This is a genomic window from Chryseobacterium piperi (genome assembly GCF_002285635.2).
Classification (GTDB): domain Bacteria; phylum Bacteroidota; class Bacteroidia; order Flavobacteriales; family Weeksellaceae; genus Chryseobacterium; species Chryseobacterium piperi.
Window position 1 is genome coordinate 3,114,254 of the sequence record NZ_CP023049.2, and the last position, 461,373, is coordinate 3,575,626.

The following is a 461,373-nucleotide window of genomic DNA, read 5'->3' on the forward strand; positions in this document are numbered from 1 at the left end:
AATGGACAGACGATAGAGGCGGAAACGTTGAAGACCGAAGAGGCTCCGGAGGGGGCGGAGGAATGATCGTTGGAGGAGGATTAGGAACATTAATTATTGCGGCAATCGTTTTCTTTTTAGGAGGAGACCCGTCCAGCATATTAAGCTCAGGCAGTATGCCGTCGCAAGGCCAGACAGAACAGAGAGAGCTCAATGCCAATGAACAAAAGATTGGCGAAATGGTCGATATGATGAGTGGCTGGAACACCCTTACCTGGGATAAGGTTTTTAAAGAAAATGGAATGACTTATGTTGCCCCTAAAGTTGTTCTTTTTGAAGACACTACGCGTTCTGCCTGTGGTACTGCACAATCGGCAATGGGCCCTTTCTATTGTCCTGCAGACCAGAAAGTCTATATGGACATGAGTTTCTTTAATGAATTACAACAAAAATTCGGTGCTAAAGTAACTGAATTTACCATAGCTTATGTACTCGCCCACGAGGTTGGTCACCACGTACAAACCCTTTTAGGAACAACTCAAAAAGTAGATGCTCTAAGAAGAAGTGGAAGATATTCTGAAGCGGAAATGAACAGAGTTTCTGTCGCTACTGAATTACAGGCTGATTTTTACGCCGGAGTCTGGGCTAAAAATATAGATGAAGAAAGACAGGTTTTGGAACCTGGAGACATTCAATCAGCTATAGATGCTGCCCAGGCAGTAGGAGATGATAACATCCAGAAAAGAGCTCAGGGATATGTTAATCAGGAAAGCTTCACTCATGGTTCTTCAGCCCAACGTAAAGAATGGTTTATGAAAGGTTATAATACCGGTGATATCCGACAGGGAGACACTTTTAATCAGCTTTTGAAATAAAGGTTTTAACAGCATATAAAATAGGCTATCTCAAAAATGAGATAGCCTATTTTATTTATTATATTATTTTATTGCAATTCGATTGGATTCGTATTTTTCTTATTCTCCTCTTTTACCCTTTCTTCCATCCTCTTTCTCATATCACCAGGGTTCCGGTTTCCTCCACCTCTGCTTGCTCCTCCGATAACTACCGTCTGTGCAAAACGGCCACCTCCTCCACTTTGATTCATGAAAGACATAGGGTCTGTTTTAAATTTTTCCTGCTGCTTCAAAAAATCAGTTCTTTTCACTTTGATAATACTTCCTCTCTGATTTAAACCAGCTACAGAAGCAACTTTATAATTTCTCATCAAATCAAAAGAATAGTCTCCCTGGCCATCTTCCACTTTTACAATCAATCCTGGAAGGCCATTAAATTTATACGGCCCATCCTGATATGGCAGATCAGTAGTAAACCATGCCGTCCATTTTCTTCCTGCAAATTCAGTTTCAGCTTTCTGAACTTTATACTCTCCTATTTTTGTCGTTTCAGATGAAATTTTCCAATTCAATGGACGATCCTCTTCATAAGAATAGGTATCTCTTCCTAATCTGTCTTTAAAATAAACTTTTTGATTTTTTTTATCTTTTTCTACAGAATAATTAATATTAGATCTCAAACCTTCCATTTGATCTCTATTGAAGCTGATTGCTCCACCACTCTGAAAGGTTTTCTGCATAATAGAATCTCTTTTTACTCTGTTTTCAGAATAAAAAAGAGACTTATCCTGTGTAATATCCAGATATGCATTTTCAGTTTTTATGTTACTTTTATTAGCTGCATCAGGCTTCATAGTAACCTGATATACAAACCTATTAGCCTGTGCAAAAATATTTTGCATAAACAGAACTAAAGTAATGATACCTAATTTTTTCATCTTTTATTTATTTAATTCAATTGGATTTTGGATCGTATTATTCTTGAAAGAGAAATTCCCCTGATTACTGATCGGATTTGACATTGGCATAGACTCACCTCCCATTCCTCTGCGAGGCATTCCTTGGCCCCCGGCACCACGACCTCCACCTTTCATTCCTCCACCTCGTCTTCCTCCGCCCGAGCCCATATCTCCTCTCTCATTACCCAGCATAGCTGTTTTTCTGTTTCCGTTTAGTTCCAACTCTATGGCTGCTTTGTCACCTGTAAAATTAATTCTGGTACTTTCTTTAGCTTCAGGACTTATTTTTTCTTCATAAGAATTTTGAATGATAACTTTCTTGGCAAGATCAAACTTATAATCCCCTCTCTCATCTTCCAGTTTTACAATCAGCCCTGGTAATCCACCGAATTTATATGGTCCGTCTGAAACAGGAATATCTTTTGCAAACCATGCAGTCCATGTCCTTCCTCCAAAACTGGTAACTGCCTTTTGAGCAGAATAACCGTTCTGATTCTCGGTAACATTTGTTATTTCCCACTTTATAGGCCGATCTTCCAGATAATAAATTTGCCTCCCGCCTACTCTGTCGTAGTAATATATTTTCTTCTCAGGGATATTTTTAGTAATAAAGTATTCAAAAAAAGAAAGCTCCATCTTTTTTTCCAGTCCTGTTTTTATAAAATCTTTATTATCTTTTTTCCGATCATCCTTTGCCTGCAACTTAAAAGTGGTTAATAAAGAATCTTTTATCAATTTATGTTCACTGATAAATAAAGACCGGTTTCCTTTAACATCCAGAAATGTTCTTTCAGTCTTCAGGCTTACAAGATTAATAGAATCCGGGTTAATAGAAGTTTCATAAATATATCTTACCGTCTGTCCATAGGACATTGTTAGTAAAAAGAATACAAAAAAGACAGATAATTTCTTTTTCATTATTTTCTTTTATAGATATAAAATACCGATTAAAGTTAAATCAAAAATACAATTTACAGAGCCCAAAAAAGAAACTTACATCACTTTTAGTATTAACAATCATGTTTATCGTCTGCTTAGAATGATCCGAATTATTAAAATAGATATCTTCAATTTGAGATTGCGGAAATTAGTTCGTATTTTTGCAACATTAAATCATTCTAAATAAATACAATGATAACAGTATCAGATCAAGCGAAGGCAAAAGCTATCCAACTTATGACGGAGGAAGGCTTTAACCCTGCTGAAGATTATATAAGAGTGGGGGTGAAAAGTGGAGGGTGCTCTGGTTTGGAGTATGTTTTAAAATTTGACAACCAAAAAGCAGAAACAGATCAAATTATTGTAGACAATGATGTGAAAATTGTTGTAGACAAAAAATCTATCCTCTATTTAGCGGGTACAATTCTTGAATATTCAGGAGGTTTGAACGGAAAAGGGTTTGTTTTTAACAATCCTAATGCATCCAGAACATGTGGTTGTGGAGAGAGTTTTTCTCTATAGACACTAGATATCAGCTGCCAGACAGTAATCGTCTGATATCTGACTTCTAACATCTAAAAAAATATAATGAGTAAATATACAGAAGACGATTTACGCGTCGATTTAGAAAATAAAAAATACGAATTCGGCTGGGAAACAAAGATCGATTATGAAGATTTCCCAACAGGCTTGAACGAAGATATCGTTCGGGCTATTTCTGCTAAGAAAGAAGAGCCAGAATGGATGACAGAATGGCGTTTGGAATCTTTCAGAATCTGGTTAAAGATGACTGAACCTACATGGGCAAACATCAAATATGAAAAGCCCGATTTCCAGGCTATTAAATATTATGCAGCTCCAAAGGCTAAACCTGAGTTAGAAAGTTTAGATGAGGTAGATCCTGAATTGCTGAAAACTTTTGCAAAATTAGGAATCAACATCGAAGAACAGAAAAGACTTTCAGGGGTAGCAGTAGACATCGTGATAGATTCCGTTTCCGTGAAAACAACTTTTCAGGAAACTTTAATGGAAAAAGGAATTATTTTCTGTTCTATTTCGGAAGCTATTAAAAACCATCCGGATCTGGTAAGAAAACATCTGGGGAAAGTAGTTCCCCGAGGAGATAATTTTTACGCAGCCCTAAACTCCGCAGTATTCTCTGACGGAAGTTTCTGTTATATTCCTAAAGGTGTTCGTTGCCCTATGGAACTTTCTACTTATTTCCGTATCAACCAGGCAGGAACAGGTCAGTTTGAGAGAACACTTGTGATTGCTGATGAAGGAAGTTACGTTTCATATCTTGAAGGATGTACAGCTCCATCGAGAGATGAAAATCAGCTTCATGCAGCTGTTGTAGAATTAATTGCAATGGACAATGCAGAAATTAAGTATTCCACAGTACAAAACTGGTATCCCGGTAATGAAGAAGGAAAAGGAGGAGTATTCAACTTTGTAACCAAAAGAGGTCTTTGCGAAAGAAACGCAAAAATTTCCTGGACTCAAGTTGAAACAGGATCTGCTGTAACCTGGAAATATCCATCTTGTATTCTGAAAGGAGATAATTCTATTGGTGAGTTCTACTCTATTGCAGTGACCAACAATCACCAGTATGCAGATACAGGAACGAAAATGATTCATATCGGTAAAAACACGAAATCTACAATTATTTCAAAAGGAATTTCTGCCGGAAAATCTCAAAACTCATACAGAGGTTTGGTGAAAGTAATGCCTTCTGCAAAAGGAGCAAGAAACTTCTCCCAATGTGATTCCTTATTAATGGGTAATGAATGTGGAGCACATACTTTCCCGTATATCGAAATCAAAGATCCTACTGCACAATTGGAACATGAAGCTACGACTTCAAAAATTGGGGAAGATCAGATTTTCTATTGCAATCAAAGAGGAATCGATACTGAAAGAGCCATTGCATTAATTGTGAACGGTTTCAGTAAAGAAGTTTTAAATAAGCTACCAATGGAATTTGCTATTGAAGCTCAAAAGCTACTTGAAATCTCCCTTGAAGGATCAGTTGGATAAATAATACAAAGAAAAAATAAAGCGGTAGTTCATTATATTACCTAATTATCATATTAAAACTTATGTTAAATATTAAAAACTTACACGCCAAAATTGAAGATGGCGCAGAAATATTAAAAGGTATCAATCTAGAAATAAAACCAGGGGAAGTTCATGCGATAATGGGTCCCAATGGAGCCGGTAAATCTACTCTTTCTTCTGTAATTGCAGGAAAGGAAGATTATGAAATTACGGATGGAGAGATTCTTTTCGAAGGAGAAAATATTATTGAAGATGCTCCCGAAGACAGAGCTCACAAAGGGATTTTTCTTTCATTCCAATATCCTGTAGAAATTCCAGGAGTTTCAGTAACTAATTTTATCAAAGCTGCTTTAAACGAAACAAGAAAAGCAAACGGGTTGGAAGAAATGCCGGCAAAAGAAATGCTTGCCATGATCCGTGATAAGTCTGAAAAATTGGGAATTAAAAAAGATTTTCTATCAAGATCTTTAAATGAAGGATTCTCAGGAGGGGAAAAGAAAAGAAATGAAATTTTCCAGATGATGATGCTTAATCCAAAATTAGCGATCCTTGATGAAACAGATTCAGGATTAGATATCGATGCTTTAAGAATCGTTGCTGATGGTGTAAATACCTTTAAAAATGAAGGGAATGCTGTTCTTTTGATTACTCACTATCAAAGATTATTAAATTACATCCAGCCTGATTTTGTACACGTTTTAGCAAACGGAAAAATCATTAAAACCGGAGATAAATCTCTGGCTTTAGAGCTTGAAGAAAAAGGTTACGACTGGCTTCTTAACTAAGAATAACTTTTTAACAGGGATGTTATCAATTTCTGTAAAAAGAAGCGGAAAAACCGCAATATTATTACAATTTTTAAATAAATAAAAAAGGTGTGATGGCCGAAATATCAGTAATGGCTTTATACGATCAAATTATTGACAACCACGGTGAATTTTTGGAGAGTCTTCGTCATCGGTTTTTAGATGACCAGAGAAGATCAGCTCTTCAAAGATTTGAAAACATTGGTTTTCCGACGAAAAAAGACGAAGAATATAAATATACCAACCTTAAAGAAATCACGGAAAAAGATTATAATTTTTTCCCGAAAGAAAGTCATAATATAACCAAAGAGCAGTTAGAACAATTGCACTTAGGTGAGGAGAATTTTGACTGGATTGTTTTCGTTAATGGTAAACTTCATAAAGAGTTATCAAAAATATCTATAGAGAATGTAGAATTCCTATCATTCAATTATGCTTTAAATGATGAGAAGCACAAAGAAGTTTTTGATAAATACTTTAATACAATCGCTACGAAAGATTCTGCTTTTACCAGCTTAAATCTTGCTTACTGCAAATACGGATTCTTCTTGAAAGTTCCTAAAAATGTAGTGATTGAAAGACCTATCCATGTTTTCTATCTTTCACAAAATCAAGAAGAAAACACATTCTACAATACCAGAAATTTACTGATCGTAGAGGAAGGAGCTAAGGTAGAAATCATTGAAAGTCATCATAATTTTGATGACAGTTATGTATTTACTAACTCGGTAACAGAAATTTTCACGTACCCGAATGCGAAAGCAGACTGGCACAAGCTTCAGAATGACAACGATACTTCTTATCTGGTTGACAGCACTTTCGCAAGACAGGAAAAAGACAGCTTAACAACAGTTAATACTTTCTCTTTTGGAGGTAAACTAATAAGAAACAACCTGGACTTCATTCATAACGGGCAAAATATTAACTCGTTCATGAATGGGATCACCATTATCGGGAAAGATCAGTTGGTAGATCACCATACTGCGGTACACCATAACCAGCCAAACTGTGAAAGCTACCAAAACTATAAAGGAATCTTCAAAGATAAAGCTCATGGAGTATTTAACGGAAAGGTTTTCGTTGATAAAATTGCTCAAAAGACCAATGCTTATCAACAAAACAATAACGTTTTATTAAGTGAAGGAGCTACGATTGACACGAAACCTCAATTAGAGATTTTTGCAGATGATGTGAAGTGTTCTCATGGGTGTACGGTAGGTCAGCTGAATGAAGATGCATTGTTCTATTTAAGAGCAAGAGGAATATCTAAAAAAGAAGCTCAGGCTTTATTATTATATGCTTTTGCTAACGATGCCATGCAGAATATTGATATCGAACCTTTAAAGCAGAAAATATCAAAGCTATTGGCTGAAAAATTAGAGGTAGGTATTGAGTTTTAATACACAGAATACCCATCTATAAAAAAAGCACTTCCCAGCGGAAGTGCTTTTATATTTTAATAATGATTTTATTACTTTTTATTAAGCCACCACTGGCTATCTTTTCTGTCAGAACGTTTAACCCCATTATCCAAAGTATAGGCAATTCCAATACCCAGGGTTTGCTTTAATTGGGTTTTTTCAATCTGATTATGGTCATACAATACATCCATTGTAATATTCGAAGAAAGGAACTTGTTGACTTTTAAACTTAGTACCGCTCCATAGGCTAAAACCAATCGATCCGGGCGATCCAGATAATTAGAGAACACAGAAGCCGTATTCGTTAAATTTACGTTCTCCATCAGCTTTAATGTATAAATAGCAGTCCCTAAGAAACCAACTTGCAATAATGAAGAATCTCCATCAGCTTTCAATCCATACGTTCCTGCAACCTGAAGCTCTTTATCCAATACAAATGTCCATCGGGCGTTGATAGGACGTAAGGTGACCGTCAGGTTATCATGTGGTCTGTACGTGATCCCCATACCCAGGTTTAGGTATCCGGGAGCCATAAAATTAGAAAGTTTCTTGGCCTTAGGATTATTACCATCTTCATATCCTGGTGCAAACTGAGATTGAAAGCTCGCCCCACTGGAAAGATACCAGCTTTTGGAAAACTGTCTTCCATAGTTGGTAGAAACATTAATAACGTCCTGGGTTTTTCTCACACCCAATCCGCTCGTATTATTTTGTCCGTAATTCAGAACAATCACATTCTCCCAAAGGTCTTTATCCTTCTCATAAGTAATATTATAATTGACTCCGGCAAGCCAACCGACGTTGTTTGCCCCACCTCCTGCCCAATTAGAGAAAGCGGACTGGTTAATCATTAAAGAATTTTTTCCTAAAACCGACCAATGTTTTACAGTATCTACAACTACTGAATCTTTTTTTACGTCCTGTGCATTGGTAAAAATCCCGATTGAAATGCTGACAAGCAATAAAAACTTCTTCATAAACTAAAGATTTTTCAAGGTACAAAAGTATAAATATAATTTGTGTTAGAGCAACGTTTTGCCTTTTGCAAATTTGAGATTCACGTTAAATTATCCTTTAACATACTAAAAACAAGCCACTTTGGTAACCTCAAACATTAAATATTTGTTTAATTTTTAAAAAACTGATTAAAATCAACACCTTTTGTCTTAAAAATGAAAAAGACCCAAGACAATTATCGCCAATTTTTCCTACATTTATTATTGGCTTTTGATTTGACATAAACTCTACATGTTTAAAAATGTAATTCCCAAAAGAGCAATCATATACCCATTGCTAATGCTTGCCGCAATGTGGTTAGGCTACTTTTTACAAACACAGGGCTTTTTTAAAAGTTGCTTTGGAGCGATTATTCCCTTACTCCCTGAGGGATTACTAGGAGTAATCACTTCTCCCCTTTTACACGGAAGCTTAGACCATATCATCGCGAATTCGATCCCTATGGCAGTTCTGATGTTTCTACTGTATCAGTTTTATCCGTTAGTAGCCAATAAGGTTTTTATTCTGGGCTGGTTAGCGACCGGATTATTGGTATGGATGCTTCCACCTATTGATATTCTAACCGGAGAATACATGTATACCTGTACCATCGGTGCGAGTGGTGTCGTTTATGTATTGGCCTTCTTCTTATTTTTCAGCGGTGTATTCCGGTGGAATATGAAACTTCTTACCATATCCCTGATTGTTGTATTGTATTATGGAAGTTTAATTTGGGGAATGTTTCCGGAAGAACTATTTTACAACCTTCAAGAACCGAGTAAAATATCATGGCAGGCTCACCTTTCTGGAGCTGTTGTAGGAAGTATTATTGCTTATGTTTTCAAAAATATTGGCGAGAAAAAGAAAAAATATATCTGGGAATTCCCTAACTATTACAGCGAAAAAGATGATAAGCTGTGGCAGGAATACAAAGAAAATCATCCGGATGATTTTTCAGAACTCCCTTATAAAAAAAGAGATGATATCTGGGATCATCTTGACGAATTAAGAAAGAAATAAAACTTATTTCTTTATATTTGAATAAAAACACACATGATTTCCGAAGAACATCTTTATGCAATCGCCCTGCGCGAATGCAGCTTAATCGGTGACATCAATTTTACAAAACTCATCAAAGCATTTGGAAGTGCAAAAAATGTCTGGGAAAATGCAAAGAAAGAATTCCGTAAGATGGATGGCTTTGGCCGAAAAATGGTTTCCGATATCGGAAATCCTATTCACCTCAATTTTGCGGAAAAAGAAATAGCTTTTTGTGAAAGCAATCATATTAGGATCAGACTAAAACATCATGATGAATTGCCCTTTCTCCTCAATGAATGTGAAGATGCTCCCGCAATTTTATATCAAAAAGGAAACTTAAAAAATCCCTCACTTCCTATTAGCATTGTTGGTACAAGAAATATGACCAGTTATGGCAGGCAGTTTATAAAAGATTTTTTTGAAGAAACCAAGGTATACAATTTCATATCGGTGAGTGGATTAGCTCTTGGAGTCGACAGAGAAGTTCATGACCAATCCATTCAAAATGAAATTCCTACAGCAGCCATTTTGGCTCACGGCTTCCAGACCTTATATCCTTCAAAAAACAAAAAATTATCAGAAAAAATCATAGAGGAAGGAGGTGCTTTATTCACTGAGTTCAATTCGTCCAGAAAACCTGACAGAGAAAACTTTATCCAAAGAAACAGGATCATTGCCGGAATATCACCTGTTACCATTGTAGTAGAAACAGCTTTTGGAGGGGGCTCTATAAGTACTGCAAGTTTTGCCAACAATTATAACAGAGAGGTATTTGCACTTCCTGGAAAAATTACAGACCCTTATAGCCAAGGATGCAATCATCTGATTTTTCAGAATAAAGCATCAACAATTTCATCGATTAAAACACTTATTTTATCACTTGGTTTTAATCAACCGAAGGAAAAAATGGAAGAACTATTTCCTCCCTCGCCATCTACAGTCCAATTATCTGAAAATCAAAATATAATATATAAATACATCTCCGAAAATCCACAAATCAATTTAGATGAATTAGCAGAGAAAATATCGCTCTCTACCCATAAAATTTTGCCCATAATTTTAGAATTAGAGCTTTTGGGCAAACTAAAAACACTTTCTGGGAGGCAATTTATAGCAATTTGAGAATTAACTATTTCTTAATATTGCATTATTTCATACATAACATTTAATTTTTAACAAAATTTGAAGATAAATTATCAATTTAATAATAATTTCCCCCATCATTATTAAAATTTCAACAATCATCAATTAAGGTGTTGTGAATCTTGAAAAAAAAATTAAATTTGTTGGCAATAATATTCAACCTTACTATATGGAACAATATAATATTGACCAGAAAATCCAGGAGTTTATTGCAAAAATTGAGGCAAAAAACCCTAATGAGCCAGAATTTTTACAAGCCGTAAAAGAAGTTGCTGTTACAGTAATTCCATTTATAGCGACCAAGAAAGAATACACAGGAATGAAGCTTCTTGAAAGGATGGCTGAAGCTGAAAGAATCATTATTTTCAGAGTTCCATGGGTTGATGACAAAGGAGAAATCCAGGTAAACAGAGGTTTCAGAATTCAGATGAACTCTGCAATCGGACCATATAAAGGAGGAATTCGTTTCCACCCTACCGTAAACCTTTCTGTTCTTAAATTTTTAGCTTTTGAACAAGTTTTCAAAAACTCATTAACAACCCTTCCAATGGGAGGAGGAAAAGGAGGTTCAGATTTCGATCCACAAGGAAAATCTGATATGGAAGTAATGCGTTTCTGCCAGGCTTTCATGACTGAATTATGTAAGCATATTGGTCCTGAAACTGACGTTCCAGCAGGTGATATCGGGGTAGGATCAAGAGAAATCGGATATCTTTTCGGACAATATAAGAAAGTAAGAAATGAATTTACAGGGGTTCTTACAGGAAAAGGTCTTGCTTATGGAGGTTCACTTATCCGTCCTGAAGCTACAGGATATGGAGTTGTGTATTTCGCGGAGCAAATGCTGAAAACAATCGGACAAACATTCCAGGATAAAATTGTTTCTGTTTCAGGTTTCGGTAACGTAGCTTGGGGAGTAATTAAAAAAGTATCTGAACTAGGAGGAAAAGTAGTAACTATTTCAGGACCTGACGGCTATATTTATGATAAAGATGGTATCGATGGAGAAAAGATCGATTACTTATTAGAATTAAGAGCTTCCGGAAATAACAGAGCTGAAGACTATGCTAAAAAGTATCCTTCTGCTGAATTCCATGCAGGAAAACGTCCTTGGGAAGTAAAATGTGATGTTGCTATTCCATCTGCTACTCAAAATGAATTAGATTTTGAAGATGCTAAGGCATTGGTTGGAAATGGAGTTCTTTGTGTAACTGAAGCAGCGAATATGCCTTCAACATTAGAGGCTATCAACTACTTCCTAGACAGCAAAGTTCTATTCTCTCCTGGTAAAGCTTCCAACGCTGGAGGAGTTGCTACTTCAGGATTAGAAATGACTCAAAACTCAATCCGTTTGAACTGGACTTCTGAAGAGGTAGATGCAAGATTAAAAGAAATCATGATTGGAATTCACAAAGCTTGTAGAGACTATGGAAAAGAAGAAGATGGTTATGTAAACTACGTAAAAGGTGCCAATATTGCCGGATTCGTGAAAGTTGCAGAAGCTATGTTAGCTCAGGGAGTTGTGTAATACAAAATATAAAGGTTGGGAATATTCCCGACCTTTTTTCTTATAGCCTGTTCCCGGGGAAATGGGAAAAAAGTAAAAAGTGAAAGGGAAAAGCATTGATTTATTCAATGCTTTTTTTATTTGATAAACAAAAAAATCCTGAAAAATAATATTTCAGGATTCACATCTTTACTTTTTAAAATTTTATTTCAACTTTTTCTTCTTAGCCTTTTTCTCTTCTTTCGTTCCTTCTGAAGGTTTGGTTGCTTCTACTTTTGTGTCAGTACTCAGGGTTGCTGTTGCATCTGTCATTGATGTTTTTGCAGAAGTATCAACTGTAGTTGTAGTACTCATGTCCTTAGTTTGATTCTCTGTCGTAGTACTAGGCTGCATTGTTTGCGGTTGTGTCTGTGTTGTTGTCTGATTAGGTTCAACTTTTTTCTGAGTGTTTGTCTGAGCTGAAACAGCAATCGTACCTAATGAAAGTACTGCTGCTAAAATTAACTTTTTCATAATGTAATATTTAAATGATTGTTTAGTATTTTGAAAACGTCATTTATTTTATTAAATTATGTGTAAGATTCTTATTTAACGTACTTTATATTTTTTTAAGATGATTTTAGATTATAGATTATTTTTCTAAATTCTTCATCATTTTTTCTACAAATTCATATGCAGCAGGACAAATAACGGTATTTTTTATCATAAGGTTATTTATCTGATAAATCTTCTTACGATCAGTATGAGGATACTCCCGGCATGCTTTCGGCCTCACTTCATAAATAGAACACGTATTATCATCATTGAGAAAAAAGCATGGAAGATTCTGAAGCACTTTATCCTGGTCTTCATCCACCCTCAGGAATTTAGATTCAAAATCAACAGGTTTCATCCGAAGATGCTTAGAGATACGTTCTATATCTTTTTCCGTATATAAAGGACCGGTTGTTTTGCAGCAATTGGCACATTGCAGGCAGTCTATTTTTTCAAACACTTCCTCATGTGTCTCTTGAACAATATAATCCAGATTTCTGGGCGGCTTTTTCTTTAATCCGTCCAGAAACTTTTTATGTTCTTTTTGCTTTTGTAAAGCCTGCTTTTTGTACAAATCTACATTCATTATATTCTTTCTTCTATCAAAACGGTGAGATCTTCTTTCTGACACTCATTAATTTTATCAAAAATAAAATGATAATCAAGCATCAATCTACAAGATTATCATCATATTTAAAAATTCATAGGCTCAAAAAATTACGCTAAGAGTCTGTTTAAATTTTATTCAGTAATAATTTTATGGCGGATAATTTGACCATGTTTTCAGAGGATTCCATTAAGAGTTCATAATTTCTGCATAATCTTCTATCGTTATCAAACCAAGCAAATGTACGCTCTATAATCCATCGTTTATGAATTGGCTCAAACCCTTTTACTTTTTTGTCACTCCGCATTACGATCTGAATGATATAATTAAACTTAATTCTTATTTCCTCAATAATCTCTCCTCTATAACCTCCGTCCGCCAGGATTACCTGAAGCGGAATTAGTAAATATCGCAGTGTTTTGATCAGTAACAATGCAGCCTTACTCTCATGAACATTGGCTACACTTACCATTACGGCTAACAAAAAACCATTTTTGTCTACCACAACGTGTCTCTTGATTCCTTTTATTTTTTTACCTCCGTCAAAGCCATTGAGTGAACGGTTATTTCCCCAACGAACACTTTGACTGTCAATAATTCCTAAACTTGCCTGCGCTTTCTGACCCCTGTTTCGTCGTACTTCCTCTCTCAATTTTGATAATAATAAATCGAAAATCTCCAGATTTGACCATTTTGAATAATAGTAATAAACCAATTGCCATTTGGGAAAATCATGAGGTAAAAGTCTCCATTGACAGCCTGTTTTTACTAAATAACTGATAGCATTCCAAATGACAACCAAATCATATTTTCGTTTTCTGTCATCAAAATCTAATGCTTTTTTTATAAATTGCCACTGAGTTTGGGTTAAGTCCGTTGGATACATTGATGTTTTTTTCTTTTGCAACTCTAAAATGACAATTTTTATGCAACTTTTAACCCTTACTATTTTTTATTATTACTTTTTTAAACAGGCTCTAAAAAAAACATTTGGCCCAGATTACAAAGATATATAATAATCGAAATGCCTTAAAAGATTTTAAATTATTATCCTATTATTGAATCTTGGTTCCTAAAGGTATTTTTGGATTCAGAATATCTTTTTGAAAGGGATAAATACAATTATCTCGATTTAACTTTACATAAAGCTTTTCAAACAAAATCTTCTCAAATATAAAACAGCAGAAATTATATATTTCTGCTGTTTTATACTCTCGCGTTTATCTATAAAATCTATATCTTTTGCGCTGGAGATTCCAATACCTTTACACTCACATTGCTTACGGATTTAGCAACACCTGTCTCTCCATGAATATTTGAAAGAAAGTTGGGAAAGCTTTCAATAGGAAAGGCCCAATAATAATGTCCATTTACCGGAGATGAAAAATTAGCCAACAAGACCCCTGTCAATTTCATAGGAACAAAATATTCAACTGAAGACCCCTTTAGTTTTGTAAGTATAGCGATTGTCTTTTTAGAATGAGCCGGTACTATAGCCTTATATGTACTTGTCTCTGTTATTTCTTCTGAGCTTTCTGTACCGTCTGTTGTGTCTCCTCCAACAACAACTTTAGTACTTGCTGATGCTTTTGCTACTAATGGAATATCAACAGATACCGTAGCCCCAACTTCAAATGATCCGGAAACAGTACGCTTCCAAGAGGTTGAATAACCCTTTTTATAGGAGTAAGATACTGTAATCTCACTTTCTCTATCACTATTATTAACAGCTTCCGTAGTGTAAGCATCATCCGGTAGATCTAGCCCATTTGTTTCGATATTTATCTTAGGTGTTCCCAAAACAACAGAAACATCTGGGTTGGAGGCTGTATTTCGTGTATCTCCATCTACAGATAAATCAGAGCTGAACGTAATTCCATCTGGAATCTGGCCATAATAAGAAAAAACGTTCTTCAGTCTTTCTCTTTGACCAGAAGAATAAATATCGTACCCCATATCTTTTAGATAACCGGCTTTGAAAGGAAGTCTTTTTTCTCCATTTATTAAATTATTATTGGCATTTAAAGGCTGAGAAGTCAATTTAAACTCATCCACTACTTTCCATCCTTTTTGAAGCATTTCCGCTTCTGTCATTTCTACTTTTTTTACATCGTTATAATTTAAATTTCCCATATCTTCATTTCCGGAATTAACTTCATCTCTTGAACATGAAGCAGAAGATATTAATAGTAAAAACATTAAAATAGAATTTGCTTTTTTTCTCATTTTGATTATTTTTATTGCGTTTAATAATCAAATCTACAAAACACTAACCAAAAAACAAACATATTTTACGAATTAAATAAAATTTAACTTATTATCACCAGTCTTGAGTCTTATCAATCGCTTTATCTGTCGATATATTAACACAAAATATCATTTTTATGAAGTTTATCAGTTCTACAGGTGGTTTTTTAAAAATTATTTTTAAGTAACTTTGATATATTTTGAAAAAATGAAAAAGCTTGAATCTAGAGAAGACATTGAATTATTGGTCAATTCCTTTTATCAAAAAGTAGTTCAGGATGAGACCATTGGATTTTTCTTTAAAGACATTATTAAAGTAGACTGGGATAAACACCTTCCGAAAATGTATTCTTTCTGGGAAACCATTCTCTTTGGCCAAATGAGCTATAAAGGAAACCCTATGGCCGTTCACTTTCCCATTAATGAACTCAAAGCTATGGAAAAGAAACATTTTGAACAATGGCTTGCTTTATGGAAAAAGACCATTGAAGAAAACTTTGTCGGTGAAAATGCAGATATGGCCATTTACAAATCTGAAAATATTGCCAAGTTAATGGCTTATAAAATGGAAATGGCTAGAAAACTCTAGACTGGGCCGGTTTCGAAATATAAGATTCAATACGGAGTTCGGGTTTTACAGATAAGCGAACAAAGTTGTCTTTTTGCCCTTTGATTTTTCTAGGGAACTACTACTGTAAAAATATAAGCCGCTAAATTTACTAAAAGTACCGTTCCGTATAAAACATTCGTCTTTCCTCTGCTTAACGAAAGCATAACAATAAATACAGATAAAGAAAGTAAAATAATATCTTTTTTATCAAGCCCTAATACAAAAGGCATATCATACATAATACTCACTACAGATACTGCCGGAATGGTTAAACCAATACTTGCCAAAGCAGACCCCAGTGCCAGGTTTAAACTGGATTGTATTTGATTATTTCTTGCTGATCTTATAGCTGCAACTCCTTCCGGAAGTAAAACTACCGCTGCAATAATCACCCCTACTAAGGATTTCGGAGCACCTGCATTCTGTACCATATCCTCAATCGTCCCGGAAAGTCCTTTTGCCATTAAGACAACAATCACAAGACATAATATCAGAAAGAAAAAGCTTACGATAGCCAAAAACTTCGAAGGAATATAATAGGAATCAGGATCTTCATCTGGAGTGACAAAATAGTTTCTATGTCTTACCGTCTGAACCATCAGAAATACTCCATAAATAACAAGACAAGCAACAGAAACAAAAACTAACTGAGCCGGATTATAGAAAGGACCATTGACACTTGAAGTAAAATTTGGAAGGATCAATGTTAAGATTAATATGGAAACAATACTTACGAGATAAGTAGTGGCAGAAGTTCTTGCAAAAAACTGTTCATAATATTTCACCCCTCCTACTAAAATACATATCCCCAGAATTCCGTTAAGAATAATCATGACTGCAGCAAAAACAGTATCTCTAGCCAGTGTGACCGCCTGATCTCCTCCGGCAATCATAAGTGAAATAATAAGCGCTACCTCAATGGTTGTAATACAAAGAGCAAGAATGATTGTTCCGAAAGGCTCTCCTACTTTATGGGCAACTACTTCAGCATGATGAACTGCTGACAATACGCTTCCGGTAAGTAAAAGACCTGCAATAACTTCAAAAACAACCCCTTGTGTCATGAGTCCTGAAAAGTAATATCCTACCGCCAGAACAGGAATAATATAGGTATAGTGTAAAAGTTCTTTTAATTTCATAAGTGTCTACAAAATACAAAAAATCTATGAAAATTTTAATATCAAAAGAAAATATTAATGATATTTTAATGACACCAAAAGTTATAATCCTGAAAATCGGTCAACATATGCAGTAAAAGTCCAATGCCAATAACTCTGATATTTCCTTTAAAAAAAAGCAGCAAAAAGTACACCGCAATTGCATAATACGAATGTAAAAAATGGAATCCTATACTATTTCTGGAAGGATCAAAAACAGGATTTGCAAATAAATGATCCAAATCTACAAGCATTGTAGCTAATAGAATGAGATATACCTGTTTCCAGTTTTTCCGGTAAAAAATCAAAGCAATAAACACCGGGAAAACCAGATGTAAAAAGTAATGCATACATGATTTCCAAAAAAGACAATCCATCACACTCTTCCTTTTAAATAATTCTGTCTTACTTCCTCATCCAATTTTTCAATAGCATATCTCAGAGATGTTCTTGGCATTTCTTTGTAATATTCGTTGAGGTAGCGAATCAATTCTTCTTCATTCTTCTGCCCCATTTCCCTCAACAGCCACCCATTAGCTTTATGCATCAGATCATGAGGATGTTTCAAATTATTCGTTACCAACTCTTTTGTCAGCCGAAAAGAGCCTTTTTTCACATAGTGCATAGTTCCGACAACAGCAATTCTTTTATGCCACATTTCTTCAGAGACCGAAAGCTTTCGCAATAAGTCTTCATTCTGATTTTCAAAAGCATATCTGCCCAAAATTTTATAACAGCTTGAGTCTACCAAATCCCAGTTATTGACATATTCTAAATGATTGAGATAAAAAGCCACAATCTCTTCTTTAGCCTGTGGGTCTTTCGTTTTTTCAAACTTAGCAACCAGTATAAATAATGCTGTCAGCCTGTGCTCATGAAATTTTGATGAAAGCAACTCACTGAGTTCTTTCAATGAAATTTTAGCATAATACTCTTTGGCTACACTTCTTTGATCGGGAACTTTGACTCCCAGAAACACATCTCCTTCTCCATACTCTCCTTTTCCCGTTTTGAAGTATTTTGGGAAAAATTCAGCTTTTTCTGGTATGGATAAAACAGCTAATGCTTCCTGTATTTCTTTGATGGTATTATTCATTGATTATAAACAAACTGGTTATTTTAATCTAAAGCAATACTTTCCTTCTCTTCTTCTTCTTTTGCAATCTTCTTAGGATTGGCCACTTTTGCAATAGTAAGTCCTTGAACTATAATTGAAAATACAACGACACAGTAAGTGATACTTAAAATAAGATTACTATACTCGCTTTTAGGAATAGACATTGCCAAGGCAATGGAAACCCCGCCTCGTATACCACCCCAGAAAAGTACCTTTATCGTCTGTGGACTGAATCTGGTTCTGAACGACATAAATTTTGAAGGCCCCCATATTGAAACAAACCTTGCAATCAAAACAACAACTATAGCAATAATCCCTGGAACAATAAAATGATTCAGGTCCTTAATCATTAGTAATTCAAATCCGATAAATAAAAACAGTACAGCATTCAAAATCTCATCGATTAATTCCCAGAATTTGATAAGGTAATCCTGAGTAACGGATTTCATTTTGAACCTTACATTGAAGTTTCCCATAAATAAACCGGCGGCCACCATGGTAAGAGGTCCTGAAATATGCAGCTGTTTAGCGATCAGATATCCTCCCATTACCACAGAAAGTGTAACCAGGACAGAGATAATATAATCATCCACCTCACGCATCAACCTGGAAGTGATCCATCCCAGTAAAACCCCTAGCAATAATCCTCCCCCTGCTTCTTTAAGAAGTAGCAGAAAAATATTCTCAACTCCCAGATCTACTTCTTTTCCAATAGCAAGCTGAAGTACAACAGTAAACACTACAACTGCTACCCCGTCATTAAAAAGAGATTCTCCCGCCACTTTCGTCTCCAATGATTTGGACACCTTTGCCTGCTTAAGGACACTTAGTACCGCTACTGGATCAGTAGGAGAAATCAAGGCTCCAAAAACAAGACAATAGATAAACGGAAGTTTAACCCCTACCATGGGAAGCAGATAAAACATTCCGAAACCAACGATAAATGTCGAGATCACCACTCCTGCTGTAGAAAAAATAAGAACGGGTCGAAATTGTTCTTTGAGATCAATAATGTTAATATGAATTCCTCCGGCAAACAAAAGAAAATTAAGCATTGCGCCCATCAAAACTTCTGTAAAATCAATGCTGTTCATTAATTTATGAAGATGTCCGAAAGTTCTTGGCAATACAGATTCTCCGAATAAAACCAGAAAAATAGAAACCACAATGGCAATTACCATAATCCCAATAGTACTGGGAAGCTTAAGAAACCTGTAGTTCAGGTATGCGAATATAGATGCTAAAACGATTAATACTGAAAATGAATAATATAATTCCACTAAGTTATTTTTAAATTAAAAGTCCAAATAAAGGACTTTGATATATATTTTACTGTTATCTTTTTCCCATATATCGATAATTCCGTCTTTTACTGTCTTTGAACTTTTTGTATACCCTTCTCCCAGGTTCAGGATGTTAAGAAAAATATATTCATCCCCTACGGAATTGACAACGAAGGGTGTTTTCTCAGATTTACCATCTCCGGAATTTTTAATAACATCTGCGAGCAATCGAAGCTGCGCCAAATGATGCGTAAAATTCCCGGCATCCTTTTTATAATCATAAGCGCGTAGTAAAATCAACAGAACATCCAAATTGGTTGGATCTTGTCCATATAGTTCTTTTCCAATCTTTATACACTCATCAAAATTATTATCTTTAAATGATTCTGCCAGGTTTTTAAAACCCTCATCAGAGGTAGAAACCTTACCTACTTCAAAGTTTCTCCCATAATAAAGATGCTGTGCCTCAATACTATCCAGTGATTTAGGAATTCCTTTATATTTGAAAATCAACCGGTCGTAATTATATGGAGATTGAGAATCTTTAAGGTTTTTTTCTATACTTTTAAAATCAATTTTTGATTTTTGACTAAAGCCAAAAATTGAAAGAAAAAGAAACGGAAGGAAAAAGTAATACCTCATAAGTTGCTATTTGCTTCTTCCTCATCATTATCGAAATATTCGAAAAGAAAATCATTATAAGGGAACCTTGAAATATGAATTTTCATGACCTCATCATAGATCAGCCTTTTCATTTCCGGGAAATTTTCTTTAGTCAATGCAGAGATGAATACCGTAGGGTATTTTGATTTCGCCATCCATGTTTTTTTCCATTCATCAAGAGAAACATTTTTTCTCGTTGTAGGAGTTAAATCATCTTCATCTTTTCTTTCATAGCTGAAATCATCAATTTTATTGAAGACCATAATCATCGGCTTCTGATGAGCGTCAATTTCCATTAGGATGTGATTAACAGATTCAATGTGATCTTCAAAACTTTCGTGAGAGATATCTACCACATGAATAAGCAAGTCTGCTTCACGAACCTCATCCAAAGTAGACTTAAATGATTCTACCAATTGAGTGGGTAATTTTCTTATGAACCCGACTGTATCAGTGAGTAAAAATGGCAAGTTTCCGATAACCACTTTTCTGACAGTAGTATCTAACGTTGCAAACAGCTTATTTTCGGCAAAAACTTCAGACTTGGAAAGCGCGTTCATCAGAGTAGATTTCCCAACATTGGTATATCCTACCAGAGCTGCACGAACTACCTTTCCTCTATTGTTACGCTGGGTAGCCATTTGTTTATCAATGGTCTTCAGCTTATCTTTCAGTAATGAAATCCTATCACGGATAATACGACGGTCAGTTTCAATTTCTGTTTCCCCCGGTCCTCTCATACCGATTCCCCCTTTCTGACGCTCAAGGTGAGTCCACATTCTTGTTAATCGAGGCAAAAGATATTGATATTGAGCTAATTCTACTTGAGTTCTTGCATAAGAAGTCTGAGCTCTCTGAGCAAAAATATCAAGGATAAGATTGGTACGGTCTAATATTTTAACTTCCATCTCTTTCTCCAGGTTCTTAAGCTGGGAAGGCGAAAGTTCATCATCAAAAATTACAGTTCCTATCTCATTTTCCTTTACGTATTCTTTTATTTCTAGTGCTTTTCCGCTTCCGATAAACGTTTTAGAATCAGGTTGGGTTAGTTTTTGAGTAAAGCGTTTTTGTACAGTTGCACCTGCCGTGAAAGCCAAAAACTCCAGTTCATCCATATATTCCACCAACTTTTCTTCATCCTGGTTTTGGGTAATAACACCCACCAAAACAGCTTTCTCGTAATTATGTTCTTTCTTTTCTAGCATTAAATTCTATCTATATTTGTGAGCTTTACAAGATAACATTTTTAAGCATAAAAAACAAAACGATTTTGGGAACAATTTGAAATTTTAATGTTAATTTAAGATTGTAATACTATTGATTTATAGAAAATTAATAATTATAAAAAGTATTTATTTTATTTTTAAACATTAAAATTCAAAAACCAATAAAAACAAAAGAAATACTATAAATATGAGTATCAAATGTATAGGATTCACTACTGCCAATAGAAATTTATTGATTATATTGAATGGTCAAATGTAATTTGTAAAAAACACCATATGAATGATCAAAAAGAAAAGAATTCAGAACAAAACCCCATCCCTCTAAAAAATGATAAAACAATGAAACTGAGCATCCTGGATCAATCTGCAATCGTTACCGGGCAACATCCCAAGGAAACATTAGCTAATAATATCGAACTGGCTCAATGGGCAGAAGAACTAGGCTACGAAAGCATATTATTTTCTGAGCACCATGGTGTTCCCGCTTATGCCAGTTCAAGCCCTGAAATTTTAGCAGCCATTGTCCTTGGACAAACAAAAAAAATAAAAGTCGGCACAGGAGGCATTATGCTTCGTAATTACCCTGCTTATAAAGTAGCTGAAATTACAAAGCTGTTAGCTTCTGTTTTTCCGGGGCGTTTTGTACTCGGTTTAGGAAAAGCTCCCGGCGGACTTAAAATGTCAACCCTCGCACTAAACGATAACAAGCTTCCTACGATAAGCACTATTAGCCAAAAAATAAAGGATATTGTCGCCTATTTATCTGAAGATACAACTATCACACAGGATCGTTATGATGATTTAATTGCACAACCTCAACACCTTGATACACAACCGGAAGTATGGTGGCTCGGATCAGGAAACAATTCCGCAAGAGAAGCTTCAAAAAATGGATTAGGCTACTCTTATTCTCATTTCCTGGTAGATGAGAAAGAAAACGCGAGTGTCAATCTGTATAAAAATGAGTTTGTTCCCAGTGTTATTTCACAAGCCCCTCGTTTACAGATAGCTCTTTCCGTTTCAGTTGCAGAGGATTATGATACTGCAAAAAGAAATGCTTATTCTATGGCCTACCAGATTTTAGAAGCCAGAAGAGGGCTTGCGCCCTCCCCCTTAATTCATCCTGATGAAGTAGAACAAAAAATACAAGACTCTGAGGATAATGATGATTTTCAGCAAGTCATGAACAACATACTCATTGCTACACCGGAAACTATAGGTAGACAGCTTTCTGAAATTACTACATTTTACGCAGCAGATAATTTCATCGTTATGAGTAATATCTATGACAAAGAATCCCGTTTCAAAAACTTTGAACTTCTTATAAAGAATATCCAATAAGAAAGTAACAGACAATTTTACTTTTCTTTTGATATCTTAAAACAAACGGGAGATCTTATCTTTAAGACCTCCCGTTTTATTTTTTACATTTACATGTTAAACAACTCATAATCAATCCCAGTCAGAAGCTACAAACTTCATAACCATTCCTTTGTCATCTGACAAAGTAAGAAAGTGTCCTTCTACTGAATATTTAGTAATTCTCTCAAAGCTTCGCCCAAATGCAGCTTCTAACTTCATATCCTGGCAAGCCATCATCGTACTTCCTAATCCAGAAATTTTTATCCTTCCGTTATTTTTAAATTGGGCTGTAAAAAACATTTTATTACACCCCATAAAAGCCCCGCCACGAATTTTACCGTCTTCTATTTTAGAATTCAGATTAATACGGGCTTTATTCTTAACCATCAGATCTTTACTGAAATTCCCAAAAGAAACAAGCATCCACTCTCTTTGAAGTGCATGATTTTTTTCCGGCACTGAAGAGCAATTTAAATTTATTCCTAAAAACAAAATGCCTAAAAGCAATACTAATATTTTTTTCATAGAAACAATCCTCCCATTTTCATACCATTCACAGGCAGAATATCGTAAAAATTAGTAAATTAGCCACACAAAATTAATTTATAAAATGAAAAGACTATTTCTACTATTCACTTTTTTATTGGGCTTTGCCCAGATGAGAGCGGATGAGGGGATGTGGCTGTTGATGCTCATCAAAAGACTAAACGGTGTTGACATGCAAAAAGAAGGTTTACATCTGACTCCGGAGGAAATTTATTCCGTTAACAATTCGAGTTTAAAAGATGCTATCGTTAGCTTCGGTGGCTTCTGTACAGGAGAAATTGTTTCTGATAAAGGACTTATCTTCACAAACCATCACTGTGGCTACGGCGCTGTTGCTGCAGCTTCTACTCCAGAAAAAGACTATTTAAAAAATGGTTTCTGGGCGATGAAGCAGAAAGATGAATTCAACGCAAAAGACTTGTATGTAAGGTTTTTAGTTAGAATGGATGATGCTACGAAAAGAATCAATTCTAAACTGAATAGCAATATGACCGGTGAGGAGAGAAGTGCTGTGATCGAGGCTGAAACTAAAGCAATCCAGGCTGAAAACTCTGAAAATGGCAAATATACTGTAGTGGTTAAAGATTTCTTTAACGGAAACGAATTTTATTATTTCGTATATCAAGATTACAAAGATATCAGATTAGTAGGAGCACCTCCTTCATCATTAGGTAAATTCGGTGGCGATACAGATAACTGGGAATGGCCAAGACATACTGCAGATTTTACTGTGTTCAGAGTATATGCTGATGTAGCTGGAAATCCTGCAGAATATTCACCAAGCAATACTCCTTTGAAGCCTAAGCATTTCTTACCGGTTTCTCTTAAGGGAATTAAGCCGGGGGACTTTTCTATGATTTTAGGATATCCGGGAAGAACCAATCGCTACTTAACATCTTATGGTATCCAGCAAATGGTTAATAAAGATTATCCGGCTTGGGTTGAGGCTTCTAAAGTAGCCATGGATGTTATGAAGAAATACATGAACAAAGATAAAGCAACCCAGCTTAACTATGCTTCTCAGTATGCCTCCGTAGCTAACTACTGGAAAAACAGACAGGGAACCATTGATGCGGTAGAAAAAAACGGAACGATCTCTGATAAGCAGAAAATTGAAGCAGCTTACAGACAATGGTCCGTACAGGCTGGAAACTCTGAATACGATGGTGTATTAGAGGATATTGAAGCTTATTACAAGCAGGTTTCTGACAGAAATGTAGAAAAAAACTATATGACTCAGCTTTCAAGAAACACAAAATATATCAGTGTAGCTAACAAGTTGGGATCTTTACTGAAGACTTATGCAGCTCAGGATATGCAGGGAAGACTTGCTATGAAACCAAAAGTAGAAACAGCAATTAAATCTATTTATGATAATTTCAGCCCTTCTTTGGAAGGAGAGATGCTAGCTGCAATGGTTAGCCTTTATCAAACAAGAGTAAAAAATAAAGATGTGGCTTCTGCAACTATTTTAGGATTGGATGCTAAAACATTATCCAATGTGGCCTACTCTTCTATTTTTGCTAACAAGACATCAGCAACTAATTTCCTTTTAAATCCTGATGCATTGAAGCTTGATGCTGATCCACTTTGGAAAATATCTAATGGCCTTACTGCAGACCAAAAAATATCTTCTGAGAAATTTGCTAAAGTTGATGATTTTTTTGCTAAAAATAACCGTCTATTCTTGGCTGGTTTAATGAAGGCAATGCCAGAGAAAAAGTTTTATCCGGATGCTAACTCTACCATGAGATTGACTTATGGAACTGTAGATAAATTACCAATCAGAACAGACAGAAACTATTTCGGTGTTACTGATAATTATTATACAGACATGACTGGTCTTGTTGGTAAGTACAAAAAAGGAGACGAAGAATTCGACCTTCCTCAAAGAGTGATTGACCTTTATAATATGAAAGACTTTGGTCAATATGGTGATGCTTCAGGCTATATGCCGGTAAACTTCCTTTCTAACAATGATATTACTGGAGGAAATTCAGGATCTCCTGTTATTGACGGAAACGGAAACCTTATCGGGATTGCATTTGATGGAAACAGTGAAGCATTAAGTGGAGATATTGTATTTGAACAAGAATGGCAAAAAACAATTAATGTTGATATCCGTTTTGTTCTGTGGACAATTGACAAATATGCTGGTGCCAGAAGACTAATTGATGAATTACAATTGGTAAGAAGTGAAAATACTCCTGCTGATACCAAAACACGTCCAGCGAAGGCTGAACATGTAAAACCAACTAAAAAGAAGAAGTAATCTTTTTATATACTTTATAAAACCGTGAAATCTATTTCACGGTTTTTTTATGGTCATATTATTATCAAATAGCACCGCTCCCATTTTTGACTTATGCTTATTTAAAGCATCTGGACAGAAAGTACTAGAAAAAAGAGATCTCTTTAATTATTTTCTATTTTGAATGAATGTAATAAAATCCTGATTTATAGATTCTTTTCTTTTCATTGCTTTTCTGGCAAAAGCTGCAGGAGACGTCCCACTGTATCGTTTGAATTCTTTGCTTAAATGAGATTGATCCGTATACCCGAGATCATAAGCCAGACTTGCAATATTAGAATCCGGATAAAGCCATAGCTGATTACGAACCCGCTCAAAGCGCATCAGTCCTGACACATCTTTCACAGAATATCCCGAAGAATGTTTAAACTTTCTTTCCAGTGTACGAATCGTAGCATGGGCAGCGTCTGCTATACGGCTCACGGGTACCGTTCCGCCGGCTTCCCTCATCGCAGCTCCTGCTTTATAAAGCATAGTATCTATAGCAACCTGCGATCTTGCATTTAGAAAATATTCTTTTATACAAGTCAATGCTTCTTCTATTTTTCCTTCCTGAACGAAAGTATTGAGAATGGACTGTAACTCAACTATAGGATGCTCAACTATACGCACTCCTTTTTTATTGGATGGTAGTCCAAGCAAATCAAAAACTGCCCACGGAAAGCACCGGATTCCAATAATATCCAGTCGATCTTTCATGTAAAAAAGAACAGGATGATTGAGAAGCCCGATCATAAACGGAGATGGCAAGACCTGCATATTCCCGTCACAAGAAATACTACAATCGCTTCCGAAATAAAAAATAATTTCCGCATAGCCATCCGGAACTACCTCAAAGCCGGATAGCTCTTCTTTAGAATCTGACCTTCTGATATTATACCAAAAACACTTGATCGTGTCACTGAGCTCTTCAGGTGATTCAAATTCTTGATGCTCGATCATAAAAGATTCCATAATGGTTTATTTATATTGAAAAATATATGGAGCTACTCTATTCAAAATTAATACAATATTTGTTGAATAAAAAAATATTTACCATAAACCATTTCATATAATACACTAAGTTATACTTGCCGGATACTAGACAGAAATAAAAGAGGCTGTCTCAAAAGAGATAGCCTTTTTTATGCAAAAAGGAAAGCTTTCGCTTTCCTAATAGTTGCAAATTGATTAATTTGCATTGTGTTAAGTACGTCAAAAGTAGTCTTTAAAGATTACACCCCCAAAGAAAATCTGCTTTTTCCTCCCAATTTATCGGAGTTGATTGATGAGCGACATCCTGTGAAAATTGTTTCAAACATTATTGATGGCTTGGATATCAAAAGCTTAATTAAAACCTACAAACCTGGCGGAACATCTTGCTACCACCCGAAAATGCTTTTGAAAGTTTTGATTTATGGCTATTTAAGCAATATCTATTCAAGCCGCAAAATGGAGCAGGCCTTGAAAGAAAACATCCATTTTATGTGGCTCTCTGCAATGAGCCGTCCCGATCATAACACCTTAAACAGGTTCCGTAGTGAACGATTGAAAGGTGAGATTAAAGCTATTTTCACACAAATTGTTCTTCTTTTGGAAAAGGAAGGTTTGGTAAGTCTGAAAACCACTTTTGTAGATGGCACCAAGATAGAAGCCAATGCCAATCGCTATACTTTTGTTTGGGGAAGAGCTGTCAAAAAACACAAAGAAAGGATTGCAGAGCAATTAGAAGAGCTTTGGAACTATGCAGAAACAGTTGCCAAAGACGAGCTTGAAAATACAGAAAGTATTGATTTTAAAGAAGTAGATTCTGAAAAAGTAACTCAAACCATCGAAAAGATCAATGAAGTTTTGAAAGATAAAAAAGTAGCTTCAAAAGTTCGTCAGAAACTGAATTATGCTAAGAAAAACTGGGCAGATAATTTAGAGAAATATAAAAAACAGCAAGAATTATTAGAAGATAGAAATTACTATTCCAAAACCGATACAGACGCTACTTTTATGCGAATGAAGGAGGATCATATGCGAAACGGACAACTAAAACCCGCTTACAATCTACAAATTTCTACCCATAGACAATTCATTTTACATTATTCAATTCATCCCAACCCAACAGACACCAAAACATTAGCGACTCATTTACTGGGTTTTGAAGAAAGCTATCATAAAGCTCCCAAAGAGCTTGTTGCTGATGCTGGTTATGGCTCAGAAGAAAATTACAACTTGTTAAAATCTAAGAAAATAAAAGCTTATGTTAAATATAATTACTTCAGAAAAGATCAGAAATCGGGACAAATAACCACTTCACAAAACAATCCTAAATTGGCAAAAATCAGAGAAAAGGTTTTCAAACTTCTTAATACCAGCAAGGGCATCAAACTCAGAAAACAAAGATCCCATGATGTTGAACCTGTTTTTGCAGAGCTCAAACACAACAAAAATTTTAAACGATTCATGCTTCGGGGAAAAAATAAAGTCGAGGTAGAAATCGGCATACTCGCAATTGCCCACAATCTAAAGAAAATGTCAAAAGCAGCCTAAAACAGACTGCTTTTTTGACTTAGATCTTCTTTTTTCCAAGATATTTTTTTTATTCAAAATATCGAAATCTTTTTTCAATGAAATACTAAAAAGAGACTGTCCTTTTGAGACAGCCTCTTAGAAGAAAAAATAAATGGTAAAAAGAGTAGAAACATCCCTATTTTCAAGCATATTTCCTAACTATATTAAATTTAATACGTCTTCAGCATTAAGAAACTGTAGTTTCTGCTTTTTTGGTGATCATATTAAAATCTTCTTGAACAGCCGTTTTTACCTCATTAAGGTAAGCGCTTAGCTCTTCAGGAGTTTTATCCATAATTGGAGCGATATATTTAACCAAAATAGGATCAAAGCCAGTGAATTCTAAAATCCCTGTTTTTAATTGTACTATCCCTGAATTATGATATACTTTTTCATATGTTTCTGCGTCTCCGTCACCTGTGCTGATAATTCTCGCAGATTTCCCGGCTAATAATTGTTGTAATTCTCCCTCACTAGTATAGTTGAAAGCAATACTTGGTAAGAAAGTACGGTCTATAAAGCCTTTCATCAATGCAGGAAGTCCGAACCACCATAATGGGTGAATCCAAACCACGTGAGTACTCTTTTTAATAAGATCAATAGCCTTTATTAAATCTGGTTCCAGTTCACTTCTTAATCTATAGCCATATTTTAAGTTGGGATCGAAATTCAGATCTCTTATCGGCATGTAAGTCGCTTTAATTCCAAGCTTCTCCATTTCTTTAAGGTAAGTCTGAGCAATTTCCTCGTTAAAACTGATTTTGTCCGGGTGTCCGTTAATTACTAATACATTTTGTGTTTCCATTTTTTTATACTAATTTTACATTTTAGGTCATTTGACCACTGCAAATATAGGTCATTTGACCTAATCAACCAAATAAAATTATATTTTTTTTCATAATGAGTAAAAAAGACATCAAAGACCATATTCTTGTAGAAGCTATGGAAATATTAAAAAATGAAGGCAGCAGTGGAGTTACCATGCGAAAAGTTGCCTCTTCTTGTAATATTTCCCTCAGCAATCTTCAATACCATTATACCAATAAAACAATTTTATTGCAAGCACTTAGTGCTAAGTTTTTTGCGCACTGTAGTGAAAATCTTTTGAATGAATGGGAAGTAATATCTGCCGAAAAGGACCTTTCAACAGAACAATTCATAAGAAAATTAGTAGAATTTCTTATAGGAGATGATGAGATTGGAATAGATTACTACTTATATCGAGAAATATGGGCATTATCTCTCAGAGATCCTGAACTCTCTATCGCGGTGAAAGATTTCTATAGCAATTATGCAAGACTAATTGCAGAATTGATCGGACAAGTAAAACAATCATCTACGGAAGAAATTGCCAGCCTCCTGGTTCCTTTCATGGAGGGATACTCTATTGTCAGGAAAGCAATGCCTTCAGATGCTAAGCAAATGACAGAAACATTGGTAAGGATTATCGTTGCTCTTTAGATAGTATTTTGTTAAAACACATATAAGAAGAAAGGATGGCTTTTAAAGCCATCCTTTCTTCTTATATGTTTACATTCTATTCAAACATTCCAAAACTCCCTATCCAAACTTCTGTATTGTATTGCTTCGGAAATATGATGCGATAGTACTTTTTCAGATTGTTCTAAATCAGCAATAGTTCTGGCCACTTTTAAGATTCTGTCATAAGCTCTTGCAGAAAGATTAAGCTTATCCATCGCTAATTTTATAAGAGCAAATGAAACTTCATCTAATTCACAAAACTGCTCTATTTGCCTTACTCCCATTTGAGCATTATAGCTGATATCTAAATTTTTATATCGCTCCTCCTGCATCTCCCTGGCTTTGAGCACTCTTTTTCTAATCTCTTCACTTTTTTCACCTTTTCTTTTCTCTGCCAATTGCTCAAACTCAACTTTTTGAATTTCAATATGAATATCAATGCGATCTAAAAGAGGACCCGAAAGCTTATTCATATACCTTTGCATTTCCAAAGTAGAAGAAGTATTGTTAGGATCATCAGGGAAATAACCACTTGGGCTGGGATTCATCGAAGCAACCAGCATAAAGCTGGACGGATAAATGACTGTAAATTTAGCTCTGGAAATTGTGACTTCACGGTCTTCTAAAGGCTGCCTCATAACTTCAAGTACTGTTCTTTTGAATTCAGGCATTTCATCAAGAAACAAAACACCATTGTGGGCTAAGGAAATTTCTCCGGGTTGCGGATAACTTCCACCACCTACTAAAGCTACATCGGATATCGTATGATGTGGAGATCTGAAGGGACGCACGGTCATTAATGAAGTTTCCGAGCCCATCTTTCCGGCAACAGAATGTATTTTGGTAGTTTCTAAAGCTTCTTTTAAAGTTAAGGGAGGCAGAATACTCGGAACCCTTTTTGCCAGCATCGTTTTCCCACTTCCCGGAGGACCTATTAAAATAATATTATGCCCACCTGCAGCAGCAACCTCCATGGCTCTCTTTGCAGTTTCCTGTCCTTTTACTTCAGAAAAATCAAATGGAAAGTGATTGATCTTCTCCTGAAATTCTTTTTTAATATCCAATACTACTTTTGGAATGGCTTTTCCTTCATTAAAAAAGTCTATCACTTCTTTAATATTTTCAGCCCCATACACTTCAAGACCTTCTACAATGGCTGCTTCTCTGGTGTTTTGTTTGGGAAGAATTATTCCTTTAAATCCTTCTTCCCTAGCCTGAATCGCAATGGGCAATACTCCTTTTATAGCCTGAAGACTTCCGTCTAATGAAAGCTCTCCCATAATGATATAATCATGGATATTCTCTGCAAGAATTTGATCTGAAGCAGCTAAAATACCTATGGCTATACTTAAATCATAAGCCGAGCCTTCTTTTCGAAGATCAGCCGGAGCCATATTAATGGTAATCTTTTTTCCGGGAATTTTATAGCCTCCATTTTTTAGTGCGGCTGAGATTCGGTAACTGCTTTCTTTAATAGCATTATCCGGGAGCCCTACCAAATGATAACCGACACCTCCCGTATCTATATTTACTTCAATAGTAATAGTCTGAGCTGCAACTCCATGAATTGCACTTCCATAAATTTTGATCAGCATAAGTGTGTTTTATGTAAATATAAATCAATTTTCATTTGGATAAGCTTATGCTAATGAATAATTTATTGTCTTATTGTTATGTTTTCATGGTTTTTCTGAAAACCAGTCAAGCAATATGTCTTTTAATTATCATCTATAAACTCAGTTTCCAGAATTATAAGGTATTCTATAAAAGAAATACAACCGGTACAACTAATATCAAATCAATCTCTTAGTCTGAAAATTTTATAATCCAGTAAAGCTTTGGATAAAAACTGAGCGTTTACATACTAACTTTTTCACTTCTTTTTTAGGAAATTGATACAAACAATAGCCCCAATCATCATCAGAATACCTATAATTTGTATTAAATAGATTTTTTCACCCAGAATAACATGGGCAGAAAAAATAGCAGCAGGCAGTTCTAAGGTTAACAACGTTGAGCTTAGCCCTGCTCCTATTTTTGGCATTCCTACCGTAAAGCAAATCGGAGGTATTATTGTTCCGAAAATGGCTAAAAAAATACCCCATTGTATTAATCCGAAATTAAAATTGATGCTTGTAGAAAGGGCTTTATAGTTCATCGCAAATATGATAAAGGCTGATCCCGTAGTCATTAAAGCACTTTTTTCGAATACCGGCGTGCTTTTTCCAAGCTTACTAGTAAATAATATATACAAGGTATATAACAATGCAGACAATAAGCCTAGTGCTATCCCAACAACAGAAAAGTTGCTCTCTTTTATTTTCAGGAAATTAGCCGCCAAAAGAGAACCTATTACAATAAAAGCAGACGCCAAAATCTCCACAACAGACGGCTTTTTCTTAAAAACCGCCCACTCTGCCAAAACACTCATCCAGGTCATTTGCATTAATAAAACAATGGCTAAAGATGCCGGAATATACTCAATAGAAAGGTAGTAGCTATACGTCGCTACACCCATAGACGTCCCTGCTAACAATAGCTTTATACTTTCCACTGATTGTATTGTCTTTTTTCGAACTGATCTACCTACTACAATACCCCACAAAACCACCGAACCTAAAAATGTTTGTGCAAATGTAATTTCTGAAGCGTTATACCCTTGCCCATAAGCAACTTTTGCAAATGAGGTTAATCCCCCATAGCTTAACGCTCCCAATATTACAATAATTATATACCTAGCCATCATCTTGTTTTTTCCTTGTAAAATTATAAATTCAAAGAATAAAACCACATTATCAAATCAAAATATGTAAAAGTTCCTAATTTTAAACATTAACAACGGATTAACTCCAAAACAAATAAATTTTATTTATATTTATCGGAAAAAGTCCGGTGGAGAAATTAAATAAACAAGAAATAGAACTTTTGCGCTTACTGCAAAAGAACTCAAAATTAGACATTACCTATTTGACACAACGATTAAATATGTCAAAAACATCAGTATATGACAAAATTAAAAAATTTGAAAATGAGGGCTATATTAAAGAATATGTTGCCATTATTGATCAAAAAAAAGTAGGCCTCCATTTTACCGTAATGGTTAATGTATCCCTTAATAGTCAACGTATAGAATATGTCAATGAGTTTTTAGAACGAATATCAGATCTGGATGAGGTAATGGAAGCTTATGTAACAAGTGGCCTGTTTGATATCATTTTTAAAGTAGTGGTTAGAGATCCTGAAGCTTTTAATGATTTTGTCATGAATAAAATTTCAACAATTCCTCACATCAGTAAAATCCAGAGTTCTTTTGTAATGAGGTACATCAAACAAACGTCAGCCCTACCCTTTTAAAATTCATAAAAAAATAATGTCTAAATCATCTATTCCTTTTAAAATAAAATCGGCACAGAATAAAATTCTGCACCGATCTCCACAATTATTGAAAAAACTAACTGAGTTTATCAGGGGGCACTCAATTTCTACTTTTTAATGAATTTATTATGATAGATTTTGCCATCATTACTTTTAGAAATAATGATATAATTTCCAGGTGTCAGGCTACTTATATCAATAGGCTGGTTATAGGTATGGTTATTTTTTTGGAAAACAACTCTTCCCGAAGCATCTGTAACAGAAACCTCTTTATACACCTTATCTGATTCTCTTCCAATAAATATCATTTGTGCAGCCGGGTTAGGATATACCTTAAGATTATTTCCTTTTTTCGGACCAGTTTCTCCCGTTCCCAGATTGCAAAAACTCCAGTTTCCAAAATTTAGTTTTACAAATGAACCGAGTCCTAGAAATTTACATTCATCAGGACAGTATGCTGTACAGGCATAGAATCCATATTCTCCGGATTGCATTGCCAAATAAGTATCTCCCGATGCTCCCTGAACAATACAAGGGTCTCCCGAAACCGGAGGTATATTACTCGGTGTACATTTATACCATGTATGAACTCCATATAAGTCGGGGAATACATCATCAAATTGTACTGTAGCTCCATTACAAACATTATATTCCCCAGGACCTATATTCTCATAAGTTCCTGGTGTAAGGGTTGTCATCATAGCCGGAAGTCCGTAAGCAAATCCATCAGCAAGAATGGGTGAGCTCTGTGCCGTACAATCATTAAGAGTAGCCTCTACTTTAAAGTAATAAAGCATATCACTCCCACCGTCAATTGTCAGATTTTGAGAGGTCGCTCCTGCAATTGCTACCCAGGGATTAGGGTTGGGAGATTGAGAGCTCCACTGCTGTTTATACCACTGGTAGCTTCCATAAGTTTGTGTTGAAAGTACTTCCGTTTCTGTATTACAGAATACAACCTTGTCCGGAAATTGTACACCTAGCCTCGGACTGGTAATGCTTGGAGTAAATGTACACTGCGCATTGATAGTCAATATACCAAGCAGTAATGACAATGTTAAAAAAATTAGTTTTGTTTTCATATTATTATTGTTTTGTTGGTTTTAGTTTTTATTCATTCTCTTTTTATTTAATCAAGTAAAATTCTTATCCCGAATTTTACATTAAAATTGAGTGGTTTCTCTTTATAAATAGTATTCAGGGAGCTTTCATCTTTGAAATGATATCCGATGCCGGGCTCAGCATAAACTCCTATATTTTTAACCACTTTCAATTGCAATCCAAGGGCACTGTTGAGTGAAACCTGTACTGGTTGACTTTCCAACCGTTCTCTTGTTTCATCTTTAACTTCATTATTCACGATGTATTTAGTAGTAAAACTGCTGGCAACTGATTTCTCAACAAGAGCTCCGGCGGTAACATACCCCGTAAATGGCCCTTTCTGTATTACATTATAATTAACTTGTACCGGAATACCTATATAATGCACCGTCTGCTCGCTTTTCACAAAATTAGACTGGCTTCCGGAGTGAAGCTCTGATGATAATTTGGTATAGTTGATCCCCGTTCCGATTCCCCATCTTTTTCCAAGGTTATAATATAATGAGATCCCTAAATTTAGAGGAACTTTATGCCTCACTGTAGCTTCAACATTCTCACTTTGATTGGCCAGCAGAACTGCCATAAACGGATCATTACTATATTCCGAAGCACTCCATACTTCATCAATTGATAGTGGTTTTCCTCCCATTGTCGCGTATCCCGGAAATTGCTGGGATTCTGAAGAGGCTTTGCCGGTAAGCATACTTAACATCCAGGATTTATGGGATTTACTCTTCTTCACTTTTGTCAGGCTAGTTAAGGGTTTAGAATTCAAACTGATATCCTCTTCAGAAAGAAGCTCGTTGATTGCTTCTCTACGGGTAATCGATAAGTTATTATACTGAACAGAAGAAATTTGATTCTGCCCTATGATTCCATATTGTCCGGGTAAAGTGATAAGAGGCTGGGCTTCTTTAAATTTTAGGTAGTTGTTATCCTCAGCAATTGTATTCTTCCATTCATTCTGAGGTAAGCTTTTTTGTAAAGCAATTGTTCCTTTCTTATTCAGGCTATTTAAAATATGACCTGCGCTTTCTTTCCCATTATTAATAATAGATGAGGTCTGTGCATCTGGATTTTCATTTTTGCCCTCTTTTACAGAATAAGATATTTTCGGTTCTTTTTCTTCTTTATGTTCAACGGTTAGCATCTGTTTGCCTATGATAAAAAATAATGCAATGGCAGCAGCAATACCTGCAATACGATATGCCCAAGGTCTCAATTGAGTCTTCTCTTTTCTTACTTCATCCGATCCTTCATCTGCTATTATAGGAAGTCCTGCAATTGTATTTTCATCTTCTTTGCTGAATAAATCATCTTTGATGTGATCCCATAGTTCATCCGGAACATCATCTGTATGATCTTCCATCTTCCTGCGCAGATCGTTTAACCACTGATTACTCATATTGCGCCTTTGTTAACATTTTATATTCTTTAATTTTCTGAACAAGCATTGCTTTAGCCCTGTGAAATTGTGAAGCAGAAGAGTTTTCTGCTATCCCCAGTAATCCTGCTATTTGTTTATGACTTTTATTTTCAAATACATAGAGATTAAAAACGGTTCTATATCCTTCAGGTAACGAACGAATCATTTCCATAATAACCGTTTGAGGTATTTCTTCAATATCCGGTTCTTCCTCATCATCACTTATATCAGCAATATCAAAATCATCTGTCACCAGCTTAAAATCCGAATACTGTCTGATATGTTTTAATGATTCATTGACAACAATCCTGGTAATCCAGGCTTTAAGAGAGCCATTCCCGCGGTACTCAAACGAATCTATGGAACGAAACATGTTGATAAAACTATTTTGTAATACATCATGAACATCATCCTTACCAATAATGTAGCGGGAACATACATAGGAAAGACTTCCGGAATAGGCTCCAAAAAGCTCCTTCCAGGCAGCTTCTTCTTTTAACAGAAGACGTTTTACTAAAATCTGCTCCTTATTTGCCTCCATGGGTGATGCTACACTGACGCCTCGTTTTAATGGCTGTTTAATTTTATGCAAAAATAGGCTGCATTAATGCAAAGCGCAACCTATTTTAACCTAACTCTACTATTACTTAATATTTTATACAGTATGGGAAATCATATTTAATAATTTCATATGGAGTAAGTACCGCTCCGTCAACTGTTATTTTGTCTACCACTAAACCAAACTTCATCCCGTTGTCCTGTCTTACATAAAATCCTTTTTCTTTTGCTGCAAATGTTACTACTGTATTTTTAACAGCCCCATCAACAGGAATCTGAAGAGTCAGCGTTTTGGGTGTAAAGGCCAGCTCTAAAACATTATAATTGGTATTTATCGTTGCAGCATAATTAAGATTGTACTTTACTTTTCCTATTGCAGCTAATGCCGCTTCCGTTTTTACAGGATCCTTAACTACTGATTTTACAATTTCTTTTACCGGAAGGTCCGTGAATTTAATCGTATCTTTTTTTGCTGTAAAAACAACTATTGTTTCAGCTTTATTATTCCCTTGCCTTGTGATCAGCTTCCCTTTATAATTTCCCAGAACATCTTGTAATTTTACCGGTACCACTTCAGGACCGTCATTATTATTACATGATAATAAGCTAAGACTTACAAAACCAATTAATACAGCCATAAAGGCTTTAAGTACTATAATTTTTTTCATTTTTTAAATTTGTTGTATTACACATTATTTTACTTTGAGTACTCATTTATATAAATCCTCTTTTTAGAAAATCTTGCACAATACTTTGATTAAAAATTAAAAATTTACACAAACAACTGATTATCAACATGAAAAATATTACTCTACTATTTCCACATTTCTCAAGATTATAATCTTGATGAACTTTCCGGTTAATTTTTGAACAAAATTTATAAAAACATTCTTTACAAAAACCATGATCCTTAAGTGGGTAAAACTTAAAAGCCTTACATTAGATTACTGAAAAAAAGAATTATGAAAGCAATCATTATTAAAGAATTCGGAAGTGCAGAAAAGCTTGAAATAGTAGAAATGCCCGTTCCCACAATTTCAGATGATCAGGTTTTAATAAAAATAAAAGCAGTAGGAATCAATCCTGTGGATACCAAAATAAGGTCAGGATCACATATTTCATCTAAAACCCTCCAATTACCCGCTATCTTAGGCAAAGATGTGAGTGGAATTGTTGAAAAAGTCGGTAAAAATGTTCAAAGCCTTAAAATTGGAGACCCTGTTTTCGGATTAGCCTCCCAAACGTATGCTGAATATGCTGCCCTTAGTCCCGAATTGCTCGTTAAAAAACCGGAAAACATTAGCTTTGAAGAGGCCGCCACTGTTTCTTTAGCTGGGTTAACTGCCTATCAGGCGATTCATGATCATCTGAAAGTTTCTTCGGGAGATCAAATTTTGATTCAGTCTGCCGCAGGAGGTGTTGGCCACCTTGCTGTGCAATTTGCTAAGATCGCCGGTGCGTTTGTGAGTGGAACTGCTTCCGGTAAAAATATAGATTTTATAAGAGGATTGGGTGTCGACCAGCCCATTGATTATAAGAAAGAGCAATTTGAAGAAATCGTTTCGGATCTCGACGCTGCATTAGATACTATGGGAAGAGAGATATTGTATAGAACAATCGGTTGTGTAAAATCCGGAGGAAGAGTGGTTTGTCTTCCCTCATTTACAAAAGACGACCCAAAAGCCATAGAAATTGCTCAAAAACAGCATGTCGATTTAATGTGGACAATGCTCACCTTCAACAGGGAACAATTAGAAATTATTTCCAAGCTGCTAGAAGAAGGTCAGCTCAAGGTTTATGTAGATAAAGTATATCCTATGGAAAAAGTTATAGAGGCCCATAAAGAAATTGAGACCCATGGTGTCCGCGGGAAGATTGTTATTCAAATGCCTTAATTAGAAGATAGTAACAGATTTTCATTATTTTAATACTTTTGTTAAAACATATTTTGAATGAACTTTGAGCAATTCAATTTACATCTCAACGCTTACAAGGAGCAGAATCAGATTATCGATGCGGCCAACTTCCTGATCCATTCTTTTGATCTCGAACATGAAAACTTCGGCGGATTTGGTTTCAGGGAAGAGCTATCTCCCAATTCAATGCTCTTAACAGCTGAGGGACCGCTCGGCCACCCTCAAAAAGTAATGATTCCAAAAAATTTATTTGATTTTGATCTGAATCTGGTCCTTAATATGATAGCACATGAAATGCTTCATGTCCGACAAAAGGCTCCGGGTAATGTGATTGAAGATAGAAATGAAAGGGAGTTTCAGGCATATTATGAAATGCTTTTTCATAAAGTTTTCCCCCAAATTCCTGATGTTTCAGATTTTCATCGCAAGTTCTTTGGAAATCAGGCATTGGAATACTACAAAAGAATGGGCAAAGACTCACCCTTACAAAAAAAATATGCAGAACAGAAAATAGAAGTAGAACAACTAATTCAAAAATTATCATGACCATAAAGCCAGAAATATCCTGGGGAGACTTTGAAAAGATAGACATCAGGTGTGGAACCATTATTTCCGTCAATGATTTTGAAAAAGCAAGAAATCCATCTTACCAATTGGAGATCGATTTTGGTGATTTAGGAATCAAGAAATCCTCTGCACAGATCACCGCATTATATAAGAAAGAAGAATTAATAGGGAAACAAATTTTAGCAGTTGTCAATTTTCCTAAAAAGCAGATTGCTAATTTTTTTAGCGAGTGTTTAGTGTTAGGATTATATGGTGAAGACAAAAGTGACGTAACCCTGCTCACCCCATCCTTACCAACAAAAAATGGGATGCAGGTTGGATAAATTTTAGATACACATGATACAACACATTCCTTTAGAAAAGGTTTTATTCCTTGATATTGAAACAGTTCCCAACACAGGATCGTGGGACGACCTCTCTGAAACCGACCAGAAGCTTTGGGACAAAAAAACAAGATTCCAACGAAAAGATGAGGTTTCCGCCGAAGCTTTTTATCCGGAAAGAGCCGGAATTATGGCTGAATTCGGAAAGATCGTTTGTATCACAATCGGCATGCTGGAAAAGAATGATACTTTGAAAATAAAAAGCTTTGCAGATCATGATGAAAAGAAATTGCTTCAGGAATTCGGGGAGATCTTCAACAGTCCGAGACTGCGGGATGTAATTTTATGCGCCCACAATGGAAAGGAATTTGACTTTCCCTGGATAGCAAGACGCTTTTTAATTAATGGAATGCAGCCTCCCACTCCTTTTCAGATGTTTGGAAAAAAGCCTTGGGAAATTCCGCATATTGACACCATGGAACTTTGGAAGTTCGGAGACTACAAAAGCTTTATTTCCCTTGAATTATTAGCTCATGTCTTTGGAATTCCCACTCCAAAAGATGATATCGACGGATCAATGGTTTCATCAATCTACTACATAGAAAAAGACTTGCAAAGAATAGTCGACTATTGTGAAAAAGATGTCTTAACTTTGGCAAATGTTTTCAGACGAATGCGTCAGGAAGATTTATTGAAAAGAAATATCAATCCAGATTAAAAATGAAATTTACAGACGATCAAATTGCTGATATAGGAGAAGAAATTATAAGAGTGCTGAAATCCGTTTATGACCCTGAAATTCCGGTGGACATTTATGAATTAGGACTTGTATATGATGTACAAATTTCTGAAGATGGTGACGTGAAAATCATTATGACCCTTACCACACCAAACTGTCCTGTAGCAGAAACCCTTCCACAGGAAGTAAAAGATAAAGTTCAGGCAGTAGAAGAAGTAAAAAGCGTTGATTTAGAACTTACTTTTGAACCGAGCTGGAATAAGGATATGATGAGTGAAGAAGCAAAGTTTGAGCTTGGAATGCTTTAAATAGTATTATACCATATAAAAAGCGCAGAAAGATTTCTGCGCTTTTTTATTTTAAATATCTTTTGCTATTTCTTTTCCCTCTCTTCTACTCCACTCACTCCAGGAACCTACATAGAGGTTAGGAATATGAAAACCAGCATAATCCAAAGCCAGAATGGTATGACATGCTGTCACTCCGGATCCGCAATGGATAATCAGGTTTTGAGATTTATCTTGTAAGAGCTTTGAATATTTTTCTTTTAGAATATCTGGTGTAAGAAAGTTTCCCTTTTCATCCAGATTTTCAGAGAAAGGAATATTGATTGCCCCCGGAATGTGTCCCGCTACCAGATCAATTGGCTCAGACTCACCTTTGTATCGATAAGCATCTCTTACATCGATCACTGTAGAAGAATTGTTTACCAGTTCATTTTCAACTGATTCCAGACTTGACACAGGCAGAAGCCATTCATTTCCTGTCATCAACTCAACCTTCTCAAAGTTTTCTTCTCCCGAAGAAAATTCTAGTTCTTCTTTTTCAGCAGCCTGGATCCCTCCGTTTAATACCTGAACCTTATCAATCCCAAAAGAGCGTAACATCCACCAGGCTCTTGCAGCAGCATTCGCCCCATTTTTATCATCATAAATAATAATGTGTGAATCCTCAGAAACTCCCAAATCCGATAAAGTTTTCGCAAACCTTCCGGTATCCGGAAGTGGATGCCTTCCACCAAAAGCAGCATCTTCTCCTATTATTTCCGCCAGATCTTTATCCAGATCAATAAATCTGGCTCCTTTGATATGCTTTTCGAGATAATTAGCGTTCACATCCTTTCCGACTCTGGCATCAAGAATAACGATATTGGGTAGATCGAGGCTTGCTTTTAGCTCAGAAGCCGTTATAATAGGTGAGATTCTGCTCATATTTCAAGTTTTAAAAATGAAAAATATCCTTGGCTTTGTTGAATGAACTTTCAAAGTTCAAAAGATTCAGCTTATGCTCTATCTTTTCTACACTCATAAAATTAATGACTTGCTCTGTCGGCATATTACCCACTAAATCGTCTTTAGCCATCGGGCACCCTCCAATTCCTTTTATGGCACTATCAAATCTTCGGCAGCCTTTATCATAGGCAGCTTTTAATTTTGAATAAGAATCTTCATAACGGTTATGAAAATGTCCTCCAAAGTTAATTTCAGGATATTTTAATGGAATTTTCTCGAATAAAAGCGCTATTGATTCCGGTGTGGCCACTCCCGTAGTATCAGAAAGTAAGATATTCTTAATCCCTATTTCTGAAAATCTTTGTGCCCAGAAATCTACATCCTCCCACTTCCACATTTCCCCATAAGGATTTCCAAAAGCCATTGAAAAATAAATATTCAGCTCTCTGTTTTCACTTTTTACCAACTCAATCATTTTAATGATTTCGTTAAAAGCTTCTTCCTGGCTTTTATTGGTATTTCTATGCTGAAATGTTTCAGAAATAGAAAAAGGAAATCCCAGAATATCAACGGATTGGTGTTTTAATGCTTTTTCAGCTCCTCTGTAATTTCCAATAATTGCAGAAATTTTAGTATTGGATAACGATTTATCAATATTTTCAGCAACCTCGTCAGAATCAGCCATCTGAGGAATTGCCTTTGGAGAAACAAAACTCAGACTATCCAGCACATCAAAGCTAACTTCCATCAAGGAGTTGATGTAATCTATTTTTTTATCGGTGGGGATAAACTCTCCCCAACCCTGCATTGCATCTCTAGGACATTCAGTTAGAAACATTTTTACTTTTGATTTTCTCAAATATAATAAAACTAAACAAGTTTATGTAAGATTAATACAAAACTAAGATTATTTTGATTCTCAATTATTTATATATTATTTAAAAATTCGATACCATATATTCAATCTCAAATAATGTATTCTGACCATCAAATTTGCTAACTTTGTTAAAATTTACGACATCTAATGAGTACTATAGAATTCAACCAATTATGGAGCGAAAAGTTATTGAATCGCTTTCTTAACTATGTAAAAATATATTCAACAAGTGACGCTGAAAGTGAAGCGACTCCTTCTACGCCTCAACAATGGGATATTGCCAAATATATCGTAGAAGAATTAAAAACCATCGGTCTTGAAAATGTTTCAATTGATGACAACGGTTATATTATGGGCTATGTTCCTTCCAATCTTGAAAATGATAACAAGCCTACCATTGGGTTTATTTCACATTATGATACTTCACCGGATTTTAGTGGAGAGAATGTTAACCCTCAGGTCTGGAAAAACTATGATGGAAATGACTTGCTTTTAAATCAGGCAACCGGATTTACTTTATCCCCTTCAAAATTCGAAAGTCTGAAAAAATATATTGGACAGACCTTAATTACTACTGATGGTAATACTCTTCTGGGAGCAGATGATAAAGCAGGTTGTGCAGAAATTGTAACTGCAGCAGAATACCTGATTGCTCATCCTGAAATAAAGCATGGAAGAATTGCAATCGGATTTACGCCTGATGAAGAAATCGGAAGAGGAGCTCATAAATTTGATGTTGCCAAATTCGGTGCAGAATGGGCTTATACTATGGATGGTGGTGAAGTTGGAGAATTAGAATATGAAAACTTTAATGCAGCCGGAGCAGTTGTAAAAATCCACGGATTAAGTGTGCATCCCGGTTATGCTTTTGGAAAAATGGTAAATGCGGCTCTTTTGGCAGCTGAATTTGCACAGTCATTGCCGGCTAATGAAACTCCTTCCACAACGAAAGGGTTTGACGGGTTTTATCACCTGATGGATATTACCGCAGATATTTCTGAAGCTAAACTTCAATATATCATTCGTGATCACAACGAAGAAAAATTTGAAGCCAGAAAGAAATTTATGGAACAAAAAGTTGCTGAATTTAACCAAAAACATGGAGAAGGTACCGCAGAGGTTGAAATCAAAGAGCAGTATAGAAATATGAAGCAGCAGTTTGAGGGCAAAATGCATATTATCGATCTTGCTGCCGCTGCTATGAAAGAAGCGAATATTGAACCCAAAATAAAAGCGATCCGAGGAGGAACAGACGGTGCCCAGTTATCTTATATGGGACTTCCTTGCCCTAACATTTTTGCAGGAGGAATTAACTTCCACGGACCTTATGAATATGTGGCGTTAGAAAGCATGCAGAAAGCAACAGAAGTAATCATCAATATTGTAAAAAATTAATTAACTCACTAATTATTCAATTAAAAGAGGCTGTCTCAAAAGAGATAGCCTTTTTTATGCAAAAAGGAAAGCTTTCGCTTTCCTAATAGTTGCAAATTGATTAATTTGCATTGTGTTAAGTACGTCAAAAGTAGTCTTTAAAGATTACACCCCCAAAGAAAATCTGCTTTTTCCTCCCAATTTATCGGAGTTGATTGATGAGCGACATCCTGTGAAAATTGTTTCAAACATTATTGATGGCTTGGATATCAAAAGCTTAATTAAAACCTACAAACCTGGCGGAACATCTTGCTACCACCCGAAAATGCTTTTGAAAGTTTTGATTTATGGCTATTTAAGCAATATCTATTCAAGCCGCAAAATGGAGCAGGCCTTGAAAGAAAACATCCATTTTATGTGGCTCTCTGCAATGAGCCGTCCCGATCATAACACCTTAAACAGGTTCCGTAGTGAACGATTGAAAGGTGAGATTAAAGCTATTTTCACACAAATTGTTCTTCTTTTGGAAAAGGAAGGTTTGGTAAGTCTGAAAACCACTTTTGTAGATGGCACCAAGATAGAAGCCAATGCCAATCGCTATACTTTTGTTTGGGGAAGAGCTGTCAAAAAACACAAAGAAAGGATTGCAGAGCAATTAGAAGAGCTTTGGAACTATGCAGAAACAGTTGCCAAAGACGAGCTTGAAAATACAGAAAGTATTGATTTTAAAGAAGTAGATTCTGAAAAAGTAACTCAAACCATCGAAAAGATCAATGAAGTTTTGAAAGATAAAAAAGTAGCTTCAAAAGTTCGTCAGAAACTGAATTATGCTAAGAAAAACTGGGCAGATAATTTAGAGAAATATAAAAAACAGCAAGAATTATTAGAAGATAGAAATTACTATTCCAAAACCGATACAGACGCTACTTTTATGCGAATGAAGGAGGATCATATGCGAAACGGACAACTAAAACCCGCTTACAATCTACAAATTTCTACCCATAGACAATTCATTTTACATTATTCAATTCATCCCAACCCAACAGACACCAAAACATTAGCGACTCATTTACTGGGTTTTGAAGAAAGCTATCATAAAGCTCCCAAAGAGCTTGTTGCTGATGCTGGTTATGGCTCAGAAGAAAATTACAACTTGTTAAAATCTAAGAAAATAAAAGCTTATGTTAAATATAATTACTTCAGAAAAGATCAGAAATCGGGACAAATAACCACTTCACAAAACAATCCTAAATTGGCAAAAATCAGAGAAAAGGTTTTCAAACTTCTTAATACCAGCAAGGGCATCAAACTCAGAAAACAAAGATCCCATGATGTTGAACCTGTTTTTGCAGAGCTCAAACACAACAAAAATTTTAAACGATTCATGCTTCGGGGAAAAAATAAAGTCGAGGTAGAAATCGGCATACTCGCAATTGCCCACAATCTAAAGAAAATGTCAAAAGCAGCCTAAAACAGACTGCTTTTTTGACTTAGATCTTCTTTTTTCCAAGATATTTTTTTTATTCAAAATATCGAAATCTTTTTTCAATGAAATACTAAAAAGAGACTGTCCTTTTGAGACAGCCTCTTTATTTTTACCAAACCACACTTAAACAAGTAAAATGTTACGACAAACATACTTGTTTAATGAATTTAGATCTTACTTTTCCGGAATTACAAAAAAATAAGCCATAATTTAGATGGAACAAAAACCTCCATCTATGAAAAATAATTTTAACTATTTTAAAAGATTTTACCGTTTTGTATTTTTTTCTGTTTTCTCATTCTTTGTTTTCTCTTCTTGTTCTCAAGATGAGCTGACTGAAAACAACACAGTTGAACAGGTAGAGTCTAGTAATTTAAAAACATTAGGAAACCTTACTTTACAAAAAAATGTAATCATTCTTGATGATGAATCTGTTACCGCTATTTCAGCAATAGATAACCAGCAAATCACATTTAGCCAACCCACACATCAGACAAGTGATATCAAAACAGGGAGCATACTTGTAGGAACAAAAGTAGAGGGAGATCGCGTCAGAACAATTCTTTCTAAAGTAACTGCTATTTCCAATTCCAACAATAAGTATTTTGTCCAGACAACCAGTGCTCAGCTTGAAGAATTTATTTATAGTGGAACTTTAAGCGGAGTTTATGATCCGTCCGGTAAACCCCCTATTGACGTGAATGGAAAACTGGTTAATTACATTCCGGTTGAAGGCTTTATTTCTGAGGAATTAAATAATAAAATCCTCCGTATCGAAGCCAAAAACCTGAATGATCAGAAGCTTATTACCTTTAATAGATTGAGCTTTGACAAAACTTTTCCTCTTACTCAGCAAGCAGGCCCCGTAACATTAGCTTCCAGCGTCAATGTAAAAGGAGGAGTAACCCCTAAAATTGATTACAGTATTACATTTTCATGGGGACATCTTACAGATTTCTCTGTAAACCTCATCATGGATGACATTACTCTTCAATCTACCGCTAACATTCAAGGAACCTTAGGATATACCATAAGCCTTACAGATTATCTCAATATTCCTATTGCTCCTGTTGTTTTAGGACCAACCGGACTGATCCTAAGCCCAACCGTATCCGCAGGTCCATTTTTAGGAGTGGGAACAACGGGAAAAGTACAGGTTAGATTTCCGGACATTGGTGGAACTGCAAGTTTTCTCATAGCAAAAAAGCCAGCGCTTCATATTGATCTTTCTAAAAAATCTGATATCAGCCTTACTTCTCTTGAAGGAAACTTAAGTGCAGAAATAGGATTAGAAGCCAAAGGAGCTATCGGTTTACAATTCATAACTGTTCCTATTGCTAATTCGGGGTTAAGGGGAAGAGTCTCTGCCTTATCTACTTTAGGATTGCAGCTTATTCCTGAAAAGAAAGGAATTTTTGATGTAAAAGGAAGAGTTCAGGCAGATATGTTCTACGGATTCGGAATTGCCCCATTACGATACGAAGGAACAATTCCTCTTTTCCAGAAAGAGCTTCCACTATATCACAAAGAATTTGTTTTTTAAAAATTATGGGATTTTTTTATAAAGTAATAAAGCCATCCCATAAAACACATCATATATAAATTTTATATAAAAAAAATTTCAAATAACAATTACATCCCTTGCTGCTACTAACTAAATAGTAGTCAGCAAAGTTTGTAATATAATCCACACACTCAATATATATTCTCTTCAATCGGCAAACAAAATAGTTTGCCTTTTTTTATTATCGTTAAGTCATCAAAATAAAAACAGGCTTCTACGTTCTTTATTTCCGCACATTTGCGCCCTTCTTTATTTTTACAGGTAAGCATAAAAAAATCTTGCTTCATTCTTTTCAAACACCAAATCTGAGTTTCAGGATCTGCATCTGTTTTCTGATCTAAGATCAGGTCAAACAACCATAAACAATTTTCATAAGTTGTTATATCATACACTCCTTCTGTAAACTCGTATCCATCTTTATAGCCATGTAATTCTTCAGGAACTAAATAAACATTATATAAATCATTGGCAGATGTTCTATTGTTGCTATTCATGGTTCTGTCTTTTTACACCTCAAACCTGTTGAGAAATTGAAATTGATGAAAAGGTCCAAAATCTCTTAAATGGAGATAATAACCATTTACAGATTTTATGTCATTTTTCATATTTAAAAAATTTTGTGTTAATTTTGTTTTATTATCTTTGTACAAATATAGTCAAAATTTAGACCTACAAAAATATAAATGGACAAAATATCAACCATAAAGGAAAGAATATTATTTTACCTGGAAGAAAAGAATATCAAAAAGGAGTCTTTTTATAGAGAAACAGGGATATCTGCGTCAAATTTCAAAGGAGTTGGACTCAAGAGCGATTTAGGGATTGATAAGGTTGTTAAAATTTTGGCAGCATATCCGGAATTGGATCAGCACCTGCATTGGCTTATTAAAGGCGAAGGCACATTAGATCTGAATGCTCCTCAAGAAAGAAATGAAATAGCAAAAAAAGACCACCCACAGGGAGATCTTTTGTATGGTCAAGATTTTAATGAAAAAATAGGAGATGTATTAGCCAACATGTATGCCCAGTACAATACTCAGGATAAAAGTTTACTGTTTATGCAGAACCAAATATCCAAAATGGAAAAGAAACTGGAACTAACTATTTTAAAACAAAGCAAATACTTAGAAAAAATTCTTGCTTTAGTACAAGACAAAGAAGCAGAATCAAAGTAGATTTAATTTTTATTGATTATAATTTTTTCTGATCCGGACATCAATGTTTTGGTAGGCGAATTCAGGATGAGATACCCCAACTCACTCGTGAAAATTTCTAAATCCTGCACTGTTCCGATAAATCCGTTATTAATTTCCTTTTTTACCAAATGCATTTTCTGTAGATATTGCTCTTCGGACAAGATTTCTTCAATATAATCTTCCCATAGTTTATCACTAAGAGCAACAAGAATCTTTAATCTTTCTCTGTGGTTACTCATTTTTTGTGATATCATTACGTTTAAACAATATAGAAGAAAATCTCTCTAAAGTGCTATTATTGAACTGGTCAATTACACTTATTTCCCTGTAGTAATTATCTAATCTGTACACCAGATAAATGATTAAAGCGATAATTACGACAATGGCAATGTCTGCATATCCTGATATTATATTTTTATTAAAAAATATAAATTTAATATAGGTGACTAAATGAAAATATCCGGAAACCAAAACAACATAGAATGTATATCGGTGTGCTTTAAACAATCCCCCCAATGCAAGAAGGATAATGCATGATGGAATTGATAAAAAGTAAATCGCCGAATCTAAATCCAGTCGTCGCTCTCCGGCATTATTTGCCAACTGAACATTAACGTCCATAAAATAACCGACGATATTATTCAGAAATGGTAAAATTGCAGAAATCAGCACAAAGGCTGACATAATAATTTGAATAATTAACTTACCTCGGCCTATCCGGTTTCGTTGGGTCGATAGTTTCGTTTGTTGCAGGTGTGTCATCTCTTGATTCTGGTGTTTTCAGAGTATCACTCGTCGCTTTTGTACCTGACTTTCTCATCTCTGTTTTAAGATTCTGAGATTGCTGACCAGCAGATTCTTCATCATTTCTTTCAGTACATGCTACTAAAAGAGCTGTTAAAGCGATTCCTGATAAAATTAATTTTAGTTTCATAACAGTATATATTTTTTAATAACTTAAAGATAAGGCATAAAACTTAAATTTAGCTTAAAAAATACTCTTGTTTTTTATTCTTTCATTTTTATTCAATATAATTAAAATCATTAACTTTTTTTAAAAAAACTTATATCACTGCGTAATGAATTCAAAAGTAATGAATATATTTTTATATACAAACATTTTTAAGGCACTTATTCGTTAAAATCATTTTAAAGCTTATCAATTACCTAATCACAATCAAATAAAATTAATTAATATTTTTCACATTAATTGAAATAAATGATGATAATATACATATTTTACTTCTAAATACCAATTCTTCTTTGGCAGCGACCAACCCATATCTAAATCGCAGTATTATTAAAAACCAGACTCTATTGTTACTCGTTTTATTCCTTTCATCCTCATATCTCCACCATTCATCAAATAAAATTTTATTCCGTTCTCCATAATCGTTGTTTTGCTTCAGATTTAATAATATTTATTTTATGAAACAACGTTTTTTAACAGTAAGCTCATTCTTACTTTGCATAACCTGCTCCGTAGAAGCAACTGCACAACAATCTCCAACTCTTCATATTGGAGTAAAAGCAGGAATAAACTCAACCAAGGTATCCTCTGAGTCTAGTAACCTCGAAGGAAAGTACGGATTCGGATACCAGGCCGGTATTATGACGAGAATGGATTTTAGCAAACTGTATGTACAGGGAGAAATTTTATTCAACAAAAGAAAAGCATCATATGATTTGAAGGACGAAAGCTCAGCAAAAATGAAATGGAATTCCATCGACCTCCCTGTTGTAGTAGGCTATAAAATCATTAATAATAAAGATTTTAATGTCAGAGCATTTGCAGGAGGTGTATATAGCTATGCCTTCAATGAAAATACATCAGCCGTCAAATCTTTTCAGGATAGCTTTAAAAAGTTCGATAAATTCAATGTAGGAATTACCGGCGGTATTGGAATAGATTATAAAAACTTCACTATGGATTTTCGATATGAAACAGGATTGACAAGCATCAGTAAAGAATTTAAATCGAAACCCCATAGCTTCTCTCTGGGAATCGGATATTTCTTGTTCTAAAAACTTAAATTATCTTTACACATTAGAAACTGCAGTCCTGCGGTTTCTAATTTTCCATAATCCATCTTTCACCCATATGAACAATCTTTTAGTTTTAAAGAAACACGTGTTAATCACAATCTTCTGGCTTGTTTTTGGAGTTGCCATCTGGATACAAATCCAGGCTGATGCCGGAATGTACAACGCTTTCATTCAAACCGCTATCATTCTTACAAGCTCTTATGTTTTTGCTCAATTCCTAACCAACGACAGACTACCTAAAGCACTGATATCTAAGAACATGAACAAATTCCTCATCGAGGCATTGATTGTGGTTCTTATTCTAAGCCTTATATTCTCTCTGGTTTTCACTTATATTAACATCGATCTCATCACCCCCATCCCTCCAGGCTTCTCATCACATCTTGCCGTATTATGGAAAGGCTTTTACCTTTCAATTCCTGCATCATTATTAATCAACGGAACTGCTTGTGGAATAAGATTTTATCTCGAACACGGAAAAATAGAAAGAGATCACATTCTGTTAAAACAAGCCCATTTGGAAAATCAGCTTAAGCTTTTACAGGATCAGATTAATCCTCATCTGGTTTTTAACATCCTTAACCACATTCATATTCTGATGAAATCCAACACAGAACTCGCTTCTTTTCTATTACTAAAGTTCTCTGATATATTACGATATCAACTTTATCATTGCAACAAGAACGAAGTTTTATTACATAAAGACATTGAGTATCTTCAAAATTTAGTAGAAGTCGAAAAACTAAGATGGGGAAATGAACTGAATGTAAAAAGTACATGGGAAATCAGCAACAAAAAAAATTATATCGCCCCTCTTCTTCTAGTTCCTTTTATTGAAAATGCATTTAAATACGTATGTCGCCTGCCGGGACACCAAGGCTATATTATAATCTCATGCAGAGAAGAAGGCCATGTTCTCAATTTTTATGTTGAAAATTCTTTTTCCAACCTAACCTCTTACAAAAAGAAGGACGGAGACCACGGAATTGGATTGCAAAATGTAAAAAAAAGACTAGATCTTCAATATCCCGGTTTACACTCCTTAGATATAGAATCTGCTGAAAACATCTACAAAGTGACATTAACCTTAAAACTATCTCCGGAATACCATGAACAATAACCCTCCAAAAATGAAATGCTTAACCATAGATGATGAGCCACTGGCAAGATTCCACCTCAAAGAAATGGCGGAGCAGATCGATTTTTTAGAAGTAACCGACACTTGCGCAACAGCTCTTGAAGCAAATTCTAAAATTCAGGACTATCAAGTAGACCTGATTTTTTTGGATATTAACATGCCCTACCTGACAGGCCTCGAGTTTTTGGAACAATTAGAAAACCCTCCGCTATGCATTCTCACAACCGCTTATTCCGAATACGCCCTGGAAGGCTATAGATTACAGGTTGTTGATTACCTGCTTAAACCTATTGCCTTTAAAGCAAATTTATCAGAGAACTGATATCCGCCTTCCATCCCTTCAGGGAAATTGATATTAAATTTAATCTTACTCCCTGTTTTCCAATCAAAATAAATCCAGGGCATAATCATAGGTACCCCAAAAGCCGTCGTTAATACCGGTCCAAAACCAAGTGCCAGATGAGGATTGAATTTTTTTATAAATAAAACCCCACCCTGCCCCAATACGTCATCAAAATCTACATTCTCAAGATCCGTATACACTCCAGCCGAAGCAGTAATCATCATACTCCATTTTCCTCCTAATGGCCGCAAATGCTGTAATCCCACCTGAGCATTCAACATCTGATCAGGAAATAGCTTACTTTCATAGTTTTGATGAGACATTCTCGCATAAGCCCCATTGACCAATAACGACCAAGTTTTTACCTTTCCGGCCGTATCTTTTTTCACGGATAACGGAATATTGAAACTTATATCCATTCTTTTAAAATTACTTTTAGAATCTGTTTTCATACTATCCTCCGGGCGGATATAGTTGGAAAAGGGAATATATTCCGTTTTTAATTCTCCGGATATTCCGGACTGAGCATTAACCCAGCAACCAAAATGCGCCAGGCAATAAAAGACAGTCATAGGACATTTCTTCATAGTGTAAATTTTTCACAAAGAGAATCCTTTCATTATGACGTACAAAAATTACTTGATCAAAAGCCATAATCTGATGACCAATTGATCTGATATTAGGATAAACAAACCTATTTCAGGTTCCATTTCCTATTCCTTAAAAACATCATCTTTTATATTTGAAACTTATCAAAAAAAGCATTTCATCCAATATATTTCAATTATTATTTCCTACATATAAAACTAAATACAATATTTTATTCAATAATTAATATTAAAAGACTGATATTTTACATACATTTACTTATAATTTAATATTTTAAGAAAAATTAACCCCACACCCTAGTACAAAAGTCTACAAAACTTCATTTGCATCAAAAAAATCACTTTTCTTTTACAATAACTTCGGTTATTTATTTTGAGTAGAGTTGGAATCTTTTATGCAAAAAACTACTAAACGAGAGGCGAACATATTCATCAATATACTAATTAATAAAAAATTCAAAATGAGTAAAAACAAACTTTTACAGTGGATAACAACATTTTGTTTATCTGCACTTAGTTACGCGCAGGTTGGAATAAATACCACCACCCCTCAAGGAATCATGCATTTACAAAACACCCCAAACAAACAAATGGGACTGGTAATGCCTAGAGTAGATTCAGTAGATATCGTAGTAAACAACAACAATTTAACTCCGGTAGAAGCCACCGTGGTCTACGACAACAAAGAACGCTGCCTTAGACTAAAAAACTACAGGTGACACCAACGAATGGTCTAGTTGTTTCATGGATGAAACACAAACAACTAACTTGATTGAAACTGTAGTAACTTATCAAGGAAATACCCCTGCAAGAGCAAAAAAACTCGCTGCTGCCGGTCTTTACGCCGCCACTTACCTGGACGCTTACAGAAACAATTACGTTTATGGAATGGGACTTCAGTCTTCCAACCAATTAGGTAGCTTAACTACTTCTTCAAATTATCCCACTCTTATTCTAGGCCGCTCTTGTAAAGATATCACTATGGGGCGATACAATGGAATGGCTGTTACGACCAATGGAGAACTATGGGTATGGGGACAAAATACCTATGGAAAAAATGGGACCGGGAATACCAATCAAGTAGCTGCCCCACGCCAGGTAGGATTACCCGGCGGAGTTAAAGTTCAGAAAGTGAAAACCGGACAATACAATTCTCTTGCCCTTGGAGAAGATAACCAACTTTACGTAACAGGGTATAGTGGCTACGGGATCCTGGGCAATGGCACAACATCTGGCGATGCCAACCAGTTTTTGAAAATCGATTTTTTTAATGGGATGCAAATTGTAGATATGGACGTATTTGTCTATGGAGCTATAGCGGTAACAAATGATGGCAATGTCTATGTTTGGGGACTTAATGGTGGCGGAAACAGAAGAGTCGGACTTCCCGCTTCTTTTGGAACAGTCTCAACACCAACCCTTCTTAATCCTTACTTCACTTTAAATTCCGGAGAAAAAGTCATCAAAGTACTGACAGATGATTATTCAAATTATGGAGGGGGATTCATTACAGACCAGGGGAGATTCTTTGGCTTTGGTTACCTCGCCTATTTTGGAGGTGGCGCCGTATACTCCGCCCCAACCAACTTAACTCCCGGCACCCTTCAAGCTTCCGAAGGCTTTACAGAGTTCACTATGAATAATGGTGTTGCCTTAATCACGAATCAAAATAGGTTATATGCCGCAGGACTAAATACCAACGGCCGTTTTGGAACAGGAAATGCCACCAATTTAAATACCGTTACCAATATCACTCCCGCCAATCTTACAGGAGTTAACTATGGCGGAATCAGTTTAAGGTTTAATAATATGTACGTCACAACAACCGTTACCAACCGGTATGTTTTATATGGAGCGGGACAAGGTGTTTACAGACAATTAGGAAGACTCAATGAGGCAGGATCACAAACTCTGGTTGTCGTATTTGAAGACCAGTAGCAGAGAATTAACATTACACACTAACTTTCAATCCCCTTACACAACAAAAGCTACTGCAAAAACCAGTAGCTTTTATTATATCTAAAGCTATATCAAAACTAAATACACCCCCATTTCTCTTTTAACATCATGTAAAAATCTATCCTAGAATTTATCAAAATTTTTCCTTTCAGCCGAAAGACACCTTCAACACACCGTTTCTTCCAAGTAACCCTCTGCGAAGGGAATTATTTTTCAAAAATACAACAAAATAAATATGATATAAATCATAAAATCAATAAAAAATACATGTTTTATCAATAAAAAGACTCCAAGTAATATGATTTTTTTTCTAAAAAATAGACAATTACGTTATCAAAATAGCAAATTATAGATAAAATTGTATTTTTTTACACCAATGAATATTAAATATATTTTATACTTTCGCGCTCTATAATTTATATATATAAAATTAGGAAAAAGATTTATTGATTCCCTCAATTTGCCTAAAATTGCTTGTTTTTTTTTAATACGCTCTATTATTAAAATATACAACAAGGCGGTTTATTTTAGTGTAAATTCCAGTGATATTGACCACCTAATTCCTGATTAAATTGACCACTAAGAATGAAGTCAAAAAAGGTGTCTAAAAGATGGTTTAAAAATATAAAATAAATCTTTACTCTGAGCTGATTTTCTGATCAGCTTTTTTTCTTCTCATCGATTCTCCTTTAAGGTCTATTCTCAGGGAGTTGTGAACCATTCTGTCAAGTATTGCATCGGCTATTGTTTGTTCCGCAATGACTTCATGCCAGGCACTTACAGGCAGTTGCGAAGCAATAATAGTGGAACGTTTTCCGTGTCTGTCTTCTATAATCTCCATAAAATCCTGACGTTTAAGATTATCCAGGGATTGTAATCCAAAATCATCAAGGATAATAAGATCCTGCTTTTCTATTCGGTCTATCTCTTTAAGGTAAGATCCGTCTGCCTTAGCCATCTTAAGCTTTGAGAAGAGTTTGTTGATGCTGAAGTACATGACTTTATATCCCATTGTACAGGCTTTGTATCCAATGGTAGTTGCGATAAAACTTTTTCCAACTCCTGTACTGCCGGTAATAAGAATATTCTGTTTCTGTGATATAAAATCGCAGGAAGATAATCTTCCAATAGTATTCTTATCAATATTTCTGGAAGAAGAGGCCGTAATCTCTTCCATAAATGTCCTGTATCTGAACTTAGCTGTGGTAATCAATCTTTCTACCTTTCTGCTTTCCCTGTCGTCATACTCGGATTCAATCAAGTAGGCTATAAGTTCATCATTGGTATAGGAGATACTTCCTGTTTCCATTGTTGTGGAAAACGCCCTGTGCATCCCGTGGAGCTTTAAATGTTTCATTTTTTCTAATGTTGCCTGATTCATAGGTTTTGTATTAATGATTTAATTGTTAATGATTGTAGATGTTACTGATAGTATTTTCCGCCCCTTATGTTTTTGTGTTTAGGCAGTTTCTTTTCTTCAAAAAATGCATCGTCATCGGTTAGATTATCCAGCCCTCTTTCCAGAATACTTTTAATCATGGCAAGGCTGTATTTTTCATATCCCAACGCTCTTTTACAGGCATTGTCAAGTCTTATGTTGCCGATCTTTTTTGATAATGAAAGGATTCCCAGGCAGGTTTTATAGGACTGCTCAGGATGCTGTTTCTTTTCCAGGATTTTGATGATGTACTGCTCACAATATTCCCCGACAGACCTTCCCCAAGAGATAAACCGGGAGGGATTCCATTCAGTCATAAACTGATAAGATGAAGGCATATGTTCTTTTACAGTCGTATACTGATATTTAGCCAGGATTCTGTTATGGAATGCTATTCTGCGCTGGTCATAGTAAATCTCGACTGTATTTTTACTAAAAATAATGTTTACTTTTTTACCAATATAGCTGAACGGAACACTGTAATAATGCTGGTCTTTACTTAAATATACATGGCTGGTCTTATGAACGGTAGCACGTGCAGAATGCTTGAGCTGGTACATCATAGCTGGTAGTGGGGATAATGCATGTCTTTCAACCTCACGGAAAACATCAGCCCTGGAATACTTCTTTCTTTTCATGGGAGCTTCATTATATCCTTCCAGCAGGTTTTCTATAGCTTTGTTCAATGCTTCCAGGCTAAAGAAGTGATCTTTACGCAATGGAGCAAAAATGCGGGTATACACAATGCGTACCGCATTTTCAACCAAAGCCTTATCCTTGGGATGATAGGTACGCGTAGGAAGTATTGTAGTGCTATAGTGGGAAGCAAAATCCAGAAGAGAATCAGTGATGACAGGTTCGTACTTATGGCTCTTTTTTACGGCTGTACGCAGGTTATCGGTAACAATAGCTGCGGGAACTCCTCCATAATAATGCAGGGTTTTGGTAAGACTTCCAAGAAAATCTTCTTTCCCCTGGGTTCTTGTAGCTTCTACGAAGGTCATGCCACTGGCTCCAAGTATGGATACGAAGACCTCAACTTCCTGTTGTTCTCCTGTTTCTTTATTAATAATGTGAAGTTTTTTTCCTGTATAATCCACAAAAAGTTTATCCCCAGCCTTATGTTCAATATGCATGGAAGGGTTCACCTTTTTACACCATTCCCGGTAATGATGGCAAAAGCGGGAATATTGGTAGCCTGAAGGGTATTTATCTATGTATTCTTCCCATAGCAGATAACGGGTGACCCCAACACGTTTTAGTTCTTTGGATATGTAAGGAAACAACGATTCAAGTTGTTTTTTAATATTGGCCTTATCCCTTATATCGGTTGGCGGAGTCTCGAATAAATCATCTAAATCTTCATCACTCAGCTCTATCAGCTCGTCATATGTAAGCTGGTGTTCATGGAACAGGCTGATATACTTTTTAGCAGTATTGCGTGAGATACCCAGTTGTTTGCTTATCCGCAATTTACTTACCCCCTGGGTGTATAATCGTAATAATTGTTTAATGTTCAACATGTCTATTCTTTTGTTAGCCATTTGGTATTTTTTGGCTAAGTTATTCAAGACACGTTTTCTGACTTTTTTTTGGTGGTCAATTTGCTCAGGAATACCATGGTCAATTTGCTCAGGAATCAACTGATCATTTTCACAGGATTGAGATGGTCAATTTTGAAGGATTCTACAATTTTAGTGTAAAAACTGTATTTTACAGCGATAATCCAATATGAAAAATATCCTTTTCTTGTAATTTAAAATAATAATAAAAAGATGAAATCAAGCCATCTAAATAATATTATATAATTAGTTAAAAACACAAGCGATGATTAAATTTAAAAGCAAACTTTTACAGTGGGCAACAACATTTTGTTTATCCACTCTAGCATACGCACAAGTAGGAGTAAACATTACTAAACCAGAGGGCGTTTTACACTTACAAAACATTCCAAGCAAACAAATGGGACTCGTAATGCCCAGAGTAGACTCTTCCGACGTAGCAGTTAATAATAGTAATACAACCCCAGTAGAAGCAACCGTTATCTATGACAATAAAGATCGTTGTTTAAAACTCAAAACTACAGGTGATACTAAAGAATGAACCTCTTGTATTATGACTGAAAATGAGGTAGCCATCATGATAGAAAATGAAACAAAATATGATGGGAATGTTCCTTCCAGAGCAACTAAGGTAGCTGCAGTTGATTATTATGCTGCTACCTACATAGATCCTTATAGAGATAACTATGTATACGGGATGGGAGCTGGCACCTATAACCAATTAGGAGCCTTAGGAGCTTCCACCTATTATCCATCTCTTGTTTTAGGGCGTTCTTGTAAAGATATTACAATGGGATACTACAATGGAATGGCTATTACCAATAATGGGGAACTATGGGTATGGGGACTCAATACCAACGGAAAAAACGGAACAGGGAATACTACTACAGTAGCTTCTCCACGACAAGTAGGCCTGCCCGGCGGAATTAAAGTCAAAAAAGTACAAACTGGACGCAACAACACCCTTGCCCTCGGAGAAGACAATCAACTTTATGTAACAGGATCTAACACTTATGGAATTTTAGGAAATGGGAAAAGATCAGGCCAGGCTCTTACATTTACAAAAATTGATTTCTTCAATGGAATGGAAATCGTGGATATGGATGTAAATATTTATGGCGCGATTGCTGTAGCGAGCAACGGAAATGTATATGTATGGGGATATAATTACACTACATACAGAGTACTTGGACTTCCTACCAACACTGGCTACGTTTTAACTCCTGTTCTTCTCAACCCTCATTTTACTTTAGCTTCCGGAGAAAAAGTAGTAAAAGTATCTATGGATGACCTCTCAACACTCGGAGGCGGCTTCATCACTGATCAGGGAAGATTCTTTGCTTTTAGCAACATTAGTAATTATGGAGGCGGCAGCGGATATCAGGCGCCAACAAACTTAACTCCTAGTACCCTTCAAACAGGCGAGCGTTTTACAAAGTTTTCTATGAATAATGGCGTTGGCTTAATCACCAATCAAAATAGAATATATGGAGCAGGGCTCAATTATGGTAGTCGTTTTGGAACTGGAAATGCTAATACCCTAAGCACTCTTACTAATATAACTCCTGCTAATCTTGCTGACCTTCAGTATAGTGGAATTAGCTTAGGATACAACAATATGTACCTTACCCTCTCTAACAAACGATTTGTTCTTTATGGAGCAGGATCTTCTAAACAATTAGGGAAACTCAATGAAGGTGGAAAAACTACTCTAAGTGTTGTATTTGAAAAATAACACTTAGGCTTTACACAGCATTATTGCTGATATTAAGCATATCAATAAAACAAAAAGCTACTGAAAAAATCAGTAGCTTTTATTATATAATATTACAAGTAATACAACTATTCACCTTGCTGGCTTCCTAAAAAAGCATCCCACCCTTGTGCTGTTAAAGCAACAAGCTGATTGGATCCTCTAGCCACCATAAAATTACCTTCTTCTTTTTCTACAGCATGCCCTATAATGGTAAAATCAGGATGATTCTTAATCTTATCAAAGTCATTCGGCGAAATTGTAAACAATAATTCATAATCTTCACCTCCGCTTAATGCCGTCATTACAGGATTCAGATTCATTTCGTCAGCAGTAGAAATGGTAAGGCTGTCCATTGGAACTTTCTCTTCATACAATCTGAAACCAACTTTTGATTGATCTGACAGGTGTAAAATTTCAGAGGCTAATCCATCAGATATATCAATCATAGAAGTCGGTTTGATATCCAGCTCTTTTAAGATGGTTTTGATATCGGTTCTAGCTTCCGGTTTTAATTGTCTTTCCAGAATATAATCAAACCCCTCCATCTCAGGCTGCATATTTGGATCTGCCAAGAAAACAGCATGTTCTCTTTCTAAAATCTGAAGTCCCATGTATGCACCTCCCAAATCACCACTTACAACCAGAAGATCATTCGGCTTTGCACCGCTTCTCTTTACCAGGTTTTCCTCCTCTTCAATTCCTACAGCCGTAATACTCATTACCAATCCTGCATTTGAACTGGTCGTATCACCACCGATCAGATCCACTTTATAACGTGCACAAGCTGCCTGGATTCCTGAATAAAGCTCTTCTAAAGCCTCTACCGGGAAACGGTTTGAAACAGCAAGAGAAACCAAGATTTGTGTTGGTGTAGCATTCATCGCAGCAATATCACTAAGATTTACAACAACAGCCTTATACCCTAAGTGTTTTAAGGGAACATACCCTAAATTAAAGTGAACTCCCTCAGCTAAAACATCCGTGGTAAGGACTACTTTTTTATTTCCGGGGTTAATCACTGCTGCATCATCTCCTACTCCAAGCTCCGAAGATTCGTTGGATAAAGGAAAGTGTTCTGTTAAATGTTTAATCAGGCCAAATTCTCCTAATTTAGAGATGGGCGTTAATTCCTGAGATTTATCTTCAAACATATCTTTTCTTTTTTTGTAAAATGTACAAAGTAAAATGTATTAATGATTTTCCATATAAAGAATAAGCTCTCTATTCTGGATTTGATTGGCATAATTTAAACATTAAACTCTAAACCTCCTTTTTTTCGTTAATCTACTTAGTAAATTCTGACGGATCAATATTCTGCGGATGGAAAGGAAACTTTTTAAAGTCCTCTCTTGTTAAAATTTCTGTTTCAGCTGTTTTATACTTATTCATAGCTTCTATAACATCATCCGGTGGAGTTGTCATTTTTCTCAGCATCATATCGATCCACACTCCCGTTGCTTCCGAAGTTGCACAATGCATTCCGTCCGGAGTATAGAATTTATGCAGAAAACGGTAAATAGAAGAGTCTTCTGAACATCCGTCTATTTCTACACTTACGATCACGGTCTGGTCAGCATAGATTTCCTTGAAGAAAGAATATCTTTCATGTAGCATTACGGGACCTATTCCCCATCTGCTTAATTGGGTAATTCCCATTTTCTCTTTAGTCATAAAAGCCATTCTGGCTTGCGCACAATACTGTACATAAGATGAATTAGCTAAGTGCTTGTTGGCATCAAGATCGCTCCAACGCACTTCGAATGTATGGTAGAATATCATTTGAAAATCGTATTTGAAATAATAAAAATTATAATGTTCAAAAATACTCAAATAAGATGGTTTATAAAAATTGTACTTTTGAAAAAATAATCTTCAGCATAAGATTACGGGTACATGAAAGAAATTATTATTATTGGAGGCGGTGCAGCAGGGTTTTTCTGCGCATCAAACCTCGACGAAAGCAAATATAAAGTTACAATACTTGAGCAGAACTCAGATGTTCTTCAGAAAGTCAAAATTTCCGGAGGCGGACGCTGCAATGTAAGTCACGCCTGTTTTGATCCAAAAGAATTGGTCCGGTTTTATCCGCGTGGAAATAAAGAATTATTAAGTGTTTTTACAAAATTCCAGCCTGGAGACACTATGGAATGGTTCGATCAACGAAATATTTCGTTGAAAATAGAAAATGACAACAGAATTTTTCCTGAAAGCAATTCTTCACAGACCATTATCAATACTTTTCTGAGTGAGGTTCAAAAGAAAAACATTGAAGTAAAAACAAAATGTTCTGTCAAAGAAATTCAAAAACAGGATGAAAAATACCTGGTGATTACCAACTCAGGAGACTTTTCAGCAGATTATATTATTTACACAACCGGAAGCTCTCCTAAATCATTAAAAATTGTAGAAAATCTGGGACATAAAATAGTAGAATTAGTTCCTTCTCTTTTTACGTTCAATATTAAAAATGATTTATTGAAAGACCTGGCAGGAACAAGTTTCGAAAATGCAGAAATTTCTATTCCGCAATTAAAGACAGAAGAAAGCGGTCCTTTATTAATTACCCACTGGGGACTCTCCGGACCTGCTATATTGAAAATTTCAGCATGGGAAGCTATACACCTGGCGAGAGCAAAGTATAATTTTGAAATTGAAGTTAATTTTATCTCTAAAACCCTTGATGAGGCTGAAGAACTATTTCAAAATTTTAGACAGGGAAATCCCAAAAAGACTATTGGGCAATCTAAAATTTTTGACATTACCAACAGGTTTTGGCAGAAGGTTTTAGACGTTTCAAAAGTTGACCTCAACAAACAAGTTGCCCATATTTCAGGAAAAGAAATGCAATCAATTATTGAAAATTTATGCAAAAAGAAATTTCAGGTAACTGGAAAGTCTACTTTTAAAGACGAATTCGTAACTGCAGGGGGCATAGATCTAAAAGAAATTAATTTTAAAAATATGGCTTCAAAAATCCTTCCTCAATTTTATATCGCGGGCGAGGTTTTAAATATTGATGCAGTAACAGGAGGCTTTAATTTCCAGGCATGCTGGAGTGAAGCATGGCTGATAGCACAGGATTTGAATGCATTGGAATTTTGAAAATGATATTAAATATTTAATCTTCAATAACTCCCCTTCTTTTTGGTTCCGTCAATTTTACGATAGCATAAAGCAGCAGACAGCAAATAGCATAACATATTATATCAATCCAGGAAAACGAATTTCCAATTACAATATACATCAGGCTTCCTTTTTGGAAGCCTATTTTTTCGGCGATATTAAAATACTGAGCCCATTCAATAAGGCAGGAAAAAATAAAAACACCTAAAATAAGTTTTGTGCGATCTATAACCATAAAGCTTTTCACAAAAGTATAAAGAAGCATCACCACGATAACATCTCCTAAATAGGCTCTGATAAAGAAAACATCTTTTAATACTGTTGCAATGATAACCTCTGTTAGGAATAATAAGACGGTAAGAATGCAATATTTCAGGTTGAATTGTATATTCATTGATTGCTTATTTGAGCTAAAGCCTTTTTTGTGGAATATATTAAAGCGGGCTAAAGCCCGCTTTAATAATTATTTTAATACACTATATTCTGATTCTTATTTCTTTGTTTTCACTGTACATCCTATGGCAACCGTTTTTGTTACTTTTACAGACTCTCCTTTGATTAATGCATCTAACGCGTCTTGGGCATAATGCTCTGAAACATCATTGGGATTATCATAATTATTATCAATAGCACCTATATACTTTACTATATTTTTACCTTTTTCTTTTTGCAAGATAAATACATGTGGGGTTTTGGTTGCTCCATACTGAGGATAAATTTTTTGCCCTTCATCCACTAAATACGGAAAGGTAAAGCCTTTTTGTTTTGCTCTTTCAATCATCTGTGGGTATCCGTCTTCCGGTTGTGCATTTGGATCATTTGGATTGATTGCAATTACCGGATAACCCAGGCTTTTATATTTTTTATCCAATTCTATAATCCTGTCCTCATATTTTTTAGCATAAGGACAATGGTTGCATGTGAAAATAACAATAAAGCCTTTTGCACTTGTATAATCACTTAATGAAACCATTTTCCCATCAATATTTTTCAATTTAAAATCCGTTGCTTCATCTCCAACCTCATAACCTTTATTAGATTTAGGGATATGATTTCGCTTTTCCTCTCTACTATCATAATTCTTTGCTGTAAAGCTGGACAGTCCGGAAACAATAATGAAAGCAGTTATTATAATCCTTACATTTTTCATAGTCTTTTCTTTAAAATAAATTTTTATTAATTGTATCTTCCAACTCCTCCTTACTCATTTCACCATCATTGAAATGCACTTTTAGTCCGTTCTTATAAAATAAGGTTACAGGTATATTTCCATTCCAATCGTTTTCAAATTTTGGTATCCATATATTCATCCTTTTAATATCGTCCAGTAATATAACCTCTGCCGTAATATTCTTATTTTGGATAAAGCTATTTACCTTTTCCTTATCTGCTAATCTATCCAAAGAAACCAAAATCATCTTAAACTTAGGCTCGTCCGTATGTTTGTTATTCACTTCAATAAAATGGGGAAGTTCCTTCACACATGGCGCACAGGTCGTTGACCAGAAATTCACAACCAGGAGCTTATCTTTTTCCTGCTGGATACGTTTTTCAAGTTCTTCATATTTGACCACAGAAACTGAGGCTTGTTGTGCATTAACAATGCCAAAGCTCAGAAAAACGAATAAAAAAACTAATTTTCCCATATTCAAAAGTAGCAAAAAACGCTAAACAAGCACTCGATTATTTTTTACAAATTCACACTTAATTCATGATTTTATTCATTCAAAATTGATATTTTATAATAAAAAATGTAATTTAGTTACAATAAATTAAAAATATTTATCATGAAAAAATCAAACATTCAGCAAAGGAAACTGACTAAAAAAGAATTAAAAGAAATTAACGGTGGCGCAGGTCCAATTTGTCCGGTAGTATTTAGTTGTTTTGATCGCCGAACAGGAGAAGAACTCATTGGAGTTCCGGGCATACAAGACGGCTATTGTTGTTAACTTACAAAGAACATATTTCTAAAAGAGTTTAGAAAGCCATCATAACACCAGTCTTTGGTGTCATGATTCATTTACAAACAACTAATAATGAATAGGATAATTACATTAAGCAGATGTCTATTAAAATAAAAACTTGTATTAAGTGCTTTTGCCAGACGTCGAATGGCGACTCTTATATTGGGCTGTGCAGTATAACCGGAGGGTGCTGCTAAAAAAGTAAGAAGAGAGCATTTTGCTCTCTTCTTGTTTATTTTAGTTAATCAATTCCGATTTACCCTCCTATCATTTTCTTTATTGAATTCAGCTTCATTAAAGCTTCAATAGGTGTCAGTGTATTGATATCAATCTTCGTTAGCTCTTCGCGAATGTTTTCTAAAACAGGATCATCTAATTGGAAAAATGAAAGCTGCATATTTTCATCCGTTACTTTTTTTATTCCCTCTGATGAACCACCTTGCGTACGGCTTGCTTCCAGCGTTTTGAGTATCTCATTCGCTCTGTTTACTACCTTTGCAGGCATTCCGGCTAATTTTGCAACATGGATACCAAAACTATGTTCACTTCCTCCGGGAATCAATTTTCTTAAGAAGATAATATTTCCTTTATTCTCCTGAATAGAAACATGGAAGTTTTTCACCCTTTCAAAATTAACGGTCATCTCGTTCAATTCATGATAGTGTGTCGCAAATAAGGTTTTAGCCTGGCTCACATTCTGATGAAGATATTCTGCAATCGCCCACGCAATGGAAACCCCATCGTAAGTAGACGTCCCCCGTCCGATTTCATCTAATAAGATCAAGCTTCGTTCTGAGATATTATTGAGAATATTAGCTGCTTCATTCATCTCTACCATAAATGTAGATTCTCCGGCAGAAATATTATCGGTTGCTCCTACTCTTGTAAAAATTTTATCGAGCATTCCTATTTCAGCATGTTTTGCTGGTACGAAACTTCCGATCTGTGCTAAAAGACATACAATTGCAGTCTGACGTAAAATTGCTGATTTACCGGCCATGTTCGGCCCGGTAACCATAATAATTTGTTGAGAGTCTTTATCTAAAAATATATCATTAGGAATATACTTTTCTCCTAATGGAAGGGCATTCTCAATAATAGGATGCCTTGCCTCTTTTAAGTCTATTACGTAACTCTCATTGAGCAAAGGCTTGGTATAACTCTCCGAAACCGCAAGTTCAGATAATCCGACTGCGACATCAAGCTGGGCAATAATATTAGAGTTTTCCTGAATCTGATCAATATATACCATTGTTTCTGAACACACATTTCTGTAGAGCTCATTCTCTAAAACACCAATTTTTTCTTCAGCTCCAAGAATTTGACTTTCGTATTCTTTTAGTTCTTCAGTAATATAACGTTCAGCATTCACTAGGGTTTGTTTTCTCACCCAATCTCCCGGAACTTTATCTTTATGGGTATTTCGTACTTCAATAAAATATCCGAAAACGTTATTAAAATCAATTTTCAGACTGGTAATCCCTGTCCGTTCAATTTCACGCTGACACATTTCATCAAGAAAGCCCCGTCCTTTACTTTGAAGGTTCCTTAAACGGTCAAGCTCTTCAGAAATACCTTCTTTAATTACTTTTCCTTTTGAAATATTCACAGGAAGCTCCTCATTAAGGCGATCTTCCAAGAGTTTAATCAGCTCTTCGAGATCATATAAAGGCTCTATCCAGGCCAGAACATCAGCAAATGGATGCAATAGTCCTTTAATTTTATGAATATTTACCAAGCTCTGACGAAGGTAGCCTATTTCTTTAGGCGAAATTTTTTCTGCTGCCAGTTTCCCCATTAACCGATCCAAATCTGAAATGGATTTCAACAATTGGGAAACTTCATATTTCAAACTGTCATTTTCATTTAAAAAATCAATAAGAGATAATCTCCTGTTGATATCAGTAACGGATTTTAAAGGAAGGATGATTCTTCTTCTCAATAACCTCCCGCCCATCGGAGTAGATGTTTTATCGATAATATCCAGCAAAGATTTCCCTTGTGGGTTGCTTGGATAGACAATCTCAAGATTTCTTAATGTAAAGTTATCCATCATTAAAAAATCATCCTGAGGAATCACCTGAATTTTGGTAAGGTGCGCCAGCAAATTATGATGAGTATCCTCTACCAGGTAGGCAAAAATAGCTCCTGCTGCCGTAATGGCTAAAGGTTGGTTTTCAATTCCAAATCCTTTCAGGGAATTTGTTTTAAAGTGACCTGTCAGCTTTTCATAGGCAAAATTATACTGATAAGCCCAGTCTTCTAATTTGAAGGCACTTTTATTTTTAAGCTGCTCAGGAATCTGAACACTTCTCTGATAAATAATTTCACTGGGGTCAAACGTATTCACAATATGCAAAAGCTTCTCCAGATTTCCTTCACTTACTAAAAACTCACCGGTTGAAATATCAACCAAAGCAATTCCAAATTTTTCTTTCTCTTTATGAAGGGAAAGCAGAAAGTTATTCTTTTTGGAACTTAATACCTGATCATTGAATGTAACCCCCGGCGTAACGAGTTCCGTCACCCCTCTTTTTACAATTCCTTTCACCATTTTTGGGTCTTCCAACTGATCACAGATCGCTACACGAAGCCCTGCTCTTACCAATTTTGGAAGGTAAGAATCTACAGAATGGTGAGGAAATCCAGCCAGTTCAATATGTCCGTCCCCGTTTGCTCTCTTTGTAAGAACAATTCCTAAAATCTGAGAAGTACGGATTGCATCCTGCCCAAAAGTTTCATAAAAATCTCCTACTCTGAATAATAAAAGGGCATCAGGATATTTCGCCTTGATGGTATTATATTGACCCATTAGTGGAGTTTCCTTCTTCGTCTTTGCCATAGTAAAAAATGAACGTCAAATTTAGAAAATAAAATCAGGCTTAGGAAATTGTTTCTGGATTAATCTTTTCAAAAACCTCTTTGTTGTAATTAATTTTTTATCGTATTTTTCGGTAAAATTAAGTAATGGATTTTCCAATATTAGAAACTGAAAGATTAATTTTAAGACAACTTACTCATAATGATGCTAAAGATTTATTTGAGTACTTTTCTTTGGATATTGTAATGGAATATTATGATCTGGCCACTTTTGTGAAGCTGGAAGAAGCTGAAGAGGTCATTGAACATTTTAATACTGAATTTAAAAACAAGAAGGGGTACAGATGGGCGATCGAACTTAAAGAAGAGAAAAAAGTAATCGGAACCTGCGGTTATCATAACTGGTTTCATGAGCATTTCAAGGCTGAAATAGGGTATGAACTGAATCCTAAATTCTGGCAAAAGGCTTATATGACAGAAGCGATAAAACCTATTTTAGCTTTCGGTTTTAATGAAATGAATCTTCACAGAGTTGAAGCATTTATTGATCCAGCCAATATCTCCTCTGAGAAACTTCTGCTTTCGACCGGTTTTCAAAAAGAAGGTACCATGCGTGATTTTTTCTTTGAAAAAGGAAAGTTTGTAGATGCTACCATTTTTGGTCTTCTGAAAGAATAAATGGCCTTTTAAGAACTTTTTTAAGCATTCAATTGCTCCTGTGGAATCTTAAAACGCAAAGTTTATTCTATTATCGCAAATATTAAGTTAGCAAAGAAGAGCTCCGCTGATGAAGCTTACTGTATAAAAATCTTAGAAGAGCAAAATGGTGAATTTCACGAGAGTTTGTCATTTCGATTTCTATGACATTTCCAATTGATTTTGATAAAAAGTTTTGTTTTTAATTAACGAATAAATTCGGTGTATAATTTTGTTTCGTACCGCATTTAAAACAGACATTTTATTTTTACCTTCTGACACTTTTCTTAGATAGTAGACAGCCAAATCATTTTTAAACCGAATAGCGCTCATTGCAGCGAGATGAAGAATTTTTTTTAATTCCTTATCTGCCAGGGGGGATACTTTTGATTTGTACTTCAATGAAGTACCAGATTGATACTCAAATGGCGCTACACCAGCATAGCAGGACATTTCTCTGGCAGATTGTATCTCGGTAAAGCCGTTGGTTTTAATAAGCATGTTAGCAGCCAAAACTTTGCCTACACCTGGTATCGTTTGAATTCGATGATATTGATCTTTCAAGACTTCGTCATTTTCAATAAGATAGAGGATTTTATCTTCAATGAATGAAATCTGTTTGTCTAATAAGGCAATGAAGTCCTTATTGAGTTTTAAAAGGTCTTTATCCTGCATTCCTTTTAGAAGCGACTGGTCTGCTAACTGGGTGAGTAAAGCTGCTCTTATTTTAACACGGAGTCTTCTCTCAGTATTTAAGAGTTTGATTTTTTGTAGTGTTTTACTGCAAGGACTCCAGATACGTAGATCAATATGGTATTTTTCTAAGAATAAAGCGATTCTTTTACTGTCTATTTTGTCATTCTTACCTCTTACCAGGCCTATACTTCTCTTTATATGAAGTGGATTAATAACATAAACCTTAAATTCAAAAAGGGGTAAAACTTCATAAAGGTGATAATTATAACGGCCAGTATTCTCCATAGCTATCATCACTTGGTGTTCTTTAAATTCTTTAAAAAACTTTTTTAATGCTTTTACCGTGTTTTCTATCGTAAAAAACTGAAAGGTAGAATCAATAAGTACACTAATATCGAGAGTAAGCTTGCTCACATCAATGCCAATAATTACATTTTTCATAAATTTGTTTTTGCATATTAATAAGAAGAGATCTTATCATTAACTCAACTCCTTGATAATGGGTCATTAGCCCGAATTTCTATCTGAGATTGTGATAAGAAAGTGTTTAAGTCTTAATCGAAATATGAGTTTTACTCTAAGACAGGGTTAGTTTACTTAAACACTTTTCTCTTCTTTAATTCTATAAATTTAACTATTTACAAATCTAAAGGACGGCAGGAGAAATCTCTTAATAATTTTCAGTACCTGATAATCTACTTTGTTTAGATTCCTTCGCTACGCTCCGTTTCTGAATGACAGACATTGTGTTTTAGCTTAGTCTTTTCCCTATTTCGGCAGGAGAAATCTTTTAACCACAGATTAATCAGATTTGCACAGATGTTTATGCTGTCGTTTTTCTAGTAGACTTTTTATCTTTCAAATGATTTTCTAAAGCTTCGTTACTTTTCTCATAAGCCCATTTTTGCTTATAATTGACCCATTTTGATTTGAACATTTTTCTCAAAATTTTATCAGTATATCTCATAATGAAAACATGATACAACATATTTGCGAAAACTTTAGGTTTATTAGGCAGTGCCCGAAGAGATAGGGAAAACCCAGGTTCAAGATAGCGGTTAAAATGCCAGAATGCTCCCGGAATGAAAAGTGCATCACCATGCTCCATAAAAATCTCATAACCTTTAGCATATCGTAAAGCAGGAAATTTTTCATAATCCGGATTCTCGTAATCTATATCATATATAGTATGTACAGACAATGGTACTTTATATAAAAATGCAGATTGCTCCTGGTCAAATAGTAATATCCTTTTCTTTCCTTCAAAATGAATATGCATAAAATCACCCAGATCTACATCGTAATGCATTAAAACGTGGGCTTCACTTCCTCCAAAAAACAATGTAGGGAGTCTTTTAAAAAATTTCATCCCTAAATCCGGATAGGTAAAGTTTTTTAATAACTCAGGCAATCTATCAGTAATAATGTAGAAAAAGATCCGCAGATCTGAAGGTTTACTTTTTATAGTATCAATATAGTCCTTCATTTTCATATGGGTGACGGGCGCATCTGAACTCTTTGAAGCATTTGCCGGTCGATTATCATATAGAGGAACCTCTTGTTCCCCTGCCTTTTCACGAATATAAGAAAGATTCCATTGGTCAAATGCATCCCAACGGCTGGCAAAATTTTTAATTAACAGAGGCTTCTTTTTTCTGAAATAGTTTTCCTGAAAATCTTCTTTACTGATGTCATTAACAATATCTACTTTTTCGAGAATCATTACTTGATTGATTTAATGCGAAATAAAAATAGTGTTTTTTTGAAATTTATAAAAATTTTCCTATTTACATTTCCATATAATCCACGAGGTCGTAAAAAATTAGAATATCCAAATTACTCCAAAGATTTCACAAATAAGGCAGAAAAGTTTAGTCATCCAAGAAAATATACCAGTATGGAAATGATTCCTCCCAAAAATAGCACTGCACATCCTTGCGGACCCTTCTGAAAATTCCTTCTCCGACTGTGTCGATTAACATAATGACCGCTTACCCACGTTCCATCTTTTTTGTAATGTCCTTTTCTATAGTATCCCATTGTTTTTTTCAACAAAGAAAAGAAGCCTTTTAAAAACTAAGTTACGGGTTCCCATAAAGCCAGAATAAAACGAAAAAAATTATCTTTGTAGGACCAACTGAATTTATGAGAGCCTATAATACCAAACACTTCCTGAAAATCCTTTTCAGCCTGCATAAAAGTGATACTTTAAAAATTCTTTTTCCAACGATGCTGCTCGTTGCACTCTATTCTTATGCTATTGAGTATCTGGAAGTCGAATATCTTCACTTAACCTCCAAGTCAGCAGTGAGTAATGTAGGAATGATCCATTCCTTACTTGGGTTTGTCCTTTCTTTATTACTGGTTTTCCGAACCAATACAGCATATGACAGATGGTGGGAAGGAAGAAAGCTTTGGGGAAAATTGGTGAATGATACCCGAAACTTTGCTATAAAAATCAATGTAATTCTTGAAAATGACAGACAAAGTGCTGAACAAGTGGCGAGGTATTTAAAATTCTTTCCCCATTTCCTGGCAAAACATCTTTCTAAAGAATCGACAAGGCTTGCCCTGGACGAAGATTATACCGAGATCGAAAAATCAATCAAACATCACGGTCCAAGTGAGATTATCATTCTTCTTAGCCACAAGCTGAATCAATTAAAAAAAGAAGGCAAGATATCCGATATAGAAATGGTCTTTCTGGACACCCAACTTTCCGGATTCCTGGATATATGTGGAGGCTGTGAGAGAATAAAAAACACTCCGATTCCATATTCTTATTCTTCTTTCGTTAAGAAATTCATCATCCTTTACGTATTGGCACTCCCTGTAGCCTATGTCATCAGTATTGGATTGTTTATGATTCCGTTGACGGTCTTTGTATATTACGTTCTGATGAGTTTGGAGCTTATCGCTGAAGAAATTGAAGATCCATTCAACAACGACGAGAATGACATTCCTATGGAAGCAATAGCACAGAACATTGAAAAGAATGTTCACAAGATTATGGGACTAAAGAACTAAAATACCTCAAAAGCACAATAACACCCATACAAATATATTTTCAAGGCTATTTTTTAAGTCGAATGCAACTATTTTGCTATTTTTGAAATAAGAAAGCCGGTCAGCTCTTTCGGACAAATCCAAAGAGTAGTCAAATTCGTAAATAATAAAAGGAAGAATCCTGGTTTGTTATCGCGAAAATGAGAGCATTGAAAAAAACAGAAAATTAATCTCTACAAAATAATACATTGGTACATAAATTAAAACTGGAAGAGCTCAACAGAATAGATGTCGAAACCTTTAAAAAAGTTAAAAAAATTCCCCTGATTATCGTTTTAGACAATATAAGAAGTATGCATAATGTGGGTGCCACATTCAGAACAGCTGATGCCTTTTTAATTGAAAAAATTATTCTTTGTGGAATCACTCCCCAGCCTCCTCACCGTGAAATTCACAAAGCAGCCTTGGGTGCTACAGAAAGTGTTGATTGGGCTCATGAAAAAGATATTAATACTACCATTCAGGATTTAAAAAGCCAAGGGTTTGAAATCATTGGTATTGAACAGACGAGCAATAGTACGATGATCACTGACTTTAACATTGATAAAACAAAGAAATACGCCTTAATTCTTGGAAACGAAGTAGAAGGAATAAGTGATGAGGCTTTAGAAAATATTGATGTATTTTTAGAAATCCCCCAATTAGGAACAAAACATTCTTTAAATGTAAGTGTCTGTGGAGGAATTGTGATGTGGGAATTTGCAAAAGCATTAAAATAAAAAACTGCATATGCCTAAAAGACAGTGCAGTTTGAAATAAATCTAATAAAAAGTAAAAATGAAAGGCGACAAAGATACTTTATTTTTATTTACAAACAAATTTTTGGTTCTATTTTTTCTTTTTAACGAAAAAAAAACCGAATATTACAAAACAGATTCGTTTAATTTTTTATAAATTAGCACAATGTTTATCAAGGACTATATCTCAAAGGATTTCCCATGTTTTAGCCTGACTGACTCAATAGAATCAGCAAGAAGTACATTAGAAGACTTTGGATATACCCATATTTTCATCAAAAAATCCCACCATTTTTACGGAGCTATTGCTAAAGATTTTCTTTACGAAGCCGAAGGAACACTTAAGGATCTTGAGCATCAGGTAGAACGATTTGCTATTCTTGAGGATAACAACATCATGGATAGTATCAGGTTGTTTTATACCTTCAACTCAAATGTGATCCCGGTGATCAATAAGACCGAAAAATATTTGGGATACATCACCTGTGAAGATGCTTTTCAGGATTTGTCCCGTTATGCTTTATTTTCAGAATCCGGAGCTATTCTTACAGTAGAAGCTCCTGCAAGAAAATATTCGATGACGGAAATCGCCAATATTGTGGAAAGCAACAATTCAAAATTTTATGGTGGCTTTATCAGTTTTATGTCCGAAGAAGTCGTACGTGTTACCATCAAAATCAGCAATGAAAACCTAGCTTCCATTGATGCTACTTTTGACCGATATGACTATAGAATTGTTGAAAAATTCTACTCGGATGAAAAAACAGACCTGTTTAAAGACCGGTTTGGCTTTTTCCAAAAATTTATAGAAATATAACATGAAGGCAGCTATATATTCTCAAAAAAAAGATCTTGATACTTTTTTATATTTAAGCAAGTTTGTTTCAGAGCTTGAGGGCAGAGGCGTAAAATCTGTTTTGTTTGATGAAATGGCTGAAGCTCTTCAGTTTTCAAAAATTTTTGAAACATTCAATAACAAACAGGATCTTATTGATAAAGAAGTCGATCTTTTCTTCACATTTGGTGGAGACGGAACCATTGTTAACTCTCTGACTTTCATAGAAGATCTTGAAATCCCGGTTGTCGGAGTTAATACAGGACGATTAGGATTTTTGGCCAGCTTTACTAAGGAGGAAGCCTTTAAAGAACTTGATGCAATCCTGAAAGGAGATGTAAAAACCAGCCGCCGCTCTGTAATTGAAGTGGTTTCTCCAAGATCGGAAGAATTTTTCCCATATGCACTCAATGACGTCACCGTTTCAAGGAAAGAAACAACGTCAATGATTACAGTGGACTCCTATATTAACAATGAATTTTTAAATGTATTCTGGGGAGATGGGGTGATCGTATCCACTCCTACCGGTTCCACTGCCTATTCGTTAAGTTGCGGCGGTCCCATTATTTCTCCCAATAACGAAAATTTTGTCATTACTCCGATTGCCCCTCATAATTTGAATGTAAGACCTTTGGTTGTTAATGATCGTGTTGAAATAAAATTCAAAGTAGAAAGCCGTGTACCTCAGTACTCCCTTTCTTTAGATTCAAGATTAATACACATAGAAACAGATAAAGAAATTATCATTAAAAAAGCTGCATTCCAGCTCCTTTTAGTTCAACCTAATAATTTAAGCTTCTATGAAACCATCCGTCAGAAACTACTTTGGGGACGGGATAAAAGAAATTAGCATTTAAGCAAAATTTATTACCTTTACAACAATTTTACAACACCTAATAATTTATTTAAAAAGTAAAACATGAGCAGAATTTTTCCGGCAGGAGTTGCCACAGGTCAGTTAGTTACCGATATTTTTCAGTATGCTAAAGAAAATAAATTTGCGTTACCCGCTGTAAACGTTATTGGTTCAAGCACTGTAAACGCTGTTATGGAGACTGCAGCAAAATTGAACTCCCCTGTTATTATTCAGTTTTCTAATGGTGGGGCTGCATTCAATGCAGGAAAAGGATTAAGCAATGATGGGCAGAAATCTGCTATTTTAGGAGCAATTGCTGGTGCAAAACACATCCATACGCTTGCAGAAGCTTACGGAGCAACGGTAATTTTACACACTGACCACTGTGCAAAAAAATTATTACCTTGGATCGATGGTTTAATGGATGCTAATGAAGAGTATTTCAGATTAACTGGAAAATCTCTTTATTCATCTCACATGTTGGACCTTTCTGAAGAGCCTTTAGAAGAAAACATTGAAATTTCTGCTAAATACTTCGAAAGAATGGCTAAAATGCAAATGACTTTAGAAGTTGAAATAGGTGTTACAGGAGGAGAAGAAGATGGTGTTGATAACTCTGATGTAGACAATTCTAAATTATATACTCAACCGGAAGATGTAGCATATACTTATGAGAAGTTAAAAGCAATTTCTGATAACTTTACTATTGCTGCCGCTTTTGGAAACGTACACGGTGTTTATAAGCCTGGTAACGTAGTTCTTACGCCAAAAATATTAGATAACTCTCAAAAATATGTTCAGGAAAAATTCGGAACAGCACCGAAGCCTGTCAACTTTGTATTCCACGGAGGTTCTGGTTCTACTTTAGAAGAAATCAGAGAGGCTATCGATTATGGTGTTATCAAAATGAACATCGATACGGATCTTCAGTTTGCTTACACAGAAGGCGTTAGAGATTATATGGTTAATAATATTGATTATTTAAGAGCTCAAATCGGAAACCCTGACGGAGAAGAAAAACCAAACAAAAAATTCTATGATCCAAGAGTATGGGTAAGAAAAGGAGAAGAAACTTTCTCAACAAGACTGGTAAAAGCTTTTGAAGACTTAAATAACGTAAATACCTTAAAATAAAAACTGTACACTTGTATTAATGTAAAAGTACTCACCATGAATACCCTTACATTAATACATTTTACATTTATACATTAATACAAACAAAAATGGCATTCGACTGGTTTAAAAGAAAAGCAAAAAACATTACTACTTCTACTGATGAAAAAAAGGATGTTCCTAAAGGGCTTTGGCACCAAACTCCATCCGGGAAAGTAGTAGAACACGAGGAGCTAAGAAAAAACAACTATGTTTCTCCTGAAGATGGATTTCATGTAAGAATAGGAAGTGCAGAATTTTTTGAGATCCTTTTTGACGATGGTAAATTCACTGAGCTGGATCCGAATGTTGAAAGTATTGATATTCTAAACTTCAAAGATACCAAGCCTTACGCAGATCGTCTGAAAGAAGTAAAAGCAAAAACAAAATTAACGGATTCGATCAGAAACGCCGTAGGAACTGTAAAAGGAACTGAAATGGTTGTTTCTTGTATGGATTTCGCATTCATTGGAGGATCTTTAGGTTCTGTAATGGGTGAAAAAATCAGAAGAGCTGTAGATTACTGTATCGCACATAAACTTCCTTATATGATTATTTGTCAGTCTGGGGGAGCAAGAATGCAGGAAGCAACATATTCTCTGATGCAGTTGGCAAAAGTACAGGCTAAGCTGGCTCAGCTTTCAGAAGCAGGTCTTTTATATATTGCTTATTTATGTGACCCTACATTTGGAGGTATCACCGCTTCTTTTGCAATGACAGCAGATATTATCATGGCAGAACCGGGAGCTTTAATCGGCTTTGCAGGACCAAGAGTTATCCGTGAAACTATCGGTAGAGATTTACCGGAAGGGTTCCAGACTTCAGAATTCCTTCAGGAAAAAGGATTTGTAGATTTCATTGTTAAAAGAACCGAAATTAAAGATGTCGTTTCTAAAACAGTAAATTTATTAGCAGTACATGCTTAATATTTATAACAAAAACAATATTATCTCTCTCTAATTAGGGAGAGATTTTTATTTATGAGAACTTTCAAAATATTTTTCAATACGATCCGGTCGATGAGTTTTAAAAAGATTATGCGTCTTTTATCACTCGTTTTACCGCATCCTCTGTTTTCTTTATTAAGTTTTCATGCTACCGTAAAAGCATTTACTATAGCACAAAAACGTTTTCCGGATACAGCATCTAATAACGGAATCGGAAATGCATTCAGACACGCGCTTTGGTGTTGTTTTATTATCATGTATTGTAGTAAAATATCTTCCCCGGAAAAGGCTCTGGATTTTTGTAAACGAATAACAGATTTACATGAAGAATTATTTCCTAATAAGCCTTTAGAAACAAAAATGGATCTCCATAACAATAAAATCGGAATGGACTATTTCATGGAACTTTTACCCGGTGTACACCGTCAGTTTTTTGAAAAAAGCTTCTTTATCGACGGTTTAATAGAAAAAATGAAAGAGGCAAAAGTTTTAAAAAATATGGATGACGATTTCGAAGGGTATCTGGTATATCTTGATGAAAAATAATTTGTATTTCAGCCATGACTATCTTGACAAATACACTTAGGCACTTTGAAAAACCTTAGATTTCATCTCATGTGAGCTTCTTACAGTTTCATTTTAAACTAACTGAAGCGCCCTAAAGTGTTATTTAAAATAAACTTTTCTGCCTTTGTGGTTTAAAGTATTTTTGATAAGTTTAAACAATTAATTAAATAAAATGGTTCTCAGCAGAATTTGGTCCGCCTTTATTATTGTTGCCATTGCAATCGCAAGTATAAAATACATTTCTTCCAGCCATTACAGCACTATTTTTAATGATATGGTTGTAGGGAAAGGAGGTGATACGGTACAAATTGCAACACAAAAAATAAACTCCCTCTCTCCTATCGTGAGAGACAGCTTGATCAAAAAAAACGATTTTGCTGACAGCAGAATCCACTATAAAACAGATTCCCTAAAACAGGAGGTAAAAGTTTATCGGGTTCAGGAAGCTGACGGAGTTATTGGAACAGCTGAAACTGCCGTTAAAATCTGTATCGGGCTTATCGGTATTATGACTCTGTTTATGGGTTTTATGAGTATTGCGGAAAAAGCAGGAGGAATTAATTTATTAAGCAGGCTGATCCAGCCTTTCTTTTCAAAATTATTCCCCGATATCCCTAAAAACCATCCCGCCTTTGGACATATGCTGATGAATTTCAGTGCGAACCTTCTAGGTCTTGACAATGCGGCAACTCCGTTTGGACTGAAAGCAATGGAAAGCTTACAGACATTAAATCCTAATAAAGACATGGCCAGTAATTCCCAGATCATGTTTCTCTGCCTCCATGCAGGAGGGATGACTCTGATCCCAGTTTCTATTATCGCTATCAGGGCTTCAATGGGCTCAAAGACTCCCACGGATATCTTTCTGCCCTGTATGATTGCCACTTTTACGGCAACGTTAGCAGCCATGATTATTGTTTCTCTATATCAGAAAATTAATTTACTGCGTCCTGTTGTGATCGCTTATGTCGGAGGAATTTCTGCAATCATAGGATTATTGGTATTATACCTTGTCCGCTTGAGTAAAGACGAACTGGATACGTTTAGTAAAGTATTAAGCAATGGGCTTATTTTATTTATTTTCCTGGCGATTGTACTTGGGGCAGTTTATAAAAAAATCAATGTTTTTGATGCTTTTATTGAGGGAGCAAAAGAAGGTTTTACTACCTGTGTTAAAATCATTCCTTATTTAGTGGGAATGTTGATTGCCATCTCTCTTTTGAGAACCTCCGGAGTTTTTGATGTCATTATTGATGGGATGAAATGGGTAGCAAATGCGGCAAATCTGGATTCAAGGTTTGTGGATGGTTTACCTACCGCTTTAATCAAGCCCCTTTCAGGATCAGGAGCCCGTGGAATGATGGTAGACACCATGGCCACTTTTGGAGCAGATAGCTTTCAGGGGAAATTAGCTGCCGTTCTTCAGGGAAGCTCAGATACCACATTTTATGTGATTGCAGTTTATTTTGGAGCCGTAGCCGTTAAGAATACAAGATATGCCGTTATTGCCATGCTTCTGGCGGATTTAGTAGGCGTTATTACTTCCATTGCATTGGCTTATTTGTTTTTTGCATAAAACGTAATGATAATGCATAGCAACTTATAACTAGTTAGAACCATAAATAACAAAATGATAACAGATAAAGAATTCACATTAAGATTAATCCGTCAGTTAACTCAAGCATTAGAAAAACTTATTTTGGATAAACCGGAAGAAAGTCTCATGCAAAAAGAACTGGATTTTGATTCTCTGATGAAAGATATTTTTAAAATAGATTTTGTAGAAATATCATCAAAAACCAAAGAAGAGATTATTGCAATCGTTAATGAAAGGCAAGACAGAGATCGTAAAGATTATTATGAAATGCTTGGAAACCTGTTCTACTTTAAAGGAAAAGAAACGAACAACACTGACTTTCTGGACAAAGCAAAAACTTTTTATGAATTGTATCTCCAGACCAGTGGGATCTTTGCACTGCCCATTATTAACAGAATCAACGAAATAAAAAAAGCACTTGAATAAAGTGCTTTTATATTTTAGAATGTAATTTTATAACTTCCTGTAGAAGATGTGCTGGCTTTTTCTGCCTTAACATATTTTTTAACCCAGGCTACAGAGGTAGAGGATACGCAGGGATCTGATACTCCTCCTGATCTCCTGGCTGAGACTACATTTCCTGCTTTATCAACCGTATAGGCAACCGTGATAGAGCCGCTAGCAGTACAATTATGTGCAGGTTGTGCTCCACCCCTTCCCATTGTTCCTGGAATATATCCTACCAATTTTCTGTCTATTCCTACCTTACTGTCTCCATTTCCATCTCCACCTAAAGGATCTCCTGCATTTCCTATTCCGGTCCCGGTTCCTTGACTTCCCGCTTTAGTCCCTCTTCCCTTTATGAGGTTACCTATTGCTGCATTTCCCTTTCCATCTCCATTTCCTGTTTTAGAATTTGCAGTAGTTGCGGAAGCCTTTTTAGTATTTTTAGATGCGGATGAACTTGAGGTTTCTTTTTTACTGGATTTCGACTCTTCTTTTTTGGGAACAGTCATCTTCTTATTATTTCCTGTTACCACTTTTTCTTTAGGCTCTGCCTTTTTTGTCTCAGGTTTCGGCTCAGGCTTAATGACTGTTTTTGTTTCGGGAACAGCTGCTTCCACAGGCTCCGGAGTAATCTCTTCTGCTTTAGCAGCGATACTTCCTTCCTGCTCTGCGGGTTCTTCAATCCCATTTCCGTTTCGGTTGTCACCAAAATTCACGAGCATTGTGGTTACCACTTCAGGTTTATTATCTTCCTGCAATGGTTTTAATTTATAAAGAAAAACAAAAAGTAAGATAGCAGACCAGATCAGAATAGAAAGTATTCCACTTTTTATCCGGTCTCTGTTTTGTTCATTTTTGTCTACAGTATAACTTCTCATTTTTTTAACGCTTACCAATTCCTGGTTTATTTATCCTTTACTGTTGCAATCGCAATATTGAATTTATATTTCTCTGCTATTTCCATTGCAAAAACAACATCCTTATGCATTGTACTTTCGTCTGCCCTGATTGTAAAAGACTTACTGGTTTGATTCTTAAGATTATTTACAATCGTTTGCTCAAGTTGTTCTCTCGCAACCGGTTTATCATCTACATAATAAGACCCGTCCGGCTTAATACTAACCGTAAGAGGGTTAGGAATATTATCCTCAACAGCACCCGTCTTTGGTAGGTTGACATCAATCGCGCTTTGGTTTGCCGCAGAGGATGTCACCATAAAGAAGATCAGCATAAGCAAGATAACATCTACCATTGCTGCTAAACTGAATTCTGGGTTGGCTTTATTTCTTCTTTGAATTTTCATCTGTTTATTCTAATATTTTTATCGGTCAGATGGAATCGCTTTATTAATAATTTCTAAAATGAATTTTTTCTGACAACGATTTTATAAGAAAGACTTATAAAGGTTTGTTGATAAGATCTAAAAATTCACCAGACATATTCTGAGCCCTAAGCACAAACTTATCTATTCTCGTTAAAAGAATATTATAGAAAAAGTTGGCAGGAATAGCTACCGCCAAACCGACCGCTGTTTGTCCTAAGGCAGTATAAATACCTTCAGAAAGTGTTTTTGGAGAGAAAGAGCCTGTTGCATGTGTTAAATTAAAGAATGCAATAATCATCCCGATTACTGTCCCTAATAGACCCAACATAGGTGCAATACTTGGAACTACGGCTAATAGATTTAGGTTTTTCTCCATATTCGCCACCTCTACCTGAGCCTGAGACTCCATAGCGCTTACAATATCAGAAACCGGGCGCCCTAATCTTGAAATTCCCTTTTCTAAAATTCTACCTTCAGGCGAATTTTGTCTTTTGCAATAATCTGTCGCTGCTTCAATTTTCCCTTCCTTGATAAAATCTTCAATGTTATCCATGAAGTTTGAATCCGTTTTTGATGTTATCCTTTTAATAAAGAAAAAGCGTTCAAAAAACAGGTAAACAGAAAACACACCAAGCAGTAACACGGTGCCCATCACTATCTTAGCGAAGGCTCCTCCGTGGAACATTATTTTCCAGAATGAAAATTCTAAATCGTCTGTAGCAACTGCGGGTGTAGCAATTTGTGCAAATAAAATCTGAGTAAGTTCCGTTAACAGCATTAATGTGAATATTTTATAATGGTTTTAAACGACAAAAGTAGTGGAATATTATTAATTGATCTCTTAAAAATTGCTTAAAAACAACTTAAATTTTTTAACAGATCATAAACAGCAAATTTCTTTCCAAAAAGAATTTGAAAAGAAATTTGAATATAAAAAGTATTGAAGAGCGGAGAAGACTAATCTTCGTCTACTTCAATATCATCCTGTTTAAATTCGCATTTGAGCCTAAAAGGAATCGGAGTATCTGATCCCGTGTAGAAATCATCAATGGTTCCCTTCCAGATAACCTGCAGCTCACCTTCTTCATTTTTCTCAAATAAAAGCTCATTATCATAGATAAAAGCATCTTCATCATCGAATAAATCCACTTCAGTGTAGGTTTCCTCGTCAGAATCATTGATGTTAATTGTTTTTCCTTCAATTTCCCCTGATTCAATAGGAAAATCGAAAACCTCAAGTGAAAGTTGTGGAAAGTTATACTGTAAAGAATCATCGTCTACGTGATCCAAACCATCATCCGTTATGATTTCAACTTCAAGAAAATGTTGTTGATTACTATAAACAGCCTTGCAATAAGTGCTTCTTATATTGTATTTTAATGTTTCGTCCGGATGGTAAATTTTTAAAATCCCTTTCATTATTTCTTAAAAAAGACCTGTAATAATATGATTGTTAAATGTTTTCAGCAAAGATAAAAAATAGATTGAATTTGAAAAATATTTTGAAAACTATTTTTCTAAAATCCGCTCTTTAAGCCGTTTTGATTTCCTAATATTACTTACTTTTGCTGGTATAAAGATTCCGAAAATGAAAAATGTTTTATTGAAAGGTATGATATGTATAGGTTTAGCAGTAAGCCTGGCTTCCTGTAAGAAGTCTGACTCTCCTTTAACAAAAGTTACTCCTACTAATTTAGATTCTATTGCGTCCAACTATTACGAGCAATATCTTAAACTGTATCCATTGGATGCTACTTCCCAAGGAGACACCAGATATAACGATCAGCTACCTATCAATATTGACAAAGATTTTATTTCAGGTGAAGTAGCCTTTTATAATTCTATTCAGAATCAATTAGATAAAGTTGATTACAAAAGCCTTTCTGATGATGATAAAGTGGTTTATGATGTATTGGATTATACATTAAAAGATAAAATTGAGGCTTATGCCTATCATCCTGAATACATCCCATTTACTCAGTTTACAGGTCTTCCTCTAAATTTTCCGTTATTTGGCAGTGGAGAAGGCAGCCAGCCCTTCAAAACTGAAAAAGATTACGAAGACTGGCTACAGAGGATGAATAAATTTCCTTTATGGATGGACAGTGCCATCGAAAACTTTAAAGACGGGATCACTAATAAAGTGGTTCTTCCTAAAAAACTGATTGTCAAAATGATCCCTCAAATGAGAGCGGAAGAAATTATCTCTCCTGATCTTGATAAGAATATTTTCTATGGACCAATTAAAAACTTTCCGAAAAATTTCACAAAAGCTCAAAAAGATAAACTGACAACTCAATACAAAGAAGCTATTCTCAAAAAGATCATCCCGGCTTATACGAAAATGGGGACCTTTTTAGAAAAAGAATACTTGCCTAAAGGAAGAGACACAGATGGTTACAACAGTCTTCCTAAAGGAAACGAAATTTATCAGTTTTATGTAAAAAGCTGGACTACAACCAATAAATCTCCTGAAGAAATCAATAAAATAGGAGTTCAGCAAGTGAACATGCTTCGTGCAGAAATGGAAAAGGTAAAGCAACAAGTAGGATTTTCAGGAAGTTTGGAAGAATTTATCAACTTTGTTAAGACAGATCCGAAGGCAATGCCTTACAAAACCTCAAAAGAAGTTTTAGCAGGGTTCAATGGAATTTTATCGAAAATTACACCTAAGCTGAAGACTATGTTCAATGTCACTCCCAAAACAAAATTTGAGATCAGACAGACGGAAAAGTTCAGAGAAGCAAGTGCAAGTGCGGAATATATCCAGGGGACTCCTGATGGGAAAAGACCGGGAATCTTTTATGTTCCCCTACCTGATCCTTCAAAATATAATGTAACCTCAGGCATGGAATCCCTTTTCTTACACGAGGCCATTCCTGGGCACCATTATCAGGTTTCTCTTCAACAGGAAAACACAAAACTTCCTAAGTTTATGAGATTCGGTTGGTTTGGCGCTTACGGAGAAGGTTGGGCACATTATTGTGAAACTCTAGGTCCTGAATTCGGACTGTACACCGATCCTTATCAAAAAATGGGATACTTAAGCGACCAAATGCTTAGAGCAGTAAGGTTGGTCGTTGATACAGGAATTCATACCGGGAAAATGACAAGAGAAGAAGCCATTAAGTACTTCTTAAGCAATATTTCCTACGATGAAGCGAGTGCTACTGCTGAAGTCGAAAGATATATGGCTATGCCCGGACAAGCTTTGGGGTATAAAATCGGTTCATTAAGAATCCGTGAACTCAGAGATCAGTATCAGAAAGAACTGGGCGAAAAATTCAATTTAGCTGCCTTCCATGATGAAGTGTTAAGCCAGGGATGCCTTCCTTTAGATGTATTGAACAGAAAAATGGAGCTTTGGGCAAAGAAGCAAAAGTAAATTTGTAAAAAACTATATCATAAAAAATGGATACTGAATAAAAACAGTGTCCATTTTTTATTTCAGCTTAAGAAAATTAAATAACTTTAAAAAGAAAAAATCATGATTATAGAAAGTCTGAAATCTCTTTACAAAAGAGATTTAAATAAATTAAAAATCGAAATTGAAGCATATCAAAATGAAGATGCGATCTGGAAGGTAGATAAAAACATTGCCAATTCAGCAGGTAATTTATGTCTTCATTTAGTTGGAAACCTTAATCATTTTATCGGAGCAGAGCTGGGGAAAACAGGATACGTAAGACAACGGGATCTGGAGTTTTCATTAAAAAACATTCCAAAAGCCGAACTGATTGAAAAAGTACAGGCAACAGCAGCAATGATAGATTCATCTCTTAGTCAACTCTCCGAAAAGGATCTGGAAAAAGAATATCCATTGATCGTTTTTGACGGTGCAATGTCTACAAATTATTTTCTCATTCACCTTATTGCTCATCTGGATTACCATCTGGGACAAATCAATTACCACAGGAGATTACTTGACATTTAATTATTAAGGTTTTGCAATATTCTCCCAACTTTTAGGCGAAGACACAACCATAATGAAATACTTTATTTTAGCCACGAATGCATGAATCTTTTTATTCGTTCATTCGTGGCTAAAATAAAATGAATTTACTTTGAGAAGGTTTTTGTACTATTTTTTATAAACAGGAAGTTTTACTTCTCAAACATCATTTTAGTAATAAAGTCTTTTTCTCCCTTCCCTCTCGCAGGTGAATATTCTCTTCCATAAAAAATAATCTGGAGATGAAGCTTGTTCCAAACCTCTTCAGGAAATAGTTTCTTAGCATCTCGCTCTGTTTCTACCACATTTTTCCCTGAAGTAAGTTTCCATTGCGTCATCAGGCGATGAATATGCGTATCAACAGGAAAGGCAGGAAATCCGAATCCCTGACTCATAACCACAGAAGCTGTTTTGTGTCCAACTCCCGGAAGCGCCTCTAATTCTTCATATGTTTGCGGAACTACTCCATTATGTCTCTCCAGTAAAAGCTCAGCCATTCCCTTCAAGTTTTTTGCCTTGGTATTGGATAACCCGATTTCTTTAATCAGCTCTTTAATTTGAAAAACTTCCAATCTGGCCATTCTCTGAGGAGTTCCGGCTACTTCAAAAAGATTAGGAGTAACCTGATTTACTTTTTTATCTGTCGTCTGTGCAGAAAGTGCCACTGCAACCATCAAAGTATAGGGATCTGTATGATCCAGTGGAATAGGTGTTGTCGGATATAATTTATCGAGCTCACTTTGAACAAGCTCGGCTCTTTGTTTTTTTGTCATGTAACCCTTAAATTTGAACAAAAATAAATTATTATGTTGAAAGTAGGAGACAAATTACCAGATTTTGAAGGAATTAACCAGGATGGAGAAAAAGTAACTTCATCCAAGTTAATCGGGAGAAAATTAGTCATCTTTTTTTATCCTCAGGCGAATACACCAACCTGTACAGTGGAAGCTTGTAATTTAAGTGATAATTACTCACAATTGGAAAAGGCAGGCTTCCAGCTATTGGGAATTAGTGGGGATTCTGTAAAAAAGCAAAAAAATTTCCATAGCAAATTTGCTTTTCCATATGATTTAATTGCAGATGAAAACCGTGACATCATCGAAAAATTCGGAGTATGGCAGGAGAAAAAAACGTTTGGAAAGACGTATATGGGAATTGTAAGAACTACTTTTATTTTTGATGAAAAAGGAATTTGCACAAGAGTTATTGAAAAAGTGACTTCAAAAACTGCTGCTGCTCAAATTCTTGAAGGATAACTCTTTTAAGAATGAATAACCTTCTGCTTTAAAGACAAAATTGCTGGTTTGCCAATTGTGAATTCAACCAATGTTTGTTTTTTCAAGGAAGGAAAATCTCTTAATATTCTTAACATCTTAATCTAGCTTAATGGTTCATTAAACCATTAAATAGTTAGTTAGGAGTTAAGAATATTAAGATTGAATTCTTCCTTTATTAAAAGAGCATCAATTATTCTGTTTCGTAATACATTAGCTCCTCTTCTTCATTAGGAAGCGTAATATGTTTTAGAAATTTCAATCCTAGTTTTTCAATAAGCTTTTGCGAAGAAAAATTATCTTTTGATGTAATGGCAGAGATTTTTGTCAGTCCAAAGTCCTCCATCCCAATCGACTTTACTTTTTGGGCTGCCTCGTATGCATAGCCTTTACCTTCAAATTCATTTAATAACGAAAACCCGATATCTACAATATCCAGTCCTTCTCGTTCAAAAATTCCTACAGCACCAATTTTCTCATTTTCATCTTTAGTAATAAGCAGGTAATTTCCAAACCCCAGCTTTTCAAGCTGCGGAAGAAATCTATTTTTAATATAGTTTTCAGCATCAGAAATTGTCTTCAAATGACGATCACCAATATATCTGATAAAATTTGGTCTGTTATACAGATCAAGGATAAATGGAGCATCATCCAAAGATACCGGACGGATGATTAACCGCTCTGTTTCGTAAAAATTATTTTCTTTTGGTTGATTTTTTTGGCTCATCTTTAGGTTCTTCTTTTTTTTCGATTTTTAAAAGCCTCGGATTATTCGCACATTTCTTATTATAAAGCTCAATGTATGTTCCATTATCTTTAACATGAGTAACAACTCCTGTAGACTTACTCACTGTCAAGGTATAGTGTGTTTTCTGATAAGGACACTCTTTAGAGGTTAATTTTCCCAAATCCATATAATAACTGGAACCGTCTTCGTAATAGTTTCCGGCAATATCCTTAAACTCTTCATCAACCATATATCCATCTATTGTTGCGGCAATTGCAGCCTCCTCTACATTATCGATCCTTCCAATAAACTTTTTAAGTCCCTCAAGATCAGTTACGTAATTCAATTTACCTCCTGCCGAATAAGCAATATAATAAAAACTGTCTTCATCCGGAAACAAATCAAATCCGGAAAACTGTGGGGTATAATCTTTCTTTGTTCCTGAAACTTTGATCTCCTGATCTTTGGCATATGTATTATATACCAGTACCCAAAAATCTATTTTATCATTAGGCTCAATTCTCTTTAAAACATTAGGAATACTGGAAAATTTCTTTTTTTCCTGAGAATATATAAGTGCCCCTACTAAAGTAAAAGCAAGTAATATGAATTTAAACGCTGATTTTCTCATAATTCAAAAATTAGTAAAAGGTAGAGCTATTTATTACATAAACTTCTCTCCTTTTTTAAAATTTTTCAAATCAAGAACATAATCTTTAATAAGCTGATCATTGTCTCTTGGGCAAATAAGCAAAGCCCTATCTGTATCTACAACAATATAGTTTTCAAGTCCGTCTATAATCACTGCCTTATTGTTATTCTTCATACGAACAATATTCCCTTTGGCATTATAGGTTAAGACATGCTTCATCTTTACTGCATTGTCGTTTGTATCCTTCTCTGCATTTTCATAAACAGAAGTCCAGGTTCCTAAATCACTCCATCCCAGATCAGAAGGTATTACATATACATTTTTAGCTTTTTCCAGAATTCCATTATCAATAGAAATCTTTTGAACTTTTGGATAGATAAGCTCAATACAGCTGTTTTCTCCTTCAGAATTATATTCACAAGCCATAAAATGCTGTGTCATTTCAGGAAGATACATTTCAAAAGCATGATGAATGCTCTTTACATTCCAGACAAAAATACCTGCATTCCAGAGAAAATCACCACTTTCCAGAAAGCTTTTAGCTATTTCTAAAATAGGTTTCTCTGTAAATGTTTTTACTTTAAAGTATTCCGCGTTTTGTTTATCTACGAATTGTATATATCCATATCCTGTATCTGGTCTTGTAGGCGTAATTCCCAATGTAACCAGATAGTCATTTTTAGATGCAATATCAAAAGCCAATTCTACCTTCTCCATAAAAACATCTTCTTTCAGAATCAGATGATCGGCAGGGAGAACGATAACAGTAGCATTAGGATCAATTTCTGCAATTTTATTGGCCATATAAAGATTACAGGCCGCCGTGTTTTTCATCAGAGGTTCTCCAACAATATTGTCTTCCGGAATTTCAGGTAGCTGCTGATGGGACAGAGCTACATATTCCTTATTGGTGATAACAAATATATTTTCATTAGGAATAGCTTTGCTAATTCTGTCATAGGTCTGCTGAATCATCGTGCGCCCAACTCCTAAAATATCTTGAAATTGTTTTGGAAATTTCTGTGTACTCATAGGCCAGAATCTGCTACCAATTCCTCCTGCCATTATAACACAGTATTTATCTGATTTTGACATGTTTAATTACATTTTTCTACCCTTGCCAAAGGCTTGAAAGAATACTTCCTTCCAGTAGCGAGGTTCTTACAAAGATAGTTTTTTTTAATCAGACCTTCTAAAAAATACTTCTCGTTTCGGTACATGAAATAGTCTCCTTTCTGCAATTCTTCTATAAATTGGAGCTTATCATCCTGTTTTTCAATATGGAAATATTTGACCAAATCAGGGCTTGCCATAAAATTAGCTTTTGGAGATTTTGAAAATCTATTGATGATAGGTCTTAAATCTTCACTGTATGCCTCAATACTCTCCAACAGCATTAGTCTGAAAGTTGCTTTCCATTCATTTCCATGAGGTAAAATCCTACGTCCATATTTTTCGAAAGCAATCAAATGTGCCAGCTCATGGGTAAGGACAAAGAAAAAAAGCTCAGGTACCAGGGTTGAGTTTATGGTAATTTCGTGAGAATGATCCGGGAGTTTTCGGTAATCTCCCAATTTAGAATTCCTGTTTCGTGTTATTTTTATATGAATATAGTAGTCTGAGAACCAGACTTTTAAATACTGTAGAGTGTTAGATGGTAAATATTTTTCTAATGATTGAATAGACATTTTACAAACTTAATGGAATTCCTGCATAGAAATTCAACAATTTAAGACTGAAAAGATAGTTAAATTTTGCTTGAGCAACAGACCCTTGAGCATTCGCATAATTATTTCTTGCAACATTCAGATCAAAAATAGTCGTTCTTCCTGCAGCGTAACTCTTATCCGCGAAATCCAAAGAAAGCTTTGTACTTCTTTCTGCTTCTACTGCCGCAAGGTAGGATTCATAATTAGCTTCTACATCAAACTGGGCTTTCTGTACATTTTCCCTCACCACCTGTCTTTGTTGCTGATAGGTTGTTTTAGCGATACTTTCATTGATCTTTGATTGCTCTACCTGCAATTTTGTGATTCCTTTGTTGAAAATAGGAACATTCACTGACACTCCAGCTTGTTGTCCGAAGTTGTCTTTATACTGTTGGAAAAAGTTTCTTTCACTAATATATACAAGAGAATTCCCTACATTATTGGTATTCAATAAATTATTATAAAAACTTCCTATACCGGCATTTGCAGTAACTGTTGGCCAAAATGCAGTCTTTGATACTTCCGTCTGTGCTTCAGCAGATCTAATTCTGCTTTCTGCAGCTTTTATCTGCGGCTGATTATCATAAGCAGTATTTAAAACCTCTTCAACGGATTGAAGCTGGGGGGAAAGCTGATCAGGAACATTAACATCTTCTACATCGAATTCTTTATAATTCTGCAACTGCAATAGCTGAGCAAGTGCAAATAGGCTTCTTCCGGTATTAATTTCGGCGGTTTTAAGATTTTGTTTTTCTCTTGCCAATGCGGATTGAGCCTCTGCCAAAACCGTTTCAGCCGTTGTTCCTACCTGCGTTGTTATTTTAGCTCTATCATATTGTTTTTGTGCATTATCAACGGCACTTTGAGAAATTTTTATAATTTCTTTATTCAGTAATGTCGTCAAATATTGTTGTGCTATTTGCAGAGAAATATCATTTTGTATGGTTTCTATATCATATTGGCTCGCCTCAACATCAAACTGAGTTTTTCTAACTGTTTTTTCCAGTCTTCCATTGTTATAAACCAAAATCTCAGCTCCGAGACTGGCATTATTACTGAATCTGTCGTTCCTAATACTCCCTGTTCCTAGGGATGCCTGTCCGAAACTCACAGTATTGCCTACACTCGCAGAAAGAGAAGGTAAATACCCTTTTTTAGCAATTTTTAGATTGGCGTCCTGGGTTTGTTTCGAATATTCATTTTGGATAACCTGAAGATTATGCTTCACAGCATAGTCTACACATTCTCTTAAGGACCATTTTTTCTGAGCACTCAATCCCAGGCAAGTTAATCCAAAAACGATAATCCAAACTTTTTTCATATAAAGATTTTACAAGATTAGACGAACTAAATATTAAAAAGTTACACTTTGAAAAATTAATGTTTCATTTTAATAAAAGTTTTGAGAATTTTGCACCATGACAACCGAACAATATCAGGAAGCCGTTGATTGGCTTTTCGTACAAGCACCCAACTATCAAGTTGATGGAGAGAAGGCTTATAAGCCTGGTTTAGATAATATCAGGAGGCTTTGTGCCTTTTTCGATAACCCGCAGGATAAAATAAAGTGTATTCACATCGGAGGCACCAATGGAAAAGGCTCTACAACTAATATGCTCGCCTCTGTTCTTCAGGAGGCAGGCTATAAGATTGGAATCTATAATTCACCTCATCTAATTGATTTTACGGAACGGATCAAGATAAATGGTGAAAATTGTGATAAAGGATTTGTTTTCAATTTTATTCAGAAATTAAAAACCCTTCCGGAAGATATACTTCCTTCTTTTTTTGAATTTACTACCATTATGGCTTTTGAATATTTTTATCAGAAGCAGGTTGATTTCGCTATTATTGAAGTTGGGCTGGGAGGAAGGCTTGATTCTACCAATATTATCCAACCTTTAGTTGCTGCTATTACTAACGTACAGTTAGACCACCAGAATATTTTAGGAAACACTATCCAGGAAATCGCTGGAGAAAAAGCCGGCATTATTAAACCTAATGTCCCTATTATTTCCGGAGACGAAAATCAAATTGTAAAAAGCATTCTTAAAGCTAAAGCAGAAAAAGAAAATACTTCTTTTATTGATGCCTCTTTAATACATTCTGATTTAAAATCAGATTTAAAAGGGAATTACCAACAGAAAAACATCAGGGTTGTTTTAGCTTTAGTAGAAGAGCTGGTACAATTAAAGGTCTCAATTTCCGATAAGAATGTCAAAGACGGACTGCTGAACGTTCACCGTAATACCAACTTTATCGGCCGCTGGTTTGAATTTTCACAAAACCCATTGACAATTTGTGATACCGCTCATAATCAGGCGGGTTTAGAACAGGTCTTTTCACAGTTAAATTCCATAAAAAAATATAAGCATGTTATTCTGGGATTTGTGAATGATAAAAAAATAGATGAAGTCATGGGCTTATTACCTGAGAACGCTCAGTTCTATTTTGCAAAACCAGCCATTCATAGGGGAAGACATCCGAAAGAGTATGAAGATTTGCTCATTGGAGCAAAAATTATTTATAAAATTTTTGATTCTGTACAGGAAGCCTATCTTTCTGCAAAACAACAATGTACAAATGAGGAAATGATTTTTATCGGCGGAAGTAACTTTGTTGTTGGAGAATTTTTAGAAAAAAATTTGGAGATTTACAGATAAGTCGTATATTTGCACCACTCTAAACGAGAAAACAAGTATAGAGGGTTCTTAGCTCAGTTGGTTCAGAGCATCTGGTTTACACCCAGAGGGTCGGGGGTTCGAATCCCTCAGGACCCACAAAGGTTACTGAAGCCTTTCAAAAAAATTCAGGGCTCTTAGCTCAGTTGGTTCAGAGCATCTGGTTTACACCCAGAGGGTCGGGGGTTCGAATCCCTCAGGGCCCACAGAAAATCTCTCAAGAAATTGGGAGATTTTTCTTTTTCTATCCTATGCTGTCAACAAGACAATTAAGGCATTCTTTCCAACAACAACCCAAGTTTGTAAAGATCGAGATACCGAAGACTTCCGGTACCTTTTAAAAGATGGTTTTTTAACACCCTTTTTCCCGCTGTAAAAAATAATTTGAAAAACAACCTCAAAGGCTGATTTTTCAACACTTTGTAAGCCTTTACCAGTTTAACTTCAGAAAGCCGCCCACTCAACTGTTTATTTTTAAGCATATTGGATAAGCTTTCAACAGACTCTTTTACTTTTTCAAGATAAAGTTGGTTATTTTCTACATCATTATTAAAAATAGGATTTTCAATATGATCAATTTTAATATTCTCCGCCCGCAGGTCCATTGCAAAAAGTAGATCTTCATACCCGTATTTTTGAAACTCGGAATTAAAACGAACTTTTTGTAAGGTCTCTTTTTTAATGATAAAATTATTGGTTTGAAAACTTAAATAAGGATTTTCTAAGCGCTTATTAACTGGTAAATTTTCACGTTCTATTGCGAATTTCCACCTTAGATAATGATCCTGATCCGGAAATGATTCTGAAACTTTTCTGCCTCCATATATTACCTGTGTAGTGGAGTTATTAACAATAAATGAAATATAATTTTCTAAAAAATTCTTCTCAATTATTTTTCCGTCACAATCCAGAAAAAGCAAATAATCCCCTCCAGAATAATCCAGAAAAAGATTGCGGATTCTGGATCGGCCTATATTTTTTTCAAGAAAGATAAAATGATCTGCTTCTTGTTGAAGTCCACGGTTGATATCAATAAATTTTTCATCTGAAGCATCGTCTATTAAAAGAATTTCTGCATTCAGGTTTTTCTCTGAAATTTCGTTCTTGAGATCATTCACCAATTCACCTACCTCGAAGTTATACACAGGAATACAGATGGAGATTTTCATCAATTATATTTTTTCAATAATTTTCTGAATATCCAGCTCTTCCAGACATGCCCAATCTCCCCGATAGCATTCTTTATCGCCAAATACGGAACACGGTCTACATGTTAAATCTTTAATCTGTACGACATCATTCTCACTCTGTCCAAATCCTAAAAACCCTGCATATGGATGCGTTGCCCCCCATATAGAAACACAACGTGTACCTACAAGACTAGCCAAATGCATATTCGCAGAATCCATCGAAATCATCAGTTCCAATTCTGCTATTTTATTGAGTTCTTCTTTAAGGTTCAATTTTCCGGATAAGCTTTTGGTATTGGGAATTTCAGTTTCCCATCTTTCAAGAGTTTCCGTTTCTTTTTTCCCGCCTCCAAAGAAGTACACCATTTCCCTCTTGGCCAAAACTCTCGCCAGCTCATAAGATTTCTCTAAAGGGAGCATTTTCCCTTTGTGCTGAGCGAAAGGAGCAAATCCTATTCCTGATTTTTTCTGAGAACCTGGTCTCAGCTGATCGGACAGTTTTACCTCAAAGCCCATTTCTCTGAAAACATCAGCATAACGTTCAACCGTTCTTTTCAGCTGGATTTTATCCAGATTCCAGATATCTGTAAGCTTTTCTTTCTCCTCTTTCCCTTTATCTATTTTGAATACTTTATATCCCTTTCTCCTGTAGATTTTATCCAAGACCTTAGTCCTGATCACATCATGAAGATTGGCTATATAATCCGGATGGAATTCTTTTATAAGTTCATTGGCCAATCTGTTCAGTCCAAAAAAACCTTTATAATCATCCAGATTAATTCCTTTAAATATAATATTCGGAATATCCGAGAACAGGCTTTCAAAATTCTTCCGGGAAACCATAATAATTTCCACATCCGGATTTTGTTCAAGAAACTCACGAAAAACCGGCGCTGTCATTGCAACATCACCAAAAGCAGAAAAACGGTATGCTAAAATTCTGGTCACAACTACGACTTGAGTTGATAGGCAACCGCATAAAATTTAATTTGTTTGGTCATTGCCATTAAACCATTGGCTCTGGATGGAGAAAGAAACTCCTGAAGCCCTATTTCCGAAATAAACTCAAAATCTGAGTCTAAAATTTCCTGTGTAGAATGTCCACTGTAAATACTTACCAATAATGAAACAATCCCTTTTGGTAAAATCCCGTCAGAATCTGCATTAAAGAAAAGTTTCCCGTCTTTGAATTCAGCATCGATCCAAACTTTACTCTGGCAGCCTTTAATAAGGTTGTCATCTGTTTTCTTATCTTCAGAAAGTCCTTTTAAGTCTTTTCCAAGGTCAATAATATATTCATACTTCTGCTCCCAATCTTCAAGAAACGCAAATTCATCGATTATTTCCTGCTGTTTTTCTTTAATGGTCATCTTTTAACTATTTCTTTGTGCAAAGATAGCCAATTTTGTAAAGTTTTTTTATTGTGATGCTTTTTGGAAAACTTCCAGCAGTTTTACTTCTTCATTTTCCCAGCAGAGAAGTTCTGACGCTTTTTCCAATTCGTCTTGATATTTCCCCCTGCCTCTGTCCAAAACCAGAGTTATAGCCCTTGCAATACTTTCAGGCTGATGGTCTTTGATTATTTCCCCAACATTAAATTGTTCTTTGATTCTCTTCATTTCCGGAAAGTCTGCCAAAATCAAAGGGACTCTTGCCTGGATACAGTCTAATACCTTATTAGGCAGAGAGTATAAATAACTGTCTCCTCCATTTTCCTCAATACTCAATCCTGCATCTGCTAAAAGCGTTACCTTTCTTAAGTCCTCGGGTTTTAATTTCCCCAGAAACTTAACTTTATGTTGTAGATTTTCACGAATTACCAAATCTTCGAATTCTCTTTTTTGGGGACCATCACCCGCAATTTTAAAAATAACCCCTTCCAGACGGTGCATTGCCAAAATGGCTTTATCAATTCCCCTGAACGGATTTAGAGCGCCTTGATATAAAATGATCTTCGGATTATTTTCAGGGATTTGTAAGGTAAAACTGATTCTTTTTGGTGCATTCTGTACAACAACAGGGTTTACGTGATACCTTTTTTGAAACCACTCTGCATAACTTTTGCTTGCAGTGATCATCAATCTGATTTCAGGAAGAATTTTCTTTTCCAGGTATCGCCAGAGTTTTTGTGACATTTTGCCCTGAATTGCCGGCATCTCAGAAAAAATTTCATGACTGTCAAAAACCAGAGGAATCTTAAATTCTTTGGAGACAAGATAGTTAGGAAGCAATGCATCAACATCATTTGCATGCAGTATGGTGTTTTTATCCACTCTTTTCTTTAACGCTTGGTAAAGCTTCCAGTTGAATTCAAAATAGGCCGTTTTCAGGCTTTTTGACCTTAAAGGGATTCGTGAAAAAGGATAAGGCCTTTCCATTTCCTGGGCTCCTCCCCAGTCATTTCCTATAAGTTCTATTACATATCCGTTGTCATGCAAAGTCTTACAAACCTTCTCTATTCGCTGGTCTGTAAATAGGTTACTGAAAGCGGATGTAATTATTTTTTTTTTCATGAACTCTTCTTTCCTGCCATCAAATGATAAATTTGTATGAAACAGATTAGTCCATTAGGAATGATCACCGGCCAGAGCATTCCACTGTAGATACCATATATGACAAAACAAATACAGCCCACCATATTTACGATTCGTATTTTTCTTACATCTTTTAAAATAAAACTCAACACGATAAAAAGTGAAGCAGAATATCCGACGTAAGTAGCAATTTCGGGACTCATAAGAAAAATTTAAAGGAAACAAACTTAATCATTTTCAATAAGATAATAAAACTTTTTTCTGCCATAAAGTCATTTATTCATTTTTGGTAAAATATTTGTAATTTAGATAATGAATAAAAGATAATTCTATCTTTATTCTAATTGAGATATATTATGGATTATAAGTTTTCACAAGGTTTGAGCCAAGTGTTCAAACAAAGCAAAAATGAAGCTAAAAGGCTGAAAAGTGAATTTCTTAATACAGAACATCTACTTTTAGGTATTATAAAAACAGAAAACTCTGCAAAAGAAATCCTTCAAAACCTTAATGCCGATTTAACACAAATCAGAAGAAAAATTGAAACTCTAAATACAGCAAGTCTTAATCCTATTTCTGAGGAGGTAACAAATATTTCTTTCACTAAGATGGCAGATCATGCTGTTAAACGTGCAGAGTTAGAATGCAGACAATACAAAAGTAATGAAATTAATACCGTTCATTTGCTTTTAGGCATTCTTTATAAATATGAAGACCCCACCTCAAATATATTAGGAGCTTACGACATCGATTATGAAGGAGTTTCAAGAGAGTATCAAACAATGCTTAAAAATTCAGGGCAGGCACCTCAGATGAGCGCCTATGACGATGACGACGAAAGAGAAGATTTTGAGCAAATGAGAAAGCCTGCAGGAAATTTAGGTTCTGCAAAAAGCAAGACTCCTACATTAGATAACTTCGGTAGAGACCTTACTTCTTTGGCAAGAGATGGAAAATTGGATCCTGTTATCGGTCGTGAGAAAGAAATTGAGAGGGTTTCTCAGATTCTTTCTCGTAGAAAGAAAAACAATCCGCTTCTTATCGGGGAACCTGGAGTTGGTAAATCAGCTATTGCTGAAGGTCTGGCTTTAAGAATTCAGCAGAAGAAAGTTTCAAGAGTTCTTTTTGGTAAAAGAGTCATCACTCTGGATCTGGCAAGTTTAGTTGCCGGAACAAAGTATCGTGGTCAATTCGAAGAAAGAATGAAAGCCATTATGACGGAGTTGGAGAAAAACCGCGATGTCATCTTATTTATCGATGAGCTTCATACCATTGTTGGTGCCGGAAGTTCTACGGGAAGTTTGGATGCATCCAATATGTTTAAACCAGCATTGGCAAGAGGTGAAATTCAATGCATTGGAGCCACTACTCTGGATGAATACCGTCAGTATATTGAAAAAGACGGAGCTCTGGAAAGAAGATTCCAAAAAGTAATGGTAGAGCCAACCAATATTGATGAAACCATTCAGATTTTAAATCAGATCAAAGATAAGTATGAAGAACACCACAATGTTGTTTATACACCGGAAGCGATATTAGCTTGTGTCAATCTGACATCAAGATACATTACCGACCGTTTCTTACCAGATAAAGCGATTGATGCAATGGATGAAGCAGGTTCACGTGTCTATATTAAAAACATGAAAGTGCCTACTGAAATCATTGACTTCGAAAAGAAAATTGAAGATATTAAAGAACTGAAACAGAAGGCTGTAAAAGCTCAGGATTACCTTGAGGCAAGAAAGCTGAAAGATGAAGAGGAACGTCTTCAAATGGAGCTTAATGCGGCTCAGGATCAGTGGGATAAAGATGTAAAAGAGAAAAAAGAAACCGTAACTGAAGAAAATGTTGCAGAAGTGGTTTCTATGATGAGTGGTGTTCCTGTAACTAAAGTTGGTAAGAATGAGCTTGATAAATTAGCTCAGATGGATAACAACCTGAATGGAAAAGTAATCGGTCAGGAAGACGCTGTAAGAAAAGTAGTTAAAGCTATTCAAAGAAACAGAGCCGGTCTTAAAGATCCAAACCGTCCTATTGGAACATTTATCTTCCTTGGAACAACAGGTGTTGGTAAAACTGAGCTTGCCAAAGTAATGGCCAGAGAACTTTTTGATTCTGATGAAGCATTGATCAGAATTGATATGAGTGAATATATGGAGAAATTCGCAGTATCAAGACTAGTAGGTGCGCCTCCGGGATACGTTGGGTATGAAGAAGGTGGTCAGCTGACTGAAGCCGTAAGAAGAAAACCTTATGCTGTGGTTCTTTTAGATGAGATTGAAAAAGCCCACCCTGACGTATTTAATATCCTTTTACAAATTTTGGACGAAGGACATGTTACAGACAGCTTAGGCAGAAAAATTGATTTTAGAAATACCATTATTATCCTGACTTCAAATATCGGTACAAGAGATCTTAAAGATTTCGGAGATGGAGTTGGATTTGGAACTTCTGCTAAAAAATCAAATTCAGATACCAGAGCGAGAAGTACCATCGAAAATGCACTTAAAAAAGCATTTGCTCCTGAGTTCTTAAACAGAATTGACGATATTGTAATCTTCAACTCTCTTGAGCAGGCTGATATCAAGAAAATCATTGATCTTGAGTTGAACAAACTTTACAACAGACTTGAAAAATTAGGATATAAAGTTGATTTAACTGATGCAGCAAAAGACTTTATTTCCGAAAAAGGATGGGATAAAGATTTTGGAGCAAGACCACTGAAGAGAGCTATCCAGAAATATATTGAAGATTTATTAGCTGAAATGCTGGTAAATAAGCAATTAAACGAAGGAGAAACTATTGTCCTGGATGTTAACGAAGCAAAAGACGGGTTAACAGGAAAAGCCCACAAAACTAAAAAGACGACTGAAAAGTCTTCACAATAAAAAGTAATTTTGTTAAGAAAGAAGCATCGGGAATTCCCGATGCTTTTTTTATTTCGTTATATTCTGTTTCAGACTAAAGCCCGATCACAAAACCAATATTAGGAACTAAACCACTCGAGAAAATACTTGACCGCTCTTTATATAAAACATTATACATCAAGCCTAATTGCATAAAAGAATTTCCTCCTATCCTTTGCATATACCCTCCGCCCAGATAAAGAGCACTTTCTTGTCTGTTATCCTTATAACCATAGTATTTATCTTTATAATCGATGAAATAATGCTGGAAATTACCTCCTAAATAAAATGATCTTGCGAAATAGTAATTGACAAAAGGCCCTACTCCAAACATTGTTGATCTATAAAAATCTGAAGTCTGCCATGAAATACTCCCTATCACTCCTGCTTCCAGGTCATTGGTAACCATATACCCTACTCTTGGAGCTGCCTGAAGTGAAAACGAACTGTTACTACCAAAGCCTAAGCCAATACCTCCACCGAATGTCCACCGGTTTGTTTCTGTTATGGGAGCACCAACCGAAACCTGAGAAAATACAGGCAGCGAAAGGATCAGCAATAATGGAATAAATAATTTTTTCATATGCAGTTAATTAATTGTTTTTAAGGATTATATGGAATCGATTATCTTCATAAGACTTTTATATTTAATCCAATCCATGATGATTTCATATAATATCGTTTTTATCAATGTTTAAAATTATAACTTTTTTTGCGAATAGGATTATCGTAATTTTGCACCCGTTAAGATAGAGATAAAAATTCTATCAAAAATATTATGAAAGTAGTTGTAGGATTATCAGGAGGTGTAGATTCCAGCGTTACAGCATATTTGCTGCAACAGCAGGGTCATGACGTTGTGGCATTGTTTATGAGAAACTGGAATGATGCTTCCGTTACACTGGAAGATGAATGCCCATGGATCGAAGACAGTAATGACGCGCTGATGGTAGCTCAGAAATTAGGAATCCCTTTTCAGGTTATCGATATGAGCGAACTTTATAAAGAGCGAATTGTTGACTATATGTTTGCTGAATACCAAAAAGGGAGAACTCCCAACCCCGATGTTTTATGTAACAGAGAGGTTAAGTTTGATGTTTTTATGAAAACAGCGATGTCTTTAGGTGCTGACAAAGTGGCTACGGGACATTATGCAAGAGTGAATTCTACTTTTGACGAAAACGGAAAAGAAGTTTTTCATCTCTTAGCAGGACAAGATAACAACAAAGATCAGTCTTATTTTCTTTGTCAGCTCAACCAGGATCAATTGTCAAAAGCATTGTTTCCAATTGGAGAACTGACTAAACCTCAGGTAAGAGAAATTGCTAAGGAGATAGGCCTGGTTACTGCAGATAAAAAGGATTCTCAGGGATTATGCTTTATCGGTAAAGTAAGTCTTCCTCAATTCCTTCAACAACAATTGAAACCAAACGAAGGCGAAATTGTAGAAATTTTTAAAGATTCTCCACTTTTCTCACAGGAAACACCTTCATTTTCTTCCAAAGAAGAAGAACTCGAGTTTTTATCTCAAAAAGTCAATTATAAAAAATCTGACGGAAAAGTAATCGGAAAACATCAGGGAGCTCAATTTTTTACGATCGGACAAAGTAAAGGCCTTGGTATCGGCGGACATAAAGAAAGCTGCTTTATCGTGTCGAGAGATATGGAAAACAACATCATCTTCGTAGGTGAAGGACACAGCTTTCCAGGGTTACATAAAAAAGCTTTGAAAATTGACAACTCCGAACTTCACTGGGTTCGTGAAGACCTGCGACTTAATAATGGGGAGTCCATGGAAGTAATGGCCAGATTCCGCTATAGACAAGGATTACAAAAAGCAGTTATTTATCAGTTTGAAAATGCATTTTATATGGAATTTGAAGAGCCTCAGTCTGCTATCGCCGAAGGGCAGTTTGCCACCTGGTATATTGATGATGAGCTTTTAGGAAGCGGAGTGATCGCATAAGTCTTTGTAGCCTGTTTTCAGAATTATGCTAGAAAGAAAAATTAAAATAGTATATCGATAAACCCGAAACCAATGGCTTCGGGTTTATCTTTTATATTCTCGGAAGGATATTCCTTCTATTATTTAATTAAATGAGTCTAAATAATTGTCTGGCAATATTTTTCCCAGATCTTAACACTCTATTTTAAGAATAAAACAGATCAATAAAAAACTTAAAAATCCAGAATACAAGCTCCATGATTTACGTTTTATTTTATAAGTACATGTTAGTTAAGAGCTGATGCTCTATTGAAAATTAGCTTACCAGCCAATCTTTAAAATCCTTAACCCGGTCTCTGCTTACCGTAATCTCCTCTTTTGGCTGAAATTCAAGTTCTACTTTATAATTGGGTGAAGTATGAATATTCTTAATATAATCGGAATTGATAATAAACTGTCTGTTTACCCGAAAGAATTTACTCTCTTCCAATAACTCCTCCAGCTCGTCTAAAGTAAAGTCTGACGGATATGAACGTTCTTGTGTCTGCAAGTAAACAATTTTATTCTCGCTATAAAAACAACTTACTTCGTGAGTCTGGATAATTTTCAGGTTATATCCAATTTTAACCAGAATTCTGGAAAGCGTGGTTTTATCTTTTTTAATTAGCTGCTTAATTTCCTGTGAGCTGACCGAGTTATCCGCAGGAAGAAATGATTGATATTTTTCAATAGCCCCGGCCAGATCCTCTTCAAGAATGGGTTTTAATAAATAATCGATACTATTTAATTTAAAAGCTTTTAGAGTATATTGGTCAAAAGCAGTAGTGTAGATAATAAATCCTTTGGTAGGAACTTTTTCAAAAATATCAAAGGACAAACCGTCGCCCAAAACAATGTCGGAAAAGATTAATTGAGGATGTTCATTTTCCGAAAACCAAGTTACCCCTTCTTCTACTGATTCGATTTTAGCCACTACCTCTATTTCAGGAAAAATACTTAGCATTCGTTCTAATTTCCTTGAGGCAGGTCTTTCATCTTCAATAATGACAGTTTTGATCATCGAATAAGGGTTTTAGTTTTAAAAATCAGAAAATAAAATTAGATAAAAGAATCCAAATTGTAATTAAAATTTAGGCTTACTTTTATTCAGCTCTTTATTTAAAATATCACGCTCCCAATCAGAGTCGAAGATGAATAGCCTAACAGCTCTTACCGTCAGAATAATTCCCCAGATCGCCAGGATTATTGATCCTTGAAATAATGAAAGTTCAATTTTTCCATGTTCAAATAGATCATTGAAAAATAAAATTCCTGAAATAATTCCAAACCACATAAGGCTTTTATAAAAACGTTTCAGCTGTCTAACTCTTTCGTAAGCCTGCTGATATTCCGGTGTGTTATTAAAGTGTTTTTCCATGATTTCTTTTTTCATCTTCCATTAGTTCTTTTATTTTTCTTTCTTCCCAGTCTCTTCCAATCCCGAAAACAGTAGCAGCGTGGGCTGCAAGACCAACTCCCCATCCCAGCATTGGCCAATAGAACCATAAGTGTCCGGGAGATGTTAAAAGGTTTAAGGCAAGTAAAAAAGGAATGACAAGACAATAAGAGGTAAGATTCCCATAAAAGCTTTTTAGTTCCTTTACTCTCTTTGTGGCTTTTTCATAAGCCAAATTTTCTTTACTGAATGATGTGGTTTCCATAATTTTAATTGTTTTTGATTTTGTTAAGTCAAATGTAGGTCGAAAAACACCCTCAATCAATTATATATTACCGAATGGTCAATTATCTGTTCTGAGTTGTAAAAATCCCGGCTTAACTGAAATTAGAGTTTTCATTTTTTAATTCTCTTCTTTCTTAATGACCATGGATACTTAAGAAAAATGATTATATGTAATGTCTTCTCTCCTTTTATTAATAGATAAATGGAATCAGTTTCTTCGTTACTTTTCTGTATTCAACATATTCATCTCCAAACTGTTCAATAAGCGTCTGTTCTTCTATTTTAATCCTATAGCTAAACGCCAAAAATGGAGGGATAAAAGCAAATAATAAAGAAACCCAATTATTTAAGAACAATCCTAATCCCAGGAAAGTTAATAGGGAAAATGCATATGATGGGTGTCTGATGTATTGATAAAAGCCTTCTTTTTTAATTTTATGATCTTCTCGTATGGTCACATCTACTGTAAAATATTTTCCTAAAGACCTGATAATAATTAACCTGAAGATAATACCCAAAAGTATAAAAGCTTCCCCCAGATAGAAAATCCAGGCAGAATGAGCGATCGGAATATCGAAAATATGCGAAGCCGTAACTGCAGCGAAAATCGACAAAATAATAACCAACCAGAGCACGCTGAGTGTCGATTGGTCTTTTTTCTGATCCTTATCTCCTGATTTCAATTTCTGCTTGTAAATGATTTCGCTGAGAAACCATACTCCCATAGAGATATAAAATAAGATTTGTAAGTTCATAGTTGTTGTTTTTAGGTGAGGGCTAAAAGGCGAATTGGCTAAAGTGAAAAATCGTAAAATCGCGGAATCGTAAAATTGATAGAGCCTTTTTGCGACTTCGCAAATCAGCGATTCTACATTTTGGTAATTTTACAGTTCTACTTTCTGTTTTTTTGTTTGTTCATGATTTCCTGAATTTTCTTCTCTTTCCAGTTTTCTCCTATTCCAAAAACCCGGAATGCATGGGAAATTATTCCTATCCCCCAACCCAGCATTGGAAAATAAAACCAAAGGCTTTTGGGCGATGTGATAAGGTTGATGATAATCAAAAACGGGATAATAACGCAATATGAAATCAGATTAGAATAAAAGCTTTTTAGTTCTTTTACCCGTTTTCTGGCTCTTTCATAATACTCATCTTCATCTTCCGGTTTAACACTGAAAATATTATGCTTACCTGATAGAACCGGAAGCTTTACTTTAAAATAATCTTCTGATTTTTCTATAAAAACATTTCTTTTTGTAAGCAAGGAATAACGTTGAACAATATTGGCCAATCCAATCCCTGCACTTTCTTTCATCTGCTCTCTAACCTGTAGATTATTTTCAATACATAACGTATTATTTTCAGAAAAAATTCGGATCATTAGGGGTTTCGAAAATGTAGCAAAATTATGCTTAATACAGTTTTCTAAAAGAAGCTGCAAAGAAAGCGGGACCACATATCTTTTATAATCTTCAGTCTGAACATCAAAAATAAAATCTACACTGTCTTCAAATCTCGTTTTCAGGAGTTCACAATACGTCTTTGCAAATTCTATTTCATCTTCCACAGTAACCAGCTCTTTATCTTTTTGTTCTAAAACATACCTGTAAATCTTTGACATTGAAGCAGTAAACTTCTGAGCCTGCTTTGGATTTTCATCAATTAATGAGCTTAAAACATTCAGAGAATTGAAAAGAAAGTGCGGATCAAGTTGATTTTTAAGGCTCTCAAACTGAGCGTTCGCAGATTTCGCTATAAGTTTTTGTTCTACAACTTCTTTTTTGGATGTCTTTTTAAGCTCTTCCATAAATCCTTTAGCATGAAGAAATGCTGAGATCAGGAGAGCAACATTTATAGTAAACCAATTGATATAGTTATATTTTCCTGAGAAAAATTGTTCTGTAGTAGCTGCTCTCTGAATGAGAACAAAATTGATATAATTACAAAAATAAACCAATATAAAGTTTAAAATTATAATGGATATAATGCTTAAAACAGCTCTTTTATTCGTTGCTTCTGACCATGGAACTTGTTTGTTAAGAAAATTATTAAGCAATCCATTTCCTCCACCCAATATAACAGAATAAACGAAAGAAATAAGTATGGTATATAGGAAGTTCTCCATATTCTTTTCTGATGTAAAGGCAAAAAAGAAAAGCATAGAGACGGCAAGAGATACCCAAACTAATGTTATAAAGTTCTTACGTTTCATAATCGGTTTTCTTGGTTCAAAATTAGCTTATATTAAATGTATCCAAAACTATTTTTTACCGAGAGGTTACATTTTGGATCCGAATCGTAAAATAAAAGTCTTCCGGATGGGGGAGACTTTTATTGGATTTCATTAATTTTCACTTTTATTTGGTTTCCTGTTTGGTTTCCTGGCTTATGAAATATTCCGCTTCCTCTCTGCCCCAGTTCGGATCTAATGGAGACTTCGGTGTATAAGCATTAAATTGCGCCAATGCTTTTTTAAACAATTCCATCCCTTTTGTTTTACTTCCTCCAAATTGCTCCGGAGTGAAATAAACATCTTCAGCTTTGATCAAAGCAACTCTTGGATTTGCAGGATCTAATTTTTCAGCAATACTCATTTCTTCTGCTGCCTTGATTCCATCAGTCATATATCTTTGCTGTGGGTTGACCATCATCCTTAGAGAAGAAGCCATTTTTCTTAGCAAATGAATCTCTGCATTATCACCTCCCGCAAGATTTTGAGCTGTTGCAAGGTATTTTTCTGCCTGTGCTGCTACAGCATCAAGATCTTGTGTTTGCCCATCTCTCATCATCACTCTTCCTTTTTGAATGTAAGAAAAAGCAGCATAGTAACTTGGAAGCCATTTTCCACTTTCTTTACTTCCTATTCTTTCGAAATCATTAGCTAAGGCCTGAAAATCATCTCCGGTCTTACAGCTTGCGATTTTTGCGATTTTCTCGGTCATGATTTTTTCGTAAGCAGACTGAGCAAAAGCAGTTAAGCTCATAAAAGCTAAAGCAAAACTTAATACGTATTTTTTCATAATTTTTTTATTTTTTTGGTTAGTTATTTTTGTTTTGAAAGATATGTATTTAACTCTTTATTTGATTCAAGGCAAAGTTTTTTTATTCTCTGTGTTTATAAATTATTATTAATAGCATCCTGGGTTTTATCCACCCCAAAGCTGATAAATGCACCTACAAAAACGAATGTATTAACCGGGGGAACCACAGCAGAACTTCTTGCTCCATTCTGTGAGAAATTGTATCCGTATATATTTTTTGTTCCTAAAACGTTTGAAACACTTAACACAAATACCATAAACGCTTTGGCATCTTTTTTACCAAGATTCGGAAGGTAATTAAAACTTAAATTAAGTGCATTATAATCTTTTAACCGCCCTTCATTTCTGGTATAATTTACCATTTCACCACTCACATCTTTAGTAGCGATATCATAATAAGGGCGGCCTTTTGCATACGTGTATGATAGATTTACCCCCAGTTTCCATTCCGGAATAAATCGTTTGGCAACCGCTGAAAGAGTATGCTCTGAAGCAAAATTGGGTTTCAAACTGACTGGATAGTTCATAAAATCCCTTTTCGAATCTAAAAATGAATAACTGATCCAGTAATCGATATTTTCAAAGGTCTTCTTATCTCTCCAGAATAGCTCCAATCCTTTCGCATATCCATATCCGTTATTATTAACTGCAGATTGTACCGGTTGGTTCTGACCGCTTACATTAGCAATATTCTTAACTTTTATCAGATCATCATATTTTTTATAAAATGCTTCAAGTCTCAAACTTCTGCCATCACTTGTTCTTTGAACCTGAAAAATATAATGTTGGGATTTCTGAAAGTCTAAATCAGCAGGACCGTTAATATATTTACTTTCCGGATTCTGATAAAAAAGTCCATAAGCAAAGGATGTCGTCCAGTCTTTAGCCAATCGGTAAGCTAATGCTAATCGGGGAGCAATATTGCTTTTATTGAGAAAAGATGAATTTTCTGCTCTTACCCCTATTTTAGCAGAAAAATGATTGCTAAATCCTAAATCCGTTTCTGCAAACACAGACGAGATTAAATCTTTATAGCTTTTATTAACATTCTCAAAATTAAGTTTTTCTTCCGCATTATTTAATTCAATTCCTCCCCGCACCGCACTGATCTTATTAATTTTTCTTTCCAGAACCGCTTTAAAATTGATATAATTTCCATCAGTCAAAAGGCGTGTTTTATCCGACTCCTGATCATGAGTTTCTGTAGAAAAATTAAGATCTGATTTATTGTATGAATAAGATGCAGCAGTATTTAGAAGATATCTTCCGAATTTTTGCTTGAATGATAGATTATGATAGGTATTTTTCCCTTTTAACCGTACTAAGGCAAAATCATATCCCGGTTCCAGACTTTCTGATTTAACTCCCATTTTGTTGGTATCAAACATTCCGTAGTATTTGAAAAACACTCCGGATTTTGTTTTGATTCTGAAGTTTGCATCTCCGTTAAGCCCTTGGGGGGCATCTATAAAATCGGTATTAAAATCAAATACATTTTGCATCAGACTTAAAAGAGAATATCCTAAAGTAGCTCCATAAGAATGATTTTTATCTTCACTTAGCTTTTGAAAACCTCCGCTTAAAAAAATTGGAGAAATTCCCAAATCATAAGAGCTCTGATCCGGTAAATCTACACTTTCCAACATTAATGCTCCAGAAAGTGCCTGCCCATACAAAGCTGAATAACCACCACTTGAAAATACATTTCCTTTAAAAAGAGAAGTATTAAAACGGTCCCTTCCTGCAATTCCCGGAACAGAATTGGAAAAATAATTATTGATCAAGCTTCCGTCCATGAAAATCTTGAATTCAGTTCCAGTACCTCCTCTGATAAACAACCCTTCCGTCTCCCCTACTTTCTGTACTCCCGGAAGATAATTCAAGGCAGAAGAAATCTGTCCGTCCGCCCCTGCTGTTGTATAAATATCAATAGGCGTCAGGAGAGCTGTCGCTCGCTTTTTATCACTCGCTTCTATAGAGCCGGCAGAAATGACCACGGCATCAATTTCATTGATTTGCTCTTTTAATTCTGCATTGACGCTTATATCCTGGTTTTCAATGAGAATCTGCTTTTCAACATCATTATATTTAGGATGGGTAAATGTGAGCACATGGTTTCCTTTTTCTGATGTTTCAAAGGAAAAATTTCCATTAGCATCCGTGGTTGCTCCGTCATAAGTATCTTTTAGTGTGACATTGATTTCACTCACGCCCTTATTCCGGTAAGTTACTTTCCCCGTAATTTTTACCTGAGCGAAGATTGTTGCAAATGATAGTAAAGCAATAAGAAATAATAGTTTCTGTATCTGCATTTTCATGGTAGTTAATTTTCGAATCAAAAATACTACTGAAATGCATGTGAATGAAAAAAATATTACTGAAAGGTATACTTTAAATGCTGAATCGCAAATTAATCGGTAGAAATACAAATAAATAAACAATTTTCTGTTTTAGATATTCTTTAAAATGTAGAACAACACATCTCAAAAAGGAATGATTTTTGCATCAAGTCTCTTTAATAATGGATTTCTCAAAACAAATCCGAATCATCAAGCGTTTTAAAAAATTATGTCTAAATTTATGTAATCATAAAAAATCACTTAAAATCATTTCAAAATGAACGTACAAAAATTAGTATTATTAACAGGATTTGCGTTATTTGCTGTTTCTTGCGGAACAGCAAAAACGTATATGGTGAACGCTAAAAGCGGAACTCAGACAGGTGGGACTGCAAAGTTCACGCAAAAAGGAGACGAAGTTATCATGAAACTTGATGTAACCAATCTAACTCCGGGTATCCACGCTGTACATATCCACGAAAAAGGAGATTGCTCTGCTGCTGACGGAACTTCTACAGGAGGACACTGGAATCCGGCTAAAGATGATCACGGAAAATGGGGAGCTGAACATTTCCACATGGGAGATATCGGTAACTTAGTAGCAGATCAGACAGGAACAGCAACACTAACTTTCAAAACAACCAAGTGGTGTCTTGGATGTGCAGATGAGTCTAAAAACATTATCGGAAAAGGGCTTATCGTACATGCAGATAAAGATGATTTCCATACCCAGCCAACAGGAAATGCGGGTGGAAGAGTAGGATGTGTAGAAATTAAATAAACGATCAAATCTTACAATAAAAAAAGACTGCTTAATGAATAAGCAGTCTTTTTTTGTTCTTGTTTTATTTATCAGAAAAAGTGTCTTTCGGCATATCCAGCGTTCTTATCGGATAAGGAATATTGACATTATTTTCCCTGAACTTTTTCAAAACAGCCTTCCTTATTCCACTTCGGATAGAAGGTTGTTTAAAAAGATTTTTAGAGTTATAATACATTTTCATATCCAGAGAACTATCCCCGAAATTTTCCAGCCTTACCACCGGTGGAGGATCATTCAGCACTTCTTCGTGTTCCAAAGCTGCTTCTTTCATAAGTTTTTCAACCAAATCAAGATCGGAATCATAATGCACTCCGACATTAATATCAAAAGATACGATTTCGTCATTATGGGAAAAATTAACCAGCTTATCTTTTGTCAGAATTGAGTTAGGAAAAATAATATTCTTATTATCTCTTGTAAGCACAGTAGTCGTTCTCATTTTAATTTCCTGTACCTTTCCAATGGTTCCATCAACATCAATGATATCTCCAGCCTGTATGGTTCTGTCAAATAAGATAATAACCCCGGAAATAAAGTCTAAGAATAAGTTTTGAAGACCTAATCCAATACCCACCAGTATTGCTCCGGAACCTACCAGTAAAGGAGAGATATTGACACCCAGCATTTTCATTGCCAAAAAGAAAATTACGATGACAATAAGATAATGGAGTATTTGTGCAAAGGCAAACTTCTTTCCAAAATCCAGTTTCTCTGATTTGTAAATAAACCGCCTCGCAAATTTTGAAATAAAAAATCCCAGAATTATAATAATTAAGGCTCCCAGAACCTCATAGACCGTCAAATTGTATTTCCCCAAAGAGAAGATCTGGTACTCCAGAATCTCTTTGAAGGTCACGCTTACATTTTCTTTAATGTTTTTAACTTCATCATTCATTGTGGTGTTTTTTGTGTGTTTTATAAAAAAATATCCGGACAAAAAAGCCGGGTATTGTAAGTTATGATTTTACATTCATGTCTGCAATGATATTCATGGCTTCCTGAAGATAGGTATCTTTTTTAAGATTTTTGATCCACATTTCAGATTTCTTCTTAAATGCTTCATCCTTTTTCTCTCTTTCAACTTCACTTGGATACATCGTGAACTGAAGCCCGTTTACAAACTTAGTCAATGCTTTAAACTTTTCAATCTGAGCTTTTCGCTGTTTCATTACTTCATTAAATTTAGTAATATTTAAAGTAATGGTTTCTTCTTTATCCAGCTTCTCTCTCCATTGAGCAGATTCCAATAACAATTGGTAGTTTGCATTTTTAGCCATCCTATCAGCACTTGCTTTCTCCAGTGCTTGGATATTGAAATAATTTAATTTCTGGAACTGTGTTCCCGGAATCTTGTCCCAAGCTAATGCAAAGTCATCATATCGCTCTCCTATCTCAGCATAGGTAAAGAAATCCTTCATCTGGATATCGGAAACAATTCCTTTTCTCTGTGTAGATTCTCCGGTAATTCTGTAAAACTTCTGAATCGTAAGCTTTAATGATCCGAAATCATCTTCTGTATTTAAAAACCTGTTCAGATCTACAAAAGTCTGTACCGTCCCTTTTCCAAAAGACTGAGGAGAACCGATGATCATAGCTCTACCATAATCCTGCATTACTCCTGCTAAAATTTCTGATGCAGAGGCTGAAAGCTCATTTTGCATAATAACCAATGGCCCCGTCCAGATCGGCGTTTCATTCTTATTTTTTAAAGTCTGGATTTTACCGTTACCGTCTTTAACCTGAACGTATGGCCCTGCATTCATAAACAGTCCCATAATATCTCCAACTTCCGTTAATGAACCCCCACCATTATTTCTAAGGTCTAGAACAATTCCTTCTATATTCTGCGCCTTAAGCTTTATAATTTCGTTTTTAATATCATCTGAAGCATTTCTTCCTTTAGAATCTTCGAAATCAGCATTAAAGCTCGGTAAATTAATGAATCCATATTTCTTTCCGTTAGGAGAATTCACTACGATACTTCTTGCAAAAGTATCCTCAATAGCTACTTCTTCACGGATCATGGTAACTTCTTTAATACTTCCGTCTTTTTTCTGAACCGTTAGCGTTACCGGAGTTCCTTTTTGTCCTCTGATTAATCTTACGGCTTCATCAGAAAGCATTCCAACAACATTTACGGCATCATCTTTTGGCTTAGACTTTACTTTAAGAATTTTATCCCCTTCCGAAAGTTGCTTAGACTTCCACGCCGGAGCACCAATCGTTAAAGCGCCTAAATACAGATTTCCTTTTTTCTCCTGGATAATAGCCCCGATACCTATGACCTTTCCGGCAAACTGAGTATCAAAGTCTTCTTTATCTTTTGGAGAATAATAGTTGGTATGTGGGTCAAAAACCTCAGTATATGCATTCATATACACTGTAAACCAATCCATTTTCTTTCTTTTCTTAAACCTTGTAAAAGTTTCTTTAACCAAGTCTTTTACTTCGTCGGTAGCTTTTAGCCTTTTTTGTTCTGGTGTAAGAATTTTAAGCTTAATAGTATCCTTTAAATTATATTTTTGTACCGAGTCTTTTTTCTCTTTTTGAGCCTCTTCCTTACTATTCATAGACTCGATTTCCTGAAGGATATTGTATTTGATAAACTTTTTCCACTCATTGTACTGTTCTTGTTTATTCGCAGGAACTTTTTTGAGTTTTGGCTCCAGAGTAAGCGTTTCATCTTCTTCTAAGCTGATCGGTTTACTAAAGATGTCCTGAGTAATCTGATCAATTTCATCTACTCGTTGGTATAATCTATCAATGGTAAGTTTATAGAAAGTTAGATCTCCCAGGTTCAGATAATCATCCAGCTTTGTTTCATGTTTGCTGAATTCATCCATATCCGACTGAAGGAAGTATCTTTTTGCAGGATCTACCAATTCAAAATAATGCTTGTAAACATCTTTAGAGTAAGCATCGTTTATGGGTTTCGGGCTATAATGCAAATAAGAAAGTGTATTCTTTACGCTCACCATGATTGTCTGCATCTTTTCATCGTCATTCTTAGGCGAGTTGAAACAAAACATTAGACTTGTCAATGGAATTAGGAGTAAAAATTTATTGAGTTTAAAATTTTTCCACATAAATCTGTAATGTATTTTATTATATTTTTTTTAATGTATCTTAAATTAGTAGTACTATTTAAATTACTGTTACAAACTATCAAATTTAATACCTTATTTACAAATATCGGATAGTTTTGAGTATTTTTGTTAAAATTAAAATAATTTTATGGAAAGACCACTTATTCTGGTTACTAATGATGATGGAATTACAGCACCTGGTATCAGAAATCTTGTCAATTTTATGAACGAAATCGGAGAAGTAATTGTAGTAGCTCCCAACTCCCCTCAAAGTGGAAAAGGGCATGCGATTACAATCAATTCTACCTTAAGTTACGAAGAAGTAAACCTGGAAGGTCCACAAACGGATTTTTCTTGTAGTGGAACACCTGTAGACTGTGTAAAAATGGCTCTTGACAAAATTCTGACAAGACGACCTGATATCGTAGTTTCAGGAATTAACCACGGAGCTAACTCATCCATTAATGTAATCTATTCAGGAACCATGTCCGCTGCCGTAGAAGCAGGAGTGGAAGGAATTCCAGCTATTGGATTTTCATTGCTTGACTTCAGCTGGGAAGCAGATTTTACTCAGGCAAAAGAATATATCCAAAATATCGTTAGAAGAACCCTGGAAAATCCAATGCCTAAAGGAATTGTCCTTAACGTCAATATTCCAAAACTTCCTGCAGAAGAAATAAAAGGAATTAAAGTTTGTAAGCAGGCTCAGGCAAAATGGGAAGAAAGTTTTGATGAAAGGGTAAATCCGCATGGAAAGAAATATTACTGGCTAACAGGTTATTTCAATAATATGGATGAATCTGAAGATGCTGATGAAACCGCATTAGCTAACGGATACATCTCTATTGTTCCTGTTAAGTTTGATATGACCGCGTATGAATATATGAAAACATTAGAAGAAGTAATGAATTTTGAGTAATGTATCAGAAATTAGACAACCCTGTTTATCATTCACTTAATGAGTTTCATAAAAAGTTTTGCTTAAACTTTGGAAGCTCTAAATTTTATGACCCTGCAGTTGCCGCTTTTGGAGGAGCATCAGACATTGGACAAGAAAAAGATATCACAGATTATGCTAAGATCTGTGATGATTTTCTCATCTTCGGGGAAAAACCTGATTGGACCAAGGCAGAACTATCCCGCCTGGTTTGTGATCAGTATGTTCTTCAAAATAGAATAGAGCTCGATCTTACAGAAGATATTGTTCTTTTAAAAGAAGAAAACTATCCGGAACTTATTGATTTTATCAAAAAATTCTATCCGTACTACTTCAAAAACAGAACACCTGAACTAGGCCGTTATTTTGGAATTTTCAAAGACCATAAACTGGTTGCCGTAACAGGTGAAAGAATGCAAATGGATAATATGACCGAAGTTAGTGCCGTCATCACAGATATCGATTATCTTGGAAAGGGATACGCAAAGCAACTTGTTGCTTTTGTATCCGGAAAAATCTTTGATGATAATAAAACGCCTTTCCTCCATGTTGCAGAAACAAATACCGGAGCTAAAAAGCTCTACGAAAAGTTAGGTTTTGATCACAGAGGAACCATCAATTTATGGGGTGTAAAACAATAGTTTTCACCCCCTTTTTTATTTTTATTGATTTGAGATTTTAAGATTGACAAGCCAAATCAAAAAAGCACTTTATCTTCTTTTCTCAGTTCTTCAAGGTATTCTTTTTTTCCATCCCTGTAGAATAGATTCATTGTTTCAAAAGGAATCAGTTTCAAATCTTTATTCACAATATGAACGCATGATTTCTTGACTGCTCTCACATCAAAATCATGAGCATCCATAAAGTTCATAATGATAATTCTAAAGAGATTGTCATAATCCAGATTCGGAGCAGAAACTTCAGGAAGACAGCAGAGTAGCTGATTCACTTTAGGCTTAACTTTATCCACGGAAATTCCTGTACTGAAGATATCCAATAACTGCATTTGAAGTCCTGCATCCTGCTCATATACAATTGTATTCCTGGATTCGTTATTTAGGAGATCTGCAGGATTAATGTATCGGGTTAAAGGGATAATTTCACCTTCAAGTTTCAATATATATCCCATAGCTAAAGCATCCGGATTACATGGAACCGGAATAATATCATCAGAATTTAACGCCGGATACTGATTGAGAATTTCTTGCCTTACCTCTGTAAGCGTTATTTTCTCTTGTGCTGAATCGTCACGGTTTCTTCCTGCAATTTCAACAGGTTGAAAAGTAATACCCCTCACACATTTCTGTTTTAAAGCAAATTCAATGATTTTTCCGATCTCATCAATATTCTTATCCTTCTGTAGGACAATAACTAAAGTCGTGGAAAGATTAAGCTCATTGAGCTTCTGTAATGCTTTCATTCGGATATCCGTAAGATCCTTTCCTCTGAAATCTTTTAAAACTTCAGGTTTAAAGGAATCAAATTGAAGATAAATCTCAAATTCCGGGGCATAGGTCGCCAATTTTTCAGCAAAACCAGGATCATTTGCTATTCTTACACCATTCGTATTAAGCATCAGATGCTTGATCGGTTTCGATTTCGCAATATCCATAATTTTAAAGAACTCCGGATGTATCGTAGGTTCTCCCCCACTGATTTGAACAACGTCCGGCTCTCCTTCATTTTTTACGATGACGTCAAACATAGCCTCAATTTCTTCAAGGCTTCTGTGGCTTCCATAATGAGGAGAAGACATAGCGTAACAAGTCGGACAGGTAAGATTACAGCGATCCGTCACTTCAACAATAGAAAGACAGCTATGCTGCTCATGATCTACGCAAAGCCCACAGTCATAGGGACAGCCATATTCTACGTCTGTTCCAAAATGTAGAGGCATTTCCGAAGCCTTATTATAATTTCTTATGTTTTTGTAATAATGAACATCAGATGCAATCTTAGTTTTAAAAAAACCATGATCCGGGCATCTTTTTGTCATAAAAACAGCTTCCTCTTCAATAATAATCTTAGCTCCTACTCTCTTCAAGCATTCAGGACAAAGACTAATGGTATAGTCGTAATAAGTATAATTTCTTACAGGCATAATTTCAGTTTAAAATCCTCCTCCACAAATATATCCGCTTATTAAACCACACATCAGCAAACTGATAATCATGGTTTGTATAAATTGTTTTTTTGAAAATTTCCTTCCATCTTTTAACTCGTAAATGAATTTGACAAATACGGTAATGATTAAAGAAATAAATAATGCTCCAAAAATAATGATCGCAATGATCATAGCTACTAGTCCTACAAAATTGCCGCCTTCTAAAAGAGTTAAAGGTTTCATTTTCAAATATTTTTAATATGAGTTTAAAGGTTGGGTGCTTTTTATTTTATAAATGTAGTAAATAATTACACATATACACAGCAATTGAATCGTTCCCAGATTTCCTACAATTTCTACCCGTGGCTTTATAAAATCAAGAAAGAATCTAAAGGTAAAATAACTGAGCATAAAAAGCTGAAATATAAAACCGGACGGATATATTCGTTTATTCTGTATCTTCTTTAAAACAAACCATAATCCTATTAAAAATACAATTTCATACAATGCAACCGGATGTCTCAAATAGGAGTCCCCCAGATGCATTCCAAAAACAGAATCTGTAGGCAACCCATATGTTTCTTCGTAAATTCCCGTAAGAAAACAGCCTATTCGCCCGATAATAATTGCCAGTATCAAAGGATAAACAATCAAATCTCCTGTACTTTCCTTATGGTTGACTATCTTTTTTGCTAACTCTACTCCCATCAGGCCAAAAGCTAACCCGCCTACAATCGTATTATTAGACCAGATTTTCCGGATAGATACGCCTTCAAAAAAAGTATATGGATTTTCAAGATTTCCAATCAGCTTTGACCCAAACAACGCTCCTGCTGTAGCTCCTATAAGTACTGCTGCGGAAGTATTAAAGGAAAGCTTTTCCGGAGCTTTTCTTTTTAAATAAAAATAATACCGCATTCCCATAAACATCCCGATCGCTTCAAAAAGCGGATGTGCAAGAACGGTTTTACCAAAGATTTGAAAAGTAACGGGAAAATCCATGCCTTCAAAAATACTATATTTAATAATATTTGCTAATTTTATTCTTCTAAATAATTACAAAATGCGTATTGAATATGATATCAAATTGGGATTCAAGGATGTAATGTTCCGCCCAAAAAGATCAACCTTAAAATCCCGGTCTGAAGTTGATTTGGAAAGAGAGTTTACCTTTCGTCATACCAAAAAGAAATGGAAAGGAACTCCTATTATTGCTGCTAATATGGATACAGTGGGTACTTTCGAAATGGCAGTAGAGCTGGCAAAAGATAAAATTATCACGGCTGTTCATAAACATTATTCCATTGATGAATGGAGTCAGTTCTTACAAAGTCAGCCTGAAAGCATCTATCAATATATTGCTTTAAGTACAGGAACCGGCAAAGCTGATGAAGAAAAATTGAGACAAATCCTCGAAAAACACCCAAAAATAGAGTTTCTCTGTATAGATGTAGCTAATGGATATTCCGAGCATTTTGTTGGTTTTGTGAAGCAGGCAAGGGCTAATTTTCCAGATAAAATTATTATCGCTGGAAATGTAGTGACAGGAGAAATGGTGGAAGAGCTTCTTTTAGTAGGTGCAGATATTATAAAAGTAGGGATTGGTCCTGGTTCTGTATGTACAACCCGTGTCAAAACAGGAGTAGGTTATCCTCAGTTGTCTGCTATTATTGAATGCTCTGATGCTGCTCATGGCCTTGGCGGGCATATTATCGCAGATGGGGGCTGTAAGGTTCCGGGAGATGTAGCTAAAGCTTTTGGTGGGGGAGCCGATTTCGTAATGTTAGGTGGAATGTTCGCCGGACATGATGAAAGTGGCGGTGAGATGATTGAAGAAAACGGAAAGAAATACCGTCTTTTCTACGGAATGAGTTCTAAAACAGCAATGGATAAGCATTCCGGTGGAGTTGCAGAGTACAGAGCCTCAGAAGGCAAGACGGTAAAAGTAGGATACAAAGGTCCGGTTTCAGAAACAGTAAAAGATATATTGGGCGGTGTAAGATCTACATGTACTTATGTAGGTGCTTCCAAACTCAAAGAGCTTTCTAAAAGAACAACTTTTATAAGGGTTCAGGAGCAGGAGAATCAAATTTTTAAAGATTAAAATACATAATAAAGAGGCTGTCCGAAAAGTCGGACAGCCTCTTGTATGTTTATGTTAACATTCCTCCGTCTACATGCAACGTTTGTCCTGTAATATATGTCGATAATTCGCTTGCCAGGAATACGCAGGCATTAGCTACATCCTGAGGTTGTCCTCCTCTTTTCATCGGAATTCCATCTCTCCATGCTTTGAGTGTCTTTTCATCTAAAGAAGCAGTCATTTCTGTTTCAATAAATCCTGGAGCAATAGCATTACAACGGATATTTCTTGACCCTAATTCCAGAGCGATAGATTTTGTAAATCCTATAACTCCTGCTTTAGAAGCAGCATAGTTAGATTGACCTCCATTTCCTTTTACTCCAACTACTGAAGTCATATTGATGATAGAACCTGCTTTTGCCTTCATCATTGGCTTAATAACCGCTTTTGTAAGGTTGAATACAGAATCTAAATTTACTCTCATGATAGTATCCCAATCATCTTTAGACATTCTCAATAAAAGGTTGTCTCTTGTAATTCCCGCATTGTTAATTAAAATATCGATATTCCCAAACTCGGCCATTACATCATCAACCAATTTTTGAGCTGCATCATAATCTGATGCATCAGATTGGTACCCTTTAATCTGAGTTAAAGAACTTAAAGTCGCTTCTAATTCTTTTGCTTTGTCTACAGAACCTGCATAGGTAAATGCTATTTTTGCTCCCTGCTGAGCAAAAACTTCTGCAATTCCTTTTCCGATTCCTCTTGTAGCTCCGGTAATTAACGCTACCTTTCCTTCTAATAGTTTCATATCTATGACAATTATTTTTCTTTTTCTATAAACTAACCAATTGATTGACGGCTAATTTACTATATTTCAATTTGACAAAATAAATAGTTCGCAAAGATATTATAATTTGTTATTCAAAGCATTCTTAATCTATAAAATCGACTACAATTTTGTCTGTTATTTATCATGTAGAGATCTTATTCCAATATTGTTTTATCATCAGAATAGGTAAAATATACATATTCTGCGATTTTATCCTTGATAAGTTTCAACCCTTTTCTATCTGAAGAATAGCTATCATAGGCCACTTCTTTTAGGGGTTCATTCTTAAAATTACTAACCCCGAATTTATTTTCTTTTTGCACCACAATTTCATTGGCAGAAAGAAAAGTAACCATGTCGTCATAGATACCAGGAATAAGCTCATTACCTTCCTCATCCATCATTCCATATTTATTTTCCGTGTTCTTATAGATTAATCCCGGTAAAAGTACCCCTTGTTTTATAGAAGCAATATTTTCCAATTCTGTATAGGTCTTATTTTTTGGTGAAAATCTATAAAATGTATTTTCTTTTTTAAGGATGACATTGTTAGGGAAAATTCTCTGTACTTCATATCCTGCCTCCAAAACATTTTCCAAATTTTTATCCAAAAGTATTCTATCCTTATTCTTTTTAAGATAAATATAGTTTTCTCCTGAAATTTTTACAGCATCTACATCATCGTATTCCTGAGGCAACACAGTTTCTCCATTCATTCTGATAACCGCAATTTTAGGGTTTTTGTTGTCCGGTACTGTTCTGAATAGTCCGCTGAATAAATGATTTACGTACGCAAATTGAGTAGGATATATCTTTCTTTCCTTTTTTGAAAAGATATTTATCTTATTATCTTTTTCCAGATAAATGTATTCCGTTCCTACAAAGACCTGGTCATATATTTCATCCACGAGAACCGTTTCATTTTCATCGATGATTCCAAACTTTCTTTTAGGAGTATTTTTAGTAACCATTAAAGGATAAGAGATAATTCCGTCAATCTCATGGCTAGAAATAGAAGTAATGGTTATTCCGTTGTTGTCTACCACTTCTCCTTTTTTAGGTCCTGTGTTTAGGTAGGCTCTTCCTTTATAAAAATGAAGATTGTCTTTGAATTCCCTATCGGAAATCTTCTGGCCGTCAAAATCGTAAATAAACCAGCTTCCACCCGTTTTTACAAAGAATCTTTTATCACTGGCAAAATCTATTTTATCTGAAAAAGGAATGATCTGCTGCCCGTTATAATCAAATACTCCATCTTTTCCGCCTTTGGAATAGATCATCCGTTCTTTATTTTCCCAGGTCCTGAACTTAAAGTTATCGAGCGGTATTAATTGCTTTCCACCTTCGTCAATTAAAGCTGTTTTTCCATTGGAATCACCATCTTTAACCTTTAGAATAAATCTATTTTTTGTTAATCGGGAGATCTCACTTTTAAATGGATAGGTAAAGGTAATAGTACCCAAAGAGTCTACAATACTGGTTGTTGCTGTTTCAGAAATGATTCCGTATCCTTTTGAGTAAAAACGCACTTCTTTACCCAATTGTTTTGATAATAAGATCTGTTTATACTGATCAGTCTTTTGTGCAATACAGACTGATGAAAGTAATATAAAAATTAACTTTTTCAATTAAATAGAATTATTCACAATGAGAACAATTTCCCCTTTTAAAGTTTTACTTTTAGAAAATTCGATTAATTCGTTGATTGTTCCTCTTTTGGTTTCCTCAAACTTTTTAGAAATTTCGCGGCTTAAACTTACTTTCGTATGCTCTCCGAAAAACTCTTTAATCTGTTCCAGTGTTGTGTTTATTTTATGTGGACTCTCGTATAAAACGATGGTCTTTTTCTCTTCTGCAAGCTGCTTCAGCTTTGTTTGCCTCCCTTTTTTCTGAGGAAGAAAACCCGCAAACAGAAATTCATTATTAGGAAGCCCGGAAACAACCAGGGCAGGTACAAAAGCTGTCGCACCTGGAAGGCAGATCATCTCAATATTATGATCAGCTCCTGCTTTTCCCAACAGGTACCCCGGATCTGAAATACCAGGTGTTCCTGCATCCGTAATAATTGCTACATTCTGACCGCTTTTAAGGTCAGAAATCACTTTTTCCGTTGCCTGATGTTCATTATGTAAATGATACGATTTTAATGGGTTAGAAATCTCGAAATGCTTTAAAAGAATTCCGGAAGTTCTGGTATCTTCACATAAGATATAGTCAACTTCTTTCAGTACTTTAATGGCTCTGAAAGTCATGTCTTCCAAGTTCCCTACAGGGGTAGGAACAAAATATAGGATTCCGCTCAAAATTTAAATTATAAGAATTTATTTTCCACCAATACCCATAATCTTTGGGCATATTCATCTACTTTTCTCCAGTTTTTAGAGTAATATAAATCACTTAAATATTCTTTAGCTTCTTCTAAAGTTTTAAAACTGTTTAACATTGAGATCACATCATTCAAATCTGTCTGACTCCCGCCAAACAACATTTTTGAGAATGCAATTCTGTCATTAAGATCCAATCTGAATTCAGGTTTGCTTTTCTCTGCCTCCATGAAATTGGTTGGAATATTGGTCTTTAAAAGACTTCCATTATCTTCTTTAATAAAAGATTCCGGCTTTTCCTGAGCAGCTCCTCTTTCTAAAGGATCATCATCAAATAATGACTGAATACTTTTTAATCCTTTAATATTGGCCAGTTTTATTTTTTTCTCCTGATTATAAGCTTCGAGGTTTTCAAAACTCTGATCGGAAGGATATGTATCTTTTTCAATCTCCTCTCTTTCCGTCTCTATTTCAACAATCTTTCTTTTATCAGCTTCATGAGAAGCCTCCAATTCTTCTTGTTTTTCTTCAGTCTGGGCCTCATTCTTTATCTCGTTCAGGATGTTTTCCATATTCGATGTTTCCATCGCCATTTCACCCTGTTCAATCGTTACACTGGAAGCTATGAATTGTTCTTCATTTTCTTCAATCAGAATTTCATCATCTTCCAGAACCTCACTGTCAAAAATACTTGGAATTATTTCCTCGGTCTCTGTGATTTCCTCCTTTTCATTAGAAACGATGGTTTCATCTTCGGCATGTACAGTCTCCTCTATGTCATTTTGAATCTGCTCTTCTTCATCGAAAGAATTCATACTGCTTTCCTGATAGTCAGAAGGCTCATTTTCAAAATCACTGATCTCATTCAACTGATTTGTGAAAATAACTTCTTCTTCCATTGGAGTATCTAAAACTTCTTTCGAAATATTTTCTGCGATTTCCTGTTCAGAGCTCTGTCCTTCTTCAGCCAAATTCACAACATTTTCGTGAAACTCGCTTTCTACGATTTCCGTTAGCTGATGATCAAAAATGGCTTCTTCTTCTCCTGTTTCAGCATTAAGATTTTCTTTCTGAGCATTTTCAGAAAAATCATTATTCTCAAACTCTGAGGTTTCATTTTCATCAATTTCATTGAGCTCGTTATTGAAAATAGCTTCTTCTTCGGTTACTTCATGGGTGGAATCCTGAGATTCCGATTCATTATTTACAAAAGAATTATTAATTTGATTCTCTGTATTTTGTGATGAAGTATTGGGTATAAAGTACTCGATGTTCTTCTCCAACAATCTTAAGAAGGAAATCCTGTTAGCAAGCTCATCTACAAGATCTTGCTTGGAAAGTAATTCGTCAACATTGTTTATTTTTTCCAGAATATCAATGATATTCTTGGATTCAAAAAAAATCTTTTCCTTTAAATCTTGGATATTCTGCATATAAGATTCTTGTTAAAAATTGCTTACTTTTGATGTTAAAATATTACGGCTAATTTAACAAATGTTTTTAGAAAATACAATTAATCACTCCAAACAAAGCGGTTGGATGGAAGTTATTTGTGGCTCAATGTTTTCCGGAAAAACCGAAGAGTTGATCAGAAGGCTGAGAAGAGCAGAAATGGCAGGGCAGAATGTGGAAATTTTTAAACCAAAAACTGATACGAGATATTCTGAAGAAGATGTGGTTTCACACAATCAGAATAAAATCCGAAGTACTGCGGTAGAAAATCCTAACGAAATTATCTTGTTAGGGTCGAATTGCGATGTGGTAGGAATCGATGAAGCTCAGTTTTTTGATGAAAGCATTGTTGAAATTGCTAATCAGCTGGCAAATAGTGGAATCAGGGTAGTTATTGCAGGATTAGATATGGACTTTTTAGGCCGTCCTTTCGGACCTATGCCTAATTTAATGGCCACTGCAGAGTATGTAACCAAAGTGCACGCTATTTGTAAAAGAACCGGTAATCTCGCCAATTATTCTATGAGAACTTCCCAGGGGGATAATTTAGTGGAACTTGGAGAAACGGAAAGCTATGAAGCTGTGAGCCGTCGTGTTTTTATTGATGAAGTACTTTTAAAAAAGAAATAATAAAATTATAAAGGCGAAATTGCGAAACAGTAAAATCGCAGAGTTGCGAAATCGCAGAACGGCTAAATTGATTTTATAGATCAACAATTTTACGATTTTACAGTTTAATGATTTCGCCTTAAACAAAGAAGAAAGGCACCAATGAACTATACAGTAAACCAAATCGCACAAATCACCAATGCACAAGTTATTGGAGACAAGGATCTTATTGTCAAAAATATAGCCTATGACAGCAGAATCATTTATTCAACCAAAAACACTGCTTTCATCGCCATTAATACTTCTAAAAATTCCGGAGAAAAATTTATAGAATCTGCGATTGACAGAGGAATTAATATTATCATCTCAGAACATCAACATCCAAAGTTTGAAAACATTACCTGGATTATTGTTGATAGTTCCATTGATTTTCTTCAAAAACTGGCAAAATATCATTTCGAACACTCCCATCTGAAAGCAATAGGGATTACCGGGAGCAATGGAAAGACTATTTTAAAAGAATGGTTGTACCAATGCCTGTGGAATGAATTTCCAACTGTAAAAAGTCCTAAAAGTTTTAATTCTCAAATAGGCCTTCCCCTTTCGTTACTTCAGATCAATGATTCCTATGAGCTGGGAATTTTTGAAGTCGGAATTTCCCATCCCCATGAAATGGAAAAGCTGGAACATATTTTCCACCCCCAGATTGGTCTTCTCACCCATATTGGAACGGCACATGCTGCTAATTTCCAATCTGAAGATCAACTGATCGATGAAAAAATCCAACTTTTCAAAGATTCTGAAGTCATTATTTACAATGGAGATCATTCCCTAGTTGATCAAAAAATTAAAGAATTATATTCTAGTAAAAAATTAATTTCCTACGGTTTAAAAAAAGAAAATCAGGTCTTTATTAAAAATAATATTTCCAAGGACGAAACTATTATTGTCGACTATTTGGACGAAGAAATTTCCTTCCCCGTACAACAACGAGACGAGGCTACCCTTACCAATGCATTAGCGCTTATTACAGTTCTTAAGGAACTGAATATCGATAATAATAAGATTATTGAAAAAATCAATGCTCTTAAAGCTATTGAAATGCGGTTGGAAGCTATTGAAGGGAATAAAAATAATATAATAATCAATGATTCCTTTAACCTGGATCTGGACTCCCTGAAAACGGCCTTACAATTTCTGAACGAATACAATAAACCAAAAAAGTCTCTTGTTTTAACCGATATCGTTGGAGTAAATTCCAACTCCCAGGAGCTCTATGAAGAAGTTTCTGATCTCGTCAATGAGCAGAAATTTGATTCGGTTTTCCTGGTTGGCGATGAAATCACTAAGTTCAGCAATCTTTTCAAATCTAAAACTTCTACTTTCATTAGTACTCAGGAATTAATTGACAGTAAACATCTTACAGATATTGAAAATCAGATTCTCCTGCTTAAAGGAGCCCGAAAATTTGAGATAGAAAAGCTTAAAGATATTCTTGAACTCAGAAAACATGATACGGTTTTAGAAATTAATCTGAATGCTATTCTTCATAATATCAATTATCATAAGTCTTTGCTAAAGCCAGAAACTAAAATGATGGCCATGGTTAAAGCCAATGCTTATGGATTAGGAAGCTATGAGATTTCAGAATTTCTACAACATCACCATATTGATTATTTAGGAGTTGCTTATGCCGATGAAGGAGTAGAGCTGCGTAAAAAAGGAATTACCACCCCTATTGTAGTGATGAATCCTGAACAGCACAGCTACGATGCTATTATAGAATATAACCTGGAACCTGAAATCTATAGCTTCAGGGTATTGGAATTATTCTATGATGCTGTTCAAAGATCCGGATATGATAAAAAATATCCTATTCATATCAAATTGGAAACAGGGATGCATCGACTTGGTTTTAAAGGGTTTGAACTGGATCAGCTGAGTGAAACATTAAAGAATAAAAATGTAAAAATTCAAAGTATTTTCAGTCATTTATCATCTTCTGATGTATCTTCTGAAAAAGAATTTACATTCAGTCAGTTGGAAATATTTGATAAAAACTCAACGCATCTGATTGATGCGATTGGCTATACACCTATCCGCCATATTTTAAATTCATCCGGAATAACCGTTTATACAGACCATCAGTATGATATGGTCAGAATTGGAATTGGAATGCTTGGCGAATCTCCTTTTCCTGAAGTTCAAAAACAGCTGCAATCATGTGTCAGCTTTAAAACTGTCATATCTCAGATCTCTTCCGTGGAAAATGGAGAATCTGTAGGGTACAGCAGAAAATACAAAACAGATCATCTTACCAGAATTGCGACCATTCCTGTAGGTTATGCAGATGGAATTCCAAGATTAATAGGAAATGAAGTCGGAAGTGTTGGAGTACATAAAACCCTTGCCCCAATTGTCGGAAGTATCTGTATGGATATGATGATGATTAATGTAGACCATATTCCTCATGCCGCCGAAGGTGATACGGTAACCATCTTCAATGCAAAACCAAGTCTAAAAGAATTTGCAGAATACTGCAAAACCATAACCTACGAAGTATTAACATCCATAGCACCCCGGGTGAAGCGGATTTATATTAAAGATTAAATTTATGAGAAAACTCCTGATTCTTTTACTCGTATTCCAACTCGTTTTATTGCAGTCGCAGGTGAAACAAGGATTGGTAATTCCGAAAAATCCAAAAATCGGACTTTCTCTTGCCGGAGGCGGAGCTAAAGGCTTCTCTCACGTTGGAGTACTCAAAGTATTAGACTCATTAGGAGTAAAGGTAGATTATATTGCCGGGACCAGTATGGGAGCCATCGTAGGTGGGCTCTATGCTTCGGGATACTCAGGAAAGGAAATAGAAAAAATTGTTATGGATACAGATTTCTATTCTTTGATTATGGATCCGAAATCCAGACAGGAAAGTACATTTTTTAATAAATCGGTAGATAAGTATCTTTTATCAATTCCTATAAAAAATGGAAAAATAAATCTCCCCTCTTCTATCAGTACAGGACAGAAAAATGTGTATCTGCTTAAAGAGCTTTTCAAAAATGTTTCCAATATCGAAGACTTTTCAAAATTACCCATTCCTTTTATGTGCGTGGCCACTAATCTGGAAAGCGGGAATATGAAAGTTTTTGAAAAAGGAGATTTGGTCCAATCTATCATGGCCAGTTCTGCTTTTCCTTCTTTGATGGATCCTGTAAAGGTAGGCGACAGTATTTATATTGATGGCGCCATGACGGTTAACTACCCATCGAAGCCATTAAAGGATAAAGGGATTGATATTGTTATCGGTGTCGATTTGAATCAGGACTTATCCAAAAGAGAAGACTTAAATAATATTATTGCCATTCTCAATCAGATTATTGATATGAATATCCATAAAGATACAAGACGTCAATATAAATACACGGATATTAATATCAAACCAAATTTAAAGGGTATGTCTGCGACAAGCTATGATGACAAGAAAAAAATTCTTGATAGCGGTTATGCAGAAGGTGTCAAATATGCGAATATTTTGAATGACCTTCCCAAGCGCCCGTTTGACCGCCTTAGACAGCGTGTAAATCCCATTTATTCCAATGTATATAAGATTGATAGCATTTCATTAATTGGAAGCAAAATATACGGTAAAAACTACGTTCTGGGAAAGATGGGACTCCGTCTACCCTCTTTACAAACCTATGGAAGTATCAACAAAAAGATCGATAAGCTGGTCGCAACAAATAATTATAAATTCATCAACTACGATATCGTTACCGAAAATGAAGCCAATTATCTCAAGCTATATGTAACAGAAGATGATGCCCGACACTTTTTTAAATTCGGACTTCATTATGATGAAGTTTTCAAAACAGGACTCTTATTAAATTATTCTGCAAAACGGCTCTTATTCAGAAACTCTAATTTATCATTAGATGTTATTGTAGGTGATAAGCCACGATATTATCTGAACTATTTTGTCGATAACGGATATATACCTGGATTCGGAATTTATTCTTCGGGAATGAGCTTTGATTTAAAAGATACAAGTAATAACACGGTTAGCAGTTGGGATTGGTTCAGAAATGAAGTTTATATCCAATCTGTATGGAGAGATAAGTTTGCAGTAGGTGGTGGTATAAGCCATGACTATTTCAGTACAGATGCCAACGGAACCAACAAAAGAAACGGGCGTTTCCTGAATCCTTATGTATTCTTAAAAAGTGATACACAAAATGATAAAGACTTTCCTACCAAAGGTATTTTTATTTCTGCAGAAGGAAAAGTGGTTGACCTTATGAAATCCGAACTCGAAAAAAGAGTGGTTCAGGTAAAAGCGGATATCCGTATTAATATACCTATCGCGAAACAATTTACTTATCGTCTTAATTTATATGGCGGAATAACTATCGGTGAGAACTTGCCTGAATTTTATAAATACAGATTAGGAGGAATATTTGAACAGAATGTTGTTAATTTTAAAAGTTTCCCTGGATTTTATTTTGCTCAGCTGAACACCAACAATGTCATTCTAATCTCCAATGATGTTCAATTTAAATTCAACAAAAATTATTTCATTAGCGGAAACTTCTCTTTTGCTAATCTCTCTAACGATATTACTTTCGAAGATGCCGTAAAACTTAATTACAGCTCTCTTGGAATAACAGCAGGTTATAAATCTCCATTCGGGCAGATCAAGCTTAACTTTAGCCACTCATTAAAAAATAATCAAAAAGGTATATTCAGTGTTATTTTAGGACACTGGTTTTAAAACAATGATACAGTTCTTTTACGAAAACCTACCGGAATCTGTGAATACAGAATACACGAAATGGCTGGAAGATCTTATTCTTTCAGAAGGAAAAAAATTAGGTGAAATCAATTATATATTCTGTGATGATGAATATTTATTAAAAATAAATCAGGAATATTTACAGCATGATTACTACACAGACATTATCACTTTCGATTATGTTAAAGGCAAAACAATAAGCGCAGAGATTTTCGTATCTTTGCAGCGCATTTCTGATAACGCTTCTACCCTATCCAAAAATTATGAAGAAGAACTCAGAAGAGTTCTGGCCCATGGTATTCTCCACCTTTGTGGATACAAGGATAAAACAGAAGATGAAGAAGAAGAAATGCGGAATAAAGAAGACTTTTATCTTGCGAAATATAAAAACTGATATCTTGCACTAATTAAAGCTTCTCCCCTTTAATATTTTGTTTAAATAAAAGATATTATATAGGGTAAAAACACTGAATACAGGCTCATTTAAGCCGTATTATGTAAGTAATGTTTCACGTGAAACATTAAGTATAAAATTAAAATTTAAGCCTTAAAAGTAGGTAAGAAATGATTTCAGAAATATATGACGTAATAGTAGTTGGTGCAGGACATGCCGGTTGTGAAGCCGCAGCAGCAGCTGCCAACTTAGGATCAAAAACGCTGCTTGTTACCATGAATATGCAGACGATTGGTCAGATGAGTTGCAACCCTGCTATGGGAGGTATTGCAAAAGGACAAATTGTTCGGGAGATAGATGCGATGGGTGGATACTCAGGAATTATAGCCGATAAATCGGCTATCCAGTTCAAAATGTTAAACCTTTCCAAAGGACCTGCAATGTGGTCCCCGAGAACACAGAATGACCGAATGCTTTTCGCAGAAGAGTGGCGGTTAGCTTTAGAAAACACACCCAATCTTGATTTCTTTCAGGATATGGTAAAACAACTTATTGTTGAAAATAATAAAGTAACAGGAGTAGTAACTTCTTTAGGAATTTCCATAAAAGCTAAATCTGTAGTCCTTACCAATGGTACTTTCCTTAACGGATTAATCCATGTAGGAGATAAACAATTAGGTGGTGGAAGAATGGGCGAACCGAGAGCATTTGGAATTACTGAACAACTCGTTTCTTTAGGTTTTGAAGCAGGAAGAATGAAAACCGGTACTCCACCGAGAGTAGACGGAAGAAGCCTGGATTATTCCAAAATGGAAGAACAAAAAGGAGATGAAAAACCTCATAAATTCAGTTACTTAGATACCCCTAAATTAACCAAACAATTAAGCTGTCATATTGTTTACACTAATGAAACGGTACATGATATTTTAAGAGAAGGTTTCGACAGAAGCCCTATGTTCAATGGTACCATTCAAAGTTTAGGGCCAAGATACTGTCCAAGTATTGAAGATAAAATCAATCGTTTTGCTGAAAGAACGAGACACCAACTATTTGTAGAACCTGAAGGATGGAGAACAGTAGAGATCTATGTCAATGGATTCAGTTCTTCATTACCTGAAGATGTACAAATCAAAGCAATGAAGCACATTCCTGGATTTGAAAATGTAAAAGTATTCCGTCCGGGCTATGCTATTGAATATGACTACTTCCCCCCTACCCAATTAAAGCATACCTTAGAAACAAAATTAATTGATAATTTGTATTTCGCAGGCCAGATTAATGGTACAACAGGTTATGAAGAAGCTGCAGGACAGGGTCTTATGGCAGGTATTAATGCCCATAATAAAGTACATGAAAAGGATGAGTTCATCCTTAATAGAGATGAAGCTTATATCGGAGTTCTTATAGATGATTTGATCACTAAAGGAACTGAAGAACCTTATAGAATGTTCACTTCAAGAGCAGAATACAGACTATTGCTAAGACAGGATAATGCGGATATCAGATTAACAGAAAAAGCATACAATTTAGGCTTGGCAAAAGAAGAAAGATTGAAAAAAGTGGAAGAGAAAATCACTAAGAGTGAAGAACTTGAGACCTTTTTACGCGAAACTTCTTTAAAGCCGGGAATAATCAATCCTATCCTTGAAAGTATAGAAAGTAACCCTGTAGACCAGGCATACAGAGCTGCTCAGTTTCTTACAAGACCAAATATTACGCTGGAAAAACTTGAAAATATTGATATTATTAAAGAAAAAGCATCTCAATATGAAGATGAAGTAAGAGAGCAGGCAGAAATAAATATCAAATACAAAGGGTATATTGAGAAAGAAAAAGAGAATGTAGCCAAACTTAACCGTTTAGAAAACATCAAAATTCCAGAAGATTTTGATTATATAAAACTCTCCAGTCTTTCTTCAGAAGCCAAACAAAAAATGAATAATGTAAGACCAAAAACAATTGCTCAGGCCGGAAGAATAAGTGGTGTTTCCCCTGCCGATATTAACGTTTTACTGGTCTATTTAGGACGATAATTAAGATATGTTTCACGTGAAACATATGTAAAATTAAAGCAAAAATTAAGGTATTTATGAGCTTATTTCAATCTCTAAATATCTTAATTTTTAATATAAAAGAATAATTAAATGAAAATTAAAGATCATTTTCTTACTCAGGAAATATTTGAAATCAAAGAAACAGAAACCAGTGGAGTTTTTAAAACCTCCCCTATTCCATCCAATATTTCAAAATATTACGAAAGTGAAGACTACATTTCTCATCACCAGGATTCAGGAAGTTTAAAAGAAAAGCTTTACAAATTTCTACAATCTTTTAATCTGCAGTATAAAAAAACAATTCTTATTGACAGAATAAAAAAGAATTCCAGAGTATTGGATTACGGATGTGGTGCCGGTGAATTTGTAAAATATATTGAAAATGATTTTGAAACTTTTGGTTTCGAACCGGATTCAGATGCAAGAAAAGCAGCAAAAAACAAAATCTCCTCAGCACAGATTATAGATGATATTCAATTAATAGAAGATAAAAGTCTGGACGCTATCACACTATGGCATGTATTTGAGCATATTGAAAACCAGAATGAAATCCTAAGTATTTTTCATGATAAACTAAAAGAAAAAGGATTATTAATTATCGCTGTTCCCAACCCTACTTCTTATGATGCCAAACATTACAAAGAATACTGGGCTGCATATGATGTACCCAGACACATCTATCATTTTTCAAAAAATGGAATGGAAAACCTGATCTCAAAAAATCCGGATTGGAAAATGAGAAAAATCAAACCTTTGGTCCTGGACTCTTATTACATCTCCATGTTGAGCGAAAAATACAAAAAATCTCCTCTTTTTTGGCTAAAAGCAGTGGTTCACGGAACGATTTCTAACGTAAAAGCACTTTTTTCTAACGAATTTTCCAGTTTGATATACATTATCGAAAAAAGATAGAAAATCGATTTTTGAGCTATTTCTGAAGGTTAATTTTCACCGATTTTGACTTAAAAATAAAAAACTCTGAAAATTCTCAGAGTTTTTTTCTGTTTCTGATTTCTCGTTTATACAGATGATAGATGTATGACATAACAAATAAAAAATTTTCTTTCCTCTTCCCTACTCTGTATATTCTTGAAACCAAATTTATTATCTTCAATTTCAAAAACAGGGTAATGTCATTCAGAATACAGACGATAAGTCTGAAGGCGTAGTTCAGGAGTGGAACGAAGAATCTAAACAATAAGAAATCATTAGAAGTTAGATTACTAAGAGATTTCTCCTATGTCGAAATGACAAACTCAAAAATTGAATTCCCAATAGTGTCATTGGAAATGTACTATGATCTTATATGAATCCGTCACTTCGAGTAATGAAGTAAAATGGAGCATATCGAGAAACTAATTTATAAGCAGACGATGTTTAGATTCTTTCAGAATGACAAACTCTGAAACTGAAAACCAATGGTGTCATTCAGAATGAAGCAAAGCAAAATAAAAAAGTCTGCCGAAAAATCAGCAGACTTTAATATTATATACTATATAATTATTTATTTGTTAATGGCAGCAACTCCAGGAAGCTCCAAACCTTCAAGGCTTTCAAGCATTGCTCCACCTCCGGTAGAAACATAACTTACTTTATCTCCATATCCGAACTGCTTAACAAATGCTACGCTATCCCCTCCTCCTACTAGAGAAAATGCTCCTAGCTGTGTAGCTTCAGCAATACTATCTCCAAGAGCTATAGTTCCCGCAGCAAAGTTGGACATTTCAAAAACACCTATCGGACCATTCCATAAAATAGTTCTTGAATTTAAAAGAACATCATTAAATAAATCTCTTGATTTTGGACCAGCGTCTAATCCCATCCATCCTTCAGGTATTGCATAAATATCTACATCTTTTCTCTCTGCATCGTTACTAAAGTTTTCAGCAATGATACAATCAGACGGAAGATAAACTTTTACATGATTTTCTTTTGCCTTTTCCAAAATCTCAAGTGACAAATGCAATTTATCATCTTCTACTAGAGAATTTCCGATCTTTCCTCCAAGAGCTTTTATAAAAGTAAATGCCATTCCACCACCAATGATTAAATTGTCTATTGCTGGCAGCATATTTTCTATAATGGTAATTTTAGTTGAAACCTTTGATCCTCCAAGTATCGCAGTAACAGGACGTTCTCCATTCTTTAATACTCTATCAATAGCTTTTAGTTCTTTAGCCATCAATAAACCGAAAAATTTAGTTGATGGAAAATAATTAGCGATAACAGCTGTAGAGGCATGAGCTCTGTGTGCTGTACCAAATGCATCGTTTACATAAGCATCTCCTAACTTAGAAAGCTGCTCAGCAAACCCTTCATCTCCTTTTTCCTCTTCACTATGAAAACGCAGATTCTCCAATAATAAGATTTCTCCCGGCTTAAGATCAGAGGCAGCCTGTTCAGCTTTAGGACCTATAGACTCGTCTATAAACTTTACCTGCTGTCCCAGAACATTAGAAACGTCTGCTAAAATATGTTTTAGTGAAAATTCATCTTTTACCTCTCCTTTAGGTCTTCCGAAGTGCGTCATTAAAATAACCGATCCGCCATCCTGAAGAATTTTCTCTACTGTGGGTTTTACAGCAACGATTCTTGTATTATCCGTAACTTTAAACTGATCATCCAGCGGAACATTAAAATCTACTCTTACCAGAGCCTTCTTATCTTTAAAATTGAAATCATTGATTGTTTTCATAAATATCGTTGAATTTTCGTTTCACAAATGTAAGATTTTAAACTTTTCAAAAAGATCGAATCAAACAAAAGTTTTCAAAAAACTTCCCACAAACCCAACACTCACTAATCAACAATTTTTTTTTTAAAAGAAAATAAAGAATGAGTATTGTTGTTGAGTGTTGTGAGTTTCGGGGATAACTCTACTCTAAAAAGTTGATAACACTTAATTCATATTTAATTCACAATATAATTTCTTGTGAATCTGATTATTCAGGTACTTACTAACAAAAATCGCTGAGTTGTTAACAATTTGGATTATTAATTACTTGTTTATGGAAAAACTACAGATTACTCCCAAAAAGATTTTGAAAATTTTGTGTTGAGATTCCGGAGAATTTTCTCATTAGTAAATTTTAGTATTCAAAAATTATTTAGTTAATAAAAGTTTTCCACAGTTATTCACATTGCTTTTCACAATTAACTAGTGGAAAACTAACAATTGATATTTAATACTTAAATTTGTATTGAAATAAAATCTATTTAAAGTTTAATACTATAATTATGAAAAGAAAAATTGCCATTGCAGCTGATCATGCGGGGTTTGAATATAAGGAGATTGTTAAGAACTATTTTTCAGAACGATTTGAAATTCAGGATTTTGGAACGTTCTCCACAGACAGTGTGGATTATCCTGACTTTGTGCACCCTGCTGCAACATCAGTAGAAAATGGAGAGAACGAATTAGGAATTTTGATTTGCGGAAGCGGAAACGGAGTGCAAATCACTGCCAACAAGCACCAGAAAATTCGTTGCGCTCTTTGCTGGATGCCGGAGATTGCATCGCTGGCAAGACAGCATAATGATGCGAATATGATTTCAATGCCTGCAAGATTTATTTCGAAAGAACTGGCAATTGAAATTGTAGAGAAATTTCTTTCAACAGATTTTGAAGGTGGAAGACATCAAAACAGAGTTGATAAAATTGCTGTTTGTTAAAAATATAAAGGCTTGTAAATCAATTTGCAAGCCTTATTTATTTTTTATTTACTACCTTTGCGGTATCAGATAGAAGATAGATTCTATAATTCTCATTGGGACCTTTTTTATATTTTAATGATATTTAATAAAAGGTTTTTCTCCCCTCTTCTCCATATTTGTATTAAATTTATACAAAACAAAAGCCCCCATTGTAAAATAGTTGGAAAGAAAATTGATGTAGTTGGATTAAAAGAAGAAATTAAAATTTTGATAATAATTAAAGCACCTCCCATATTATATGCTGCATTCCATAGTTTCCATACCTGGGAATTCAATGATAAAGAGACTTTAAGAAAGTTCAGAAAAAGAATCTGTCTTGCTGATACCGGTGATGATGAGATTCAGGATCAGAATATTTTTATTCCGTTATATATAATGGTGAAGATGTAATGAGCTGTCCTGGTATCTCAAATCCAATTTAAAATTAAAATTAAAAAATGAAAAAAAGAAGATATATAAGTCAAAAAAATGACCATAAACTCATGGAGATCGGAAGATTGATCCTACGTTTTATGAATGAAAACTCATCCAAGATCTATAATTATAAGCAGATCGCTGATGGAATAGATTACAAAAATCCCAGACAGAGGGAACTTGTTATTCAGGCCCTGCATAAATTGCAGTCTTCAGAAAAGATTAAAGAAACGGATAAAGGAAAATATATTGTCAATCTTAAGATCGCGGGAACTTTAACAGGGACTATAGATTTTAACCAATCAGGAAATGCCTATGTAACCGTTGAAGGAATGAAAGATGATATTTTCATTCACTCTAAAAATGTTAAAGATGCCCTTCAGGGAGATAAGGTATTAATAGTTACCTATACTTATAAAGGAAAGAAACTGGAAGGCTCCGTTTTGGAAGTTATAGAAAGAGGAAGAACCGAATTTGTAGGAACTTTACAAGTGGTTCCCCATAAAGAATTCGGATTTGTTGTTTGTGATAAAAAATCGATTAATACCGATATTTTTATTCCCAAAGGTAAATTCGGAGGCGCTGAAGATGGTGATAAAGTTGTCGTTAAAATGACGGAATGGAAACCGGGAGATAAAAATCCTGAAGGTGAAATCATTCAGGTTTTGGGAGCTCCTGGAGAGCACGAAACAGAGATTCACTCTATCCTTGCAGAATACGGGTTACCGTATCAATTCCCTGAAGAAGTAGAAAGAGATGCCGATAAAATCGACAGAAGAATTATAGATGAGGAAGTTGCAAAACGTTGGGATATGCGTGATATTACGACATTCACAATTGACCCTAAAGATGCAAAAGACTTTGATGATGCTTTGTCTATCAGAAAATTAGACAATGGAAACTGGGAAATAGGAGTTCATATTGCAGATGTTTCACATTATGTAATTCCAGGAACTATCCTGGATGATGAAGCCTATCAGAGAGCAACTTCTGTTTACCTTGTAGACAGAGTGGTTCCTATGTTACCCGAAGTTTTAAGTAATGATGTATGCTCGCTTCGTCCCAACGAAGATAAATATACTTTTTCAGCTGTTTTCGAATTGAATGATCAGGCTGAAGTTAAAAAACAATGGTTTGGAAGAACAGTAATTCATTCTGACAGAAGATTTACTTATGAAGAGGCACAGGAAAGACTCGAAACAAAAGAAGGAGATTATGCTGAGGAGATTTTAGTTCTTGACAGCTTGGCAAAAATCATGCGTGCAGAACGTATCCGTAAAGGAGCAATCACGTTTGACAGAAGTGAAGTACGATTTAATCTGGATGAAAACAGTCAGCCAATTGGTGTTTACTTTAAGATAAGTAAAGATTCAAACCATTTGATCGAAGAGTTTATGCTTTTAGCCAACAGGAAAGTGTCGGAATTTGTCTCACTGTCAAAAGGACAACCTACCAATAATACATTTATTTACAGGGTTCATGATGATCCGGATCCTGCTAAATTAGAAGCATTAAGAGATTTCGTTTCTACATTCGGATATAAGATGGATCTTGCCAATACGAAAAAAGTAGCTGAATCTTTAAACAGATTATTGAGTGATGTAAAAGGAAAAGGAGAAGAAAATATGATCGAGACCTTAGCCATGAGAAGTATGAGTAAAGCTGTTTACTCTACCGATCCTATTGGACATTACGGTTTGGGATTTGAGTATTATTCGCACTTCACCTCTCCTATTCGTCGTTATCCCGATTTGATTGCACATCGTTTGTTACAACATTATCTGGACGGAGGAAAATCTCCTAACAGAGAAGAAGTAGAAGAAAAATCAAAACATTGCAGCTCAATGGAAAGATTGGCAGCTGATGCAGAAAGAGATTCGATCAAATTCATGCAGGTGAAATTCATGGAAAAACACCTTGGAGAAACCTTTATGGGAGTGATTTCAGGAGTGGCGGAATTCGGATTTTGGGTTGAGATTCCTGAAAACGGTGCTGAAGGACTAATCAAGCTTAGAGACTTGGTAGACGATTCATATGTTTATGATAAGTCGACGCATGCTGTTTATGGTTCAAGAACTGGTAAAAAATATCAGTTAGGTGATGAAGTTCAGATCAAAGTGGTTAAAGCCAATTTAATTCAGAAGCAACTAGATTTTAAGATTGTTGATTAATTAAATCATAAAGTCTAAATTTGTATAAAAGAGATGGATTTTCCGTTTTAAAGCCATATTAAATGTTTGAACTTGTACTTTCCGCCATTATCCTAGGATTTATGTTAAGCTTGGTTTTCATAGGACCTATTTTTTTCCTTTTAATTGAAACCAGCTTCTCAAGAGGTCCCAGACACGCGTTAGCACTAGATCTTGGCGTTATTACAGCTGATTTATTATGTATTGTGGCAGCGTATTATGCCAGTGCGGATTTGGTAAGTTTAATAGATAAACATCCTGGTTTTTATAGGATTACATCCATTCTTATTTTTGTATATGGGGTCGTCATGCTGGTTACCAGAACCAAAATGCATATGCCCGGTGAAGAAAAGATCATTGGTCAAAATTATTTTAAGACTTTTATTAATGGTTTTTTCTTCAACCTTTTAAACGTAGGAGTTATTCTTTTCTGGCTGGTAACGGTTATTTCCGTGAGAAATCAGTATCCGGACATTAGTAATTTCGTACTTTATATAGGTTTGGTCATCGGGACTTATTTATGCATTGACCTAGCCAAAATATTCCTGGCTAAACAGTTTCATTATAAACTAACACAAAAGCTCGCCAACAAAATCAGAAGGGTTGTTGGCGTTATTCTTATTATATTCAGTTTTTTCATCTTTTTACAAAGCTTTAAGAAGTTCAATCAATTTGACAAGAAGCTTGAAGAAGCCGAGAAGAAAGAAGTCAAATATCAAAAAACAAAATGAAAAAAAATATCTTTCCAAAATCTCTTAAAAAGGGAGCTAAAATAGCTGTAATTTCACCTGCGGGGGCTGTAGATGCTCCTCAACTTCAAAAAGGAATAGAAATGATTAAAAATAAAGGGTTCGAACCCGTTCTAGGAGAGCACCTTTATACTAAATTTTCTCACGGCTATACCTATGCAGGAACAGAAAAGGAAAGAATAAAAGATATGAACTGGGCGCTGAACGATTCTGATATTTCGGCAATCTGGGCCTCACGAGGAGGATATGGATGCCAGCAGCTGATCCAGCATTTAAAACTTAAGAAATTTAAAGAAAATCCTAAATGGTATATCGGGTATTCTGATAATACTGTGATTCAAAGTTATTTACTAAAGAATGGATTTGTTTCCATTCATGGACAAACCATTAAGACCTCTAGCTTTGGAGTTACCGATGAAAGCTACGATCTTATATTTGATATTTTAAAAGGTAAAATGCCTAAATACAGCTTGACTTCCAACCCATTGAATAAAGAAGGAAATATTGAAGGAGAGCTTGTTGGAGGAAATCTGGCATTGATCTATGCGTTGCTTGGAACAAAATATTCATTTGATTTTAAAGATAAAATATTATTTATCGAAGATATTGGTGAGAATTTTTACGCGCTCGACCGCATGATCATGACTCTTGAGTTGGCCGGTGTTTTTAAAAAGATCAAAGGGCTTATTATAGGAGGAATGACCAATATGGGTGATGAAAAAGACAATAAAGACTATGCAGAAAGCTTCGATGGATTTGCCTATCAAATGATCTCTGAAAGAATATCAAAATATAAATTCCCTGTAGTTTTTGGTTTTCCAAACGGGCATATAAAAGATAACAGACCTTTGCTCATCGGAGGAAATCTGAAGATGAATATAAAAGCAAAAGCTGAAATTAAATTTTAAAGAATTATGGAGAATTTTAAAGTTTTGACCAACAACATTTCTATCGATGATTATAGAAATATGAGAAAACTGTGTGGGCTTTCAGAAAAGACTGAAGCAGCCTCAAAGATAGGTTTGGGAAACACTACGTTTTCCATTTCGATACTCGATAGTACTCAGCTTATAGGCATGGGAAGGATTATCGGAGATAACGGAACCTTCGCACAGATTGTAGATATTTGTGTTCATCCCAATTATCAGGGAAAAGGACTGGAAAAAACCATCATGGAACACCTGATGGAGTACGTTAATAAGCTTCCAAAATCCTGTTATGTAAGTTTGATAGCCGATGGGAATGCTAAACATTTATATGAAAAATTTGGGTTTGAAGTGGTAGAACCACAATTTGTTGGAATGGCCTTAAAGATTGAATAATGGCCCATCATAACGATTTCGGAAAAAAGGCAGAAGATCTTGCAGTAGAATACTTGCAAAAGAATGGATATACTATTCTTGAAAGAAACTTTCGTTTCCAAAAAGCCGAAATTGATATTATAGCAGAGAAAGATCACTTGATCATCATTACCGAAGTGAAAGCACGTTCAACTGATGCTTTTATTCTGCCTCAGGAAGCTGTTACTAAAACCAAAATCAGATCTATCGTTTTAGCAGCCAACCATTATCTTGAAGAATTTAATAAAGATAAAGAGGTCCGATTTGATATCATATCGGTTTTGCCTGATGAAAAAGGAACCCTGATTATTGAACATATAATCGATGCTTTTGAAGCATTTGATGCTAATTAATTTACCAATGTAACAATCTACCAATGTAATAATATTGGTAAACTGGTAGATTGTTACACTCTTATATTCCATTGTTAGATTTATATATGAGAACAATATTAATAACCGGAGCTACTTCCGGAATTGGAAAATCTACTGCTGAACTATTGGCAAAGCAAGGCAACAGAATTATTATCTGTGGTAGAAGAAATGAAGTACTGGAATCATTAAAAACCGAATTATCGGAATTTACTGAAGTACTGAGCCTGAAGTTTGATGTCCGAAATTTAGAAGAAGTAGAAAAAGCGATCAATAGTCTTCCTGAAGAATGGAAAACCATTGATGTTTTGATTAACAATGCGGGAAATGCCCATGGATTAGATCCTCTTTCCGAGGGTAAAACTAATGATTGGGACTCTATGATCGACGGAAATGTAAAAGGACTCTTATACGTATCTAAAATGATCATTCCAGGGATGAAAGAGAGAAATGCAGGTCATATTATCAATATCAGTTCTGTGGCAGCAAGACAAACTTATGCTAACGGAGTCGTATATTGTGCTACCAAAAAAGCAGTGGATGTTATTTCTGAAGGGATGCGCCTGGAATTAACGGAGTTTGGAATTAAAGTAACCAATATACAACCAGGAGCGGTAGAGACAGAATTTTCTCTCGTACGATTCAAAGGTGATGGTGAAAGAGCTTCTACCGTGTATGCCGGATATGAAGCCCTGAAGGCAGAAGATATTGCTGATGCCATTGCTTATTGTGTAAACGCTCCAAAACACGTTACTGTTTCGGATATGACCATATATCCGAGCGCACAAAGCGAACCGAGAACCATTTATCGGAAATAATCTCAAAAAGGATTAAATTTGCCAGATGATTGGTAAGGCATTTGTGCTTTTTTGCCTTTTTTGCAAATTTGGAATTTAGTTTAGAAAAATGAAAATACTATATCTTGAGACCTCTTCAAGAAACTGCTCGGTAGCGATTTCTGATGATGAAAACCTACTCTGCCTTTGTGAAGAAGTTTCTGAAAACTATAAACAGTCTAAGAGCTTACATACTTTTGTTGAATGGGCATTGGAAGGTGCCGGAATTTCAATGAAGGATATAGAAGCTGTTTCTCTGGGAAAAGGGCCTGGCTCATATACCGGATTAAGAATTGGAGCAGCTTCCGCAAAAGGGTTTTGCTATGGATTAAAAATCCCTTTGATTGCAGTGAATTCTCTTGAAAGCATGATAGAACCTTTTTTAGGACAAAACTATGATTATGTTATACCATTTGTCGACGCAAGGAGGATGGAGGTTTATACGGCTATTTATGACGGTACAACAGGGGAAGAGACTTCTCCGACTGTAGCCAAGATCCTGGACGAATCTTCTTTTCAGGAATTGAAAGATAAAAAAATCATCTTTGTGGGTGATGGAGCTAAAAAAGCAAAGGAAATTTTACAGCTTCCCAACGCTGAATTTAATGAAGACATCTACCCTTCTTCACAATACTTAATAAAGAAAACTTTACAGAAAATAAAAGATAAGGAATTGGAAGATATTGCTTATTTCGAACCTTTTTATTTAAAAGACTTCCATGGAGTAAAGATAAAGAAATCGTAAGATTCCATATGATAGAAAAAATAAACAGATACATAGAAAAAGCGAAGATTAATCTTCGCTTTTTTATTTTTATTTTGGTTTCGGAGGAACAGAACTAGGATTTGACTGATTATTCTGATTAGCATTATTCAGCTTTTTCGATTTAGTTTTAAAAGAAGGCGGAGCATTGACATCCTGAATATTTTGAGAACTGTTATCCGGGATTGGCGGTGGGACATTATTATTCTGTGGATCCGGTTCAGGTTCTGCCGGAATATTATCCTGCGAAATAACATTTCCTTTATTATCAGTAGTCTGTACAGCCAGATCACTTTTAAGGTAGTTCAGCATTTCCTTGGCTTTCAATCCTTCCGGAGTTTTAGAATAATTAAGGGCAATCTGTTCCAATTGTAAGATCATCACTTCCTTACCACTTGATTTTCCTGTATTGAATGCATTTAATAAATATAACTTGGGTACTAATGCATCTTTGGGATATTTTTGAATAGTCTGATCGATGATATCCCTGCTTTCTCCAAATTTCTCTGATTCAAACAAAGCATAAGCCCTTTTGTATTGATTTTCCACGTCTTCTGAAGACTTTACAAAACTATTGTTTTTAGGATTTCTTGCAAATTCTGCATAAGAAGTATATGCATAATCTTTCAGTAGAATTTGTTTAGCCTTCTCTCCTGCTTGAGGAGTTTTCTCGTAATTCATGGCAAAGATTTCATACAGTGCCTGCAGCATAACTTTTTCTTCTGGCTTTACATCTACAAGATCATACAACGTTTTGGTTGCTAATGGTGTATTGGTAAAATAGTTCTGGTACATGATCCCAAGACCTAGAGAAGCGGTATCTCTATCCTTTTTTAGCTGGCCAAGCTTTCCTGCGTCTGTAGGAATCTGCTCAATATAAAAAGCCGGTTCAAAACGTCTCGGATTAGGTGCTGATGTTACGCCTAATGCTTCATTTTTCATATCATCAATGGTGGCCATTTTTTTAGAATAACGCCAGTTGTCACTCAATGCTCTGTCTCCCCATACCTGCTTAAACGAGGCACTCCCCTTGCTTACTGTCCCTGTATTGCTAAAATAAAACCCTTTCGGCGCTGTTCCGAAGTCTTCAAAAGAAGTAGAACTATTGGCAAAAATAGAGTTGGAATTATAATCTCCGGTATCAAAACCTTTGTTTCTTTCTGCGCGTTTTCTTTCCAATTCCTCTTTTTCTTCTTTAGCCTTTAACTTGGCGATATGCTTGGCAAAAAAATCAGTTTTCTGAGCATCACTCATTTTAGCTAAAGAGAGGATACTGTCATTTTTCTTAATCAGATAGTAGTTTCTGGAGATTTTCTTAATATTTTCAGATTGATCTTTCAGAAGTATTTTAGAAGGTTCATAGGTCATTACGGCAAGCGCAGAATCATAATAGCTTCCAGCTCCGATATAATCGTTTTTATCCAGATAATTTTTTCCGATTTCATAATATGCCAAACCACGCACTTGTGGATCAGAAACCTTTTCAGTCAATGATTTTCTAAAAAATTGCTGTCCTTCCTCCTTTTTACCTGCTTTATTAGCCATAAGACCTAAAGCATAGTAAAACTCATTTTTTCTGGACATATAGGTGCCTTTATTACTGATCTTTTCCAGATAATCTTTTGCGCCTTTATAGTCCCCCTTCCCATTAAAGGTTTTGGCAATTTCTATTTGGGATTTAACTTCAAACTCAAAATCATTGGCATATTTATAAGCTGCTAAAAAGCTTTCTCTTGCCTTTTCATTTTGTCCAAGACCCTCTAAAATCTGGCCTCTTAAAAAAGCAATTCTGCTTTTCAGCTTTCGGTTGCTGTTTAGGTCATAGGCCCGGTCAAGCTCCTTTACGGCTTCCTCTTTTTTACCGGCATCCAAAAGAGCTTGGGAATTATAAATACTCAGTAGCTTATCATAATCCTTGTTGATCTTCTCCCCTTTAAGCTTGGAAAAAATCTCCTGTGCTTTATGATAATCCTTTATCTGCGCATAAGCTTCTCCCTGATAAATTTTAGCCAAAGGAAGTCGTTTGTCCTCCTTCATATGGGTAAAAACATAATTCAGGGCGTCAAGAGCCTCTAAAGATTTATTCTGGTAAATTCTTGATTGAACAAGAATCATATAAGCATCGAAAATTTGTTTGTTTTTTTCTTCCCCGTTTCTGGTTACAGAATATTTATTGATGGCTTTTAGTGCTTTTGATTCAGCTATTTCGAGTGCAGTTGCTCCTTTCGTTTCGGGTTGGTTAGGATCACCAGGTCCGGATATGGCAGAATTGATTTTATCTTTTATCATTCCCGGAATTTCTTCAAGACCGGGTCTGCCTGGAGGGCCGCTTGGTTTTGTTCCACGGTCTGATGAAGAAGGCCTGTTAACTTCAGCCATTTTCATAGAGTTTTCTGCAAAGGCAGCAGACTGACCCAGGTCACTACCCAAAGGCTGGCTTTCATAGGTAAGAATAGGGATATAAGGAGCATAAAAATTATCCTTATGACCCTTATCTCTAGTTGTAAATTCACTATTTAATGCATCTTTTGCATTAAATAGTGTGTTATAATATGTGGAAAACCCTTTCAGAAACTTTGATCGCTGCTCCGGCCTCTTTACTTTGGTGGCACAGGAGACAACAAAACACGCTGCCAAAAGGAATAAAATATTCTTTTTCATTATTTCAATATAACTCGCTAATCTACTTTTTATTATGAGTAGTTTGATGATTTTGTAAAAATAATAAAATTTTATTTTGAAAAATTTTATATTTCTTTCAAAATTTTATAAACCAAATGCGTAGGAAGCCCCATTATAGTGTAAAAACTACCGGATAGCTTTTTGATTTTTGCCATCCCAGCCCACTCCTGTACGCCATAGCTTCCGGCCTTATCGAAGGGTTTATAATTTTTGATATAAAAATCGATTTCATCATCAGAAATCTCATCAAACTCTACATCGGCAACATCTGTTTCAGTAAAAACCTTATCTAAAGTCTGTATGGTAATTCCTGTGTAGACCTGATGGGTCGTTCCTGATAGTTGGCGAAGCATATTCTTTGCGTCGGTATCATCTTTTGGCTTTCCAAGAATTTGGCTGTCAATGGCAACAACAGTATCTGCGGTTAATAAAACTTCATCATTCTGAAGGGAGCGGAATGCATCTGCTTTTAATTTAGAAAGATAAGCTGCTGCATTTTCTATTGCAATTCCTTCAGGAAGGATTTCTTCACAATCTATTTTCACCACTTCAAAATTAAATCCTAAATCGGCCAGCAGTTCCTTTCTCCTTGGAGACTGTGATGCTAAAAGTAATTTCATATCAGCTTATTATACGGATTGTGTATTATCATCCTGCCAGTTTCCCTGTACTTTCATTACCTGTTCGATAATATCACGCACAGCTCCACTTCCACCCTGTTTGGTTGAAATATAATCAGCAATTCCTTTAATCTCAGGAACCGCATTTTCCGGACATGCTGCAATGGCAGAATTTTCCATGATGTGAAGGTCAGGAAGATCATCTCCCATTGTCAGAATCTCTTCATTTTTTAGATTGTATTTCTTTTTAAAATCTTCAAAATCGGCCATTTTATTATGGGACTTAGCGTAGTAATCTTCAATACCTAGATAGTTGATTCTGTGCTTTACCATTTCATCATTTCCTCCCGTAATGACCCCTATTAAATAATTGTTTTTTAATGCTTTAACTACTGCATAACCATCTAAAACATTCATGACCCTGCTCATATGCCCGCCAGGCATCAGGTATACACTGCCATCTGTAAAAACTCCGTCTACATCAAATACGAATGCTTTGATATCCTTTAATTTCTCTTTATAACTCATACATTTTTTTAATAGAGTGATTCATTGTTTTGTAAATTTCAAGACTTTCGTCTTTTAGTAATTGCTCATGGAGTTCCAAAACTCTTACATCATTTCTTACTGCAGGCCCCGTCTGAGCTGCTTTAGGCTCAATCTCGTAGATCTTTTGTACCGTTTCATCAATTAATGGTAAAAAATAATCGAATGGAATCTCCTGGGAATCCGAAATTTCTTTTGCTCTGGAAAAAAGGTGATTTACAAAATTACAGGCAAAAACAGCCGTAAGGTGTATATACTTTCTTTTCTCATAAGTACTCTCCATTACATTTTTCGATATTTTTGAAGCTAATCCGAATAGTAATTTCTTGTCTTCCTCATTTTCCGCCTCTATGAAAAATGGGATTTTTCCATAATCGAGCTCTTTGGATTTTGAGAAGGTCTGTAACGGGTAAAAACTTGATTTTCTGTACTCCCCTGCCAGAATTTCTTTTGGAAGAGAACCTGAAGTATGAACGACAAGGCAGTCTTTTTTAGAGATGAGTTTAGAAACATCCTCTACCGAATTGTCGCTGACGCAGATGATATACAGATCAGCATCTTCAAGATGTTCGGATGAATGGGGAATTTTTAATTCTTCCGCTATTTTCGCCACTTCTTTTTCGTTTCTACCAAAAATTTGTGCTAATGGAATGTTATTCAGAACAAAAGCTTTTGCCAGGTGATAGGCCACATTTCCGGAACCGATAATTACAATTTGCATATAACAAAGATAATATTTTATGAGTTTTGGAGTAAAAATTGAAGAAAGTATTTAACTTTTAGATATTTTTGTAATCCAAAACAGTGAAAAGCATCTATGAAGATTAAAGACGCGGAAATTATTACGCTGATGCAAGACCCACGAACTCAGGATAAAGGAGTTCGTGCGTTAATGGATGCTTATCAAAGTAGATTGTATTGGCATATAAGAAGGATCATTGTAGATGGCGACCTCGCTCAGGATACTTTGCAGGACACATTTATAAAAGCATATCAGAATTTTCACCAGTTCAAAAATGATAGTCAATTGTACACATGGTTGTACCGGATAGCTACCAACGAAGCTTTACAGCAAGTCAACAAGATGAAAAAAATGCAGAAGACAGATGAAGATGCTGAATACCATATGCAGAATCTTGTAGCAGACAATGCAGAAAAAGATGCCGACGAAATACAGATTTTACTACAGAATGCTATACAGAGCCTGCCTGAAAAACAGAAGCTCGTATTTATGATGCGGTATTATGATGATCTGCCCTATGAGGAAATATCAAAAATTGTAGATATGTCCGTAGGAACACTAAAGACCAATTATCATTATGCCAAACAGAAAATAGAAGAATACATAAAAGAGAATTACGAAAATAATTTTTGACCAACAAACAGATGAAAGAATTCGATATAGAGAAATTAGAACGTAAAAACATTTACAAAGTTCCGGATGATATGTTCAGTACCATTCAGGAGAGAGTAATGAATGACGTGAAAGCAAATAAAAAAGCACCTGTTTTCAAATTAAATTGGGTGTATGCAGTTGCTGCGTCATTAGCTTTGATTTTTGGGAGTACTTTTGTTTTAAATTCCAATAGTAATACAACAAAAGATTCCGGGAATACGCAAGTGAATTATGCGCAAAATAACCCGTCCGCAAAAAGCGAAAGTGAGATAGCCTATGAAACGCTGACATCTGATTTAACTTCTGTCGAAAATAACAATCAAATAGTTGTAAATCAGGAAAGTAAAAACTCTGTGTATCCGCAGAATATTGAAGTAAATAACACCATAAAACCAAAAACAGCTAAGACTGTTTCAAAACAAACTGAAACCCGAATGAACGAATATCTCGATTCGTTTTCTAATACAGAAATTGCAGAGTTAGCAAATAACTCGACTCAGGATGTTTATTTGGACTTATATAATTAAAAGAAAGATGAAAAAGATATTATTTACCCTTTTTATTATTTGCGGTTTTGGCTTAAATGCCCAAAGAACGGATTATGATTGGAAGAAAATGGACTCTAAGCAGCGAAAGGAAATAATCAACAACCTTTCCCCTGAGGAGAGAAAAGAACTTCTGAAAAAATTCAGAGATAATATGATCTTGGACAACCTTGATGTAGACCCTAAAAATAAAGCTGAATTTACAGCTGTTTATAATGAATATATAGATAGTCAGAAACAGATTAAAAGTCAGTTTAATCCTAACTTTAATCCGGAGACGCTATCTGATGACGAAGCAAAAGTTAAGTTGCAGCAAAGCTTCGAGCTGGGGCAGAAATTATTAGATAATAGAAAAAAATATGCTGAGAAAATGCAGCAGGTAGTACCTTGCCAAAAAGTATTGAAACTGTTTCAATCTGAGTGGATGATGAGAGATAAGATGAATGACAGAAAAACTCATATACACGACAATACGGCAAAGCAAAAACAGAACCCATAATAGTTTATTTTTTTAATGTTGGACGACTCTTACGAATCTTTTTGTAAGAGTCGTTTGATTTAATGGGAATGCTTACTTTAGCACAAAAAAATTAATATGATGAAAAAACTATTCTTCTTTCTTTTATTATCGCTTTCGTTGTCGGCACAGAAAATTGAGTTAATTAAATTAACGCAAAATATCAAAGATAAAAGAGGAATGACAAAATCTCTTATTTTAATTGATAACCGAAAAGATAAGGTAATAGGCAAAGTATCACATAAAAATGAAGAGATAGAAGTGAAGTTTGCTAATGAAGAGTTGGAAAGTTCTATAGAAAAATGGTTTGAAGAAGAGAATAAGGTAAAAGGAAATAATGATATTGTTTTGATTCTGGAAGAATTAAAAGTATATAATGAACAGGATCCTGGTCAAAAAAAGATATTTGGTAAAGCTAAAATCACAATTTCAAGCTTTATCAAAAGAAATAGCAGATATTATTTTGCTAACCGTTTTGATAATGTTGTCGTTTCAGATCCACGAGACCTGGCTGGCCAGATAGCAATGGTCTTTTCGGAATTTATCAAAGGATCTTATATAAGTACCGTTTCAAGTGAAGTTATTCCAGAAAATGAAATAGAAAAGTATAACCAATATCTCAGTAAGAATTATAAAGCATTTAATAATTCTGTTCTGAAAGACGGAGTATATACGAATTTCAAAGGTTTTTACGATCAAGTACCAGAGCCTGGTTACATGGTTGAAAAAAATAGAAAAGGAAAAGTAGTGAGAATTAAACATAATGAATTACAGGTTTCTATGAGTGAGGCATATTGTTATGTGGACGCAGGAAAGGCTTATCGTCTTACTCCATTAGGGTTTGTAGAAATGTTAAAAGGGAGTGAAGGCTTTTTTATTGTTTCATCACGTCAGCAGCTTTTTAAAGAAAAGAGTTCTACAGGAATGATGGTGGGAGCTGCTGCAGGAGGTGTAGTTGGTGCACTTATTGGCGCAGCTATTGACTCCGTATCTAATGCGGAAGCAATGAATGGTTTTGGACTTAAAACTCCCACAATATCGAAAGTTACTATTGATTCTTTAACCGGATCTTACATTTTCGAGAAATAAATTTTCAATAATTATCATAATACATAACGGCTCCTATGAATCTTTTCATAGGAGTCGTTTGGTTTAAAACTAATGCTTACTTTAGCGCGAAAATCAAGAAAAATGAAAAGATTACTACAGGTTGTCTGTACTTTTATTGCCATAACATCATTCGGGCAAGGAAAAGAACCGATTAAGTTTAAAGGAAATATTTGGAACTCTGGAAAAGAGACTTATAAAACCTTAACTGTTATTGACCAAAGGGAAGATAAGCATATTGGAATATTACCTTTTGGAAACAAGAAAGAAATGAAAGAAGTTGTTTTTCTTACGACTCCAGGAAATGACTTAAAAAACTGGTATACAAGAGATAATAACGAAGGAGGGAAAAATGAATTGGTTCTGGTTTTGAAAAAACTTAAACTCTCTGTGGGAGAAACGGTCGGAAAAAATACTGAAGGAAGTATAGACTTTTCGGCTCAGACGTTTTCAAAAGATGGCTCACAATATCATTTTCTTTACAAGAAAGATACAGTGCTTACATTAAGTCATAAAGATGTGTCAGAATTGATGGTGAAAAATGTATCAGCTGTTTTTGCTTCTTTACTTACTAAAACCCATTTTGCAAAGCCCACCGAAAGTGCTGTATCCATTGATGAACTTTCAGACTATGAGTCTTACGTAAAAAACAGTTATGAGGCTTATAAAAATGATTCACTGAAGGATGGAATCTACCTGGATCATGCATCCTTTTTTAACCAGACTCCTGAGCCTGGAAATTATATACTTGAAAAAAATGATAAAGGAGAGGTGACGAAAGCTGTGAAAGAGGAAAATGGTAAAAAGAATAAGATTTCAACATATAAAATGTTTGCCTATGTGGAGAATGGAAAGGCATACAAGAAAACATTTTCAGGATTTTTAGATTTAAATAAAAATGAAAAGGGATTCTATGTAATGAGTAACAGAGGATATCTTTTCCCAGCTCCATCCAGCAGCTCACTTGGAATGTTTGGTTTAATAGGAGGTGTAGCCGACGCTATCCAACAAGGTGCTAAACAGAGCAAGATGAAACGAGGTGATAAAACTGAAATATACATCGATTCTTTAACAGGAGAATATGATTTTCAAGAAATAAATTTAGAATAATTATAATAATACATAACGACTCTTATGAATCTTTTTCATAAGAGTCGTTTGATTTTAAACTAATCTTATATTTGTGGAAAGTTTAAAAAAGATGAAAAAAATAGTATTACTCCTTTTATTCTCAACATCATTATTTGCCCAAAAAACAGAAACAATAGAGCTTTCCAAATCTATTAAAGACAACAAAAATTCGGTAAAAAAATTTACGGTGATCGATCAAAGGCCCAATAAGGAAGTGGGGAATGTAATGTATCATAAAGATCAAATAAATATTGTTTTTAAAGACAATGCTGAAAAGAGTCTTACGGACTGGTTTTACAAAAATAATCCGGAAAAAGGAAAAGATGAACTGGTTCTTTTATTAGAAAACCTAGAAGTAATAGAGGATAAGAAAGAAAAATTTTCAATTGGGAAACTTAATTTTCGGGCAAGCACATTTATTAAAAAAGAAGACGGTTATCATTTTCTTTTCAGAAAGGACACGGTTACAAGCGTTTCTTCTCGTACAACGCCTTATCTTGCTCAAAGCCTATCTAAAAAAATTTCACTTATTTTCACAGATTTGTTTAAAAATTATTACCAAAAAACTCCTTGGGAATTTACAGTTTCGGAAAGTGAGCTAACTGATTATGCAGTTCTGTTGAAAGAAAAACTGGATATTTTTAAAGTGGATAAGCTAGAGGATGGGGTTTACAAAGATTACTACAGCTTTTTTACACACAAACCTGAACCTGGATTTACATTAAAGACCAATGATAAAGGAATCGTTACAAAAGCAGTGAAGGGAGAAGAAAAAAAAGGAATAAGACATTTTTATGCTTTTGTACATAATGGGATTGCTTATAAAAATATTCCTATTGGTTATGTTGAGATTTTCAAAAATGATCAGGGTCTTTTTATTGAAGTTAAAAAATCAGAGTTATTTCCTGAAACGTCAAGCAATGGAGCTATGATTGGAGGAATGGCGGGAGGTTTAATTGGAGGTATTATTGGTGCCGTAATAGATGCCAGCACTCAAAGTTCAAGAAGAGGTAATGGCGGATCTGAAGTTTATCTTGATCCTTTTACAGGACATTATATTTTACCTGAAGATTTTGGTAAAGCCAAATAATATTAATTTAATAAAGAAAAGAGAGACCAACGGTGTAAAATAGATAATTAAAATTAAGAGCAACGAATTGTCTTGCTTTTTTTTATCTTTGCAAATTACAATGTTCTTAAATGAAAAACATACGAAATTTTTGCATAATCGCTCATATTGACCACGGTAAAAGTACTTTGGCAGATCGTTTATTGGAGTATACCAATACTGTTACCCAAAGAGAATTACAGTCTCAGACCCTGGATGATATGGATTTGGAGAAAGAACGTGGGATTACCATTAAGTCTCACGCGATCCAGATGGATTATGAATATAAAGGGGAAAAATATATTTTAAACCTGATCGATACCCCTGGGCACGTAGATTTTTCCTACGAAGTTTCCAGATCAATTGCTGCCTGTGAAGGAGCGCTTCTTATTGTAGATGCTGCACAGAGTATTCAGGCGCAAACTATTAGTAATCTTTACTTAGCATTGGAGAATGACTTGGAAATCATTCCTATTCTTAATAAAATAGATCTTCCATCTGCAAATCCTGAGGAAGTAACTGATGAAATCGTTGGTCTTTTAGGGTGTAAACCTGAAGATGTATTGAGAGTATCAGGAAAAACAGGAGAAGGAGTTCATGATTTATTGGAGCAAATTGTCAACAGAATTCCAGCTCCGGTTGGAAATCCTGATGGGCCGTTACAGGCTTTGATTTTCGATTCTGTTTATAATCCTTTTAGGGGAATTGAAGCTTATTTTAAAGTTGTTAATGGAAGTATTTCCAAAAATGAAAAAATTAAGTTTTTTGCAACAGGAAAAGAGTATGGTGCTGACGAAGTTGGTACTTTAAAGCTGAAACAAGTTCCTAAGAAGAAGATTGAATGTGGTGATGTAGGCTATATCATTTCTGGGATAAAAGATGCCAGAGAGGTAAAAGTAGGAGATACTATTACTTCGTTTGAAAATCCGGCTGCTGAGGCAATCGATGGATTTGAGGAAGTAAAACCGATGGTTTTCGCCGGAATTTATCCTATTGATTCTGAAGATTTTGAAGAATTAAGGTTTTCATTAGAGAAACTAAGATTGAATGATGCTTCTTTAGTTTTTGAACCGGAAAGTTCTGCAGCTCTTGGATTTGGTTTCCGATGTGGATTCCTGGGAATGCTTCACATGGAAATTGTACAGGAACGCTTAGATAGAGAGTTCAATATGAATGTTATTACTACGGTACCTAACGTTTCTTATCATGGGTATTCTAAAAAAGATCCTGAGACCGCAATTTTAATTAATAACCCATCAGAAATGATGGATCCAAGCATTCTTGACAGAGTAGAAGAGCCATTTATTAAAGCCTCTATTATTACAAAATCTGATTTTGTTGGACCGGTTATGACGCTTTGTATTGAAAAAAGAGGCGAAATTGTTAACCAAAGTTATTTAACAGCAGATAGAGTTGAATTGACATTCAATATGCCACTGGCAGAAGTTGTATTTGATTTTTATGACCGCCTTAAATCGATCTCGAAAGGATATGCTTCATTTGACTATACTCCAATCGGAATGCGTTCTTCTAAATTGGTGAAAATGGACATCCTTATCAATGGAGATATGGTAGATGCGCTTTCTTCATTAATTCACGAAAGTAATGCATATTACATTGGTAAAAAGATGTGTGAGAAGCTTCGTGAGCTGATTCCTAGACAACAGTTTGATATTGCAGTACAGGCTGCTTTGGGGGCTAAGGTAATTGCCAGAGAGACCATTAAGGCATTAAGAAAAGATGTTACTGCAAAATGTTACGGAGGGGATATTTCCAGAAAACGCAAATTATTGGAAAAACAGAAAGAGGGTAAGAAGAAAATGAAACAGATTGGTAGGGTAGAAGTACCACAGTCTGCATTCATGGCTGTATTGAAACTCAACGATTAATATAAAAAAGACCGATAATTTTATCGGTCTTTTTATTTTAAAGGGTTCTCTGTTTTTCAATCAGGCCTCCCTGAACGACAAGAGCTCCTAGCCCCAGGACAATTTCTACAATGCCTAGCATGGTGATCAGGTTGGTTCCACATACGATACATTCCGGTTCTGGAAATGGTTTTTTACCGATAACAATGATGATGACTCCACCGATAATAATAATCACGACAATCAATGCTCTTAATAAAGTTTTTGAGTTCATAATGATGGTATTTATTAGTTTTTATGCCTACTCTTTAAGGGTTTCGGCTTGATCCTTTTGTTACATCAAAATTGAAACTAAGAATCGATAAAAAGCTACGTAAAAACACCCAATTTTTATAGTGATTCTACGATAAATAAAAGAGGCTGTCTCAAAAGAGATAGCCTTTTTTATGCAAAAAGGAAAGCTTTCGCTTTCCTAATAGTTGCAAATTGATTAATTTGCATTGTGTTAAGTACGTCAAAAGTAGTCTTTAAAGATTACACCCCCAAAGAAAATCTGCTTTTTCCTCCCAATTTATCGGAGTTGATTGATGAGCGACATCCTGTGAAAATTGTTTCAAACATTATTGATGGCTTGGATATCAAAAGCTTAATTAAAACCTACAAACCTGGCGGAACATCTTGCTACCACCCGAAAATGCTTTTGAAAGTTTTGATTTATGGCTATTTAAGCAATATCTATTCAAGCCGCAAAATGGAGCAGGCCTTGAAAGAAAACATCCATTTTATGTGGCTCTCTGCAATGAGCCGTCCCGATCATAACACCTTAAACAGGTTCCGTAGTGAACGATTGAAAGGTGAGATTAAAGCTATTTTCACACAAATTGTTCTTCTTTTGGAAAAGGAAGGTTTGGTAAGTCTGAAAACCACTTTTGTAGATGGCACCAAGATAGAAGCCAATGCCAATCGCTATACTTTTGTTTGGGGAAGAGCTGTCAAAAAACACAAAGAAAGGATTGCAGAGCAATTAGAAGAGCTTTGGAACTATGCAGAAACAGTTGCCAAAGACGAGCTTGAAAATACAGAAAGTATTGATTTTAAAGAAGTAGATTCTGAAAAAGTAACTCAAACCATCGAAAAGATCAATGAAGTTTTGAAAGATAAAAAAGTAGCTTCAAAAGTTCGTCAGAAACTGAATTATGCTAAGAAAAACTGGGCAGATAATTTAGAGAAATATAAAAAACAGCAAGAATTATTAGAAGATAGAAATTCCTATTCCAAAACCGATACAGACGCTACTTTTATGCGAATGAAGGAGGATCATATGCGAAACGGACAACTAAAACCCGCTTACAATCTACAAATTTCTACCCATAGACAATTCATTTTACATTATTCAATTCATCCCAACCCAACAGACACCAAAACATTAGCGACTCATTTACTGGGTTTTGAAGAAAGCTATCATAAAGCTCCCAAAGAGCTTGTTGCTGATGCTGGTTATGGCTCAGAAGAAAATTACAACTTGTTAAAATCTAAGAAAATAAAAGCTTATGTTAAATATAATTACTTCAGAAAAGATCAGAAATCGGGACAAATAACCACTTCACAAAACAATCCTAAATTGGCAAAAATCAGAGAAAAGGTTTTCAAACTTCTTAATACCAGCAAGGGCATCAAACTCAGAAAACAAAGATGCCATGATGTTGAACCTGTTTTTGCAGAGCTCAAACACAACAAAAATTTTAAACGATTCATGCTTCGGGGAAAAAATAAAGTCGAGGTAGAAATCGGCATACTCGCAATTGCCCACAATCTAAAGAAAATGTCAAAAGCAGCCTAAAACAGACTGCTTTTTTGACTTATATCTTCTTTTTTCCAAGATATTTTTTTTATTCAAAATATCGAAATCTTTTTTCAATGAAATACTAAAAAGAGACTGTCCTTTTGAGACAGCCTCTCTTATTTATTTCTTACGGGTGAATTTGATTTCCATCGTTTTCATTTCTTTTCCGGTTTTCCAGTCGGGGCCATACATTTCTAAAGTGTGATTATTATCATCGGTGAAAGTATAAACCTCTCTCATTTCACAATCTTTATCGGGACGGGAAGGATCAGTAGCTGTACCCTTGAATTCAATTGATTTTTTGGAAGCATTCCATTCTCCTTCTGCTTTCATAATTCCGGTTCCCATATTATCGATCCAGGTACTTACAAACTTTTTCTTAGCATTATCATAGCCCATGATGCTCATTCCCTCAAAAGGCATTCCCATAAAATTTCCTTTGTAATTGCTCATCTGGTAGCGTCCGTCAAAAATCATTTTATTTGAACATTCGGAAGTGCTTTTCATTGGTTTCCCGCCTTCTTCCATCCACATGGTGGTTTCTCCAGTCCAGTTGCCACCATATTTGGCTAACATTTTGTGCATGTCTCCGGGAGTAGCATAGGCCATCCAGGCTTTTGTAGCAGTTGCAGAATCTATAGGTTTCCATGTTGTAGCGTCTGATCCTGTTGATTCTTTACTCATGTTGGTTTTTCCTTTTTCGCATGCGGTCAATAAAAACGCAGTGCAGAAAATGAACAATTTATTTTAATAATGCTGGGATCTTTTAATTCTAAACCGTATTTTTGTGTATTCGTAACGCAAATTATACTATGCAGAATATAAAGGTTGCAGTGGACGCTGTTATATTTGGATACTTTGATAAGAAAGATCTTCAGATTCTTTTAATAAAAAGGAAAATAGATCCTTTTAAAGGCGGGTGGGCAATACCCGGAGGGTTGGTCCTTGATGATGAAAATCTGGATGATGCGGTAAAAAGAGAACTGTATGAAGAGGCGGGGATTAAACCTGATTTTCTCGAACAACTTTATACTTTTGGTAATGTGGGTAGGGATCCTAGAAACAGAGTGGTTTCTGTGGCCTATCTGGGGCTTGTGAACCCATCATACCATGAGTTATTTGCGGATTCTGATGCAGAAGATGCCCAATGGTTTAGTGTGAACCAATTGCCTGAACTGGCTTTTGATCATCACAATATTATAGATCTTGCCCTAAAAAGACTTCGTACGAAAATTCAATATCAACCGATCGGTTTCAATCTTCTGAACGAAGAATTCCCTTTTTCAGATCTTGAAAACCTATACAAAACCATTATCGGACAGGAAATAGACCGCAGAAATTTTAGAAAGAAGATCATGAGCTACGGGCTTCTCAATGAAACCAATAATGTAAAAAAAGAAGGGAGTGGAAGGCCTGGAAAGCTTTTTACATTCAATCAGGAGAAGTATAAAGAGTTGGAAGACCAGGGATTTTATTTTGAAATTAAATAAGGTTTAAACACAGATTACCCAAATTCTTTCACAAATTAAGAAAAAGGTTAGATAATGGAAGATGTTTATGCTAAACGGAAAATTTATATCAATAAAAATGGGCTAAAGCCCATTTTTTAATTAGTCCATATTCCAATGGCTTTAGCCAAAATCTAATATATCGCTGGATAAAAAAAAACACATTGTAAATCAGGTGTTTATATTTATTAGTGTAAAATTAACGCAAATAAATTTGGCTGATATAATTCTTTTCATTTAAATTTGTGTAAAAATAACGCAATAGCAAAATTATATCATTTTGATTTTGTGTAAAAAGAACACTAAATAATTGTTTAACACCTAAAATTTAATGCTATGTTGGGTTTAAAACACATCAAATTTGATTCAATGACTTACGTACTTCATTTTAAAAATGGAAATATCGTAAAAGAGGGACGGGGCCTATCATTCTTCTATTTTGCTCCAAACAGTTCTATTGTAGCAATTCCTATGGGGAGTAATGATCTGCCATTTATTTTTAATGAAAATACCTTTGACTATCAAACGGTAAAAATACAAGGTCAGATCAGCTATAAAATTACTGATCTGAAGGCACTCTCAAATACATTAGACTTTACTGTTAATGAATCTGGAGTATACAAGAAAAATGATATTGAAAAGCTCAATCAAAGAATCATCAACCTTGCTCAGACTTCCACTTCTTCTTTTATTCATGGAATGAGTCTCAAAGATGCCATTCGTTCTGCTAAAAAAATTGAAGAAAATATTCTGGAAGGTCTTAAGGAATCAGAAACAGTGCAAACTATGGGGATAGAGATTTTAGAAGCCAGCATTTTAGCAGTTCAAACCACTCCGGAAATGGCGAGAGCATTAGAGACGGAAACGAGAGAGAAACTACAGCAGCAGGCAGATGAAGCCATTTATGAAAGACGAAATTTTGCTGTAGAGTAGGAAAGAAAGATCAAAGAATCCGAACTAAATACAGAGATTGCTGTTGAGGAAAAACAGAAACAGATTGAAGAAAAAAGAATGGAAACGGAAATCCAGCAGGAAGAAAATAATCGAATCCTTAGGGAAATGAAAATCTCAGCTGATATATCTGTTGAAAACCAAAGAAAACAGCTGATCGAACAAAAAACAGAAAATGATAGAAAAGAAGCAGAAACCAATGGATATGTATTGGAAACTTCTTTAAAACCTTACAAAGAAATGGACTGGAGAGTGCTAAGTGCTTTGAGTGGTAATCAGGACGCAAGATCAAATATTGCACTTGCATTCAGAGAGCTTGCTGAAAATGCAGGTAAAATAGGAAACTTAAATATTAGCCCGGATTTATTGGAAAATCTGTTAACAGACCACTAAGGATGAGTTGGATGGCTAAAGGCAAAATTGAGAAATCGCTGATTTGATGAATTGTTAAATCGTAAAACAGGTAATTTGTAAAATGAATTAACGATGAATGTCATACTACTAAAGAATGATTGATTAGTGAGCCCGATGAAGGTCTAAAAAGCATAATATATTCAGTCATTAATACTTTATTACAAAAGAATATGAAACCAGAATATGCCATTATCATTAAGAATAAAACGAGACTGGAATTTCTGATCGAGAGGTTTAATACCAAAGCTCAGGCTCAGTTTTATATTGAAAGCTCCGGAGGAGATTTTCAGGAATATGTCATCGAACATGAAAACTTCCATCAGGTTTTTATGGAGATTCAGACAAAGCTATCCAAAGTGATTAAAAATAAAGTGTTGGAAAGAGAGTTTGTTCCCTCTTATATTTTCTCTGAAAAGAACCTGACTGTGGTAATCGGACAGGACGGACTGGTGGCTAATGTTGCCAAGTATTCCAGAAATATACCTATAGTAGCGATCAATCCCGACGAAGCTAGATATGATGATATATTGCTGCCTTTCAATGTGAAAAACTTTCTCAAAGGGGTAAATAGAGTTATTAACGAAAGTTTTAGTTCAAAAAAAATGAGATTTGCAGAAGTTGTTTTGAATGATGGACAAAAGCTGTTGGCAGTTAATGACCTTTTCATAGGGATATCTTCACATAGTTCTGCAAGGTATAAGATCTTATTGAATGGAAAGGAAGAAATGCATTCTTCAAGTGGAATCATTGTTTCTACCAAAACCGGAAGTACAGGTTGGCTTAGCTCAATCTTTAATATGGCTTACGGAATTTTAGGATCAAAAAAACTTAAATACCCGAAACTGAATGATGATGATTTATATTTTGCCGTAAGAGAGCCTTTCAAAAGTATCCGGACACAAACCGAGATTTGTGGAGGAACTATAAAAAAAGGGAATAAGCTGATCATCGAATCATTAATGCCAAATAATGGTTTTATATTTAGTGATGGAATCGAGCAGGATTTTCTGCAGTTTAACAGCGGAACGACAGCAGAAATCAGGTTATCAGATGAAGAAGCGGTTTTGGTAATAAATTAAAAAAAGATGATACAATATTTGAAAGGTGACGCGATATGTCCCAAAACTGAAGGAAATAAAATTATTGCACATATTTGTAATGACATGGGAGGCTGGGGAAAAGGCTTTGTATTGGCTATTTCTAAAAAATGGAAGGATCCCGAAAAAGAATACAGAAATTGGTATAAATCAGGTATTAATTTCAGTCTTGAGGAAATCCAGCTAATTAATGTAGGATCAGAACTATGGATTGTAAATATGATAGGACAACATAAAGTAAATACCAATTCTGAAGGAATTCCTCCAATTAGATATGAAGCTGTAGAAGAGTGTTTGAGAAAACTAAGTGCCGAGGCTATAGATCTAAAGTCTAGCGTTCATATGCCCAGAATTGGTTGTGGTTTGGCTGGTGGAAAATGGGAAGAAATCGAACCAATCATTGAAAGGACATTGTAAAGAACAATATTGAAGTATATGTCTATGATTTTGAATAAACTTAATAATATGAAAGTATATAAATATAGATCAATAGAAGGAGATGTTTTTAAAAGAGATTTTGAAACTATTAGAAGCAATTGTTTTTATTCATCTAATTATAGCATGCTGAATGATCCTTTTGATATTTACTTTAAAGAAGAATTATCTCGGGTTATAAATATTTTAAAGATTTTATTTCCTTACAAAGAAGTGGACAATTTTGAAAATCAACTTAAAGAAGTATTAAATTTTAAAGAAGAAATAGGTGTTTACTGTTTAAGCACAGATTTTTTAAATGAACAATTATGGGCATATTATGCGAGTTCTTATTCAGGATATTGCATTGAATATGATTTAGATAAATTGATAGATAAAGGGCAAAATGTTGATTTTGAATATCAATTTCCAATTGATTATAAGGATAATATTCCAACATTAGTTATTGATGATATTATAGATTTACAGAATAACTTTATTCAAAAAATGTTTGCTACTAAAAAATCGGCGTGGAAACATGAAGAAGAATTTAGATTAATTTTTAGTAAATATGGTTTGAAAAAATTTCACGAATCAGCAATTACTGGAATTTATTTTGGTGTTAAAACCCCAGAAGTAATAAAAGAATCCTTTTATGGTCTCTTTGAAAATAGAAATGTAAAATTTTATGAGGTATTTCCCTCCAATTTCAAACTGGAATATAGATTACTTAAAGAATTTAAGAAAAGAAAGAAATATGATATCAATAAATTTGACTTTGAAATACTTAGAACAAGAGCAAATCAATGGGAGGAAACTTTTGATATATATTATAAAGGGAATGAAAAAGGTGAATTAGAGATAAAGGAGTTTGTTTTAGCTTTTAGAGAAGAATATTGTATAAAAGAGAACAGTTTGACTTTATTCAATAATAAAGAAATTTTAAGTCTAATAGATTCTTACTCTTTAACGGATGAAGAATATATCAAATATGCAGATTCAATTATAACTATTATTAGTGGTGAAGAGGTAGAAATTTGTAATCCATTTAAAGATTCAAAATATAATGAAATCAAGAAACAATGAAAAAATTAACCATATTAAGTGGTGCCGGAATCAGCGCCGAAAGCGGAATAAAAACTTTCAGGGACGGAGATGGTCTCTGGGAAAACCATAATGTAACAGATGTAGCAAGTCCTGAAGGGTGGCAAAAAGACAGGGCTTTAGTTCTGGAGTTTTATAATCAGCGTCGCCGTCAGCTCCATGAAGTGGTACCTAATGATGCCCATAAACTATTGGCTGATTTAGAGCAGTATTTTGACGTACAAATTATTACCCAGAATATAGATGACCTTCATGAGAGAGCAGGGTCGACTCATATTCTTCACATCCATGGGGAATTGTTTAAGTCTTGCTCCAGTAATAATAAAAACATTGTTTACGAGCAAAAGGGAGATATCAACCTTGGTGATAAAGCCGAAGACGGAGCCCAGTTAAGGCCATTTATCGTTTGGTTTGGAGAAGATGTTCCTTTATATCATACGGCAAGAGAAAAGGTAAGGGAAGCAGATATTTTAATCGTTATCGGAACCTCCTTGCAGGTATACCCGGCAGCAGGATTGATTCATGATATCAAAGATGACTGCCTGTTGATTGTGATTAATCCTAATGAAACGGAATTCGGATACGGACAAAGAGCCGTGGTGATGAAGGAAAGTGCTACTAGAGGGATGAAACTATTGTTTGATAAATTAGTAAACATGGCGTAAATGCACAGGCGTATATACATTTAAGTTAAAGAAACCGCTCTAAAAGTGGGAATGCGTCATGGAAAACCCGTAATTTTGACTATCAGGACAGGAAAGATGTTTGTGGAAGGAATCAAATTTTACCTTTCGGATAATGGAGTATGGCTGACGGATTTTGTAGATGCAAAATATATTTCAAAGTAAAAAATGAAAAGAACATTGGTAATTGGGGATATTCACGGGGGCTTTAGAGCATTGAAACAGGTTTTAGAGCGTGCAGAGGTAACAGTTGATGATCAGTTAATTTTTCTTGGTGATTATGTCGACGGATGGAGTGAATCCTCTCATATCATTGAGTTTTTAATGGATCTGTCCGAAAAGCAAGATTGTATTTTCATCAAAGGAAATCATGATGCCTGGTGTGAAGATTGGATTTCCTTGGGTGAAACTCCGGATGTCTGGCTCTTTCACGGAGGCAGAAAAACCATTGAAAGTTACGAAGGATATTCTGAAGAAGAGCTGGAGAAACATTTAGTTTTTTTTCGACGTATGAAAAATTATTATGTAGATGATCAAAACCGATTGTTCATTCATGCAGGCTACTCTTCAATGCATGGCCCTGAAAAAGAAATGTATTCCAGCAATTATCGATGGGACAGAACACTTTGGGAAACTGCCGTTTCGATGGATAAGAAGCTGAGTAAGAATTCAGGGCTCTGTCCGAAGAGGTTGCTTTTATACAAAGAGATCTTCATAGGGCATACTTCGACCCTAGAGTTAGGGATTAGCTATCCTCTCAATAAAGCAAATATCTGGAATTTAGACACGGGAGCAGCTTATACAGGCGCTTTGTCCATTATGGATGTTGACACCAAAGAATTCTGGCAAAGTGATCCGCTTCCAGGTTTATATCCTAAAGAAAATGGAAGGAATACACGATAACTAATCCAATATAAATAGTTTTATTCGTGGCATTCTAAATTTTTTAAGCCACTAATGCACGAGTTTTTTGTGCCTTAGAAGCACACCATTTTAAGAAATATTGTATCCTTGTGATTAACCAAAAGATTCATCAAAAATTTCAGTAATTTTAAAATCTGAAATTTTAACCCCATGAAACTTAAATATTTTCTATTATTTCTGAGTTCTTCTCTATTTTTTTCTCAACAATCTTTTCAGACCCCTTTTGAAAAAGGAAATGGTAATCAAACGGTTACATATGCAGAAATGAATTCGTACTATCAGGATCTGGCAAAGAATTTTAACACGATTCAATACCTTAAAAAAGGAGAAGACGATAATGGGAAACCCATTTATGTAGTTATTTACAATCCCTTTCCGGAAAAAGATCCTGCAAAGCTTAGAGAGAATAAGGCTATTTTGTTGATTAACAATGGGATTCATCCCGGTGAACCCGATGGGATTGATGCCACCATGATGCTGATGCGTGATCTCGCTACTAAAAAAATAAAGACCCCTGAAAACTTTATCATCGCAGCCATTGCAGCTTATAATGTGAGCGGAATGCTCAATCGCGGCTCTTACTCAAGGGCTAATCAAAATGGTCCGGAACAATATGGATTCAGAGGGAATGCAAGAAATTATGACTTAAACAGAGACTTCATAAAAGCAGACTCTAAAAATGCAAGAAGCTTCCAAGAAATCTATCAGTGGTTGAAACCTGATGTTTTTATTGATAACCATGTGAGTAATGGGGCAGACTATCAATATACATTTACTTATATTTGCACATTCAAAGAGCGATTGGGGAAGACACTGGGGGAATATTTTTATAATGATTATCAGGCTAAAAACCTTGATGATTTAAAAAAGTTGGGTTATGAAAGTACACCTTATGTTAATATTCATGGAGATATTCCGGACATAGGTTTTGCCGCTTTTGAAGACTCTCCAAGATATTCCACCGGCTACACCTCTTTATTTAATTCTTTGGGAACGGTTCCTGAAACCCATATGCTGAAGCCGTATGATAAAAGGGTGGATGCTACCTACAAATACATGTTGGTCAACCTTCAAAACCTGGATAAAGACTACAAAAGGATAAAAGAACTTCGTCGTGAAAATCTCAAACAGTACCAGTCTGGGAAGGCCTATGGAATACGATGGAAAATAGATTCTACAAAATTTTCTACCATGAATTTCAAAGGATATGAAGGGAAATACAAGCCAAGTGAAATTTCAGGTAAACCAAGGCTGTACTATGACAGAAGCAAACCATTCACAAAGAACATCAGATTATTTACAACAGCTGTCCCTACAGGATATATTACCATCCCAAAATACTATGTAATTCCGCAAGCACAATACCGCGTCATTGAAGAATTTAAAAGAAACGGAATTCTGATGAAGCCCCTTCAAAAAGATAGTACGATAGCCGTAGAGTCCTATAAGATAAAAGATTTTAAAACGGTTAAAAACCCCTATGAAGGCCATTATCTGCATTACGAAACTACAGTAGATAAATCGAACGGGAAGAACTTATTTTTAGCAGGGGATTATATCGTTCCAACCCAGCAAGATGGAGTTAAGTACATTATTGAAACATTGGAACCTGAAGCCTTAGATTCTTTTTTCAATTGGAATTTCTTTGATGGTATTCTTGCACAAAAAGAATATTTTTCTGCCTATATCTTTGAAGATACTGCTGCAGAGCTGCTAAAAAAAGATGCAGCTTTGAAGGCGGCTTTTGATGCGAAGAAATCTTCTGATAAAACGTTTGCAGAAGATGGAGTAGCCCAATTGGATTGGGTATATAAACATTCTCCTTACTTTGAAGAGAAAACATTCAGACAATATCCTGTGTATAGGATTCCATAAAGACAAAAAAAGGGCGTTTCAAGCTGAAACGCCCATTATATTTTATTGTTAGGATCTCGGTAAGCCTCTTTTCAAAGCATAGTTAGCTCTTTCAACGGCCTTCTTCTCTTTCCAATCCATGTATCTTTTTTTGAAATTTGACTTCATAATATCATCAAATTTGCGTTGTACCGTAAGGTTCCATAGCGAATGTGCTTTTACAGCCCATGATTTATCCCAGGCTCTCAAAGAAATAGAGAAACTTCCATCCAGATATTTCATCCAGTGCCACCATCCGGTAGGCATAAATAGAGTATCTCCATGTTCAAGGAAACCTTCTATTCCTTCTACGCCGTCCAGCGCAGGAAACTTCGTGAAATCAGGATTTTCGATATCATAATCTTCCAGAGCATACGTTGCATAAGGAATTTGATATAATCTTTCTTTCCATTTATAATCAAAAAGCATAACATGCTTTCTTCCATTAAAGTGAGTGTGGAAGATATGAGCCATATCAATATCGAAATGAAGGAAAGTTACAGAGCCCTTTCCACCAAAGAACATATTCGGATATTTATCCAGAAAACCTCCCATTAATTCTTTCGGGGAAATATAATCTTCCAGTAATTTTGGAGCAAATTTGATTGGATCAAAAAGGAATATTCGAAGGTCTGTAGGCTCTTTTTGGATCAGATCTATATAATCTCCGAATTTCATTTTGGCAGCAGACGCGTTGATGGGAGCAGACGGGTCAGCTTTTGAGCTATCATATAAGGGGACTTCTACATCACCAACCACTTCCTTCATGTACTCCATTGTCCATTTTTGATAAGCCGGCCACTTTTTTGCCATATTTTTGATGACAACGGGTCTTCTCGGCTTTAGATATTTTTCGTAGAATTCTTCTTTAGAAATATCGTCTACAACATCTATAGGCTTTAAAATAATTCCCATTCTATAAATTTTATGTTACAAAATTATTAAATTAAATAGATATAACATGGTGTTTAAGTTTTTTTTAATCTATGATTCAAATCATTATCTTCAATACTTAGACTAAATAAAAATAATAAAAAACACTAGAATTATCCACTATTGCAGGCAAATAGGGATAAAAAATAAACACAACAAAAATTATATTCAACAGGTATATCCAATGTTAATCAAATATAATTATTGATATATAATTTTTGTTGTGAATTTACAAATAAATGTAATTTTTCAGAAAAAAAATACAGCTTTAGAAATGCGTGTTTTTATTTTGGTAACCCTCTTTTTAAGGCTCCTTCTGCTCTTTTTACGGCTACCTCTTCTTTCCAGTCCATATATCTTTTCTTAAAATTGACTTTCATAATATCGTCAAATTTACGTTGTACCGTAAGGTTCCAGATCGAATGAGCTTTTACAGCCCATGATTTATCCCATGCTCTCAATGAAAGGGAGAAGCTGCCATCCAGGTATTTCATCCAGTGCCACCAACCGGTAGGCATGAACAAGGTGTCTCCATGCTCCAGAAAACATTCAATTCCTTCAATACCATCCAAGGCAGGGAACTTTGTAAAATCGGGATTAGAAATGTCATAATCTTCCAATGCGTAAGTGGTATAAGGAATTTTATACAACCTTTCTTTCCATCTGTTCTCAAAAAGGATCACATGTTTCCTTCCGTTGAAATGGGTATGAAAGATATGAGGTAAATCTATATCATAATGTAAAAAAGTTACCGAACCTGTACCACCAAAGAACATAGAAGGATATTTATCCAGAAAGCCTCCCATAAGCTCTTTGGGAGAAATGTAATCTTCCAACAGCTTGTTAGCAAATTTGATTGGATCAAAAAAGAAAATTCTCAGATCTGTCGGCTCCCTTTGAATCAGGTCGATATAATCCCCAAACTTCATTTTTGTCGTAGGTGTATTGATAGGAGCTGAAGGGTCGGCTTTTGAACTGTCATATAAGGGAACTTCAACATCGCCTACCGTTTCCTTTATATAATCCATTGTCCATTTTTGATAGGCGGGCCATTTTTTCGCCATATTTTTGATGACGACCGGCTTTCTCGGCTTTAGATATTTTTCGTAAAACTCATCTTTGCTTATGTCGTCTACAATATCAATAGGCTTTAAAATAATTCCCATTTTATAAATTTTATGTTACAAAACTATTAAATAAATATTGATAATAAATAATTTAAGATTTTTTTAACCTATGAGCTTCGTCACGTTTTTATTTAGTCAAAATAAAGAAAACAATCAGTAAGCAATTAGAGACTGACTACTAAATAATCATGTAGTGTATTTTTTGAAAAAAAATATCACTAGAAACATAGTGAAAATGGGTGATTTAACTTATTCCTGTAAAATGTATCTTTATAAAGGTGTAACAAAAAATGCAGTATCTTAACTAATTAACCAAATAATAAACTATGAAAAAGAATCTTTCTTTATTTCTGATGATTTTTCTTTCCGTGCTTTCCTATGCACAGAAATCGGTTACGGGAAAAATCACAGATGAAGATGGTGTTCCGATTCCAAGTGCGAGCGTAACGATTGAAGAGCCGGGAAAAGATGCGATTTTAGCCTATGGAATTACCAATTCAAAAGGAGAGTATAAAGTGACTTTTACTTCAGCAGAACCCAATGTGGATTTAAAAGTAAAGGCATTCAATCAAAAACCACTGACCAAACAAATAAGCAACAGCGATCAGACGCTGAGCTTTAAAATGCAATCTGAAGCAACGGAAATTAAAGAAGTTCAGTTGAAGACCAAAATGATCACAGCAAGAGGAGACACGATTGCCTATGATCTGAAAGCTTTTGACAGCAAAAGTGACAGGACCCTTGCTGATGTAATGAAAAAGATTCCGGGTATTGAGGTCAATACCGATGGAACGATTCTATACCAGGGAAATGCCATTAACAAGTTTTACGTTAATGGAAAAGATTTAATGGAAGGAGGATATGGGACTATCAACAACTCTCTTCCGAAAGATGTGGTTCAAAAAGTGGAAGTTCTTGAAAACCACCAGCCGGTAAAAATTCTCCAAGATAAAGTGCCTTCAGATCAGGCAGCGATTAATATTAAATTGAAAAATTCGGTTACCATGACCGGTAGAGGAGAAGTAGGAACCGGGTTTGGAGATCCATGGTTGTGGAATGTGAAATTAACCCCAATGTTTTTTGGACAGAAAAGCCAATGGGTAGTTAATTATAAGACCAATAATATTGGCGAGCAGGTAGAAAATGAAGGGAATATATTAGCCTTCGGGAACAGGTTTGAAGGAAGAAGAATCAATGCTTCTCAAAATGACTGGCTGAATGTAGAAAATGCAAGTACTCCAAGCTTACCTGTCAAAAGATATTTAATGAATAATGTTCATTATTTATCGGCTAACTACCTGACTAATATCGATAAGAAGAAAGAATGGGAGCTTAAAGCTAATGCCAATTACACAAACAACGCAGTAGAAAGGGAATCCTATAGCCAGACCGATTATTTTGGTGTTGGCTCTAATGTGACTAATATTCTTAATAATTTCTATACAGACAAAGCAAAAGGAGAGCTGATTTTTACAAAAAATGCTAAAAAAGGGTTCTTTAAAAATACCACAAGCTTTTCTCAATACTGGAATGCAGATAGAGGAATTGTCGATAGAACAGATGTTGAGGATGGAAAACAAAGACATGCAGATGAAGCGATTGAAGCTCCAATCACCTCATTCCAAAACTCATTGAGTACCATTATTCCATGGAAGGAAAAAATGGTTAACCTTTTATCATTTCTGAGTTATCAGACGGACAGACAAACCCTGGAGGTTTCTCCATCATCTTATTTGAATATCCCGGGATTTGTTCCCACTTCTACAGATTTTGTAAGACAGAGTTTACGGCTTAAAACTTTAGAAGCCAATCACTCAGCTAATATTGGATTTTCTACCAAAGGATGGACATTTACTCCGGAAGTTGGATTTAATTTTAAATCAACAACACTGGTTTCGGATTTGTCTAACATCATAACAAACCCTGCTTCTGACCTTACTACTTATAACAATGATTTGAAGTATACAACGGCAACCCCTTACGGAAGTTTAGGCATCAATTATAAAAGTGATTCCTGGATGCTTTATGCTAACTTCCCGGTAAATTCTAACAATATTAAAGCTGAAGACTCGCTTAGAAATGTTTCAAAAACGGTAAATAAAGTTACTTTTGAGCCAAATGTTTTTGCACAATATACCTTTGCATCTTTCTGGAAAGCGTCGGTAAATGCTAATATCAATAACAACTTTGGGGAGATCAATACAGCTTATTCAGGATTTCTAATGACATCGCCAAGCGCAATTAATGCTATGGATAGAGACAATCCGATTCCACAGAATAATAATAAATCTGCAGGAACAAGAATCGAGTATAGAAACCCATTGAATAATTTATTCTTCAATATCAATTACCGATATTCTGATGCTAAAAGAAATTTAATTTCGAATCCAACGATCAATGGAGCAGGATATACCATAATGGAATATATAGAGCGGGATAATCACATCCTAAATAATGGATACAGTGCAGAAGTGGGAAAATATTTCCCTAAGTTTAAAACGAATGCCTCCCTTAGCTACAGTAATAATACCGTGAAATCTGATGCATTCCTGAATGATGCTTCTTTTAGAAATAAGAACAACAGCCAGTCTTATGGAATTAAATTCAATAATACCTATTTCAGTTGGATGAGTATAGATTATAATGCGAGTATTTCCAGAACAAAACAAACGAGTGTCGGAGAACTGAACTCGAATGCTACCAGAACAGGGTTTACCCATAATCTTGGTCTTTTCTTCTATCCTGTTGAAGACCATACGATTGGTTTTAATTGGGATCAGGTGAATACAAATGCGGCAAACCAAAAATACCATAATGGTTTCTATGATGTTTCCTATCAGTTTACCTGGGCAAAAAAGAAAATCGATTTTGAGCTTAAATGGATGAATATCGCGAATAAGAAGGTTTTTGAAACCTATGATATCAATACGACCAACATTGCATACACGAGATACCAACTTCGTCCAAGCCAAGTCATGTTTACTGTAAAATTCAACTTTAAATAATAATGAAAAACCAATCTCAACGAGATTGGTTTTTCATTTTGAAGAAGTATATTGTTTAAAAACCTTGGCTGTCTGCAGAAGGACCGTAGCTTCCCGGAAGTGGGATGTCATTAAGTCTGTAATATACGCCTAGCTGTGCTCTGTGATGAGTAATTTGATTTAATGCATGACGGATAGCTCCATATTTACTCCAACTTGCCAGTTCATGACCATCATTCTTAATAGTCCAGCTCGGATTTAAGTCATCTTCCTTCACGTTTTCCAATGCTTTTTTCCCTGCTTCATAATCTTGATCAAGCTTTTTTAGAAGGTCCTCTTTTGTTGAAAGAACTGTAGGCTGATATCCTCCTTTTGCGAAATCAAGTTCAGAAGTATTTAAAATGGTATTCGGCCATTCGAAAACTTCGACAAGATGGGTCGCGAGAGGCATCATTTTCATGCTCTTTTCATGCGGGGCATAATCATTTTTCCCTTCAGGAAAGCGTTCTACAAATTTTCTGGTGGTCTGATACTCATTTTCCAGCTCAGATTTTAATTGTGATAAAGTGTCCATACTATTTTGTTTTTTTAGGTTCTTTAAAGGTAAAACTTTTAAGGATAAAAATATGATAAGGAATTCATAATATTTTGAAAACTAGCTTACAGAGATCCGGACTTTTTAAATTATATGGTTAAAGGCCAGAAATCCTGATCCTGACCGTATTTTTAGTCATTTAGAATAAAAAACTAAGAAAATGATGTAACAAATTTTAAAAAGTGTTTACTAATTAGTAAACATTACTACAATGAAAAAGCTTTTTTCAATATTTTTAATGGGTCTTTTTGCTTTCGCGAATGCTCAGGAATCAAAGGAAACGGCGAATCGCTTTTTTTATGAACTTACATTCAAGCCTAAAAAAGATTCTGCTAAAATAGATAAGGTTATTACGATATTGGATATTACGGATAAAAACAGGTCTATTTATCAGGATTATACGATTATCGCCCAGGATTCTATATTAAAGGTAGAGATTGAAGCGATGCAAAAGGCAGGAATGATGAAAGATCTTTCAAAATCTATTAAAAAACCGAAAATTTCTGCAAGAATTTACAAGCTTTATCCAAGTATGAAAATTGAATATGTTGATAAGATTGCGAATGGCTTTACTCCTGCTAATATCGGATATGATGAAAACTTAAAGTTTAATTGGAAAATACAAAATGAAAAACAAAAAATAGGCGAATATAATACTCAGAAAGCAACTACTGACTTTGGAGGAAAACAATGGACCGCTTGGTTTAGTTCAGATCTGCCTTTTCAGGATGGACCATATAAATTCTATGGTCTTCCTGGTCTCATTGTTAAGATAGAGGATGCAGGAAAAAATTATTCTTGGGTTTTACAAGGAAATAAAAAAATAAAGGACTATACAGAATACTCTTATCTTGAAAATTTAATGCAAGCTAAAGGAGGAAAAGTAAATATTCTGTCTCGAGAAAAGTTTGAAAAAACATTTAATGACTTTAAAAAAGATCCTTTTGCATCTGTAAGACCAATGATGACGCAGGAAATGATGTCTAAATCAATCCCGGGAATGGATGGTACATTAGGAGACATGATGAAGAAACAGGAAAAGCAGTATAAAGATTTTTATAATACAAATGACAACCCTATTGAGCCTGATTATGAGAAATTAAGTGTGGGAAATCTTGAAAAAGTAAGAAGAGAAAAAGATTAAAAAATACTCATATCAACTAAATTATATCTATGACAACCCAAATGCAGAATGTGTTTGGGTCGTCTTTTTATTTCAATATTGTATATAACAAAGGGATGATTAATGAAGTTAATATTTACAGAACAAGTTAAAATTAAAAAAGGAAAATATTTTATTAGAATGGAGGCTCGAAAATATAATATTTAACACAGAACTCAGATTATTTAATAAAACTGTTTGCTATAGTTGGAATTTTATACAATTTTTGATATTTTTATCAAATAACAAACCAAATATTATTTTATGAAAAAATTTATTTTTACAATTTTATTGACTTCATCAACAGTATTGTTTGCAAGAAGTGAAGAACCAAAAATAAAAATTGATTTTCCTAAAGGGAAAACAGTTTTAGTTGCAAAAAAGAATTTTAATGGGGAGAAAATTGAAAAGGTGATAAACCAAGAAGAAAAGAAAGCTATGAATTTAGAAGGATGTATAGCTATTGCGTCTTATGTTGGGAGTTATGATCCAGCATTAGGAGCGGCAATGATGGGAGATTGTGCACATCAATATAATCCATAAAAAAATCAATTTATTAAAAATAAACCCAAGTGTATTAATGCATTTGGGTTTATTTTTTTCAAAATTAATGTTATTTAGATTAAATTTAAATAACGTATATTTGCAAGGACAAAAATTTGGCTTTGAAAGAGAAGGATTTACATAAATTAAGCAGCTTTCCCAAGAATAAAATGGGGAAGATATTGGGTTATGATAACGATCATCTAAAAATGCCCAACAAAATCATCGAAATGGGTCTTTTACCGGAAACCATTTTCAGAATTTTGTATCAGGCTCCGTTTAACGGACCTATGTATGTGGAGTTTGGAGATGAAAAAAGCCGTATAGCTCTTAGAGAGGAAGAAGGAGATTATATCATTGTAGAAGATTTGGATTGATGCAGTTAAATAAGAAAAAACAGGTCCTTTTAGTAGGAAACCCGAATGTGGGGAAGTCCACGGTTTTTAATACACTCTGCAATAAAAAGCAGAAAACGGGAAACTATGCAGGGGTTACGGTAGAAAGTTATTCAGGGAACTATACCTATAGAGATGAACAGGTAGAGGTCGTAGACTTACCAGGTTCTTACAGTGTTTATCCAAGTTCTGAGGATGAAGCTATTTTTTCCAAATTTCTGATTGATGAGCAGAAGAATTATACGGGTGTCATCTATATTCTGGAAGCATTAAGCTTAAAAAGAGGACTTTTATTATTCCAGCAGATTCAGGATTTAGGAGTGCCGTTGATTTTGGTTGTTAACCAGATTGACCAGGCAGAAAGAAGAGGAATTAGTATTGATATGCAGCGTTTTTCTGAAGCACTGAATATTAAAATTATTCAGACCAATGCCAAAGAACAGATCGGAATAGATGAAATAAGAGAAGCTGTTTTTAATAATGACTTTCTGAAAACTGAGAAAATATCTTTCGAAACGCCTAACGAGCATAAAGACTTTCTTAAAAAAATTGCGGCTCATAAGGGTATCGACAATGAATATAAAGCATGGATGACAATATCATCCGGCATTGAAACAGGGAGAATAGAATCGGTACATGATCTGTTAAGTAACTCCGAGGCTAAAAGCTTGGTCCCGAAAAGATTACAGGTTCAGGAAACGGTGAGGAGATATCAGAATGTGGATAAGATCCTGGCTAATGTTATTTCTAAAAAACCTCAGTTTAAGGAATTACTGACTGAAAAACTGGATAAAATTCTGGTTCATAAATTCTGGGGATATGTGGTGTTCTTATTGATCCTTCTGCTGATCTTCCAGAGTGTTTTCTTTTTTGCAGAATATCCGAAGGGCTGGATTGAGGACTTTTTCGCTTGGTTATCGTCATTCACAAAAGACAACCTTCCGGAAGGGCCATTGAATTCTCTGGTTTCTAATGGAATTATTCCAGGGTTAGGAGGAATTATGGTGTTTGCTCCACAAATCGGAATTTTATTATACTTCCTGTACCTGTTGGAAGACTCAGGGTATATGGCAAGGGTTATTTTTCTCATGGACCGTTTTTTACGTCCGTTCGGACTTAATGGAAAAAGTATTGTTCCATTGGTTTCGGGCACTGCCTGTGCTATTCCGGCAGTCATTTCGACCAGAAATATTGAGAACGTAAAAGAAAGATTGCTGACCATTCTGGTGACGCCTTTTATGACTTGCTCTGCCAGACTTCCTGTTTATAGTATTATCATTGGGCTCGTTATTTCAGATCGTAGCTTTCTGGGGATAAAGTATAAAGCTTTGGTATTAATGGGAATGTACTTGTTAGGTTTCCTGGTGGCTTTATTTTCAGCAGCAATTCTTAAAAGATTTATTAAAAATGAAGGAAAAACCTATTTGGTGATGGATTTGCCGACTTATAAAAAACCGCTTTTCGGATATGATTTCAAAATGGTTTTGGGTAAAGTCTGGGATTTCATTACCGGAGCAGGTAAAATTATATTTATTGTCAGTATTATTATCTGGTTCCTGAGTTATTTCGGACCCCAACAAAAACCGAATGAGATGGTAGCTACGGATGTAAAGCTGGAGCAGTCTTATCTTGCGAAAATGGGGAAGGCGATAGAACCTGCCATTGCACCGCTGGGATACGATTGGAAAATGGGTGTTGGTATTATCACCAGTTTTGTAGCCAGAGAGGTTTTCGTGGGAACCATGTCCACTTTATACAGTTTGGATGATGATGCTCCGGAAATGAAAGTTATTGATAAAATGAGAAACGATGTAAAGCCCAATGGAGAAAAAGTGTTTAATTTTGCAACAGGAATATCCATACTTATGTTTTATGCATTTGCAATGCAGTGTGTTTCTACACTTGCAGTAGTCTACAGAGAAACCAAAAGCTGGAAATGGACCGGCTTTCAGGTAGTCATGATGACTGGTTTGGCATACTTTGTGTCGCTGTTTGTTTATCAAATCTTAAAATAATGAACGCTTCATTAATTTTTCAATACATCATCGTAATACTCATCGTGGGGTTTGCCTGTTACTCTTTATTTAAAGTAATCAGGAACAATTTTGCGCCTAAAAAATTCAGTTCCAAAAGTACGGGCTGTGATAAAGATTGCGGTTGTTCATAATAAATAATGTTTCTGTGGAAAACTAAACTCTTTTAGAACCGGTTTAAATTTCTAAAATTAAATCTTTGTATCGTTGATTAGCTTTCTAAATATTGAGAATGCCAGATAATTCTTCACATAAAAATATTTGAATATCACGAAACAGCCTTATTCGTGGGTAAAAATTATGGCTACGAATACACGAATCTTTTCCCTTTACGTGGTAAAAAATGTAGAATCTGAGAAAAACAAAAAAGAAATTCTTTATTATTTTTTTATTTATTTTTGTGAAAATCAAACACAAATCATATGAAGAAAGAATTGATAGAGGAACTTTTTATAAAATTCGAAAATGCTTCACATTTATACAATGATATTGAATGCTGGAGTGCCAGAGATTTACAAGAAATTTTAAATTATACTAAGTGGGATAACTTTTTAAAAGTTATTGAAAAAGCAAAGAAGGCATGTGAGAATGTTGAAGAAGAGGTTCAAAACCATTTTGCCGATATCAGGAAAATGGTCTTAATTGGGAGTGGTTCTGAAAGAGAAATTTCAGATATTGCACTAACAAGATATGGTTGTTACCTTGTTGCTCAAAATGGAGATGCCTCAAAGACTGAAATTGCTTTTGCACAAACTTACTTTGCTGTTCAGACAAGAAAACAAGAAATTATTGAAAAAAGGCTTTTAGACGTCGCAAGAGTAACGGCAAGAGAAAAACTATCTAAGACGGAGAAAAAGCTTTCTGGAATTATTTATGAAAGAGGAGTCGATGAGAAAAGTTTTTCATTGATTCGTTCAAAAGGAGACCAAGCATTGTTCGGCGGATTTTCTACAAATGACATGAAGAAAAGAATTGGGGTTCCACAAAATAGGCCTCTGGCTGATTTTCTTCCTACATTGACAATCAAGGCGAAAGATTTTGCAACTGAATTGACTAGCCATAATGTTGTTGAAAAAGATTTAAATGGAGATGTCCAGATTAGCAATGAGCATATTGAGAATAATTTAGCAGTAAGAAAGATGCTAGGTGAAAGAGGGGTCAAGCCTGAAAACCTTCCTGCGCTTGAAGATGTCAAAAAAGTTCAGAGACAATTGGAAAGTGATGAAAAGAAAATTTTAAAGGAAACAAAAAAAAAGAAAAAATAAGAATGTCATTAATAAAAAGTATTTCAGGAATCCGAGGAACGATTGGCGGAAAAGTAAATGATAACTTAACACCGCTGGATGTGGTTAAATTTGCTTCGGCATTTGGAACCTGGCTTCAAAACAATAAAAACAAAAAGGATTTAACGCTTGTTATCGGAAGAGACGCCAGAATTTCTGGTGAAATGGTTTCTTCTTTGGTAACCGCTACATTACAAGGTTTAGGAATCAATGTAGTAGATTTAGGGCTTTCTACCACGCCTACTGTTGAGGTTATGGTTCCTGAATTGAACGCTGACGGAGGAATTATCCTTACGGCTTCTCATAACCCTAAGCAATGGAATGCCCTTAAGCTATTGAATGAGAAAGGGGAATTCATCAGCGGTGAGAATGGCACTGAAATGTTGAAAATCGCTGAGAATGAAGATTTCAATTATGCGGAGGTGGATGACTTAGGAAAATATGACACGAGAGATGATGCTTTTGATATTCATATTCAAAAGATCCTTGACTTACCGATGGTAGATGTCGAGGCTATTAAAGCGAAGAAATTCAAAGTGGTTTTAGACGCGGTGAACTCTACCGGAGGAATCGCTATTCCTATGTTACTGGATAAATTAGGCTGTGAAACAGTAAAATTGTACTGTGAGCCCAATGGCCAGTTTCCACATAATCCGGAGCCTTTAAAAGAGCATTTGGGGGATATCTGTGAATTGGTAAAAAAAGAAAAAGCTGATTTCGGAGTCGTAGTAGATCCGGATGTTGACAGATTAGCTTTAATTGACGAAAATGGAGAAATGTTCGGTGAAGAGTATACATTGGTTGCTGTTGCCGACTATTTATTAAAACATAAAAACGGAGTTGCTGTTTCCAACCTTTCTTCAAGCAGAGCGTTGAGAGATATAGCACAAACCCACAATTCTGAGTATTTTGCAAGTGCCGTAGGAGAGGTGAATGTTGTTACCTTAATGAAGGAGAAAAATGCAGTAATCGGAGGTGAAGGGAACGGAGGAATCATTTACCCTGATTTGCACTACGGAAGAGATTCTTTGGTGGGAGTAGCCCTTTTCCTTACTTATCTGGCAAAGCAGGATAAAAAGGTTTCTGAATTAAGAGCCGGCTATCCTAGCTACTTTATGGGGAAAAAGAAAATAGAACTGACTCCTGAAATCAATGTAGATGATATTTTAGCCAAAATGGAAAAAGAATATCAGAATGAAGAAGTTTCTACAATAGATGGAGTGAAAATAGATTTTGAAAATAATTGGGTTCACCTTCGTAAATCAAATACAGAGCCGATTATCAGAATTTATACAGAAGCAAAATCTCAGGAAGAAGCAGATCAGTTAGGAGATGATATTATTGCTAAAATAAACAGCCTGATTTAAATTAAAATAACAAGAACGGAACCTTAGGCTCCGTTCTTTTTTTATTATCTCAAAGAATGTTTGAACATCTTAAAGACCGTTTTCCTTTTCCAAAATCGAAATATGCAGCGTTTGTCAAGGACTTCAACCGAATGGAAGTTCCTGCAAAGACAATTCTTTTAAAGGAGAATGAGGTGTCATTAAATGCCTATTATATTGAAAAAGGCATTGCAAGAGCCTGGTATAATAATGACGGGAAAGACGTTACTTTTCAGTTTTTTATGGAAAATACCATGTTCTCATCGTTGGAAAGCTTCAGGAAAGGCTTGCCGAGTATGGTCTCTTTTGAGACGATTGAACCATGTATCTTATGGAAAATAGATAAACCTACGGTTGATAAGGTTCTTGCAGAAATCTATGAGGACCCTAAGCTTAGAGATTTATTTATGGACTCTGTCTTTGAAAGAACGTTCGATTATATGAAACATTTCTTTTCATTCATTAAAGACAGTCCACAGCAACGGTACCTTAACCTTACAAAACAAAACCCTGAAATTATCAAAAGGGTTCCCCAGCATTATATTGCTTCCTATCTGGGAATTACGACCGTACATCTCAGCAGGATTAAAAGTAAGATTTTAAAAGAAGAACAATCATCCTGAACTGATAACAAATGTTTTTGCAGTACGGGACTGCTCCAAGCTAATTTTGTATAAAATAAAATAGTACATCATGAAAGCAGCCGTAGTATTTGAAAAGGGAGGAATTCCACAATACGCAGATTTTCCGGATCCGACAACCATTCAGGATCATGAGCAGTTAGTTTTTGTAAAAGCCGCGTCAATTAAACATCTGGACAGAGCTAGAGCCAGTGGAAAGCATTACTCTACAGAAAATGAAGAACATCAGCCGAAGGTTGTAGGAAGCGATGGTGTAGGATTGCTGGAAAACGGATCTAAAGTATATTTTTTCAGTAAAAACGGGACTGTAGCCCAAAAGGTGATGGCAGATAAAAAGATGATTGTCCCTGTTCCTGATGCGCTTGATATTACAATAGCTGCTGCCTTACCCAATGCGGTTATGGGTTCAGCAATGGGACTACAATGTAAAGCAGGATTAAAAGAAGGAGATACGGTACTTATTAACGGAGCTACAGGGGTAACCGGGAAAATAGCCGTTCAGGTGGCTAAACTGTATGGCGCTAAAAAAGTAATAGCTACAGGAAGAGATGAAGAAGCGCTACAATCCCTTTATGAATTGGGTGCAGATGAGGTTATCTCTTTGAAAATGGAAGATGAAGATTTTAAGATGAAGCTGAAAGAGATTCATACACAAACACCTGTTGATGTCGTATTGGATTATATCTGGGGACATTCTGTTGAACTGCTTTTATCAGCTCTGAAAGGAGACGGAACCTTTTCTCCCAAAACCCGACTGGTTTCCGTAGGTGGAATGAGTGGTGATACCATTCAATTATCTTCGCAAACACTGAGAGGAACAGATATTCAGATTTCCGGTTCCGGATTGGGAAGCTGGACTCCTAAAGAATTTTCCCTGTTACTCACAGAAATTCTCCCAGAAATGTTTCAGGCAGCCGTTGAAGGAAAACTAAAAATAGAAACGGAAAGTGTTGATTTAAAAGATATTGAAACCGTTTGGCAAAATGAAATTCATAATAGAAAAAGATTAGTGGTATTAATTTAATGATAATCCGTCTTTTTATCCACAATTCTTTTATGGTAATCTTCTTTTTACTATCTTTAGGATAGAAAATTACGAAAACATAATTCAAAAAAAAGTCGCAAATTTGCAATAATTTTGAATAACAGTTTCAGAAAGAGTATATTAATTAAAGAAGTTTGCCGAGGTCTGCAAGAAAATTCAGGCATTGGCTGACGATGGAGACACTATATTGGAAGAATATTTTGGAAATGAACTTGTTAAAAAGTTCGAAGAAATGATTGAAAACAATGATGAATTCTATTTCGATACAGAAGAACTGGAAGATATTATTGTTTACTATCTGGAGCTGGGTGATTTTAACTATGCAGATAATGCGGTTAATTATGGCCTGAAGCTTCATCCTAATTCATTGGATATCAAGATTAAAAAACTTGAAGTTCTATTGGAGTGGGAAGATTATAATACGGCAAAGGAGCTCATCGATGAGTTGAAAGCTTCATCTATGGAGCATACCGACTTTTTGGTTTGCTATGCCAAGTATTACTCGAATTTAGGAAATCCTAGAAGAGCCATTGAAATTTGTAAAAAAGCTTTAGAATTGAAAGAAGAAGAAAACTTCCTTCACAATTTTATTGCAGATGAATATGTGAATTTAGGAGATCCTTTCAACGCTCTTAAGTACTACAAAAAAGCATTGAAAGAAGACCCAACGGATGAATATGCGTTGGAAAACTGTATGATCTGCTTTAATGATTTGAAAAAGAGTGAGGAGGCTATTGCCTTTCTGAATGAATATTTAGATGAATTTTCTTATTCCGAAACCGCATGGTATGAGTACGGACAGTTCTATTTCAACAGAAAGAACTATGAGGAAGCGATCAAAGGATTTGATTACTTATTGGCGATCAATTCCAGCTCTGTAGGAGTTTATGCGAATAAATCAGCTTGTTACGAAGCTTTAGGACAATATAAAAAAGCAATCGAAGTATATGAGGAAATGCTTGAACTGGAATACACCAAAGCATTTACATTTTATAAGATTGGATTGTGTTATAAGGCATTGAAGCAGCCGATAATGGCATTGAATTCCTTCCAGAAATCATTGAGAGAAGACCCTCAGTTTTATCTTTCGATGATGGAACAATCGTATTTGTATGAAGAAATGGGCGGAATGCCGGAAGCGTTACATTTTGCAAAAGAAGCAACGCATTTGAATGAAAACAATCTTGACTATCAGAAGAGACTGGCATTTTTATTTATTGATTCCGGAAAGTTTGAAGAAAGCCTTTGCTGTTTAAAGAAACTGGTGGCTGCAGAGCCTTCAAGATTCTACAACTGGTATGCATACTCAGAAGTTTTGATGCTTTTGGGTGAATATGAAGAAGCTGTTACGATTGTGTATAAAGCTATAGAAAATCATAACAGAGCAGAACTGTATTACCAGCTAAGTAACTGTTATTTTAATCTGAAAGCACAGGAAAAAGGAATTGAAGCCCTTCAGCAGGCATTGGATCTTGATCCTTCTCTTGCACAGGATATGCAGAAAAAGTATCCTTACATTAAAGATGAGGTGAAAAAAGCCAGAGCTAAAGTTCAAAAGAAAAGCTGATTACTTTATTGTCATTCATTGAATGATGATGTATAATCCATAAAAAAATAAATCCTGCAGTATTGCGGGATTTATTTTTTAGCTATAAACTCAAAATGAATATCCGTTTTTTAACCTAAAGCTGTAATGTTAGCAATGACAAGCCTATCAAATAGTTGTTCACCGAAATATCTTCGATTGAGCTTGTAAACAAATTCGTCAAGATAAAGTTGTAAATACTTTCTTTCGATTTTATGATAGTTCCCCAAGAGATTTCTTTTAGCATTATTTATGGCTATATGAACCCATTTCAAAGTTTCTTTGGTAGTCTGCATTGATGATTTTTCCATAATATGAAGTTCGACAAAGTCTGCTATATCTACATAAGACTTACTTTTGTCTGTAAATACGATACATTCTTCATTTAAAGATTGTCTAATAGTATCATTGATCTCATTAGACTTATGGGTGTCCAAAACGATAGCTTTAAAGTAACGGCAATGTTTAGAAGACTTCCCGTTTTCCATATCTTCCAGTGGTATAGATTCAGCCATGACAGCAACATTCTGTTTTCCGATTGCTCCCTTTCCCCGAATACCTTTTTCTTTTTCAATCTCTGAAGCGGCAATGCTAAAATAAGCTTCATCAAATTCTATCATTCCTTCCAAGGTGTAACGGGAATCCCTATTACCCATAGCCCTTCTGAGCTTCTGTACCATCAACCATACCGGTTCATATCTTTTCATTCCTAGTTGCTTCTGGATTTCCTTGGCCGAAAAACCTTTCTTGGTACAACTCATGAGAAGCATCGCCTGATACCAAATCAAAAAACCAAGTTTTGAGTTTTCCATGATGGTACCACAGCGAAGAGATGTTCTGTATTGACAAGCTTTACATTCGTAACTCCATTTATCGCTTTTCCAATAATGATCCCTATGACCACACTTCCTGCATGATATTCCTATTTTATTTCTTTGGGCCTTAAAGTGATTACGACAGTCTGTTTCGCTTCCAAAATGAACGGTGAAATGGAATATAGTCATCGGTAATTTATTGAAGAATACTGAGATAATAAATATTTAGGCAATAATACGGATATTCGTTATTTGAGATTACTAAGAGTAGATTTGGCTATGTTTACTTCATTCTCCTCTAGCCTCTTAATAATTTCGTTTAACTTTATTTCTAATACTTTATCAGACAGCCCCAATAGATCATATTTTACAAAGAATGGAGGATATGATTTCCCTTTCCCTCCATAAATAATTTCAGTAGTGTCAGTTAAAAAGAAGCTCATTCCTAGTCTTATAAGAGAAATTGACTCATTTGGATTTTTCATATTATCTTCTTCTTAATCCTCTATAAAGACGGATCTTAAAGAAGAATTAGGATAGATTAGTGATAAACTAAGGTGAGCCATCGATAATGGAAAACAGGTCCGGCTCTAAAATAAGCAACTAAATCATTCGACATTGTTTATTTAAAAGTTTTAGTAATCTTTACCAAACTTTATAAAGGATGTATCTTGTAATTTTTTTCATGATGAATAATGTGAACTTACTGATTTTTTTTAATTTATAAAAATTAAAGACTTATTAATGAGCATATTATATTAAGGCGCTTCGCTTAGCGAAGCGCACAAAAGTAAAAGATTCTTATTACAATTTGACGGATAATTTATTTTTTCTAACAAAAATATTTGTGAGTAATTGATTTCAAAAGAATTATGATCCAACACAAAACAAATAAAATCTAGTTAGAAAATAAACTAAAAACCATTAGAATCATTTATTGAACAGAGATCATAGCAGAGACCTGCTGTTGCAACTTTTCTATTTTTTCGTCCTGTTCAATGGTATACAGGGTAAGTTCTTCTATTTTTCTTAAAAATTTAGTATTCAGTTCATGCAGAGAGTATCCCTCCTCACTTATTTCTTTTGCCGTAGGGATTTCTGGCAAGTGTTTATTTTCCTGGATATAGGCTTGTACTTCCCGTAACCCAGGGAGTTGGTAGTTTTTTTCGAAGACATTGTCTGCCCAGATGGATTGTGGTCCTATACCAAAGTCCTCACTAAGCACTCCTTTTTCTACAAATAATTTGTATTTGGGAGATTTTATCTTATTTTCAAGTCTATTTCCATCCCCAATTAGGACAGTCCCATTTTTGAAAACACTCATAAGAGAGGTATTCTCATTAAAATCATCAAAAAAAGTAATAGCTTCCGAGCTCAAGTATATACTAGATTGCTCATTATTGATCCCGTCGTTATTACTGTAAAAAGCTAAATCATTTTTTGATATTATTTTTGCCCAGCTAATTCCTGCTTTGGGGAAATAAAGAAAAGGATTTCCATTCTTCGTCTTTGATACTTCGAGTTCATCCATTATTGTAACCTTATCCTTAGCGATTTCTAGGCTAGCAACCTGTGACAAACTTTCGGGAATAAATTTAAAAGTTTCACCTCGTTTTTTTGTAAGAAAAAGAACCTTTCCTTCTTCTGTATCGAAGGATAATTCAATATTTCTTTTAGAGGTTTCACCATATGATATATTATTATATATCTGAAATTGAGATTTATTAAATTTAAACAAAAATTTAGGAATAACTGATCCCTGCCTTTTTGCAAAAAAAATAATATCACTTTGGTTATCTGAAGATATTTCCCCAGAAAGATCAACTCCAGTATTGAGGAAATTATTCTTATATATTTTGAAAGATTTTGCATCATAAGAATTCTCTACACTATGTAATGTATCCGGTAGTTCTTTGTTTTGATTCTGTGCAAAGAACAGGTTATCAGATAAAATACTCATTATTACAATAAATACTAATTTTAGTTGTGTTGTTTTCATAAGTTCTAAAATTTTAAATGTGTTTGTTTATTAATAAAAAATAAGAGATCGTAAAATATATATTAATGTCTTCTTACTTCTTTTATTAAGGCCAACAGATTGCCACTCGTTCCACCTTGTGACCATAGTTTTTTACCTTTATATAGATCATACCTTACTATTTGGAGGTTACAGAATCGGAAGGAATTTTATTTCCTTTTGCATCTATTCTTCCAATACCCGGTATTAATATTTCATGAAGGGTTGTCTTGCCCTTTGGTCTTATTCCAACCTGTATCTCTACATCTATTTTAGTACTTAAAAAGGGGGAAATATTAATTTTACCCGTCTGGTCGTAGTAGTATTTATCTATTCCAAAACCTGAATTCTTCACCTCTATACTCTGCCATGGATTGGGATAATAGATTCCTCCCTGACCGAGATCTTTGGGCTTATAAGTATTAGCTGTTCCTGCATAATCATTCAGACTGGTGGCCACTATCCTGGTCTCATAGAGAATTGTCCTCTTTTTCTTTTCTCTTACTGTTACATTGATAAAACCTCCTGGAGAAACTTCTCCTTTGATTCCATTTTTCTGATCAACTTTTGGACTAAATGCTTGCGATAAATCTAAGGTAGCATCAATTTTTTGTCCTAAAAGATTTTGTGATGCCCCCCCCCAGCAAAAGCCTAATAAAAAGAGCATTTTCATACTATACTGTTTCATCATTTTTTATTTGTTTTTAGGTTTATATAGTACCGGTTCAATAACCCACTGCTGCAAATAATTCGAATTATTATCATCTATATCTGCTTGTACTAAGCGCAACTCTCCTTCTTCTTCCACTATTTTACCCGTTAGTGCTTTTTTAGAATGTTGAACAATACAATTCCAGCGGCTGGGTCCTTCGAAAGAATAATGCTGTATATTCTGTAGTTCCCATTTTTCATTATCTCCCGGTTCTTTGCCATCTCCTTTTTCTCTCCACTGAATAATATTGTATCCTTCGGTGTTAAACCCTTTCCATACGTTGATATACCGCTTACTGTATACATTCATAATGAAACATATATTGCCTTCCAAATATTCTATTTCCCATAACTGTTTCGGATCGTTTTTATCATATCCTGTCATGATAATAGTGCTACTTACAAACTCGTCTTTTGCACTCATCGCCAAATCAGGCTCCATAGCAGGCCTTATAGAATAATATTTCTTTAGCTGATTGGTCTGATCGGATAAAGCTTCAAAAGTAAATCGTGTAGATGTATCATCTCTCATTTGTAGAAGCTGTGTTTTAGCACCTACATAAGCGATAACCTTATTATCTTCTGCAGAAATGATCTTCCATCCTTTGTCTTGATAGGCCAATCTCCACCGGACTTTGCTGTTTTCCCCGGTAGTGTCAGCTATAGAAAATACACCGAGTGTATCATCTATGGCAAATAATCTCATCCCATTATGATTGATGATATGAAAATCATCTGCTCCTGTTGCTGGCATCAACCACCATTGCTGATTTTTATCTTGACTATCTTTTTTCTTCTTCGCAAGCTGCCCAAATGCATTCGCCTCATAAGTAAGGGCATCTCCAGTGTCAAACAATATATAATACCCTCTTCCGAGACTGGGGAAAGGAGTAAATCTAAATTTACTAAGATGGTCAAAGCCTACAGCAGAAATCAGAGGTTCCGGTACATTATAATCTATATCATTCTTCACCTGCAAGGTTCCATTACCAAATGCATGGTTTGAAATCCTCCATCCCTGATCGTAATAAAGATCAAACTGCCCATAAAATTTGCTTGGATTAGCTTCCAGCTCATAATAATAAAAATCTTCATCCTCAACTACCTGCCCATCCGACTCATCTTCCGAAAGGAATTTTTTGTTCTGAAGATTAAATAGCTTTACATATCCTGAGTCAAATTCCTGAACCTGCCATATTGGAGGGTATTCTTTAGAGGCTATAGGCCATTGAATAACTGTAGTATCATCTTCAATAGGTAAATTCCTATCTAAAAACATCTTAGTAACTTCTGAAGAAATATAATAGATCCCATCTGTAACGGGTATTTCTATATTGGCATCGACCAGACGCCATTCGTACAATGGATTATCGTCTTCTATGGTAATTACTGAGACTTTTTTCCCTTTTTTATCATTATCTTCATCACCCTGCTTAAAACCAATTCCCAAATCCTTTTCAAGATCCCTTAGTCTGAATCTTCCCCATTTCCCAACATCAGGATTAAAAAAAGAATTCCCGTTTTTTATATCATCTGAACAAAAAACTATTTTTTCATTTGAGCTTTTTAGCGTCGCTCGATTAATCATCATTCCTGAGGCTATATTTTCAAATACAAAATAGTCTTTATCATTAATTTCAAGCTTCTTTTCTTCTATCTGGTAAGACCTGTTCAATCGCCATAATTGCTTTATATCATTACTAACAGGCTCCTGAATTAAATCTGCATAATAATTTATTCTATTTGGAAATTCCTTAAATTTACCTTGATCCTCTTCTCTTATTTCCCCATGTGTTAATGCCATATTACTCTCTTCAGAAATGATTCTAAAAACACTACCTACACATGGCCGGAAAATTGGGAGGTTTCCATTTTCTAATGCATTAAAATCATATTGTAACACCTGCTTGTCTTCTTGATATGCATATTTAATTTCACTTTTTTTTGTAGAAATATTCACTCCATGAGAATCTATAAAATAAACTTTCCATAAGTAAGTCTCTTCTGTAAGAGGAAGCATCGGGATGATTTCTAAACTTTGGTCTTCTACAGGGACCGACACCGTATTGATTATATTCCCGTCATTGTCATATTCCTCAAAAACAATATTTATACAGTGTATAAGATCATAGGGGATGTTTAGGGGCAACATCCATTTGACCTTAATCTGGTCAATATCTATATGGCTACCCTCTCTAAAATCGGCTTTAATATCTAAAAACAAAGGCGGTTCGGTATGAAGAAGATTATGGGTGCTGGGCCATAGGCCATAGGCTTGATCAAGAGCCTCTACCACAATTTTTATCCGCTCACTATACTCAAAAACGTCTTCTTTTAAATGGGAAATATGGTCTTCAAAAAGCGATGCAGCAGCCTTCTCATCCTCGTATTCACCAATAAATTCCTGCTTGCTTCTCTTCATAAATTCTACTGTAAAATCGGTCAATTTTTGATCACAGAGTTGATTAATAAGATAAAGTAAAGCATGGTGCATGCTTTCTTTAATATTCACCGCTACCTTAACCAACAAATCATCCATCATCCCATGAAGATAATCATTCATTACTAAAAAGGCCATATCCAGAGCATCAATATCGACATCTGCTTGGATTTGCTCTCTAATCAAACTTGCCTTGTATTCCACCATGGCTATTACCTGCGCAAAAGAGATATAAATGGATTGCTCTGCCCGGAGATAAATATCTTTTATAATGGGGATGGCTAGGTTATTTAGTTGGTTGTAGAGAAAAGCAGACCAATTTACATTCCTCCTTTCCCGATATTCTCTTATATAGAAACTTGGTGTTTCAGCACTTTCCAGGTAAGGTGCAATCTCATTCTCAGAATAAAGTCTATTCAGTAGTACCTCCTCCAGGGGAGTTCCTTTACTATGAGGAATACCGATAAGACTGATCACAGAGAGCGCCGCCTCTTCCGGTGATGCAGACTGTAAATTCCAATCAACAAGTCCGTAATGAATTCCAAGTATATTAGCAAGATTTTCCGAAAGGCTATAAAACCTGAACAGATTGGCTATAGCAAAACTATCAGCCGTAATGTGCTTTGATAGCACAGTAGTCCAATGTCGATAATCAAGTACTGTTTCAGGCGTGTTTCCTACTTTTTCGTTCAAGATATGTACAACAGAAGGAAAAATGGTATAGAGTGATCGCTCGTTGTCATACACCTCTTTTTTGCTATTTGTAAATTTACCACCATAAAAAGTCGGAAGTTTTACTCTCTTAAAAACATTTTCTATCTCCTCCTTTCTGCCTGATAAAACATCTCTCCAACTCACTCTTTCGAATGCCTGAGAAAACCGGCTTATTTCCTTGGTTTCATCAGGATAGTATACGTTATTTTGAAAAGTAAATTCATAAGGTCCTATTTTCGTAAGCAAGGAATCATAGGTAGGAATGTTTAGATTTTCAGAACGTTTACTAGGGATTTTGAAGAGATCACTTGGATAATACAATAACTTTTTAGATTTATTCAGATATATATGTCCTCTATTCATCTTTAAATTATCTTGTATTATACTGCTTTCCGTCACATAATCATCTCCGATAAGAGGAGGGAAAATACCATTAAAAATAGATTCAGTTCGATTAGTGATCGAAATATCATTGATCATTATTCTGTAGGTAGTATTGGATGAGGAATAGCCTTCTCCTAAATATGAATAAATATTGATGGTATCAGAGGTATATTCTCCCTGAAGGCTTTTGAATGCATGTAGCAGATTATGAGTAAGTGTTTTATCAAAGTTTTCCCACGGCTCCATATAAACATGTGGATATGTTGTAATAATGGAACCCGTTGGTTGGCCAGCCAAAGCCTGGTCAAAAGGATAAGGCAATTCGTAATTAAAAATTCCCTTGGCAGTCTGATTATTGGTAGGAGCCATAATCAAAATCCCACCAGCTTTCTCTCCATTTTTCAATTCAAAAAAGTGGAAAGTATTCTCAACGAAATAGTCTATCAGCAGCTTTCCACTGTATCCCTCTTTTATCTCCCTAATGTTATGGCGGATACCTCTTACAAACTTTTCTTTAGCATCTTGAGTGTCTATCAAATCCGAAGTAGATTGGTCATCTCCTTCTATCCAAAATAAGATAAGAGCTTCTGGCATAACATAAATATTGGTCATTATTTGATAGGCATCTGCATAAGCATCCTCACCTTCTAACGAGGTATATGGTATTTTCATCTTTACAGGAGCAGGCAGGTCACTTGTTTGCCTATCAGCGTAATATATACCCGTGAATATTTCTTCTTTGTTACATCTTAAACGCTTCTCATTCATTGAGGAAGAAGACTCACGGTGATGATGGGTATTAATTTTAATACTTTCCCATGCCCAAACATCGGCACCATATGCCCATGCTCCCAATTGGTCAATATAGATTTCCAACTCCTTTTCATTCTCTTTTTTAATTTTCTTTTCTATTTTTTCTCTGTCGATCTGAAACATTTCGACACTTTTAATGATTTCCTCTTTCGCTCGCTCTTCACAGTCTAAAGGAGAGAGCCTTTCCTGCTGCCGGAGTACTCTTAAAATCCGGTAATAGCTCTTGTAAGAAAGATAGTGAGAAATTTTATAGTAATCCCGGCTTAAAGCAAAAATCTCTGCAGCCGTTGTTCTTAATTCCTCTAGCTCAGGCAACGCGTTTAGTTCTTCACTACACGGCTGATGATATAATCTCTCGATAAGATTAATCCATATCCTTGCGCCAGAAGAGTCTTTTCTCTGGTTCTTGTAAGCCTGGAAATCAGGATAATTTTTGGCTTCATACTGCTTTCTTTCCTCGATAAGAGATCTAAAATAAAAGTTTAAATTATCCTTAAATACATTTTTCCATCTCTCCGGCATTCCTTCCATTGCCTTTAACTGGAGAGACTGAAAGCTTTTTATCAATATTTCTTGTTTATAATCATCGCTCACCCAATCATCGTCTAAACAATTGCTAAATTTTGTTATACTTTCTTCCAAACTCCCTTCTATGGTGCTAAGCCATTCTTCAAAAATAACCAACCAGGCAGACCAAGAAGCCGCTAAAGCAGCATCTTTAAGTTCTATATTGGGGAAAGCGTATATCACATATCTTTCCAATTCCCATTGTTCAAGTTCTTCCCATGGATAATATTTCCCAATACCTTCCTGCTCAATCCATTGCACTAATATATCGCGAAGTTGATGGACTGTATATGATGTACTTGAAGCCATTCCCGTTGGTGTAAACCAATAGGGATAATTGTTATATTTTGACGCAACATTTTCCATGACTCGTTTTTTTAATTTATTTCCGTTGTATTTTTTATTGTTCGTTTATAGGCCACTTCTACCCACAAAGTAAATCATCAATTAACTTCAATTTTCATGTTTCAAAATTCATCATCTGAGTCTAATTTTGTAAAATACCAAAGTTGTGAAAGCAGCTTAGAATCATTCCTATCCAGGATTTCTTTTTTTAGGAATAATACATCACTGATTTTTTCTTCTTCTTTCTCAGGGGGCTGATAGGTTATTACTGGGAGGGATAAATCTGATTCATCCTTTTTTTCAATTTTTATCATATACTTCCCTCCATAATAGAATATCAAAAATGCGAAATAATGACTGCTGGCTTGCCTAATAGGACTATTATCAGGATCGGAGTTAAAAAAATATAATTTAGTATTCCCTTCCTCATAACTTTCAATATTGTTGACAAAAGCCCAGAAATATTTTTTCTCATCATTATAGATGGCCCGAATTCTTTTCAATTCCCATTTTTGAAAAGAGGAGGGCTTGAACCTGGTTGTATAAGAAATAGGTGTCATTTTCAAAGGTGCATCGATGACTCCTGTAAGCCAATTACCATCTTGGAGTTCTTTCTTTGAACTTCTCGTTATCACCAGTCCATCCGCATTACTAATCACATAAGTGGCTTCCTTTTCCAATAGTATTTCGTCCACTTTTACAGGAACAATCCTAAATAGGTATTCACGCCCATAGGGTTTGCTGATTGTTATGGCCACTTTATTTTCTTCAGATATAGAAACCCGTATGGCCTCCCTATCTGATCCGGCAGAAACAATATTCCATCCTTCTTCTCTATCATCATAGACCATAGACCATAAATATTCTTCTGCTCTAAAAGAAGAATCCCTTTTTAGAGGCATAACCTCCAAGGAAGCAGTATCACGAAGACCTACCTTATTTTTGATTTGTTTTAATGCTTTTCCTGATCCACAATTGAAAATCATATAAAGGTCTTCTGTATATTTTTCAAAAAACCATTGATTGTTTTTATCAGATGCTAACTGAAATTCCGAAATATCATGATTGTCTACTGTCAGTTTATCTTTTCCACTTAGTATTCTCAGTGTTTTAAGAGCGGAAATAGTGTAAGGAGTTCGGAGAGCAGGAAATTCGGAGAACACCCAATCTAGTTTTTTCCTTTCTTTAATATCTTCATGGAACATGATTAATTTTTGACCCTTTTCATTCTTTTTATCTCCTTGCTTAAAAATATCCAATACCAAACTCTTATTATTGTATGGGGTGACCTTAGTAAGTCCTCGCATATCTATACCTTGCACATGTATTTTTAAACGATTCTCATTTTTTTCATTTTTCTCTGATAATACGATATTTGCTATCCTTAAATCTTCAAATTGAGCTTCGTGCTCAACTTCGAGATACTTTTGAGCATGTACATTTTTAAAATTCCATGCCTCTCCATCTGCCTGCTCGCTCAGCCACAACTGGGTTGGATTTCCATCAAAACTCCAAGTAATTGGACTGGAAGGGTAAAATGGACTTACTGTCACAGCCATATTATTTTGAGAGGATACGATACTGTAACATTTATTATCTATTATTTCCTCAGAACCTGAGAGCACCAAGGTAAAATCAGTGACAGACCAGTCTTCAAGATCTTCAATAGTCCACGAAAGTGATCTATGTCTTCTTCCAAGTTTTTTATTGGGTAAAGCAATACAAGAAAAATTAATCTTTCCGTCTTGAGTAAAATGGATTCTCCATCTACGCCAATGATTTTCTTCATCACTCGTTTTACGTTCACGAATTCTAAGACTATAAGCTTTTTTAGAGCTATCCTCATTGAGCTCAAGAATCCGCCATTCTCCATCTTTGTTGATAAGAATATGATAGGAATTATAACTATCTTCTTTTAACGGAACAAATCGACAACGCATATAATTCTCTTTAGACTTCACGTCTTGTCGAATTGAAGCGGTCAAATCATTTTTATCCCGAAATGCCATTACGGAATCTGGATAATAGTCAAAAATTAAATATTGGTTGTATGGCTTAGGAAGCAAGTAATCATAATCCGAAGGTCTCTCCCCGTTATTTATTGTTGAACTTCCATATGTGTTAAGATTACGATCAAACCTTAGTTTAAGGATCATCGTTTCTCCTCCTGGTTGATCTGGGGATACAGAAGTATAGGGCGTTATACTAAACTCGTATCTTATAAATTTACTTCGTGTAAATATGAATTTCGCATTTCTGAATTGTATTGCATAATTCTTTTCCCATACCAATTCAGATGAAATCATATGACTTTCCCTATCGTCATCATTGAACTCTCGCACTTCTATTTTAGCAGCAATACCAAGTTCTTTAGGTATATTTTTTGGACAATCCCAATTGATAACAATATTTTGAGAACCAATAATACTGGGAGAGGTATCTTTTATTTTATATTCCACATACAGCTTGCGAATAGGGCCTGTAGGAAATATAAAATTGGGTTGAAAATGCTGTTCATTAATACATTCGTCTAACCAAGAAAGATCTTTTAATGACATAGGAGTATCAATTATTATTTGTCTAAGCTTAAGATACTGATCCATACTCATATCTATTATTCCTCGTTTATTACCCCACCAGCTCTGATCCGCTAGTCTCGTACTAGCAAACTCTTTAACTAATTGAGACCTTAATCCGTCAATTATTTTTTCTGAGTTTGTTTTAAAATATTCCGCATAATAATCTCTAGTTAAATTTTCTAACTCCTGTTTCATACTTCTTTTTATTTGACTAACTGCACCAACAAGCATGTCATCAAATTTTTTTCTCATATTATCAATTTCTAGCTCAATCTGAATTTTCGCCTTTTCGCCCCTTTCTAAATGCTCTGTCTTAGCTTTGATTACATTAATGGTAAGTTCCAGAGACTCTCTAGCACCTTGTTCCCATGTACGGTATATATTTTCCATTTCGGGCACGACGTTTTTATTAAAAACCTCCTTTACCATTCTCTTCCATACCTCATCTCTATATTTTATTAATTCTTTCTCTTGTTTATCTTCTTTACTTTTACCCCATTCTATAATATCTTTAATAAGTCTGCCTATAGATAGCCCAGCAAAAGCAGCACCCATAATAACAAGAATTCCTATTCCAACAGGTGATCCAACCGCCGCAAGTAATGCTGCTCCAATAAAGACGCTTAAGACAGCTGTCTGAAAACCCGCACCGGAATAATTTTTATGACGTATCTCCTCACTTATCTGCATAAGATCACCTGCTACGGGTATAATACCTGCATAAGCTACTATTTTGGAAAATCGATCTAAGTCACTTGTATAGGCAAGTATAATACCCTTTACCCAATGATACAGATCTAAAACTGTCATCGCTTTGGAATTTAAACCCGCGTTTATTTTACGTACTGTTTTTTCATAGATGATTACTTTTGTATTAGGAATATAGGTTTGTCGAGCATCTACAAAGAAAAATTTTACTTTTCCTTCTGTTAGTATTTTTCTGATTTCTTTTACATCAATATTTGCCTTGCTAACTATAGAAGCAGTCTTTTTATTATATTTACTTTTATCAATATAAAGATTACGCAGTTTCTCTTTAGATATCTTTTCTCCTGGTATATTTGGGGAAATACATGCAGCAGTGGTTGAAATTAGCCTCCCGCCACCTCTACCGATAGCTCGTTTTTGCTTCGCATAAGAACAAGAGGGAATATCTCTTAGGTCTTCAGCACTACCAAAATTCGGATTCTTTGCAGCATCAAGCTTATACTCTTTTCCCGTAGTATCATTATAGCCTTTTCGGGAATAGTCTTTTATCTTTTTTTTGATTTGATCTTTCCTTTTTGAAGTTATTTCTGGCTGAGTATCTATTGTATTCATATAAGTATCGTATATAATAGATTCTTCTGTAGGCCTGTTCAAAAAATCTTCAACAAGCCCTTTACGATAAGTAATTCTTCTTTGTATGTTCAATTTTTCTTCTTCAGTAATGTTTGTCACAAGAGCCAACGCTTTTTCAATTAAATTATATATGCGATCAGAAGAAGTTTTACGCCTATCTTCTCCGTATTCTCTAATTTTCTCTAGATATATCCGTCGCTTTTCCTCTATATTACAATTATAAATCTCTATTACCGGCGTATTTTTAGATCCTCCTACAGGAATAGGCCCCAAATCACCAAAATAATTCCTCACTTTTGCCATTTCTCCAGAAAGATCCACGTCAAGTAATCTCTGATGACTATGGATTAGTTCATGTGCTAACCTAATCCAAGGCGACATTATTTTTCCTGAACTATGTAATCTTTGTGACGTCCTTGGATTTATGGAAATAATAGATTTACTCCCAAAACTATTACGAAACATAGCATTTCCAGTCTCAAAAGAATATCCTAAATCCATAGATTTTTTTTTCCCCTCAATCCTTGGATGTTCAGCCATAATCAGAACATTTCCTATTTTCTTAATTTTTCCTTTATCACTCCCGGTTTGTAACTCTTGGGTAAAATAACCGTCCTCAATTTTAAATAATCCATTTCGAATATTGTCTATGATCTTGTTTCTAATAAAATAATCCTGTAGTTCAAACAAGTTCTCATGATCATCTTTTCTGTACCTTGCCCCGTAAGCAGTCGGTAAAGGTATTAACCCATCTATCTCATCTATAAGTAGCTTTCCAGAAGCCCCTCTCTGAATCATTTGCATTTGATAATAGATATCATCAATAAATTGTTGCCTTTTAACATCCCCGTCCACCCCATACATAGATTGTATATAGTCATCCCTTTCGCTCAATGTAACCTCCGTATCTTTAATATAAGAAGGCTCAGGGCTTAAAAAAATGTTTTTGGTAAGTTTAAAAGCTTTAACACTAACTCCATCGTCTAGCTCTATTTTCACGACATTAATGTCATCATAAGGATCTGTATAAATCGGCTTTACTTCTAATATTGGCATAACTAAAAATTTTAACGTTAGATTATTATAAATCGTTGTATTGGACTCCAGAATAGAATCACAGTCTTTTAAGTTTGTGTTATCGAGTTATGGATCTATGATTGGAACTCTGCCTATTCAATAGAAAGTAATGGCTCAAACATTACAAGAACTACAATTCTTATAGAAGTTAGTACGGATAGCACATTTTTTAATAGATAGCTGAGAAGCTTATAGTAAATATTTTTTTCTTCTCAGCCCGTATCAGATCAATTCTTTAGGATTTCATAATTGTTAGATGTAACCTCAAGCTGATGGCTTATTATCGTACAATAGAAAGAATCCCTAAGGCCTTTAATTAATGGAAATGTTGATTATTTTTTTGTTTGGTATTTTTCATCATTATCTTTATTTAACATGATAAAAATCATAGTCACAATGTAAAATAATAAATCAAAAATGCAAATTCAGAAATTTTTTAACTCAAAAATAATGAACAGACTAGATAAATCACTTATAATTGAATTTTCAAATATGAAATTCAACTATAAGTGATTTAATATTGAATTAATACAAAAGAATTGCAAATTCTCTTTTTTTTCAAATAATTTCTATTAAATAATCCGAGCAAAAAATAATAAAATCTCTATTTAATCTAAATATTTTATTTATAAATCCCGGTATAATTATTTGCACATAAAAAATTATAGAGAATTATAGAAAATATTTTTTATTTTTTATTTCATATTTAATGCTTAACATATTTATTATATAAACATAAAATAAGAATTGATATCATTATTTTAACATTTCTTTGGTCACTATAACTAAAATTCTTAACACATTTATACCAGTTAGTCCTTAGTTATGTAAAATTTTATCATCTAATCTCAAAAAAATTAGTACAGAGCTAGCTGGTTGTTTTTCAGAATTATAATTATCGCTCGAGTGACTTTAGAAAGAATAGAAAACCTTAGCCCCGTAGTAAGGGAAGAGGAACAGGAAAAATTTTATACAATTGGAAGTCTTCAGAAGGAAAGTTAAAATGCCAAAGCGGATCAGAGTATTCACAATTACAGATTTGTCATGGATAATTGCTTAATTATTGGTGGAAAAGACTGGAGTAATGATAGCGCTAAAGATGGGATAAATGTGTGAGGACTCGATTTAATCTTGCTTATTTTCATTAAGAAATAACATTAAAAATTTATTCCCCTCTTCTGCTGTATCAACAAATATTTCTCTCTCTCATAAATCCACCGCTTTATACGACAAAATACAAATTTAACTTTACAAAGTAAAAATAATATTATGTCCTTTCTCATTTAATTTTTTTGTAAAATCCCGTTTTTTAAACTAAGCATCATAAATAACGTGAGTTCGGGTCAAGGGAAGTTTAAAAATAGTTGCCTGTCATTTACTTTTTCAAGTTTAATGACGGTTTTTTTGGCAAGAAGCAATAGGCAGAAAGACTTCCCAAAATGTTCACCATAAAATTATTCACACTTCGATGTCTGGAGTGTTCCACCTGGCAATGGTTTTCAGTTCATCATTTATCGTTTCGATAATAGCCCTTTTTCGGAGTAAAATTTTGTCTTCCGTCTTCATGATGGATTTTTCATATTCTTGCAAAGCTTGGTAAACAGCTGAATTCCGTCTGCCAAGAGGATCTCCCACAATGCTTTTGATAAGTATTCTTTGTCTGCGAAGAGTTTTCCAAATAATTGCTCGGTCATTTTTTGATATACTTTGGATTTCTGTCATCTACATTTCCTTTCGTTAAATAAAAGGATAAAAGCCCTCCCTTTTCACTACAAACCAAATGCAATTTAAATCCATAAAACCAACCCATTGAAGACTTTCCTCGCTCAGCCAATCCTTTAAAAACTTTATGGTTATGGATCCTTTGGTTTTCTGCAAACCTTTAATGTTGTACTATCCATAAAGCTTATTCCTGTGCATTTTCTCAAACATCTTTCTTTTAAAAAACAAGGCGAAAAGTATAAAACTCCTTTACTGAAGCTCTACGAATCTATTGCAGGACAAGCTTTTGGGAAACAAATCTTTCCAGTAGCCACACTACTTGCTGATAGTAATGCTTAAAAGTTTTATGAGCCCCAAATGAAATCCAATCATAATGGTGATAATTTCAGAATCTGACATTAGAAAGGCTCTGTTTCTTCCTTTCTTGTCTTGGTGTCACCAACTGCTTCCTGTTTCATTGGGTTAATTTGAACATCAAATTCTTTACAAAAATCATCAATTTATACAAAAATATTTGTAATTTACTCTTTCAAAATTATAAGTAACAATTCATTAAATACTTAAATATCAATAACTTAAATATGCGAATTATTACTTTTCTTTGAAATGTTATTTCTCTTCTTATCCCGAACTCAGGTTAATTTTAACAAAAAATTTAATACACAATACAATGGAAAAAACAGAAAACACAACACAATTATCACCAGAGCAACAGCAAGCAGTTACTGCATTTACTACTTTCTTTGCAAAAATAAAGCGTACTGACGTACTCAGAACACCCGCTGAATATGGAATGGAATATGAAGATGTCAGCTTTCCAGCATTAGATGGACTAACAATAAAAGGATGGTTTATACCTGCTGATTCTGATAAACTTATTATCGTCAACCACTTTATGACTGGAAATCGTTATGGTTATCCTGGTCATCTAGAACCCAATGATCCGGTTGGTTATGAAGTAAACTATCTGCCACAGCACAAAGCACTTCATGATGCCGGATATAATATACTTGCTTATGATCTGCGTAATCATGGAGAAAGTGAGACTTATAATAATGGATATGGTGGCAATGGGCAGAATGAATATCGCGATGTAATAGGATCTATACGATATGCCAAATCAAGAAAAGATACAGCTGATATGAAAATCGGACTATATAGCATTTGTTATGGATGCAATTCAACTTTGGTAGCCATCAGTAAGCACTCTGAAGAATTCTCAGATATTAAAGCGCTACTCGCATTACAACCTGCATCAGCTGGCAGTTTAATAGGAAGGTTTTTTGAGAATAATGGTATCGACAAAGAAGCAGGGATGGCTTTGGCGGATAAGACAATGTCAGATATGACAGGTTTTCACATTCAAGAACTATCTCCGATTGAGGCAACAAAATCAGTTACTATGCCTACATTAATTGTCCAAGTACATGATGATTCAATGAGTCATCCTGAAGATGTTCAGTCTATATTCGATAATATGCCAGCTGCAGATAAAAAATTATTCTGGATAGAAGGAACTACCGACCGTTTTCGTGGCTATACTTATTTTAATGATCAACCTGAGCTTTTATTAGAATGGTTTAATATACATATGAAGTAAAAACAACAAAAGAGATTATTAAAGAAAGCAAAAGCTATACTCTCTATACCCAAAAACAAAAAACCTCTGCAACAAAGTTACAGAGGATTTTTGTACCCCAGACGGGACTTGAACCCGTACGTCCTTGCGGACACAGGATTTTAAGTCCTGCGTGTCTACCAGTTCCACCACCAGGGCTTGGCGTGGAGCGAAAAACGGGATTCGAACCCGCGACCCCAACCTTGGCAAGGTTGTGCTCTACCAGCTGAGCTATTTTCGCAAACGTTGTGCGGATGAAGGGACTCGAACCCCCACGCCTCACGGCACCAGATCCTAAGTCTGGCGTGGCTACCAATTACACCACATCCGCTTGCTCTATTGATCTGTCAATACAGATACAACTGACATTCTTATCACAAATATAAGAAATCATCTTAAAAAAGACAATCTTAAAAAAACAAATCCTCTGCAACAAAGTTACAGAGGATTTAGTACCCCGGGCGGGACTTGAACCCGCACGCCAAAAGAGGCACAGGATTTTAAGTCCTGCGTGTCTACCAGTTCCACCACCAGGGCATGGAGTGGAGCGAAAAACGGGATTCGAACCCGCGACCCCAACCTTGGCAAGGTTGTGCTCTACCAGCTGAGCTATTTTCGCAAAACGTTGTGCGGATGAAGGGACTCGAACCCCCACGCCTCACGGCACCAGATCCTAAGTCTGGCGTGGCTACCAATTACACCACATCCGCATTGTTTTGATAAGTCGTATTTTAAAGAACTTCTTTCGTTTTTGTGAGTGCAAATATAGGGCAATTTTCTATAATTGCAAGGCTTTTCTCAAAAAAAAATAAAATTTCTGTATTTTTTTTTCATGACCCCTTTTATTACATTTCATTTTCTTACTTTTACACCGTTAATATATACGATATGGAATTACAAGGAACGGTAAAGAAACTTTTTGATGCTCAGACATTTGCGAGCGGGTTTCAAAAAAGAGAAATGGTTATTTTAACTCAGGAGCAGTATCCACAGCCGATAAACATAGAATTTTTGTCTGATAAGATTAGCTTATTAGATAACATTAAAGAAGGAGAAAATGTAAAGGTAGGTATCAACATCAGAGGTAGAGAATGGACTTCTCCACAAGGGGAAACCAAGTATTTCAACTCTATTACAGGGTGGAGAGTAGAGAAAGTAATGGATAATGGATCTGAGCCAACTCAGGCTAGCCCATCACAATCTGCATCTCCTGTTTCAAATGAGAATCCATTTGCCGGAGACGAAGATGACGATTTACCTTTTTAATTAAGAATACAACGATTAAAAATATAAATCCTGCTTTTTAAGTGGGATTTTTTTTCCTCACAATGGTCCGATTAGACAAAAACGAAATTTCATTTCCTGATCCTGAGCTTTATGATGGGCATGAAGGCGTCATCGCTTTTGGAGGAGATCTGTCTGTTGAAAGGATTTGGTTTGCTTATCAGCTGGGGATCTTTCCATGGTATAATCCCGGAGAAGAAATCCTTTGGTGGAGTCCTGACCCCAGATTTGTTTTGTTTCCTAATGAATTAAAGGTTTCAAAATCGATGCGGAAAATACTCAACAGGAATATTTTTACCTTCACGGAAAACCAGGATTTCAGAGGTGTCATCAAAAACTGCCAGCAGATCAGCCGGCACGGGCAAAACGGAACCTGGCTCTCTAATGAACTGATGGAATCTTTTATTACGCTTCATGAATACGGATTGGCAAAAAGTATTGAAGTATGGCAAAATAATGAGCTGGTCGGAGGCTTTTACGGCCTTCAGATCGGAAAAGTATTTTGCGGTGAAAGCATGTTTGCCCGGGTAAGCAATGCCTCAAAGGCCGGTTTTATCCACTTCGTAGAAACTCATAAAAATGAGCTGGATCTTATTGATTGCCAGTCTCACACCGAACACCTGGAAAGTCTGGGAGCCAAAATGATCCCGAAAAAAGAATTTTTACACTTTTTACACAAAAATAATAATGAAAGCTGAGAAAGAAAAATGGATTCTCCTCGTTGTGCTAAGTCTCATCTGGGGATCCTCTTTTATTCTGATTAAAAAATCTTTGGAACACTTTAATCCTTTTCAGGTAGGTGCATTGAGAGTTTTGATTGCAGGAATTATATTGCTTCCCGTAGCCATCTCCAATTATAAACTATTCCCGAGGAAACATTTAAAATGGCTTATTCTGGCAGCCGTTACCGGAAACTTCATTCCGATGTTCCTGTTTCCTATTGCGGAAACAGAGATAAGCAGCAGTATTGCCGGAATTATCAATTCCATGATGCCTATTTTTGTGATCATCGTAGGCGCTCTGGTCTGGAAATTTGAAACAACCAGGCAGCAGGTGATTGGGGTTTGTATAAGTTTTGCAGGTGTGTGTCTCCTCGCTTTCGGAGGAGATGACGGAGGAAAATTCAAACTCATTCCCATATTACTGCTTTTATTAGCCACTTTATGTTATGCCATAAGTACAACAACAGTAAAGTCAAAACTGATGGAGCTTTCTTCTGTAATTTTATCGTCTTTTGTATTCGCCTTTGTATTGATTTTACCATCAATCATTGCGCTTACCATGACAGGATTCTTTTCGGAATTCAGTTTTTCAAAGGATAATATGATGGGATTACTCTTTGTTGGCTTATTATCTATATTTGGAACCGGGTTAGCCATGACGATGAACTACAGGCTATTAAAGGTATCCACTCCCCTTTTTGCATCTACTGTAACTCTTTTAATGCCTATTGTAGCAATTATCTGGGGAATTTTAGATGGTGAAAAACTAACTTTTTTACAATTTGTCGGTACCAGCATCATCATAGGAGGTTTAATCTTTTTGCGGACCAAACCCGATTTAAAAAAATAAATCCGTCTCAGTCTCTGACCTTGACGGATTTATAAGATTTCACATCTGTGATTAAAACAAAACTATCTTTATTCTAATAAACGAATTCCTTCTTCGTTATTCTGCATAATAGCATGGTTTAAAGCAGAATTTCCTCTGTTATCTTTGATATTTTTATCAGCTTTATGTTCTAAGAATAACTTTACCATATTGTTTCTTCCAAAAGTGGAAGCAAATATCAATGCAGTAGCTCCATTATGATTTTGAACATCTAAACCTGCTTTATAAGAAAGCAGCAGATTGGCCATGTCATCATGCCCTTTAAACGCGGCGCCCATCAATGCTGTATTTCCGCTACGGTCTTTGAGATCCGGCTGAGCTCCATTTTCTAACAGCCACTTTGCAGCATCGTAGCTGTTATTATAAACCGCTAACACCAATGGAGTATATCCTTGTTCATTTATAGCATTCACTTCCGATTTAAAATCCGAAAGTTCCGTTACCTGATTTGCTCTGGCATAAGAAAAGATGTCTTGTGCCTTTACCGTATGTATACTTAAAAGCAGCATCAGGGGATAAATAAAATATTTCATCATGCTTAATTGGATAATAATGATTCAAGCTGGTTACGGTCCATTTTGACATGACTCGCCAAACGCTTACCAAATTCAGCATCTGCCTGATAGAAATAGGAAATCATTTTGGCAACTACTTTTTTATCCTTTACCCCTTTTAAAGCATTTCCAAGATTTTTAATCAGGTTATCCTGATCTTGTTTAGAGAATGAACGATAGGTCTCTCCTGCCTGCTTAAAGTTGTTTTCCTTATCTATTGTAGCCTGAGTAGTTGTCGTTCCTGCAGGAAAAAGGGTCTGAGAATATTTAAATTTCTTATTATCCGTCACTTCTTTATTACTGGCTGCGGGCTGATAATTTACATCTCCTGTCTGCGGCCTCATGGACATATATCCGTTTTGGTTATACGTTAGAATCTTATTTTTTGCTGCATTTACAGGAAGTTGTTGAAAGTTACCTCCAATCCTGTGACGCTGAGTATCGAAATAAGAAAACAATCTTCCCTGTAATAATTTATCTTCAGAAGGTTCAATACCCGGAACCAATGTTCCCGGAGAAAAAGCAGACTGTTCTACTTCCTGAAAATAATTGCCCGGATTTTGGTTAAGCGTCATGGTTCCTACTTTCACAGATTTAGCAATGGCTTCAGGCCATACCTTAGTGACATCAACCGGATTGAAGTCAAGCTTATCAAAATCTTCTTTTTTCAGCATCTGCACATACAGGTCCCATTGTGGAAACTTTTTGTTTTGAATAGCATGGTATAAATCCAATGTTGCATGTTCTATTTGGGTAGACTGTAATTGGTCTGCTTCTTCCTGGGTTAGGTTTCTTTCCCCATGTTTTGGAACCCATTTGTATTTCACATAAGTAACTTCGCCTTTATTGTTTACCCACTTAAATGCATGCACTCCATTTCCTTGCATTTCTCTGTAATTGGCAGGGATACCATAATCAGAAAACAGCCACGTTAACATGTGGGTTGATTCAGGTATATTAGCAAAAAAGTCGAATACCCTGTTATTATCTGAAGCTCCATTGGTAACCGGAGATGGTTTAAAAGCATGCACCATATCAGGAAACTTGATCGCATCTCTGATAAAAAACACAGGTAAACTATTCCCTACCAAGTCATAGTTCCCCTCATCTGTGTAGAATTTCACTGAAAATCCACGCGGGTCCCTATAGGTTTCAGGAGATCCCTGCTGATGAACCACCGTTGAAAACCTTACGAAAACTGGTGTTTTTTTACCTGCTTTTGATAAGAAATCTGCCATAGTCACATCTGAAAAATCTGAATCAGCAACAAACTCCCCTGCTGCTCCCGCTCCTCTTGCATGAACTACTCTTTCCGGTATCCTTTCTCTGTCAAATGCCGCCAGCTTTTCAATCAAGTGAATATCTTCTAGCAAAACAGGACCATTTAGAATTCTGGTTATCTCCTACAGGAGCACCTGTGTTGGTCGTCAACTGTTGTGAGCTAAGGCTCGTTACCATAGACAAACTCAAAATGAAATACGCTTTTTTCATAGGTTTTATTTTCGTTTAACCGCGAATTTATAGATTATATCTATAATCCGGAAGGAAATAAAATCAATTCATATAATCGATTAAATCTATTGTTTTTAAAATATTGATTTACAAAATAAATAACGGCAGCTCTATTCAAAAAAATATTTATTCTTGGTATTCCAGAAAACTTTTATTAAAACGTTGAGTTTAATGAATATCTGCATTGTTACCTAAATATTCATTATTTTAGTATTATTCAATAAATTACCGATGACTATATTCCATTTCACCGTTCATTTTGGAAGCGAAACAGACTGCCGTAATCACTTCAAGGCCCAAAAAGATAAAATAGGAATATCATGCAGGAAGTGTGGCCATAGGGATCATTATTGGAAAAGCGATGAGAAAGCAAAGCTTCTCGGTAAAATGGGATGCTAAAATAAAAAGACAGAATTACGATCTCCATAATGTTTTTGGATTTTACGCTTTAATTATTCTATTGGTTGTGGCAATGACCGGAATGTATGATCAAAATACAGGAGCCAGGCTATCCAATACTTCTGCGTATGCGGCTCCGTTTGAGCGTGTTGATTTTGCGACTAAAGTACAGAAGCTGAACTATGACCTTCATGTAGGCTCTGCCCGGGGCGGAATATGGGGAAGAGTCTTATATTTCTTTATTACGATTATTGGGGCTTCACTTCCTATTACCGGTTTTTTGGTATAGTGGTTTAAGAGAAAAAAGAAATAGGTTGATATCCGTTAAAGAAAGGGTTAAAATGCTGTTTTTTTCTTTCTAGGCTTCTTAATATACAATTTTTTTTTGCTGTATCCGTAATAATATGTAATTCTGTATCTGTATCCATATCTAAAGACTCTATAATTTTGTGTATTATAAAACTATTAATACTATGAAAGCGAAGGGTTGGCACTCAAATCATCTTCAATGGGATGAAGTGTATGTTTCAGATATGGTTGTTTTAAAAGATATTTTTCTTCAAAAGCAGAATTCCGGGATTCTTAATGAAGACTTCGGACTTCCTTTTCTCTTAGCAAAGAAAGCTCAGGATGTAGTGGCTTTTGCCTGTCTTGTGATTAATCATCTGGGAAAGATCGATTTTATACTTCATGAGGTTGAAGACCTGAATGGAGATGAAAAAAAAGATTCGAATCATATGCGGAAGATTATTGCAGGAGAAACCCATCCGGGAACTATCATGATCCCTTGCAATTGAAAAGTACTATCAATAGAATATTGAACTGGATTAATATCTGATACTAAAAGATCTTTTCTCTTTATTTGTATGTAAAATTCTAATCTTATGGCCAAAGAAGTATTATACCTTAAAATAGCGAAAACAATTATAGAGCAGATCCAGACTGAGACCCTTCAGTTTGGGGATAAGCTGCCTTCACTTAGGCGTGCTCAAAAGCTTTATAATGTAAGTCTTAATACGGTAAAATTGGCGTATATGGAACTTGAAGCCGTTCGCTTGTCGAATCCAGGCCGAAGTTTGGGTATTTTGTAAGTAAAACTTCTCAGCGAAAATTAGCCCTGCCTTCTGTACAACCAATTGGAAAGTCGAAAATTGAAAGTCCTAATGAAGATCTTATTGACAAGGTATTTGGAACGATTTCGGATTCAGATGTTACCGAATTTGCTTTGGGAATTCCGGGAAAGAATTTTCTCCCTTTGGCTAAACTCAAGAAATCGATCATCAGTGTAGTAAAAAGTAAAAATGATAGCGGGACGGATTATGAGCCGGTACAGGGAAAAGAGAGTCTGCGCCGAGAGATGGCAAAATGGTCTATGGTCTTGGAAGGAAAACTGACGGAAGATGATCTGGTCATTACTTCCGGAGCGATGAATGCCATTTATAACAGCCTGATGGCTGTCACGAAACCCGGAGATTGGGTAGCTGTCGAAAGCCCTGTGTATTTTGGAATTCTCCAGGCTATTCAATTATTGGGATTAAAAGTCGTAGAAATTCCTACTCATCCGGTATATGGAGTTGATTTGGATGCTTTAAAAAAGGTATTGCCGAAATTATCAGCATGCTGTTTTGTAACCAATTTCAATAATCCTATGGGGTTTCAGATGCCGGATGAAAATAAAAAAGAATTGGTAAAACTGGTTACCCATTATAATGTCCCGTTGATTGAGGACGATATATACGGGAATCTTTATTTTGGAGCCGAACGTCCAAAGCCATGCAAATTTTATGATGAGGCAGGATTGGTCATGTGGATCGGATCGGTTTCTAAAACATTAGCTCCCGGATATCGGGTAGGATGGGTAGCCCTTGGAAAATTTAAAGATAAAATTATCCGACAAAAGCTCGTTCAGACTGGTTGTAGTCCATCCCTGTATTCGGATGTTATTGCGGATTTTCTAGAGCACGGACGGTATGATCATCATTTGAGAATGTTCAGAAATAAGCTCTATGCCAATTATCTTCAGATCCAAAAATCGGTAACTGCTTATTTCCCTGATAATACGAAGGTCTCTGAACCGAAAGGAGGCTTTATGCTATGGCTGGAATTAGATAAAAGAATATGTACGGAGGATTTGTTTGACGAAGCTTTTAGTCATAAAATTAATTTTGCTCCCGGAAGAATGTTTTCTCAATATGACCAATACCGCAACTGCATGCGCCTGAATTATGCGATGGAATGGACGGACAGAGTAGAAAATGATCTGAAAAAACTGGGGAAAATGATAAAGAATAAGGTTTAATTAAAAAAGCAATACCATGAATGAACAAAATCATGAAGTGAAGATAGAGGCCTATCATCCAAAATATAAAGAAGCCTTTAAAGCCCTGAATGAAGAATGGATCAAAAGCTTCTTTGTAATGGAAGCCGGAGACTACAAGTTGCTGGACAACCCCGAAGAACATATTATCAGTAAAGGAGGACACATCGTATTTGCCCTGCTTGATGATAAAGTAGTGGGAACTTGTGCTTTGGTAAAATCTGAAGCACCATTAACTTATGAGCTTTCTAAAATGGCAGTAAGTCCGAAAGCTCAGGGGAAAAAGATTGGATATCTACTTGGGCGGTCTTTAATAAATAAAGCAAAAGAGCTTAATGCTGAAAAAGTTTTTCTGGAAACCAATTCTGTTTTGGTTCCGGCGATAAAGTTATATGAAAAGCTGGGCTTTAAACATATGCCTGTTGAACACTCTGCTTACGATCGCTGTGATACGCAGATGGAGCTGAGCTGTAAAGATTAATAAAAAAAGATATTAGAACTTGGATAAAATCCGCATTCTAATATCTGAATTTAAATCTACTAAGTATGTTATAAGAGCTTTTTAATATAGAAGCTCTTTTTATTTTTTAATAAAGCTTTTTGAAACAGACTTTCTTGCTCCGGTTACTTTTATAAAGTAAATTCCACTTGAAAGGTGGCTTATATTCAGCTTTTCGTCAAAACTGTTGTTTGAAGATTTCAATTTTTGTGTTGAAACAACCATTCCTCTTGAATCTATAACCTGAAGTTGGATCTCTTTGTCTTCAAATGTAAACTTTACATTGATACTCTGATCAGCCGGGTTAGGATATACTGAAAAATCCTCGGATGATTTATCTATACTTTGTACAGATAATGTATTGGCATTGCAGTTAGAAAGTCTGTTGGTACCGTCAATTCCCCAAGAATTCTGAACAGGAACACATAGCCAGTTCAAGACCGTAGGAAAGTGATCTGCCTCTCTTGTAGTCGATAAATAGTTGTATACCTTAAAGTTATTGGTGGTGTTGAGGGTTCGGGTAGGGTTACCTGTTATAACACTGTTGTTATTATTAGGACTAGAATCTATTAAAGTGTTTCCGGTAGTTTCATCACATTTCCAGTTACCTAATAATTGAGAATAATAAGGATGTGATGGCGTGATGTCCTGGGTAGCCCAGTTGATTAACACATTATTAGGAATTACAGATTTCCAGATTCTGATGTTTTTATACGAAGCGGCAAGGTTTTGTCCATAGGTATTTGTTCCGTCCTGATTGATAGTAAGCGGAAGACCAGAGTCTATATTTCCAATGTTATTCATTTTTGCAAAAGTTACCACAACTCCATCTTCATATAACGTAACAAGTCCGTCTCTGTCAAAGCTTACGGCAATATGTTTCCATTTATTGGTTTCCGTTTTACCTCCTACAAGGTCAATTCTGTTAGTACCATCACCAATATTGAGCTTGTATGTCTGTCCGGAATATCCTGAGATCACAAATCCTTTATTTTTTCCACTGTTCCAGTTTTTATTACTGATCATGGTCGGATCACTGGAAAAATTGGCATTAGGCTTTACCCAGAACTCAATAGTAAAATCCTGAGCGGTTCCAAAATTAAAAGGAGTCTGGTTGGTTGGTTTTGCATAGGTTCCAGCCGGAAAGTTAAGCTGATTGTGAGTGGTATTGGTTTCGATGACAGACCTGCTTATCTGCTGAGGAGTAAAGTTCGGATTGGAGTAAATGGTAAAAATACTTCTCTCAGAAAGATTTCCTCCACCATGGCCATTGTCAACAGCACCATGGTCGGTAGTCAAAACGACCAACCAGTCTTCATTGTTGTAAGTAGCCCTGTTTTTCATGGCATTTACAATTTCTCCAATATAAGCATCAGTGGTTTGAAGCGCTGAAATATATTGTGGAACAGCAGAAGAAAAGCCATAAGAATGACCGGCATGGTCTACATCATCAAAATCAAGAAACAAAATATCAGGATTATCATTCTTTAAAGCATTTACAGCGGCATTTTTTACGGCTAAATCTGTGCTGAGGTTGGTTTTTACGTCTGCATTTTTAATAATGATATCATTGATAGGAGCCCAGTTTACCAGCGAAATAGTTCTTAAATTCGGGTTGTAAGATTCCGCTCTGGATAAAAAATCCGGATAATTAATGTAGTTGGGATTGGTAAAATTGTTATCCTGTACATTGTGTTTGGTATGCCAGACACCAGTTAGCATAGTACTCCAGCCATTTCCGCTCCATGTAGTTGCGGCACAGAGCCCGTCCATTGAATAAACAGACTGGCTAACCAGATTGTGAATATTGGGAGTGTTGGCGGACATCATAACATCACCCCGACATCCGTCAATACCGATAAAAAGGACTTTTTTAGTCTGAGCACTGAAAAAGCAGCTTACGACCACTGCGATTGAAAATAATTTTGTTTTCATAAGATTATTAATTTTGTTTTAAAAAAAAAGTTTACAAATAGTAACTTTAATTTGGCTTTCCCAAAATTAATTTACTATTTGTAAACTCATGTAAACTTAAGGTTAAATTTAAAAAAACAATAAGAAATTGAGGCTGAAAGAATAAGATAATTTTGAAAGAATTAGTAAAGAACTTCTTCAGCCTCAGAAATTGTATTAAAAATATAATCCGGATGGGATTTTTCAAGCTCAGTTTTATTTTGAGCTCCTGAAAGGACGGCTATGGTCAATCCGCATCCTGCATTTTTTCCTTCTTCAATATCGATAACAGAATCTCCTGCTTTTAATACTTTATCCGGTTCGTGAATATTGAATTTTTTCATGGCGAGGTTAATCATTTCGGGACTTGGTCGGCTTTCCGAGACATCATCAGCGGTAATGAGAGCGTCATAATAGATGTGTTCTTTCCAACCCAGCTTATCCAGAAGCTGTTGAGCAATCTCAGAGGTATATCCGGTATTAAGAACGATTTTTTTATTTTTTTCTCTCATTTTTAATAAAAACTTTTCAACCCCTTCGATAGGTTTTACATCTAAATTTTGATAAGCCTCTTTTAGCTGATCTGAGAAATTTTCAAAAATAGGCAAGGCTTCATGAGCATTGCCGCCGATCTCATGTAATAAACCACTGATCGCTTCCAGCTTTTCTTTTCCTGCACAGCTGGATAAAACTTTCTCTAAAGAAACCTCATATCCATAATCATTTACGGCATGCATTAAGGTTTTATACACTACATTGTCCTCATTAATTGTTGTTCCGGCCATATCCAGAACCAATAATTCTATATTCTTCATTTATGCGTAAATTTTATCTATGTTAAATTTTGAAAATCCGCCGCTTGCGGTCATTCCCTTTCCTCCGATACCGGTCACAATATGAATATTCGGTGAAGGGCTGTGTTCAAATAAGTCTTTTGTTTTACATTGTGAGTAAATTCCAAACCACCGTCTCTGAATTTCATAAGTAGGGAGATCTATGATCTTTTTTGCTTCATTGATCATAAATTCATCAATTTCCATATTGAGATCGTAGCCAAGGGAATCTGCGTCTTTTGCTGATGCATACTCATGAGAATCTCCTAAAATAACAGACCCGTCAAGGGCTTGCTTAAAGAGGATATGAACTCCGTATTTTTTCTCAAAAGAGGTTGCATCTTCAAGGGATTTAATCGCTGTATACGAAGGGCACTCCTGGAAAGACTCATATCTTCTTATAGATAATCCGGTCAGGATATTTCCCGGTAACGAATAAATTCCCTGAGGTTTGGTCTGTAGCATTTGCAGCTTGGTAACGATTAAATCGCTTTCATTAAATAGGGAAGGATATAAAGTTTTGAATTCATGGCCTCCGCATATAATGATTTTTGCCGCATGTATTTTATTTCCGTCTGATGTTGTTGCGATACATTGCTGATCATTCTCTTGAGTTTCCACGACCGTAGTATTGTAGAAGATCTTCAGATCTAGTTTTTCCTGTAGTAAAGCGTGAAGTTTTACAATCATTTCAGAAGAGTCCATAGATAGCTCCTGTGGAAAAAATAACCCTCCTTTGCAATAATCCGAGCGAACTCCGTCAAACTTCTTGATACAATCGCTTTTTGAAAGGAGAACAGATTCGTAATCATTCTTTTTATTGATTTCATGAAGCTCATTGATCAGCTGCATTTCTTCTTCATTAGAGGCTAAATAGACAGAACCGTTTTTACGTATTGTTAGATCTGTTTGGGACTGGAGCTCATTATAGATTGCTAAGCTTTCTCTTCCGAAATTCTGCCATTTCAGATCCATGCCGGATGGAACCACCTGCCCGAAATTTCTTACTGTTGCTCCCTGGGGAAATGAATTTTTCTCAAGCAGGGCTACTTTCAGATTTTTTTTCAACGCATGATAAGCATGGAATGTTCCTAAGATTCCACCTCCCACAATGATTAAATCAAACTTTGTTGTCATTATATATTCTTTTTATATCATTTTCGAAGCATCGAAATTGATGTATTGTTTTTTATTGATTTTGGATTTTGATTTTTTTTTGAAGGCTAAATAGGCAATGACCGAAAAAATCAAAACGATCATAACAATGAAATAATTCAGATGAATGTAAAAATTCAACCAGGATGTTTTGGGTGAACCGAAATTCTTATACAGAAGGATCAGAACACTTCCCAGGTATCCGAATGAATCTACAAAATAGATCAGAAATCCTACATTACCCTTAATATCAAAAGCAGCGATCATTCTGTCGAAATAAATTCCGTTGAAAGGAATATAACATAAATACATTCCAAGCCCGGAGATCATCATCCAGAAAAAAGGAGATAAACCTCCGTTTTGAAAAAGATACGTTGAAAGTCCTACTGTTGTTATTCCTGCGAAAAGGATGTAATGATAATAGGCAAACGCTTTTTTATTGTTTTTTACCTTTACCATCAGACTTAAGATCAAAAGAACCATAATGGCAATAGGAATTTCTGTCAGGGTAAAAACAGAACTGTCAAACTTAAAACTTAGGTCATCCCATATTTCACGATTGAAATTATCCCGAAAATCCCTTAATATTGTGAGGCTGACATACAAAAGAGTAATGCACATAACAGGAATAAAGAACCTGCGGATCAATGCTTTTCTTTCTGCTTTATTCAGAGGTTGCCTTTTATTTTTTAATAGGATATCTTCCTCGGTAGGTTTAGGGATTCTCTCCAGCAAAAGACCAAAGATGATAAGAGGGATAATAAAAACAAGACCTGCTGCGAAGGGCATCCAGAATTCTGACACTCCGAAAGTATCCATAATAAACTTACCGACGGACTTTGTGAACCCTGAGGATACGACAAAGCTTGAACATAAGAAAAGCCCTATGATCTCTGTTGTTTTTCTTCCTTCAATATAGGAAAACACAATTCCCCAGATCATTCCCAATGGAATTCCGTTAATAAACATAAAGAGAATATTGTAAGGAGCCGGCACCACAGCAAAGCCTAATAACGAAAGCTCTGCAACAGCAATAAATGTGAATAAATAAAATATTCTTTTTTCAGGTTTTAATTCGGAAATAAATCGTATTCCGATAAACTTTGAAATAAAATAGCCGAGTGCCTGGGCAATAATGATCAATACTTTATATTCAACCCCGAAGTAAGCTAACCCTTCAAATGAAGCTACCGTAAAAGGTTTTCTAAATCCGTACATGCAAAAGTAGACCCCGAAAGCAGAAAATGCTGCTTTCAATGTTACTAATCTTTTTATGTTGGTATTTGCTGCCATTATTAAAAGAATTAGAAGTTCAGTTTAATACCAAGATTACATCGTACTCCGTAATATTCTACCTGCTCAGGGCGATCTTCATTTTTCCCGAAATGATAGATAAGAGGTTTATTCAGAATGTTATTAACATCTGCATACAGGGTTAAATATTTGGTGAACTGATAAGAGCCTCCAAAATCCAAACTGCTGTATTTTCCGTAATAAGAATCATTGATATCAGCTTCCGCATATTCTACGGCATACTTTCCTTTGTGGTTGTAAGCGAGTCTTGCATTGAATCCCTTTTTCTCAAAGAAGAGCTGTACATTGTATAATTCTTTGGCCTGATAAGGAAGGGTAACCTTTCTTCCGCTGGGTTTTTCCATTTCAGAAGTCATAAAAGTAGCGTTCAGCTGTGTTCCGAAATATTGTAAGAATCCAGGAAGAAAATCAAATCTTTTATTGATTCCAAGTTCGATGCCTCCCAGCCATGCTGCTTTTCCATTATTAGGAGCCGTGAACTGTACCCCGCTCATACCATTATAAGAATCAATGAAAGAGTCCTGAAAAATAGGATCAGTGATCGATTTATAAAATACACCACCACTCAGAATCCCTACATTTGAGAAGTAATATTCCCCCATCAGGTCAAAATTTAAAGAGTAGGTAGGATTTAGATTAGGATTTCCTCCTCTGAATTCATTATCCGCTTCGATATAAGTACCGCCGGGAGTCAGGTCTCCGAAGTTGGGTCTTGAGAAAGTCCTTGTCGCAGCAAAACGCAGGTTGGTTTTATCATTGAGCGTATATTTGACATGTAACATTGGTAAAACGGCAAGATAGTTTTTAGTGTTTTCAACCGGAACCAATGCGTCATCCACTACATTATAGCCCTTTACTCTCGTATTTGTATTGGATAATCTGACTCCTCCTAATATGATGATCTTATCATTCAGTTTATACGTTCCCATCCCATAAGCATCTGCTTGCTTTTCAAAAACATCGAAATTCCTTCCTAATGCTTTGTTATATTCCAGAGCTTCTGAATCTGTTGGGTTTATTTTTAGATTTCCCTGATTCTGAAACCAGAACTGATTCATCCCTGTTGTTGATAATACAGGACCAAACGTATTTCCGATATGTGCATTCATCTCACTTAAATACTTAGGTCCATTGGGCTGTGTAGTGATATAGGAACCAAAATCGGATAATAGGGGAGCTGTTCCGTTACTCCAGTTATAGAAAATATCTGAGAATCGGGCATTACGTTCTTTATCCCTGTATTTAAATCCGTATTTTAAAGTCAGTTGATCAGAAACATTAATCTCATGATTAAACGCTGCAACAATTTTATCCTTTTCATCAACGAAAACCTTATAAAATTCCAGATCGGTAAATTTCATTTGGGCAGCATCCATTTTAAAATTAGGATCACTGTAAAAACCGAATAATGCATCAGGGTTTTTATAATCCAGCTTTCCGCCATCTGCTTTCCAATAGGCTCTTGCTCCATTTCCCCGATCTGATATATAATCAGGATTGATGCCAACGCCGGATTGTGTATACTTGATCACATAGTACGAATTGTTTTGTTTGTCAGGGATATTTCCATATTTGAATCTGTTATCGTAATAAGATACATCCCAATCAATTTTTCCTTTGTTTAACTGATGAACTCCTCCGAGGGATACGGAAGTCATTTCTGTAATTAAGAGATTGTGTATATTTTGAAGCTCAACCCTTGCGGTATTATTGGCTGAGCTGAATTTATCAAACCGTATTCTGTGTTTGTAATGGGTTTCGTCATCAGACAGAGTTCCATACATACCTTTTAGGTATAATGTGTTTTTGGGAGAGAGTACATACTCAAATGCAGTATTGATTCCGGTTGTTTTTCTCACGCCGTTATAATCACGAAGTTCTAGCCTGAAAACTCCTTCATCACCGCTTCTTCTTGCTTCAAAATTGTCTGTAGACCAGTTTCTGGTAAAATGAGCGATGTTAAATAGATACCCGAATTTTTTATCCTTCGTTCTGCCTCCGTATAACAAACCAAAATTATAAACTCCTTTATCAGCCTTGGCATTATAACCACTTCCTAAAGTGATCTTCAATTCCTGCTTCATAGGAGGAGTCTTCGTAATAAAGTTAACTCCGCCACCGATACCGTCGGCTTCCATATCGGGAGTAAAAGATTTATTGACATGAACATAAGAAATGAGCTCTGTAGGAAAGAAATCAAAGGCTGTAGCTCTGGAGGTGGTCTCCTCTTCAGCAGTTGGAAGCCTGTTCCCGTTGATTGTTGTTGATGCCCAGAATGGAGGAAGTCCTCTTATAGAAACAAACCTTCCTTCTCCCTGGTCTCTTTCAATAGAAACTCCCTGCACACGCTGCACGGTCTCTGCCGCATTTCTATCCGGTAACTTTCCGATTCCGTCAGAAGCAATAACATTGGTAATATTGATTGCATTTTTCTGAAGGTTCAAAGCTCTTGCTTCGCTATTTTTAAGAGTAGCGGTAACAACAACTTCATCTATATTTTTTTGTTTTTGAGAGAGCTTTATAATGCCAAGATCTGTATTTTCTTCAGATTTGATGTCTATGGTAATATGGTTCGTTTCATATCCGATATAGCTTACTTGTATAGTATACTCGCCTGTTTTAAGATCGTTGATGGTAAATTTACCATCAATGTCTGTGGCTGTATTTTTTGAAGAGCCCTTTATTGTTATGGAAGCGCCCGGAAGGGGTTGATTTTCATCCAGAACAATTCCGGTGACGGATTTTTTCTGAGCGGATAGCAAAGTGATAAAACTGATAAAAACAAGGATAAGTAATTTCTCTAATTTTGTTTTCATTTTTACATATATTAAACTTTTATGCAAATCAAGCTAATAATTTTAATATATGTAAATATTCTGTGTTAAGTAATAATTAATAAATAGGTGGAAATTGTTAAGTATTTCTTATCAAAAATAATCTTGTTAATAACTTAACAAGTAGTAAATTATCCTTTAAAACAATATGTTTTATGGTTTTTGTAAACAATTTAATGATAATGTATTTATAGAAAATACCACGAAATTTGTTAATTCTGTATTAATTTTGGAAAAATAAGGAATAGTAAAAGTTGAGTATTTGTAAACTTTTTAATGAGAATTTAACAGATTTATTATAAAAAAGAAAAGGTTAATGATTGTCAGAATAAAAATAAAGAACCAACATGACGCAGCTTTCATTACTGATACTGACCGGAACATGAGGAAACTTACCATTGAAATATAAAGAATCCCCTTCTTTTAAGATAATCTCTTCGTTATCGATTAAATATTTAACCTCTCCTTTGAGAATATGTTTAAATTCCCAGGCATCGGTGATTACTTTTTCCCTTTTAGAATTCGGTTCAAGTGTTAATAAAACAGCTTCAAAACCGAGTGAATGAAGGCTTTTACTAAAGATGTGCATGTATTTAAATCCTTCAGCCTCTACTTCTTTTTCGATAAGCTGCTGGCTTTCTTTAGGCAGATAAAGGAATTTGGCATTTGATTTTTTTTCTACACCTTCAAAGAAATAGCTGGCATCGATTTCCAATGATTGAATCAAATCAAGCAGAACGGGCAGGGAAGGAATCGTTCTTCCGTTTTCAATACGGGAAACAAGACCATTGCTTACACTTGCTCTGAAAGCCAATTCATTAATGGTTAAATTATTTTTCTTTCTAATATCTTTTAATCGCTTGCCGATACCTATTAAAAAATCATTCATAGTATTTAAAATTTACCCCGAACTGTTTTCATCATTCTGTTATGACAACAAATGTAGCATTATTCTATAAAGATTTTACAAACTTTAGAATCATTAGTGGAAAAATCTGGTGGACATTCACTGAGGCTTATTTCCTATCTTTTTCCTATTTTTGTGTAATTCGCAACTTATGAAAAAAATTATTCTGATCGAAGACGAAACCAGTGTCGTATCTTTTATTAAAAAAGGACTTCAGGAAAAAGGCTATGAAATCTCTGTGGCCTTTGATGGCCGTACCGGAGTACAGCTGGTAGAAGCTAATGACTTTGATCTGGTAATTTTGGATATCATGTTACCGGAAATGAATGGTTTAGATGTCTGTAAAGAGATCAGAAAAACCAATCAGCATGTTCCTATTCTTTTTTTAACAGCATTGGGAACTTCTGAAAATATTGTTCTTGGCCTTGAAAGCGGAGGAGATGATTATCTGGTGAAGCCATTTAAGTTTATCGAACTGGTAGCCCGTGTAAAATCATTATTAAGACGCAGTATTAATCATACGACGGCTCCGGAAGCTCCCGAACCTGAGGCTGACAGCGAGCATGTTTATCAGGTTTCCGATCTGATCGTAAATGATTATACTAAAAAAGTAACAAGAGGAGGGGAAGATGTTTCTCTTACTTCTACAGAATACAAGTTGCTTATGTATTTTCTGAATAATCCGGAAAAAGTAATTTCCAGGGCGGAAATCCTTGACGCAGTGTGGGGGGTAAATTATGAATTGGGAACCAATGTTGTAGATGTGTATGTCAATTACCTAAGAAAAAAACTGGACAGCCAGGATGATCATAAACTAATACATACCGTTATAGGAATGGGGTATGTACTGAAAAAACCATAAAGATGTTTAATAGAGTTGTAACGAATCAAACCAAAACAATGGTGCTTTTAATGCTGGTTTTTACCACCATTATATTATTATTTGGAGGTATGGTTTACTTCTCAATTGTTAACTTTTCACATCAGAGGTTCTATGAGCTGCTCAAAATAAGAACCACTACAATTATACAGATTGAGAAAAGCAAAGAGCATCTTGATCTTCGGGAAAATCGTGTTTTGAATAATACCAATGATGAAGAGCTTCCCATGGAAAAAGACTATGTCTTCATGGTTCCTACAGATTCCAATTTTAAAAAAATTTCACAGGAAATTCATATTCCTGATACGTTTTTCAAAAACATTGTAAAACAAGGAGAAGCTAATTATAATGATCAGGAGTTTTATTATATAGGCCAGTCTTTCAAGTTTAATGACCGGGAATATATTGCCATTGCTTCAGCTAAGAATCATTATGTAGTGTATTATCTCGGATTCCTTAAAAGAACATTGATTACCTGTATTGTACTTTCGCTTTTCTTCAGTATGATCTTTTCTTTTTATCTGTCGAAAACCTTATTTAAACCGATATTAAAAATTACAGGTAAGGTGAAGGAAATCAGTTCTGAAAACCTTCATTTAAGACTGGAATCTCATCCCGATAACAAAGAATTGAATGAGCTTGTAGATACGTTTAATGATATGCTTAACAGGATAGAGACCTCATTTGAAACGCAGAATCACTTGATTGGAAACGTCTCCCATGAGCTCAGAACACCACTCACCTCCATTATGGGTGAAGCTGATGTTGCTCTTTCTATCAACAGAACCCCTGAAGAATATAAAGAAACATTGGAAATTATTCTCGACGAAGCAGAGAAGTTGGATAAAAAAATCAAAGCCTTGCTGATGATTGCCCAAACAGGTTTTGATGGCAAAATTCAGAAAATGGATAAAATACGGATTGACCAGCTGCTTTGGGATGTTATTGAAACATTGAGAAGAATAGATACCCGGAATAATATCTACCTCGATATAAGTATGTTGCCGGATAATCCTAAAAAACTAAAAGTACAGGGTAATGAGCAATTACTGCATCTTGCTGTTGCTAACATTATTAATAACGGCTGTAAGTATTCTAATTTTCAGCAGGTAAGAGTTTCATTAGGAGCTACGGATACCGATGTGTACATTATTGTAAAAGACAATGGAATCGGAATTCCTGAAGAGGAAATGAATAAAATCTATGATCCGTTTTTCAGAGCCTCCAATACCCAAAATTATGAAGGATACGGCATCGGCCTTCCTCTGGCAAGAAATATTGTAAGAATGCACCATGGAGAGTTGATCGTAAGTTCTCATGAAAATCAAGGGACTACCGTACAGCTTCGTTTTCCTAATTTTTATAGTATGATGCAGGTAGAGAGGGAAGGATTGTAAAGATGTAAAATCGCGAAATCGCTTTTTCGAGGTTAAGGCTTTATTCTATCACGATAGTTTTAAAGAGATATTGCACATTGAGAGAACTGCAAAATCGTGAAATCGATTTTCTTAGGTTAAGGCTTTGCTCTATTGTTGCCATTTTAGTAGTTATCTTATAGATTAGATCTTTTATCCAGCACCTCATACTTTTACAAATTCACGATTTCACGATTTCACAGTTTTACGATTCTACGATTTCACGAATCTGCAATTTTACCATTTTACTGCTGTAAGACCTTAGTAATGCAGTGATTTTATGTGCCTAAGCTCTCGCTATTTCCTCCAATATTAATTCTTCTTAACAATTTTCTAATCTCATTTTAATCTCTTTAATGACATTTTAATTCGGTTCCAAAGGGCTTTTAATTTGGTCACTATAGTTTTGTATCATCAAATAAGATAATACACAACTAAACCACAAAGATATGATCAAAACGATTTTAATTGCCACAGATTATTCTCTTGAATCTTTAAATATATTAAAAAAAGTACTAAAAGAGAAAGATGCAAAAGCAGAGAAAACTCAATACAATATTTTGTTTGTATCAGGATATGAAATGGGAGATTCTATCAGGGATCTTTTATTTACGACAAAAGGAGGCATCTTTAATAAAATCAGACCCAGTGAGTTCTGTGATGCTTTCAGTATTATTAAAAATAAATATCCGCATTTGATCAATAAAATGATTTGCGATGTTTTCACCGGAAGCTTCCAGAGAACATTCAATAATTATGTGAAAACAGAAAAAATAGACGAAGCATATTATTCACCCTCCATAAAAAGTAAAGGAAAAGGAAAATTTGATATAATACCTTATATCAAAAAATGCAAAGATCTGGAATCTCATGAAATTACGATTGAGATTTCTGAAAGTCTTCCGGAAAGAGGAAAACTTGCAGAGATCTTTGTAGAGGCCTAAAAAACACACAAAGACAACTTTTATAAAATTAGAAAAAATGTTAAGAAATTATAGTAACAGCAGGACATTGGGGGACAATATAAGACTGGGGACGCTGACTGCCTTTACGGCAGGAACTATAAATATTGCATCTCTATTAATATTTCTTTCTTTTACTTCGAATGTAACGGGGCACTATGCCATTTTAGCGGCAGAAATAAGTAAGGGAAACTGGACTCAGGTAGCCGTCGTTGGGGGGTGGATATTTATGTTCTTTTTCGGAGGTTTTTTATCAAACCTTATTGTCATCAGCTTCAATAAAAAAAGCAAGTATTTAGCCCATGCTACGCCACTTGTTTTAGAAATCATGGCGCTGTTGTTTGTTGGGATCTATGGGCAGTTTTTCTATCAGAAAACATTAGAAGAAACGCAATACCTCGTTGCCTTGATGCTTTTTGCTACAGGTTTACAGAATGGTTTGACGGCAAGTATCTCTAATTTTTCAGTAAAAACAACCCACCTTACAGGAACCACGACCGACCTGGGAATCTTAGTCTCTATGTTTACGCATAAGAAATACAGAAGAAACCCGGAATTGATTGCGAGAGCTAAACTATTATCAAGTATTATGTTTGCGTACGTTTTAGGGGCTGTATTTTCAGGATTGACCTATTACTACCTTGAATTCAGAGTATTTTATGTAATCAGTTTCTGTCTATTAATTGTGATCGGATATGATTTTTACAAAATCCATGTCAGACACTTTAAAACACAATACAGATATAGTAAAATCTATAAAAAGCCTACTGTTTTGGCTTATCTCTATGAAAAAATTCATGGAGAGCCCAAAAAAGAAAAAACAAAAGAAAAAAGAAACCTTGTATTTGAGACTAAAATGCAAGAATAAATAAAAGAAACTATCAGTATTAATTTTGTGTAAACTAGCTGTGAATCAATCCTCTATTTGTGTAATACAATTAGGGGATTGTGTTTTCTAAAAAGAGAGAAAACAAGGGTATTTATATTAAGATAATAAAAGGCAGAATTTTTGCATGTTGATAATTAAATCTTAAATCACGATTTTATTGTTTTTATTACCATTTTCATTGACTATTTTTGTAAGTCGATTTAACCGTTTTTATGTCAGATATTATTCAGCTTTTACCGGATCATGTAGCCAACCAAATTGCGGCAGGAGAAGTGGTGCAGAGACCTGCGTCCATTGTGAAAGAACTATTGGAGAATGCCATCGATGCGGATGCTTCTAAAATAGAGCTGATTGTAAGGGATGCCGGGAAAAACCTGATACAGGTTGTAGATGATGGAAAGGGGATGTCTGAGACCGATGCAAGAATGGCGTTTGAAAGACATGCAACATCTAAGATCCGGGCAACCGATGATATTTTTAAAATCGCAACCAAGGGATTCCGTGGTGAGGCCTTAGCTTCTATCGCAGCAGTCTCTCAGGTAGAGCTTAGAACAAAACAGAAAGAAACAAATATTGGAACCAATATCTATATCGAAGGCGGAGTTTTCCAATTTCAGGATCCGGTACAAACATCGGATGGTTCTAATTTTCTGGTAAAAAACTTATTCTTTAATGTCCCGGCAAGAAGAAAGTTTCTTAAAAATAATAATATTGAATTCAGGCATGTTATCGACGAATTTCAACGTGTGGCATTAGCACATGAAAACCTGGAGTTTTCCCTGTTTCATGATGATGAGCCTGTTTTTAGACTTAGGAAAGGAAGCCAGATGCAGCGGATTGTGGATATTTTCGGAAGAAAATTGCAGCCTCAGCTCATTCCGATCAAAGAAGATATCATCTGGTGTAAGCTTCACGGATTCGTGGCTAAGCCTGAAGGAGCTAAAAAAACAAGAGGGGAGCAGTTCCTTTTTGTCAACGGAAGGTTCTTTAAAAGCCCTTATTTTAATAAGGCTGTTCAGGAGGCATTTGAAGGTTTGCTTTTACCGGGGTATATTCCTACTTTTTTCCTTTTCCTGGAGCTTGATCCGGAGAAAATTGATGTTAATATCCATCCTCAAAAAACAGAAGTTAAATTTGAAGATGAACATCTCATTTTTGCATTGATCCGCTCTACAATAAAGAGATCTTTAGGAATCTACAATGTTGCTCCCAGTCTTGACTTTGAGAGGGATCCGCAATTGGATGAGCTCATGCAGAAGACATTTCCAAGCAAGGGAAATACCGGCGGAACAATAAAAATGCCTGAAATCGTTGTTGATAAGGACTATAACCCATTTTTAGAAGAAAGAGAAGTAAGGCAAACTGAAATTCAGAATCTTGCTGAAATGTACCATCAAAATATTGCAGCAGAACCTTCAAAAATTAATTTATTTGAGGATGAAGATTTTGATGAAGACCTGATGAGACTTCCTAACGGATATTGGTTATTCAACAAAGGGGATAGGACATTAATGCTGGATTTGGGAAGAATGCACCGCTTGTTTGTTTCGGAAAATAATAAACCGACAAAGAAGGGAACTACCAATAGCCATGCGCTTCTTTTCTCTCTGGAATACCACATGAATGAGATTGAGAAGAATAAATATAAATCAATCAAGAAATATCTTCCGGAGCTGGGGTTTGGTATGAAAATCGCCCACGAAAGTGTTTTAAGGATTGATGCTGTTCCGGAAGGGCTAAAAGAAACTCAGGTCATGAAATTTCTTGAAAACCTGTTTGATATTTTAGAATATAAGACGGAAGAGGAATTTATGCAGTACTATCAGAATCAATGGGCTAAGATGCAGTCTAAATCCAGATTTGATTTTATATATAAAAAAGATGCGGAACAACTCATTAAAGATTTTACAGCATTAGGATTTCCCGAATTTTTACCCAATGGAAAAAGATGCTTTTATGAAGTTCCGTTTAATGATTTTAAAAACAAATTTTAAAAATGTTTAACAATATACCACCGATTACAAGAAACATTATCCTTATAAATGTAATTGTATTCATCTTTTCAAACTTTTTACTTAGAGATCAGCTTACAGTTTACCTTGCTGCCTTTTATCCGTTTTCCCCATACTTTCATTCATGGCAGATTATAACGCATATGTTTATGCATGGGAGTATCATGCATATTTTATTTAATATGTTGACGTTGTGGAGTTTCGGGCCTGTGCTAGAGCAGTCGTTGGGCGAAAAAAAATATCTGATTCTTTATTTTGTAAGTGGTTTAGGCGCATTTTTCTTATTCAATCTGTGGAACTTTGTTGAGGTTCAGCAAATTTCTAATGAGCTGCAAGGGTTGGGTTTTAATGTGGATGCTTATTTATCCGGAGCAAAAGGAACATTTATGGGAAGTACTGAATCCATTCTCAAACAGAAGGAATTATTGGCTGGTTTAAACGGTATTATCGCAACTCCAATGGTTGGTGCTTCAGGTGCTATTTTTGGTGTTATTGCCGCTTTTGCAACTCTATATCCGGATTCAAAAATTGGAATCATGTTTATTCCTGTTCCTATTAAGGTAAAATATCTATTGCCTATTTTACTTGTTATTTCTATTTATTTAGGGGTTTCAGGAAATGTAGGAGGGATTGCTCATTTTGCCCATGTAGGAGGAGCTATTGTTGGATTTATATTAGCTTACATCTGGAAGAGAAAGCTGTATAGAATGCGTTAAGATACCCTTGTGAAAATACTTCGCCTTATACTTTTAATAATACATTTTGGGATATTGTTTCTTTTACTGGGGACACTATTAAATGCGTACGTACCTCCGAAAATGTATCCGTGGTTCAATTTGCTTTCTTTAGGGTTTCCTGTTTTAATAATTGCTTATGTGTTATTGACTTTTTTCTGGATTCTAGTCTGGAAGAAAAGAGCTATACTGTTTCTTTTATTTGGATTTATTTTTATCAATCCTATTAAGAGATGGGTTAATTACTCTTCTGATATAAAAGCAGTTTCTAATTTAAAAATTGTTTCACTTAATGCAAAAGGGGGAACATTTGGCGTGCAAAATATCAATGCATATATTGAAAAACAGAATGCAGACATTATTTTGCTACAGGAACACGGCAATATAAAAAAATATCAGTTCAAGGGTTTTGAAAAAGGAAAAAGTAATGATATTATTTCAATTTTTTCTAAGTACAGGATTATTGATCAGAAAGAGCTGATCGATAGTAATCCTGATACGAACAATGCCTATGCGAATCAAACAGATATTGAAATAAGAGGAAAAATATACAGGTTTGTTAATGTCTATCTTCAACCGTTTAAGTTTGAGAAGAGTATGGTTAAGCTTCAGGGAAATAGTAAAGAAGATGAGCAGAAGCTAAAAGATATTGTTAAAAGATTAATTCCCACTTTTAAAATGCATCAGGAGCAGGTAGCTGCTATCAGAAAAGGAATTGACAATTCTCCTTATCCTGTAATATTAGTCGGAGACTTTAATTCGGTTCCCAATTCATATGAATATTATCACTTGGGAGACGGCCTTAAAGATGCTTTTATGGAATCGGGAAGAGGAAGTGCTACCAGCTTTCATGAGTATAAATTTCCAATAAGAATTGATTACGTATTTACGTCTCCATCGATACAGGCTGTTAGTTATAAAGTTGACCGTTCTGTCAGAATTTCAGATCATTATCCGGTTATTACAACTCTCAAACTATAAAAATAATAATCATAAAATACGTTAATAGTTTTTATATTGGTAGGGTTTTTGATTAAGGAAAGGCTAGACCGTTTTTTCATGAAGCCGAGCCAGATATTATTGTTTTCACATATTGCCGTTATTGTTCTACTATTGTGTACTTTAGGGAATGCATGGGTGCCTCCTAATATTCTGGGGAGTTTGAACCTTCTTCCTTTGGTTTTTCCTTATCTGGTATTGGTGCATATTGTATTAACAATAGTATGGATTATTAAAAAAAAGAAGATCGCTATTGTTTTTCTTTTGAGTACTTTTATTTTCTATAATCCTATCAGACGATGGATCAACTTTTCCCCTAAAACTGAGAATACGAAATCGATGCGGGATGTTAAAATATTGACATTCAATGTGAAATATGGTGAGTTTGGCTGGGATAAAGTGAAAAAATATATCAATGATCAGGATGCAGATATTGTGTTGATTCAGGAAAAAGACACCAACAGAGCAGTAAGGAAGGATATGGTTAAATACCCTACGGTAATTTTAAAGACAAAACATAGGGTTATAAGACAAGCTGAGCTGATCGAAGATAAATCCAGAGGAAATTCTTTTTATGCTGATGTTGAGATTAATGGAAAGATTATAAGAATAGTAAATGTATACCTTGAACCGTTCCGCTTAAATAAATCGATGTTTAATTTCGATGGTCTTGGAAAAGAGTCCAATAAACTAAGTATTCTGTTATCTCATTTTACACCGACATTCAAAGCTCATGAGGAGCAAATAAAAAGCATCAGAAAAGTAATCGATCTCTCACCTTATCCTGTAATACTGGCGGGTGATTTTAATTCGGTTCCTAATTCATATGAGTATTATAGCCTTGGAAAAAACCTTGAAGATGCGTATTTGAAGGTAGGTAATGGAATTTCTACGAGTTTTCATGACTATAAAATTCCTTTGAGAATTGATTATATTTTTACATCGAAAGATATAATACCCTTAAGCTATAAAATAGATCATTCTGTAAAATTATCTGATCACTATCCGGTAATTGCGGAATTTCTATTAAATTAGTTCCATGAAAAACTTATTTTTTGGAGCGGCTGTTTTTTCAATCATATTTATTTCTTGTTCTAAAAAAGAGCCTGTCAATTTAAATGATAATGAGGAACCTGTGGTCCATTATGACACCACTGCAATCGATTCATTTTCGGGAGGAGCAATATCTGTTGATATTGCAAGGAAGATCAGGATGTCTTCTCAAAGCTATAAGGACTCCTTGAAAGCAGTGTTAAAACTTCAGCAAGAAGAGAAGCGTATAAAAGAAGAGCTGGAGAAAGAAAATAAAAAGAAGCAGGATGAGGAAAAGAAGAAGGCTGACCAAGACAAAAAGCAAAAAACTTTATCATCAGAAAATTCTCCTAAAGAAGTGAAAGTTGAATAAAAGTTTTATACATTTGAATACATTCTTAAAAATATCAAAATATGAAAAAGCAAATTTTAACAGCACTTATGGTTGCAGGACTAGTGGTTTCTTGTACTAAGTCAACAACAAAAACAGAACAGGTTGAGAATCCGGATGGATCTGTAACTACAACGAGTACTACAGTAACCCAGGAGGGACCTGGTGTAGACACTGCGAAGGTTAACGAAGCCAGAGAAGATGTAAAAGCTAAAGTAGATGCGGCTGGTAATAAAATAGATAACGCGGCGGATAAAGCAAAAGCAGAAATTAATGAAGCAGGAAAAGATGTAAAAGCTAAAGTGGATGCAGCAGGTAATAAAATAGATAATGCAGCGGATAAAGCAAAAGCCGAGATTAATGCTGCAGGAAAAGATATTAAAGCAGGAGCTAAAGAAGTAGGGAATGATGTAAAAGATGCAGCTGCAAAAGGAGCCGGAAAAATAGAAGAAGGCGCTAAAAAATTAAAAGAAGATTTAAGGAAGTAATAACACTATCCTGCCTGAAAGCAGATGTTAAAGCTAGATTCGGAAAATAAAGATCTGAGTCCTTTTTAAAAAAATAAATAAAAATGCGGAAAGAAATTTCCGCATTTTGAATTTTATAGGACCTTTACCTTTTCTTCACAGCTTAATAACCCTTTGCTGCCTGGGCGCTTTTCAGAAGAGGATTGTAGTCCACAGCACTTTGTGGATAGGGGAATCTCACAAACTTGTTTTGCCAAACCCTTTTCTGAACCAGGCCATTGGTAATGTCATAAATATCATGCATAACATCTCCGCCGATATTCCATCTTCGGACATCTGCGTATCTGAATCCTTCTCCCGCAAGCTCAATCCGTCGTTCATTTCTGATCAGGGCTCTGAGGCTTTCTTGGGTCTGGGTTCTGGATATTTTGGGCATCGCCACCCTATCCCTGATGAGGTCCAGCGCATCATAAACGCTTGCGTTGGGGCCTGAAACTTCATTTTGAGCTTCCGCATAAGTAAGGAGAACCTCCGCATAGCGTATCAGAGGATAGTCCTCCGGCCCAGTCCACGGACCTATCTTATAATTGGGATCTGCCAACTTTCTGAAGTGATAACCTACCTTGGAGGTATTGTTTCCTCCTCTTGGCCAGTTGAATATATAATTATTTTCTATTGCATTCCACTTGCTCTTCGGGAAAAGTATGGATGCATACAGTCTGGTGTCCCGGTTTTTAAACTCATTAAGGTATTCAAGGGTAGGGTTTCCGTCATTATAACTGGCTGCTCTCTGCTGTGGGGTTGGCGGTACAAACACCGATCCATCCCTTTTCCAATAGGTATTCACAAGCTCTATGGTTGGCGTAATTGAGCTCCAGCCGCCTACATTATTCGGAAAAAGAAGCGTGTAAAGGGCGCTTGAAATAGGACTGTTCAGCACATATTGAGAAGTTAAAATATACTCTCTGTTTGCCTTGTTGGCTGCCCAGAATAACTTCTGATAGCTCGCAAGCCCTCTGTAGAAGTTCATCTTTTCATCATTTGAACCAAATGTTACCAAATTGCTTTCATACCCGTCAGCCAGATCTCTATCTGTTACCGCAGTTGTTTTGAAAAGGCTGTATGTGCCGGAATCCATGACTTGTTTTGCGGTTGCAGCTGCATTTGACCATTGATTATAATAAAGTTGGATTCTCGCTTTTAAAGCCAATGCGGCCCCTTTTGTGACTCTTCCTTTTTCAATTCCCACACCACCACCATACTCTGCCGGTAAGTCAGGTGTTACAGCATTCAGCTCATTCAAAACATAGGTAATAATATCTGCTTCCGGTAGTGGGGTGAGAGATCCCAGATCCGGGGTCGACTTTTCCACAAGGGGTAACGGACCAAAGATCTGGGCTAAAATAAAATAGGAATAGGCCCTCAGGAAACGTGTTTCCGCAATATATCTTTTTTTCCTCTCGTTATCCATGCTTACCTTATTTATATTTTCCATAAAGGTATTGGCTCTCCGGATGGTTGCCCAGTCGTATCCGAAATCGGATGTTGCATTGATATCCCCGAGTGAGGCGATATTTGCCGTACTTTCCCATGAATACTGTGCATAAGCATTGTCAGCATAGGCATCATTATACCAGGCTGCGTAGGCTGCGCTACCCAATAAAGAATAAACTCCATTTAAGGCAAGTGTTGCATCTTTTTCTGTTTTCCAATAAATTTCTGTTGAGATCTGATCTTCAGGAAGGCGGTCCAGATTGCATGAATTGGTAGCCAACAGGCTGCCTAAAAACAGGAAAGGATATATATACTTTTTCATAATTCAGATTGTTTAAATTAAAAAATAAGATTAAAATTGAACATTTACACCAAAAGCAACGGTCTTGGTCTGCGGATAGGTAGCTCTGCTGCTTGCCATTTCAGGATCAAAGTCTTTCATTCTTTTGTCTCCCCTGATTGTAAATAAATTATTGGCGGTCAAATAAATTCTGAACCGGTTCAAACCTATACTTTTTGACATTTCGTTTGGCAAAGAATAGCCCAGGGTTAGAGCTTTTACACGAATATAATCGGCATTGAACAACCAGAAGCTCGATATGGTTCTACTGGCATCATTCTGTTGATTGTCTGCTGTTTCCAGGATCCTCGGGTATACTGCATTAGGATCAGGGTTGTCTGGAGTCCACCTGCCTAATGTATATTCTTTTGCTCCCGCTCCGTTAAAAAATGCCTGTGAGGCTTCATTGCTCAGATAGACCTTAACATTGGAAACCCCCTGTATGACAAAATTAAAGTCAAAATTCTTATAGCTAAACCCTCCATTAAGTCCAAAAGTCAGGTAAGGGACATCGTTTCCTATTACAATCCTGTCGTTCTCATCAATTTTTCCATCTCCGTTCTGGTCTTTGATCTTAATGTCCCCTGGCCTAGTATTGGCACTAAGCCTAGGATAATTATTGATAACATCTTGTTGCGAATACAGGCCTATGGCTTCAAATCCGTAAAAAGAGCCTACCGCATCTCCCTGCCTTAATATAAACGGAGAGGTTATAATCGGGTTGCTCAGATTAGTGACCTTATTCCAGATTTTGCTGAAATTGGCGTTGATGTAATACTGGAACTGTTTGCCATTATTCTGATATCCTAGGTTAATTTCTACCCCTTTGTTCTGTACCCGGGCCGTATTCACCGAAGGATATTCTGCTGAACCTGATGGTCGTATCCCAAATTCATAAGGAACAGGTATTGCATTTAATATGTCTTTGGTCAGTCTGTCGAATAAGTCGAGCTGAAATGTCAGTTTCCGGTTAAATAAAGTTCCGTCCAGACCAATATTTTTAGTCAGTGTTGTTTCCCATTTCAGGTTGGGGTTAGGTATTTTCGAAGGCCATATTCCGGGGACTATGCTTCCGTCCAGTACGGCTGCATTTCCTTGTCTGTAAAGGCTAAGGTAATCCCAATACCCTACATTATAAACGTTCCCTGATTCTCCGACAGAGGCGCGCAGCTTAAGATCATTAACAAATGTTACATTTGACATAAATTTTTCTTTATCGATTCGCCATGAGGCCATTACTGTAGGAAAATAGCCCCACCTGTTATTGGCGGAAAACCGGGAGGTTGCATCTGCCCTGAAGATCGCTTCCAGATAATACTTATCCTTATAGCTATAATTTAGTCTTGAAAATGCAGACTGGAATGCATCAGACTCTGGAAGTCCACCCAGGAAAACATTTTCACCGTTCATGGTGACCACTTCACCATTCAAATCCCTGCCTCCAAATGCTTCCATTCCATTGAGTGGCAAATCCCGTCGCAGAGCCCGGATTTCCCTGTTTCTATTGTCCTCATAAGAGGCTCCCGCCATCACTTTAAAATAATGGTCTTTAAAGGTGTTTTCATAGGTTGCATAAACCTGACCCATAAACAGCCCGTTCTTGTACCACCTTTCCTGATAGCTATTCGGGGTAACCATTGTGCCGCTGATAGGAGCACCTGTGAAAAAATTGATTAAAGCAGGGATCTCATTTCTGAACTCCGTTATGATCCTATCCCGGTTTTTATAGGAGATCTGACCGTCAATACTAAGTCCCTTCATCGGTTTCAGGGTAGCCGTTATGGCACCTATAAAGGTATTGGTCTCATCCCGGTAGTTTCCACTTTCCCTCAAAGTTCTTAACGGATTACTTCCTCCAAGGGTAGCATCCAGTTGACCACCGTTTACGGTACCCCAGTTTCCGTTGGACTGTACGGGTACCATGGTAGGCACCATCCTTGCTAAAGCAACATTTGGGCTTATATTGGCAGCGTCACTTTTTATCTCCTCTCTCACGAATGAAAAATTAGATCCAAAAGTCAGTTTATCACTTACCGTAGATGTGGTATTTGCTCTGACCGTATACCTGTCAAGACCTTTATCGGGCTGCAATGATTCCTGGCCAAAGTATCCCAGGCTAAGGTAATATCTGGTTTTCCCACCACCGTTGACGTTTAAAGTGTGCTCCATCATGGGAGCAGCCTGCCTGTAATACAATTTATACCAATCTGTATTCGGAAACAGATCAGGGTATTTTCCGGACCTGGCCATATCGATTTCGCTATCTGTAAAGCGTTTCGCCTTTCCGGCATTGGTAAGGGCTTCATTTCTAAGCATCATGTAATCTACAGAGCCAAGCATTTTTGGGAGGTAGTTTGCTATCTGGTAGCCACTCATCCCGTCATAGCTAATTTTCATTTTTCCTCCGGAGCCTTTTTTGGTGGTAACCAATACTACTCCGTAGGCTGCCCTGGATCCATAGATGGCTGCAGAAGCATCTTTTAATACCGTGAGATTTTCAACATCATTGGAATTAAGCATGGCAAAATCAGTACTGCTTACAATGACCCCGTCTACAACAAATAATGGTGAAGAAGATCCTAAATTTCCACGGCCTCTGATATTAAGAGTCCCCCTATCTCCGCCAACATCGCCGGGTCTTTGCGTAATATTAACCCCGGGCAATGCTCCCTGAAGAGCTGATATTAAACTTGGAACGGGCCTATCCTGTAACAGCTTGGTATCTACATTAGCAGTAGCGCCACTTACTGTATTTTTCTTTTGGGTACCGTATCCAACCAGAACCACTTCTTCAATCGTTTTCTCTTTGCTTATGGTATCTTTTTTTACGGGTATTGTCGTTTGTGCACTTACAAAAGTTCCCATTAAGAAAAAGCAGACTCCATAGCGTTTCGGAATTTTAATTTCATAGTTCATATTATATATTATATTTATTTAATGATGTATTTGATTTTTTCAGTGCTGAAAAATGCAGGTCTCGCCGTGTACTGGCTCAATGAGTAATGCTGTTAATTATTAATTTTAATGCTGGATTATACTATTCCAAGCAAAAAGATCCCAGATACCTAATTATAAAAAGTGATACAGCAGTATTTATTATGTTAATATATTATTTTAATTTCATCTTTTGTGTATTTTTAATTAAGTATTGGTGTGTATTTTGTTGTTTGTTTACGTATTCTTTAGTAAAAACACGTAAAATATGATTATTTATCTTTTTTCGTGTGGGTTAAAATACAAAGATTAAATACACTAATCTGCCATTACCTACCAGTTTTTAATTTTATACTACCAGTTTGAAACGATCACAATTGATAAAAGCGTTCTTTTTTCAATACTTTTAGACACTAAAAATATCAGACATGAAAAACGAAACTTTACTAGCGTATTTTTTGATAATCATTTTCATGGGGGCAATGGGGGGCAGCCATGCACAGGAAACTCCCTACTGGAAAAATCCAAGTATTGTAAAGGTCAATAAGGAATATCCGCGTACACTCTTTATGACTTATGATACTAAAAAGGAGGCCCTGAATACCCAATTCGAAAACAGCAAATATTATCAATCATTGAATGGTACCTGGAAGTTTTATTTTGTTGATGCCTACAAGCAACTTCCTCAAAACATTATAGACTCCGCAACAAGTACAAACTCATGGAAAAATATACAAGTCCCGGGAAACTGGGAGATTCAGGGCTTCGGAACAGCCATTTATGTAAATCATCCATATGAATTTGTTGAAAGAAACCCAAAGACCATGCTGCCTAAATTGCCTCCTCCAACCATGCCGGAAGAAAATCCTGTCGGTGTGTACCGAAGAGATATTGAGATTCCAGAGGATTGGCTAAAGAATAGAACAATTTTCCTGAATATAGGTGGAGCAAAATCCGGTACTTATGTTTACCTGAACGGGAAAGAAGTAGGGTACAGTGAAGATTCCAAAAACCCAGCAGAATTCAGAATTAACGAATATGTTAAACCTGGTAAGAACAAGTTGGCAATAAAGATATTGAGATGGAGTACAGGATCTTATCTTGAAGCACAGGATTTCTGGAGAATCAGTGGTATTGAAAGGGACGTGTATCTTTGGTCCCAGCCTAATGTATCCTTAAGAGACTTCAGGGTGAAATCAACTTTAGATGATACGTATAGAAATGGAGTGTTCCAATTAGAGATGTCTGTGGCTAACTATGGTAAAGGCGACCTGAATGAAAAAGCCAATTATGCCCCTATTCCCCCTGCCACACCGCTACTAAGCTATGAACTGATAGATCCTTTAGGCAAAACGATAGCTTCAGCAACAGGAACAGTTAGTATCAAAGGACGTGGAGATGGTGACTACAGATTTCCGGAAATTGCTATTTCTAATGTACTACCCTGGACTGCCGAGACCCCTAACCTTTATCGTTTGATCATGACGATTCGTAACCAGGAAAGCTCTCAGAAAGAAGTAGTCCCTTTTACGGTTGGTTTCAGAAAGTTTGAAATCAGAGAAGTTGAAAATGGGAAAAGAAAAGACCGGCTGTTTTTAGTCAACGGTCAGCCTATAAAAATCAAAGGAGTCAATATTCATGAACATAATCCTGCCACGGGACATTATGTTACGGAGGAGCTTATGCTTAAGGACTTCATGCTAATGAAGCAAAATAATCTTAATTCTGTCCGCCTTGCCCACTACCCTCAATCCAGACGGTTTTATGAATTATGTAATGAGCTGGGGCTCTACGTCTATGATGAAGCCAATATTGAAAGTCACGGAATGTATTACGGCAAAGAATCTTTGGCTAAACATCCCGAGTGGCAGAATGCCCATCTGGATAGAACGGTCAATATGTTTGAAAGGAATAAGAACCTAGCTTCTGTAAGCTTTTGGTCATTGGGTAATGAAGCGGGGAACGGGATTAATTTTGATATGACTTACAAATGGTTGAAAGATAGAGAAAAAGGCTTTATGAATCGCCCCGTTAATTACGAAAGAGCCATCTGGGGATATAATTCGGATATGTATGTACCGCAATACCCGGGTGCCGACTGGCTGGATAAAACAGGAAGAGAAGGTTCCGACCGACCGGTGGTTCCCTCTGAATACTCCCATGCCATGGGAAATTCTAACGGAAATCTTGACCTTCAGTGGCAGGCTATCTATACATATCCAAACCTTCAGGGGGGATACATCTGGGATTGGGTAGATCAGGGAATTTTCCAAAAAGATAAAAATGGAAAAGTATTTTGGGCTTATGGTGGAGACTTCGGAAAAGAGATGCCCAGTGACGGAAATTTCCTGATCAACGGGATTGTAAGTCCGGACAGAACCCAGCATCCTGCAATGCAGGAGGTAAAATTCGTTCACCAGAATTTTGACTTTGAGCCTATAGACATAGAAAAAAGGCTGTTCCGCATTAAAAATAGGTTTTATTTTACAGATACTAAAAATTATATCCTGAAATATTCTATCCTTGAAAATGGAAGACCTATCGCCGAGAACATTTTGCCGATGAACTTAGACCCTCAACAAAGTATGGAAGCAGAAATACCGGCTGACCCTTCCTTGTTTAAACCTGGAAAAGAATATTTTGTAAATTTTGATGTGTATACCAAAGCATCAAGCATTAGTGTTCCGAAAAACTTCAATATTGCCCACGGCCAGTTTCGTCTTCCGCTTGAAGGGATTAAAGTGGCTTATCAACCTTCATCAAAATCATCTTATATTAGGATTGAGGAAAAAGCAAATACCACAACTATTGCCATAGGGAAAGCAGATTTCATTTTCGATAAAGTACAGGGGAGAGTGAGTTCTTATAAAGTAAAAGGGAAAGAATATTTTAAGGAAGGATTTGGTATTCAGCCTAATTTTTGGAGAGGACCAAATGATAATGATTATGGAAGTGGTATGCCTAAACGTCTCCAGATATGGAAAGAGTCCAGTAGAAACTTTAAGGTTACTGAAGCGATTGTCACTAAGAAAAACGATCACGTGATATTAAAAACGTCTTACCTGTTACCTGCAGGAAATCTTTATACTGTTTATTATAAAATTTATCCGGATGGTACTTTAAAAATAAACGCTGAATTTAGTTCTACAACGCTGGACGCAAATAATTCAGACGCTTCCGAAGCTTCCCAGATGGCGACTTTTTCCCCAGAAATGAAAAAAGCCCGTGAGGCATCTTCTAAATTGAATGTCCCTAGAATTGGAGTCCGCTTTAGAATTCCTCAGTATTATAACAAAATTCAATACTATGGCAATGGTCCGGCAGAAAACTATATTGATCGCCAGTCTGGAGCGAGAATAGGAATTTATAAAACGACCGCTGAAGATCTATACTTCCCCTATGTAAGGCCTCAGGAAAATGGACACAGAACATATACCCGCTGGATTTCTCTCACTGATAACAGGAACAAAGGATTATTGATTATTGCTGACGAAACGGTAGGATTTAATGCTTTACGGAATTCTGTTGAGGATTTTGATTCCGAAGAGGCAAAAGACAGATCTTATCAGTTCAATAACTTTAGTTCGGAAGACCGTATGGCCAATTCTGATGAAAAAGCAAGAAATAACCGCCCCCGTCAAACCCACATTAATGATATTATACCGAGAAACTTCGTTGAAGTGTGTGTGGATATGAAACAGATGGGAGTGGCCGGATACAATAGCTGGGGTGCCAGACCACTGCCGGAGTATAGTATTCCGTCTGATAAAAACTATAGCTGGGGCTTTACGCTTGTGCCGGTTGAAAATGAAAGGGACCTTTCTGACAAGGTGAACCTGAAATATTAAAGAATATTAAGCTTTATTCAGCTCTAGTAGCGGATCTATGTATTCCCGGTCATTGCTAAGCCTTGGTACCTTATTCTGTCCCCCGAGTTTCCCTTTAGACTCCAGCCAGCAGTAAAATAAATTAGGTCTGGCAATATGCACGATAGGTCTTTTTAAAGTAATATTGTTATATCTTTTAGCTTCGTAATCTGAATTAACTGCTTTTAAGCATTCATCGAAAGCTTTGGTAAAACTTTCCAAGTCATCAGGGTTTTTACTGAATTCAAATATCCACTCGTGGGCACCGCTTTCATTTTCTTTCATGAAAACAGGGGCTCCCGTAAAGTCTGTAATGGCTGCTCCTGTTGCTTCACAGGCTTTTGTAAGAGCACATTCTACGTTGGTAATCATTAATTCTTCTCCAAAGGCATTAATATAATGTTTGGTTCTTCCTGATATTTTTACTCTGAACGGATTGATAGAAGTGAACACTACAGTATCCCCGATTAAATATCTCCATAATCCACCGTTTGTAGTGATAATCATAGCATAGTTTTTCCCCACTTCAACATGTTCCAGGCTGACAACATTGGGATTTGAGAAATGAAACTGCTCCATCGGAATAAATTCATAAAAAATACCATAATCCAGCATTAAGAGCATTTCATCACTATTGGATCTGTCCTGTATCCCGAAGAAGCCTTCCGAAGCATTGTATATTTCGTAGTAATTGATGTTTTTTCCGATGATCTGGCCGTATTGCTCCCGGTAGGGCTTGAAACTAATTCCACCGTGAAAAAAGACCTCTAAATTAGGCCATAATTCTGAAATATTTTTAACATCTGCTTCTTGGAGTATTCTTTGAAGCAAAACCATCATCCAGCTTGGCACACCCAGTAAGCTTCCTACGTCTTCATTCTTAACTTCAGAGATAATGGCTCTCAGCTTACTTTCCCATTCTGACATTAGGGAAACCTTTTTACTTGGGGTTGTGGTAATTTCAACCCAGAAAGGAAGGTTATCGATGAGAATAGCTGATAAGTCTCCGAATTTTGTGTTGAAATCAGCATAGAGCTCCGAGCTTCCCCCTAATCGTAAATTTTTATTGGTAAAAAGTTGATTTTCAGGGTGATTATTGGCATAAATAGACACCATGTCTTTTCCCGCTTTCATATGACAGTACTCCAGACTTTCAGCAGAAATAGGGATGAATTTGCTTTTAGCATTAGTGGTGCCTGATGATTTGGCGAAGTGTTTAATATAGCCTGGCCAGCTTACATCTTTGTAGCCTTGTCTTGCTCTTTCAATATAAGGTTCGAAATCTTCATACGTAACTACCGGAACTTTATTTTTAAAGTCCTGATAACTGGAAATAGAATTAAAACCATACTTTTTGCCGTACTCAGTATCTTCAGCATGAAACAGTTGAGAAAATAAGATACCTTTCTGGGTCTCAATAGGATGGTTCATGAAATTTTGGATCTGATCTATCCTTTGACGGATAAACCAGTTCACTACAGTATTGAAGAGTGCTTTCGTTGCCATTTCAACAAATATAATGATATTTGAATTTTCAGAGAATTTTTTATGCCCTAAAATAAAAAACCGTTACAATTATTGTAACGGTTGAATGTTTGAATTTATTGTTTTTAGCAATACTCGTCGTAAGCAGCTTGAAGGTTTGCAGCAATTGCTCCTGCAGGATTTCCTTCAATGTGATGTCTTTCCAGCATATGAACCAATTCTCCGTCTTTAAAAAGAGCTACACAAGGTGAGCTTGGAGGGAATGGTGCTAAGTGCTTTCTTGCTTCTGAAACGGCTTCTGTGTCAAAACCAGCGAAAACTGTTGTTAAATGATCAGGTTTTTTATCTCCCGTTAATGAGTAAACAACTCCTGGGCGTGCTGCTCCTGCTGCACATCCACATACTGAATTGATTACAAGAAGTGTAGTTCCTGATTGCTTTAATGCTTCTTCTACCTGAGCTGGTGTTGTCAAGTCTGTGAAACCTTTATCTGTAAGTTCAGCCTTCATAGGCATTACTAAATCTGTTGGATACATTTTTTGTTTTTTTAAATCTCTACAAAGGTAAAAAATTATTTAGGTTTGATCAATTTATAAAAACTATTGATCTATTAGGGAAACTGGATGATGATCAATAACGCGGAGTGAAAATACTATAATAATATTAATAAAAAAGTGAATAAATATTATGTATAATGGAAATTAATTGCTAAATTTGAAATGATTCTAAAAACAACCAACCATGAAAAAGCATTTTTTACGTCTTTCCCTCGACTTATAAAATGCATTCAACACCGTCTGTCATTTACAGACATTTTTAAGCATTTATTAAATAAAATGAAGCCCGAAAGTAATTTCGGGCTTCATTAATCAAATCGATATGCAAAGGTTGAATATCCTTATTTAAAATTGCTGACAGATGATAGAAGGGCACTGTCAGCCGATCATTATGAAAGGAGTTTTTTAGCCATTTCGGAAATACTTTTTCCGTCAGATTTTCCGGCTAATGTTTTTGAGGCAACTCCCATTACCTTTCCTAAATCTTTCATTGATTCAGCTCCTGTCTGCGAAATAATAGCTTTCATTTCGGTTTCCAGCTCTTCTGAAGTAAGCTGTTGAGGTAAGAATTTCTCAATGACTTTCATCTGAGCATCTTCTACTTCAGCTAAGTCTGTTCTTCCCTGCGCAGTAAACTGTTCGTAAGAATCCTTACGCTGTTTAATCATTCTTTGCAAAATTGCAATTTCCTGCTCCGCTGAAACTTCTGCTCCTTTTGCTTCTGTTTTTAAAAGCTGGATTTGAGATTTTACGGCACGAAGAGAATCCAAAGCAACTTTATCTTTTGCTCTCATTGCCGTTTTTATCCCTTCAGTAATTATATTTTCTAAACTCATGTTTTCAAATTTAACAATGTATCAATGTAACAGTTTACCAAGAATTGATCAAAGGAAGATTGTTACATTGGTACATTTCTACATTGTTATATTACTTAGTCTACGTCTTTATTTAAGAATCTGTTTTCTCTAACCTGCATAGAACCGTTATTGTCAGATAAATATGTGTTTATATTCTGATCTGAAGCATTAGTTCCGTCGATCGAGATATTTTTTCTCTTGAATGCAGGAACAGATTCAAATTCATTCGTATTATCAAAACTTTGATAACGGGAATTAAATTCTTTTAATTTATTTCTTCTCTCGATTACTCTGTCCTGATCCATAGTCTTATTCACGAAAGTGAATTCACTCTCTGATGTTTGCGGAGTTTCAGGTTCAGTTTTATTTTCTACTACAGGCTTGTTTTCTACAGCAGGAACCTCTTTTATGGGTTGAAAATTCTGAACAGGTTCTTCGGCTATTTGACTAATTGCATCCACAGAAGTACTAAACTCAGCTTTTGGCTGTCCGTAATCTGTTTTTGGCTCATTGAGAGGCTCATTAACAAAGAAGCTGAATTCAACAGGTTTTTCTTCCGAAAAAGAATGACTTGGAGAACTTGTCTTAGGTTCCTCTCTTCTTTCTTCCGTTTCAAATGAGAACGACTGAATCTCAAGATCGTTAGGATCGGTATCCTCATCATAAGAAAATAAATTGTAGGCATCCTGCTCTTCATCTTCTTCGTTTCTCCAACTCTGAACCGGATTGTCTAATGTATCTTCCTCTCTGTCAGAGAACTTTATTTCTGTTTTAACGTCTTCGTCTTCAATGGTCATTTTTTTTTCGGTTGACGTTACCTTGAACTGAGTAGTATCCTGGTCTTCATCATCCAATCTGAACAGGTTTTTCCCTCCGAAATCATATCCTTGTTCAGGAGCAGTTTCTCTTTCTTCTCTTGTTTTAAAAGGAGAAGCTTTCGGAGACTCTAACTTATCATTTAAACCGATTCTTATTTTCTCTGTAGGACCTGCGAATTTTTTATTATCATTTGAAAAACCAGTAGCAATAACCAGAACGCTTACTGCATCTCCTAATTCTTCATCAGCTCCCACCCCAAAAATAATATCTGCAGTGTTTCCTGCTTCTTTCTGAATATGATCCATAATGATACCGATTTCATCCATCGTCACTTCTTCAGCACCACTTCTGATCAACAATAGTACATTTTTAGCACCTGTAATTTTATTGTCATTCAATAACGGAGAATCGAGAGCTTTTCTTACTGCCTCTTCGGCCTTATTTTCACCGGAAGCAGTACCAGTAGACATTAACGCCGTACCAGAGTTTTGAAGTACGGATTTTGCATCTCTAAAGTCAATGTTTACATCAAAATAACCAGTAATAACTTCTGCCATTCCTTTTGCAGCATTGGTTAATACTTCATCGGCCTTTGAAAACCCTTGTTTGAACCCAAGGTTTCCGAACTGCTGTCTTAGTTTATCATTATTGATTACAATTAATGAGTCTACATTATTTCTTAATTTATCAAGTCCGTTTTCGGCTTGTTCAAGTCTTCTTTTACCTTCGAAGCTGAAAGGAACAGTAACGATACCTACCGTTAAGATTCCCATATCTTTAGCTACTTTAGCAATAACAGGAGCGGCACCCGTTCCGGTTCCACCTCCCATTCCGGCAGTAATGAAAACCATCTTTGTGTTTTGTCCCATCGCAGCCTTGATTTCTTCAATACTTTCGATTGCGGATTTTTCTCCAACTTCAGGATCAGCGCCGGCTCCAAGTCCTTCGGTAATCGTAGTACCTAACTGAACTTTATTTGAAACAGGGTTATTATCTAAAGTTTGAGCATCTGTATTACAGATCACGAAATCAACTCCGTGAATCCCTTTCTCGTACATGTGTTTCAGGGCATTGTTTCCACCACCACCAACACCAATTACTTTTATGATTGATGAATTTCCTTTTGGTAAATCAAATGAAAATCCTTGTGTGCCTATATTTTCCATAATTATAATTTTAAAAATTGACTATGATAATTGATAAGGGAATAATCATTTATCGCTTATCATTCATCATTTATAATTTATTCTACTTCTTCAAAGAATTTTTTTACTTTTTCCATAAGCGACTGTCCGAATGTCAATCTTGCCGCTTTTTTATGTTCCTGCTGTTCTTTTACAACTTCCTGTTCCTGAACCTGTGTAACCTGCTGTGCAGTTGTTGTCGTTTCAGAAGTATTGGCTGTAATTTCCTGTTGGCTTTTTTCCTGAACCGCTTCTTCCTCTTCCAGGATTACTTGTTTTTTATCACGGATTTTTAAACTTTCCATGAGTAATCCAATAGAAGTTGCAAATTCAGGGCCTTTCAGGTATTGGTTTTTGTCATTGGCGATATATTCGTTGGCAAAACCAATTCTGCTGTCAAAACCTGTGGTATAGTTGGCTAGTTGACGCAGGTGCTTCAGGTTGGATCCCCCACCTGTAAGAACAATTCCTGCAATTAGCTTTTTCTTTTGTTCAAAAGCTCCGTAAGCCTTCAGTTCCGTATTCACCATTTCCAGGATTTCCTCTACTCTGGCGTTGATGATCTGGGCTAAGGTCTTTAAAGAAATTTCTTTATCCGGTCTTCCATGAAGCCCCGGAATGGTAACGAAAGTACTGTCTTTTTCCAACTCCGGTACTGCAGATCCGAATTTTACTTTCAGTTGTTCTGCATGTTTTTCGATAATTGAACAGCCTTCTTTAATATCCTCGGTAATGATTCCACCACCATAAGGGATTACACAGGTATGACGGATGATATTGTCTTTAAAAATAGCAATATCTGTGGTTCCGCCACCAATATCTACGATAGCTACACCAGCTTCTTTTTCTTCTTTGGTAAGAACAGCTTCAGAAGAAGCTAAAGGCTCTAAAGTAAGCGCTTCCATTTCAAGTCCGGCCTCTCTTACACATCTTGCGATGTTTCTGATACTGCCCATTTGTCCAACGACAACATGAAAATTAGCCTCAAGGCGTTTTCCATGCATTCCTACCGGTTCCTGAATTTCACCTTCGGAATCCACCTTATATTCCTGAGGAAGAACATGAATAATTTCTTCTCCAGGCAGCATAACCAGCTTTTTCACCTGATCTTTCAGTGCTTCGATGTCGTCATCCGTAATAAACTTGTCCGGATGCTCACGCATAATATAATCGGAGTGTTGCAATGAACGAATGTGTTTTCCTGCAATACCAACCGTAACTTTGTGGATAGGAACTCCTGCACTTGATTGTGCTTCGGATACAGCCGCCTTGATTGAATTAATGGTCTGCGAAATATTATTCACAATACCCTTATGAACTCCAAGACTTTTGGCCTTTCCTACACCGAGAACTTCTATTTTCCCGTGTGCATTCCTCCTTCCGACAATCGCGACTATCTTTGTTGTCCCGATGTCCAGACCTACTGAATACTCTTGATTTTCCATTTGTTTATATCGATTTGATTTTTATTCTATTTTAACTTTTGCTTTCGGCTTTACTGCCGGTTTTTTTTCAGATGTCTTTTTGGTTTCCTTTGGTTGGGTTGTCGTTTTTGGTTTGGCACTTTCCTTTGGCTTAGAGCTTTGCTTTTTTGCCTCTGTAGGTTTTAATTTAGTTTCTGTTTTCTTTGCTAATACCGGCGGTGGAACTTTTGCTAATTCTTTCCGTCCGGCACTTAAAATACTGTCATTTTCCTTAAAGCGAGGGTTTAAAGTGGTGACAATCTGATTCTGGTATTTTACAGAAATCATATTGTATTTCTGAGGATCCTGATAAACAAGATATTTCTCAACAAATGCCTTAAAACCTTTTACTTTAAGCTCAATATTATCTAAATCTCCAATTTCCACCTTATAGTTGGCTTCACTGGTGAGTAGATTGTAGTCGTCTTTATCTTTTGAAATTCCGATAAAATATCTTTTACTGAAATCATCTTTATCGATTTTTTCCACAAGCTCAGCCAGCTTTTTATATTCATCAGGCTTTACATTACCTGTCACCAGCATACAAGGATGAGAATAGGTTTTTGAAATAGGAAATTCTACTCCTTTTTCATCTACGTAAAAATCTCTACCTTCTTTATTTAATCTGAAAACAGGAACTCTTTGCTTGATATCCAAATTGAGTTTTCCGTTCAGGTTTAAATATACATTGGCACTATCGACAGCCGGCAGGGAATTAATCTTTTTTTCCAGAGCAGGTATATTAAGGTCTCCTACCTTCCCTGATGGGTTTTCCTTATTTACAATAGCTCTGATGTCTTTCTCATCGATAAAGTAAACCGGAGTTTTTTCATTCATTTTTACAGAAATCTTATTATCCGTAATCTTCTGACCACTGAATTTCTTCAACGAGAAACTCAGCAGGAATCCAAGAATGATTACTGTGATAGCAATTTTTAATATTCTGTATTTATTTTTCATATTTTTTTGTCATGCATTGAGTACAATGTATTGATGATTTTGTAAGGCATACATTCATTAATACTTTAATACATTACTATTTTTTTACAATTTAATACTTAACCATTCACAAATCGGATCGTATAGGGTATCTATATTTCCGGCACCAACGGTAAGCAGTATATCAAAATCTTTTTCTTTTATTTTTTCAAATGCCTCAGTTAATGTTGATGCTTCTTTTTTATTTAAGGTTACTTTTTCTAATAACCATTTTGATGTGATTCCCTCAAAATTTTCCTGTAGCTCTCTTGCAGGGTAAATATCCAATAAGATCAATTCATCAGCATTGCTTAAGCTTTCAGCAAAACCATCAGCAAAATCTCTAGTTCTGCTAAATAAATGGGGTTGAAATGCCACCAATAATTTTTTATCCGGGTAGAAAGTTTTGATGGAGCCTACAACCGCATTGATTTCAGTAGGGTGGTGGGCATAATCATCAATATATATTTTCCCGTTTTTATAAATATGCTTTGTATATCTTCTTTTAATTCCTTTGAAATTGGCAATCGCTTTTTTCAATGTTTCAAAATCCACTCCTAAATTGTGGAGAATAGCCAAAGCGACAGTTGCATTTTCTACATTGTGGATTCCCGGAATTTCCCAAACAAAATCTTTTACTGTTTCTGTAGGAGTATGGAAGTCAAAATAGATTTTGTCATAATCCATACGAAGGTTGTCGGAGTAGTAATCAGCCTTTTCATTAACAGCATAGGTTTTGTGTGCTCTTCCGATATCTATTCCTTTTCTGACAAATAGTTTTTTGTCTTCAGGAACTAAAGCCGCAAACTGACGGAATCCTTCTTCAATATGACCTTTATCTCCATAAATATCCAAATGGTCCGCATCGGTAGAGGTTACCACTGCCCAATCCGGAGAAAGGTTCAGAAAGCTTCTGTCGTATTCATCGGCTTCTACTACAGAATATTGGGAGCCATTATATAAAAAGTTAGATTTGAAGTTTTCAGAGATACCTCCTAAAAAGCATGAAAAAGGTAAATCTGCTTCTTTGCATAAATGGGATACCAGTGTAGAAGTAGTGGTTTTTCCATGAGTTCCGGCAACAGCAATACACTCTGTGTCTTCTGTAATAAGCCCTAAAACTTTTGCCCGTTTCAAAACTTCAAACTGGGCTTGATTAAAATAGTCTAATATCCCTAAAGTTTTAATAGCAGGGGTATAGATAACCAATGTATTCTCTTTTTGGAGAGAAGTTACTTTTTCGTCAACCCAATCATTAAAAACAATATCAATTCCTTCACTCATCAACTGTTGGGTAAGTTTGGTGTTGGTTTTATCATAACCCAAAACTTTTTTACCTGATGCATTAAAATAACGCGCCAGAGCACTCATGCCGATGCCTCCGATTCCAACGAAGTAAAAATTTTGATATGTTTTTAAAATGTTCATTTCTTTTGTATTGATGTATTCATGTAAAATGTATTGATGACTCGTTAATACATGTTACAATGCTACTTTTACATTAACTTAAATATCTCGTCCACAATCTCTTTTGCAGCATTTGGTTTTGCAAAATATTCCAGATTTTTGGACATTTCTTTTCTTATATTTTCACTGTCACATATTTCCAGCAGGGTTGTCCAGAACTTTTCTTCCATTTCTGAATCTTTTACCATTCTTGCTGCATCTTTTTCTACCAGATTCATTGCATTTTTGGTTTGATGATCCTCTGCCGCAAAAGGAAAAGGAACCAATAAAACAGGTTTTTGTGCAACAGCCAATTCTGATATGGCAATGGCACCAGCCCGTGATACAATGACATCTGCTGCCGAATAAACCGTCTCCATTTCTTTTATAAATTCAAGAATCTGAATATTTGGGCTTTTATGATTCTTTGTTTCCTCAATAATATCTTTATAATCCAGTTTTCCGGTTTGCCAGATAAGCTGATAGTCTTTATTAATGATCTCTGCCAGATGAGCCCGCCATGCATTGTTTAATGTTCTGGAACCTAAAGACCCCCCTACAGAAAGTATGGTGAGTTTATCTTTATCCAATCCCATCTTTTCTTTCGCCTGACGTGTTTCTTGCATTCCAGAAATAATGTTTTCACGAATGGGATTTCCCAGAAATTTTATTTTCTCATTAGGAAAGCCTTCCACCTGAGGATAAGCAGTAAAAACAGCCTTTGCCTTTTTACTTAGAATTTTATTTGTCACTCCTGCATGGGCATTCTGTTCCTGAATAAAAATGGGAATTCCCATCTTGCTTGCTTCATAAAGTGCCGGACCACTTGCAAAACCTCCTGTTCCTATAGCAAAATCCGGAGCAAAGCTTTTAATGATCTTTTTAGATCTGGATAAGCTTTTTAATATTTTAAAAGGAAGGCCTAAATTGGATAATAAGTTGCCTCTGTCAATTCCGGCTATATCAATTCCTTCAATTTTATAACCTGCCTGAGGAACTTTTTCCATTTCCATCTTTCCGTTGGCGCCAATGAATAAAAACTCTGTATCAGAAAATCTTTTTTTGATTTCATCTGCAATAGCGATAGCCGGGAAGATATGCCCTCCTGTTCCACCACCTGATAATAATACTTTTAGTTTTTTACTCATTTTTATAAATTTTGAGATTGCTTTGTCAATTTTGTTGTCAGTGACTTAAGCGATATCATTTATTTCTGCTACAGTTTGTTTTTTGCCCATTCCTTCTTCATCATATATCTGAATCCGTGAGCTGATATTTAAAATAATTCCTAATTGTAAATAAGTAACCAACATGGATGTTCCTCCATAACTTATTAAGGGTAACGGTTGTCCCGTCACCGGAATAAGATTGATGGCAACAGCAATATTTACAGAAAGCTGTATGAAAATCATCACGCCGAGACTGAGAACGAGCAAAGACCCGAAAAAAGCGGGCATTTTACTGGCTATCATTACAATCCGGATTACCATGATTAAATACAAACAAATGAGGAATGCCGCTCCTATAAAGCCGTATTCTTCTACGATTACAGCAAAAATAAAGTCGGAAGCTGACTGTGGAAGCATTTGCTTTAAAGCACTTTTTCCTGGTCCCATTCCTGTAATTCCACCATGTACAATAGCAGCCTTGGCCTGCATTACCTGATAATTTTTTGCCTTGACACTTTCATCATCAACATCTGCTGATTTTGCTTTACTTGAGGTAAATGTTTCTACACGACTCATCCAGGTGTGAACCCTGTTTCCGCCAATTAAATTGGTATTTAATGCGATCAATAAAAATAATATGATCGATATAAATGATGCAGAAATAAAACCTGCAATATATTTCCAATGAAGCTGTCCTATGACCAATACAATCACAGAGACCATTAAGATCATTAATGCAGTGGAGCCGTTATCCTTAGCCACCAATACAAACACAAGTAAAATAGGACCGAAGATGTACATGATGTTTTCTATCGGAAGTCTTTCTCTTGTTATCTTTTTGGTTAAATATCTACACAAATAAATGATCAGCATTAAGAAAGCAAATGATGAGGGCTGAAAAGAGATGGGTGTCCCCGGAATTTTCAACCATCTGGAAGCACTGGCTCCATCAATGGTTTGTCCTGTAAACATAGTGACTACCAATAAGATAATCATTAAACCAAGCAAAATACTGCTTAGTTTTCCAATATATTCATATTTTACAGTTCCTACGAGTCTCATGATTCCCAAACCTAAGACTACAAAGAACATATGCTTGATAACGTGACCTGTTGTGGTCCCGTTATTTACAATATATTCCAGATTCGAACTTGCAGAATATACAGGGAAAATAGAGAAGATGGAGATCACAAGAATGACCATCCAAAGTACTTTATCGCCCTTTAGAAATTCAAATCTGCTTTCTGTGTCCTGTTCGTTCATATTTATTGTATTCATGTATTGATGTAAAATGTATTCATGTATTTAAACCGTTAATACATTAATACTTTGTACATTTATTTTAATACCTGTTCTTTAAATTGATGTCCTCTGTCCTCATAGCTTTTGAAAAGATCAAAGCTTGCACAGCAGGGAGATAATAAAACTGTATCTCCGTTTTGGGCAATAGATTTTGATATTTTTACTGCTTCTTCCATGCTGGACGTGTCATATATATATTCTTTTTTATCTTTAAAGAAGTCTATAATTTTCTGATTGTCAATTCCTAAGCAGACAATTGCTTTTACTTTTCTTTTAACCAGATCCTCAATTTCTGAGTAATCGTTTCCTTTATCCTGTCCTCCAACAATCCAAACGGTTGGGGCTTTCATACTTTCTAAAGCGTAGTAGGTTGCATTAACATTGGTCGCCTTGCTATCATTGATGTATTTGACTCCATCAATTTCAGAAACAAACTCAAGCCTGTGCTCTACTGCCTGAAAGGTCATCAATGAATTTCTAATGCTCTCATTATTGACATCCAGTATTTTACCCGCTATAGAAGCCGCCAGACTGTTAGCAACATTGTGGTTTCCCAGTAAAGAAAGCTCATCAATTTTCATGGTGAAATTATCTTTAAGTTTTACCACAACCGAATCACGGTCTATAAAACCTCCTTCTGACAATTTTTCTTTTGTAGAAAAAGGGATCATCTTTGCTTTTATTTCTAATTTTTCAAGAATACTTTTACTCATTTCGTCATCTTTGTTATAGATGAAAAAATTGTCATTTTCCTGATTTTCAGCTATTCTGAATTTGGCTAATGCATATTCTTCATAATTGTAATTGTACTGATCCAGGTGATCCTGTGACAAATTCAATAATAAAGAAATATAGGGCCTGAAATTTTGGATATCATCCAACTGGAAGGAACTTACTTCCAGAACATAATATTCATGATTTTCATCAGCAACCTGCTTTGCAAAACTATACCCGATGTTTCCTCCCAAGCCTACATTCAATCCGTCATTTTTAAGGATATAGTAGATCAATGAGGTGGTAGTAGTTTTTCCATTACTTCCCGTAATCGCTATAATTTTCGCATTGGTAAACTCCGAAGCAAATTCTATTTCAGAAGAAAGCCTGATACCTTTCTGGTGAATTTTATAGATGATCTCTGCTTTTTTCGGGATCCCCGGGCTCTTTACAATCCAATCGGCATTTAATATTCTTTCTTCGTCATGATTTCCTTCTTCAAAATCAATATTATTCTCCGTGAGAAACTGCTTATAGTTATCTTTAATAGTGCCTTTGTCTGAAAGAAACACTTCCAAACCCTTCTTTTTAGCTAAATAGGCAGCACCACAGCCACTTTCTCCACCTCCTAAAACAACTATTTTCATATTCTTTCTGTATTTCTGTATTGGTGTACATTGTATTCATGTATTTATAAATCATTCATACGTCAATACATTTTACTTTTTACAAAGTTTATCTCATTTTCAATGTGATCAGACATACAATCGCCAGCATTACACCTATGATAATCATTCTGTTAACAATTTTACTTTCATGAAAACCGTCTTTCTGATAATGATGGTGTAATGGAGACATTTTAAATAATCTATTATTTTGGGCATATTCCAACCCATATTTTTTCTTTCTGTATTTGAAAACAATGACCTGTAGCATTACAGATACATTTTCTATTAAAAAGATTCCACATAAAACAGGAATCATCAATTCTTTTCTTAAGATAATAGCCAAAACAGCGATTACCCCTCCCAACATCAAACTTCCGGTATCTCCCATAAAAACCTGTGCAGGATAAGTATTGTACCAAAAGAATCCAATGACTGCCCCAACCATAGCGACTACGAAAATGGTAGTTTCTCCCATATTGGGCAGGAACATGATATTAAGGTAATCCGCAAAAATGATATTCCCTGAGATATAAGCAAAGAAGGCGAGGGTAAGCAGTATCACCGTGCTGGTGCCTGCTGCAAGACCGTCAATCCCATCAGTGATATTGGCTCCATTGGAAACTGCGGTTACAATGAAAATAACAATAGGAATGAAAACAATCCATGCCCATTCGTGAGCGTCTTTATCATTCATCCAAAACAATATTCCACTGTAATCAAATTCATTATTTTTTGCAAAAGGAACGGTAGAAACAGTGATTTTTTCTGTAGGCATAAAATTCTGCTCCACGTTGTTTCTGTTTACTACTTTAGCGTCCGCATACTTTCTCTTTACTGTAATGTCAGGGTGAAAATACATTGTAACTCCGACAATTAACCCTAATCCAACTTGTCCTACAATTTTGAATTTACCGCTTAAACCATCTTTGTTTTTCTTTACCTTCTTTAAATAATCATCCAAAAAGCCGATGGCACCCATCCATAAAACAGAAATGATCAACAGTACAATGTAGATATTGGTGATCCTTGTAAAAAGTAACACAGGAATCATTGTAGCAATGATGATGATAAGTCCTCCCATTGTAGGGGTTCCTTCTTTTTGTTTTTGACCATCTAAACCAAGATCTCGAACCAACTCTCCCATTTGCTTTGCTCTCAGGTAATTGATGATCCTTTTCCCATAAATAAGAGCGATCGTTAAAGACAACAGGACTGCCATTCCGGCACGGAAAGAAATGTATTTTAACATTCCAAGTCCCGGGATATGGATTCCATGGTTGGTAAGGTATTCGTATAAATAGTACAACATGTTCCTTTTTTAATTTAAAGATTTAATTTATTTAAGAATTTAAAGATTTATGGTCTTTCAATATTCTCCGTTAAATATTTAATAAAATTTGAAATATTAGAAGAGATTTCTCTTGATAGATTAACTACTTCCTCAGCGATATTTTCATCACCTAATTTTAATCTTTTACTTACAATCATCATACTTCTAACTTCAGCACAACTGCCTTTTGCAATTTTTAAATATTTAATAAATTGTCTGTTATTATTATATTCTGAGCCTTCTGCAATATTATTTGATATTGAAAATCCGGCTCTTTTTATTTGGTTATTAAATTCAAATTCTCTTTCTAAATCCTGACTTCGAAGAAATGTGTAAATCTTTTCAATTAAATCCAAGCTTTTAATATACACTGGAAAATCTTCGAAAATCTTCGAAATTTTTTGTCATTTTTTGAATTTTTAAATCTTTAAATGATTTAATTTTTAAATTAATTTTTTATTTGCTCATTAATTTCCAAAGCTCATTAATTACTTCTTTATCGTCAAAATGGTGCTTTACACCATTAATTTCCTGATAGTTTTCGTGTCCTTTTCCGGCTACCAAAACAATATCTTTAGGTTCCGCAAACTTGATCGCCATTTTGATCGCTTCCTTTCTATCCGGAATTGAAGTGTATTTGCTGAAGTTTTGAGGTTCAACACCGGCTTCAATTTCTTTTATAATCTGTGCCGGATCTTCTGTTCTCGGATTATCCGAAGTGATGATAGCCAACGTTGATTTTTTAGTTGCTATATTTCCCATTTCAGGCCGTTTGGAGTGATCTCTGTCTCCTCCACAACCGAAAACGGTAATCAGCCTTTCATTTTTTGTCCTGATATCATTAATACTGTCCAGAATGTTTTCCAGAGCATCAGGAGTATGGGCATAATCAACAATGAAGAAAATGCCACCGTCGGATTTAAAAGTTTCAAATCTTCCGGAAACTCTTTTCAATATGCTGATAGCCTGAAGGATTTCGCTTTGCTCAAATCCTAACTCAGAAGCAATTCCAAAAACAAGCAATAAATTATATACATTGAATCTCCCTGTCAATGTAGTCCAGAACTCTTTTCCATTGAAGTTCAGGAGCATTCCATTGAAATCAATTTCTAAAGCTCTTCCATGGTAATCTGCCATTGTTTTCAATGCATAAGACTTTTTTGAAGCCTTAGTGTTTTGAAGCATGACGTTACCGTTTTTGTCATCGATATTCGTGATGGCAATGGCAGTATCCTGCAATTCATCAAAAAATCTTTTTTTCGTTTTTAAATACTCATCAAATGTTTTATGGTAATCCAGATGATCATGAGTAAGGTTGGTGAATCCTGCCACCTTGAAATGAAGACCTTCTATTCTATTTTGGGAAATTCCGTGGGAGCTTACTTCCATAAAAGCAAATTCACAACCTGATTCAACCGCTTTTGCCAAAATCTGATTGATAGTAATCACATCAGGAGTGGTATGGGTTGCCGGAATGATTTCATCTCCAATTCTGATCTCTACCGTTGAGAGTAAAGCAGAATCATATCCTAAATTTTTAAAAACATCAAAAAGGAGAGTGGATACGGACGTTTTTCCGTTAGTTCCGGTAACTCCGACTAGTTTTAATTTCTGTGATGGATTTCCATAGAAGTTAGAAGCCAGATGTCCCAGTGTTTTAGAAGAATCTTTCACTTTTACATAGGTGATTGTATCTTCAAGATGTTCAGGGAATTCTTCACAAACAATAGTTTTTGCTCCTTTTTCAATAGAAGATGCAATAAATGAATGTCCATCTGCCACTGTGCCTCTCATTGCAATATAAAGAGAGCCTTCGGTAACCTTTCTGCTGTCGAATACCAATTCGGAAACCTCACGAGTGGTATCACCGTGGATTTCGAGGGTGGGGATTCTATTTAATAATTCAATTAATTGCATTTCTTTGATGCTTATTATTTTTAATTCTGCAGAGATAAATATATTCTCTGGTTTTTACTGATATTTGTACCTTCCGATGGGAATTGTTCTTTTATTCTTCCCACTCCTTTATAGTCTACACGGTACCCCAGGTTTTCCAATTGAGGAATTACATTTTTACCGATCAAGCCAACTACGTTGGGCATTTGTTTATTGTTTACTGCTATTTTGACGTTAGGCTCAACCATTTTATTAAGGTCTACTTTTTTATCAACAAGCATTTCTTTTTCAATATTCTGTGGTGTTTTCAAAAAGGTCTTTCCTGCAATTTCCTTAAACACCGGAGCTGATACGGCTCCTCCATAAAATCCAATTGAGGTGTTAGGTTCACTGACCATCACATAGCAGGTATACTTTGGATTATCTGCAGGATAAAAACCTGCGAATGAAGCTCTGTATTTCATGGGTCCCGGAAGCCAATATTCAAACCTCGCGGTTCCTGTTTTTCCTGCCATTTTAAGGTTAGGCGTAAAAATACTTCTACCCGTTCCTTTTTCTACAGCTTTGGTCAGAGCACTGGTCATCATTTTAATAGCTTTTTCAGAAGCCATTTTATTTACCATTACCTCTGGCTTAGCATTGTACATCACTTTTCCATCTTTCATGATTTTATCAATGAATAAAGGCTTAAGCATTTTACCATTATTAGCAACTCCGTTATAGAAAGTTGCTAATTGTAATAAATTGATGTTCGAAGAATATCCAAAAGATATAGAAGCGAGTGTTGCTGCGTTCCATCTTTTGTTTTGTGGCGTTACGATTTTCGGTTTTGTGATTCCCGGCAGCTCGATATCCATTTTATCAAATAATTTCCAGCGCTTTAGGTGATCAAGGAATATCTGCGGTTTGTCGGCATAATATTTTGTAATCAGTTTTGCTGTTCCTACGTTGCTTGATTTTGCCAGTACATCACTAATGTCATAGGTGCCCCCACCATGACCGTCTGAAATTCTTTGCTTAGCATAGGTCCATACTCCGTTTCCTACGTTTACAGTGGTATTATCGTCAATGAAGCCATCGTCCATTGCAGCTAAAAGGGATATGGTTTTGAATGTGGATCCTGGTTCAATATTATCTTTTAAAGCATAATTGTAAGAATCTTCATATTCTCCCGAGTCAGTTCTTCTCAGGTTAACAAGAGCTCGAACCTTTCCGGTTTGAACTTCCATAACAATCACAGTCCCGTGTTTTGCCTCAAAATGAACAAGCTGCTTCTCTAAAGCAGAGTGCGCAATGTCTTGAATTCTAAGATCTAAGGTAGTATATACATCTTCTCCGTCAATTGGTTCCTGAACCTTCCAGAAATCGATAGGTTTCCATTGAGAAGAGTTAATTCTCTGTTCTAGTCTTTTTCCATCTGTTCCTGTAAGATATTTAGAAAAAGCTCCCTCCAGTCCGGATTTGTATTCACTGTTATCCATTCCGATGGTTCCTGCTCCAATTTCTGAAGTAGCCAGCTCTCTTTTGTAATTTCGATCTACGATAAAACCTCCTTTGTTTTTCCCTCTGTTAAAGATGGGAAAGTTTCGGACTCTGTCATATTCGTCAAAATCCAATCCTTTTACGAGGGTGTAGTATTGATTTTTCTTTCTTTTTTGTTCGTCAAACTTTTGTCTGAATTCACTTCTTGGTTTCCCGAACATTTTACTTAAAGAATCTGTTAATGCGCCAATGTTGTTGCTATAGATCGTATCCTTCATTGTTTTAAAATCAAGGTAGATATCGTAGCGCATGACCGTAGTTGCCAGGATAGAGCCGTCTGACGCAAATAAATTTCCTCGTGCGGCTTTTAGAGTGGCTTCACGATAGTTTTTATTAATATAGTCGTCCTTAATTTCCTGAACATTAGTATTTTGAAGAATAACAATTCTCGCTAAAAAAAGTACAAACACGGACAAAGCTACCACTGCGAAGAGGTAGCCCCACCTTAACGTTTTTTTACGTTTGTTATCGTATTCATTTTGCTTTTGCATCTGTACTATCCAATTTTATTAGCAGTTTGTGAGGATGGTTTTCCAGAGTCATTAAAGAATCCTGTGCAACTTCTTTTCCCAGCTCTGATTCCATTTTCACTTTGATCAGCTTACTTTGTGCGTAAGCGTTTCTAGATTTATATTCTTCTGTTTCTTCTTTTAAAGCGTTAACAATCCTAATTTTTTTATTGACTAAATGGTTGCTGTAAATCATAGCCATCATCAGAACAAAAAGCAGTAAAAAATACTTGTAATGTATTTTTATCTCATCCCGGTTAAGGAAATTTCCTTTTATAATATCTATAAAAGTTAATCTCTTCTGTGGGCGGTTTGTTGTTCTTTTTGCCATTTAGTTGTTTGTCGTTTGTTGTCTGTTGCTGATTGCTTGTTTTAAATTAAAACTGGCTACTATCAACTGACAGCCAAAAACTATACTTTTATTCCTGTTCTCATTTTTGCACTTCTTGCTCTTGAGTTTTCTTCAATTTCCTTATCATCAGGAATGATTGCTTTACTCTTGATCAGCTCGAATGCTTTTTTATAATTTCCGTAGATATCTCTTGTCGGTTCCCCTTCAAACATTCCATTTTTCAAAAACCTTTTAACCAGTCTGTCTTCTAAAGAATGATAAGAAATAACGACTAGTCTTCCTTCTGGTTTTAATACCTGATAAGCCTGTACTAACATTTCTTTCAAGACTTCAAGCTCCTGGTTGACTTCAATTCTGATAGCCTGAAAAAGCTGTGCATAAAATTTATTCACCTTATGCGGTGGAAGATAACTGAATAGTTTTTTCAGATCTTCTGTAGTTTCGATAGTCTTGCTTTTCCTGTGATGAACAATATCTCTTGCCAGTTTTCTAGCCTCTCTTAGCTCTCCATAATAGTAAAAGATATCAGCTAGTTGCTCTTCTTCATAATCGTTGATTACTCTTTTGGCGTCGAGCCCCTGCATTACATTCATTCTCATGTCCAAAGGAGCATTACTCCTTGTGGAGAATCCTCTTTCAGCTTCATCGAATTGGTGTGATGATACTCCAAGATCTGCAAGAACTCCATCAACCTGAGAAACTCCATACATCAATAAGGAGTTTTCTAAGAATCTGAAATTCTGATTGATCAAAGTGAATCTTGGATCATCGATATTGTTTTTAAGAGCATCCAAGTCCTGGTCAAAACTGAAAAGTCTTCCTTTATCAGAAAGTCTGCTCAGGATTTCTCTTGAATGGCCACCGCCACCAAAAGTGCAGTCCACATATGTTCCGTCTGGATTCGTCACCAAATCATCAACACTCTGCTTCAACAAAACGGGATTATGATACATGCTTTAATTTGTGTTTTCGCTTTTTAATCAGCGTTATTATTCTTCATCGAAAGAGCCCATCACATCTTCGGCAAGGCTGGCAAAATCAGCTTCGTTGGTAGAAATTACTTTCTCATAAGCTTCTTTATCCCAAATTTCAAAAAGTTCTCCGGCACTTGTTATCACAATATCTTTTTGAAGACTTGCGAAAAGAGTGAGGTCTTTTGAAATTTGTAATCTTCCTGCATTATCCAACTCTACAGTTTTTACTCCTGCCGTAAACATTCTAATGAAATCAGCATTCTTTTTAATGAATCTGTTTAGTTTATTAATTTTGTCCATTAGTTTATCCCATGCTTTCATAGGGTATACTTCCAGACAAGGTTGAAACACGGAACGTTTGACTACAAAGGCTTTGTCGTCAAAGTTCTCCATCTGCTTGATCAGCGATGCAGGTACTTTTAAGCGACCTTTGTCGTCTATTTTACACTCATATGTTCCAATGAAATTCTTCATTTGGGACAAATTTATATAATTATTTCCAAAATTTCCCACTTTTTCCCACTTTTTGACTTAATGTTAATAAGTTTTATCAAAGATTGAAGATTGAGAATATAAGTTGTTGATATTTTGTGGGTTGTGAACTGTGCTATTTAGCCCATAACAAAAAGGATGTTAAAAAAAATGAAGAAAAGGCCAATATTATATTATTTTTATCTTAAATTAGGAATATCAAAATATTTTTGAGGTTTAATTTGTATTTTTGCAAGGCTTTATTAAGGCGTTTTATGATATTTAGTACAAAAAAAGAAAAGAAATATACCTTTGTAGAGGCGGGAGAAGGACATCCATTGGTGCTGTTGCACGGGTTAATGGGTGGTTTGAGTAATTTCGATAAGATGGTGAATTTTTTTTCAGAGAAAGGATTTAAGGTCTATGTGCCTCAATTGCCAATCTATGATTTGCCGGTACTCAATACCAATCTTACTACTATAGCAAAATATATTATCAAGTTTATAGAGAGCCATATTTCCGAGCCGGTAACGATTGTCGGGAATTCTATGGGTGGTCATGTCGGGCTTATATTAGCTTTGGCAAGGCCGGATCTGGTTAAAAATCTTGTTTTAACCGGAAGCTCCGGTTTATATGAGAGAACATTCGGAGACAGCTTTCCAAGAAAAAGCGACCGACTCTATATAAAAAAGAAAACGGAAGAGGTTTTCTATGATCCGGCAGTAGCAACGGAAGATTTAGTAGATGAAGTTTTTGGTGTGGTGAATGACAGAATGAAGGGGATAAAAACAGTAATGCTGGCAAGAAGTGCCATCAAACATAATATGCTGAATGATCTTCCTAAGATTTTAACTCCAACTTGTCTGATCTGGGGAAAACAGGATAATGTTACTCCGCCGGAAGTTGCAGAGGATATGCACAAATTTATTCCGAATTCAGATTTATTCTGGATCGACAAATGCGGCCACGCGGCAATGATGGAAAAACCAGATGAATTTAATGAAATTCTTTACAGCTGGTTAAAAGATAAAGTATAAACTAACTTAAACCATTAAGAGCTTTCTTAATGGTTTGTTTTTCTAAAAAATATTCAAAAATGGTTATTAAAACAGCAGATTTTGTAAAGAGTAGCGGGAAATGGCAGGAATGCCCGGATCCGAATATTCCCGAATATGCTTTTATTGGAAGGTCAAATGTGGGAAAATCGTCATTGATCAATGCAATGATTAATAAAAAAGATTTGGCGAAAACTTCACAGACTCCGGGAAAGACTCAGCTTATCAATCATTTTTTGGTGAATGAGAGTTGGTACCTTACCGACTTACCAGGTTATGGATATGCCAAGGTTTCAAAAGTTCAAAGAAAGGAATTTGAAAAGCTGATCACCAACTATATTCTTAACAGAAGAAACCTTGTGAATCTTTTTGTTTTAGTAGATGCGAGACATACACCACAAAAAATAGATCTCGAATTCATCCAATGGTGTGGAGAGAGTGGTGTACCTTTTTCGATCGTCTTTACCAAAGCCGATAAGCTAAAGCCCAATGTTGTGATCAAAAATGTTGAGGATTACAAAACAGAACTTCATAAGACTTGGGAAGATCTGCCAGAATTATATATTACTTCGGCAGAAAAGAAAGAAGGTGGAGATAAAATCCTGAACTTCATCCAAACAACCAACGAGTTTTTAAAAAATAATAGCGTAACCTTCGATGAGTAATATAATCTGGAAAATTAAGACTTTCGATGAATTGACGGTTCCGGAATTGTACCAAATTCTGAAAGCCCGTATTGATGTTTTTGTCATTGAACAAAATTGTCCGTACCCGGATCTGGATAATAATGACCAGAAGGGTATTCATATCTGGGCAGAAGAAAACGGACAGGTTCTGGCTTATTGCAGGGTCTTTAATAAAGGAGTTAAGTATGATGAAACTTCTTTGGGAAGGGTATTGACAACAGAACTGGCAAGAGGGAAGAGTTTAGGAAAACAACTGATACGATATGCTGTTGATACAATAGAAAATAGGTTTCATACTTCAGAGATTAGAATTTCCGCACAGGATTACTTATTAAGATTCTATTCGGAGTTTGGTTTTGTAGACACCGGGAAAAAATATTTAGAAGACGATATTCCACACACGGAAATGATCAGAAAATAAAAAAAGCGAAGGGAAATCTTCGCTTTTTATTTTATTCTGAATCTATATTCAACATTCCTAATTCTCCGAAATGCTTTTTAAACTTCTGAATTTTAGGGCCTACAACGGCGCTACAATAAGGCTGTGTAGGATTTTCGTTATAATAGCCTTGGTGGTATTGCTCCGCCGGCCAGAATTTCTCGAATTTTGTTAGCTCTGTAACATATTCCCCGTTCCATCTTCCTGAAGCTTTAGATACCTTAATGGCCTCTTCTGCTTTTTGCTTTTCAGCATCATCCTTATAATAAATGACGGATCGGTATTGTGTTCCGATATCATTTCCCTGTCTGTTAAGTTGGGTTGGATCATGGAGGAAGAAGAAAACATCCATTAATTGTTCATAAGAAATAATATCAGGATCATAGGTGATCTGTACGACTTCTGCATGACCGGTTTGTCCGGTGCAGACTTCTTCGTAAGTCGGATGATCTTTATGTCCTCCCGAATATCCTGAGATTGCAGATTCTACACCTTTCAGCATGTTGAAACAGCTTTCCACACACCAGAAACATCCGCCACCGAAAGTGATCTGTTGTAAATTATTTTTATCCATTTTAGGTTGATTTTTTATTATGTGTTTTTATTCTCTACCTGTTACAGGATATAAGAAAAAGCACTAATCAAAAATAAGAAAAACTTTTTCATTTTGTGTTGGAATCATCTGTCTTTACATCAAAACACACCATTTTTCAATGATGTGTTAGCTGTTATATTAATAAAAATTCACTTGAAGTGTTTTCAATACAAAGTTTATCTAATAGAAAATTTGAAAGTTGTATTGTCCAATATTATAAAATAGACTCCAGGTAATTCATTCTTCAATATAATAGAATTACTATTGGTAAAAGGGTTGGATATGCTTAAAACAATTTTTCCTAAGCTATTGTAAACAGTCGCTTTTTTCACCTCCTTTAATTGAGTTCCTTTAAATTTTACCTCTCCTCCTTTTACTGGATTTTCAACCAAAGTGATAGCATTAGCCGGGGCTTTTGAATCCTGGGTTTTAAGAGTATTGTTATTATTGATTAATCCTAAATCGTCACAAGAATCTTTTGCGAATATATCCCATTCTGAATTATTGTATTGGATGTTGCCTGCATTTACATTTCGTCTTAATGTTTTATCTACTGCATAATTTGAGGAATCATTAAATGTTCCAATAATATCAACCAATGTATCCCCCTGAAATAATCCTATTGCATCGTTACCATTAAAGGTCATCGTTGTTGATGAGGTTGATAAGTCGATTCGGGCTGGGGTACAAGGCGTTGCGATTTTACTGTGTCCGATCACATACACGCTATTATTATTCAAGCTTCCGGATAATGGAAGATCTGCTTTCCAGTCTCCGGTACCGTTGAATTGTACCTTAACCGTATATCCACCAAGGTTTACAACATTTCCTGTTTTATTAGCAATTTCAAGGGCCTTATTGTAACCTGATCCTTCCATATATTCGGAGAAATATAAACTATTTCCTGGCTCAGTATTCTTTTTTAGAGTTTTAAACGCAAGAATGTTAGAGTCAGTAGATCTATTTCTCATAGCATCTATAGCGACTACTTTTACTTCATAATCAGTATCCTCTGTAAGCCCCATGAAGTAATAATTATTGACTGTGGTTTTTCCTTGTTCCTGACCATTCAAATAGACAATATATCCAATTACCCCCACATTATCTGTTGAAGCATCCCATTCGATGTTGGCTGAGGTGGTTGATAGATGTGTTGTTTTTATATTGAGAACCTGAGTTGGCGGCGTTATATCTTCTACCAGAGTAGTGGTCCAGATGGTTTCTACCCATTCCGGATGATCAATAAAAGGATTTCTGTTACCCTGAAAAGTATAAGCAGCGTTATTTCTGTTAATCTCTCGTTGGTTTACAGGATCTTGCTTACTCCATCTTATCAATTCATTAATGTACCATTCTTTATATCCTCTGTCGTTTGAGCCATCAAAAGGGCTGTCTGTATTCGAAGAATTAAAGGTATGAAGTCTTGATTCATAACGTGTAATAAAATAGAGCAGCATTCTGGCAATGTCTCCCTTAAATTCATCGATGGGCTCAAAGACGGTTCCATCGTAGCCGGGAAAGGTATTGTTCCCTCTCTTAGCACCGGCCATAGACGTTTTGATAGGATCGAAAACCTCTCCATAAGGTAGATTAGAATGCATCGTATTAACCCAACCATCAACAGGAGTTACAAAATGTATATCATTACGCATTGGATTCGCAGCATTGAAAAAGCTTTGCGGCAAAATGTGCTCCCTGTTATAACAGTCTCCTTCTTTTTTAAAACCTTGTGAGCCACATTGGTCTATTGAATGCTGATAGGTATAGATATCGGAACCCGATGGGCTTTCTGAATACATATCCAGGATAGATCCATCGTTTTCGTAAAAGTCATCTCTGTCGGTTGTAGAAAAAGCTGTCCAAATAGCATTGTAGCCTTTGTCCTGATGGCCGTTTGAAATAATTTCAGATAATTTGGTTTTTAAGGGGTAACCTGTAAGCCCTTGTGTACCATCGTAATAATTTGTTGGAGCCTGGCAAAATACCAAAGTGCTAAAGCCCAATAAAAAAAGGGTGTAATAATTTTTCATCAAAAATTTTTGGACAAAAATACCTTATTCTCATACGATAAATGAGTTTATTATTTAAACAAAATGTTAACAATGAGTATTAGTTGGGGGCAACAATCTTTAACTGATTAGAATATTTTTATAATAGAATTGTAATTCCCGAATATGTGATTAGGCAAGATCAAAAAAGCATCCCAATAGGATGCTTAATATATTATTATAAATAGGGTTTATTTATTTTCCCAAACCAAAGCACTTGCTCCAAGGATGGCGGCGTCTGCTTCATTAAGCTCGCTGAAAACCAGTTTTACTTTATTCCTGAAAATAGAAAGAAGATTTCTTTCCATGTGAAGCTTGGCAGGTTTTAAGATAAAATCTCCGGCCTTGATCACTCCTCCAAATAGCAGAATAGCTTCCGGTGAAGAGAACATGACAAAGTTAGCTAATGCTTCCCCTAATTTCTGTCCTGTATATCTGAAAACTTCAATAGCGATAGGGTCTCCTTTTAGAGCGCATTCATGCACTGTTTTTGAATTAATAGATTCTTCTGGATATTGGTTGAGCATAGATTCCGGAAATTCGGCTCTCATTTTCTTGGCTGTAATAGCAATTCCTGTTGCTGAAGCGTAGGCTTCCAAACTTCCTTCGGAACCTGTGCTCCAGTGCTTTCTTCCTCCTGGTTTTACAATTGTATGTCCCAGTTCTCCTGCAAAGCCATCATGTCCATAGATTAGTTTTCCACTTGCTACAATACCGCTTCCTACTCCTGTTCCTAAAGTAATCATGATAAAATCCTTCATTCCGCGTGCTGCTCCGAAAAGCATTTCCCCATACGCTGCAGCATTGGCATCATTGGTGATGGTACACGGCATATTGAATTTGGTTGACATTAGCTCACCAAGCGGCACGACACCTTTCCAGGGAAGGTTAGGAGCCTGTTCTATGGTTCCGGTATAATAGTTCCCATTAGGGGCACCAACTCCAATCCCATCAAAGTTTTTTTCACCACCGTATTTTTCAATAAAAGGATGGATGTTTTCGTATAAAGCATCGATAAAGTCTTCAACGTTGTCAAACTCATCCGTTCTCAGTCTTCCTTTTTCAAGGACTTCCCCACGGTGGTTGACTACTCCAAACTTTGTATTGGTTCCTCCTATATCAATTCCTAGAGCAACATGTTTTGATAAATCTATTAATGACATTCTCTACTATTATAATTCTAAAGGGTTAAAATTATAAAAAAGATTGTATTAATGAATTATTAACGAAGGATTTATTCAAAAAAGTTTTTAAGCCTTTTTTGGGGTTTTCTTTTTTCTTCTTCCCCACCAGATCAGGAATCCACTCACTGGTAATGAGGCACATATGAGACTTACTACAAAAGCAATGATCTTCGTAGGTAGTCCTAAAATAGATCCAACATGGATATCATAATTCGCACCGACTACTTTTTCACCGAAATTTTTGTCTTTAGGATCATGAGTATGAAGCAGTTCACCTGAGTTTTCATCGAAGATTAAACTACTGCTTTTATGGTAAGAATAAGAAAGATGTTTTACATAAACTTCAAAATTAGGATGCTCATGGTCATCCATATGCTCGTGTCCCAGGTCGATAGCAAAACCAAAAGAATCAGGATATTTTTCCTTAACGGTATTGATTATCTTATCTAAGGTGGTTTCTGTTCTTAATTCTATCGGAGCTTTTGTTTTGATATGTGAGAAATCAGGAAATGTTGTATTTCCTCCTGAAAAGATGACGTAGATCATAGCCTGCACAACGAAGAAGGCATAGAACAACCCTGTAATAGAAAATATTAGTGCAAAGATAGAAGCATAGAATCCTAACACATTGTGAAGATCATAGTTTTTTCTTTTCCAGTTTTTAACGTTTTTCCATTTAAAAGAAAAGCGCTGTTTTCTGGCTGCTTTATTTTTAGGCCACCACAATATAATACCACTGATCAGCATGATAACGAAAATAATAACAGGTATTCCTACAACATAGGTTCCCCAATCTTGTTTCAGCAAGAAGCTCCAATGGATCATTTTTACGATATTGAAGAATCCGTTTTTCTCATCATATATTCTTAGAACTTTTCCATTGTAAGGATTAACATATGCTGCTTTATAAATGGGAAATTCATCAAAATAATTCCAGCCCGTAGTATTGTGCTCATACCAGTAGAAGACATAAGACATTTTCTTATCAATTGGGATATTTACCCAATGGATAGGATACTTTTCTTTGACCTGTTCTGTAACCGATTTTTCCAGAACTCTGATAGGTAAAATCTGTTTTTGATCGATATTCTGCTCATTATGGTAAATGACATCTTTTCGGGTAAAGTTTTCAACTTCATCTTTGAAAACATATAATGCCCCCGTAATAGAGATGATAAAAATTAAAAATCCAATGCCTAATCCAAACCAGAGGTGCAGCTTTGCTGACCATTTTTTAAAAAATCCCGGTTTATTTTTATGATGATGTTTTTTCTTCATATCGTAATAAAAAGTCTGACAAAGATAATGCTTACTTTTTATTTAGTTTAATTAAAATTTATATTCAATCATGAAAGTTCCTCTCATCCCTAATGAGTTGACAAATTCGCTATCCCGGGCGGACCACCATGCAATGGAAGGTTGATACATCTTATTAAATAGATTCTCTATTCCTAATGAGACTTTCCAGCTCTGATTTACCTCGTAACTTGATCTAAAGTTAAAAACGGTGTATTCAGGTACTTTTCCTTCCCCGTAAACATATAATCCGGTTTTAGCATTAGGCTCAAATCGGTTTTGTTCAAATGCATGCAGCATATCAAGACCGATCGATAAAGCTTTAGTAGGTCTAGCCTGTACGTAGGCCAATACTTTTGGAGCGGAAATTCTGCTGTTATTGATTTTTGCAGAATAATCACCATCATTTTTTATGGAGGTTATTCCTTCCATCCAGCTATAGCTGCCTCCGAAATTGATCCATTTAGCTGGAGTAAAATGTAAAAACCCCTCGACACCATATACCACTTCAGGAGATCTTTGAATCATTAACGCACGATCCGGGCTTTGAACAAAGGAAGCTCCTAGTTTTGAAGTGCTCACATAGGAAGTGATCTCATAATTGATCCATTTTGAAATCTGTCCGGTTGCTCCAAATTCGTAGTTGTTAACGATAATCGGTTTGGTTTCAAGGTTTCCTATAGTACCTTGTGTTGAAGTTCTTAAAATCCTTCCTAATTCATTGATAGAGTAGGCTTGTGAAAAGCTTCCGAATAAATTCAAGTAGTTTTCAATATTATAACGGACACCAATATTTCCTACAAAGGCATTATATTTTAGATTTCCACCGGTTACAAAAATACTTTTTGTAAAAGTGCCATCGCTTTTAATTGTTGAGAGCGTGTCGAAATCTCCCACTTTTACTTTTATATTTTCATAACGGACTCCTCCCTTGATGGTTATTTTTTTTAGCAGGTCAATTTTAATTAATGCGAAAGGAGCAATATTGGTCATATTCATATCCGGAGTCCAGTAACGGCCATCTTCCAGTTTTTGTACGGTCTGATCATTCAGTATATCAGCTCCATAAATGATTTCTGCCTGCGAGTTTTGGGCATTCCATAATTGGGTATCCAGATTGATTCTGGCTCCTTTTTTCTTTGAGATTACATTAGACTGACCACCGTTCAGGAATGTATCACTGTAACCATATACCGTTCTGAAATCCTGATAATAGAGGTTTACATTCAATGCTGTCCCATGGAACAGATTTTTATTGTCGTAGTTTAATTTATAATTATGATTTCTGGGTGTTCCCTGTGGGGTCGTTTCCAGATTCCTGCCTCTTCCTTCACCAATCGTTGGTGTAATTCCGTATTTGCCCGTTTTTAAGCCAAGATCCAGATCTGATTTTGAAGCATAGCCAATGTACGAAGCTTCAATCCTTTGATTCTGATTAAGGTTATATCCCAATTTCAACATTCCGTTGTAATTATCCATTTTGGAGGTACTGTATGTTGGGCTAAGGTTAACTCCATCGGCGTCTTTCATATAACCGGTTTTTTCGTAAGCTAATGATGCTACATAGTCAAACTTATCGGTAATCTTTCCGGATAAAAGCTGACTGGCTCTAAAACCCAGAGTTCCGCCATACGGTTGACCTGTAATACCTATTTGAGAAACTCCGGAAATTTTCTGATCAGATTTATTTCTTCGGGTAATATAATTGATAATACCTCCATCTGCTCCGTTTCCGTATATCGAAGAAGCGCCTTTGATAACTTCTATTCTTTCAATAACGGATGGGTCGATGGATCTTAAATCCCTTGCTCCGTTTCTTAGGGGGGTAGATTGAGGAACTCCATCGATAAGTACCAGAACTTGTCGTCCTCTAAGGGTTTGGCCTGCATTGGACGTTTGCCCTGAACTCGTTCCCAAACTTGGAACTGTATATTGCAGGATACTTGTAATATCCGAATTAACAGTTAATTGAGACTGAACCTGTTTCTCTCCTACGATGGTAACAGAACTTGGTATTTCTTTTATGTTTTCTTTTTTCCTTGAGGCTGTCAACACGACCTCTTCTACATTTCTGGTTTGTAAGGTGTCTTTAACCTGAGCAAAAGCAGTTCCGGATCCCAGACATGCTATTGATAAAAGAGCTTTTTTCATTATATTTTTTTCCCTTGTTTCTTTCTTTTTCCCCACCATACCATAAAGCCTGTTACAGGCAGTGAAGTACAGATGAGTCCGGCGATAAACCAAATGATTTTCCCGAATAATCCAAAGTATGATCCTGTGTGAATATCATAATTGGCGTTTGAATATTTTTCCGCAGTGTTTAAATTCTGATGAGGTTTATTGGCTAATAGTTGACCAGAGTATTTATCAAATATCAGGACGTTTCGTTCACTAAATCGTCCCTCTTTCTGATAAACGGTAATAGGAATATTATTTAAATCTTTCCCTTTTTTATTTTTTCCGTTCAATGGAATTCTGAAGCTTGAAGAAGCCGGATAGCGTTTACTTGTTTCCTGTATAGTAAGATCAAAAACTGAATTGTTCTTTGCTGTTAAAGAATCAGGAGATTTGATATCCTTTTCTTTTGGCAAATCTACAGAACCTGAAAGAGCAAGATTGAAAACATTTTTTACATACGGATATGTAAAATAAATTCCTGTGATGCATAACAACAAAGCAATAAATGATGCATAAAAGCTCAGAACATTATGAAGATCATAATTTTTACGTTTCCAGGTTTTTACATTTTTCCAGTTGAACCAGAAGCGTCCTTTTCTGGCTTTCTTATTTTGAGGCCACCACAAGATAATTCCGGTTATCAGCATGATAATAAAAAGAACGACTGGGATTCCCACTACATATTTTCCCCAGTCAGCTTTCAGAAGAAGACTCCAATGAATGTACTTTAGGAGGGTGAAGAAATCATATTTCTCATTATACACAGCTAAGATTTCGCCGGTATAGGGATTTACATACACCTGTTTATTAATAAGGACTTCCTGAAAGTAGTTCCATCCCTTTTTATCTTTTTTATAATATAGAAATCCATAAGATTTTTTTTTGTCCAATGGAATTTCAACTGAGCTTATAGGGTATTTTTCATTGAGTTCTAGCGTTACTTTCTCACGAAGAACTTCCAGAGATAGGGGCTTTCCTTTAACGGTTTCTTTCCTGAGTTCAAGAGCATCTTTGCGAAGAACATGCTGTATCTCATCCTTAAAAACATACAGCGTCCCGGAAAGAGAGACAATAAACACGATGATCCCAACGGATAAACCAAACCACAAATGTAGTTTGGCAGACCATTTTTTTACAGCAGACGGCTTCTTTTTATGGTGATGTTTTTTATGCATAATAAAAAAGTTAACCGAATAAATACCCGGTTAACTTTTGTTATTTAAAATTTATATCCTATTGATAGTCTCCAGTTTCTTGGTGCGTTGTAAATCCATGCATAAGAACCGTCATCAGATCTATAACCGCTATATAACTTTCTGTTTAAAGCATTATTCAGTAATAAATTAATATCGAATTTTTTAGCTACATAAGAGATTCCAAAATTGGTATCAAAATAATCTTCTAAGCTTTGGTTCAATTTGGCACCGGTTCCAAACCAGGACTGTCTTCCTCCCTGATACTGATAACCTGCAGAAATACCAAATCCTTTTAAGCTTCCATTTTCAAATCTGTAGCTTAACCAAGTATTCTGAACATTTTTTGCATTTCCAGGGGATTGCTGTCCAATTCTTTGAGTGTCACTATCTTTAGTTGTCTTTGCATCTGTATAAGCGTAGTTAACAATAATGTTTAATCCTCTTGCAATTTGTCCTTTTATATCAGCCTCAAATCCTCTTGCTCTTTGCTCTCCTGTTGCTACTGAAAATCCTTGATTTGGATGTGACATATCTGATGTGAAGATATTATTTCTTCTTATTTCATATAAAGCGAATGTTGAATTCCATTTTCCTCCGAACCAATCTTTCTTCACACCTACTTCTAAATTCTGACCTCTGAAAGGTGTTGTAAGAGGGATGCCTTTGCTAGGATCGGCATCAGAGTATTGTCGAGCTGATTGAGGAACAAAAGTTTTATCAAAGATTCCGTATACCGAGAAATCATCTTTGATTGAATAACTTACACCAACTCTTGGGGTGAACTCTCCGGCATTGTCCGGTTCAACCGGACCAAGATTAGGATAAGCTGAATAGGTAGTACCGCTTGTGTATCTTCCTGCTAAAGTAACACGAAGTTTATTATTAAACATTTCTATTTGATCCTGAGCGTAATAAGAAGTGTATTTTACTCCCTGGTCATTGTAGAAAGGTGCTGCAGTATTTAAAGAATAAAAGCCTGAAGGCGGTAAAGTTGACGGATCTACACCGTATTGTACGTTTTGAATGTTAATAGGATAAATTGCAGTTTCTTTACCATCTACTACTCTTGAATAAGCTGAAAAATCTGCATTGTACTTTCTGTTCCCGTAATCAAATCCGGCAATAACTTTATGGGTAATATTTCCTGTTTTTATGCTACCTCTAACATAGGTTTGGAATATATGATTTTTCCCAACAGCTTGCCAATTGCTAAGTGTTCTATTGAATATATTACTGTTTTGACTATCAAAAGTTCCCCACCAAGAACCTCCATCATAATTCATGTCCATATAAGCATACTGTGTGCTCCATATCCAGTCTTTAAATAGCTTTTGATCTAGACTTAAAAATAAACTTTGATCTTTGACCTCTGTTTCTTTGAAGTTTTTATCATTGAAATTAGTATGAACTCCTAAAGAAGCATATCCATCTTTGGACATCAGATAAGCCCCAGGTTGTGAAAATTTAAGAAACTGGTAATTATACTGGGCTGTAAAAGTAGTGGTTTTTGTTGGTCTGAAAGTAAGGGAGGGAGAAATAATAACTTTTTTTGTTTTATCATTTTCTACCCACGAACCATTGGTGCTTCCCATTAGGTTCAAACGATAATCCAGAACTCCATTTTTTACAAGAACCCCATCTAAATCAGCCTCACCTCTAAAGAGATTATAGCTACCTGTTGTGAATCTGGCACTGTTTGCAAATTTACCGGTTGGCTTTTTTGTTACGATGTTGTAAAAACCGGCAGGGTCACCCATGGATCCCATAAAACCAGCAGGTCCTTTCACAAATTCTATTCTATCAATAATAGATGCATCTGGATTGATTGGTCCCCAGGTTGAAGATACATTCATTCCGTTCATATAAGTAGCAATACTTGCTCCTCTCATAAAAACATTAGAATATACATTATCCCAATGCTCTACTTTTCTGGCGCCACTTACGTTTCTGACGATTCCTTCAGACATATTCAGAGTGATCTGATCTGCAAGGACCTGTGAACTTATTGACTGGACATTTTGTGGAAGTTCTAGAATAGGAGTTTGTACCCTTAATGATCCGGAAACTTCATTTAATTTATACTTTTGATAATATTTTCCGTTTACAATAACTTCTTCAATATCTTTAGATTTTGTAGAGTCTTTTTTCTGTGCAGGTGTCATTATTGCTGATAGTAAAACAGCTCCAATAATTGCTTTTTTCATTTATAGAATCCTTATGTGTGTGTTTAAATTTTTTTGTATAAAAGCTAGAATTTGTAAGTCACGCTTCCCATAATATTGGCTAAAGGTTGAGCATTGGCTGTTGTGAAGCCATTCCAATAACGTTCATTCGTGAAATTGTCCACTTTTACACCTATTCTGAACTTTTTAGTATCATAAAATGCATTAGCATTCATTACAAAGTATTTTGGAAGAATAAAAGTTCCCATGGAGGCTGAGTTTACGATTTTATTATCGCTAGCATAATTCCCACCTATACCGAACCCTAATCCTTTAAGATTTCCATCGACAAATTGATAACTTGCATTAAAGTTTACCAACCAAGGTGAAGATGCTGTTGCGGGTCTTTTTCCTGCGACGTCCTTATCTGCCTGAGTATACTTCATGTCATTATAACTTACTCCTGCCATTAATGAAAATCCTTTTATGAGATAAGCATTGGCTTCCAATTCTACACCTTGACTCGTTAAAGAGCCAGCCTGGTTTTGTACTGCTTGACCTAATGCTGTTACCTCGCCTGTATTCAATAGTGTATTATTTACTTTAATATTATAATAACTGAGGGTTGTATTAATTTTACCCCTTAGAAGGTTTGTTTTGAAACCACCCTCAAATTGGTTGGCTCTTTCAGGAGCAGAAAGTTGTATATTTCCTGCTTTATCTGATGTGTAATAACCATTACTAGTAAAAGAATTCTGATAATTTCCAAATACAGATATTTTTTCAGGGACTATCTGATAAACTACACCTAATTTTGGTGACCATGCAGATTGAGTGTAAGAATCAGCGAGATTTGGTCCTCTTTTCCCTCCTTCGAAACTACGACTTTCGTATCGTAAGCCAGCAAGAATGTTAAGTCCATGTATTGGTGTAAAAACATTAGATATGTAACCGCTATATATATTATCAATACCTGATGAAATATAGGTATTGTTTACTCCAAAATCATAATTTGGAAGATTTTGATAATACTTATAACGGTCTGCTACTGTTTGTCCATTCATATCCGAATAGTTTGCACGTTTAAACGGAACCCAATCGAAAACGCCAATCGATAAGAATGATTGATTGTCTTTTACTCTCATATAGTCAAACCCTGCAACAGTTCTATTTCTCATGTTTCCAATGTTAAAATCAAAATTAAAATTCTGTTGTACTTGGAAATATGTTTTTTTACTACCATTAGTAGATTGGTCAGCTCTTACAATTCCTAGTTCTGTATCTAATGGGTTTTCGCTTATTACAGATTTTGGTGCAAAATAAAAATAAGGATTAAAGCCGTTTGAGTAGGAGTATGATGTGCTTATATTTGTTGAAGATTTTATGTGCTTATTGATTTTATAATTGACTTGCCCGAAAAAATTTCTTGCTTTTGCAGTTGTTTTAAGCCCATTGCCTGCATAAGTTTGTTTGTAATCATATCCTAACCTTTCAAGTTGATTCATATTATCTGCACCTAATTGAGAACTTGGGAAATAAAAGAAAAATGCAGTCTCAGGATAAGCATCTGTTTCATACATTTCCAACTCTGCATTAATCTCTAAATTTTCTGTTGGACGATAGGTTAGAGATGGAGTGAATGCATAGAATGAATTTTTAGCATCTGTCCTCTGGAAAGTTCCTTGATTTGTGTAAGCCGTATTTAGTCTGAATAATAATTTTTTATCATTTGTTAGAGGGGCATTCACATCTGTTTGTACTCTATAATAATTATAACTTCCTCCTGCTAATGAAACTGAACCTCCAAAATTTTCAAAAGGTTTTTTTGTAACCCTATTGATTATTCCTCCATAAGAAGTAACATTGCTTCCAAATAAAGTTGCTGATGGACCTTTTAGAACTTCTACTTTTTCAATATTTATAGCGTCCATTGATGTTGTAATTGGAGCTACCAAGCCGTTTCTTAAAGAGCTTCCAGCAACAAAACCCCTCATGTTTACAAATATACCTCCATCTCCAGCTCTGTTTGTTGCACTCCACATTTTTTGAAGACCGGGTATATTTCTGAGAGCATCATCGACGTTGAACAATAACTGATTTTCTAAAACTCCTTTATCAATTGAGGAGTAAACCTGTGGATCTTCAATTGCTTTCAAAGACATCTTATTAGAATAATCACTGTCTTTCTTGATATAAGTGTTCATGATTACTTCATCAATACTTTTTGTATTGGTCGAATCTTTTTTCTGTGCGATAGTTAACATAGAACTTAATACAGAAGCACAGATGAGTACATTTTTCATGAAAGCAATTTTTTTGCAAATATATTGTTTTTAATTATTCTAAATAAATTATTGAGTTGATTTTTGTCATATAAATGTATTTGTGGGATAACAAAAAAGCCGCATCAAGAATACTTGATGCGGCTTTTTTAGGATATTAATTATTTCTTAAGCGGGGATTTCTCCTCTGTATAAGAAAGAAATAATTTCTTTATTCATTTTATCTACCATTTCGCTGAATAGGTGGAAAGACTCTTGTTTATAAATGACAAGCGGATCTTTTTGTTCGTAAACAGCTCCTTGAGAAGATCTTCTTAAATCATCCATTTCACGTAAGTGAAGTTTCCAGTTCTCATCGATGATGGATAGTGTAATATTCTTTTCAAAGTCATTGATCAGGCTGTCACACTGTGTTTCATAAGCCTCTTTCAAATCAGTGACAATAGTTAATGTTTTGTTACCATCAGAGAATGGAACCTGAATCATTTTGAACATTGAACCTTGGTTCTGATAAACATTCTCAATAATAGGGAATGATTTTTCTTTCAATAAGTTCAGCTTCATTTGATAATCTTCCTGAGCTGCTTTGAAAAGGATATTCGTTAAATCCTGAACAGATTTGTTACCGAAATCGCTTTCAGAAACAGGAGATCCCATCGTGAAGTTTTTGATTACTTCAAACTCAAAATCTTTAAAGCTTCCGTTTGCTTTGCCTTTAGCTGCAATAGAGTTGGAAACGTCGAAGATCATATTCGTAATATCATACTTCAGGTGGTCTCCGAACAGAGCGTTCTTTCTTCTTTTATAGATAACATCACGCTGTTTATTCATTACATCATCATACTCAAGAAGTCTCTTTCTGATTCCGAAGTTATTTTCTTCTACTTTTTTCTGAGCTCTTTCAATCGATTTGCTGATCATAGAATGCTGAATTACTTCACCATCTTTATGACCCATTCTATCCATCATTTTAGCAATTCTTTCAGAACCGAATAAACGCATCAGGTTATCTTCAAGAGATACATAGAACTGTGAACTTCCCGGATCTCCCTGACGTCCTGCTCTACCTCTCAGCTGTCTGTCAACACGTCTTGAGTCATGTCTCTCAGTACCGATAATAGCCAAACCTCCAGCTTCTTTTACTTCTTTCGAAAGCTTGATATCCGTACCACGACCTGCCATGTTGGTTGCAATAGTTACTACTCCAGGTTGTCCTGCTCCGGCAACAATCTCAGCTTCCTTCTTGTGAAGTTTAGCGTTCAATACCTGATGTGGAATTTTTCTTAATTGAAGTGCTTTTGAAAGCAATTGAGAGATTTCAACAGAAGTTGTTCCTACCAGAACAGGTCTTCTTGCTGCAGTTAACTTTTCAATTTCCTCAATAACTGCGTTATATTTTTCTCTGTTAGTTTTGAAAACTAAATCTTGTCTGTCGTGTCTTAAAATTGGACGGTTGGTTGGAATAACCACAACGTCTAATTTGTAGATTTCCCAAAGCTCACCTGCTTCCGTTTCAGCCGTACCGGTCATCCCTGCAAGCTTGTTGTACATACGGAAATAGTTCTGAAGCGTTACTGTTGCAAATGTTTGAGTAGCTGCTTCAATTTTTACATTTTCTTTAGCTTCGATAGCCTGGTGAAGACCGTCTGAATAACGACGTCCTTCCATAATACGTCCTGTCTGCTCGTCAACGATTTTTACCTCTCCATCAATAACGACATATTCATCATCTTTTTCAAATAACGTATATGCTTTCAATAGCTGGCTCATCGTGTGAACACGTTCAGATTTTTCAGCGAAATCGGAGAATAGTTTTTCTTTAGCCTCAAACTCGTCTTCTTTAGATAAGTTTTTAGCTTCCAATTCTGCAATTTCAGTCCCGATATCCGGAAGAACGAAGAAATTAGAGTCAGAGTTTCCTTGAGACATGTATTCTACTCCTTTGTCTGTAAGATCAACCTGATTATTTTTTTCTTCAATTACAAAATATAAGTCTTTATCTACGATCGGCATGTCACGGTTGTTGTCCTGCATGTATTGTCCTTCAACTTTCTGAAGTAATGCTCTGTTTCCGCTTTCCGATAAAAATTTAATTAATTGTCTGTTCTTAGGAAGGCCTCTGTAAGCCTGAAGAAGTTTAAAGCCTCCTTCTTTTGTGTTTCCTGAAGCGATTAATTTTTTAGCTTCGTTAAAAATAACTGAAACCGTTTTCTTTTGTACTTCAACGATTCTGTCAATCGATGGCTTCAGAACATCAAACTCCTGTCTGTCTCCCTGAGGAACCGGACCCGAAATAATCAATGGTGTTCTGGCATCATCTACTAATACAGAGTCAACCTCATCCACGATAGCAAAGTTTAATTCTCTTTGTACCAGTTCTGATGGTGAAGTCACCATATTATCTCTTAGATAATCGAAACCGAATTCATTGTTGGTTCCGTAAGTAATGTCTGAATTGTATGCTTTTCTTCTTCCGTCTGAGTTAGGCTGGTGGTTATCGATACAATCGATAGACATTCCGTGGAATTGATAAAGCGGCCCCATCCATGCGGAGTCCCTTTTAGCAAGGTAGTCATTTACGGTAACCACGTGTACCCCTCTTTCAGGAAGTGCATTTAAGTAAATAGGTAATGTTCCTACCAAAGTTTTACCTTCACCGGTTGCCATTTCGGCAATTTTACCACTGTGAAGGATAACCCCTCCGATAAACTGAACATCGTAATGGACCATATCCCAAACTACTGGAGTTCCGGCTGCGTCCCAAGAGTTTTTCCAAACTGCTGTATCCCCCTGAATTTCTACAAAATCTTTAGCAGCAGCAAGCTCTCTGTCCATTGGAGTAGCTGTTACGCGGATCTCTCCGTTTTCTGCCCATCTTCTTGCTGTTTCCTTGATCAATCCAAAGGCTTCAGGAAGAACCTGGAGAAGAACTTTCTCTTCGATTTCGTATGATTCTTTTTTAAGAGATTCAATTTTGGTGAAAAGAGCTTCTTTTTCGTCAACATTCGTTGAGTTTTTTATCTGCTCTTTTATTTGTTCTATCTGTGCTGTAATGGAATTTGTTGCTGATTTAATTTTATCTTTAAACTCAGCAGTTTTTTCTCTTAAACCGTCATCCGTTAATTGCTGAATAGTCGGTTCAACAGCTTTGATTTTTGTTACAACTTTTTTTACTTCTTTTAGGTCCTGCGCTTTCTTGTCTCCCAAAAACCCTTTAAGAACTTTGTTTAAAAAACTCATAAAAATTTTGATTTAGGCTCAAAACTTAAGCCTTGAGCATTTTAATTATTACACCTTAGCAGTGCTTATGATATATCCGAAAAAGCTTTAAACACAGCGTTTAAAGCTTTCTCAGTTTTTAATATTCGTCTTCGTTCCAAAGATAATCTTCATCTGTTGGGTAGTCACTCCAAATCTCATCGATGGCATCATAAATTTCTCCTTCATCTTCAATCGCCTGAAGATTTTCTACTACTTCCATAGGTGCACCAGTTCTGATTGCATAATCAATAAGCTCAGCCTTCGTCATTGGCCAAGGTGCGTCACTTAAATATGAAGCTAATTCTAATGTCCAGTACATAATTTTCTATTTTTTTTGCAAAAGTATAAAATTAGGTTATATAATAAACTTTTTTATACCTGATTTTCAATTCTTTTTATTAAATTTTGTTCATCACTTGTCAGAGTTTGTGTTCAAACTACTGTCAGTAACTTGTTTGATGTCATTTTCTCAAAAACCATTCCACAAATTTTTTTATGCCATTTTGGAAGTCTGTGACTGGTTTGTAGTCTATTAAAGTCTTGGCTTTTGTAATGTCTGCATTGGTTTTCAGGACATCGCCGGGTTGCATAGGCAGGATTTTTTTATTGGCAGATTTCCCCAGAGCTTTCTCAATTACGGCAAGCATTTCAGACAAGCTGACTACTTCACTCTCTCCCAAATTGAGCACTTCATATACGTCAGAATGGTTTTCAAGATAGCTGATAGACTTGGTTATACCATCAATAATATCGCTGATATACGTATAATCTCTTGCCGTAGTTCCATCACCGTAAAATGGAATTTCCTGGTCTTCTGAAATAAGCTTTACAAATTTATGTATAGCCAAATCAGGTCTCTGCCGTGGTCCGTATACCGTGAAAAATCTTAACTGAATCATATCAATATTGTAGAGCTGATGGTATACATGTCCGAGAATTTCTCCACATTTTTTGGTGGCTGCATACGGAGAAATAGGGTTGTCTACATTATCTGTTTCTGCAAAGGGTGTTTTTTCGTTATTTCCATAAACACTTGAGGAAGAAGCACAAACGAACTTTTTGACATTGAATTCTTTACAGAGCTCCCAAAGATTCATCGTACCACGAACGTTGACTTCTTCATACTCTAAAGGCCTTTCAATTGATGGTCGCACCCCTGCAAGTGCTGCAAGATGGATAACCAGATCAATCTGATGAGTTTTAAATATTTCTTCAAGGGTGTTTTTGTTGCGGATATCCTGATAATAAAGGATATAATTCTTTGATTTTGAAAGTGAAATCAATTTTTTGACGTCTTCTTCCTTACCCGAAAATTTGAAATCAGATGTATTTCCAATTGATTCCAGGGTATTTTTAATTTTTATTTGATAATCATAGAAATCATCAAAGTTGTCAATGTTTATGACAGAATGTCCATTTTCCAATAGTTGTTCTATCAAATGAGAACCAATGAATCCGCTTCCTCCAGTTACAAGATAAGTCATCTGTGTTTTTTTATTAGCACAAAAATATAAATTTACTTTTTGAAAATATAATCATTAAATTTACTTAAAAAAGAAATATAAACTATGCAGTTTCAAGGGCAAATTTTAAAGATGGTGAGTTATGATGCGAAACCTATTCAGTATTACCTTAATCTTTCCGCGGATTTGATTCATATGAATGAGTTGTTTGGAAAGGAATTAAGCATAAGGCATATTGGTTTCCAATGTGTACATTGTGGAGAAGATAAGCCTATTTATAGGATGGGATTTTGTAAAAGCTGTTTTTTTGAAAGTCCGTATGCAAGTGATACCATTATTCGTCCTGAGCTTTCTACAGCTCATCTGGGTGTTGCAGAACGTGATCTTGATGTTGAAAAAGAGATTCAGTTGCAGCCTCATACGGTCTACCTGGCTTATACGGGAGATGTAAAAGTTGGTGTGACAAGAAACACCCAGATTCCAACAAGATGGATTGATCAGGGGGCTACTTTTGCTTTACCTATAGCAAGAACCGAAAATCGTTATGAAGCAGGAATGATCGAGGTTGCCCTGAAAGAGCACCTTCCGGATAAAACCAACTGGAAAAAAATGCTTCAGGATGATTTTGAAGGAGAAATGGATTTGGCAGACTTTCAACAAAAAATCAAACAATACTTCCCGGAAGATTTCCAGCAGTTTTATAGCGAAGGGGAAGATTTGTGGAAATTTGATTATCCTTTTGAAAAACCTCAGAAAGTAACCTCTTTTACATTGGATAAAAAGCCCGAATTTACCGGAAGGCTGACGGGAATTAAAGGTCAGTATCTTAGTTTTGAAGGTGGAGACTTTATTAATGTAAGGGGACATGAAGGTTATGTGGTAGAGTTAAGTGTGAAAAATTAACCCTATCTTTAAAAATAATCATTCCAAATCACCAATATGAAAAAATGGGTTAAAAAGTTACTGATAAGTCTTGGGGTTTTGCTTGTAATTTTTTTACTGGCGAACTTTGGATTAAATATCTGGCTGAAAACCCAGCTTCCTAATTATATAAAAAAGAATACGGATTATAAAGTTTCCTATAAAGTACTGGATGTAGATCTGGGAAGTGGAAATATTTTGGCGACAGGAATTACTATAAATAATAAAAATCCACAAAATACCAATGTTATAGGTATCCAGGGAACTATTGATACATTAAAAATAAACCGGTTGGGGATTTATGATGCACTGTTTAATAAAACGATCAGCTCTTCGGACTTGTTATTGGGCAGCCCTAACCTTAATATAATTCTTGCTAAGCCGGTAGATCAGAAAACAGGGAAAAAAAGAAATCCTGTTGTATTCGAAAATATCAGAATCAATAATGGGAACATCAACATATTTAAGCATACCAAACAGAAATTTTTAGGAGTTAAAGACTTTAATCTCTTTGTTGAGAATCTTCAGATGACGGAAGAATCTGTTGAGAATAAGCTTCCTGTTGTTTTTGATAAATATGATATTAAAGGGAAGGAATTTTTCTTTCGTCCGGATAATGTGTATGCTTTAAAAATCAGTAAAATCAACACGGCAAACGGGCAGATGCTTGTCGAGGATTTTAAGCTCATTCCTTTGCTGACTTTTGACCAGTTTAAAAGATTCTATCCTAAAAAGAATAAGCTTTTCCAGTTTGATATCCGGAAAATGGAGTTTAAAGATGTGGTTTTAAAGAACAATAAAATTTCACTTGCCAATGCCAGTTTTCAGGATCCCGTTCTCACGGTTTACACTACCAATGCGGTGGTGAAAAAATCTGATAAGCCGATGAATTATGAAGTTAATCTGGATGATATCAGATTAAATAATGGAGTAGTACAGATTATCAAGCCGGATGGGAATAAGCTTTTATATGCTCAAAGTTTAAATCTGGATATTAATGCATTGGCTTTCAATAAAGAGTCGTCTGAAAATATGATCCCTGTTAATTACAAAAACTTTAATTTTTCAGGAAAGAATATCCATTATACAGGAACTCAAAATATCGTAGCGGAAAGTGTTGCTTTAAATCCTAAAAGTGGAGAAATACAGAATATTACCGCTTTGCCTACAGGCTCAAAAACTTCAATGGACTTTAAAGCCAATCATATTGCTTTTAATATCAATCAATGGGACTTTATTGATAAGAAGCTGAATCTCGATATTAAAGATATTCTTGTAGATGGTGTGAATGGTACTATCAAAGCTCGTGAAGGAACCCAGAAGAAGAAAGCTGAATTAAAAGGAATACATTTTCCTCTTGTTATAAGAAAAGTAATTGTAAAAAACTCAAATCTTATCTATGATAAAGGAGATGAGCCGTTGACTTTTAATGATCTCAATGCCAATATAAATGATGTGGAGCTTAAGTCAAAACCTAATAATGATGGACTCGCCGTTACCGTAAAGGATTATACGCTCTCCACCAGGAATTTTGCCTATAAAACAAAGTTCTATAATATGAGTGTTGGACTTCTGAAAGTAGGGAAGAATAAAATCCAGGTTAACAATTTTGCTATGAAGCCTCTCATTTCGAGAGCTCAGTTTATCAAAATGATACCCGTTGAACGGGATTTGTATGATCTCAAAGTAGGTCAGATCACGGCAGATGGCAATTGGGATTTGTTTTCAAATAATAAGTTCATTAATGCCTCTCACGTAGTTATTCAATCTGCGGATGCTAATATTTTCAGAAGTAAAATTCCGAAAGATGATCCGAAGGAAAAGCCTTTATATTCTAAGTTGCTCCGGTCTATCAAGATTCCAATGTATATTAATACGCTGGATTTAAAAAATTCTGTCCTGGTGTATGAAGAAGATACTCCGGAAAGTTTAGGTCCCGGAAAATTAACATTCAGCCAGTTTAATATGAATGTGAAAAACCTGAACTCAGCAAAATTTAAAGGAAAACCTACCCAGGTCGATATCAAAATAAATTGTTCTTTTATGAATATGGCTCCCTTATCTGTCAATTGGAAATTTGATGTAGCCAATCAGCATGACCTTTTCACAATTTCAGGTAAGACGGTAAATCTTCCTGCTCAGGGAATTAATCCTTTTATTCGTCCTTATCTTCATATAACAGCCACCGGAACTATTCAGGAAATGCTTTTTAACTTTAAAGGAAGTCCAACAGGACTGGGCGGATCTTTTAACCTTAAGCATAAGGATTTGAAGATTGCAATTTTGAATAAGGAGAATAAAAAGAAGAAGGGGCTTTTAACTGCTGTTGCCAATTTATTTATAAAATCAGATTCCGGCCAATTTCCCGAATCGGTTACTGTGGAGAATGTGGAGAGAGATCCTACTAAATCATTCTTTAATCTATTCTGGAAGGGAATTCAGGAAGGCCTAAAGAAGACGCTGATCGGAGTAAATGTAGATAAAACGGAAAAGGCCGTTAAGAAAACAGTTTCTGCTGTTAAGGATGTGAAGAAAACTATTAAGGATATTAAAGAAACAAAGCAGAGTAACAAAGCAGCACAACCTAAAGCTCCACAGGAAGAAGAAAAGAAAAAAGGTTTTCTGAAAAATATATTTAAGAAAAAAGAAAACCCCGAAGCTCAATAGTTCCGGGGTTATTTATGTTTAGAAATTAAATTCATCGCTTTCCTGAACGGGAATGTTTCTTAAGAATTCATCAAATTTTTCACCGGGATAATTGCTGTCTGCTCCATAAGAGTCTATAATCATGCCGATATTGCCAGCAGTATCTTTTAATACATATAATACAGCATTGTCATCGGGATTGCTATCTCCCTCAAAGCGGTATGTTTTTAAGATCGTTAAATCCGAAGGCTGATAGTTTTTGTCTGAATTTTCAAACTTCATTTCGCAAGACTCATTCATTCTGAATTCCCTATGAATCCCTCTTTGTGACAAGGTTTCCATAACCTGGCTTAATGTTGTCATTCTGTCGATGTTTTCTGAATTTTCCATAATAATACTTTTTGTGATTAGTACAATAATTAAACCATTATACCGACGAATTTTTAAAGGAAATAAAATATGCCTTCCTTCAAAATAATTTCTAATGTTAACAAAATTTATAATTCATGGAAACGGGAAAGGTACATTTTTTGCAATAGACAAATTAATAAATCGAACAAAATATGAAAAAGGAAGTTGGAGTATTACTGGCAGGAGGAGTTGGTCTTTTGGCAGTTTTAGGTTTCTTAGGACTAAAAAAGATTTTAACTAAAAAAGATAAAAAATATAGTGATTATTATTCAGATTATCACAGACACTTTGATGGGAAAGATCATGATGAAGAATATCATGGTGTCGAATTTTATGCGTTGAAGTAGTAAAAAAATATATCTAATTATGTTTAAATCCGACACTTTTTAAGTGTTGGATTTTTTTGTGGAAAACTTTAGTGTTAAAACTCATTACTTTTAAAACATTCTCTTCTAATTTTACATGTGAAATGCAAAACGAAAACATCATAAAAGGTCAGGGCGCTCAACGAAATGTGGTAAACCGTTTCGAGAGGTATACCTTTGAGCCTGATGATGAAGATTTCGAAACGGTGAAAACTTCTTTTACCGAAGTGTTTCCTAAAACCATCGTTAATCAGGTAAAGAGTGAAGACCTTCCCATGGAATATTCTATGAACCCCTATCAGGGTTGTGAGCATGGTTGTGCCTATTGTTTTGCAAGACCTACTCATGAATATTGGGGGTACAGTGCCGGTATTGATTTCGAAAGAAAAATCATGGTGAAAAAAAATGCACCTGAATTACTGGAAAAGTTTTTTCAAAAAAGAGGGTATCAGCCGGCTCCGATATTGCTTTCTGGAAATACAGACTGTTATCAACCCGCTGAAAGACATTTTGAAATTACCAGAAAGCTTCTGCAGGTTTGCCTTGATTACAGGCATCCGGTTAATGTTTTAACGAAAAATGCTATGGTTTTAAGGGATCTGGATATCCTGCAGCCAATGGCTGAGCAGAGTCTGGTTTCCGTTTCCTTGAGTATTCCGACGATTAATGAAGATCTGCGAAGAAAAATGGAGCCAAGGACCAGTTCTGCAAAAAATAAATTGAAGGCAATAGAAATTCTTTCTGAACACAAGATTCCTGTGAATGTGATGGTTGCGCCAATTATTCCAGGATTGAATAGTGATGAGCCACTGGGGATTCTAAAGGTTATTTCTGAAGCCGGAGCTCAAAGTTTTGGGTACACCTTGGTAAGGCTGAATGATGCTGTAGAGCCGGTTTTTGTTCAATGGATTGAAAGCAGTTTTCCTGACAGAGCTCAAAAGGTTTTAAATTTGATTCGTTCTATGCGGGGTGGTAAACTGGGAGAAAAAAGATATTTTGAAAGGCAAAAAGGAGATGGTAATATCGCAGAAATGATTCATAATACGTTTAAAATAGGAAGGAAGAAATTTTTTGAAGGCAAAGAATTTCCAAAGCTTTCTACTAAGAATTTTACTGGAGCTAAAGATCAACAATTAAGATTGTTCGATTGATTTAACTACTCTTATCAGCAAAGTCTACGAGAAAATGGGAGCATTCGAGATTAAATAAAAAAATAAAAACCGTTCCAAAAAGGAACGGTTTTCTTATTAATGTTTTGAATTTCAATTACATTGAATCATCCGGACATTTGAAGTCATTGCTGCATGCTGCACAGATTACTGTTCCATTGCAATAATACATACAAAATTCAGGTTCAGGGAGTTTAACTCCTCCTGCTCCGGAAATACCTTTTAATTGGTCTTTGCTTAGTTTTTTTAAGTTTTCCATACTAGTTTAATTAAAAATTTGACACTAAAGTAAAGATATAATTAAAATTTATAATTTAAAACAAATTTTATGGAAATTATTTTTTGATTAATCCCAGCTCAATAAGCCTTTCATGTAAGAATTCTCCTGCAGTGGTGTCTTCATACAATTTCGGATTATTTTCGTCGATACAATTTTCAAGACAATTTAAAGACATTCCGCTTACAGGATGCATAAAGAAAGGAATAGAGTATCTTGAAGTTCCCCATAGTTCTCTTGGTGGATTAACAACTCTGTGGATGGTAGATTTTAACTTATTATTGGTGTGTCTGGAAAGCATATCTCCGACATTGATCATCAATTCATCCTGTTCTGCAATAGCATCTATCCATTCGCCATTGTGATTCTGCACCTGGAGGCCTTTTCCCTGAGATCCCATTAAAAGAGTGATGAGGTTGATGTCCCCATGAGCGGCAGCTCTTACAGCATCATCCGGTTCCTGAGTAATAGGTGGATAATGAATAGGTCTTAAAATAGAGTTTCCTTCTGCTATTTTATCGTCAAAATAAAACTCATCAAGCCCAAGATATAATGCTAAAGCTCTTAATACATATTTTCCTGTTTTTTCCAACATCTGGTAAGTTTCTTTTCCTACCGTGTTGAATTCCGGAAGTTCATCAACAATAACATTGTCAGGATACTCTGTTTTGTACTTTGAGTCATCAGACACATATTGTCCGAAATGCCAAAATTCTTTTAAGTCTCCTTTTTTGAAGCCTTTTGCAGTTTCTTTACCGAAGCCTACATAGCCTCTCTGTCCCCCAATTCCTGGAATCTCATACTTCTGTTTGGTTTCCGTTGGGAGTTCAAAAAAGTTTTTCACCTCACCATACAAATCATCCACTAATTTGTCATCAAGAAAATGGCCTTTTAGGGCTACAAAACCAATTTCTTCATAAGCTTTTCCGATTTCATTTACAAATTTCTGTTTGCGTTCCGGGTTGTCCGAAAGGAAATCACGCAGGTCTACACTAGGTATTTTATCCATTTTTAGAAATTTAACGTGGCGCTAAATTACGTCTTTTTTGGATTAAATTTTTTTACAATTAAGTATTTATAAACTACATTTGCTGTATGAAAAAATATTCTTCTAAGAGAAGCATTCAGATACTAGCGAATCTTCTCCAGCAGTACGGGATTTCAGACGTTGTTATTTCTCCGGGATCGAGAAATGCTCCACTTGCAATTCATTTTTCAGAAATAGATCATTTTAACTGTTTTAGTATTGTTGACGAAAGAAGTGCAGCCTTTGTTGCGCTGGGAATGGCAAAAAGTGAAAAAAAGCCTGTAGCCATTACCTGTACAAGCGGTTCTGCAACGGTTAACTATTATCCGGCTGTAACAGAAGCTTTTTATCAGAATGTTCCCCTTTTGATATTAACGGCCGATAGACCAACGGATTATGTTGATATTTTTGATGGACAGACCATCCGCCAGAATGCAATATTTCATCAGCATTCTTATGGCGATTTTCAGCTCTTAGAAGATAGTAAAGAAAATGCAGAGGATTTCAATTTTGAAACGATAAAAAAAGCAATCGAACTTTGTTTTGAAAAACAAGGACCGGTTCATATTAATATTCCTTTGGAAGAACCTTTATATGATTTGGTTTCCGAGCTTCCTACTTTTCCAACGGTTGAAAAAACCATTAAGAAAAGAGAATATGAAATTCCTTCCAACCTGGTTGCAGACTGGAATACTTCCCAGCGCATTATGATTCTGGTAGGAACAAAAGATCATAGCCCGGAACTCGAGAATCAGCTTTCCCAACTGGTGAAGAATCATTCTGTAGTCGTTTTAAGCGAAGCGAATTCTAATTTATATCATGAAAAATTCTTCAGGTTTATAGACCGTTATATCTTCAACTTCACGGATGAAGATTATAAAAAATATGCCCCGGATTTGTTAATCACGGTGGGTCAAAATGTTGTTTCTAAAAAAGTAAAACAGTTTTTAAGAAAGGCACGTCCCAAGCAACACTGGCATCTCGATGAAGTTTGGCAGCCAGATACGTATTTCTCACTGACAGAAAAGATAGAAGTAAAACCGGAACTGTTCTTTTCAAAATTATTAAAGTTTATCAATCTTGAGCCGAGACCCTATTTCAATTTATGGGACGTTTTGAGAGACAAGAAGGATGCTAAACATGAAAAGTTTCTGAATATGGTCGAGTTCTCAGACTTCTATTTCTTTAATAAAGCGTCACAGACCATACCGGAAAATTATAATATCCATTTCAGCAATAGTTCAGCAATCAGATATGCACAGCTGTTTGATTTTGGAAAAAGAAAGATGTATTGTAACAGAGGAACAAGCGGAATTGACGGTTCAACGTCTGCCGCAATGGGATTTGCGATTAAAAGTCCTAATCCTACTTTGTTGATTACAGGAGATTTAAGTTTTTTCTATGACATCAATGGCCTTTGGAATCAATACATTCCTCCTTTTGTAAGGATTATTATTTTCAACAATGGAGAAGGAAATATTTTTAAAATTATTCCGGGTCCGGGCAATGCCAATCCAAATACACTGGACGAATTTATTGCAACAAAGCACCATAAAAATGCAGAGCACCTTGCCAAACATTTTGGATTCTCTTATACGAAGGTAGAAGATGACAGAACGTTAGACCGGGTTCTTGATAATTTTTTCAAGCCGGATAATCAGCCTAAAGTATTGGAAATTAATACTCATGGAACCAATAGTGCGGATGTTCTGAAAGGCTATTTCGAATTTATGAAAGAAAGCTAAATTAAGACAGAACGACCAAATTAAATACAAATAAAACCCCATAAGTTAAAAGCCTATGGGGTTTATAGTATTTTTAGTAAAGTTCGATATGGTTGATTTCCAGGGATCTATATTAAATATCCAGATACTCATCATTCCCTGGCAGATTGTTAATTCTGTCAATAGGATAAATGAACATATCATCGAAGTCATTCAAGGCATTAATCAATTGGAAATGTGAAAATTGCTTGATGTTTTGTAATGTGATTTCCTGTTCTTTAATTTTCTTTTTCTTTAAAAGGTTTTGTCTTTGGACTCCATTTAAAAGATAGGTGGATGGCGTAAACCATTCTTTGCCTTTCAGAAATAAAATATTGGAAAATGAAGTGTCGGTAATATGATTGTTTTTAACGATGATGATTTCTTCAGCTTTAGATTTCATCTTCATTTTTTCCAACTCCTTACGGTCTTCAAATTTAAAGGAATAATCAAAAGTATTGTTTTCGATCAACCGAAAGTCTTGTATTTCCGGAATAGCATAAGGAATCATCTGTGTTCTGAATTTTTTATCCAGATCGTAAACAACTCTTAGCTTGAAAAGGCCGTCTTCATCGTGATGTAGATTTTTAAAGATTTTTGAGAGGTCAATAGATCCCTCCTTGCCAAAGTGAGCAAATGTCTGGTTGACACGTTTTTGATGAAGGTCTAACAGGAAAACTTCCTGATCCTCGACTTTTATACTTTCAATAAATTGGGACATAAATTTTGTTTTTCATTTCCTGATACTCATCTTCTAATTGGCTCATATGGGTGATACCGCCACCACTTTTAAAATATAAAGTATCTTTTTCTTTCTCAATAAAACGGATCATTACACAGCTATCTACATTCTTACCGTCAAACCACCCGCAAACTCCTGTATAGTATCCTCTATCATAACCTTCTGCATCCAGGATGATCTCCAGCGTCTTGGGCTTGGGTGCTCCTAAGATCGATCCTGCCGGAAGTAATTTTTTCATAATAGTACCTACCCTGCCGGTAAACTCAGGCTTTATATTTCCTGTAATCTCAGAACTCATTGCATACAGGTTTTTTTGCTGTGTCCTGATAAGATCAATATGTTGAAATTTATCGACCTTCACATGATCTGCAACGATACTTAGATCGTTGCGCAATAGGTCTACCACCGTATAATGTTCTGCTTTTTCTTTTTTATCATTCCTCAGGGTTTCTTCAGCATTTTCCACAGATGCATCTATAGTTCCTTTCATAGGATAGGTAAAAATTTTGTCATCAATAATCTTTACAAAAGTTTCAGGAGAAAAAAATACGAAAAAATCTTTATAAAACACCTTATATTTCGCAGTTGAGTGATGAAATATTTCTTCTAAGGTTAAATTGGTCTCTATTTTAGTTTTCCGGGTATAATTAACCAGATAAGAATTTCCTAAATGAATATTTTTCTGAACTTTGTCAAATCCTTTTTTAAAGCTTTCGAGAGATTCAGGATATGATTTCCATACTGTTTTTTTATGTAATTTATTGTTGTTTTTTAAGGTTGAAAATGATTGGAAATCAATTAATAAGCCTGAATTTTCAATTTCATTCTCCCGGTATATCTCAACCTTATTGCATAGGAAGTCGATGATGAAGAAATAGGGAGTTTTCTGGAGAGAAAGCTCATCCATTTCCATAAATTTTTGATGATTCACTGAAAACATTCGACAAAAGTACTTATTGATGTTTACTTTTGCACAAAATATTTTTACATGCAGAACAAATATCCTCAGAAACCGGGAATTGATTTTATACTGAAGCAGGCTTTTTTCTATTGGAACAAAACATTGATATTCCAACTGATGTTTTCCATTATTTACTTTGCAGTATTTTTTACGGGAATGTTTTTTTTCGCTTCCCGCTTTGGAATTTGGGAACAGAACCAGGAATTGGCTGAAGCTTTTAAGCTGGGGACACAGGCTTATATGGAAAAAGTAGCAGCCATAAGCGCTACGAAAGATTACCAAAATTTCAGTTATGCACTTCTGGCGGTAATTGTTTTTCTGTATCCTTTGAATTTAGGATTTTTTCAAATTTTCAGGAAAATGGATTTAAAGGAGAAAATAGAATTGGGAGATCTGTTTGTCGGTTATAACGGATTAAATTTCTTCAAATACATCAGCTATTTTTTATTCTGGTTTTTTGTGTATTTATTGACGGCACAAACAATTATTTTGGGTATCGTATGGGTTTTTGTAACCATTTTTGTAGCTCCGCTCATGTTTTTTACAGATAAAAGGATCTTTGAGGCAATCACTTTAAACTTTAAAGCCTTGAGAATGTATTTTGTTGAAATCATGGTGTGTGTGATTGTGGCTTTTCTTTTCAAATATATTGGATTTGCATTATTTCTTATAGGTGGATTATTTACTTTTCCTTTTTGGAATGCAATGATCTATTCACTATATAAAGTTGTTTTTTCAGAAAAAAATTAAATATTACCATTGTTTAATGCTTTTTTTATCAAAAAAAATTAAATTTGATAAAACATTAAAAAATTTAAACAATGTCTGAATTTGACGAATTTGATCAGCAGGGTTCCGTTCCCAATAGGGATACAGGCTCTATTATTTCGCATGCTTTCGAAATGTACAAAGGAGTTTTCCTTTATGCCGTTGTTGCAATGATTGTATATATTATTGGTGGGCTTATTATTCAGTCTATCAGTGGTTTTAACTCTACGGCCGTCATGGAAGAGATGAGGGATTCAGGGGGTGATTTTTCCAGCTTCAGCTATTGGAATGCACCAGGTTTTTCTTTATACCTTACTCTGTCAGGACTTTTAGGAATTCTTCTTGCTCCTCTGTATGTAGGATTGATTTACATTGTTAATAAATACAATACAAAGAATGCAATCGAGTTTTCCGATTTGTTTATCGGGTACCGTCAGAATTTTGTTAACATATTGATCTATAGTATTATTTCAGGGCTGATTTCCAGTGTTGCATTGTCCATCTGTTTCTTCCCTTTCTTTTTTGTATATCCTTTATTACTATTAGGATACCCTATATTGTTGTTCGAAAATGCTTCTGCAACCGAAGCGCTTGGAAAATCTTTCAATATAGCAAAAGAAAACTACGGAACCTTTCTTGGAACGACTATTGTAGGTCTCTTGATCTCAGTAGCAGGTATTGTCCTTTGCGGGATAGGCATTATTCTTACGTTGCCTTTCATTATGGTGGTTATGTATTCCGCTTATTGTGCTTTCCTGGGAAAACCAAGACAAATAGTATTTAAATAATAATATGATAAATAAAGATAAACAAATAAGCAGTGTGGCAATAAAGCAGGTTTTCTTGCTTGCTATTATTTTAGTGTTGGCGGGATTAATTTGTTTCAATCTTGCTCTTTTTATCCCTTCGGTATTGGGAGCACTAACCATTTATGTAGTTTGCCGGAAGTATAACTTTTACCTTCAGGAGGAGAGAAAATGGAAACCCTGGCTTTCGTCACTCGTATTGATGTTAGCAAGTTTGGTTATTCTTATTTTACCCATCTATTTTATTGCGGATCTCCTGATTGATAAATTAGGGAATGCACAGGGGTATATGACTAAATTTAATGTGTTTCTGGAGAAGATACATGCTTATGTCGACTCGAAATTTGGCTTTGATATCCTGAGTAAAGAAAATATGGATAAAGTGAAGGGTTCGGTTGGAAAAATTTCAACAGTTGCTCTTAGCGGAACCTTTAATACGCTTACGGTGATTATGTCGATGTATTTTATCCTGTACTTCCTTTTCGAGAAACCTAGACTTTTTGAAAAAATTCTGTCCTCATCAGCTCCTTTGAAAAGATCTAATGTTTCTTTAATCGGAGACAAAATGAGAAAACTGATTATAGCGAATGCTATTGGAATTCCTGTTGTAGCGATAGGTCAGGGAGTAGTAGGGTTAATCGGTTATTTTATTTTTGGTGCACCCAGTCCTGTATTGTTGTTTGCATTAACAGCAGTAGCGTCTATGATCCCTGTTGTAGGGGCGGCAATTGTATATGTTCCTGTTTGTATCTATATGATTGCAGTAGGGAATACTGGGCCTGGACTTGGTCTGGCTGTTTATTGTATCGTGATTGTGGGATTGACGGATAATTTATTGCGTTTTACCCTTTTAAAAAGATTGGAGGATATTCATCCGTTAAATACAGTATTCGGTATTATCATGGGAATGAATTTATTTGGTTTTATGGGACTGATTTTCGGGCCTATTTTAATTTCTCTTACCCTTTTGCTCATTCAGGTGTACAGAAATGAATTTTCAGATGATGATACGCCGCATCCTGATTTGCAGATGTCGAGTAAAGGAGAAGATGGAGAAAATAATGTTGATTTAATAGTATAAAGTTGTGGAAGGAATAAACCCGGAAATATTAAAAGAGATTTGTGTCGTTAAAATGCCGTTTGGGAAACATGAAGGAACCATACTGGCCGATTTACCAATAAGCTACCTTGAATGGTTTAACAGGCAGGGAATGCCTAAAGGAAAATTAGGAATGCAGCTATCAACCATTTATGAGATAAAATTGAATGGACTTATGGATTTGCTTGCTCCACTACGGGGAGGCGTAGTAAATTATGAAAAGATAAAGAACAAGACCTACAAATTTTAATATAAACAAATATGACCCCTGAGAAGCTTGTTGATATTTTGAAACTGGAGCCTCATCCTGAAGGAGGCTATTATAAAGAAACCTACAGGTCTGAACAAGTGTTAACCCTGGAAGGTGGGAATTCAAGAAATGTAAGTACTGCCATTTATTATCTGCTGGAAAATGAAAATAAATCTTCTTTTCATCGAATCAAGTCTGATGAATTGTGGTTTTTCCATCAGGGAGAACCTTTGGAAATTGTTTTTATTAAAGACGGAAAATTACACACAATTATCTTAGGTAATTCTTTAGAAAATGGAGAAGTACCACAAGCGATCATTGAAGCGAATGTCTGGTTTGCTGCCAAAATATCAGAAGGTAAGGGATATTCATTAGTCAGTTGCACAGTGGCCCCGGGCTTTGATTTTTTAGATTTTGAATTAGCAGAAAGAAATACATTACTTCAGCAATATCCCGATTTAAATAATGTGATCAAAGAGTTTACGCGGGAAGATTAGATTTCAGCGTTATGTTTGTCATCCTGAAAAGACCTGAAGAGTTCAATGGGTCTGTATTTGACTTATTTTTAAGATTCTTCCGGATGACAAAATTTATAGCTAATTTCTTTCAGTTCTGCCTTATTGGGCTAAAAATTAATCTCTTAATTAATGGCAGGGATTAAGAAGAGAATGCACCCGATTATAAATACCAAAGTGAGGAGATGGATTCGGTAATCATTTATTCTTAAGAAAATAAACTGATTGATTACCCTTATTCCCCAAAATGCCGAATTAGCCAAAAGAAAAAGCTTTCCTAAAGTGGTTTCCAAAATCTGATGTCTAAGGAAAAGACATATTAAACCTGTTGAGAAAAAAACAAAAATCATCTGGATATTAAGGATTTGCATTATTCCCTTATTTACCAGAGACAGCTTTGTCAGATCTTTTCCCCAATTAAAAAACTTCCAGAAAAATAAATGAAACACTCCCAATGTTAAAGAATAAATTCCGCCAATAATGATGAGTGTTTCCATAGTGGGTTTCTTTAGTTTTTCAAGCCTGCAATTTCATCCCGTAACTTTGCAGCTCTTATGAAATCAAGATTTTTAGCAGCGGCTTCCATTTCCTTCTGCTTTTGTTCAATCATTTTTTCAATATCTTCACTCGCATAATTGGCCTTCGCATCGGCCACTTTTTGTATAATTTCTTTTTGAGTGTATTTTGAATCAGGGAAATCTTTGCTTCTTCCTACTAAGTTTTCTGAAATCTTTTTATTTAAGGCTGTTGGAACTAAGCCGTGATCTTCATTGTATTGGGTTTGTTTGGCCCGGCGGTATTCTGTTTCTTCAATGGTAGCCTGCATTGACTTTGTCATCTTGTCGGCATACAGGATCGCTTTTCCGTTGATATTCCTTGCAGCACGTCCTACTGTCTGAATCATGGACCTTCTACTCCTTAGCATACCCTCTTTATCAGCATCCAGAATAGCAACCAATGAAACTTCCGGTAAATCGAGTCCTTCTCTTAAAAGGTTGACTCCGATCAGAGCATCAAAAAGCCCGACCCTTAGATCCTGCATGATTTGAATGCGCTCCAGTGTTTCAACATCAGAATGTATATATCTTGTTCTGATTCCAAATTTTGTAAAATATTTCGTGAGTTCTTCTGCCATTTTTTTGGTCAGTGTCGTTACCAAAACCCTCTCATCCACATCAGATCTTTTACGGATTTCCTCCATCAAATCATCGATTTGGTTTAAGGAAGGCCTTACCTCGATAACGGGATCTAAAAGACCGGTTGGACGGATAATCTGCTCGATATATGCTCCACCGGTCTTTTCCAGTTCATAATCTGCAGGGGTTGCAGAGACATAGATCACCTGGTTTTGCATGCTTTCAAATTCCTCAAACTTCAGAGGTCTGTTATCCATGGCAGCCGGTAGTCTGAAACCATATTCTACAAGTGCTTCTTTTCTGCTTCTGTCACCTCCGTACATGGCATGTACCTGTGGTACGGTAACGTGACTTTCATCGATAACCATTAAAAAATCCTTAGGGAAGTAATCGATGAGACAGAAAGGCCTGGATCCGGGTAATCTTCCATCCAGGTATCTTGAGTAATTTTCAATTCCTGAACAATAACCCAGTTCTTTTATCATTTCAAGATCTAGCTCTGTTCTTTCCTGTAGCCTTTTTGCTTCCAATGGTTTTCCGATGGAGCTAAAGAAGTCGACCTGCTTTACCATGTCATCCTGAATATTTCTAATTGCTCCGTTTAAAGTTTCCTTTGAGGTTACGAAAAGGTTTGCAGGGTAAATCTGGATCTGTTCAAACTGAGAAGTTACATTTCCGGTTACCGGATCAAAGCTTTGAATTTTTTCAATCTCATCACCGAAAAACTGAATTCTTACGGCATCATCAGCATAAGCAGGGAATACGTCAATAACGTCTCCTTTTACACGGAAAGTTCCTCTTTGAAACTCATTCAGTGTCCTGGAATATAGTGCACTTACTAAAGAATGAAGGAGAGCTGTTCTCGTTACTTTTTCTCCGATTGCAATTGAGATTAATGATTTATGAAATTCTGTAGGGTTTCCAATACCATAAATACATGAAACGGAAGCTACAATTAAGACATCTCTTCTTCCGGAAAGCAAGCTGGCTGTCGCTGAAAGACGTAATTTTTCAACCTCTTCATTAATACTTAAATCCTTTTCAATATAAGTTCCAGTAGTAGCAATATAGGCTTCCGGTTGATAGTAATCATAATAACTGACAAAATACTCCACAGCGTTTTCCGGAAAGAATTCTTTAAATTCCATGAAAAGCTGTGCTGCCAGAGTTTTGTTATGTGCTAAAACCAGAGTTGGTTTTTGAACATTATTCACAACGTTGGCCACTGTGAACGTTTTACCGGATCCTGTCACCCCAAGTAAAGTTTGATATTTCTCACCGATTTCTATTCCTTCGGTAAGTTTCTCAATAGCCTGAGGTTGATCTCCGGTTGGTTTATATTCTGATTGAAGTTTGAAATTCATACATCAAATTTATGAAATAAAAAAGAGTCCTGAAGTGGACTCTTATAATAATTATCATTTTTTACCATTGTCAAAAGACATGGTCAGTGGAATTTTGAATACGGTGGCGACAGGCTGCCCGTTATTTGTGGCGGGAGTCCATTTAACATTCTGTGTTACAGTTTTTACTGTTCTTTCGGCTTCTTCGTTAAAAGTACTGTTATCTCCATTGGCGGTTATCTTCTGCACCGTACCATCACTGTTGATAGAGATGAAAACATTTGTCCTAACGAGGCCTTCATTTCCTTTAAAAATACTTCCGTTAAAATTTTTGGCCAGTCTGTTTCTGAACTCATTGATCCCTTGAGGGAAATCAGCCTGAACAAAAGAAGCAGATGGGGCTGGAGGAGGAGGTGTATCGGCGTTTTGATTGGTGTTTGTATTTTCTGATTTCGATCCTTGTATTGGTGATGGAGGTACAAGAACATCTTTATTGCGGGTAGTCTTTTTTGCAGCACTCTTAGTTGTAGGACGAATCGTATCTGAAATGTTCTTTTGATGATTTGTAATGTCCTTTTGTCCGTCTGTTTTTACTAATGATTCGGTGAGGGGTGTTTCATTAGATGTCTTTGTCTGGGTTGTAATACTTTCCGGGTTTGAGGTAGGATTGTACGCATATGTTTTTTGGACAAATAGCCCAAAAGCTGTGATCAATATAGGAATACTTGCTATTTTTTTTATTCCGATAAGTTTTGATTTTTTGGTGTTCATCATAATAAATCGTTTTTTGGTGTTGTTAAAATTAAATGGGTGGGTAAATGCCAGTCCCTGGTTATCTGTTATTTCTTTAATAATTAAGTTCTGATAATCCCTTATGCTGAAATTATGGTTTATTACGGCTTCATCTGCTAAGAATTCGTGGTTAGTAATCATTGCTCTTTTGTAAAAGTAAAGAGCAGGATTAAACCAGGTGAAGGCTTTTACAATTTCGATAAAAAGAAGATCCCAGGTATGTTTTTCGTCCAGATGACTTTTTTCATGGAGGAATATTCGTGGATCTATTTCATTGTTGCTCAGGTAATTTTCTCCCATGTAGATGGTGTTCCAAAAACTAAAGGGAGGCAGGTTAGCCTGGGTAATGACTATTCTATAATTCTGATAGTCTATTTTTTTCCTTTTAAACCTTTCAGTTGGAACATTGAAATCAATGCTTTTATTAAAAAAGCAAGAGTTATGCTGCCATAAACAATCCATATCACTGTCGCCCAATTAAAATTTTCCTGTTTTAATGAAAGATTCAGTGCCTGTTGTGTGCTTTCTTCAAAGACTAATTTGGAGTGATCTATTGGTTTAGGAAGTTCCGTTGTAATGGAAATAAACGGAACCAGGTAAGAGAATGCTAAAGAAAAAAGTAAGAAAAATCGGTTGAACCGGTACATTTTTTCTTTTTCTAAAAACAAATAGTACACTGTGATAAGTAATGAAGAACACAGAATTATTTTTAGGATAATAGAAAACATTTTTATTGTTTTATCTGTTGATCAATTATTTCGCGAAGTTCTTTCAGTTGCTTTTGAGACATTTTTGCATTGGATGTGAAGAACGAAGCAAATTGTGTCACTGAGCTATTAAAAAAACGGTCAATCATTGAAGTCATTTCTTCCTTGAAATAATCTCTCTTGGCTACTTTTGGGTAGTATTCACGGGAGTTTCCATAAAGTGTATAGCCTACCAGGTCTTTATTCTGCATTCTTTTAAGCAGGGTTGCTACGGTGGTAGCGGCTGGTTTGGGTTCCGGGTACAGGTCCAGAATGTCTTTCATGAAAACTTTTTCTTTATCCCAAAGAATTTCCATAAGGTCTTTTTCAGAATCTGTTAATTTTATTTCTTTCATGTTCTACTGATTAATATCTTGTTCTACAAATGTAGAATAAAAATTTTAACCAACAAATTTTTATGGCATTATTTTTCCATTCTTCTTTAATCACTAATCACAATACTATGAAATTCAATAACTTTTATGTATCCATTCTGAGTTTTTCTCTCATTCTTACTGCGTGTCAAAAGAATAATGCCAATGCTCAGCAAACAGGCAATGATGGCAGTGTGGAGACCGGAAAACCTAATACTAATTATAAGCCAGCCTTTGAAGGGCAAACCCGTATAAAGGCTGTAAAAACTACAACACCTTACAATGTTGAGGTCTTGAATAAAGACCTGGGACGGCCTTGGGGCATTATTAATTTACCCGATGGAAGATTTTTAATTACAGAAAAATCTGGTTTTATGAATGTTGTTTCACAAGATGGCAAGCAGGTGTCTAAAATTTCAGGATTTCCAAAAGTAGACTCAAAGGGTCAGGGAGGAATGCTTGATGTAGCACTCGATCCTGATTTTAAAAATAATAATATGATCTATTTTAGTTTTTCGGAGCCATTTGGAAAAGGAAACCTGACCTCAGTGGCTAAAGGGAAACTTTCAGGGGATTTAAAAACGATAACCGATGTAAAGATAATTTTCCGTGCAGAACCTTCTTATGATGGTGATAAACATTATGGAAGTCGATTGGCTTTTGATAAAGATGGAAATCTATTCGTCAGTACAGGAGAGAGATCGGATAAAGAAACAAGGGTATATGCTCAGAAAACAGATAATTACCTGGGTAAAATTCTTAAAATCACAAAAGATGGTAAGCCGGCTCCCGGAAATCCGTTTATTGGAAAGGCTGGATATAAGCCTGAAATATATGCTTATGGAGTAAGAAACCCTCAGGGAATGGCTATTGATCCTAATGGCAATCTTTGGGATGTGGAGATGGGTCCAAGAGGAGGGGATGAGATTAATTTTATTCAGCCGGGTAAAAATTATGGTTGGGGAGATGTTACTTACGGGATTGAATATTCAGGACAAAAAGTAGGGCAGGGAATTACTCAAAAAGAGGGTACGGAACAGCCTGTGTATTATTGGGATCCAGTTATTTCTCCAAGTGGGGTGACGTTCTATACCGGAAATATGGATGAATGGAAAGGAAATTTGATTATAGGATGCCTAAGTGGCGAACATATTAACAGGGTTGTAATGAAGGATAATAAAGTCGTAGGAGAAGAACGCCTGTTAGCAGATCAGAAAGAAAGGTTCAGGGATGTTCTTGATGGAATGGACGGAAACCTTTATGCAGTCACAGATAGTGGCAAACTGTATAAAATTTCTAAAAAATAAATAAAGAAGGCTTCTGAAATTTTCGGAAGCCTTCTTTTATCTGTTAAAATCTGAAGTTGAACCTGGCGAAAGCTTGTCTTCCTGCAAAGCCCATTTGTACCGGATCGAAAATTCCTCCGGATTCTGTGTTTCCATCAGAAACAGCAGCGGTTTGTAGTGTTGGGTATCTGTTAAAGAGGTTTTTGCTGCCTATTGTTAAGCTGACGCTTTTTGAGAAATCATAACCGAAAGATAAATCGGTGGTTACTCTTGCGTTATAGGTTTGATAATCAGTAGGTCCATTATATCCAATCAGAGTAACCTTATCAAATCTCACCAGCTGTACATTAGCATTGAACCTTGAAAGTCTGTAGTTCAAGCTTAAATTGATTTTTGTCTTAGGGGCTGATGCTAAAATAAATGCACGCTCTCTTGCGCTTAAGTAAATATCTTCTTTGCCCTTTAGTTGATCTGAAGCATTAACGGAAGTGATTTCCATTTCATTATAGTTTCCGGCTAAGGTGGCTGTTAATTTACCACTGCCAATAGTTTCGTTGTAGCTTAATATTACATCTACTCCTTTTGTTCTCGTATCTATGGCATTAGAAAAGAACTGTGCCTGATCGATATAGGGGTATCTTTCCTGGGCTTCCAAAGGTAAGTCTTCTCTCGAAAAGTTTCCGGTTAATACAATTCTGTTTTTTACATTGATATAGTATCCATCGACTGTTGCGGTGAATTTTCCGGTATTAAAAGTAAACCCGACACTTCCGTTTAGTGAAGTTTCCTCCTTCAATTGCGAAATACCTGCAAGCTTGGCAAGGTCACTGTCGTTTGAGGCTAATTGAATCGTTACCAGATTGCCTCCCTGGAAATTAGTGAATTGTAAGGCGTAATATTTTTGGGCTAAGGAAGGGGCTCTGAAACCTGTAGAAACAGAACCTCGCAAGGCGAATTGAGGCGTGATGGCATATCTTGTTGCGAATTTTCCGTTAATAGTGCTGCCGAAATCACTGTAGTTTTCAAACCTTCCTGCAAGACTTATCATCCATTTTTTAGTGATATCCAGCTCGGTATCCACATAAGCAGCAAAATTGTTTCTGCTTTTATTCAGATTGATAGAATATCCGGGAAACCCTTGTGAGCCGCCTGGCCGGTAGCGGACGGGATCAGATCCCGGGACAGCCACCAATAGATTTTTTGGTGTATCAGGAGTTACAACATTTCCGTTGATGTCATACATGGCGTAAGATGCTTCTTGTCCTCTAATGATGTCAAATTTCTCATACCTGAATTCAGACCCGAAGGCAATATTTAAACCTTCTAATACATCAAATTGTTTGGTAGCATTAAAACCTGTGGTGTTTTGCAGAAGAGAATGGCCTCCGGCATTAAAGCTGGTGGGAGATCTTACCCCCAAAGTGGCATTGATGGTATTATCGATTTGATAGGTGAATCTATTGCTTCCAAAAGCATTATAAAAATCAACATCCCATCCTGCTACTTTGAATTTTAATCCATTATCAAACGTAAAATCCGTAATGTTGGTATTCTGGATAGGATTGAAACCGTTAGGGTATACTTCCGGAACGTTTCCATCTGCATCGGCTTGCCTGGTCCATGCATTAGCATTGGTACTTCTTTGGGAAAATCCAGGATGTGAGTAGAATTTTAAATTATCAGATAAGGGAACTTCAATATTTCCAAAGAAATAAACATTTTGCGATTTTGCATCACCAAAGCGTTGCCTTGGAGCTTCATTTGGAGCTTTATAAATTTCTGGATTTGCATTCCTGATGGAAAAGTCCTTATTCACAAATTCGGCTGTAAAGTTGGCAAAACCTCCCTGAGATCCGATTTTTGTTCCGTAATTACCATTGAAATTAAAAGTCATCCCATCCACCTTATGATCGGATACAACATCATTGTTGCCAGGGCTTTTAAATAGATTCATGCCGTAAAAAGCATTGCCTTCAAATCCTTTATCCCGGTCATTTAAGATAACGTTGATAACACCCGCAATGGCATCAGAGCCATATTGAGCGGCGGCTCCGTCCCGAAGTACTTCTATTCTTTTGATGGCTCCAATCGGAATGGTGTTCATATCATATCCTGTATTTCCTCTTCCTTTTGTACCGAAAAGATTAACAAGTGAAGATTGGTGATATCGCTTGCCATTCAGTAAAAGTAAAGTCTGATCCGGACCAAGCCCCCTTAAAGTGGCGGGGTCTACCGCATCAGCTCCATCAGAGCCGGATTGTTTGTTGGAATTGAATGAAGGTGCTGCAAACTGTAAAAGCTGATTGACTTCTATTTGCCCGGTTGATTGGCTTACCTGTTTAATATCAATAACATCTATAGGTACCGGAGTGTTAACAACAGTTCTTTTTTTGTTCCTGCTTCCTGTAATTGCAATTTCTTCAATTTTAGCTTCCTTAGAAATGGTGTCGCTGACCTGCTGCGAATATAATGCTGCAGTGGTGCCAAGAAACAGGGCACTTAAGTATTTAATTTTCATATGTATCAAGTTTCTGTGATTGGTAATTTCATCAAAAGTATTGAGTTTTGATTTTAAATCATCAGTAAAAATTGCGATTGTTTGAAAATTATAATGTAAAAATGATGTAATGCATAAATTAGTGAAAAATATTAATTGAATACTTAAAATTAGTTAAAACTCAATAGTTGTATTGTGGTTTAGTGTTTTTTTTCAATTAAAATTAATTTTATTCACAAGTGTAAATAAAAAACCGAGATGATCATCTCGGTTTTAATTTTATGCTTCTTCCAATTGTACGGTAAAATGTCTCAGGAGATCGGGCTCCCATGTAATTTTGTACCCTTTGGCAATTTCATCACGTCTTTCATAAACATTCTTTATGGCAGCAGCGATATAATCCATATGGTTATTGGTGTAGGTTCTTCTTGGGATAGCCAGGCGGACCAACTCTAATTTTGGATAACGATTTTGCCTGGTTTCCGGATCCCGGTCAGCCAGTAACGTTCCGATTTCAACAGTTCTGATACCTGCCTCTTTATAAATTTCAAGCCCTAAGGTCTGTGCCGGATATTCTTCACGAGCCACTTTAGGAAGAAAGTTTAAAGAATCAATAAAAACAGCATGACCTCCAATTGGTTTCTGAACAGGAATTCCGTATTCTATCAGCTTGTTTCCAAGGTATTCTACCTGTGAAATCCTACTTTCCAAATAAGCAAATTCTGTTGCTTCATCAAGTCCTACTGCTAATGCGGCCATATCTCTTCCGGCCATACCTCCATAAGTAATGAATCCTTCGTAGATAATCGTGAAGTTGGATGCTTTTCTGAAAATCTCCTCGCTGTTTAAAGCAATAAATCCTCCGATATTCACCAGCCCGTCCTTTTTGGAGCTCATGGTCATACCATCTCCGTAAGAGAAAATCTCTTTACAGATTTCTTTGATGCTTCTGTTTTCCTGTCCCTTTTCTCTCTTTTTAATAAAATATGCATTTTCAGCAAACCTTGCAGAATCAAAGAAAACAGGAATTCCATATTGATTGGAAAGTGCTCTTACTGCTTTCATGTTTTCAAGAGAAACAGGTTGCCCTCCTGAAGAGTTACAGGTAATGGTAATTAAACAGAAGGGTATTTTTTCTTTAGGATGGCTTTTATAGACCTCTTCAAGTTTTTTAAGGTCAATATTTCCTTTGAACGGATGAAGATCATTGATGTCAAAAGCTTCATCTACAGTACAGTCAATAGCATGTGCTTTTCTGAACTCAATGTGTCCTTTTGTGGTGTCGAAATGTGAATTTCCGGGAACGACATCGCCGTCTTTTACAAGTACGGAAAACAAAACGTTTTCAGCAGCTCTTCCCTGGTGAGTAGGTAGGAGATAAGTAAATCCTGTAATATTTTTTACAGCGGTATGCAGCTGATCAAATGATCGGGAACCGGCATAGCTTTCATCTCCGGTCATCAATGCGCCCCACTGTCTGTCAGACATTGCTCCTGTTCCTGAGTCGGTAAGCAGGTCGATAAAAACCTGTGAAGATTTTAAATTAAATAAATTATAGTTCGCATCCTTAAGCCATTGCTCTCTTTCTTCTCTTGTTGACTGGCGAATTTCTTCAACCATTTTAATGCGGAAAGGTTCCGCGTACGGTAAATTCATGAGTTATATTTATTAGATTGTTTGTAAGAAAATTTTTTTGAAATTAAATTTCAATTCATCAAGTATATTTAAATAAGTAGTAGAATCTACTCAGGAGCTTTAAATATATTGTCGTCAGAGTGGAAGCCTGCTACACCACCGCTTACAGCAAATTTCATTGCAGAAGCAGCGGTCATTCCCACTACAGGTTTGATGTTTTTTTCTTCTGTAACAATTACCCATCCGGAAATAGCGTACGAATGCGGGAGGTAAACAGCTACGCAGTTATCCTTCTCCACGTCGGACATTTCTCTCTGGGTTAAAAAACCAATTCTCCAGATTTCCGGATTGGCGTTTGTTTTTACCCAGACAGGATCATTGAATTTTTTCTTATCTCCTACAAATGAAGACATGACGTCTTTGGTAGGAGTGTAAATATGTTTTACTCCGGGTGTTTTCTCTAATAGACTGTCCATCGTGTCGAAAAAGAATTTCCCTACAACAAATTTGTTTCCCAGATACCCTAAAAGGGCAGTAATTAAAATAGTCGATACAAAAACCAATCCCGGAATTTCTCTGGCAACTGAAGGAATGATATTATCTATAGAAGAAACGATATACCATATTACAAAAATTGTAAGTCCGATAGGGCCGATAATTACCAATCCCTGAAAGAAATTTTTCAGGAAGAAATTCGCAATGTTTTCGAAAGACAGTTTTTTCAAGGGAGGATGTGTTTTGTTGCTGATGGTTTAACCGTGTATTGTTTCTTTATTTCCGTAAGACTTGATGATATTGGCTTCATAGCTCAGCCATTCTTCCCAACGTTTATTAACCTTTTCAGGATCTCCAAGCTGTCTTGCAAAGCCTATAAATGTTGTATAATGGTTGGCTTCAGAAATCATGAGTTCTTTGTAAAATACTTTTAGTTCTTCATCTTTAATATTTTCGGTAAGCACTTTAAACCGTTCACAACTTCTTGCTTCAATCATTGCTGCAAAAAGCATTTTATCTACAACAAGATCTTCTCTGCTCCCCTGAATGATAAATTTAGCGAGCTCATTAACATAATCATCTTTTCGGGCTCTTCCGAAAGTATATCCTCTTCTTTTTATAATCTCATGAACCTGATTGAAATGGTCAAGCTCTTCCTGCGCAATAGCGAGAAGTTCGGTAACGATTTCAGCATATTCCGGAAGCATTGTGATCAGAGAAATGGCATTAGTAGCTGCTTTCTGCTCACACCATGCATGGTCCGTTAAAATTTCTTCAATGTTTCCTTCTGCAATATTTGCCCACCTTGGATCGGTAGGAAGTTTCAACTTAAACATGATATAAACTTTTTGTAAATTTAAAATAAATTGCGATAAGAAATCCTGTTTTATTCCAGTTATTTACGAAGCTGTCTTTCTTCGTAAAAATTCCAGAACATTCCACCCCAGACGGTCTGTTTTCTTTAATACTTCTGCAATGATAATTGCTAGAATAATATTAATACAATAGATCAGAATCATTAAAACCCACCATGGCATCTTTTCATTCAGCGAAACGACAATGAAATAAACAAGTGATGAACTTATTCCCTGGGCAAAATAAAAAAAGATCGCATTTCTGCCAATATAAGTAATGAGATTTTCCCGGGTGATTTTTAATCTGTTATAGAATACGAATAGCGTAACCAGTGAAAACAGAGTCCATATAATGTATGGAATTTTTGGAGGGAATTTGTTTTTATTGATTTTGTAGAATATTTCATTTCCATAATACCAGAACATCCACATCAGCAGACCTGCTACAATAGTATAAAGAACAGGAATTATTTTGGTTGGAATTTTCTTGCCTCTCATTCTGTTGGCGATTAAGAAAATAGCAAGATAAAATGCTACATAACCTACCTGTCCTGTCGGGTATAGCCCGGGGAAAATGTTAAAGATCAGTGTTAAAGCAATGCATAATCCGATAAACCAATTGATGTGTCTTGGGAAAAAACGTAAGATTAAAACTCCGAAAACAGTCAAAATGAAATACACCTTTAAATACCAGAAGCTTCCCATAACGACGGGAAATGTATCTGCATTAGTGTATTGATGTAAATACCAGTTGCCGAGATTCTGCCACTGAGGTTCTGTTGAAATGCTTGTTGCTGCATATTTTGAACCGAATGTTGAATAAAAATTTTGCAGCCATTCAAGAGAGAAGAAACTTAATCCGAAAATTTTAAAAAAGTAATCCAGGAAAAACAGGAGTGTTACAAAAATCATGTAGGTAATTTGCAGTTTCAGCAGCCTGTAGAATGTTTTTTCAATATTAGACCCGGAAGTAATTCCGCTTAAAGCATAAAATAAAGCAACATCGAAAACCAGAGAAAATACCCTGACTTCTGTAGGAATGTAAAATTGCCCCGACCAAAAAGCGGTATGGATGAATATAATGGAGAGTGTTGCCAGCCCTTTTGCAAAATCAATATAGAGGTCCCTGTTCATTATGAATGATTGATAAAAGTCAAAAGTAAATAATTAATTCCTTGAAATAAACAAAAAAAGAGGCAAACAGTGTTTACCTCTTCTCTAAATATGTAAAAAATGAATGTTATAATTTTTTGAATTCCTCAGCAGAGATTTCTCCGGACTGAATTTTTCTCAACTCATCCATATATTTGCTCATATAAGCATCGATTTCTGGATTTCTTGAGTTTTTCCCCATTTTATAAGTGCCATTAAGTACACCCTGATAATAATAGAAGAAATTGTAATCAAAGTCAGCTGCTGAAAGGCTGTATTCTCCTAAAAGGAAACCTAAACGAACTGCAGATCTTCTTTGCGGAGGCGTCCCGTGGTGATTAGGGCTGGATGTTTGATTGTCTCCGATACTTTGTGCGAATTCATAAGCTGAAGCGATTTCTGCAAAGCTTGTTTTGTTGTATCCGTTAGGTCTTCTTAAATAGTAGCCAGCAAAACCGTCAGCTTCCAATTCATTAGGTCTTGCTGTTGATTCGTTAACTGAAGGTAGGTTGAAGATGTACTGTAACTGATGACCATATTCATGAGCTAAGATCATGGCATTTACAATATCTCCCCCTTTGTTTTTTGCATCATAATAGATTGCATACCCGTAATAGATTTTTCCGGTAGAGTAAGAGATTGCATTGTAAGTTGAATTAAAATTGGATGGATCATTAACAAATCGTAAAGTTGGATTGCTTCTTCCCCACATGCTTGCAATTTTTGTCATTTGACCGTTCATGAAATTGGTGTCTGTGGAATTTTGAAGTCCGGTCATTAAAACGGATGATGAACTCCAGTACTGATCTACGTAGTAGCAGATTTTTTCGAGTTCTCCGGGTTGTTCAATTTTGGCATTTTCCGTTGTCGAATTTGGCAAGACATTGTCCTCCATTTTGTCATCGTTACAAGCTGTTAATGAGAATACAGCCATTGCTCCTGCTAAAAAGCAGAACTTAAAGTTTCTTTTCATATAAAATATTTTTTTTGGTGAAAACGAAGTTATAAAATAATTTATTATATATTGATATATTAATAGTTAAAATTATTCATTAGGTTGTGAAATGACATTGTTGAGAAAAAACATTGGTTTGATTGTAAGGTAATTAGAAAATAATTCTTATATTTGCACCTCGAAATAACTAAAAATTTATAAACAATGTTTGCAATTGTAGAAATAGCAGGGCTTCAATATAAAGTTGAGCAAGACCAGAAGTTGTTTGTAAACCGTTTAAAAGGAGATAAAGGAGCGAAAGTTTCTTTTGATAAAGTTCTTCTTACTGTAAACGGTACAATCACTGTTGGCGCCCCAGCTGTAAGCGGGATCACTGTAGATGCAGAGATCTTAGACCATGTTAAAGCTGATAAAGTAATCGTTTTCAAAAAGAAAAGAAGAAAAGGTTACAAAGTTAAAAACGGTCACAGACAATCTTTAACTCAGATTCAAATTACAGGAATTACTGGATTTGATGGTGGAGCAAAAAAGACTGCTAAAAAAGAAACTGTAAAGGCTGAAGTTCTTTCAGACAACGCAACTGTTAACTTTAGTGAAGATCATGAATTGAACTATCACTTAAAGAAAAACAATTTGTCTCAGTCTAAAGAAAACAGAGAAACTTTAATTACTTTAGGTAAAGCTGTTAAAGTTGAATTAGAGAAAAAAGTTCTTACTCATGAAGAAGTAGATGCTGCTATCATTAAGAACATTGATCAATTTAAAGCACTTAATAAATAATAATAATCTACAAACAAAATGGCACACAAGAAAGGAGTCGGTAGTTCCAAGAACGGTAGAGAATCTCACTCTAAGAGATTAGGTGTAAAGATTTTCGGTGGACAAGAAGCTATTGCCGGTAATATTATTATCAGACAAAGAGGTACTCAACACCACCCAGGTGAAAACGTGGGAATGGGTAAAGACCACACTTTGTTTGCATTAGTAGACGGTAAAGTAGTTTTCAGAAAGAAAGCAAATAACAGATCTTTCGTATCTGTAGAACCTAACGCATAATTTAAGCGTTTTATAAAAAATAAAAAGCCTCAACAACGTTGAGGCTTTTTTGTTGTGCTTACTCTAATGAGATTATTAGGTATTGCGGAATCCCTTTTATTTATTAATTATAATCTGAGTTTGGAAGAGAGCCGGAAGTCAGATTTGGTAAAGAAATAGATTTCAGATATGATTTATCTGGAATTTGAAAAGGATGGTTTTAGCCACGAATGTACGAATAGCATAATGGAGTGTTTTATAATTACGAACACAGGAATGAGAGTTCGGAGAAATAAAAGGAAACTTTTCTTAAAAGCCTACCTGGAAGCCAGCCTTTACCCCAAAAGTGGAAATATCAGGTCTGTTGAGGTAGTTGCCTCTCCAGTTGAAATCTACCCTGAAAATTCTCAGGTTTCCAAATCCAATGTTTTCAATTCCAAAACCGTATTCATAGTAGATATGATCACTTGGTGCAGAATATTTAAAACCTTCCACGTTAATGTCTTTGGATGCATTGCTTAATGTTCCGTAAGCACTTCTTATGAAAGCAACTTCCCTTAGCTTAAGCTTTTTAATCAGTGGAATATAAGAAAGGATTTTACCATTAAAATGGTGTTCCAGGTGTAGGGTAGTATAAGTGTCGGCAACAAACTCATAATAATTAAGTTGGGAAAACGTATTGGCTACAAGGCCGTAAGACTGGTTACCCGGAATTACATTTTGTAATGCAAGCGGAACAGTATTGAAGTTTTTCCCTGCTTCAAAATTAATTAATGTTTTTCCCCAGCTACCAATTAATACAGGCTTATAAAATAAGAACTGTAGTTTGTTATAATTAAAATCCGCATTGAAGACACCTTCAAGCCCTCTCGTATATTTTAAAACAATAGTTGGAGCAAGTGTTCCATGCTCGTGACGGTCGACCCCTGTTTGTGAGAATTTCGCTCCTGGTCTGGCAATTAAACTGATTGTTATGTGAGAATCATTGACTGTTTTTCTCAATTCACCGTTTCGGTAGTACATTAAATTAAACCCTCCAGGGTTGGCGGACTTAATGCTTTGCATAGTTCCATCAATCCTGACCTGAAAATTTTTCCAGGGTTCTATTGCAGTGAAAATATTGGTTTGGTTTACAGAGCTTAATGAAGCGTTATCTCCTCTTGCAAATACAGCAGAAGAAGCGAATGAACGTGCCATAATTCCATCATCGGTAGTTAACTGAACTCCCAGCTGCATAATGTCTCTTCTGGTTCCTGCTCCAATCATAAACCGGTTTACCCGGTTGAACATATATCTGGCTTCTACACCATATTTTAACTGCTGGTCTTTAAAACCATAGGCGGTGTAGAACTGTACTCTCCATGGGTCATTTTGAGTAAAATAAGTCCTTGCTCCTAAGCGTATTCTATTTCCTTCTATGTCATTTACTCCATAAATGGAAAAAATAGGGCCTAAATCGATCCCCCTTGTGATGTTGTAATATCGTGAACCAAGAGTTTCATAGAGTTTTACAATTCGATTGAATTTTGGCACCTTTTGGAGCTTGTCAAGCATGTCATATACTCCCTGTTCCGATTTGGATAATGAGTCGGGTCTTGCTTTTATCCAGTAAGCATCATCCTTATCTACAAATTTATTATCATATTCCTCCTCCTTTCGGGTGAATACTGAAGCTTCAAGAGGTTTGTTAAATTGATATTCGGAATAATCAACACTTCTTTTGGCTATAATACTCTTGGCTGTTTTCCTCTTGGAAAAGGGAGTAATCTCAACTTCTGTCACGAACTTTTTTGGGAGGAAGGTGTTCTCATCCGGATTATCATATTCCAGTTCTGTAGAAATTCCATTGACAAAGTTAACGTTCATTTTTTGCGTTGACTTCAAGGTTGCTCCCAGTACTGCATACGTATCCGTATCTATATAAAGATATCCCTGAAATGCCAGGATATCGGTTCTTTTAGGCTGGTATCTTATTTTATACGCATTTTCTCCACGCATAGAGATCGTGTCGATTAGATTGTAGTCATAAGTACTGAATCCGTCCGTTCCTACCGGACTTGGAAAGCCAATGTCAAAATAATTAAGGGTGTTATCATAAATATTGATATCCCGGTAAAGGTTTTTTGCCGTTAATGTTACGATTTGATTGTCTTGAAATCCTGAAGTTTTTTGGGCAATTAAAAGCCTTTTCGTCTTTTTTGAAGGTTTGTTTTCTCCATAATTCTGATAAACGGCTTCATTTAAGAAAATGGGAAGTGCCATTTTACCGCTGGCTGTTGAATCTGCATAATCAAAGATAAAGTCGAGCTTATTAAAGATTTTTTTCTTCATAAAAGCGCTATCCAGATTATTGGCATCAAACTCAATTTTTTCGTATTCCTTATAAGTATAAGTATTGAATTTGCCTAACCCGTTATTTCTCTTTCTTTTCCATACTTCCTGCATAATAGCATATGCGGGATTCTCTTTTTTATTTTTGTATTTTGTTTTTTCGTTATGAATAACAACTTCCTGAATAGTTTCTACCTTTTCCTGCGACAGCTTCACAAAGATATTGCTGGCACTTTCAGGGGTTACGTCAATAGTTTGTAATGCGTAGCTTTTTCTTAAGAATTTGAGCTTGTAAATAATGCTGTCCGACTGAACGCTAAATGCTCCGGTAGTCGTGGTTAAAAAAGGCTGATTGCTATCGTTTATGAAAATATCAACTCCTGTAATTTCTTTGTTGGTCTTTGCGTCAACAATTCTTCCATTTGCTGTATTTTGTGCATAGATAATGCCTGAAAATAAAAGAAAAATTAAGAGGGAGTGGTATTTGTGGTTAATTAACATTAGTTATTTCTATCAAGCATTTAGCATAAACAAAAAGCATGCTGTTTATTTAAACGAATTAAAATTCAAAAAATTTTGTGTGTGGATATAAAAGTGCAAATGTAGCAAAAAAACAGCACGTAAGTATGATAGCAGGGAAGTTGTGAATTGATTCCTGGATAATAAAATCCGTCTTAGCATAGTATATTGAGTGTGAAGATAAATCAACCGTTGAATAGTTTATTTCTTTTGATTGTTTTCCCTTGTCTCAGTTTTAATGCGTGATAAAATGTTGGGACATCATTAGTCCATTTTTTTAGGATTAAGATAATAGCAATAATTTCAATCCGGGTTAATAGGCCTACCCAGAAGCAGAGATTGAACAGTAGGATTGACTCACATTGCAGAATAATCTGAATAAGTGTTGCAAAAAGAATTAAAGTCCAAATTTTTGCACCTATTGAATGAGTGGCAATTTCTTTTTTAAACTTTAAGAAACTAGTTAAATAAGTTAAAGCTTCAAAAGCAATGAGTATGATCAGTTTGTACATGTTGGCTTTAAAAAAAGTTGGACACTGAATGTAGGTTGCTACAATAACTGAGATAAAAAAGATTTGATCAACTGTAGAATCCAGTCTTCGAAGCTTTTGAGTGGATATATTGAGTTGTCGTGCTATAATACCATCAAAGATATCGGTCAGTAAACCAATTGATAAAAGAATAACGATGATGGTTTGATAATGGTCAATTTGTATAAGGCTTAAATAAATGATCACTAATCCAATAATGAACCTGAAGAGAATTAATAGGGTTGGGATTTTATTCTTCATAAATTTTAGAAAACAATTTTAAAATTCATTAATTGGAAAGATTATTTTGAAAGCTAAATAATACGGAATATTTAATTAAAATGAAAAAGACCTACATTTCTGTAAGTCTTTTTGCTCCTCCTGCTGGGCTCGAACCAGCGACCCTCTGATTAACAGTCAGATGCTCTAACCAACTGAGCTAAGGAGGAATTTTCCTTTGTTTTAAGTGCTGCAAATATAATATGAATATTGATATGAAGCAAATTTTACCTTCAATTATCGATGGTTTTAAACTAAATAGATTGAATTTCAATAAGAAATATTTCGCTTGTCTTTTTATGAAGTCTGATAATCTTAAAATAAATGTCAGGAATATAGCTTTCTAAGCAAAATATATACAACAAAAAAGACTTACATTGCTGTAAGTCCTGTTTTTTATTTCTTTAAATCTTTAAGTATTTCCTGAATGGCCCGTTCAAGCTGAGGGTCATTATCCTGTTGCCGGTCTATAAAGGTGTTTTTAACATAGATATCTGGTTTTACGCCAGTTTTTTCAAGGTTCTGCCCATCCAGGGTATACGTTCCCCATGAAGGAAGTCTATAAGAAGAATTGTCTACAAGGCTTTTTCCGGAAGTGAAGATGATCCAGCGATAAGTATCCTGCCCGATAATTTTTCCGAGTTTCAAAGCTTTGAAACCTGCAGCTGTCATTTCAGCATCACTTAATGAAGCTTCATTAATCAGTAAAACAATCGGCTTTGCTGAAGGTGCAAAATTGGGCTGGGTAGTCATTTTCCCTTCACGGTATTTCCATTGCAAATAAGGTTTTTGAGCAAGGAAATTTAACACCTTATCGTGTACATTTCCTCCTGTATTGTATCGAAGGTCGAGAATAACAGCATCCTTTTGGTTTTCTTGTTCCACCATATCTAACAGGAAGCGATCCAGTTCATCAACAGACATGTTTTTCATGTATGAATAAGCAATGCGGTTGTTGCTCAGCTGATTAACACGCTGGCGATTGTTGAATATCCAATCGTCATACAATAATCCTTTTAGCTCTCCATTTGAAATCGGATGTACTTTGGTTGTTACATCCTTACCATTGCGGTTGAACGTAAGGATAAGCTCATCTTGTTTTTTAGGACTCGTAAAATAAGCTTCGCGATTTTCATGAATGTCAATATTTTTTCCATTTACAGCAGTCAATTGGTCTCCGGGTTTTATATCAACACCAGAGCGGAATGCCGGAGATTTTCTCACAATACTTTCTACGATGTAGGGCTGGTCTTTTTTAAAGATGATTCCGGTTTCATTTGTAAAATAATTAAGGTATCGGGCCTCTTCTTTTCCGGTTGAAGAAAATCCGATATGAGATGAATTAAGTTCTCCTAAAAGATCATTGAGTAAAATTCGCAGATCGTTTCTGTTATTTACGTACGGAAGATATTGGGCATACTGTTCCTTTTTTGCTTTCCAGTTAATCCCATGGAATTTTTCATCATAAAAGTTTTCTTCAACACCCGTCCAGGTTTCATCATACATCTGAGTGAATTCGGATGCCAGGTTTTTATTAAAAGTATACTGAATATTTATTTTTTCGGGTTTTAAAGCAGCCAGGGTCATTTTATAAATGTTACCTTCTATTAATGCAAAAAGAGACTTGTCATTTTTGATGATGTTGTTCGCTGCCTTATCGAAAACCTTTTCTGATTTCGCCGGTTCAAAATCGGTGAAAACTTTTTTGAACAATTGTTTCTTTCCGTTATCCTGATTGGAATTAAAGAATAAGATTTCTTTCTTGTCGTCCAAAACAACAACTGGGTCGTCCTGATACCCATATCTTTCGGTAACCAATTCGATTCTTTCCAGAGTATTCTCAGGATTGATTTTCAACTCTTTTATAACGGGCTCTTTCTCTTCCTTTTTCTCCTTGCTTTCTTCTTTTTTATCTTTTTTGCCTGTGCTATCCTTTGCTGTTTCAGCAGGTTTTGTTTCTTCAGTAAAGAGTTTGTCGAATTTTTCAGATTTGTAAGGTTCATCAAACCAGTCCAGAGCCATTCTGTAAATGTTGGATTTCTGCATACCTAAAGGATAGGAGGGGCTGGTCCTGTCGCTGGTAAAATAAATATATTTACCATTGGGCGACCAGAAGGGATCTTCCTCTGAAACACCAGTATTGGTAAGGTTGATGGTCTTATTTTTTCCAATATTGTAGATGAGGATATCCAGTTCGAAATTTCTTTTTGCAGAGAATAATACATATTCATTATTGGGAGAAAAAGAAGGTTTCGAATTTTGAAATGCCCAGATTTCATCTTTGACAATAGTAGTGGAGCCAAAGTTTTTTAAATCCATTAACCTTACCTCGTCACGACCACTCAAATAAACCGCTTTTGAGAGGTCATTATTAAGGGTTACGTTACGATTATTACGTAAATCAGTTGTTAATTGTTTGGCCTGGCCTTTTCCATCTGCCGGAGTGCTAAACCAGTTTTGATAGCCTTTGTAAGTCTGATTAAAAAGTAATGTACGGTTGTCCTTCAGCCATTTTACTTCCATTACACGCTCTTTTCCATCAGTGACTTGCTGTGTAAATTTTCCTTCAATATCTGAAACAAACAGAACACCACGGCTTACGAAGGCCATTTTTTTACCGTCTGGCGAAACATCATAATAAGAAATAGTATTCTCTATGTTGAAATTTTGTTCTTTTTCCAGTGTCTTATTTGTATTCAAGCTTATGTTCAGAGCTTTTGTGTTTTTTGTAGCAACATCATAAATGTAAAGTTGATAATCCTTTTCAAATATGACTTTAGATCCGTTTGCTGAAACAAAAGGTTTTTTGATAGAGGTCTCAAACTGAGTTAATGCAGTCTTTTTACCATTTTTAAGTTGATAAAGATTATATTCAGCATTATTTTCATCGGAAATAAAGTAAACAACACCATTTTTATCCACGCTTGGATTAAAATCTTTTCCTTCGTAGTTGGTGTACTGCTTGAAAGCGTTGTTTTTGGGATTGTATCCTAAAATATCGGGATTGTTTTCTCCTTTGTAGCGTTTGCGGTGCGTTTGATTGGCGCTTTCCGATGAGCTTGTGAAAAGATACTCTCCATTGGGAGTCTCCGCTAGGCCATTCGTGTTATTAAAGTAATTGTTGAAAAGCTTTTGAGGTGTTTTTCCTTCTACTGTAGTTTTGAAACTGCCAAAATTGTTATTTCTGTTTGAGGTAAAATAAATTGTTTTGCTATCCCATGCCCAGTTTTCCATATCGTCTTTTCCTGTATGAAAAGTAAGTTGTTTAATGGTTCCTCCTTCAGCAGGCATTACGTAAACATCATAATTTCCATATTGGTTGGAGCTGAATGCGAGCCATTTTCCATCTGGAGAAATACGAGGATTGATTTCTTCTCCGTCCAGAGCTGTGATTCTTGAAGCAGTTCCACCATTTGAATCTACTTTCCAGATGTCTCCATCATAAGCAAAATAAGCAGTTTTTCCATCTGGGCTCAATGATGGGCTTGATAAAAAATAAGATTTTTCCTGAGCTGAAATTTGAATAATAGCAAAAGCTGCTAATAAAGAGATAAAGGTTTTTTTCATGAGATAATTAGATATTCCTTGAGATACATAGTGATGGTTTGCGCTGCAAATATTATCTATTGTATCATTTAATAATAAGTTACAAATATCTAATTTTTTAGGGATATCAGTGCTTTTTATACAATTTAAATTCAATGCACATGAAAAATATAAAACAAAAAAAGACTTACATTTCTGTAAGTCTTTTTGGCTCCTCCTGCTGGGCTCGAACCAGCGACCCTCTGATTAACAGTCAGATGCTCTAACCAACTGAGCTAAGGAGGAATGTCCTTTGTTTTTAAGTGGTGCAAATATAGGACGAATATTTATACCAGACAAATTTTTCTTTTGAAAATTTAAAAAATCTTATAATTTCCCGGTAAATATTTTGAAGATATCACTTCCGAAAATCAGTAACATTAAGCCTAACAGGAAGATAACACCAATCATCTGTGCATTTTCCAATACTTTTTGAGGAACTGGTTTCCCGAAAATAATCTCATATAATGTAAACAAAACGTGACCACCATCTAATCCCGGAATAGGAATAAGGTTCAGGAATGCCAGCCAGATAGAGAACATTGCCGTGAAGCTCCAGAATGCTGGCCAGTTGATGGCAAAGCTTCCGTTAGCATCTTTGTCTACAGGCATTGATTTTACAATTGCGATAGGTCCACCAACATTTTTATATCCCTGAATTTTGGAATTAAACATGATTTTAAACTGCTTTACCTGCATTGTTAAAGCCTCGATTGTTCTTCCAAGTCCTCTTGGAATAGATTCTCCGAAAGAATATTTTTTATTCGTAATCAGGTTTCCAAGATCTTTCGTATTGATCTGAACTCCCAATTTCCCGTTTTTGTCAACAGGAACAGATAAAGTCTGAGCTGCTCCGTTTCGTAAAACTTCAAGCTCAACCGTTTTTCCTTTATTTTGGTCCAATGCAGAACTTACTTCATCAAAAAACTGAGTTTTCTTACCATTGATTCCTATTACTTTATCTCCAACGGCTAATCCAGATGTTTTAGAAGTAGGTGTAGCCAAAGAGTCAATAACCATTGGAATCCTTGGGGTAATATACATTTTTGCCTCTCTTTGCTTAATAACATCTGCAACGCCTGATTCATCTATAGGAAAAGTGATTTCTTTTCCATCTCTTAATACAGTTACGTCGTTACTAAAAAGAATATTGATTGCTGTATTTTCTAGTCTTTCAACCGGTTTTCCATCAATGCTGATGATTTTATCACCATTCTGGAAACCCATTTTTTTACCGGCGTCGCTTACACCGATTCCGTTATTGAATTTATTAAGGTCAGTATACGTTTCTCCATTAAAGAAAGATAGTCCACTGTAGATTAGCCATGCTAAAAAAAAGTTTACGGTAACCCCTCCAAGCATAATGATTAATCTCTGCCAAGCTGGTTTTGCTCTGAATTCCCATGGCTGAGCGGGTTGCTTTAATTGCTCTGTATCCATACTTTCATCCACCATTCCCGCAATTTTTACATAACCACCGAAAGGAAGCCATCCAATACCGTATTCAGTCTCACCGATTTTCTTTTTTGCAATAGAAAACCATGGATCAAAAAACAAATAAAACTTTTCTACTTTCGTTTTAAAATATTTTGCCGGTAAAAAATGACCGAGTTCATGAAGGATAACTAAGATAGATATGCTTAATATGAATTGAAAGAGTTTGATTGCTAATTCCATTAATATGTTTTAGATTTTAATTTGCAAAGGTAACAATTATCAAAACTATGCCAAATAAAAAAGCTCCTCATATAGAGAAGCTTTGTCATATAATAGTGGTATTTCTATAAATTAACAGAAACACCTAGGCTGCCATTGTTTCCTACTTCTGCAAACACTCCAATTCTCTCTGTGAAAAAGTACCGGGCTCCAATGTGAGCTCCGATTCCAAAATCTTTACCGACAACTCCCAGGTCTACACCAGGATAGATGTCTAGCTTTTCAGGAAGTTGTAAAGCTTCCTTCAGGTGAAAGTTTAATCTTCCGAAAATAAATACCTTATTATCATTGTTATTGTTTTTGTAGCCACTGAAATACCCGTTGAGTCCTGCTCCTACAGATATCAGCTTGTTTAAACCGTAATCGTAAGTTCCGGTAATTCCGGTTCCATACCCCCACGCACTGAATCCAAGTTGTACCTTCTGATCTCCTTTTCCTGTCCAGGCCTGAGCATTAACGGCGGTTCCAAAAAAGACAACCATAAACATAAAAACCAATTTCTTCATAAATTTTAAATTTTTAACGGTATTAATAAAGAACTATCAGCAGCAAAAATAGAACCGAAATCAATTAAAAATCGTATTTTTATACAAGTATTGAATAAGATTTATGAAAATTATAGGAGTGAATTTAGATATTATCTGGAAAAATAAAAATGGAAATTTTCAACGGATAGAGGATGAGCTTATGAAGCAGGAGGCTGACGTTTTTATTTTACCTGAAATGTTTTCAACCGGTTTTTGTATGGATGCTGCTGAAGTTTCAGATCGTCAGGAAGAGTCTCTGGCATTTTTAAAAAAGATGGCTGAAGAGAAGAACGCGGCCTTTTGTGGAAGTGCTCCGGTTGAACAAAATGGAAATTTTTACAACAGAATGTATTTTGTAAAACCCGGATCGGAAGTGGCTTTCTATGATAAAAGACATTTGTTTTCTTTTTCAGGAGAAGATAAAGTCTATACATCCGGAAAGGAAAGAATCATTGTAGAATATAAAGGGATACGGTTTTTATTACAGGTTTGCTATGATCTCCGTTTTCCTGTTTTTGCAAGGAATAATGATGATTATGATGCAATATTATATGTTGCTAACTGGCCGGAGAAAAGAGTGGGTGCCTGGGAGCACCTTTTAAAAGCCCGGGCTATTGAAAATTTATCTTTTGTTTTCGGCCTGAACAGAATCGGAACAGATGGGAATGATCTTTTTTATCAGGAAAGCTCTCATTGTTTCTTTGCTGATGGAAGAGAGATGGCTCATAAAGATGGAAATATTGTATCTGCAGAACTCAATATGGATGAATTAAAAGAATTCAGAAGTCATTTTCAGTTTTTAAATGACAGGGATGATTTTACTATTAAACTGTAGATAGCCAGATTATAATAAATATAATTCAAATAAAAAAACTGTGAGATTCTCACAGTTTTATTCATATTGTTTTAAAAGTTGAGTCAAGGTATTGACATCATGTACGCCACTTTCCTTCCATAACAATTCTCCTTTTTTGAAGATGGCTAAAGTAGGGACTCCGCGTACTCCGTATTGTGATGCAATGGCCGGATATTGGTCTACATCTACTTTAATGATTCTTGCTCCTTCACCAACATTTTCTTTTACTGTTGTTAAGACCGAAGACTGTACTTTGCACGGTTGGCACCACGTTGCAAAAAAGTCTATTAACACTGGCCTTTCGGAATCAATGATTTCTTGAAATTTTTGTGACATAGCTTTGTTTTATTTAAATTTTACTTTATCATCGGGTGAAAGATTACCGGATCTCCGGGTTTTCATTCTGGATTGCTTTTATATTTTTCCAGCTGGTTCCGTCATAAACATTTTCCACTCCGTTTTTCTTTAGGATTTTCATAGCTTGATCCGCCTGAATTCCTTTGTTGCAGAATACAACTACTTTTTGCTGTTTTTTAAAGAAGTCTATATTTTTCTCAATCTCAGCCAAAGGAATGTTGACAGCATTTTTTGCGCTTCCTTCTTTATATTGTTCAGGAACTCTCACATCTACTAGGGTAACATCAGAGCTGTTTATAATTTCCCGGATATTCATTTGGGGAACCTGAGTGATAGTATTGGTTTTACAGGCACTCCATATAAAAGCTGAAGCAATAATAATTCCGAAAATTTTATATTTCATCCTTCCGCTTATAAGGTTTTTGACTGGCAAACAAAATCGGAAGTAGGGAACTTCTCCGTTTTTTTGATTCCATTAAACCCACCTTCTATTTCGGTGAAATTTCTGATTCCATGCGAATTAAGAATACTGGCAGCAATCATACTTCTGTAACCTCCTGCACAATGTAAAAAGAAATGCTCGGAATCATCAATAGACTTCACCCAATCACTAATCGTATCTAAAGGCTTGTTGTATGCGTTGTCAATGTGCTCTGCAGAATATTCCGTTAGTTTTCTAACATCAATAACTGTAGCGTCTTTTGTGAATTGTTCAGCGAATTCAGCCGGTGAAATTCTTTTGATCTCATCGGTTTCGTTATTTGAATTTTTCCAGGATTTAAATCCTCCGTCCAAATATCCTACTACATTATCAAAACCGACCCTGCTTAATCTTGTAATCACTTCTTCCTCGGTTCCTTCATCTGTTACCAGCAATAGTGGATGTTTTACGTCGATAATTAAGGTACCCACCCATGGTGCGAAGTCTCCTTTTAATCCAATGTTAATAGAGTTTGGAATGAAGCCTCTGTGAAACTCTGCTGCTCCTCTTGTATCCAGGATCAGGGCCCCGGTTTCTTCTGCAAAACTTTCAAAATCATCTACAGAAATTGGAGTTAAGCCTTTATTCATAACAGTATCAAGGCTCTCATATCCTCCTTTGTTTAAAGCGACGTTCATTCCGAAATATTTTGGAGGAGCTGTAAGTCCATCCAATACCTCTCTTATAAAAGATTCTTTATCGGGTTGATTTAAAGCATAATTGGTTTTCTTCTGATTTCCTAAAGTATCCACTGTCTCTTTCTGCATGTTTTTTCCACAAGCAGAGCCTGCCCCATGTGCAGGGTAAACAGTAATGCTGTCATCTAAAGGAATGATTTTACTTTGAAGGCTATCGTACAGAATTCCAGCCAGATCTTCCTGGGTAAGATTAGTGGCTTTTTGAGCCAGGTCAGGTCTTCCGACATCACCTAGAAATAATGTATCTCCTGTGAAAATAGCTGTTTCTGTTCCATTTTCATCAATTAAAAGATAAGTTGTACTCTCCATGGTATGTCCAGGAGTATGAAGTACCTTTATTTTTACGTTTCCGATTTCAAAAATCTGATGGTCTTCTGCAATGATTGCTTCAAATTCAGGCTTAGCAGTAGGCCCGTAAATAATAGGAGCACCTGTTTTTTTGCTCAAATCCAGATGACCGGATACAAAGTCCGCGTGGAAATGAGTTTCAAAAATATACTTTAACGTTACATTGTCTTTTTCGAGACGATCCAGGTAAGGTTTTACCTCTCTCAAAGGATCTATAATTGCAGCTTCATTTTCTGATACTATATAATATGCCCCTTGAGCCAGACAGCCCGTATATATTTGTTCAACTTTCATCTTATATTTTTAACAATTTCGTTGTTATTATTTAATCTACAAAAATCGGCTTTTATTTTTTAAAATCGGTTTAAATAAAGAATCGATAATCATAGAATAAATCTATAAAGTTTTTATTTATTCTAATTTATAAAAGATTTTATAGAAAATCTCATTAGTGTTTTCAGAAACATCTTTGTCAATTTTAAATTGGACATAGTCTTCCTGTTGAGACCCACCTTCCGGATAATCAACCACCCGGTGAAATTTTTCATAAATGTGATTTTTTATTTTTCCGTTTTCAGATATCTTGATCATCTCAGTGAAGTACTTTTTAGTGTCCGGATTGAGTGTCCAGTCTTTTTCATGAGCTTTATAGAAATCAATCATTTTTTCAGTAGCATATACTTCGGAATCAATTTTCATATCGCTGAAACCAGTCAGACGTTCTTTTTTATTGAGTTGTTTACCTATCCATTCTATTTTTGCTTCAGCAGCTTTTATGGTGGCAAGAGTCATCATTGAATCTCTTTTAACTACCGGGGAAAGAAGTATGTCCGGAACTTCATTGATAGGAAGGGTTTTTACTGCAGCAATATTCAGTACTCCAAAATAGTTCTCGGCTTTTTCTTTCATTCCAATCATTTGATCGGATGTCATATCATCGGAAGAAATTCTAATTTTAAAAGTCCAGCCTCCACATTCATAAATGGCAAGAAGGGCAGTTTTGTCAACATACTTTACCCCTTTGAAAAAATCCGGTGTACCTACTGCACTATTAAATGCAGAGTAAACGGAATTTACTGTTAAACTGTCGTTTGAAATACTTCCGAACGAAGGTTTTAAATCGATCCCCTTATTGGAGTTCTGATTAAGGGCATAATCATAGGATAAAAACTCGTCTCTGAGGAGTTGGTTGTTAATTGATTTTTTAGGATAAATATAAAAGGTAAGAACTGTTTTGGTTTTTTTAGTTTTTTGCTGTACATAGCTTACTGCTACATTTTGATTCTTCTGATCAAAGGAATGAACAGCCTCTCTCTGAAACCCCGACCATAATATAGGAAACGTAGTTTTTGTAAACTCATGAGTATAATCTTCTTTCACCTGTAGTTTGGCAGGTTGTTTTCTTTGTTGTGAAGAAAGAATCACAAACAAGAAACTAAAAATAAAGATTAATTTTTTTTTCATAATCGGAATAAGATTGGCTACGGTATTTTCACATACTAAAATAGGGAAAATTTATAAAAAATGAGAACTGAAATTAATCATGAATATAATTTTGAACGCTAAATGTTCTATAAAAATTTTATATTTATAAGTTAAAAAAAATCAAATGGCAGATAAAAAACAATTTATTGATGAACTTAATGCACGATATACTCCAAAGGGAGAGCATATTATACTAGGAAAGGGTATGTTGGATGGAGAGGTAGTGACAGAAGTAAATGTGACGATTCCTTTAAAAACAATCAACCGTCATGGGCTTATTGCCGGAGCTACGGGAACTGGTAAAACCAAAACGTTGCAGGTTTTTGCAGAACAACTTTCTCATGCGGGAATTCCTTCTTTAGTGCTGGATATTAAAGGTGATTTTTCAGGAATTGCAGAGCCGGGAGTTATGAATCCTATTATTGAGGAGCGATATGCGAAAACCCAGCTTCCATATGATCCACAAGCTTTTCCGGTGGAGCTGATGAGTATCTCCGGAGGAAAAGGAGTGAAGCTTAGAGCTACCGTGACAGAATTCGGGCCGGTTTTATTAAGCAAGATACTGGAGCTGAATGATACCCAGCAAAGCATTATGTCCATCGTTTTTAAATACTGTGATGATAAGGGACTTCCTTTAATTGATCTGAATGACTTAAAAAAAGTGTTACAATATGTTACCGATAATGCTCAAGGAAAAGCAGAGTTGGCAGCAAACTATGGCTCAATAGCTCCGGCATCATTGGGTGCTATTCTAAGATCGATTGTTGCTCTTGAACAACAGGGAGCAGCAGACTTCTTTGGGGAACTAAGCTTCGATGTTCAGGATCTTCTTAAAACAAGAGATGGAAAAGGAGTGGTTAATATTTTAAGAGTTTCTGATATCCAGAATAAGCCTCAATTATTTTCAACGTTTATGCTTTCGCTTTTTGCTGAAATATATATGACATTTCCTGAAGAAGGAGATAGTGGGAAGCCTAAATTAGTATTGTTTATTGATGAGGCTCATTTAATTTTCAGAGAAGCTTCCAAAGCACTGCTTTCGCAAATTGAAACTATGGTGAAGCTTATTCGTTCAAAAGGAGTGGGAATTTACTTTATTACACAAATCCCAGGGGATGTTCCTGAAAATGTTCTTTCGCAGTTAGGATTGAAAATTCAGCATGCGTTAAGAGGTTTTACAGCTAAAGATAAAAAGGAGATTTCAAAAGCAGTTGAAAACTATCCGACCACAGAATTCTATAACGCTTCAAGTCTCATCCAGAATTTGGGAATTGGAGAAGCATTTGTCACTGCATTGGATGAAAAAGGTATTCCGACACCATTAGTGCATACCTATCTGATTTCTCCTGAATCCAGAATGGATGTGTTGAGTGATGCTGAGGTTACAGAATTAACGAGTAAATCAGCCATGGTTGCTAAATATGAAGAAGCTATTGATAAAGAATCTGCGTATGAGATACTGACAAGCAGAATGGAGCAGGCTGCACAAAATCCTATGCCTAATCAAAAGGCAAGACCGGTAAAACCAGAACCAGGTATGTTTGAACAGGTATTACAAAGCCAGGCAGGAAGAACTTTTACTTCTACATTAATGAGAGAAGGAGCAAAAGCTATTTTAGGAATGTTTGGTTTGGGAGGAAGAAAAAGATAAGTAGCTCCTCCCATCATTTCAAACTTAATAACCATGAAAAAATTATCATTGTTTTTCTTTATAGGATTAGCTGTTCTGAAATTAATTACGGACAGCATACATAGGCATTTTAGTTTTTTTGATATAATTTTCGTTATTTTGGCGGGATTACCATTATTAATCAATAAAAAATGGCTGTATCAACTATTTGGACGAATTATTTCGTTAATAGGTCTGTATATTGTGATAGCTGTTTTTGCTTTATTGATTAAAGATATTCAAAAAGATCAGTTGCTGTCTACCTTGACTTATGGCATGGGTTATGTATCAAGTGGGATGGCGCTGTATTTTGGACTTATACTGACGGGAATTATTAATGGTAGCCATAAAAATAGTATTATAACATCAACTTAAATGTATTCGATAATAGATATAGAAAGTAATGGTGCAGGTTATAGAAAAGAATGCATTATAGATATTGCCATCTACCGGTATGATGGGCAAAAAATTGTTGACCAGTTTATTTCTCTTGTCAATCCTGAAAGTGATATTACACCATTCGTACAGAAGCTGACCAGCATTACTCCCAAAATGGTTAAAACAGCACCCAAATTTCATGAAATAGCTAAAAGAGTTATTGAGATTACCCAGAATACGACTTTGGTGGGGCATAATATTGATTTTGATTACAGAATGCTTCGTCAGTCATTTAAAAATTTAGGTTATGATTTTCAGATCAATACTTTAGATACTATACCATTAGCCAAAAAGTTGATTCCGGATGAGGTAAGCTATTCATTGGGGAAATTGGTGAAATCTTTAGGAATTCCATTAACCAACCATCATAGAGCTGACGGAGATGCAAGAGCCACTTTAGAGTTGTTTAAGCTTCTGGTTTCTAAGGATACGGAGAATGAAATTATTCAGAAACAGCATGATGAAACCAATGCGAAGACTTATATTAATAAAATCAAGCTTCTGACTCAGGATTTGCCTAACGAAAAAGGATTTGTCTACTTCCAGAATACGGACGGGAAAATTATTCTTTCCGAATATGTTCAGGATATCAATAAGTTTTCAAAAAAAGTTTTTAATTCGAAATCTAAAAAGTGGGAAGGCATTCAAAGAGAAGTTGAGCAGATTAATTTTGAACTGACAGGTACGGATACCATTGCCAGATTGATTCTCAATTCAAAAAATATAAAGAAAAGAGAGGTTCTTCCATTCGGTTTATATTTCAGAAATAATAAATACATCGTTGAAAAAAATACACTGAATAAAGATGAAAGACCTATTCTGAGATTCAGATCTTTTACACAAGGCTCAAAAGCCTCTCAGTTTATTGCTACTCAGAAAGAATATGATGATATTAATGTTTTTAAAAAGAAAATTGACTTTAAGAAGCGGAATGAGCTTTGGCTGGGAACCGGAAGAAAATTAGGTGAAAAGCTATTTTTAATCATCGAAAACGGGAAGGTGGTTTCTTACGGTTTTTACGAGTTGTTTACCCAGATTCAAACCCTTAGCAGGCTATCAAAACTGAAGATCGATTTGCCTCTTTCCTCCGCAGATTTACATAATGAATTACAATTAGCACTGATTCGAGGGGATTTTGAAACCTTACCATTACCAAAATGATAAAAAAGAAGAGGGTGCTTTTCAAATCAATTTTATTAAAATAAAAAATAAATAGTATTTTTGTAAAAAATAAAACGAAGCAATGCAATATTTTAAACAAAATAAAACCGGGAAAAAGGGAGCTGTAAAGTTCTCTAAGGTTTGGAATATTTAAAAGAGTTGTCTTGCATAAAAATAATTAATGTGGCAGACTCTTGAGCAAAGAATCTGCCTTTTTTTATGTTAAAATGAAATTATGAATCCAAAAGAATTATTAAAGATTGCCAATGAGTTTGGCACACCGGTGTACGTTTACGATGCTGAATCTATTAAAACTCAATACGAAAAACTTACATCTTCTTTTTTAAAACACACAAAGTTCTTCTATGCTGCAAAGGCATTGACCAACATCAACATTCTAAAGTATGTCAAGAACTTAGGTGCTTCTTTGGATTGTGTATCTATTAACGAAGTAAAGCTTGGCCTGAAGGCTGGATTTACTAAAGAAAAAATATTGTTTACTCCCAACTGTGTTGATCTTGCTGAAATAGAAGAAGCAATGCAGTACGGCGTACATATTAATATTGATAATATCTCTATTCTTGAGCAATTCGGGAACAAATATGGGAATACTTATCCGATTCTTGTCAGAATCAATCCGCATATTTTTGCAGGCGGAAATTATAAAATATCCACAGGGCATATCGATAGCAAATTTGGTATTTCTATCCACCAGGTTCGTCATATCGAAAGAGTAATGAAGAGTACCAACCTTAATGTTGAGGGTCTTCATATGCATACGGGAAGTGAAATCAAAGATCCGGATGTATTTTTACAGGCATTGGAGATTATGTTAGAGCTTTCTGAACATTTTCCTAATCTGAAATACCTGGACATGGGTAGTGGTTTCAAAATTCCTTATCAGGAAAGTGAAATGGAAACCGATGTGAAAACACTGGGTAAAAAAGTTGAGAAAGTAATTTCCGATTTTTCTAAAAATACAGGGAAAAAATTTGAATTATGGTTTGAGCCGGGAAAATTCCTTGTTGGAAAAAGCGGATACCTTTTAGTGAAAGCTAATGTTATCAAGCAAACCACGGCTACAGTTTTTGTTGGGGTTAATTCAGGATTCAATCACCTGATCCGTCCTATGTTCTATGATTCTTACCACACTATTGAGAACTTATCAAATCCGAAAGGACCTGAGAGAATTTATACCGTAGTAGGGAACATCTGCGAAACGGATACTTTTGCCTGGGACAGAAAATTAAATGAAGTAAAAGAAGGAGATATTCTTGCTTTCCATACGGCAGGAGCATACGGATTTGAAATGAGTTCGAACTTCAACTCCAGATTGAAGCCTGCAGAGGTTTTATTCTTAGACGGAAAGTCACATCTGATCCGTAAGAGAGATGAATTTGAAGACTTATTGAGAAATCAGATTGAAGTATTATAATTTCATCCGCTCATCAATTCAGAAATTAAATTAAAATATATCAAGGCTCTGCAGAAAATTGCAGAGCTTTTTTTATGGAAATTAACAGGAAATTAATAGTGAGCTTCAATGGTAATCCTAAAATAATTAATTAAATTTGATAGAGATTATAAATTTTCAAACAGAAAAAATCTCTATTAATTTATACTCAAATTCTGTATTTCCAGATCAATTAACTACCAAAAAATATTAATTATGGCTAAAAACATAGCGGAGCAAATCGTTGAAATGCTCGAAAATGCAAATGTGAAAAGAATTTATGCAGTAACAGGTGATAGCCTTAATCACTTGAATGTTGCAGTTAAAAAAAGCAATATTGATTGGATCCATGTAAGACATGAAGAAGTAGGAGCGTACGCCGCCGCCGCTGAAGCGGAACTTGATGGCTTTGCGGTATGCGCCGGAAGTAGTGGTCCTGGACATGTTCATCTTATTAATGGAGTTTACGAGGCACACCGGTCTCATGTTCCTATGTTAGTAATTGCCTCTACAATACCGAGTAATGAAATGGGGACAGATTACTTTCAGGAGACCAACACTATAAAATTATTTGATGATTGTAGTTATTACAATCAAATGATCACAAGACCCGAACAGGTACAGAGAGTTGTACAAACGGCAATTCAACATGCCATATCTAAAAAGGGGGTAGCCGTTATTGGCCTTCCTGGTGATGTTTCAGAAATGGATGCAGAAGAAGCTACTACATCATCACAAATATTCAAAACCAATCCTATTGTCCGTCCTTCAGATGATGAATTAACTCATTTGGCAAAACTTATCAATGAAAATGAAAAGGTGACAATTTATTGCGGGATTGGAGCTGAAAAAGCCAATCCTGAAGTCGTAGGATTGTCGCGTCTTTTAAAAGCGCCCGTAGGATATTCATTTAGAGGGAAGATGGCAATTCAGCCCAATAATCCAAATGAAATTGGACTGACAGGTTTATTGGGACTCCCGTCAGCGTATCATGCTATGCATGACGCAGATCTTGTTATTCTTTTAGGAACGGATTTTCCGTACCAAAAATTTATGCCTGTTAAAAACAAAATTGTTCAGATTGATGAAAGCCCTGAAAGATTAGGGCGAAGAGCAAAACTGGAATTAGGACTCACCGGCGATGTAAAAGAAACTATTAAAGCATTGCTGCCTTTATTAAAAGAAAAAACAAATGCAGATTTCTTGAATCAGCAATTGGAATTCTATGAAAAAGTAAAAGAAAATCAACTTACTTATGTAAAAGACTTCGGAAAAGAAGATGCTATTCAGCCGGAGTATGTTACCTACACTTTGGATCAGATAGCTAAGAAAGATGCTATTTTTACGGTAGATACCGGGATGTGTTGTGTTTGGGGTGCCAGGTATATTACAGGGACCGGTGAACGTAAAATGTTAGGTTCATTTAATCATGGTTCCATGGCGAATGCTATGCCGATGGCAATTGGTGCATCATTAGCATATCCGAACCGACAAGTAATTGCAATGTGTGGAGATGGCGGATTATCAATGCTGTTAGGAGATATGGCTACGATTTTCCAATACAAACTACCGATTAAGCTGATTGTTTTCAATAACAGGACCCTCGGAATGGTAAAGCTTGAGATGGAGGTTGGCGGAATGCCTGATAACGAAACGGATATGATTAATCCTGACTTCGCTTTGGTAGCCCGTGCAATGGGATATCCTGGTAAAAATATTCACAGCCCGGAGGATGTTGCCGGAGCAATTCAGGAGTGTCTTAATCATGATGGTCCGTATCTTTTAAATATTTTCACCAACCCTAATGCTTTGGCTCTGCCTCCAAAAATAGATTTTGATCAGGTAGTAGGAATGACCAAGTCTATGGCTCAACTGATGTTAGGCGGGAAAATGGAAGAAGTTTTGGAAACCGTAAAAAGTAATTACAAACATATTAAGGGGCTATTATAATGAGAAGGCGGTGATAATTCCAAACTGGTCTAGTAATTTTAATATTCGGAACTGAAACATAATCACTATGGTAGAGATTATATCTATTCCACATGCAGTTTGATTATCGGGATTACTTTGGAAATACTTTAAAACTTCACGCAAAGCGTGAAGTTTCTTTTGATCAGAACGTAGAAGAAAAATAAAATAGATTGTATAGATCTCGTTAAAGCTCTGCCATTCTGTCACAATATTTTGTATCTTTGCAAATTAATTATTTAAAGTTTAGTGTTCAGATTCAAAGTTGTGGAGAGAATGCTTTAAGCTTTGTGATTTAAAACTTAAATTGATTATCGTGCAAGAAAAATATATAGACGAAACAAAACAGGGAGAAGCTTTTGCTATTGCTGAAAGAGTGGGGAATTCTAAGAAATTATTTTTAGAAAGCTACGGCTGCCAGATGAATTTTTCTGATTCTGAAATCGTTGCGTCCATTCTTAATGAACAGGGATATAATACCACACTAAAGGTAGAAGAAGCGGATCTTATTCTTTTAAATACATGTTCTATCCGTGAAAAGGCTGAACAAACTGTAAGAATGCGTCTTTCTCAGTTTAAAAATCTTAAAAAAGAAAGACCGAATATGACGGTTGGTGTTTTAGGATGTATGGCCGAGCGATTAAAGACTAAATTCTTAGAAGAAGAGCAATTGGTTGACCTGGTTGTTGGTCCTGATGCCTATCGGGATTTACCTAATCTTTTAAAAGAAACCGAAGATGGAAGAGACGCCATTAATGTTATTCTTTCTAAAGAAGAGACCTATGCAGATATTAATCCGGTACGGTTAGGAGGAAATGGAGTTACTGCTTTCGTTACGATTACGAGAGGATGTGATAATATGTGTACCTTCTGCGTTGTTCCGTTTACAAGAGGAAGAGAAAGAAGCCGCGATCCTCATTCTATCCTTGAAGAATGTAAAGACCTTTGGAATAACGGATATAAAGAAATTACTCTGCTAGGACAAAATGTTGACTCTTATCTCTGGTATGGAGGAGGTCCTAAAAAAGATTTTGCCAAAGCTTCAGAAATGCAAAAAGCAACGGCTGTTGATTTCGCTCATTTACTTGATCTTGTGGCTAAAGCAGTTCCTAAAATGAGAATCAGATTCTCTACATCCAACCCTCAGGATATGAGTTTAGATGTATTCAGAACGATGGCGAAGCATGAAAATATTTGTAAATATGTTCACTTGCCGGTTCAGAGTGGAAGTAATAAGATGCTGGAAGCTATGAACAGACAGCACACCCGTGAAGAATATTTGGATTTAATTAAAAAAGCGAAAGAAATTGTTCCGGATGTTTCTTTTTCTCAAGATATGATCATTGGTTTCTGTAATGAAACTGAAGAAGATCATCAGGATACGTTAAGTCTGATGAGAGAAGTGGAGTATGACTACGGTTATATGTTTGCTTATTCGGAGAGGCCGGGAACTCCTGCTCACAAAAAAATGGAAGATAACATTCCTGCTGATGTCAAGCAAAGACGTTTAGCGGAGGTTATTGCATTGCAAGGAGAGCTTTCGAGAAAACGTATGAGGTCTTATGTCGGAAAAGCACATCAGATTCTTATTGAAGGTATTTCTAAAAAGAATAAAAACCAATGGAAGGGTAGAAATTCCCAGAATGCTGTTTGTGTTTTTGATATGCTTGAAGGGCAAAAGATAGGTGACATTGTGAATGTTTTTGTTTTTGACAATACACAAGGCACACTTTTAGGGGAAACGGTTTTATAATTTGTATAAAATAAGAGTGAAAAACTTTCTATTCATATTATTTTTATTTCCATTGTTTATAAGCTGTCAAACAGAAAAAAATGTGGTTTCAAAATATGCTGCTCATGTGGGCGATATCACTTTTGATGAAAAGCTTGATAATCCTGGTTTTAAAAAATGTTTGGATAAAGAGTTTGGAATTCAATATTATAATGATTCTCAGGGTTTTCAATATAAAGGAGAGAAAATTTCGATTGAAGAAAGTTTGAAATCTGCTAAGATTCAGGGAGACGAAAAATCAAATGGGTATATAACGATAAGGTTTTTAGTTAACTGTAGAGGTGAGACGGGTTTGTTTAGAGTACAACAAATGAATCTAAATTATGAAAAAAACCTGGTAGATAAAGATTTAGAAACAAAGCTTTTAGATTTCACAAAATCTTTAAAGGGATGGATTCCTAAAAATTTAGAAGGAATAAAAGTAGACTATTACCAATATTTAACATTTAAAATAGAAAATGGAAAAGTTTCAGAAATATTGCCTTAGCCTCTTAGTATTTGTTGTTTATGTTAATTTGCAATCACAGGTAAACTGTAATACTATAGAAGGTGAAGATTGCAAAAAAGCTTGTGAAATATATAACTCTTTAGAGTCTGTAGGCCAAGGGGATAGAAAGTCACAAGAAGGATTTGATACAGCAATAGAGCTCTGCCCGACTTTTTCAAATGTTTATAAAGAAAAATCAGTCCCTTATCTTAAAAGTGGGGATTTTATTACCTGGAAAATATGGATAGATAAAGCAGTAAACTTGGAGCCTAAAATGCATTTGGGCTATCGAGGTTGGTGCAAATATCAGTTTCTAAGAGATTATAAAGGAGCGATTGCTGATATTGAAGCTTTAGAGAAAATGTATCCTACAGGATATTTAGGGTATTCTTCCAATGGAGATTATGAGCTGCATATCGTAAAAGGCCTGTGTTATTCTGCACTTGGTGGAAAGGAGAAGGCTATATCGATTATTGAAAATCAACTTTCTAAGAAAGATCATAATATTGGTTTTTATGATTATTATCAGTTGGGCGTTATCTATTTCGAAACAGGAAAATATGATAAGGCCTTAGAGAATTTTGAAAGACAAAGCAAAGAAAATGACTTTGCAGAAAATATATATTTTAAGAGTAAAGTTTCAAAAGTTAGAAACAAAGATTATTTAGATTTAAAAAAGTTAGCATTGGCAACGTATGACCAGGGTAAAACCATGAAGGACGGTTATACTCATCATTTTAACAAAGTTTACAGAAAGGAAATAGAAGAACTGTAAACAGAATTTAAGTCTATAATCAAAAATTTACTTATGAGCGTCGAATTACAAAATATAAAAAATCGTTTTGGAATAATCGGAAACTTTCCTGCACTGAATCGTGCTTTGGAAAAATCCATCCAGGTGGCACCAACAGATATTTCCGTTTTGGTTATCGGAGAAAGTGGTGTAGGAAAAGAATTTATTCCTAAAATTATTCATTCAGAATCCAGAAGAAAACATCAGCCATATATCGTTGTCAATTGTGGAGCGATCCCTGAAGGAACTATAGATTCCGAACTGTTCGGACACGAAAAAGGAGCCTTTACGGGAGCAACAGCAACAAGAAAGGGATACTTCGAAGTAGCAGATGGAGGAACCATATTTCTGGATGAGGTTGGAGAGCTTCCTTTACAAACACAAGTACGATTACTAAGAGTACTGGAAAGTGGAGAATTTATGAAAGTGGGATCCTCCCAGGTTCAGAAAACCAACGTAAGGATTGTTGCAGCAACTAATGTCAACATGATGAAGGCTATCCATGACGGAAGATTCCGTGAGGATCTGTTTTACCGTCTAAATACGGTACAGATTGATATGCCACCTTTAAGAGAAAGGAAAGGAGATATTCATTTGTTGTTCAGAAAATTCGCAATAGACTTTGCAGAGAAATACAGAATGCCTGAATTGGTACTGGAGCCCAGTGCCGTTCATTATATAGAAAATTACAGTTTTCCGGGAAATGTCCGACAGTTAAGAAACCTGGTCGAACAAATGACTGTGGTAGAAAGAGATCGCAGTGTGACTGTGGAGAAGCTGGCAGAATATATTCCAATGGAAACGCATTTGCCAATGGTGGTGAATACTCCTGCAAGCCAGAAACAAAATGATTTTGGAAACGAGAGAGAGATCATGTATAAGATTCTTTTTGATATGAGGAATGACATTAATGATCTTAAATCGTTGACTTCTGAGTTGATTAAAAACAGAGGAACTGGTGAATTAAACTCCCAGGAAAAAGCTTTGATCAGCAGACTTTATACTCAGGAATCTCAGCCGGCTTCAAATTCTAATTCCTTACTATATTTTGAAGATAATAATCATCCGATAGTTCAGACTCCGACTATTATTTCAAATCCTGATGACAGTTATGAGGATATTGAAGAAATTGAAATCGAAGAGAACCATCCGGAATCCCTTTCTCTTCAGAATAACGAAAAAGATTTGATTATTAAAGCTCTGGAGAAGCATAAAGGGCGTCGGAATAAAGCAGCTGATGAACTGGGTATTTCACAAAGAACCTTGTATAGAAAAATAAAACAATATAATCTGGAAGACTAATATGATGAACATTAAGGCAAAGCCAATCGATTTTAAATTAAACGAATATCTGAATAAAGGCTTTGAGCTTCTAAAGAAAGATTTTGGAAATTTTTTAGTGGCTTACATCTTTTGTATGGTAATGTCCATTATTCCTTTCTGTGGATTGTTGGCATTTGGGAACTTTTACAAGTATTGCAGAAAAGTAAATAAAGGAGAACCTGCCAACGTTGGGGATATTTTTAATTTCGACGACTTTGTGCCTTATTTTATTGTACAGCTAATTCTTATTGGAGCTGTGTTTGCTCTGTACATTCCAATGTTTTTTATCATCCCTTTTGCCGGAGCAGCTGGCGAAGGAAATGATGTACCCTCAGCAATGCTGTTGTTTATGATTCCCTATATGCTGTTTATTTTTATCGCTATTTTTATTGTAGCTTTACTTGGATTTTATATGCCTGGACTCATCTCCCTGAAAAAAGTATATGATATCAAGACGGCGTGGACTATGTCAAGGATGATGACAAAAAATAATCTGCTGTCTATTTTCTTATTTGCTATTGTAGTGGGATTTCTATCTCAATTAGGGATACTTCTTTGTGGTATTGGTATTTTAATTACAATGCCTTATTTTTATACAACCCATTATTTTGCTTATGAAGATGCCATTCAGCAAATAGAATATGACGAAATAAAAGAAATCGGATTGAAAAATGAATTTTAATATTAAAAATATCAGTATAATGAAGCTAAAGATAGTGGGGCTTTTGTTGTTTTGTGTTAGCATTTTAAACTCATGCTATAGTTTTACAGGATCATCTCTAAAAGATGAAAAAACAATTCAGATCAATGAATTTCCGAATAATGCAGCTTTAGTGAATCCTACTTTATCTCAACAGTTTTCTACAGATATTCAGAATCGTTTTTTACAGAGAACAACATTGAAAGGAACGAAAGAAAATCCTGATATTTTAGTAGAAGGGGAAATCACAGATTATTCCATTACTCCTACAACCATTAGTTCCAATACTCAAACTACCTCGACAGGGGGAGTGGTGCAGGAATCTCAAAATAAATTAACAATCACCGTAAAGGTGCATTATGAAAATAAATTACACCCGGATTTAAGCTTTGACAGAACCTATTCTGATGAAGCTGTATTCAATAACAGTTTATCTCAAAGTGCTATTGAAACGTCACAGGTGAGAATTGTAAACGAGAGAATCATTAATAAGATATTTAACGATATTGTAGCGAACTGGTAATAAGATGAATAATAGAGTTTTAGAATTATTAAAGAACCCCAAAAACATTCAATCAGAGGATCTTCATCTTTTGAAAGAGGAAATTAATTCTTTTCCCTATATTCAAAATATCAGAGCCCTGCATTTGTATGGAGTTCATCTTTATGATCAGGAGAATTATCAAAAAGAGCTTTCTACCACTGCGGCCTATACCACCGATAAAAAAATTCTTTATCAGCTGATTAATGGGAAAATAGAGGAAAAAGCAAAACCAGAGATCATTGAAACTAAAAATGTAGCGAAGGAAGGAAATGCTTCCAGGTATTTTCCTAAAAATAATTCATTCCCCATCAGAAGGGATGAGTTGTCTGAAAAGGCACAGGTATCTCAGGAAAACATTTCTGTTGATCTGCAAACTCCTAAAGAAGAAATCAAACCAGTTTTCGTCAATGGAGAACGGAACAGGATTCTGTTTGAGGGAGAAGAGAATTTCTTAGATGAAAAAGATCACGATATTATTGATATTGAGTCTACGGTTGAATCAGGGACTATTGTTACGCAAAGATCAGACGCTGCCAATCCTCTTCAAAAAGAAGATGTTCAGCAGAATGAATTAGCTTCAAAAAGTGAAGACGCAGAAGTTAAAATAATGCCGGATACGAACACTGATCTGCCAACTTCTTCCGAAGAAGATCATGTAATAATTGAGGGGGTTGTTAATGAAGATCAGGTTTCAAGTCAAGAAACGCAAGCAGTTTCAGCTGAAAGAATTATTTCAGAGGATATGCAGCCCACTGTTTTTACTCCTGAGGAAATTATCAATGAGGATAAAATTGCAACTGAAGCAGATCAAGAAAAAGTTTCAGATGAGGCTGAATTGAGCTTTCACGGAACAGATTCATTTATGCCTGATGTAAAAATACAATCTAACTCTACTGATGAGCTAACGAAAGCTGAAATTTCTCAGCCGGAGTTCAATAAACATGAGGAAGAAATGAGAAGGCTGATTGAAGAAGTAGAGAAAAAGATGAAGGCGAGTAAGGAATTACCTGTCGAAGAAGAAAGAGCAGAGATTGAAACGGTTAGTCATGATATTAATTTTGCCGAAACTCAGGAATTTAATTTGGATTCCGTAGCGGTAAAAGAAGAAGATGCCAAAGAGCAAGAAAATAATGTTCCTGAGATAAAAGAAGTTGCTGAAGATGAGGCTGAGAAAATTGAGGAAGAAGTAGATAAAGAAAAGGAAGTTCCTGAGGTAGAGCCTTTAGTAGAATCTGCATGGAAGCCAATGAGCTTTGAATCTCATGTTCCGGATTCTTTAATCGATAAAAAGTCAGAAAAAGTTCTGCAGCCAAAAGAAGAACCTATTAAAGAAGAGGCTTTAGAAGATAAAAATAATCAGACAATAGAAGAGGAGGAGATCTCTAACGTTGTGGAAACTCAACCTGAAGAGGTTACAAATGTAGAAGAAGCTCAATCTGCACAGCAAGCCGATCAGGCAGAAGAGAAAAATGAAGAAGCCCCTGTATTGAATGTTTCTTTCTTTAGTTCTGATATTTCAAGCTGGACAACAGGAAATAAAAAAGAAGAAGAAAATACAGAAGGCAGAGTACCATTAGAAAAGTCGATAGAAAAAATGGCTGTAGATCTTGCTGATAGTAATATTCCGGGGTTTATCAACACCTGGCAGAGCTGGCTGAAAATCGACCGTACGGAACCGCAGCCTGAAAAACCTAAAGCAGAAGTCAAAAGCAAAGTCATTGAATCTTTCATTGAAAATAACCCGAAGATAAGTCAGTTGAAAGAAGAAAGCAGTTTTGTGGTTAAAGAAAAAAACGATGATATTTCGCATTTGATGACAGAGACGCTTGCCAACCTGTACTTTGAGCAAAAGCTATATACAAAAGCTATAAAAGCCTTTGAAATTCTTGCCGGAAAACATCCTGAGAAAAAAGCTTATTTTGAAGATAAGATTCAGGAAGTGAAAGATATGAGAGGTAAGAATTAAGTAGGCAACAAAGGTTAATTACAGAGAATCGGAAATATCTGTACTTGATTTTCTTTCCTTTATCATACATAAACAGTACGTTCTCATAAAAGATATAAAAAAGATTGAATCCTGAATTCAATCTTTTTTTATTTTTCAAGAGTTGAGTAAGGTGGCTAAATAACCATTATTAGTTAAATATCAGATAAAATCCCACAGATCCCAAAAACGGATAAGGTTTGTATTGTGTTCAGAAATATTTATTCAGCTACCTTTTTATTTCTTTTCAAGCTTCGTAAGGCTTTCCGGCCTAATACCACAACTAGGATTACCAGAATAATAGCAATAATTGCAGCAATTACTGGTACTGCCATAGCTAGTATAGACATAATTCCGGCTCCGGCTGTTTCTGTGGTTCCAACAATAGAATTTCCGAGCCCTCCTGTCGTTGCCGTTGACGCTGCTCTGATTCCGGCAAATCCTGAACTGATGGTGGCGGCTGTTCCGCCACCTGCAATGAGCGCCAGTGCCCACTGGGGGAATGTCCCAAAATCTGCAAATTGACTTGCAAATAATATAGTACCGGCTGCGGTGGCCATAGGTACAGAAATCGTATCGAGCAAGTGATCAATGAATGGAATATAATAGGCTAAAATTTCTACAATAGTTGCAATTCCTGTTGTGATAAGAGTTGGAAGCCCGGCGAGCCATTCAAATTGTTCGCTCATGGGAATCCAGTGAAAATAAGATGCAAGACTTACCGCAAACATGGGAAGAAATACTCTAAAACCCGTTGCAGCAGAAAGGCCAATGCCTATAAATGCACTCAGGATATAAGGGAAATAGGGAATATTGTCTAACATATTAATTTTCAAATTGGTTGTGTTCCCTAAAAATACGAAAAGTATCTGAAGATTTTATGAAAACTTAAATTCAAAGGATTTTAGGTACATATATGTCAGATATTGATCTATTGTTACATTAAAAAAAGTGTTTTTATTTTTTCTGGGATTGGCAAAGCCTTATAAACTGAACCTCTACATCCTGGAATTTCTGTGGCATTTCAGGAGATACCCAAAAAAGCATAGCCAATGTTTTTTCTCCAAAAGATTCTTTGTAGAGATCTTTATGCAGACGGTAACATTCTCTTAATAATCTTTTTACTCTGTTTCTATGAACCGCTTTTTTAAAATATCTTTTGGAAACAGAAACCCCAAACTTAGAGCTTTCTATCGGTAAGGAAGGTTTATCTTTAAGAAGAATAATTCTCAGATTTTCACACGTTCTCCATTTGCCTTTTTCGAAAAGTAATGCAATTTCATTCGTTTTTTTAAGTTTTTCCTCTTTAGGATATTTGAAGTTCTGCATTAATCTTTTTTTACTAAATGGTTGATCACTTCAGCCGCTGCATAGAGGCCAAAAATGGCAGGGATATAGCTGATCGTACCATAGAATGATCTTTTATAGTTTGTTCCGTCTGTTAATTTTAAACTTTCTTCATTTTGAAGTTCATTTGAAAATACACATCTGATTCCTTTATTGATTTTTTCTCTTTTCAATCTTTTTCTTACCTGTTTGGCTAAAAAGCAATTCTGAGTTTTACTGATATCTCTTACCAATACTTTGCTGGGATCTGTTTTTCCGCCGGCACCCATTGAACTGACGATTTTTATTTTTCTTTTTCGTGCAGCCTTCATTAAACATAATTTGGGAGTTACGCTGTCTATACAGTCCAGAACGTAATCAAACTTTCCGGAATCCAGAACTTCATCCATTCTCTCCGGATTTAAAAACTCATTGATTTTAATGAGATTCAGATTAGGGTTAATATCTAAAAGCCTGTCCGCAACAACTTCTACTTTATGTTTCCCAACCGTAGAATGTAATGCAGGTAATTGTCTGTTGATATTGGTGATGTCTACTGTGTCTCCATCTACAATCGTCATAGTGCCGACTCCTGCCCTTGCCAGAAACTCAGCAGCAAAAGAACCAACACCTCCTAAACCTACAACAAGAACCGTTGATTGATTCAACTTTTCTAATCCATCTTCCTTAATAAGAAGCTCTGTTCTCTCCAGCCAGTTTTTATCCATTTTGTATCGTCTCTAAATTTTCTAAAATTTGTTCATTAAGTTTTTCCAAAGAGATACCCTTTATTTCTGAAACTTTCTGATATAATTCTTGGATATTAAAATCATCATTATCAGTTTCTAAAAAGAGCTTATCTAAAGGAACTATTTTCAAAGTATTCTGCAAAGATAAATTATACAAAACAGGTTTTCCAAAACTCAAATAAAAATTATTTTTGAGAAGGTCTTCTGCAATACTTTGTTTTTTATTGAAACCATGAATAACCATCGCATATTTTGCTTTTTTTCTGAATGAAATAACTTCATAAAATTTTCTTACACAATGGATTGTTAAAGGTTTCCCTACTTCATTTGAAATGTGGATTTGTTGTAAAAAAACAGCTTCCTGAATTTTTATATCTACCGGTACAAGGCCGTCAAGTCCACATTCTCCAATGGCAAAACAGTTTTTACCGATTGATGAATTTAGCCAGTGTACCTGTTTTTCAATGGCATTGATATCGATGTCTTTGGGGTGAATTCCTACCGAATATGGAAATTCAGGCAAAGTTTCTTCCATATCTACATTATAGATACCATAAGTGATATTTTTTTTATGATGGTGAAAATCAAAAAATTCCATGCTCAAAAATACTATTATTTAGAATTAATTTGAAATTCTTAAACAATCGTTTATAATTGTGTTAAATATTTCTTAACTTTACTCAAAGTGACACTTTATGAAAAAAAAATTTACGGAAAAGCAGATCCATATTCTGGATATCGCTGAGGAGCTAATTGCAAAGAAAGGATATGAAGGAACATCAGTAAGGGATATTTGTTCTAAAGCAAATATCAATGTAGCAATGATCTCTTATTATTTTGGTTCCAAAGAAAAAATGATGTCTTATCTCTATCAGTATAGAGTTCTGAAAACCAGAGAGAACTTTTCTGAGTTTGCCGATACAATTAAAGACGGAAAACCTGAAATGCAAATGAAAGAGATCATTAAATATATTGTATCTCAGTTATTCAAATACAATTATTTTCATGGATTTGTTACCCAGGAGCTGCGGCATACAGAAAACTTAAAAGATGAACTTCTTGATTTTTACCAGCTATTTGTGAAAAAATTGGATGAGGTGATTAAAAAAGGAGTTGCATCCGGCGTTTTTACCTTTACTCCCAAGCCGGAAGATGTGCTTACCACCATCATTGGTTCCACGTTATTTGTGATTCGCAATAAAAACTTCTATGAATTGTATGTACCCAGTAAAAACGAAGAAGCTTATGCAAAAGAAGCCGAAAAAAAGGTAAGAATGAATCTCTTACTCAGTGTTTTTGCAATTCTTGGATACGCAGCTGACTAAAATTACGTTAAATAATCATAAAAAAAAATCTATTGACAAAAAAGTTATATTTTTGCAAATTAATAGATGGGTTAAAACCCGGAACTGTTGAATTTTTTTATGAAAAAATATATTTTAGGTCTTTTTGCCATAGCTGTAGTTTCATCATGTGTAAGTCAGCAAGAAAAAGCATTGAAAAGTGCTGATAAAGCTTTCATCTTAAAAGCAGCTAATGATAATTTCGCTAAAAAGAAATGGAAAAATGCTTTAGCTCTTTACGACAGGCTTGCTAACCTTGTTGCCGGAACAGATGACTTTCCAAATGTTGGGTTCAATACAGCATATGCCAATTATTATGATAAAAATTATAAATTGGCTGGGCATCAGTTTAAAAACTTTGCGGTAAGTTTCCCAAAAGATCCTAGAGCTGAAGAAGCTGCTTATATGTCTGCTTTGTGTTACTATGAAGGATCTATGGATTATAACTTGGATCAATCAAGTACAGAGCTGGCAATTAATGAATTGCAGGACTTTTTAAATACTTATCCAAACTCTGAAAGATCTAAGAATATCAATCAGTTAATCGATGAATTGTCTTACAAGTTAGAATTTAAATCTTACGAAAACGCAAGACAATATTTTAAAATGGGAGATTATAAATCTGCTAACGTTGCATTGGATAATGTATTAGAAGATTTTCCAAGTACCAAGCTTCGTCCGAAGATTTATGATTATATCATGAAGTCCCGTTATTTGCTTGCACAAAATTCGGTTTATGATCTTAAAGAGGAGCGTATCGAAAGTGCACTGGCGTTTACAAGACAGGTAGAAAAAGAGCTTCCTAATACAGAATATTCTAAAACAGCTTTAGACTATAGAGAAAAACTGGATAAAGAAAAACAAAATTTTGCGGTCGTTAAAAAGCAGACTGAAGCAAGAATGGCTACTCTGACTGCAAGACAAAAGAAGGTAGCAGACAAGCTTGCAGAAAAGAACAAGACAGAACAGCAGATGAAAGAGCAGGTTGTTGTTGAGAAGAAAGCTAAGCAGATGCAGAGAGATAGTGCTGCGTTACAGACCCCTCCTCCTGCTGCCACTTTCAGAATTCAAAGATAATTCGTAAATTTGCCATCTTATTAATAAAATAATTTTCTCAAAATGAGTGTAAAAGATACAAAAGCAGAAGTAAATACTATTACTTACGATAAAGATAAGATTGAAGATAAAGTAGGTTCAATCTATGAAGCTATTGTTATCATGGGAAAGAGAGCAGAGCAGATTAATGCAGAAATTCGTACAGAACTGCATAATAAATTAGATGAATTTGCTGTTCACAATTCTACATTGGAAGAGGTTTTCGAAAACAGAGAGCAGATAGAAATCTCTAAACATTACGAAAAACTTCCAAAACCAACTTCTATTGCTATTGAAGAATGGTTGAACGAAGACGTTTACTTCAGAAAGACTGAAGAAAGAAAATAAATCATTTGTATTTTTTATAAATGAAGGTCATAAAGGAGTAATTTCTTTATGACCTTTTGCTGTTTGTAAACCTGTTGTGGGAAAAAATAAGTAATTTAGTGTTTTAAAAAATTAAAACTAAATGAGTGTTTCCGGAAAAAAGATTCTTATTGCCGTTTCTGGAGGAATTGCTGCTTACAAAATTCATTTTTTGATAAGAGATTTTATAAAAAAAGGTGCAGAAGTACAGGTAGTTATGACTCCTGATGCTGAGCACTTTGTTACGAAGCTGAGTCTTTCTACACTGTCTAAGAAACCTGTCTATACTGATTTCTATAATGAAAATGGAAGTTGGAACAGTCATGTAGAATTAGGACTATGGGCAGACGCGATGGTTGTTGCTCCTTGTACAGCAAATACTTTAGCTAAAATGACTCACGGGATGTGTGATAACTTGGTATTAGCGACATATATGTCTGCGAAATGCCCTGTTTTCATTGCGCCTGCAATGGATCTGGATATGTATGATCATCCTACAACCAGACAGAATTTAGATCTTGCTGAAGATTTCGGGCATATTATTATTCCTGCAGAAAGTGGAGAGCTTGCCAGTGGTTTGATTGGACAAGGAAGAATGGCAGAACCGGAAACAATTTCTAAAACTGTTGAAGATTTTTTTGACAACCAAGGACAGAAAAATACATTGGTAGGTAAAACCGTTTTAATTACTGCAGGCCCTACGTATGAGGCCATTGACCCCGTTCGGTTTATCGGTAATCATTCTTCCGGTAAAATGGGCTTTTCACTTGCTGAAGAAGCTGCTAAAAGAGGAGCGAGAGTTATTCTTGTTTCCGGACCAAGTGCTCAGATCGCTCATCATAAAAACATTGAATTACATCAAGTTACCTCTGCAAAAGAGATGCTGGATAAAGTATTTGAATTTTATGAAAATACGGATGTAGCAATTGCAAGTGCAGCTGTAGCAGATTATGCACCCATGGAGATAGCCAAAGAGAAAATCAAAAAGAATGATGAAAATCTGACTATTGAACTGGTTAAAAATCCTGATATTCTTAAAACGATGGGGGAGCAAAAGACCCATCAGTTTTTAGTAGGCTTCGCTTTAGAAACCCAGAATGAAGAAGAGAATGCCAAAGGAAAGCTGCAAAAGAAAAATCTGGATATGATTGTGCTGAATTCACTTCGTGATGCCGGGGCTGGATTTAAAAATGACACCAATAAAATCAGGATATTCACCAAAACCGAAAGGAAAGAATTTGAATTAAAGTCTAAAGATGATGTTGCCAAAGATATTCTGAACTTTGTAGAACATCAGCTTTTGAAATAATTTTAATAAATTTCCGTTCTCAATTTTTAATAGATAATGAAAAAAATCATAAGTTTACTTTTAGTACTTTTCTTATATAACATTAGTCTTTCTCAGGAATTGCTGGCTACTGTTCAGGTGAATGCTCAACAGCTAGGAGGAAGTAACCAGCAGGCTTATAAAGCATTGGAAAAAAGTCTCCGGGATTTTATTAACAATACGAGCTGGACAGGAAAGAAATTACAAAATTTTGAAAAGATAAAATCTAATTTTGCTATTGTCCTTTCATCCAGAGATGGAAACAGGTACGCAGGTAATATTGTGGTTCAGGCAGTTCGTCCGGTATATGGTTCAACCTATGAGTCTCCCTTGATCAATATTCAGGATACCAAATTTGCTTTTGAATATGTTGAGAATGAGAATCTTATTTTTAATGAAAGACAGTTTTCCGGAAAAAACTTAATTGATGTGATTAGCTTCTATGTCTACCTTATTTTAGGATATGATGCAGACAGTTTCCAGTCTATGGGTGGATCACAATGGTTTGCTAAAGCACAACAGATTGCTCAGAATGCTCAGAACAGAGGATATGAAGGCTGGGCCCAAATTGGAAATGAAGGACCAAGAACCAGAGGAGCATTAATTACTCAATTATCAAGTCCTAACATCAGCCAGCTACGTTCTATATTTTATACCTATCACAGAGCAGGGCTGGATAACCTCTTTAACCAGGATCAGACTCAGGCTAAGAAGGTAATTTTTGATGCATTAATGCAGCTAAGGACCTATGAAAATAGTTTTCAGCAGAATTATGCATGTAATCTTTTTATCGAGGCAAAGAACGATGAAATTTTTAATATTTTCAATTCCAATAATAATGGAGGTCTTGTGCTGAATGATCTCAAACAGCTCATGATGGCCTTTGCTCCAAAGTATAATGAGACGAAGTGGAATAAGTGGAAATAAATCGTTAAGCACATTAATGTCTTGAATTCTGAATTCTAAAATTTTATATTTGCAGGAATAATCAGCCGGAAATTTATGCTTTCTAAAATCTTTATTAAAAATTTTGCCCTGATTGATACTCTTGAAGTTTCATTACAGGATGGTTTACAGGTAATTACCGGTGAAACGGGAGCCGGTAAATCTATTATCCTAGGGGCGTTAAGACTCATTTTAGGGGAAAGGGCTGATGTGAAATCTATTTCCAATGCTGAAGAAAAAAGTATTGTAGAAACAGAATTTGCTTTAAACAACCAATTCAAAAAATTCTTTATTGAAAATGATCTGGATTATGAACACCAGACAATTATCAGAAGAGAAATTTTGCCATCAGGAAAATCAAGAGCCTTTATCAATGATGTTCCGGTAACACTAGATATTTTAAAAGAGCTTTCCTCTCAATTGATTGACATCCATTCTCAGTTTGAAACCTCTAACCTGTTTACATCAGAATATCAGTTTAAAATTATAGACGGACTTTCTGAAAATAAAAAGTTGATCGATGATTATCAATATGAATTTTCGGAGTTTCAGAGCTTAAAGACTCAGCTTAAAAAATTACAGACCCAACTTTCAGAAAGTAATAAAGAGCGTGATTATAAGCAATTTTTATTAATTGAATTAGAAGATCTGAACTTGGATGATGTTGATTATGAGGACTTACAAAATCAACTATCCATCCAGGAAAACGCAGAGATGATTTCTGATAACTTAGCTCAGGTATTATCCAGATTTCACCAGGAAGAAGTAGGTATTTTATCTTTCTTTAATGAGGCCATACATAAGCTTTCAAAAATAGCAGAAGTTTCGAACGGCTTTTCGGAGCTGGATCAGAGACTTGAAGGATCTTTTGTGGAATTAAAAGATATCATCTCCGAATTGGAAAATGAGGCCGGTAAAATTGAAGCTAATCCTGAAAACCTAGTTTTATTGTCCGAGCTTAATAATAAACTTAATGCCCTCCTGCTAAAACATAGTGTCTCCGGAGTTCATGAACTGAAAGAAATCAGAGATCAATTGGCAGATGAGCAGATGGGAGCCTCAGAACTTGAATCTTCCATTGCTGACATTGAGGAGAATGTTTCTAAAAAAGAGAAATCACTTCATTCACTTTCCGAAAAGCTTTCTAAAAACAGGAAAAAAAGTGTTCCGGTTTTTATTAAGAAGATTGAAGGGCTGCTTAAAAAGCTAGGCCTTGAAAAGGCGAAGGTTGATATAGAACTACAGAATGCTCAGGAATTCAATATGTGGGGAAAAGAAAATATTCAACTTTTATTCCAGGCGAATTCGGGGTTTCCTTTAAAACCTATTCAAACAGCTATTTCAGGAGGTGAAAGATCCAGGGTAATGTTGGCTGTAAAGAAAATTATTGCAGAGAGTGATGAGCTTCCTACGCTTATTTTAGATGAAATAGATACCGGAGTTTCAGGAAAAGTCGCAGAGGAAATCGGAAACCTGATGCGGGAAATGTCTGAAGACATGCAGCTTATTGTTATTTCCCATCTTGCACAAGTTGCCGCGAAAGGGAATAATAACTATAAAGTAGTGAAACATGATATTTCAGGTAAAACACAATCTACAATCATTCCTTTAAATGAAGAAGAGAAGCTGAATGAAATCGCTCAATTACTATCCGGGAGCAAGATTACAGATGCAGCTCTTGCCCAGGCAAAAGAGCTTATAGGATAAAGTTTGTAACATATTTTACATTATATTTACTAATGTAAAAAAGGATGATATGTTTTTAAAATTCCTGAGGCTAGAAATCAAAAGCTTTTTTCGAGGTACTTCGGTTGGAATTAATCTGGCCATGAAGATTCTCCGTTTTTTGGGAATCCTTTATTTTATGGGATGTCTGGTGGGGGGAGCGGTTATTGCTTTTTTCTATGTAAAAGAAGAGCTTCATCTGGATCCTTTAAAAATTGTATCAAGATTTTTACTCATAGGCTGGGCAATCGATCTGGTTATTAAATACCTATGGCAGGAAATGCCAACTCAAAATATAAAACCTTTTCTTACTCTTAATATTCCTAAGAAAACACTGATCAACTATATGCTGATCAAGACGTTTCTATCAGCATTTAGCTGGCTGAACTCCTTATTTTTTATTACATTTTCTATTATTGCGCTATTCAATGGATATGGGTTTTTAGAAATTTTCGCATGGTTTATGGGAATTTCAGCATTATTCTATCTGAATAATTTTCTCAATATATTTTTCAACGATAAAGAAACGGTTGCCATTGCGGTTGCAGCCGCTTTCGGAGTTGTTGGAGTATTAGGGTACTACCAGATTATTCCGGTATTATCTTATTCTGAAATGGTATTCTACAGTTTCTATGAAAAACCTTATATCGCCATGTTTCCAGTTATTTTGTTTGTAGGAATATGGTGGATTTGTTTCAGATATGTTCATAAAGAATTTTACCTTGATCAGGGGCTGGAAGTGAAGAAAACGGTCGGCCGGACAGAGAATATTGCGTTTTTAAATAAATACGGTGTCCTTGGAACTTTTATTAATAACGATATCAAAATGCTCAGACGGAATAAGGTCACAAAAGGGATTCTGTTGGGAAGCTTTATGTTTGTCTTTTATGGTTTGCTGATGTTTACCTCTGTTACCTATAAAACATCAGCAATGATGATGTTTATGGGGCTATTTGTAACAGGAGGCTTTCAGTTTTTATTCGGACAGAGGGTGCCTGCTTTTGACAGTTCTTATTATCCGTTGATGATGACCCTCAATGTTCCTTATAAAGAATACCTGAAAGCGAAATGGTGGCTCATGAATATTGTGACAGTTCTTTCGATGATCGTGGCTTTGTTCTATGCCTATATTGGCTGGGAGGTATATATTACCTTTTTTGCTGCAGGGCTATATAATATAGGAGTTAATTCTCAGTTTACGCTTTGGTCAGGTGCATTTAACAAAACGCAGATTGATCTCAACTCTAAAGAAAAGAGAATGGGGCAGAAAAATAGCTTTAATTTAAAAGCTTTATTGCTGCTTATTCCTAAAATGCTATTACCCATGGCTGTTTTTGCGGTTACTAAGAACTTCTTTGGTATGACGGGCGGAGTGTTAAGTATCGCTATTTTAGGAGCGATAGGATTTTTGCTCAGAGAGAAAATCTTTGATATTATTGTAAAGCATTATAAGCGGGAAAAGTACAGCACATTAGACGCATTCAAAAATAAAGGTTAATAACAATGATTACTATTAATAATTTATCTAAAAAATATGGACCTGCTACGGTTCTTAACATTGAACATCTTGAGATTCCTCATGGAGAGACCTTTGGATTGGTGGGAAACAATGGTGCAGGAAAAACAACATTGTTTAGCCTGATGCTGGACCTGATTCAGCCCACAACAGGTTTTGTGAGTATTGAGGATATTAAGGTGAATGAATCTGAGGCGTGGAAGAGTAAGGTCTCTGCATTTGTAGATGATACTTTTTTAATAGGGTATCTTACGCCTGAAGAATATTTTTATTTTATCGGTGAGCTGAGAGGTCAGAATAAGGCGTCCGTAGATGAATTCCTAAAACCTTTTCATGATTTATTTAACGGAGAGATCTTGAATTCAGGAAAATATGTTAGAGATCTGTCAAAAGGGAATCAGAAAAAAGTAGGAATTGTAGGGGCAATTATTGGAAATCCTGAGATTATTATTCTGGATGAGCCTTTTGCTAACCTTGATCCTTCGACACAAATAAAACTTAAAAATCTGATCAAAGAATTATCCAAGCAGGATGGCGTTACATTTCTTATTTCGAGTCATGACCTGTCTCATACCACAGAAGTATGTAATAGAATTGTGGTAGTTAATAAAGGTCAAATGGTTAAAGACATTAAAACGAACCCCGAAACACTTAAAGATCTGGAGCAATACTTTGCAGACCAGGTTTCCTTATAATATTTCATTATTAAAAAAATATACAAATGAGTTTAGAGTCCCAAAACGTTACCGACTATCCAAATATCAACACTATTTTTATGGTTTGGAAGTTACACGATAGTCCTCAGTTAAAAAATGTATTTCAGCGGTTATGTGCACTGGTTTTAAATCTTAACAATTCTGTTTTTAACAGATTTCCGGATAGCAGAGCAAGCTGTGTGATGGGAATTGGTTATGAAGCCTGGAAGAAGTTGGAACTTCCGGAACCTTTACCAAAGGAATTAGCTGTTTTCAGCGAAGTAAAAGGAGTAAAACATACGGCGGTTTCTACCCCGGGAGACTTACATTTTCACCTTAGGGCTGATAATAATAGTATTTGTTTTGATATGGCCATTGAAATCTCAAAGTTATTAAGCTCTGTGGCAGAAAGTATTTTAGAAATTCATGGCTTTAAATATTGGGATGCACGCTCAATTTTAGGTTTTGTAGATGGTACAGAGAATCCTCATGGAGAGGATAGAGATTATTTTGCGAAAATAGGAGATGAGGATTCTGCCTACAAAGGGGGAAGCTATCTTTTTGTACAAAAATATATTCATAATATGGATGCCTGGAAAGGTCTTTCAACTGAAGAACAGGAAAAGGTAATCGGAAGGTCAAAAGAAAATGATATTGAAATGTCTGATGACGTAAAACCTTCTAACTCCCATATTGCACTAGCCAACATCGGAGATGAATTAAAGATTGTAAGAGATAATATGCCTTTTGGAAGTCCTTCTACTAATGAGTTTGGTACTTATTTTATATCGTATGCAAGTACGTTTACCACTGTAGAAAAGATGCTTACTAATATGTTCATAGGAGATCCACCGGGAAACTATGACCGGATTCTGGATTTCAGTACTGCAGAAACCGGAACCTTATTCTTTGTGCCTACCAGAAATATGCTGGATGACTTCGGTGGATAGACTTTAACATAGATCTTCATAAAAGGTAGAATATATTTCTGCCTTTTTTAGTATGATAAAATGAAATTTTAAAAAAAATATTTTTTTGTGTAACCTTTTCAATTCTTTGTTGTCTTTATAATAGAAACAGATTTATAAAATGAAACTTTTGTTCGGAAATAAGAAAGATGATTTGTTGAGCCGCTTGAGAAAACAGGATCCGGCTGCTCAGAAATTGTTTTATGAGCAAAATGTAAAAAAACTACTGAGTGTAAGTAAAAGCTATATCAGTGATTTGTATCAGGCAGAAGATTGTCTTATCAAAGCTTTCTGTAAGATTTTCAAGCATATTGAAGGCTTTAGGGGAGATGGTAATCTTGAAGGCTGGGCGAGGAGGATTGTTGTCAATGAATGTCTGAATTTTATCAAAAGCCGTAAAACGGTTTTTTATCTTGATGAAATTAATCAGTCTTTTATAGAGGAGAATCATGATGAGAATGTAGTCTATGACTTTAATGCTCAAGAGCTTTTAGACCAGTTGCCGGATGCTTATAAAATGGTTTTTAACCTTTATGTTTTAGAGGGATATTCTCATCAGGAGATTGCGGAAACCCTTCAGATTTCTACTGCGGTAAGTAAAACACAGTTATTCAGAGCAAAAGAAAAGCTCAGGAAGATTTACTTTCAACAACAAAAAACACTGAAAAATGAACACTATTAAAAATAATTTCGAAAGTCAGATTAAACAACAAATTGAAGAGAGAGAAATTACCCCTTCAAGAGATTTGTGGTCTGAAATTGAACGACAAACTGAAAACCATCCTCCAAAATCAAACCGTCAATGGTTATTGATAGCGGCGTGCCTGGTTCTTGTATTTAGTTTAGGGTCCGTTCTGCTTTTTTATAATAATCCGAAACAACCGAAATTGCAGACTGTTCAAAAAACAGATCATTCAAATATTGAAAAAAATACTGAAAAAATAACCACCGAATCTCCGGTGCAAATTGTGCAAGGACAGAAAGCTTCTCCAGTAATGGAAGCCAGCAGAAAGGATAAGAAAGTTGAAGCCGTTCAATCACAGGTTTTTGTTGAACGCAAAGAACCTGTCATGATTAAACAAGATCTTCCTGTCTTGGTAACGGAAGTTCCACAGATTCCGTCTTCAAAAATTATCGCACAATCAGACTCTTCAAAAATACGGGTGAAGAAAAGATATGTTGACCCTTCTACTTTACTATTTTCAGTAGAGCATAAAGATGCTATTGAAAAAACGAAAGGAGGAAGCAATGTAGCGACAATCGATCTGAACAGCAAATAATACTTTTTAACAATAAAAAATTAATAATATGATCAAGAAATTTATCGTGATGGGATTCGTATGCCTTTTATCAGTATCGGCATACTCACAAAGAACATTGGGATTTAATCTTCCTTCAAAAGAAGATACAGATGTAAGCCCGATTGTAAAAGAAAAAGTAGAAGAATATGCCACAAAGATCAATGGAATTATCCAGGAGGAAAAAAAGCTGATGGAGGCTGAGCTTCTGGTGCTTCAAAGTAAAGATTTGGAAAAAAATGAATTTAATAAACAGAAAGCTGCCATTGCCGATCGCTTTTCAGAAAAAATAGATCAACGGATAGAAGCGCTAGGATTTGACCTTGATATGGTTATTCAGAAGCAGGTAAGATATTCCCTTCTTAATTCTGATGTGACCTCCAAAGAAGAACTGAAAGCAAAGCTTTTGAAAAAATTTCGTGCGACCAAAAGTATGGAAGGATATGTATCCTATGGAGTAATGACTCTTACAAACAACCTCTCCGATAACGATCTGGATAGAAATCTGGGATATGCGAATAATCTGGAGTTTGGGTTCAAATTTAATTACCAGTTCAGCAGAACGAGTCCATGGGGACTTATTTCCGGAGTTGGTTTTTCATGGAGAACACTACGTTTAGATAATAATATGGTTTTTGCAAAAGATGCCAATGCCAATATTCATCTGGCAAAATTTGAAGGGAATCTGGATAAAAGCAAACTTAGAACAGGGTATATTATAATTCCCCTTGGTCTACAATATAATTTTTCAAAGCTGAAAAATGCAGGTATGGATATTCAGTACAGAGATTATAACAAAGGGTTTAAGGTCGGAGCCAATATGTATGGTGGAATAAGAATGTCCTCAAATAATATTATTAAAGGAGATGATCTGAATTCTAGAAACAGAGGGAATTATCAGGTAAACCCTTTTGTTTATGGCGCGCAGGTTACCCTTTCCTATAATGAATTCAGTATTTTCGTGAAAAAAGATTTCAGTAACTTCTTTAAAGACAATACTTTTAGTAATGATAAAGCTTTGATCTTTGGAGTTGGTCTTTGGTGGTAAAAAAATAGGGTAAAATTGTGAAATTGTTGATTTGTAAAACCGCAGATTTTGTAAAGTTGTCATTTCGACAATAGGAGAAGTCTCTTCATGAGGGTTTTGAATTTTAAAGGTTAAAAACTTTTATGGTGTAATCTTTTAGGCACGGATTACTCAGATTTGTACAGATGCTTATATTGCTTTTTCTCACAAATTAATTTTTATTTTGGTTAAGCATCATCAATACATTGACCGTGTTTTTACTTCAACATCAGATAAATATAAAACTCCGGGAAGCTCCCGGAGTTTTATATTCAATATTTAACGTATAAAAATCTAATTTTTATTTTAAACTTCCTACCATATCTTCAGGTTTCACCCACTCATCAAATTGTTCAGCAGTTAAAAGTCCAAGATTTACAGCTTCTTCTTTTAACGTAGTTCCATTTTTATGAGCAGTTTTAGCAATTTTAGCTGCATTTTCGTAACCGATATGGGTGTTGAGTGCAGTAACAAGCATTAAAGACTTGTCTACTAGTTCTTTGATTCTCTCGTAGTTAGGTTCAATTCCAACTGCACAATGATCGTTGAATGAGATGCATGCATCCGCAATCAGCTGTGCAGACTGTAAGAAGTTGTACGCCATTACAGGTTTGAAAACATTCAGTTCATAATTTCCCTGAGTTCCTGCAAAAGAAATGGTAGTATCATTTCCTAAAACCTGAGCACAAACCATAGTCAGAGCCTCATTTTGTGTAGGATTTACTTTTCCAGGCATAATAGAAGAGCCGGGTTCATTTTCAGGGATATGGATTTCTCCGATTCCGGAACGAGGTCCTGAAGCCAATAATCTAATATCCTGAGCAATTTTAAATAAAGAAACGGCTAACTGTTTTAATGCGCCGTGAGATTCTACAATCGCATCGTGGGCAGCAAGTGCCTCAAATTTATTTTCTGCTGTTATAAAAGGATGATTGGTGAATTTCGCAATATATTCTGCTACAACCATATCATAACCTTTTGGAGTATTGAGTCCTGTTCCTACAGCAGTTCCTCCTAATGCTAGTTCGGAAAGGTGGGGAAGAGTGTTTTTCAAGGCTCTAAGACCGAATTCCAATTGTGCTACATATCCTGAAAATTCCTGTCCCAGAGTTAAAGGAGTAGCATCCATAAGGTGAGTTCTACCGATTTTAACAACATCTTTAAAAGCCTTTGCTTTTTCTGCTAACGTATTTTTTAGTTTTTCAACTGCAGGAATCGTTACCTCTACTACTTTTTTATAAGCAGCAATATGCATTGCTGTCGGATAAGTATCATTTGAAGACTGAGATTTATTCACATCATCGTTTGGGTGAACTTCAGATTTTTCACCTAGTTTTCCACCGTTGTTAACGTGGGCCCTGTTGGACACAACTTCGTTGATGTTCATATTGGATTGCGTCCCGGATCCGGTTTGCCAGATAACCAAAGGAAACTGATCATTTAATTTCCCTTCCAGGATCTCATCACAAACTTTAGCAATCATATCTCTTTTCTCAGAAGGAAGAGCTCCCAAATCAGTGTTGGCATATGCCGCCGCTTTTTTTAGGTAAGCAAATGCTTCAATAATTTCATGAGGCATTGAACCTTCCGGACCGATTTTAAAATTGTTTCTGGAACGCTCTGTCTGTGCACCCCAGAACTTATCAGCAGGAACCTGCACATCTCCCATCGTGTCTTTTTCTATTCTATAATTCATTGTGATTGAAATTTTTATAAAGTTAATGATAAACTGGAAAATTCACAATTTATAATCGTTATAAATATGAAAGGTTATTGCTGATTTTACTCATGCTTTTTTAAGTATGTTTTATTTTTGTACAAACAAAAAATTGAATGGAATTTAGATATCAGGATCCGTATCCGATTGAGAAGGATGATACGGTGTATAAAAAGCTTACATCAGATTATGTAACGATTGAAAAATTAGGAGAAAGAGAAATACTGACCGTTGATCCAAAAGGATTGGAGTTACTTGCTGAAGAGGCGATGGCAGATGTTTCTTTTATGCTCCGCTCTTCACACCTGGAAAGCCTTAAAAGAATTATTGACGATCCTGAAGCTACTGATAATGATAGATTTGTTGCTTATAACTTATTACAGAATGCTGCAGTAGCTGCTGAAGGAGCTCTTCCTTCATGTCAGGATACCGGGACAGCTATTGTAATGGGGAAAAAAGGCGAAAATGTTTATACCGGGGTTGATGATGGGGAGTATTTAAGTAAAGGGATTTACAATACCTATCAGAAAAGAAACTTAAGATATTCTCAGATTGTTCCTTTGACGATGTTCGATGAAAAGAATTCAGGATCCAACCTTCCCGCACAGATCGATTTATATGCTAAAAAGGGAAATTCTTACGAGTTTTTATTTCTAACGAAAGGAGGTGGTTCTGCAAATAAGACGTTTTTGTATCAAAAAACAAAGTCTTTATTGAATGAAAAATCTCTTGAAGAATTTATCAAGGAGAAAATTTCAGATTTAGGAACTGCTGCTTGTCCTCCTTACCATTTAGCGTTGGTAATAGGTGGAACCTCTGCTGAAGCTAATTTAGCAGCTGTAAAAAAAGCATCTGCAAAATATTACGATAACCTTCCTACTTCAGGAAATGACGGAGGACAGGCTTTCAGAGATCTGGAATGGGAGGCTAAAGTTCAGAAAATATGCCAGGAAAGTGCCATTGGTGCTCAATTTGGAGGTAAATATTTAACACATGATGTACGGGTGATCAGATTGCCTCGCCATGCTGCTTCTTGTCCTGTAGGAATGGGAGTGTCTTGTTCTGCCGACAGAAATATTAAGGGTAAGATTACAAAAGAAGGTATTTTCCTTGAACAATTGGAACAAGATCCTAAGAGATTCTTACCAGATACACCCCCACATTTGGAGGAGGCTGTAGAAATTAATTTGAATAAGCCTATGCCTGAAATTCTGGCTGAGCTTTCAAAATATCCGATCAAAACCCGACTGAAATTAAACGGGACTCTAATTGTGGCAAGAGATATTGCCCATGCGAAGATCAAAGAACTTTTGGATAGTGGAAAGCCGATGCCGGAATATTTTAAAAACCATCCGATTTATTACGCAGGTCCTGCAAAGACTCCTGAAGGAATGGCTTCCGGAAGTTTCGGACCGACAACAGCTGGAAGAATGGACGTATATGTCGATGAATTTCAAAATAATGGAGGAAGTATGATCATGTTGGCTAAAGGAAACAGAAGTAAAGAAGTAACAGATGCTTGTAAGAAGCACGGAGGTTTCTATCTTGGATCTATCGGTGGCCCCGCTGCTATTCTTGCTAAAGACAATATCCTTTCCGTAGACGTGGTTGATTTCCCGGAACTAGGAATGGAGGCAGTAAGGAAAATAGAGATCAAAGACTTCCCTGCGTTTATCATTACAGATGATAAAGGGAATGACTTCTTTGCAGATTTAGCCCATTAATTAGTTTAAAATCAAAATAAATTATAAAAATAGAGCTTCGATCTTTTGTGTAAAAAAGAAAAAAGTTCTATTTTTGCCTAAAATCTATAAGAAAAATGATGTTATCAGCATTTTGGCCGTTTTATCAGTTCCTTTGGACAGTTTACTTTATTACAATGTTCCTTGTAGGATTCTGGTGTATCTTTATGTTTTTTGGATTAGTAATCCCAATGTGGTTAAGTGAAGGTTTGATGGAATACTTCGGTAAAGTGAAGCCTTTCGATCCGGAAGATATCAGAAGAAAGAAAATATATGAACAAGAAGGAGTAGAAGTAATTTTCAATGAGCCTAAAGGTCACGGTCCTTTCTTACATGATAGTCACGGACATCATTAATTGATTGTCATTGCTTTTTCACCTTAATTCTGAAAAAGTAATATCAAAGCAAAACAACATATATAAAACCACTTAGTTAACTAGGTGGTTTTTCTTTTTATTCATTTCTCAACTTTTCCGGAGATATACCGAATTTTTTCTTGAAAGCCCGTGTGAAGTTCTGAACATATTCATATCCGCATTCAATGGCAATCTCCTTTATCATCACTTCTTTATCCACAATTAGCTTTTTAGCTTTAAGCATTCTAAGTTCTGAAATATAGTGATTGACTGTAATGTGATATTGAGTTTTGAACTCTTTTCTTATTATATTCTGGTTAACCCCAATAACTTTTCCTATTTCTTCTACCATTATCTTTCTATGGTAATTTTCATCAATATATTTTTTTATAAGTAAAGGAAGTTGAGGTGATGATGCAGTAATGTCCTTTTCGCTGAACTGTTCGAAAATTAAAATCAGTAGCTTAATAATTTTAGCCTCAATAAATAGTTTCTGCATAACACCTTTCTTAGAGCTGCTTGTCATTTCTTTCAGGATCATATGCATCTCGGCTGTCATATAAGGAGGTGTCTCTTTATGCAGAAACATATAATTGTTTTTAGTCATTTTTTCAAGAATTTCTGTGCTTTCCCTATTGGATTCGGGATTGATCAGTTTGAAAACATATTGATAACTGAGCTGAATCTGAAGATATTTTAATAGTTCCTGGCCCTCCGACCAGAGTTCTGCTTTATTTTCCAGAGGCGAATGATAAAGGATATATTGATTTTTTTTGAATAAAAACTGAATATTGTCATCCTGTGCTTCTAAATGAATGTCAGGACTTAGCATGAAAAGGAGATTAAAACTCAACGGGTTTTCAATCATATTGGATTTAGAAATCTTACCGGGACACAGGTTTTCCTGCATTATGATCTTAATGTCTTGGGATTTGAACAATAATCCTCTTTTAGATTCATCCTTTTCTGGATACTCTTTTACGGGCATGGTACTATTGGAAATTAAAGCGGGTATCAGATAACAAAAAGTTTGAAAATGATAACTCAGCGTTAGCCGACTCTACTAATTTTGCGCAAAGTTAAATTAAATTTAGAATAAATAAAAATAATATTCAGGATGCTCAAAAATTTACATTTTGCAATACGGAAAATTGGAGTGGGATTAGGCTTGATCGGTATTGCCAATACTTTTCTATATGCTCAACAGGGGGACGTTATTAATAGGTTACGGGTAGTTTCTGCTAAGAGGAATGTCAATAACCAGATAAGTATTGATACCTCAGGAAAGTATGGAGCTTCTTATGCTGATTTTTCCACCGGAAAAGTCTGTACAAATACCGATCCGGGAAATAATCCCGGAGATATAGGCTGTGTTTCTTTTACTTACAAAGAGGAGCCGGTTTCTTATAGCACGGTAAGAGGAAAAGATGGTAAAATATGGCTTCAGCAGAACTTAGGAAGTACTCAGGTAGCCACATCTATGTCTGATGAAGAATCGTATGGTGACCTGTTCCAATGGGGAAGATGGGACGACTGGCATCAGGTAAGAAACTCTCCTACTACCGGAACGCCGTCTCCAAACTCTCCGGATGGATTAGTGGGAATCAGCTCATTTATCACCGGATCATGGTGGGCAGGGAATACTTTAACTGACCAATGGACGGGCAATAGTGCAGCATCGATAAGTTCTAATGAAGGATTTGACCCTTGTAAGGCAATAGGACAGGGATGGAAAATGCCAAGTCAGACAGACTGGGTAGCTTTACAAAATGCTGAAGTGATCAATAATCCTACTGCCGCTTATAACAGCACTCTGAAATTGCCTGCTGCCGGTTATAGGGGATCAACAACGGGAGATTTTACTTTTGTGGGTCAAAGAGGGTATTACTGGAGTTCTACACCTTCATCATCAGGAGCTAAATATTTCTATATAGGGAGTGTATTAGGAAATGCTGCAGCAGGTGGTCCCAGAGGTCAGGGACAGTCAGTACGGTGTGTCAAGGAGGCTTCGTCTCTTGGGACCTCTGAAACTAAATTGAATACCGTGGGAATCTATCCTAATCCAACTAATGGAATTCTCCATATCAAAACAGGAACCCCTATAGAAAGCTTGAAAGTGGTAAATGAGGCAGGGCAGAGCGTTGAGGTTTTGCTTTCCAATAATGAAATTAATATGCGGGGATTTCCCAGTGGGATATATATTGTACAGTTAAAATTTAAGAATGGACAGCCTTTCTTTAAAAAGATTGTAAAGAAATGATTTTTACATAGCTGTACATCATTAGTAATCCCTTTAAAAGACAGTTCATTTTTTAGTTAAATACTCTATGTATTTATTTTAAAGCCCCAGGTTGATATGGGGCTTTTACCTATTGTATTTATTTCTTCTGAATGAGTTAAAAATCTAATTTAAGTGGTATATCTTAAAAAATAAATTATTTTAGTAAGATATTAATTGAAAAAGACAGATTTTTATGAAGAAATTTTATTCCGGAGTTCTGGTATTGTTGACAGTCCTTCTTTTTGGACAAATTAATTATACCATTACACCAAGCCCGTTTAATGAAACGGATCAGATTACATTGACTATACCAGGAGATCAGATTGATGAATCTGTCTGGGGAGTAACCAATAATGCCATTTACATATGGTCATGGTCTTTGGATGCCACTTATGCTAATAGTCAGGATTGTCCTACGAATGGGAGTTGGAATAACTCAGATGATTTGAATAAATTAAATTACGATTCAACTACAGATGCTTATTCTTTAACCTTTACCCCAACCTCTTTTTTTAGCAGAACCGGAATCGGAATGTTTGGCTTCCTTTTAAAAGATAAGACCGGAAGTCATCAAACCTCGGATACCTTTGTCAATGTAGGTGTATTAAGCTTGACCCTCACTAATCCTTTGACTAATAGTCTGACTTCAGTGCCTTCAGGAACCTCTGTTAACATTGCAGCGACGACGAATGTAAACTCTACTTTCCAGTTAAAAGCTAATGGGACAGTCATGCACTCCACTTCCACACCCTCTTTGTCATATTCATACAATTACACAGTGGGAGCTGATGCCAATATGGAGTTAATGGCTACAGATAATCTAAATTCAAAGAGTGCAACATTTATCTTACAGGTTCCTAGGAATGTCGTTTCTGAAGCTATTCCCAGCTGGATAAGACAGGGGATTAATTATCATCCGACAGATCAGACAAAGGTGGGACTTGCACTATATGCCCCTTTTAAAAATTTTGTTCATGTGATCGGAAGTTTTAATAACTGGGCTGTAAATGACGCATATCTGATGAAAAGGGATACGGCTAATCCTGATCTTTACTGGATAGAATTAAATGGCCTTACTCCTCAGCAACTCTATACTTTTCAGTATAGAACCAATGATTTGAAAAAAGTAGCAGATCCATTTTCTCCGCAGATCCTTTCTTCTTATGATGACCAGTGGATTTCATCTGCAACCTATCCTAATTTGCCTGTTTTTCCAGCTGGACAGGATTTTGAAGTTTCCATGTTCAAAACAGGGCAAGTTCCTTATAATTGGCAAACTACAAATTTCCAAAGACCCAATAAAGAGAATCTAATTGTTTATAAGCTACTGGTAAGAGATTTCACTCTTGAAAAAAACTGGCAGTCTTTGATTAATAAGATTACTTATTTAAAGAATTTAAATATCAATGCTATTGAGCTTCTTCCTATTATGGAGTTTGACGGAAATGTGTCCTGGGGATATAATACCTCTTTTCATTATGCTTTAGATAAAGCTTATGGGACGCCTGAGAAATTGAAGGAGTTTATTGATTTGTGTCACCAGAATGGAATTGCAGTCATTTTAGATATTGCATTTAATCATGCTACAGGAAGGTCTCCGTTGGTAAGGCTTTGGAATGTTGATCCGGATGGAGATGGTTATGGAGATGTTGCTGCAAACAATCCTTATTTTAATCAGGTTCCAAAACACTCCTATAATGTTTTCAATGATTTTAACCATTCAAACCCTGCAACTAAATATTACGTTGAAAGAGCCTTGCAACAGTGGCTGACAGAGTATAAAGTGGATGGGTTTCGCTGGGATCTTACCAAAGGTTTTACTCAAAACTGTTCAGAAAATGACGAGAACTGTACCAATGCCTATCAGCAAGACCGGGTAGATGTTTTAAAAAATTATGCGGATAAACAATGGGCAATTGATCCGGGCTCTTATATGATTTTTGAACATTTAGGTACAGATACCGAAGAACAGGAATGGGCAAATTACAGAGTAGCAGAAGGAAAAGGGGTTCTTCTTTGGAATAAACAGACTGAACCATATAACCAAAATACAATGGGATATAACGAAAACAGTAATTATGATAGAATGGATCATAAGCTCCATGGGTTTACCGATATGCATGCTATTGGATATGGGGAGAGTCATGATGAAGAGAGGCTAATGTATAAAAACCTTGAATATGGAGCTATTAATGGGACTTATAGTGTAAAAAATCTAAATACTGCCCTTGAAAGAATGAAAACTTTTGGCGCTACATTTTTTACGATTCCTGGCCCGAAGATGATCTGGCAGTTTGGTGAACTTGGATATGAATTCAGTATTAACAGGTGTGCGGATGGTTCTATAAATAGTGGATGCAGGACAGATGAAAAGCCGATTGCTTTTATCTTGGGATATGATACTCAGGTTAACAGAAAGGCTGTTTATGATACGTGGGCACAATTGATTAATATCCGCAATACACACCCGGTATTTCAATCAAAAACATATACGGTGGAATCGAATAATCTAAGTAATGATCCCGATGGATTAATTACCAGGATTTTTGTTTATGACAACGCTCTGACTAGCGGGGTAAAGAATGTTGTTGTGCTGGCGAATTACAATACTACTGCAAAAAATGTTGTTCCTTATTTTCCATACACAGGTCAATGGCAGAATTTAATGGATAATACGACGTTAAACATCACTTCCACTATGACTCCTATAACACTTCAGCCAGGAGAGTTCAGGGTTTTTGGAAATTATACGGGGAATTTGTCTGTTATTGATGAGAATACAAAAAATAAATTATCATTACAAATTGCAGATAATCCTGTAACGAACAACGTTGCTCAATTGATTTACCATAAGGCTAAAAATGGTTCAATTTTCATTTATGATATAAGTGGAAAAAAGATGGATTCATTCCAACTCAAAAATGAAGAGGGAATCTATGAGTTAAACTTGAACTATCCGGCAGGTATTTATCTTGTTCATTTAAAGTCCGATAATGGGATTGCTATCCAGAAAATGGTCGTTAAATAACATTGGTTAAGAGAGTGTTTTCTTATTTGAACAGTATAAGAGCCTGTTTAAAAAAGTAATAATAAAAAATAGTAAGGGTTAAAAGTTGCATAAAAATTGTCATTTTAGAGTTGCAAAAGAAAAAAACATCAATGTATCCAACAGACTTAACCCAAACTCAGTGGCAATTTATAAAAAAAGCATTAGATTTTGATGACAGAAAACGAAAATATGATTTGGTTGTCATTTGGAATGCTATCAGTTATTTAGTAAAAACAGGCTGTCAATGGAGACTTTTACCTCATGATTTTCCCAAATGGCAATTGGTTTATTACTATTATTCAAAATGGTCAAATCTGGAGATTTTCGATTTATTATTATCAAAATTGAGAGAGGAAGTACGACGAAACAGGGGTCAGAAAGCGCAGGCAAGTTTAGGAATTATTGACAGTCAAAGTGTTCGTTGGGGAAATAACCGTTCACTCAATGGCTTTGACGGAGGTAAAAAAATAAAAGGAATCAAGAGACACGTTGTGGTAGACAAAAATGGTTTTTTGTTAGCCGTAATGGTAAGTGTAGCCAATGTTCATGAGAGTAAGGCTGCATTGTTACTGATCAAAACACTGCGATATTTACTAATTCCGCTTCAGGTAATCCTGGCGGACGGAGGTTATAGAGGAGAGATTATTGAGGAAATAAGAATTAAGTTTAATTATATCATTCAGATCGTAATGCGGAGTGACAAAAAAGTAAAAGGGTTTGAGCCAATTCATAAACGATGGATTATAGAGCGTACATTTGCTTGGTTTGATAACGATAGAAGATTATGCAGAAATTATGAACTCTTAATGGAATCCTCTGAAAACATGGTCAAATTATCCGCCATAAAATTATTACTGAATAAAATTTAAACAGACTCTAAGTATTTTTTAATAAAACTACTTATACTGTTCAATAAAATAATATAGAAGATTATACTAGTAATGCTATGGTCGGGAATAGAAATTTTGGTAAATTGAAATGTAGATATTTGCCAAATTATATTAATGGTGGCAACTGGAAAGTAGATGATTTGTTTCCAGCTAAACAATACTTGTGTTATTATAAAAAGCATGATGATGATGATGTTAAATAATCCATAACATAAAAGAAATATTTTTTTTTTATGTTGTTTTTTAATCCATTCTATCGGCTTTTTTATAAAAGACTTAATTTCTATACCTGATTTTTCAAGTAAATTTGACGTTGAAGAAATGTCTGATAATAGCCAATAACCATCTGATCTGATGAATGGGAAAATCTGTAGTACACAATAAAATGCTGTAAAATAAGAAAGCAAAAGAAATAAGGCATCTTGCGATAATAAATATAAGATATAAAAGAAAAGCATACACCAGAATTGCATGTAAACTCCTGCTAAATTTGTAATAATACGTTCTTCTTTATGAGAATGCCATATTGCTGAAATATTAGAATAGAGTACCGGGAAAATTATATAAATTCCTAAACCGATTTCACCGTTTTTGCCTGTAAATCTTTTACATGCTGAAATGTGGCCTATCTCATGCAGGAAAATGGTGAGGCCGTAAGGTAAGAAGATCCATATTGAAGAAAAGTTTTCTATCGAAGATAAAGAGGTGGAGAAAAGTAAAAATACAGCTAATGAAGATAAACATGTAAATGTAATCCAAAATGATCTTTTTTGAAATAAAAAAGATATGTATTCTGCTATTCTCCCGGCTTTATCAGGAGTTAAAAGTTCTTTTTGAAAACGAATAAAACTCTTTGATTTTTTGACTTTCTCAGAATTTCTCAAAATGGGGATTTCTAAAAATATCTCTTCTATAAGGTAAATGAATTCATTTTCTGTAATATCTTCATTTTTGAAAATCAAATTGAATGTTTCTGTTGCCTCTTTGTATGTTATAGCAGCAGAAAGAATATTAATCAGTTCCTTAGTCTCACTGTTAATGGTAAAATACTTTCCCGAAATTTCTAATATCCAATTTCCAGTTTGCTGCTGAGAAATGATATAATTATTTTTGATTATAGCCATTATACATTTTTTGTGAGATTTAAAATTAATTTTATATTTTTTTCAAAATCAATTAATGTTTTAGTAGCCCATTGGTTTAATTCATTAAAATTATTTTTTGCAGCAATGTTTTTAGCTGCAACGAGGTTATCTTTACTATATTGCATGAGTTCTTCGGCAATTCCAGAAACATAGAATACCCTTTCCTCAAATCTGTCGAGGTCCAGTTCATTAAATAGATTATTATTTTTTATAAACTCTTTTACAAGGGAGCGGGCATACGTCCATTGATTATTGATGGTGTCTGAGTGGAAATCTTCTACATCATCATTCATTTGTATGGCTTTAAATATGTGTGTGTAAGCTTCTTTTAGTTGTTCGATATCATGAAGAGGTTCAAATATAAAATGAAGACCAATAATAGGAATATAAGCAAGACAATGTTTGCCAATTGCATATTTCTCAAAATCTTCTAAGGTATATTTAGTTTGCAAAGTCATATTGTTTTTCTCTTTCAAGATTGTTGTATAATAAATAAAATTTTGTTCATTGAGATGGTTCCAAAATATGTGATTATCAGGAAAAATTTTGATTAAATTTTTTATAGCTTCCTGATAATTTTTTATAGCATGAAAAGGTTGTTTTTTTAGTTCTTGTGCGGATGTTTGGCTATAATTACCGTCCATCATTCTATCTATTTCCAGTGTAAAATATGAAAAGCATTCAACTGAAGTATTAAACTTATTAAGTAATTCTGTATCGTGGATGATAAAATTGCTTTTTAAAAAATAAACTTGATTTCTAAAAAAAAAGGGGATTGGTTTTTGATTGTTCATTGTGTAAAGTTTTAGTTTTAAAGTGCCTGTCCTTACAGGCACTTTTTAGGGGTTTTAATAAAATACTTCACCTCCACCTGTTCCTGGGTCAGGATTCGGATTAACAATTATAGGTGGAATATATGGAGTTGGTGCGGGAGTGGGCTGTGGTTGGTACCATGGTTTAGGAACGCAATAATAAAAAGTAAACTCTTTACGTTCTTCAAGTTTCTCGATAGAAAACTTAGCTAATTTTTCATTTAAATTTTTCATAAATTATATTTATAGGGTTAAAGATTATAATTGTTTTGCGAGTATGTTAATATATCACGTGTACCGGTTTCCAATCACATTAGTATTTTTATGATTGGGATACTCTGGTCTTTTAAAATGATACTGTAATCAAGAGTGTTTACTTATATAGAAAAATTTGGATTAAATTTTCTATAGCAAGTTTTCTGATGTACTATTGTGATTGCTAATTATAATATATCATTTTAGAGTACCTTTAAGCCAGATGTTTTTTAATAAAATACTTCGTCCCCGCCTGTTCCTGGGTCAGAATTTGGGTTGACGGTAGGAGGTATATTATATAAGGATTTGATAAAGGAGCATTAGCTGACTGTGGCTGGCACCATGGTTTAGGAATGGAGTAATAGAAAGTAAACTCTTTACGTTCTTCAAATTTCTCAATAGAGAACTTAGCTGATTTTTTGTTTGAATTTTTCATAAAATTGTATTTATCGGTTAAAAATTATAATGGTCTTGCAAGTATGTTAAGTTTGTCACTTTTACCATTTCCCCAAATCACGGTAAAATCTTCATTAGGTGAGTTTCTCGATGCAATGCCAGCACCTTTTAAAACAATGGTATAATTTCCCGCAGGTAGTACTGCTTCACAGGTAGGGTTGAGTCTAAATGTCTCCGTCATCGAGCTAGGGGTTCTATTTGAGTATGTGAAGCCATCAGTGATATAACTTGAGTTTAGTGTAATTCCACTCGATGCAGGTGCGTTTGTAAAAGAGATAATAGCAACAAGAGCTTTGTTTTTGCCGTCCGTAATTGTTTCTCCTGATGGGCTTTGTATGGTGGCTGAAAGTATTGAAGATATATATATAACAGATCTTTGTTCAAGTGTAAAAGAGGTTGTTAGTAGATTGTCGGTAAGTTGATAAGTCTCATTTGCCTGGATATTTAATCTTGTAGGTGTGAGAATGGCGTCTTCACCAGGCTGTGTATATGTCCCACATATTTGCATACCTTTTTTTACTGATGTGTCACCATTATGGTCTACATACAAAGGGGAGGTTGTATTACTGCCTGTAAAAATATTGGGATTATTATCTATATTGAGACCATCCACTCTAATTGTTGGCTTCGTGAGACTAATACCCGTGTTTCCAATATTGGAAGTAGAAATGCTGGAAACTCCACTTACATGAAGTTTTTCTTTAGGGTTATTGGTCATGATTCCAAAATTTTCCTGTGAGAAAATATAAGGACTGGTTAATAAACCTAGTATATATAGTAATTTTGTATAATTGTTCATTGTTTAATAATTGTAATGGTTACCTTTAGATTACTGTATAGGATAAGCTACTATGCTTATTGTGTCTGAGCCTTCTCCACATATAATTCTCAATGATGTTTGCGTAGATTCAGTTTCTACAAAAAGATCAATATCCAAAGTATAATTACCTTGATAAAGAAATAAGGTATCATCGGAGGAGATATATAAAACTCCTGACCCATCGATATTGTCTACTACATTATTGTATGTACGTAATGACTCTCCAAAGTAAGCATTTTGCTCTGTAGAAATTCCTGAAGGAGCTGTTGAGAATCTGAATCTTGTCCCCCAGAGTCTGCTGGAACCATCAGTAATTGCACTGCCATCAGTAGCCTTTAAAAAGCGGAAACTAGTTATAGAATTGAATTTAATAAGGCAAGGAAAAGGAATGTCAAAATTGAAAGAGCGGATGGTTGAATTTGTTGAGGTTGTTTTCGGAGTTTGATTAATTATAATAGGAGATGGTATATAATCTTTTTCTGAATTAAGAGTATTAATAGGATCAATGAATAAAAGAGGTATTGCTAAAGGATGAGATAAAACTAAATCCCCCTCATCAGTAACTGAGACTGGACATATATTATTTGCGAATTGATTGATGTTACTTAATCCGTCGACCCTTACGGTGGGCCTTACAATATTTACAGAAGTCTCTGGAATAGGGGTCGATGATGTCTTACCAGAAACATGAAGCGCCTTTTGGGGATTAGTGGTTGAAATTCCAACTTGAGCTAATGCAATGCTAGTATTAAGTATAGATAAACTTAAAAGTAATGCTTTTTTCATATTTTGTGTGTTTATTGTTTTTTAATAGCTTACAGGAGTAATACTTATAAGCATCTGTTGTGTGTTCTGGCTTATACGATTAATCGAAAAATTCATATTAGGGTCTTGTGAGTATCCATAAAGAACAAGTGTGTAATCACCTTTAGGTAGGTATAAATCTTTTTTGGGCTCAATATAAAATGATCCGTCTAACTGAGCTCCTTCATTATTGGTACTGTGAGAAATGATACTCTGTCCAAAAGAAATATCGGTTGAAATGTTGGAAGGAGCTTGTGTTAATTTGAAATAGCTTCCAAACAATCTGGCTTGCCCATTTTTTAACAATGTATTTGATGAAATCTGATTAGTTATTGACATTCCTATTCTCGCTTCCATATGAACTATTGATGGAAATTCTAAAGTGAATGTTTTACTTGTTACAGGTTGTTCTGTAGCTCCTTTTATGTCAGTTTGGGGTAAGGGAGCCAACCTGTAAAATTGATTGGTTAGAGAATTGTTTAGGATAACTAGATTTCCTTCAGAGTCAGAAAAGACTCTTTTTTTTGATAGGGAATTTTCATGAGCAGTATTATTTTGGCTATTAAGTCCATCAATTCTGATAATGGGCTGTGATGTATCTTTTCCAAAACCAGATATGTGTAAATCTTGTTGTGGAAAAGATGTATTAATCCCTACCTGCGCATTAATCAATATGTTGAATAATATAAGTGATAATGCGACTAGTAATATTTTTTGATTTTTCATCTTTGCTTGTGATTTAGAATTTATTTCGTTGATTGATAGATCAAATGTATGTATTATTTTTTTAAATAATTATTAAAAAACTAGCTTTATATGGCATTAATTAAACTTAATTTATTTTTTTAATTTATTTTTTAAACTATTACAGCTGTAATGTGTTTGTTGTTGATTTGTTTGTATTTTTTTTCATTTTTTCATTTTTAAATAATATTGATTAAAACAAAACATAAATAATCCATTATTGATTAACTATAACTTATAATTATTAATAATTATAAGTTGAAAATATCATTAAAAAAATACAATGTGTAGCATATAATATTTTTTTATTCTTTTTTGATATTTTATGAATTTATTTTATATACATGCGTTGGGAAGTAGCTTAATATTTGGCGAATTTTTCTAGAGAGGCTTAATGATCAAAAGAGTTTATTATTTATAAAAGATATAATTTTCAATTGATTGTTCTTGCTGGTGTTTTAAAATATAATGGGTTTTTAAAACTGAATATTTTTTAAAGAGAGTCTTATTTTATTTTCTCCAACTTAGATTTGGAGATGGGTGAAAGTATTTTTTGTTCCAATTTATATAATATACTGGACTACATTTTTTAACATTTGTCAATAGGCTGATTAGATGAGAAAGGAATGAAATAGAGATCGTTAATATATATTTTTGAAGACTTTGATAAATAGTGAAGCTGGTCTAGGTTAGGAAATAAAAAGTCTTAGGAAATTATTTTATCTTTTTTAGATTGAAGTCTTTCTGAATCAGAAAACTAAAGGAGTTTTAAATTGAATTAATAATTCATATCTTTGCACCCACAAAATTTCTATAATGTCTAAGTCGTTAATTCCAAAATTAGAAGCTATAAAGCAAAGATATAATGAGGTTGCGGACCTTATTATCCAGCCTGATGTTATTTCAGATCAGAAAAGATACTCTTCTCTGAATAAAGAATATAGCGATTTGGGAAAGATTGTCAAAGTTTACGATCAATACAAATCTGCTCTGGATGCCATTCAGGAATCTGATGAGATCATTGCTGATGGTTCGGACAGAGACCTGGTAGATTTGGCAAAAGAAGAGAAGTTAGAAGCACAGGGTAAGATTCCCGGATTAGAGGAAGAACTAAAAGTATTGTTAATTCCGAAAGATCCTGCTGATGATAAAAATATTATTGTAGAATTACGTGCCGGAACAGGAGGTGATGAAGCCGCAATTTTTGTAGAAGATATCTATAGAATGTATTCTATGTACTTTAAAACGAAAGGCTGGAGACACGAAATTACTGATTCTAATGAAGCTGCAAAGGGATATAAGGAACTGATCATGAAGGTGGAAGGTGAAGGCGTGTATGGGATCATGAAGTTCGAATCCGGAGTTCACCGTGTACAGCGTGTTCCTGAAACTGAATCTCAGGGAAGAGTTCATACTTCTGCAATTACAATTGCTGTTTTACCCGAAGCTGAAGAAGTAGATTTCGAATTAAATCCTGCGGATATCGAAATGCAGACTTCACGCTCAGGTGGAGCTGGAGGACAGAACGTAAACAAGGTTGAAACTAAAGTTCAATTGACACACAAGCCATCAGGATTAGTTGTGGTATGTCAACAGGCTCGTTCTCAGTTGGCTAACCGTGAATTGGCGATGGAAATGCTAAGAACGAAACTATACGATATCGAATTGCAAAAAGTTCAGGGTGATATTGCCGCACAACGTAAATCAATGGTATCTACCGGAGACCGTTCTGCAAAGATTAAAACCTATAATTATCCACAAGGAAGAGTCACAGATCACAGGATTAATAAATCGATGTATAATCTGGATGCTTATATGAATGGGGATATTTCTGAGATGATTGACGCCGTAATTATGGCTGAAAATGCAGAAAAAATGAAAGGAGAAGAAGATAATTATTAAGATTCTTAAAATAAATATAAAAAGCCTCTGATTTTTTAGAGGCTTTTTTATTTTTAATGCTCAAATTCAACATATCAAAACAAAATATAAACTATGAAAAATTACAAGACTATTTTATTTTTACTATTAGCACTCTTCGGTCATGCTTTTAAGGCTCAGGAAGTCAATAAGCCCGCGGAAGTTTTTGGTTTTTATTTTAATACTTTTATTAAATATGATCATGCTGCCCTTGTAAACCTAAATAATTACTTAAGACCAACGGTTGAAGGTAAAGACGCTTATCAAATAAACTTTCAGGAATCATCGGAACAAATGATAAAAGTTAGTACAGATAGTTTTTTATCAATGTTCCCAGCCAATACAGCGAGTGCGTGTAAAGTGGAGGCAGAAAATTATTTCAGGGCGTTATCTGATAACTTTAAACAAGGAAAGCTATCAGTGAAGGAAGTCAAACTGGTTCAGAATGAATATGTACAAGATCAGAAAATTGCGAACATAGCCTATTCTGTGAGCTTTAAGGTTCCCTCTAAGTTACCAGATCTGCCCTTGTCGGATCCTAAAAAGGTAAAGAGTGACGAATTGAAAAAGTATCTGGCTGAAAGTACCGAAAAATTTAAGAATGCTGACAAAATAGTAACCACAGAACAGGAATTTAGTTTATATGAGCTTAAGGAAGGAACAAAGATTTATTATTGGAATGGAAGTCCCGATAAAATTGTTTCAACACTTACAGACTTCTATTTTGAAAATTTTGGTGGAAAATAATAAATATTGTATAACATTGATTGTTATAAAGAACCTTCGTTTTTCGGAGGTTTTTTTTATTTAAAGAGATTATGTATTTTTGATAAAATCCTTCGAAATGAATTTTAAACCTATTTTATTAACGGCTGGAGTTTTGTTTTCAGCATCTTTTTATTCACAAAAAATGAATTATCCTAAAGCATTAAAAGGGAATCAGACAGATACTTATTTCGGAACTGCAGTAGCAGATCCGTTCAGAGATTTGGAAAATGATTCAGAACCTACTAAAAAATGGGTAGATGAAGAGGTGGCTTTTAGCCAGGATTATCTCTCAAAAATCCCTTTCAGGGAAAAAATCAAAAGCCAGCTAAAGGATATTTGGAATTATAAAAAGATCTCAGCTCCTTTTAAAGAAGGGGAGTATACCTATTATTCTAAAAATGATGGTTTACAGGCACAATCCGTTTTATACAGAACCAATAATAAAACAAAGGCTACAGAAGTATTTCTGGACCCGAATAAATTTTCAGAAAAGGGAACTACTTCACTTTCTCAGCTTTCATTTAATAAAAAAGGAAACTTAGCGGCCTATTCTATTTCGGAAGGCGGAAGTGACTGGAATAAAATCATTATTCTTGATGCGATCACTAAGAAGCAAATCGATGAAACATTAGTTGATGTGAAATTCAGTGGGATTTCATGGCAGGGAGATGAAGGCTTCTATTATTCAAGCTACGATAAACCGAAAGAAGGGACTGTGCTTTCAGGAATGACAGATAAACATAAGGTTTACTTTCATAAATTGGGGACAAAACAATCTGAAGATCAGTTAATCTTTGGGGGTGAAAAAACACCAAGAAGATATTTAGGAGCTGGTGTTTCTGAAGATCAGCGTTACCTTATTATTTCTGCCGCTAACGCTACTAATGGGAATGAATTATATATCAAAGATCTAAAGAATGGAGGAGACTTTATTCAGATTAATAAAGGATTTGATATCAACGCCCGTATAGTAGACACAGAAGGAGATGATCTTTTTATTTTTACAGATAAGGATGCTCCGAATATGCGTTTGGTGAAAACAAGTATCAAAAACCCTTCTCCTGAGAGTTGGAAAGATGTTATTCCTGAGACGAAAAATGTATTAGGAATTTCTTCAGGCGGAGGTTATTTCTTTGCCACTTATATGGTTGATGCTATCGACCAGGTAAAGCAATATGACAAAACAGCAAAACTGATCAGGGAAATTTCACTTCCTGGAAAAGGGAATATTTCCGGTTTTGGAGGAAAAGAAAAGGAGAAAGAGCTTTATTTTTCTTTTACCAATTATATTACTCCGGGGACCATCTATAAATTCAATGCAGACTCCGGTCAGTCAGAAGTATATCAAAAGCCGAAAGTAAAATTTAATCCTGAAGATTATATTTCAGAACAGGTATTTTATACATCAAAAGACGGAACTAAAATTCCGATGATGATCAATTATAAAAAAGGAACAAAACTGAATGGTAAGAATCCAACTATTCTTTATTCTTACGGAGGCTTTAACATCAGTCTGCAACCTGCCTTCTCTGTTGTCAATGCAATATGGATGGAGAATGGTGGTATTTATGCTGTTCCGAATATCCGTGGTGGAGGTGAGTATGGTAAGAAATGGCACGATGCAGGAACTAAAATGCAGAAGAAAAATGTGTTTAATGATTTCATTGCTGCGGGAGAGTATTTACAAAGTAAAGGATATACTTCAAAAGAGTACATGGCACTTTCTGGGAGATCAAATGGAGGGTTGCTTGTTGGGGCTACCATGACGATGAGACCTGATTTGGCGAAAGTTGCATTTCCGGGTGTAGGGGTACTGGATATGTTGAGGTACAACAAGTTTACAGCAGGAGCTGGTTGGTCTTATGATTATGGTACTGCGGAAGACAATAAGGAAATGTTTGAATACCTAAAATCTTATTCGCCTGTACATAATGTAAAATCTGGAACATGTTACCCATCTACGATGATTATTACCAGTGATCATGACGATAGGGTAGTTCCTGCACATTCATTTAAGTTTGGAGCAGAGCTACAGGAAAAGCAAGCTTGTAAAAATCCTATTCTACTAAGAATTGAGAAAAATGCCGGACATGGTGCCGGAAGATCAACGGAGCAGGTTATTGGAGAAAATGCTGATTTACTCTCTTTTGCTCTTTTCGAAATGGGGATTAAAAACATTAAATAATTCACCTAATGGAGTTTAAAAACGGCCGGCTCTATTAGAGTTGGCCGTTTTTTTTGATCATCACTTTCCCTGGCTTATGTGGATCTATGGCTATCAAGTGCTTTCTTGTATTTTGGTTTATTAATTTCATAATTATTTAAATAATGATTAAGAGTCTGTTTAAATTTTATTCAGTAATAATTTTATGGCGGATAATTTGACCATGTTTTCAGAGGATTCCATTAAGAGTTCATAATTTCTGCATAATCTTCTATCGTTATCAAACCAAGCAAATGTACGCTCTATAATCCATCGTTTATGAATTGGCTCAAACCCTTTTACTTTTTTGTCACTCCGCATTACGATCTGAATGATATAATTAAACTTAATTCTTATTTCCTCAATAATCTCTCCTCTATAACCTCCGTCCGCCAGGATTACCTGAAGCGGAATTAGTAAATATCGCAGTGTTTTGATCAGTAACAATGCAGCCTTACTGTCATGAACATTGGCTACACTTACCATTACGGCTAACAAAAAACCATTTTTGTCTACCACAACGTGTCTCTTGATTCCTTTTATTTTTTTACCTCCGTCAAAGCCATTGAGTGAACGGTTATTTCCCCAACGAACACTTTGACTGTCAATAATTCCTAAACTTGCCTGCGCTTTCTGACCCCTGTTTCGTCGTACTTCCTCTCTCAATTTTGATAATAATAAATCGAAAATCTCCAGATTTGACCATTTTGAATAATAGTAATAAACCAATTGCCATTTGGGAAAATCATGAGGTAAAAGTCTCCATTGACAGCCTGTTTTTACTAAATAACTGATAGCATTCCAAATGACAACCAAATCATATTTTCGTTTTCTGTCATCAAAATCTAATGCTTTTTTTATAAATTGCCACTGAGTTTGGGTTAAGTCCGTTGGATACATTGATGTTTTTTTCTTTTGCAACTCTAAAATGACAATTTTTATGCAACTTTTAACCCTTACTATTTTTTATTATTACTTTTTTAAACAGGCTCTAAATTATTATTATGTTAAATTGAAAACGAAAATTTTACAAAAATTGCATATCTGTTGAAAATTATAAGTTGTTTTTGGTTTGTTTTTGCTTATAATTATTAAATTTGTCTCTAATGATTTAAACTTATTAATGCTAATTATTACATTATTGAATTTATGAAAAAGAGAATTTTACTTATTTGTGCATTGGCCGCTGGTCTTTCCAGTACCTATGCGCAGAGATGGGAGCCGGCTTCAAGAGTAGCTCCAACAAGAAAAGAGGTAGATGTTAAATATACTTACAGAGTAGACCTGGCATCACTTAGAAATCTTTTAAAAGATGCTGTAGAAACAGGGAGTGGTGCAAAGGCTGTTGTTATTTCTTTACCTACTGTTGAGGGTAAAATTGAGAAATTTGCAGTGTATAACAATCCTGTTATGGAGAAATCTATGGCAGACCGTTATCAATTAGGATCTTATGTGGGGGTTGGAATTGATGATCCTTCTAAATATGTTAGATTCAGTACTTCACCAACTGAGACGCAGTCTATGATTATCAAGGATGGACAGTATCAGTTTCTAGAACCCATAAGTGCGGATAAACAAACTTATGGAGTTTTCTATAAAACTAAGAGAACGACTGGTGGACATGGTTTTGATTGTTCTACAGAAGAAAAAGATGTTAAAGACATCAAGTTGTTATTGGAAAACGGTAAAAAAAAACTTTCTAATGTTGGAATTACCAATAGACCTTCCAGTACAAAATACAGAACATATAAATTAGCATTATCTGTTACCGGAGAATATACTCAGCACTTCGGTGGTGTTGCTGGAGCAGCAGCACAGATTAATAGCACCATCACCCGGGTCAATGGGGTTTTTGAGAAAGATTTTGGAGTTAAATTACTCGTTCAGGATTTACCTGCAATTATTTATGCGGACCCAGATACAGACCCTTATTCAGTTGCTGATGATATGGGTAACTGGAATTTGGAGCTCCAACAAACTTTGACTTCACAGGTCGGAAACGGAAATTATGATATAGGGCACTTGTTTGGTGCTTCCGGAGGAGGAGGTAACGCAGGATGTATCGGATGTATTTGTGTAAATCCTACTACTGCAGATCCTGAAGGAAAAGGATCCGGATATACTTCTCCTGCAGATGGGAATCCTAATGGGGATACTTTTGATATTGATTATGTAGCTCATGAAATGGGGCATCAGTTAGGAGGTAATCACACTTATTCAATGAGTACCGAAAGCTCTGGAGTAAATGTAGAACCTGGAGGAGGAACTACTATTATGGGGTATGCTGGAATTACACAGGATAATGTCCAAATGAATTCTGATGCGTACTTTCATTATGCATCGATTAATCAAATTTTAACCAATCTTGAAGGTAAGCCTGCTGCTTGTGGAGTATCTCAGGATATTACAACAAATACTCCTCCTGTAATCTCTCCACTTACTGCTTACAATATTCCTAAGGGAACTGCTTATTACCTTGATGCTACGGCTACAGACGCTCAAAATGATCCTCTAAATTATACATGGGAACAATATGACAGTGTAGATAGTTTTGCTTCTATTTCAGGAGATAGCGGATGGGGATACAATCTTCAGGGGTCTTTAGCCAGATCATTTTCCGGAACAGCAAGTGGAAGAAGATACTTTCCAAGCATGCCTTTGGTAATGAACGGAACCCTTACTAACAAGGCGACATGGGAAACTGTTCCTTATATCCCACGAACATTACACTATGCAGTAACTGTAAGGGATGCAAATAATGTAAGACCGATGTTGTCTTCTTCTGAAACTACAGTAACGGTAGGAAATGACGGACCATTTAAATTCAATGGACTATCAACTTCTTCAATTTTGTATAACGATGCTTCCAATACAATTAAATGGGAAGTGGCCAATACCAATTCAGCTCCGTATAATGTTGCTAATGTAAAGATAGATTACACAACCAATAACGGAACAACATGGACGGATTTAGTAGCTTCTACTCCCAATACAGGAAGTTATTCTGCACAAATGCCAAGTAGTTTGACAGGTGCTGTCAAATTTAGAATATCTGCAATTGGAAATATATTCTATGCAGTGTCACCTCAGGTAACTATTGGAACAGCTCCTACTTCAACAACTAATGCTCCTACAGGAGTAACGGCTATTGATACGGAAATATTTAAAACAACAGCAAGAGTAGGATGGAATAATGTACCGGGTGCAACTTATTCTATCAACTATAGAAAAGTAGGAGTCACAAACTGGTCTAATGCTACGAGCGCTACCAGCTCTGTAGTACTCAATAACCTTGAAGATGAGACTAACTATGAAGTACAAGTTGCTGCAGTAGTAAATAATGTTCCGGGAACATTCTCAAATAACTACGCCTTCAAAACGAAAGGACTAAAAACCGGAGTTGACTATTGTTTAATGACTACCGGAGGAAATAATATGTTGAGCACATTCTATAGTGCGCTTTTAACAATGTCTGTAGCTAACCTTACCCATTCCGAAGGAACAACAGTACCTGCCATATCGAAAACATACAAAGACTATAGCGAGGTTCCTGCAAAAACAATTAACCTGACAAAAGGGACGCAGTATAATTTATCTTACACTAATTATGCAAACAGAGCCGGTGGTTATAATGATTGGATGCAGATATGGATAGATTATAACAGAAACGGGATTTTTGAGGCATCAGAGAAAATTGGTGCTCAGAGTGGTGCTCCTAATGGTAATGCAATGCATTCAGGAACAATAACCTTTACGGTTCCTGCTACGGCATATTCTGGTGACAAAACTTTAAGAATGAGAGTGGCAAGTACATTCTTTAATGCATTAAATGATCCATGTGGAAGCCCATCTGTTCCTGCTGGAGGAGGTCAGTTTGTTTCCGCAGGTGCATTCAGAGATTTCCCTGTAAAAATAACAGACGCTCTTGCAGTAAGAGAAACGGATGCCGTTAAATCTGAAATTGAGATTTATCCAAACCCTGCCGATACTTTTGTTGAAGTTAAGAACTTAAAAGGTAAAGCAGATTATAAGATCTACAGTGCTGAAGGAAGATTAGTACAAAGTGGTAAACTGGATGGTCAGAGAATTAATGTAGCTTCATTGATTAAAGGAATGTATGTCATTACTATTACTGGTGAAACTAAAACATACAATACCAAGCTGATTAAGAAATAATATTATTCTGTTATATTAGATATGAGCCGGACAATTGTCCGGCTTTTTATTTGGGTAATACACCGATAATAGGCAACTTAAGTATTGTTTCGTGTTTCATTCAAAAAAATTAACTTTACGGAGATAAAATTATTGAAATGCGAAAGACAATTTCTGTAAGAAAACTGGATCTAAATATAGCACCTAAAGAAAGTGAAATTTATAATTTCGAAAAAGATGGACTAGAACTGAAATCATCTTATACTGATAAAGATGTTAAAAATATCACTTTAACAGAGACATCTCCGGGAATAGCTCCCTATTTGAGAGGACCTTATTCTACGATGTATGTTCAAAAGCCTTGGACGGTCCGTCAGTATGCCGGGTTTTCTACTGCTGAAGAATCTAATGCATTTTACAGAAGAAATTTAGCAGCCGGACAAAAGGGGCTTTCTGTAGCTTTTGACCTCGCAACCCATAGAGGATATGATTCTAATCACGCGAGAGTGGTAGGGGACGTAGGAAAAGCGGGAGTAGCTATTGATTCGGTTGAGGATATGAAAATCCTATTCAATGAAATTCCTTTAGATGAGATTTCGGTTTCCATGACAATGAACGGAGCTGTTCTTCCTATTTTATCTTTTTACATAGTGGCTGCGGAGGAGCAAGGCGTAAAGCAGGAGCTTCTTTCAGGAACGATTCAGAATGATATTTTGAAGGAGTTTATGGTGAGAAATACGTATATCTATCCACCGACACCTTCCATGAAAATTATTGCAGATATTTTCGAATATACTTCCCGGAATATTCCGAAATTTAACTCGATCTCTATTTCAGGGTATCATATGCAGGAAGCAGGAGCTACTCCGGTTCTGGAAATGGCTTATACCTTAGCTGACGGGTTAGAATATGTAAGAACGGGAATCAAAGCGGGAATGAATGTGGATGATTTTGCCCCAAGGCTTTCATTTTTCTGGGCAATCGGAATGAATCACTTTATGGAAATTGCTAAAATGCGTGCTGCACGATATATCTGGGCTAATCTTTTAAAGCAATTTAATCCCCAGAATCCAAAATCCTTAGCATTAAGAACGCATTCTCAGACTTCAGGATGGTCTCTTACGGAACAGGAGCCTTTTAATAATATTACCAGAACAGCAATCGAAGCATTGTCATCGGCTTTGGGAGGAACACAATCCCTACACACCAATGCATTGGATGAAGCTATTGCTTTACCAACAGATTATTCAGCAAAAATTGCCAGAAACACCCAAATCATTTTGCAACAGGAAAGTGGGATTTGTGATGTTGTAGATCCAATGGGAGGAAGTAATTTGGTTGAAAGTCTTACTCAGCAGATGATTGAAGAAGCCATGCGATACATTGATGAGGTAGAGCAGGAAGGAGGAATGACAAAAGCCATTGAAGCTGGAATTCCTAAAATGAGGATCGAAGAAGCTGCGGCAAAAAAACAAGCAAAAATTGATAGTGGGGAAGAATTTATTATTGGAGTAAATTCATTTAAATCTACCCTCAAACAAGATCTGATTGAAATATTAGATATTGATAATACGGAGGTTCGAAGAAAACAAATCGAAAGATTAGATTCTATAAAAAATACAAGAAATACTGAAGCCGTAGAAGAAATTCTCAATGAGATCAGGGAAAGCGCTAAAACGGGAAAAGGAAATCTTTTAGCATTATGTATTGAAGCAGCAAGAAGAAGAGTCACCTTAGGTGAAATGAGCGATGCTATGGAAGAAAGCTTTGGAAGGTATAAGGCTAATATTAAAACAATTTCAGGAGTATACGCAATGAATGCCGGGAAAAACGAATATTTTGAAAAAGCTCTTCAACTCACTCAAAAATTTGAGGAAGAAGAAGGTCGACGCCCAAGATTAATGGTTGCCAAAATGGGACAGGACGGGCACGATAGAGGAGCAAAAGTAGTAGCAACAGCATTTGCCGATATGGGATTTGATGTTGATGTAGCTCCTTTGTTTCAAACCCCTGAGGAAGTTGCTAAACAGGCTGTGGAAAATGATATTCACATTCTGGGAGTATCTTCATTGGCGGCAGGTCATAAAACTTTAGTTCCCCAAGTTGTAGAAGAATTAAAAAAATTAGGAGCCGATGATGTAACGATTGTTGTAGGTGGAGTTATTCCTCAACAGGATTACGAATTCCTTTATGCCAACGGGGCTGACTTCATTTTCGGACCAGGAACAAACCTTCCGAAATGTGCAGTAGAGATACTGGATAAATTTCTAAATAAAAGTTAAATGTTTGATGGCAGGGCTTTTTTTGTACGGTTTTTGCACTTTTAAGTGAAAAATTTAGATATGGCTTATACAGTAATTTCAATGTTCCCTGCAAATATAGATGCAGAAGAAGTAAAAAAAGAACTACAAGATCAAGGATTTGATGAAGCAGATATCATTGTTTCAAAATCAAAATTAGAAAACGAATCATCTACAGATGGTTATGAAGATGATGAGAAAACAAAAAGTTTTTGGGATCATATTTTTGTGAATGAGATAGAATTACTGTCTGCTTATAGAGAAGGAAGTATAGGAAAAGTTTGTATAGTAGTGTATACATCATCCATAGAAGAAGCGAAAAAAGCGAAAACGGTTTTAAATGAGCATGGAGCTATCGAGGTTACAAAAGAAAAGTCAGATCATGATCATAGCACTCACAGGCAAGACAACAGTGAGACAGCAGGCTTACCGGAAGACGTATATAATGGAATTATTGCGAAGGCAAGACATAATGTATATTTTCTTGACTCTGAAAGGGTATATAGCCCTAATAGTAGAGGAATGGATGCAAGAACAGATACTTTAGGTTCTAAAGACTAAAATAATAAATCAGCATAAAAAAAGCCCCAATAGAATATTCTATTGGGGCTTTTTTATGCTATAATAAACGGGAAAGGAATCTAATATAGTAGAAATGATTTATTATAAATTTATTCTATTTAGAATAAGAAAATAGTCTGAAAAACCTTTGGAATACCCGAAAGAATACAAAATATTTAGCTATTGTAAAAAAATGAATAATACTTTATAAGTGAAACGTAGTGAAGTTTATAAATCATAATTAGAAAAATCGATTAAATAAAAAAACTAAAAAATAAATAAAAAAGAAAAAACGATGGTTTTTTAGTGTTTTAACATTTTTTTTGATGTTTTGGTATGAATAAATTATAAATTGATCCTTTTAAATACTATAATATGAATAAAAAATTATTTTTGATGTCTATTTCTGTAGCTTTTCTTTTCGCTTTTGATAAGGTTAATGCGCAGGACTCAGCAATGCTTGTTGAGGAGTACTATAAAAAAAGTGGGCAATTAGCCCAAAGAAACAACTCCTAATGATCAAGTTGGGGTTATTGTATTGAACGAAGATGTGTCCAAAAGTCTAGGGGTGAATATTGTTAATGTACAGCAAACTTACAATGGACTTAGAGTTTTTGACGCTTTAGGTAAAGTAATGATTAAAGAAGGAAAGATTATTTCTGAAAAAAATGATTTCAAAAGAAATGTTATTGTTAGGAGCCAAAAGAAGTCTCAGGAAAAGTTTTCAGAAGATTTTCTTAAACAAAAATTAAAGCTAAACGAGATTGCTAAAGTAGATTACCTTCCGGATGGATACTTTGAAAAAAATGGCGTCTATATCCTTGCAAAAGAACTATTTGTTTCAGATAGAAACTCATCTGACATTTGGCATATTATTGTAGATGCGACTAGTGGAGAAATATTGAGAAAAGAAAATCTAACACTTAGTTGTGATTTTGAGCATGATTCTTCTTCTGATATGAAATCTAGTGATATGATGAAGACTGAGTCACATTCATTGATCGATAAAAACGAAGTTATTCAAAATAAAATGTCAAATACACTCCCGGTTGCTAACGATGCTTCTTACAATGTTTTTGCCTTACCTGTAGAAGCTCCAACTTTCGGGACACGTTCAATTATTAATAATCCCTGGAACCTTATAGCATCTCCGGAAGGATGGCATTCTGATGGAACCAATAATTATACGAATACCAGAGGGAATAACGTCTATGCCTATTCGGATCAGGATAATACCAATAATCCAGGATATTCTCCGGATGGAGGAAGTAGCTTGAATTTTAATTTTCCATTTGCAGACGGAAGATATGATAATCCTTTTACTCACCGAGATGCGGCGATTACCAATTTATTCTACATGAATAATAAAATACATGACATCTTCTATCAATTTGGGTTTACGGAACCTGCAAGAAATTACCAAACCAATAATTTTGGTAAAGGAGGAATGGGCGGTGATGCTGTGAGAGCAGAAGCTTTTGATGGTAGTGGTCTCAATAATGCAAATTTTAGTTCTGGATACGAAACTGTAATTTCCGGACAGACTTATCTTCTTGCCCCACGAATGCAAATGTATCTTTACAGCAGAGAACAACCTGCTGACGATCCTATTGTGAGGTATCAGTATAATTCTCCTGCAACAATAGCTAACAGAGCTAAAGTAATCACTGGAGGGGCGGGGTTTGGAAACCTTTTATTCGGAGGGCAGAATGTAACAGGTGATTTGGCTATTTCTGCACCGGATAATGCTTGTACTTCAGTCACTGGAATGTCGGGGAAGATTGGAGTTGCTAAGAGGGGAGGCTGTAGTTTCGCGCTTAAAGTAAAAAATATGCAAGATGCAGGAGCTATTGGAGCTATTATTTATGATCCTATTAATGACACACCAATTACGATGGGCAGCGATAACAATGTTTCTGGGGTTAATATTCCTTCTATAATGATGGGGAAAGATGAAGGAGAGTTCCTTGCTAACCAGATTACAAGCGGGACGACGATCAATACGACATTGAATTTTGATTATAATGGGTTCAAACACTCCAGCTTCGATAATGGAATTATTGTTCACGAATATGGACATGGTATTTCCAATAGATTGACGGGACCTGGCTACGGTTGTCTTTCAAGAGAGAATTCTACGGAGCAAATGGGAGAAGGATGGTCAGACTATTTTGCTTTAATGCTGACTGCCAGACCTGGGGATACATCATCTTTAGCAAGAGGAGTAGGTACCTATCCAAAAGGAGAACCTGTTACGGGGGTTGGAATAAGACCTGCTAAATATTCTCCGGACTTTTCAGTGAACAACTATACCTATGGCAATACAAATACGGCTATAATTCCTCATGGAATAGGGTTTATTTGGGCTACGATGCTTTGGGATCTGACTTGGAAATACATTGAAAAGTATGGGTATAATAGTGATGTTCAGGCAAGCCCTACTTCAGGAAATGCAAGAGCATTACAGATGGTAGTAGATGGTCTTAAGCTACAAGTATGTAGCCCTTCCTTTATTGATGGAAGAGATGCTATTCTACAGGCAGATCTTGTGGGAAATGGAGGCTTAGATAAATGTATGATCTGGAATGCATTTGCTAAAAGAGGTTTAGGAGTTAACGCTTCTGCGGGAAGTAAAACCGTTGCTAATGACCAGGTGGAAGATTTCACTGTTCCGCAGGAATGTAATTCTAGTTTGAGCATCCGGGATGTTAAAACGACCGATCGCCAATTGATAGTATTCCCTAATCCTACTTATGATGAATTCTTTGTTGGAAATACAGACCAATCTTCAAAAGATGTTCAAATCAAAATGTTTGATATGTCTGGAAAATTGATGTTTTCTGATTCCAGATCACCTTTATCCAGAAAAGCTATTTCTACAAAAGGAATGCAGAAAGGAGTATATATGGTTCATATTCAACAAGGCAACGTGACTAAAGTTGAAAAGCTTATTGTTAAATAGTAGGTAACAATATAATTAATATTTAAAAGCTCGTTTTTGAGAAAAATGCATATATTTGCATCCAGAAAATAAAGTTTAACCAATAAAAAAACAACGAAGCAATGTTCAAATTTCAAAAGAATTCTACAGTTGGATTACCCCTTATGGTGGTAAGGCTTCGTGGTTTGGTACACTCATAGAACAATAGTATATTGAAATATCAAAACCCGAAGTCGTAGAGATTTCGGGTTTTTTATTGCGCAATATTCAAACCTTGGTAAAAAAATAAGCTTTCAATTGAAAGCTTATTTTTTATTTACAGAAATAAGGTAATCGTAAACCATTTGATGTTGATCATCATTCAGCTTAGCTTTTGGTGCCATTCTGCTTAAGGTTTTTATCCACCCTTGATCATCATGTTTTGCCGGATCCGGTAATTTGTGACATCTGTTACAAGAGTTTTCAAAAATAGTTTTTCCCTGAGCCAGCTGTTCGGATGCAGTGTATTTTGGTCCTGTTACAGCGACGCTTTTAGGTCCACAGGAAACCATAAATATTGAACCTAGAATAATACTTAAAATCAGCTTTTTCATAATAATATTGTTTGGAGTTGATTATTATTTTTTTGCAGAAACAATATAATCGTAAACCCATTGGTGTTGTTCATCTGTTAATTTGGCTTTTGGTGCCATCGCATTCATAATGCCCACCCATTGAACGGAATTATGTGATGTTGGGTCCGGGAGTTTGTGGCATCTTCCGCAAGAGTTTTCAAAAATAGTTTTCCCCTGTGCAATTTGTTCCGCAGTAGATGTTGCAGGCCCTATGGCAGATGTAGCCTTTGAGGCTTTTGGAGTACATGAAGCCAGCAAAACGGAAGTGAATAGTGCTACAGCGATTACTTTTTTCATTGTTTCTTATATTTGATTAATAACAAATGTAACAAATAACCAATCTCGTTGATAAACTCAGGTCTAGTTTTAATTTAGAAGAAATAAAATTAAAGGTGATTTGTGAGGAGTTTTGATACATATTTTTATATTTTTGAATCGATGAAATTTTCTACAGAAGAGTTAATAGAAGGAATACAATCAGGAAACAAACGCCTGATTGCAAAAGCTATTACTTTAGTTGAAAGTAAAAAAGCTGAACACAGGCTGCAGGCAGAAGAATTACTGAAAAGAATAATGCCTTTCACCGGAAACTCTACCAGGATTGGAGTAACGGGAGTTCCCGGAGCCGGAAAATCTACTTTTATTGAGAACTTTGGAAGGTTAGCGATTGCTAATGATAAAAAGGTTGCTGTACTGGCTATCGATCCAAGTTCGGCAATCAACAAAGGAAGTATTCTTGGAGATAAAACCAGGATGGAGGAATTGGCAAAAGAAGAAAATGCGTTCATTCGACCCTCTCCAAGTTCAGGATTTTTAGGTGGTGTTGCCAATACTACTTTTGAAACCATGATGATCTGTGAAGCAGCAGGATATGACTACATCCTGATTGAAACAGTAGGAGTCGGCCAATCTGAAGTTTTGGTCGCTGATATTACAGATGTCTTTCTTTTTCTTAAAATTATCGGAGGTGGAGATGAATTGCAGGGGATCAAAAGAGGGATCATGGAAATGGTAGATATCATTTTCATTAATAAAGTAGATGAGGTCAATCTACAAAAAGCAAAAAGCACAAAACTTGAGCTAAAACGTGCACTGGATTTTATTCCACCTAAAGAAAAAGGCTGGAAAGTTCCTGTTTTATTAGGTTCTGCACTTCAAAATGAAGGATTGGATGGTATTTATAATACTATTGATGAATTTATTGCGCTGAAAAAGAAAGCAGGAAGCTTTGAAGGAGTCAGAATCCAACAGGCTGAAAAGCGATTTGAATATTGGGTTCAGGAATATATTTTAGCCCTAATGAAAAAAAAGGATTCCGTAGAAGAGGCTTATCTTCAGCATAAAAAAAATGCTTCAGCTATGATTTCAAATCCAAGTACTGAAGCAAAATTATTTGTTGAAAAATTTCTTTCTAACGAAAAGGACCATAATTAAGGAGTGGTCTCATTTTTTGAGATGTACCCGTCATAGGTAATCGGCTGTCTGTCATTACTCCTGATTGAAGTAAATGCTTTACTGTTTTTATAGACTTCTATAATAATTTCGCTTACATTACTTACATCGTTGGGCTTTATTTTTACAATCCAGTTTCCTTTTTTGTTTTGGGATTTATTTACAGTAAAATCTTTTGAGGAAAAGCGATAGCTGTTTTTATCATTGTTTCCGTACGTTGGGTTAAACAATCTTCCGAAATAGGGAAGGGTAACATTTACAACGTTATTTTTCAATTCAATAGTATAGGTTCCGTCAAGCTGGAATATTCTTGTTGATGTTGAGTTCGGCATCGAATTGACGATGTTGATCACATCATAATTGGTAGGATTGGCACGCTCCGCATGAAAAGTAAACTCCTGCGAATTGACTAATGCGTCTGTTATTTTGGAACTTACTGTATTCTGCGAAGAACAACTTTGGAAAAATACTAAAAGTCCAAAAACAAATATAAGTGAAATATACTTTTTCATAAGGGTAATAATTAGTACTTTTAAATAGCAAAATGTATGCAAATATATTATTTTGGAATAATAATTGTTAAAGTTGAATTATCAACACCCTAAACTATGAAAATAACTTATTTATTAGGAGTAGGAGCAATGGCTTTATCGCTTGCAGCTTGTACCACAAACCCCATTACAGGGAGATCTTCTTTGCAATTAGCCAATAATTCAGAGATTTTGACGATGTCTTCACAAGAATACAGGAATACATTATCGAAATCTAAAATTGTAACTGGTACGGCAGATGCAAAAAGAGTGGTAACTGTAGGGAGTAGGATAAAAAATGCAGCAGAAAGATACTACCAAAGTATCGGAAGATCTGCAGATCTTGCTAACTATAATTGGGAATTCAATCTTATACAGAGTAATGAGCTAAATGCCTGGGCTATGCCGGGAGGTAAAGTTGCTGTATATACAGGTATATTGCCGGTAACTAAAGATGACAACGGTTTGGCTGTTGTATTAGGTCATGAAGTTTCTCATGCTTTAGCGGGTCACGGTAATGAAAGAATTTCTCAGGGGATGGTAGCCCAGTATGGGGGAGCCATTTTAGGTGGAACCATTACCAATGCACAATGGGCAAGTGTTTTCCAAAGAGTATATCCTATAGGATCACAGGTCGCTTTATTAAAATACGGAAGGAATCAAGAATCTGAGGCGGATAAAATGGGACTATATCTGATGTCCATGGCTGGTTATGATCCAAGGGCAGCAATTCCTTTTTGGAGCAGAATGGGAAGTGCTTCTTCAGGAGGAAACAGACAACCTCAGTTTTTATCAACCCACCCTAATCCTGAAACCAGAATCTCAGATATACAAAGGGACTTACCAAAAGCTTTAGAATATTATAAGGCAGCTGGAGGTAAAATATAATAGATTTCAATTCTGAATAATAGCCTTATTAAATTTTTACTAAATTTGATAAGGCTTTAAATCACTTAAACACAATATTATGAAAAGTATCTCAATTACAGGACTTGTACTTCTAGCAGTTTCAGCTTTACTTTTTTACCTAACGACAGACTTCGCTGTTGAACAGATTAAACTGTCTCATATCATGGGAATCATGGGTGGGATTGGAATCGGGCTTATTATTGGCGGAATGGTAGGGTATTTGAGTAAGGGAAGTGCAATGAAAGAAGAGCAGAAAAGAAGAGAGTTTAAACAATTGCAGAAAGAAAAAGAAGAGTTGGAAAAACAAGCTGTTGAAATTGCAAGACGTCAATTCGAATTGGACAATCAGAATAAAAATCAAAATCCTCAAATTTAATATTTGAGGATTTTTTTATAGATGTTATTTTCTTCAGATTAGAATTTGTATCCTAAACCTACCATAAATAGGTTGGGACGATTGTCATATCTGATTTCTTCTCCTGATACTCTGTTGACAAAGTTTCTTTGATCCTTACTGAACGCGCCTTCATACCTTGCATTGATCAGTAATTTTTTAATTTCAAGTTGCGCTCCAAACTGATAGCCAACAGTAAAGTTATCTCTGGCGTTTTCCTTGAAATCATTGAATGTATCTTCTTTGCTTAAGTTATAACTTGCAACAGGTCCTATAAATACTCCCAGCATGTCACCCAATACTTTATGTCCTACAAGTACCGGTAAATCGATACGATTGCTTCTTACATTAAATGTAGTATTAGATACAGGGTCTGTAAATTCGTTCTTAAAAGTAGTGTAATATAATTCCGGCATTAAGAAAAATGCCATAGGAAGGCTCGCTTTCACGGAAAGCCCGATGTTAAACCCTACATTGTTTTTACCTTTGTTTTCTATTGTTGCACTTGCCGTATTAGAGATGTTTCTCCAAGAAGGTGATCCTGTTGGAAAAATTAGATTGGCTTTACCTGCAAGAGAAATCTGTGCAGAAGCGAACATAGATAGGCCTAATAGTGCTACACTAAATATTTGTTTCATTTTCGTCTAGTTTTGTGATCGTATTTTCAATAGTTTTATTATTCTCGAGTAAATACACTCTCAATTCTTTAAATAGCTCTGATGAGTAAACGAAATCGATAAGATTTTTATTGCCTGCAGTGATCAGAATATCTTTATTTCCTTCCCATTCTTTGATCCCTAGTCTCAGGTAAACAATCTTTTCACCAATCGTCATTACAGAGTTCATGTCATGCGTGTTAATGATTGTGGTTGTGTTATATTCTTTTGTAATTTCAAGCAAAAGGTCATCAATTACATTTGAAGTATATGGATCCAGCCCTGAATTGGGCTCATCACAGAATAAATATTTTGGATTGTTGACAATAGCTCTTGCAATAGCTACCCGTTTCTGCATTCCCCCGGAAATTTCTGATGGGAATTTTCTGTTAGCCTTATCTAAATGTACCCTTCCGATTACCTCAAAAACTCTTTTTTTCTTTTCTCTGAAACTAAGATTAGTGAACATGTCCAGTGGAAACATAATATTCTCTTCCACGGTTAGGGAGTCAAATAATGCACTTCCCTGAAATACCGTTCCGATTTCCGAACGTAAATGTTGTTTTTCATCACGGGTCATGGTATTGATGTCTTTACCATCAAACAGAATTTCTCCTGAAGACGGCTGATAAACATTCAATAAACTTTTAAGGAATACCGTTTTTCCGGATCCACTTTGTCCGATAATAAGATTTACTTTGCCTTTATCAAAAGAAGTTGAAATTCCTTTAAGTACTTCAACGTCACCAAAACTTTTTTTAAGATCTTTTACCTCAATCATTAGCTTAATATTAATTGGGTTAATATTAATTCGGAGATGATGATGAACACCATGGTCCAAACTACAGCTTGCGTACTTGCTCTACCTACCTCCAGTGAACCTCCTTTTACAAAATAACCGAAATAAGAAGGAACCGTTGCAATAACAAATGCAAAAACGGTAGTCTTTATAAATGCATAATAAATAAATAGATTAGGCATGTACATTTGTATCCCTGTTATATAGTCGGATTCGGTCCAGTTTCCTGTAAGCATTCCGGCGATATAACCTCCACCAATACCAAATACAATGCTAATGGCAATAAGAAGGGGGTTAAAAATAACGCACGCAATTATTTTTGGAAGGATCAGAAAGTTAGGAGAGTTTACTCCCATGATATCCAATGCATCAATTTGTTCGGAGACCCTCATTGTGCCTATACTCGAAGCAATATATGAGCCTACTTTACCGGCTAAAATTAAGCTGATAATAGTCGGTGAAAATTCCAATACCAATACAGCTTTTGTTGCATATCCTACAAATGAAGTAGGGATAGGAAAAGAAGAAGCATCAAAATTATTAAACATCTGAATGGCTACTACAGCTCCAACAAATATAGATGTGAATATAACCAACCCGAATGAGTTGACTCCCAAATCGTTTATTTCTCTCATAAACAGCTTCCAAAAAACCCTCATTTTCTGGGGCTTTTGCATGGATTTACCAAGAAGGATCATATATTCTCCAACCGCTGTAAAAAACTTTCTTAACATTCTGCTAAATTAGACTTTTTTTATTAAAGGATTCTTTATTTTGCTTTTTTATCTCCACCCACCATCAACAAAATAGTTTTTAAAATAATGATCAGATCCAGGACAAAACTCCAGTTTCTTACATAAAAAGCATCTGCAAGGACACGTTTTTTCATTTGAACCTCTACATCTCCCAAATCCCCCCTTAAACCGCTAACCTGTGCCAATCCCGTAATTCCTGGATTCACCATACTTCTAAGACTGTATCTTCCAATTTTCGGTTTGTAATAATTATCTACAGCCAGCATATGTGGGCGGGGGCCTACGATAGACATCTCTCCTTTCAATACATTAATAAATTGTGGCATCTCATCCAGGCTTGTCTTCCTCAGAAATTTCCCAAATTCTGTAATTCTGGAATCATTCTGCGATGTTGTTTTCGTTGTTGACTCATCATTGACTACCATGGTTCTAAACTTCAGACAATTAAATACTTCCTCGTGAAAACCATATCTTTTCTGTATGAAAAAAATAGGCCCTTTTGAGGATAATTTGATGACAATGGCAATGATGGGAAATAACCACGAACAAATTCCAACCATTACCAATAATGAAAAGATAATATCAAAAAGCCTCTTAAAAAGATAATTAGAATAATAATCCAGAGGATATTTGATCTGATTTAAAACAGGCTGTGTCTCAACATATCCCAAATCGTAAGAGAATAAGTCTGTTTGTGATATATTAGGAATCAGTGATATATGTACTTTATTGGCTTCTGCTAATCTGAAAATTTCAACTTCCGTTTTCGGACTGAACGTATTTTCCAAAGGCAGAAATAAAGTATGAATACCATTGTTTCTCCAAAAATACTGAAGTTCATCCATCTGGATTTCGTCAGGATTATATTCGAAAATTTGGTATCCGTAGTCTTTTCTTTCCTTTAAAATACTTTTTAGAATTTGGGTAGAGGTGTTCTCACTGAGAAACATCACATTTCTGTTATTGATTCCCAGAGATCTCAAATATTTGATTCCAAAATAAATAAAAGATTTTGTAATAAATATAAAGGAGAACAGGTACAAAGACAGCCACGACAATTCCGAACTGAAAAATTTATTATTACTTACTTTTCTTATCAGCAGTAAGCCCAGTACAAATAAGATAAAATGCGTTACAATACGTTCTATAAAAATAGTGTATGTAAGATTTCTCCGGATATTATAAATTTTGGTTCTTCCGCTTAATAAAACCCAAAAGGATATCAGCAAAAGCAAAGGGAACGAATTCTCATACCAGATATCCCTGTTGTGTAGTATATCCTGATTTCTGCTTAAAAAAAAGAATATGAAAACAGATGCAATAACCACGAGGTCAAGCAAAAGGATAATCGATTTTAAATATCTAGAGTATCGAATTCTCTGCATCTATCACTATATAAGGGATACGAGGAGCTAAGATAAACAATTTTTACGGGATATTGAGGTATTTATGCGTCTGAACAGAAGCCTGCCATTCAGGATTTTCTAAAATGAAATCTGTAATTTTAGGATACATCTCATCTCGCTTACTCCATTCACTTTGGAGGTATAGTTTACAGTCTTTTGAAACTTTAGCAGCTTGTTCTTGTGCAAATGAAAAATCATGGTTATTGAAAATAATAACTTTCAATTCACTCGCCTTTTCGTATACCTCTTCTTTAGGAAGTCCTGTTTTTTTTGGAGAAAGAGTGATCCAATCTAATTGGCCACTTACAGGATAGGCTCCTGAGGTTTCAATATGTATGGTACATCCCAGGTCTTTTAACCGGGATGTCAAAATATCTAAATTCCACATCAAAGGCTCACCACCAGTTAAAACAATTGTTTTACAATGTTTTGCTGCTGTTTCTGCAATTTCTTCCGCATTCATCAGTGGATGTAGGTCCGGGTTCCAGCTTTCCTTCACATCACACCAGTGGCATCCTACGTCACAGCCACCCAATCTTATAAAGTATGCTGCTTTTCCGGTGTGTGCCCCTTCTCCTTGTAAAGTGTAAAAATGCTCCATAACAGGGAGCATTTTACCTTCTTTTAATAAAATATCTTCTTCTTTGTTCATTTTAAAATTAGTCGTTGTAGACTGAAGTTTTATAAGCGATGATGGTGTTTTTCATCAACATAGCTCTAGTCATAGGACCGACTCCTCCTGGAACAGGGGTAATCCAGCCTGCTTTTGCAGCACAGCTGTCGAAATCTACATCACCTGCCAAATAATATCCTTTTGGAGAGTCATCGTCCACTCTTGTAATCCCTACATCTATAATTACTGCTCCGTCTTTGATCATTTCACCCTTTAAGAAGTGAGGATCTCCTAACGCCGTAATTACAATATCTGCTTTTTTTGTATATTCTTCAATGTCTTTGGTATAAGAGTGTGTAAGAGTAACGGTAGAGTTTCCCGGGAAGTCTTTTCTTCCCATCAAAATACTCATAGGTCTTCCTACAATTTTACTTCTTCCGATAATTACACAGTCTTTACCTTTTGTTTCAATATTATATCTTTCTAATAAGGTCAATATTCCAAATGGAGTAGCAGGTAAGAAAGTATCCATTTCCAATGCCATTTTCCCGAAGTTTTCAGGGTGGAAACCATCAACGTCTTTTCTTGGATCGATGGCGTTAATGATCTTTTCCTGATCGATCTGATCCGGTAAAGGTAACTGTACAATAAATCCGTCAACTGCTTTAGATTTGTTCAGTTCATCGATTTTTTCCAATAATTCTGACTCAGAAACCGTACTTGGAAATTTAATGAGACTAGATTGAAATCCTACCTCCTCGCAGTCTTTCACTTTAGCATTTACATAAGCCTTGCTTGCTCCATTGTTTCCAACAAGAATAGCAACCAGATGAGGTGCTCTTCTTTTGTTTGCAAGAATCTTTTCAACTTCAATCTTGATTTCTGCTTTTATTTCTTTGGATACTTTAAGTCCGTCAAGAATTTCTGCCATTTTTACTTTTTATTTTTATTAGATTTTTTCTGTTTCCTGGCGCTCAATGAAGGAATATCAACAGGGAATTATTTATTCCCTTTGTAATAATTGATTAATCCGTTTGTAGAGCTGTCGTGAGAGCTTATTTTTTCATTATTCTCTAGCTCAGGCAAGATCTTGTTGGCTAAAACCTTTCCAAGCTCTACTCCAAACTGATCGAAGCTGAATATGTTCCAGATTACTCCCTGTACAAAAATTTTATGTTCATACATTGCAATTAACTGGCCTAAAGAAAAAGGAGTTAATTCTTTGAATAATATTGAGTTAGTAGGTGTGTTTCCGTGGAAGACCTTGAAATTCAACAATCTGTCAATCTCTTCGTCGGATTTTCCTGAACTCCTTAATTCTGCCTCTACTTCCTCTTCATTTTTTCCAAAGGCAAGAGCTTCTGTCTGTGCAAAAAAGTTAGCCAATAATTTATCCTGATGATCAGAAACCTGGTTACTGCTTTTGGCATAAGCAATGAAATCTGCAGGGATTAATTCTGTACCCTGGTGAATCAACTGATAAAATGCATGCTGCCCGTTAGTTCCCGGTTCGCCCCAGATAATTGGCCCTGTCTCATATTCTACAAATTCCCCATTTCGGTCAACGCATTTTCCGTTGCTTTCCATATCACCTTGCTGTAAGTAAGCAGCAAATCTGTCAAGATACTGAGAATAAGGTAGTATGGCGTAGCTGGTTGCTGCATAAAAATTACGGTACCATATTCCTAAAAGACCCATCAGAACAGGGATGTTTTCTGCAAAATCAGCGGTCTGGAAATGTTGATCCGTATCAAACGCTCCCTTTAGTAACTGTTCAAAATGATCATATCCGACAGCAAGAACAATGCTTAAGCCGATAGCACTCCAAAGGGAATATCTTCCGCCAACCCAATCCCAGAATTCAAAAATATTTTCTTCTGCAATTCCAAACTTTTTAACTTCCTCAATATTAGTAGATAAAGCTACAAAATGTTTGGCTACATCTTCCTGTTTTCCAGCTTTCAAAAACCAGTCTTTTGCCGAATTGGCGTTCGTCATGGTTTCCTGAGTTGTAAAAGTCTTGGAAGCAATAATGAATAATGTTGTTTCAGGATTTAAGTTTTTAACAACTTCTGCGATATGATTGCCATCTACGTTTGAAACAAAATGAACATTCAGTCTTGTTTTAAAATGCTTTAGAGCTGAACAAACCATTACAGGCCCTAAATCCGAACCTCCAATTCCGATATTGACAACATCTGTAATTTCTTTTCCACTGAAACCTTTATGTGTTCCTGAAATAATTTTTTCAGAAAAAGATTTCATATGGTCAAGTACTCTTTTGATCTGGGGTTTGATGTTTTCGCCATCAACTAAAATTTCCTTACCGGAAAAATCCCTTAATGCAGTATGGAGAACTGCTCTTCCTTCCGTTTCATTGATCTTATCTCCGGAAAACATTTTGGAGATAGCGTCTTTTAACTGACATTCCTCAGCAAGATTCAAAAGAAGCTCTTTCGTTCTTGCATCAATCAGGTTTTTAGAATAATCAAAAAGAAAATTATCTTTTTTTAATGAAAATTCTTCAAAGCGATTTTCATTGTCTTGAAAAAGTGTTCTTAAATCAAAGTCATTTTCTGCAAAGTGTTCGTCAAGAGCTTTCCAGCTATTCGTGTGTATAGGATTTATTTTTGATAGCATATATTCAAAGTTAAAATTCAAGGTTGAAAAACAATAATTTTTATGGAATCTTGAAATTAAAATACAAATTTAAGGAAAAATAAAACCTCCGGGAAAAATAGGAGGCTGTAAAATCTAAAATTGTGATGATATCCTATTACCTCCGTTAAGTAAGCCCTTATTTTTGTGGAGTCTTATATTGTTTTTTAAATTTTCTTAATATTTGAAAAGTTGGTTCCCAGGTATTTATAAAACACCGTATCTTTAATCAGGCATTATATCGTTCGCTAAAACAATCTATTTTGTATAGAAAGATACAAATATGTAATGTTTGCATTGAAAATATACACCAATTAAATAATAAAAGTAAAATGAAAAAAGTAATTCTAATCATATTGTTGCTCCTTGTATATAATACTGGCTTTTCTCAAACCAATTATTATGTAGATAAAACATCTGGAAATGATGCGAATAATGGCAGTGTTACCACACCCTGGAAAACCATACAAAAGGCAGCCAATAGTGCTACGCCGAATAGTATTGTCAATATCAAAGCAGGAACATACTATGAGAACGTAGTTATCAATGTAAGTGGAACGAGTGGGAATTATATTACGTTTAAAAATTATTCAAATAATAATGTTATTATAGATGGTACAGGTACTGCAGGAAAAACCTTGTTGACCGTTACCAACAAAAGTTATTTAAAGTTTGAAAATTTAACAATTCAAAACAAAACGGTAAATGATGCTCAGGGAGTATTGGTTCAGACAACAGGCAACAATTCATCCACAGATCTGACCTTCAAAAATATCACGATCAGAAAGATCAATTGGACTGCAATTAAAGATACTCCAGCCACAGCTAATAACAATGCCCAGGGATTAATTGTTTATGGCAGAAATGGAGGGATTACCAACCTTACCATAGATAGCTGTAAGGTATTTGATAATATTTTAGGGTATAGTGAAGCGTTGGCGGTCAATGGGAATGTTGATGGATTTGTAGTAAAAAACTGCTTGGTGCACGATAATACCAATATAGGAATTGATATATTAGGACATGAGGGTATAGCATCACCCTCTGCTTTAGACGAAGCCAGAAATGGGGTAGTCATTAATAATGAATGCTATAATAATATTTCAAAATATGCTACTTCTGCTGGCATTTATGTGGATGGGGCAAGCAATATTATTATAGAGAGAAATAAAAGCTATCAAAACGGATGGGGAATTGAAGTGGGTGCAGAACGTGATGGAACCGTTAAGCAGATTACTGTAAAGAATAATTTAGTATATAAAAATGAGCAAGCCGGCCTTGCAATAGGTGGACATGATTCAACCACTACTGGACAGGTGATAAATTCTGTCATTAGAAATAATACATTTTTACAAAACAATACTGCAAATGATGGAACCGGAGAAATTGCGATGACTAAAGCCTCAAATTGTGTTTTTGAAAACAATATTTTTTATACCAGTTCGGAAAATGTATTAATGACTGTTGATACCATTAGCCCTCAGGCGAATAATACGTTCAATTATAATTGCTGGTTTACTCCGAATAATAATCCTAATGATATAACAGTGAGCTGGAGAGGGACTGATTATAATTCGTTTTCAGCTTATAAATCAGGAACCAGCCAGGAAGCTAATTCTTTGTATGCTAATCCGAAGTTGGTGTCAATTTCAGCTGCCGCACCCAATGTGAAGTTGAATGCAACAAGCCCGTGTATCAATAAAGGAAAACCAACTACTTCTATTTCACCTGGAGAACTGGATTTTTATGGATATAACAGAATCTCCAATACGGTTATCGACATGGGAGCGAGTGAATATATTGCTACTTTAGGAGTAAAGCCTAATGAAAATATAAGTTTTGGAAAGATTTACCCTATTCCATCAAGCGGTATTCTTAATTTTGAATTGGATGCAGATAAAAAAGAAAACGCTATTACTGTATATAATGCCAGCGGACAGGAATTAAAAAAATACAATTTTTTAACTAACCGTTTTTCGATAGATTTATCAGGGCTGATTGAAGGGACCTATCTTGTTAAAATAGATAATAAAAACGCTGTGATGACTAAAAAGATTATCATTAAAAAATAAACATACCTTCAGAAAATAAGCCTCCGGAAAAACGGAGGCTTTAAAGATAAATTATGATGATAACCCAAAAGGTTAGGATAATATGATTACACTTGTTCTGATTTTTTGAAATGTTTCTTTTTTCTTAATAGATAAACAATAATTCCTGCGATTAATAAAACAGGCCAGATTGTTATGAGCCCTACCACAATTTTTTGAATCAAATAGAATCCTTCTACAAAAGCATTCTTAACATCATAAATAAAATTGAACTTATATTTATTGTCAATATTCTTTGTATTGGTCACCGGGAGTTCGGCAATGCGAAGCTTAGGTTCTCTTATGTAAATATCAATTGTGCTGTATTTAAGATTATCTGTGACATCCAGATTGGCGAGTTGTTGAAGATTTTCTTCGGACATATTATCATTATCCATCTTTACTTTGTCCTTGTTGACTTTGAGTTGAGAAATGTTTTCCCCTGTTTTTTTGATTCTTTTGCCTTCGAGCTCAGCATATTTAATACTAGAAGTTATATCTTCAGCGTTGATCGACCTTGAATTAAGAAAGAGTTTCTTGTCGTTGATTAATGTTAAAAACTCACCTAATTTTGCGGTAGGAACACGTACCTGCATCGTATTTTCAGTTTGGTACTTCTTTACCAGCATAGCCTCTTCACTGGATGTATTGTAGGTGTTTTCTGAAATTACGTTGCTCAGTAAATTGCTGTGTGTCACAAATCCACCCAGATCTTGAACGGATTTCTCAATTGAAATTGTTGCTTCATAAACGTCCTTAACTTCCATTTTGACATCTGCAGTCTTAATGAATTGTTTATCCTTTACGCTCATTGTTGCTACAGAAGAAACGCTGTCTGAAGCTATTGCAGCTGCCGAATCTGTTGCTGTTTCGTACTCAGTAGTCGTGGCTTCTCCTTTTTTACAAGAAAAAATTCCGGATAAGATAATAGCAACTAGTGATAGTTAAATGTAAGTCGTTTTCATAATATTAATTTTAATCTTTTTGTTCAGACTCAAAGTTCAGACGGAATCATTTGTAATGTTTGAAAATCAGCGGTAAAAAAATTGTAAAGAAGAAAAACGATTGAACTGTTTGATATTCATTTATTTGTAAAAAGTATTCTATGGGTTCGAATGAATTTCGGAGTGATTTTTGTATCTTACAAATTAAATTAAATCGCAATAATACCTATGTCTAATACTTTTTCCAAAATCAGAAACGCAATAGAATTATTCAGATCGATAGACTTTGATCAGCTCAGTGCAATGTCTCAAAAAGTAGATTTGCCAAAATTGATGCAGAATTTTTCAAAATTGGATGATAAACAACTTGGTGGATTGATGAAAATGCTCGATCCGAATAAAAAGAAAAAAGAACTTCCACCGATTGATGGTGACTTTTATGATATCTATCACACCCTGACACCTGAACAACGGGAAATTCAGCTTAAAGTGAGGGCATTCATGGAAAAAGAAGTCAAGCCATTGGTGAATCATTATTGGCTGCGGGATGAATTTCCTTTTGAGCTAATCCCAAAATTTCAGAAGCTGGGTATTTGTGGGGTAACCTATGAAGGATATGGCTGTCCGGGAATGCCTTTTTTAATGGAAGGAGTTATCGCCATGGAAATGGCTAGAATTGATGCTTCCATTGCTACATTTTTTGGAGTTCAGTCCGGTTTGGCTATGGGATCGATTTATATCTGTGGTTCGGAAGAGCAGAAACAAAAATGGCTACCCCAAATGCAGAAATTTGAAAAAATAGGAGCTTTTGGATTAACTGAGCCGGAGGTTGGTTCAGGCGCTGCAGGTGGGTTGACTGCCACTTGTAAAAAGACTCCTGAGGGCTGGATCCTTAACGGTGAAAAAAAATGGATTGGCAATGCAACATTTGCAGATGTGATTATTATCTGGGCCAGAGATGTGGATAGTGGTGATGTAAAAGGATTTATTGTAGAAAAAGATAATCCTGGTTTCTCAGTAGAAAAAATTAAAGGAAAAATGGCTCTTCGTATAGTTCAAAATGGATTAATCACTTTAAAGGACTGTCTGGTGACTGAAGAGAACAGATTGCAGAATGCCAACTCTTTTAAAGATACAGCTAAAGTATTAAGAATGACCAGAGCTGGTGTTGCCTGGATGGCGACAGGTTGTGCCAGAGGTGCCTATGAAAGTGCCTTAGACTATACAAGGAAAAGAGAACAGTTTGGAAAACCAATTGCTTCTTTCCAGATGATTCAGGGACATTTAGTGGAAATGTTATCGAACCTTACAGCAATGCAAACGATGGTCTTCAGGCTGTCTGAAATGCAGGACGAAGGTATTTTAAAAGATGAACATGCTTCATTGGCGAAAGTTTTCTGTACACTAAGAACCAGAGATGTAGTGTCCCGAGCAAGAGAGGTAATGGGCGGAAACGGTATTTTATTGGAATATGACGTTGCAAGATTCGTTGCTGATGCAGAAGCTATTTATTCCTACGAAGGAACAAAGGAAATCAATTCACTGATTGTTGGACGGTCAATTACCGGATTCAGTGCATTTGTATAAAATGTATAAAAATAAAAAAGAAGCCGTCTCAAAATGAGATGGCTCTTTTTTTAGTTTTAGCTACGAATGCAGGGATAAATAGACCTGTATATTCGTGGTTATAAATAATGTGTTTGAATAGAAAAAAACTACACATTTTTTATCCGGGAATTTAGCTTTCAGCTTATTAAAGCTTTGTATTTTTTTCCGTTATCAAAAAGCATCCAGATATTAATAACAAATAAAACCAGGGATATCGAAATGCCGGTTGAGGAAGGGGCTCTGTAAACATTATGTAATACAATTCCTACCATAACAGGTAAAATAACAATAGCTCCCAGTGCTCTGGTCTTTGGAAAGATAAATAATAGCCCTCCAATGATTTCTACAGTTGCTACCAAAGGCAATAGCCATCCCAATTCCATTATAGCACCAAAGATTTTTTTCTGATCCTCGGTAATTTCCGGCATTGGCATGTAATGGAAGAATTTATCCAATCCCGCATTAATAAACATAAGTCCGAAAAGTAAACAAATGATAAATTTTATTGTTTTCATAATTGAAGAATTTTAATCAAATTTAAAATAAAATTAGAATTAATTTACATAATTTAAAAATTAACTATTTATTATTGTTTTGATTTAATATTTTCTTTGCTGTTGGTTGAATTTGTGTATTTGTTTATCAAATTAAAATAAACAAATAATATTATACTGAAAAATTTCAAAAATTAAATCGCCAGGATCTAAAAGAAATTCAAGGAGGTGGCGGTCCTGGACAATGTGATATAGGACCCATCGGATGTCCATGTAAGATCCCTCTGGGGATCCATGTCTTGGAGGTGGTCCCGGAGGGGGCGGTGGAACGGATCCTAATATGGGATACTGTCCGGATAATGGAAGCTACATTCCATGTGATCAAAACTGTCCGAACGGAATGCAACCTCTTTGTGCACTAGGATAAATAAAAAGAAGCGATCCCATTTTTGAGATCGCTTCTTTTTAGTCTAAGAATTCAGCTTTGATTTTAGAGGTAATCTCTGTTATATACTTTTTTAGTCCATTTCCTTCAATGTTATATTTTTGGAAATTTTATAAGTTTTTTTCTTTTTATGAGGTCTTTCTTCTTCTCCAAGTAATTTGCCCCATGGTTTCAGCCCATCCACTCTTTCAAAAATTATTTTAATAATCGCTATGGCAGGAATACAAAGAAACATTCCTGAAATTCCCCAGACATGTTCTCCAACAATGATTCCAATAAAAGAAAATAAAGCATTGATTTTTACTTTTGATCCTACAACAAATGGGAGTACGATGTTTCCATCTATAGCATGGATGCCAATATATCCTAGTACAACATATATACAGGTAGTTGGTGTGCCTGTTGCAAAAGCGATAAAACATGAAATTAAAAGAGAAATAAACATGCCTATATAAGGAATAACATTCAGTAATCCGGTAAGAACTCCTAAGAGGATGGCGTATTTTACACCTAAAATACTAAGTAAAATTGAAGTAAGGGCAGAAACGATAATGACCTGTAAGCAAAGTCCTATGATGTACTTTTTAGTCATGACGCGGACTTCAGAAACGACCTCCTGTACGCTTGCTTTATGTTTTTCACTAAAAACATTGACAATGAAATTATTTAAAATTCTTCTGTAATTTAAAATAAAAATAAAAAACAAAATAAAGAAGAATAAAAACCCTAATCCAGAAGAAAATATTCCAAACGTAAATCCTAAAATAGCTCCTGATGATGACAAAATTTTATTAAGAGCTTGATCAATATATCCTAATTGTTCGCGAATTTTAACATTAAAGGTGTGTGATACCCAGACTTGAAGATTATTGAATACCGTATCAAGTTGCATTTTCAAATGAGGAATGTCTTTACTGAAGCTGGATAATTGTGATCCAAAGAAAAATATTAATCCGGCTAATATCACCAGCATGAACATCACGGATATCATGGTCGAAACTGAACGAGGAAATCTTAATTTTTTTTCTAAAAAATTAGAAAGAGGTAAAAATAGCATGGCCATTAAAAATGCCAGAAAAAAGGGGGCTAAAATACTTTGCCCGAGCTCTACCAAATATCCGATACCTATAATAGAGATGACAACAAGGGTCAGTTTTAATAAAAAAGGAAGCTTAAAAAAATTCATAATTCAAAATCTGCAGTATAAAAATAGTAAAACCCTTTGAATAAAAGGGTTTTTAAATATTATTTTATTTAGGTGTTAGTATATTGCACTTATTTTTCAATTGCAATATCGATAACATCTTCCATTCGGTTAACGTAATGCACTTTTAAGTTCTTTAAATAATCTTTTTTGATTTCTTCTACATCTTTTCTATTGGCTTCGCAAAGAATCACATCTTTAATTCCTGCTCTTGTTGCAGCAAGAAGCTTTTCTTTGATTCCACCGACAGGAAGAACTTTCCCTCTCAGTGTGATTTCTCCTGTCATCGCTAAGTGAGGTTTTACCTTTTTGTTTTTAAATGAAGAAACCATAGAAGTCAGCATCGCAATACCGGCAGACGGACCGTCTTTAGGAGTTGCACCTTCAGGGACATGGACGTGAATATTTTTCTTTTCAATATCTTCCTGACTGATTCCCAGCTCATCGTGCTTAGCTTTGATGTACTCCAGGGCAATAGTCGCAGATTCTTTCATGACAGTTCCTAAATTCCCTGTCATCGTAAGAACGCCTTTCCCACTGCTTAAAATACTTTCAATGTATAGGATGTCTCCTCCAACACTTGTCCAGGCTAATCCTGTTACGACTCCGGGAACACCTGTAATTTCAGATAAGCTCCTTGGCCTTGGAACGCCAAGAATTTCATCTATTTTTTCAAGAGAAATCTTAGGATCATATTCTTTAAGCAAAGCGGTTTGTAGTGCTACCCATCTTGCAATGGATGCAATTCTTTTCTCTAAAGTCCTTACACCGCTTTCTGAAGTATGGGCTTCAATAATATGCTTAAGCTCAGGATTTCCAAGTTTAAAAGATTTAGCATCAAGGCCGTTTTCTTCCTGTTGCTTTTTAATCAGGTGACGTTTGGCAATTTCTGTTTTTTCCTCCATAGTATAGCCGGCAATCTGGATGATTTCCATTCTATCCAGAAGTGGTGTTTGTATGGTGGAAAGTGAATTGGCAGTAGCGATAAACATTACTTTTGAAAGGTCGTATCCCATTTCCAGGAAATTGTCATAGAAAGATTTATTCTGTTCAGGGTCAAGAACCTCAAGAAGTGCTGAGCTTGGGTCACCATGGATACCTTGTCCTACCTTATCAATTTCATCTAATACAATTACCGGATTAGAGGTGCCTGATTTTTTGATCGACTGAAGGATTCTTCCAGCCATCGCGCCTATATATGTTTTTCTGTGCCCGCGAATCTCACTCTCATCATGCAGACCTCCTAAAGATAATCTTACATATTTTCTGCCTAAAGCATCCGCAACAGATTTTCCTAAAGATGTTTTTCCTACTCCCGGAGGCCCTACCAATAATAAAATCGGAGATTTCATGTTGTTTTTTAATTTTAAAACAGCCATGTGTTCCAGAATTCTTTTCTTGATGTCTTCCAGTCCAAAATGAGCTTTGTCTAAGACTTTTTCTGCTTTTTGAATGTCAAAGACATCTTTGGTGTAGGTTTCCCATGGTAAGTCCGTAAAGAAATCAAGATAATTTCTCTGGACATTATAATCCGGTGAGTTGGGGTTCTGTCTTTGTAATCTGTTAATTTCCTTTTGGAAATGTTCCTCAACTTCGGTATTCCATTTTTTTGTTTTTGCCTTGTTGATGAGGTCTTCAACATCACCTTCGGATCCACCACCTAATTCTTCCTGGATGGTTCTGATTTGTTGATTCAGGAAATATTCTCTTTGCTGTTTGTCAAGATCCTTAGATGTTTTCTGATGAATCTGATTTCTTAATTCTAGTTTTCTGAAATCGTCGTGCATCATTTCATAGCACTTATTGGCTCTGGCCATCAGGTTTTTCTCTTCAAGCAGCTTTTGCTTTTCATTTGAAGGAAAATTCGCATTGGTGCATATGAAATTCAATAAATCATCATTGTTATTGATGTTTTTGATAGCAAAATTAGCTGCATTAGGGATATTCGGATCCAGTTCAATTATTTTTAAAGCTAAATCCTTAATGTTTTCTAATAAAGCATCATATTCCTCTTCATTTTTAGGTTGGGTATCTTTTAATTTAGAAATTTCAGCTTTGAAATAAGGTTGCGTTTTGATAAACTTTTTAACCTTAAATCTGTGAAACCCCTTAGTAATTGCAGTAATATTACCTTCTGGAAGTTTAATGATTTTGATGATCTTGGCTAAAGTTCCGGTATGATATAAATCTTTTTCGGTAGGTTGTTCAAGTTCTGAGTTTTTCTGACTTACAATCCCGATAAAATCTCCATTTTTTTGAGCTTCTTCCAGAAGTTGTATGGATGCCTTTCTTCCGGCAGTAATAGGAATGACCACATTGGGAAACATCACCATATTTCTTACAGGAAGGATGGGAAATAATTTCTGCTCGGAATTTTCACTGGTTTCCGAAAAATCAGAAAGATTGATCTCTTCAGCCACAATATCAAACCCATCGCTGATCATTTCCTCTAAACTAATATCTTCAAATTCTGTCATAGTTAATCAAATGACAAATTGTCATTTTCGTTTTAAATCGTTAAAGTGATAATGCACAATATGCTTAGAAAGACTTAGCATATTATGTTGAGCTAAATGGCACAATACTTATGCCATTTGTTTTTCGCTAAAAAATATGGTCAAAATTTCCTTTTTTACATAATTTGAATTTTAAAAATTAAAAAAAGGGCTTGGATTTCTGTAATTTCTTAAAAATGTGTATTTTCGCAACCTGATAAAAAACTATAATTTATAAAATGGCAATTTTAGGACAGATTAGGAATAGACCTTGGCTTTTGATGGGAGTAATTGCACTGGCGCTTTTAGCGTTTTTAGTTAATCCTGATAGCATTGATAAGGTTTTTGGAAAAAATCCTGATGTTTTAGGAAAAGTAAATGGTGAAAAAATTACCCGTGAAGAGTTTAATGATCAACTTTTCGTGTTACAACAGCAGGCAGAGCAGCAAGGTCAACCAAAAAATGGTCTTGAAGAGCAGGCTTGGCAGTTGTTGGTACAATCAAAGCTTATCAAGCAGCAGTTTGATAAAATGGGTTTTGAAATGACAGACGATTATTTCTGGAATCAAATTCAGTATGATCAGATGTTTGCTCAAAACAAACAATTCTTTGATGATAAAGGTAATTTTAAAACTCAGGAGCTAAAAAAACAAATCGAAGAGTTAAAGGCTACTAGTCCGGAAGGTTACAACCAATGGGTGAAAACCAGAAAATCTGTTGAGTACAGAATTATGGCAAGACAAGTATTTGCTAATATTTCTACAGGTATTACTACAGGTAAGAAAGAAGCTGAAGAGCTAATGAGACAAAGAGATCAGCTTGCTGATATTGACTTTGTGAAAGTAGATTACACTTCTTATCTTCAGAAAAACAATATCAAAGTTACTACTGAAGACTTAGCTAATTATATTAAACAACACCCGGCGATGTTTAAAGCTGAGCCAAGCAGGAATATTGGTATTGCTTATTTTCCTTCTCAGCCGAGTGCAGTTGATGATGCTGCGGCTCAGAAAGAGATTACAAAGCTATTCTCAGGAGGTACAGATGCTAGTGGAGGAAAAGAAAATTTCCAGAATACTACTAATGACTCTATGTTTGTAATGGCAAACTCTGATATGCCGTTCAATAATCAGTATTTGAAACCGAACCAATTGCCACAGGCAATCCAGGGTCAGATTGCTACTGCAGCAATAGGACAGACTTTCGGACCTTATAAAGAACAAAACTTTTATGTAGTTTCTAAGCTTTTGGGTAAAAAGACTTCAGATTCTACATTGTCAAGACATATCCTGATTGCATTTAAAGGAAGTCCTGCGGGAGAAGGCGTTACAAGATCTAAAGAAGAAGCTAAGAAATTGGCAGATTCTGTTGGAGCTATTGTAAAGGCAAACCCTGCTAAATTTACTGAATTCCTTAAGCTTTCAAGTGATCCTAACTCAGCAGCTCAAGGTGGAAGTCTAGGATGGACTACTCCTGAAACTCCTTTTGTTCCTGAATTTTTAACATATTTGGCAAATAATCCTAAGGGAGCAACAGGTGTTGTAGAAACTCAATTTGGATACCATATCATCAATATTGAAGATAAAAAAGCTGGATCATTAGGGTATAAAGTCGCTAACATTGTAAAAGCAGTGAAACCTTCTGATGCTACAGAAGCTGATGTTGATAAGAAAGCAAGAAAGTTCATTCAGCAAGTACAAGGGAAATCTTTCAATGATTTCGTAAATATTGCTAAAAAAGGAAACTATCAGTTCTCAAACCCTAAATCTGCAAAAAGATTTGATGGTCAGTTACAGGGATTAGGTACGGAAAAAGATGGCGAAATCCTTGCATGGGCATTTGATAAGAAAAGAACTAAAGGAGATACCGAATTCTTTACAGTAGACGGAACAGGAGACAAGATTGTAGTTTATCTGAATGGTAAACAAGAGAAAGGTCTTGCAGATCCGGAATCAGTAAGAGATCAGATTGAAGTAGTCGTGAAGAATAAATTAGCTGCAAAACAGATTTCTGATAAAATTGCAGCAGCTAAAGCGTCTAGTTTGGATCAGGTTGCTAAATTATTTGCAACAACAAAACAATCTGCACAAGTGAATTTATTAAACCCATCAGTAGCAGGATCAATGGAGCCTAAAGTAGCAGGTGCTGCATTCGGTGTTAAGAAAGCTCAACTTTCTAAGCCGGTTGAAGGGGGAACAGGTGTTTATGTTTTAATTAAAAAGAATGAAACTATTAACAAACAACCTGGCGATCTGAAACAGTTTACTGAATCTGTTACACAGAGAAGTGCAGGAATGTTCGGACAGGCTTGGTTGAAAAGCTTACAAGATAATGCAGAAATCGATGACTATAGAATTGAGATCTGGAATAAGCTAGGAAATCAGCAACAATAAAAAAAGAAATTTATAGATACGAAAAGCGGCATAGAAAATGCCGCTTTTTTTTGTATTTAACGCAGAGTAATAAAGAAAAAGATTAATTTAAAATGTATTATATTTGCTCATTAGAAAAAATTTAGCAAGTGAAGTTCAGTAAAGAATTAAAAGCTGGTGTAATTGCACTTATAGCTGTTGTAGGCTTTGTGTTATTATTTCAATTCATGAAAGGCAGAAGTCTTTTTACTACCGATAATATATTTTACGCAAAATATGATAATGTTGAAGGGTTGGCTCAATCTTCAGCAGTATCCATCAATGGTTTAAAAGTGGGGCAGGTTGATAAAATTATCCCGCAAACAACCAAAGAAGGAAAGATCAATTTTGTAGTGAAGATTACAGTTGATAATAAATTCGAATTTTCAAAAAATTCTACCCTTGAAATCTTTGAACCGGGATTAATGTCCGGAAAAGAAATGAGAGTAAATCTGGTATACGGTGGAGCTTCTGCAAAAGATGGAGATACCTTGCAAGGTGCTTTCAAATTAGGAACATTGGGAAGTCTTTCTTCTCAGGTAGGACCTGTAAAAGATCAGCTGCAATCTGTTTTACATCATGTAGACTCTTTAATGACAAATGCTAATTTAATTGTTGACGGCCAAAATAGAGCTGAAATCAAAGCATTGTTATCCAATCTTAATAAAACGGTAGGAGCTTTACAAACGACTGCAGGCAGTGTTAATAATCTAGTGGGGCATAATGATCCGAAACTTCAAAGAGTATTGGATGATGCGAGCCTTACCATGCAAAGTGGTAAAGTTACTTTGGATAAATATGGTAACCTTGCTGAAAGTATTGATACCAAAAAATTAAATGCTGCTATTAACAACTTAGATGCTACTGTTGGAAAGCTTAATCAGGTAATTGGAGGAATTGATAATGGACAGGGAAGTCTTGGTAAGCTAATGAAAGATGAACAGCTTTACAACAACTTGAATTCAGCATCTACGAACCTGAATTCATTGATAGAAGATATGAAAGCGAATCCAAAGAGATACATCAATTTCTCTGTTTTTGGTAAGAATAATAAAGATTAATAATACACCTTATGCAGTACATCGATAATGTTATTTTTCTGATTTTATTAGTTGCTGGGTTTGGATTGTTTGCGAAAAGCCTTTCGAAAATTTACAGAAATATTCGCCTAGGTAGAGAAATCAATCGAAATGATCATAAGTCAGAGCGTTGGGAAACCATGGCACGTGTTGCAATGGGGCAGAGTAAAATGGTAAAACGTCCCGTAGCAGGTATTTTACACCTTTTCGTTTACGTTGGTTTTATCATCATTAATATAGAACTTATTGAGATAATTGTGGACGGGATATTTGGAACCCATCGTTTTTTATCTTCAATTCTGGGAGACAGCTTTTATAGTTTCTTCACCGCTACACTGGAAATACTAGCCTTGTTAGTAATTATTGGTGTTGTGATATTCTTTATCCGTAGAAACTTTTACGGGGTTAAAAGATTAACGATGAAAGAGCTTTTCGGCTGGCCAAAACATGATGCCAACTGGATTCTTATTATTGAATTTGCCCTAATGATGGCTTTTCTAAAAATGAATACGGCTGACTGGGTTCTACAGCAAAGAGGTTTGCTTCCTCAACATGGAAGTTTCCCGATCAGTTCTACATTTTTAGCTCCTATATACAATAATTTTAGTGACGGTTTCTTATTCTTTACAGAAAAAGCGGCTTGGTGGTTCCATTTTGTGGGGATTTTATTCTTTATGAATTACCTTTACTATTCAAAACATTTGCATATTATTTTGGCGTTTCCAAGTACTTGGTTTGCTAATCTTGAGAAAAAAGGAAAGTTCAACAATCTGGATTCTGTTACTAAAGAAATAAAATTAATGATGGATCCGAATGCAGATCCTTACGCTGCCCCGGCAGAAGGTGAGACTGCAGATGTTCCTTCTAAATTTGGAGCTGAAGATATATTTGATTTAGACCAGGTTCAGTTGCTTAATGCATATTCATGTACAGAATGTGGAAGATGTACTTCTGTATGTCCTGCCAATATTACAGGTAAGAAGCTCTCTCCAAGATTAATCCTGATGAAAACCAGAGATCGTTTGGAAGAAGTAGGAAAAAATATCGACAAAAATGGAAAATTTGTTGATGATGGAAAAAAATTACTTAACGACTATATTACAAAAGAAGAACTTTGGGCGTGTACTACATGTAATGCTTGTACTGAAGCCTGCCCTATATTACTGGATCCTCTTTCCATTATTTTTGAAATGAGACGATTCCTGGTGATGGAACAATCTGCTGCACCACAAGAGTTGAATCTTATGATGACCAATGTGGAAAATAATGCTGCTCCTTGGCAGTATAATCAGGCAGACCGATTAAATTGGGCAAAGGAAAACTAGATAATTAAAATAAATTTGAAAATTTGAAAATTGATTAAATCAACTCATTTTCAAATTTCCGAATTCTCACATTTTCAAATTGAAAGAAAAAATGGATTTCAATATAAAAACAATGGCAGAATACGCTGCCGAAGGAAAATCGCCGGAAGTATTGTTTTGGGTTGGATGCGCTGGAAGTTTTGATGACCGTGCTAAGAAGATTACCAAAGCATTTTGCAAGATCCTTAATAAAATAGGGGTAGAGTTTGCTGTTTTAGGACAAGAAGAAAGCTGTACGGGAGATCCTGCGAAGCGTGCCGGAAATGAATTTGTTTTTCAAATGATGGCATTAACGAATATCGAAGTTCTTAATGCTTATGAAGTTAAAAAGATAGTGACGGCTTGTCCTCATTGTTTTAATACCCTTAAAAATGAATACCCTAGTTTAGGTGGGCATTTTGAAGTGGTACACCATACTCAGTTTCTAAAAAAACTGATGGAGGAAGGCAGGCTGAAGATTGAAGGCGGCGCCTTTAAAGGAAAGAAAATTACTTTTCACGATCCTTGCTACTTAGGAAGAGCAAATGATGAGTATGAGGCACCAAGAATGCTTCTGGAAAAACTGGACGCCGAGCTTGTAGAAATGAAACGTTGCAAGACTAATGGTCTTTGCTGTGGTGCTGGTGGTGCTCAGATGTTTAAAGAACCTGAAAAAGGAAACAAGGATATCAATGTCGAAAGAACGGAAGAAGCTCTTTCAGTTGAACCTAAAGTGATTGCAACAGGTTGTCCGTTCTGTAATACAATGATGACTGACGGTGTAAAACACTTTAATAAAAATGAAGAAGTTGCTGTAAAAGATATCGTAGAACTTCTTGCGGAAGCAGATGATTTATAAATGAAATCGATTAAAAATATAACAATAAAACTCAAGACAACTCTTGAGTTTTATTATTTATAAAAAGATAAAGTCAATTATAATTCTTAATTTTATACTTTAATAAATTGTACGGAAATGAAAATTGAAGAATCCAATATAGTAGAAACCAGCGACTACAGAGTTATCATATACCCTGCTTCAAGACCTTTTACAACGAAAGAGGCAAAAGTAATTACTGAGAAGTTATATGATTTTCTTGCAGGTTGGGCGGCTCATGGTAAACCACTTTCATCATCTTTTAAAATCGAGAAAAACCAATTTATTGTGGTGTGCGTAGATGAAGAGAAAGAGATGGCATCCGGCTGCAGTATTGACGCTCTAGGGAAAATTATGAGAGAAATTGATGAAGAGTATCAATTGGGATTATTTGACAGAATGAAAGCTAGTTTCGTAGAAAATGGAGAGGTTAAAACACTAAAGCTTATCGATTTTAAAACAAAGCTTAGAAGTGGAGAACTATCAAGAGATATTCAGGTTTTTGATTTTTCTAAAAATACCTATCTTGATTTTTTAAGCCATTTTCTTTTACCGGTTGATAAAAGCTGGGCAGCATCTATTAAATAGATCTATTGACTATAATAATAAACAAAAAAGTGGATTCTTTCCACTTTTTTGTTTTTAAAGTATATTTGCATAAAACTGGTAAAATTAATAAGCTAGTTGAGCATTTGCTTACACCATATTTCCTAAACACATGCCTAGAATACTTTTTCTAACGACTGCACACCAATATCATGATGACAGGATCTTTTATCATCAGGCAAAAGAGCTCAAAAAATATGGATTTGTTGTTAAGATTTGCAGTCTGAGTTCAGAGTTTAATGGTGCTATTGATGATGTTGAGATTGAATCGTATGCTATTTTAGATCAGAGTACAGCACAAAAAATTAAAGTGTTTGAAAATATAGGTAATAAATTTCAGCCTGATTGTATTATTTGCTCAGAGCCACTTGCTGTTATTGCTGCAAAAAAAATAAAAGGAAAGAAAAACGTAAGTATCATATACGATGTTACGGAATGGTATCCTTCCAAAAGGATGGTTGAGAATTTCTCTTTTTTGATGAAATGGGCTCATGGGATTAAATTCTTTATGATACAGCTGTATGCTGGATACCTAAGCTCCTCTTTTATTTTTGGAGAAAATACCAAGAAGTTTCCTCTGGCTTATGTCTTCCCTTTCAAAAAAAAGATAATTTTGCCTTATTATCCCGATGATGCTTATATTTATAAAAGTATTAAACAATTGGAACCTGATTCTATAACATTATGTTATACGGGACAGCTTTCGAAGGAAAAAGGGATCGGAAATTTTTTTGAAGCAATTGATGTATTACGGAAAAGAAGACCAGATTTAAAAATCAATATTTTAATAATAGGTTCGTCCAGAAAGGAAAAAGATAAACAGTATTTTTCTGAATTGTTATCCCAATATCAATGGGAAAATATCAGAATTGAAAAATCCGTTTCGTTTGAGTCTTTTACAAAAGCATACGCAGAGGCTGATCTATGTTTTGATCTACGGGAGATGAATTATGAAAATCATCACTGTTTACCGATTAAAATATTTTATTATGCAGCCTCCGGTAAACCGGTCATTTACACTGATCTTAAAGCTACCCGTCAACATGTGGAGGTATCAAAGTTTGGGTTTCTGGTAGATCCGGAAGATGCGGAAGCCATTGCAAATAAAATTATGGATTATATTGATGATGCTGAGTTGTATAATACCCATGCTCACAATGCAAGAAGTGAGTATGAAAAAAAATATACCTGGAACGGAATCAGGAATATGTTTACTGATTTTGTGAAGCAATCTATACAATAAGATGAAGCAAGATACTATTGTAAAAACTTTCATTTCCCGTTTTTTAATATTGATATTAAACTTCGGACTTGTCATCTATTCTACCAATATGTGGGGAAGTGAGGGAAAAGGAGTGATATCAATAGTAATTGCAGACTTAACAATCATTGGCTTTTTTTGTAACATTTTTGTAGGAAGTAGTATCACTTATTTTGCCTCAAAATATAAAACAGAACAAATACTATTATATGCTTATGTTTGGTCTATTTTGGTGGGAATTACCGTTCCTATTATTTTTAGTTTTACCCGTACGCTGGAGTATCCCTATTACTTGATTGGCTTATCTGTTTTATCTTCTCTTCTTGCAGCAAATATCAATTTGTTTGTGGGACAAAAAAATATCAGGATGTTTAACCTGTATACGATCTTACAGCAGTTGGTTCACATATTGTTCGTTGCGGTGGTAGTTTATCTTATAAGAATTACTTCAGTAGAGGCTTATTTTATTGCCCAAATTAGTTGCTACCTAATTTTGTTTATTGTTAGCTCCTTTCAGATTTTACGCTATTGTAAAATTTCTAACCTATCATTTTCAGCACCCATCAGGAATGCTTTATTCGATTATGGATGGAAAATCCAGGTAAGCGCATTCCTCCAATTCCTTAATAATAGATTATCATTTTACTTTTTAGAATTTTTCAAAGGGATTACTAGTGTGGGGATATTTTCTATTGGGGTTGCTTTTTCTGAAGCCATCTGGATGGTCAGTAAAAGTCTTTCCGTGATCTTGTATTCTGATGTTGTGAACAGCGCGAATCATAATGACGCTATTGAAAAAACTAAAGTATCTCTGAAAATCAGTTTTTTAATTACCTTGCTGTTTATCATTGGAATTTTATTATTGCCTGCAGGGTTTTATGTCATGGTTTTTGGGAAAGATTTTCATGATACCAAGAAAATTATCTTATTCTTATCGCCGGGTATTTTAGCCATTGCAGTGAGTAATATTATAGGATATTATTTTGCCGGGATTAATAAATTAAGAATACTCAATATCAAGTCGGTGGTAGGTCTTATTTTCACTATAGTTTCTTCTGTTTTTATTATTCCGCGTTGGGGAATTTCCGGAGCTTGTATGATAACTTCTATATCCTACTGCTTGTCATCAGGGTTATTGTTCTGGAAATTTTATGAATTGACAGAATTTCATATTCGCGATTTTATGATTTCCCGATCTGAAATTAATTTATTGCTTCATAAATTATTAAGAGCCTGTTTAAAAAAGTAATAATAAAAAATAGTAAGGGTTAAAAGTTGCATAAAAATTGTCATTTTAGAGTTGCAAAAGAAAAAAACATCAATGTATCCAACAGACTTAACCCAAACTCAGTGGCAATTTATAAAAAAAGCATTAGATTTTGATGACAGAAAACGAAAATATGATTTGGTTGTCATTTGGAATGCTATCAGTTATTTAGTAAAAACAGGCTGTCAATGGAGACTTTTACCTCATGATTTTCCCAAATGGCAATTGGTTTATTACTATTATTCAAAATGGTCAAATCTGGAGATTTTCGATTTATTATTATCAAAATTGAGAGAGGAAGTACGACGAAACAGGGGTCAGAAAGCGCAGGCAAGTTTAGGAATTATTGACAGTCAAAGTGTTCGTTGGGGAAATAACCGTTCACTCAATGGCTTTGACGGAGGTAAAAAAATAAAAGGAATCAAGAGACACGTTGTGGTAGACAAAAATGGTTTTTTGTTAGCCGTAATGGTAAGTGTAGCCAATGTTCATGAGAGTAAGGCTGCATTGTTACTGATCAAAACACTGCGATATTTACTAATTCCGCTTCAGGTAATCCTGGCGGACGGAGGTTATAGAGGAGAGATTATTGAGGAAATAAGAATTAAGTTTAATTATATCATTCAGATCGTAATGCGGAGTGACAAAAAAGTAAAAGGGTTTGAGCCAATTCATAAACGATGGATTATAGAGCGTACATTTGCTTGGTTTGATAACGATAGAAGATTATGCAGAAATTATGAACTCTTAATGGAATCCTCTGAAAACATGGTCAAATTATCCGCCATAAAATTATTACTGAATAAAATTTAAACAGACTCTAAGGAAAAATAATTAAAATAAGTTTTATCTTTGTTTGAAATGAGAAATGTTATTTTTGGAATTCTGGTTGTTTTTTTTGCGCTTCTAAGTTGTAGAAGTGACGAAGACTCTATACAAAGAATAGATCAGACTCTGAATCTATATATGAGAAACAGTGCCGGAGTGGATTTGCTTAACCCGAAAAAGAGTGGGGCTTATACATCAATTGTGATGAATGACTTTAACGGACTTCAAGATATTGCTCCTGTGAATTTTGCTTTGAGAGCAACTGCCGATTCTACACTCTATATAGAATATGTAGACGGGGCAAGAAGGGTAATTGCTAATCCATCGGATTCTATCAGCCCTCAGGACAGAACGTATGAATCCCGTATAAGAGTTGATCTTAGAACGGCTTCTGATACTATTAGTGATGTTTTGAGAATACAATATCATTGGACACCTTCTGTATTTGAGATTTCAAGGGTATTTTATAATAATGAGCCAGTGTTCACAAAACAACCTGGTGTCCCAAATGTCGTTAGGATCCTAAAATAATTTTTAAATTTGCAAAACTGTTGGCATAGATGATCTAATGTCCAACATCTAATTTCTAACATCTATATAAAAATGTTACAAGTCAATTTTTTACGCGAAAACAAAGAACGCGTTTTAGAAGGTCTGAAAAAAAGACAGTTCAAAAATCTTGAATTGGTAGACGATGCTATTGCTACCGATGACGAAAGAAAAAAAATTCAATTTGAATTGGATTCTCAACTTTCCGAAATCAATAAAATCTCCAAGGAAATTGGGCTTTTAATGAAAGAAGGAAAAAAAGATGAAGCAGAGTCCTCAAAATCTAAAACAGCACAATACAAAGAGTCGAGTAAAGAATTACAGTCACAATTAGATGTGAAAGAAAAAGCTTTATTAGATATTCTATATCAATTACCTAATATTCTGAACGAAAAGGTGAAGAGCGGAGTAACGGCAGATGATAATGAGATTATTTATCAGTCTCATGATGTTGAAGGTCTTGGAGAAGGAGCTATTCCGCACTGGGAGCTTGCAAAAAAATATAACCTTATCGATTTTGAATTAGGAGTTAAAATTGCCGGAGCCGGTTTTCCTGTGTATTTAGGAAAAGGAGCAAGAATGCAGAGAGCTTTGGTTCAGTATTTCCTGGATAAAAATGTAGATGCAGGATACATGGAAGTAAACCCTCCTCATGTGGTCAACGAAGCTTCAGGATATGGTACGGGTCAGCTGCCGGATAAAGAAGGTCAGATGTATCATATCGGTGCGGATGATTTGTATTTAATTCCTACGGCAGAAGTTCCTGTAACGAATTTATACCGAGATGTTTTACTGGAAGAAAAAGATCTTCCGATTAAAAATACAGCTTTTTCTCAATGTTACAGAAGAGAAGCGGGAAGTTACGGGGCTCATGTGAGAGGATTGAACCGTCTTCATCAATTTGAGAAAGTAGAAATCGTAAGAGTTGAAAAGCCTGAGAACTCTTATGCTGTTTTAGAAGAAATGGTAGAACATATTAAAGAGATTCTTACAGACCTTGAACTTCCTTACAGAGTATTGAGACTTTGTGGAGGAGATACAGGTTTTGCTGCTGCGATGACATATGATTTTGAAGTATGGAGTGCTGCACAGGAAAAATGGTTAGAAGTAAGTTCAGTATCCAATTTTGAAACATTCCAGGCTAACCGTTTGAAATGCCGTTATAAAACAGATGGTAAATCTCAGCTGGTGCATACCCTGAATGGATCTGCGATGGCTTTGCCGAGAATTATGGCAGCATTGCTTGAAAATAATCAGACGGAAGAAGGAATTAAACTTCCTAAAAAAGTAGCTGAGTATGCTAAGTTTGATCTTATCAATTAAGTAAATACTTATAAAATAAAAGAATCCCCATCATATTGACGGGGATTTTTATTATTCTGTTACTACGACGATTTTCTTATCAGAGTTTTTAAACTTATAATCTTTATCGTAGAGCGTTTTTAAATCGTATTCTATGCGTATAGTATGATCATCAATCTGTTTAAACCAATCATGTTTTCCTTGTACTGATTTTATTTTATCATCAAATTTTAAGGTAGTTCCAATTTGTTTGAACATCATCATGACCAAACCTTCAACACTTTGGCTTTCTTCTTTTGTTGTTTTCGATCGAAGAGCTTCTTCTATATTTTTAAGATTGAAATTGTCTGTATTTAAGGTTAATACTTTTCCGTCCCAATCATTGAATACATTTTGATCTACCGGAAGTTGATTCCCTTTTGAAAGGTTGCCCAAGGCATTATAATCTGATTTGGAGAAATGGTCAAGTTTTAAAGAAAATCCGGCGTATTCATTATTCTCCTTATTAGATTTCATGAAGATTTTCTTCATGATCTTTATAGAATCAGGATTGGTCGTTTTTAGTTTACCTTCTTTTTTATCCAGTTCGTATATGCTCGTCCAGGTAGTAGGAACTTTATCCATTTCCCCAAATTCCTTTTTGTTTAAAGAATCGGGTGACATAGCCTTCATTTCTGCTATAAATTTTCTTACATCAATATCCATTACAGTAGATGAAGCGGCATCTTTATGATAGACTATTTCAGAATTGATTCTACAGGATTGTAAGGTTATAAGGCTTATAAGCAATAAAAAAAAGTTTATTTTCATGGAAATTAATTTTATACTAATGACAATTTACCGCATCATGATTGTGGTCTTTAGAAATCGTCATTGCTTCAGCTTTAGGAGAAAGATAGGGAATACCCAATTCCAGGCCTCTTACAATAAACAATCCTCCTAAAATAATCATAATTACAGGAATCGCTTTTAAAACCTTTACCCTAAAAGCCTGATTCATTAGATTTCCGGCAAGAACTACTGCAAACATGAAGGGAAGGGTTCCTAATCCGAATAAGCTCATATATAAAGCTCCCTGCCATATTCCTCCGCTTGCCAAGCTTGCTGTAAGAGCCATATATACCATCCCGCATGGTAGAAATCCATTAAGAACACCTGTGGTAAACCTTGAGCGGTAATCCGCATTTTGTAATAATCTTCCCAGATTTGATTTTACAGAATATAAAAACTTAGAAAAGAAAGGTATTTTTGAAGCAAAATCTTTTCCTCCAAAAGAAAAAATGGCCATAATGATAAGAAGAATTCCAACAGCAATGGTTAGATACCTCTGAAATCCTGCCATTTCAAATCCCTGACCAATAATTCCTAAAACTCCTCCTAACAATGAATACGTGAATATTCTTCCAAATTGATACGTAAGATTTTGCAGATAATAATTAGTCGCCTGTTTTTTTGTTAATCCCATCGACAATGCAATAGGGCCACACATTCCGATACAATGAAAACCGGAAGCGAAACCTAGTCCAATGGCCGATAAAATAAGTGCTATTTCCATATCACATCATAATCCATTCTATAGTTGAGCTTGTCTTTAGTCCACATCAATCTTAATGTATAATTCCCCATTTTTAAAACTTTTGCAGGAATTATAAATGAATGATTTTCGTCCAGCTGTACAGCTCTTTTAATATCTAAGTTCTGATCGTCAGTTCTGTTTAAAACAAATTTTACTGTAGTATTGGAATTATTATAGTCTTTTGGAAAAGCTATATTGATTCCATTAGTATCCTGGCTGTAGACCGGTTTTTCCTGTAAGTCATCAGCCCTTTTTTTAGCATCAATTACATCCTGGTATTGTAGTTCCTCTTCATAATAGTTATCAGTGACCATTTCTGAGTTTTTCTGCCCATTTGGGAAAAGAAATAACATGGATAAAATAAAGATAATAAATGCAGCTAATGCAATTACTACACCGTGTCCCCAACTAAAATTTTTCATTTCTTCCGGATTTTTTTATTTGTCTTGTATTATGATTAAAAATCTAATTTAAAAGGTCCCTCGAAATAGGTTTTATAAGAGTCAATTAATTTGCCCTGCATATCATAAATCCCTATCGTAATATTTTGTTTAGATAACTTCATTTCATTTTCAGGGAAACTGATATTTATCGTTCCTTTCGAAATCTTATCTCTTTCCACTGTGATCTTGCTTGATGCGCTGTAGATCACTTCACCTTTTGCCGGTTCTATTACTTTAACCGTTACGATTTTCTTGTCGTTTGTTTTATTTAAGAAGGTATAATTATAGGTGTTTGTAATCTTACCATCTCTTACAAAGAATGTGCTTCCTGCAGGTTTAATGAATTTGGCTTCCATTTCTCCACGATTATAAAGAAGGTAGCCTAAGAAGCCTACTAATAGTACCAAAACTAGAGAAAAGCCTTTCATTCTTCCTGTGAACTTAAACGGAGTTTCGTTTTCAATTTCATTTTCCGAAGCGTAACGAATCAGTCCTGTTGGAAGGCCTACTTTTTCCATTACTTCATCACAAGCATCAATACAGGCCGTACAGTTAATACATTCAAGCTGTTGTCCATCTCTGATATCAATTCCGGTAGGACATACAACAACACATTGGTGACAATCTATACAATCTCCTTTACCTTCAGCTTTTCTGTCTTCACCTTTTCTCCATTTAGAACGGTTTTCCCCACGCTTGAAATCGTAGAATACATTGATGGTGTCTTTATCAATCAAAACACCTTGTAGTCTTCCGTATGGACAAACTAATGTACATACCTGCTCTCTGAACCATGCAAATACAAAATAAAATGCTGCGGTTAGAAGAATCATAACAATGAAATTGGTAGGATTGGCAAATGGGCCTTCAGAAACAATTCTGAATACTTCTTTATATCCTACAATATACATGAACATGAAATGGGTAATGATCAAGGAAATCACAATATAAACTGACCACTTTAAGCTCCTCTTCCATATTTTTTCTCCGTTCCAGGGCTGTCTGTCCAGCTTCATTTGCTTATTTCTGTCACCTTCAATAAGATATTCAATTTTACGAAATATCGATTCCATAAAAATTGTCTGAGGACATATCCATCCGCAGAAAATTCTTCCAAATGCAATCGTAAAAATAATAATGAATATTAAAGATGTTATAGCTCCTAAAGTAAGGATGAAAAAATCCTGAGGATAGAAAGGTTGTCCGAAAATAAAGAACTCCCTATCGATAACGTTTAATAAAAGGAATGGGTTTCCATTAATCTTTAAAAATGGAATTGCAAAATATATAATCAGTAAAGTGTAGCTTACAATATTTCTATAGTTGGTAAATTTACCTTTAGGTTTCCTTGGGAAGACCCATCTTCTTTTTCCGGATTGCTCCATTGTCCCTATAGAATCTCTGTAAGTTTCAGGGTCCAGAACCTGTCCCTGTCCGCCGCGTACTTCTATTTCTTCTATGTCTGACATTTTTCTAATGTATTTAAAAAAAGAAAAGCATAATTGGTTACTATTTTTTCTTCTAATAACAAATTATGCTTTTCATATGTTTTAATTTTTTTTGAATTATTCTTTTTCCCAATGAGCTTCTGTTCCTTGAGGAGCAGCTCCACCCTGAGCAGGTGTAATTGGTGGCTGTTCTTGATTGATGTGATATACAAAAGCTGCAATCTTCTCAATTTCAGCACCGGATACTTCTCCGTTTTTACCGAAAGCTCTCATTGAAGGGTTGGTTGGAGAACCATTCCAGTCCATATGGAAAACGTTTTTAAATAAAGTCTTCTCTGGCTGGTTGATCCAGTAATTATCTGTCAAGTTCGGTCCGATTCCTCCTCTTCCGTCTTCACCGTGACAAGATGCACAGTTTGTTTTGAAAAGTTCTTTACCGTCTGCAATATTATCTGCTGAATATTTAGCTGTTTCAATAGTTACAGGAGGCTGAGTTTTTTCATACTCTGCAATACTTGCAATCTGCTCTTTATATTCTTTTTCATATTCGCTTATTGGGTGAGCAAAATCTGTAAAAGAGAATGCTGCAATATATACAATACAAAAAGCGGTCCCAAACCAGAATAAACCTACCCACCATTTTGGAAGCTGATTATCCAATTCCATAATCCCATCAAAACCATGGTCAATAAGGATATCTTTCTCTTCAGTAACAGATTGCTTTTTGAAAGCACTATCATACATTCTTCTTAGGAAAGGGATCTTTTTCTCAGCTAAATAAGCCGCCTTTTCTTCAGGAGTTAATTTTTTGAATTTATTATTCTCAATTAAATCTCCAATTGAGCTATGAATATAAGCCAGGATAGCAGCTATCACAACAGTTCCCCAGAAGTATGGTGAAGCTAAAAACGAGTAGCTTTGTACAAATAAATAATAAAAAACTATTAAAAGTCCAATTATTATTAAAATGTTTACAACAACCGGTGTTCTTTGTTTCATAATAAATAGTTTAATTTTTTAAATTAAAATCGTCCTCATCATCCTGCAGAGGTGCTTCTTCTTCTTCTTTGTAATATTTTTTAGGCCTGCTAAATACATATATAACAAGAGCGATGAAGAACATCATAAAGAAAATCAGAGCCAGCGTCTGGTAAAGACCAGCGTTTTCTGTATTGGATAATATATCTTTAAAGTTCTGAGGAATCATTGAGCCTTTTAATGTTTTTAGTTATTACTTGCTGTTTTAATTTCTGTTGTCTTGATATCTGTACCTAATCTCTGTAAGTAAGAAATAAGAGCTACAATTTCTTTTTTCTCTAATTCCCCTTGAGGTCTCTTTGCGTAAGCTTCTTTTAAGTCATTCGCTTCAGAGAAAATATCTTTTACAATTTTTGCTGCCTGATTGTCTGCCCATTTATTAGCAGAATCTACCTGAGGTTTTGTATATGGTACATCGAAAGTATTTTTCATCAGTAACATTTTATCAACCATTTTAGATCTATCTAAATTAGTAGCGATCAACCAAGGGTAACGAGGCATGATAGAACCTGCAGATGTAGATCTTGGGTTATACATGTGCTTGTAGTGCCAAGAACTTGGGTTTTTACCTCCTTCTCTATGTAAATCCGGTCCTGTTCTTTTAGAACCCCATAAGAATGGTCTGTCATAAACGAATTCTCCGGCTTTTGAATACTGTCCGTTTTTACCGTTGAATCGAACGATCTCATCTCTGAACGGTCTGATCATCTGAGAGTGACAAGCGTTACATCCTTCACGGATATAAATATCTCTACCTTCTAATTCTAAAGGAGAATAAGGCTTCACCGCTGAAATGGTAGGAACACTCTTTTTAAGTGATAGTGTAGGGATAATTTCTACTGAACTACCGATAGATATTGTGAAGAAAGATAAGATACCTAATAATACCGGCATTCTTTCTAACCAAAGGTGAGTTCCCTCTCCCTCTTTACGTTTGTTACCAATATTAGCCAAAGCAGGTGCTTCTGCAGGAACTTCTTTTTGGAATGATCCTTTTCTTACTGTTGCAACAACGTTTACAATCATTAAGATGGCTCCTGAGATATAGAATAAACCTCCTAAGAATCTCATTTTAAAATAAGGGATAATTGCAGTAACGGTATCTAACCAGTTTTTCCACAATAATGTCCCGTCCGGATTAAACTGCTTCCACATTAATCCTTGTGTAAATCCTGAAATATACATTGGAACTGCATAGAAAATAATTCCTAAAGTACCTAACCAGAAATGCCAGTTAGCTAATTTTACAGACCAAATTTTTGTTCTCCACAAAATTGGAACCAAATAATAGATTACCCCGAATGCCATGAAACCATTCCATCCTAGAGCTCCTAAGTGTACGTGACCGATAACCCAGTCCGTAAAGTGACCAATTTTGTTAATGTTTTTAGTTGCTAAAAGCGGTCCTTCGAATGTTGCCATACCATAACAAGTAACTGCAACTACGAAGAATTTAAGAATCGGGTTTTCTCTTACTTTATCCCATGCTCCTCTTAAGGTAAGAAGACCATTAAGCATACCTCCCCATGATGGTGCGATAAGCATGATAGAGAATCCTGTTCCTACTGCCTGAGCCCATGCTGGAAGGGCAGTATACTGAAGGTGGTGAGGACCAGCCCAAATATATACGAAAATTAATGACCAGAAGTGGATAATAGATAGTTTGTATGAGAAAACCGGTCTATCTGCAGCTTTTGGTAAGAAATAATACATTAAACCAAGAACCGGAGTTGTCAATACGAATGCAACCGCATTGTGACCATACCACCATTGTACGATAGCATCTTTTACTCCAGCATATGCTGAATATGACTTCCATCCTGTGAAAGATAACGGAACTTCTAGGTTGTTGAAAATATGAAGCATTGCTACTGCGATCCAAGTACCAATATAGAACCAGATGGCTACATAAAGGTGTCTTACTCTTCTCTTAGCAATAGTTAAGAACATGTTGATACCAAAGATAATCCACGAAAACGCAATTAAAATATCGATTGGCCATTCGTGTTCAGCATATTCTTTTGAAGTGTTAATCCCCATAAAGAATGTAATGAACGTAGCAACAATCATAAACTGCCAAGTCCAGAAATGTAACCAAGATAATGTATCACTGTACATTCTTGTTTTTAATAATCTTTGTAAAGAGTAATAAATACCGGTATAAACGATATTACATACGAATGCAAAGATTACGGTATTGGTGTGCAACATTCTGATTCTACCAAAACCAAATGCACCATGAGTATTAATTAGCCCTTGAATATTACCACTCTTTAAACTCTGAATGGTAGTATCGTCTGTACCAAATAAAAATTCAGGAAGCTCAGGGTAGAAAAGCATTAAGGCTGCTGTAAGCCCGAACAAAAACCCTATAAGCCCAAAAACTATGGTCGCATAAAGAAATGCCCGAACAATATTGTTGTCATAACTAAACTTTTGTGTCTCCATATCAACTATTCACTTTTTTCTTCAATTTTATTATTTTCTCCTTTTTCTTTCTCGTCATTTTTGTTGCCATCTTTCTCTTTCTCCTTTATTTCACCGGAGTCAAAAAGGATTCTTACAGCTGGAGATTCATCATCCTCAAACTGTCCTTTCCTGGCGTTGACTATAAAAACGACCAAGAAAATTGCAGCTAAAGAAACACTGCATAGGATCATTAAATATAGAATATCCATTTGACAACAAAATTAACCTATTTTCGGGGTTCAAATTTAGTGAAAAATAATGACATTCATCACGAAATACGGATTCTGGCTAATTTAAAATCAGTCTAAATAAGGGGTTTCGCGCCTATTTCTTAAAGTATTTTCTTCCCAGGATCCAGGTTGAAACTGTAGTAAAGGTAACTACTGTGATGGAGCTTATTGGCATGATTATCGCGGCAAAGAGCGGATGCATATGCCCTGTAACAGCGTAACTTAAACCAACAATATTATACAGGAAACTTATTATGAATGTCATTTTCACAATAGTTATAGAGCCTTTGCAGACGTTCAGATATTTGTCCAGACTCACCACTTTATCTCCATTCATAATCACATCCGAAGAAGGAGTAAAGGTATTGGTATCATCGGAAATAGCAATTCCTACATTGCTTTGTTTTAATGCTCCGGCATCATTTAAGCCGTCTCCGAGCATAGCTACTTTTAGATTTTTATCCTGTAATCCTTTGATGTAGTTCAGCTTATCTTCCGGACTTTGATTGAAGGCCATTGCCTGGCAGTTTGGAATAATGTCTTTTAACTGCTTTTCTTCTGAGGAGTTATCTCCACTCAGTATAAAAATTTTGTAGTTTGTAAGAGTGTTAAACAGGTTTTTTAGATGTTCTCTATATTCATTTTTAAATATATACTTGCCCAGGAATTCGCCATTCTTACTTATATAGACTGCAGTTTCAAGGTTTTTGGATTCCTGGTTATTGTATTTTGCAGATCCTATTCTATAAATGTTTCCTCTTACGCTGGCCTCATATCCTTTTCCTGAAATTTCCTGAAAATTTTCAACAGGGAAATAATCATCATTAATGTCTATAAACTCATATAAAGATTTTGAAAGTGGGTGATTGGAGTTTTTTAATAATGTTTTGATATTGGAGAGATCGAACTCCTGAATTTCGGAGCCCTCATATTTAATATTGGTCTTTTTTCTATGGGTGATCGTTCCTGTTTTATCAAATACTAAAGTGTCGATTTTAGCAATCTTTTCAATGGTAAGTGTGTCTTTTACGTAGAATTTATTTCGGCCTAAAATCCTCATAATGTGACCAAAAGTAAATGGTGCGGAAAGAGCGAGTGCACAAGGGCATGCGATGATTAAAATTGCGGAAACTACCTGGAACATTTTTTCCAGATCAATAAATGACCAATAAATTCCTGATACTAAAGCAATACCTAATATAATAAAAGTAAAGTATTTGCTTATGTTATTGGTAAGGGTATCTAGCCCGGTTTCGTATTTCTTAAAGGCTTCCTTATTCCAAAGTTGTGTTAAATAACTTTGATCTACATTTTTGATCACTTCTAATTCAAGAGATGATCCTATTTGTTTTCCTCCTGCGAAAATTTTATCTCCCGGTTGTTTGCTAATGCTTTCGCTTTCTCCTGTAATAAAGCTATTGTCTATATTGCCCTCTCCATTAATCAGAATAGCATCTACAGGAATGATTTCCTGGTTTCTGACTAAGATTCTGTCTCCTACTTTGATTTCGGAAAGAAGAATATTATCCTGTTTTCCATTGAAATCCACTTTAGTAACCGCAATTGGGTAGAATGATTTGTAGTCACGATCATAGGAAAGAGAGCTGTAGGTTCTTTTCTGAAAGGTTTTTCCTAAAAGCATAAAGAATAAAAGTCCACACAGGGTGTCAAAGTATCCTGGACCATAATCTGTCACTACTTCGTAGATACTTCTGCCGAATAAAACAAAAATACCAAGAACGATAGGCACATCGATGTTAACGATTTTGTTTTTTAGCCCATACCAGGCAGATTTATAATAATCTGAAGCTGAATAAAAAACGACAGGGATTGCAAGTAAAAACATTAAAGTCCTGAAGAGTCCTTTATAATGCTGCATCCAGTAATCTTCACCGCCTATATATTCTGGAAAAGCCAGAAACATTCCGTTACCAAATGCAAAACCTGCAATGGCAAGTTTTACCAGCAGAGATTTATCCAGATGGTCTATATTTTTCTCTGCGGTTTCAAGACTGATCACCGGTTTATAACCAAGATTGGTTAAAAATTTAGCTAATTCGCTTAATTTTAATTCGTTATGATTGAATGAAACCTGTAAGGTCTTTCTTGTAAAATTAACCTGAGAATACTTGATCCCATCATTTAGGGTATGAAGGCTTTCCAAAAGCCATATGCAAGAAGAACAGTGAATGACAGGGACTTTAAAGGTAACCAAACTGGTATTCCCTTCGGAGAAATCGGTTACTTTTTCAAAAATTTCAGGAGTATCCAGGTAATCGAATTGAGAAGAGTTCTCGTCACTAGGGCGAATTCCTGCTCTTTTATTTAACTCGTAAAAATTACTTAGATTATTGGTATTCAGAATTTCGTAGACAGACTTGCATCCGTTGCAGCAAAAAGTTTTTTCATCAAAAAGAATTCTTTCCTTTTCTATGCCTTGTCCACAATGAAAACAGTTCTCGCTCACCTCCATAAATTATTGACGGACAAAATTATAACAATTTTTTTTGTTTATCGAGTTAAAATGTTCTATTTTTGTGATAAATGTCATATTAAAATGTCGCAGGAACAACAGATTGCAATTGAAGAGAGGTTCGCCAGAGTTTTTAATGATAAATCACTTAAGGAAAGGCTTTCAAGCGCAGATTTTGAAAAATACATCAGCACAAAGAAAAAATTAATTTTTCAAAAACACGACACTATTTTTGAAGATGGGGAAATTCCGAAAGGAGTATACTTTTTAGAAAGTGGAGCCGCTAAACTTTCTAAATCTGGAGCTTTTGGAAAGGATCAGATTTTAAGATTTATTAAAGAAGGAGATATCATTGGCTACCGGTCTTTACTTTGCGGAGAAAATTTTCAAGCTAAGGCTGAAGCAATGACTGATATTGAGTGTACTTTTCTACCTGCCGATGTGTTTATGTTTCTTTTGGAGGTAGACTCTCAGTTATCATTTGTAATGCTTCAGAAAATCGCGTATGAATTAGGGGAATCTTCCAACACCATTACTTTCCTTGCTCAAAAGACAGTAAGAGAAAGGCTCGCAGAGATTTTATTGCTTTTGGAACAGAAATTAGGAGTAGATCCTGAAGGGTTTATTAAAATTTCTTTAACAAGGGAGGAGATCGCTAATATTATTGGTACAGCTACTGAAAGTGCCATCCGTCTGATTTCTGAATTTAAACAGGACGACCTCATCGAGGTAGACGGAAGGAATATCAAAATCCTCAATCACGATAAACTAATGAAACTAGGTCACGTAGTTTTATAAACCATACAAAAATCAAGTCGGCGGAAGCCGACTTTTTAACTTTAAAAATAGATCCATTATGTCTGTTCACTCTGAAATTAAAAAAGTTACGACTGAAACCTTGCGCAAAATGAAATTCGACAAGGAAAAAATAACAATGCTTACCGCGTATGATTTTACCACGGCAAAGATGGTAGATGCAGGAGGTGTTGATGCTATTTTGATAGGGGATTCTGCAGCGAATGTGATGGCAGGGTTTGAAACGACTTTACCGATCACTTTAGATCAGATGATTTATCATGCTCAAAGTGTTGTTCGTGGAGTAGACAGAGCCTTGGTTATTGCTGATTTACCTTTTGGTACTTATCAGAGTAACCCGGAAAAAGCATTGGAATCTGCTGTGAGAATGATGAAAGAAGGAGGAGCTCATGCCGTAAAAATTGAAGGAGGGAAAGAAATTTCTAAATCGATCAAGAAAATTGTTAATGCAGGCATTCCTGTCATGGGGCATTTAGGATTAACACCTCAGTCTATTTATAAATTTGGAACTTATAAAGTGAGAGCAAAGGATGAAGCAGAAGCTGAAAAACTAATCAGTGACGCACAACTTTTGGAAGAACTGGGATGTTTTTCTATTGTTTTAGAAAAAATTCCGGCAGATCTGGCTAAAAAAGTATCAGAAAGCATTTCAATTCCGACGATCGGAATCGGAGCAGGTCCTGATTGTGACGGACAGGTTTTGGTTTATCATGATATGGTAGGAATGAATCAGGGATTCAGCCCAAAATTTTTAAGAAGATACCTTGATCTTTATACTGAAATTACAGGAGCTGTATCTCAATATGTAAAAGACGTAAAAAACGTCGATTTCCCAAACGAAAAAGAAAGTTATTAATTAATGAAAAATCAACAAACTATACAGGGAGTAATCTCCGTTATCGCTTTAATCTGTCTGGCAGTAGGATGGTTTAATTTATTTTCACCAGAAGTGAATGAAATTCTTTCCCGAAGAGTGTTTTATATTGTGATAGGAATAAGCTTTATTATTCAGGCACCATTTCTTTCCAATAGAAATTTCGTTTATGGAATGTATGCCGCAGCTGGTCTGTGTATTATAGGTGCTTTTTTGCCATTAGAATCAAGATTAGCAGGAATGAAAACGATTGGGCTTTTGGGAGGAATTCTTTTTTCTTTGGCCGGCAGATCAAGACAGAGCAGGTAAAATGGAGGAACAGATTGTTTATGAAGACAACCATCTTCTGGTGATCAATAAAAAAGTTGGCCAGCTTGTGCAGGGCGATAAGACAGGAGATGAGTCATTATTGGAATCGATAAAAAATTTTATAAAAAAAAGAGACGCTAAACCGGGAAATGTTTTTCTCGGTTTGGTGCATCGTATAGACCGCCCAACTTCCGGATTGGTAATCTATGCTAAAACCTCAAAAGCACTTTCCCGTTTGACCCAGATGGTAAAAAACAGGGAAATAGAAAAGACTTATTGGGCGGTGGTTTCTAAAGAAATGATTCCACAAAGTCAGAAACTCGTTCATTATTTAAAGAAAAACGAAAAAAATAATAAGGCAATTGTTTTTACCAAACCAACAGATGGAGCTAAAGAAGCGATATTAACTTATACGGTTATAAAAAGTCTGGACAACTATATGCTTCTTGAAATAGACCTGGAAACAGGAAGGCACCACCAGATCCGGGCACAATTATCTAAAACAGGGAGTCCGATTAAAGGAGATTTAAAGTATGGAGCACCCCGTTCTAACCCTGATGGAGGAATTAATCTTCACGCCAGAATGCTGAAGTTTATTCATCCGGTCACAAAAGAAGAAATTGAAATTATTGCTCCTGTACCACAAAATGATGCTATTTGGAGAGCTTGTGAAGAAGGGGTGTAGAAAAGAAGTTAGAAGATGGAAGCCAGAAGATATATTCGGTTTCCATTTTTTATTTGGCCTCATTTATTAAAAGAAATTCTATTTCTTTTTGGGTTTTAATGCCCTCCAATATTCCTCACCTATCTTCCGGCCTTTCGAAATAGCCTTCAAATTTTGCCTGTTTTGAAAAAATAACTATCTTCGTCGAGTACTTTAGGGGTGTCTGTTGATAAAACAGACTGAGATTTTACCCTTTGAACCTGATCTGGATCATACCAGCGTAGGGAAAAGTGAGATGACTTTCTGTTGTACATACTATTGTACAATTATAGCCATTCCTAAAGTGATATGTTTAATTAAAACTTTAGAATGGAACTCTTAATCAACCACACAAGAAAAATTTTTGCGCTCCCTCCAGAGAATTTGGAGGAACTCATGAATTTAGAGGCTCCCGGAAAGAAAAAAGGAATTGCTGTTGCTTTAAACAACCGTATTGTTCCTATTTCGTCGTGGCCGGACACATTACTTCAGAACAATGATTCAATTTTAATTATCACTGCCACACAAGGCGGTTAATCTTCAATAATAATACCTGTACTTATGGCACATTCAATAACCCGTTCGCCGTTTCCCAATTCCAAAAAAGTTTATGTAGAAGGCTCAATTCATAATATCTATGTTGCGATGCGTGAGATACATCTGAGTCCTACTAAACTTAGCCGAGGTGGTCTTGAGGAGAACCCTCCAGTAACTATCTATGACACATCAGGACCGTATACTGATGAAAATTCTGAAATTGATATTTTAAAAGGCCTCCCAAGAATACGGGAACAATGGATCCTGGATAGAAAAGATGTAAATGTATTAGAAGGTATATCGTCAGAATATGGTAAAGCACGTTTGGCAGATCCTAAACTCGATGATTTACGCTTTTCCTATAATCATAAGCCTAAAGTAGCTTTTGAGGGGAAAGAGGTGACTCAATTATATTATGCAAAACAAGGTATCATCACTCCTGAAATGGAATATGTAGCAATCCGGGAGAACCAGAAAATAGAACAGCTTGATTTTGTTTCCAAAGAAATGGCTTCACAGCATCCCGGAAACAGCTTTGGGGCAAATACCCCTAAAAATAAAATTACTCCTGAATTTGTAAGGGATGAAATTGCCGCAGGGAGAGCAATTATTCCCAATAATATTAATCACCCGGAAAGTGAGCCTATGATTATCGGACGAAATTTTCTGGTAAAAATAAATGCGAATATCGGAAACAGTGCGGTTTCATCAAGCATTGAAGAAGAGGTTGAAAAAGCAGTTTGGGCCTGCCGATGGGGAGCCGATACTATTATGGATCTTTCTACCGGAAAAAATATTCATGAAACCAGGGAGTGGATTATCCGAAACAGTCCTGTTCCCATAGGGACCGTTCCTATTTACCAGGCATTGGAAAAAGTGAAAGGAGTACCGGAAGATCTTACATGGGAAGTATTTAAAGATACTTTGATAGAACAGGCAGAGCAAGGAGTTTCTTATTTTACCATTCATGCCGGAGTTTTATTACGATATATTCACCTTACGGTTAACAGGGTAACGGGAATTGTTTCAAGAGGAGGTTCCATTATGGCAAAATGGTGTCTTTATCATCACAAAGAAAACTTTTTATATACCCACTTTGAGGAGATTTGTGAAATCATGAAAAAGTACGATGTTGCTTTCTCTTTAGGTGACGGGTTGAGACCGGGTTCTATTGCGGATGCGAATGATGCGGCTCAGTTTGCAGAGCTTGAAACGTTAGGAGAGCTTACAAAAATAGCATGGAAGCATAATGTACAGGTAATGATAGAAGGACCGGGTCATGTACCGATGCATATGATCAAGGAAAATATGGAGAAGCAGTTGGAAGAATGTCATGAGGCTCCGTTTTATACATTAGGACCATTGACTACGGATATTGCACCTGGGTATGATCACATTACCTCCGGTATTGGAGCAGCGATGATCGGATGGTTTGGTTGTGCCATGTTGTGTTATGTCACTCCAAAAGAACATTTAGGTCTGCCGAATAAAAAAGATGTTAAGGATGGGGTGATTACTTATAAGCTTGCTGCTCATGCGGCAGATTTGGCTAAAGGCCATCCTGGCGCCCAATATAGAGATAATGCTTTAAGTAAAGCGAGATTTGAATTCAGATGGGAAGATCAGTTCAACCTGTCATTAGATCCTGAGACCGCAAAAGCATATCACGATGAAACTCTTCCTGCAGAAGGAGCAAAGATTGCTCATTTTTGTTCGATGTGTGGGCCGAAATTCTGTTCCATGAAAATTACTCAGGAAATAAGAGATTCTGCAGAAATGGGAATGCTTACCAAGTCACAAGAATTTATTGAGAACGGAAAAGAGATCTATTTATGATCATAGTCATAACTCCTGAGGAGTTGATTCAGAATGAAACAACAGTGATTAATCAAATGTTTCGGGAGGGGCTCGATCTACTTCATGTGAGAAAGCCTTTTGCTTCTGATCAGGAAATGAAAACTTTTCTAGATGCTATTGATCCTGTATTTTATTCTCAATGTGTATTGCATAGTCATTTTGAGCTTGCTGAGCCATATGGTATTTCCAGGTTGCACTTCAGGGAGGCGGACCGGTTTACCAGATCATATGTGGCTTATGTTCAGGATTATATTATATCTACTTCTGTGCATGATATTAAGGAATATAATGACTTGGGAAAAGAATGGGAATATGCTTTTCTTAGTCCATTTTTTCCAAGTATTTCTAAAAAGGGATATGGGAATGAGAAAACTGTTCTCAAAGAGTGTGAACAGCAAAATAATAAAGATGTAGGCTTGATTGCCCTGGGAGGAATTCATGAGAAAAATATATTGGAAGCCCTCTATAAAGGAATTCATGGAGTTGCATTACTAGGGGCTATATGGCAAAGTGACCAACCTGTTGAGGTGCTAAAACGTGTAAGGTTTTTATATGAGGATCATATTAAAATAAAAAGTTTTAAAAGCTAATGAAAAGACTGCAATATATCTCTCAGGGGAATACAAAAGAAGATCAGGAATTAAATATTTATAAAGCATTAGATGCAGGAGTGCAATGGGTACAGGTACGATGGAAAAATGCTCCTGCCGGTGAATTGATACAGCTTTGTGAGAGAGCAAAATTATTATGTACAGATTACCAGGCCATATGCATTGTTAATGATCATGCAGAGCTGGCCAAAAAGATTGATGCGGATGGCGTGCATGTAGGGTTAAATGATATTTCCGTTTTGGAGGCAAGAAAAATTTTAGAACCCAGAAAAATAATTGGAGGGACAGCTAATACTTTGGTTGATGTACTTCAAAGAATGTCTGAGCAATGCGATTATATTGGTTTAGGACCACTCAGGTTTACTTCTACAAAAGAAAAGCTCAGCCCTGTTTTAGGTTTTGAAGGGTATCACAAATTAATTCAACATCTAAAAGAAAGATCTTTTGATCTGCCTAAAATCTATGCAATAGGAGGTGTACAACTGGATGATATAGAATTATTACAACAAATCGGAATATATGGAGTTGCTGTTTCTGGACAAATCACCCATCAGCCATCGATTGTTAACGAAATAAAACAAGCTTTAAATGAATCAGATATTAAAAATAGCAGATAGAAGTTTTGAATCAAGACTTTTTTTAGGAACTGGCAAGTTCGGAAATCTGGCGGAAATGACACAATCTATTATCGCTTCAGAATCCAATATGGTGACAATGGCATTGAAACGGATGGATGCTCATTCGAAGGAAGATGATTTGTTAAGTGCTTTAAGGCCAACGCATGCACATCTTCTTCCCAATACTTCAGGAGCTCGTACAGCTAAAGAGGCGGTATTGGCTGCCCAACTGGCAAGAGAGGCACTGGAAACCAATTGGGTAAAGCTGGAAATCCATCCGGATCCTAAATATTTACTACCGGATCCTATCGAAACATTGTACGCGACTGAGGAACTTGCTAAATTAGGTTTTATTGTAATGCCTTATATCCATGCAGATCCTGTTTTGTGTAAACGTCTTGAAGATGCGGGAACATCTGTGGTCATGCCTTTAGGTGCTCCGATTGGAACGAATAAAGGGCTTCGTACTTTAGATTTTCTTGAAATTATTATTAGCCAGAGTAATGTGCCTGTTGTTGTAGATGCAGGAATAGGAGCTCCTTCCGATGCAGCTAAGGCAATGGAAATCGGAGCCGATGCTGTTTTGGTTAATACAGCTATTGCCGTTGCAAAAGATCCCATTAATATGGCATTGGCATTTAAAGAAGGTGTTATTGCGGGAAGAAGAGCTTACGAATCAGGATTGGGAGCGATAAGCTCTCATGCAGAAGCCTCAAGTCCACTGACTTCTTTTTTATTTGAATAAGACATGAGCATGCATAGTTTCGAAAAAATTTTTGAGCAATATCAGTGGGATCAGATAAAACAAAGATTAGATCATGTTACTCTTTCGGATGTTGAATACAGCCTGCAAAAGAAGAAAAAGACATTGGATGATTTTTTTAATTTGATCTCAAAGGCTGCTGCATCCAAACTGGAAGTGATGGCTTCCATAGCTCAGACTACAACTCAAAAACGGTTTGGTAAAGTCATACAACTGTATGCTCCATTATACCTTAGCAATGAATGCCAGAATATATGTACCTATTGTGGTTTCAGCCTGGATAATAAGCTTAAAAGAAAAACCCTTTCTGATACGGAACTCATGATGGAGGCTATGGTACTGAAAACAATGGGAATAAACCATGTATTATTAGTAAGTGGGGAGGCGAATAAGACGGTAGGTATTTCTTACTTTCTTAATGCAGTTCGGTTGCTAAAACCTCATTTTGCTAATATTTCTATAGAAGTCCAGCCTTTATCAGAAGAGGAATATAGTCAGTTGCATAAGGAAGGGGTGCATTCAGTTTTAGTTTATCAGGAAACTTATCATCAGGAGGTGTACAAACAATACCATCCTAAAGGAAAGAAATCAAACTTTCCGTTTCGTCTGGATACTCCTGACAGAATTGGAAGGGCAGAAATTCATAAAATGGGACTAGGTGTTTTATTAGGGCTTGAAGACTGGAGAGTAGATAGCTTTTTTAATGCACTGCATATAGACTATTTGCAAAAACAATACTGGAAGAGTAAATTTTCTGTGTCATTTCCCAGATTAAGACCTGCTGAAGGAATTATAGAACCTAATTTTATTATGGAAGATAAAGATCTCTTACAACTAATCTGTGCTTATAGGATCTGGAATGAAGATCTGGAAATTTCAATCTCTACAAGAGAAAATGAGAATTTCAGAAATCATATTGTTTCATTGGGAGCTACAACGATGAGTGCAGGTTCAAAAACGAATCCTGGCGGATATGCGGTAGATCAGCAATCCCTTGAACAATTTGAAACCAGTGATGAAAGAAGTATGCTGACTATCAAGAATATGATTAAAGGAGCAGGATACGATCCTGTGATGAAAGATTGGGATTCTGTTTACAGTGGTTTTTAATTTTTATATCAACAACAAAGGCTTAAATATAAACACTTTAGTATTACTTAAGCAAGTTTAAAATAATGCTGCATAATAAGCTCACATAAGATGAAAATCAAAGATTTTCAAAGAACTAAAGTGTACTTTTCAGTATAGCTTTTTTAACTTAAAAAGTCTTAAGTGTTTAGAAGCTCTTGTGGTTTAAAAATACCACATGATTTTTAAAACGATAAGACGTTAAACAGCACCGTAATCTTAATGATCGGTTTTTATAATACTAACATGAAAAAAGAAGATGTTTTTTCTCGATACAGCCGGCAAATATTCATTGATGAAATTGGTGTTGCGGGGCAAAGGAAAATAATGAAGGCAAAAATCCTTGTTGTAGGTGCCGGAGGATTGGGAAGTCCGGTTATTCAGTATTTGTCTGCTGCAGGAATAGGGACATTAGGAGTAGCCGATTTTGATATTGTAGAATTGCATAATCTGAACCGGCAGGTTATTCATAATGAAAAAAGTGTTGGAGAGTCTAAAGTCAAAAGTGCGCTGCGGTTTATTAAAAGTTTGAATCATCACATTCATTGTAATCCCATTGAAGAAAAGATAGATGATGCAAATGTTGAAGAAATAATCGCTGAATATGATCTTGTTGTAGATGGATCTGACAATTTTAAGAGTAGGTATTTAATTAACGATGCCTGTGTGAAATTAGGAAAACCTTTGGTATATGGAAGTATTCTGGGTTTTTCCGGTCAGGTTGCCGTATTCAATTACGAAGGGAGTAAAAATCTAAGAGACCTGTTTCCTGAACCACCGGTTGAAGAAAATCTTCCAGATTGTGATAGTCTTGGCGTCCTAGGATCATTACCGGGTATTGTGGGAAGTATGATGGCTCATTTGACCTTAAAAACAGTCAGCGATTTACCATTGAATCTCAACCAACTGACGCTGATTGATACATGGAATTGGCGATTTCAAACTATTGATTTCTAGTTATATTGTTTTAAATAAGTGAGGCAGTAAGAATAATCTTACCGCCTCATTTTTAGTTTTTTCCTTAATCTTATATGATCAGTTACATCACTCAGAGATTTAACCTAGCGAAATCGAAATGATAAACTTCCATTTAAACTAGTTTGCAATTGGGCAATTTTACGAATCCGCGGTTTTGCGATTTTACCTTTCAGCCCTTCCGCCAAACTGCTCTCCATTTACTTATCCTGCTGCATTACCCCTCCGCTATCTTCTTTTTTAGTATTGTTTAAGATATTGGGATCTTCCTTAGCTAATTTGTTTTTTGTTGGAATTTTATAATTTATTGAAATTCCAAAGTTTCTGGTATCGTACTTACTTCTAAGGTATACTGATTCTCCGTTCGGAGGATTAGAACGTACTTGCATTACCTGACCATTGAAAATATCATTGGCAAAAACAGAAACTGTAAGGCGGTTATCCAGGAACTTTTTGGTTAAAGTGATGTCTACCGTATTGCTGAATGGCTTTTCTGCTGTAAAGTAGAAGTATCCTGCTCTTGGAGTCAGATAGCTATAGTTGGCGGTTAACTTTATCTGTTTAGGTAAAATTAACTGGGTCATCACATTAAAGATCCAGAATCCTCTGTTGTTTAAATTATCAATCTCGTGTTTTTGATATCCTGCGTAGATGTACATAAAGTTAATCTTGTCAGGATTGAAATTAAATTTCATAATTTCACTCATAGGCTTGCTGAAAATCATAAAAGGAACCGGAAGACCTACACTAAAATTATGAATCCTCATGTTGGAGATATTCACCTGCTCATTGAATAAATTTTTACCTTCCTTTCTAATGATTTGTGCCACCTGATTTTTTGCTGAGCTCACACTATATCCGATAAATGCATAATCGAAAGCCGAAAGCTTTATTTCGTAATTATCAAATATGGTTGGTTGCAGGTTTGGGTTACCATTGACCTGAGTATTAGGACCCTGGAATGTTGTATTGTTTGGGTTAAGAACAGAGATACTCGGCAGACTGATCTTCTTATTATAGTTAGCAGAAAGGGATACCTGGTTCATTAAGCTATATTGTACACTAGCGTTAGGGAACAATTTGAATTTATTAAAAGGAAGTAGGTCTTTCTGAACTACAGATCCGGTACTGTCAATGACTCTTGTTATTCCGGAGATATCATAATTTTCGGCACGGACTCCTAAAGTGAAATCAAATTTTTTCAGCTTTGCCTGGAACTCAAGATAAGTAGATGCTGTTTGTCTCTGATAATCAAGATTAGTCAAACCTCTGCTTTGAGTATCGAAGTTTTGTTTTTCATACAATCCACCTAAACTTACTTTCCCTCCATCCAGAATTTTAATCGGTTGGGAATAGTCTACTTTAAAGTTGGCTATTCTCATATCAGACTCATTGTTGAGTAAGATACCATCAGAAAATCGTGGAAAGCTATAATCGGGATTAATGTAGTTGATGTCTCTATAAATATTATTCTGATCAAACTTACTGGTTGATTTAGTGTATCCAAACTGAAAATCCAGTTTTTGAGATTTATCACTAAAGCGTTTTTGATAGGTTACGACAGCTTCTTGCCTTAAATTGTTTGTATAAGCTGCATCAAAGGCATGAAAGTATCCTTCTCTTATACTGTCCTTGACAGGAATGAAAGGCAAATCGGCAAAACCATTGCTCTCTGTGTAATTGCTGTTTTTATTGTGGTAAATATCATAATTGACTAATAATCTGTCGTGTCCAAGATCAAATGTTAATCCTGACTTTGCAAAATACCCACGACCTATTCGGTCTGTGTTACTTAGTAATAAATCATTTTGATTGGTATTCAACATACTTTCACGATAGTTCTGACCGATATTAAGCTGCCATCCAAAATATTTATTTCTGGCATTTAAATTTAAAGAGTTGCTGGTTCTGCTTCTGAATTTACCATAATTGGTAAATGAATAGTTTCCGGAATAGGTGGCTGTTAAGTACTTATTAGCATTTTTATTTGTAATAATGTTCATAATGGCACCTCCCGAGGTTGCAGGAAATTCGGCTCCGGGTTGTGTAATCACTTCAATTCTATCCACAGAATTGGCAGGCATTCCCTCTAAGAAAGAATTCAATTCATTGGAGGTAATATTTAGTGGACGTCCGTTAAGGTATACATCAAGTATTTTTCCCTGATACATCATTCCTGCAATATCCGTAGAAACAAGGCCGGGAAGTTTTTTAATTCCTTCCAGTACGTTTCCGTTATTAAGCTGAGGTTGTTCAGAGAAATCAAAAATAGTACGGTCGGCTTTCTGCTCAACTGCTTTTTTAGTTTTGGTGATAACGACACCTTCAATCTCTTTTTCCTTAACCTGGCTTTTAGCCTTTTCCTGGGCGTATGTATTAACTATAAAACCGGAAAGGAATAAAGTAAGTATAATTTTCTTCATAATGCTTTTTACTACTCTCAAGTTAGACGCATAAAACAAAGATTTGTTACATTGACTTTACAAAATCGGGAATAAATTTTCTTAAAATCTATTTTATCATTGAATTTTTAACAGACATTTGAAAGACTGTTTTAAAACTTATGCATAATCGCTCTAACCTCATAACGGTGGTGTTTTATCTGCATAGTATAAGAAGGATGCTCTTGGGGATTTTTGCATAAAACTTAACTTTTTTACAAAATATTTTTTTATTTGTAAAATATTTATATCTTTGCCCAATAATTATCAAGAATCTCATAGATGGGATAGCAACCTGCAAAAACAAGCAAGGTGCTGAAATAGATAAGCCGATTCTCTTTCGGAAAAAATGTTTTAATCTATTCTTCCCATCTTAAATTTTTGTTTTAAATTAAAAATCAATGTTTAAGAACAAGGGAAACTACACCGCAATGAATTTGACTTTTTGTCTCTCGGATACTGGAGCTAAGCTTCGTTATTCTGATGATTACTCATGCCATAACGTGATGTGTATGTGTTGTTGTTTTTAACTTTCATTAGTTTCTATCAGATAGTATAAACCAAACCTTTTTTACTTTTCCGGTATAGCCTTGCAATTCAAGGTTACGGAATTCTATTGCTTAAAATTTTAAGCGAAGAATCATTAAATACAAAAATTAAAAATAAAACACATGCATAATTTCAAACATAGAAGTATTATCACTTCAGCCACCCTTATTTCTACCTTTTACTTTGCACAGTCGGATTCTTTAAAATCAAAAAAGATAGATGAGGTTGTGCTGCTTGGTTCAAGAGGAAGCGGAAGATCACTAACGGATACACCCGTACCGGTAGACGTTATCAACATTTCAAAAATATTAAAACAAAGTCCTGTTAATAATATAAGCCAGGCACTGAACTATATTGTTCCTTCTTTTTCCTCCACATCCCATACGGTTAATGACGGGACTGATTTCGTAGACCCGGCACAATTACGAGGATTAGGACCAGATCAGGTTTTGGTTCTTCTTAATGGGAAAAGAAGATATCAGTCATCATTAATAAACGTGACCCTAACTCCGGGAAGAGGATCTGTAGGGACCGACCTTAATGCTATTCCTGCATTTGCACTTGATAAGATAGAGGTTTTAAGAGATGGTGCTTCTGCACAATATGGATCTGATGCTATTGCGGGTGTTGTGAACTTAGGACTCAAAAAGAGATTAGGCCTTTCCGGCCAGGTATTTTTAGGCGGATATGCTTCGCCGGTTACGAATAACTTTTCGGGAGGAGTAGATGGGGAAACTATTTCCTTAGACCTTAACTATGGTTTTAAAGTAGGTAAACAAGGTTTCTTTAATATTACAACTTCTACTCAATATCGGGATCCTTACTCAAGAGCAGGTGTGAGGGGAGGAGATATTTATAACGCTTATAATGCAATTAATTATAGAGCAGCTCAGAATGGAATAGATATAGACGGATTATATAAGAATATTGGAAATACCGCGAACAGTCAGCAGATTATTAATACGATCAAGCAATACGCAACTCAGGTCGATTACTTCTCATCTCAGCTACAAAACGATATCTCAAATGCCAATAGCATTTCAACGTTGCAAGGATTGCTGGGAGGAGATGTTACGAATCAGGAGCTTGCTTACAGAGGGCTTGAGCGAAAAGATTTCAGTATACGAGCTGGACAATCGAAGCTGCAATCAGCACAGGTGTATTACAATTCAGAAGTACCTATTAATGATGATTGGAAAATTTACTCTTTTGGTGGTTATAGCTATAGGCTGGGGAATGCGGGAGGCTTTTTCCGTCTGCCGAATACGGAAAGGAATGTCAATTTTCTTTCACCTAATGGGTATCTACCCCAGATAGAGGCTACTATTAATGATAATTCTTATGCAGCAGGGATTAAAGGAAAATGGAATGACTGGAATATAGACCTGAGCAATACTTTTGGTAAAAATACATTTGACTTCGGTGTAGTGAATACCTTTAACGCTTCATTAGTTAATAACTCACCAAGATCTTTTAAAGCGGGTGGACTGGAGTTTTTACAAAATACAGTCAACCTGGATTTTTCAAAAAAGTATGATGTATTACATGGGTTAAACATTGCTTTTGGTGGTGAATACCGTTATGAAAACTATAAAGTAAATGCGGGAAACCAAAACTCTTATGCATCTTATGATATTTTTGGAAATGTAGTTACTACAAGTACACCTGGCAATGAGTTGGTAACCGATTTTTTCGGAAGAACAAGACCTGCCGGTTCGCAGGTATTCCCAGGGTTCAGTCCTGAAAATGCAGTTTCTGGAAACAGGAACAGTGTTGCAGGTTATGTGGATGTAGAGCTGGAACCAACTGATTGGTGGCTAGTGGAAGGAGCCTTGCGTTATGAAAACTACTCAGATTTTGGGTCAACATTTAATTATAAGCTGGCAACGAATGTTAAGCTGGTCGATAATTTCAATTGGAGAGGTGCTATTTCTACAGGCTTTAGGGCACCTTCTTTGGCCCAAATCTATTATAGTTCAACTTCAACCTTAATTCAACAAGGAAATACGACTCAGGTTGGAACTTTTAGAAATAATTCTGAGGCAGCACAGGCTTTAGGAATTCCGAAACTAAAACAGGAGACTTCTCAGTCCTATAGTACAGGTATTACATGGAAAGTTCCGAAACTGAATTTAGTTGTTACAGCAGATGTCTACTATATTAAAATTAAGGATAGAGTAGTTCTAACCGATTTGTTTTTCAGACCTGAAGGTACTCCGGGAATAGATTTTCCTGAAGGATCTGATCAGGCTGTTCTGCAAAACGCTTTTGATCTTGCCAGAGCAAGTGCAGCTAATTTTTTTGCCAATGCAGTTAATTCTCAAACAAAAGGACTTGATATTACTGTTTCTCAGACTTCAAAAATTAGCTCTGGAATTAGTTTGGAGAATAATTTTGGTCTTAATCTCAATCAGACAAAAAGAATTGGAGAGATTAATGCTTCTCCCAAATTAATAAGCCAGATTGATAGCTATTTTTCAGAACCGAACAGAGTCTACTTTGAAGAGGCGGTACCTCGTGTGAAGGCTACGCTTTCCAATGCCTTGTGAGTATCAGATTTTAATGTTTTACTGAGAAACTCTTTCTTTGGAAAAGTGACTGATGCAGATGTGCTAGATGCTAACTTTGACGGTGTTACAGGAAAGCAGGAGCATTTTGTTTTAAATAGCCGTTTTGTAACTGATCTTTCTGTTGGGTATGATTTCAATAAGAATGTTGCACTGACAATAGGAAGTAATAATATTTTCAATGTAATGCCTTCTAAAAATCCTTTAATCAATTCTTTGACAGCAGATAATCAATTTGTTTATTCCAGACAGGTTTCTCAGTATGGAATTGGTGGAAGGTTTTTATTTGCAAGAGTGGAGTTTAAGTTTTAGAAGTATAGCTTAATAAAAGAAAAAGCCTCGCGTTAGCGAGGCTTTTATATATAACTAATAATCTTAGTTTTCTTGTTTTTTAATCAGGTTAAGTGCAGAACCTGCTTTGAACCAGTCAATTTGTTGATCATTATATGTATGGTTGGCCATAATGATATCTTTTGTTCCATCAGTATGTACAAACTCCAGTGTAAGCTGTTTTCCCGGAGCAAACTGATCTAAGTCTAAGAAGTTAACAGTGTCATCTTCCTGGATTTTATCATAATCTGCTTCATTAGCAAACGTTATCCCTAACATCCCTTGTTTTTTAAGGTTAGTTTCGTGGATTCTTGCAAATGATTTTACCAATACTGCTTTTACACCAAGGTGTCTTGGTTCCATTGCTGCATGCTCTCTTGATGAACCTTCACCGTAATTCTGGTCTCCAACCACAATAGTAGGAATACCTGCAGCTTTATAAGCTCTTTGTACAGCAGGAACTTCACCGAATTCACCTGTCAATTGGTTTTTAACATGATTGGTTTCCATGTTATAGGCATTTACTGCTCCAATCAGCATGTTGTTTGAAATATTATCAAGGTGACCTCTGTATTTCAACCATGGTCCAGCCATAGAGATGTGGTCAGTTGTACATTTTCCGAAAGCTTTAATTAAAACTTTAGCCCCTTCAATGTTTTTACCATCCCAAGCCGGGAATTCTTCTAATAACTGAAGTCTGTCTGAAGTAGGACTTACATTAACGACTACTGAAGAACCGTCCTCAGAAGGAGCCTGATAACCATTGTCATCTACAGCAAACCCTTTCTCAGGTAATTCAAAACCATTAGGTTCATCAAGTTTTACCTGATCTCCATTCTCTGCAGTTAAGGTATCTGTAATAGGGTTAAAATCTAATCTTCCTGAAATTGCAACTGCTGCTACCATTTCTGGAGAAGCTACAAAAGCATGGGTATTAGGGTTACCATCAGCTCTTTTTGCAAAGTTTCTGTTGAATGAATGTATAATTGAGTTTTTCTCTCCTTTTTCAGCACCTTCTCTGTCCCATTGTCCGATACAAGGTCCGCAGGCATTAGTAAAGATTCTTGCGTTTTCAAATTTTCTGAAAGAATCTAAGAAACCGTCTCTTTCTGCCGTGAATTTTACCTGTTCAGATCCTGGGTTGATCCCTAAGATTGCTTTAGGTTTTACACCTTTTGCTACAGCGTCTTCAACGATAGAAGCAGCTCTTGATAAATCTTCATAAGAAGAGTTGGTACAAGAACCGATAAGAGCCCATTCAACTTCTAAAGGCCATCCGTTAGCTTCAGCCTTAGCTCTGAATTCAGAAACAGGAGTTGCTAAATCCGGAGTGAAAGGTCCATTAAGGTGAGGAGCTAGTTCAGAAAGGTTAATTTCAATTACCTGATCAAAATATTGTTCAGGGTTGGCATATACTTCAGCATCACCAGTTAAGTGTTCTGCAATTTTATCAGCTGCATCTACTACATCCTGCCTTCCTGTAGCTGCTAAATATCTTCTCATTGAATCATCGTATCCGAATGTAGAAGTGGTAGCACCGATTTCAGCACCCATGTTACAGATAGTTCCTTTACCTGTTGCTGAAAGTGATTCTGCTCCCTCTCCGAAATATTCTACGATACATCCTGTACCTCCTTTTACGGTAAGAATTCCTGCTACTTTTAAGATAACATCTTTTGCAGACGTCCATCCACTCATTTTACCAGTTAATTTGATACCGATAAGTTTAGGCATTTTAAGCTCCCATGCCATTCCAGCCATTACATCTACAGCATCAGCACCACCAACTCCGACAGCAACCATACCAAGACCTCCTGCATTTACAGTATGAGAGTCAGTACCGATCATCATACCTCCAGGGAAAGCATAGTTTTCCAATACCACTTGGTGAATGATACCTGCTCCCGGTTTCCAGAAACCGATTCCATATTTATCACAAACAGAACTCAAAAAGTTAAAAACCTCAGAGTTTTTATTGATACCTTCCTGTAAATCTGCTTCTGCACCAATTCTTGCCTGGATCAGGTGATCGGCGTGAGCAGTTGAAGGAACAGCTACTTTAGCTTTTCCGGCCTGCATAAACTGCAAAAGAGCCATCTGCGCAGTTGCATCCTGCATGGCAACTCTATCCGGAGCAAAATCTACATAAGAATTTCCTCTCTCATATTCCTGAGTTGCATTGCCCTCCCAAAGGTGGGTGTATAATATTTTTTCTGATAATGTAAGAGGTTTGCCCACGACTTTTCTTGCTGCTGCAATTCTTTCAGGGTAACGCTCGTACACTTTTTTGATCATATCAATATCGAATGTCATATCTTTTGAATTAATGTTTTTGCATTTATATTTTTTATTGACAGCTGAACATCAATGGCTGATTATTTCACAAGCTCCTTAATGGGAGGTGCGAACTTAGTCAGGTCAATGCCATCAACTGCCGCTTTATATTCATCTATATTAGGGATTCGCCCAATAATAGCTGATAGAACAACAACAGGAGTAGATGCAAGCAGAGATTCTCCTTTTTTGCGTTCTGAATCTTCAACCACTCTTCCCTGGAAAAGACGGGTTGAGGTTGCCAATACCGTATCTCCTTTCGCTGCTTTCTCCTGGTTACCCATACAAAGGTTACATCCCGGACGTTCAAGATACATCATATTTTTGTATTCAACACGAGCTTCACCTTTAGGAGCGTTGTCATCGAATTCGAATCCGGAATATTTTTGCAATACATCCCAATCCCCTTCGTTTTTAAGCTCATCTATAATATTGTAGGTTGGTGCTGCTACGACAAGCGGTGCATTGAATTCAACCTTACCTTGTTGTTTCTCCAGGTTTTTAAGCATTTGAGAAACAATTTTCAAATCGCCTTTATGAACCATACATGATCCTACGAAACCAAGATCTACTTTCTTCTCTCCTCCATAGTAAGAAAGAGCTCTGATAGTATCGTGAGTGTATCGTTTGGAAACATCATCATTATTTACATCAGGGTCTGCAATCATTGGTTCTACAATCACATCTAAATCAACAATCACTTCAGCATAATATTTAGCGTTCGCGTCCGGAGTAAGAGCTGGTTTCTCACCGGATCTGATCTCAGCGATTCTCTTGTCTGCTTTATCGATCAAGCCTTGAAGAACCTGATTCTTATTATCCATACCTTTGTCGATCATAATCTGGATTCTGCCTTTTGCAATCTCCAATGATTCAATCAAAGTGTTGTCTTCAGAAATATTGATAGAAGCTTTTGCTTTCATTTCTGCAGTCCAGTCTGTAAATGTAAATGCCTGGTCAGCAGGAAGTGTTCCAATGTGAACCTCAATGATTCTACCCTGGAATACATTTTCTCCTCCGAATTGTTTAAGCATCTGGGCTTGTGTAGCATGAACAACATCACGGAAGTCCATATGCTCTTTCATATCCCCTTTGAATGTTACTTTCACAGATTCAGGGATTGGCATAGATGCCTCACCGGTAGCTAATGCAAGTGCCACTGTTCCAGAGTCGGCCCCAAATGCAACACCTTTAGACATTCTCGTGTGAGAGTCACCACCGATGATGATAGCCCACTCGTCTATGGTGATATCATTAAGAACTTTGTGAATTACGTCGGTCATCGCGTGATATTCACCTTTCGGGTCACGTGCCGTGATCAAACCGAAATCGTTCATGAATTTCATTAATTTAGGAATGTTGGCCTGAGCTTTTTTATCCCATACTGAAGCGGTGTGACAACCTGATTGGTATGCACCGTCAACAATTGGAGAGATTACTGTTGCTGCCATTGATTCCAATTCCTGTGCAGTCATAAGACCAGTTGTATCCTGCGAACCAACAATATTAACTTCCACACGAACATCTGATCCAGCGTGTAACACCTTTCCTGGTGTTGTACCCACTGCATTTCTGTTGAATATTTTTTCTACAGCCGTAAGTCCTTGCCCTTCATGGGAAATTTCTTTTGACGGAGCAAAAACAAGAGGCGTTTCTATTCCTAAGAGTTTTGCGGCAAATGTTTGAAGCTTTTTACCGAATACAATAGCATAGGATCCTCCGGCTTTTATAAATTCTACTTTTTGAGGGGTGAATGCTTTGGAGATATCAATCAGCTCCTGATCACCATTATATAATTTTTTAGTTTTTGTATTGATTGTAAGAACAGTTCCTGTAGCCACAGAGTAAGCCTGTTCAAGGATAGGCTCTCCATTCTCATTGCGGACAGGATTACCTTCTGTATCTAATTTTTTCACCCAGTTTTTAAGGTCGATACCAATACCTCCGGTAACGTCAACTGTAGTAAGGAAAATTGGAGAAATACCGTTGGTTCCTCCTACAATCGGAGCAATATTGACAAATGGGATATATGGGCTTGCTTGTTTCCCTGTCCATAAAGCCACGTTATTTACTCCTGACATTCTTGATGAGCCCACACCCATAGTTCCTTTCTCAGCAATAAGCATAACACTTTTGTCAGGATGTTGAGCCTGAAGTGCTTTGATTTCTTCCTGAGCCTTAGGTGTAATCATGCATTTACCATGAAGTTCACGGTCTGATCTTGAGTGAGCCTGATTCCCCGGAGAGAGCAGGTCTGTTGAAATGTCACCCTCACCAGCGATAAAAGTAACCACTTTAACTTCTTCAGGAACGTCTGGAAGTTTAGTGAAGAACTCAGCTTGTGCATAGCTCTCAATAATTTCTTTTGCAATTTCGTTTCCGTTATTGAATGCCTCCTTTAAACGATTTGTGTCTGCGTCATAAAGGAAAACTTGTGTTTTAAGAACTTTGGCAGCTTCTTTGGCAATAGAAATATCGTTGCCTAAAGCAAGGTCAAGCAATACTTCAATAGATGGGCCTCCTTTCATGTGAGATAGCAGCTCAAAAGCAAAAGCAGGTGATATTTCTTCTACTACGGATTCACCCAGGATGATCTCCTTTAAAAATTGAGCTTTTACACCCGCCGCACTTGTTGTTCCGGGTAAGGTGTTATAAATGAAAAATTTAAGAGAATCCGATCGATCTGCATTACCTGAATCTTTAATTTGTGCAATAATTTCACTTAGTAATTCAGCACCATCAATAGGCTTTGGATTAAGCCCCTGGTTTTTTCTTTCTTCAATCTCTTTGATGTAATCCTTATAAATATTCATATAGAAGTCTTTTCGATGTTGTTAAAGGCAAGTTATAAAACAGTCATTAGACCGTCCTTTTCTTTACCAGTCTGTAAAAATTAATGCTATTTTGAGCTGTCTCATTTTGATAGGCAATACGGACTGGTGTAGAATAAGTATAGCTACACCTTGTTTAAAATTGTAAGATAATCTGCCCCAAAAGTGAGTGTAAAGGACTTTTCCGGAATGTGTAAGTGGCTTACCTGTGATCTGTCTTGCCGCAAAAACGCTCTTTGGGTAACATTTGTACATTTTTTGATCATATCGATATCAAATGTCATATCTTAAAAAATGTTTTTAAATTATCAAACAATTAAAAATGTTCCCAAATTTACGAAATTTTACTATTTTATGAAGATCAAATTATTTAGATTCTTTATAAATATGTTTTTTATATTTTCTATTTTGGCCGTATTTTTGCAAAAATGATGAATATGAGAAAAACGGCTAATTTTTTGGCACTATTTATTTCGGTTTTTATTTTTTCACAGGCGAAGTCTTTAAAGAAAATACCTGCTAAAAAAAATTCCAAAACCATTGTTAAAAAAGTATCTGAGCCTAAAGTTAATCCTGATTGGGTTGTTATTAATGGAGAGGTTCCTGTACTCATTCCACAAAAGAAGAACGGGAAATTCGGATATGTTAATCAAAAAGGTAAATTTTTGATTGAGCCGGAATATCATATCGCTGTTTTTTTTGCAGAAGACTGTAATTTATTGAATTCTCCTAATGAAAAAATCAGAAAATTCGGAACACAAAAATATGCTACGGTAGAAAAGGACTTGATTTCGTACAGAATTGATCAGTCCGGAAAAAGAGTCTATCAATATAAAAATACAGATTTGGGAAAATGCCAGAGTGTATTTAAACAACAGCAGTACCAAGCCTATATTTTAAATGGATTTTATGGTATTATTGAACCCTCAAAGTTTGTTAATGCTGCTGACTACAGAGACTACCAGATCTACCCTCAATATGAATATTTACATATTATGGAAGGTGATGATGTCTCTAATCCAATGATCGTTGCTTCTCATAATGACCGGTTTGGGGTGATTGATGTCCATAACAATATTATTATTCCATTTGAATATTCCAATATCAAAAGAAACTTTAGTTGGAAACTTGGGAAGATGTTTGAAGTAACCAAAGACGGAACAAATTACTATTATATCGATTCGAAGAATAAGGCGTATTAGGCAGGATTCGAGATGCGGGTTACGGGGTATTGTGCGATACGGGTTTCGGGATTCGAGTTATAAAAGGCTACGTCATATGATAAGAAATAACCTTGTATTCTTTTTGTATGCCTTCTTTTGATTTTCGCTAAATAGCAATACACCAAAACTCAAACCCCGCACCTCGCAACATGTAACACGCATTTCGTACTCTGGATCTCGAACCTCTCATCATAGCTTCCATCTCATATATTTTTTGTAATTTCGCGGCTGAAATAAAGGGGTGCTTTTATAGGCTGAGATGATACCCAATGAACCTGGAACAGGTAATGCTGTTTAGGGACGCTTCGATCTTACGTCGAAATTGTATGATATCTTATTGATCCCCTTTTATTCATTAAATTTTAAAATTTATAGAATGAAAGGATTATTTTTTTTAGGGCTTACTGCAAGCTCTCTGGGTTTTGCTCAAACTCAAAATACCGATTCCTTAAAAACCAAAGAGATTGAGGCTGTTAATTTTACAAAAAGGCTTCCTGTTGCTAAAGAAATCATTAATGTTCAGAGAGATCTGGATCGCAGAAACCTTGGGCAGGATTTACCAATTCTTTTAAAAAATCAAACCTCCATTATCTCAACTTCAGATGCCGGGAATGGTGTAGGATATACGGGTTTTAGAATTCGTGGTGTTGCAGGAAGGGGAATTAATGTTATGATGAATGGAGTTCCTTTTAATGACTCTGAAAGCCAGGGAACCTTTTTTGTCAATGTCCCGGATCTTACGAGTTCTGCTTCGCAGATTGTTATTCAGAGAGGGGTGGGAACCTCGAATAATGGAGTTTCGGCTTTTGGAGCCAGCATTAATGTTATATCGAAAGACCCGGAAGATCAGTTTTATGTGAAAACCGATGATAGTTATGGCTCTTTTAGTACCTATAAATATTCAGCTGAGGTAGGTTCAGGAAAGTTCTGGAACAATAAGCTTTCGTTGATGGGAAGGTATACCCATATTCAATCAGACGGATATATAGACCGGGCATCATCCAGGTTAAATTCTTATAATTTTACTGCTTTGTTTGAAGAAGGGAAGACCAGAATCCGATTGATGGCATTTGGAGGAAAAGAAAAAACCTATCAAGCCTGGAACGGAATAGACCGGAAAACGTGGGAGACGAATCCGAAATTTAATTATTCAGGGCAGTATACCGATTTGTTTACGGGCGAGGAAAAGTTTTATGATAATGAAACTGATAACTATCGCCAAAATCACTATCAATTATTGTGGGAGCAGAATTTCAATGATAACTGGCACTTAGAAACAACGTTTCATTACACCAAAGGAAAAGGATATTATGAGAATTATACAAGGGTAGATGAAGAAAACCAGGAGGAAGATGCTATTCATTACTCTAATTATAACCTGCCAGTTCCTATCATTGATGGAAATCCTCTTCTGCAAACAGATTTTATCAGAAAGAAATGGCTGAACAATGATTTTTACGGGGTGGTTTCTACGCTTTACGGAAAGTTTGAAAACTTGGATCTTAATTTTGGTGCGGTAGCTAATCAGTATTATGGAAGACATTACGGAAATGTAACCGGAGTATATTTGCCACAAATAGCTGAGTATGAATACTACAGAGGACGTTCTGTGAAAAATGAAGTGGCCGGATTTGCAAAAGCTCTTTTCCGTGTGAATGATTTTGAGTTTTTTGGTGATTTACAACTTAGAAATATAGATTATGATACAAAGATTTTATTGGCAGGTGATGGAGAAGGGGCTAATCTAAAGAAAAACTGGTTGTTTTTTAACCCTAAAGCCGGAGTGAATTATAGAATAGGAAATGGAAAGATATTCCTGTCTTATGCACATGCTCAACGTGAACCGAATAGAGATGACCTGATTGCGAATAATAATGTAAAAGTTGAAAAGCTTCACGATTTCGAAGCCGGTTTTGAAAAACAGCTGGGAAAGGTTTCACTGACTGCTAACTTATACTATATGTACTATGTAAATCAATTGGTTTTAAATGGTGAGCTTAATAATGTAGGCGCATTTATCAGAACGAACTCCGGAGAAAGTTACAGAAGAGGAATTGAAATAGGAGCATTAGCGAAACTTTCAAAACAGTGGGAAGTCTCAGGAAATGTGAGTTTGAGCCAGAACAGAAATCAGGATTTTAAAATGGCAAATAAAAAAGTTATTAAAGATTTAGGAAATACCCAAATCTCCTTCTCTCCGGACATAATTGCCAATTTGGGGCTCAATTTTACGCCTAACAAAAGCTTTCTGTTTTCTTTGATGAATCAATATGTAGGAAAGCAATATCTTGATAATACTGAAAATAAAAATTTACAGCTTAATGATTATCTGCTTACTGATTTTAATGCACAATATCAGTTTAGGATTTCGAACAATGATATAGCTTTAAAACTCCTTGTAAACAATATTTTTGATAAGAAATATGTGAATAATGGAGCAGTTTACAGTGGGCAGCCGTATTACTTTTCACAAGCAGGAATTAATTTTATGTTTGGAATAAGTTGGAAAATTCAATAACGATTATATAAGAATAAAACATATTTATTTTCAAATGTTAAAAAAAGATATTTAATCATGAAATTATAGATTTTAAGACTGTCCCGGCAGTCTTTTTTTTATACAAATAAATGTCATAAAAAGTCATGAAAAAGTTATAAATTTGCTGCCAAATGAATATTTCAGCTTACATTCTAGAATACCTGAAACAATTTGGTACTGTTACAGTTCCAGCCTTTGGTGTGTTTTCTCTGGAAAACTCTAAGGCAATCATTAATTCTGAAAATGGAAGTATACTGCCACCAGCCAGCCAGATCGCTTTTACATCAGATTATGAAGTAGAATTAGATGAATTGGTGTCTTTTATCAGTAATCAGAAACAGATCTCAATTGACTCTGCTCAGAATGAATTACAAATTCAAACCGATTTCTGGAAAAAGAAACTTCAGGCAGACCAGACTTTAGAGATTCAGAATCTCGGAACCATTTTTATTGAAGACGGACATACTTTTTTCAAAGGTAATAGATTGGCCTCTGGTCATCCTGATTTTTATGGTCTGGAAGAGATCAGACTTTCTGATATCAGTAATACTGAGAAACCCATAGGTTCAGAGAAGAGTGATAAAGATTATAAATTTAACAAGTCTATTCTATGGATTTTCCTGATTATTATTCCTGTTTTAGGTTTGATTTATCTGGCATTTACCCAGCAAGAGCTTCTTTTTGGTAAAAAATCGTTTGATAGTGTATCTGTAAAAACGAAAACAAGAAGAATAGAAAAGACCCCGGCGAAGATCCAAATAGATTCTGCACAGGTTAAAATTTCAGATTCTTTAAAAAAAGATTCATTAATACAATCGACTAAAAAAGGAGGCATACAGCCATCCAAAAAACAACACTAAGACTACATGGCAAAAGTAAAAAAGGCGTCAGAATCTCTGACTATCATGACTAATATTGTTCTTCCGAATGAAACCAATTCTTTAAGAAACCTTTTTGGGGGAGAGCTTTTAGCAAAAATGGATCGTTGTGCATCTATTTCCGCAGCAAGACATTGTGAAAGAAGGGTTGTTACTGCATCTGTAAATCATGTTTCTTTTAATCATCCAATTCCCGAAGGCGGGATTGTGATTCTGGAGTCTAAAGTTTCAAGAGCATTTTCTACCTCTATGGAAGTATACGTTGATGTTTGGTTGGATGATCCGATTAATCAGAAGAAAATTCACACCAATGAAGGGATCTATACTTTTGTGGCTGTAGATGAGTTCAATCGTCCGATTCCAATCCCTGAGATGCTTCCTGAGACAGATGAAGAGAAAGCTCGTTTTGCAGCAGCTTTCCGTAGAAAGGAATTATCATTAATTCTTTCCGGAAGAATGAAGCCTTTGGAGTCTGTAGAGCTTAAGAAATTATTCCAAGAGCCAAATTAAACACAAATAACACCAATGATTCGCACAGATTTCACAAATGATTTGTACGGATCTTTTAATGATGACAAAAAATTATGAAGACAGATGTTTCAGAAAATGAAATATCTAGAATTGTTTATGAATCTGGATATTTGATTCACAAAAGTCTAGGACCTGGACTTTTAGAGAGTGCTTATGAAGAGTGTATGTATTACGAACTTAAGAAGCATGGGTTGTTTATTGAAAAGCAAAAAGCAATGCCTTTAGTTTATGATGAAGTTAAACTAGATGTAGGGTATAGATTGGATTTTCTAATTGAAAATAAATTTGTTTTGGAAATTAAATCTGTGGAAGGATTAAATGATATTCATTTAGCACAAATTCTTACGTACCTTCGTTTAAGCAATTGTAAACTTGGAATGCTAATGAACTTTAATAGCCTTCATTTTAAGAATGGAGTTAAAAGAGTAATTAACGGAACTTTGTGATTTTGAATTTGTGATATTTGTGAATAAAAATTTGTGTTATTAGTGTTTAAATATATGAAGATTCTCCTTTTAGATAAAAACCACCCTCTTATTACAGATCAGCTTTTAGCGAATAACTTTATTTTGGAAGAAGACTTTACTTCTTCATACGATGAGGTTTGCAGGAAGATAGAAGGTTATGACGGCGTTATTATCAGAAGTAGAATCCCCTTAGATCGAAACTTCCTTGAAAAAGGCAAAAATCTGAAATTTATTGCAAGAGTAGGTGCTGGAATGGAGAATATTGATATTCCGGCTGCAGAAGAACTGGGTATTCAGTTGATCAATTCTCCTGAGGGAAACAGAGACTCTGTTGCGGAGCACGTAGTAGGAATGTTGTTGATTCTGATGAACCGTCTTTTTATAGCTTCTCAGGAAGTCAAGAATGGAATATGGAAACGTGAAGAAAACAGAGGAGATGAACTGTTGGGGAAAACAGTAGGGCTTATCGGCTATGGAAATATGGGAAAGGCTACAGCGAAAAGACTCTCCGGTTTTGGATGCCAAGTGATTTTCCATGACATTCTTCCAGGGTTGTCTGACGAATATGCTTCACAGGTAAGTCTTGATGAGTTAAAAAAATCTGTAGATATTTTGAGTCTACACATTCCTTTAACCGATGAAACTTATTATCTTATTGATGGGAAGTTTATTTCGGAAATGGGAAAAGATTTTTACTTTGTGAATACGGCAAGAGGAAAAAATATTCAAACTAAGAGTTTAGTTCAAGCTTTGAAGTCTGGAAAAGTAAAGGGAGCCTGTCTTGATGTATTGGAATACGAAAAGTCTTCTTTTGAAAACCTGGAATCAGAAAATGAAGATCTGCAATATCTTTTGGAATCTGAGAAAGTCATTGTAACTCCGCATATTGCCGGATGGACTCATCAGAGTAAAGAAAAATTGGCTCAGGTAATTGTGGATAAGATTTTGGGTTCTTTTGCTGGCTAATGGCAAAGTCGCAAAATTGCTGAATCGCGAAATAGTTTTTTGAGGTTAAGGATTCACTGTAGTATTATAATTTTCAAAGTGACCGTATAGTTCAATATCTTCTTATATAAGCTCATTTACATTTTTGAAAATAAATAGATTTTCGATTTTACAAATCCTCAATTGAACGATTTAACAATTTTACCTTTTCGCCTCCTTTCCACATTTTATGTTAAATAATTCATAATTTGTATAGAGTATTCAATATTTATTTTGAGTTTTATTAAATTGCCGCTCATTTTTGAAACTCATGAAGAAGCGTAACTTTGTATTTGTTTTAACTGTTTTTTTATTTCTTTTTTCCTGTAAAAATAAATCCGAAACTAAAGAAACCGTAGCTGAAAACGCTACCGACCTTCCTAACTACGGGAAGGTAGACCTTGATAAGGTCTTTACAAAAGCTGATGATCAGGTTTCTGATAAAGCATCACTTGTTCGCTATATTGACCAATATTACAAGAAAGTTTGGGACGCGGGTGACTTAAGCGGAGGAGTTCTTGTTGCAAAGGGTGATGATATCCTATATGAAAACTATAGAGGCTTTGGAAGAGAAGGAAATCAAATGCCTATTGATAAAAATACTCCGTTGCATGTTGCTTCAGTTTCGAAAACATTAACAGCAATGGCGATGATGAAGCTGGTGGAAGCTAATAAAGTAAAATTATCGGACCACCTGACCCAATATTTCCCGGGCTTTCCTTATCCGAATGTTACTATTCAGACATTGCTGTCCCAGCGAAGCGGTCTTCCGAAATATGAGTACTTTATTACTAAAATTCAACCTGCTCCTGCTGAGCTTTCCAAACCGTTTCTTACGAACCAGGATATCCTGGATATGATTATAAAATATAAGCCTGATCTGGCTAGAGATACAGATACTGGCTTTATGTATTGTAATACTAATTTTGCCTTACTGGCTTTGTTGATAGAGAAAGTGACAAAAACACCATTTCCTCAGGCTATGAAAGAAATGGTCTTCACTCCGTTAAAAATGAAAAATACCTACATCTTCCAGGAGAAGGATATTCCGACAGCGGCACAGTCATTTTACTACGGTCGTAATAAGTTATATCCCTTAGATCGATTGGATCTTATTTACGGGGACAAAAATGTATATACTACACCAAGAGACCTTTTTAATTTTTCAAAAGCAATGTTTTCAAAGGATTTCTTAAAGCCGGAATTAATGCAGATGGTATTCACTCCTTACAGCAATGAAAAAGCCGGAATGAATAACTACGGTCTGGGCTTTAGAATGAAAGTTTTTGATAACGGAGAAAAACTGACCTATCATAATGGATGGTGGCATGGAACGAATTCTGTTTTTGCCCATCTTTTAAATTCTAAAGTTACGATAGTGGCTATCGGAAATAAATATTCAAACAGAGTATATACTGCGCTTGCGCTATCAGGATTATTTGAAGATTTTCCGGTTCAAAAGGACAAACTACATAGTGTGATGAATGACAATCAGGATTCTTTAAAAAACGGACATGAAGTTTTTGGAGAATAATGTTTACTTTTGCCTAAACATATTCATGAAAAGACTTCTTCTACTTTTTATTATTGGTTTTCTTGTGCAGTCGTGTGCAAGAGTAGGGTCTCCTGTAGGAGGGCCTAAAGATACTTTAGCTCCAAAATTTTTAAGCTCAAATATTGATACGACAAGGGTTAATGTTCCAAGAGATATTAAAGAGCTTCGGATTGATTTTGATGAATATGTTACTCTGAAGGATATCAATAAGAATCTGATTATCTCTCCACCTATTAAGAAAATTAAACGTATTCTGCCCTCTAATATTGCCAACAGATATCTTTTAATCCAATGGGAAGATACTTTACAGGCGAACACTACCTATAATTTTAATTTCGGGAACTCTATTGTAGATAATAATGAAGCGAATGTTTTACGCTATTTCAATTTTGCATTTTCTACAGGAGAAAAATTAGATGATCTCTATATCAGTGGTGACGTAAAGGATGCTTTATCCTTTAAAAAACAGTCTACAGCAGAGAATAAACTGGTTGTAGGGTTGTATAAGGTTCAGGATACCATGAATTATAAGCAGAAGCCTTATTACATTACTAAAGTAGATGATGATGGTTATTACGAACTCAATTATTTATCACCTGGAAAATATAAGATTATTGCGTTTGAGGATGAAAATGGAAATTCTATGTACGATCCTGGCAAAGAAAAAGTTGGTTTCCAGAAAGAGGTTGTAGATTTTTCAAAATCCATTTCGGGCTTGAACTTAAAGCTTTATCCATCTAAAAAGCCTTGGAAGTATGTAGAAATGAAAGATATGCCGGGAGGGGTTTCTATGGTGTTCGAGGGACATCCTAAAGATGCAAAGGTATTATCTATCAACGAAAAACTTCAGGATATAAAAGTAACCCATCGTCCTAAATCTGATTCAATACTGATTTGGTTTGATGCGGTAAAAAATAATATAGGACAGACAGTAACTGAAAATTTAAAATTCAGTTATGATGTAGATCAGAAAAAAGATACGGTTTCTGTGTTTTATAAATACAATGCTAAAAATAACGTCATGAAACTCGATAACAATGACGGTCCGCTATTGCCTCCTAAAGCTGATTTCAGAATTACTTCGAACTATATTCTGGATAAGATTAATACCGATAAATGGGTGCTGAAAAGTGACAGTATCACTCAAGATTTTACGGCAAAGATATCAGAAACCAATCCGTATCAGGTTCTTATACAATCAGATTATGTAGCAGGAAAGAAATATCAGTTAACTGTACCTAAGACTACGGTTCTATCTTTCTATGATAAAAATCCTGAATCTAAACGTTTTGATTTTGAGGCGGATAAGGTAGAAAATTATGGAAGCTTGGCCTTTAAGATTGAAAATGCTCCCGCTTCCAGCTACTGGCTTCAATTGTTAGATACGTCGGAAAAAGTGATCTATCAGAAATATACAAAAGGCGATGCTGTGAAGTTCGATATCCTAAAACCAGGGGAATATATTGTAAGAATTCTGGTAGATAACAATGAAAATAATTATTGGGATGATGCTGACTTTCAGAATGATGCGTTCGCGGAAGATGCCTATATTTACTATAAAGTCGCCATAGTGAGACCGTTATGGGATAGTAATGAAAATTGGGATCTGAAAGATACCAGAGTATTAGATACGAAAGGATTGAATATTCCAAAAGCACCACCGCCAGTTGAGAACAAGCCGAATGATAAGGATATCAGAAATCAAAATCAGCTGAGATCAGGTAATTCAGTATTGCAACCTATGAGATAGTAGTATGATGATAGCAAAGAAGATTGTATTCTGGACCCTGGTGGCTTTTGCACTAATTCAGTTTATTCCGGTTGATAAAAGTAATAAGCCGGTGGATAGCAAGGCTAATTTTATTGAATCCAGGAAGGCACCTGCAAAGATCTCAAGCTTACTTAAAGGAGCGTGCTATGATTGTCATTCAAATGAAACTATTTATCCCAAATATGCCCATATAGCGCCTATCTCATGGTCGATAAAAAGCCATGTTAATGAAGGTCGGGAACGTCTCAATTTTTCGATATGGGAGACTTACAATAAAGATTTAAAGACAAGTATGCTTAAGAACACGGTTCAGGCTCTTCAAAGTAGAAAGATGCCGATGCCTGGCTATATCGTTTATCATAAGGAGGCTAACTTATCGGAAGCAGAAAGAACACTATTGATCAATTATTTTGAAAAAATGTTGAAATCAAAAGCTTATTAAAGCTCGATGCTTTTTGAACCCAAAAGTATCATCAATCCCCATGATCTAGTAAACAATAAATAATAGCAGAGCTTAGGCTCTGCTATCAATATTTAATGTGTAATTTTTGTAATCTATAAATTCTTTAAATATTCTTTAAAAAATCTTTTCTGAGAATCAAAAGCAAGATCTTCCAGGTTAATATCTTTTAAAGCGATCCACTGTGTTTCGGAGATCTCAGATAATTCGATGCTGACTTCAAATTTTTTCTGTACTCGATACTCGTAAAACAAATCGATGGTGTTATAATCAATCTCTTTGTATTGATAGATATTCGGAAGACTTGTAATGTATTTTAAGTTTGAAATATCAATATCTAGCTGTAGTTCTTCGAAAAGCTCTCTCTTGCAGGTCTCCTCAGCACTTTCTCTGGGATCTACAAAACCTCCGGCCAGATCTAATTTGTCTTTCTTTGGGTCCTGATTTCTTCTGGTAAGGTAAACTTCATCACCATGTCTTATGACTACAGCCACAGCACCGGCAACATTATTATATAATGTGAAGCTGCACTGAGAACAACTCCATTTTTTTTCGCCGTCCCAGTTTAGAGATTCTTTGCCACAATTTGGACAATATTTCAATACTTTCATTAAGCAATATTAATATTTCGGGGGTGGTAACTCAAGATAACATCCCTTAGCTCTTCTGTTTTCAGATGGGTGTATATTTCTGTTGTCGTAATGCTCGAATGCCCCAGCATTTCCTGAATATACCTTAAATCTGCACCGTTCTGTAATAAATGGGTAGCAAATGAATGCCTGAATGTGTGTGGAGATATTTTTTTGCTTACTCCCGCTTTGTCAGTAAGTTCCTTGATAATCAAAAATACAATAACTCTGGACATCGATGTGCCTCTGCTATTCAAAAACAAAGAGTCTTCGTATTTTTTGTTGATTTTATTTTTAGAACGCACCTCTTTAATGTAATTTTCCAGTAACTCTGCAGTATAATCAGCTAATGGAACAAACCGGGTTTTATTTCCCTTCCCGTTTACCTTAATGTAATTCTCTTTAAAATTAATGTTTGAAATCTTTAGGTCAATCAATTCTGAAACCCGGAGTCCACAACCGTACAGTACCTCAATGATACATTGGTTTCTTCTTCCCAGGTCTGAAGTGACCTCAATGGCACTAATAATTTTATTGATGTCAACCAAACTTAGTGTGTCAGGCAGATACAATCCCAATTTTGGTCCTTCAAGCAAGGATGCCGGATTGTCTTCGCGAGCTTCATCTTCAAGTAAAAACTTGAAAAAAGCTTTGATGGAGGAGATCCATCTCGCCTGTGATCGTTCACTGAACTTTTGCTTAGAAAGGTTGAAGATGTATTCCTGTAAATTTTCGTACCCTATCACATCGGGCCCTATATTATCCAGGTCTTCTTCAACGTATTCTTTTAATTTTTTAATGTCTCTAACGTATGCGTCTAGAGTGTTTTCTGAAAAATTTCTTTCGAACCGAAGAAAGATTTCAAAATCTTTAATTTTTTCATCCCAAGTCATTTGTGTTATTTTTTTAATTCACAATCAGATATTTGCTCTATTTCAATATTGTGGTTTCTTAGGAATGAAATACCATCATCGTCCGAATATTCATTAATATACACCAGTCTTGTAATTCCCGCCTGCAGTATGAGTTTACTACATTCTTTACAGGGTGACAGCGTTAAATATAACGTTGCACCTTTAGCGGATTGGGTAGAAGCAGCTAATTTTAATATAGCATTGGCTTCTGCGTGTAATACGTACCAGTGTGTTTTTCCCTCAGCATCTTCACAGCAATTTTCGAATCCAGAAGGAGTTCCGTTGTAACCATCTGAAATAATCATCCTATCTTTTACGATAAGAGCTCCTACTTGTTTCCGTTTACAGTAGGAAAGCTTTGCCCATTCCTGAGCCATTTTTAGATAAGCTTTATCAAACTTATTCATACCGCAGCATTGGTTTTTTCGAAATAATTTGTATTAATAATCTTCTTAGAAGTTAGGCTTTCTTTTTTCCATAAAAGCAGCAACTCCTTCTTTCTTATCAGCTAGTTCAAAAAGCTCGCCAAAATATTTAATTTCAGTTTTAAAGCCTTGATCCGTATCTGATAGATTTACAGCGTGTATAGCCTTCGATATCGCCATAGGCGAGTTGAAAGCAATCGTGTTAGCTAATTCTTTTGTTTTGGTTAATAAATCTTCAATAGGGTATACTTCGTTCACTAATCCGATTTCCTTTGCTCTTTGAGCCGGAACCATTTTAGCTGAGAAGATCATTTCGTTGGCAAGGCCTTTTCCGATAAGCTTAGGTAGCCTTTGAGTACCTCCGTAACCAGGAATCAATCCCAGTGTTACTTCAGGAAGTCCCAATTTGGCATTTTCTGATGCATATCTGATATGGCACGCCATAGCAAGTTCTAATCCTCCGCCTAAAGCAAAACCATTGACTGCAGCAATGACTGGTTTAGACAGGTTTTCTATTTTGTTAAAGAGAGAATTTTGACCATTTCGAGCCAGCTCTTCTGCCTTTTCCTGACCGAAATCACTGAACTCTTTTATATCAGCTCCTGCAACAAAAGATTTCTCTCCACTTCCTGTAAGAATAATAACTCTACAAGAAGGGTCCGAATTTAATTCGTCTAAAGCTGAGCTGATTTCCTGAATAGTTTTAGCATTAAGCGCATTAAGGCTTTCAGGTCTATTTATTGTAATTATAGCTAATTTTTCTTCTTTTTTTAATAAAATATTCTCGTAACTCATTTTTCCACTTTAAAATACTATCTTTCGCAAATTATAATTTTTTTACAAAAAAAAGGAAAAAAAAATGATATTTTTTCCTTTTTTGTTGAAATATTGTTTAGTATGACTATTTAATGTGATTCATCATATTGCTATCAATATTAATATTTAGTTGTGATGCTACTTTCATGCCAAGTTCAATATTGGCCCTAAAAAAGTGACATAACTGACGATTAATAATCTCATCTTTCTTCGGCCCATCAATACCTTTCATGCTTGTAACAATATTATGAATAAGATGTTCTCTGTCTTCAGAATTCATTGCTTTTGTATAAAGTAAGCCGGGTTGAGTATAGTGATCATCATCGTTTTCATTTCTATTATAGAAAGCAACATGAGCGCTGTCTAACTCATAATCATAGCCTTTATATGCAGCATCCGGTTTAATTTCATCGAAACTGTTAGGGTAATAGTTCGGCTGATCTCCATAATCTTTTGCATCTGCCATAAATCCATCTCTTTGATAATTATTAGTAGCAAAAGGGCAACGGTTTACTTCGAGCTGATGAGCATTGACACCTACTCTGTATCGGTGTGCATCAGGATAGGAAAACAATCTTCCCTGAAGCATTTTGTCAGGAGAAAAGCTGATTCCGTTGACAAGATTACTTGGAGAGAAAGTAGATTGCTCTACGTGAGCAAAATAGTTAACAGGTATTTCATTAAGTTCCATTTCTCCAACTTCGATCAATGGGAAGTCTCCCTGGAACCATACTTTAGTCACATCAAACGGATTCCATCTGAAATCTTTTGCTTGTTCTTCAGTCATTACCTGAATGTATAAAGTCCATTTTGGGAAATCCCCATTTTCAATAGCATTGCAAAGGTCTTCCTGAGCAAAATCCGGGTTTTCTCCAGCCATTTTTACTGCATCTTCGTTATTGAAATTTTTGATACCCTGTTTTGTTTTAAAATGGAATTTCACCCAGGTTCTTTCATTATTTTCATTAATCATTGAGAAAGTATGGGATCCAAAACCATGCATGTGCCTGTAGCCATGAGGAGTCCCACGGTCAGACATCAGGATAAGAACCTGATGCAATGATTCAGGATTTAAACTCCAGAAATCCCACATCATCGTGGCACTTTTTAGATTGGTTTTAGGAACTCTTTTTTGAGTATGAATAAAATCCGGAAATTTTTTAGCATCCTTGATAAAGAATACCGGAGTGTTATTCCCTACCAGATCCCAGTTTCCGTCTTCTGTATAAAATTTTAAAGCAAATCCTCTTGGATCTCTTGCTGTATCTGCACTTCCTTTTTCACCTCCTACAGTAGAGAAACGGGCAAACATTCTACATGAATTTCCAACTTTTGAAAATAATTTTGCCTTAGTGTATTTACTGATGTCATGAGTTACAGTAAGTGTTCCATATGCACCTGTTCCTTTTGCGTGAACAATTCTTTCGGGTATTCTTTCTCTTACAAAATGAGCCAGGTTTTCCTGAAGAATAAAATCCTGTAATAATACAGGTCCTCTTGGTCCCACAGTTTGCGAATCTTGATGTTCAAAATAAGGTGCTCCGCTGCTCAGTGTTAATTTTTTAGTATCCATATAGCTAAGATTTGATTATTTTCTGTGTAGTAATGTAAGTAATAATTATCAAATTTACTTGAATTTTTAATTGCTAATAACAAAAACATCATATCTTTGTAATAGATAATATTAATCAGATGAACATTCAGCAATTGGAGTATCTTATCGCTGTAGATAAGTATAAACATTTTGGTAAAGCGGCTCAAGCATGCTTCATTACGCAACCTACATTAAGTGCAATGATACAGAAATTTGAGGATGAACTGGATGTAAAGGTGTTTGACAGGACTACACACCCGATCCGTACGACTGATGTAGGACTTCAGATCATCGATCAGGCTAAGGTAATTATAGAATCTGTCAATGAGTTGAAGAACAAAGCAAACCTATTAAATAACATTTTAGGTGGAACTATTAATCTGGGAATTATCCCGACAGTTTCCTCTTTTATTTTACCAAGCGAGATTTTTAATTTCTTAGATGAGAATCCAAAAATTCAGATGAATGTAAAGGAGATGACAACTGATAATATCATTAAATCTTTAAAGGCTGGGGAGCTAGATGCCGGTATTATTTCTACGCCTTATGATGCAGCGGATGAATTCTACCAGGACTTTCTATTCAATGAAGAATTAATGATTTATAGCTCAGAGACTGAAGCTAATAAAAAGAATTCCTATATCATACCTGAAGAGCTTAATGTGGAGAAAGTATGGTTGCTTGAAGAGGGTAATTGTTTAAGAAATCAGTTTGAGAATATCTGCCATTTAAAAGAAAATTCATTGAAGCCTAAAAATCTTGATTTCCTGGCGTCAAATATCCAGACTCTGGTACATATGGTAGATAAAGTGGGTGGCATCAGTATTTTACCTGAATTAGCTTTGAGTCAACTGTCTGAAGAACAGAAAAGTAAAGTTTTCAGGTTTAAAAAGCCTTTCCCTTACCGAGAAATAAGCATTATTTACTACAAACCTACTTTTAAACAAAAGATTATTGATGAACTATCTTCTTCAATACAGACTTCATTGAAAGAAAGATTGAATTATAATGAGAATCCAAAAGAATTCGTAAGCATAAAACCACAATAGTTTTTTATTCTTAATCTAGGTAAGTAGCTAGTTTCAAGAAAATTGTAATTATATCATAAAAGTTTTGAGTATTAGAAAATAGTGCTTAACTTTGCAGACGTTTACGAACGAGGAAAAATTTGACCTGATTGCAACCTCTATAAAAAAAAGCTAAAACAGTATTCCTTTTTGAGCTTTCCAGGCAATTATTCACATTATTCCTCAAATATTTAATCTAATAAAACAAAGAATAATATGTCTTATTTATTTACATCTGAATCCGTTTCAGAAGGGCATCCTGATAAAATTGCGGATCAGATTTCTGACGCTTTAATCGATCATTTTTTAGCATATGACAAAAACTCCAAAGTCGCTTGTGAAACTTTGGTAACAACAGGACAGGTAGTTTTGGCTGGTGAGGTAAAGTCTGATGCTTACCTTGATGTTCAGACTATTGCCAGAGAAGTAATCAATGGTATTGGCTATACAAAAGGAGAATATATGTTTAATGGAGATTCTTGTGGAGTGATCTCTGCGATCCATGAACAATCTCCGGACATTAACCAAGGGGTTGACAGAAAAGTGGCAGATGAAACTTTCGAAAGTAAGGCTAATGCACAAGGAGCAGGAGACCAGGGGATGATGTTTGGTTATGCAACGAACGAAACAGCTAACTATATGCCTTTGGCTTTAGACTTGGCGCACACTATTCTTAAAGAACTTTCTGCAGTAAGAAGAGATAATAAAGAAATCACGTATTTACGTCCTGATGCAAAAAGCCAGGTTACTATTGAATATTCTGATGATCATAAACCTGTAAGAATAGATTCTATTGTAGTTTCTACTCAGCATGATGACTTTGGAACAGAAGAAGAAATGTTGAATAAGATTCGTGAAGATATTAAAAATATTGTGATTCCAAGAGTTGTGGCTCAACAACCTGAGGAGATCAAAGCTCTATTTAATGAGCAGATTAAATATCATATCAATCCTACCGGTAAATTCGTTATCGGAGGCCCTCATGGAGATACAGGTCTTACGGGAAGAAAAATCATTGTAGATACCTATGGTGGAAAAGGAGCTCACGGAGGTGGTGCCTTTTCAGGAAAAGATCCTTCCAAAGTAGATAGAAGTGCTGCTTATGCAACAAGACATATTGCTAAAAACCTTGTAGCTGCTGGAGTTGCTGATGAAGTTTTGGTACAGGTATCTTATGCTATTGGAGTTGCTGAACCATGTGGTTTGTACATCAACACGTACGGAACTTCAAAAGTGGATCTTCACGATGGAGATATCGCCAAAAAAGTTTCTGCGATTTTCGATCTTAGACCTTACGCTATTGAAGAGAATTTAAAACTAAGAAATCCTATTTATCAGGAGACGGCTTCTTACGGGCATATGGGGAAAGAGCACTATATTGCTGATAAGACCTTCAATAAGGGCCATAAAAACGAACTTACGTTGCAAGGGCTGGAATTCTTCACATGGGAGAAATTAGACAAAGTAGAAGAGATTAAAACGGCTTTTGGTATTTAATTTTTTCTTTTAAGATATTTACACTGCTTTATCCTTCATGAGATAAGGCAGTTTTTTTTAATTTTGCACCTAAAATCAATTCAAGATGATGAACTTTCGATTTGTAATAACTGTACTGTCCCTGTTTTTCCTGTCCACGCTGGCTAAAGCACAGTATACAATGCATAAGATGATTAATGTAGGCTATGTATACCAGAATCAGAGTTTTGGAGAATTAGGAGGTAAATTACTTTTCCTGAAAAATGATGATGTGATTTATAGAGTAGGTGCTTCCGCATTAATGGGATCTACTCATTCTAAATTTGCTATAATGCCAAAACTGCAGGCCGATGTCTTGTTGAATTTTGAAAAAAATGTAGACTTTTACCATTCTTATTATTTCTTAGCAGGAGTGGAGGGAACCAATAAGTATATAGCTCCTAAAGTGGGGGTTACTTTATTCGGATTATTGGATCTTACGGCGGGTTATGCTTTTCCTATCGGAGGAGCTGAGCTCAATGGAAAACAGCTGAAGGGTGTAAATGTTAATTTTACATTAAATATACCTACAGTCTTCATTCATGACATGTTTAAGTAACTTTTTCTAAATTTTTTTCTTAAAATTTAATAATTAGTTAACAGTTATTAAAATTTTATTATATTTACATCCATAAATAAACATACTGCTTATTGATTGGACTTTACTCTTAAAAACTGTTTTGCATTTACAGCTTAAACCAGATAAAATATCTGGGTGTAAGACTGTCGACAAAAATATATTGAGAAGAGTAATGAAATCAAAATCGGATAGCGTATTAATTTCCCTTTACCAAAAAGGAGACGAAGGAGCATTGTCAACCCTTATCCATCGTCATCAGAGAGAACTGTTTACATTCATTTTTTACAAAATTAATGATGAAGACCTAGCCAATGATGTTTTTCAGGATACATTCATGAAAATTATCGTGATGTTGAAAGAAGGCCGTTATAATGAGGAAGGAAAATTCATTCTTTGGGCGAAAAGAATTGCATACAATCTTATTATTGACCACTTTAGACTAAAATCGAAAAATATCAAAGTTTCTGAAACCACTTTTGAAACGGATGAGTATTCTATTTTTGATCTGATACGGGAACCTTCTGAAAACATTGAAGATCAATTAGTAACTAATCAAATTCAGGAAGATTTATTGAGAATGCTGCAATTTCTTCCGCAGAACCAGCAGGAAGTTATTAAGCTGAGATTTTTTGACGGATTGAGTTTTAAAGAGATTGCAGATCACACGGACATGAGCATTAATACCACACTAGGACGTGTACGTTACGCTTTAATCAATTTAAGGAAAATTATGGAAGAGAATAATATTATACTTACGAGATAATAATTTGAAAAAATTCCCGTTTTAAGGAAAAACATATTTCGCCTATGAAAAAAAATGATTCCTTAAAAGTGAAAACTTTGAAACCAAAAAAACAAACAGTTGATTTTTTACTCAACTTTTCAAAAAATCTTGAAGTAATTAAAATTAAGAGCAAGAATTTTCCGATTTCCAAGAATTAAAATTATTAATTTTGTGCTGTATGAAAATCCAGCACATTTTTTTTGATCTCGATAATACACTTTGGGATCACCGCAAAAACGCATATCTTACCATTAAAGACCTTTTTGAAAAACAGGAAATTACTCTGAATTACTCTATCGATTTTGAGAAATTCCACACGGTTTATCATGAGATCAATGAGTCCCTTTGGGAGAAGATCAGAGATGGTATTATCGATAAGGAATACCTGAGAAAGCATCGTTTTTATGATACTTTTAAGCATTTTGGAGTTGACGATGAGTAGCTTGCCGAATATTTTGAAGAACATTTTCTAGATAAAATACTCAACCATAATGAACTGGTAGAGGGGGCTATATACATTCTGGATTATTTAAAGTCCAAAGGGTATACACTGCATATTATCTCTAACGGCTTTAAAGAAGTGACAGAAAGAAAATGTATATTATCCGGAATTGATCACTATTTCAATACCATAACAAGTGCCGATGCTGTAGGAGTAAGAAAACCGAATCCTAAAATCTTTGAATATTCATTAGGTCTTTCGAATGCTGGTAAAGAAGAAAGTATTCTGATAGGTGACGACTGGATTGCTGATGTTGTAGGAGCACAGAATTTCGGGATGGATGTCATTTTCTTTGATGTATTTAATGAAAACAAACAAGAAGAGGGTTTGAAATCGATTAAGCATCTTTTGCAGATTAAAGAATATTTATAAAAATTGTCTTTTGGGATTCTTTCCTAATTCTTTCCTAAATTAATATGGAATTTTGCTGTATAATAAACGAACAAAATTTTATGTTATGAAAAATTTTAAGAAAATCACAAGAGCATTCACTTTAGTTTTTTTACTAACGGCAGGGTTGGTCTTTGCACAAGATAGAGCCATTAGCCAGAATCAGTTGCCAAAAACGGCAAAGACTTTTCTGGTGACTTATTTTAAGAATATTTCAGTAAGCTCTGCAATAGAAGACAGAGAAATATATGGGGTAGATGAGTATAAGGTGTACTTATCCAATGGATCCAAAATAGAATTTGACCGCAATGGAAATTGGAAAGAAGTAGATGGTGAGCATCAGAAGCTGCCATACGGTTTTATTCCCGTACCTATTAAGAACTATGTAGCAAAGAGTTTTCCCAATACTCATATCACAAAAATAGAAAAAGAAAGATGGTCGTATAAAGCAAAGCTTTCTAATGGTGTAGATCTTGAATTCGATAAAAATGGAAATTTTAAACGGATTGACGATTAATACAGTTCAACAATGAAATATAGTATAACACCAATAAACTTAAATGATATGGTCAACTGGAATTTAATAAGCAGCAGAGCAATTAGAAAAAATATTGTAGGTTATATCACAAGACATTATCCTTGTGTTGTAGTAGATTCTATTGAGAAAACAAAGACAGCTTATAAAATAAATCTGCTCAATGATCTGAAGCTGATCTTTACAACCAACGGAAGCTTTGTAAAAAGTAGTTTTTAAATAATATACCTGATAACCTCCTGAATAGGGAGGTTTATAATTTTATATATTTGACGTGCATACGATACCATTCTAAACAAAAGAATATGAAAATTTTAATTATTGAGGACGAACCAGAGTTGAGGAATACTGTTCAGAGTTTCCTTGAAGGAGAACACTTTATTGTTGAATATGCAGAAACTTTTAGTTCAGGATTGGATAAAATTATTTCTTATGAATACGATTGTATTCTCCTTGATATTATGCTGCCAGATGGAAATGGGATGGAATTGTTGAAAGAAATTAAAAACATGCATAAAAAAGATCCTGTAATCATTCTTTCCGCCAAAGATTCAGTTGATGATAAGGTCAATGGTCTTGAAATTGGAGCGGATGATTATCTGGCTAAACCTTTTCATCTGGCTGAGCTAATGGCCAGAATTAAATCAGTGATCAGGCGAAAAAAACAAGATGGAGAAAATACCATTGCATATAAAAACATTTCTATAGATCCCGATAACCGGAAAGTTACGATTAATGATGAAGAGCTTGCTCTTAACCGTAAAGAATATGATCTTCTATACTATTTTGTAATCCGCCCGGAAAAAACGCTGCAAAAAACAATGCTTGCAGAAGCCATCTGGGGTGATTATATTGACCAGGCAGATAGCCTGGATTTTATTTATTCTCAAATAAAGAACCTCCGGAAAAAAATGAAAGCTTCAGGTGCTGAAGCTGATTTTCAGGCTGTTTATGGAATAGGATATAAACTTGTATAATGAAAGTTTCTTTAAAATATTATACCATAAAATATCTGATCACTGTTTTGCTATTAATCATTGCAGTGTGGGCAGCATTATTCTATGCTTATATTCTGGATGAAGTATATGACAATGTGGATGATGGGTTGAAAAACCGGAAAATTCAAATTATCAAAGCGGTATACCTGGATAAAAAACTGTTGAATAATAATGAGTTCGGTTTTAATGAATTTAAGATTAATCCTATTTCCAAGTCAGCATATAAAGATAAAAACAGACTGTATAATAAAATGTATTATATGGAATATGATGATGAAGATCAGCCTTACCGGGTACTTGAGACAGATTTTATAGACCAGTTCGGAAAATATCAGCAGCTTGTTATAAGAACCTCTACGGTTGAACAGGATGAGCTGGTATATGATTTAAGCACGGCACTTATAGTTTTGTATCTGTTACTGGTTATAAGTATTATTGCGATTAATGGGTTCTTACTTCATAAGGCAATGAAGCCTTTCTATTTAATCCTGGAAAAGCTTAAAAAATATCAGTTCGGGATTCCCTCTTCTTATAAACCTCAAAATTTTTCTATAAAAGAGTTTGAAGAGTTGAATGTGGAAATTGATGAGATGATTGAGCGTAATGAACTTGTTTTTCACCAGCAGAAACAATTTATAGAAAATGCTTCCCATGAATTACAGACGCCATTAGCAATTGTTATCAATAAGATTGATCTGGCCATGCAGGATGAAGATCTCGATAAGAAGAGCATGGGCCTTTTTAATGATGTTAAAAATGATCTTCGGAGAATGGCGGGCTTGAATAAATCCTTATTAATGCTTTCCAAAATAGAAAATAATCAGTTTAACAAAACGGTACGGGTTAATTTTAATGAATTGATCCACAATCTTCTTGAAAGCTATGAAGACTTTATTGCATATAAGAAAATAGAAGTGAATGTTGTGGAAAAAGAAACTCTTGAAGCTGCTTTTAATCCTGATCTTGCTGAGGTTCTTCTTTCTAATCTCCTTAAAAATGCTGTTAAGTATAATACTCAACATGGAACCATCAATATCATTACTGAAAAAAGAAGATTGATTTTCCAGAACACAGGTTCGGAGAGGCCGTTAAATACATCAGAGATCTTTAACCGTTTCTATAAGCAGGGCTCAGATCATAGTTCAACCGGGCTGGGGTTATCTATTATTAAGACCATAATAAAGCAATACCCCGGATGGAATATTGCTTATGAGTTTAATGATCAATTGCATTGTTTTATCCTATCTGTAAAAGGATAAATAATGGCTATATTGTCTATTTAGATTCCTAAACTTTCTCTTACTCTTTTAATGGTATCCTGTGCAATAACTCTAGTTTTAGTAGCTCCTTCCTGAAGTTTTGCTTCCAGCTCATCCAGGTGAGTCATATAATAAGTAAATGTTTCCCTTTCTTTTTGGAAACGGGTAGTGATCAGATTTAAAAGCTCTGTTTTAGCATGGCCATAACCAAAATTTCCGGCTAAATATTTTGCTCTTAACTCTTCTGTCTGTTCAGGAGTTGCAATTAGCTGATAAATCGCGAAAACTTTATCTGTCTCAGGGTCTTTTGGCTCTTCTAAAGATTTAGAATCTGTTTCAATGCTCATAACCTGCTTTTTCAACTCCTTGTCGGATAAGAAAATATTAATAATATTTCCCATTGATTTAGACATTTTACGGCCATCTGTTCCAGGAACATATTTGGTGTTTTCCTGCAGCTCAGCTTGCGGAAGAACCAAAACTTCTCCCATCTGATTATTAAACCTGGAAGCTACATCACGGGCAATTTCCAAATGCTGAAGCTGATCTTTTCCTACGGGAACTACTTCCGCATCATACAATAAGATATCTGCAGCCATTAGAATAGGATAGGTAAAAAGACCTGCATTTACATCCTGAAGCCGATCCGCTTTATCTTTAAATGAATGAGCTAATGTTAATCTCTGATAAGGAAAAAAACAAGATAAATGCCAAGATAGTTCACAGGTTTCAGGGATATCACTTTGTCTGTAAAAGAATGTTTTTTCAGTATCAAGTCCACAAGCAAGCCAAGCCGCAGCTATTTCGTAGGTGTTTTGTTTTAGTTCTTTCGCATCTTTAATCTGAGTCAGTGAATGCAGATTTGCGATGAATAGAAATGATTCATTTCCCTCCTGTTTTGATAATTCTACAGCAGGAATAATAGCACCTAATAAATTCCCAAGGTGCGGTGTTCCGGTGGCTTGAATGCCGGTAAGAATTCTTGACATTTTGTTGTATTATTTATAAAAATTAATGAATTGCAAATTTACGAGGTTTGGCGGAATAATGAATTAAAAGATTAAAAGATTAAAAGATTAAAAGATTAAAAGATTAAAAGATTTTTTGGATAAATCTCATGAATACATTTTACATGAATACTTTTTACAAAAAAACATCATTAATCCTGTGATCTACAACAGATACTAAGGAATCACAATCTTTTCTCCTCCGAACTTCGGCTCTACCCCAAAAAGAAGATCCCAATATACTTTGGCTTTCGCCAGGTATTCCCTCATATTGGTTTTAAGGCCTGCATATTTACTGACATCATTGGCATTATATCCATATGCTTCAATTCCATTTTTACGAGCTAAAAACACGGCTCTTTCATTATGAAACTTCTGTGAAATGATGACCAGCTTGGTCTGTCCGAAAATATCTTTAGCTCTCACGACGGAATCCAAGGTTCTGAAGCCCGCATGATCAAGAATGATTTTATCTTTAGGAATGCCATACTTCATTAGAGCCAGCTGCATATCTTCCGGCTCATTATAATCCTTTCTGCTGTTATCACCGCTTACAATGATGTATTGTATTTTCCCGCTTTTATAGAGATCTATTGCTGCCTGGATTCTGTTGTAAAAATAAGCATTAGGTAATCCGCTATTTAAAGTTTTGCTTGTTCCCAGAAGCAGTGCTGTTTTAGATTCGGGAATATCCGTAATCCTGCTGGAAACATAAGGGTCACTTTGCTTTTTTATATTGTAATTGGCAAAAGCTATAAAAATAATTCCTGCCACAATAAGAAGCAGGAAAAATTTAAAAATATTTTTAATCAATTTTTTCATGTTGTTTAATTTTTAGAATTCCAGGCCATTAGGAAAGGCTTTCTTTCTGAAAATTAATAAGAATACGGCTCCTACTGTAATCGCTGAATCTGCTACGTTGAAGATATATTTAAAGAACTCGATATGTTTTCCTCCAATCAAAGGAAAACTTTCCGGAACATTCCAGTCTACCAAAGGAAAATGAAGCATATCTACTACACAGCCTCTCATGAAAGTGGAGTATCCTTCACCTGCAGTCGCAAATTTGGAAATACCGCCATATCCGATCCATCGGTCGATGCTTGGATCATATACGGTTCCACTGTCGAATAATAAACCGTAAAACATTCCGTCAATCAGGTTACCTATAGCACCTGCGAAAATCATGGCCATGGGGATCAAAAGATAATTGGATTCTCCTTTTTGAAGCCATTTTCTGAAAAGATAAACCATCCCTCCGATCAGAAATACCCTTACAATAACCAGGAAATATTTTCCGATAACACCTCCGAAATGAAGCCCGTAAGCCATTCCTGGGTTTTCTACAAAAGTAAGTTTGAATCCCGGGAAAACAGAAACACTGTCATCCAGGTTGAAATGAGTTTTGATATAGATTTTTGAAGCCTGGTCGATTAATAAAATAAGAAAAGTTACAGCTAAGATCTTTTTCATTACAGTCCTTTAGGTTTTGAAGGTTTTGCAGCCGGTTTTACGTTTTTATTATCGCTTGCTTTTTTGATCACTTTCTGTCCATTAAATGAGCTCTTAACATGGGCTTTTTCAAATTTAATGTTCATTTCTTTCAGAACACTTTTCAGTGCGCTGAGCTCCATAGGATTTTTAGGATGTACTATTATAGATTCCATTTTTCTCAGTTTAGATGTTTATTTTCTGGACAGCTCGTCAAGTCTTTTCCTGTCTTTTGCAGAAAGATCATTGATTCCGTTTTTGCCCATCTTACCTAAAAGTTTGTCAATTTCTTTTTCCCTTTCGCGTTTGTCAGAATTAAACTGATCATCTATGGTATAGTTTCTCTGTTTTGGAGTGAAGAATCTGTTTTTAATTCTTTCCCGATTAAAAAACCATAAAACTACAATAAGAACAATCCCTAAAATTAAATATTCGCTCATGGATATAAATTAAAAATTAGGTTTATAAAGTATTAAAAAATAATACATTATAAACCCAAATTTATTTTACAAACCTTACGGTTATTTTTGCATATTTTTCGCTTCGATGCTAAGTGTAGCATGAGGAACTGCTAAAAGTCTTTCTTTTGGAATTAGCTTACCTGTTACTCTGCAAACACCATAGGTCTTATTTTCGATTCTGATTAAAGCATTTTTAAGATCGCGCACGAATTTTTCCTGTCTTCCCGCTAAAATAGAATTTTGTTCTTTGCTTAGCGTTTCAGCACCCTCCTCAAAAGCTTTGAATGTGGGCGAAGTATCATCTGTTCCATTGTTCTGGTCGTTGATGAAGCTTTCTCTGATCAGTTGTAAATCCTTTTCTGCTTTCTCTATTTTCTCTTTAATTATAGCCTTAAATTCCTGTAAATCAGCATCGCTATATCTTACTCTTTCGTCTGACATGTTCTTTTCTCTTTTTTAATAAAATTATGAAATGGAATTTGAAATCCAATAACTATATGTTAATTTTTTTCAATATTTATCTTAAAATTAACTTCATCTATTTCGATTTCGTTAAAATTTGAAAGTGAAGATACAATTTCTATTTTATTTGACAAGACCTCTGATGAAATATATTCTTCATTTTTCTTGAAAACATCAAGGAATGGTGAATTTTCTTCAACGAAGATATTAATCCTGTCTGTAAGCTCGAAATCTTTATCTTTTCTAAGGTTTTGAACCCTGTTAATAAACTCTCTTGCAACCCCCTCAGATTTTAACTCGTCTGTCAACGTCAAATCTAATGCCACAGTTGTTTTCCCATCAGAAGTTACCGTCCATCCCGGAATATCTTTTGTTGAAATTTCAACGTCACTTATTGTTATTTCATAACCTTGAACATCGATTTTACCATCTTTTTCCAAAGTAGAAATTTGTTCTGTTGAAAAATCAGCAATTTCATTTCCTACTACTTTCATGTCTTTACCTAATTTAGGTCCAAGAGCCTTAAAGTTTGGTTTTATCTGTTTTACAATAAGATGAGAGGCTTCTTCAGCATTAATTAACTGTAGCTCTTTTACGTTCACCTCCTGCTTGATCAATTCTGCTACAGCCAAAATCTGATTTTCAGCTTTAGAATCTAAAACAGGGATTAATACTTTTTGTAATGGCTGGCGTACTTTTACGTTCTCCTTCTTTCTTAAAGAGAAAACCATACTGGTGATATTCTGTGCGATGTGTGTTTTTTCAACCAGATCCTGATCGATCAGACTCTCATCAGCTACAGGGAAGTCTGTAAGGTGTACCGATTCAACATTTCCTTTTCCGGTTACCTTATTTAAATCCTGATACAATTGATCCATAAAGAATGGAGCAATAGGAGCAGATAATTTTGCTACAACTTCAAGACAAGTATATAAAGTCTGGTAAGCAGAGATTTTATCTTCTGAATAATCTCCTTTCCAGAAACGTCTTCTACATAATCTCACATACCAATTGCTCAGGTTATCATTAACGAAAGTACTGATTGCTCTTGCTACTCTTGTTGGTTCATAATCTTCGTAGAATGCTTTTACTTCTTTTATTAAAAGATTCAGTTCAGAAAGAATCCATCGGTCAATTTCAGGACGGTTTTCTACTTCTTTTTCTGAATAATTGAATCCATCAACATTAGCATATAAAGCAAAGAACGAGTAGGTGTTATAAAGAGTTCCGAAGAATTTTCTTCTTACCTCGTCGATTCCCTCGATATCAAATTTCAAATTCTCCCAAGGATTTGCATTCGAAATCATATACCAACGTGTTGCGTCAGGTCCGTAAACAGAAAGTGTCTCAAACGGATCCACTGCATTTCCTAAACGCTTAGACATTTTCTGACCGTTCTTATCCAGAACAAGCCCGTTACTCATTACATTTTTATAAGCAACCGAATCAAATACTGCTGTTGCAATTGCGTGTAAAGTATAGAACCATCCACGGGTCTGGTCAACACCCTCTGCGATAAAATCAGCAGGGAAGGCTTTGTTAGTATCGATTAATTCTTTGTTTTCAAAAGGATAATGCAGCTGTGCATAAGGCATTGAGCCTGAATCAAACCAAACATCGATCAGATCACTTTCACGATTCATTGGCTTTCCTGATTCTGAAACTAAAATGACTTTGTCAACCACATTTTTATGTAAATCGACCAAAGAATAATTGGTTTCAGACATATTTCCGATCTCAAAACCTTTGAAAGGATTTTCCTTCATGAAACCTTTTTCAACAGATTTTTCGATTTCATTATAGAGTTCTTCAACAGAACCGATAATGATTTCTTCTTTTAAATCATCTGTTCTCCAGATCGGTAAAGGGATTCCCCAATAACGTGAACGGGATAAGTTCCAATCATTGACATTCTCTAACCAATTGGCAAAACGTCCTTCTCCGGTAGCTTTTGGCTTCCAGTTGATTTCTTTGTTCAGGTTAACCAAACGGTCTTTTACGGCTGTCATTTTTACAAACCATGAATCCAAAGGATAATACAATACCGGTTTGTCAGTTCTCCAGCAGTGTGGATAACTGTGGACGTATTTCTCTACCTTAAAGGCTTTGTTTTCTTCTTTTAATAAAATAGCTAAATGAACATCCCATGATTTTTCAGGAGCAGTTCCGTCATCATAATATTCATTCTTGATATACTTACCTGAAAACACTTCAGGAACGTTTTTTCCTTTGATGAATCTACCCTGTAAATCTACCAATGGAACAAGATTGTCATTTTCATCTTTTATCAACATTGGAGGAATGCCGGCATCTTTAGCAACTCTCGCATCATCTGCACCAAAAGTCGGCGCAATCTGAACGATACCTGTTCCATCTTCGGTTGTTACATAGTCTCCAGGGATAACTCTAAATGCTTTTTCAGGGTTTTCAGCAGGTAAGAACCAAGAAATTAATTGTTCGTATTGAGTGTCAACTAATGCATCTCCCGTGAATTCTTTCAGAATCTTATATGGAATTACTTTACTTTCCGGAGTAAAGCTGGCAAAATCTTCATCTGTTCCTTCTGCATATTTTTTTCCGAAATTCTTTTCCAAAAGTACTTTTGCAAGAACTACTGCTACAGGTTCAAATGTATATTGATTAAAAGTCTTTACCAAATAGTATTCGATATCTCTTCCAACAGCCAAAGCAGTATTGGACGGAATAGTCCATGGTGTGGTTGTCCAGGCTAGAATATAAGCATCATCCTTTACGTCATCGAATAACTTTGCACTTTCTTTTTTTACTTTAAACTGAGTAGTTACTGTAGTATCCGAAACATCACGATATGTTCCCGGCTGGTTCAGCTCGTGTGACGAAAGTCCTGTTCCTGCTTTTGGAGAGTAAGGCTGGATCGTATATCCTTTATACAACAATTCTTTGTTGTATAACTGCTTTAGTAACCACCAAACAGTCTCCATATATTTTGATTTATAGGTAATATAGGGATCATTAAGATCTACCCAATATCCTATCTTCTCTGTAAGGTCATTCCATACATCCGTGTAACGCATTACCGCTTCACGACAAGCTTTATTATAATCTTCAATAGAAATCTTTTTGCCAATATCTTCCTTTGTAATTCCTAATTCCTTTTCAACACCCAGCTCTACAGGAAGTCCATGGGTATCCCAACCCGCTTTACGGAAAACCTGTTTCCCGTTCTGGGTCTGATAACGGCAGAAAATATCTTTCAATGCTCTTGCCATTACATGGTGAATCCCAGGCATACCGTTTGCAGAAGGCGGACCTTCATAAAATACAAACTCAGGGCTACCCTCACGAATTTCAACACTTTTATTGAATGTTTTATTTTGTTTCCAAAATTCCGAAACGTTTTCGGCTATATCAATAAGGTTGAGGTTTTTGTATTCTTTAAATTGGCTCATTGTACTATCTCAATATCGTTGATTAATTAAGTTGGCAAATTTAGTGATTTTTTGTCGGTTTATAATATATGTTTTATTTTGATATCATCTATTAAAAAGTTCAATTCCAGAAATATAAATAAAGGGGTTAATTATTTATGAATTACAAAATGTGAAATGTCAATTTTTTGAAAGGATTTCCTTGATCATTCTTGTAGATTTAGTTCTCTAAAAGGCAAATGTTTTTTTAGTTAAACTCTCGTATATTTTTATACGTGATCATCTGTGGGGTTCAAAAAAATATTTTCAGTCGGTTTAATTAGTGAGCATTAAAAAAAATGAATAGTAAATTTACATTTCGTATATTTAAATAACTCACAAAACCAAATGTTAAATGAAAATCTGTTGTAAATTCTTATCTATTATTTGTTTCATAGCTGGCATCATAGTACAGGCTCAGAATAATTATCCACAAAATTATTTTCGAAACCCACTCAATATTCCTATCCAATTGACTGCTAACTTTGGTGCGGTTCGCTCAAATCATTTTCATATGGGATTGGATATGCGGACTAATAGTAGGGAAAACCTTCCTGTAGTAGCAGCGGCGGATGGCTATGTAAGTCGGATTAAAACAGAGCGTTACGGTTTTGGAAATGCAGTATACATCACGCATCCTAACGGATATACGACGGTGTATGCTCACCTAAATAAGTATTTTGATAAGTTGGACGAAAATGTAAAAGCACAGCAATACAAAGATAAAAAATGGGAACAGGATATTACTTTCTCTCCTAAACAATTCCCGGTAACAAAAGGGCAGCTTATTGCTTTAAGTGGTAATACGGGAGGTTCTGCCGGTCCGCACTTGCATTTCGAAATAAGAGATACGAAAACGGAAGAGTGCATCAATCCTTTACTTTTCGGGTTTAATATTCCGGATAATGTAGCTCCTGTTATCAGTGGATTGTATTGGTATGACAGGCGCTTCAGTACTTATGAACCCGGGGCTAATACAATTGCTGTGAAGAAGTTGGGAAATGTTTATACTACCAATATTGTACAGGTTAGCTCACCGTCAATCAGCTTTGCTATAAAAGCATTCGATAAAGCTAATCAGGGATTTAACCTCGGGATTTATAATGCAGAATTGTTCCTGGATGACCAGTTGATTTATAGTTTTAGTATTGATAAAGTCAGCTATGATGATACCCGCTATCTTAATGGCTGCATTGATTATACAAAATTTGCAAGAGATAAAATGAGTATTCAGCATTTATCTTCTTTACCTGGAATGAAGCTGCAAGGGTATAGCTTACCTAATGAAACCGGAATTATTACCTTGCAGGATGAGGCGGTTCATACCATTAAAATCGTACTGAAAGATGTAAAAGGAAATACGAGCCATCTTACCACAAAAATTCAGCTAAGTAAAAAAGGACACCCATTCTCTCCTGCTGAAGGAAAGACTGCAAAGGCCAATGAAGCAAAAACGTTTAGGACACAAAATGCGGAACTGATACTTAGTAAAAATGCGTTATATGATGCAGTACCTTTCGATATGTATGAAAAATCCGATGGCGGAGGCAGTGTAGTTTCAAATGCTATTATTCTCCACAACCCCTATATTCCGGTTCATGATTATTATACGATAAGAATAAAACCTAACCGAAAGCTGAACAATGATGAGAAAGATAAAGTGGTTATGCAGCTTTTTTATGGGAGCGATACGGATGTGGTCAAAGGAAAATGGAACGGGGAGTGGGTTGAAGGAGAGTTTAAGAGGTTAGGAACTGTAACATTATTGCTGGATAATACTTTACCTCTTGTATCGCCTTCAGGCTGGAAAGATGGAGCAATTGTTAATGGTGGTTCTCTAAGGCTTAAAGGAACTACACAAACAGGCGATATTGTATCATTGGTTGCTGAGCTGGATGGACAATGGCTGCGTTTTGCCCGGGTAAAAAATGATTTTGTTTATGTTTTTGATGAAAAATGTCCCAAGGGTTCAGGTGGCCATACTTTAAAAGTTACGACAACCAACACTGCGGGAAACACAAACGTTCAAACTTTTACATTTCAGAGATAGCATAATTGAATTTATCAACAGATAACTTAGCCTCTCCAAACAAAATATCTACAGAAGTTTGCATTATTTTTTAAGATAGAGAATATTTTACAAGAAAAAAAGTTAATTAAAAATAAGAAACACCTATGAGTCTACTACTTCCAAAATTTAAAAGCCTGCTATTTGCACCCCCTAAAACTGATCTATTGGTTATTGTCCGAATTATTGTTGGCTGTTGGATTGCCTGGTATGGGAAAGATGTTTTTATTTCAGAATGGTTTGAAAAAGCGAGGGTAGGTTTTGGAGAGACCGGCTTAGGATTTTCTAACCCAGAGTTGATGCTATACTTAGCAAAGGGCTCAGAATTGATTTTCGGAATCTTTTTAGTATTGGGATTATTGACCAGATTATCATCAGCGATTCTTCTTGTTGTTTTATCGGTTGCTGTAACTCTTGGGCAGAACTGGAAAATATTT

Annotated in this window: 415 protein-coding genes, 10 tRNA genes, 7 pseudogenes and 2 riboswitches (2 of these 434 only partly in view); of the genes and pseudogenes, 222 read left to right on the forward strand and 210 right to left on the reverse strand. The window is 35.5% G+C overall.

From position 1 onward, the window contains the following. Nucleotides 1–854, forward strand: partial view of a KPN_02809 family neutral zinc metallopeptidase gene (ypfJ, locus tag CJF12_RS13525; protein ID WP_034680823.1) — the 3' portion only. It extends 4 nt beyond the left edge of the window; 854 of the gene's 858 nt are visible here — the last part of the coding sequence; its start codon lies off the left edge, out of view; its stop codon occupies nt 852–854. 68 nt (nt 855–922) lie between these two features. On the opposite strand, the gene CJF12_RS13530 is transcribed toward ypfJ, so the two are convergent. Both CJF12_RS13530 and CJF12_RS13535 read right to left on the reverse strand, forming a co-directional pair. Then, nucleotides 923–1,771: a GLPGLI family protein gene (locus CJF12_RS13530; RefSeq protein WP_034680825.1), complete on the reverse strand. Its 849-nt coding sequence runs from the start codon at nt 1,769–1,771 to the stop codon at nt 923–925. Nucleotides 1,772–1,774: 3 nt separating this feature from the next. Beyond that, nucleotides 1,775–2,710 (reverse strand): GLPGLI family protein, encoded by a 936-nt coding sequence (locus CJF12_RS13535; RefSeq protein ID WP_084675583.1) that lies wholly within the window; start codon nt 2,708–2,710, stop codon nt 1,775–1,777. A 213-nt stretch (nt 2,711–2,923) separates the two neighbouring features. Here CJF12_RS13535 and CJF12_RS13540 point away from each other — a divergent pair, with 213 nt between their 5' ends. From CJF12_RS13540 to sufD, 4 genes are all read left to right on the forward strand, one after another. Next, nucleotides 2,924–3,253, forward strand: a complete 330-nt coding sequence (locus CJF12_RS13540) for a HesB/IscA family protein (protein ID WP_034680828.1) — start codon at nt 2,924–2,926, stop codon at nt 3,251–3,253. A gap of 66 nt (nt 3,254–3,319) precedes the next feature. Further along, a complete protein-coding gene (gene sufB, locus CJF12_RS13545; RefSeq protein ID WP_034680830.1) occupies nt 3,320–4,768 on the forward strand; it encodes a Fe-S cluster assembly protein SufB in 1,449 nt (482 codons plus the stop codon). 62 nt (nt 4,769–4,830) lie between these two features. Next, nucleotides 4,831–5,574, forward strand: coding sequence for a Fe-S cluster assembly ATPase SufC (sufC, locus tag CJF12_RS13550; protein ID WP_034680832.1), 744 nt, complete (start codon nt 4,831–4,833; stop codon nt 5,572–5,574). A 113-nt stretch (nt 5,575–5,687) separates the two neighbouring features. After that, nucleotides 5,688–6,995 (forward strand): Fe-S cluster assembly protein SufD, encoded by a 1,308-nt coding sequence (gene sufD / locus CJF12_RS13555; RefSeq protein ID WP_034680935.1) that lies wholly within the window; start codon nt 5,688–5,690, stop codon nt 6,993–6,995. A 71-nt stretch (nt 6,996–7,066) separates the two neighbouring features. On the opposite strand, the gene CJF12_RS13560 is transcribed toward sufD, so the two are convergent. Next, nucleotides 7,067–7,993 (reverse strand): DUF3078 domain-containing protein, encoded by a 927-nt coding sequence (locus CJF12_RS13560; RefSeq protein ID WP_034680835.1) that lies wholly within the window; start codon nt 7,991–7,993, stop codon nt 7,067–7,069. A gap of 271 nt (nt 7,994–8,264) precedes the next feature. Between CJF12_RS13560 and CJF12_RS13565 the strand changes: the two genes are divergently transcribed. From CJF12_RS13565 to gdhA, 3 genes are all read left to right on the forward strand, one after another. Then, entirely contained in the window at nt 8,265–9,032 is a 768-nt protein-coding gene (locus CJF12_RS13565; protein WP_034680837.1) for a rhomboid family intramembrane serine protease, read from the forward strand. Between the two features lie 33 nt (nt 9,033–9,065). Continuing rightward, nucleotides 9,066–10,175, forward strand: a complete 1,110-nt coding sequence (dprA, locus tag CJF12_RS13570; protein WP_034680838.1) for a DNA-processing protein DprA — start codon at nt 9,066–9,068, stop codon at nt 10,173–10,175. Between the two features lie 190 nt (nt 10,176–10,365). Further along, nucleotides 10,366–11,724, forward strand: coding sequence for an NADP-specific glutamate dehydrogenase (gene gdhA, locus CJF12_RS13575; RefSeq protein WP_034680840.1), 1,359 nt, complete (start codon nt 10,366–10,368; stop codon nt 11,722–11,724). Nucleotides 11,725–11,907: 183 nt separating this feature from the next. Here gdhA and CJF12_RS13580 read toward each other — a convergent pair whose 3' ends face one another. From CJF12_RS13580 to CJF12_RS13595, 4 genes are all read right to left on the reverse strand, one after another. Next, nucleotides 11,908–12,216 (reverse strand): hypothetical protein, encoded by a 309-nt coding sequence (locus tag CJF12_RS13580; protein ID WP_034680842.1) that lies wholly within the window; start codon nt 12,214–12,216, stop codon nt 11,908–11,910. Nucleotides 12,217–12,334: 118 nt separating this feature from the next. Next, nucleotides 12,335–12,823: a YkgJ family cysteine cluster protein gene (locus tag CJF12_RS13585; protein WP_034680843.1), complete on the reverse strand. Its 489-nt coding sequence runs from the start codon at nt 12,821–12,823 to the stop codon at nt 12,335–12,337. Nucleotides 12,824–12,971: 148 nt separating this feature from the next. Continuing rightward, nucleotides 12,972–13,730 carry an IS5 family transposase gene (locus tag CJF12_RS13590; RefSeq protein WP_034681491.1) on the reverse strand — a complete coding sequence of 253 codons (759 nt, stop codon included), beginning with the start codon at nt 13,728–13,730 and terminating at the stop codon, nt 12,972–12,974. A 347-nt stretch (nt 13,731–14,077) separates the two neighbouring features. Continuing rightward, nucleotides 14,078–15,070: a hypothetical protein gene (locus tag CJF12_RS13595; protein ID WP_034687918.1), complete on the reverse strand. Its 993-nt coding sequence runs from the start codon at nt 15,068–15,070 to the stop codon at nt 14,078–14,080. Nucleotides 15,071–15,299: 229 nt separating this feature from the next. Between CJF12_RS13595 and CJF12_RS13600 the strand changes: the two genes are divergently transcribed. Beyond that, nucleotides 15,300–15,680: a group III truncated hemoglobin gene (locus tag CJF12_RS13600; protein WP_034687929.1), complete on the forward strand. Its 381-nt coding sequence runs from the start codon at nt 15,300–15,302 to the stop codon at nt 15,678–15,680. A gap of 89 nt (nt 15,681–15,769) precedes the next feature. Here CJF12_RS13600 and CJF12_RS13605 read toward each other — a convergent pair whose 3' ends face one another. The 6 genes from CJF12_RS13605 to hflX form a co-directional block, all read right to left on the reverse strand. After that, nucleotides 15,770–16,840, reverse strand: a complete 1,071-nt coding sequence (locus CJF12_RS13605) for a calcium:proton antiporter (protein ID WP_034687931.1) — start codon at nt 16,838–16,840, stop codon at nt 15,770–15,772. Nucleotides 16,841–16,905: 65 nt separating this feature from the next. Next, nucleotides 16,906–17,208 (reverse strand): DUF6122 family protein, encoded by a 303-nt coding sequence (locus CJF12_RS13610; protein WP_165569131.1) that lies wholly within the window; start codon nt 17,206–17,208, stop codon nt 16,906–16,908. Between the two features lie 26 nt (nt 17,209–17,234). Next, nucleotides 17,235–17,954: a DNA alkylation repair protein gene (locus CJF12_RS13615; protein WP_034687935.1), complete on the reverse strand. Its 720-nt coding sequence runs from the start codon at nt 17,952–17,954 to the stop codon at nt 17,235–17,237. Between the two features lie 23 nt (nt 17,955–17,977). Further along, nucleotides 17,978–19,255 carry a cation:proton antiporter gene (locus CJF12_RS13620; RefSeq protein WP_034687937.1) on the reverse strand — a complete coding sequence of 426 codons (1,278 nt, stop codon included), beginning with the start codon at nt 19,253–19,255 and terminating at the stop codon, nt 17,978–17,980. A 15-nt stretch (nt 19,256–19,270) separates the two neighbouring features. Beyond that, nucleotides 19,271–19,900 carry a DUF4919 domain-containing protein gene (locus CJF12_RS13625; RefSeq protein WP_034687939.1) on the reverse strand — a complete coding sequence of 210 codons (630 nt, stop codon included), beginning with the start codon at nt 19,898–19,900 and terminating at the stop codon, nt 19,271–19,273. Continuing rightward, a complete protein-coding gene (hflX, locus tag CJF12_RS13630; protein ID WP_034687940.1) occupies nt 19,897–21,126 on the reverse strand; it encodes a GTPase HflX in 1,230 nt (409 codons plus the stop codon). Before hflX ends, CJF12_RS13625 begins: the two co-directional genes overlap by 4 nt. Nucleotides 21,127–21,423: 297 nt before the next feature. Between hflX and CJF12_RS13635 the strand changes: the two genes are divergently transcribed. After that, nucleotides 21,424–22,488 carry an MsnO8 family LLM class oxidoreductase gene (locus CJF12_RS13635; protein WP_034687942.1) on the forward strand — a complete coding sequence of 355 codons (1,065 nt, stop codon included), beginning with the start codon at nt 21,424–21,426 and terminating at the stop codon, nt 22,486–22,488. A 111-nt stretch (nt 22,489–22,599) separates the two neighbouring features. On the opposite strand, the gene CJF12_RS13640 is transcribed toward CJF12_RS13635, so the two are convergent. Further along, entirely contained in the window at nt 22,600–22,968 is a 369-nt protein-coding gene (locus CJF12_RS13640; RefSeq protein ID WP_228379133.1) for an META domain-containing protein, read from the reverse strand. A gap of 151 nt (nt 22,969–23,119) precedes the next feature. Between CJF12_RS13640 and CJF12_RS13645 the strand changes: the two genes are divergently transcribed. Beyond that, on the forward strand, nt 23,120–25,327 hold the full coding sequence (locus CJF12_RS13645) for a S46 family peptidase (protein WP_034687946.1): 2,208 nt from the start codon (nt 23,120–23,122) through the stop codon (nt 25,325–25,327). A gap of 147 nt (nt 25,328–25,474) precedes the next feature. On the opposite strand, the gene CJF12_RS13650 is transcribed toward CJF12_RS13645, so the two are convergent. Next, complete coding sequence (locus tag CJF12_RS13650; RefSeq protein ID WP_034687948.1) at nt 25,475–26,320, reverse strand: helix-turn-helix domain-containing protein; 846 nt, start codon at nt 26,318–26,320, stop codon at nt 25,475–25,477. A 228-nt stretch (nt 26,321–26,548) separates the two neighbouring features. Between CJF12_RS13650 and CJF12_RS13655 the strand changes: the two genes are divergently transcribed. Then, nucleotides 26,549–27,886, forward strand: coding sequence for an IS1182 family transposase (locus CJF12_RS13655; RefSeq protein WP_095591046.1), 1,338 nt, complete (start codon nt 26,549–26,551; stop codon nt 27,884–27,886). 208 nt (nt 27,887–28,094) lie between these two features. Here the strand turns inward: CJF12_RS13655 and CJF12_RS13660 are convergent, their stop codons facing one another. Then, entirely contained in the window at nt 28,095–28,712 is a 618-nt protein-coding gene (locus CJF12_RS13660; RefSeq protein WP_034687834.1) for an NAD(P)H-dependent oxidoreductase, read from the reverse strand. Between the two features lie 95 nt (nt 28,713–28,807). Between CJF12_RS13660 and CJF12_RS13665 the strand changes: the two genes are divergently transcribed. Then, a complete protein-coding gene (locus tag CJF12_RS13665) occupies nt 28,808–29,368 on the forward strand; it encodes a TetR/AcrR family transcriptional regulator (protein WP_034687831.1) in 561 nt (186 codons plus the stop codon). An 80-nt stretch (nt 29,369–29,448) separates the two neighbouring features. Here the strand turns inward: CJF12_RS13665 and CJF12_RS13670 are convergent, their stop codons facing one another. Both CJF12_RS13670 and CJF12_RS13675 read right to left on the reverse strand, forming a co-directional pair. After that, the gene (locus CJF12_RS13670) at nt 29,449–30,984 is read right to left on the reverse strand and encodes a YifB family Mg chelatase-like AAA ATPase (RefSeq protein ID WP_034687829.1); all 1,536 of its coding nucleotides are present in this window, start codon (nt 30,982–30,984) and stop codon (nt 29,449–29,451) included. 278 nt (nt 30,985–31,262) lie between these two features. Further along, entirely contained in the window at nt 31,263–32,132 is an 870-nt protein-coding gene (locus CJF12_RS13675; protein WP_165569130.1) for an EamA family transporter, read from the reverse strand. Between the two features lie 149 nt (nt 32,133–32,281). Here CJF12_RS13675 and CJF12_RS20510 point away from each other — a divergent pair. Both CJF12_RS20510 and CJF12_RS13680 read left to right on the forward strand, forming a co-directional pair. Next, nucleotides 32,282–32,374: pseudogene (locus CJF12_RS20510) on the forward strand (AsnC family transcriptional regulator); the annotation flags it as partial. After that, nucleotides 32,375–32,743 carry an Lrp/AsnC family transcriptional regulator gene (locus CJF12_RS13680; RefSeq protein ID WP_131329599.1) on the forward strand — a complete coding sequence of 123 codons (369 nt, stop codon included), beginning with the start codon at nt 32,375–32,377 and terminating at the stop codon, nt 32,741–32,743. Nucleotides 32,744–32,871: 128 nt separating this feature from the next. On the opposite strand, the gene CJF12_RS13685 is transcribed toward CJF12_RS13680, so the two are convergent. The 4 genes from CJF12_RS13685 to CJF12_RS13700 all read right to left on the reverse strand — a co-directional run bounded on the left by CJF12_RS13685 (nt 32,872) and on the right by CJF12_RS13700 (nt 36,517). Then, nucleotides 32,872–33,846: a T9SS type A sorting domain-containing protein gene (locus tag CJF12_RS13685; protein ID WP_034687819.1), complete on the reverse strand. Its 975-nt coding sequence runs from the start codon at nt 33,844–33,846 to the stop codon at nt 32,872–32,874. A 47-nt stretch (nt 33,847–33,893) separates the two neighbouring features. Then, nucleotides 33,894–35,270 carry an outer membrane beta-barrel protein gene (locus tag CJF12_RS13690; protein WP_051887407.1) on the reverse strand — a complete coding sequence of 459 codons (1,377 nt, stop codon included), beginning with the start codon at nt 35,268–35,270 and terminating at the stop codon, nt 33,894–33,896. Next, nucleotides 35,263–35,832 carry an RNA polymerase sigma factor gene (locus tag CJF12_RS13695; protein ID WP_034687835.1) on the reverse strand — a complete coding sequence of 190 codons (570 nt, stop codon included), beginning with the start codon at nt 35,830–35,832 and terminating at the stop codon, nt 35,263–35,265. The genes CJF12_RS13690 and CJF12_RS13695 overlap by 8 nt, the downstream gene beginning before the upstream one ends. A 106-nt stretch (nt 35,833–35,938) precedes the next feature. After that, nucleotides 35,939–36,517, reverse strand: coding sequence for a DUF4840 domain-containing protein (locus tag CJF12_RS13700; RefSeq protein ID WP_034687817.1), 579 nt, complete (start codon nt 36,515–36,517; stop codon nt 35,939–35,941). A gap of 294 nt (nt 36,518–36,811) precedes the next feature. Here CJF12_RS13700 and CJF12_RS13705 point away from each other — a divergent pair, with 294 nt between their 5' ends. The 5 genes from CJF12_RS13705 to CJF12_RS13725 are packed head-to-tail and all read left to right on the forward strand — an operon-like array spanning nt 36,812 to nt 39,702. Continuing rightward, nucleotides 36,812–37,744, forward strand: coding sequence for an NADP-dependent oxidoreductase (locus CJF12_RS13705; RefSeq protein ID WP_034687815.1), 933 nt, complete (start codon nt 36,812–36,814; stop codon nt 37,742–37,744). A 57-nt stretch (nt 37,745–37,801) separates the two neighbouring features. Beyond that, nucleotides 37,802–38,311, forward strand: a complete 510-nt coding sequence (locus tag CJF12_RS13710) for a hypothetical protein (RefSeq protein ID WP_034687813.1) — start codon at nt 37,802–37,804, stop codon at nt 38,309–38,311. Further along, on the forward strand, nt 38,308–38,655 hold the full coding sequence (locus CJF12_RS13715; protein ID WP_034687810.1) for a tRNA-binding protein: 348 nt from the start codon (nt 38,308–38,310) through the stop codon (nt 38,653–38,655). The genes CJF12_RS13710 and CJF12_RS13715 overlap by 4 nt, the downstream gene beginning before the upstream one ends. Nucleotides 38,656–38,668: 13 nt before the next feature. Then, on the forward strand, nt 38,669–39,373 hold the full coding sequence (locus CJF12_RS13720; protein WP_034687807.1) for a 3'-5' exonuclease: 705 nt from the start codon (nt 38,669–38,671) through the stop codon (nt 39,371–39,373). Between the two features lie 2 nt (nt 39,374–39,375). After that, complete coding sequence (locus CJF12_RS13725) at nt 39,376–39,702, forward strand: SUF system Fe-S cluster assembly protein (RefSeq protein WP_034687806.1); 327 nt, start codon at nt 39,376–39,378, stop codon at nt 39,700–39,702. Nucleotides 39,703–39,753: 51 nt separating this feature from the next. On the opposite strand, the gene CJF12_RS13730 is transcribed toward CJF12_RS13725, so the two are convergent. Both CJF12_RS13730 and CJF12_RS13735 read right to left on the reverse strand, forming a co-directional pair. Then, complete coding sequence (locus CJF12_RS13730) at nt 39,754–40,605, reverse strand: sulfurtransferase (RefSeq protein ID WP_034687804.1); 852 nt, start codon at nt 40,603–40,605, stop codon at nt 39,754–39,756. 10 nt (nt 40,606–40,615) lie between these two features. Beyond that, nucleotides 40,616–41,464: a hydroxymethylglutaryl-CoA lyase gene (locus CJF12_RS13735; RefSeq protein WP_034687802.1), complete on the reverse strand. Its 849-nt coding sequence runs from the start codon at nt 41,462–41,464 to the stop codon at nt 40,616–40,618. A gap of 186 nt (nt 41,465–41,650) precedes the next feature. Between CJF12_RS13735 and pepT the strand changes: the two genes are divergently transcribed. The 3 genes from pepT (at nt 41,651) to CJF12_RS13750 (ending at nt 45,906) form a co-directional block, all read left to right on the forward strand. Then, nucleotides 41,651–42,898 (forward strand): peptidase T, encoded by a 1,248-nt coding sequence (pepT, locus tag CJF12_RS13740; protein WP_034687799.1) that lies wholly within the window; start codon nt 41,651–41,653, stop codon nt 42,896–42,898. Between the two features lie 112 nt (nt 42,899–43,010). Next, nucleotides 43,011–44,348, forward strand: a complete 1,338-nt coding sequence (locus CJF12_RS13745; RefSeq protein WP_095591046.1) for an IS1182 family transposase — start codon at nt 43,011–43,013, stop codon at nt 44,346–44,348. A 250-nt stretch (nt 44,349–44,598) separates the two neighbouring features. Beyond that, nucleotides 44,599–45,906 (forward strand): hypothetical protein, encoded by a 1,308-nt coding sequence (locus CJF12_RS13750; RefSeq protein WP_034688121.1) that lies wholly within the window; start codon nt 44,599–44,601, stop codon nt 45,904–45,906. Nucleotides 45,907–46,058: 152 nt separating this feature from the next. On the opposite strand, the gene CJF12_RS13755 is transcribed toward CJF12_RS13750, so the two are convergent. Further along, the gene (locus CJF12_RS13755; RefSeq protein ID WP_034688096.1) at nt 46,059–46,421 is read right to left on the reverse strand and encodes a DUF6876 family protein; all 363 of its coding nucleotides are present in this window, start codon (nt 46,419–46,421) and stop codon (nt 46,059–46,061) included. Between the two features lie 189 nt (nt 46,422–46,610). Here CJF12_RS13755 and CJF12_RS13760 point away from each other — a divergent pair, with 189 nt between their 5' ends. Beyond that, nucleotides 46,611–47,102, forward strand: coding sequence for a hypothetical protein (locus CJF12_RS13760; RefSeq protein WP_051887411.1), 492 nt, complete (start codon nt 46,611–46,613; stop codon nt 47,100–47,102). Nucleotides 47,103–47,104: 2 nt separating this feature from the next. On the opposite strand, the gene CJF12_RS13765 is transcribed toward CJF12_RS13760, so the two are convergent. Genes CJF12_RS13765 through CJF12_RS13775 form a run of 3 tightly spaced genes read right to left on the reverse strand, consistent with a single transcriptional unit; the run spans nt 47,105 to nt 48,057 of the window. Continuing rightward, on the reverse strand, nt 47,105–47,362 hold the full coding sequence (locus tag CJF12_RS13765) for a hypothetical protein (RefSeq protein WP_034688099.1): 258 nt from the start codon (nt 47,360–47,362) through the stop codon (nt 47,105–47,107). Further along, complete coding sequence (locus CJF12_RS13770) at nt 47,355–47,807, reverse strand: hypothetical protein (RefSeq protein WP_034688102.1); 453 nt, start codon at nt 47,805–47,807, stop codon at nt 47,355–47,357. The genes CJF12_RS13765 and CJF12_RS13770 overlap by 8 nt, the downstream gene beginning before the upstream one ends. A 19-nt stretch (nt 47,808–47,826) precedes the next feature. Next, nucleotides 47,827–48,057: a hypothetical protein gene (locus CJF12_RS13775; protein ID WP_034688105.1), complete on the reverse strand. Its 231-nt coding sequence runs from the start codon at nt 48,055–48,057 to the stop codon at nt 47,827–47,829. 494 nt (nt 48,058–48,551) lie between these two features. Here CJF12_RS13775 and CJF12_RS13780 point away from each other — a divergent pair, with 494 nt between their 5' ends. The 3 genes and pseudogenes from CJF12_RS13780 to CJF12_RS13790 all read left to right on the forward strand — a co-directional run. Then, on the forward strand, nt 48,552–49,148 hold the full coding sequence (locus CJF12_RS13780) for a porin family protein (protein ID WP_034688109.1): 597 nt from the start codon (nt 48,552–48,554) through the stop codon (nt 49,146–49,148). 76 nt (nt 49,149–49,224) lie between these two features. Further along, a complete protein-coding gene (locus CJF12_RS13785) occupies nt 49,225–50,289 on the forward strand; it encodes a sensor histidine kinase (protein ID WP_034688112.1) in 1,065 nt (354 codons plus the stop codon). Then, nucleotides 50,279–50,605: pseudogene (locus CJF12_RS13790) on the forward strand (LytR/AlgR family response regulator transcription factor); the annotation flags it as partial. The gene CJF12_RS13785 and the pseudogene CJF12_RS13790, both read left to right, overlap by 11 nt. Here the strand turns inward: CJF12_RS13790 and CJF12_RS13795 are convergent. Then, entirely contained in the window at nt 50,581–51,237 is a 657-nt protein-coding gene (locus tag CJF12_RS13795; RefSeq protein ID WP_316930834.1) for a DUF6268 family outer membrane beta-barrel protein, read from the reverse strand. The pseudogene CJF12_RS13790 and the gene CJF12_RS13795 overlap by 25 nt on opposite strands. A gap of 416 nt (nt 51,238–51,653) precedes the next feature. Here CJF12_RS13795 and CJF12_RS13800 point away from each other — a divergent pair, with 416 nt between their 5' ends. Both CJF12_RS13800 and CJF12_RS13805 read left to right on the forward strand, forming a co-directional pair. Continuing rightward, the gene (locus tag CJF12_RS13800) at nt 51,654–51,977 is read left to right on the forward strand and encodes a hypothetical protein (RefSeq protein ID WP_034688115.1); all 324 of its coding nucleotides are present in this window, start codon (nt 51,654–51,656) and stop codon (nt 51,975–51,977) included. A gap of 25 nt (nt 51,978–52,002) precedes the next feature. Beyond that, nucleotides 52,003–53,196 carry an RCC1 domain-containing protein gene (locus tag CJF12_RS13805; protein WP_034688118.1) on the forward strand — a complete coding sequence of 398 codons (1,194 nt, stop codon included), beginning with the start codon at nt 52,003–52,005 and terminating at the stop codon, nt 53,194–53,196. Between the two features lie 658 nt (nt 53,197–53,854). On the opposite strand, the gene istB is transcribed toward CJF12_RS13805, so the two are convergent. Continuing rightward, nucleotides 53,855–54,598, reverse strand: a complete 744-nt coding sequence (gene istB / locus CJF12_RS13810; RefSeq protein WP_095591070.1) for an IS21-like element helper ATPase IstB — start codon at nt 54,596–54,598, stop codon at nt 53,855–53,857. A 41-nt stretch (nt 54,599–54,639) separates the two neighbouring features. Further along, nucleotides 54,640–56,298 (reverse strand): IS21 family transposase, encoded by a 1,659-nt coding sequence (gene istA / locus CJF12_RS13815; RefSeq protein WP_228423500.1) that lies wholly within the window; start codon nt 56,296–56,298, stop codon nt 54,640–54,642. A gap of 184 nt (nt 56,299–56,482) precedes the next feature. Here istA and CJF12_RS13820 point away from each other — a divergent pair, with 184 nt between their 5' ends. Both CJF12_RS13820 and CJF12_RS13825 read left to right on the forward strand, forming a co-directional pair. Then, nucleotides 56,483–56,758, forward strand: a complete 276-nt coding sequence (locus CJF12_RS13820) for a hypothetical protein (RefSeq protein ID WP_034688019.1) — start codon at nt 56,483–56,485, stop codon at nt 56,756–56,758. Between the two features lie 12 nt (nt 56,759–56,770). After that, complete coding sequence (locus CJF12_RS13825; protein ID WP_034688021.1) at nt 56,771–57,952, forward strand: RCC1 domain-containing protein; 1,182 nt, start codon at nt 56,771–56,773, stop codon at nt 57,950–57,952. 107 nt (nt 57,953–58,059) lie between these two features. On the opposite strand, the gene thiL is transcribed toward CJF12_RS13825, so the two are convergent. Next, on the reverse strand, nt 58,060–59,124 hold the full coding sequence (gene thiL / locus CJF12_RS13830; protein ID WP_034688023.1) for a thiamine-phosphate kinase: 1,065 nt from the start codon (nt 59,122–59,124) through the stop codon (nt 58,060–58,062). 133 nt (nt 59,125–59,257) lie between these two features. Next, entirely contained in the window at nt 59,258–59,752 is a 495-nt protein-coding gene (locus CJF12_RS13835) for an acyl-CoA thioesterase (RefSeq protein ID WP_034688025.1), read from the reverse strand. 114 nt (nt 59,753–59,866) lie between these two features. On the opposite strand from CJF12_RS13835, the gene CJF12_RS13840 reads away from it, so the two are divergent. Then, the gene (locus CJF12_RS13840) at nt 59,867–61,075 is read left to right on the forward strand and encodes a BaiN/RdsA family NAD(P)/FAD-dependent oxidoreductase (RefSeq protein WP_034688027.1); all 1,209 of its coding nucleotides are present in this window, start codon (nt 59,867–59,869) and stop codon (nt 61,073–61,075) included. 16 nt (nt 61,076–61,091) lie between these two features. On the opposite strand, the gene CJF12_RS13845 is transcribed toward CJF12_RS13840, so the two are convergent. The 3 genes from CJF12_RS13845 to CJF12_RS13855 all read right to left on the reverse strand — a co-directional run bounded on the left by CJF12_RS13845 (nt 61,092) and on the right by CJF12_RS13855 (nt 62,742). Beyond that, the gene (locus CJF12_RS13845) at nt 61,092–61,490 is read right to left on the reverse strand and encodes a ribosomal maturation YjgA family protein (protein WP_034688029.1); all 399 of its coding nucleotides are present in this window, start codon (nt 61,488–61,490) and stop codon (nt 61,092–61,094) included. A gap of 96 nt (nt 61,491–61,586) precedes the next feature. Then, a complete protein-coding gene (locus CJF12_RS13850; RefSeq protein ID WP_034688031.1) occupies nt 61,587–62,246 on the reverse strand; it encodes a thioredoxin family protein in 660 nt (219 codons plus the stop codon). A gap of 10 nt (nt 62,247–62,256) precedes the next feature. Further along, nucleotides 62,257–62,742, reverse strand: a complete 486-nt coding sequence (locus CJF12_RS13855; RefSeq protein ID WP_034688033.1) for a TlpA family protein disulfide reductase — start codon at nt 62,740–62,742, stop codon at nt 62,257–62,259. A gap of 141 nt (nt 62,743–62,883) precedes the next feature. Between CJF12_RS13855 and CJF12_RS19950 the strand changes: the two genes are divergently transcribed. Beyond that, a complete protein-coding gene (locus CJF12_RS19950) occupies nt 62,884–63,048 on the forward strand; it encodes a class IIb bacteriocin, lactobin A/cerein 7B family (RefSeq protein WP_117590856.1) in 165 nt (54 codons plus the stop codon). Between the two features lie 271 nt (nt 63,049–63,319). Here the strand turns inward: CJF12_RS19950 and mutS are convergent, their stop codons facing one another. Beyond that, nucleotides 63,320–65,905 (reverse strand): DNA mismatch repair protein MutS, encoded by a 2,586-nt coding sequence (gene mutS, locus CJF12_RS13860; RefSeq protein WP_034688036.1) that lies wholly within the window; start codon nt 65,903–65,905, stop codon nt 63,320–63,322. A gap of 125 nt (nt 65,906–66,030) precedes the next feature. Here mutS and CJF12_RS13865 point away from each other — a divergent pair, with 125 nt between their 5' ends. Beyond that, nucleotides 66,031–66,561, forward strand: a complete 531-nt coding sequence (locus CJF12_RS13865; RefSeq protein ID WP_034688037.1) for a GNAT family N-acetyltransferase — start codon at nt 66,031–66,033, stop codon at nt 66,559–66,561. A 180-nt stretch (nt 66,562–66,741) separates the two neighbouring features. On the opposite strand, the gene CJF12_RS13870 is transcribed toward CJF12_RS13865, so the two are convergent. After that, nucleotides 66,742–67,716, reverse strand: a complete 975-nt coding sequence (locus tag CJF12_RS13870; protein WP_095591167.1) for an IS110 family RNA-guided transposase — start codon at nt 67,714–67,716, stop codon at nt 66,742–66,744. A 382-nt stretch (nt 67,717–68,098) separates the two neighbouring features. Further along, nucleotides 68,099–68,998 (reverse strand): cupin-like domain-containing protein, encoded by a 900-nt coding sequence (locus CJF12_RS13875; protein ID WP_034684710.1) that lies wholly within the window; start codon nt 68,996–68,998, stop codon nt 68,099–68,101. Between the two features lie 422 nt (nt 68,999–69,420). On the opposite strand from CJF12_RS13875, the gene CJF12_RS13885 reads away from it, so the two are divergent. The 9 genes from CJF12_RS13885 (at nt 69,421) to CJF12_RS13925 (ending at nt 77,458) form a co-directional block, all read left to right on the forward strand. Next, the gene (locus CJF12_RS13885; protein WP_034684703.1) at nt 69,421–70,302 is read left to right on the forward strand and encodes a bestrophin family protein; all 882 of its coding nucleotides are present in this window, start codon (nt 69,421–69,423) and stop codon (nt 70,300–70,302) included. A gap of 227 nt (nt 70,303–70,529) precedes the next feature. After that, nucleotides 70,530–71,060, forward strand: coding sequence for an RNA methyltransferase (locus CJF12_RS13890; RefSeq protein WP_034684700.1), 531 nt, complete (start codon nt 70,530–70,532; stop codon nt 71,058–71,060). 184 nt (nt 71,061–71,244) lie between these two features. Continuing rightward, entirely contained in the window at nt 71,245–71,895 is a 651-nt protein-coding gene (locus CJF12_RS13895; protein ID WP_034684696.1) for a CBS domain-containing protein, read from the forward strand. 1 nt (nt 71,896) lies between these two features. Then, nucleotides 71,897–72,763, forward strand: a complete 867-nt coding sequence (locus tag CJF12_RS13900; RefSeq protein WP_034684694.1) for an NAD kinase — start codon at nt 71,897–71,899, stop codon at nt 72,761–72,763. Between the two features lie 69 nt (nt 72,764–72,832). Next, nucleotides 72,833–73,903, forward strand: coding sequence for a class II fructose-bisphosphate aldolase (gene fbaA, locus CJF12_RS13905; RefSeq protein WP_034684691.1), 1,071 nt, complete (start codon nt 72,833–72,835; stop codon nt 73,901–73,903). Nucleotides 73,904–73,992: 89 nt separating this feature from the next. Then, complete coding sequence (accD, locus tag CJF12_RS13910; RefSeq protein WP_034684689.1) at nt 73,993–74,847, forward strand: acetyl-CoA carboxylase, carboxyltransferase subunit beta; 855 nt, start codon at nt 73,993–73,995, stop codon at nt 74,845–74,847. A gap of 54 nt (nt 74,848–74,901) precedes the next feature. Then, nucleotides 74,902–75,414, forward strand: a complete 513-nt coding sequence (locus CJF12_RS13915; RefSeq protein ID WP_034684686.1) for a DUF6973 domain-containing protein — start codon at nt 74,902–74,904, stop codon at nt 75,412–75,414. A 193-nt stretch (nt 75,415–75,607) separates the two neighbouring features. Next, nucleotides 75,608–77,011 carry a nucleoside recognition domain-containing protein gene (locus CJF12_RS13920; RefSeq protein ID WP_034684684.1) on the forward strand — a complete coding sequence of 468 codons (1,404 nt, stop codon included), beginning with the start codon at nt 75,608–75,610 and terminating at the stop codon, nt 77,009–77,011. A 54-nt stretch (nt 77,012–77,065) separates the two neighbouring features. Further along, the gene (locus CJF12_RS13925) at nt 77,066–77,458 is read left to right on the forward strand and encodes a hypothetical protein (RefSeq protein ID WP_034684681.1); all 393 of its coding nucleotides are present in this window, start codon (nt 77,066–77,068) and stop codon (nt 77,456–77,458) included. Between the two features lie 14 nt (nt 77,459–77,472). Here CJF12_RS13925 and CJF12_RS13930 read toward each other — a convergent pair whose 3' ends face one another. The 4 genes from CJF12_RS13930 to CJF12_RS13945 all read right to left on the reverse strand — a co-directional run bounded on the left by CJF12_RS13930 (nt 77,473) and on the right by CJF12_RS13945 (nt 80,222). Next, nucleotides 77,473–78,357, reverse strand: a complete 885-nt coding sequence (locus CJF12_RS13930) for a hypothetical protein (protein ID WP_034684728.1) — start codon at nt 78,355–78,357, stop codon at nt 77,473–77,475. Between the two features lie 26 nt (nt 78,358–78,383). Then, nucleotides 78,384–78,782, reverse strand: a complete 399-nt coding sequence (locus CJF12_RS13935; RefSeq protein ID WP_034684678.1) for an ExbD/TolR family protein — start codon at nt 78,780–78,782, stop codon at nt 78,384–78,386. Between the two features lie 94 nt (nt 78,783–78,876). Beyond that, nucleotides 78,877–79,581, reverse strand: a complete 705-nt coding sequence (locus CJF12_RS13940; protein ID WP_034684675.1) for a MotA/TolQ/ExbB proton channel family protein — start codon at nt 79,579–79,581, stop codon at nt 78,877–78,879. A gap of 179 nt (nt 79,582–79,760) precedes the next feature. Further along, the gene (locus tag CJF12_RS13945; RefSeq protein ID WP_034684673.1) at nt 79,761–80,222 is read right to left on the reverse strand and encodes a hypothetical protein; all 462 of its coding nucleotides are present in this window, start codon (nt 80,220–80,222) and stop codon (nt 79,761–79,763) included. A gap of 169 nt (nt 80,223–80,391) precedes the next feature. Between CJF12_RS13945 and CJF12_RS13950 the strand changes: the two genes are divergently transcribed. Both CJF12_RS13950 and CJF12_RS13955 read left to right on the forward strand, forming a co-directional pair. Continuing rightward, complete coding sequence (locus CJF12_RS13950) at nt 80,392–82,188, forward strand: DUF885 domain-containing protein (RefSeq protein WP_034684671.1); 1,797 nt, start codon at nt 80,392–80,394, stop codon at nt 82,186–82,188. Nucleotides 82,189–82,290: 102 nt separating this feature from the next. Beyond that, on the forward strand, nt 82,291–82,737 hold the full coding sequence (locus tag CJF12_RS13955; RefSeq protein ID WP_034684668.1) for a DinB family protein: 447 nt from the start codon (nt 82,291–82,293) through the stop codon (nt 82,735–82,737). 170 nt (nt 82,738–82,907) lie between these two features. On the opposite strand, the gene CJF12_RS13960 is transcribed toward CJF12_RS13955, so the two are convergent. Continuing rightward, a complete protein-coding gene (locus CJF12_RS13960) occupies nt 82,908–83,528 on the reverse strand; it encodes an endonuclease III domain-containing protein (RefSeq protein WP_034684666.1) in 621 nt (206 codons plus the stop codon). Between the two features lie 33 nt (nt 83,529–83,561). Between CJF12_RS13960 and bcp the strand changes: the two genes are divergently transcribed. Next, complete coding sequence (gene bcp / locus CJF12_RS13965; protein WP_034684662.1) at nt 83,562–84,011, forward strand: thioredoxin-dependent thiol peroxidase; 450 nt, start codon at nt 83,562–83,564, stop codon at nt 84,009–84,011. Between the two features lie 211 nt (nt 84,012–84,222). Here the strand turns inward: bcp and CJF12_RS13970 are convergent, their stop codons facing one another. From CJF12_RS13970 to CJF12_RS13990, 5 genes are read right to left on the reverse strand one after another with little or no spacing between them, the layout of a single operon-like run. After that, nucleotides 84,223–84,756 carry a GNAT family N-acetyltransferase gene (locus CJF12_RS13970; protein ID WP_051887278.1) on the reverse strand — a complete coding sequence of 178 codons (534 nt, stop codon included), beginning with the start codon at nt 84,754–84,756 and terminating at the stop codon, nt 84,223–84,225. After that, a complete protein-coding gene (locus tag CJF12_RS13975) occupies nt 84,725–85,387 on the reverse strand; it encodes a hypothetical protein (RefSeq protein WP_034684660.1) in 663 nt (220 codons plus the stop codon). Before CJF12_RS13975 ends, CJF12_RS13970 begins: the two co-directional genes overlap by 32 nt. 33 nt (nt 85,388–85,420) lie before the next feature. Next, nucleotides 85,421–86,503: a mannose-1-phosphate guanylyltransferase gene (locus tag CJF12_RS13980; RefSeq protein WP_034684658.1), complete on the reverse strand. Its 1,083-nt coding sequence runs from the start codon at nt 86,501–86,503 to the stop codon at nt 85,421–85,423. A 2-nt stretch (nt 86,504–86,505) separates the two neighbouring features. Further along, a complete protein-coding gene (locus tag CJF12_RS13985) occupies nt 86,506–87,096 on the reverse strand; it encodes a SprT-like domain-containing protein (RefSeq protein WP_034684656.1) in 591 nt (196 codons plus the stop codon). Nucleotide 87,097: 1 nt separating this feature from the next. Beyond that, nucleotides 87,098–88,438, reverse strand: a complete 1,341-nt coding sequence (locus CJF12_RS13990; RefSeq protein ID WP_034684653.1) for a TolC family protein — start codon at nt 88,436–88,438, stop codon at nt 87,098–87,100. 97 nt (nt 88,439–88,535) lie between these two features. On the opposite strand from CJF12_RS13990, the gene CJF12_RS13995 reads away from it, so the two are divergent. The 3 genes from CJF12_RS13995 (at nt 88,536) to CJF12_RS14005 (ending at nt 90,004) form a co-directional block, all read left to right on the forward strand. After that, nucleotides 88,536–89,780, forward strand: coding sequence for a bifunctional folylpolyglutamate synthase/dihydrofolate synthase (locus CJF12_RS13995; protein WP_034684650.1), 1,245 nt, complete (start codon nt 88,536–88,538; stop codon nt 89,778–89,780). 42 nt (nt 89,781–89,822) lie between these two features. Then, nucleotides 89,823–89,897, forward strand: a tRNA-Val gene (locus CJF12_RS14000). 32 nt (nt 89,898–89,929) lie between these two features. Continuing rightward, a tRNA-Val gene (locus tag CJF12_RS14005) sits at nt 89,930–90,004 on the forward strand. A gap of 63 nt (nt 90,005–90,067) precedes the next feature. On the opposite strand, the gene CJF12_RS14010 is transcribed toward CJF12_RS14005, so the two are convergent. The 5 genes from CJF12_RS14010 to CJF12_RS14030 are packed head-to-tail and all read right to left on the reverse strand — an operon-like array spanning nt 90,068 to nt 93,725. Continuing rightward, nucleotides 90,068–90,967, reverse strand: a complete 900-nt coding sequence (locus tag CJF12_RS14010; protein ID WP_034684647.1) for a glycosyltransferase family 2 protein — start codon at nt 90,965–90,967, stop codon at nt 90,068–90,070. Nucleotides 90,968–90,970: 3 nt separating this feature from the next. Further along, nucleotides 90,971–91,936 carry a glycosyltransferase family 9 protein gene (locus CJF12_RS14015; protein WP_034684644.1) on the reverse strand — a complete coding sequence of 322 codons (966 nt, stop codon included), beginning with the start codon at nt 91,934–91,936 and terminating at the stop codon, nt 90,971–90,973. 2 nt (nt 91,937–91,938) lie between these two features. After that, nucleotides 91,939–92,358: a SufE family protein gene (locus CJF12_RS14020; RefSeq protein WP_034684642.1), complete on the reverse strand. Its 420-nt coding sequence runs from the start codon at nt 92,356–92,358 to the stop codon at nt 91,939–91,941. A gap of 48 nt (nt 92,359–92,406) precedes the next feature. Then, entirely contained in the window at nt 92,407–93,501 is a 1,095-nt protein-coding gene (locus CJF12_RS14025; RefSeq protein ID WP_034684637.1) for a glycosyltransferase, read from the reverse strand. Beyond that, the gene (locus CJF12_RS14030) at nt 93,498–93,725 is read right to left on the reverse strand and encodes a hypothetical protein (RefSeq protein WP_034684634.1); all 228 of its coding nucleotides are present in this window, start codon (nt 93,723–93,725) and stop codon (nt 93,498–93,500) included. Before CJF12_RS14030 ends, CJF12_RS14025 begins: the two co-directional genes overlap by 4 nt. Nucleotides 93,726–93,878: 153 nt before the next feature. On the opposite strand from CJF12_RS14030, the gene CJF12_RS14035 reads away from it, so the two are divergent. After that, nucleotides 93,879–96,410, forward strand: coding sequence for an ATP-dependent Clp protease ATP-binding subunit (locus CJF12_RS14035; protein WP_034684631.1), 2,532 nt, complete (start codon nt 93,879–93,881; stop codon nt 96,408–96,410). A gap of 73 nt (nt 96,411–96,483) precedes the next feature. Here CJF12_RS14035 and CJF12_RS14040 read toward each other — a convergent pair whose 3' ends face one another. Next, the gene (locus CJF12_RS14040) at nt 96,484–97,011 is read right to left on the reverse strand and encodes a hypothetical protein (protein ID WP_034684628.1); all 528 of its coding nucleotides are present in this window, start codon (nt 97,009–97,011) and stop codon (nt 96,484–96,486) included. Nucleotides 97,012–97,206: 195 nt separating this feature from the next. On the opposite strand from CJF12_RS14040, the gene mnmA reads away from it, so the two are divergent. Further along, nucleotides 97,207–98,394 (forward strand): tRNA 2-thiouridine(34) synthase MnmA, encoded by a 1,188-nt coding sequence (gene mnmA / locus CJF12_RS14045; protein WP_034684625.1) that lies wholly within the window; start codon nt 97,207–97,209, stop codon nt 98,392–98,394. Between the two features lie 295 nt (nt 98,395–98,689). Here mnmA and CJF12_RS14050 read toward each other — a convergent pair whose 3' ends face one another. The 7 genes from CJF12_RS14050 to CJF12_RS14080 all read right to left on the reverse strand — a co-directional run bounded on the left by CJF12_RS14050 (nt 98,690) and on the right by CJF12_RS14080 (nt 105,452). Next, entirely contained in the window at nt 98,690–99,433 is a 744-nt protein-coding gene (locus CJF12_RS14050; protein WP_084675640.1) for a LytR/AlgR family response regulator transcription factor, read from the reverse strand. Nucleotides 99,434–99,496: 63 nt separating this feature from the next. After that, nucleotides 99,497–99,790 (reverse strand): 2TM domain-containing protein, encoded by a 294-nt coding sequence (locus tag CJF12_RS14055; protein WP_157759862.1) that lies wholly within the window; start codon nt 99,788–99,790, stop codon nt 99,497–99,499. Continuing rightward, nucleotides 99,774–100,073: a 2TM domain-containing protein gene (locus tag CJF12_RS14060; RefSeq protein ID WP_034684618.1), complete on the reverse strand. Its 300-nt coding sequence runs from the start codon at nt 100,071–100,073 to the stop codon at nt 99,774–99,776. The genes CJF12_RS14055 and CJF12_RS14060 overlap by 17 nt, the downstream gene beginning before the upstream one ends. Nucleotides 100,074–100,284: 211 nt before the next feature. Then, nucleotides 100,285–100,848, reverse strand: a complete 564-nt coding sequence (locus tag CJF12_RS14065; RefSeq protein WP_034684615.1) for a methyltransferase family protein — start codon at nt 100,846–100,848, stop codon at nt 100,285–100,287. Between the two features lie 137 nt (nt 100,849–100,985). Continuing rightward, the gene (locus CJF12_RS14070; RefSeq protein ID WP_034684613.1) at nt 100,986–102,305 is read right to left on the reverse strand and encodes a 2TM domain-containing protein; all 1,320 of its coding nucleotides are present in this window, start codon (nt 102,303–102,305) and stop codon (nt 100,986–100,988) included. A 145-nt stretch (nt 102,306–102,450) separates the two neighbouring features. After that, on the reverse strand, nt 102,451–103,113 hold the full coding sequence (locus CJF12_RS14075) for a hypothetical protein (RefSeq protein ID WP_034684610.1): 663 nt from the start codon (nt 103,111–103,113) through the stop codon (nt 102,451–102,453). A 95-nt stretch (nt 103,114–103,208) separates the two neighbouring features. Beyond that, on the reverse strand, nt 103,209–105,452 hold the full coding sequence (locus CJF12_RS14080) for a TonB-dependent receptor (RefSeq protein ID WP_034684607.1): 2,244 nt from the start codon (nt 105,450–105,452) through the stop codon (nt 103,209–103,211). A 298-nt stretch (nt 105,453–105,750) separates the two neighbouring features. On the opposite strand from CJF12_RS14080, the gene CJF12_RS14085 reads away from it, so the two are divergent. Continuing rightward, the gene (locus tag CJF12_RS14085; protein WP_034684604.1) at nt 105,751–106,254 is read left to right on the forward strand and encodes a superoxide dismutase family protein; all 504 of its coding nucleotides are present in this window, start codon (nt 105,751–105,753) and stop codon (nt 106,252–106,254) included. Nucleotides 106,255–106,318: 64 nt separating this feature from the next. Here the strand turns inward: CJF12_RS14085 and CJF12_RS14090 are convergent, their stop codons facing one another. Beyond that, entirely contained in the window at nt 106,319–107,191 is an 873-nt protein-coding gene (locus CJF12_RS14090; protein WP_034684600.1) for a mechanosensitive ion channel family protein, read from the reverse strand. A 61-nt stretch (nt 107,192–107,252) separates the two neighbouring features. Then, a complete protein-coding gene (locus tag CJF12_RS14095) occupies nt 107,253–109,382 on the reverse strand; it encodes a carboxy terminal-processing peptidase (protein ID WP_034684597.1) in 2,130 nt (709 codons plus the stop codon). Between the two features lie 148 nt (nt 109,383–109,530). Between CJF12_RS14095 and surE the strand changes: the two genes are divergently transcribed. Continuing rightward, nucleotides 109,531–110,301 (forward strand): 5'/3'-nucleotidase SurE, encoded by a 771-nt coding sequence (gene surE, locus CJF12_RS14100; protein ID WP_034684594.1) that lies wholly within the window; start codon nt 109,531–109,533, stop codon nt 110,299–110,301. Further along, entirely contained in the window at nt 110,301–110,960 is a 660-nt protein-coding gene (locus CJF12_RS14105; RefSeq protein ID WP_034684591.1) for a GNAT family N-acetyltransferase, read from the forward strand. The genes surE and CJF12_RS14105 overlap by 1 nt, the downstream gene beginning before the upstream one ends. Nucleotides 110,961–111,016: 56 nt before the next feature. Here the strand turns inward: CJF12_RS14105 and CJF12_RS14110 are convergent, their stop codons facing one another. Genes CJF12_RS14110 through CJF12_RS14120 form a run of 3 tightly spaced genes read right to left on the reverse strand, consistent with a single transcriptional unit; the run spans nt 111,017 to nt 113,425 of the window. Further along, a complete protein-coding gene (locus CJF12_RS14110; protein ID WP_034684588.1) occupies nt 111,017–112,420 on the reverse strand; it encodes a radical SAM protein in 1,404 nt (467 codons plus the stop codon). Between the two features lie 9 nt (nt 112,421–112,429). Then, nucleotides 112,430–112,666, reverse strand: a complete 237-nt coding sequence (locus CJF12_RS14115) for a hypothetical protein (protein WP_034684584.1) — start codon at nt 112,664–112,666, stop codon at nt 112,430–112,432. A gap of 12 nt (nt 112,667–112,678) precedes the next feature. Next, the gene (locus CJF12_RS14120) at nt 112,679–113,425 is read right to left on the reverse strand and encodes a prolipoprotein diacylglyceryl transferase (protein ID WP_034684579.1); all 747 of its coding nucleotides are present in this window, start codon (nt 113,423–113,425) and stop codon (nt 112,679–112,681) included. Nucleotides 113,426–113,486: 61 nt separating this feature from the next. On the opposite strand from CJF12_RS14120, the gene CJF12_RS14125 reads away from it, so the two are divergent. Then, entirely contained in the window at nt 113,487–114,527 is a 1,041-nt protein-coding gene (locus tag CJF12_RS14125; RefSeq protein WP_034684719.1) for a GMP reductase, read from the forward strand. 49 nt (nt 114,528–114,576) lie between these two features. On the opposite strand, the gene fabG is transcribed toward CJF12_RS14125, so the two are convergent. From fabG to CJF12_RS14145, 4 genes are all read right to left on the reverse strand, one after another. Further along, nucleotides 114,577–115,320 (reverse strand): 3-oxoacyl-[acyl-carrier-protein] reductase, encoded by a 744-nt coding sequence (gene fabG / locus CJF12_RS14130; protein WP_034684574.1) that lies wholly within the window; start codon nt 115,318–115,320, stop codon nt 114,577–114,579. A 176-nt stretch (nt 115,321–115,496) separates the two neighbouring features. After that, on the reverse strand, nt 115,497–116,969 hold the full coding sequence (locus CJF12_RS14135; RefSeq protein WP_034684569.1) for a WG repeat-containing protein: 1,473 nt from the start codon (nt 116,967–116,969) through the stop codon (nt 115,497–115,499). Next, nucleotides 116,970–117,644: a 16S rRNA (cytidine(1402)-2'-O)-methyltransferase gene (rsmI, locus tag CJF12_RS14140; protein ID WP_034684565.1), complete on the reverse strand. Its 675-nt coding sequence runs from the start codon at nt 117,642–117,644 to the stop codon at nt 116,970–116,972. Nucleotides 117,645–117,652: 8 nt separating this feature from the next. Beyond that, nucleotides 117,653–119,098, reverse strand: a complete 1,446-nt coding sequence (locus CJF12_RS14145) for a ring-infected erythrocyte surface antigen domain-containing protein (protein WP_034684563.1) — start codon at nt 119,096–119,098, stop codon at nt 117,653–117,655. Between the two features lie 61 nt (nt 119,099–119,159). On the opposite strand from CJF12_RS14145, the gene CJF12_RS14150 reads away from it, so the two are divergent. From CJF12_RS14150 to CJF12_RS14175, 6 genes are all read left to right on the forward strand, one after another. Beyond that, on the forward strand, nt 119,160–119,747 hold the full coding sequence (locus CJF12_RS14150; protein ID WP_034684559.1) for a thymidine kinase: 588 nt from the start codon (nt 119,160–119,162) through the stop codon (nt 119,745–119,747). Between the two features lie 141 nt (nt 119,748–119,888). Continuing rightward, entirely contained in the window at nt 119,889–122,336 is a 2,448-nt protein-coding gene (locus tag CJF12_RS14155) for a bifunctional UDP-N-acetylmuramoyl-tripeptide:D-alanyl-D-alanine ligase/alanine racemase (protein ID WP_034684555.1), read from the forward strand. A gap of 4 nt (nt 122,337–122,340) precedes the next feature. Continuing rightward, nucleotides 122,341–124,497 (forward strand): patatin-like phospholipase family protein, encoded by a 2,157-nt coding sequence (locus CJF12_RS14160; RefSeq protein WP_034684552.1) that lies wholly within the window; start codon nt 122,341–122,343, stop codon nt 124,495–124,497. 4 nt (nt 124,498–124,501) lie between these two features. Further along, nucleotides 124,502–124,912, forward strand: coding sequence for an rRNA maturation RNase YbeY (ybeY, locus tag CJF12_RS14165; RefSeq protein WP_034684548.1), 411 nt, complete (start codon nt 124,502–124,504; stop codon nt 124,910–124,912). 170 nt (nt 124,913–125,082) lie between these two features. Next, nucleotides 125,083–126,945 carry a tRNA uridine-5-carboxymethylaminomethyl(34) synthesis enzyme MnmG gene (mnmG, locus tag CJF12_RS14170; protein ID WP_034684545.1) on the forward strand — a complete coding sequence of 621 codons (1,863 nt, stop codon included), beginning with the start codon at nt 125,083–125,085 and terminating at the stop codon, nt 126,943–126,945. 111 nt (nt 126,946–127,056) lie between these two features. Beyond that, complete coding sequence (locus CJF12_RS14175) at nt 127,057–127,878, forward strand: class I SAM-dependent methyltransferase (RefSeq protein WP_034684542.1); 822 nt, start codon at nt 127,057–127,059, stop codon at nt 127,876–127,878. Between the two features lie 592 nt (nt 127,879–128,470). Here CJF12_RS14175 and CJF12_RS14180 read toward each other — a convergent pair. Next, complete coding sequence (locus CJF12_RS14180) at nt 128,471–129,661, reverse strand: phosphoglycerate kinase (protein WP_034684537.1); 1,191 nt, start codon at nt 129,659–129,661, stop codon at nt 128,471–128,473. A 542-nt stretch (nt 129,662–130,203) separates the two neighbouring features. On the opposite strand from CJF12_RS14180, the gene rpiB reads away from it, so the two are divergent. The 9 genes from rpiB (at nt 130,204) to tsaB (ending at nt 137,324) form a co-directional block, all read left to right on the forward strand. Beyond that, nucleotides 130,204–130,638: a ribose 5-phosphate isomerase B gene (rpiB, locus tag CJF12_RS14185; RefSeq protein WP_034684535.1), complete on the forward strand. Its 435-nt coding sequence runs from the start codon at nt 130,204–130,206 to the stop codon at nt 130,636–130,638. Between the two features lie 249 nt (nt 130,639–130,887). After that, nucleotides 130,888–131,070 (forward strand): hypothetical protein, encoded by a 183-nt coding sequence (locus CJF12_RS19955; RefSeq protein ID WP_131329540.1) that lies wholly within the window; start codon nt 130,888–130,890, stop codon nt 131,068–131,070. Between the two features lie 47 nt (nt 131,071–131,117). Beyond that, nucleotides 131,118–133,265 (forward strand): ribonuclease R, encoded by a 2,148-nt coding sequence (gene rnr, locus CJF12_RS14195; RefSeq protein WP_034684529.1) that lies wholly within the window; start codon nt 131,118–131,120, stop codon nt 133,263–133,265. A 62-nt stretch (nt 133,266–133,327) separates the two neighbouring features. Further along, nucleotides 133,328–134,014 (forward strand): LysE family translocator, encoded by a 687-nt coding sequence (locus CJF12_RS14200; RefSeq protein WP_034684526.1) that lies wholly within the window; start codon nt 133,328–133,330, stop codon nt 134,012–134,014. After that, nucleotides 134,011–134,940, forward strand: a complete 930-nt coding sequence (locus CJF12_RS14205) for a S66 peptidase family protein (RefSeq protein WP_034684523.1) — start codon at nt 134,011–134,013, stop codon at nt 134,938–134,940. Before CJF12_RS14200 ends, CJF12_RS14205 begins: the two co-directional genes overlap by 4 nt. 6 nt (nt 134,941–134,946) lie before the next feature. After that, entirely contained in the window at nt 134,947–135,354 is a 408-nt protein-coding gene (locus CJF12_RS14210; RefSeq protein WP_034684521.1) for a GNAT family N-acetyltransferase, read from the forward strand. After that, nucleotides 135,354–135,725 carry a YraN family protein gene (locus CJF12_RS14215; protein WP_034684517.1) on the forward strand — a complete coding sequence of 124 codons (372 nt, stop codon included), beginning with the start codon at nt 135,354–135,356 and terminating at the stop codon, nt 135,723–135,725. Before CJF12_RS14210 ends, CJF12_RS14215 begins: the two co-directional genes overlap by 1 nt. A gap of 86 nt (nt 135,726–135,811) precedes the next feature. Further along, the gene (locus CJF12_RS14220) at nt 135,812–136,561 is read left to right on the forward strand and encodes an SDR family NAD(P)-dependent oxidoreductase (protein ID WP_034684514.1); all 750 of its coding nucleotides are present in this window, start codon (nt 135,812–135,814) and stop codon (nt 136,559–136,561) included. An 88-nt stretch (nt 136,562–136,649) separates the two neighbouring features. Then, entirely contained in the window at nt 136,650–137,324 is a 675-nt protein-coding gene (gene tsaB / locus CJF12_RS14225; RefSeq protein ID WP_034684511.1) for a tRNA (adenosine(37)-N6)-threonylcarbamoyltransferase complex dimerization subunit type 1 TsaB, read from the forward strand. A gap of 69 nt (nt 137,325–137,393) precedes the next feature. Here the strand turns inward: tsaB and porW are convergent, their stop codons facing one another. The 4 genes from porW to CJF12_RS14245 all read right to left on the reverse strand — a co-directional run bounded on the left by porW (nt 137,394) and on the right by CJF12_RS14245 (nt 141,911). Then, the gene (gene porW / locus CJF12_RS14230; protein WP_084675639.1) at nt 137,394–140,003 is read right to left on the reverse strand and encodes a type IX secretion system periplasmic lipoprotein PorW/SprE; all 2,610 of its coding nucleotides are present in this window, start codon (nt 140,001–140,003) and stop codon (nt 137,394–137,396) included. 86 nt (nt 140,004–140,089) lie between these two features. After that, nucleotides 140,090–140,644 carry a Maf family protein gene (locus CJF12_RS14235; RefSeq protein WP_034684508.1) on the reverse strand — a complete coding sequence of 185 codons (555 nt, stop codon included), beginning with the start codon at nt 140,642–140,644 and terminating at the stop codon, nt 140,090–140,092. 9 nt (nt 140,645–140,653) lie between these two features. Next, on the reverse strand, nt 140,654–141,172 hold the full coding sequence (locus tag CJF12_RS14240) for a KdsC family phosphatase (RefSeq protein WP_034684505.1): 519 nt from the start codon (nt 141,170–141,172) through the stop codon (nt 140,654–140,656). Beyond that, complete coding sequence (locus CJF12_RS14245) at nt 141,162–141,911, reverse strand: Rossmann-like and DUF2520 domain-containing protein (protein WP_034684501.1); 750 nt, start codon at nt 141,909–141,911, stop codon at nt 141,162–141,164. The genes CJF12_RS14240 and CJF12_RS14245 overlap by 11 nt, the downstream gene beginning before the upstream one ends. Nucleotides 141,912–142,007: 96 nt before the next feature. On the opposite strand from CJF12_RS14245, the gene CJF12_RS14250 reads away from it, so the two are divergent. The 7 genes from CJF12_RS14250 (at nt 142,008) to lepA (ending at nt 148,883) form a co-directional block, all read left to right on the forward strand. Continuing rightward, nucleotides 142,008–142,565, forward strand: coding sequence for an RNA polymerase sigma factor (locus CJF12_RS14250; RefSeq protein WP_034684500.1), 558 nt, complete (start codon nt 142,008–142,010; stop codon nt 142,563–142,565). Between the two features lie 11 nt (nt 142,566–142,576). Beyond that, on the forward strand, nt 142,577–143,113 hold the full coding sequence (locus tag CJF12_RS14255; protein ID WP_034684497.1) for a hypothetical protein: 537 nt from the start codon (nt 142,577–142,579) through the stop codon (nt 143,111–143,113). Nucleotides 143,114–143,120: 7 nt separating this feature from the next. Then, nucleotides 143,121–143,630: a hypothetical protein gene (locus CJF12_RS14260; RefSeq protein WP_034684713.1), complete on the forward strand. Its 510-nt coding sequence runs from the start codon at nt 143,121–143,123 to the stop codon at nt 143,628–143,630. Between the two features lie 96 nt (nt 143,631–143,726). After that, nucleotides 143,727–144,737: a glycine zipper domain-containing protein gene (locus tag CJF12_RS14265; protein WP_034684493.1), complete on the forward strand. Its 1,011-nt coding sequence runs from the start codon at nt 143,727–143,729 to the stop codon at nt 144,735–144,737. A gap of 102 nt (nt 144,738–144,839) precedes the next feature. Next, on the forward strand, nt 144,840–145,865 hold the full coding sequence (locus CJF12_RS14270; RefSeq protein WP_131329538.1) for a hypothetical protein: 1,026 nt from the start codon (nt 144,840–144,842) through the stop codon (nt 145,863–145,865). A 91-nt stretch (nt 145,866–145,956) separates the two neighbouring features. After that, complete coding sequence (locus CJF12_RS14275) at nt 145,957–146,976, forward strand: hypothetical protein (protein ID WP_034684485.1); 1,020 nt, start codon at nt 145,957–145,959, stop codon at nt 146,974–146,976. 110 nt (nt 146,977–147,086) lie between these two features. Then, a complete protein-coding gene (lepA, locus tag CJF12_RS14280; RefSeq protein ID WP_034684482.1) occupies nt 147,087–148,883 on the forward strand; it encodes a translation elongation factor 4 in 1,797 nt (598 codons plus the stop codon). Nucleotides 148,884–148,920: 37 nt separating this feature from the next. On the opposite strand, the gene CJF12_RS14285 is transcribed toward lepA, so the two are convergent. Beyond that, nucleotides 148,921–149,136, reverse strand: a complete 216-nt coding sequence (locus CJF12_RS14285; RefSeq protein WP_034684480.1) for a hypothetical protein — start codon at nt 149,134–149,136, stop codon at nt 148,921–148,923. A 228-nt stretch (nt 149,137–149,364) separates the two neighbouring features. Here CJF12_RS14285 and CJF12_RS14290 point away from each other — a divergent pair, with 228 nt between their 5' ends. After that, nucleotides 149,365–150,702, forward strand: a complete 1,338-nt coding sequence (locus CJF12_RS14290; RefSeq protein ID WP_095591034.1) for an IS1182 family transposase — start codon at nt 149,365–149,367, stop codon at nt 150,700–150,702. A 123-nt stretch (nt 150,703–150,825) separates the two neighbouring features. Here the strand turns inward: CJF12_RS14290 and CJF12_RS14295 are convergent, their stop codons facing one another. Then, the gene (locus CJF12_RS14295) at nt 150,826–151,389 is read right to left on the reverse strand and encodes a DUF1579 domain-containing protein (RefSeq protein ID WP_084675588.1); all 564 of its coding nucleotides are present in this window, start codon (nt 151,387–151,389) and stop codon (nt 150,826–150,828) included. Between the two features lie 128 nt (nt 151,390–151,517). On the opposite strand from CJF12_RS14295, the gene CJF12_RS14300 reads away from it, so the two are divergent. From CJF12_RS14300 to CJF12_RS14340, 10 genes and pseudogenes are all read left to right on the forward strand, one after another. Beyond that, the gene (locus tag CJF12_RS14300; protein WP_034681243.1) at nt 151,518–152,195 is read left to right on the forward strand and encodes an NUDIX hydrolase; all 678 of its coding nucleotides are present in this window, start codon (nt 151,518–151,520) and stop codon (nt 152,193–152,195) included. Nucleotides 152,196–152,582: 387 nt separating this feature from the next. Further along, nucleotides 152,583–153,146 carry an SPFH domain-containing protein gene (locus CJF12_RS20245; RefSeq protein WP_228379042.1) on the forward strand — a complete coding sequence of 188 codons (564 nt, stop codon included), beginning with the start codon at nt 152,583–152,585 and terminating at the stop codon, nt 153,144–153,146. 78 nt (nt 153,147–153,224) lie between these two features. Further along, nucleotides 153,225–153,557, forward strand: a complete 333-nt coding sequence (locus CJF12_RS20250; RefSeq protein WP_228379043.1) for a hypothetical protein — start codon at nt 153,225–153,227, stop codon at nt 153,555–153,557. A gap of 191 nt (nt 153,558–153,748) precedes the next feature. Further along, nucleotides 153,749–154,657 carry a diacylglycerol kinase catalytic domain-containing protein gene (locus CJF12_RS14310; RefSeq protein WP_034681244.1) on the forward strand — a complete coding sequence of 303 codons (909 nt, stop codon included), beginning with the start codon at nt 153,749–153,751 and terminating at the stop codon, nt 154,655–154,657. A gap of 6 nt (nt 154,658–154,663) precedes the next feature. After that, a complete protein-coding gene (locus tag CJF12_RS14315) occupies nt 154,664–155,092 on the forward strand; it encodes a macro domain-containing protein (RefSeq protein WP_051887163.1) in 429 nt (142 codons plus the stop codon). A gap of 48 nt (nt 155,093–155,140) precedes the next feature. Next, nucleotides 155,141–156,175 (forward strand): DUF2971 domain-containing protein, encoded by a 1,035-nt coding sequence (locus CJF12_RS14320; protein ID WP_157759863.1) that lies wholly within the window; start codon nt 155,141–155,143, stop codon nt 156,173–156,175. Further along, nucleotides 156,172–156,858, forward strand: a complete 687-nt coding sequence (locus tag CJF12_RS14325) for an SIR2 family NAD-dependent protein deacylase (RefSeq protein ID WP_034681248.1) — start codon at nt 156,172–156,174, stop codon at nt 156,856–156,858. Before CJF12_RS14320 ends, CJF12_RS14325 begins: the two co-directional genes overlap by 4 nt. 27 nt (nt 156,859–156,885) lie before the next feature. Continuing rightward, nucleotides 156,886–157,041, forward strand: a pseudogene (locus tag CJF12_RS14330) (RNA 2'-phosphotransferase); the annotation flags it as partial. A 3-nt stretch (nt 157,042–157,044) separates the two neighbouring features. Then, nucleotides 157,045–157,779: a metallophosphoesterase gene (locus tag CJF12_RS14335; protein WP_034681250.1), complete on the forward strand. Its 735-nt coding sequence runs from the start codon at nt 157,045–157,047 to the stop codon at nt 157,777–157,779. 171 nt (nt 157,780–157,950) lie between these two features. Then, on the forward strand, nt 157,951–159,675 hold the full coding sequence (locus tag CJF12_RS14340) for a M14 family metallopeptidase (RefSeq protein WP_034681252.1): 1,725 nt from the start codon (nt 157,951–157,953) through the stop codon (nt 159,673–159,675). 48 nt (nt 159,676–159,723) lie between these two features. On the opposite strand, the gene CJF12_RS14345 is transcribed toward CJF12_RS14340, so the two are convergent. Both CJF12_RS14345 and CJF12_RS14350 read right to left on the reverse strand, forming a co-directional pair. Continuing rightward, nucleotides 159,724–160,608 (reverse strand): cupin-like domain-containing protein, encoded by an 885-nt coding sequence (locus CJF12_RS14345; RefSeq protein WP_034681254.1) that lies wholly within the window; start codon nt 160,606–160,608, stop codon nt 159,724–159,726. 302 nt (nt 160,609–160,910) lie between these two features. Continuing rightward, nucleotides 160,911–161,792, reverse strand: a complete 882-nt coding sequence (locus CJF12_RS14350) for a cupin-like domain-containing protein (protein WP_034681256.1) — start codon at nt 161,790–161,792, stop codon at nt 160,911–160,913. A 287-nt stretch (nt 161,793–162,079) separates the two neighbouring features. On the opposite strand from CJF12_RS14350, the gene CJF12_RS14355 reads away from it, so the two are divergent. Beyond that, nucleotides 162,080–164,758 carry a carboxypeptidase-like regulatory domain-containing protein gene (locus tag CJF12_RS14355; protein ID WP_034681258.1) on the forward strand — a complete coding sequence of 893 codons (2,679 nt, stop codon included), beginning with the start codon at nt 162,080–162,082 and terminating at the stop codon, nt 164,756–164,758. Between the two features lie 55 nt (nt 164,759–164,813). On the opposite strand, the gene CJF12_RS14360 is transcribed toward CJF12_RS14355, so the two are convergent. Next, on the reverse strand, nt 164,814–165,311 hold the full coding sequence (locus CJF12_RS14360) for a DinB family protein (protein ID WP_034681261.1): 498 nt from the start codon (nt 165,309–165,311) through the stop codon (nt 164,814–164,816). 232 nt (nt 165,312–165,543) lie between these two features. Between CJF12_RS14360 and CJF12_RS14365 the strand changes: the two genes are divergently transcribed. From CJF12_RS14365 to CJF12_RS14405, 9 genes are all read left to right on the forward strand, one after another. After that, nucleotides 165,544–166,476: a GLPGLI family protein gene (locus CJF12_RS14365; protein WP_034681264.1), complete on the forward strand. Its 933-nt coding sequence runs from the start codon at nt 165,544–165,546 to the stop codon at nt 166,474–166,476. A 282-nt stretch (nt 166,477–166,758) separates the two neighbouring features. Beyond that, nucleotides 166,759–167,037: a hypothetical protein gene (locus tag CJF12_RS14370; RefSeq protein WP_034681267.1), complete on the forward strand. Its 279-nt coding sequence runs from the start codon at nt 166,759–166,761 to the stop codon at nt 167,035–167,037. A 170-nt stretch (nt 167,038–167,207) separates the two neighbouring features. Beyond that, nucleotides 167,208–167,414, forward strand: coding sequence for a FeoA family protein (locus CJF12_RS14375; protein WP_051887177.1), 207 nt, complete (start codon nt 167,208–167,210; stop codon nt 167,412–167,414). Continuing rightward, nucleotides 167,414–169,447 carry a ferrous iron transport protein B gene (gene feoB / locus CJF12_RS14380; protein WP_034681268.1) on the forward strand — a complete coding sequence of 678 codons (2,034 nt, stop codon included), beginning with the start codon at nt 167,414–167,416 and terminating at the stop codon, nt 169,445–169,447. Before CJF12_RS14375 ends, feoB begins: the two co-directional genes overlap by 1 nt. Nucleotides 169,448–169,887: 440 nt before the next feature. Then, a complete protein-coding gene (gene dinD / locus CJF12_RS14385; RefSeq protein WP_034681269.1) occupies nt 169,888–170,730 on the forward strand; it encodes a DNA damage-inducible protein D in 843 nt (280 codons plus the stop codon). Between the two features lie 2 nt (nt 170,731–170,732). Continuing rightward, complete coding sequence (gene glmM, locus CJF12_RS14390) at nt 170,733–172,115, forward strand: phosphoglucosamine mutase (protein WP_034681270.1); 1,383 nt, start codon at nt 170,733–170,735, stop codon at nt 172,113–172,115. Nucleotides 172,116–172,171: 56 nt separating this feature from the next. Then, nucleotides 172,172–172,756 carry a Crp/Fnr family transcriptional regulator gene (locus tag CJF12_RS14395; protein ID WP_034681271.1) on the forward strand — a complete coding sequence of 195 codons (585 nt, stop codon included), beginning with the start codon at nt 172,172–172,174 and terminating at the stop codon, nt 172,754–172,756. Between the two features lie 70 nt (nt 172,757–172,826). After that, on the forward strand, nt 172,827–173,798 hold the full coding sequence (locus CJF12_RS14400; protein ID WP_034681272.1) for a quinone oxidoreductase family protein: 972 nt from the start codon (nt 172,827–172,829) through the stop codon (nt 173,796–173,798). A gap of 208 nt (nt 173,799–174,006) precedes the next feature. Beyond that, complete coding sequence (locus tag CJF12_RS14405; RefSeq protein WP_034681623.1) at nt 174,007–175,386, forward strand: tetratricopeptide repeat protein; 1,380 nt, start codon at nt 174,007–174,009, stop codon at nt 175,384–175,386. 110 nt (nt 175,387–175,496) lie between these two features. On the opposite strand, the gene CJF12_RS14410 is transcribed toward CJF12_RS14405, so the two are convergent. The 7 genes and pseudogenes from CJF12_RS14410 to CJF12_RS20515 form a co-directional block, all read right to left on the reverse strand. Then, nucleotides 175,497–176,408, reverse strand: a complete 912-nt coding sequence (locus tag CJF12_RS14410; RefSeq protein WP_034681274.1) for an IS1595-like element ISChpi1 family transposase — start codon at nt 176,406–176,408, stop codon at nt 175,497–175,499. 59 nt (nt 176,409–176,467) lie between these two features. Beyond that, complete coding sequence (locus CJF12_RS14415; protein WP_034681275.1) at nt 176,468–176,704, reverse strand: hypothetical protein; 237 nt, start codon at nt 176,702–176,704, stop codon at nt 176,468–176,470. Nucleotides 176,705–177,153: 449 nt separating this feature from the next. Then, complete coding sequence (locus CJF12_RS14420; RefSeq protein WP_095591169.1) at nt 177,154–178,218, reverse strand: hypothetical protein; 1,065 nt, start codon at nt 178,216–178,218, stop codon at nt 177,154–177,156. A 157-nt stretch (nt 178,219–178,375) separates the two neighbouring features. Further along, nucleotides 178,376–178,927: a hypothetical protein gene (locus CJF12_RS14425; RefSeq protein WP_034681277.1), complete on the reverse strand. Its 552-nt coding sequence runs from the start codon at nt 178,925–178,927 to the stop codon at nt 178,376–178,378. Between the two features lie 3 nt (nt 178,928–178,930). Next, complete coding sequence (locus tag CJF12_RS14430; RefSeq protein ID WP_131329472.1) at nt 178,931–184,231, reverse strand: terpene synthase family protein; 5,301 nt, start codon at nt 184,229–184,231, stop codon at nt 178,931–178,933. A 101-nt stretch (nt 184,232–184,332) separates the two neighbouring features. Next, complete coding sequence (locus tag CJF12_RS14435) at nt 184,333–189,186, reverse strand: RICIN domain-containing protein (RefSeq protein ID WP_034681281.1); 4,854 nt, start codon at nt 189,184–189,186, stop codon at nt 184,333–184,335. 1,364 nt (nt 189,187–190,550) lie between these two features. After that, a pseudogene (locus tag CJF12_RS20515) lies at nt 190,551–191,429 on the reverse strand (IS982 family transposase). Between the two features lie 170 nt (nt 191,430–191,599). Here CJF12_RS20515 and CJF12_RS14445 point away from each other — a divergent pair. Continuing rightward, nucleotides 191,600–192,529 (forward strand): alpha/beta hydrolase family protein, encoded by a 930-nt coding sequence (locus tag CJF12_RS14445; protein ID WP_117590851.1) that lies wholly within the window; start codon nt 191,600–191,602, stop codon nt 192,527–192,529. Nucleotides 192,530–192,622: 93 nt separating this feature from the next. Here CJF12_RS14445 and CJF12_RS14450 read toward each other — a convergent pair. The 6 genes from CJF12_RS14450 to CJF12_RS14475 form a co-directional block, all read right to left on the reverse strand. Next, nucleotides 192,623–192,706 (reverse strand) — tRNA-Leu (locus CJF12_RS14450). A gap of 6 nt (nt 192,707–192,712) precedes the next feature. After that, nucleotides 192,713–192,788, reverse strand: a tRNA-Gly gene (locus tag CJF12_RS14455). An 8-nt stretch (nt 192,789–192,796) separates the two neighbouring features. Next, nucleotides 192,797–192,878 (reverse strand) — tRNA-Leu (locus tag CJF12_RS14460). A 122-nt stretch (nt 192,879–193,000) separates the two neighbouring features. After that, nucleotides 193,001–193,084 (reverse strand) — tRNA-Leu (locus CJF12_RS14465). Between the two features lie 6 nt (nt 193,085–193,090). Next, a tRNA-Gly gene (locus CJF12_RS14470) sits at nt 193,091–193,166 on the reverse strand. Nucleotides 193,167–193,175: 9 nt separating this feature from the next. After that, nucleotides 193,176–193,257: transfer RNA gene (locus CJF12_RS14475), tRNA-Leu, on the reverse strand. Between the two features lie 178 nt (nt 193,258–193,435). Here CJF12_RS14475 and CJF12_RS14480 point away from each other — a divergent pair. The 3 genes from CJF12_RS14480 (at nt 193,436) to CJF12_RS14490 (ending at nt 195,403) form a co-directional block, all read left to right on the forward strand. Then, on the forward strand, nt 193,436–193,813 hold the full coding sequence (locus CJF12_RS14480) for a DUF3127 domain-containing protein (RefSeq protein WP_034681631.1): 378 nt from the start codon (nt 193,436–193,438) through the stop codon (nt 193,811–193,813). 62 nt (nt 193,814–193,875) lie between these two features. After that, entirely contained in the window at nt 193,876–194,529 is a 654-nt protein-coding gene (gene aat, locus CJF12_RS14485; protein ID WP_034681282.1) for a leucyl/phenylalanyl-tRNA--protein transferase, read from the forward strand. Beyond that, a complete protein-coding gene (locus tag CJF12_RS14490; RefSeq protein WP_034681285.1) occupies nt 194,519–195,403 on the forward strand; it encodes a DMT family transporter in 885 nt (294 codons plus the stop codon). The genes aat and CJF12_RS14490 overlap by 11 nt, the downstream gene beginning before the upstream one ends. A gap of 68 nt (nt 195,404–195,471) precedes the next feature. Here CJF12_RS14490 and CJF12_RS14495 read toward each other — a convergent pair whose 3' ends face one another. Continuing rightward, nucleotides 195,472–195,975, reverse strand: a complete 504-nt coding sequence (locus tag CJF12_RS14495; RefSeq protein ID WP_034681634.1) for an ankyrin repeat domain-containing protein — start codon at nt 195,973–195,975, stop codon at nt 195,472–195,474. 5 nt (nt 195,976–195,980) lie between these two features. After that, nucleotides 195,981–197,487 (reverse strand): annotated as a pseudogene (locus CJF12_RS14500) (catalase). Between the two features lie 252 nt (nt 197,488–197,739). On the opposite strand from CJF12_RS14500, the pseudogene CJF12_RS14505 reads away from it, so the two are divergent. The 6 genes and pseudogenes from CJF12_RS14505 to CJF12_RS14525 form a co-directional block, all read left to right on the forward strand. Further along, nucleotides 197,740–197,874 (forward strand): annotated as a pseudogene (locus tag CJF12_RS14505) (IS1595 family transposase); the annotation flags it as partial. Continuing rightward, nucleotides 197,870–198,196: a PepSY-associated TM helix domain-containing protein gene (locus CJF12_RS14510; RefSeq protein ID WP_034681287.1), complete on the forward strand. Its 327-nt coding sequence runs from the start codon at nt 197,870–197,872 to the stop codon at nt 198,194–198,196. The pseudogene CJF12_RS14505 and the gene CJF12_RS14510, both read left to right, overlap by 5 nt. A gap of 184 nt (nt 198,197–198,380) precedes the next feature. Beyond that, nucleotides 198,381–198,704, forward strand: coding sequence for a hypothetical protein (locus CJF12_RS14515; protein WP_034681289.1), 324 nt, complete (start codon nt 198,381–198,383; stop codon nt 198,702–198,704). An 87-nt stretch (nt 198,705–198,791) separates the two neighbouring features. Beyond that, a complete protein-coding gene (locus CJF12_RS20260; RefSeq protein WP_228379046.1) occupies nt 198,792–198,998 on the forward strand; it encodes a GntR family transcriptional regulator in 207 nt (68 codons plus the stop codon). 164 nt (nt 198,999–199,162) lie between these two features. Further along, a complete protein-coding gene (locus tag CJF12_RS14520; protein ID WP_228379047.1) occupies nt 199,163–200,206 on the forward strand; it encodes an aminotransferase-like domain-containing protein in 1,044 nt (347 codons plus the stop codon). Nucleotides 200,207–200,222: 16 nt separating this feature from the next. Then, nucleotides 200,223–200,705 carry a GNAT family N-acetyltransferase gene (locus tag CJF12_RS14525; protein WP_034681291.1) on the forward strand — a complete coding sequence of 161 codons (483 nt, stop codon included), beginning with the start codon at nt 200,223–200,225 and terminating at the stop codon, nt 200,703–200,705. Nucleotides 200,706–200,804: 99 nt separating this feature from the next. Here the strand turns inward: CJF12_RS14525 and CJF12_RS14530 are convergent, their stop codons facing one another. The 6 genes from CJF12_RS14530 to CJF12_RS14555 form a co-directional block, all read right to left on the reverse strand. After that, complete coding sequence (locus CJF12_RS14530; protein WP_034681293.1) at nt 200,805–202,658, reverse strand: alkaline phosphatase family protein; 1,854 nt, start codon at nt 202,656–202,658, stop codon at nt 200,805–200,807. Between the two features lie 161 nt (nt 202,659–202,819). Further along, on the reverse strand, nt 202,820–203,491 hold the full coding sequence (locus CJF12_RS14535) for an HAD-IA family hydrolase (RefSeq protein WP_034681295.1): 672 nt from the start codon (nt 203,489–203,491) through the stop codon (nt 202,820–202,822). Beyond that, nucleotides 203,492–204,646, reverse strand: a complete 1,155-nt coding sequence (locus tag CJF12_RS14540; protein ID WP_034681297.1) for a TIGR03364 family FAD-dependent oxidoreductase — start codon at nt 204,644–204,646, stop codon at nt 203,492–203,494. It abuts the gene before it with no gap. Nucleotides 204,647–204,658: 12 nt separating this feature from the next. Continuing rightward, nucleotides 204,659–205,957: a DUF5690 family protein gene (locus tag CJF12_RS14545; protein ID WP_034681300.1), complete on the reverse strand. Its 1,299-nt coding sequence runs from the start codon at nt 205,955–205,957 to the stop codon at nt 204,659–204,661. 11 nt (nt 205,958–205,968) lie between these two features. Then, nucleotides 205,969–208,794, reverse strand: coding sequence for a TonB-dependent receptor (locus CJF12_RS14550; RefSeq protein ID WP_034681302.1), 2,826 nt, complete (start codon nt 208,792–208,794; stop codon nt 205,969–205,971). Nucleotides 208,795–209,125: 331 nt separating this feature from the next. After that, complete coding sequence (locus tag CJF12_RS14555) at nt 209,126–209,701, reverse strand: helix-turn-helix domain-containing protein (RefSeq protein ID WP_034681303.1); 576 nt, start codon at nt 209,699–209,701, stop codon at nt 209,126–209,128. Nucleotides 209,702–209,870: 169 nt separating this feature from the next. On the opposite strand from CJF12_RS14555, the gene CJF12_RS14560 reads away from it, so the two are divergent. The 10 genes from CJF12_RS14560 to CJF12_RS14605 all read left to right on the forward strand — a co-directional run bounded on the left by CJF12_RS14560 (nt 209,871) and on the right by CJF12_RS14605 (nt 219,521). Further along, complete coding sequence (locus CJF12_RS14560; RefSeq protein WP_034681304.1) at nt 209,871–210,581, forward strand: response regulator transcription factor; 711 nt, start codon at nt 209,871–209,873, stop codon at nt 210,579–210,581. Between the two features lie 2 nt (nt 210,582–210,583). Further along, nucleotides 210,584–211,996, forward strand: coding sequence for a sensor histidine kinase (locus CJF12_RS14565; protein ID WP_034681305.1), 1,413 nt, complete (start codon nt 210,584–210,586; stop codon nt 211,994–211,996). A 467-nt stretch (nt 211,997–212,463) separates the two neighbouring features. Then, entirely contained in the window at nt 212,464–212,958 is a 495-nt protein-coding gene (locus tag CJF12_RS14570; RefSeq protein WP_034681309.1) for a hypothetical protein, read from the forward strand. A gap of 37 nt (nt 212,959–212,995) precedes the next feature. Further along, nucleotides 212,996–213,844, forward strand: coding sequence for a YoaK family protein (locus CJF12_RS14575; protein WP_034681310.1), 849 nt, complete (start codon nt 212,996–212,998; stop codon nt 213,842–213,844). 233 nt (nt 213,845–214,077) lie between these two features. Next, nucleotides 214,078–215,859, forward strand: a complete 1,782-nt coding sequence (mutL, locus tag CJF12_RS14580) for a DNA mismatch repair endonuclease MutL (RefSeq protein ID WP_034681311.1) — start codon at nt 214,078–214,080, stop codon at nt 215,857–215,859. Nucleotides 215,860–215,861: 2 nt separating this feature from the next. Further along, the gene (locus CJF12_RS14585) at nt 215,862–216,593 is read left to right on the forward strand and encodes a rhomboid family intramembrane serine protease (protein WP_034681313.1); all 732 of its coding nucleotides are present in this window, start codon (nt 215,862–215,864) and stop codon (nt 216,591–216,593) included. Between the two features lie 159 nt (nt 216,594–216,752). Further along, the gene (locus CJF12_RS14590; RefSeq protein WP_228423506.1) at nt 216,753–217,592 is read left to right on the forward strand and encodes an endonuclease/exonuclease/phosphatase family protein; all 840 of its coding nucleotides are present in this window, start codon (nt 216,753–216,755) and stop codon (nt 217,590–217,592) included. 48 nt (nt 217,593–217,640) lie between these two features. Continuing rightward, entirely contained in the window at nt 217,641–218,645 is a 1,005-nt protein-coding gene (locus tag CJF12_RS14595; RefSeq protein WP_228423508.1) for an endonuclease/exonuclease/phosphatase family protein, read from the forward strand. Between the two features lie 4 nt (nt 218,646–218,649). Continuing rightward, the gene (locus tag CJF12_RS14600) at nt 218,650–219,015 is read left to right on the forward strand and encodes a hypothetical protein (RefSeq protein WP_034681317.1); all 366 of its coding nucleotides are present in this window, start codon (nt 218,650–218,652) and stop codon (nt 219,013–219,015) included. Between the two features lie 41 nt (nt 219,016–219,056). Beyond that, nucleotides 219,057–219,521, forward strand: coding sequence for a hypothetical protein (locus CJF12_RS14605; RefSeq protein WP_034681319.1), 465 nt, complete (start codon nt 219,057–219,059; stop codon nt 219,519–219,521). A gap of 142 nt (nt 219,522–219,663) precedes the next feature. Here CJF12_RS14605 and CJF12_RS14610 read toward each other — a convergent pair whose 3' ends face one another. Further along, nucleotides 219,664–221,316: a RagB/SusD family nutrient uptake outer membrane protein gene (locus CJF12_RS14610; protein WP_034681321.1), complete on the reverse strand. Its 1,653-nt coding sequence runs from the start codon at nt 221,314–221,316 to the stop codon at nt 219,664–219,666. 30 nt (nt 221,317–221,346) lie between these two features. Continuing rightward, complete coding sequence (locus CJF12_RS14615; protein WP_084675590.1) at nt 221,347–224,250, reverse strand: SusC/RagA family TonB-linked outer membrane protein; 2,904 nt, start codon at nt 224,248–224,250, stop codon at nt 221,347–221,349. A 446-nt stretch (nt 224,251–224,696) separates the two neighbouring features. Here CJF12_RS14615 and CJF12_RS14620 point away from each other — a divergent pair, with 446 nt between their 5' ends. After that, a complete protein-coding gene (locus CJF12_RS14620) occupies nt 224,697–228,116 on the forward strand; it encodes a glycoside hydrolase family 2 TIM barrel-domain containing protein (RefSeq protein ID WP_034681323.1) in 3,420 nt (1,139 codons plus the stop codon). A 6-nt stretch (nt 228,117–228,122) separates the two neighbouring features. Here CJF12_RS14620 and CJF12_RS14625 read toward each other — a convergent pair whose 3' ends face one another. The 17 genes from CJF12_RS14625 to mraZ all read right to left on the reverse strand — a co-directional run bounded on the left by CJF12_RS14625 (nt 228,123) and on the right by mraZ (nt 247,853). After that, on the reverse strand, nt 228,123–229,640 hold the full coding sequence (locus tag CJF12_RS14625; protein WP_034681326.1) for a GH3 auxin-responsive promoter family protein: 1,518 nt from the start codon (nt 229,638–229,640) through the stop codon (nt 228,123–228,125). Between the two features lie 104 nt (nt 229,641–229,744). Beyond that, nucleotides 229,745–230,155: a BrxA/BrxB family bacilliredoxin gene (locus CJF12_RS14630; RefSeq protein WP_034681328.1), complete on the reverse strand. Its 411-nt coding sequence runs from the start codon at nt 230,153–230,155 to the stop codon at nt 229,745–229,747. Nucleotides 230,156–230,565: 410 nt separating this feature from the next. Beyond that, nucleotides 230,566–231,012, reverse strand: coding sequence for a GatB/YqeY domain-containing protein (locus tag CJF12_RS14635; RefSeq protein WP_034681329.1), 447 nt, complete (start codon nt 231,010–231,012; stop codon nt 230,566–230,568). 95 nt (nt 231,013–231,107) lie between these two features. After that, nucleotides 231,108–233,018, reverse strand: coding sequence for a cell division protein FtsZ (gene ftsZ / locus CJF12_RS14640; protein WP_034681330.1), 1,911 nt, complete (start codon nt 233,016–233,018; stop codon nt 231,108–231,110). Between the two features lie 77 nt (nt 233,019–233,095). Then, entirely contained in the window at nt 233,096–234,481 is a 1,386-nt protein-coding gene (gene ftsA / locus CJF12_RS14645; RefSeq protein ID WP_034681331.1) for a cell division protein FtsA, read from the reverse strand. Nucleotides 234,482–234,502: 21 nt separating this feature from the next. Continuing rightward, nucleotides 234,503–235,459: a cell division protein FtsQ/DivIB gene (locus CJF12_RS14650; protein WP_034681333.1), complete on the reverse strand. Its 957-nt coding sequence runs from the start codon at nt 235,457–235,459 to the stop codon at nt 234,503–234,505. A gap of 84 nt (nt 235,460–235,543) precedes the next feature. Beyond that, nucleotides 235,544–236,905, reverse strand: coding sequence for a UDP-N-acetylmuramate--L-alanine ligase (murC, locus tag CJF12_RS14655; RefSeq protein ID WP_034681334.1), 1,362 nt, complete (start codon nt 236,903–236,905; stop codon nt 235,544–235,546). Between the two features lie 68 nt (nt 236,906–236,973). Beyond that, on the reverse strand, nt 236,974–238,071 hold the full coding sequence (gene murG, locus CJF12_RS14660) for an undecaprenyldiphospho-muramoylpentapeptide beta-N-acetylglucosaminyltransferase (protein WP_034681336.1): 1,098 nt from the start codon (nt 238,069–238,071) through the stop codon (nt 236,974–236,976). 45 nt (nt 238,072–238,116) lie between these two features. Continuing rightward, the gene (locus tag CJF12_RS14665; protein WP_034681338.1) at nt 238,117–239,355 is read right to left on the reverse strand and encodes an FtsW/RodA/SpoVE family cell cycle protein; all 1,239 of its coding nucleotides are present in this window, start codon (nt 239,353–239,355) and stop codon (nt 238,117–238,119) included. 74 nt (nt 239,356–239,429) lie between these two features. Next, nucleotides 239,430–240,755: a UDP-N-acetylmuramoyl-L-alanine--D-glutamate ligase gene (gene murD, locus CJF12_RS14670; RefSeq protein WP_034681340.1), complete on the reverse strand. Its 1,326-nt coding sequence runs from the start codon at nt 240,753–240,755 to the stop codon at nt 239,430–239,432. 88 nt (nt 240,756–240,843) lie between these two features. After that, nucleotides 240,844–242,085, reverse strand: coding sequence for a phospho-N-acetylmuramoyl-pentapeptide-transferase (mraY, locus tag CJF12_RS14675; protein ID WP_034681341.1), 1,242 nt, complete (start codon nt 242,083–242,085; stop codon nt 240,844–240,846). A 47-nt stretch (nt 242,086–242,132) separates the two neighbouring features. Continuing rightward, nucleotides 242,133–242,462 carry a four helix bundle protein gene (locus tag CJF12_RS14680; protein WP_262485045.1) on the reverse strand — a complete coding sequence of 110 codons (330 nt, stop codon included), beginning with the start codon at nt 242,460–242,462 and terminating at the stop codon, nt 242,133–242,135. A 100-nt stretch (nt 242,463–242,562) separates the two neighbouring features. Beyond that, a complete protein-coding gene (locus CJF12_RS14685) occupies nt 242,563–244,023 on the reverse strand; it encodes a UDP-N-acetylmuramoyl-L-alanyl-D-glutamate--2,6-diaminopimelate ligase (RefSeq protein ID WP_034681348.1) in 1,461 nt (486 codons plus the stop codon). Between the two features lie 20 nt (nt 244,024–244,043). Further along, nucleotides 244,044–246,035 carry a penicillin-binding transpeptidase domain-containing protein gene (locus CJF12_RS14690; RefSeq protein ID WP_034681351.1) on the reverse strand — a complete coding sequence of 664 codons (1,992 nt, stop codon included), beginning with the start codon at nt 246,033–246,035 and terminating at the stop codon, nt 244,044–244,046. Then, nucleotides 246,019–246,384 carry an FtsL-like putative cell division protein gene (locus tag CJF12_RS14695; protein ID WP_034681353.1) on the reverse strand — a complete coding sequence of 122 codons (366 nt, stop codon included), beginning with the start codon at nt 246,382–246,384 and terminating at the stop codon, nt 246,019–246,021. Before CJF12_RS14695 ends, CJF12_RS14690 begins: the two co-directional genes overlap by 17 nt. A gap of 80 nt (nt 246,385–246,464) precedes the next feature. Further along, nucleotides 246,465–247,358, reverse strand: coding sequence for a 16S rRNA (cytosine(1402)-N(4))-methyltransferase RsmH (rsmH, locus tag CJF12_RS14700; protein WP_034681355.1), 894 nt, complete (start codon nt 247,356–247,358; stop codon nt 246,465–246,467). A 36-nt stretch (nt 247,359–247,394) separates the two neighbouring features. Beyond that, complete coding sequence (gene mraZ / locus CJF12_RS14705) at nt 247,395–247,853, reverse strand: division/cell wall cluster transcriptional repressor MraZ (RefSeq protein WP_034681357.1); 459 nt, start codon at nt 247,851–247,853, stop codon at nt 247,395–247,397. A gap of 272 nt (nt 247,854–248,125) precedes the next feature. On the opposite strand from mraZ, the gene CJF12_RS14710 reads away from it, so the two are divergent. The 3 genes from CJF12_RS14710 to CJF12_RS14720 are packed head-to-tail and all read left to right on the forward strand — an operon-like array spanning nt 248,126 to nt 250,012. Beyond that, nucleotides 248,126–248,887 (forward strand): alpha/beta fold hydrolase, encoded by a 762-nt coding sequence (locus CJF12_RS14710; protein ID WP_034681360.1) that lies wholly within the window; start codon nt 248,126–248,128, stop codon nt 248,885–248,887. A gap of 59 nt (nt 248,888–248,946) precedes the next feature. Further along, on the forward strand, nt 248,947–249,570 hold the full coding sequence (yihA, locus tag CJF12_RS14715; protein ID WP_034681361.1) for a ribosome biogenesis GTP-binding protein YihA/YsxC: 624 nt from the start codon (nt 248,947–248,949) through the stop codon (nt 249,568–249,570). Beyond that, on the forward strand, nt 249,563–250,012 hold the full coding sequence (locus CJF12_RS14720) for a GNAT family N-acetyltransferase (RefSeq protein WP_034681362.1): 450 nt from the start codon (nt 249,563–249,565) through the stop codon (nt 250,010–250,012). The genes yihA and CJF12_RS14720 overlap by 8 nt, the downstream gene beginning before the upstream one ends. Nucleotides 250,013–250,043: 31 nt before the next feature. Here the strand turns inward: CJF12_RS14720 and msrA are convergent, their stop codons facing one another. The 11 genes from msrA to CJF12_RS14775 form a co-directional block, all read right to left on the reverse strand. Continuing rightward, nucleotides 250,044–250,604, reverse strand: coding sequence for a peptide-methionine (S)-S-oxide reductase MsrA (gene msrA, locus CJF12_RS14725; RefSeq protein ID WP_034681363.1), 561 nt, complete (start codon nt 250,602–250,604; stop codon nt 250,044–250,046). 197 nt (nt 250,605–250,801) lie between these two features. After that, entirely contained in the window at nt 250,802–252,655 is a 1,854-nt protein-coding gene (locus CJF12_RS14730) for an endonuclease (protein WP_034681364.1), read from the reverse strand. Between the two features lie 209 nt (nt 252,656–252,864). Then, on the reverse strand, nt 252,865–253,836 hold the full coding sequence (locus CJF12_RS14735) for an ROK family protein (protein WP_034681365.1): 972 nt from the start codon (nt 253,834–253,836) through the stop codon (nt 252,865–252,867). Between the two features lie 87 nt (nt 253,837–253,923). Continuing rightward, a complete protein-coding gene (locus CJF12_RS14740) occupies nt 253,924–255,135 on the reverse strand; it encodes a PepSY-associated TM helix domain-containing protein (protein WP_034681366.1) in 1,212 nt (403 codons plus the stop codon). A 51-nt stretch (nt 255,136–255,186) separates the two neighbouring features. Next, on the reverse strand, nt 255,187–257,304 hold the full coding sequence (locus tag CJF12_RS14745; protein ID WP_034681640.1) for a TonB-dependent receptor: 2,118 nt from the start codon (nt 257,302–257,304) through the stop codon (nt 255,187–255,189). After that, on the reverse strand, nt 257,304–258,506 hold the full coding sequence (locus CJF12_RS14750; protein WP_034681368.1) for a PepSY-associated TM helix domain-containing protein: 1,203 nt from the start codon (nt 258,504–258,506) through the stop codon (nt 257,304–257,306). The genes CJF12_RS14745 and CJF12_RS14750 overlap by 1 nt, the downstream gene beginning before the upstream one ends. A gap of 44 nt (nt 258,507–258,550) precedes the next feature. Beyond that, nucleotides 258,551–260,731, reverse strand: coding sequence for a TonB-dependent siderophore receptor (locus CJF12_RS14755; RefSeq protein WP_034681370.1), 2,181 nt, complete (start codon nt 260,729–260,731; stop codon nt 258,551–258,553). 44 nt (nt 260,732–260,775) lie between these two features. Then, a complete protein-coding gene (locus tag CJF12_RS14760) occupies nt 260,776–262,992 on the reverse strand; it encodes a TonB-dependent siderophore receptor (protein ID WP_034681372.1) in 2,217 nt (738 codons plus the stop codon). Between the two features lie 147 nt (nt 262,993–263,139). Next, nucleotides 263,140–266,211, reverse strand: coding sequence for a preprotein translocase subunit SecA (gene secA, locus CJF12_RS14765; protein WP_034681374.1), 3,072 nt, complete (start codon nt 266,209–266,211; stop codon nt 263,140–263,142). Nucleotides 266,212–266,329: 118 nt separating this feature from the next. After that, nucleotides 266,330–266,551 (reverse strand): DUF2795 domain-containing protein, encoded by a 222-nt coding sequence (locus CJF12_RS14770; RefSeq protein WP_027382805.1) that lies wholly within the window; start codon nt 266,549–266,551, stop codon nt 266,330–266,332. A gap of 142 nt (nt 266,552–266,693) precedes the next feature. Then, nucleotides 266,694–267,716 (reverse strand): GDP-mannose 4,6-dehydratase, encoded by a 1,023-nt coding sequence (locus CJF12_RS14775; RefSeq protein ID WP_034681377.1) that lies wholly within the window; start codon nt 267,714–267,716, stop codon nt 266,694–266,696. An 84-nt stretch (nt 267,717–267,800) separates the two neighbouring features. Here CJF12_RS14775 and CJF12_RS14780 point away from each other — a divergent pair, with 84 nt between their 5' ends. Both CJF12_RS14780 and CJF12_RS14785 read left to right on the forward strand, forming a co-directional pair. Continuing rightward, entirely contained in the window at nt 267,801–268,598 is a 798-nt protein-coding gene (locus tag CJF12_RS14780; RefSeq protein WP_034681379.1) for a DUF2797 domain-containing protein, read from the forward strand. Between the two features lie 36 nt (nt 268,599–268,634). Further along, nucleotides 268,635–271,283 (forward strand): hypothetical protein, encoded by a 2,649-nt coding sequence (locus tag CJF12_RS14785; RefSeq protein WP_034681382.1) that lies wholly within the window; start codon nt 268,635–268,637, stop codon nt 271,281–271,283. A gap of 18 nt (nt 271,284–271,301) precedes the next feature. Here the strand turns inward: CJF12_RS14785 and CJF12_RS14790 are convergent, their stop codons facing one another. Beyond that, a complete protein-coding gene (locus CJF12_RS14790) occupies nt 271,302–271,652 on the reverse strand; it encodes a hypothetical protein (protein WP_034681383.1) in 351 nt (116 codons plus the stop codon). Nucleotides 271,653–271,825: 173 nt separating this feature from the next. On the opposite strand from CJF12_RS14790, the gene CJF12_RS14795 reads away from it, so the two are divergent. Both CJF12_RS14795 and CJF12_RS14800 read left to right on the forward strand, forming a co-directional pair. Next, nucleotides 271,826–272,020 carry a hypothetical protein gene (locus CJF12_RS14795; protein ID WP_034681384.1) on the forward strand — a complete coding sequence of 65 codons (195 nt, stop codon included), beginning with the start codon at nt 271,826–271,828 and terminating at the stop codon, nt 272,018–272,020. A gap of 122 nt (nt 272,021–272,142) precedes the next feature. Continuing rightward, on the forward strand, nt 272,143–273,189 hold the full coding sequence (locus tag CJF12_RS14800) for a PA0069 family radical SAM protein (RefSeq protein ID WP_034681385.1): 1,047 nt from the start codon (nt 272,143–272,145) through the stop codon (nt 273,187–273,189). A 115-nt stretch (nt 273,190–273,304) separates the two neighbouring features. On the opposite strand, the gene CJF12_RS20040 is transcribed toward CJF12_RS14800, so the two are convergent. Continuing rightward, nucleotides 273,305–273,466 carry a bacteriocin-like protein gene (locus CJF12_RS20040; protein ID WP_165569109.1) on the reverse strand — a complete coding sequence of 54 codons (162 nt, stop codon included), beginning with the start codon at nt 273,464–273,466 and terminating at the stop codon, nt 273,305–273,307. A gap of 76 nt (nt 273,467–273,542) precedes the next feature. After that, entirely contained in the window at nt 273,543–274,493 is a 951-nt protein-coding gene (locus CJF12_RS14805) for an isopenicillin N synthase family dioxygenase (protein ID WP_034681387.1), read from the reverse strand. Between the two features lie 86 nt (nt 274,494–274,579). Here CJF12_RS14805 and menD point away from each other — a divergent pair, with 86 nt between their 5' ends. Beyond that, a complete protein-coding gene (gene menD / locus CJF12_RS14810) occupies nt 274,580–276,256 on the forward strand; it encodes a 2-succinyl-5-enolpyruvyl-6-hydroxy-3-cyclohexene-1-carboxylic-acid synthase (RefSeq protein ID WP_034681389.1) in 1,677 nt (558 codons plus the stop codon). Nucleotides 276,257–276,368: 112 nt separating this feature from the next. Here menD and CJF12_RS14815 read toward each other — a convergent pair whose 3' ends face one another. Both CJF12_RS14815 and CJF12_RS14820 read right to left on the reverse strand, forming a co-directional pair. After that, nucleotides 276,369–276,995, reverse strand: a complete 627-nt coding sequence (locus CJF12_RS14815) for an aminotransferase class IV (RefSeq protein ID WP_034681391.1) — start codon at nt 276,993–276,995, stop codon at nt 276,369–276,371. Next, a complete protein-coding gene (locus CJF12_RS14820; protein ID WP_034681392.1) occupies nt 276,979–277,956 on the reverse strand; it encodes an aminodeoxychorismate synthase component I in 978 nt (325 codons plus the stop codon). Before CJF12_RS14820 ends, CJF12_RS14815 begins: the two co-directional genes overlap by 17 nt. A gap of 48 nt (nt 277,957–278,004) precedes the next feature. Here CJF12_RS14820 and CJF12_RS14825 point away from each other — a divergent pair, with 48 nt between their 5' ends. The 5 genes from CJF12_RS14825 to CJF12_RS14845 all read left to right on the forward strand — a co-directional run bounded on the left by CJF12_RS14825 (nt 278,005) and on the right by CJF12_RS14845 (nt 281,397). After that, nucleotides 278,005–278,727, forward strand: coding sequence for a hypothetical protein (locus tag CJF12_RS14825; RefSeq protein WP_034681394.1), 723 nt, complete (start codon nt 278,005–278,007; stop codon nt 278,725–278,727). Between the two features lie 71 nt (nt 278,728–278,798). Next, nucleotides 278,799–279,533, forward strand: a complete 735-nt coding sequence (locus CJF12_RS14830; RefSeq protein WP_034681396.1) for a hypothetical protein — start codon at nt 278,799–278,801, stop codon at nt 279,531–279,533. A 4-nt stretch (nt 279,534–279,537) separates the two neighbouring features. Further along, on the forward strand, nt 279,538–280,632 hold the full coding sequence (locus tag CJF12_RS14835) for an AI-2E family transporter (RefSeq protein ID WP_034681399.1): 1,095 nt from the start codon (nt 279,538–279,540) through the stop codon (nt 280,630–280,632). Nucleotides 280,633–280,645: 13 nt separating this feature from the next. Continuing rightward, nucleotides 280,646–280,900: a DUF3820 family protein gene (locus tag CJF12_RS14840; protein ID WP_051887178.1), complete on the forward strand. Its 255-nt coding sequence runs from the start codon at nt 280,646–280,648 to the stop codon at nt 280,898–280,900. A gap of 11 nt (nt 280,901–280,911) precedes the next feature. Then, nucleotides 280,912–281,397, forward strand: coding sequence for a cupin domain-containing protein (locus CJF12_RS14845; protein ID WP_034681402.1), 486 nt, complete (start codon nt 280,912–280,914; stop codon nt 281,395–281,397). Between the two features lie 143 nt (nt 281,398–281,540). Here the strand turns inward: CJF12_RS14845 and CJF12_RS14850 are convergent, their stop codons facing one another. The 4 genes from CJF12_RS14850 to CJF12_RS14865 all read right to left on the reverse strand — a co-directional run bounded on the left by CJF12_RS14850 (nt 281,541) and on the right by CJF12_RS14865 (nt 285,788). Further along, nucleotides 281,541–281,912 (reverse strand): hypothetical protein, encoded by a 372-nt coding sequence (locus CJF12_RS14850; protein WP_034681405.1) that lies wholly within the window; start codon nt 281,910–281,912, stop codon nt 281,541–281,543. An 11-nt stretch (nt 281,913–281,923) separates the two neighbouring features. Continuing rightward, nucleotides 281,924–283,915, reverse strand: a complete 1,992-nt coding sequence (gene uvrB, locus CJF12_RS14855) for an excinuclease ABC subunit UvrB (protein ID WP_034681409.1) — start codon at nt 283,913–283,915, stop codon at nt 281,924–281,926. Nucleotides 283,916–283,969: 54 nt separating this feature from the next. Further along, nucleotides 283,970–285,148, reverse strand: a complete 1,179-nt coding sequence (locus CJF12_RS14860) for a M56 family metallopeptidase (RefSeq protein WP_084675591.1) — start codon at nt 285,146–285,148, stop codon at nt 283,970–283,972. A gap of 268 nt (nt 285,149–285,416) precedes the next feature. Further along, complete coding sequence (locus tag CJF12_RS14865; RefSeq protein ID WP_034681414.1) at nt 285,417–285,788, reverse strand: BlaI/MecI/CopY family transcriptional regulator; 372 nt, start codon at nt 285,786–285,788, stop codon at nt 285,417–285,419. 107 nt (nt 285,789–285,895) lie between these two features. On the opposite strand from CJF12_RS14865, the gene CJF12_RS14870 reads away from it, so the two are divergent. Beyond that, nucleotides 285,896–287,113: a PQQ-dependent sugar dehydrogenase gene (locus CJF12_RS14870; RefSeq protein ID WP_034681649.1), complete on the forward strand. Its 1,218-nt coding sequence runs from the start codon at nt 285,896–285,898 to the stop codon at nt 287,111–287,113. 43 nt (nt 287,114–287,156) lie between these two features. Here CJF12_RS14870 and CJF12_RS14875 read toward each other — a convergent pair whose 3' ends face one another. From CJF12_RS14875 to CJF12_RS14900, 6 genes are all read right to left on the reverse strand, one after another. Further along, entirely contained in the window at nt 287,157–289,610 is a 2,454-nt protein-coding gene (locus CJF12_RS14875; RefSeq protein ID WP_034681416.1) for a TonB-dependent receptor plug domain-containing protein, read from the reverse strand. A gap of 258 nt (nt 289,611–289,868) precedes the next feature. Then, the gene (locus CJF12_RS14880; RefSeq protein ID WP_034681418.1) at nt 289,869–291,245 is read right to left on the reverse strand and encodes a tryptophanase; all 1,377 of its coding nucleotides are present in this window, start codon (nt 291,243–291,245) and stop codon (nt 289,869–289,871) included. Between the two features lie 86 nt (nt 291,246–291,331). After that, nucleotides 291,332–291,949 (reverse strand): DUF502 domain-containing protein, encoded by a 618-nt coding sequence (locus CJF12_RS14885; protein WP_034681420.1) that lies wholly within the window; start codon nt 291,947–291,949, stop codon nt 291,332–291,334. A 27-nt stretch (nt 291,950–291,976) separates the two neighbouring features. Further along, nucleotides 291,977–292,555: a tRNA-(ms[2]io[6]A)-hydroxylase gene (miaE, locus tag CJF12_RS14890; RefSeq protein ID WP_034681421.1), complete on the reverse strand. Its 579-nt coding sequence runs from the start codon at nt 292,553–292,555 to the stop codon at nt 291,977–291,979. Nucleotides 292,556–292,618: 63 nt separating this feature from the next. After that, a complete protein-coding gene (locus tag CJF12_RS14895; protein ID WP_034681422.1) occupies nt 292,619–293,707 on the reverse strand; it encodes an acyltransferase family protein in 1,089 nt (362 codons plus the stop codon). A gap of 106 nt (nt 293,708–293,813) precedes the next feature. Further along, nucleotides 293,814–294,698, reverse strand: a complete 885-nt coding sequence (locus CJF12_RS14900; protein WP_034681423.1) for a neutral zinc metallopeptidase — start codon at nt 294,696–294,698, stop codon at nt 293,814–293,816. Between the two features lie 186 nt (nt 294,699–294,884). On the opposite strand from CJF12_RS14900, the gene rplU reads away from it, so the two are divergent. Further along, a complete protein-coding gene (gene rplU, locus CJF12_RS14905; protein ID WP_084675592.1) occupies nt 294,885–295,460 on the forward strand; it encodes a 50S ribosomal protein L21 in 576 nt (191 codons plus the stop codon). 18 nt (nt 295,461–295,478) lie between these two features. Then, the gene (gene rpmA, locus CJF12_RS14910; RefSeq protein WP_007842221.1) at nt 295,479–295,736 is read left to right on the forward strand and encodes a 50S ribosomal protein L27; all 258 of its coding nucleotides are present in this window, start codon (nt 295,479–295,481) and stop codon (nt 295,734–295,736) included. A 288-nt stretch (nt 295,737–296,024) separates the two neighbouring features. Here the strand turns inward: rpmA and CJF12_RS14915 are convergent, their stop codons facing one another. The 7 genes from CJF12_RS14915 to CJF12_RS14945 form a co-directional block, all read right to left on the reverse strand. After that, entirely contained in the window at nt 296,025–298,547 is a 2,523-nt protein-coding gene (locus CJF12_RS14915; protein WP_228379050.1) for a DUF5686 family protein, read from the reverse strand. A gap of 203 nt (nt 298,548–298,750) precedes the next feature. Then, the gene (locus CJF12_RS14920; protein ID WP_034681424.1) at nt 298,751–299,356 is read right to left on the reverse strand and encodes a CDP-alcohol phosphatidyltransferase family protein; all 606 of its coding nucleotides are present in this window, start codon (nt 299,354–299,356) and stop codon (nt 298,751–298,753) included. A gap of 114 nt (nt 299,357–299,470) precedes the next feature. Further along, nucleotides 299,471–299,544 (reverse strand) — tRNA-Asn (locus CJF12_RS14925). 226 nt (nt 299,545–299,770) lie between these two features. Then, complete coding sequence (locus CJF12_RS14930) at nt 299,771–302,941, reverse strand: S41 family peptidase (protein ID WP_034681425.1); 3,171 nt, start codon at nt 302,939–302,941, stop codon at nt 299,771–299,773. Between the two features lie 187 nt (nt 302,942–303,128). Then, nucleotides 303,129–303,205 (reverse strand) — tRNA-Asn (locus CJF12_RS14935). An 81-nt stretch (nt 303,206–303,286) separates the two neighbouring features. Then, nucleotides 303,287–304,636 (reverse strand): RIP metalloprotease RseP, encoded by a 1,350-nt coding sequence (rseP, locus tag CJF12_RS14940; RefSeq protein WP_034681426.1) that lies wholly within the window; start codon nt 304,634–304,636, stop codon nt 303,287–303,289. A 104-nt stretch (nt 304,637–304,740) separates the two neighbouring features. Beyond that, a complete protein-coding gene (locus CJF12_RS14945; protein ID WP_034681427.1) occupies nt 304,741–305,181 on the reverse strand; it encodes a DUF6646 family protein in 441 nt (146 codons plus the stop codon). Nucleotides 305,182–305,284: 103 nt separating this feature from the next. Here CJF12_RS14945 and CJF12_RS14950 point away from each other — a divergent pair, with 103 nt between their 5' ends. Further along, nucleotides 305,285–306,037: a nitrilase-related carbon-nitrogen hydrolase gene (locus tag CJF12_RS14950; RefSeq protein ID WP_034681429.1), complete on the forward strand. Its 753-nt coding sequence runs from the start codon at nt 305,285–305,287 to the stop codon at nt 306,035–306,037. A gap of 57 nt (nt 306,038–306,094) precedes the next feature. Here CJF12_RS14950 and CJF12_RS14955 read toward each other — a convergent pair whose 3' ends face one another. The 4 genes from CJF12_RS14955 to CJF12_RS14970 all read right to left on the reverse strand — a co-directional run bounded on the left by CJF12_RS14955 (nt 306,095) and on the right by CJF12_RS14970 (nt 309,406). Further along, the gene (locus CJF12_RS14955) at nt 306,095–306,394 is read right to left on the reverse strand and encodes a thioredoxin family protein (RefSeq protein WP_034681431.1); all 300 of its coding nucleotides are present in this window, start codon (nt 306,392–306,394) and stop codon (nt 306,095–306,097) included. 43 nt (nt 306,395–306,437) lie between these two features. Then, nucleotides 306,438–306,818: a rhodanese-like domain-containing protein gene (locus CJF12_RS14960; protein WP_051887168.1), complete on the reverse strand. Its 381-nt coding sequence runs from the start codon at nt 306,816–306,818 to the stop codon at nt 306,438–306,440. 8 nt (nt 306,819–306,826) lie between these two features. Next, nucleotides 306,827–308,236: an MBL fold metallo-hydrolase gene (locus CJF12_RS14965; protein ID WP_034681433.1), complete on the reverse strand. Its 1,410-nt coding sequence runs from the start codon at nt 308,234–308,236 to the stop codon at nt 306,827–306,829. A gap of 117 nt (nt 308,237–308,353) precedes the next feature. Beyond that, on the reverse strand, nt 308,354–309,406 hold the full coding sequence (locus CJF12_RS14970; protein WP_034681434.1) for a hypothetical protein: 1,053 nt from the start codon (nt 309,404–309,406) through the stop codon (nt 308,354–308,356). 145 nt (nt 309,407–309,551) lie between these two features. Between CJF12_RS14970 and CJF12_RS14975 the strand changes: the two genes are divergently transcribed. The 12 genes from CJF12_RS14975 (at nt 309,552) to CJF12_RS15035 (ending at nt 323,721) form a co-directional block, all read left to right on the forward strand. Next, nucleotides 309,552–311,078, forward strand: a complete 1,527-nt coding sequence (locus CJF12_RS14975; RefSeq protein ID WP_034681436.1) for a helicase HerA-like domain-containing protein — start codon at nt 309,552–309,554, stop codon at nt 311,076–311,078. A gap of 33 nt (nt 311,079–311,111) precedes the next feature. Next, nucleotides 311,112–311,471, forward strand: a complete 360-nt coding sequence (locus CJF12_RS14980; RefSeq protein ID WP_034681437.1) for a hypothetical protein — start codon at nt 311,112–311,114, stop codon at nt 311,469–311,471. Then, nucleotides 311,472–312,695, forward strand: coding sequence for a 3'-5' exonuclease (locus tag CJF12_RS14985; RefSeq protein ID WP_034681440.1), 1,224 nt, complete (start codon nt 311,472–311,474; stop codon nt 312,693–312,695). Between the two features lie 235 nt (nt 312,696–312,930). Beyond that, nucleotides 312,931–314,130, forward strand: coding sequence for a diaminopimelate decarboxylase (lysA, locus tag CJF12_RS14990; RefSeq protein ID WP_185097159.1), 1,200 nt, complete (start codon nt 312,931–312,933; stop codon nt 314,128–314,130). A gap of 234 nt (nt 314,131–314,364) precedes the next feature. Further along, a complete protein-coding gene (locus CJF12_RS14995) occupies nt 314,365–316,098 on the forward strand; it encodes a thiamine pyrophosphate-dependent enzyme (protein WP_034681444.1) in 1,734 nt (577 codons plus the stop codon). 334 nt (nt 316,099–316,432) lie between these two features. Next, nucleotides 316,433–317,869, forward strand: coding sequence for a tRNA (N6-isopentenyl adenosine(37)-C2)-methylthiotransferase MiaB (gene miaB, locus CJF12_RS15005; RefSeq protein WP_034681448.1), 1,437 nt, complete (start codon nt 316,433–316,435; stop codon nt 317,867–317,869). A gap of 16 nt (nt 317,870–317,885) precedes the next feature. Then, on the forward strand, nt 317,886–318,395 hold the full coding sequence (locus CJF12_RS15010; RefSeq protein ID WP_034681450.1) for a hypothetical protein: 510 nt from the start codon (nt 317,886–317,888) through the stop codon (nt 318,393–318,395). Further along, a complete protein-coding gene (locus CJF12_RS15015; RefSeq protein ID WP_034681452.1) occupies nt 318,367–319,170 on the forward strand; it encodes a tetratricopeptide repeat protein in 804 nt (267 codons plus the stop codon). Before CJF12_RS15010 ends, CJF12_RS15015 begins: the two co-directional genes overlap by 29 nt. A gap of 33 nt (nt 319,171–319,203) precedes the next feature. Continuing rightward, a complete protein-coding gene (locus CJF12_RS15020; protein WP_034681454.1) occupies nt 319,204–320,490 on the forward strand; it encodes a sigma-54 interaction domain-containing protein in 1,287 nt (428 codons plus the stop codon). A 1-nt stretch (nt 320,491) separates the two neighbouring features. Continuing rightward, nucleotides 320,492–321,193: a hypothetical protein gene (locus CJF12_RS15025; RefSeq protein ID WP_034681455.1), complete on the forward strand. Its 702-nt coding sequence runs from the start codon at nt 320,492–320,494 to the stop codon at nt 321,191–321,193. Between the two features lie 19 nt (nt 321,194–321,212). Next, nucleotides 321,213–321,734 carry an LptE family protein gene (locus CJF12_RS15030; RefSeq protein WP_228379051.1) on the forward strand — a complete coding sequence of 174 codons (522 nt, stop codon included), beginning with the start codon at nt 321,213–321,215 and terminating at the stop codon, nt 321,732–321,734. 4 nt (nt 321,735–321,738) lie between these two features. Next, nucleotides 321,739–323,721: a hypothetical protein gene (locus CJF12_RS15035; protein ID WP_051887169.1), complete on the forward strand. Its 1,983-nt coding sequence runs from the start codon at nt 321,739–321,741 to the stop codon at nt 323,719–323,721. A 239-nt stretch (nt 323,722–323,960) separates the two neighbouring features. Here CJF12_RS15035 and CJF12_RS15040 read toward each other — a convergent pair whose 3' ends face one another. The 4 genes from CJF12_RS15040 to CJF12_RS15055 form a co-directional block, all read right to left on the reverse strand. Next, complete coding sequence (locus tag CJF12_RS15040) at nt 323,961–324,563, reverse strand: DUF4126 domain-containing protein (RefSeq protein ID WP_034681457.1); 603 nt, start codon at nt 324,561–324,563, stop codon at nt 323,961–323,963. A gap of 133 nt (nt 324,564–324,696) precedes the next feature. Beyond that, on the reverse strand, nt 324,697–325,068 hold the full coding sequence (rnpA, locus tag CJF12_RS15045) for a ribonuclease P protein component (RefSeq protein WP_034681458.1): 372 nt from the start codon (nt 325,066–325,068) through the stop codon (nt 324,697–324,699). Continuing rightward, entirely contained in the window at nt 325,068–325,793 is a 726-nt protein-coding gene (locus tag CJF12_RS15050) for a tRNA threonylcarbamoyladenosine dehydratase (RefSeq protein WP_034681459.1), read from the reverse strand. The genes rnpA and CJF12_RS15050 overlap by 1 nt, the downstream gene beginning before the upstream one ends. After that, nucleotides 325,786–326,412, reverse strand: a complete 627-nt coding sequence (locus CJF12_RS15055; protein ID WP_034681460.1) for a TatD family hydrolase — start codon at nt 326,410–326,412, stop codon at nt 325,786–325,788. The genes CJF12_RS15050 and CJF12_RS15055 overlap by 8 nt, the downstream gene beginning before the upstream one ends. A 97-nt stretch (nt 326,413–326,509) precedes the next feature. Here CJF12_RS15055 and CJF12_RS15060 point away from each other — a divergent pair, with 97 nt between their 5' ends. The 12 genes from CJF12_RS15060 (at nt 326,510) to CJF12_RS15115 (ending at nt 338,140) form a co-directional block, all read left to right on the forward strand. Further along, nucleotides 326,510–327,139: a TetR/AcrR family transcriptional regulator gene (locus CJF12_RS15060; protein ID WP_034681461.1), complete on the forward strand. Its 630-nt coding sequence runs from the start codon at nt 326,510–326,512 to the stop codon at nt 327,137–327,139. Between the two features lie 99 nt (nt 327,140–327,238). After that, entirely contained in the window at nt 327,239–328,234 is a 996-nt protein-coding gene (locus tag CJF12_RS15065; RefSeq protein ID WP_034681462.1) for an outer membrane protein assembly factor BamD, read from the forward strand. Nucleotides 328,235–328,276: 42 nt separating this feature from the next. Continuing rightward, nucleotides 328,277–328,600 carry a DNA-directed RNA polymerase subunit omega gene (locus tag CJF12_RS15070; protein ID WP_034681463.1) on the forward strand — a complete coding sequence of 108 codons (324 nt, stop codon included), beginning with the start codon at nt 328,277–328,279 and terminating at the stop codon, nt 328,598–328,600. A gap of 121 nt (nt 328,601–328,721) precedes the next feature. Beyond that, nucleotides 328,722–329,927, forward strand: coding sequence for a bifunctional phosphopantothenoylcysteine decarboxylase/phosphopantothenate--cysteine ligase CoaBC (coaBC, locus tag CJF12_RS15075; RefSeq protein ID WP_034681465.1), 1,206 nt, complete (start codon nt 328,722–328,724; stop codon nt 329,925–329,927). A gap of 36 nt (nt 329,928–329,963) precedes the next feature. Continuing rightward, the gene (porD, locus tag CJF12_RS15080) at nt 329,964–330,872 is read left to right on the forward strand and encodes a type IX secretion system protein PorD (protein WP_034681467.1); all 909 of its coding nucleotides are present in this window, start codon (nt 329,964–329,966) and stop codon (nt 330,870–330,872) included. 75 nt (nt 330,873–330,947) lie between these two features. Then, nucleotides 330,948–332,597: a DNA repair protein RecN gene (locus tag CJF12_RS15085; RefSeq protein ID WP_034681469.1), complete on the forward strand. Its 1,650-nt coding sequence runs from the start codon at nt 330,948–330,950 to the stop codon at nt 332,595–332,597. A 49-nt stretch (nt 332,598–332,646) separates the two neighbouring features. Beyond that, nucleotides 332,647–334,113, forward strand: a complete 1,467-nt coding sequence (locus CJF12_RS15090; protein ID WP_034681472.1) for a DUF5687 family protein — start codon at nt 332,647–332,649, stop codon at nt 334,111–334,113. 5 nt (nt 334,114–334,118) lie between these two features. Continuing rightward, a complete protein-coding gene (locus CJF12_RS15095) occupies nt 334,119–334,826 on the forward strand; it encodes an ABC transporter ATP-binding protein (RefSeq protein ID WP_034681474.1) in 708 nt (235 codons plus the stop codon). Nucleotides 334,827–334,852: 26 nt separating this feature from the next. Continuing rightward, a complete protein-coding gene (locus tag CJF12_RS15100) occupies nt 334,853–335,776 on the forward strand; it encodes a Dyp-type peroxidase (RefSeq protein WP_034681476.1) in 924 nt (307 codons plus the stop codon). A gap of 139 nt (nt 335,777–335,915) precedes the next feature. Continuing rightward, complete coding sequence (locus CJF12_RS15105) at nt 335,916–336,476, forward strand: RNA polymerase sigma factor (RefSeq protein WP_034681478.1); 561 nt, start codon at nt 335,916–335,918, stop codon at nt 336,474–336,476. Beyond that, complete coding sequence (locus CJF12_RS15110) at nt 336,463–337,074, forward strand: hypothetical protein (RefSeq protein WP_034681479.1); 612 nt, start codon at nt 336,463–336,465, stop codon at nt 337,072–337,074. Before CJF12_RS15105 ends, CJF12_RS15110 begins: the two co-directional genes overlap by 14 nt. 28 nt (nt 337,075–337,102) lie before the next feature. After that, complete coding sequence (locus CJF12_RS15115) at nt 337,103–338,140, forward strand: outer membrane beta-barrel protein (protein ID WP_034681482.1); 1,038 nt, start codon at nt 337,103–337,105, stop codon at nt 338,138–338,140. Nucleotides 338,141–338,459: 319 nt separating this feature from the next. Here CJF12_RS15115 and fumC read toward each other — a convergent pair whose 3' ends face one another. Further along, nucleotides 338,460–339,854: a class II fumarate hydratase gene (gene fumC, locus CJF12_RS15120; protein WP_034681484.1), complete on the reverse strand. Its 1,395-nt coding sequence runs from the start codon at nt 339,852–339,854 to the stop codon at nt 338,460–338,462. A gap of 137 nt (nt 339,855–339,991) precedes the next feature. Between fumC and CJF12_RS15125 the strand changes: the two genes are divergently transcribed. Together CJF12_RS15125 and CJF12_RS15130 are read left to right on the forward strand one after the other, a co-directional pair. Further along, nucleotides 339,992–341,599, forward strand: coding sequence for a fumarate hydratase (locus tag CJF12_RS15125; RefSeq protein WP_034681485.1), 1,608 nt, complete (start codon nt 339,992–339,994; stop codon nt 341,597–341,599). 95 nt (nt 341,600–341,694) lie between these two features. Continuing rightward, nucleotides 341,695–341,973, forward strand: a complete 279-nt coding sequence (locus CJF12_RS15130) for a hypothetical protein (RefSeq protein ID WP_034681486.1) — start codon at nt 341,695–341,697, stop codon at nt 341,971–341,973. Nucleotides 341,974–342,070: 97 nt separating this feature from the next. Here CJF12_RS15130 and CJF12_RS15135 read toward each other — a convergent pair whose 3' ends face one another. Beyond that, a complete protein-coding gene (locus CJF12_RS15135) occupies nt 342,071–342,961 on the reverse strand; it encodes a helix-turn-helix domain-containing protein (protein WP_034681487.1) in 891 nt (296 codons plus the stop codon). 129 nt (nt 342,962–343,090) lie between these two features. Between CJF12_RS15135 and CJF12_RS15140 the strand changes: the two genes are divergently transcribed. The 3 genes from CJF12_RS15140 to CJF12_RS15150 all read left to right on the forward strand — a co-directional run bounded on the left by CJF12_RS15140 (nt 343,091) and on the right by CJF12_RS15150 (nt 348,172). Continuing rightward, nucleotides 343,091–344,233, forward strand: coding sequence for a T9SS type A sorting domain-containing protein (locus CJF12_RS15140; RefSeq protein ID WP_034681488.1), 1,143 nt, complete (start codon nt 343,091–343,093; stop codon nt 344,231–344,233). Nucleotides 344,234–344,447: 214 nt separating this feature from the next. Continuing rightward, complete coding sequence (locus CJF12_RS15145) at nt 344,448–347,282, forward strand: alpha-amylase family glycosyl hydrolase (protein ID WP_034681489.1); 2,835 nt, start codon at nt 344,448–344,450, stop codon at nt 347,280–347,282. A 131-nt stretch (nt 347,283–347,413) separates the two neighbouring features. Continuing rightward, nucleotides 347,414–348,172 carry an IS5 family transposase gene (locus tag CJF12_RS15150; protein ID WP_034681491.1) on the forward strand — a complete coding sequence of 253 codons (759 nt, stop codon included), beginning with the start codon at nt 347,414–347,416 and terminating at the stop codon, nt 348,170–348,172. Here the strand turns inward: CJF12_RS15150 and CJF12_RS15155 are convergent. The 7 genes from CJF12_RS15155 to CJF12_RS15185 all read right to left on the reverse strand — a co-directional run bounded on the left by CJF12_RS15155 (nt 348,169) and on the right by CJF12_RS15185 (nt 353,211). Continuing rightward, nucleotides 348,169–349,317: a hypothetical protein gene (locus CJF12_RS15155; protein WP_034688041.1), complete on the reverse strand. Its 1,149-nt coding sequence runs from the start codon at nt 349,315–349,317 to the stop codon at nt 348,169–348,171. The genes CJF12_RS15150 and CJF12_RS15155 overlap by 4 nt on opposite strands. Next, complete coding sequence (locus CJF12_RS15160; RefSeq protein ID WP_034688043.1) at nt 349,317–350,132, reverse strand: hypothetical protein; 816 nt, start codon at nt 350,130–350,132, stop codon at nt 349,317–349,319. The genes CJF12_RS15155 and CJF12_RS15160 overlap by 1 nt, the downstream gene beginning before the upstream one ends. Before the next feature lie 54 nt (nt 350,133–350,186). Beyond that, nucleotides 350,187–350,384, reverse strand: a complete 198-nt coding sequence (locus tag CJF12_RS15165) for a hypothetical protein (RefSeq protein ID WP_034688045.1) — start codon at nt 350,382–350,384, stop codon at nt 350,187–350,189. A 235-nt stretch (nt 350,385–350,619) separates the two neighbouring features. Then, nucleotides 350,620–350,841 carry a hypothetical protein gene (locus CJF12_RS15170; protein ID WP_034688047.1) on the reverse strand — a complete coding sequence of 74 codons (222 nt, stop codon included), beginning with the start codon at nt 350,839–350,841 and terminating at the stop codon, nt 350,620–350,622. A gap of 24 nt (nt 350,842–350,865) precedes the next feature. Beyond that, nucleotides 350,866–351,660 carry a hypothetical protein gene (locus CJF12_RS15175; RefSeq protein WP_034688049.1) on the reverse strand — a complete coding sequence of 265 codons (795 nt, stop codon included), beginning with the start codon at nt 351,658–351,660 and terminating at the stop codon, nt 350,866–350,868. Nucleotides 351,661–351,690: 30 nt separating this feature from the next. After that, nucleotides 351,691–352,467 (reverse strand): hypothetical protein, encoded by a 777-nt coding sequence (locus CJF12_RS15180; protein ID WP_034688052.1) that lies wholly within the window; start codon nt 352,465–352,467, stop codon nt 351,691–351,693. Between the two features lie 21 nt (nt 352,468–352,488). Next, nucleotides 352,489–353,211: a hypothetical protein gene (locus tag CJF12_RS15185; protein ID WP_131329605.1), complete on the reverse strand. Its 723-nt coding sequence runs from the start codon at nt 353,209–353,211 to the stop codon at nt 352,489–352,491. Between the two features lie 834 nt (nt 353,212–354,045). Here CJF12_RS15185 and prfA point away from each other — a divergent pair. The 3 genes from prfA to CJF12_RS15200 all read left to right on the forward strand — a co-directional run bounded on the left by prfA (nt 354,046) and on the right by CJF12_RS15200 (nt 358,102). After that, a complete protein-coding gene (gene prfA, locus CJF12_RS15190; protein ID WP_034688056.1) occupies nt 354,046–355,131 on the forward strand; it encodes a peptide chain release factor 1 in 1,086 nt (361 codons plus the stop codon). Between the two features lie 93 nt (nt 355,132–355,224). Continuing rightward, nucleotides 355,225–355,896, forward strand: coding sequence for a hypothetical protein (locus CJF12_RS15195; protein WP_034688059.1), 672 nt, complete (start codon nt 355,225–355,227; stop codon nt 355,894–355,896). Between the two features lie 97 nt (nt 355,897–355,993). Continuing rightward, nucleotides 355,994–358,102, forward strand: coding sequence for a prolyl oligopeptidase family serine peptidase (locus CJF12_RS15200; protein WP_034688061.1), 2,109 nt, complete (start codon nt 355,994–355,996; stop codon nt 358,100–358,102). A 159-nt stretch (nt 358,103–358,261) separates the two neighbouring features. On the opposite strand, the gene CJF12_RS15205 is transcribed toward CJF12_RS15200, so the two are convergent. Continuing rightward, nucleotides 358,262–359,020 carry an IS5 family transposase gene (locus CJF12_RS15205; RefSeq protein ID WP_095591055.1) on the reverse strand — a complete coding sequence of 253 codons (759 nt, stop codon included), beginning with the start codon at nt 359,018–359,020 and terminating at the stop codon, nt 358,262–358,264. Between the two features lie 249 nt (nt 359,021–359,269). Here CJF12_RS15205 and CJF12_RS15210 point away from each other — a divergent pair, with 249 nt between their 5' ends. The 5 genes from CJF12_RS15210 to CJF12_RS15225 all read left to right on the forward strand — a co-directional run bounded on the left by CJF12_RS15210 (nt 359,270) and on the right by CJF12_RS15225 (nt 368,098). Beyond that, nucleotides 359,270–362,296 (forward strand): zinc-dependent metalloprotease, encoded by a 3,027-nt coding sequence (locus CJF12_RS15210; RefSeq protein ID WP_034686847.1) that lies wholly within the window; start codon nt 359,270–359,272, stop codon nt 362,294–362,296. A 137-nt stretch (nt 362,297–362,433) separates the two neighbouring features. Next, nucleotides 362,434–364,557 (forward strand): methylmalonyl-CoA mutase, encoded by a 2,124-nt coding sequence (gene scpA / locus CJF12_RS15215; protein ID WP_034686843.1) that lies wholly within the window; start codon nt 362,434–362,436, stop codon nt 364,555–364,557. Nucleotides 364,558–364,617: 60 nt separating this feature from the next. After that, nucleotides 364,618–365,136, forward strand: a complete 519-nt coding sequence (locus tag CJF12_RS15220; RefSeq protein ID WP_034686841.1) for a hypothetical protein — start codon at nt 364,618–364,620, stop codon at nt 365,134–365,136. A gap of 375 nt (nt 365,137–365,511) precedes the next feature. Then, a complete protein-coding gene (locus CJF12_RS19960; protein WP_157759864.1) occupies nt 365,512–365,652 on the forward strand; it encodes a hypothetical protein in 141 nt (46 codons plus the stop codon). Between the two features lie 52 nt (nt 365,653–365,704). Then, complete coding sequence (locus CJF12_RS15225) at nt 365,705–368,098, forward strand: T9SS-dependent M36 family metallopeptidase (RefSeq protein ID WP_095591176.1); 2,394 nt, start codon at nt 365,705–365,707, stop codon at nt 368,096–368,098. 284 nt (nt 368,099–368,382) lie between these two features. Here CJF12_RS15225 and CJF12_RS15230 read toward each other — a convergent pair whose 3' ends face one another. Beyond that, the gene (locus tag CJF12_RS15230; RefSeq protein ID WP_034686839.1) at nt 368,383–368,670 is read right to left on the reverse strand and encodes a cytochrome c; all 288 of its coding nucleotides are present in this window, start codon (nt 368,668–368,670) and stop codon (nt 368,383–368,385) included. Nucleotides 368,671–368,694: 24 nt separating this feature from the next. Then, nucleotides 368,695–368,988 carry a c-type cytochrome gene (locus tag CJF12_RS15235; RefSeq protein WP_034686836.1) on the reverse strand — a complete coding sequence of 98 codons (294 nt, stop codon included), beginning with the start codon at nt 368,986–368,988 and terminating at the stop codon, nt 368,695–368,697. A 141-nt stretch (nt 368,989–369,129) separates the two neighbouring features. On the opposite strand from CJF12_RS15235, the gene meaB reads away from it, so the two are divergent. After that, nucleotides 369,130–370,125 carry a methylmalonyl Co-A mutase-associated GTPase MeaB gene (gene meaB / locus CJF12_RS15240; protein ID WP_034686832.1) on the forward strand — a complete coding sequence of 332 codons (996 nt, stop codon included), beginning with the start codon at nt 369,130–369,132 and terminating at the stop codon, nt 370,123–370,125. On the opposite strand, the gene CJF12_RS15245 is transcribed toward meaB, so the two are convergent. After that, nucleotides 370,122–370,655, reverse strand: coding sequence for a DUF4251 domain-containing protein (locus CJF12_RS15245; protein WP_034686830.1), 534 nt, complete (start codon nt 370,653–370,655; stop codon nt 370,122–370,124). The genes meaB and CJF12_RS15245 overlap by 4 nt on opposite strands. Nucleotides 370,656–370,751: 96 nt before the next feature. Between CJF12_RS15245 and CJF12_RS15250 the strand changes: the two genes are divergently transcribed. Together CJF12_RS15250 and CJF12_RS15255 are read left to right on the forward strand one after the other, a co-directional pair. Further along, nucleotides 370,752–371,561 (forward strand): M48 family metallopeptidase, encoded by an 810-nt coding sequence (locus tag CJF12_RS15250; RefSeq protein ID WP_034686828.1) that lies wholly within the window; start codon nt 370,752–370,754, stop codon nt 371,559–371,561. 79 nt (nt 371,562–371,640) lie between these two features. Next, nucleotides 371,641–371,958: a lipopolysaccharide assembly protein LapA domain-containing protein gene (locus CJF12_RS15255; protein ID WP_034686826.1), complete on the forward strand. Its 318-nt coding sequence runs from the start codon at nt 371,641–371,643 to the stop codon at nt 371,956–371,958. 38 nt (nt 371,959–371,996) lie between these two features. Here the strand turns inward: CJF12_RS15255 and CJF12_RS15260 are convergent, their stop codons facing one another. From CJF12_RS15260 to pgi, 7 genes are all read right to left on the reverse strand, one after another. Beyond that, nucleotides 371,997–372,614: an outer membrane beta-barrel protein gene (locus tag CJF12_RS15260; protein ID WP_034686824.1), complete on the reverse strand. Its 618-nt coding sequence runs from the start codon at nt 372,612–372,614 to the stop codon at nt 371,997–371,999. Next, nucleotides 372,598–373,413 (reverse strand): ABC transporter ATP-binding protein, encoded by an 816-nt coding sequence (locus CJF12_RS15265; protein ID WP_034686822.1) that lies wholly within the window; start codon nt 373,411–373,413, stop codon nt 372,598–372,600. The genes CJF12_RS15260 and CJF12_RS15265 overlap by 17 nt, the downstream gene beginning before the upstream one ends. Continuing rightward, nucleotides 373,413–374,165, reverse strand: a complete 753-nt coding sequence (locus tag CJF12_RS15270) for an MlaE family ABC transporter permease (RefSeq protein ID WP_034686820.1) — start codon at nt 374,163–374,165, stop codon at nt 373,413–373,415. Before CJF12_RS15270 ends, CJF12_RS15265 begins: the two co-directional genes overlap by 1 nt. Nucleotides 374,166–374,200: 35 nt before the next feature. Then, entirely contained in the window at nt 374,201–375,571 is a 1,371-nt protein-coding gene (locus CJF12_RS15275) for an exopolysaccharide biosynthesis polyprenyl glycosylphosphotransferase (protein ID WP_034686818.1), read from the reverse strand. Between the two features lie 43 nt (nt 375,572–375,614). Beyond that, nucleotides 375,615–376,244, reverse strand: coding sequence for a 7-carboxy-7-deazaguanine synthase QueE (locus tag CJF12_RS15280; RefSeq protein WP_034686816.1), 630 nt, complete (start codon nt 376,242–376,244; stop codon nt 375,615–375,617). A gap of 7 nt (nt 376,245–376,251) precedes the next feature. Continuing rightward, nucleotides 376,252–377,136 carry a bifunctional 5,10-methylenetetrahydrofolate dehydrogenase/5,10-methenyltetrahydrofolate cyclohydrolase gene (locus CJF12_RS15285; protein WP_034686813.1) on the reverse strand — a complete coding sequence of 295 codons (885 nt, stop codon included), beginning with the start codon at nt 377,134–377,136 and terminating at the stop codon, nt 376,252–376,254. A gap of 68 nt (nt 377,137–377,204) precedes the next feature. Continuing rightward, nucleotides 377,205–378,845, reverse strand: a complete 1,641-nt coding sequence (pgi, locus tag CJF12_RS15290; protein WP_034686810.1) for a glucose-6-phosphate isomerase — start codon at nt 378,843–378,845, stop codon at nt 377,205–377,207. A gap of 350 nt (nt 378,846–379,195) precedes the next feature. Between pgi and CJF12_RS15295 the strand changes: the two genes are divergently transcribed. Next, complete coding sequence (locus tag CJF12_RS15295; RefSeq protein WP_034686808.1) at nt 379,196–380,935, forward strand: T9SS type A sorting domain-containing protein; 1,740 nt, start codon at nt 379,196–379,198, stop codon at nt 380,933–380,935. 86 nt (nt 380,936–381,021) lie between these two features. Here the strand turns inward: CJF12_RS15295 and CJF12_RS15300 are convergent, their stop codons facing one another. Next, nucleotides 381,022–381,720 (reverse strand): DUF4349 domain-containing protein, encoded by a 699-nt coding sequence (locus tag CJF12_RS15300; protein ID WP_262483426.1) that lies wholly within the window; start codon nt 381,718–381,720, stop codon nt 381,022–381,024. 19 nt (nt 381,721–381,739) lie between these two features. On the opposite strand from CJF12_RS15300, the gene CJF12_RS20265 reads away from it, so the two are divergent. Both CJF12_RS20265 and CJF12_RS15305 read left to right on the forward strand, forming a co-directional pair. Continuing rightward, nucleotides 381,740–381,901 (forward strand): hypothetical protein, encoded by a 162-nt coding sequence (locus CJF12_RS20265; RefSeq protein WP_228379115.1) that lies wholly within the window; start codon nt 381,740–381,742, stop codon nt 381,899–381,901. A gap of 224 nt (nt 381,902–382,125) precedes the next feature. Further along, nucleotides 382,126–383,484, forward strand: a complete 1,359-nt coding sequence (locus CJF12_RS15305) for an acyl-CoA dehydrogenase family protein (RefSeq protein WP_034686805.1) — start codon at nt 382,126–382,128, stop codon at nt 383,482–383,484. A 158-nt stretch (nt 383,485–383,642) separates the two neighbouring features. Here CJF12_RS15305 and CJF12_RS15310 read toward each other — a convergent pair whose 3' ends face one another. From CJF12_RS15310 to lon, 3 genes are all read right to left on the reverse strand, one after another. Then, a complete protein-coding gene (locus tag CJF12_RS15310; RefSeq protein ID WP_034686803.1) occupies nt 383,643–384,020 on the reverse strand; it encodes a MauE/DoxX family redox-associated membrane protein in 378 nt (125 codons plus the stop codon). A 497-nt stretch (nt 384,021–384,517) separates the two neighbouring features. Then, the gene (locus CJF12_RS15315) at nt 384,518–385,630 is read right to left on the reverse strand and encodes an AI-2E family transporter (protein ID WP_034686800.1); all 1,113 of its coding nucleotides are present in this window, start codon (nt 385,628–385,630) and stop codon (nt 384,518–384,520) included. Nucleotides 385,631–385,719: 89 nt separating this feature from the next. Continuing rightward, nucleotides 385,720–388,125: an endopeptidase La gene (gene lon / locus CJF12_RS15320; RefSeq protein ID WP_034686797.1), complete on the reverse strand. Its 2,406-nt coding sequence runs from the start codon at nt 388,123–388,125 to the stop codon at nt 385,720–385,722. Nucleotides 388,126–388,382: 257 nt separating this feature from the next. On the opposite strand from lon, the gene CJF12_RS15325 reads away from it, so the two are divergent. The 10 genes from CJF12_RS15325 (at nt 388,383) to serS (ending at nt 399,687) form a co-directional block, all read left to right on the forward strand. Further along, nucleotides 388,383–390,536: a SurA N-terminal domain-containing protein gene (locus CJF12_RS15325; protein ID WP_034686795.1), complete on the forward strand. Its 2,154-nt coding sequence runs from the start codon at nt 388,383–388,385 to the stop codon at nt 390,534–390,536. 128 nt (nt 390,537–390,664) lie between these two features. Continuing rightward, the gene (locus CJF12_RS15330) at nt 390,665–391,615 is read left to right on the forward strand and encodes an MlaD family protein (RefSeq protein ID WP_034686793.1); all 951 of its coding nucleotides are present in this window, start codon (nt 390,665–390,667) and stop codon (nt 391,613–391,615) included. A gap of 11 nt (nt 391,616–391,626) precedes the next feature. Further along, the gene (locus CJF12_RS15335) at nt 391,627–392,958 is read left to right on the forward strand and encodes a 4Fe-4S dicluster domain-containing protein (RefSeq protein ID WP_034686790.1); all 1,332 of its coding nucleotides are present in this window, start codon (nt 391,627–391,629) and stop codon (nt 392,956–392,958) included. Between the two features lie 91 nt (nt 392,959–393,049). Then, nucleotides 393,050–393,835, forward strand: coding sequence for a (Fe-S)-binding protein (locus tag CJF12_RS15340; protein ID WP_034686787.1), 786 nt, complete (start codon nt 393,050–393,052; stop codon nt 393,833–393,835). 117 nt (nt 393,836–393,952) lie between these two features. After that, complete coding sequence (locus tag CJF12_RS15345; protein ID WP_034686784.1) at nt 393,953–394,441, forward strand: hypothetical protein; 489 nt, start codon at nt 393,953–393,955, stop codon at nt 394,439–394,441. A gap of 130 nt (nt 394,442–394,571) precedes the next feature. After that, entirely contained in the window at nt 394,572–395,702 is a 1,131-nt protein-coding gene (locus CJF12_RS15350; RefSeq protein ID WP_034686781.1) for a glycosyltransferase, read from the forward strand. 1 nt (nt 395,703) lies between these two features. Next, nucleotides 395,704–396,969 (forward strand): MATE family efflux transporter, encoded by a 1,266-nt coding sequence (locus CJF12_RS15355; RefSeq protein ID WP_034686779.1) that lies wholly within the window; start codon nt 395,704–395,706, stop codon nt 396,967–396,969. A 72-nt stretch (nt 396,970–397,041) separates the two neighbouring features. Beyond that, nucleotides 397,042–397,800: an IS5 family transposase gene (locus tag CJF12_RS15360; protein ID WP_034681491.1), complete on the forward strand. Its 759-nt coding sequence runs from the start codon at nt 397,042–397,044 to the stop codon at nt 397,798–397,800. A gap of 48 nt (nt 397,801–397,848) precedes the next feature. Further along, nucleotides 397,849–398,346: a hypothetical protein gene (locus tag CJF12_RS15365; RefSeq protein ID WP_034684117.1), complete on the forward strand. Its 498-nt coding sequence runs from the start codon at nt 397,849–397,851 to the stop codon at nt 398,344–398,346. Nucleotides 398,347–398,418: 72 nt separating this feature from the next. Next, nucleotides 398,419–399,687, forward strand: a complete 1,269-nt coding sequence (gene serS, locus CJF12_RS15370) for a serine--tRNA ligase (RefSeq protein ID WP_034684120.1) — start codon at nt 398,419–398,421, stop codon at nt 399,685–399,687. Between the two features lie 51 nt (nt 399,688–399,738). Here serS and CJF12_RS15375 read toward each other — a convergent pair whose 3' ends face one another. The 9 genes from CJF12_RS15375 to CJF12_RS15415 all read right to left on the reverse strand — a co-directional run bounded on the left by CJF12_RS15375 (nt 399,739) and on the right by CJF12_RS15415 (nt 409,337). Then, complete coding sequence (locus CJF12_RS15375) at nt 399,739–400,476, reverse strand: hypothetical protein (RefSeq protein ID WP_034684123.1); 738 nt, start codon at nt 400,474–400,476, stop codon at nt 399,739–399,741. A gap of 16 nt (nt 400,477–400,492) precedes the next feature. After that, a complete protein-coding gene (locus CJF12_RS15380) occupies nt 400,493–401,221 on the reverse strand; it encodes a sulfite exporter TauE/SafE family protein (RefSeq protein ID WP_034684125.1) in 729 nt (242 codons plus the stop codon). Beyond that, on the reverse strand, nt 401,212–401,664 hold the full coding sequence (locus CJF12_RS15385; RefSeq protein ID WP_034684126.1) for a FixH family protein: 453 nt from the start codon (nt 401,662–401,664) through the stop codon (nt 401,212–401,214). Before CJF12_RS15385 ends, CJF12_RS15380 begins: the two co-directional genes overlap by 10 nt. A gap of 35 nt (nt 401,665–401,699) precedes the next feature. Continuing rightward, nucleotides 401,700–403,154 (reverse strand): cytochrome c oxidase accessory protein CcoG, encoded by a 1,455-nt coding sequence (gene ccoG / locus CJF12_RS15390; RefSeq protein WP_034684127.1) that lies wholly within the window; start codon nt 403,152–403,154, stop codon nt 401,700–401,702. A 96-nt stretch (nt 403,155–403,250) separates the two neighbouring features. Further along, complete coding sequence (locus CJF12_RS15395; RefSeq protein ID WP_034684128.1) at nt 403,251–404,132, reverse strand: cbb3-type cytochrome c oxidase N-terminal domain-containing protein; 882 nt, start codon at nt 404,130–404,132, stop codon at nt 403,251–403,253. A 10-nt stretch (nt 404,133–404,142) separates the two neighbouring features. Further along, nucleotides 404,143–404,340: a cbb3-type cytochrome oxidase subunit 3 gene (locus CJF12_RS15400; protein ID WP_034684129.1), complete on the reverse strand. Its 198-nt coding sequence runs from the start codon at nt 404,338–404,340 to the stop codon at nt 404,143–404,145. 17 nt (nt 404,341–404,357) lie between these two features. Next, a complete protein-coding gene (gene ccoN, locus CJF12_RS15405) occupies nt 404,358–406,619 on the reverse strand; it encodes a cytochrome-c oxidase, cbb3-type subunit I (protein ID WP_034684130.1) in 2,262 nt (753 codons plus the stop codon). A 5-nt stretch (nt 406,620–406,624) separates the two neighbouring features. Further along, nucleotides 406,625–406,849, reverse strand: a complete 225-nt coding sequence (gene ccoS, locus CJF12_RS15410; protein ID WP_034684133.1) for a cbb3-type cytochrome oxidase assembly protein CcoS — start codon at nt 406,847–406,849, stop codon at nt 406,625–406,627. Nucleotides 406,850–406,964: 115 nt separating this feature from the next. After that, nucleotides 406,965–409,337, reverse strand: a complete 2,373-nt coding sequence (locus tag CJF12_RS15415) for a heavy metal translocating P-type ATPase (RefSeq protein ID WP_034684240.1) — start codon at nt 409,335–409,337, stop codon at nt 406,965–406,967. A 90-nt stretch (nt 409,338–409,427) separates the two neighbouring features. On the opposite strand from CJF12_RS15415, the gene CJF12_RS15420 reads away from it, so the two are divergent. From CJF12_RS15420 to CJF12_RS15470, 11 genes are all read left to right on the forward strand, one after another. Then, complete coding sequence (locus tag CJF12_RS15420; RefSeq protein WP_034684136.1) at nt 409,428–410,141, forward strand: Crp/Fnr family transcriptional regulator; 714 nt, start codon at nt 409,428–409,430, stop codon at nt 410,139–410,141. Nucleotides 410,142–410,199: 58 nt separating this feature from the next. Continuing rightward, nucleotides 410,200–411,015: a 3-methyl-2-oxobutanoate hydroxymethyltransferase gene (gene panB, locus CJF12_RS15425; protein ID WP_034684138.1), complete on the forward strand. Its 816-nt coding sequence runs from the start codon at nt 410,200–410,202 to the stop codon at nt 411,013–411,015. A 3-nt stretch (nt 411,016–411,018) separates the two neighbouring features. Next, entirely contained in the window at nt 411,019–411,342 is a 324-nt protein-coding gene (locus CJF12_RS15430; RefSeq protein ID WP_034684140.1) for a hypothetical protein, read from the forward strand. A gap of 1 nt (nt 411,343) precedes the next feature. Further along, entirely contained in the window at nt 411,344–412,027 is a 684-nt protein-coding gene (locus CJF12_RS15435) for an RluA family pseudouridine synthase (RefSeq protein ID WP_034684143.1), read from the forward strand. Nucleotides 412,028–412,211: 184 nt separating this feature from the next. Then, nucleotides 412,212–412,310: riboswitch (TPP riboswitch) on the forward strand. A gap of 65 nt (nt 412,311–412,375) precedes the next feature. Then, nucleotides 412,376–412,582 carry a sulfur carrier protein ThiS gene (gene thiS / locus CJF12_RS15440; protein WP_034684145.1) on the forward strand — a complete coding sequence of 69 codons (207 nt, stop codon included), beginning with the start codon at nt 412,376–412,378 and terminating at the stop codon, nt 412,580–412,582. 24 nt (nt 412,583–412,606) lie between these two features. After that, nucleotides 412,607–414,418, forward strand: a complete 1,812-nt coding sequence (gene thiC, locus CJF12_RS15445) for a phosphomethylpyrimidine synthase ThiC (protein WP_034684146.1) — start codon at nt 412,607–412,609, stop codon at nt 414,416–414,418. Further along, nucleotides 414,415–415,029, forward strand: a complete 615-nt coding sequence (locus tag CJF12_RS15450) for a thiamine phosphate synthase (RefSeq protein WP_034684148.1) — start codon at nt 414,415–414,417, stop codon at nt 415,027–415,029. The genes thiC and CJF12_RS15450 overlap by 4 nt, the downstream gene beginning before the upstream one ends. Further along, entirely contained in the window at nt 415,029–415,667 is a 639-nt protein-coding gene (thiE, locus tag CJF12_RS15455; protein ID WP_034684149.1) for a thiamine phosphate synthase, read from the forward strand. Before CJF12_RS15450 ends, thiE begins: the two co-directional genes overlap by 1 nt. Continuing rightward, nucleotides 415,639–416,412, forward strand: coding sequence for a thiazole synthase (locus CJF12_RS15460; RefSeq protein WP_034684150.1), 774 nt, complete (start codon nt 415,639–415,641; stop codon nt 416,410–416,412). The genes thiE and CJF12_RS15460 overlap by 29 nt, the downstream gene beginning before the upstream one ends. A 9-nt stretch (nt 416,413–416,421) precedes the next feature. Continuing rightward, entirely contained in the window at nt 416,422–417,540 is a 1,119-nt protein-coding gene (thiH, locus tag CJF12_RS15465) for a 2-iminoacetate synthase ThiH (RefSeq protein WP_034684151.1), read from the forward strand. A 264-nt stretch (nt 417,541–417,804) separates the two neighbouring features. After that, nucleotides 417,805–418,515, forward strand: coding sequence for a HesA/MoeB/ThiF family protein (locus CJF12_RS15470; protein WP_034684242.1), 711 nt, complete (start codon nt 417,805–417,807; stop codon nt 418,513–418,515). Between the two features lie 218 nt (nt 418,516–418,733). Here the strand turns inward: CJF12_RS15470 and CJF12_RS15475 are convergent, their stop codons facing one another. After that, nucleotides 418,734–420,956: an outer membrane beta-barrel family protein gene (locus CJF12_RS15475; protein WP_185097162.1), complete on the reverse strand. Its 2,223-nt coding sequence runs from the start codon at nt 420,954–420,956 to the stop codon at nt 418,734–418,736. Nucleotides 420,957–421,233: 277 nt separating this feature from the next. After that, a riboswitch (SAM-I-IV-variant riboswitch) is annotated at nt 421,234–421,334 on the forward strand. Between the two features lie 311 nt (nt 421,335–421,645). On the opposite strand from CJF12_RS15475, the gene CJF12_RS15480 reads away from it, so the two are divergent. Then, a complete protein-coding gene (locus tag CJF12_RS15480; protein WP_228379089.1) occupies nt 421,646–424,072 on the forward strand; it encodes a TonB-dependent receptor plug domain-containing protein in 2,427 nt (808 codons plus the stop codon). A gap of 45 nt (nt 424,073–424,117) precedes the next feature. Then, on the forward strand, nt 424,118–424,402 hold the full coding sequence (locus CJF12_RS20270; RefSeq protein WP_228379090.1) for a TonB-dependent receptor: 285 nt from the start codon (nt 424,118–424,120) through the stop codon (nt 424,400–424,402). 63 nt (nt 424,403–424,465) lie between these two features. Here CJF12_RS20270 and CJF12_RS15485 read toward each other — a convergent pair whose 3' ends face one another. After that, a complete protein-coding gene (locus CJF12_RS15485) occupies nt 424,466–426,733 on the reverse strand; it encodes an aconitate hydratase (RefSeq protein WP_034684153.1) in 2,268 nt (755 codons plus the stop codon). Nucleotides 426,734–426,795: 62 nt separating this feature from the next. Continuing rightward, nucleotides 426,796–429,567, reverse strand: coding sequence for a bifunctional aconitate hydratase 2/2-methylisocitrate dehydratase (locus CJF12_RS15490; protein WP_034684155.1), 2,772 nt, complete (start codon nt 429,565–429,567; stop codon nt 426,796–426,798). A 455-nt stretch (nt 429,568–430,022) separates the two neighbouring features. Between CJF12_RS15490 and CJF12_RS15500 the strand changes: the two genes are divergently transcribed. From CJF12_RS15500 to CJF12_RS15540, 9 genes are all read left to right on the forward strand, one after another. Continuing rightward, entirely contained in the window at nt 430,023–430,787 is a 765-nt protein-coding gene (locus tag CJF12_RS15500; RefSeq protein WP_051887270.1) for a WG repeat-containing protein, read from the forward strand. 397 nt (nt 430,788–431,184) lie between these two features. Beyond that, a complete protein-coding gene (locus CJF12_RS15505) occupies nt 431,185–433,326 on the forward strand; it encodes a TonB-dependent receptor (RefSeq protein WP_034684159.1) in 2,142 nt (713 codons plus the stop codon). A gap of 152 nt (nt 433,327–433,478) precedes the next feature. Then, nucleotides 433,479–434,207, forward strand: coding sequence for an HU domain-containing protein (locus CJF12_RS15510; protein ID WP_034684160.1), 729 nt, complete (start codon nt 433,479–433,481; stop codon nt 434,205–434,207). A 6-nt stretch (nt 434,208–434,213) separates the two neighbouring features. After that, nucleotides 434,214–434,735, forward strand: a complete 522-nt coding sequence (locus CJF12_RS15515; protein WP_034684161.1) for an acyl-CoA thioesterase — start codon at nt 434,214–434,216, stop codon at nt 434,733–434,735. 74 nt (nt 434,736–434,809) lie between these two features. Continuing rightward, a complete protein-coding gene (locus tag CJF12_RS15520; RefSeq protein WP_034684162.1) occupies nt 434,810–435,202 on the forward strand; it encodes a GxxExxY protein in 393 nt (130 codons plus the stop codon). Nucleotides 435,203–435,256: 54 nt separating this feature from the next. Next, nucleotides 435,257–436,189, forward strand: coding sequence for a 2-hydroxyacid dehydrogenase (locus CJF12_RS15525; RefSeq protein ID WP_034684163.1), 933 nt, complete (start codon nt 435,257–435,259; stop codon nt 436,187–436,189). A 289-nt stretch (nt 436,190–436,478) separates the two neighbouring features. Next, the gene (locus CJF12_RS15530; protein ID WP_034684164.1) at nt 436,479–437,741 is read left to right on the forward strand and encodes a serine hydrolase domain-containing protein; all 1,263 of its coding nucleotides are present in this window, start codon (nt 436,479–436,481) and stop codon (nt 437,739–437,741) included. Nucleotides 437,742–437,766: 25 nt separating this feature from the next. Next, nucleotides 437,767–439,512: an Ig-like domain-containing protein gene (locus CJF12_RS15535; protein WP_034684167.1), complete on the forward strand. Its 1,746-nt coding sequence runs from the start codon at nt 437,767–437,769 to the stop codon at nt 439,510–439,512. Between the two features lie 4 nt (nt 439,513–439,516). Further along, on the forward strand, nt 439,517–439,975 hold the full coding sequence (locus CJF12_RS15540; RefSeq protein WP_034684169.1) for a heme-binding domain-containing protein: 459 nt from the start codon (nt 439,517–439,519) through the stop codon (nt 439,973–439,975). A 113-nt stretch (nt 439,976–440,088) separates the two neighbouring features. Here CJF12_RS15540 and CJF12_RS15545 read toward each other — a convergent pair whose 3' ends face one another. The 5 genes from CJF12_RS15545 to CJF12_RS15565 all read right to left on the reverse strand — a co-directional run bounded on the left by CJF12_RS15545 (nt 440,089) and on the right by CJF12_RS15565 (nt 444,350). Next, nucleotides 440,089–440,604, reverse strand: coding sequence for an NUDIX hydrolase (locus tag CJF12_RS15545; RefSeq protein WP_034684173.1), 516 nt, complete (start codon nt 440,602–440,604; stop codon nt 440,089–440,091). Beyond that, nucleotides 440,604–441,515, reverse strand: a complete 912-nt coding sequence (xerD, locus tag CJF12_RS15550; protein ID WP_034684175.1) for a site-specific tyrosine recombinase XerD — start codon at nt 441,513–441,515, stop codon at nt 440,604–440,606. Before xerD ends, CJF12_RS15545 begins: the two co-directional genes overlap by 1 nt. Before the next feature lie 5 nt (nt 441,516–441,520). Beyond that, nucleotides 441,521–441,943 carry a deoxycytidylate deaminase gene (locus CJF12_RS15555; protein ID WP_034684178.1) on the reverse strand — a complete coding sequence of 141 codons (423 nt, stop codon included), beginning with the start codon at nt 441,941–441,943 and terminating at the stop codon, nt 441,521–441,523. 45 nt (nt 441,944–441,988) lie between these two features. Beyond that, on the reverse strand, nt 441,989–442,756 hold the full coding sequence (locus CJF12_RS15560) for an enoyl-CoA hydratase/isomerase family protein (RefSeq protein WP_034684181.1): 768 nt from the start codon (nt 442,754–442,756) through the stop codon (nt 441,989–441,991). A 106-nt stretch (nt 442,757–442,862) separates the two neighbouring features. After that, nucleotides 442,863–444,350: a catalase gene (locus CJF12_RS15565; protein WP_034684183.1), complete on the reverse strand. Its 1,488-nt coding sequence runs from the start codon at nt 444,348–444,350 to the stop codon at nt 442,863–442,865. Between the two features lie 119 nt (nt 444,351–444,469). Between CJF12_RS15565 and CJF12_RS15570 the strand changes: the two genes are divergently transcribed. The 9 genes and pseudogenes from CJF12_RS15570 to CJF12_RS15610 all read left to right on the forward strand — a co-directional run bounded on the left by CJF12_RS15570 (nt 444,470) and on the right by CJF12_RS15610 (nt 452,001). Then, nucleotides 444,470–445,420, forward strand: a complete 951-nt coding sequence (locus CJF12_RS15570; protein WP_034684185.1) for a LysR substrate-binding domain-containing protein — start codon at nt 444,470–444,472, stop codon at nt 445,418–445,420. Between the two features lie 234 nt (nt 445,421–445,654). Further along, on the forward strand, nt 445,655–446,935 hold the full coding sequence (gene metK, locus CJF12_RS15575) for a methionine adenosyltransferase (protein WP_034684186.1): 1,281 nt from the start codon (nt 445,655–445,657) through the stop codon (nt 446,933–446,935). Nucleotides 446,936–447,020: 85 nt separating this feature from the next. Beyond that, nucleotides 447,021–447,512: a hypothetical protein gene (locus tag CJF12_RS15580; RefSeq protein WP_051887268.1), complete on the forward strand. Its 492-nt coding sequence runs from the start codon at nt 447,021–447,023 to the stop codon at nt 447,510–447,512. A gap of 193 nt (nt 447,513–447,705) precedes the next feature. Continuing rightward, nucleotides 447,706–448,296 carry an RNA polymerase sigma factor gene (locus CJF12_RS15585; protein WP_034684187.1) on the forward strand — a complete coding sequence of 197 codons (591 nt, stop codon included), beginning with the start codon at nt 447,706–447,708 and terminating at the stop codon, nt 448,294–448,296. 199 nt (nt 448,297–448,495) lie between these two features. Continuing rightward, nucleotides 448,496–449,191: pseudogene (locus CJF12_RS15590) on the forward strand (YjjG family noncanonical pyrimidine nucleotidase). 85 nt (nt 449,192–449,276) lie between these two features. Continuing rightward, entirely contained in the window at nt 449,277–449,726 is a 450-nt protein-coding gene (locus CJF12_RS15595) for a PepSY-like domain-containing protein (RefSeq protein WP_034684188.1), read from the forward strand. Nucleotides 449,727–449,738: 12 nt separating this feature from the next. Next, nucleotides 449,739–449,963: a PepSY-like domain-containing protein gene (locus CJF12_RS15600; protein WP_034684190.1), complete on the forward strand. Its 225-nt coding sequence runs from the start codon at nt 449,739–449,741 to the stop codon at nt 449,961–449,963. 86 nt (nt 449,964–450,049) lie between these two features. Then, complete coding sequence (locus tag CJF12_RS15605; RefSeq protein WP_034684192.1) at nt 450,050–450,721, forward strand: response regulator transcription factor; 672 nt, start codon at nt 450,050–450,052, stop codon at nt 450,719–450,721. Further along, the gene (locus tag CJF12_RS15610; RefSeq protein WP_034684196.1) at nt 450,721–452,001 is read left to right on the forward strand and encodes a sensor histidine kinase; all 1,281 of its coding nucleotides are present in this window, start codon (nt 450,721–450,723) and stop codon (nt 451,999–452,001) included. Before CJF12_RS15605 ends, CJF12_RS15610 begins: the two co-directional genes overlap by 1 nt. 20 nt (nt 452,002–452,021) lie before the next feature. On the opposite strand, the gene trpS is transcribed toward CJF12_RS15610, so the two are convergent. The 7 genes from trpS to ileS all read right to left on the reverse strand — a co-directional run bounded on the left by trpS (nt 452,022) and on the right by ileS (nt 458,850). Next, nucleotides 452,022–452,990, reverse strand: coding sequence for a tryptophan--tRNA ligase (gene trpS / locus CJF12_RS15615; RefSeq protein WP_034684198.1), 969 nt, complete (start codon nt 452,988–452,990; stop codon nt 452,022–452,024). Between the two features lie 195 nt (nt 452,991–453,185). Next, nucleotides 453,186–453,830, reverse strand: a complete 645-nt coding sequence (locus CJF12_RS15620; RefSeq protein ID WP_034684200.1) for a SanA/YdcF family protein — start codon at nt 453,828–453,830, stop codon at nt 453,186–453,188. Between the two features lie 12 nt (nt 453,831–453,842). Further along, nucleotides 453,843–454,481, reverse strand: coding sequence for a lipoprotein signal peptidase (locus CJF12_RS15625; protein WP_034684203.1), 639 nt, complete (start codon nt 454,479–454,481; stop codon nt 453,843–453,845). Then, nucleotides 454,481–454,675 carry a DUF2683 family protein gene (locus tag CJF12_RS15630; RefSeq protein ID WP_034684206.1) on the reverse strand — a complete coding sequence of 65 codons (195 nt, stop codon included), beginning with the start codon at nt 454,673–454,675 and terminating at the stop codon, nt 454,481–454,483. The genes CJF12_RS15625 and CJF12_RS15630 overlap by 1 nt, the downstream gene beginning before the upstream one ends. A gap of 18 nt (nt 454,676–454,693) precedes the next feature. Continuing rightward, entirely contained in the window at nt 454,694–454,939 is a 246-nt protein-coding gene (locus tag CJF12_RS15635) for a DUF6576 domain-containing protein (RefSeq protein WP_034684208.1), read from the reverse strand. Between the two features lie 81 nt (nt 454,940–455,020). Next, nucleotides 455,021–455,401, reverse strand: coding sequence for a TraR/DksA family transcriptional regulator (locus CJF12_RS15640; RefSeq protein WP_002983772.1), 381 nt, complete (start codon nt 455,399–455,401; stop codon nt 455,021–455,023). A 59-nt stretch (nt 455,402–455,460) separates the two neighbouring features. Then, on the reverse strand, nt 455,461–458,850 hold the full coding sequence (ileS, locus tag CJF12_RS15645; RefSeq protein WP_034684211.1) for an isoleucine--tRNA ligase: 3,390 nt from the start codon (nt 458,848–458,850) through the stop codon (nt 455,461–455,463). Between the two features lie 373 nt (nt 458,851–459,223). Here ileS and CJF12_RS15650 point away from each other — a divergent pair, with 373 nt between their 5' ends. Further along, nucleotides 459,224–460,918, forward strand: a complete 1,695-nt coding sequence (locus CJF12_RS15650) for a M23 family metallopeptidase (protein ID WP_034684213.1) — start codon at nt 459,224–459,226, stop codon at nt 460,916–460,918. A gap of 125 nt (nt 460,919–461,043) precedes the next feature. Further along, nucleotides 461,044–461,373, forward strand: partial view of a DoxX family protein gene (locus tag CJF12_RS15655; protein ID WP_051887269.1) — the 5' portion only. Its footprint extends 117 nt past the window's final position; the window shows 330 of its 447 coding nt (coding positions 1–330); the start codon lies at nt 461,044–461,046; its stop codon lies beyond the right edge, outside the window.

Excerpts from the sequence above, each read along its gene's own strand:
- CJF12_RS15230 (WP_034686839.1), bottom strand. The coding sequence starts at position 368,670 with ATGAAAAAGCTGATTTTAAGTATTATTCTAGGTTCAATATTTATGGTT.
- thiL (WP_034688023.1), bottom strand. The coding sequence starts at position 59,124 with ATGTTTGAAGATAAATCTCAGGAATTAACGCCCATCTCTAAATTAGGA.
- CJF12_RS15475 (WP_185097162.1), bottom strand. The coding sequence starts at position 420,956 with ATGAAGAAAATTATACTTACTTTATTCCTTTCCGGTTTTATAGTTAAT.
- CJF12_RS13990 (WP_034684653.1), bottom strand. The coding sequence starts at position 88,438 with ATGAAAAAAGTTTGGATTATCGTTTTTGGATTAACTTGCCTGGGATTG.
- CJF12_RS13895 (WP_034684696.1), top strand. The coding sequence starts at position 71,245 with ATGTTTATCAAGGACTATATCTCAAAGGATTTCCCATGTTTTAGCCTG.
- CJF12_RS13665 (WP_034687831.1), top strand. The coding sequence starts at position 28,808 with ATGAGTAAAAAAGACATCAAAGACCATATTCTTGTAGAAGCTATGGAA.
- CJF12_RS14255 (WP_034684497.1), top strand. The coding sequence starts at position 142,577 with ATGAAAGAATTCGATATAGAGAAATTAGAACGTAAAAACATTTACAAA.
- CJF12_RS20245 (WP_228379042.1), top strand. The coding sequence starts at position 152,583 with ATGACTTACGTACTTCATTTTAAAAATGGAAATATCGTAAAAGAGGGA.
- CJF12_RS14325 (WP_034681248.1), top strand. The coding sequence starts at position 156,172 with ATGAAAAAATTAACCATATTAAGTGGTGCCGGAATCAGCGCCGAAAGC.
- murD (WP_034681340.1), bottom strand. The coding sequence starts at position 240,755 with ATGAAAATAGTTGTTTTAGGAGGTGGAGAAAGTGGCTGTGGTGCTGCC.
- CJF12_RS14585 (WP_034681313.1), top strand. The coding sequence starts at position 215,862 with ATGTTTAACAATATACCACCGATTACAAGAAACATTATCCTTATAAAT.
- CJF12_RS13535 (WP_084675583.1), bottom strand. The coding sequence starts at position 2,710 with ATGAAAAAGAAATTATCTGTCTTTTTTGTATTCTTTTTACTAACAATG.
- CJF12_RS14895 (WP_034681422.1), bottom strand. The coding sequence starts at position 293,707 with ATGAACAGGGACCTCTATATTGATTTTGCAAAAGGGCTGGCAACACTC.
- sufC (WP_034680832.1), top strand. The coding sequence starts at position 4,831 with ATGTTAAATATTAAAAACTTACACGCCAAAATTGAAGATGGCGCAGAA.
- CJF12_RS15030 (WP_228379051.1), top strand. The coding sequence starts at position 321,213 with ATGAAGCTAAAGATAGTGGGGCTTTTGTTGTTTTGTGTTAGCATTTTA.
- CJF12_RS15055 (WP_034681460.1), bottom strand. The coding sequence starts at position 326,412 with ATGGAATTTTTTGATTTTCACCATCATAAAAAAAATATCACTTATGGT.
- CJF12_RS13725 (WP_034687806.1), top strand. The coding sequence starts at position 39,376 with ATGAAATTTACAGACGATCAAATTGCTGATATAGGAGAAGAAATTATA.
- CJF12_RS14965 (WP_034681433.1), bottom strand. The coding sequence starts at position 308,236 with ATGAAAGTTGAACAAATATATACGGGCTGTCTGGCTCAAGGGGCATAT.
- CJF12_RS14785 (WP_034681382.1), top strand. The coding sequence starts at position 268,635 with ATGAAAAAATGGGTTAAAAAGTTACTGATAAGTCTTGGGGTTTTGCTT.
- rsmH (WP_034681355.1), bottom strand. The coding sequence starts at position 247,358 with ATGTATCATAATCCCGTTTTGTTGAAGCAGAGTGTTGATGATTTGGTG.
- mnmA (WP_034684625.1), top strand. The coding sequence starts at position 97,207 with ATGAAAGTAGTTGTAGGATTATCAGGAGGTGTAGATTCCAGCGTTACA.
- CJF12_RS14710 (WP_034681360.1), top strand. The coding sequence starts at position 248,126 with ATGATATTTAGTACAAAAAAAGAAAAGAAATATACCTTTGTAGAGGCG.
- rseP (WP_034681426.1), bottom strand. The coding sequence starts at position 304,636 with ATGGAATTAGCAATCAAACTCTTTCAATTCATATTAAGCATATCTATC.
- rpmA (WP_007842221.1), top strand. The coding sequence starts at position 295,479 with ATGGCACACAAGAAAGGAGTCGGTAGTTCCAAGAACGGTAGAGAATCT.
- CJF12_RS14790 (WP_034681383.1), bottom strand. The coding sequence starts at position 271,652 with ATGGAAAATTCAGAAAACATCGACAGAATGACAACATTAAGCCAGGTT.
- CJF12_RS14615 (WP_084675590.1), bottom strand. The coding sequence starts at position 224,250 with ATGAACTATGAAATTAAAATTCCGAAACGCTATGGAGTCTGCTTTTTC.
- CJF12_RS13590 (WP_034681491.1), bottom strand. The coding sequence starts at position 13,730 with ATGTATCCAACGGACTTAACCCAAACTCAGTGGCAATTTATAAAAAAA.
- CJF12_RS14730 (WP_034681364.1), bottom strand. The coding sequence starts at position 252,655 with ATGAAAAATTATTACACCCTTTTTTTATTGGGCTTTAGCACTTTGGTA.
- CJF12_RS13735 (WP_034687802.1), bottom strand. The coding sequence starts at position 41,464 with ATGTTTCTAACTGAATGTCCTAGAGATGCAATGCAGGGTTGGGGAGAG.
- CJF12_RS14050 (WP_084675640.1), bottom strand. The coding sequence starts at position 99,433 with ATGATCAAAACTGTCATTATTGAAGATGAAAGACCTGCCTCAAGGAAA.
- fumC (WP_034681484.1), bottom strand. The coding sequence starts at position 339,854 with ATGAATTATAGAATAGAAAAAGACACGATGGGAGATGTGCAGGTTCCT.
- CJF12_RS14845 (WP_034681402.1), top strand. The coding sequence starts at position 280,912 with ATGACCCCTGAGAAGCTTGTTGATATTTTGAAACTGGAGCCTCATCCT.
- CJF12_RS13945 (WP_034684673.1), bottom strand. The coding sequence starts at position 80,222 with ATGAAAGGGATTTTAAAAATTTACCATCCGGACGAAACATTAAAATAC.
- CJF12_RS15160 (WP_034688043.1), bottom strand. The coding sequence starts at position 350,132 with ATGAACAATCAAAAACCAATCCCCTTTTTTTTTAGAAATCAAGTTTAT.
- CJF12_RS14055 (WP_157759862.1), bottom strand. The coding sequence starts at position 99,790 with ATGGAAAAACACTTTAATAACACACCGGAATATCAGCAGGCTTACGAA.
- rnr (WP_034684529.1), top strand. The coding sequence starts at position 131,118 with ATGAAAAAAAGAAGATATATAAGTCAAAAAAATGACCATAAACTCATG.
- CJF12_RS13840 (WP_034688027.1), top strand. The coding sequence starts at position 59,867 with ATGAAAGAAATTATTATTATTGGAGGCGGTGCAGCAGGGTTTTTCTGC.
- CJF12_RS13585 (WP_034680843.1), bottom strand. The coding sequence starts at position 12,823 with ATGAATGTAGATTTGTACAAAAAGCAGGCTTTACAAAAGCAAAAAGAA.
- CJF12_RS14600 (WP_034681317.1), top strand. The coding sequence starts at position 218,650 with ATGAAAAACTTATTTTTTGGAGCGGCTGTTTTTTCAATCATATTTATT.
- CJF12_RS15170 (WP_034688047.1), bottom strand. The coding sequence starts at position 350,841 with ATGAAAAATTCAAACAAAAAATCAGCTAAGTTCTCTATTGAGAAATTT.
- thiE (WP_034684149.1), top strand. The coding sequence starts at position 415,029 with ATGAAAAGACTGCAATATATCTCTCAGGGGAATACAAAAGAAGATCAG.
- CJF12_RS15350 (WP_034686781.1), top strand. The coding sequence starts at position 394,572 with ATGCCTAGAATACTTTTTCTAACGACTGCACACCAATATCATGATGAC.
- CJF12_RS14570 (WP_034681309.1), top strand. The coding sequence starts at position 212,464 with ATGATCAAAACGATTTTAATTGCCACAGATTATTCTCTTGAATCTTTA.
- sufB (WP_034680830.1), top strand. The coding sequence starts at position 3,320 with ATGAGTAAATATACAGAAGACGATTTACGCGTCGATTTAGAAAATAAA.
- CJF12_RS15340 (WP_034686787.1), top strand. The coding sequence starts at position 393,050 with ATGGATTTCAATATAAAAACAATGGCAGAATACGCTGCCGAAGGAAAA.
- CJF12_RS14995 (WP_034681444.1), top strand. The coding sequence starts at position 314,365 with ATGGCTAAAAACATAGCGGAGCAAATCGTTGAAATGCTCGAAAATGCA.
- CJF12_RS15150 (WP_034681491.1), top strand. The coding sequence starts at position 347,414 with ATGTATCCAACAGACTTAACCCAAACTCAGTGGCAATTTATAAAAAAA.
- CJF12_RS15300 (WP_262483426.1), bottom strand. The coding sequence starts at position 381,720 with ATGGAAGTTAAGGACGTTTATGAAGCAACAATTTCAATTGAGAAATCC.
- accD (WP_034684689.1), top strand. The coding sequence starts at position 73,993 with ATGGCATTCGACTGGTTTAAAAGAAAAGCAAAAAACATTACTACTTCT.
- CJF12_RS15335 (WP_034686790.1), top strand. The coding sequence starts at position 391,627 with ATGCAGTACATCGATAATGTTATTTTTCTGATTTTATTAGTTGCTGGG.
- CJF12_RS13760 (WP_051887411.1), top strand. The coding sequence starts at position 46,611 with ATGGACAAAATATCAACCATAAAGGAAAGAATATTATTTTACCTGGAA.
- CJF12_RS14740 (WP_034681366.1), bottom strand. The coding sequence starts at position 255,135 with ATGAAGAAAAAACATCATCATAAAAATAAACCGGGATTTTTTAAAAAA.
- CJF12_RS15180 (WP_034688052.1), bottom strand. The coding sequence starts at position 352,467 with ATGAAAAAAGCATTACTTTTAAGTTTATCTATACTTAATACTAGCATT.
- CJF12_RS13675 (WP_165569130.1), bottom strand. The coding sequence starts at position 32,132 with ATGGCTAGGTATATAATTATTGTAATATTGGGAGCGTTAAGCTATGGG.
- CJF12_RS14985 (WP_034681440.1), top strand. The coding sequence starts at position 311,472 with ATGTATTCGATAATAGATATAGAAAGTAATGGTGCAGGTTATAGAAAA.
- CJF12_RS15195 (WP_034688059.1), top strand. The coding sequence starts at position 355,225 with ATGAAAAATTACAAGACTATTTTATTTTTACTATTAGCACTCTTCGGT.
- CJF12_RS14690 (WP_034681351.1), bottom strand. The coding sequence starts at position 246,035 with ATGCAAAAGCAAAATGAATACGATAACAAACGTAAAAAAACGTTAAGG.
- CJF12_RS14365 (WP_034681264.1), top strand. The coding sequence starts at position 165,544 with ATGAAAAAGCTTTTTTCAATATTTTTAATGGGTCTTTTTGCTTTCGCG.
- pepT (WP_034687799.1), top strand. The coding sequence starts at position 41,651 with ATGAGTACTATAGAATTCAACCAATTATGGAGCGAAAAGTTATTGAAT.
- CJF12_RS13560 (WP_034680835.1), bottom strand. The coding sequence starts at position 7,993 with ATGAAGAAGTTTTTATTGCTTGTCAGCATTTCAATCGGGATTTTTACC.
- CJF12_RS14270 (WP_131329538.1), top strand. The coding sequence starts at position 144,840 with ATGAAAAGATTACTACAGGTTGTCTGTACTTTTATTGCCATAACATCA.
- bcp (WP_034684662.1), top strand. The coding sequence starts at position 83,562 with ATGTTGAAAGTAGGAGACAAATTACCAGATTTTGAAGGAATTAACCAG.
- CJF12_RS14495 (WP_034681634.1), bottom strand. The coding sequence starts at position 195,975 with ATGAAATATTTTATTTATCCCCTGATGCTGCTTTTAAGTATACATACG.
- CJF12_RS14245 (WP_034684501.1), bottom strand. The coding sequence starts at position 141,911 with ATGCAAATTGTAATTATCGGTTCCGGAAATGTGGCCTATCACCTGGCA.
- CJF12_RS15450 (WP_034684148.1), top strand. The coding sequence starts at position 414,415 with ATGATCATAGTCATAACTCCTGAGGAGTTGATTCAGAATGAAACAACA.
- CJF12_RS13685 (WP_034687819.1), bottom strand. The coding sequence starts at position 33,846 with ATGAAAACAAAACTAATTTTTTTAACATTGTCATTACTGCTTGGTATA.
- CJF12_RS15275 (WP_034686818.1), bottom strand. The coding sequence starts at position 375,571 with ATGCAGAGAATTCGATACTCTAGATATTTAAAATCGATTATCCTTTTG.
- CJF12_RS15365 (WP_034684117.1), top strand. The coding sequence starts at position 397,849 with ATGAGAAATGTTATTTTTGGAATTCTGGTTGTTTTTTTTGCGCTTCTA.
- CJF12_RS14120 (WP_034684579.1), bottom strand. The coding sequence starts at position 113,425 with ATGGATTTTCCCGTTACTTTTCAAATCTTTGGTAAAACCGTTCTTGCA.
- CJF12_RS15420 (WP_034684136.1), top strand. The coding sequence starts at position 409,428 with ATGTCGCAGGAACAACAGATTGCAATTGAAGAGAGGTTCGCCAGAGTT.
- CJF12_RS15395 (WP_034684128.1), bottom strand. The coding sequence starts at position 404,132 with ATGAAACAAAGAACACCGGTTGTTGTAAACATTTTAATAATAATTGGA.
- CJF12_RS13845 (WP_034688029.1), bottom strand. The coding sequence starts at position 61,490 with ATGAATATACAATTCAACCTGAAATATTGCATTCTTACCGTCTTATTA.
- CJF12_RS14250 (WP_034684500.1), top strand. The coding sequence starts at position 142,008 with ATGAAGATTAAAGACGCGGAAATTATTACGCTGATGCAAGACCCACGA.
- CJF12_RS13985 (WP_034684656.1), bottom strand. The coding sequence starts at position 87,096 with ATGTCTATTCAATCATTAGAAAAATATTTACCATCTAACACTCTACAG.
- CJF12_RS15040 (WP_034681457.1), bottom strand. The coding sequence starts at position 324,563 with ATGTTAGACAATATTCCCTATTTCCCTTATATCCTGAGTGCATTTATA.
- ccoG (WP_034684127.1), bottom strand. The coding sequence starts at position 403,154 with ATGTCAGACATAGAAGAAATAGAAGTACGCGGCGGACAGGGACAGGTT.
- CJF12_RS13700 (WP_034687817.1), bottom strand. The coding sequence starts at position 36,517 with ATGAAAAAAATTATAGTACTTAAAGCCTTTATGGCTGTATTAATTGGT.
- CJF12_RS15600 (WP_034684190.1), top strand. The coding sequence starts at position 449,739 with ATGAAATATAGTATAACACCAATAAACTTAAATGATATGGTCAACTGG.
- CJF12_RS19960 (WP_157759864.1), top strand. The coding sequence starts at position 365,512 with ATGAATAAAAAATTATTTTTGATGTCTATTTCTGTAGCTTTTCTTTTC.
- CJF12_RS15560 (WP_034684181.1), bottom strand. The coding sequence starts at position 442,756 with ATGAGTTACGAGAATATTTTATTAAAAAAAGAAGAAAAATTAGCTATA.
- gdhA (WP_034680840.1), top strand. The coding sequence starts at position 10,366 with ATGGAACAATATAATATTGACCAGAAAATCCAGGAGTTTATTGCAAAA.
- CJF12_RS14180 (WP_034684537.1), bottom strand. The coding sequence starts at position 129,661 with ATGAAAACAATCAATGATTTCAATTTTAAAGATAAGAAGGCTCTGGTA.
- CJF12_RS14650 (WP_034681333.1), bottom strand. The coding sequence starts at position 235,459 with ATGAAAAATAAATACAGAATATTAAAAATTGCTATCACAGTAATCATT.
- CJF12_RS14980 (WP_034681437.1), top strand. The coding sequence starts at position 311,112 with ATGAAAAAATTATCATTGTTTTTCTTTATAGGATTAGCTGTTCTGAAA.
- ileS (WP_034684211.1), bottom strand. The coding sequence starts at position 458,850 with ATGAGCCAATTTAAAGAATACAAAAACCTCAACCTTATTGATATAGCC.
- xerD (WP_034684175.1), bottom strand. The coding sequence starts at position 441,515 with ATGACTTGGGATGAAAAAATTAAAGATTTTGAAATCTTTCTTCGGTTC.
- miaE (WP_034681421.1), bottom strand. The coding sequence starts at position 292,555 with ATGTTTAAGTTGAAACTTCCTACCGATCCAAGGTGGGCAAATATTGCA.
- CJF12_RS13835 (WP_034688025.1), bottom strand. The coding sequence starts at position 59,752 with ATGATATTCTACCATACATTCGAAGTGCGTTGGAGCGATCTTGATGCC.
- CJF12_RS15565 (WP_034684183.1), bottom strand. The coding sequence starts at position 444,350 with ATGGATACTAAAAAATTAACACTGAGCAGCGGAGCACCTTATTTTGAA.
- CJF12_RS14240 (WP_034684505.1), bottom strand. The coding sequence starts at position 141,172 with ATGAGTTATAAAGAGAAATTAAAGGATATCAAAGCATTCGTATTTGAT.
- CJF12_RS14625 (WP_034681326.1), bottom strand. The coding sequence starts at position 229,640 with ATGGCAACGAAAGCACTCTTCAATACTGTAGTGAACTGGTTTATCCGT.
- CJF12_RS19950 (WP_117590856.1), top strand. The coding sequence starts at position 62,884 with ATGAAAAAATCAAACATTCAGCAAAGGAAACTGACTAAAAAAGAATTA.
- CJF12_RS15435 (WP_034684143.1), top strand. The coding sequence starts at position 411,344 with ATGGAGGAACAGATTGTTTATGAAGACAACCATCTTCTGGTGATCAAT.
- CJF12_RS13615 (WP_034687935.1), bottom strand. The coding sequence starts at position 17,954 with ATGAATAATACCATCAAAGAAATACAGGAAGCATTAGCTGTTTTATCC.
- CJF12_RS14025 (WP_034684637.1), bottom strand. The coding sequence starts at position 93,501 with ATGAAAAAAAAAATAATTACATCCGCTTTCAGTAACCTATTTACAGAC.
- CJF12_RS14550 (WP_034681302.1), bottom strand. The coding sequence starts at position 208,794 with ATGAAAACAAAATTAGAGAAATTACTTATCCTTGTTTTTATCAGTTTT.
- CJF12_RS13825 (WP_034688021.1), top strand. The coding sequence starts at position 56,771 with ATGACTGAAAATGAGGTAGCCATCATGATAGAAAATGAAACAAAATAT.
- CJF12_RS14815 (WP_034681391.1), bottom strand. The coding sequence starts at position 276,995 with ATGTCCCAATTTATTGAAAGTATAAAAGTCGAGGATCAGGAAGTTTTC.
- CJF12_RS14970 (WP_034681434.1), bottom strand. The coding sequence starts at position 309,406 with ATGAAAAAAAAATTAATCTTTATTTTTAGTTTCTTGTTTGTGATTCTT.
- CJF12_RS14415 (WP_034681275.1), bottom strand. The coding sequence starts at position 176,704 with ATGAAAAATCCAAATGAGTCAATTTCTCTTATAAGACTAGGAATGAGC.
- CJF12_RS13775 (WP_034688105.1), bottom strand. The coding sequence starts at position 48,057 with ATGAAACTAAAATTAATTTTATCAGGAATCGCTTTAACAGCTCTTTTA.
- CJF12_RS13855 (WP_034688033.1), bottom strand. The coding sequence starts at position 62,742 with ATGGGAAAATTAGTTTTTTTATTCGTTTTTCTGAGCTTTGGCATTGTT.
- dprA (WP_034680838.1), top strand. The coding sequence starts at position 9,066 with ATGATTTCCGAAGAACATCTTTATGCAATCGCCCTGCGCGAATGCAGC.
- CJF12_RS14825 (WP_034681394.1), top strand. The coding sequence starts at position 278,005 with ATGCAGAACAAATATCCTCAGAAACCGGGAATTGATTTTATACTGAAG.
- CJF12_RS14555 (WP_034681303.1), bottom strand. The coding sequence starts at position 209,701 with ATGAATGATTTTTTAATAGGTATCGGCAAGCGATTAAAAGATATTAGA.
- CJF12_RS15345 (WP_034686784.1), top strand. The coding sequence starts at position 393,953 with ATGAAAATTGAAGAATCCAATATAGTAGAAACCAGCGACTACAGAGTT.
- CJF12_RS14490 (WP_034681285.1), top strand. The coding sequence starts at position 194,519 with ATGAAAGCTGAGAAAGAAAAATGGATTCTCCTCGTTGTGCTAAGTCTC.
- CJF12_RS15535 (WP_034684167.1), top strand. The coding sequence starts at position 437,767 with ATGAAAAGACTTCTTCTACTTTTTATTATTGGTTTTCTTGTGCAGTCG.
- CJF12_RS14430 (WP_131329472.1), bottom strand. The coding sequence starts at position 184,231 with ATGGAAAATGTTGCGTCAAAATATAACAATTATCCCTATTGGTTTACA.
- CJF12_RS14530 (WP_034681293.1), bottom strand. The coding sequence starts at position 202,658 with ATGAAAACAAAATTATTTTCAATCGCAGTGGTCGTAAGCTGCTTTTTC.
- CJF12_RS14075 (WP_034684610.1), bottom strand. The coding sequence starts at position 103,113 with ATGAAAAAATACGTATTAAGTTTTGCTTTAGCTTTTATGAGCTTAACT.
- CJF12_RS14205 (WP_034684523.1), top strand. The coding sequence starts at position 134,011 with ATGAAAAAAAATATCTTTCCAAAATCTCTTAAAAAGGGAGCTAAAATA.
- CJF12_RS14285 (WP_034684480.1), bottom strand. The coding sequence starts at position 149,136 with ATGAACTCAAAAACTTTATTAAGAGCATTGATTGTCGTGATTATTATT.
- CJF12_RS15090 (WP_034681472.1), top strand. The coding sequence starts at position 332,647 with ATGTTTTTAAAATTCCTGAGGCTAGAAATCAAAAGCTTTTTTCGAGGT.
- CJF12_RS13530 (WP_034680825.1), bottom strand. The coding sequence starts at position 1,771 with ATGAAAAAATTAGGTATCATTACTTTAGTTCTGTTTATGCAAAATATT.
- CJF12_RS14685 (WP_034681348.1), bottom strand. The coding sequence starts at position 244,023 with ATGCAATTAATTGAATTATTAAATAGAATCCCCACCCTCGAAATCCAC.
- CJF12_RS15305 (WP_034686805.1), top strand. The coding sequence starts at position 382,126 with ATGTCTAATACTTTTTCCAAAATCAGAAACGCAATAGAATTATTCAGA.
- CJF12_RS15470 (WP_034684242.1), top strand. The coding sequence starts at position 417,805 with ATGAAAAAAGAAGATGTTTTTTCTCGATACAGCCGGCAAATATTCATT.
- CJF12_RS14860 (WP_084675591.1), bottom strand. The coding sequence starts at position 285,148 with ATGGATTGTTTATGGCAGCATAACTCTTGCTTTTTTAATAAAAGCATT.
- aat (WP_034681282.1), top strand. The coding sequence starts at position 193,876 with ATGGTCCGATTAGACAAAAACGAAATTTCATTTCCTGATCCTGAGCTT.
- CJF12_RS15130 (WP_034681486.1), top strand. The coding sequence starts at position 341,695 with ATGATGTTATCAGCATTTTGGCCGTTTTATCAGTTCCTTTGGACAGTT.
- CJF12_RS14795 (WP_034681384.1), top strand. The coding sequence starts at position 271,826 with ATGAAAAAGGAAGTTGGAGTATTACTGGCAGGAGGAGTTGGTCTTTTG.
- CJF12_RS14275 (WP_034684485.1), top strand. The coding sequence starts at position 145,957 with ATGAAAAAAATAGTATTACTCCTTTTATTCTCAACATCATTATTTGCC.
- CJF12_RS15175 (WP_034688049.1), bottom strand. The coding sequence starts at position 351,660 with ATGAACAATTATACAAAATTACTATATATACTAGGTTTATTAACCAGT.
- CJF12_RS15035 (WP_051887169.1), top strand. The coding sequence starts at position 321,739 with ATGAATAATAGAGTTTTAGAATTATTAAAGAACCCCAAAAACATTCAA.
- CJF12_RS15360 (WP_034681491.1), top strand. The coding sequence starts at position 397,042 with ATGTATCCAACAGACTTAACCCAAACTCAGTGGCAATTTATAAAAAAA.
- CJF12_RS14900 (WP_034681423.1), bottom strand. The coding sequence starts at position 294,698 with ATGAAAAGAAACTTTAAGTTCTGCTTTTTAGCAGGAGCAATGGCTGTA.
- CJF12_RS13925 (WP_034684681.1), top strand. The coding sequence starts at position 77,066 with ATGATAACAGATAAAGAATTCACATTAAGATTAATCCGTCAGTTAACT.
- CJF12_RS13955 (WP_034684668.1), top strand. The coding sequence starts at position 82,291 with ATGATTATAGAAAGTCTGAAATCTCTTTACAAAAGAGATTTAAATAAA.
- CJF12_RS14745 (WP_034681640.1), bottom strand. The coding sequence starts at position 257,304 with ATGAAAAAAGCTCTTTTATCAATAGCATGTCTGGGATCCGGAACTGCT.
- CJF12_RS13625 (WP_034687939.1), bottom strand. The coding sequence starts at position 19,900 with ATGAGGTATTACTTTTTCCTTCCGTTTCTTTTTCTTTCAATTTTTGGC.
- CJF12_RS15285 (WP_034686813.1), bottom strand. The coding sequence starts at position 377,136 with ATGGCAGAAATTCTTGACGGACTTAAAGTATCCAAAGAAATAAAAGCA.
- mnmG (WP_034684545.1), top strand. The coding sequence starts at position 125,083 with ATGATTTCAGAAATATATGACGTAATAGTAGTTGGTGCAGGACATGCC.
- CJF12_RS13730 (WP_034687804.1), bottom strand. The coding sequence starts at position 40,605 with ATGAGCAGAATCTCACCTATTATAACGGCTTCTGAGCTAAAAGCAAGC.
- fabG (WP_034684574.1), bottom strand. The coding sequence starts at position 115,320 with ATGAAACTATTAGAAGGAAAGGTAGCGTTAATTACCGGAGCTACAAGA.
- CJF12_RS14235 (WP_034684508.1), bottom strand. The coding sequence starts at position 140,644 with ATGAAATTACTTTTAGCATCACAGTCTCCAAGGAGAAAGGAACTGCTG.
- mraZ (WP_034681357.1), bottom strand. The coding sequence starts at position 247,853 with ATGAAGAATTTCATTGGAACATATGAGTGTAAAATAGACGACAAAGGT.
- CJF12_RS13610 (WP_165569131.1), bottom strand. The coding sequence starts at position 17,208 with ATGCATTACTTTTTACATCTGGTTTTCCCGGTGTTTATTGCTTTGATT.
- CJF12_RS13650 (WP_034687948.1), bottom strand. The coding sequence starts at position 26,320 with ATGGAATCTTTTATGATCGAGCATCAAGAATTTGAATCACCTGAAGAG.
- msrA (WP_034681363.1), bottom strand. The coding sequence starts at position 250,604 with ATGGATAAAAATAATTTACAACAGATCACTTTCGGTGGCGGATGTTTC.
- CJF12_RS15260 (WP_034686824.1), bottom strand. The coding sequence starts at position 372,614 with ATGAAACAAATATTTAGTGTAGCACTATTAGGCCTATCTATGTTCGCT.
- CJF12_RS14320 (WP_157759863.1), top strand. The coding sequence starts at position 155,141 with ATGAAAGTATATAAATATAGATCAATAGAAGGAGATGTTTTTAAAAGA.
- serS (WP_034684120.1), top strand. The coding sequence starts at position 398,419 with ATGTTACAAGTCAATTTTTTACGCGAAAACAAAGAACGCGTTTTAGAA.
- CJF12_RS13565 (WP_034680837.1), top strand. The coding sequence starts at position 8,265 with ATGTTTAAAAATGTAATTCCCAAAAGAGCAATCATATACCCATTGCTA.
- istB (WP_095591070.1), bottom strand. The coding sequence starts at position 54,598 with ATGAATCAGGCAACATTAGAAAAAATGAAACATTTAAAGCTCCACGGG.
- murC (WP_034681334.1), bottom strand. The coding sequence starts at position 236,905 with ATGAACATTTTAAAAACATATCAAAATTTTTACTTCGTTGGAATCGGA.
- CJF12_RS15355 (WP_034686779.1), top strand. The coding sequence starts at position 395,704 with ATGAAGCAAGATACTATTGTAAAAACTTTCATTTCCCGTTTTTTAATA.
- CJF12_RS13805 (WP_034688118.1), top strand. The coding sequence starts at position 52,003 with ATGGATGAAACACAAACAACTAACTTGATTGAAACTGTAGTAACTTAT.
- CJF12_RS15635 (WP_034684208.1), bottom strand. The coding sequence starts at position 454,939 with ATGAGCGAATATTTAATTTTAGGGATTGTTCTTATTGTAGTTTTATGG.
- CJF12_RS13885 (WP_034684703.1), top strand. The coding sequence starts at position 69,421 with ATGAGAGCCTATAATACCAAACACTTCCTGAAAATCCTTTTCAGCCTG.
- CJF12_RS14360 (WP_034681261.1), bottom strand. The coding sequence starts at position 165,311 with ATGGACACTTTATCACAATTAAAATCTGAGCTGGAAAATGAGTATCAG.
- CJF12_RS14425 (WP_034681277.1), bottom strand. The coding sequence starts at position 178,927 with ATGATGAAACAGTATAGTATGAAAATGCTCTTTTTATTAGGCTTTTGC.
- CJF12_RS14200 (WP_034684526.1), top strand. The coding sequence starts at position 133,328 with ATGTTTGAACTTGTACTTTCCGCCATTATCCTAGGATTTATGTTAAGC.
- CJF12_RS15630 (WP_034684206.1), bottom strand. The coding sequence starts at position 454,675 with ATGGAATCTATAATAGTACATCCTAAAAATCCTATGGAGCTCAGCGCA.
- surE (WP_034684594.1), top strand. The coding sequence starts at position 109,531 with ATGGAAAGACCACTTATTCTGGTTACTAATGATGATGGAATTACAGCA.
- prfA (WP_034688056.1), top strand. The coding sequence starts at position 354,046 with ATGTCTAAGTCGTTAATTCCAAAATTAGAAGCTATAAAGCAAAGATAT.
- CJF12_RS14830 (WP_034681396.1), top strand. The coding sequence starts at position 278,799 with ATGTCTGAATTTGACGAATTTGATCAGCAGGGTTCCGTTCCCAATAGG.
- menD (WP_034681389.1), top strand. The coding sequence starts at position 274,580 with ATGAAAAAATATTCTTCTAAGAGAAGCATTCAGATACTAGCGAATCTT.
- CJF12_RS13785 (WP_034688112.1), top strand. The coding sequence starts at position 49,225 with ATGAACAATCTTTTAGTTTTAAAGAAACACGTGTTAATCACAATCTTC.
- dinD (WP_034681269.1), top strand. The coding sequence starts at position 169,888 with ATGAAGAAAGAATTGATAGAGGAACTTTTTATAAAATTCGAAAATGCT.
- CJF12_RS14565 (WP_034681305.1), top strand. The coding sequence starts at position 210,584 with ATGTTTAATAGAGTTGTAACGAATCAAACCAAAACAATGGTGCTTTTA.
- CJF12_RS14125 (WP_034684719.1), top strand. The coding sequence starts at position 113,487 with ATGCGTATTGAATATGATATCAAATTGGGATTCAAGGATGTAATGTTC.
- CJF12_RS14755 (WP_034681370.1), bottom strand. The coding sequence starts at position 260,731 with ATGAAAAAAGCAATTATTGGAGCTGTTTTACTATCAGCAATAATGACA.
- CJF12_RS13580 (WP_034680842.1), bottom strand. The coding sequence starts at position 12,216 with ATGAAAAAGTTAATTTTAGCAGCAGTACTTTCATTAGGTACGATTGCT.
- lon (WP_034686797.1), bottom strand. The coding sequence starts at position 388,125 with ATGACAGAATTTGAAGATATTAGTTTAGAGGAAATGATCAGCGATGGG.
- CJF12_RS15580 (WP_051887268.1), top strand. The coding sequence starts at position 447,021 with ATGATGAACTTTCGATTTGTAATAACTGTACTGTCCCTGTTTTTCCTG.
- CJF12_RS14620 (WP_034681323.1), top strand. The coding sequence starts at position 224,697 with ATGAAAAACGAAACTTTACTAGCGTATTTTTTGATAATCATTTTCATG.
- CJF12_RS13970 (WP_051887278.1), bottom strand. The coding sequence starts at position 84,756 with ATGAGCCAAAAAAATCAACCAAAAGAAAATAATTTTTACGAAACAGAG.
- CJF12_RS15070 (WP_034681463.1), top strand. The coding sequence starts at position 328,277 with ATGAGTGTAAAAGATACAAAAGCAGAAGTAAATACTATTACTTACGAT.
- CJF12_RS15085 (WP_034681469.1), top strand. The coding sequence starts at position 330,948 with ATGCTTTCTAAAATCTTTATTAAAAATTTTGCCCTGATTGATACTCTT.
- CJF12_RS14605 (WP_034681319.1), top strand. The coding sequence starts at position 219,057 with ATGAAAAAGCAAATTTTAACAGCACTTATGGTTGCAGGACTAGTGGTT.
- CJF12_RS14115 (WP_034684584.1), bottom strand. The coding sequence starts at position 112,666 with ATGAAACCTTTAACTCTTTTAGAAGGCGGCAATTTTGTAGGACTAGTA.
- CJF12_RS14065 (WP_034684615.1), bottom strand. The coding sequence starts at position 100,848 with ATGAACTTACAAATCTTATTTTATATCTCTATGGGAGTATGGTTTCTC.
- CJF12_RS14370 (WP_034681267.1), top strand. The coding sequence starts at position 166,759 with ATGAAAAAATTTATTTTTACAATTTTATTGACTTCATCAACAGTATTG.
- CJF12_RS14435 (WP_034681281.1), bottom strand. The coding sequence starts at position 189,186 with ATGCCAATATTAGAAGTAAAGCCGATTTATACAGATCCTTATGATGAC.
- CJF12_RS14400 (WP_034681272.1), top strand. The coding sequence starts at position 172,827 with ATGAAAGCAGCCGTAGTATTTGAAAAGGGAGGAATTCCACAATACGCA.
- CJF12_RS14020 (WP_034684642.1), bottom strand. The coding sequence starts at position 92,358 with ATGACCATTAAAGAAAAACAGCAGGAAATAATCGATGAATTTGCGTTT.
- CJF12_RS14080 (WP_034684607.1), bottom strand. The coding sequence starts at position 105,452 with ATGAAAATGCAGATACAGAAACTATTATTTCTTATTGCTTTACTATCA.
- CJF12_RS15380 (WP_034684125.1), bottom strand. The coding sequence starts at position 401,221 with ATGGAAATAGCACTTATTTTATCGGCCATTGGACTAGGTTTCGCTTCC.
- meaB (WP_034686832.1), top strand. The coding sequence starts at position 369,130 with ATGAAATTTTCTACAGAAGAGTTAATAGAAGGAATACAATCAGGAAAC.
- CJF12_RS14880 (WP_034681418.1), bottom strand. The coding sequence starts at position 291,245 with ATGAATTTACCGTACGCGGAACCTTTCCGCATTAAAATGGTTGAAGAA.
- CJF12_RS15220 (WP_034686841.1), top strand. The coding sequence starts at position 364,618 with ATGGCTTATACAGTAATTTCAATGTTCCCTGCAAATATAGATGCAGAA.
- CJF12_RS14150 (WP_034684559.1), top strand. The coding sequence starts at position 119,160 with ATGTTTTTAGAAAATACAATTAATCACTCCAAACAAAGCGGTTGGATG.
- CJF12_RS14300 (WP_034681243.1), top strand. The coding sequence starts at position 151,518 with ATGCAGAATATAAAGGTTGCAGTGGACGCTGTTATATTTGGATACTTT.
- CJF12_RS15155 (WP_034688041.1), bottom strand. The coding sequence starts at position 349,317 with ATGGCTATAATCAAAAATAATTATATCATTTCTCAGCAGCAAACTGGA.
- CJF12_RS13820 (WP_034688019.1), top strand. The coding sequence starts at position 56,483 with ATGATTAAATTTAAAAGCAAACTTTTACAGTGGGCAACAACATTTTGT.
- CJF12_RS13920 (WP_034684684.1), top strand. The coding sequence starts at position 75,608 with ATGGTTCTCAGCAGAATTTGGTCCGCCTTTATTATTGTTGCCATTGCA.
- thiC (WP_034684146.1), top strand. The coding sequence starts at position 412,607 with ATGGCACATTCAATAACCCGTTCGCCGTTTCCCAATTCCAAAAAAGTT.
- tsaB (WP_034684511.1), top strand. The coding sequence starts at position 136,650 with ATGAAAATACTATATCTTGAGACCTCTTCAAGAAACTGCTCGGTAGCG.
- CJF12_RS14030 (WP_034684634.1), bottom strand. The coding sequence starts at position 93,725 with ATGAGTCCCGAAATTGCTACTTACGTCGGATATTCTGCTTCACTTTTT.
- CJF12_RS14095 (WP_034684597.1), bottom strand. The coding sequence starts at position 109,382 with ATGTGGAAAAATTTTAAACTCAATAAATTTTTACTCCTAATTCCATTG.
- fbaA (WP_034684691.1), top strand. The coding sequence starts at position 72,833 with ATGAGCAGAATTTTTCCGGCAGGAGTTGCCACAGGTCAGTTAGTTACC.
- CJF12_RS15065 (WP_034681462.1), top strand. The coding sequence starts at position 327,239 with ATGAAAAAATATATTTTAGGTCTTTTTGCCATAGCTGTAGTTTCATCA.
- CJF12_RS13980 (WP_034684658.1), bottom strand. The coding sequence starts at position 86,503 with ATGTCAAAATCAGATAAATACTGTGTTATAATGGCAGGAGGAATTGGT.
- CJF12_RS14535 (WP_034681295.1), bottom strand. The coding sequence starts at position 203,491 with ATGAAGAATATAGAATTATTGGTTCTGGATATGGCCGGAACAACAATT.
- CJF12_RS14375 (WP_051887177.1), top strand. The coding sequence starts at position 167,208 with ATGGGGAAGATATTGGGTTATGATAACGATCATCTAAAAATGCCCAAC.
- CJF12_RS13770 (WP_034688102.1), bottom strand. The coding sequence starts at position 47,807 with ATGTCAGCCTTTGTGCTGATTTCTGCAATTTTACCATTTCTGAATAAT.
- CJF12_RS15165 (WP_034688045.1), bottom strand. The coding sequence starts at position 350,384 with ATGAAAAATTTAAATGAAAAATTAGCTAAGTTTTCTATCGAGAAACTT.
- CJF12_RS15640 (WP_002983772.1), bottom strand. The coding sequence starts at position 455,401 with ATGTCAGACGAAAGAGTAAGATATAGCGATGCTGATTTACAGGAATTT.
- CJF12_RS15400 (WP_034684129.1), bottom strand. The coding sequence starts at position 404,340 with ATGATTCCTCAGAACTTTAAAGATATATTATCCAATACAGAAAACGCT.
- CJF12_RS15605 (WP_034684192.1), top strand. The coding sequence starts at position 450,050 with ATGAAAATTTTAATTATTGAGGACGAACCAGAGTTGAGGAATACTGTT.
- coaBC (WP_034681465.1), top strand. The coding sequence starts at position 328,722 with ATGAGTGTTTCCGGAAAAAAGATTCTTATTGCCGTTTCTGGAGGAATT.
- CJF12_RS15115 (WP_034681482.1), top strand. The coding sequence starts at position 337,103 with ATGATCAAGAAATTTATCGTGATGGGATTCGTATGCCTTTTATCAGTA.
- CJF12_RS14445 (WP_117590851.1), top strand. The coding sequence starts at position 191,600 with ATGGAAAAAACAGAAAACACAACACAATTATCACCAGAGCAACAGCAA.
- CJF12_RS15620 (WP_034684200.1), bottom strand. The coding sequence starts at position 453,830 with ATGAAAAAATTGATTAAAAATATTTTTAAATTTTTCCTGCTTCTTATT.
- CJF12_RS15245 (WP_034686830.1), bottom strand. The coding sequence starts at position 370,655 with ATGAAAAAGTATATTTCACTTATATTTGTTTTTGGACTTTTAGTATTT.
- CJF12_RS15140 (WP_034681488.1), top strand. The coding sequence starts at position 343,091 with ATGCTCAAAAATTTACATTTTGCAATACGGAAAATTGGAGTGGGATTA.
- CJF12_RS14950 (WP_034681429.1), top strand. The coding sequence starts at position 305,285 with ATGAAAATTATAGGAGTGAATTTAGATATTATCTGGAAAAATAAAAAT.
- CJF12_RS15515 (WP_034684161.1), top strand. The coding sequence starts at position 434,214 with ATGGCAAAAGTAAAAAAGGCGTCAGAATCTCTGACTATCATGACTAAT.
- CJF12_RS15325 (WP_034686795.1), top strand. The coding sequence starts at position 388,383 with ATGGCAATTTTAGGACAGATTAGGAATAGACCTTGGCTTTTGATGGGA.
- CJF12_RS13915 (WP_034684686.1), top strand. The coding sequence starts at position 74,902 with ATGAGAACTTTCAAAATATTTTTCAATACGATCCGGTCGATGAGTTTT.
- CJF12_RS14780 (WP_034681379.1), top strand. The coding sequence starts at position 267,801 with ATGCAGTTTCAAGGGCAAATTTTAAAGATGGTGAGTTATGATGCGAAA.
- CJF12_RS13870 (WP_095591167.1), bottom strand. The coding sequence starts at position 67,716 with ATGAAAAATGTAATTATTGGCATTGATGTGAGCAAGCTTACTCTCGAT.
- CJF12_RS13900 (WP_034684694.1), top strand. The coding sequence starts at position 71,897 with ATGAAGGCAGCTATATATTCTCAAAAAAAAGATCTTGATACTTTTTTA.
- CJF12_RS15460 (WP_034684150.1), top strand. The coding sequence starts at position 415,639 with ATGAATCAGATATTAAAAATAGCAGATAGAAGTTTTGAATCAAGACTT.
- CJF12_RS15525 (WP_034684163.1), top strand. The coding sequence starts at position 435,257 with ATGAAGATTCTCCTTTTAGATAAAAACCACCCTCTTATTACAGATCAG.
- CJF12_RS14060 (WP_034684618.1), bottom strand. The coding sequence starts at position 100,073 with ATGGAAACCACATCATTCAGTAAAGAAAATTTGGCTTATGAAAAAGCC.
- CJF12_RS14220 (WP_034684514.1), top strand. The coding sequence starts at position 135,812 with ATGAGAACAATATTAATAACCGGAGCTACTTCCGGAATTGGAAAATCT.
- CJF12_RS15545 (WP_034684173.1), bottom strand. The coding sequence starts at position 440,604 with ATGAAAGTATTGAAATATTGTCCAAATTGTGGCAAAGAATCTCTAAAC.
- mraY (WP_034681341.1), bottom strand. The coding sequence starts at position 242,085 with ATGTTGTACTATTTATACGAATACCTTACCAACCATGGAATCCATATC.
- trpS (WP_034684198.1), bottom strand. The coding sequence starts at position 452,990 with ATGTCAAGAATTCTTACCGGCATTCAAGCCACCGGAACACCGCACCTT.
- CJF12_RS14090 (WP_034684600.1), bottom strand. The coding sequence starts at position 107,191 with ATGAATGATGAAGTTAAAAACATTAAAGAAAATGTAAGCGTGACCTTC.
- CJF12_RS14800 (WP_034681385.1), top strand. The coding sequence starts at position 272,143 with ATGCAAAACGAAAACATCATAAAAGGTCAGGGCGCTCAACGAAATGTG.
- CJF12_RS15295 (WP_034686808.1), top strand. The coding sequence starts at position 379,196 with ATGAAAAAAGTAATTCTAATCATATTGTTGCTCCTTGTATATAATACT.
- CJF12_RS13710 (WP_034687813.1), top strand. The coding sequence starts at position 37,802 with ATGAACTTTGAGCAATTCAATTTACATCTCAACGCTTACAAGGAGCAG.
- CJF12_RS15095 (WP_034681474.1), top strand. The coding sequence starts at position 334,119 with ATGATTACTATTAATAATTTATCTAAAAAATATGGACCTGCTACGGTT.
- CJF12_RS14510 (WP_034681287.1), top strand. The coding sequence starts at position 197,870 with ATGAGAAAGCAAAGCTTCTCGGTAAAATGGGATGCTAAAATAAAAAGA.
- CJF12_RS15485 (WP_034684153.1), bottom strand. The coding sequence starts at position 426,733 with ATGACATTCGATATTGATATGATCAAAAAAGTGTACGAGCGTTACCCT.
- CJF12_RS15430 (WP_034684140.1), top strand. The coding sequence starts at position 411,019 with ATGAAAAATCAACAAACTATACAGGGAGTAATCTCCGTTATCGCTTTA.
- CJF12_RS13960 (WP_034684666.1), bottom strand. The coding sequence starts at position 83,528 with ATGACAAAAAAACAAAGAGCCGAGCTTGTTCAAAGTGAGCTCGATAAA.
- CJF12_RS14260 (WP_034684713.1), top strand. The coding sequence starts at position 143,121 with ATGAAAAAGATATTATTTACCCTTTTTATTATTTGCGGTTTTGGCTTA.
- rplU (WP_084675592.1), top strand. The coding sequence starts at position 294,885 with ATGTTTGCAATTGTAGAAATAGCAGGGCTTCAATATAAAGTTGAGCAA.
- CJF12_RS13865 (WP_034688037.1), top strand. The coding sequence starts at position 66,031 with ATGGATTTTCCAATATTAGAAACTGAAAGATTAATTTTAAGACAACTT.
- CJF12_RS14355 (WP_034681258.1), top strand. The coding sequence starts at position 162,080 with ATGAAAAAGAATCTTTCTTTATTTCTGATGATTTTTCTTTCCGTGCTT.
- rpiB (WP_034684535.1), top strand. The coding sequence starts at position 130,204 with ATGAAAAGAAAAATTGCCATTGCAGCTGATCATGCGGGGTTTGAATAT.
- CJF12_RS14820 (WP_034681392.1), bottom strand. The coding sequence starts at position 277,956 with ATGTTTTCAGTGAATCATCAAAAATTTATGGAAATGGATGAGCTTTCT.
- CJF12_RS14340 (WP_034681252.1), top strand. The coding sequence starts at position 157,951 with ATGAAACTTAAATATTTTCTATTATTTCTGAGTTCTTCTCTATTTTTT.
- CJF12_RS14210 (WP_034684521.1), top strand. The coding sequence starts at position 134,947 with ATGGAGAATTTTAAAGTTTTGACCAACAACATTTCTATCGATGATTAT.
- CJF12_RS15255 (WP_034686826.1), top strand. The coding sequence starts at position 371,641 with ATGAAAAGTATCTCAATTACAGGACTTGTACTTCTAGCAGTTTCAGCT.
- CJF12_RS14560 (WP_034681304.1), top strand. The coding sequence starts at position 209,871 with ATGAAAAAAATTATTCTGATCGAAGACGAAACCAGTGTCGTATCTTTT.
- CJF12_RS15200 (WP_034688061.1), top strand. The coding sequence starts at position 355,994 with ATGAATTTTAAACCTATTTTATTAACGGCTGGAGTTTTGTTTTCAGCA.
- CJF12_RS14930 (WP_034681425.1), bottom strand. The coding sequence starts at position 302,941 with ATGAAAAAAACCTTTATCTCTTTATTAGCAGCTTTTGCTATTATTCAA.
- CJF12_RS14875 (WP_034681416.1), bottom strand. The coding sequence starts at position 289,610 with ATGAAAATTAAATACTTAAGTGCCCTGTTTCTTGGCACCACTGCAGCA.
- CJF12_RS15595 (WP_034684188.1), top strand. The coding sequence starts at position 449,277 with ATGAAAAATTTTAAGAAAATCACAAGAGCATTCACTTTAGTTTTTTTA.
- CJF12_RS14350 (WP_034681256.1), bottom strand. The coding sequence starts at position 161,792 with ATGGGAATTATTTTAAAGCCTATTGATATTGTAGACGACATAAGCAAA.
- CJF12_RS20040 (WP_165569109.1), bottom strand. The coding sequence starts at position 273,466 with ATGGAAAACTTAAAAAAACTAAGCAAAGACCAATTAAAAGGTATTTCC.
- CJF12_RS13680 (WP_131329599.1), top strand. The coding sequence starts at position 32,375 with ATGTCAAAAACATCAGTATATGACAAAATTAAAAAATTTGAAAATGAG.
- CJF12_RS14975 (WP_034681436.1), top strand. The coding sequence starts at position 309,552 with ATGGCAGATAAAAAACAATTTATTGATGAACTTAATGCACGATATACT.
- CJF12_RS14395 (WP_034681271.1), top strand. The coding sequence starts at position 172,172 with ATGTTTGAACATCTTAAAGACCGTTTTCCTTTTCCAAAATCGAAATAT.
- CJF12_RS15490 (WP_034684155.1), bottom strand. The coding sequence starts at position 429,567 with ATGAATATTTATAAGGATTACATCAAAGAGATTGAAGAAAGAAAAAAC.
- CJF12_RS15555 (WP_034684178.1), bottom strand. The coding sequence starts at position 441,943 with ATGAATAAGTTTGATAAAGCTTATCTAAAAATGGCTCAGGAATGGGCA.
- CJF12_RS14720 (WP_034681362.1), top strand. The coding sequence starts at position 249,563 with ATGAGTAATATAATCTGGAAAATTAAGACTTTCGATGAATTGACGGTT.
- CJF12_RS15025 (WP_034681455.1), top strand. The coding sequence starts at position 320,492 with ATGATGAACATTAAGGCAAAGCCAATCGATTTTAAATTAAACGAATAT.
- CJF12_RS15145 (WP_034681489.1), top strand. The coding sequence starts at position 344,448 with ATGAAGAAATTTTATTCCGGAGTTCTGGTATTGTTGACAGTCCTTCTT.
- CJF12_RS14770 (WP_027382805.1), bottom strand. The coding sequence starts at position 266,551 with ATGTACTGGACATTAGAATTAGCTTCATATTTAAGTGACGCACCTTGG.
- lepA (WP_034684482.1), top strand. The coding sequence starts at position 147,087 with ATGAAAAACATACGAAATTTTTGCATAATCGCTCATATTGACCACGGT.
- CJF12_RS15505 (WP_034684159.1), top strand. The coding sequence starts at position 431,185 with ATGAAAGGATTATTTTTTTTAGGGCTTACTGCAAGCTCTCTGGGTTTT.
- CJF12_RS15020 (WP_034681454.1), top strand. The coding sequence starts at position 319,204 with ATGAGCGTCGAATTACAAAATATAAAAAATCGTTTTGGAATAATCGGA.
- CJF12_RS14420 (WP_095591169.1), bottom strand. The coding sequence starts at position 178,218 with ATGAAAACAACACAACTAAAATTAGTATTTATTGTAATAATGAGTATT.
- CJF12_RS15510 (WP_034684160.1), top strand. The coding sequence starts at position 433,479 with ATGAATATTTCAGCTTACATTCTAGAATACCTGAAACAATTTGGTACT.
- CJF12_RS13975 (WP_034684660.1), bottom strand. The coding sequence starts at position 85,387 with ATGAGAAAATCAGCGTTTAAATTCATATTACTTGCTTTTACTTTAGTA.
- CJF12_RS15185 (WP_131329605.1), bottom strand. The coding sequence starts at position 353,211 with ATGAAAAATCAAAAAATATTACTAGTCGCATTATCACTTATATTATTC.
- CJF12_RS14775 (WP_034681377.1), bottom strand. The coding sequence starts at position 267,716 with ATGACTTATCTTGTAACTGGAGGAAGCGGATTCATTGGTTCTCATTTG.
- CJF12_RS15125 (WP_034681485.1), top strand. The coding sequence starts at position 339,992 with ATGGAATTTAGATATCAGGATCCGTATCCGATTGAGAAGGATGATACG.
- CJF12_RS14410 (WP_034681274.1), bottom strand. The coding sequence starts at position 176,408 with ATGACTATATTCCATTTCACCGTTCATTTTGGAAGCGAAACAGACTGT.
- CJF12_RS14515 (WP_034681289.1), top strand. The coding sequence starts at position 198,381 with ATGAAAGCGAAGGGTTGGCACTCAAATCATCTTCAATGGGATGAAGTG.
- CJF12_RS14955 (WP_034681431.1), bottom strand. The coding sequence starts at position 306,394 with ATGTCACAAAAATTTCAAGAAATCATTGATTCCGAAAGGCCAGTGTTA.
- CJF12_RS14035 (WP_034684631.1), top strand. The coding sequence starts at position 93,879 with ATGGATTATAAGTTTTCACAAGGTTTGAGCCAAGTGTTCAAACAAAGC.
- feoB (WP_034681268.1), top strand. The coding sequence starts at position 167,414 with ATGCAGTTAAATAAGAAAAAACAGGTCCTTTTAGTAGGAAACCCGAAT.
- CJF12_RS14525 (WP_034681291.1), top strand. The coding sequence starts at position 200,223 with ATGAATGAACAAAATCATGAAGTGAAGATAGAGGCCTATCATCCAAAA.
- CJF12_RS13595 (WP_034687918.1), bottom strand. The coding sequence starts at position 15,070 with ATGAGAAAAAAAGCAAATTCTATTTTAATGTTTTTACTATTAATATCT.
- secA (WP_034681374.1), bottom strand. The coding sequence starts at position 266,211 with ATGAGTTTTTTAAACAAAGTTCTTAAAGGGTTTTTGGGAGACAAGAAA.
- scpA (WP_034686843.1), top strand. The coding sequence starts at position 362,434 with ATGCGAAAGACAATTTCTGTAAGAAAACTGGATCTAAATATAGCACCT.
- CJF12_RS14070 (WP_034684613.1), bottom strand. The coding sequence starts at position 102,305 with ATGAAACGTAAGAACTTTATAACATTAGTTTGGGTATCTCTTGCCGTC.
- CJF12_RS20260 (WP_228379046.1), top strand. The coding sequence starts at position 198,792 with ATGGCCAAAGAAGTATTATACCTTAAAATAGCGAAAACAATTATAGAG.
- CJF12_RS13695 (WP_034687835.1), bottom strand. The coding sequence starts at position 35,832 with ATGGAGGCAAATAAGGAGCAGATTTTAGTAAAACGTCTTCTGTTAAAA.
- CJF12_RS15610 (WP_034684196.1), top strand. The coding sequence starts at position 450,721 with ATGAAAGTTTCTTTAAAATATTATACCATAAAATATCTGATCACTGTT.
- CJF12_RS15205 (WP_095591055.1), bottom strand. The coding sequence starts at position 359,020 with ATGTATCCAACGGACTTAACCCAAACTCAGTGGCAATTTATAAAAAAA.
- murG (WP_034681336.1), bottom strand. The coding sequence starts at position 238,071 with ATGAGTAAAAAACTAAAAGTATTATTATCAGGTGGTGGAACAGGAGGG.
- CJF12_RS13690 (WP_051887407.1), bottom strand. The coding sequence starts at position 35,270 with ATGAGTAATCAGTGGTTAAACGATCTGCGCAGGAAGATGGAAGATCAT.
- CJF12_RS13715 (WP_034687810.1), top strand. The coding sequence starts at position 38,308 with ATGACCATAAAGCCAGAAATATCCTGGGGAGACTTTGAAAAGATAGAC.
- CJF12_RS14695 (WP_034681353.1), bottom strand. The coding sequence starts at position 246,384 with ATGGCAAAAAGAACAACAAACCGCCCACAGAAGAGATTAACTTTTATA.
- CJF12_RS14945 (WP_034681427.1), bottom strand. The coding sequence starts at position 305,181 with ATGAAGAAATTGGTTTTTATGTTTATGGTTGTCTTTTTTGGAACCGCC.
- CJF12_RS20265 (WP_228379115.1), top strand. The coding sequence starts at position 381,740 with ATGAATTGTTTATCCTTTACGCTCATTGTTGCTACAGAAGAAACGCTG.
- CJF12_RS14805 (WP_034681387.1), bottom strand. The coding sequence starts at position 274,493 with ATGGATAAAATACCTAGTGTAGACCTGCGTGATTTCCTTTCGGACAAC.
- CJF12_RS14735 (WP_034681365.1), bottom strand. The coding sequence starts at position 253,836 with ATGTCATTAATAGATTTATCAAAACATGTTGCTCTAGGAATTGATATA.
- ftsZ (WP_034681330.1), bottom strand. The coding sequence starts at position 233,018 with ATGGAAAATATAGGCACACAAGGATTTTCATTTGATTTACCAAAAGGA.
- CJF12_RS14105 (WP_034684591.1), top strand. The coding sequence starts at position 110,301 with ATGTATCAGAAATTAGACAACCCTGTTTATCATTCACTTAATGAGTTT.
- CJF12_RS15265 (WP_034686822.1), bottom strand. The coding sequence starts at position 373,413 with ATGATTGAGGTAAAAGATCTTAAAAAAAGTTTTGGTGACGTTGAAGTA.
- CJF12_RS13850 (WP_034688031.1), bottom strand. The coding sequence starts at position 62,246 with ATGAAAAATGTAAGGATTATAATAACTGCTTTCATTATTGTTTCCGGA.
- CJF12_RS14295 (WP_084675588.1), bottom strand. The coding sequence starts at position 151,389 with ATGAGTAAAGAATCAACAGGATCAGACGCTACAACATGGAAACCTATA.
- CJF12_RS13780 (WP_034688109.1), top strand. The coding sequence starts at position 48,552 with ATGAAACAACGTTTTTTAACAGTAAGCTCATTCTTACTTTGCATAACC.
- CJF12_RS13940 (WP_034684675.1), bottom strand. The coding sequence starts at position 79,581 with ATGCTGTTAACGGAACTTACTCAGATTTTATTTGCACAAATTGCTACA.
- CJF12_RS13635 (WP_034687942.1), top strand. The coding sequence starts at position 21,424 with ATGAATGATCAAAAAGAAAAGAATTCAGAACAAAACCCCATCCCTCTA.
- CJF12_RS13645 (WP_034687946.1), top strand. The coding sequence starts at position 23,120 with ATGAAAAGACTATTTCTACTATTCACTTTTTTATTGGGCTTTGCCCAG.
- CJF12_RS13605 (WP_034687931.1), bottom strand. The coding sequence starts at position 16,840 with ATGAAATTAAAAGAACTTTTACACTATACCTATATTATTCCTGTTCTG.
- rnpA (WP_034681458.1), bottom strand. The coding sequence starts at position 325,068 with ATGCAGAACTTCAAATATCCTAAAGAGGAAAAACTTAAAAAAACGAAT.
- CJF12_RS13875 (WP_034684710.1), bottom strand. The coding sequence starts at position 68,998 with ATGATTCTCGAAAAAGTAGATATTGTTAATGACATCAGTAAAGAAGAT.
- CJF12_RS15210 (WP_034686847.1), top strand. The coding sequence starts at position 359,270 with ATGAAAAAGAGAATTTTACTTATTTGTGCATTGGCCGCTGGTCTTTCC.
- CJF12_RS13600 (WP_034687929.1), top strand. The coding sequence starts at position 15,300 with ATGAAAAAGCTTGAATCTAGAGAAGACATTGAATTATTGGTCAATTCC.
- thiH (WP_034684151.1), top strand. The coding sequence starts at position 416,422 with ATGCATAGTTTCGAAAAAATTTTTGAGCAATATCAGTGGGATCAGATA.
- CJF12_RS15270 (WP_034686820.1), bottom strand. The coding sequence starts at position 374,165 with ATGTTAAGAAAGTTTTTTACAGCGGTTGGAGAATATATGATCCTTCTT.
- CJF12_RS13670 (WP_034687829.1), bottom strand. The coding sequence starts at position 30,984 with ATGCTGATCAAAATTTATGGAAGTGCAATTCATGGAGTTGCAGCTCAG.
- CJF12_RS15540 (WP_034684169.1), top strand. The coding sequence starts at position 439,517 with ATGATGATAGCAAAGAAGATTGTATTCTGGACCCTGGTGGCTTTTGCA.
- CJF12_RS15385 (WP_034684126.1), bottom strand. The coding sequence starts at position 401,664 with ATGAAAAATTTTAGTTGGGGACACGGTGTAGTAATTGCATTAGCTGCA.
- CJF12_RS13660 (WP_034687834.1), bottom strand. The coding sequence starts at position 28,712 with ATGGAAACACAAAATGTATTAGTAATTAACGGACACCCGGACAAAATC.
- CJF12_RS14110 (WP_034684588.1), bottom strand. The coding sequence starts at position 112,420 with ATGCCTGTAAGAAATTATACTTATTACGACTATACCATTAGTCTTTGT.
- lysA (WP_185097159.1), top strand. The coding sequence starts at position 312,931 with ATGAATCCAAAAGAATTATTAAAGATTGCCAATGAGTTTGGCACACCG.
- metK (WP_034684186.1), top strand. The coding sequence starts at position 445,655 with ATGTCTTATTTATTTACATCTGAATCCGTTTCAGAAGGGCATCCTGAT.
- CJF12_RS15050 (WP_034681459.1), bottom strand. The coding sequence starts at position 325,793 with ATGGATAAAAACTGGCTGGAGAGAACAGAGCTTCTTATTAAGGAAGAT.
- CJF12_RS13540 (WP_034680828.1), top strand. The coding sequence starts at position 2,924 with ATGATAACAGTATCAGATCAAGCGAAGGCAAAAGCTATCCAACTTATG.
- CJF12_RS15110 (WP_034681479.1), top strand. The coding sequence starts at position 336,463 with ATGAACACTATTAAAAATAATTTCGAAAGTCAGATTAAACAACAAATT.
- CJF12_RS14040 (WP_034684628.1), bottom strand. The coding sequence starts at position 97,011 with ATGAAAAAATTATTTATTCCATTATTGCTGATCCTTTCGCTGCCTGTA.
- CJF12_RS14155 (WP_034684555.1), top strand. The coding sequence starts at position 119,889 with ATGAACTATACAGTAAACCAAATCGCACAAATCACCAATGCACAAGTT.
- CJF12_RS15480 (WP_228379089.1), top strand. The coding sequence starts at position 421,646 with ATGCATAATTTCAAACATAGAAGTATTATCACTTCAGCCACCCTTATT.
- CJF12_RS15250 (WP_034686828.1), top strand. The coding sequence starts at position 370,752 with ATGAAAATAACTTATTTATTAGGAGTAGGAGCAATGGCTTTATCGCTT.
- CJF12_RS14345 (WP_034681254.1), bottom strand. The coding sequence starts at position 160,608 with ATGGGAATTATTTTAAAGCCTATAGATGTTGTAGACGATATTTCTAAA.
- CJF12_RS20250 (WP_228379043.1), top strand. The coding sequence starts at position 153,225 with ATGGAAACGGAAATCCAGCAGGAAGAAAATAATCGAATCCTTAGGGAA.
- CJF12_RS13950 (WP_034684671.1), top strand. The coding sequence starts at position 80,392 with ATGAAAAATGTTTTATTGAAAGGTATGATATGTATAGGTTTAGCAGTA.
- CJF12_RS13995 (WP_034684650.1), top strand. The coding sequence starts at position 88,536 with ATGACAACCGAACAATATCAGGAAGCCGTTGATTGGCTTTTCGTACAA.
- uvrB (WP_034681409.1), bottom strand. The coding sequence starts at position 283,915 with ATGAATTTCAAACTTCAATCAGAATATAAACCAACCGGAGATCAACCT.
- CJF12_RS14480 (WP_034681631.1), top strand. The coding sequence starts at position 193,436 with ATGGAATTACAAGGAACGGTAAAGAAACTTTTTGATGCTCAGACATTT.
- mutL (WP_034681311.1), top strand. The coding sequence starts at position 214,078 with ATGTCAGATATTATTCAGCTTTTACCGGATCATGTAGCCAACCAAATT.
- CJF12_RS13755 (WP_034688096.1), bottom strand. The coding sequence starts at position 46,421 with ATGAATAGCAACAATAGAACATCTGCCAATGATTTATATAATGTTTAT.
- CJF12_RS13720 (WP_034687807.1), top strand. The coding sequence starts at position 38,669 with ATGATACAACACATTCCTTTAGAAAAGGTTTTATTCCTTGATATTGAA.
- porD (WP_034681467.1), top strand. The coding sequence starts at position 329,964 with ATGAAAAAAATCATAAGTTTACTTTTAGTACTTTTCTTATATAACATT.
- CJF12_RS15015 (WP_034681452.1), top strand. The coding sequence starts at position 318,367 with ATGGAAAAGTTTCAGAAATATTGCCTTAGCCTCTTAGTATTTGTTGTT.
- CJF12_RS15280 (WP_034686816.1), bottom strand. The coding sequence starts at position 376,244 with ATGAACAAAGAAGAAGATATTTTATTAAAAGAAGGTAAAATGCTCCCT.
- CJF12_RS14145 (WP_034684563.1), bottom strand. The coding sequence starts at position 119,098 with ATGCAGAATATCCAAGATTTAAAGGAAAAGATTTTTTTTGAATCCAAG.
- CJF12_RS14335 (WP_034681250.1), top strand. The coding sequence starts at position 157,045 with ATGAAAAGAACATTGGTAATTGGGGATATTCACGGGGGCTTTAGAGCA.
- ybeY (WP_034684548.1), top strand. The coding sequence starts at position 124,502 with ATGATACAGTTCTTTTACGAAAACCTACCGGAATCTGTGAATACAGAA.
- CJF12_RS13765 (WP_034688099.1), bottom strand. The coding sequence starts at position 47,362 with ATGAGTAACCACAGAGAAAGATTAAAGATTCTTGTTGCTCTTAGTGAT.
- hflX (WP_034687940.1), bottom strand. The coding sequence starts at position 21,126 with ATGCTAGAAAAGAAAGAACATAATTACGAGAAAGCTGTTTTGGTGGGT.
- CJF12_RS14610 (WP_034681321.1), bottom strand. The coding sequence starts at position 221,316 with ATGAAAAAGTATATATATCCTTTCCTGTTTTTAGGCAGCCTGTTGGCT.
- ccoS (WP_034684133.1), bottom strand. The coding sequence starts at position 406,849 with ATGGATATTCTATATTTAATGATCCTATGCAGTGTTTCTTTAGCTGCA.
- CJF12_RS13705 (WP_034687815.1), top strand. The coding sequence starts at position 36,812 with ATGAAAGCAATCATTATTAAAGAATTCGGAAGTGCAGAAAAGCTTGAA.
- CJF12_RS15135 (WP_034681487.1), bottom strand. The coding sequence starts at position 342,961 with ATGCCCGTAAAAGAGTATCCAGAAAAGGATGAATCTAAAAGAGGATTA.
- yihA (WP_034681361.1), top strand. The coding sequence starts at position 248,947 with ATGGTTATTAAAACAGCAGATTTTGTAAAGAGTAGCGGGAAATGGCAG.
- CJF12_RS14870 (WP_034681649.1), top strand. The coding sequence starts at position 285,896 with ATGAAATTCAATAACTTTTATGTATCCATTCTGAGTTTTTCTCTCATT.
- ccoN (WP_034684130.1), bottom strand. The coding sequence starts at position 406,619 with ATGGAGACACAAAAGTTTAGTTATGACAACAATATTGTTCGGGCATTT.
- CJF12_RS14760 (WP_034681372.1), bottom strand. The coding sequence starts at position 262,992 with ATGAAAAATGTACTCATCTGTGCTTCTGTATTAAGTTCTATGTTAACT.
- CJF12_RS13750 (WP_034688121.1), top strand. The coding sequence starts at position 44,599 with ATGAAAAATAATTTTAACTATTTTAAAAGATTTTACCGTTTTGTATTT.
- CJF12_RS14915 (WP_228379050.1), bottom strand. The coding sequence starts at position 298,547 with ATGTTAATTAACCACAAATACCACTCCCTCTTAATTTTTCTTTTATTT.
- CJF12_RS14315 (WP_051887163.1), top strand. The coding sequence starts at position 154,664 with ATGATACAATATTTGAAAGGTGACGCGATATGTCCCAAAACTGAAGGA.
- CJF12_RS13935 (WP_034684678.1), bottom strand. The coding sequence starts at position 78,782 with ATGAAAATTCAAAGAAGAAATAAAGCCAACCCAGAATTCAGTTTAGCA.
- CJF12_RS15310 (WP_034686803.1), bottom strand. The coding sequence starts at position 384,020 with ATGAAAACAATAAAATTTATCATTTGTTTACTTTTCGGACTTATGTTT.
- CJF12_RS15105 (WP_034681478.1), top strand. The coding sequence starts at position 335,916 with ATGAAACTTTTGTTCGGAAATAAGAAAGATGATTTGTTGAGCCGCTTG.
- CJF12_RS14865 (WP_034681414.1), bottom strand. The coding sequence starts at position 285,788 with ATGAAAGAAATAAAATTAACAGATTCTGAAAAAGACCTTATGGAAATT.
- CJF12_RS15100 (WP_034681476.1), top strand. The coding sequence starts at position 334,853 with ATGAGTTTAGAGTCCCAAAACGTTACCGACTATCCAAATATCAACACT.
- mutS (WP_034688036.1), bottom strand. The coding sequence starts at position 65,905 with ATGGCAAAGACGAAGAAGGAAACTCCACTAATGGGTCAATATAATACC.
- CJF12_RS14010 (WP_034684647.1), bottom strand. The coding sequence starts at position 90,967 with ATGAAAATCTCCATCTGTATTCCTGTGTATAACTTCGAGGTAGGTGAA.
- CJF12_RS15570 (WP_034684185.1), top strand. The coding sequence starts at position 444,470 with ATGAACATTCAGCAATTGGAGTATCTTATCGCTGTAGATAAGTATAAA.
- panB (WP_034684138.1), top strand. The coding sequence starts at position 410,200 with ATGTCTGTTCACTCTGAAATTAAAAAAGTTACGACTGAAACCTTGCGC.
- CJF12_RS14665 (WP_034681338.1), bottom strand. The coding sequence starts at position 239,355 with ATGAACGAACAGGACACAGAAAGCAGATTTGAATTTCTAAAGGGCGAT.
- CJF12_RS15520 (WP_034684162.1), top strand. The coding sequence starts at position 434,810 with ATGAAGACAGATGTTTCAGAAAATGAAATATCTAGAATTGTTTATGAA.
- ftsA (WP_034681331.1), bottom strand. The coding sequence starts at position 234,481 with ATGGAAAATCAAGAGTATTCAGTAGGTCTGGACATCGGGACAACAAAG.
- CJF12_RS14835 (WP_034681399.1), top strand. The coding sequence starts at position 279,538 with ATGATAAATAAAGATAAACAAATAAGCAGTGTGGCAATAAAGCAGGTT.
- CJF12_RS15060 (WP_034681461.1), top strand. The coding sequence starts at position 326,510 with ATGAAAAAAAAATTTACGGAAAAGCAGATCCATATTCTGGATATCGCT.
- glmM (WP_034681270.1), top strand. The coding sequence starts at position 170,733 with ATGTCATTAATAAAAAGTATTTCAGGAATCCGAGGAACGATTGGCGGA.
- CJF12_RS15585 (WP_034684187.1), top strand. The coding sequence starts at position 447,706 with ATGAAATCAAAATCGGATAGCGTATTAATTTCCCTTTACCAAAAAGGA.
- porW (WP_084675639.1), bottom strand. The coding sequence starts at position 140,003 with ATGAAAAAGAATATTTTATTCCTTTTGGCAGCGTGTTTTGTTGTCTCC.
- CJF12_RS15375 (WP_034684123.1), bottom strand. The coding sequence starts at position 400,476 with ATGAAAATAAACTTTTTTTTATTGCTTATAAGCCTTATAACCTTACAA.
- CJF12_RS14265 (WP_034684493.1), top strand. The coding sequence starts at position 143,727 with ATGATGAAAAAACTATTCTTCTTTCTTTTATTATCGCTTTCGTTGTCG.
- CJF12_RS15500 (WP_051887270.1), top strand. The coding sequence starts at position 430,023 with ATGAGAAAAACGGCTAATTTTTTGGCACTATTTATTTCGGTTTTTATT.
- CJF12_RS13795 (WP_316930834.1), bottom strand. The coding sequence starts at position 51,237 with ATGAAGAAATGTCCTATGACTGTCTTTTATTGCCTGGCGCATTTTGGT.
- pgi (WP_034686810.1), bottom strand. The coding sequence starts at position 378,845 with ATGCTATCAAAAATAAATCCTATACACACGAATAGCTGGAAAGCTCTT.
- CJF12_RS14630 (WP_034681328.1), bottom strand. The coding sequence starts at position 230,155 with ATGTATCCAACAGATTTAGTAATGCCTATGAAGGCTGAACTTACAGAT.
- CJF12_RS15315 (WP_034686800.1), bottom strand. The coding sequence starts at position 385,630 with ATGAATTTTTTTAAGCTTCCTTTTTTATTAAAACTGACCCTTGTTGTC.
- CJF12_RS13800 (WP_034688115.1), top strand. The coding sequence starts at position 51,654 with ATGCAAAAAACTACTAAACGAGAGGCGAACATATTCATCAATATACTA.
- CJF12_RS14850 (WP_034681405.1), bottom strand. The coding sequence starts at position 281,912 with ATGGAAACACTCATCATTATTGGCGGAATTTATTCTTTAACATTGGGA.
- CJF12_RS14310 (WP_034681244.1), top strand. The coding sequence starts at position 153,749 with ATGAAACCAGAATATGCCATTATCATTAAGAATAAAACGAGACTGGAA.
- CJF12_RS14635 (WP_034681329.1), bottom strand. The coding sequence starts at position 231,012 with ATGAGTTTAGAAAATATAATTACTGAAGGGATAAAAACGGCAATGAGA.
- CJF12_RS14215 (WP_034684517.1), top strand. The coding sequence starts at position 135,354 with ATGGCCCATCATAACGATTTCGGAAAAAAGGCAGAAGATCTTGCAGTA.
- CJF12_RS14960 (WP_051887168.1), bottom strand. The coding sequence starts at position 306,818 with ATGAAATATAAAATTTTCGGAATTATTATTGCTTCAGCTTTTATATGG.
- CJF12_RS13930 (WP_034684728.1), bottom strand. The coding sequence starts at position 78,357 with ATGAGAAGTTATACTGTAGACAAAAATGAACAAAACAGAGACCGGATA.
- CJF12_RS15625 (WP_034684203.1), bottom strand. The coding sequence starts at position 454,481 with ATGAAAAAGATCTTAGCTGTAACTTTTCTTATTTTATTAATCGACCAG.
- thiS (WP_034684145.1), top strand. The coding sequence starts at position 412,376 with ATGGAACTCTTAATCAACCACACAAGAAAAATTTTTGCGCTCCCTCCA.
- CJF12_RS15235 (WP_034686836.1), bottom strand. The coding sequence starts at position 368,988 with ATGAAAAAAGTAATCGCTGTAGCACTATTCACTTCCGTTTTGCTGGCT.
- CJF12_RS14160 (WP_034684552.1), top strand. The coding sequence starts at position 122,341 with ATGAGAAAACTCCTGATTCTTTTACTCGTATTCCAACTCGTTTTATTG.
- CJF12_RS14920 (WP_034681424.1), bottom strand. The coding sequence starts at position 299,356 with ATGAAGAATAAAATCCCAACCCTATTAATTCTCTTCAGGTTCATTATT.
- CJF12_RS15530 (WP_034684164.1), top strand. The coding sequence starts at position 436,479 with ATGAAGAAGCGTAACTTTGTATTTGTTTTAACTGTTTTTTTATTTCTT.
- CJF12_RS15650 (WP_034684213.1), top strand. The coding sequence starts at position 459,224 with ATGAAAATCTGTTGTAAATTCTTATCTATTATTTGTTTCATAGCTGGC.
- CJF12_RS14175 (WP_034684542.1), top strand. The coding sequence starts at position 127,057 with ATGAAAATTAAAGATCATTTTCTTACTCAGGAAATATTTGAAATCAAA.
- CJF12_RS14750 (WP_034681368.1), bottom strand. The coding sequence starts at position 258,506 with ATGCATAAAAAACATCACCATAAAAAGAAGCCGTCTGCTGTAAAAAAA.
- CJF12_RS14575 (WP_034681310.1), top strand. The coding sequence starts at position 212,996 with ATGTTAAGAAATTATAGTAACAGCAGGACATTGGGGGACAATATAAGA.
- CJF12_RS14085 (WP_034684604.1), top strand. The coding sequence starts at position 105,751 with ATGAACGTACAAAAATTAGTATTATTAACAGGATTTGCGTTATTTGCT.
- sufD (WP_034680935.1), top strand. The coding sequence starts at position 5,688 with ATGGCTTTATACGATCAAATTATTGACAACCACGGTGAATTTTTGGAG.
- CJF12_RS14545 (WP_034681300.1), bottom strand. The coding sequence starts at position 205,957 with ATGGCAGCAAATACCAACATAAAAAGATTAGTAACATTGAAAGCAGCA.
- CJF12_RS14540 (WP_034681297.1), bottom strand. The coding sequence starts at position 204,646 with ATGACAACAAAGTTTGATTTAATCATTGTGGGAGGTGGAATCTTAGGA.